This is a genomic window from uncultured Psychroserpens sp., assembly GCF_947492715.1.
Classification (GTDB): domain Bacteria; phylum Bacteroidota; class Bacteroidia; order Flavobacteriales; family Flavobacteriaceae; genus Psychroserpens.
In genome coordinates, this window is the sequence record NZ_CANLNS010000002.1 from 115,070 (window position 1) to 528,039 (window position 412,970).

The 412,970-nt window shown below is 33.7% G+C and carries 384 protein-coding genes (1 of these 384 cut by a window edge); 216 read left to right on the top strand and 168 right to left on the bottom strand.

Translation table 11 applies throughout. The features are described from left to right. The 6 genes from Q0787_RS07395 to Q0787_RS07420 all read left to right on the top strand — a co-directional run. Window positions 1–143, top strand: the 3' end of a protein-coding gene (locus Q0787_RS07395; protein ID WP_298901672.1) for an ABC transporter ATPase. Its footprint begins 343 nt before the window's first position; 143 of the gene's 486 nt are visible here — the last part of the coding sequence; its start codon lies beyond the left edge, outside the window; it ends in the stop codon at window positions 141–143. Window position 144: 1 nt separating this feature from the next. After that, window positions 145–1,368: a phosphoserine phosphatase SerB gene (serB, locus tag Q0787_RS07400; protein WP_298901673.1), complete on the top strand. Its 1,224-nt coding sequence runs from the start codon at window positions 145–147 to the stop codon at window positions 1,366–1,368. Between the two features lie 22 nt (window positions 1,369–1,390). Next, entirely contained in the window at window positions 1,391–2,179 is a 789-nt protein-coding gene (locus Q0787_RS07405; RefSeq protein WP_298901674.1) for a PhzF family phenazine biosynthesis protein, read from the top strand. A 135-nt stretch (window positions 2,180–2,314) separates the two neighbouring features. Then, window positions 2,315–5,269 (top strand): glycoside hydrolase family 3 N-terminal domain-containing protein, encoded by a 2,955-nt coding sequence (locus tag Q0787_RS07410; protein WP_298901676.1) that lies wholly within the window; start codon window positions 2,315–2,317, stop codon window positions 5,267–5,269. A 12-nt stretch (window positions 5,270–5,281) separates the two neighbouring features. Next, window positions 5,282–6,418 (top strand): N-acetyl-alpha-D-glucosaminyl L-malate synthase BshA, encoded by a 1,137-nt coding sequence (gene bshA, locus Q0787_RS07415; protein ID WP_298901678.1) that lies wholly within the window; start codon window positions 5,282–5,284, stop codon window positions 6,416–6,418. Window positions 6,419–6,464: 46 nt separating this feature from the next. Next, window positions 6,465–6,845: a hypothetical protein gene (locus tag Q0787_RS07420; protein WP_298901679.1), complete on the top strand. Its 381-nt coding sequence runs from the start codon at window positions 6,465–6,467 to the stop codon at window positions 6,843–6,845. Between the two features lie 36 nt (window positions 6,846–6,881). Here Q0787_RS07420 and Q0787_RS07425 read toward each other — a convergent pair whose 3' ends face one another. Then, on the bottom strand, window positions 6,882–7,640 hold the full coding sequence (locus tag Q0787_RS07425; protein WP_298901681.1) for a LytTR family DNA-binding domain-containing protein: 759 nt from the start codon (window positions 7,638–7,640) through the stop codon (window positions 6,882–6,884). 88 nt (window positions 7,641–7,728) lie between these two features. Between Q0787_RS07425 and Q0787_RS07430 the strand changes: the two genes are divergently transcribed. Both Q0787_RS07430 and Q0787_RS07435 read left to right on the top strand, forming a co-directional pair. Beyond that, window positions 7,729–9,561 (top strand): histidine kinase, encoded by a 1,833-nt coding sequence (locus Q0787_RS07430; protein ID WP_298901683.1) that lies wholly within the window; start codon window positions 7,729–7,731, stop codon window positions 9,559–9,561. Window positions 9,562–9,724: 163 nt separating this feature from the next. Further along, entirely contained in the window at window positions 9,725–10,714 is a 990-nt protein-coding gene (locus Q0787_RS07435; RefSeq protein ID WP_298901684.1) for a hypothetical protein, read from the top strand. 90 nt (window positions 10,715–10,804) lie between these two features. Here Q0787_RS07435 and Q0787_RS07440 read toward each other — a convergent pair whose 3' ends face one another. Continuing rightward, the gene (locus Q0787_RS07440; RefSeq protein WP_298901685.1) at window positions 10,805–11,617 is read right to left on the bottom strand and encodes a DUF1853 family protein; all 813 of its coding nucleotides are present in this window, start codon (window positions 11,615–11,617) and stop codon (window positions 10,805–10,807) included. A 75-nt stretch (window positions 11,618–11,692) separates the two neighbouring features. Between Q0787_RS07440 and Q0787_RS07445 the strand changes: the two genes are divergently transcribed. Next, window positions 11,693–12,814, top strand: a complete 1,122-nt coding sequence (locus Q0787_RS07445) for a DEAD/DEAH box helicase (protein ID WP_298901687.1) — start codon at window positions 11,693–11,695, stop codon at window positions 12,812–12,814. Window positions 12,815–12,879: 65 nt separating this feature from the next. Beyond that, the gene (locus Q0787_RS07450; RefSeq protein WP_298901688.1) at window positions 12,880–13,425 is read left to right on the top strand and encodes a DUF4251 domain-containing protein; all 546 of its coding nucleotides are present in this window, start codon (window positions 12,880–12,882) and stop codon (window positions 13,423–13,425) included. Window positions 13,426–13,427: 2 nt separating this feature from the next. On the opposite strand, the gene Q0787_RS07455 is transcribed toward Q0787_RS07450, so the two are convergent. Beyond that, window positions 13,428–14,126 (bottom strand): LytTR family DNA-binding domain-containing protein, encoded by a 699-nt coding sequence (locus Q0787_RS07455; RefSeq protein ID WP_298901689.1) that lies wholly within the window; start codon window positions 14,124–14,126, stop codon window positions 13,428–13,430. After that, entirely contained in the window at window positions 14,123–14,917 is a 795-nt protein-coding gene (locus Q0787_RS07460; protein WP_298901690.1) for a sensor histidine kinase, read from the bottom strand. The genes Q0787_RS07455 and Q0787_RS07460 overlap by 4 nt, the downstream gene beginning before the upstream one ends. A gap of 207 nt (window positions 14,918–15,124) precedes the next feature. Between Q0787_RS07460 and Q0787_RS07465 the strand changes: the two genes are divergently transcribed. Genes Q0787_RS07465 through Q0787_RS07480 form a run of 4 tightly spaced genes read left to right on the top strand, consistent with a single transcriptional unit; the run spans window position 15,125 to window position 20,601 of the window. Then, window positions 15,125–16,018 (top strand): ABC transporter ATP-binding protein, encoded by an 894-nt coding sequence (locus Q0787_RS07465; protein ID WP_298901691.1) that lies wholly within the window; start codon window positions 15,125–15,127, stop codon window positions 16,016–16,018. Between the two features lie 2 nt (window positions 16,019–16,020). Then, window positions 16,021–19,293: a M1 family aminopeptidase gene (locus tag Q0787_RS07470; protein WP_298901692.1), complete on the top strand. Its 3,273-nt coding sequence runs from the start codon at window positions 16,021–16,023 to the stop codon at window positions 19,291–19,293. Window positions 19,294–19,338: 45 nt separating this feature from the next. Next, entirely contained in the window at window positions 19,339–20,103 is a 765-nt protein-coding gene (gene bla, locus Q0787_RS07475; protein ID WP_298901694.1) for a subclass B1 metallo-beta-lactamase, read from the top strand. A gap of 45 nt (window positions 20,104–20,148) precedes the next feature. After that, complete coding sequence (locus Q0787_RS07480) at window positions 20,149–20,601, top strand: nuclear transport factor 2 family protein (RefSeq protein WP_298901695.1); 453 nt, start codon at window positions 20,149–20,151, stop codon at window positions 20,599–20,601. 1 nt (window position 20,602) lies between these two features. Here the strand turns inward: Q0787_RS07480 and Q0787_RS07485 are convergent, their stop codons facing one another. The 4 genes from Q0787_RS07485 to Q0787_RS07500 are packed head-to-tail and all read right to left on the bottom strand — an operon-like array spanning window position 20,603 to window position 22,591. After that, complete coding sequence (locus Q0787_RS07485; RefSeq protein WP_298901696.1) at window positions 20,603–20,794, bottom strand: hypothetical protein; 192 nt, start codon at window positions 20,792–20,794, stop codon at window positions 20,603–20,605. Window positions 20,795–20,808: 14 nt separating this feature from the next. Continuing rightward, on the bottom strand, window positions 20,809–21,360 hold the full coding sequence (locus tag Q0787_RS07490) for a hypothetical protein (protein WP_298901697.1): 552 nt from the start codon (window positions 21,358–21,360) through the stop codon (window positions 20,809–20,811). A gap of 59 nt (window positions 21,361–21,419) precedes the next feature. Beyond that, a complete protein-coding gene (locus tag Q0787_RS07495; RefSeq protein ID WP_298901699.1) occupies window positions 21,420–22,016 on the bottom strand; it encodes a hypothetical protein in 597 nt (198 codons plus the stop codon). Continuing rightward, entirely contained in the window at window positions 22,013–22,591 is a 579-nt protein-coding gene (locus tag Q0787_RS07500) for a YceI family protein (protein WP_298901701.1), read from the bottom strand. The genes Q0787_RS07495 and Q0787_RS07500 overlap by 4 nt, the downstream gene beginning before the upstream one ends. Before the next feature lie 128 nt (window positions 22,592–22,719). On the opposite strand from Q0787_RS07500, the gene Q0787_RS07505 reads away from it, so the two are divergent. Further along, the gene (locus Q0787_RS07505) at window positions 22,720–23,586 is read left to right on the top strand and encodes a winged helix-turn-helix domain-containing protein (protein WP_298901703.1); all 867 of its coding nucleotides are present in this window, start codon (window positions 22,720–22,722) and stop codon (window positions 23,584–23,586) included. Between the two features lie 176 nt (window positions 23,587–23,762). Beyond that, window positions 23,763–24,200: a hypothetical protein gene (locus Q0787_RS07510; protein WP_298901705.1), complete on the top strand. Its 438-nt coding sequence runs from the start codon at window positions 23,763–23,765 to the stop codon at window positions 24,198–24,200. Between the two features lie 33 nt (window positions 24,201–24,233). Here the strand turns inward: Q0787_RS07510 and Q0787_RS07515 are convergent, their stop codons facing one another. From Q0787_RS07515 to Q0787_RS07540, 6 genes are all read right to left on the bottom strand, one after another. Continuing rightward, a complete protein-coding gene (locus tag Q0787_RS07515) occupies window positions 24,234–25,238 on the bottom strand; it encodes a type IX secretion system membrane protein PorP/SprF (protein WP_298901707.1) in 1,005 nt (334 codons plus the stop codon). 29 nt (window positions 25,239–25,267) lie between these two features. After that, a complete protein-coding gene (locus Q0787_RS07520; RefSeq protein ID WP_298901709.1) occupies window positions 25,268–33,484 on the bottom strand; it encodes a T9SS type B sorting domain-containing protein in 8,217 nt (2,738 codons plus the stop codon). A 78-nt stretch (window positions 33,485–33,562) separates the two neighbouring features. After that, complete coding sequence (locus Q0787_RS07525; RefSeq protein WP_298901710.1) at window positions 33,563–36,160, bottom strand: PorP/SprF family type IX secretion system membrane protein; 2,598 nt, start codon at window positions 36,158–36,160, stop codon at window positions 33,563–33,565. A 1-nt stretch (window position 36,161) separates the two neighbouring features. After that, a complete protein-coding gene (locus Q0787_RS07530) occupies window positions 36,162–37,625 on the bottom strand; it encodes a gliding motility-associated C-terminal domain-containing protein (protein WP_298901711.1) in 1,464 nt (487 codons plus the stop codon). A 78-nt stretch (window positions 37,626–37,703) separates the two neighbouring features. Then, complete coding sequence (locus tag Q0787_RS07535) at window positions 37,704–39,017, bottom strand: hypothetical protein (RefSeq protein WP_298901713.1); 1,314 nt, start codon at window positions 39,015–39,017, stop codon at window positions 37,704–37,706. A gap of 269 nt (window positions 39,018–39,286) precedes the next feature. Beyond that, a complete protein-coding gene (locus Q0787_RS07540) occupies window positions 39,287–39,739 on the bottom strand; it encodes a hypothetical protein (protein WP_298901715.1) in 453 nt (150 codons plus the stop codon). Between the two features lie 460 nt (window positions 39,740–40,199). Between Q0787_RS07540 and Q0787_RS07545 the strand changes: the two genes are divergently transcribed. Beyond that, window positions 40,200–40,829 (top strand): hypothetical protein, encoded by a 630-nt coding sequence (locus tag Q0787_RS07545; protein WP_298901716.1) that lies wholly within the window; start codon window positions 40,200–40,202, stop codon window positions 40,827–40,829. A gap of 174 nt (window positions 40,830–41,003) precedes the next feature. Next, a complete protein-coding gene (locus Q0787_RS07550) occupies window positions 41,004–41,870 on the top strand; it encodes a hypothetical protein (RefSeq protein ID WP_298901717.1) in 867 nt (288 codons plus the stop codon). An 81-nt stretch (window positions 41,871–41,951) separates the two neighbouring features. Here Q0787_RS07550 and Q0787_RS07555 read toward each other — a convergent pair whose 3' ends face one another. Together Q0787_RS07555 and Q0787_RS07560 are read right to left on the bottom strand one after the other, a co-directional pair. Then, entirely contained in the window at window positions 41,952–42,563 is a 612-nt protein-coding gene (locus Q0787_RS07555; RefSeq protein WP_298901718.1) for a hypothetical protein, read from the bottom strand. Between the two features lie 202 nt (window positions 42,564–42,765). Beyond that, window positions 42,766–43,680, bottom strand: a complete 915-nt coding sequence (locus Q0787_RS07560) for a M23 family metallopeptidase (RefSeq protein WP_298901721.1) — start codon at window positions 43,678–43,680, stop codon at window positions 42,766–42,768. Window positions 43,681–43,953: 273 nt separating this feature from the next. On the opposite strand from Q0787_RS07560, the gene Q0787_RS07565 reads away from it, so the two are divergent. From Q0787_RS07565 to Q0787_RS07575, 3 genes are all read left to right on the top strand, one after another. After that, window positions 43,954–45,984, top strand: coding sequence for a M13 family metallopeptidase (locus tag Q0787_RS07565; RefSeq protein ID WP_298901722.1), 2,031 nt, complete (start codon window positions 43,954–43,956; stop codon window positions 45,982–45,984). A gap of 249 nt (window positions 45,985–46,233) precedes the next feature. Then, window positions 46,234–47,331, top strand: a complete 1,098-nt coding sequence (locus tag Q0787_RS07570) for a type 1 glutamine amidotransferase domain-containing protein (RefSeq protein ID WP_298901724.1) — start codon at window positions 46,234–46,236, stop codon at window positions 47,329–47,331. 32 nt (window positions 47,332–47,363) lie between these two features. Next, on the top strand, window positions 47,364–48,416 hold the full coding sequence (locus Q0787_RS07575; protein WP_298901726.1) for a helix-turn-helix domain-containing protein: 1,053 nt from the start codon (window positions 47,364–47,366) through the stop codon (window positions 48,414–48,416). 31 nt (window positions 48,417–48,447) lie between these two features. Here the strand turns inward: Q0787_RS07575 and Q0787_RS07580 are convergent, their stop codons facing one another. Next, window positions 48,448–49,869: a cytochrome P450 gene (locus tag Q0787_RS07580; protein WP_298901728.1), complete on the bottom strand. Its 1,422-nt coding sequence runs from the start codon at window positions 49,867–49,869 to the stop codon at window positions 48,448–48,450. Window positions 49,870–50,132: 263 nt separating this feature from the next. On the opposite strand from Q0787_RS07580, the gene Q0787_RS07585 reads away from it, so the two are divergent. Continuing rightward, the gene (locus Q0787_RS07585) at window positions 50,133–52,475 is read left to right on the top strand and encodes a VCBS repeat-containing protein (protein ID WP_298901729.1); all 2,343 of its coding nucleotides are present in this window, start codon (window positions 50,133–50,135) and stop codon (window positions 52,473–52,475) included. Window positions 52,476–52,625: 150 nt separating this feature from the next. After that, window positions 52,626–52,970, top strand: a complete 345-nt coding sequence (locus Q0787_RS07590) for a nuclear transport factor 2 family protein (RefSeq protein WP_298901731.1) — start codon at window positions 52,626–52,628, stop codon at window positions 52,968–52,970. 7 nt (window positions 52,971–52,977) lie between these two features. Here the strand turns inward: Q0787_RS07590 and Q0787_RS07595 are convergent, their stop codons facing one another. Next, complete coding sequence (locus Q0787_RS07595) at window positions 52,978–55,068, bottom strand: DUF3857 domain-containing transglutaminase family protein (RefSeq protein WP_298901733.1); 2,091 nt, start codon at window positions 55,066–55,068, stop codon at window positions 52,978–52,980. Window positions 55,069–55,365: 297 nt separating this feature from the next. Here Q0787_RS07595 and Q0787_RS07600 point away from each other — a divergent pair, with 297 nt between their 5' ends. Together Q0787_RS07600 and Q0787_RS07605 are read left to right on the top strand one after the other, a co-directional pair. Beyond that, on the top strand, window positions 55,366–57,390 hold the full coding sequence (locus Q0787_RS07600) for a hypothetical protein (RefSeq protein ID WP_298901734.1): 2,025 nt from the start codon (window positions 55,366–55,368) through the stop codon (window positions 57,388–57,390). After that, window positions 57,383–58,771 (top strand): MBL fold metallo-hydrolase, encoded by a 1,389-nt coding sequence (locus Q0787_RS07605; RefSeq protein ID WP_298901737.1) that lies wholly within the window; start codon window positions 57,383–57,385, stop codon window positions 58,769–58,771. Before Q0787_RS07600 ends, Q0787_RS07605 begins: the two co-directional genes overlap by 8 nt. Before the next feature lie 196 nt (window positions 58,772–58,967). On the opposite strand, the gene Q0787_RS07610 is transcribed toward Q0787_RS07605, so the two are convergent. Further along, window positions 58,968–59,666 (bottom strand): LytTR family DNA-binding domain-containing protein, encoded by a 699-nt coding sequence (locus tag Q0787_RS07610; RefSeq protein ID WP_298901739.1) that lies wholly within the window; start codon window positions 59,664–59,666, stop codon window positions 58,968–58,970. Beyond that, window positions 59,659–60,669 (bottom strand): sensor histidine kinase, encoded by a 1,011-nt coding sequence (locus Q0787_RS07615; RefSeq protein WP_298901741.1) that lies wholly within the window; start codon window positions 60,667–60,669, stop codon window positions 59,659–59,661. The genes Q0787_RS07610 and Q0787_RS07615 overlap by 8 nt, the downstream gene beginning before the upstream one ends. A gap of 177 nt (window positions 60,670–60,846) precedes the next feature. Here Q0787_RS07615 and Q0787_RS07620 point away from each other — a divergent pair, with 177 nt between their 5' ends. The 5 genes from Q0787_RS07620 to Q0787_RS07640 all read left to right on the top strand — a co-directional run bounded on the left by Q0787_RS07620 (window position 60,847) and on the right by Q0787_RS07640 (window position 67,510). Further along, window positions 60,847–62,676 (top strand): beta-lactamase family protein, encoded by a 1,830-nt coding sequence (locus Q0787_RS07620; protein ID WP_298901742.1) that lies wholly within the window; start codon window positions 60,847–60,849, stop codon window positions 62,674–62,676. Window positions 62,677–62,735: 59 nt separating this feature from the next. Then, window positions 62,736–64,733, top strand: a complete 1,998-nt coding sequence (locus Q0787_RS07625) for a serine hydrolase (protein WP_298901744.1) — start codon at window positions 62,736–62,738, stop codon at window positions 64,731–64,733. Window positions 64,734–65,178: 445 nt separating this feature from the next. Then, a complete protein-coding gene (locus Q0787_RS07630; protein ID WP_298901745.1) occupies window positions 65,179–65,874 on the top strand; it encodes a sensor histidine kinase in 696 nt (231 codons plus the stop codon). Next, window positions 65,871–66,584, top strand: coding sequence for a LytTR family DNA-binding domain-containing protein (locus Q0787_RS07635; protein WP_298901747.1), 714 nt, complete (start codon window positions 65,871–65,873; stop codon window positions 66,582–66,584). Before Q0787_RS07630 ends, Q0787_RS07635 begins: the two co-directional genes overlap by 4 nt. 245 nt (window positions 66,585–66,829) lie before the next feature. After that, window positions 66,830–67,510 carry a CPBP family intramembrane glutamic endopeptidase gene (locus Q0787_RS07640; RefSeq protein WP_298901750.1) on the top strand — a complete coding sequence of 227 codons (681 nt, stop codon included), beginning with the start codon at window positions 66,830–66,832 and terminating at the stop codon, window positions 67,508–67,510. Here the strand turns inward: Q0787_RS07640 and Q0787_RS07645 are convergent, their stop codons facing one another. The 3 genes from Q0787_RS07645 to Q0787_RS07655 form a co-directional block, all read right to left on the bottom strand. Beyond that, window positions 67,511–68,047 (bottom strand): hypothetical protein, encoded by a 537-nt coding sequence (locus Q0787_RS07645; protein WP_298901752.1) that lies wholly within the window; start codon window positions 68,045–68,047, stop codon window positions 67,511–67,513. Window positions 68,048–68,056: 9 nt separating this feature from the next. After that, window positions 68,057–68,464 (bottom strand): DUF1761 domain-containing protein, encoded by a 408-nt coding sequence (locus Q0787_RS07650; protein WP_298901754.1) that lies wholly within the window; start codon window positions 68,462–68,464, stop codon window positions 68,057–68,059. Between the two features lie 65 nt (window positions 68,465–68,529). Next, entirely contained in the window at window positions 68,530–69,345 is an 816-nt protein-coding gene (locus Q0787_RS07655; RefSeq protein ID WP_298901755.1) for a helix-turn-helix transcriptional regulator, read from the bottom strand. A gap of 212 nt (window positions 69,346–69,557) precedes the next feature. Here Q0787_RS07655 and Q0787_RS07660 point away from each other — a divergent pair, with 212 nt between their 5' ends. The 3 genes from Q0787_RS07660 to Q0787_RS07670 all read left to right on the top strand — a co-directional run bounded on the left by Q0787_RS07660 (window position 69,558) and on the right by Q0787_RS07670 (window position 72,933). After that, window positions 69,558–70,403, top strand: coding sequence for a LytTR family transcriptional regulator DNA-binding domain-containing protein (locus Q0787_RS07660; protein WP_298901757.1), 846 nt, complete (start codon window positions 69,558–69,560; stop codon window positions 70,401–70,403). Window positions 70,404–70,498: 95 nt separating this feature from the next. After that, entirely contained in the window at window positions 70,499–71,629 is a 1,131-nt protein-coding gene (locus tag Q0787_RS07665; RefSeq protein ID WP_298901759.1) for an acyltransferase family protein, read from the top strand. A 65-nt stretch (window positions 71,630–71,694) separates the two neighbouring features. Then, the gene (locus Q0787_RS07670) at window positions 71,695–72,933 is read left to right on the top strand and encodes a serine hydrolase (RefSeq protein ID WP_298901761.1); all 1,239 of its coding nucleotides are present in this window, start codon (window positions 71,695–71,697) and stop codon (window positions 72,931–72,933) included. Between the two features lie 65 nt (window positions 72,934–72,998). Here Q0787_RS07670 and Q0787_RS07675 read toward each other — a convergent pair whose 3' ends face one another. Beyond that, window positions 72,999–73,409 (bottom strand): HNH endonuclease, encoded by a 411-nt coding sequence (locus Q0787_RS07675; protein ID WP_298901763.1) that lies wholly within the window; start codon window positions 73,407–73,409, stop codon window positions 72,999–73,001. A 348-nt stretch (window positions 73,410–73,757) separates the two neighbouring features. Here Q0787_RS07675 and Q0787_RS07680 point away from each other — a divergent pair, with 348 nt between their 5' ends. From Q0787_RS07680 to Q0787_RS07690, 3 genes are read left to right on the top strand one after another with little or no spacing between them, the layout of a single operon-like run. After that, window positions 73,758–74,183, top strand: a complete 426-nt coding sequence (locus Q0787_RS07680; protein ID WP_298901764.1) for a hypothetical protein — start codon at window positions 73,758–73,760, stop codon at window positions 74,181–74,183. A 2-nt stretch (window positions 74,184–74,185) separates the two neighbouring features. Beyond that, the gene (locus Q0787_RS07685) at window positions 74,186–74,716 is read left to right on the top strand and encodes a helix-turn-helix transcriptional regulator (protein ID WP_298901767.1); all 531 of its coding nucleotides are present in this window, start codon (window positions 74,186–74,188) and stop codon (window positions 74,714–74,716) included. 3 nt (window positions 74,717–74,719) lie between these two features. Next, complete coding sequence (locus tag Q0787_RS07690) at window positions 74,720–76,363, top strand: AAA family ATPase (protein WP_298901769.1); 1,644 nt, start codon at window positions 74,720–74,722, stop codon at window positions 76,361–76,363. 1,067 nt (window positions 76,364–77,430) lie between these two features. On the opposite strand, the gene Q0787_RS07695 is transcribed toward Q0787_RS07690, so the two are convergent. Continuing rightward, a complete protein-coding gene (locus Q0787_RS07695) occupies window positions 77,431–78,078 on the bottom strand; it encodes a methyltransferase domain-containing protein (protein WP_298901770.1) in 648 nt (215 codons plus the stop codon). Window positions 78,079–78,288: 210 nt separating this feature from the next. Here Q0787_RS07695 and Q0787_RS07700 point away from each other — a divergent pair, with 210 nt between their 5' ends. Together Q0787_RS07700 and Q0787_RS07705 are read left to right on the top strand one after the other, a co-directional pair. Then, window positions 78,289–78,561 (top strand): hypothetical protein, encoded by a 273-nt coding sequence (locus Q0787_RS07700; protein ID WP_298901771.1) that lies wholly within the window; start codon window positions 78,289–78,291, stop codon window positions 78,559–78,561. A 106-nt stretch (window positions 78,562–78,667) separates the two neighbouring features. Continuing rightward, complete coding sequence (locus Q0787_RS07705; RefSeq protein WP_298901772.1) at window positions 78,668–79,654, top strand: lipase family protein; 987 nt, start codon at window positions 78,668–78,670, stop codon at window positions 79,652–79,654. A gap of 7 nt (window positions 79,655–79,661) precedes the next feature. On the opposite strand, the gene Q0787_RS07710 is transcribed toward Q0787_RS07705, so the two are convergent. From Q0787_RS07710 to Q0787_RS07720, 3 genes are all read right to left on the bottom strand, one after another. Next, a complete protein-coding gene (locus Q0787_RS07710) occupies window positions 79,662–81,326 on the bottom strand; it encodes a hypothetical protein (RefSeq protein ID WP_298901774.1) in 1,665 nt (554 codons plus the stop codon). Window positions 81,327–81,398: 72 nt separating this feature from the next. Then, window positions 81,399–82,121, bottom strand: a complete 723-nt coding sequence (locus tag Q0787_RS07715) for a DUF6090 family protein (RefSeq protein WP_298901775.1) — start codon at window positions 82,119–82,121, stop codon at window positions 81,399–81,401. A 112-nt stretch (window positions 82,122–82,233) separates the two neighbouring features. After that, window positions 82,234–84,708: a zinc-dependent metalloprotease gene (locus Q0787_RS07720; RefSeq protein ID WP_298901777.1), complete on the bottom strand. Its 2,475-nt coding sequence runs from the start codon at window positions 84,706–84,708 to the stop codon at window positions 82,234–82,236. A 194-nt stretch (window positions 84,709–84,902) separates the two neighbouring features. Between Q0787_RS07720 and Q0787_RS07725 the strand changes: the two genes are divergently transcribed. Continuing rightward, window positions 84,903–85,730 (top strand): OmpA family protein, encoded by an 828-nt coding sequence (locus Q0787_RS07725; RefSeq protein ID WP_298901778.1) that lies wholly within the window; start codon window positions 84,903–84,905, stop codon window positions 85,728–85,730. A gap of 132 nt (window positions 85,731–85,862) precedes the next feature. Here the strand turns inward: Q0787_RS07725 and Q0787_RS07730 are convergent, their stop codons facing one another. After that, window positions 85,863–86,276: a T9SS type A sorting domain-containing protein gene (locus Q0787_RS07730; protein WP_298901779.1), complete on the bottom strand. Its 414-nt coding sequence runs from the start codon at window positions 86,274–86,276 to the stop codon at window positions 85,863–85,865. Between the two features lie 608 nt (window positions 86,277–86,884). Here Q0787_RS07730 and Q0787_RS07735 point away from each other — a divergent pair. Both Q0787_RS07735 and Q0787_RS07740 read left to right on the top strand, forming a co-directional pair. After that, window positions 86,885–87,175 (top strand): DUF3817 domain-containing protein, encoded by a 291-nt coding sequence (locus Q0787_RS07735; RefSeq protein ID WP_298901782.1) that lies wholly within the window; start codon window positions 86,885–86,887, stop codon window positions 87,173–87,175. Further along, the gene (locus Q0787_RS07740) at window positions 87,172–88,416 is read left to right on the top strand and encodes a mechanosensitive ion channel domain-containing protein (RefSeq protein ID WP_298901783.1); all 1,245 of its coding nucleotides are present in this window, start codon (window positions 87,172–87,174) and stop codon (window positions 88,414–88,416) included. The genes Q0787_RS07735 and Q0787_RS07740 overlap by 4 nt, the downstream gene beginning before the upstream one ends. A 1-nt stretch (window position 88,417) precedes the next feature. On the opposite strand, the gene Q0787_RS07745 is transcribed toward Q0787_RS07740, so the two are convergent. Continuing rightward, window positions 88,418–88,807 carry a hotdog domain-containing protein gene (locus Q0787_RS07745; protein WP_298901785.1) on the bottom strand — a complete coding sequence of 130 codons (390 nt, stop codon included), beginning with the start codon at window positions 88,805–88,807 and terminating at the stop codon, window positions 88,418–88,420. Window positions 88,808–88,938: 131 nt separating this feature from the next. Here Q0787_RS07745 and Q0787_RS07750 point away from each other — a divergent pair, with 131 nt between their 5' ends. Further along, window positions 88,939–89,553 carry an intradiol ring-cleavage dioxygenase gene (locus Q0787_RS07750; RefSeq protein ID WP_298901787.1) on the top strand — a complete coding sequence of 205 codons (615 nt, stop codon included), beginning with the start codon at window positions 88,939–88,941 and terminating at the stop codon, window positions 89,551–89,553. Here the strand turns inward: Q0787_RS07750 and Q0787_RS07755 are convergent, their stop codons facing one another. Then, a complete protein-coding gene (locus Q0787_RS07755) occupies window positions 89,554–90,438 on the bottom strand; it encodes a DUF72 domain-containing protein (protein ID WP_298901789.1) in 885 nt (294 codons plus the stop codon). 114 nt (window positions 90,439–90,552) lie between these two features. On the opposite strand from Q0787_RS07755, the gene Q0787_RS07760 reads away from it, so the two are divergent. From Q0787_RS07760 to Q0787_RS07770, 3 genes are all read left to right on the top strand, one after another. Further along, window positions 90,553–91,158, top strand: a complete 606-nt coding sequence (locus tag Q0787_RS07760) for a TetR/AcrR family transcriptional regulator (protein WP_298901791.1) — start codon at window positions 90,553–90,555, stop codon at window positions 91,156–91,158. Window positions 91,159–91,210: 52 nt separating this feature from the next. Further along, the gene (locus Q0787_RS07765; RefSeq protein WP_298901793.1) at window positions 91,211–91,960 is read left to right on the top strand and encodes an SDR family NAD(P)-dependent oxidoreductase; all 750 of its coding nucleotides are present in this window, start codon (window positions 91,211–91,213) and stop codon (window positions 91,958–91,960) included. 135 nt (window positions 91,961–92,095) lie between these two features. Further along, window positions 92,096–92,509, top strand: a complete 414-nt coding sequence (locus Q0787_RS07770; protein ID WP_298901796.1) for a glyoxalase — start codon at window positions 92,096–92,098, stop codon at window positions 92,507–92,509. Here the strand turns inward: Q0787_RS07770 and Q0787_RS07775 are convergent. Further along, a complete protein-coding gene (locus Q0787_RS07775; protein ID WP_298901798.1) occupies window positions 92,506–93,186 on the bottom strand; it encodes a DUF2461 domain-containing protein in 681 nt (226 codons plus the stop codon). The two genes, Q0787_RS07770 and Q0787_RS07775, sit on opposite strands and share 4 nt — an antisense overlap. A gap of 235 nt (window positions 93,187–93,421) precedes the next feature. Here Q0787_RS07775 and Q0787_RS07780 point away from each other — a divergent pair, with 235 nt between their 5' ends. The 3 genes from Q0787_RS07780 to Q0787_RS07790 all read left to right on the top strand — a co-directional run bounded on the left by Q0787_RS07780 (window position 93,422) and on the right by Q0787_RS07790 (window position 96,035). Beyond that, window positions 93,422–93,646, top strand: a complete 225-nt coding sequence (locus Q0787_RS07780; RefSeq protein WP_230935659.1) for a hypothetical protein — start codon at window positions 93,422–93,424, stop codon at window positions 93,644–93,646. 132 nt (window positions 93,647–93,778) lie between these two features. After that, a complete protein-coding gene (locus tag Q0787_RS07785) occupies window positions 93,779–94,201 on the top strand; it encodes a hypothetical protein (RefSeq protein WP_298901799.1) in 423 nt (140 codons plus the stop codon). A 106-nt stretch (window positions 94,202–94,307) separates the two neighbouring features. Next, window positions 94,308–96,035, top strand: coding sequence for a sodium:solute symporter family protein (locus Q0787_RS07790; RefSeq protein ID WP_298901801.1), 1,728 nt, complete (start codon window positions 94,308–94,310; stop codon window positions 96,033–96,035). Between the two features lie 27 nt (window positions 96,036–96,062). Here the strand turns inward: Q0787_RS07790 and Q0787_RS07795 are convergent, their stop codons facing one another. The 4 genes from Q0787_RS07795 to Q0787_RS07810 form a co-directional block, all read right to left on the bottom strand. Continuing rightward, on the bottom strand, window positions 96,063–96,923 hold the full coding sequence (locus Q0787_RS07795; protein WP_298901803.1) for an N-acetylglucosamine kinase: 861 nt from the start codon (window positions 96,921–96,923) through the stop codon (window positions 96,063–96,065). Window positions 96,924–96,981: 58 nt separating this feature from the next. Then, window positions 96,982–97,983, bottom strand: coding sequence for a type I glyceraldehyde-3-phosphate dehydrogenase (gene gap, locus Q0787_RS07800; protein ID WP_298901806.1), 1,002 nt, complete (start codon window positions 97,981–97,983; stop codon window positions 96,982–96,984). Between the two features lie 53 nt (window positions 97,984–98,036). Beyond that, a complete protein-coding gene (pfkA, locus tag Q0787_RS07805; RefSeq protein WP_298901808.1) occupies window positions 98,037–99,023 on the bottom strand; it encodes a 6-phosphofructokinase in 987 nt (328 codons plus the stop codon). Between the two features lie 137 nt (window positions 99,024–99,160). Then, entirely contained in the window at window positions 99,161–103,555 is a 4,395-nt protein-coding gene (locus Q0787_RS07810; RefSeq protein ID WP_298901810.1) for a translocation/assembly module TamB domain-containing protein, read from the bottom strand. Window positions 103,556–103,667: 112 nt separating this feature from the next. On the opposite strand from Q0787_RS07810, the gene tsaD reads away from it, so the two are divergent. From tsaD to Q0787_RS07840, 6 genes are all read left to right on the top strand, one after another. Next, the gene (tsaD, locus tag Q0787_RS07815; protein ID WP_298901812.1) at window positions 103,668–104,690 is read left to right on the top strand and encodes a tRNA (adenosine(37)-N6)-threonylcarbamoyltransferase complex transferase subunit TsaD; all 1,023 of its coding nucleotides are present in this window, start codon (window positions 103,668–103,670) and stop codon (window positions 104,688–104,690) included. Between the two features lie 47 nt (window positions 104,691–104,737). After that, window positions 104,738–105,184 (top strand): hypothetical protein, encoded by a 447-nt coding sequence (locus Q0787_RS07820; RefSeq protein WP_298901815.1) that lies wholly within the window; start codon window positions 104,738–104,740, stop codon window positions 105,182–105,184. Between the two features lie 8 nt (window positions 105,185–105,192). Then, complete coding sequence (locus tag Q0787_RS07825; protein ID WP_298901817.1) at window positions 105,193–105,519, top strand: TfoX/Sxy family protein; 327 nt, start codon at window positions 105,193–105,195, stop codon at window positions 105,517–105,519. Then, the gene (locus tag Q0787_RS07830; RefSeq protein ID WP_298901819.1) at window positions 105,520–106,104 is read left to right on the top strand and encodes a hypothetical protein; all 585 of its coding nucleotides are present in this window, start codon (window positions 105,520–105,522) and stop codon (window positions 106,102–106,104) included. A 160-nt stretch (window positions 106,105–106,264) separates the two neighbouring features. Next, window positions 106,265–107,062, top strand: a complete 798-nt coding sequence (locus tag Q0787_RS07835; RefSeq protein ID WP_298901820.1) for a LytTR family transcriptional regulator DNA-binding domain-containing protein — start codon at window positions 106,265–106,267, stop codon at window positions 107,060–107,062. 95 nt (window positions 107,063–107,157) lie between these two features. Next, window positions 107,158–108,402, top strand: coding sequence for a S41 family peptidase (locus Q0787_RS07840; RefSeq protein WP_298901821.1), 1,245 nt, complete (start codon window positions 107,158–107,160; stop codon window positions 108,400–108,402). A 117-nt stretch (window positions 108,403–108,519) separates the two neighbouring features. On the opposite strand, the gene Q0787_RS07845 is transcribed toward Q0787_RS07840, so the two are convergent. The 23 genes from Q0787_RS07845 to Q0787_RS07955 form a co-directional block, all read right to left on the bottom strand. Beyond that, entirely contained in the window at window positions 108,520–109,302 is a 783-nt protein-coding gene (locus Q0787_RS07845; protein WP_298901823.1) for a tRNA pseudouridine(38-40) synthase TruA, read from the bottom strand. Between the two features lie 177 nt (window positions 109,303–109,479). Further along, window positions 109,480–111,222, bottom strand: a complete 1,743-nt coding sequence (locus Q0787_RS07850) for a T9SS type A sorting domain-containing protein (protein ID WP_298901824.1) — start codon at window positions 111,220–111,222, stop codon at window positions 109,480–109,482. A 144-nt stretch (window positions 111,223–111,366) separates the two neighbouring features. Continuing rightward, complete coding sequence (hisIE, locus tag Q0787_RS07855) at window positions 111,367–111,966, bottom strand: bifunctional phosphoribosyl-AMP cyclohydrolase/phosphoribosyl-ATP diphosphatase HisIE (protein WP_298901825.1); 600 nt, start codon at window positions 111,964–111,966, stop codon at window positions 111,367–111,369. Between the two features lie 47 nt (window positions 111,967–112,013). Further along, entirely contained in the window at window positions 112,014–112,769 is a 756-nt protein-coding gene (gene hisF, locus Q0787_RS07860; RefSeq protein ID WP_298901827.1) for an imidazole glycerol phosphate synthase subunit HisF, read from the bottom strand. Between the two features lie 2 nt (window positions 112,770–112,771). Next, on the bottom strand, window positions 112,772–113,518 hold the full coding sequence (hisA, locus tag Q0787_RS07865; RefSeq protein WP_298901829.1) for a 1-(5-phosphoribosyl)-5-[(5-phosphoribosylamino)methylideneamino]imidazole-4-carboxamide isomerase: 747 nt from the start codon (window positions 113,516–113,518) through the stop codon (window positions 112,772–112,774). Next, a complete protein-coding gene (hisH, locus tag Q0787_RS07870) occupies window positions 113,515–114,096 on the bottom strand; it encodes an imidazole glycerol phosphate synthase subunit HisH (RefSeq protein WP_298901830.1) in 582 nt (193 codons plus the stop codon). Before hisH ends, hisA begins: the two co-directional genes overlap by 4 nt. Then, a complete protein-coding gene (gene hisB, locus Q0787_RS07875; protein WP_298901831.1) occupies window positions 114,096–115,229 on the bottom strand; it encodes a bifunctional histidinol-phosphatase/imidazoleglycerol-phosphate dehydratase HisB in 1,134 nt (377 codons plus the stop codon). Before hisB ends, hisH begins: the two co-directional genes overlap by 1 nt. Continuing rightward, window positions 115,226–116,266, bottom strand: coding sequence for a histidinol-phosphate transaminase (gene hisC / locus Q0787_RS07880; RefSeq protein ID WP_298901833.1), 1,041 nt, complete (start codon window positions 116,264–116,266; stop codon window positions 115,226–115,228). The genes hisB and hisC overlap by 4 nt, the downstream gene beginning before the upstream one ends. Next, window positions 116,263–117,546: a histidinol dehydrogenase gene (gene hisD, locus Q0787_RS07885; protein ID WP_298901834.1), complete on the bottom strand. Its 1,284-nt coding sequence runs from the start codon at window positions 117,544–117,546 to the stop codon at window positions 116,263–116,265. Before hisD ends, hisC begins: the two co-directional genes overlap by 4 nt. Next, window positions 117,546–118,403, bottom strand: a complete 858-nt coding sequence (hisG, locus tag Q0787_RS07890; RefSeq protein ID WP_298901836.1) for an ATP phosphoribosyltransferase — start codon at window positions 118,401–118,403, stop codon at window positions 117,546–117,548. The genes hisD and hisG overlap by 1 nt, the downstream gene beginning before the upstream one ends. A 261-nt stretch (window positions 118,404–118,664) precedes the next feature. Further along, on the bottom strand, window positions 118,665–119,201 hold the full coding sequence (locus tag Q0787_RS07895) for an SH3 domain-containing protein (RefSeq protein ID WP_298901838.1): 537 nt from the start codon (window positions 119,199–119,201) through the stop codon (window positions 118,665–118,667). A gap of 7 nt (window positions 119,202–119,208) precedes the next feature. Then, entirely contained in the window at window positions 119,209–120,027 is an 819-nt protein-coding gene (locus tag Q0787_RS07900) for a prohibitin family protein (protein ID WP_298901840.1), read from the bottom strand. A gap of 65 nt (window positions 120,028–120,092) precedes the next feature. After that, entirely contained in the window at window positions 120,093–122,126 is a 2,034-nt protein-coding gene (locus Q0787_RS07905) for a VWA domain-containing protein (protein WP_298901843.1), read from the bottom strand. A 15-nt stretch (window positions 122,127–122,141) separates the two neighbouring features. After that, a complete protein-coding gene (gene fabG, locus Q0787_RS07910; RefSeq protein ID WP_298901845.1) occupies window positions 122,142–122,888 on the bottom strand; it encodes a 3-oxoacyl-[acyl-carrier-protein] reductase in 747 nt (248 codons plus the stop codon). 120 nt (window positions 122,889–123,008) lie between these two features. Beyond that, a complete protein-coding gene (locus Q0787_RS07915; RefSeq protein ID WP_298901847.1) occupies window positions 123,009–125,978 on the bottom strand; it encodes a pitrilysin family protein in 2,970 nt (989 codons plus the stop codon). Between the two features lie 103 nt (window positions 125,979–126,081). Then, on the bottom strand, window positions 126,082–126,954 hold the full coding sequence (sucD, locus tag Q0787_RS07920; protein ID WP_298901849.1) for a succinate--CoA ligase subunit alpha: 873 nt from the start codon (window positions 126,952–126,954) through the stop codon (window positions 126,082–126,084). 99 nt (window positions 126,955–127,053) lie between these two features. Next, on the bottom strand, window positions 127,054–127,458 hold the full coding sequence (locus tag Q0787_RS07925; RefSeq protein WP_298901852.1) for a nuclear transport factor 2 family protein: 405 nt from the start codon (window positions 127,456–127,458) through the stop codon (window positions 127,054–127,056). Further along, window positions 127,459–128,394, bottom strand: coding sequence for a UDP-3-O-(3-hydroxymyristoyl)glucosamine N-acyltransferase (locus Q0787_RS07930; protein WP_298901853.1), 936 nt, complete (start codon window positions 128,392–128,394; stop codon window positions 127,459–127,461). It lies immediately after the preceding gene. Window positions 128,395–128,397: 3 nt separating this feature from the next. Next, complete coding sequence (efp, locus tag Q0787_RS07935; protein WP_298901855.1) at window positions 128,398–128,964, bottom strand: elongation factor P; 567 nt, start codon at window positions 128,962–128,964, stop codon at window positions 128,398–128,400. 81 nt (window positions 128,965–129,045) lie between these two features. Continuing rightward, the gene (gene lpxA / locus Q0787_RS07940; protein WP_298901857.1) at window positions 129,046–129,831 is read right to left on the bottom strand and encodes an acyl-ACP--UDP-N-acetylglucosamine O-acyltransferase; all 786 of its coding nucleotides are present in this window, start codon (window positions 129,829–129,831) and stop codon (window positions 129,046–129,048) included. Between the two features lies 1 nt (window position 129,832). After that, window positions 129,833–131,239, bottom strand: a complete 1,407-nt coding sequence (locus Q0787_RS07945; RefSeq protein ID WP_298901858.1) for a bifunctional UDP-3-O-[3-hydroxymyristoyl] N-acetylglucosamine deacetylase/3-hydroxyacyl-ACP dehydratase — start codon at window positions 131,237–131,239, stop codon at window positions 129,833–129,835. Further along, on the bottom strand, window positions 131,226–132,254 hold the full coding sequence (gene lpxD / locus Q0787_RS07950; RefSeq protein ID WP_298901860.1) for a UDP-3-O-(3-hydroxymyristoyl)glucosamine N-acyltransferase: 1,029 nt from the start codon (window positions 132,252–132,254) through the stop codon (window positions 131,226–131,228). Before lpxD ends, Q0787_RS07945 begins: the two co-directional genes overlap by 14 nt. A 31-nt stretch (window positions 132,255–132,285) precedes the next feature. After that, window positions 132,286–133,506: an HD domain-containing protein gene (locus Q0787_RS07955; protein ID WP_298901861.1), complete on the bottom strand. Its 1,221-nt coding sequence runs from the start codon at window positions 133,504–133,506 to the stop codon at window positions 132,286–132,288. A gap of 35 nt (window positions 133,507–133,541) precedes the next feature. On the opposite strand from Q0787_RS07955, the gene Q0787_RS07960 reads away from it, so the two are divergent. The 5 genes from Q0787_RS07960 to Q0787_RS07980 all read left to right on the top strand — a co-directional run bounded on the left by Q0787_RS07960 (window position 133,542) and on the right by Q0787_RS07980 (window position 136,995). Continuing rightward, on the top strand, window positions 133,542–135,095 hold the full coding sequence (locus Q0787_RS07960; protein ID WP_298901863.1) for a bifunctional response regulator/alkaline phosphatase family protein: 1,554 nt from the start codon (window positions 133,542–133,544) through the stop codon (window positions 135,093–135,095). 116 nt (window positions 135,096–135,211) lie between these two features. Next, complete coding sequence (gene tsaE, locus Q0787_RS07965; protein WP_298901864.1) at window positions 135,212–135,649, top strand: tRNA (adenosine(37)-N6)-threonylcarbamoyltransferase complex ATPase subunit type 1 TsaE; 438 nt, start codon at window positions 135,212–135,214, stop codon at window positions 135,647–135,649. 185 nt (window positions 135,650–135,834) lie between these two features. Next, on the top strand, window positions 135,835–135,978 hold the full coding sequence (locus Q0787_RS07970; protein ID WP_298901866.1) for a hypothetical protein: 144 nt from the start codon (window positions 135,835–135,837) through the stop codon (window positions 135,976–135,978). Further along, complete coding sequence (locus Q0787_RS07975) at window positions 135,941–136,477, top strand: hypothetical protein (RefSeq protein ID WP_298901867.1); 537 nt, start codon at window positions 135,941–135,943, stop codon at window positions 136,475–136,477. Before Q0787_RS07970 ends, Q0787_RS07975 begins: the two co-directional genes overlap by 38 nt. 206 nt (window positions 136,478–136,683) lie before the next feature. Next, on the top strand, window positions 136,684–136,995 hold the full coding sequence (locus tag Q0787_RS07980; protein ID WP_366915882.1) for a hypothetical protein: 312 nt from the start codon (window positions 136,684–136,686) through the stop codon (window positions 136,993–136,995). A 6-nt stretch (window positions 136,996–137,001) separates the two neighbouring features. Here the strand turns inward: Q0787_RS07980 and Q0787_RS07985 are convergent, their stop codons facing one another. After that, a complete protein-coding gene (locus tag Q0787_RS07985) occupies window positions 137,002–137,601 on the bottom strand; it encodes a hypothetical protein (protein WP_298901869.1) in 600 nt (199 codons plus the stop codon). 4 nt (window positions 137,602–137,605) lie between these two features. Beyond that, entirely contained in the window at window positions 137,606–138,193 is a 588-nt protein-coding gene (locus Q0787_RS07990; RefSeq protein ID WP_298901871.1) for a hypothetical protein, read from the bottom strand. 87 nt (window positions 138,194–138,280) lie between these two features. On the opposite strand from Q0787_RS07990, the gene Q0787_RS07995 reads away from it, so the two are divergent. Together Q0787_RS07995 and Q0787_RS08000 are read left to right on the top strand one after the other, a co-directional pair. Next, a complete protein-coding gene (locus Q0787_RS07995) occupies window positions 138,281–139,480 on the top strand; it encodes an alanine dehydrogenase (RefSeq protein ID WP_298901873.1) in 1,200 nt (399 codons plus the stop codon). 18 nt (window positions 139,481–139,498) lie between these two features. Continuing rightward, a complete protein-coding gene (locus Q0787_RS08000) occupies window positions 139,499–139,873 on the top strand; it encodes a hypothetical protein (protein ID WP_298901874.1) in 375 nt (124 codons plus the stop codon). 65 nt (window positions 139,874–139,938) lie between these two features. On the opposite strand, the gene Q0787_RS08005 is transcribed toward Q0787_RS08000, so the two are convergent. Beyond that, complete coding sequence (locus tag Q0787_RS08005) at window positions 139,939–144,753, bottom strand: T9SS type A sorting domain-containing protein (RefSeq protein WP_298901877.1); 4,815 nt, start codon at window positions 144,751–144,753, stop codon at window positions 139,939–139,941. 382 nt (window positions 144,754–145,135) lie between these two features. Between Q0787_RS08005 and Q0787_RS08010 the strand changes: the two genes are divergently transcribed. From Q0787_RS08010 to Q0787_RS08065, 12 genes are all read left to right on the top strand, one after another. Further along, window positions 145,136–146,473 (top strand): murein biosynthesis integral membrane protein MurJ, encoded by a 1,338-nt coding sequence (locus Q0787_RS08010; protein WP_298901878.1) that lies wholly within the window; start codon window positions 145,136–145,138, stop codon window positions 146,471–146,473. Then, window positions 146,466–147,347: a glycosyltransferase family 2 protein gene (locus tag Q0787_RS08015; protein WP_298901879.1), complete on the top strand. Its 882-nt coding sequence runs from the start codon at window positions 146,466–146,468 to the stop codon at window positions 147,345–147,347. The genes Q0787_RS08010 and Q0787_RS08015 overlap by 8 nt, the downstream gene beginning before the upstream one ends. Further along, window positions 147,344–148,474 carry an O-antigen ligase gene (locus Q0787_RS08020; RefSeq protein ID WP_298901880.1) on the top strand — a complete coding sequence of 377 codons (1,131 nt, stop codon included), beginning with the start codon at window positions 147,344–147,346 and terminating at the stop codon, window positions 148,472–148,474. The genes Q0787_RS08015 and Q0787_RS08020 overlap by 4 nt, the downstream gene beginning before the upstream one ends. A 1-nt stretch (window position 148,475) precedes the next feature. Then, a complete protein-coding gene (locus Q0787_RS08025) occupies window positions 148,476–149,885 on the top strand; it encodes an MBOAT family O-acyltransferase (RefSeq protein WP_298901882.1) in 1,410 nt (469 codons plus the stop codon). A 15-nt stretch (window positions 149,886–149,900) separates the two neighbouring features. After that, on the top strand, window positions 149,901–150,830 hold the full coding sequence (locus tag Q0787_RS08030) for a hypothetical protein (protein WP_298901886.1): 930 nt from the start codon (window positions 149,901–149,903) through the stop codon (window positions 150,828–150,830). 16 nt (window positions 150,831–150,846) lie between these two features. Further along, window positions 150,847–151,914: a glycosyltransferase gene (locus tag Q0787_RS08035; protein WP_298901887.1), complete on the top strand. Its 1,068-nt coding sequence runs from the start codon at window positions 150,847–150,849 to the stop codon at window positions 151,912–151,914. A gap of 114 nt (window positions 151,915–152,028) precedes the next feature. Further along, entirely contained in the window at window positions 152,029–153,879 is a 1,851-nt protein-coding gene (gene asnB / locus Q0787_RS08040) for an asparagine synthase (glutamine-hydrolyzing) (protein ID WP_298901888.1), read from the top strand. A gap of 4 nt (window positions 153,880–153,883) precedes the next feature. Next, window positions 153,884–154,963, top strand: a complete 1,080-nt coding sequence (locus Q0787_RS08045; protein WP_298901889.1) for a glycosyltransferase — start codon at window positions 153,884–153,886, stop codon at window positions 154,961–154,963. Beyond that, the gene (locus tag Q0787_RS08050) at window positions 154,963–156,072 is read left to right on the top strand and encodes a glycosyltransferase (RefSeq protein WP_298901891.1); all 1,110 of its coding nucleotides are present in this window, start codon (window positions 154,963–154,965) and stop codon (window positions 156,070–156,072) included. The genes Q0787_RS08045 and Q0787_RS08050 overlap by 1 nt, the downstream gene beginning before the upstream one ends. 1 nt (window position 156,073) lies before the next feature. Then, on the top strand, window positions 156,074–157,219 hold the full coding sequence (locus Q0787_RS08055) for a glycosyltransferase family 4 protein (RefSeq protein WP_298901892.1): 1,146 nt from the start codon (window positions 156,074–156,076) through the stop codon (window positions 157,217–157,219). Between the two features lie 5 nt (window positions 157,220–157,224). Then, on the top strand, window positions 157,225–157,857 hold the full coding sequence (locus Q0787_RS08060) for a sugar transferase (protein WP_298902231.1): 633 nt from the start codon (window positions 157,225–157,227) through the stop codon (window positions 157,855–157,857). Further along, the gene (locus Q0787_RS08065) at window positions 157,847–158,872 is read left to right on the top strand and encodes an ATP-grasp domain-containing protein (RefSeq protein WP_298901894.1); all 1,026 of its coding nucleotides are present in this window, start codon (window positions 157,847–157,849) and stop codon (window positions 158,870–158,872) included. The genes Q0787_RS08060 and Q0787_RS08065 overlap by 11 nt, the downstream gene beginning before the upstream one ends. Here the strand turns inward: Q0787_RS08065 and Q0787_RS08070 are convergent. Continuing rightward, window positions 158,865–160,112 carry a GNAT family N-acetyltransferase gene (locus Q0787_RS08070; RefSeq protein WP_298901895.1) on the bottom strand — a complete coding sequence of 416 codons (1,248 nt, stop codon included), beginning with the start codon at window positions 160,110–160,112 and terminating at the stop codon, window positions 158,865–158,867. The genes Q0787_RS08065 and Q0787_RS08070 overlap by 8 nt on opposite strands. A 113-nt stretch (window positions 160,113–160,225) precedes the next feature. Between Q0787_RS08070 and Q0787_RS08075 the strand changes: the two genes are divergently transcribed. From Q0787_RS08075 to Q0787_RS08095, 5 genes are all read left to right on the top strand, one after another. Next, window positions 160,226–161,230 carry a polysaccharide deacetylase family protein gene (locus Q0787_RS08075; RefSeq protein ID WP_298901897.1) on the top strand — a complete coding sequence of 335 codons (1,005 nt, stop codon included), beginning with the start codon at window positions 160,226–160,228 and terminating at the stop codon, window positions 161,228–161,230. A gap of 217 nt (window positions 161,231–161,447) precedes the next feature. After that, a complete protein-coding gene (locus Q0787_RS08080; RefSeq protein ID WP_298901898.1) occupies window positions 161,448–162,572 on the top strand; it encodes an aminotransferase class I/II-fold pyridoxal phosphate-dependent enzyme in 1,125 nt (374 codons plus the stop codon). Further along, on the top strand, window positions 162,569–164,461 hold the full coding sequence (locus Q0787_RS08085) for a nucleoside-diphosphate sugar epimerase/dehydratase (RefSeq protein WP_298901900.1): 1,893 nt from the start codon (window positions 162,569–162,571) through the stop codon (window positions 164,459–164,461). The genes Q0787_RS08080 and Q0787_RS08085 overlap by 4 nt, the downstream gene beginning before the upstream one ends. A 20-nt stretch (window positions 164,462–164,481) precedes the next feature. After that, window positions 164,482–165,279, top strand: coding sequence for a polysaccharide biosynthesis/export family protein (locus Q0787_RS08090; RefSeq protein WP_298901902.1), 798 nt, complete (start codon window positions 164,482–164,484; stop codon window positions 165,277–165,279). A gap of 17 nt (window positions 165,280–165,296) precedes the next feature. Continuing rightward, on the top strand, window positions 165,297–167,639 hold the full coding sequence (locus tag Q0787_RS08095; RefSeq protein WP_298901904.1) for a GumC family protein: 2,343 nt from the start codon (window positions 165,297–165,299) through the stop codon (window positions 167,637–167,639). Window positions 167,640–167,692: 53 nt separating this feature from the next. On the opposite strand, the gene Q0787_RS08100 is transcribed toward Q0787_RS08095, so the two are convergent. After that, on the bottom strand, window positions 167,693–168,865 hold the full coding sequence (locus Q0787_RS08100; RefSeq protein WP_298901906.1) for a proline dehydrogenase family protein: 1,173 nt from the start codon (window positions 168,863–168,865) through the stop codon (window positions 167,693–167,695). Window positions 168,866–168,949: 84 nt separating this feature from the next. Here Q0787_RS08100 and aroB point away from each other — a divergent pair, with 84 nt between their 5' ends. From aroB to Q0787_RS08145, 9 genes are all read left to right on the top strand, one after another. Continuing rightward, entirely contained in the window at window positions 168,950–170,020 is a 1,071-nt protein-coding gene (gene aroB, locus Q0787_RS08105) for a 3-dehydroquinate synthase (protein ID WP_298901908.1), read from the top strand. Between the two features lie 20 nt (window positions 170,021–170,040). Next, a complete protein-coding gene (locus tag Q0787_RS08110; RefSeq protein ID WP_298901909.1) occupies window positions 170,041–170,226 on the top strand; it encodes a hypothetical protein in 186 nt (61 codons plus the stop codon). Between the two features lie 16 nt (window positions 170,227–170,242). After that, a complete protein-coding gene (locus Q0787_RS08115) occupies window positions 170,243–170,806 on the top strand; it encodes a Crp/Fnr family transcriptional regulator (RefSeq protein ID WP_298901910.1) in 564 nt (187 codons plus the stop codon). Between the two features lie 120 nt (window positions 170,807–170,926). After that, window positions 170,927–171,136 carry a 4-oxalocrotonate tautomerase family protein gene (locus tag Q0787_RS08120; RefSeq protein WP_298901911.1) on the top strand — a complete coding sequence of 70 codons (210 nt, stop codon included), beginning with the start codon at window positions 170,927–170,929 and terminating at the stop codon, window positions 171,134–171,136. Then, window positions 171,126–171,869 (top strand): SDR family NAD(P)-dependent oxidoreductase, encoded by a 744-nt coding sequence (locus Q0787_RS08125; protein ID WP_298901912.1) that lies wholly within the window; start codon window positions 171,126–171,128, stop codon window positions 171,867–171,869. Before Q0787_RS08120 ends, Q0787_RS08125 begins: the two co-directional genes overlap by 11 nt. A gap of 12 nt (window positions 171,870–171,881) precedes the next feature. Next, window positions 171,882–172,250 (top strand): nuclear transport factor 2 family protein, encoded by a 369-nt coding sequence (locus Q0787_RS08130; protein WP_298901913.1) that lies wholly within the window; start codon window positions 171,882–171,884, stop codon window positions 172,248–172,250. A gap of 194 nt (window positions 172,251–172,444) precedes the next feature. Next, complete coding sequence (locus tag Q0787_RS08135; protein ID WP_298901915.1) at window positions 172,445–173,299, top strand: MBL fold metallo-hydrolase; 855 nt, start codon at window positions 172,445–172,447, stop codon at window positions 173,297–173,299. 151 nt (window positions 173,300–173,450) lie between these two features. Further along, a complete protein-coding gene (locus Q0787_RS08140) occupies window positions 173,451–175,763 on the top strand; it encodes a type IA DNA topoisomerase (RefSeq protein ID WP_298901917.1) in 2,313 nt (770 codons plus the stop codon). 1 nt (window position 175,764) lies between these two features. Continuing rightward, window positions 175,765–176,337, top strand: a complete 573-nt coding sequence (locus Q0787_RS08145) for a pseudouridine synthase (protein WP_298901919.1) — start codon at window positions 175,765–175,767, stop codon at window positions 176,335–176,337. Here the strand turns inward: Q0787_RS08145 and Q0787_RS08150 are convergent. From Q0787_RS08150 to Q0787_RS08165, 4 genes are all read right to left on the bottom strand, one after another. Beyond that, the gene (locus Q0787_RS08150; protein WP_298901921.1) at window positions 176,334–176,756 is read right to left on the bottom strand and encodes a DUF3995 domain-containing protein; all 423 of its coding nucleotides are present in this window, start codon (window positions 176,754–176,756) and stop codon (window positions 176,334–176,336) included. The genes Q0787_RS08145 and Q0787_RS08150 overlap by 4 nt on opposite strands. A gap of 8 nt (window positions 176,757–176,764) precedes the next feature. Further along, the gene (locus tag Q0787_RS08155) at window positions 176,765–177,226 is read right to left on the bottom strand and encodes a cold-shock protein (RefSeq protein WP_298901923.1); all 462 of its coding nucleotides are present in this window, start codon (window positions 177,224–177,226) and stop codon (window positions 176,765–176,767) included. Between the two features lie 213 nt (window positions 177,227–177,439). Then, complete coding sequence (locus Q0787_RS08160) at window positions 177,440–178,165, bottom strand: hypothetical protein (protein ID WP_298901924.1); 726 nt, start codon at window positions 178,163–178,165, stop codon at window positions 177,440–177,442. 85 nt (window positions 178,166–178,250) lie between these two features. Next, a complete protein-coding gene (locus Q0787_RS08165; RefSeq protein WP_298901925.1) occupies window positions 178,251–179,762 on the bottom strand; it encodes a DEAD/DEAH box helicase family protein in 1,512 nt (503 codons plus the stop codon). 700 nt (window positions 179,763–180,462) lie between these two features. Between Q0787_RS08165 and Q0787_RS08170 the strand changes: the two genes are divergently transcribed. Next, complete coding sequence (locus Q0787_RS08170; protein WP_298901927.1) at window positions 180,463–181,029, top strand: biopolymer transporter ExbD; 567 nt, start codon at window positions 180,463–180,465, stop codon at window positions 181,027–181,029. 2 nt (window positions 181,030–181,031) lie between these two features. On the opposite strand, the gene Q0787_RS08175 is transcribed toward Q0787_RS08170, so the two are convergent. Continuing rightward, entirely contained in the window at window positions 181,032–181,466 is a 435-nt protein-coding gene (locus Q0787_RS08175) for a hypothetical protein (protein ID WP_298901928.1), read from the bottom strand. 51 nt (window positions 181,467–181,517) lie between these two features. Between Q0787_RS08175 and Q0787_RS08180 the strand changes: the two genes are divergently transcribed. After that, entirely contained in the window at window positions 181,518–182,825 is a 1,308-nt protein-coding gene (locus Q0787_RS08180; protein ID WP_298901930.1) for a dipeptidase, read from the top strand. Window positions 182,826–182,845: 20 nt separating this feature from the next. Here the strand turns inward: Q0787_RS08180 and Q0787_RS08185 are convergent, their stop codons facing one another. Next, window positions 182,846–183,160: a hypothetical protein gene (locus tag Q0787_RS08185; RefSeq protein ID WP_298901932.1), complete on the bottom strand. Its 315-nt coding sequence runs from the start codon at window positions 183,158–183,160 to the stop codon at window positions 182,846–182,848. Between the two features lie 104 nt (window positions 183,161–183,264). Further along, window positions 183,265–185,265 carry a dehydrogenase E1 component subunit alpha/beta gene (locus tag Q0787_RS08190; protein ID WP_298901933.1) on the bottom strand — a complete coding sequence of 667 codons (2,001 nt, stop codon included), beginning with the start codon at window positions 185,263–185,265 and terminating at the stop codon, window positions 183,265–183,267. Between the two features lie 152 nt (window positions 185,266–185,417). On the opposite strand from Q0787_RS08190, the gene Q0787_RS08195 reads away from it, so the two are divergent. The 6 genes from Q0787_RS08195 to Q0787_RS08220 all read left to right on the top strand — a co-directional run bounded on the left by Q0787_RS08195 (window position 185,418) and on the right by Q0787_RS08220 (window position 189,831). Continuing rightward, entirely contained in the window at window positions 185,418–186,365 is a 948-nt protein-coding gene (locus tag Q0787_RS08195) for a 2-oxoglutarate and iron-dependent oxygenase domain-containing protein (RefSeq protein WP_298901934.1), read from the top strand. Window positions 186,366–186,443: 78 nt separating this feature from the next. Next, on the top strand, window positions 186,444–186,779 hold the full coding sequence (locus tag Q0787_RS08200; protein WP_298901935.1) for a translation initiation factor: 336 nt from the start codon (window positions 186,444–186,446) through the stop codon (window positions 186,777–186,779). Next, entirely contained in the window at window positions 186,780–187,727 is a 948-nt protein-coding gene (locus Q0787_RS08205; protein WP_298901936.1) for a DUF1835 domain-containing protein, read from the top strand. Then, the gene (locus Q0787_RS08210) at window positions 187,717–188,592 is read left to right on the top strand and encodes a nucleoside phosphorylase (RefSeq protein WP_298901937.1); all 876 of its coding nucleotides are present in this window, start codon (window positions 187,717–187,719) and stop codon (window positions 188,590–188,592) included. The genes Q0787_RS08205 and Q0787_RS08210 overlap by 11 nt, the downstream gene beginning before the upstream one ends. Window positions 188,593–188,611: 19 nt before the next feature. Further along, window positions 188,612–189,469, top strand: coding sequence for a substrate-binding domain-containing protein (locus tag Q0787_RS08215; RefSeq protein ID WP_298901938.1), 858 nt, complete (start codon window positions 188,612–188,614; stop codon window positions 189,467–189,469). Window positions 189,470–189,648: 179 nt separating this feature from the next. Then, window positions 189,649–189,831, top strand: coding sequence for a hypothetical protein (locus Q0787_RS08220; protein WP_298901939.1), 183 nt, complete (start codon window positions 189,649–189,651; stop codon window positions 189,829–189,831). Between the two features lie 3 nt (window positions 189,832–189,834). Here Q0787_RS08220 and ung read toward each other — a convergent pair whose 3' ends face one another. Continuing rightward, a complete protein-coding gene (gene ung / locus Q0787_RS08225; RefSeq protein ID WP_298901940.1) occupies window positions 189,835–190,500 on the bottom strand; it encodes a uracil-DNA glycosylase in 666 nt (221 codons plus the stop codon). A gap of 97 nt (window positions 190,501–190,597) precedes the next feature. Between ung and Q0787_RS08230 the strand changes: the two genes are divergently transcribed. The 4 genes from Q0787_RS08230 (at window position 190,598) to Q0787_RS08245 (ending at window position 196,836) form a co-directional block, all read left to right on the top strand. Next, window positions 190,598–191,473, top strand: a complete 876-nt coding sequence (locus tag Q0787_RS08230) for a cupin-like domain-containing protein (protein ID WP_298901941.1) — start codon at window positions 190,598–190,600, stop codon at window positions 191,471–191,473. A gap of 79 nt (window positions 191,474–191,552) precedes the next feature. Then, window positions 191,553–193,718, top strand: a complete 2,166-nt coding sequence (locus tag Q0787_RS08235; RefSeq protein ID WP_298901942.1) for a DNA mismatch repair protein MutS — start codon at window positions 191,553–191,555, stop codon at window positions 193,716–193,718. Window positions 193,719–193,911: 193 nt separating this feature from the next. Beyond that, window positions 193,912–194,331 carry a thiol-disulfide oxidoreductase DCC family protein gene (locus tag Q0787_RS08240; RefSeq protein WP_298901943.1) on the top strand — a complete coding sequence of 140 codons (420 nt, stop codon included), beginning with the start codon at window positions 193,912–193,914 and terminating at the stop codon, window positions 194,329–194,331. A 366-nt stretch (window positions 194,332–194,697) separates the two neighbouring features. Further along, window positions 194,698–196,836, top strand: coding sequence for a mucoidy inhibitor MuiA family protein (locus Q0787_RS08245; RefSeq protein ID WP_298901945.1), 2,139 nt, complete (start codon window positions 194,698–194,700; stop codon window positions 196,834–196,836). Window positions 196,837–197,102: 266 nt separating this feature from the next. Here the strand turns inward: Q0787_RS08245 and Q0787_RS08250 are convergent, their stop codons facing one another. The 8 genes from Q0787_RS08250 to Q0787_RS08285 all read right to left on the bottom strand — a co-directional run bounded on the left by Q0787_RS08250 (window position 197,103) and on the right by Q0787_RS08285 (window position 207,523). Next, complete coding sequence (locus tag Q0787_RS08250) at window positions 197,103–198,263, bottom strand: flavohemoglobin expression-modulating QEGLA motif protein (RefSeq protein ID WP_298901946.1); 1,161 nt, start codon at window positions 198,261–198,263, stop codon at window positions 197,103–197,105. Window position 198,264: 1 nt separating this feature from the next. After that, window positions 198,265–199,092, bottom strand: coding sequence for an N-formylglutamate amidohydrolase (locus Q0787_RS08255; RefSeq protein WP_298901947.1), 828 nt, complete (start codon window positions 199,090–199,092; stop codon window positions 198,265–198,267). A gap of 9 nt (window positions 199,093–199,101) precedes the next feature. Beyond that, entirely contained in the window at window positions 199,102–200,139 is a 1,038-nt protein-coding gene (locus Q0787_RS08260) for an RDD family protein (protein ID WP_298901948.1), read from the bottom strand. A gap of 6 nt (window positions 200,140–200,145) precedes the next feature. Beyond that, window positions 200,146–200,970, bottom strand: coding sequence for a sulfurtransferase (locus Q0787_RS08265; protein WP_298901949.1), 825 nt, complete (start codon window positions 200,968–200,970; stop codon window positions 200,146–200,148). Continuing rightward, a complete protein-coding gene (gene gshB / locus Q0787_RS08270; RefSeq protein ID WP_298901950.1) occupies window positions 200,963–202,000 on the bottom strand; it encodes a glutathione synthase in 1,038 nt (345 codons plus the stop codon). The genes Q0787_RS08265 and gshB overlap by 8 nt, the downstream gene beginning before the upstream one ends. 56 nt (window positions 202,001–202,056) lie before the next feature. Further along, window positions 202,057–203,379 (bottom strand): dicarboxylate/amino acid:cation symporter, encoded by a 1,323-nt coding sequence (locus Q0787_RS08275; RefSeq protein WP_298901951.1) that lies wholly within the window; start codon window positions 203,377–203,379, stop codon window positions 202,057–202,059. A 44-nt stretch (window positions 203,380–203,423) separates the two neighbouring features. Further along, a complete protein-coding gene (gene aroC, locus Q0787_RS08280; protein ID WP_298901952.1) occupies window positions 203,424–204,485 on the bottom strand; it encodes a chorismate synthase in 1,062 nt (353 codons plus the stop codon). A gap of 110 nt (window positions 204,486–204,595) precedes the next feature. After that, window positions 204,596–207,523, bottom strand: coding sequence for an FAD-binding and (Fe-S)-binding domain-containing protein (locus Q0787_RS08285; protein WP_298901953.1), 2,928 nt, complete (start codon window positions 207,521–207,523; stop codon window positions 204,596–204,598). A gap of 157 nt (window positions 207,524–207,680) precedes the next feature. Here Q0787_RS08285 and Q0787_RS08290 point away from each other — a divergent pair, with 157 nt between their 5' ends. Beyond that, window positions 207,681–208,163 carry a hypothetical protein gene (locus tag Q0787_RS08290; protein ID WP_298901954.1) on the top strand — a complete coding sequence of 161 codons (483 nt, stop codon included), beginning with the start codon at window positions 207,681–207,683 and terminating at the stop codon, window positions 208,161–208,163. 53 nt (window positions 208,164–208,216) lie between these two features. Here Q0787_RS08290 and Q0787_RS08295 read toward each other — a convergent pair whose 3' ends face one another. The 3 genes from Q0787_RS08295 to Q0787_RS08305 all read right to left on the bottom strand — a co-directional run bounded on the left by Q0787_RS08295 (window position 208,217) and on the right by Q0787_RS08305 (window position 210,503). Then, a complete protein-coding gene (locus Q0787_RS08295) occupies window positions 208,217–208,732 on the bottom strand; it encodes a DinB family protein (protein WP_298901955.1) in 516 nt (171 codons plus the stop codon). 85 nt (window positions 208,733–208,817) lie between these two features. Next, entirely contained in the window at window positions 208,818–209,297 is a 480-nt protein-coding gene (locus Q0787_RS08300; RefSeq protein WP_298901956.1) for a winged helix-turn-helix transcriptional regulator, read from the bottom strand. A gap of 75 nt (window positions 209,298–209,372) precedes the next feature. Further along, complete coding sequence (locus Q0787_RS08305) at window positions 209,373–210,503, bottom strand: M14 family zinc carboxypeptidase (RefSeq protein ID WP_298901957.1); 1,131 nt, start codon at window positions 210,501–210,503, stop codon at window positions 209,373–209,375. Between the two features lie 304 nt (window positions 210,504–210,807). Between Q0787_RS08305 and Q0787_RS08310 the strand changes: the two genes are divergently transcribed. From Q0787_RS08310 to Q0787_RS08320, 3 genes are all read left to right on the top strand, one after another. Further along, the gene (locus Q0787_RS08310; RefSeq protein ID WP_298901958.1) at window positions 210,808–211,191 is read left to right on the top strand and encodes a helix-turn-helix transcriptional regulator; all 384 of its coding nucleotides are present in this window, start codon (window positions 210,808–210,810) and stop codon (window positions 211,189–211,191) included. A gap of 95 nt (window positions 211,192–211,286) precedes the next feature. Further along, entirely contained in the window at window positions 211,287–211,673 is a 387-nt protein-coding gene (locus Q0787_RS08315) for a hypothetical protein (protein ID WP_298901959.1), read from the top strand. 1 nt (window position 211,674) lies between these two features. After that, a complete protein-coding gene (locus Q0787_RS08320) occupies window positions 211,675–212,478 on the top strand; it encodes a TerC family protein (RefSeq protein WP_298901960.1) in 804 nt (267 codons plus the stop codon). An 8-nt stretch (window positions 212,479–212,486) separates the two neighbouring features. Here Q0787_RS08320 and Q0787_RS08325 read toward each other — a convergent pair whose 3' ends face one another. The 5 genes from Q0787_RS08325 to ychF all read right to left on the bottom strand — a co-directional run bounded on the left by Q0787_RS08325 (window position 212,487) and on the right by ychF (window position 220,410). Then, on the bottom strand, window positions 212,487–215,156 hold the full coding sequence (locus Q0787_RS08325; RefSeq protein WP_298901961.1) for a DNA gyrase/topoisomerase IV subunit A: 2,670 nt from the start codon (window positions 215,154–215,156) through the stop codon (window positions 212,487–212,489). Beyond that, window positions 215,156–215,638, bottom strand: coding sequence for a hypothetical protein (locus Q0787_RS08330; RefSeq protein WP_298901963.1), 483 nt, complete (start codon window positions 215,636–215,638; stop codon window positions 215,156–215,158). Before Q0787_RS08330 ends, Q0787_RS08325 begins: the two co-directional genes overlap by 1 nt. Before the next feature lie 3 nt (window positions 215,639–215,641). Next, window positions 215,642–216,877 carry a retropepsin-like aspartic protease gene (locus Q0787_RS08335; RefSeq protein ID WP_298901964.1) on the bottom strand — a complete coding sequence of 412 codons (1,236 nt, stop codon included), beginning with the start codon at window positions 216,875–216,877 and terminating at the stop codon, window positions 215,642–215,644. A 1-nt stretch (window position 216,878) separates the two neighbouring features. Next, window positions 216,879–218,735 carry a DNA topoisomerase IV subunit B gene (locus tag Q0787_RS08340; RefSeq protein WP_298901965.1) on the bottom strand — a complete coding sequence of 619 codons (1,857 nt, stop codon included), beginning with the start codon at window positions 218,733–218,735 and terminating at the stop codon, window positions 216,879–216,881. A 580-nt stretch (window positions 218,736–219,315) separates the two neighbouring features. After that, window positions 219,316–220,410: a redox-regulated ATPase YchF gene (gene ychF, locus Q0787_RS08350; protein ID WP_298901967.1), complete on the bottom strand. Its 1,095-nt coding sequence runs from the start codon at window positions 220,408–220,410 to the stop codon at window positions 219,316–219,318. Between the two features lie 265 nt (window positions 220,411–220,675). On the opposite strand from ychF, the gene Q0787_RS08355 reads away from it, so the two are divergent. After that, window positions 220,676–221,854: a vWA domain-containing protein gene (locus Q0787_RS08355; RefSeq protein ID WP_298901968.1), complete on the top strand. Its 1,179-nt coding sequence runs from the start codon at window positions 220,676–220,678 to the stop codon at window positions 221,852–221,854. Window positions 221,855–221,867: 13 nt separating this feature from the next. Here the strand turns inward: Q0787_RS08355 and Q0787_RS08360 are convergent, their stop codons facing one another. Together Q0787_RS08360 and Q0787_RS08365 are read right to left on the bottom strand one after the other, a co-directional pair. Beyond that, window positions 221,868–222,677, bottom strand: coding sequence for a hypothetical protein (locus Q0787_RS08360; RefSeq protein ID WP_298901971.1), 810 nt, complete (start codon window positions 222,675–222,677; stop codon window positions 221,868–221,870). 257 nt (window positions 222,678–222,934) lie between these two features. Continuing rightward, window positions 222,935–223,288 carry a 4Fe-4S dicluster domain-containing protein gene (locus Q0787_RS08365; RefSeq protein ID WP_298901972.1) on the bottom strand — a complete coding sequence of 118 codons (354 nt, stop codon included), beginning with the start codon at window positions 223,286–223,288 and terminating at the stop codon, window positions 222,935–222,937. Between the two features lie 80 nt (window positions 223,289–223,368). Here Q0787_RS08365 and Q0787_RS08370 point away from each other — a divergent pair, with 80 nt between their 5' ends. The 9 genes from Q0787_RS08370 (at window position 223,369) to Q0787_RS08410 (ending at window position 231,854) form a co-directional block, all read left to right on the top strand. After that, window positions 223,369–224,430 carry an acyl-CoA reductase gene (locus Q0787_RS08370; protein WP_298901980.1) on the top strand — a complete coding sequence of 354 codons (1,062 nt, stop codon included), beginning with the start codon at window positions 223,369–223,371 and terminating at the stop codon, window positions 224,428–224,430. Between the two features lie 105 nt (window positions 224,431–224,535). Further along, the gene (gene serC / locus Q0787_RS08375) at window positions 224,536–225,597 is read left to right on the top strand and encodes a 3-phosphoserine/phosphohydroxythreonine transaminase (RefSeq protein WP_298901981.1); all 1,062 of its coding nucleotides are present in this window, start codon (window positions 224,536–224,538) and stop codon (window positions 225,595–225,597) included. 10 nt (window positions 225,598–225,607) lie between these two features. Further along, entirely contained in the window at window positions 225,608–226,561 is a 954-nt protein-coding gene (locus Q0787_RS08380; protein ID WP_298901982.1) for a D-2-hydroxyacid dehydrogenase, read from the top strand. Between the two features lie 106 nt (window positions 226,562–226,667). Next, window positions 226,668–227,306 carry a DUF937 domain-containing protein gene (locus tag Q0787_RS08385; protein ID WP_298901983.1) on the top strand — a complete coding sequence of 213 codons (639 nt, stop codon included), beginning with the start codon at window positions 226,668–226,670 and terminating at the stop codon, window positions 227,304–227,306. 207 nt (window positions 227,307–227,513) lie between these two features. Next, a complete protein-coding gene (locus Q0787_RS08390) occupies window positions 227,514–227,945 on the top strand; it encodes a DUF6146 family protein (protein WP_298901984.1) in 432 nt (143 codons plus the stop codon). Window positions 227,946–227,972: 27 nt separating this feature from the next. Next, window positions 227,973–228,473 carry a DUF6787 family protein gene (locus Q0787_RS08395; protein ID WP_298901985.1) on the top strand — a complete coding sequence of 167 codons (501 nt, stop codon included), beginning with the start codon at window positions 227,973–227,975 and terminating at the stop codon, window positions 228,471–228,473. Beyond that, window positions 228,473–228,805 carry a hypothetical protein gene (locus Q0787_RS08400; RefSeq protein ID WP_298901986.1) on the top strand — a complete coding sequence of 111 codons (333 nt, stop codon included), beginning with the start codon at window positions 228,473–228,475 and terminating at the stop codon, window positions 228,803–228,805. Before Q0787_RS08395 ends, Q0787_RS08400 begins: the two co-directional genes overlap by 1 nt. 37 nt (window positions 228,806–228,842) lie before the next feature. Beyond that, window positions 228,843–231,242 (top strand): TonB-dependent receptor, encoded by a 2,400-nt coding sequence (locus Q0787_RS08405; protein WP_298901987.1) that lies wholly within the window; start codon window positions 228,843–228,845, stop codon window positions 231,240–231,242. 36 nt (window positions 231,243–231,278) lie between these two features. After that, window positions 231,279–231,854 carry a type 1 periplasmic binding fold superfamily protein gene (locus Q0787_RS08410; RefSeq protein WP_298901988.1) on the top strand — a complete coding sequence of 192 codons (576 nt, stop codon included), beginning with the start codon at window positions 231,279–231,281 and terminating at the stop codon, window positions 231,852–231,854. Between the two features lie 67 nt (window positions 231,855–231,921). Here the strand turns inward: Q0787_RS08410 and Q0787_RS08415 are convergent, their stop codons facing one another. Both Q0787_RS08415 and folE read right to left on the bottom strand, forming a co-directional pair. Beyond that, on the bottom strand, window positions 231,922–232,206 hold the full coding sequence (locus tag Q0787_RS08415) for a hypothetical protein (protein WP_298901989.1): 285 nt from the start codon (window positions 232,204–232,206) through the stop codon (window positions 231,922–231,924). A gap of 52 nt (window positions 232,207–232,258) precedes the next feature. Continuing rightward, window positions 232,259–232,855 (bottom strand): GTP cyclohydrolase I FolE, encoded by a 597-nt coding sequence (folE, locus tag Q0787_RS08420; protein ID WP_298901991.1) that lies wholly within the window; start codon window positions 232,853–232,855, stop codon window positions 232,259–232,261. Window positions 232,856–233,071: 216 nt separating this feature from the next. Here folE and Q0787_RS08425 point away from each other — a divergent pair, with 216 nt between their 5' ends. Beyond that, window positions 233,072–235,591 carry a DUF5916 domain-containing protein gene (locus Q0787_RS08425; protein ID WP_298901992.1) on the top strand — a complete coding sequence of 840 codons (2,520 nt, stop codon included), beginning with the start codon at window positions 233,072–233,074 and terminating at the stop codon, window positions 235,589–235,591. Window positions 235,592–235,634: 43 nt separating this feature from the next. Next, entirely contained in the window at window positions 235,635–236,297 is a 663-nt protein-coding gene (locus tag Q0787_RS08430; protein WP_298902234.1) for an ABC transporter ATP-binding protein, read from the top strand. 22 nt (window positions 236,298–236,319) lie between these two features. On the opposite strand, the gene Q0787_RS08435 is transcribed toward Q0787_RS08430, so the two are convergent. Both Q0787_RS08435 and Q0787_RS08440 read right to left on the bottom strand, forming a co-directional pair. After that, window positions 236,320–237,156 carry a rhomboid family intramembrane serine protease gene (locus Q0787_RS08435; RefSeq protein ID WP_298901993.1) on the bottom strand — a complete coding sequence of 279 codons (837 nt, stop codon included), beginning with the start codon at window positions 237,154–237,156 and terminating at the stop codon, window positions 236,320–236,322. Window positions 237,157–237,165: 9 nt separating this feature from the next. After that, window positions 237,166–237,621: a hypothetical protein gene (locus tag Q0787_RS08440; protein ID WP_298901995.1), complete on the bottom strand. Its 456-nt coding sequence runs from the start codon at window positions 237,619–237,621 to the stop codon at window positions 237,166–237,168. Window positions 237,622–237,712: 91 nt separating this feature from the next. On the opposite strand from Q0787_RS08440, the gene Q0787_RS08445 reads away from it, so the two are divergent. Both Q0787_RS08445 and Q0787_RS08450 read left to right on the top strand, forming a co-directional pair. Then, the gene (locus tag Q0787_RS08445; protein WP_298901996.1) at window positions 237,713–238,477 is read left to right on the top strand and encodes a TIGR02757 family protein; all 765 of its coding nucleotides are present in this window, start codon (window positions 237,713–237,715) and stop codon (window positions 238,475–238,477) included. Between the two features lie 45 nt (window positions 238,478–238,522). Then, window positions 238,523–238,801, top strand: coding sequence for a hypothetical protein (locus Q0787_RS08450; protein ID WP_298901997.1), 279 nt, complete (start codon window positions 238,523–238,525; stop codon window positions 238,799–238,801). A 99-nt stretch (window positions 238,802–238,900) separates the two neighbouring features. Here Q0787_RS08450 and Q0787_RS08455 read toward each other — a convergent pair whose 3' ends face one another. Then, window positions 238,901–240,790, bottom strand: a complete 1,890-nt coding sequence (locus Q0787_RS08455) for a peptidase M61 (RefSeq protein WP_298901998.1) — start codon at window positions 240,788–240,790, stop codon at window positions 238,901–238,903. 101 nt (window positions 240,791–240,891) lie between these two features. Here Q0787_RS08455 and Q0787_RS08460 point away from each other — a divergent pair, with 101 nt between their 5' ends. From Q0787_RS08460 to Q0787_RS08485, 6 genes are all read left to right on the top strand, one after another. Beyond that, a complete protein-coding gene (locus Q0787_RS08460) occupies window positions 240,892–241,899 on the top strand; it encodes a glycosyltransferase family 2 protein (RefSeq protein ID WP_298901999.1) in 1,008 nt (335 codons plus the stop codon). Between the two features lie 132 nt (window positions 241,900–242,031). Beyond that, window positions 242,032–243,957, top strand: a complete 1,926-nt coding sequence (locus Q0787_RS08465; protein WP_298902000.1) for a BatA domain-containing protein — start codon at window positions 242,032–242,034, stop codon at window positions 243,955–243,957. Continuing rightward, the gene (locus Q0787_RS08470) at window positions 243,954–245,207 is read left to right on the top strand and encodes a dihydroorotase family protein (protein ID WP_298902001.1); all 1,254 of its coding nucleotides are present in this window, start codon (window positions 243,954–243,956) and stop codon (window positions 245,205–245,207) included. The genes Q0787_RS08465 and Q0787_RS08470 overlap by 4 nt, the downstream gene beginning before the upstream one ends. A gap of 5 nt (window positions 245,208–245,212) precedes the next feature. Further along, window positions 245,213–245,542, top strand: coding sequence for a hypothetical protein (locus Q0787_RS08475; protein ID WP_298902003.1), 330 nt, complete (start codon window positions 245,213–245,215; stop codon window positions 245,540–245,542). Between the two features lie 2 nt (window positions 245,543–245,544). Further along, entirely contained in the window at window positions 245,545–246,192 is a 648-nt protein-coding gene (locus tag Q0787_RS08480; protein WP_298902005.1) for an alpha/beta fold hydrolase, read from the top strand. A gap of 7 nt (window positions 246,193–246,199) precedes the next feature. Continuing rightward, the gene (locus Q0787_RS08485) at window positions 246,200–246,733 is read left to right on the top strand and encodes a GNAT family N-acetyltransferase (protein ID WP_298902007.1); all 534 of its coding nucleotides are present in this window, start codon (window positions 246,200–246,202) and stop codon (window positions 246,731–246,733) included. A 2-nt stretch (window positions 246,734–246,735) separates the two neighbouring features. Here Q0787_RS08485 and Q0787_RS08490 read toward each other — a convergent pair whose 3' ends face one another. Together Q0787_RS08490 and Q0787_RS08495 are read right to left on the bottom strand one after the other, a co-directional pair. After that, window positions 246,736–247,176: a hydrolase gene (locus Q0787_RS08490; RefSeq protein ID WP_298902009.1), complete on the bottom strand. Its 441-nt coding sequence runs from the start codon at window positions 247,174–247,176 to the stop codon at window positions 246,736–246,738. Window positions 247,177–247,257: 81 nt separating this feature from the next. Then, window positions 247,258–248,019 (bottom strand): MBL fold metallo-hydrolase, encoded by a 762-nt coding sequence (locus Q0787_RS08495; protein ID WP_298902235.1) that lies wholly within the window; start codon window positions 248,017–248,019, stop codon window positions 247,258–247,260. 94 nt (window positions 248,020–248,113) lie between these two features. Here Q0787_RS08495 and Q0787_RS08500 point away from each other — a divergent pair, with 94 nt between their 5' ends. Beyond that, complete coding sequence (locus Q0787_RS08500) at window positions 248,114–249,565, top strand: TonB-dependent receptor (protein WP_298902010.1); 1,452 nt, start codon at window positions 248,114–248,116, stop codon at window positions 249,563–249,565. 86 nt (window positions 249,566–249,651) lie between these two features. Here Q0787_RS08500 and bcp read toward each other — a convergent pair whose 3' ends face one another. Continuing rightward, entirely contained in the window at window positions 249,652–250,107 is a 456-nt protein-coding gene (gene bcp / locus Q0787_RS08505; protein ID WP_298902012.1) for a thioredoxin-dependent thiol peroxidase, read from the bottom strand. Window positions 250,108–250,138: 31 nt separating this feature from the next. Here bcp and nth point away from each other — a divergent pair, with 31 nt between their 5' ends. Together nth and Q0787_RS08515 are read left to right on the top strand one after the other, a co-directional pair. Beyond that, window positions 250,139–250,795, top strand: a complete 657-nt coding sequence (gene nth, locus Q0787_RS08510; protein ID WP_298902014.1) for an endonuclease III — start codon at window positions 250,139–250,141, stop codon at window positions 250,793–250,795. A 53-nt stretch (window positions 250,796–250,848) separates the two neighbouring features. Beyond that, window positions 250,849–251,403, top strand: coding sequence for a hypothetical protein (locus Q0787_RS08515; RefSeq protein WP_298902015.1), 555 nt, complete (start codon window positions 250,849–250,851; stop codon window positions 251,401–251,403). A 6-nt stretch (window positions 251,404–251,409) separates the two neighbouring features. On the opposite strand, the gene Q0787_RS08520 is transcribed toward Q0787_RS08515, so the two are convergent. Next, complete coding sequence (locus Q0787_RS08520; protein ID WP_298902016.1) at window positions 251,410–251,919, bottom strand: hypothetical protein; 510 nt, start codon at window positions 251,917–251,919, stop codon at window positions 251,410–251,412. 113 nt (window positions 251,920–252,032) lie between these two features. Between Q0787_RS08520 and Q0787_RS08525 the strand changes: the two genes are divergently transcribed. Beyond that, a complete protein-coding gene (locus tag Q0787_RS08525; RefSeq protein WP_298902017.1) occupies window positions 252,033–252,632 on the top strand; it encodes a hypothetical protein in 600 nt (199 codons plus the stop codon). Window positions 252,633–252,653: 21 nt separating this feature from the next. Here Q0787_RS08525 and Q0787_RS08530 read toward each other — a convergent pair whose 3' ends face one another. Both Q0787_RS08530 and Q0787_RS08535 read right to left on the bottom strand, forming a co-directional pair. Next, window positions 252,654–252,797: a hypothetical protein gene (locus Q0787_RS08530; protein WP_172827448.1), complete on the bottom strand. Its 144-nt coding sequence runs from the start codon at window positions 252,795–252,797 to the stop codon at window positions 252,654–252,656. A gap of 57 nt (window positions 252,798–252,854) precedes the next feature. After that, the gene (locus tag Q0787_RS08535; protein WP_298902022.1) at window positions 252,855–253,439 is read right to left on the bottom strand and encodes a sigma-70 family RNA polymerase sigma factor; all 585 of its coding nucleotides are present in this window, start codon (window positions 253,437–253,439) and stop codon (window positions 252,855–252,857) included. Window positions 253,440–253,671: 232 nt separating this feature from the next. On the opposite strand from Q0787_RS08535, the gene uvrA reads away from it, so the two are divergent. Further along, window positions 253,672–256,455, top strand: coding sequence for an excinuclease ABC subunit UvrA (uvrA, locus tag Q0787_RS08540; protein WP_298902023.1), 2,784 nt, complete (start codon window positions 253,672–253,674; stop codon window positions 256,453–256,455). Window positions 256,456–256,457: 2 nt separating this feature from the next. On the opposite strand, the gene Q0787_RS08545 is transcribed toward uvrA, so the two are convergent. After that, the gene (locus Q0787_RS08545) at window positions 256,458–256,982 is read right to left on the bottom strand and encodes a hypothetical protein (RefSeq protein WP_298902024.1); all 525 of its coding nucleotides are present in this window, start codon (window positions 256,980–256,982) and stop codon (window positions 256,458–256,460) included. 1 nt (window position 256,983) lies between these two features. Continuing rightward, on the bottom strand, window positions 256,984–258,063 hold the full coding sequence (locus Q0787_RS08550; protein WP_298902025.1) for a DUF3667 domain-containing protein: 1,080 nt from the start codon (window positions 258,061–258,063) through the stop codon (window positions 256,984–256,986). Window positions 258,064–258,275: 212 nt separating this feature from the next. Here Q0787_RS08550 and Q0787_RS08555 point away from each other — a divergent pair, with 212 nt between their 5' ends. Then, the gene (locus Q0787_RS08555) at window positions 258,276–258,974 is read left to right on the top strand and encodes a hypothetical protein (protein ID WP_298902026.1); all 699 of its coding nucleotides are present in this window, start codon (window positions 258,276–258,278) and stop codon (window positions 258,972–258,974) included. Between the two features lie 85 nt (window positions 258,975–259,059). On the opposite strand, the gene Q0787_RS08560 is transcribed toward Q0787_RS08555, so the two are convergent. After that, on the bottom strand, window positions 259,060–259,659 hold the full coding sequence (locus tag Q0787_RS08560; RefSeq protein ID WP_298902027.1) for an aspartyl/asparaginyl beta-hydroxylase domain-containing protein: 600 nt from the start codon (window positions 259,657–259,659) through the stop codon (window positions 259,060–259,062). Between the two features lie 171 nt (window positions 259,660–259,830). On the opposite strand from Q0787_RS08560, the gene Q0787_RS08565 reads away from it, so the two are divergent. Next, window positions 259,831–261,039: a hypothetical protein gene (locus Q0787_RS08565; protein ID WP_298902028.1), complete on the top strand. Its 1,209-nt coding sequence runs from the start codon at window positions 259,831–259,833 to the stop codon at window positions 261,037–261,039. Between the two features lie 107 nt (window positions 261,040–261,146). On the opposite strand, the gene Q0787_RS08570 is transcribed toward Q0787_RS08565, so the two are convergent. The 4 genes from Q0787_RS08570 to Q0787_RS08585 are packed head-to-tail and all read right to left on the bottom strand — an operon-like array spanning window position 261,147 to window position 266,684. Next, window positions 261,147–262,607 carry a polysaccharide biosynthesis C-terminal domain-containing protein gene (locus Q0787_RS08570; protein ID WP_298902029.1) on the bottom strand — a complete coding sequence of 487 codons (1,461 nt, stop codon included), beginning with the start codon at window positions 262,605–262,607 and terminating at the stop codon, window positions 261,147–261,149. Further along, window positions 262,607–263,884, bottom strand: coding sequence for a glycosyltransferase family 4 protein (locus Q0787_RS08575; protein ID WP_298902031.1), 1,278 nt, complete (start codon window positions 263,882–263,884; stop codon window positions 262,607–262,609). Before Q0787_RS08575 ends, Q0787_RS08570 begins: the two co-directional genes overlap by 1 nt. Before the next feature lie 25 nt (window positions 263,885–263,909). Beyond that, window positions 263,910–266,369: a YfhO family protein gene (locus Q0787_RS08580; protein WP_298902236.1), complete on the bottom strand. Its 2,460-nt coding sequence runs from the start codon at window positions 266,367–266,369 to the stop codon at window positions 263,910–263,912. 30 nt (window positions 266,370–266,399) lie between these two features. Continuing rightward, the gene (locus Q0787_RS08585) at window positions 266,400–266,684 is read right to left on the bottom strand and encodes a DUF4834 family protein (RefSeq protein ID WP_298902033.1); all 285 of its coding nucleotides are present in this window, start codon (window positions 266,682–266,684) and stop codon (window positions 266,400–266,402) included. Window positions 266,685–266,786: 102 nt separating this feature from the next. Between Q0787_RS08585 and Q0787_RS08590 the strand changes: the two genes are divergently transcribed. Both Q0787_RS08590 and Q0787_RS08595 read left to right on the top strand, forming a co-directional pair. Next, window positions 266,787–267,764, top strand: a complete 978-nt coding sequence (locus Q0787_RS08590; RefSeq protein WP_298902034.1) for a transporter — start codon at window positions 266,787–266,789, stop codon at window positions 267,762–267,764. Window positions 267,765–267,776: 12 nt separating this feature from the next. Beyond that, the gene (locus tag Q0787_RS08595) at window positions 267,777–268,898 is read left to right on the top strand and encodes a GNAT family N-acetyltransferase (protein ID WP_298902036.1); all 1,122 of its coding nucleotides are present in this window, start codon (window positions 267,777–267,779) and stop codon (window positions 268,896–268,898) included. 50 nt (window positions 268,899–268,948) lie between these two features. Here Q0787_RS08595 and Q0787_RS08600 read toward each other — a convergent pair whose 3' ends face one another. The 3 genes from Q0787_RS08600 to Q0787_RS08610 all read right to left on the bottom strand — a co-directional run bounded on the left by Q0787_RS08600 (window position 268,949) and on the right by Q0787_RS08610 (window position 273,537). Then, complete coding sequence (locus Q0787_RS08600; RefSeq protein WP_298902037.1) at window positions 268,949–270,208, bottom strand: aminotransferase class I/II-fold pyridoxal phosphate-dependent enzyme; 1,260 nt, start codon at window positions 270,206–270,208, stop codon at window positions 268,949–268,951. A gap of 156 nt (window positions 270,209–270,364) precedes the next feature. Further along, window positions 270,365–271,402: a PLP-dependent cysteine synthase family protein gene (locus Q0787_RS08605; RefSeq protein WP_298902038.1), complete on the bottom strand. Its 1,038-nt coding sequence runs from the start codon at window positions 271,400–271,402 to the stop codon at window positions 270,365–270,367. A 74-nt stretch (window positions 271,403–271,476) separates the two neighbouring features. Next, window positions 271,477–273,537, bottom strand: a complete 2,061-nt coding sequence (locus tag Q0787_RS08610) for a S9 family peptidase (RefSeq protein WP_298902039.1) — start codon at window positions 273,535–273,537, stop codon at window positions 271,477–271,479. Window positions 273,538–273,628: 91 nt separating this feature from the next. Between Q0787_RS08610 and Q0787_RS08615 the strand changes: the two genes are divergently transcribed. Beyond that, on the top strand, window positions 273,629–273,952 hold the full coding sequence (locus Q0787_RS08615) for a YbaB/EbfC family nucleoid-associated protein (RefSeq protein ID WP_298902040.1): 324 nt from the start codon (window positions 273,629–273,631) through the stop codon (window positions 273,950–273,952). A 9-nt stretch (window positions 273,953–273,961) separates the two neighbouring features. Here Q0787_RS08615 and Q0787_RS08620 read toward each other — a convergent pair whose 3' ends face one another. Continuing rightward, window positions 273,962–274,981, bottom strand: coding sequence for a low specificity L-threonine aldolase (locus Q0787_RS08620; protein WP_298902041.1), 1,020 nt, complete (start codon window positions 274,979–274,981; stop codon window positions 273,962–273,964). Between the two features lie 3 nt (window positions 274,982–274,984). After that, window positions 274,985–277,393: a zinc-dependent metalloprotease gene (locus Q0787_RS08625; RefSeq protein WP_298902042.1), complete on the bottom strand. Its 2,409-nt coding sequence runs from the start codon at window positions 277,391–277,393 to the stop codon at window positions 274,985–274,987. 212 nt (window positions 277,394–277,605) lie between these two features. On the opposite strand from Q0787_RS08625, the gene Q0787_RS08630 reads away from it, so the two are divergent. The 6 genes from Q0787_RS08630 to Q0787_RS08655 all read left to right on the top strand — a co-directional run bounded on the left by Q0787_RS08630 (window position 277,606) and on the right by Q0787_RS08655 (window position 283,471). Then, window positions 277,606–278,190, top strand: coding sequence for a hypothetical protein (locus Q0787_RS08630; protein WP_298902043.1), 585 nt, complete (start codon window positions 277,606–277,608; stop codon window positions 278,188–278,190). A gap of 282 nt (window positions 278,191–278,472) precedes the next feature. After that, window positions 278,473–278,904, top strand: coding sequence for a hypothetical protein (locus tag Q0787_RS08635; protein WP_298902044.1), 432 nt, complete (start codon window positions 278,473–278,475; stop codon window positions 278,902–278,904). A gap of 83 nt (window positions 278,905–278,987) precedes the next feature. Next, window positions 278,988–280,098 (top strand): peptide chain release factor 2 gene (gene prfB, locus Q0787_RS08640; RefSeq protein WP_298902045.1). Its coding sequence is split into 2 segments (ribosomal slippage): window positions 278,988–279,050 and window positions 279,052–280,098, totalling 1,110 coding nucleotides; the frame shifts between segments, so codons are not numbered across the junction. A 10-nt stretch (window positions 280,099–280,108) separates the two neighbouring features. Continuing rightward, window positions 280,109–280,450 carry an arsenate reductase (glutaredoxin) gene (gene arsC, locus Q0787_RS08645; RefSeq protein WP_298902046.1) on the top strand — a complete coding sequence of 114 codons (342 nt, stop codon included), beginning with the start codon at window positions 280,109–280,111 and terminating at the stop codon, window positions 280,448–280,450. A gap of 1 nt (window position 280,451) precedes the next feature. After that, on the top strand, window positions 280,452–280,907 hold the full coding sequence (locus Q0787_RS08650) for a hypothetical protein (protein WP_298902048.1): 456 nt from the start codon (window positions 280,452–280,454) through the stop codon (window positions 280,905–280,907). A 134-nt stretch (window positions 280,908–281,041) separates the two neighbouring features. After that, window positions 281,042–283,471 carry a TonB-dependent receptor gene (locus Q0787_RS08655; protein WP_298902049.1) on the top strand — a complete coding sequence of 810 codons (2,430 nt, stop codon included), beginning with the start codon at window positions 281,042–281,044 and terminating at the stop codon, window positions 283,469–283,471. 76 nt (window positions 283,472–283,547) lie between these two features. On the opposite strand, the gene Q0787_RS08660 is transcribed toward Q0787_RS08655, so the two are convergent. From Q0787_RS08660 to Q0787_RS08675, 4 genes are all read right to left on the bottom strand, one after another. Further along, a complete protein-coding gene (locus tag Q0787_RS08660) occupies window positions 283,548–283,730 on the bottom strand; it encodes a hypothetical protein (RefSeq protein WP_298902050.1) in 183 nt (60 codons plus the stop codon). Window positions 283,731–283,858: 128 nt separating this feature from the next. Further along, window positions 283,859–285,193: a hypothetical protein gene (locus Q0787_RS08665; protein ID WP_298902051.1), complete on the bottom strand. Its 1,335-nt coding sequence runs from the start codon at window positions 285,191–285,193 to the stop codon at window positions 283,859–283,861. Window positions 285,194–285,303: 110 nt separating this feature from the next. Beyond that, the gene (locus tag Q0787_RS08670) at window positions 285,304–285,771 is read right to left on the bottom strand and encodes a hypothetical protein (RefSeq protein WP_298902053.1); all 468 of its coding nucleotides are present in this window, start codon (window positions 285,769–285,771) and stop codon (window positions 285,304–285,306) included. A 6-nt stretch (window positions 285,772–285,777) separates the two neighbouring features. After that, entirely contained in the window at window positions 285,778–287,148 is a 1,371-nt protein-coding gene (locus Q0787_RS08675; RefSeq protein WP_298902054.1) for a metallophosphoesterase, read from the bottom strand. Window positions 287,149–287,354: 206 nt separating this feature from the next. Between Q0787_RS08675 and fumC the strand changes: the two genes are divergently transcribed. From fumC to Q0787_RS08695, 4 genes are all read left to right on the top strand, one after another. Continuing rightward, entirely contained in the window at window positions 287,355–288,752 is a 1,398-nt protein-coding gene (gene fumC / locus Q0787_RS08680; protein ID WP_298902055.1) for a class II fumarate hydratase, read from the top strand. Between the two features lie 81 nt (window positions 288,753–288,833). Beyond that, window positions 288,834–290,261: a T9SS type A sorting domain-containing protein gene (locus tag Q0787_RS08685; RefSeq protein WP_298902057.1), complete on the top strand. Its 1,428-nt coding sequence runs from the start codon at window positions 288,834–288,836 to the stop codon at window positions 290,259–290,261. Window positions 290,262–290,365: 104 nt separating this feature from the next. Then, complete coding sequence (gene hutI / locus Q0787_RS08690) at window positions 290,366–291,601, top strand: imidazolonepropionase (RefSeq protein ID WP_298902058.1); 1,236 nt, start codon at window positions 290,366–290,368, stop codon at window positions 291,599–291,601. Beyond that, entirely contained in the window at window positions 291,585–292,148 is a 564-nt protein-coding gene (locus Q0787_RS08695; RefSeq protein ID WP_298902059.1) for a hypothetical protein, read from the top strand. Before hutI ends, Q0787_RS08695 begins: the two co-directional genes overlap by 17 nt. Before the next feature lie 63 nt (window positions 292,149–292,211). Here the strand turns inward: Q0787_RS08695 and Q0787_RS08700 are convergent, their stop codons facing one another. Further along, window positions 292,212–293,093 carry a chromosome partitioning protein ParA gene (locus Q0787_RS08700; RefSeq protein WP_298902060.1) on the bottom strand — a complete coding sequence of 294 codons (882 nt, stop codon included), beginning with the start codon at window positions 293,091–293,093 and terminating at the stop codon, window positions 292,212–292,214. A gap of 120 nt (window positions 293,094–293,213) precedes the next feature. On the opposite strand from Q0787_RS08700, the gene Q0787_RS08705 reads away from it, so the two are divergent. Together Q0787_RS08705 and Q0787_RS08710 are read left to right on the top strand one after the other, a co-directional pair. Further along, entirely contained in the window at window positions 293,214–294,236 is a 1,023-nt protein-coding gene (locus Q0787_RS08705; RefSeq protein WP_298902061.1) for a formimidoylglutamase, read from the top strand. A gap of 54 nt (window positions 294,237–294,290) precedes the next feature. Continuing rightward, window positions 294,291–295,241: a bifunctional helix-turn-helix transcriptional regulator/GNAT family N-acetyltransferase gene (locus Q0787_RS08710; RefSeq protein WP_298902062.1), complete on the top strand. Its 951-nt coding sequence runs from the start codon at window positions 294,291–294,293 to the stop codon at window positions 295,239–295,241. Here the strand turns inward: Q0787_RS08710 and Q0787_RS08715 are convergent. Then, on the bottom strand, window positions 295,236–295,730 hold the full coding sequence (locus Q0787_RS08715; protein ID WP_298902063.1) for a hypothetical protein: 495 nt from the start codon (window positions 295,728–295,730) through the stop codon (window positions 295,236–295,238). The two genes, Q0787_RS08710 and Q0787_RS08715, sit on opposite strands and share 6 nt — an antisense overlap. Before the next feature lie 134 nt (window positions 295,731–295,864). On the opposite strand from Q0787_RS08715, the gene Q0787_RS08720 reads away from it, so the two are divergent. Then, window positions 295,865–297,325 carry a hypothetical protein gene (locus tag Q0787_RS08720; RefSeq protein ID WP_298902065.1) on the top strand — a complete coding sequence of 487 codons (1,461 nt, stop codon included), beginning with the start codon at window positions 295,865–295,867 and terminating at the stop codon, window positions 297,323–297,325. A 41-nt stretch (window positions 297,326–297,366) separates the two neighbouring features. Here Q0787_RS08720 and Q0787_RS08725 read toward each other — a convergent pair whose 3' ends face one another. The 9 genes from Q0787_RS08725 to Q0787_RS08765 form a co-directional block, all read right to left on the bottom strand. Continuing rightward, window positions 297,367–299,076, bottom strand: coding sequence for a hypothetical protein (locus tag Q0787_RS08725; protein WP_298902067.1), 1,710 nt, complete (start codon window positions 299,074–299,076; stop codon window positions 297,367–297,369). A 2-nt stretch (window positions 299,077–299,078) separates the two neighbouring features. Then, window positions 299,079–299,273, bottom strand: coding sequence for a hypothetical protein (locus tag Q0787_RS08730; RefSeq protein WP_298902068.1), 195 nt, complete (start codon window positions 299,271–299,273; stop codon window positions 299,079–299,081). Then, window positions 299,273–299,815 (bottom strand): hypothetical protein, encoded by a 543-nt coding sequence (locus Q0787_RS08735; protein ID WP_298902070.1) that lies wholly within the window; start codon window positions 299,813–299,815, stop codon window positions 299,273–299,275. Before Q0787_RS08735 ends, Q0787_RS08730 begins: the two co-directional genes overlap by 1 nt. 44 nt (window positions 299,816–299,859) lie before the next feature. After that, entirely contained in the window at window positions 299,860–301,095 is a 1,236-nt protein-coding gene (locus Q0787_RS08740; RefSeq protein ID WP_298902072.1) for a DUF6638 family protein, read from the bottom strand. A 6-nt stretch (window positions 301,096–301,101) separates the two neighbouring features. Continuing rightward, window positions 301,102–303,060 (bottom strand): AAA family ATPase, encoded by a 1,959-nt coding sequence (locus tag Q0787_RS08745; protein WP_298902073.1) that lies wholly within the window; start codon window positions 303,058–303,060, stop codon window positions 301,102–301,104. A gap of 16 nt (window positions 303,061–303,076) precedes the next feature. Next, window positions 303,077–303,307, bottom strand: coding sequence for a hypothetical protein (locus Q0787_RS08750; protein WP_298902074.1), 231 nt, complete (start codon window positions 303,305–303,307; stop codon window positions 303,077–303,079). Window positions 303,308–303,309: 2 nt separating this feature from the next. Further along, window positions 303,310–304,353 (bottom strand): hypothetical protein, encoded by a 1,044-nt coding sequence (locus Q0787_RS08755; RefSeq protein ID WP_298902075.1) that lies wholly within the window; start codon window positions 304,351–304,353, stop codon window positions 303,310–303,312. 23 nt (window positions 304,354–304,376) lie between these two features. Next, on the bottom strand, window positions 304,377–304,559 hold the full coding sequence (locus tag Q0787_RS08760) for a hypothetical protein (RefSeq protein WP_298902076.1): 183 nt from the start codon (window positions 304,557–304,559) through the stop codon (window positions 304,377–304,379). A gap of 162 nt (window positions 304,560–304,721) precedes the next feature. Then, entirely contained in the window at window positions 304,722–306,065 is a 1,344-nt protein-coding gene (locus Q0787_RS08765) for a microtubule-binding protein (RefSeq protein WP_298902077.1), read from the bottom strand. A 170-nt stretch (window positions 306,066–306,235) separates the two neighbouring features. Here Q0787_RS08765 and Q0787_RS08770 point away from each other — a divergent pair, with 170 nt between their 5' ends. The 3 genes from Q0787_RS08770 (at window position 306,236) to Q0787_RS08780 (ending at window position 307,518) form a co-directional block, all read left to right on the top strand. After that, window positions 306,236–307,033 carry an MBL fold metallo-hydrolase gene (locus Q0787_RS08770; protein WP_298902078.1) on the top strand — a complete coding sequence of 266 codons (798 nt, stop codon included), beginning with the start codon at window positions 306,236–306,238 and terminating at the stop codon, window positions 307,031–307,033. 104 nt (window positions 307,034–307,137) lie between these two features. After that, window positions 307,138–307,371: a hypothetical protein gene (locus Q0787_RS08775; protein ID WP_204345307.1), complete on the top strand. Its 234-nt coding sequence runs from the start codon at window positions 307,138–307,140 to the stop codon at window positions 307,369–307,371. Between the two features lie 3 nt (window positions 307,372–307,374). Continuing rightward, a complete protein-coding gene (locus Q0787_RS08780) occupies window positions 307,375–307,518 on the top strand; it encodes a hypothetical protein (RefSeq protein WP_298902079.1) in 144 nt (47 codons plus the stop codon). Window positions 307,519–307,569: 51 nt separating this feature from the next. Here the strand turns inward: Q0787_RS08780 and ettA are convergent, their stop codons facing one another. The 8 genes from ettA to Q0787_RS08820 form a co-directional block, all read right to left on the bottom strand. Beyond that, window positions 307,570–309,261: an energy-dependent translational throttle protein EttA gene (gene ettA, locus Q0787_RS08785; protein ID WP_298902080.1), complete on the bottom strand. Its 1,692-nt coding sequence runs from the start codon at window positions 309,259–309,261 to the stop codon at window positions 307,570–307,572. Further along, window positions 309,261–309,443: a CAL67264 family membrane protein gene (locus Q0787_RS08790; RefSeq protein ID WP_243472163.1), complete on the bottom strand. Its 183-nt coding sequence runs from the start codon at window positions 309,441–309,443 to the stop codon at window positions 309,261–309,263. The genes ettA and Q0787_RS08790 overlap by 1 nt, the downstream gene beginning before the upstream one ends. Before the next feature lie 107 nt (window positions 309,444–309,550). Beyond that, entirely contained in the window at window positions 309,551–310,261 is a 711-nt protein-coding gene (locus Q0787_RS08795; protein WP_298902082.1) for a pirin family protein, read from the bottom strand. A gap of 17 nt (window positions 310,262–310,278) precedes the next feature. Beyond that, window positions 310,279–311,151, bottom strand: coding sequence for a pirin family protein (locus tag Q0787_RS08800; RefSeq protein WP_298902084.1), 873 nt, complete (start codon window positions 311,149–311,151; stop codon window positions 310,279–310,281). Between the two features lie 58 nt (window positions 311,152–311,209). Further along, window positions 311,210–311,647, bottom strand: coding sequence for a MarR family winged helix-turn-helix transcriptional regulator (locus Q0787_RS08805; protein WP_298902085.1), 438 nt, complete (start codon window positions 311,645–311,647; stop codon window positions 311,210–311,212). A 10-nt stretch (window positions 311,648–311,657) separates the two neighbouring features. After that, a complete protein-coding gene (locus Q0787_RS08810) occupies window positions 311,658–311,939 on the bottom strand; it encodes a GNAT family N-acetyltransferase (protein ID WP_298902087.1) in 282 nt (93 codons plus the stop codon). Window positions 311,940–311,941: 2 nt separating this feature from the next. After that, window positions 311,942–312,472, bottom strand: a complete 531-nt coding sequence (locus Q0787_RS08815; protein ID WP_298902089.1) for an NADPH-dependent FMN reductase — start codon at window positions 312,470–312,472, stop codon at window positions 311,942–311,944. A 2-nt stretch (window positions 312,473–312,474) separates the two neighbouring features. Continuing rightward, complete coding sequence (locus Q0787_RS08820) at window positions 312,475–312,834, bottom strand: DoxX family protein (protein ID WP_298902091.1); 360 nt, start codon at window positions 312,832–312,834, stop codon at window positions 312,475–312,477. A 145-nt stretch (window positions 312,835–312,979) separates the two neighbouring features. Here Q0787_RS08820 and Q0787_RS08825 point away from each other — a divergent pair, with 145 nt between their 5' ends. Continuing rightward, complete coding sequence (locus Q0787_RS08825; protein WP_298902092.1) at window positions 312,980–314,608, top strand: acyl-CoA carboxylase subunit beta; 1,629 nt, start codon at window positions 312,980–312,982, stop codon at window positions 314,606–314,608. Continuing rightward, window positions 314,608–315,888: a nitrate/nitrite transporter gene (locus Q0787_RS08830; protein ID WP_298902094.1), complete on the top strand. Its 1,281-nt coding sequence runs from the start codon at window positions 314,608–314,610 to the stop codon at window positions 315,886–315,888. The genes Q0787_RS08825 and Q0787_RS08830 overlap by 1 nt, the downstream gene beginning before the upstream one ends. Here the strand turns inward: Q0787_RS08830 and Q0787_RS08835 are convergent. Genes Q0787_RS08835 through Q0787_RS08850 form a run of 4 tightly spaced genes read right to left on the bottom strand, consistent with a single transcriptional unit; the run spans window position 315,881 to window position 319,694 of the window. Continuing rightward, entirely contained in the window at window positions 315,881–316,945 is a 1,065-nt protein-coding gene (locus Q0787_RS08835; protein ID WP_298902096.1) for an AMP-binding protein, read from the bottom strand. The two genes, Q0787_RS08830 and Q0787_RS08835, sit on opposite strands and share 8 nt — an antisense overlap. A gap of 18 nt (window positions 316,946–316,963) precedes the next feature. After that, window positions 316,964–317,908 (bottom strand): CPBP family intramembrane glutamic endopeptidase, encoded by a 945-nt coding sequence (locus Q0787_RS08840; protein ID WP_298902097.1) that lies wholly within the window; start codon window positions 317,906–317,908, stop codon window positions 316,964–316,966. Between the two features lie 2 nt (window positions 317,909–317,910). Further along, a complete protein-coding gene (locus Q0787_RS08845) occupies window positions 317,911–318,945 on the bottom strand; it encodes an o-succinylbenzoate synthase (protein ID WP_298902099.1) in 1,035 nt (344 codons plus the stop codon). A gap of 59 nt (window positions 318,946–319,004) precedes the next feature. After that, entirely contained in the window at window positions 319,005–319,694 is a 690-nt protein-coding gene (locus Q0787_RS08850) for a DUF2490 domain-containing protein (protein WP_298902102.1), read from the bottom strand. A gap of 208 nt (window positions 319,695–319,902) precedes the next feature. On the opposite strand from Q0787_RS08850, the gene Q0787_RS08855 reads away from it, so the two are divergent. Beyond that, window positions 319,903–320,715, top strand: coding sequence for a sterol desaturase family protein (locus tag Q0787_RS08855; protein ID WP_298902103.1), 813 nt, complete (start codon window positions 319,903–319,905; stop codon window positions 320,713–320,715). Further along, a complete protein-coding gene (locus Q0787_RS08860; protein ID WP_298902105.1) occupies window positions 320,705–321,496 on the top strand; it encodes an SDR family oxidoreductase in 792 nt (263 codons plus the stop codon). The genes Q0787_RS08855 and Q0787_RS08860 overlap by 11 nt, the downstream gene beginning before the upstream one ends. A gap of 1 nt (window position 321,497) precedes the next feature. On the opposite strand, the gene Q0787_RS08865 is transcribed toward Q0787_RS08860, so the two are convergent. The 4 genes from Q0787_RS08865 to Q0787_RS08880 all read right to left on the bottom strand — a co-directional run bounded on the left by Q0787_RS08865 (window position 321,498) and on the right by Q0787_RS08880 (window position 324,963). Beyond that, on the bottom strand, window positions 321,498–322,310 hold the full coding sequence (locus tag Q0787_RS08865) for a class I SAM-dependent methyltransferase (protein WP_298902106.1): 813 nt from the start codon (window positions 322,308–322,310) through the stop codon (window positions 321,498–321,500). A gap of 14 nt (window positions 322,311–322,324) precedes the next feature. Next, window positions 322,325–323,002 (bottom strand): metal-dependent hydrolase, encoded by a 678-nt coding sequence (locus Q0787_RS08870; protein WP_298902108.1) that lies wholly within the window; start codon window positions 323,000–323,002, stop codon window positions 322,325–322,327. Between the two features lie 200 nt (window positions 323,003–323,202). Further along, window positions 323,203–324,108, bottom strand: coding sequence for a 1,4-dihydroxy-2-naphthoate octaprenyltransferase (menA, locus tag Q0787_RS08875; RefSeq protein WP_298902110.1), 906 nt, complete (start codon window positions 324,106–324,108; stop codon window positions 323,203–323,205). Between the two features lie 15 nt (window positions 324,109–324,123). Further along, complete coding sequence (locus tag Q0787_RS08880; RefSeq protein WP_298902111.1) at window positions 324,124–324,963, bottom strand: 1,4-dihydroxy-2-naphthoyl-CoA synthase; 840 nt, start codon at window positions 324,961–324,963, stop codon at window positions 324,124–324,126. A 195-nt stretch (window positions 324,964–325,158) separates the two neighbouring features. Between Q0787_RS08880 and Q0787_RS08885 the strand changes: the two genes are divergently transcribed. Beyond that, a complete protein-coding gene (locus Q0787_RS08885; RefSeq protein ID WP_298902113.1) occupies window positions 325,159–325,587 on the top strand; it encodes a hypothetical protein in 429 nt (142 codons plus the stop codon). Here the strand turns inward: Q0787_RS08885 and Q0787_RS08890 are convergent. The 3 genes from Q0787_RS08890 to menD all read right to left on the bottom strand — a co-directional run bounded on the left by Q0787_RS08890 (window position 325,576) and on the right by menD (window position 328,692). Further along, window positions 325,576–326,412 carry a S1-like domain-containing RNA-binding protein gene (locus Q0787_RS08890; protein ID WP_298902114.1) on the bottom strand — a complete coding sequence of 279 codons (837 nt, stop codon included), beginning with the start codon at window positions 326,410–326,412 and terminating at the stop codon, window positions 325,576–325,578. The genes Q0787_RS08885 and Q0787_RS08890 overlap by 12 nt on opposite strands. Before the next feature lie 93 nt (window positions 326,413–326,505). Then, window positions 326,506–326,844 (bottom strand): DUF2853 family protein, encoded by a 339-nt coding sequence (locus Q0787_RS08895; RefSeq protein ID WP_298902115.1) that lies wholly within the window; start codon window positions 326,842–326,844, stop codon window positions 326,506–326,508. An 87-nt stretch (window positions 326,845–326,931) separates the two neighbouring features. Continuing rightward, window positions 326,932–328,692 (bottom strand): 2-succinyl-5-enolpyruvyl-6-hydroxy-3-cyclohexene-1-carboxylic-acid synthase, encoded by a 1,761-nt coding sequence (gene menD, locus Q0787_RS08900; RefSeq protein ID WP_298902116.1) that lies wholly within the window; start codon window positions 328,690–328,692, stop codon window positions 326,932–326,934. 96 nt (window positions 328,693–328,788) lie between these two features. On the opposite strand from menD, the gene Q0787_RS08905 reads away from it, so the two are divergent. Further along, complete coding sequence (locus Q0787_RS08905; protein ID WP_298902117.1) at window positions 328,789–332,019, top strand: S41 family peptidase; 3,231 nt, start codon at window positions 328,789–328,791, stop codon at window positions 332,017–332,019. 67 nt (window positions 332,020–332,086) lie between these two features. Next, window positions 332,087–332,437 carry a ribose-5-phosphate isomerase gene (locus tag Q0787_RS08910; RefSeq protein ID WP_298902118.1) on the top strand — a complete coding sequence of 117 codons (351 nt, stop codon included), beginning with the start codon at window positions 332,087–332,089 and terminating at the stop codon, window positions 332,435–332,437. On the opposite strand, the gene Q0787_RS08915 is transcribed toward Q0787_RS08910, so the two are convergent. Beyond that, window positions 332,434–333,546 carry a chorismate-binding protein gene (locus tag Q0787_RS08915; protein WP_298902121.1) on the bottom strand — a complete coding sequence of 371 codons (1,113 nt, stop codon included), beginning with the start codon at window positions 333,544–333,546 and terminating at the stop codon, window positions 332,434–332,436. The two genes, Q0787_RS08910 and Q0787_RS08915, sit on opposite strands and share 4 nt — an antisense overlap. Continuing rightward, on the bottom strand, window positions 333,546–333,974 hold the full coding sequence (locus Q0787_RS08920; RefSeq protein WP_298902123.1) for a PaaI family thioesterase: 429 nt from the start codon (window positions 333,972–333,974) through the stop codon (window positions 333,546–333,548). The genes Q0787_RS08915 and Q0787_RS08920 overlap by 1 nt, the downstream gene beginning before the upstream one ends. Window positions 333,975–334,013: 39 nt before the next feature. Between Q0787_RS08920 and Q0787_RS08925 the strand changes: the two genes are divergently transcribed. Continuing rightward, on the top strand, window positions 334,014–334,646 hold the full coding sequence (locus Q0787_RS08925) for an esterase (protein WP_298902125.1): 633 nt from the start codon (window positions 334,014–334,016) through the stop codon (window positions 334,644–334,646). Window positions 334,647–334,722: 76 nt separating this feature from the next. On the opposite strand, the gene Q0787_RS08930 is transcribed toward Q0787_RS08925, so the two are convergent. The 3 genes from Q0787_RS08930 to Q0787_RS08940 form a co-directional block, all read right to left on the bottom strand. Beyond that, entirely contained in the window at window positions 334,723–341,652 is a 6,930-nt protein-coding gene (locus Q0787_RS08930; protein ID WP_298902127.1) for a hypothetical protein, read from the bottom strand. 333 nt (window positions 341,653–341,985) lie between these two features. Further along, on the bottom strand, window positions 341,986–343,230 hold the full coding sequence (locus tag Q0787_RS08935; protein ID WP_298902128.1) for a sigma-70 family RNA polymerase sigma factor: 1,245 nt from the start codon (window positions 343,228–343,230) through the stop codon (window positions 341,986–341,988). Further along, window positions 343,230–343,577, bottom strand: coding sequence for a YciI family protein (locus Q0787_RS08940; protein ID WP_298902129.1), 348 nt, complete (start codon window positions 343,575–343,577; stop codon window positions 343,230–343,232). Before Q0787_RS08940 ends, Q0787_RS08935 begins: the two co-directional genes overlap by 1 nt. A gap of 156 nt (window positions 343,578–343,733) precedes the next feature. Here Q0787_RS08940 and Q0787_RS08945 point away from each other — a divergent pair, with 156 nt between their 5' ends. Next, window positions 343,734–344,594 (top strand): GyrI-like domain-containing protein, encoded by an 861-nt coding sequence (locus Q0787_RS08945; protein WP_298902130.1) that lies wholly within the window; start codon window positions 343,734–343,736, stop codon window positions 344,592–344,594. A 56-nt stretch (window positions 344,595–344,650) separates the two neighbouring features. Here the strand turns inward: Q0787_RS08945 and Q0787_RS08950 are convergent, their stop codons facing one another. From Q0787_RS08950 to dnaK, 4 genes are all read right to left on the bottom strand, one after another. After that, the gene (locus Q0787_RS08950; RefSeq protein ID WP_298902131.1) at window positions 344,651–344,971 is read right to left on the bottom strand and encodes a YtxH domain-containing protein; all 321 of its coding nucleotides are present in this window, start codon (window positions 344,969–344,971) and stop codon (window positions 344,651–344,653) included. 141 nt (window positions 344,972–345,112) lie between these two features. After that, a complete protein-coding gene (locus Q0787_RS08955) occupies window positions 345,113–346,060 on the bottom strand; it encodes a nitronate monooxygenase (RefSeq protein ID WP_298902132.1) in 948 nt (315 codons plus the stop codon). Window positions 346,061–346,119: 59 nt separating this feature from the next. Continuing rightward, complete coding sequence (locus Q0787_RS08960) at window positions 346,120–347,349, bottom strand: class I SAM-dependent rRNA methyltransferase (protein WP_298902133.1); 1,230 nt, start codon at window positions 347,347–347,349, stop codon at window positions 346,120–346,122. A 100-nt stretch (window positions 347,350–347,449) separates the two neighbouring features. Next, entirely contained in the window at window positions 347,450–349,357 is a 1,908-nt protein-coding gene (gene dnaK, locus Q0787_RS08965) for a molecular chaperone DnaK (protein WP_298902134.1), read from the bottom strand. Window positions 349,358–349,541: 184 nt separating this feature from the next. On the opposite strand from dnaK, the gene Q0787_RS08970 reads away from it, so the two are divergent. Continuing rightward, window positions 349,542–350,123 (top strand): Crp/Fnr family transcriptional regulator, encoded by a 582-nt coding sequence (locus tag Q0787_RS08970; RefSeq protein WP_298902136.1) that lies wholly within the window; start codon window positions 349,542–349,544, stop codon window positions 350,121–350,123. Window positions 350,124–350,196: 73 nt separating this feature from the next. Next, window positions 350,197–351,618: an L-serine ammonia-lyase gene (locus Q0787_RS08975; protein WP_298902137.1), complete on the top strand. Its 1,422-nt coding sequence runs from the start codon at window positions 350,197–350,199 to the stop codon at window positions 351,616–351,618. Between the two features lie 17 nt (window positions 351,619–351,635). On the opposite strand, the gene Q0787_RS08980 is transcribed toward Q0787_RS08975, so the two are convergent. Then, complete coding sequence (locus Q0787_RS08980; protein ID WP_298902138.1) at window positions 351,636–352,100, bottom strand: nuclear transport factor 2 family protein; 465 nt, start codon at window positions 352,098–352,100, stop codon at window positions 351,636–351,638. A gap of 105 nt (window positions 352,101–352,205) precedes the next feature. Between Q0787_RS08980 and panB the strand changes: the two genes are divergently transcribed. Genes panB through Q0787_RS08995 form a run of 3 tightly spaced genes read left to right on the top strand, consistent with a single transcriptional unit; the run spans window position 352,206 to window position 354,243 of the window. Then, window positions 352,206–353,024 carry a 3-methyl-2-oxobutanoate hydroxymethyltransferase gene (gene panB, locus Q0787_RS08985; protein WP_298902140.1) on the top strand — a complete coding sequence of 273 codons (819 nt, stop codon included), beginning with the start codon at window positions 352,206–352,208 and terminating at the stop codon, window positions 353,022–353,024. 4 nt (window positions 353,025–353,028) lie between these two features. Next, the gene (locus Q0787_RS08990; protein ID WP_298902141.1) at window positions 353,029–353,529 is read left to right on the top strand and encodes a cupin domain-containing protein; all 501 of its coding nucleotides are present in this window, start codon (window positions 353,029–353,031) and stop codon (window positions 353,527–353,529) included. A 6-nt stretch (window positions 353,530–353,535) separates the two neighbouring features. Next, window positions 353,536–354,243, top strand: coding sequence for an RluA family pseudouridine synthase (locus tag Q0787_RS08995; RefSeq protein ID WP_298902142.1), 708 nt, complete (start codon window positions 353,536–353,538; stop codon window positions 354,241–354,243). On the opposite strand, the gene Q0787_RS09000 is transcribed toward Q0787_RS08995, so the two are convergent. The 7 genes from Q0787_RS09000 to Q0787_RS09030 form a co-directional block, all read right to left on the bottom strand. Beyond that, window positions 354,240–355,061: a histidine kinase gene (locus tag Q0787_RS09000; protein ID WP_298902143.1), complete on the bottom strand. Its 822-nt coding sequence runs from the start codon at window positions 355,059–355,061 to the stop codon at window positions 354,240–354,242. The genes Q0787_RS08995 and Q0787_RS09000 overlap by 4 nt on opposite strands. Before the next feature lie 673 nt (window positions 355,062–355,734). Then, window positions 355,735–356,250: a hypothetical protein gene (locus Q0787_RS09005; RefSeq protein WP_298902145.1), complete on the bottom strand. Its 516-nt coding sequence runs from the start codon at window positions 356,248–356,250 to the stop codon at window positions 355,735–355,737. A 91-nt stretch (window positions 356,251–356,341) separates the two neighbouring features. Continuing rightward, complete coding sequence (locus tag Q0787_RS09010; RefSeq protein ID WP_298902147.1) at window positions 356,342–357,190, bottom strand: biotin-dependent carboxyltransferase family protein; 849 nt, start codon at window positions 357,188–357,190, stop codon at window positions 356,342–356,344. Further along, the gene (gene pxpB / locus Q0787_RS09015) at window positions 357,183–357,917 is read right to left on the bottom strand and encodes a 5-oxoprolinase subunit PxpB (protein ID WP_298902148.1); all 735 of its coding nucleotides are present in this window, start codon (window positions 357,915–357,917) and stop codon (window positions 357,183–357,185) included. The genes Q0787_RS09010 and pxpB overlap by 8 nt, the downstream gene beginning before the upstream one ends. 6 nt (window positions 357,918–357,923) lie before the next feature. Further along, window positions 357,924–358,658, bottom strand: a complete 735-nt coding sequence (gene pxpA, locus Q0787_RS09020; RefSeq protein ID WP_298902150.1) for a 5-oxoprolinase subunit PxpA — start codon at window positions 358,656–358,658, stop codon at window positions 357,924–357,926. Continuing rightward, complete coding sequence (locus Q0787_RS09025) at window positions 358,658–359,872, bottom strand: Nramp family divalent metal transporter (RefSeq protein ID WP_298902152.1); 1,215 nt, start codon at window positions 359,870–359,872, stop codon at window positions 358,658–358,660. Before Q0787_RS09025 ends, pxpA begins: the two co-directional genes overlap by 1 nt. Beyond that, entirely contained in the window at window positions 359,865–360,983 is a 1,119-nt protein-coding gene (locus Q0787_RS09030) for a DUF2891 domain-containing protein (protein WP_298902153.1), read from the bottom strand. The genes Q0787_RS09025 and Q0787_RS09030 overlap by 8 nt, the downstream gene beginning before the upstream one ends. Before the next feature lie 88 nt (window positions 360,984–361,071). Between Q0787_RS09030 and Q0787_RS09035 the strand changes: the two genes are divergently transcribed. Both Q0787_RS09035 and Q0787_RS09040 read left to right on the top strand, forming a co-directional pair. Continuing rightward, on the top strand, window positions 361,072–362,109 hold the full coding sequence (locus Q0787_RS09035; protein ID WP_298902156.1) for a hypothetical protein: 1,038 nt from the start codon (window positions 361,072–361,074) through the stop codon (window positions 362,107–362,109). Window positions 362,110–362,187: 78 nt separating this feature from the next. Next, window positions 362,188–363,123 carry an endonuclease/exonuclease/phosphatase family protein gene (locus Q0787_RS09040; RefSeq protein ID WP_298902158.1) on the top strand — a complete coding sequence of 312 codons (936 nt, stop codon included), beginning with the start codon at window positions 362,188–362,190 and terminating at the stop codon, window positions 363,121–363,123. A 291-nt stretch (window positions 363,124–363,414) separates the two neighbouring features. Here the strand turns inward: Q0787_RS09040 and Q0787_RS09045 are convergent, their stop codons facing one another. Both Q0787_RS09045 and Q0787_RS09050 read right to left on the bottom strand, forming a co-directional pair. Continuing rightward, complete coding sequence (locus Q0787_RS09045; protein ID WP_298902160.1) at window positions 363,415–364,389, bottom strand: T9SS type A sorting domain-containing protein; 975 nt, start codon at window positions 364,387–364,389, stop codon at window positions 363,415–363,417. 57 nt (window positions 364,390–364,446) lie between these two features. Next, window positions 364,447–366,108, bottom strand: a complete 1,662-nt coding sequence (locus Q0787_RS09050) for a hypothetical protein (protein ID WP_298902161.1) — start codon at window positions 366,106–366,108, stop codon at window positions 364,447–364,449. Window positions 366,109–366,471: 363 nt separating this feature from the next. Between Q0787_RS09050 and Q0787_RS09055 the strand changes: the two genes are divergently transcribed. From Q0787_RS09055 to Q0787_RS09195, 29 genes are all read left to right on the top strand, one after another. Further along, a complete protein-coding gene (locus Q0787_RS09055) occupies window positions 366,472–368,289 on the top strand; it encodes a hypothetical protein (RefSeq protein ID WP_298902162.1) in 1,818 nt (605 codons plus the stop codon). A 171-nt stretch (window positions 368,290–368,460) separates the two neighbouring features. Further along, window positions 368,461–369,657 (top strand): alkaline phosphatase, encoded by a 1,197-nt coding sequence (locus tag Q0787_RS09060; protein WP_298902163.1) that lies wholly within the window; start codon window positions 368,461–368,463, stop codon window positions 369,655–369,657. 210 nt (window positions 369,658–369,867) lie between these two features. Then, window positions 369,868–370,665, top strand: coding sequence for an alpha/beta hydrolase-fold protein (locus Q0787_RS09065; RefSeq protein WP_298902165.1), 798 nt, complete (start codon window positions 369,868–369,870; stop codon window positions 370,663–370,665). A gap of 191 nt (window positions 370,666–370,856) precedes the next feature. Continuing rightward, window positions 370,857–371,390, top strand: coding sequence for a DUF5946 family protein (locus Q0787_RS09070; protein ID WP_298902167.1), 534 nt, complete (start codon window positions 370,857–370,859; stop codon window positions 371,388–371,390). 235 nt (window positions 371,391–371,625) lie between these two features. Further along, a complete protein-coding gene (locus Q0787_RS09075; protein ID WP_298902169.1) occupies window positions 371,626–372,657 on the top strand; it encodes a serine hydrolase in 1,032 nt (343 codons plus the stop codon). A gap of 81 nt (window positions 372,658–372,738) precedes the next feature. Next, window positions 372,739–373,179, top strand: a complete 441-nt coding sequence (locus tag Q0787_RS09080; protein ID WP_298902171.1) for a MarR family transcriptional regulator — start codon at window positions 372,739–372,741, stop codon at window positions 373,177–373,179. A 4-nt stretch (window positions 373,180–373,183) separates the two neighbouring features. Further along, window positions 373,184–374,521, top strand: a complete 1,338-nt coding sequence (locus tag Q0787_RS09085; RefSeq protein WP_298902172.1) for a S41 family peptidase — start codon at window positions 373,184–373,186, stop codon at window positions 374,519–374,521. A gap of 204 nt (window positions 374,522–374,725) precedes the next feature. Further along, the gene (locus Q0787_RS09090) at window positions 374,726–375,694 is read left to right on the top strand and encodes a hypothetical protein (protein WP_298902177.1); all 969 of its coding nucleotides are present in this window, start codon (window positions 374,726–374,728) and stop codon (window positions 375,692–375,694) included. A gap of 132 nt (window positions 375,695–375,826) precedes the next feature. Next, window positions 375,827–376,351: a hypothetical protein gene (locus Q0787_RS09095; RefSeq protein WP_298902178.1), complete on the top strand. Its 525-nt coding sequence runs from the start codon at window positions 375,827–375,829 to the stop codon at window positions 376,349–376,351. A gap of 243 nt (window positions 376,352–376,594) precedes the next feature. Further along, window positions 376,595–377,053: a tellurite resistance TerB family protein gene (locus tag Q0787_RS09100; protein WP_298902179.1), complete on the top strand. Its 459-nt coding sequence runs from the start codon at window positions 376,595–376,597 to the stop codon at window positions 377,051–377,053. A gap of 184 nt (window positions 377,054–377,237) precedes the next feature. Beyond that, complete coding sequence (locus Q0787_RS09105; protein ID WP_298902180.1) at window positions 377,238–378,200, top strand: hypothetical protein; 963 nt, start codon at window positions 377,238–377,240, stop codon at window positions 378,198–378,200. Between the two features lie 4 nt (window positions 378,201–378,204). Next, window positions 378,205–379,323 (top strand): aminotransferase class I/II-fold pyridoxal phosphate-dependent enzyme, encoded by a 1,119-nt coding sequence (locus Q0787_RS09110; protein WP_298902181.1) that lies wholly within the window; start codon window positions 378,205–378,207, stop codon window positions 379,321–379,323. Window positions 379,324–379,453: 130 nt separating this feature from the next. Next, window positions 379,454–379,795 (top strand): hypothetical protein, encoded by a 342-nt coding sequence (locus tag Q0787_RS09115; protein ID WP_298902182.1) that lies wholly within the window; start codon window positions 379,454–379,456, stop codon window positions 379,793–379,795. A 239-nt stretch (window positions 379,796–380,034) separates the two neighbouring features. Further along, the gene (locus Q0787_RS09120) at window positions 380,035–381,153 is read left to right on the top strand and encodes a serine hydrolase (protein WP_298902183.1); all 1,119 of its coding nucleotides are present in this window, start codon (window positions 380,035–380,037) and stop codon (window positions 381,151–381,153) included. Window positions 381,154–381,226: 73 nt separating this feature from the next. Further along, entirely contained in the window at window positions 381,227–382,678 is a 1,452-nt protein-coding gene (locus Q0787_RS09125) for a TlpA disulfide reductase family protein (protein WP_298902184.1), read from the top strand. A gap of 154 nt (window positions 382,679–382,832) precedes the next feature. Next, window positions 382,833–383,429 (top strand): hypothetical protein, encoded by a 597-nt coding sequence (locus Q0787_RS09130; RefSeq protein WP_298902186.1) that lies wholly within the window; start codon window positions 382,833–382,835, stop codon window positions 383,427–383,429. 166 nt (window positions 383,430–383,595) lie between these two features. Then, complete coding sequence (locus tag Q0787_RS09135; protein ID WP_298902187.1) at window positions 383,596–384,249, top strand: hypothetical protein; 654 nt, start codon at window positions 383,596–383,598, stop codon at window positions 384,247–384,249. Window positions 384,250–384,408: 159 nt separating this feature from the next. Further along, the gene (locus Q0787_RS09140) at window positions 384,409–385,788 is read left to right on the top strand and encodes an endonuclease (RefSeq protein ID WP_298902188.1); all 1,380 of its coding nucleotides are present in this window, start codon (window positions 384,409–384,411) and stop codon (window positions 385,786–385,788) included. Between the two features lie 143 nt (window positions 385,789–385,931). Continuing rightward, window positions 385,932–386,345 (top strand): immunity 22 family protein, encoded by a 414-nt coding sequence (locus Q0787_RS09145; RefSeq protein ID WP_298902189.1) that lies wholly within the window; start codon window positions 385,932–385,934, stop codon window positions 386,343–386,345. A gap of 23 nt (window positions 386,346–386,368) precedes the next feature. Further along, window positions 386,369–386,839, top strand: a complete 471-nt coding sequence (locus tag Q0787_RS09150; protein ID WP_298902190.1) for a VOC family protein — start codon at window positions 386,369–386,371, stop codon at window positions 386,837–386,839. A 100-nt stretch (window positions 386,840–386,939) separates the two neighbouring features. Beyond that, window positions 386,940–387,116, top strand: a complete 177-nt coding sequence (locus Q0787_RS09155) for a hypothetical protein (protein WP_298902191.1) — start codon at window positions 386,940–386,942, stop codon at window positions 387,114–387,116. A gap of 173 nt (window positions 387,117–387,289) precedes the next feature. Next, on the top strand, window positions 387,290–387,817 hold the full coding sequence (locus Q0787_RS09160) for a hypothetical protein (RefSeq protein ID WP_298902192.1): 528 nt from the start codon (window positions 387,290–387,292) through the stop codon (window positions 387,815–387,817). A gap of 14 nt (window positions 387,818–387,831) precedes the next feature. Beyond that, window positions 387,832–388,248, top strand: a complete 417-nt coding sequence (locus Q0787_RS09165) for a helix-turn-helix transcriptional regulator (RefSeq protein ID WP_298902193.1) — start codon at window positions 387,832–387,834, stop codon at window positions 388,246–388,248. A gap of 61 nt (window positions 388,249–388,309) precedes the next feature. Then, window positions 388,310–388,726 (top strand): VOC family protein, encoded by a 417-nt coding sequence (locus tag Q0787_RS09170; RefSeq protein ID WP_298902194.1) that lies wholly within the window; start codon window positions 388,310–388,312, stop codon window positions 388,724–388,726. After that, on the top strand, window positions 388,723–389,058 hold the full coding sequence (locus Q0787_RS09175) for a hypothetical protein (protein WP_298902195.1): 336 nt from the start codon (window positions 388,723–388,725) through the stop codon (window positions 389,056–389,058). The genes Q0787_RS09170 and Q0787_RS09175 overlap by 4 nt, the downstream gene beginning before the upstream one ends. Window positions 389,059–389,063: 5 nt before the next feature. Then, entirely contained in the window at window positions 389,064–389,513 is a 450-nt protein-coding gene (locus Q0787_RS09180; RefSeq protein ID WP_298902196.1) for an SRPBCC family protein, read from the top strand. Window positions 389,514–389,663: 150 nt separating this feature from the next. Beyond that, window positions 389,664–390,545, top strand: a complete 882-nt coding sequence (locus Q0787_RS09185; protein WP_298902197.1) for a cyanophycinase — start codon at window positions 389,664–389,666, stop codon at window positions 390,543–390,545. Between the two features lie 66 nt (window positions 390,546–390,611). Beyond that, window positions 390,612–391,349 (top strand): hypothetical protein, encoded by a 738-nt coding sequence (locus Q0787_RS09190; RefSeq protein WP_298902198.1) that lies wholly within the window; start codon window positions 390,612–390,614, stop codon window positions 391,347–391,349. Window positions 391,350–391,535: 186 nt separating this feature from the next. After that, window positions 391,536–392,063: a GNAT family protein gene (locus tag Q0787_RS09195; protein ID WP_298902199.1), complete on the top strand. Its 528-nt coding sequence runs from the start codon at window positions 391,536–391,538 to the stop codon at window positions 392,061–392,063. Between the two features lie 140 nt (window positions 392,064–392,203). Here the strand turns inward: Q0787_RS09195 and Q0787_RS09200 are convergent, their stop codons facing one another. Together Q0787_RS09200 and Q0787_RS09205 are read right to left on the bottom strand one after the other, a co-directional pair. Then, entirely contained in the window at window positions 392,204–392,419 is a 216-nt protein-coding gene (locus Q0787_RS09200) for a cold shock domain-containing protein (RefSeq protein WP_366915883.1), read from the bottom strand. Window positions 392,420–392,476: 57 nt separating this feature from the next. After that, entirely contained in the window at window positions 392,477–393,340 is an 864-nt protein-coding gene (locus tag Q0787_RS09205) for an RNA polymerase sigma factor RpoD/SigA (protein ID WP_298902200.1), read from the bottom strand. A gap of 549 nt (window positions 393,341–393,889) precedes the next feature. On the opposite strand from Q0787_RS09205, the gene Q0787_RS09210 reads away from it, so the two are divergent. The 22 genes from Q0787_RS09210 to Q0787_RS09315 all read left to right on the top strand — a co-directional run bounded on the left by Q0787_RS09210 (window position 393,890) and on the right by Q0787_RS09315 (window position 412,401). Further along, window positions 393,890–394,198, top strand: coding sequence for an antibiotic biosynthesis monooxygenase (locus Q0787_RS09210; RefSeq protein ID WP_298902201.1), 309 nt, complete (start codon window positions 393,890–393,892; stop codon window positions 394,196–394,198). A 27-nt stretch (window positions 394,199–394,225) separates the two neighbouring features. After that, a complete protein-coding gene (locus Q0787_RS09215; protein ID WP_298902202.1) occupies window positions 394,226–394,987 on the top strand; it encodes a class I SAM-dependent methyltransferase in 762 nt (253 codons plus the stop codon). An 87-nt stretch (window positions 394,988–395,074) separates the two neighbouring features. Then, window positions 395,075–395,365, top strand: coding sequence for a YdhR family protein (locus tag Q0787_RS09220; RefSeq protein WP_298902203.1), 291 nt, complete (start codon window positions 395,075–395,077; stop codon window positions 395,363–395,365). A 51-nt stretch (window positions 395,366–395,416) separates the two neighbouring features. Next, on the top strand, window positions 395,417–395,827 hold the full coding sequence (locus tag Q0787_RS09225) for a hypothetical protein (protein WP_298902204.1): 411 nt from the start codon (window positions 395,417–395,419) through the stop codon (window positions 395,825–395,827). 114 nt (window positions 395,828–395,941) lie between these two features. After that, window positions 395,942–396,802, top strand: a complete 861-nt coding sequence (locus Q0787_RS09230) for an alpha/beta hydrolase (protein WP_298902206.1) — start codon at window positions 395,942–395,944, stop codon at window positions 396,800–396,802. A gap of 230 nt (window positions 396,803–397,032) precedes the next feature. Then, on the top strand, window positions 397,033–397,323 hold the full coding sequence (locus Q0787_RS09235) for a hypothetical protein (RefSeq protein WP_298902207.1): 291 nt from the start codon (window positions 397,033–397,035) through the stop codon (window positions 397,321–397,323). Window positions 397,324–397,492: 169 nt separating this feature from the next. Continuing rightward, window positions 397,493–397,975, top strand: coding sequence for a hypothetical protein (locus Q0787_RS09240; protein WP_298902208.1), 483 nt, complete (start codon window positions 397,493–397,495; stop codon window positions 397,973–397,975). Between the two features lie 37 nt (window positions 397,976–398,012). Then, window positions 398,013–399,419, top strand: coding sequence for an SUMF1/EgtB/PvdO family nonheme iron enzyme (locus tag Q0787_RS09245; protein WP_298902209.1), 1,407 nt, complete (start codon window positions 398,013–398,015; stop codon window positions 399,417–399,419). Between the two features lie 23 nt (window positions 399,420–399,442). Next, window positions 399,443–399,970: a GNAT family N-acetyltransferase gene (locus tag Q0787_RS09250; RefSeq protein WP_298902210.1), complete on the top strand. Its 528-nt coding sequence runs from the start codon at window positions 399,443–399,445 to the stop codon at window positions 399,968–399,970. A 75-nt stretch (window positions 399,971–400,045) separates the two neighbouring features. Continuing rightward, window positions 400,046–400,561, top strand: coding sequence for an SRPBCC family protein (locus Q0787_RS09255; protein ID WP_298902211.1), 516 nt, complete (start codon window positions 400,046–400,048; stop codon window positions 400,559–400,561). Between the two features lie 43 nt (window positions 400,562–400,604). Then, complete coding sequence (locus tag Q0787_RS09260) at window positions 400,605–402,146, top strand: rhomboid family intramembrane serine protease (RefSeq protein ID WP_298902212.1); 1,542 nt, start codon at window positions 400,605–400,607, stop codon at window positions 402,144–402,146. A 160-nt stretch (window positions 402,147–402,306) separates the two neighbouring features. Then, a complete protein-coding gene (locus Q0787_RS09265; protein WP_298902213.1) occupies window positions 402,307–403,197 on the top strand; it encodes a hypothetical protein in 891 nt (296 codons plus the stop codon). An 815-nt stretch (window positions 403,198–404,012) separates the two neighbouring features. Beyond that, on the top strand, window positions 404,013–404,285 hold the full coding sequence (locus tag Q0787_RS09270) for a hypothetical protein (protein ID WP_298902215.1): 273 nt from the start codon (window positions 404,013–404,015) through the stop codon (window positions 404,283–404,285). Window positions 404,286–404,287: 2 nt separating this feature from the next. Next, window positions 404,288–404,704 (top strand): DUF4288 domain-containing protein, encoded by a 417-nt coding sequence (locus Q0787_RS09275; RefSeq protein ID WP_298902216.1) that lies wholly within the window; start codon window positions 404,288–404,290, stop codon window positions 404,702–404,704. Between the two features lie 142 nt (window positions 404,705–404,846). Continuing rightward, entirely contained in the window at window positions 404,847–405,515 is a 669-nt protein-coding gene (locus Q0787_RS09280) for a hypothetical protein (protein WP_298902217.1), read from the top strand. A gap of 458 nt (window positions 405,516–405,973) precedes the next feature. Continuing rightward, window positions 405,974–406,519, top strand: coding sequence for a hypothetical protein (locus Q0787_RS09285; protein WP_298902219.1), 546 nt, complete (start codon window positions 405,974–405,976; stop codon window positions 406,517–406,519). Window positions 406,520–406,694: 175 nt separating this feature from the next. Continuing rightward, window positions 406,695–407,225 (top strand): hypothetical protein, encoded by a 531-nt coding sequence (locus Q0787_RS09290; protein ID WP_298902220.1) that lies wholly within the window; start codon window positions 406,695–406,697, stop codon window positions 407,223–407,225. Window positions 407,226–407,394: 169 nt separating this feature from the next. After that, window positions 407,395–408,135 carry a LytTR family DNA-binding domain-containing protein gene (locus tag Q0787_RS09295; RefSeq protein WP_298902221.1) on the top strand — a complete coding sequence of 247 codons (741 nt, stop codon included), beginning with the start codon at window positions 407,395–407,397 and terminating at the stop codon, window positions 408,133–408,135. A 93-nt stretch (window positions 408,136–408,228) separates the two neighbouring features. Continuing rightward, window positions 408,229–409,695 (top strand): serine hydrolase, encoded by a 1,467-nt coding sequence (locus Q0787_RS09300; protein ID WP_298902222.1) that lies wholly within the window; start codon window positions 408,229–408,231, stop codon window positions 409,693–409,695. 39 nt (window positions 409,696–409,734) lie between these two features. After that, window positions 409,735–410,865 carry a TlpA disulfide reductase family protein gene (locus Q0787_RS09305; RefSeq protein ID WP_298902223.1) on the top strand — a complete coding sequence of 377 codons (1,131 nt, stop codon included), beginning with the start codon at window positions 409,735–409,737 and terminating at the stop codon, window positions 410,863–410,865. 158 nt (window positions 410,866–411,023) lie between these two features. Beyond that, a complete protein-coding gene (locus Q0787_RS09310; RefSeq protein ID WP_298902224.1) occupies window positions 411,024–411,956 on the top strand; it encodes a hypothetical protein in 933 nt (310 codons plus the stop codon). A 31-nt stretch (window positions 411,957–411,987) separates the two neighbouring features. Then, window positions 411,988–412,401: a hypothetical protein gene (locus Q0787_RS09315; RefSeq protein WP_298902225.1), complete on the top strand. Its 414-nt coding sequence runs from the start codon at window positions 411,988–411,990 to the stop codon at window positions 412,399–412,401. The last annotated feature ends 569 nt before the right edge of the window (window positions 412,402–412,970 follow it).

The window sequence follows — 412,970 nt, forward strand, 5'->3', positions numbered from 1 at the left end:
TAGACTTTAAAAAAATGGCAAAAGATAAGGCCGTTTCAAAAAAGACGATTGTGTTTAACAATCTTGTGACTAACATAGCTGAATTCAAAGAAAACTGGGAAGTTCCAGCAAGCGAAAGTTGGCATAGTAGATTTTTGAAATAGTATGGCGAAGGACATCTTTTTATTGAACATTTCTGGGCAAGATAAGCCAGGCTTAACGTCCAGTTTAACAGGCGTTTTAGCAAACTATAAAGCGAAGGTATTAGATATCGGTCAAGCAAACATCCATGACACATTATCTTTAGGTTTTTTATTTGAAATTGAAGCTGGGAATAATTCAGCTTCGGTTTTAAAAGATTTATTGTTTAAGGCTTATGAACTGGGAGTTACGGCCAAATTCACACCTATTTCCTTAGATGATTATGAGCGTTGGGTGCAATTACAAGGTAAAGATCGTTATATCATTACCATATTGGGAGAGACATTAACTGCCGAGCAAATATCAAAAGTTACTAATGTTATTTCCGAACGTAATTTAAATATAGATGCTATTAAGCGGCTAACAGGGAGGACTTCACTTAGAAAAGAAGAAGAATATCCTCGTGCCTCCATAGAACTTTCTATTCGTGGGAAAATTGACTGTAAGGTAGACTTTACCGAAAAATTTATGCAGATTTCAAAAGAGTTGGATGTAGATATTGCTTTTCAAGAAGATAATATCTTTAGACGTAACAGACGTTTAGTATGTTTTGATATGGACTCTACACTAATTCAGGCAGAAGTCATTGATAGATTAGCTGAAATAGCTGGAGTTGGAGATGAAGTAAGAGCAATTACAGAATCTGCCATGCAAGGCGAAATTGACTTTAATGAGAGTTTTATAAAGCGAATGAAACTTTTGAAAGGGCTAAAAGAGGAAGTGTTACATGACGTAGCGGTTAATTTACCTATTACCAAAGGAGCAAAACGACTTATTGATACATTAAAGAGTTACGGATTTAAAACAGCTATTTTATCAGGTGGATTTACATATTTCGGAAACTATTTAAAAGAAAAATTAGGAATGGATTATGTCTATGCCAATCAATTAGAAATCGTAGATGGTGTTTTGACAGGAAGTTATATTGGAGACATTGTTGATGGCGATAAAAAAGCCGAATACCTCAAAGAAATTGCAAAAATGGAAGGCATAGACATTGGTCAAACTATTGCAGTTGGAGATGGCGCGAACGATCTACAAATGCTCAATTTGGCTGGTTTGGGTATAGCGTTTCATGCTAAGCCAAAAGTAAAAGACAATGCGCAAAGTTCTATTTCTAGTATTGGGTTAGATGGTGTGCTTTATCTTTTAGGATATCATGATAGACATATAGATTTGATAGAGTAATTACCTTAAATAAACACGGTAAATGAAATTAGATATATACCAAATTGACGCATTTACGAGTGAGATTTTTAAAGGAAATCCAGCTTGCGTAGTGCCGTTGAAGCAATGGTTACCGGATGATGTCTTATTAAATATTGCAAAAGAAAATGCTGTTGCAGAAACGGCCTTTTTTGTTGAAAAAGAAAATAAGGTGCATTTAAGATGGTTTACTCCAGATATTGAAATGGATTTGTGTGGCCATGCCACCCTGGCAACGGCACATTGTTTAAAGACCATTTTAAACTATCAGAGTGCTACAATCAATTTTGAAACAGCTAGTGGCAATCTGGTAGTATTGTGTAAGGATGATAGCTATTATTTAGATTTTCCTTCCCGAATGCCAATACAATCAAAACTGCCAGAAAACATTTCTAAAGCCCTTAATATCCAACCAATGGAAGTTTATAAATCTAGAGATTATGTTTTGGTTTATAAATCTGAAGAAGATGTAAAAAACATCACGATTAACAGACAGTATTTTGACGAAATTAATCTTGATCCTGGCGGCGTTATTGTAACAGGCCCAGGAGATCAAAGTGACTTCGTATCTCGTTTTTTTACACCTCAGGCATCCATATTAGAAGACCCTGTAACGGGCTCTGCACATTGTTCTTTAATTCCATTTTGGTCAACACGTCTTAAAACGAAAGAGTTGTCGGCCATTCAAGTGTCAGAACGAAAAGGTATTTTAAAATGCAAGGATAATGGGAATCGCGTTTTAATTAGCGGTGAGGCAAGGACATATTTAATTGGTCACATTTGGATTGCATAATTAAATTGCGCTCTATTTTTTGTTCACAACCTAGTTTATAAATCTATCTTAAAGTCTTTTATACTTAATACTAAAATACTATTTTGGCATAGTTTTTAGTTCTAAATTAAGAACATATCAAAAGACCTTTAGTTTATGCGTTATATATTGTCCCTCCTTTGCATTCTTACAATTGCCGTACCTGCCTTTTCACAAGATGCTGGTCATCCGTTAGCGCATGAAAATCTTGAAGCTCAGCAAAAATGGGTTGACAGTGTTTATAACGGTATGAGCTTAGAAGAAAAAGTAGGGCAATTATTTATGGTTCGGGCATTTTCAAATAATAATAAAAGCAATGAAGCTGAAATTGCAAGACTTATTAATAACAATCACATTGGAGGTTTGATTTTTTCTAAAGGTGGGCCAATTAGACAAGCAAAACTTAATAACCAATATCAAGCGATCTCTAAAACACCATTGTTAATTGGAATGGATGCAGAATGGGGCTTGAGTATGCGTTTAGATTCAACCTATGCATTTCCTTGGAATATGACGCTTGGGGCAATTAAAGACAACAAGCTGGTAGAACGAACAGGTTATCATATTGGAGAACATTGTAAACGTATTGGTGTTCATTTTAATTTTGCTCCTGTTGTAGACATAAACACCAATCCGAAAAACCCAATTATTGGTAATCGCTCATTTGGGGAGGATCGCGATAATGTAACAGAGAAAGCCTCAGCCTTTATGAAAGGCATGCAAGAAGCAGGAGTATTGGCTAATGCAAAACATTTTCCTGGACATGGAGATACAGATAGTGATTCTCATAAAACCTTACCTACAATTAATTTCAACGAAAAGCGAATAGATTCAATAGAATTGTACCCTTATAAACAGTTAATAAAAGAGGGACTATCGAGTGTAATGGTTGCACATTTAAATGTTCCGAGTTTAGAACCGCGTTCAGGGTTTCCATCGTCTTTATCGACTCATATTGTTTCAGATATACTGAAAGATTCTTTGGCTTTTAAAGGGCTAATTTTTACTGATGCTTTAGAAATGAAGGGCGTTTCAAATTACAGCACTCCTGGAGAAATTGACTTAGCTGCATTTCAAGCTGGGAACGATGTGCTTCTTATTTCCGAAGATGTTCCGAAGGGAATTGCTAAAATTATTGAAGCTTATCATACAAAAGAGATTACAGAAGAACGTTTAGCCCACTCTGTAAAGAAGATTTTAATGGCAAAGTATAAGGTAGGTTTAGATAATTATAAGCCTATTGGAACTACGACTTTGGTTGCTGATCTAAACCGACTTCAAGATGATGTGCTATACGAGGAACTTTTAGAGAATGCAATTACAGTGTTAAAAAATAAGTCGGAACTTTTACCACTTCGCAATTTGGAAACTAAAAAAATCGCTTATGTTGAGTTAGGAGATGATACAGGCTCTGCCTTTTATGATGAACTTAAAAAATACACTAAGGTTCATAAAGTTAAAGCAGATAAGTTAGATGAACTTATGACGAAACTTCAAAACTACAATACGGTTATTGTTGGATTTCATAAGAAAAACGAAAACCCATGGCAAGGTTACAAGTTCAAGGATAAAGAATTGGTTTGGCTTTACGAAATTGCAAGAACGAATACGGTAATTTTAGATGTGTTTGCAAGACCTTATTCTTTACTAGACTTGTCTAGTATAGAAAATATCGAAAGCATTGTAATGAGCTATCAAAATAGTAGCGTTTCACAACAGAAATCGGCACAGTTAATTTTTGGAGCAATTCCTTCTAAAGGGATGCTTCCAGTCTCATTAGGAGATCATTTTAAAGTAGGCGAAGGGCTAGCATATAATGGTATTTCATCACTAAGTTATGGTTTACCAGAACGCGTTGGAATGAGTTCAGAACGACTAAAACGAATTGACTCTGTCGCCAATTATGCTGTAGACAATAAGATGACGCCTGGCATACAATTATTAATTGCTAGAAAAGGAAAAGTAATTTATAATAAAAACTTTGGAAAACACACGTACAAAGGAAAGGAAAAGGTAAAGTTCGAGGATGTTTATGATGTTGCGTCTTTGACAAAAATTCTTGCGACCTTACCATTGCTAATGGAACTTGAAGAAAAGAAGGCCATATCATTGAATACAAAATTGTCTAGAATATTACCTGAATATGCCAACTCAAATAAAAAGAATGTCACCATTAAGCAAATGCTATCACATTATGCGCAATTGCGTCCTTGGGTACCTTTTTATGTGTCAACTTTAGATACAGTGACTAAAAAACCATTGGCAAAATATTATAGAAGAACAGCATCTCCGCGATTTAATATTAAAGTGGCTGAGAATATGTTCTTGAGACATGATTACCCAGATTCTATTCAGAAAATAATTGTAGAAACAGACCTGTTATCTCGATTGCGTTATCGTTATAGCGATTTGCCATATTACATCCTAAAAAAATATATTGAAGGTTATTACGATACACCTTTAGATCAATTAGCACAACAACATTTTTACCAGTCGTTGGGAGCTAATTATACCACCTATAACCCTTCAACTAAATTTAGCGACAAACACATTATACCAACTGAAGTAGATGATTATTTCCGCTATCAAGAAGTACATGGTTATGTACATGATATGGGAGCAGCCATGCAAAACGGTGTTGGCGGCCATGCTGGTGTATTTAGTAATGCAAATGATGTCGCTAAGATTATGCAGATGTATCTTCAAAAGGGTTTTTATGGTGGAAAACGCTATTTAAATGCCGAAACCATAGATAAGTTTAATACCTGTCATTATTGTCATAAAAATGTAAGGAGAGGGGTTGGTTTCGACAAACCACAACTGGGAGATGAAGGACCAACCTGCGGTTGTTTATCAATGAAGAGTTTTGGACATTCTGGATTTACAGGAACTTATGCTTGGGCAGATCCAGATGAGGAGATCGTTTATATTTTCTTAGCAAATAGAACGTATCCAAAAGCAGGGAAAAATTTGTTGCTAAGAGAAAATATTAGAACTGAAATACAGCGGTTAATTTATGAAGCTATTATTGACGATGAAACCGAAAATGATATCGCTGAAAACCAACATTAGAAATAAAATTATATGCGAATAGGAATAGTTTGTTACCCTACATTTGGAGGTAGTGGAGTTGTAGCCACAGAATTAGGATTAGAGTTATCTAAACGTGGGCACGAAATCCATTTCATTACCTATAGTCAGCCTGTTAGGTTAGAGCTACTTAGTAACAATGTACATTATCATGAAGTTAATGTACCAGAATATCCGCTGTTTCTTTATCAGCCTTATGAATTGGCCTTATCTAGTAAATTGGTAGATATGGTTAAACTTCATAAGATTGAAGTGTTGCATGTACATTATGCGATTCCGCATGCTTATGCTGCATATATGGCAAAGAAAATGTTACAGGAAGAAGGTATTTATGTACCAATTGTGACAACGCTACATGGAACCGATATTACACTTGTTGGAAGTCACCCATTTTATAAACCAGCCGTTACTTTTAGTATTAATAAATCTGATGCGGTTACCTCTGTATCACAAAGTTTAAAGGACGACACCTTACGATTATTTGATATAAAAAAGGAGATTAATGTCGTACCTAATTTTATTGATTTAGTGAAGTACGAGCATCAATTTACTGATTGCAAACGTGCCATGATGGCCAATGTTGATGAAAAAATAATTACACATATTAGTAACTTTAGAGAGGTTAAACAAATTCCTGATGTTATTAAGATATTTTACAATATCCAAAAAGAAATTCCTGCAAAACTTATGATGGTTGGTGAAGGTCCTGAGCGAGAACCTGCAGAACGTTTATGCGCCGAATTAGGAATTAGTGATAAAGTGGTATTCTTTGGAAATAGTAATGAAATTGATAAAATTCTCTGCTTTAGTGATTTGTTCTTGTTGCCATCTTTAACTGAAAGTTTTGGATTGTCTGCTTTAGAAGCAATGGCATCTGGTGTTCCTGTAATTTCAAGTAATACGGGAGGAATTCCTGAAGTTAATGTTCATGGTGTTTCAGGGTTTTTGAGCCCTATTAACGACATTGAGGATATGTCTAAAAATGCACTTTATATTTTAAAGGATGATACTTTATTGGCAGAATTCAAAGCCAATGCTAAAGCAACTTCAAAGAAATTTGGCATACACGCAATTGTACCTCAATATGAGGCTATTTATGAAGACACATTAAAAAAATGCTTGATATTGTAATGTCTTTAGTATGAAATAACTAAGACTCCTTTTCTGTTCTTTTATTTTGTTATCAAGCTGTATATCAAAATCATCAACAGATGCGGTAAGTACTTTTGAGTACTGGACGAAAGCAGCAGTACCAAAGGGTTTTGTGCTTTTGAATGGCGAATATTACCAATCACCACATTTTACTTTAGAATATGAAGTTTTTTTAAAGTTTAAGCCAACAAAACAGTGGTGGTATAGTTTTAAGGAACAAAATCAATTAGTATTAACAACTCCAGAAGATGATGACATGTGGATTGAAATGACTCGTCCGTTAGATTGGTTTAGACCTGGCGATAGGTTTATAGAGTATAGACTGCCAGATGAATGGAATCGGTCTCGTTATTTTATAGATTATGAAAAAGGTATTTGCTATGTCTATGAGACTTTAGGGATGTAGCCTAACTATTGATTAAAAAAATATTAGTAAATCAAATTAGATACTTTTTAAAAACAGATTGATTTGATTTAAAATCTGACTCCTATTTCTTACGGAAATAACTTCTTCCATATTATTTGATAGTAAGAGCTTTGACTTTTTTTGAATACCCAGAACATGGGATAAATTAACCAAAACAGACCGGTGAATTCTTAGAAATTCTTTGCGAATTAATAGATCTTCAAAGTGTTTTAGAGACCCTTGAGCCAAGAAAGTTTCATTATTATCTGTGTAAAACTTGGTATGATTTCCGTCTGCAACACATTTTATTATGGAATCTATCTTAACAATTTTTTGATTTCTACCTACGTCAAGAATTATTTTAGATTTTTTCTCATGAATAAATTCATTAAAAAACTGGAATTTATGTAAAGTGTATAAGCGTTCTTTTAATTTTAAATAACGATGAAGTGTTTTTGACAATATAATTTCATCAATAGGCTTGTCAATAAAGTAAAAAGCAAAGTGATCCATCGCTTTTTTAAGATATTGATTATGACCAGTAATAAAAATAATCTCAAAATCTTGATATTTAGACGATTTTAAAACATCAAAAATAGTTCCATCAAGGAGTTCAATGTCGGCAAAAATTAGCTCAGGTCTTAATGTGTCAATTAGATGTATTGCCTGACCAACATCTTTGGCTACACCATTGATTTTGAATTTATTAAAATTTATTTCAAGAAAATGATTTAGAAAATTAACGGCATCAGAATCGTCTTCAATTATTATGGAATTAATAGTATATTTGCTCACTACCCTCTATTATCAAATTTTACATAAAGAAATAAAATTAATCATTAAAAGAGCACTGTTTCTATATTGTTTTTTGTTAAATTTTTTGATGTTTTCCCAATCGGAAAAAATCAATCAACATTACGTTGACACACTATTAATAGAACCTATAGATTCATTGCAGGTTTCCAATTTTAAAAACATCTTACTATCTAATGACGAACTTAAAGGATGGACTAAATATTATGCTCACAAAAGTTTTTTATGTTTAAAACAATCTAAAAGAGATTCTGCATTATTTTATTCAGAAAAGACAATAGATGTTTATAATAGTGATGAAGCTGGATATACGTATGCAGAAAGGTCATTACAACGTGCATATTATGTTGGTGGTTGGATACATAAAAGACGTAAGAACTATAATGAATCGTTAAACTTCTTTCTAAAATCTCTTGATATTCATAGAAAATACCCTGATCATTATAAAATTGAAGTTTATATATTGACATCCATTGCCGAGATACACCTTGCCATGGGTAATCCCGAATTATCTTTAAGATATCAGAAGCAAATAGAAAAAGACTCGCTTTATAAAACCTCCTATCAAGCGGCTAATTTGTTTAATCAAATAGGCATTTTATATGGGTATTTGGATCAAAGAGATTCTTCAAAAATTTATTTGCATAAATCATTAAAATACGAGTCTGATCGTAGCGGTTTAGCTGCTTACACCAATTTGGGCGAGCTTTTTTATAAAGAAGAACAAATGGACTCTGCAATACATTATTTTAGCATTGCTAAGCGAATATCAGATACAATTGACATCAGTTCCTTGAGGGCAGATTCTAAGGTTTTTGCTCAGACAAATTATCATTTTGTAGATATTTATAACAACAAGCATGATAAAGAAACAATTAATGTATTAACTCGCATCGTTGATTCTGTTACTAGTTTAAAAAAGGTAGATAAAGAAGATAGAGACTTTGTTCTAAATGTATTGGATTACCTTATACTAGCTTACGAAAAAGAAAGGCGGTTTAAAAAAGTTAAAGAAAGTTATAAAAAGAAATTTGATGTAGTCACGCTTTTTAATCAAGAATTGTTTAAAGAAGATCTGCAAAAGATTGAGGTTGGCTATAAAACTAAACTTAAAGAAGAACAAATATCAAATTTAGAGCAACTTAATAATTCTCAAAAACAAAAATTAGATCAACAAAAAATTACGGCTATTGTATCTATTTGCTCTTTGTTTTTAGGGGTGTTATTAATTATTGTGCTGTATAAGCGAAAGACATTAAAGGATAAATATGAAAAGGTAAATTTAGAACAACGTTTGTTATTGTCTCAAATGAATCCTCATTTTACTTATAACGCTCTCAATTCTGTATATAATTTGTTGGATGTTAATTCAAAAAAGGCAAAAACGTATTTATTGAGTTTTTCTAAGCTACTGAGAAGTGTTTTAGAAAACTCTCGTAAGGATTTTATTTCTTTAGAAGAAGAAATAGAGACACTAGATAATTATTTAGTATTAAAATCCAAATTGATGGCGAAATTTGAATATGTCATCAATTGTGAACTTACTATTGCTGATATTTTTATTCCGCCAATGTTAATTCAACCCTTTGTAGAAAATGCAATTATTCATGGTATTAGCGCATTGAAAGAGAGCGGCAAGATTGAGATTACTTTTAGTGTTTCTGAAGATAATTCTCAAATTTTGAAGTGTATCATTGTTGATAATGGGGTTGGCTATGCCAATGCAATTCATAAAAAATCAAAAAACAAGCCTTCTATATCTTCCGATATCGTTAATGATAGATTAAAAATCTATGGAGATAAGTTTAAAGTTAATGCTAATTTTCAAATTGTTGATCTCAAAGAAAATGGAGTAGTGTCGGGAACAAAAGTTATTTTAGAAACACCTATTATAAAAGAATAATTTATCCTTAACTAGCTTCATAATAAAGACTTATAAGTTACATTGCTACGTTTAAACTTTAAACGTCTACGTTCAGAATATATATTTTTTCAAATTTTAAGTTAACAGTACTATTGTTAAATATTTAAATCAAACTTAATATTAACACAAGAAACTTTTAAAAATGAAAAAAACACTTATTTATGGCGTGCTATGTCTCGCACTTTGCTTTTCATGTAACGATGAAATTGACACTCAAGAAACCCCATTATCAAACGAACTAAACCAAAACCGAATGCTATCGTTTGAAAGTATGGACGATTTAAAAAATACGCTCGACCAGTTTAGTACATTTAATTCAAACGAAGATTATGAAAATTGGTTGTTACAGCAAGATTTTAAATCTCTTTATAGTTCTGATGTGGTATCCATAGAGGAAAAAGACAATACGCCATATACCTTTTTATTTATTCTAAATGAAAACAAAGAATTTAGAGTTGGTGACAAAATCATTACGTATTCAGACAATCTTTTTTACGAGAATAGTATTGATGAATCTGGACATACAATTAAAGAAAATAATGTTATCGGTCACTTTGAACAAGAATTATCCGAAGTAGGAGAAACAGAACTATCAGGTAACGAAAATAGGTTAATAAGTATCACAAATGGTTCTGAATATAAACCATCATCTGCTTGGAGAGAATTTACGAGACAAAAATATTTGACTAACAATTGTAGCGGACTGGTTTACAAGAGTTTGAAGTATAGATTGATTCATTATTTAGCTGTCGAGAGTGTTACTATTGGCGCCTATACAACGTCTAATCTTAATTTTAGATTACGAATGAGTTATAAAACGAGTTCAGGATGGAAATATAACAATACATCAACTGGTAGATTATATGATGTGAACTTGTCTGGGTTTGCACTTATAAGGTTACAAAACACAGCAATACCTGGTACTACTAAATATTTTACTTTAGATGAGCAAAACGGCTGTTTTAATGCGTACAAAGGAACAAAAACATTCCCAATACATAGCTACACATATTTAACAGGGATACCAAATCTATCGTATTATAAATGGGACATAAATATTGCGGGTAGTGTAAAGCACCAAGTTAATGGCGATAAAATTCAAAATATTTTTGATACCACAATTAATTGGTAAAACTTCTTTAACTATCAATTTTAATCTATTTAGTGGGAGTTAATAACTCCCACTTTTTATGTGAAAAAACTATAGTTCAACTCTTTAATTTTACCACCACAACAAAAAACATTTCGATAAGTCTTGGCTATCGTTTTTAAGCCAAAACAAAGGTGATTGTTGGTTATTGAGATAAGTTGAAGCACTGTCCTTAAATCGTTTATAATCTAGCCATTCTATCGTATCACTAGGGTCAAGAAACCAGTCGAGTTTAGGAGGTATGTAGAATACACAATTTTGAAACAGCTCTAGTTCGTAATGGTGTATGTAAAACCCATAAACACACTCTTTATTTAAATTTTCAAAATTCACACTCTTGTTGTATGGTACAAAAAGTTGTGCTTTAAAAAGTACCTGTTGCTCAAAATTTAAATGGTCAAGTTTTAACTGAGACAAGGTACTACTACACTCACTAGAATAGAGTAGAGGCAACTGCTTTTGTTTTAGTTTATTCAGTTTCTCAATAAGACTGTCTTTTCTATTAGGACCAATCCAGCAATCAATTTCCGTTCGGCCTAACGTGTCATCATACACATAAAACTTGTAAACGATTTCAAGATGTATTGGTTGTTTATCTTTGCGGATTAAAACATCTAATTCGCCGAGTGTTTGGCTACCTTTTTGAATTTGAATATTCTCTGCCAATAATGTAATTGTTGGGTCGGTTTCTAACTGATTAAAAACAAATTGTTCGGCCAATTGCCCTAATCTAAGTTGACGCTCTAATGTCCGAAGAAAAGGGAAAGATGTGGTTATTGGAATGTCAAATTGCACGAGTTCGGAAACCAAGTTGTTTTTCCAAAGCAATGGCGTTTTGCAATACGATTGGTAGAGGTTTTGGAGATGTTTTGGTTCGATGTGCATGTCACGTCGAAATTACGAATATTAATTCTGAAAGATTACAGAATAACAATACCTTTGTGCGATAATAATAAAATTATGGATAAGACATTTTTCGATTTAGGAATTTCAAAACCTTTTATAAAAGGTTTAAAAGAACTCGAAATAAAAACACCAACACAAATACAGGAAGAAGCCATACCTGTATTGTTAAAAAATGATACCGATTTTATAGGTTTAGCCCAAACAGGAACTGGTAAAACAGCAGCTTATGGTTTGCCTATACTTGAGAATATAAACCCAAAAGAAGATCACGTTCAGGCTTTAATATTGGCGCCTACGCGAGAATTAGTGCAACAAATACAAAAGCAGCTGTTCAAGTTTACAAAATATTGTGACGCAAAGATTTTTTCTGAAGGTGTCTATGGTGGAGAAAAAATGGATATCCAATTAAAACGCTTACAACGAACTACGCATGTTATTGTCGCTACTCCAGGACGTTTATTAGATTTTATTGAACGCGGTGAAGTGAATATTAAACAAATTGAGACTCTAGTTTTAGATGAGGCAGATGAAATGCTAAGCATGGGTTTTAAACAAGATTTAAACAAGATCTTAAAATATACAACAGGAACAAGACATACTTGGTTGTTTTCGGCAACGATGCCAGAAGAGATTCAAAAAATTATACGAACCTACATGTCTTCGGATGCTGTTAGAGTTGAAATAGACAGAAATAGTATTGTAAACGCAAATATTTCTCATCATTATATTGTAACGTCTATAAAAGAAAAGGCCAACATTATCACGAGATTATTAGATGGTTATAATAATGATAGAGGCATTATTTTTTGCAGAACAAAGGCAGGAACAAACCAGCTTACTGAAATTTTAAAGAATGAAGGGTTTTCAGTAGACGCCCTTCAAGGGGACATGCAGCAAAAGGAGCGTGATAAAGTGATGAGAGCGTTCAAAAATGAATCGTTACAATATTTAGTATCTACTGATGTTTCTGCGAGAGGTATTGACGTCAATAATCTGGCATTTGTTATTCACCATCAGTTGCCAGATCAATTAGAATATTATACACACAGAAGTGGTCGAACAGCTAGAGCTGGAAAAACAGGAGAGTCCATTGCCTTAATTATTTCAGGAGAAGAACAAAATATTCAAGGGATTCAAAAAACGCTAGGCATAAAGTTTAAGCAAAAGACTTTATAAAATGTTAAAAAACAACTAGATAACACACTTTATTCGTATCTTAAAGGCACTAAAATCATATTGCTATGAGAGCTAAATATTTAATCACACTTTTTATTAGTTGTTTTTTGTTATCCTGTAGTTCTACAAAGACAAGTATCTCACAAGAGCAAATAGATGTCTTAGATGCTTTGGTTGCAGGGAAATCATTTATTATCAAATCAGATTATGCGATTCCGCAATCTTCTAGTGGTTTACAGGCACTTCAAAATGCAGGTTTATTAGCACCTGGCGATGCCAATGCTGGTCGTTTTAGTCTTATAGGAAATCCTAATCATCTCAAATTATCTAACGATGATATAGATTCTTATTTACCATATTTTGGAGAACGTCAGATGGTTACTAGTAGAACAGGGAATGGGAGCATAGAATTTAAAAATGGTATTAAAGATTACGAAGTTTTAAAACGTGATAACAACTCTTATGTTATAAAATTTAAGGCTAAAAGTCATAATGAAAACTTTAATGTTGTTGTGACATTGTTTCCTAGTCTAAGAAGTGAGATCATGCTTAAAGGCGCCAAACGATTTCCTATTCGCTATACAGGTAAAGTTGAGCCTATTTCGGAATAAAGTTATTTTAATAAGTCATTAATATTGGCCTTATATAATTTGCCAATTGGAACGATAGCATCTTTAAGATGAATTCTATTGCCTTCAATACGAGATATATGCGTTTTGGCAACCACAAAGGACTTGTGTACTTGTAAAAACTCGTTACTTGACAATGAATCTAACATATCAGAAATTTTTTCTCGAACAGTAATGGTATCATCGTTTGTTACCACTTTCGTGTAATTGCCAGAGGCTTCAATGTATAATATATCTGAAATATCAACTTGAATGTAACTCTTGTTTTGCCTTAAAAAGATTTGACCAGTACTAGTTTTATGATCATGTACTGCCGATACATTCGCTGTGGTGTTAGATTCTGATACTTTATTTACGGCTTTTAAAAATCGTTCGAAACTGAACGGTTTTAATAAATAATCTACAACATTAAGTTCAAACCCTTCTAACGCAAATTCGCTATACGCTGTTGTTACTATAACTTTAGGAGGAGAAGGCAAGGTTTTTAAAAACTCAAACCCTTTTAACTTGGGCATATTGAGGTCCAAAAAAATGAGGTCAACATTAGTTTTGCTAAGATAATCTAAGGCTTCTATGGCGTCATAACAATCTGTCATGTGTTCCATATTTGGTAACATGTCGCAATAGTTTTTAATAATGTCATGAGCAATATGCTCGTCATCAATAATGATATATTTTATCATAATTTTGAAATTGTGAGTTGTGCCTCAAAAACGTCATTCTCCTTTGAAAATGATAAGTGATGTTGTTTTGGATATACCAATTCCAATCGACGTTTAAGATTGTCTAAACCAATACCTCCTTGTTCATTATCAATGGCATTGTCAAAGTTGTTTTTAACCTCGAAATGCACCTGATTATTTTTAGCAGTCATTGTGATGTAAACATAGGCATTCTCTCTTAAATTTTCTACACCATGCTTAAATGCATTTTCTACTAATATGATAAATAGAAGCGGCATTATTTGATAATCGTTATCTTTTATATCGTCATTAAACTGAATATCTATCGTTTTATGATAACGCATTTTATGAAGTTCAATATAGTTTTTCAAATACGTTATTTCTTCAGAAAGCAATACCGTTTCTTTTTGTCCATCATAAATACTATAGCGCATCATATCAGACAATTTTAATATGAGTTCTTGTGCCTTTTTAGAATCCTTATCTACCAAACCATAAAGGTTATTAAGCATATTAAAAAAGAAGTGAGGGTTTACCTGACTTTTTAAATGCATTAACTCGGTTTTTGCTTTTTCATGTTTCAACCTGATAATGGACCTTATCTGTTTAAATATCCAATAGGCTATAGATACAAATAGAAATAGGAAATATAATAAACCAAAAATTCCAAAAGCCTCATTGTCTCCAAATGCGTCATTAAAAATGACAATTAGCAGCCCAATGATGATAAGCGTTACTCTGTACAAACGCTTTATTAATGGTTTTCTATGTTCTGGAATTTTAAAAATCATAGTCAATATTAATTAAATAAAAATCGGCTAACAAATAAGTTGATAAACAGATGTGCGTAAGTGACAAACTCATAGATAGTAGTGACCAAGTTCTTTTATAGCGTTTAAAATTACTTATGTCACGCGCTCAGTGTTTTACATCCCTATTTCTTTTTTCTATTTGAAGTGATTTATACGTTTGCCCATATCAATTAAAAAACGATCAGTATGAAACTCATTATTGACAATCTATCTAAAACCTATTCAAATGGCATTAAAGCGCTCCAAAACATTTCTTTAGAAATTCCTCAGGGCATGTTTGGTTTACTTGGACCAAATGGCGCAGGTAAATCCACGCTAATGCGAACCATTGCTACGCTGCAAGAAGCAGATCAGGGTTCTATTTTTTTAGACGATATAGATGTTTTAAATCAAAAAAATGAGTTGCGGCAAGTTTTAGGGTATTTACCACAACAGTTTGGTTTATACCCTAAAATATCTGCTGAAGTATTGCTAAATCATTTTGCTGTATTAAAGGGTATTTCAGAGAAAGGAGAGCGTAATGACTTGGTTAAGGCTTTACTACAAAAAACAAATTTATATGATGTTAGAAAACAAAATCTAAGCGGTTATTCTGGTGGTATGAAGCAACGTTTTGGTATTGCTCAAGCACTTTTGAACAATCCAAAGTTACTCATTGTTGATGAGCCTACTGCTGGTTTAGACCCTGTTGAGCGGAACCGATTTTATAATGTACTGAGCGAATTGGGAGAACGTACTGTGGTCATTTTATCTACTCATATTGTAGATGATGTTAAAGAACTTTGTACCAATATGGCGATTATAAATCAGGGTCAGGTATCGCTAAAAGGAAATCCATTAAAAATAATTGAAGAGTTAAAAGGAAAGGTTTATAAAAAAACAATTGAAAAATCTGAATTAGAATCTTATCGACAGCATTATCAGGTTATAAGTGAAAAGCTATTTCTTGGTCAGCCAACTATTCATATCATTAGTGATGTGAATCCTGGAAATGGTTTTTCCCTTATCAATGCCGAATTGGAAGATGTATACTTCGCACAAATTTTTAATCAAAACACTAACCTTAAAACCATTTCTTAATCATGTGGTACAACATTTTTAAATTTGAAATTCAATATCGAATTAGACGAGCAGATACTTATGTATTCTTTTTGTTTTTATTTCTGTTTTCTATTGTAGGTGTGGACTTTGTTTTTCAAGGTGTCGATTTAGGTGTTTTGAAAAAGAATTCCCCAATTGTTGTTGCTAAAGCTATGGGAGCAATTACCGGAATTTTTATGATTTTGGCATCAATGATTATGGGCGTTTCGGTGTTGCGGGATTTTGAGTATGAGATTGCATCGCTAATGTTCTCAACGCCTATACGTAAGAAAGATTATTTGATGGGTAGATTCTTAGGTTCTTTTGCCATTTTAGTTATAGTATTTAGTGGAGTTTTCTTTGGATTGATGCTTGGAGAGTTTATGCCATGGCATAAACCAGATGATTTACTACCTTTCAATATATTAACCTATTTGAGCGCATTTGTTCAAGTCACACTACCAATTCTATTTTTTGGAGCAGCATTGTTTTTTGTCTCTGGAACACTTAGTAGGAAGCTGGTCGTTGTATACACTCAAGGTATTATCTTTTTTGTTATGTTCATGCTTACCAAAGCAATTACTAACGATACCATTCAGGCCATTTTAGACCCTTTTTCATTAACTACATTAACGCTAATAACAGACGCTTGGACGCCATCTGAAAAGTGTATACAAAGCATTCCTTTTATTGGCTTATTGTTAATAAATAAATTGGTTTGGATAACATTGGGATTAATTATTTTGTTTTATGGCTATAAAAAGTTTAACCTCAGTAGCGTTAAAAAAGGACAGCCAAAGTCTAAACGTGTTCAAACTTTAGATGCAGGAAAAAGTTATGACAGTCGTTTAATTAAAGTACCGAATACTAAGGTGCAAACTAGTATAGCAGGCAAATGGAAACAACTAAGACATTTTTCATGGTTTTATTTTGTGAGCATTTTTAAACAACCTTCGTTTTGGGGGATTGTTATTTGTGGTATGATTATCATTTTAATTAACTCTGTTAACCTTGGAACTGTATATGGCGTAGATAGTTATCCTGCTACATATTTTATTGTAGAAGAACTCCAAGAAACATCAATTTACTTTTTTATTATCATCATGGTATTTTATTCTGGAGAATTGATGTGGAAAGAAAGAGGTGCGAAATTAAATCTGATTTATGATGCCACCGGAATGTCTAGTTTTATGAATGTTTTAGGGAAGTACATTGGATTAAACCTTATATATATCGTATTGATGTTGGCCTTGATTTTATCGGGAGTTATTTTTCAAACGCTGAATGGCTATTATAATTACGAATTTCAAGTCTACTTTTATGGCTTCTTTTTAGAAATATTACCCTTTTTAGCATTATACACATGTTTGTCTTTTTTTGTGCAGGCTCTTGTTAATCATAAGTTTATTGGAATTATGATTGTTACTGTAGTATTCATTTTAATAGTCTTCTTAGGTGTGCTAGGTTTTAATCATAACCTTTACTTATTTGGTGGAAGTTCCCTAGGAAGTTATTCTGATATGAATGGTTATGGTGATTTTTTAAAACCATATCTCTTTATTAAAACGTATTGGATGCTATTTGGAATATTACTCCTTGTTATCTCTTCATTGCTCTTAGTGAGAGGAATGGAGACTCAATTATTGAGGCGTATTAAGATGATTAGACATAAGGTGAGTACACGTCTTATGAAATTTAGCAGCGGCGTTACAATAGCATTCATTATACTTGGCAGCTTTATTTTTTATAACACCAATGTTTTAAACATCTATTGGACGGATGCGGACGCTGTAGATTTTAGAATAGCCTATGAAAAAACACTCAAAAAATTTGAATATATCCCACAACCAAAACTGGTAGATGTTTATATGAAACTTGAGTTATATCCTGAGTTGAGACACTATGTGGCCGAAGGTCAATATATCTTAAAAAATGCAACAGACCATGTCATTAAAGAGGTTCATATTCAAAAACAAATTGAATCGAATACTACGCTAGACAATGTCACTTTTGAAGGCGGCTCAACTCCAAACAATACCTATAAAACATATGATTATGTTATTTATGAATTACAAAACGCATTGCAACCAGGAGATTCGGTTAAAATGAACTTTAAGCAAACCTATAGAACTAGAGGTTTTCAGCACGATGCTTCTAATGAGAACATTGTAGAGAATGGTACATTTTTTAATAATAATGATTTCCCAAGTATTGGTTACAATAAAAAATATGAACTTAATGATAGTGATGATCGTGCAGACAATAATTTACCAAAGCGATTAAATAAAGCAAGTAGAGAAGATTATAATGAATTAGGTATAGCGCGTTCAGGAAGCGATTCTGATGGTATTCAACTCGAAATGATTGTTGGCACTCATAAAGATCAAACGGCTATTGTCCCTGGTAATTTATTACGACAATGGACAGAAAATGACCGAAACTACTTTCACTATAAAACAGACCAGACTATCATTAATTTTTATGCTGTTGTTTCTGGTGAGTACATTACTAAAAAGGGAATATGGACACCTAGTTCATCCATAGATATTAATCCGGTAAACCTAGAAATTTATTATCATGAAGGTCATGATTATAATGTCGATAGAATGATGACATCTATGCAATCATCATTAGCATATTTTAGTAAGAATTTTGGGCCGTATCAATATGAACATCTTAGAATAATGGAATTCCCCAGATATGCTCAATTTGCACAATCATTTCCTGGAACTGTACCTTTTTCAGAATCGATAGGATTTATATTAGATATTGATGATCATACTGATGTTGACATGGCTTTTTATGTTACAGCACATGAAATTGCACACCAATGGTTTGGAATGCAAGTAGAGGCAGCAAATGTTAAAGGCAAACATTTCATCTTAGAGACATTATCTCAATATGCAGCTGTAATGGTTTTGAAACATTATTATTCCGAGGATAAAGTGCTCCAGTTTTTAGAATTTCAGAAAGAAACTTATAAAGATGGGCAAGTACGTGAACAATTTGAGGAGCCTTCTTTAGCCTTGGTTGAAAATCAAGAATATGTATACTATGCCAAAGGGGTAATTAATATGTATGAATTTCAAAAGGTCGTTGGAGAGCAACAGGTAAATTTAGCCATAAAGCAATTCATTAGAGATTGGAATACTACTGATGGTCTATTAAAAACAAAAACATACAGATACGCTACAACCAAAGATTTACTCTCTTATTTTAGAGATATTGTACCTGAAGATCAGCAGCATATTGTTAGTGATTTGTTTGAAGAATAAGCATATTTGCTATCTTTAGGATTCGAACGGCTTTATATTTTGTAAATGAAATACAATAAACGAATTTGCTCTATAATTATCTCAGGACTACTATTTATATCTATTACTTGTTGTCACAACCATCCTGAACCTAAAATCGTTTACCAAACCGAACTTTTGGAGGTTACAAAACTGAATGACCATATGTTTATTCATAGATCTTATCTTAACTTAAAAAACGGAACTAAGGTTTCTTGTAATGGTGTTATTTTTATTGATAACAATGAAGCTATAGTTTTTGATACGCCAACATCCAATGAGGCGTCTAGTGTACTCATACAGTGGGTTGAAGATTCCCTTCAATCTAAAATCACGACAGTTGTTCCAACGCATTTTCACGTAGATTGTTTGGGAGGTTTAGAAGCATTTCATAATGAAGGCATCAACTCTATAGCCAATGAAATGACCATTGCATTAGCGAAAGAACGTAATAATTATGTTCCAAAATCTGGATTTAACAAAACAAGAGACCTATACATTGGCAAAGAAAAAGTTAGCCTCACATTTTTTGGAGAAGGGCATACCATAGACAATGTTGTAGCATATATTCCTTCTGAAAAAGCACTATTTGGAGGATGTCTGATTAAATCACTTGGTGCAACTAAAGGGAATTTAGAAGATGCCAATACCAATGAATGGCCAACTACAGCTAAAAATATTAAGTCTCATTATAAAGACTTGAAAATTGTGATTCCGGGTCATGGAGAACATGGTAATACCCAACTTCTAGATTATACTATGACATTATTTGAAACTCAAGACCACCAATAATTCTATTAATAAAATTGTAACTTCGATTATTAAATTTTAGACATTATGAAATCATTACTTTCAATAGTATTAGTGATACTTACTTCACAACTATCCTATAGTCAAACCTATACAGGGGGTAAAGAGGATATTGATCACATATTAAAAAATACGGTATTATTTTCAACATATATTAAAGACTCTAATTATAAAATGATTGGAGCCTCATATACAAATGATGCTAAGATATTTCCAAATAATAGAGATATTATTGAAGGAACAAAAGACATAATTGCCTATTGGACATTACCTGATGGTGTCTCTATAAAGCATCATAAAGTGGTTTCGAACGAAATCAAAATTTTAGGAGATGAAGCCTATGATTATGGCACATATGAAGGTACTACACTGTTAAAAAATGGAAAAGAAGTCTCTTGGAAAGGCAAATATGTTATTGTATGGAAAAAAATAGATGGCATCTGGAAAATGTATTTAGATATTTGGAATAGTATTAAATAAACTAATCAATATCTAATTCATCTTTTAATTTATCCAGAGCTTCAGTTGCTTTATCTAACGATTGCTTATTGTCTTCATAGGATATTGCAATAACGGTTTGACAAGAACTGCATGTAAATGTTTTTCCATCTAACACTTTAGGTAATTCAAACGCAAGAGGTGTTTTACATTTCGGGCATGGGATACTTGGCATATAATATAATTAGATTAGTTTTTAAGATATTTTTTAGGGATTTTATATTTGTCATTTTCTGCAGCCCAAAACATAGACATAATCCAATAACGTTCGCCATCAAAGAATAAATCGTAACTGGTAATACCTTGACCTTTTGGGATACTATTGTCTTCAGCACGATACTTATATGTACTAAATACTTGGGTTACTGTGCTAAAACTGTGCGTAATATTAGCAATTTCATGTTCATAAAATCCTTTTTTATCAAGATAGCCCAATTTATCAATAAACGCATCAATAGTGTCAAAAATCATAAGATTAGCCTTACTTGAGTCTTCATTCCAATAGCTATATATTAGGCGTGCATCTTTATGGAACATATGTCTTAAACGCTCAAAGTCGCGTACATCTCCAATTGGACCAGAAATACAATCATAATACGCGTCTATTAGTGCTTGCGGACTTTTAGAATCTGAGCTATAATCTTGTGTTTGGGCTGTGTCATTTTGCGCTTCAAGAGATAATGAAACAACCATAGATAGGCACAAAGTGGTTAACACTAGTATATTCTTTTTTATGCTCATAATGCGAGATTTTAGATTTATAATGACTTTATTTTATAAATATAATCATTAATCTAATGCTAGTCATCACATATCTCTTTTCTAAGTTCTATAGCTTTAAAGCGTTCCCAAATGTCTTGACCAAAATCTCTAGGTGATAATCTAAAAACAATGTTTGATGTGTTGTTTTTCTCACAATTTATAACTTTAGCCAATACATTTAATGTGATCATTTTTTCGGTATTAAATGAGTCGTATACATGTATTTTACCAACGAAATCGGAAGTATCGTAACCGGCGCCTTTAGTATTTACCATAAGGACAGTGGTCTGTGGAACAGTAAACTCTTTTTTCTTGTTTACGGCTTTCATAAGTCCGTCATAATAGAATCCTAAATCTTTTTCTAAACCTTGAGTTGTAAATTTTTGAATACCTTCAATATGCCAAACAAATGTATAACACCAAAAATCTGGGTGATCTTTATCTCTCCATTTCTTGGCAAATCTAAGATCTTCATAACCTTCGTATTTAATTTCTGGAGCAAAACTAATTGGAAATTTAATGATTTCTTTCAACCAAGTCGTATCTGACGTAAAGGCTCCTTTTTCCTGTTCTTCTTGGGCAAAGCCAGTAAAACTATAGAGTAGAAGTATGATGACAAAGAGTATTCGTTTCATTTATTGATTTTTTTTAAGTTTAGTGTAACTTCAAAAGCAATAGCGTCAGAAATAGCACCATCTCTCATCTTACTATTGTAACTAATTCCCCAGCGCATTCGGTCAATTTTAAATTTTGTTGTCATTTGTGCTTTATGAAAATCAACTTCAGCTTGAAAATCTATTGGCAATGTAATACCTTTTATTGTTAAATCGGCAAAAATTTTCATGTGAGTGGGATCATGATAGTTTACACTATTAATCTTTAGTTTGGCTTCTGGAAACTTTGCAACATCAAAGAAATCTGGGTCTTTCAAATGGTCAACAAGGCTTTTATTGGCATCAGCAGTTTTAATATCGTCACATTTAATAGAATGCATGTCTATGACAAACTCGCCTCCTGTAATGACATCTTCGGACTTAACGAAATAGCCTTCTTTAAAATTTATTGTACCATCGTGGCCACCAAAATAAAAGGTATATTCTCCAGACCATTTTAATTGGCTTAAAGAAGTGTCTATTTCTAATTTTTCTTGAGCATAACTAAATGATATAAGTCCAATAGCTGCAATACATAATGATATACATGTTTTCATAACTTTGTGTTTTAAATTAATTCTGATGATAAAACTATTGGTGGTCTTCGTAAAAAGTGTCAAAAAAGTGTAAAAGAAGTGTCAAGAGTTGTAAAAAGTCGGGAATTTGTATGTTATTTACAGGAATTATGAAGAAGAACAAGGTATATACTTATGTTGGTGTGCTCATACTTGTGGCGTTAGGGTGGATACTATCTGATTCTACCTCCAAAAATGAGGCTTTTGTGGAGCGTACAAAAATAGCTTTGCGTGAAGTAGGTAACAGATTGTTATTGGCTAACAAGGATTCAACGTCTTTAATTTTACCCGTATTAGAAGTAGATCATTCTAAATATCAAGTATCCTTTCAAAATGAGCTAACATTTGAACCTAGTCAATTAGTTTCAATTGTAGACAGTACATTTGCAAAATCGCGTCTGCCTAGATATTATAGAGTAGAAGTATTGCAATGCTCTGATGAAGAAGTAGCATATAGCTATCAAATGAATGCAGATGAAGAAAGCACTATTATTCCTTGTGGAGGACGATATTTACCAAATGGCTGTTATATCATAACTGTTAAATTTACGAAACGTGTTTCGGCCTTTATAAATAGAAAAGTCTTGTCTTATATTTTTATTGGAATTTTCCTGTTATGCGTTATTGATGTGTTGTATTCGAGGAGCAAACATAAAAGTATTCAGGACAGTCCAAATACTAACTACACTACAATTGGTCGTTTTCAATTTTACCCTGAGCAAAACAAATTGATAAAGGAAGCTGAAGAAATTAGCTTATCCAAAAAAGAATGTGAGCTTTTAGAAATTTTCGTGAAACACCCAAATCAAGTCATTAAAAGAGACGAACTTACAAAAAAAGTGTGGGAAGATAATGGCGTTTTTGTTGGCAGAAGTTTGGATACTTATATTTCAAAATTACGTAAGAAATTAAAGGATGATAGTGCCATTAAGCTCACTAATGTGCATGGTGTTGGTTACAAATTGGAAGTTAGTTAGCTCATTGGAGCAGTTGTAAATATTTTGTAAAAAATCACTATATTTGATACAATTGATGCGTAATCAGTAGTTTGCCTTTCCCTATTTAAGACATTTTAGCCCAATACATATGACCATCTCATATAACGATGGTTTATTGTAAAACTATTTATACGTATAACTTAAATCAATTTATTATGGCTTCACAAAACTACTTTTCACTTTACAGAGATCAAGCTAATACTTCAATTTTTAAATCTGATACAGAAGACGACAATTCACAAAGTGGCCCAAAAGCCATTTTTCAGTGGTTAGCACTTTTTGCAGGTGTATTAATTCAACCGTTTTATGCCTTCTATAAAGAAGTGAAAAACTTTGGTACTCCAGGTGAAGTCTATCAAGATTACTATTTTATAGTATTCGCTCTTATTGTATCAGTCGTTGCTTTTCCAACAGTTTATAGAACTGCATTCGATGCAAACAGGCCTAAATGGATGCAATTAATTCCTGTTTTTACGGCTGGATTAGGTTGGCAAACTATTGTAGATTCGGCGTCTGAGGCTATTCGTTCAAACCCTGAAGCAGTAGAAGGAGTAACCAATGTTATGAGTGTCCTAACTAATTTTGTAGCTTAAAGTATAAAGTATAAAGTATAATACTTAAGAACCTTAATTACGATTGTTTCCGTTATTCTTATATTTTCTATAACTGGTTCCTTTTGTACAAGCACAATTACTAATGCCTTGTAAGAAATCTAAACCTATGGTAATACTATGTGTTCCAGAGTTAAATCCTGAAAGATCATTCATTGTAAGCTGATAAGAATAAGCAAAGTATAATTTATTTTTCATAACACCTGCCATAGGACCAAAGTTAAGAGGTTTTAAAAATTGATCATTTAAAAAGCGGTATGATCCACCAACCCAGTAATAATCACCAGCTCTATTAAATTTTCTGTATTTAAAGTTAATATCGGTTGCCGAACGCCCATCACTATTAAATAGTTGAAAGAAGACTGAAGGTTCAAACTCTACACTATTATTTCGTTTATTATTAAATACATAACCTGTGTAAGCCTGAAAATTCAGAAGATTATTAGGTTCAAATCCCGTAAAATCGTCAATCTTTTTCTCTAAGATATTGTTAGCATTGAAACTAAAATAGAAACGATTCCATCGATACAACATACCTACATCAAAATTGTGATTAGTTACAGATCTATCATCAGTAATACTGGGATCAACAATTGGAATTTCTGCAGTAGGCTGAAAGTTCTCAATATCAATTCTGAAACTATTAATGTTGTAAGACATTCCAAATGACAAATATTGCTTTGATGTATAATCTAGAATAATATGGTGAGCATATGAAAACTTAACACCTTTTTGGCGTGTGTTTCCGTTTTTGTCATTATACATTGATACACCAACACCTGATTGATTTGCGATCCTGAAATCGGCATATAGTGCTTGATTATCTGGTGCATTTTTAATTCCTACCCATTGGGTAAGTCCGTTAGCTCTAACTTTAAAATAGTCTCCAATTCCTGCATAAGTAGGCGACACAATAAAGTCGTTATCGGCTAAATACTGTGTCCAAACAGGTAAATTTAGTTCTTGCCCATAGCTAAATGAGCAGAAAAATAAGAGAATATATAGTTTAAAATTTTTCATTTGAAATTTGTTTAAATTCTTCGGTATCATTACCTGTAAAGTGTAAAATGCCCAACATACTCTTTTGCTACGGCTGGATTATTTGGTTGTACTACATACCAATAATCACCCGTTGGAAGCTCTGTTCCATTATATCTACCGTCCCAATATTCACCTACACGATAAGTGGCTACCTTACGACCATATCTATCGAAAATATCAAAAGTTAGGTTTGGAAAATTTTCCGTACATCCTGGTGACCACGTATCGGTAACACCATCACCATTAGGACTAAAATAATTAGGAATACAAGGTCCTAATATTTCTAACTCAATTACTGCAGTAGCTTGACAACCTGCACTATCAGTTACAACAACTGTATATACACCAGACTCGGTAACATAAAATATATTTGTGTCACCATAGTCTTCACCTTCAAAAGTATATTGATAAATTCCTGTTCCGCCAGCTGCATTAGCAATGATTTCACCAGCTTCGTCTCCCTCGACAAGCACTAAGGATAGAGGTGCATAATCTTCAATATCAAATAGGTCTGTTCTTTGGATACAACCATTTGTATGTCTAACATCGATATAATGATCTGTCCCAGGAATAACGTCGGTAAAAACATTACTTATTTGATAAGGACCTCCGTCTAATGAATAATCTAGCTGAGAAAGATCAGTAATACTTTCATCAACTGTAACAGTAACAATATTGCTTAGCGCGTTGTTTTCACAAACATATTCAATATCTACAATCGGGTTAATACTTACTGATTCTGGAAATGTAATATTCCATTCAGATTCACAACCTTGAGCATCTCTAACGTAAACTGTATGATCGCCACCACCTAAATTGGTGAAATCAAAAATAGTTTGGCCAGATGCCCCTGTCGTATAAGGCCCATCATAGTTATCTAAACTCACGCTATATGGTAAACTTCCACCAGAAACGTCTATACTAAATTCTCCATTGCCTTCACCTTCACAAGTTTCCTCAAATAGTGAATCAGGAACAATACTTAGAATAACTTGTTGAGGGTCATTAATTGTAAAATCAAAAGTGATATAGCAACCCAAAACATCTTGTACAATGACATCGTAAGTACCAGGAGCTAAGTTTTCAAAAATGTTAGTTTCAAAAAATTGATCTAACTGTGGTGATATTGCGTATTTAATAATCCCTGTTCCACCAGAAGCATTAATCTCTAAAACACCATCATTATTACCACTACAGGTAACATCATTTACAACAAAATCAACTTCTAATGGAGCCGTTGGCTCAGTAATTGTTATTGGAGCCGACGCTGTATTACAGTCACCACTTACAACATTAACAACATATGTACCAGCAATAAGTTCTGTAAATACTCCTGGACTATCTTGTGTTGCGGGTAAAGTATTACCTGAAGTGTCCTCTAAGGTATAAACATAATCGCCAAGTCCACCTAACGCTGTCGCAACTATAGTACCTGTGTTATCACCTGCACAATTAATGCTTGGATTTGTAGATTGTAAATTAATTTCCAGTTCAGGAAGTGGATCAATAGTAATCTCATTAGAAACATTGGCAATACATCCATTAGCATCTCTAACATAATATTGATATGTGCCCGGAAGTACAGAGAATGTTGTAGATGAGTTAAATGTTCCTAAAACAGTACTAAATGAAATATCATTACTGTAAGAATAGGCACCTGTTCCACCACTGGCACTTAAAGTAAGTGTTGCTTCTGTTAAACATGTTTGAGTTGAAGCCACAACTAAGCTAGCATCAACAGGAGTTGGCTCATTAATAGTTATATCAACAGATGTTAATATACAATCATAACTGTCTGTGATTGTAACCGAATATGTTCCTGCTCCTAAATTACTAAAGACATTTGATGTCTGCGGGCCAGAACTATTAGGTGTAGGCAAAATAGTATTTAAAGTGTAAATATATTCTGCTCCTTGACCTCCAGTTACATTTGTAATACTTATTGACGCATTTTGATCTCCAAAACAGGAAAGTAATGTCGTACTCGGCGTAAATGTTGCATTAATTGGGTTCGGTTCAGCCAAAATTACATTTACTGAAACCATACAGCCTTCAGCATCTCTTACGTTTACTGTATAATTTCCAGCTGATAAATCTGTAAACGTGCTATTTGAAGAATATGGAACCGTAATTGGTCCTGTAAGCTCATATTCGTAATCTCCCCAACCACCTGTTGCAACAGCAGTTATTGTTCCTTGACTATTGTCACAAGTTACGTTTGACGTTTCGTTTGCAACCAAGGTTAAAGCCTCTGCAGGAGATGCGATTACCACAGTAGAATTGGCAGTACAAAATGGACTCTCAGTTTCAGTTATTACTACTGAAAATGTTCCAGCAGACATCCCTGTAACCGTTATTGGGTTTGTTGATGTATTAGCATTTACTACTCCAAATACCGAAGCACCTAAACTGTCTAAAACTTCATAGGTATATGCACCTGAGTATCCAATCACATTAATATCAAAAGCACCAGAGTTATCAGCAAAACAAGTTAAACCTGTTGGAGATGTTGAAATAGATGGCGCTACAGCTTCAGGTAAGGAGATTGTAACCTCTCCAGTACAAGATGTTACTGTGTCTGTTATTGTTATTGTATAAATTCCTGATGGTACACCAGAATAGGTATCTCCAATTAAATTAATTGATCCTGGATTAGGACTGATACTATATGTAAAAGATCCTGAACCTCCTGAAGTTGCAATCGTAATTTCTCCATCGTCATTGTTACAAGTTGGTAAAGCAGTCGCACTCGGAGTTATTGTTAATGGTTCTGGGATGTTTACAGATATCAAATTTCCACAACCATTGGCATCTTGTATTTCTACGGTGTGTGTACCAGAAAATAAATTTGAAATTGTAAATGATGCCGACAATGTTTGGAAGGCACCTCCATCAATACTATAACTATAAGGAGCTATACCTGCTGTATCTAAAGTAACATCCATTTCAAAATTTCCTTCGGTCACAGTACATAAATTATTAACAACTGCCGAGATTATAGGTGTTTGATCCATAGGCAATACAATTACCGGACTAGAAATAATACATCCATAGGCATCCAAAACATGAACATAATAGTTCCCAGCGTCTACGTTAAATGTACTAGCAGAAGCCCATGCAGGATCTGTATCTAATGGTGCTGCAGGTGTTGTTGTAATTTGGTATTGGTAAGGAGCAGTACCATTTTGAGCAATAGCACTAATAACTCCTGAGTTGGCGTTACAGTTTGCATTTTGGTCTATAAATACATTTAAGTCTAAAAGTATAGCCGATTCGGTAATGTTAAATGGAGCGGTAACTACACCACAGCCAGAATTTGGACCAGATGTTTCGGTTATTGACACGAAGTAATTTCCAAAAGGCAGAGGACCTAAATTTGTCACTGATAACGTTCCATTAGCTGGAACATTTCCAGATCCTGTTACTCCTGTTGAAATTAAAGTTAATGCATCGAAAATTTCATAATTAACGGTAGTTGCTACACCATAAACACTATTAATCGTAAACGTAACATTACCATCGTCACTTCCTGTACATGTTATGTTGTTTGAACTTATAGCACTTAGAGTTAATGTTGAATTCGTTGGTATTGGTGTTGTAGCAGGTTCATAGTAGCTACAAAGAGTAGATTCATCATATACGATGAATGTATAGGTTACTCCAGGTGTTAAACCTGTAAACGTTGCAGATTGACTTCCTGGTGCGTCTTCTGGAATCCATGATCCAATCGGATTAGGATAAACAGATATTGGACCCTGATAAATACTAAAATGAAATGGTCCTGAACTACTTAATGTTGATCCTATGCTAACCACAGCTTCACCACCCGTTAAACAATCGACAGTTGCAGTAACATTAATATCTAAATCGGTTGGAGGAGAAGCTACCAATACATCTTGAACTAATACAGAACAACCATTAGAATCTACAATATTGATTTCATATAATCCAAAATCAACAACATCAAAACTAACAGATGTTGATCCTGTTGCATTAAGCTCAGAGTTAGAATAGTTATTACTTCCAGTTACGAAATAATTATAAGGAGCCGTACCTCCAGTAACAGAATTTATTATAATTGATCCTTGAGAAACTCCGCCTGGTCCACAAGTGATATCTACGGTGTCGTAATCTAATATTATGGCATCAGGTTCGGTAATGACTATTGTTTCTGTTGCAGTACAAGAATTGGCGTCTGTTATTGTAACAGTATATGATCCTGCAGGCAAACCTGAGGTTTGTGTACCATAATTTGTTGCTGTTGTGTCGTTATTTACATTAATTGTAAACGGAGGCGTTCCAACCGAAGTGTCAATTGTTACATCGATCGCACCATTTGAATCACCATTACATAGAATAGGCTGACTCTCAACAACAGCACTAATATCTGGAAGAGACAATGGATTTATAGTAATAATACTCGATTCTGCTATACAACCGTTTGCATCTGTAATTTGAAATTGATAAGTCCCATCTGTAGCTGTTGTATAAGTGAATGGTGTTCCTGTAGTTCCTAATGAGGTATAGGCTCCATTATTAATGGATACTGCGTAAGTAAATGGCGCAGTTCCAGTAATATTACCAGTAATTATGGCATCTGGTGATACCGTACAATTTAAGTCTTGTGATAAAACAACATTTACTGTTGGTGTAGGTATAGGATCAATAGTGTATGACTCGTTATAAATACAATCATTTTCATCTCTTACTTGAAATGTATAAGTTCCTGGTTCTAATCCAGTAAAACTATTTGATGTTTGATATGGTGTTGCATTAGCAGCTGGTGCAATGATTTGATACTCTAAAACTCCTGTACCTCCTGTTGTACCAGTGATAGTCACAGTAGTTGTGTTTGAAGGACAAGTAATAGGTGAGTTATCAAACATTAAATCGGTTGGAGGGTTTAATGGTTCTATTGTGATATCGTTGATCACAGCGGTACAACTATTGGTATCTTGTACACTAATCGTATAAGTACCAGCTGTTAAACCAGTGAACACATTATTTGATTGAAAATTAACGCCATCAATACTGTAAGTGTAAGGAGGGGCTCCTCCCGTGACTCCAGTCACAGTTATTGTTGCATCAGAATTACAGGTGTAATCGGTAGTCAATTCTGCGGTACCTGAAATGGCATCATTTGCTATAATTGATACGGTTTGTGGTGTACTATCACATATTGAAGCACCAATAGAATACTGAACAACTACATCGTAATCACCTGGGGCAAGTCCTGTAAAAATTGGTGAGTTAAAAAATGAATTCCCACCATCAATACTATACTCAAGGCTATAGCCATTACTAGCCGTAACGTTAATAGAAATCTCGCCTGTAGTACCAGAACAAGCTATGTCTGTTGTTGAAATATTAAATTCAGGCTCTGGTAATGGATCAACTACAATAGAAGTACTCGCGCTACAATTATTAGAATCTACAACTGTGATGTCATATACTCCTGCCGTAGTCACAATAATTTCTGGTACAGTCTGAAAATCTGTTGAACCATTTACAAAATAGAAATATGGAGGTGTGCCACCTTCTGGGTATACGGTAATTTCACCATCTGTACAAGTCAATGGTATAGTAATAGCGGCTGTAACAGTTAATAATGGTGGTTCAACTATAGTGACATCTTCAGTATAGAAACATCCATTTTCAGTTTCAACTGTTGCCGTATAAGTTCCTGGGTTTAAATTGGCAAAAATATATGTGTTTTCAATAATAGGACCAACGGTATTCACTAGTGTTCCGCCTTCATGAAGTGTGAAGGTATATTGTGGGTCTACATCATTCGCTGCTAATTGAATACTGCCTAAATCTCCATTACAAAGCGGTTGAAGTATTGATGTTGACACACTAAAATCACGATCTCTAATCTGAACATCAGGTACAGTAAAAACGCATGGGTTTGTAGGCACACCTATTTGTCTAATATATACAGTATAAGTTCCAGGCGCATTAACCGTAAAAACATTACTAGGTTGGTAGTTAATGTCGTCTAAACTGTACTCATAACCAGAAGGAACATCATTTACTGTTATTGTTCCTGGAGTTGTACAAATAATATCTGTAGCAATGACTGTTGGGTTTAATAAGTTTTGATATACATTGAAATAAAACTGAACAAAACAACCACCTGAATAATTTATGGTTAACCTAAATTGACCTGATGTATCAGCTAAGAAATCGGGGCCTGTACCAACTTCATTCCACGTACAGGTATCGTCTTCGTTTGCACAATCTGGATCTGATACGGCTGGGCAACTAGATTCATCCAATTGTTCCCAAATAATAGAGGATGCTCCAGAAATATTGGTTTGAATAAATCTAGAGTCATTGGCACCACATAAAAATATATTTGGTAATAGTTTCCCATCGTTAGGGCAAGTTACTACTTCATCTGCATAAGGTATCACAGGGTTTTCTATATCACCTCCAAATAATGCTACAACATATTCTTGTTCAATAGACTGACAAGGCGCAATAGCTGTATTAAATGAATAGTAAGTTCCCACTTCAGTAACAGTAATCGTTTGTGTTGTCCCAATTACAGGTGTTCCTGTAGGGCTGGTAGACCAAGAATAAGAGTCATAACCATCTGCAGCCGTTAATTCTACACTAGATCCACAGAGAATTATTTCTTCTGAAAACACACAATCAAGATCAGCTAAGAAATTGGTTGCTTGTGGTGTTAATAAACATCCTGTATTACTATTTAAACTAGGATCATCCGAAATTTGAAATGTCGGGTTATAGAATCCGTTATATGTTGCAAATGCCTGGTTATTGATAATATTAGAACACGCATCTGCGAGTTCATTACAAGTATCTACAACCTGTACTTCAATTCTGATTTCATATACAGGATCATTTTCTTCAACAAGATAATCCTCAATACTAAGCACAAGTTCTCTTGTTACAGGATCATAACTAACAACCGATACACCAGGAGGGAGCACTAAATCGTCAGGGTAATTGAATATAATATTAACAGGAAGTACATCACGTATGATAAAATTTGTTGCATTATCATTTCCTGTATTTTGAAAACCAATAACGTAATTTAAAGACGCTCCAAGATCGACAATTTGTCCACCTATATCATTACCTGCGTCATCTTCTACAATTTTCGTGAGCACAATATCGGGCTCTATAATTTCAACTGCGAAGGCAAAGAAATATGGAAAGTAGGTGTCACCACTTGTTTCTAATCTAATGACGCCAGAAGTTGCATCATTGGCAATAACTGAATTTCCAGGGTTAGGAATTGCAATTACTCCAGTATCAAAACCTAAAGTATTTGTACTGTTAGGAACCCTATTATTTACGGGTGTCGCATCTAATTGTGTTACCGAACTATTAAAGAAATTGGTTACAGGGCGATCTACTGTTGATAAACTAACGCCATTTAGTCGTAATCTATCTCCTAAAATAGGACTATCTCCTTCCAAGGTTGCAAAAGCAAAATTAGCTCTTACAGGAGCAGGAGCAGGGACAGTTCTAAAACCATCAACAGGAATATCTAAGTTAGGATTGTTACCTGGAACACTAATAGCACTAAATCCGTCAAAACTTGTAATTGATTTACCTGGCAATGTTGGATCTTCATAAACGATAAATAAAGACCATCCTGCGGATTGACCAGTACCATTATAAGGATCAAATGTAGCAGTTTCTCCTAATGCAGAAGAAACATTAGCAACTGTATATGTTCCTAAATCAACACCAGAACCAAAACTGGTTACAATAGATGTTACATCTGCAAAGCAGGCATATGAAAAACTATCTCCACCATCAACAGTCGTTCCATTTGCATCATAAATAATTGTTCCTTGAATATCGTTATAGCCTCCAACGGGCCCTTTAAATTTAACATCAGTTATAGGTTCATCTCCTGGATTTACAGCTCCCCAATATAAACCGGCATAGATAATTTGATAGCAATTCGGATTAGGAATTTCTAAGTCAGCACTAGAAGAACTGAACGTTGTAGCATCCCCATCAATGTCGATATATTGCATGTCAACATTGTGGTTGTAAACAGAGTTATCATTAAAAGCATTGTTATCTGGCCCAAGTATGTTATTTCCTATAAGTACGATATCTCCCTTTAAATCCTGATCAAATCGAGGAGTAAAGGGCTCATAATTTTGGGCATATGACTGAAGACCAAAAAATAGTATTGATGCAATGATGGTGATTTTAGAAAATGTAGGTCTTTTCATAATATTTAATATTTGTTATTCCTTTTTCATCAGTGAGGCTTTCAGAAATAAGGAATGGAGCCTTAGTTATATTCGTTCTTAATTTTCAATTTTTGCTATAGACATTTTGCTATTATATGGTCTGCTTCCTTTTGATTTTAATTTCTCATTTGCAGCTTCTATATTATCAAACTTATCATAGTAGATGTAATATTTACTTGTGTTCACATCATAAAAGAAATCAATATCTGTACGTCCAGAAGCAACAACTTTTCTTAAAAATTCATTTCTCTTTTCAACATCACTATGCACAGCAAGTATCAAATAATATCCTTTTTCAACATTTGTTACATTCTCTAATATTTGAATGTTATCACTCTGTTTTTCACCGAAATCAAAATCTTCTGATTTTATAGGGGTGCTGCTTAAGGCAGTTGATTGCTTGATATTTTCAAGTGTTGTTCTGTCTTGTGCATAACGTTCATCTTCGTTGTCAAAAGCGGCACGCTTTATTCGACGTCTTCTCTCAAATTCAGTAGCCACTCTAATGTCTTCTAATCTTGTTTCTAAATTGGTTCTAGCTTCTGTTGCTTTTAGTTGTTCAGATTCTAAACGTTTTAAAGCTTTTTGATAATAGAGATATACATCATCATTTATCAACGTATCTGCCTGATATTTATCTTCATAAAGCGTTTTTAACTTTTTGATGTTATCACCTCTTGTTTTAATGGCTGCATCTAAATCTGACTTGATCGCATTTAAGGCATTGTTTTCGGCAGTAATACTTTTGAAAGGTCTAGGTTTAACTGCTATACCTTGTTCGCTTAAATCATTTTCCTCTTTAAGATCTTTAAGGTCTTTATCCTTAATCGCTACGATATCATCAAACTTTTTAAGTAATTCGTTTTGAGTCACTTTAGCATCTTCTGCTTGTTGAGTAAGCGCATACATTGATTTTCCAATCTCATCTTGTGGATTTGAAATACGTTCTTCCTTTGCCTTTTGCTCTGCTAACAATCTAGCTTGAGTATCGGCTTCTTCTTTAGCTTTTTGTTCTGCTAATAATCTAGCCTGAGCATCAGCTTCTTCTTTAGCTTTTTGTTCTGCTAACAATCTAGCTTGAGCATCAGCTTCTTCTTTAGCCTTTTGTTCTGCTAACAATCTAGCTTTAGCATCAGCTTCTTCTTTAGCTTTTTGTTCAGCTAACAATCTAGCTTGAGTATCGGCTTCTTCTTTAGCCTTTTGTTCTGCTAACAATCTAGCTTTAGCATCGGCTTCTTCTTTAGCCTTTTGTTCTACTAACAATCTAGCTTTAGCATCGGCTTCTTCTTTAGCCTTTTGTTCTGCTAACAATCTAGCTTTAGCATCAGCTTCATCTTTAGCCTTTTGTTCTGCTAACAATCTAGCTTTAGCATCAGCTTCTTCTTTAGCTTTTTGTTCTGCTAACAATCTAGCTTTAGCATCGGCTTCTTCTTTGGCTTTTTGTTCTGCTAATAATTTAGCTTGAGTATCAGCTTCTTCTTTGGCTTTTTGTTCTGCTAATAATTTAGCTTGAGCATCAGCTTCTTCTTTGGCTTTTTGTTCTGCTAATAATTTAGCTTGAGTATCAGCTTCTTCTTTAGCCTTCTGTTCTGCCAATAGTTTGTCTTGAGCTGCAGCTTTTCGTTCAGCAGAGGCTTTACGATTTGCTTCTGCTTGTGCTTTAGATATGTTTGACTTGACAGGCTTTCTTTTATTTCCAGAGATTAATCCACTTATTTCATCACCACTACTATAATCATAGTTTTGTTTGCTCTTAAACCTATAAGCAAGTGTAAATTCGTGCGATGGACCGAAATCGGTTAAATCGCCAAGTGCTTTTTCATAATTATATTCAATGGCAATTTGTGGAGTAATGTTAACGCCTAAACCTGCAGATGCTCCATATACATTGTTATAACCAACTTGTGCCCAAATTCCTTTTGGAACTGTAAGCATAGCAATTGCAGAAATTACTGTTTCATCTTTTTTAAATTCAGATTTGATAAGACCTGAAAACTTACTTTCATCAAAGAAGCCTCTGCTGTTCATATATCCAGTGTACATTAAATGTGCTTGAATACTTTGTTCTGGATTATCTTCAATGAGTGCTGAAGATGTAGAGTTATAAGTTACCAAGTTGTTTATTGATAGACCAAAATCTAAAAACACTAGACCATAATTAATCCCTGGACTTACAGTTAACAGGAAGTTTTCAGGAACATTTTGTAGTGATGGATCATCAAAATTTGTTATAACATTTCCAGTATTGACACCACTTTTATAAGCCCCAATATTTAACCCAAAGGTTAAGTTGCTGTCACGTGCCAATTGAGCATTATATGCGAAATTTGCAACACCACCAAATGTTGTTAAAACACCATAGTTTTGTTGAAACACTCCTAATCCTGCTCCAATATTTTCTCCAAATCGCCCAGAATAACTGGCTAAGTAGGTGAGTGGAGCATCTTCAAATTGGATCCATTCTCTTTTATTGAAAATACTAATATATTTGGTTTGCTCTCTAACAAAGCTAAACGTAGGGTTAATTGTATAACGATTAAATGTTAGTGAATTTCTTACAGGAAGGCTCAATGATACTACCCCATCATCTTCTTGAGAATAGAACATCTGTATAGAACAGAAACATAATATTAAAACCAACATATATGTTTTCATATTATTTCACAATTGTTATTGAACCTTTTTTAGTTTCGTTATTTTCAGTTGTTATTACGTAATAGAATACTTTATTGATACTTGTAAGGCCTAAGTCATTCTCGGGCCAATTATTTAAATAATTATTTGTTTTTAAGACCACTTTTCCTCGATTGGTCATAATCAATACCTCGGTGTTAGTGCCACTTACATATCTGGTAGGAATAACCCAAGTATCATTAATATTATCGCCATTCGGACTTATAACATTTGGTATATTTCCGACTTCAGGAAAAGGATCCAAGGCTTCATTAAGTTCGAATAAAAACGCTCTTGACCCAATACATCCAACAGTTTCGTTGACCACGATTTTATAGCTTCCAAATTCACCAGCATCATAATTGTCATCTATAGCACCTGTAATTAAAACGTCATTTAAGTACCATTTGAATTCGGGATTTATAGCAGATGTAGTTACGACTACAGATAAGGTCTCACCATCTTCAATAGTATTTGTTTCTGAAACATTAATTGAACCATCAAATAGTTCGCTTTCAAGCTCAATGGTTCCAGAAGCAGAACAATCTCCTAAATCTACTTGAACAGCATAAGTACCAGATTCATCTACCTGATACATTTGATTGGTAGCTTCAGGAATAATATTACCATCCTTAAACCATTGATAGCTATTGCCTCCAATAGTACTTAATGTTGTAGCACCTTGACCTGGACAAAATGGATTGCCTAAACTTGAAGCTATTCCTGCATTGGCTTCACCATTAGTTACTTCACTAATTGTAACACGATTAGAAAATGAATCGGATGTGCATGTTCCGTAGTTTGTTTCCACAAAGTAAGTTCCTTCTTCACTTACAGATAGAGTAGGACCTTCAGACACAAAAACTGAAGTCGTTGGCCCCGTTTCTTTAAACCAATTATATGTAAGTGAGGGGTAGTTAAGTGGTGAATCATTGGTGCCATTACCAGGATTATCAATAGTTAATAGATAACTTCCACCAGAACAATATGCTCCAGTTGACACCAAATTATTAATGGTAAAAGGCGAATCTTGTAGTTTATAATAAGCGGCAAAAGTGCTAGAACCAGAGCTCGTAGCAACTGGAGCACTACTTTTTATTCTAATCTTATAGTTTTCCCCAGCAGCAGTAGTTGGTATTGAAAAATTAACAGTAGCCGGAGATGTTGTTATAGAGCCTGCTGTAGATGTATAAACGACAGTAGGGTCTGAAAAATCACCATCAGCATCCGACATTTCAACTGTAAACTGGTTTGATGGGTTCAATCCATTTTCTGGAGAGAATACAAAAGTTGCGCTAAACGTATTAAAAGAATCGCTAGCACAAGCTTGACTAAACCCAAGATTGGGTGAACCAATAACAATCTGAGCATTTACTTTTTCTTGTGAAACAAGAACAAATAAACAAAATCCTAAAAGGAATTTATATAGGGAATTTAGGTAGTACATTTAGTTTGGGGCGTATTTTTTTTCTATAAGCTTGGTTGTTTTAATTCGTATTGAGATTAATAGCTAATTTTAAATATTTTAATCGTCATCATCTTCAATATCATTAGAAGCAATAATTCTATTGATTCTTAATCTGAAATCTGGACGCTTTAAATTTTCTACATCAATAAAGGTTTCAGAATCTGGCCCTTTAGAATACACATTATTAAATGCTCTGTTTCCATACCAGTTTTCTAAATCTTCATTGTTAGCGACATTTTCAACAAAAATGTTTCCCTTGCAATTATTGAAATAGGTTCGAGTAAATTTTATTTTTTCGAGATTCTCACTGTTGATTTTTATTTTGCTATCGAAAATCACAGCAGGATTAAATCCAGAAATAACACTTTTATCAATACTGAATGAGGCATCTTCTCCAATAAATATAGCTTCATTAACGAGACCAACTTTGATGTCATTTTTAAGATCAGAGCTTAGATTTATTAAGGTTAAATTTTCGGCGTCAACAAACGTTTGTCTTTTAGAAAAATCGGCTTCTTCTTTTAGATCATGTGCCAAGACGTACATGCATCTTGATGTTTCGGCACCAGATACGTATGGAGACCTTATGGCAAGTGAATTATTTAATTGGCATTGCGCTCCGTAATTAAATTCATAGTCATTTATGCTAGATTTATACGATACCATTTTATCTAAAATGACATCACCACCTAATATATTAAATGAATTGCCTTCGCAATAACTTACCATGATATTCTCTATAATGGTTTGTTGACCAACACCAGCTAATGTAAGTCCATTAAAATACCCATAATCTCTAGTTCTTTTTCCAGCATATTCGATACGTACATAACGCAATACGCCTGAATAACTAGCAGGATTATTCCCTCCATAGCTTATTGTTTTTGCAGCACTTGGAACTAAGCCATAGTTTAATGAAGATTCATTACCATACTTATTGGTAGGTGCATCTCCTAAAATAAAGACGCCTCCCCAATCTCCAGGTTTCTTCACGCTTCTATTAGATGTGAAAATAATAGGATCGGTGTGAGAACCATCAGCAATAATTTTCGAACCGTTGCTAATAGTAAGAGAGCCTTTGGTTTTAAAATCACCAAGAATAACAGTTCCAGGTTCTATAGAAAGTGTAGTACTGTCTGTTACAAATACATCGCCAAGCAAAAGATAGATATCTCGCTTAAGCAGTTTTGTGTCTTTGGTAATATTACCACTTAGTATTTTGGTTGGTTTACCATATTCAACCTTGTTTGGTTTGAATTCTGTCCAAGGATTTAGCCAGTTGTTATAGCCAATAATTCCTTTCTCTTGCTGGGCAAATGTATTGCCATACACTACTAAAAATAAAAGTGCAATTTGAGTAATTTTTTTCATAGTGGTTAAATTCGTATTTGTTTAGATTAGTGGGCGCTAAAATATATATACCAAACATATGAACAATACTTATGAAATGCAAAAAATATCGACGAAATACATGTATTTTGACATGCCGTATTCTTTTTCCTACAAAAACAGAGGTTATTTTAATGAATTAAACTTAAACGACTAACTGACAACAAATCAATCACTTAAGTATTTTGGATAAGACACAAAAAAACCTCAACTAAAAAGTTGAGGTTAAATTGAATTTATAAGTAATAAAACTAATCTGTTTTGTAATCGTTATAAGTGTGCAAAGATTTTAAGGTTTCTTCATAAAACATAATCGCAGCTATTAAATCGCGTGTATCAGAATAAGGCAATATTTTCTTTTGAAACTCGACAGTACTATCAAAGTATTCTACAGATGCCTCTCTGTTATCTTCCAGTGCTTTTTTATTGTCTTTAGTTTCCGGGATACCCAGAGATTCCATGGTTACACCGGGCTTAGTAGCAAAAGCAATATTTGGTAAGATATTTACAATAACTTCTATACGCTCTATATAGAGATTAAGTAATGCGCCTTTAGACATTTTACCTAATTCTTCATGACTATGATATTTGGATATACTTGTTTTTCCACTGATCATATTAATTGGAGCATTCTTTTTTTGAGCAAAACCGAAGCTAACCATCAGAAAAAAAACAACGATAAATAAAGTAGGCTTTGTTTTCATTTTTTGGGTTTTTAGTTAACGTTAGATAAGCAAATCTATACAAATAATTAAAAAAAACAACTAAATTTCCCTTTTTTTTGCAAAGTATTTTTCCTTACGAAATGCATATTTCTTGGATAAAGTGCTTAATTACTAGATAAAATGCAGATTTATACGACGAAATACTTGATGCTTTTTTGGTCTTTTTTTAGCTTTGAAAAGTGAAATTATTTTGAGTTTTTTCAGCTTAACTAATCAAATAAATTAAATATCCAGTAACTTAATTTTTAGTTTAATATCTCATAATCGAATCCTTAAATTCTTAATACGTACTAAACTTTGAGGTAGACATTTATGATCCTTTCATCGATAGAATTTACCGTTTTCAACATTTTATCGTAAAATTTGAACATTCATGTGATTTTTAGTGGTTTACGATATAAATCCACCAATTTTGGATATATCTAAAATGCTTAACCTCATGAAAAATATTAACGCCCTACTTTATTTCATTTGTTTGGTTTGCATGAATCATGTGTCGATTGCACAAGAATCTGTAAATACTCTTGATGACGGTTCTACAAATTTTTTAGAACGTCACCCAATCTATGACTATTCTGAAGTACAATTAAATCATACCGATACAATTCCTGGTTTTGATTCCAAGCAAGAAAAGCTTAAGATTTCAGGAACCATTTTTAAAAGTGATGGTATCACGCCAGCTGTCGACGTTATATTATTTATTGAACAAGCTGACGAAAACGGCGATTTCGATTTAAGAGAACAAGATGGCAAACGTTATGTGTATAATAGAGGTTGGGTAAAAACAGATGCTAACGGACATTATACATTTTACACTTATATTCCTGGAAATGACAGACGCTATAGTCAATTGCAACAGTTGTACCCTTCTATAAAAGAAGCCTCTAAGCCTGAATACGATATTGCAAGTTTCCTTTTTGATGAAGATCCTCTATTATCAAAGCTATGTAGAAAAAGATTAGCAAAAAAAGGTGATCCTTCTCGAGTTCTTAAACCTAAAAAAGTGGATGGACTACTTGTTGTTCAAAAAGACATTATTCTTGGCTCAGATGTAAATACCACGAAATAACAGTTCGATTTCATCTATGTTTATTTTTTTAAATCGGGTATAATTACTTATAAATTGATAACATGAATTTGTTAGATTGTCTATCCATCTTTAATAGAGATCTAATACATCATGAGCTCTTTATATTCATTAAAAAATTATTGCTATTCTAGCATATTAGTATTTGGCATTAGCATGATTTCATCTCGAACGCATGCGCAATCTTCAAGACATGATTGGTGGTCTCAATTAGCAGTCAATGTCGAATATGGCTTGTCATATCCTACAATAGAAGGTGGCCAGAGTTTTACAATTTTAAGTTTTCCTTCAAACCCTCAAGACGAAGTCTTTTCTCTTCAAAGTAGGTCATTTGCTGATTATATTTCTAATTTGGGGTACTTGGGGTTGGAGCTGCAATATCCATTAAATCCGAAACTGTCATTGGGAATAGGTTTGCAATATCGAGATAGTTATAACTACAGTTCTGTCATGTCCTTTGCAGAAGAAAAGCATGTGTTATCAAATAATCTATTGATTGCCACAACAGGATTATTTAGTCATTATTCAAAGATTAGTACGACGTCCTTATTTGCGCTTTCAAAATTTGAGCTATTTCAATTTGATATGAATTATCGTTCGCAAGTCTCATTCCAAATATCTGCTGGAGCTGGATTGTCTTTTATGACCTTAAGATCTCAACTCAATAATGTATTTCTTACGATGCAAGTCACTAATAGTAACAACAACAACAACAACAATAGTCAAAATAATATTCTTGGCCCAGGAAATATTGCTCCAGAAACTAACAGAAACCTTCCTTTTGCGTGGCATATAGGAGCTGGGTTTCTGTTTAAATTTGAAAACTTTACAAATATAGAGATTGGTTATAAAATCATACATATTGGACATTTCATTATCATGGAAAGGTCACCAAATATGAAAGATTTATTTATTCTAAGAAGCACCAATACTAATGCTCAAGATCAAAACCTCATTCTGTCGACTACAAATCAAAAACGACGTATGTTTTCTAATGACTTTTATATTAAGTTTTATTTCTAACAAAAAAATGAAGTACTAATAAACTTAGCACTTCATTTATAAATAGTTAGATATTAAAATTAGGGAGAATTTAAGCTACTATTAGTACAATTTTCCTACAGAAGGCAATGACGATCCATTGTCTCCATCTAAATGTACGTTAGGAGCTAAGAAACGCAATTGGGTATGGTTTTCACCTTTTTGAATTGTAGCGTCCATAACAATTCCGAATAGATTTCCTGATACTGAATAATCATACCTAGTATTGTTAATGGTACCTTTATAATTAAAGGTGTTTATTTCGTTTGCCATTTTTAACATAGCATCAATAATTTTTGTTTGTTGCTCTGTTGTTAAACCATACTCTGTCATCGTATGTGTTGTTTGTTTTGTAGATGTTCTACTTCCTCCAGCGGAGAAAAACAAGAAAAACCCTCGTCCACCACTAGAACTTTTTTGTGTAAGCTGATCATACTTCTTTTTGTTTGAAGCACTTAACATTCCTTGAATTAGTTTATCTAATGCATCAACATTTGCAGGTGTTACACACTGCATTTTTAGTTTAAAAGATACTGCAATGTCTCCGTGTGCTGGCACTGTGTAAGTCACACCAGAGCATTGTCCTTGTCCGTAAGCATTTACGGATACACCATCTGTAGCAGATCCAGTGTTATTGTCTGATGGATTTGCGAATACTGTACTTAAATTTCCCATAATAAAATGATTTTAAAGATTAATAATACGTTTACTAGCATTTTGTTTAAGCTAATAACACTGTAAAATTATAGTATTGATACAAGGTAGAATTACGTATTAATACTTGTATTTTAAATCCATACAAGGAAGTATATACTACGTAAATGTACTTGAAAATAAAATCGCGAGTATTTGGTTAAAACTCGAGGAAAGTGGGTTGTTATTTTTCTATGACCAATTTTTGACCAACTCGAATAACAGCGTTTCTCTTGATTGCATTGGTCTTACACAGTGAAGCTATGGTCACATTATTTCGTCTAGAAATTCTCGACAAAGTGTCTCCTGGCTTAACTGTATAAATAGATTGTTGCTTAATTAAACTTGCTACAGCATCTTCTTCAGATAATAAAGGAATAATTTTGCTTTGGCGCTTTGAATTGTGAGCAATTGGTCGTGTCCATTTTCGGGTAATCCAAAGTTCTTTAGAACGTATGGTATTATCTTCATTAAACTCAAAAAGGTATTCTGGATTTATAGAAACTCCTTTATAATTCACAACTAAATGCAGGTGACTCCCTCTAGCATTACCAGAAACACCTCCTTTACCTATATATGCGCCGCGTTTTATGGTGTCATTCTCTTTAACTCCATAAGCCGATAAATGTGCATATACCGTTTCTAATCCGTTATAATGTCTAATCACCACTGTTCTTCCATGACCTCTAGTATATCTAGACATTCTTACAACACCATCAAACATGGCATATAAGCTATCGCCAGTTATCAAATCAATATCAATCCCTTTGTGAGCCCTTCCACGTCTCCAACCATAACGAGATGTAATAACCTTATTTTTACCAATAGGAGAAGCATAGGTAGAATCTTCGAACTTTAATTGCAAAGGAAAAACGACATCAACCTCTTTATAAGGGTTGTAGACTGTATGATCCCAATATTCAGCTTTGATATCAATAGGAGTGAAGCTGTCTTTAACCTTAACAGTTTCCTTTTCTATAGAATCTATCGATGTCTTAAAATTAAATTCTGAAAGATCAACTAATTTAAACTCAGGTTCTTTTTGGGCAAAAACGTTAGCGGTCAATGCAATGAAGACACAAGTAATAAATAATTTCATGGTGTGATTAAAAAATTGCTAATTTTTGATGGCCGAAATTAAAAAATAAAAACGTTGGAAAGTGTTAATTTGTTGTTAGAGTTATTAGTTTTTTTCTAACACTAGCGCCTTGTCTTTGATAGTAATTAGTACAAATGTCATTTAATCAAGTAGATATCCTATAAAATTTAACGTTTCAATAGGTAATTCTAATGTGACACTATTAACAAAATACTAAACTTTATACATCGCTCAAAGAAATGTATATCTTTGAGAAACTAAACACATTCATTTATGAAAACTCTAAGATATTTTTCTTTAATTCTTGTTTTATGTTTTTCATGTAAACAGGACAAAACAACGGAAAATGACGATACTTCTATAGTATTAAAACCAGTTGTTTTTGATGGTATTGATAGCTCCATTAAACCAGGAGATGATTTTTTTAATCACGTAAATAAAAACTGGTTTGATAAGGCCGTTATTGCTGATGACCAAGTTGGAGTTGGTTCTTATCGTTTTTTAAATATTCCTCAGCAAGAATTATTAAAGAATATTCTTGAAGAAGTGTCACAAAAAGAACATCCTAAAGGGAGCATTGAACAAAAAGTTGGTGACTTTTTTGCATCAGGAATGGACACGATAAGTATTAATAATCGAGGCATGAAACCGATACAGCCTATATTAGATCGCATCGATGCAATTACTAATATTTCTGAATTGACTAAGTTTGTAGCCACTCAAATAAAATCTGGAGACTACTCGATATTGGCACCATTTATTTCTCCAGATCAAGAGAATAGTGCATTAAACATAATGCATGTTGCTCAAACAGGCTTAGGTTTACCAGATAGAGACTACTATTTTTCAGATAATCCTTCAGTAATGAACATTCAAAGTGCTTATAAAACGTTTTTAAGTGCACTTTTTGAATTGGTTGGTGACGCAAAAGCAAAGGCTCATGCCGACATCGTATATCATATAGAAAAAGAATTGGCTCAAGCTCATAAAACTAGAATAGAGCGCAGAGATGTTAAAGCCAATTATAACAAGATGTCAATTTCCGAATTAAACGAAAGACATACAAACATTGATTGGCCAACCATATTTGATAATTTAGGTGCTGATGTGGACTATGTAGATGTTTCACAACCCGCTTATTACGATACATTAAATAAGATGTTGTCTTCCGTTCCATTGCGTGATTGGAAACTGTACCTTAAAGCAAATTCTATTGGATCATATGCCAGTATTTTGAGTAAAGCGTTTCAAGATGCGTCTTTTGAGTATTCTAAAGTATTGTCTGGGCAATCTGAACAACAACCTCGTGATAAACAAATGGTTCGTCGTGTTGATGGACAAATTGGTTTTGCATTAGGACAATTATATGTGAAGCGCTATTTTAATGAGGATGCGAAAAAGCGTGCATTAGAATTGGTTAATAATTTTCAAAGGGCTCTAGAAACTCGAATTGACAACTTAGATTGGATGAGTGATAGTACCAAAATTAAGGCAAAAGACAAACTTTATGCTATTAATAAAAAGATTGGATATCCAGATGTATGGAGAACGTATGATGTTTCAATAGATCGAAATCAGTTTTTTGAAAATGTTGTAGCCTTGCGTCAGGATGCTTACCAATACCAGTTAGATCAACTTAATAAAGCGCCAAACAGGGATGCCTGGGGAACAACGCCTTCTACAGTGACGGCTTATTACAACCCATCCCTTAATGAAATCGTATTTCCAGCAGGAATTTTACAAGCTCCATATTTTGATTTATATGCCGATGATGCCGTAAACTATGGAGGCATAGGCATGGTTATTGGTCATGAATTTACACATGCATTTGACGATCAAGGTGCACAATACGATAAAAATGGAAATGTCTCTAATTGGTGGACCGAAGAAGATTACACCAAATTTAAAGCGAAAACACAACAAATTATTGATCAATATAGTGCATTTACAGTCTTGGATAGTGTGCATTTAAAAGGCGCCTTAACTGTTGGCGAAAATACTGCCGACAACGGAGGTATAGCTATTGCGTTTGATGCCTTTAAAATGACAGAGCAAGGACAAGACACCACAAAAATTGGCGGTTATACACCAAACCAACGTTTCTTTTTGTCTATAGCCAACATTTGGCGTGTAAAAATGCGCGATGAGTATTTACGTAATTATGTTGCTACAGATCCACATTCGCCTCCAATTTGGCGTGTAAATGGTCCGTTAATGAACTTTACACCATTTTATGAAGCGTTTGATCTTCAACCAGGAGAGGCAAATTTTAAAACCGAAGATGAGCGTATCAAAATTTGGTAACGTCACTAAAAGATATTAAGCTGAAATCATCTAGATTTTCAGATTGATTTTATAAAAGGCCGCAATTTTATGTTGTGGCTTTTTGATTTATAATATTCAAGTCTAATATTCTGATTTTAAGTCATAAAACACCTCTTACTTTGTTTTTTACTTTATGTCAATATATTTTTTACTCTAACGGAATTATCATTTCGTCAGTGTTTTTAAACGGGTTTATTGTTATTGCAGCATAATTATAAACTAAATGACATGAAAAAAAAATTTAAAATATTGAAATGGATACTAGGTGTTTTTTTGAGTTTAATAATACTTCTAGTATCTCTATTTTTTTGGATAAGAAGTTTAATTCCACCACGTGATGTAGACGTCGTCTCTAGCGAGGCAAAAAACATTGCATATATTACAGAGGATGTCCCTGAGTACAGAGGAAAAATATTGGCTGTTGTCACCAGCACTGATAAGATGGGAACAAGCGATGAAAGTACAGGGTATGAGCTTACTGAATTGGCACGTGCATATTATGTGTTTAAAGCCAACGGTTTTGAAGTAGATATAGCGAGCCCATTAGGAGGGAAGCCACCTGTTGTTATTGATGATGAAGATATGGGCAAATATGACTATGCTTTCTTAAATGATTCTATTGCCCAGTACAAAGCAAATAATACTCAAAAAATTAGTAACGTTATAGCTAAAGATTATGAAGCCATATATTTTGTTGGCGGAAAAGGTGCAATGTTTGATTTTCCAAATAATAAAGCCATTCAATCTCTTGTGCGTAATTATTATCAGAACGACAAAGTTATTGGAGCGGTATGTCATGGTCCAGCTGCTTTGGTAAATGTCACTTTAGATAACGGAAAACCTTTAGTAGAGAACAAAACGGTAAGTAGTTTTACCAATGAAGAAGAATTGCTCCTTATTTCTGATGCGAAATCTATATTCCCTTTTTTACTACAAGACAAATTAGTCGAAGAAGGTGCTCGTTTTAATGCAGGCACAATGTATTTAGAAAAAATGAGCCATGATAAAAACCTTATTACTGGTCAAAATCCTTGGTCTGTATGGGTTTTAGCCGAAACGATGATTTCTGAATTAGGTTATGTGCCTAAATATAGACCTGTTACCGACGAAGAGCATGCTATTCATGTATTGCAAGCGTATGAAAATAATGGCAGCGAAGGGGCTAAAACGCTTCTCAATCAACTTATTAGAGATGAAGATCAACCAGTAAGTAGATTACTTATTGCCAAACATGGGATTCTTGCAGCAATGAAAGGTAGATTAGGACGCTTTTTTAGTCTATTAAACTTAACATCATATGCTAAAGATTTAGAGGAGCAAGAATAAATAATATCCTTAAATTTGAATAAAATAACCAATTGAATTTTTCAGATATACTTCTTATAATAATAAGTAGCGCAGGACTTCTACACGGAGTTCTGTTTGCTATTTATTTATGTTTTGTAAAAAAGAAAAGAACGATTACCAATATACTGCTTGGTCTCATTTTATTTTTTATGGCCTTTAGGATAGGAAAGTCTGTTATGCTAAATTTTGGTAATGATCTAGAACCTATATTTATTTTCGCTGGGTTAGCATTTTTACTATTAATTGGCCCACTTTTGAAATGGTATGTTTTAGGAATGACGGCTGCCAATTTTAAGTTGTCAAAATACTTTGTATTAGAGTTTACACCATTTCTATTGGTTTTTGCGTTGAGCTTCTTTGTTAGTAAAAGTTGGTTTGAAAGTCAGAGTAAACAAGTAATTATTGTATTTGCAACAGTGCTTATCTTTATATATCTGCATTTGGCCACTCATATTCTTATGTCTTGGTTGATATGGAAACGTGCAAAACGAGATCATTCTCAAACCTTGCTAACAAAGTCTCAAAAGGCTGTATTTAGCTGGTTGAAACTACTTATAGGTGGGTTTGTAGTCATTTGGTTATCCTATTGTTTAAACATTATAGAAGATGCGGTTCCATATATCGTTGGACCAATAATGTATTCGATTGTTGTTTATTTTTTAAGTTATAAGGCGTTTCAATTAAAAATCATTGATGTGGATGGTTCAATCTTCAAGCAGAATGACGATGCCTTAGTATTTAACCAGATTTCAGAGCTATTTAAGGAAGAAAAACTGTATTTAGATGCTCAATTATCCCTGGCTAGTTTAGGAAAACAGATAGGGAAGGGCACACAAAAAACATCGGAAATTATTAATCAATATGCCAAGCAGAACTTTAATGATTTTGTGAACAATCATCGAATTCAAGATGCCAAAAAGTTGTTATTGAGTGAATCAACTAAAAACCATACGATAGCCTCTATAGCTTTTGATGTTGGTTTTAGCAGTTTGTCATCATTTAATAGTGCGTTTAAGAAATTTGAAAAAACAACCCCTTCGGCATTTAGAAAAAAAGAGATGTAAGAGCATAAAAAAAACTGGGAGTCACGAGTATTTACTTTGAAACTTTACTGAACCTTATTTTCAAGTTTTCTGGCAAAACGGTAAATGCAAAATTTTCATGAACCTCGGTTTTAGATACAGCTAGTTCCATATCAAAATGTTTACATATACCTGAAATCACTGTAGTCATTTCGGCTAGTGACAAATTCATTCCAGGACATAATCTTGGTCCTCCTCCAAAAGCACGTACTAATTTTGGTGAATGATTTTGATAAACAGGACATTCATTTTTTAACCAACGTTTTGGATCATATAATTCTGGCTTTGAGAAATGCTCATCTTGAATTTGACCAAAACCGTTTTGCACAATGATTAAAGTATCTTTTGGTACTTTTAAATCCTGTATTATAGTGGCTTCATTTGCCTGAAAAAACAACATGGGAGTCGTTGGCTTTAATCGTATAGCCTCCTGAATTGCACCACTGGTGTATTTTAATTGTGACAATTGATTAAACGCTTCTGGAACTTGATTGTTTTGATAAACATCAATAGCCTCTGTTCGTATTTTGCTAACGATGTCTGGATATTGTGCAAGATAGTATAATGTCCATGATAAGGTGTTAGACGTAGTATCTTCACCCGCCAATAGCATAGCAAAAACGTTTCCGTATAGCGTTTTATCATCAAATACCGTTTCTTCTTTACTGCTTTCAATTAACAAAGCCTCTAAAAAATTGGAGGGTTTTTCTTGTAAAACAGGATTGTTTTTGACCTTAATTTTTGCCTCCTCAATACATTTCTGTATAATCACTTCAATACTTTTTAAGGAGTCTTTTAGCTGCCTATCTCGTTTATTCGGAAACCATCGCCATAAAGGTAATGGAGCAGTAATTCTTTCATTAATAAGCGGAAATATTAACTCTAGATGTTCTTGAAAACTATCGCTTTTCTTGTTTACAGTATCTAATTGGTATCCAAATGCAATTTCTGTGGTAACATCAATTGTAAACGAAATAAAATCATCTATAATATCTACGGAATCATTGCTATCTGAATAGGTTTCGATTTTATTAATAAGCTGCGTAGCCCTTTTATTAATAACAGGATAAAAGCCCTTTACTTTTTTAACATTTAAGGCTTCGGCAACAATTTTACGCTGTCTTTTCCAATTCTCTCCCTCAGCATTAAATACGCTTTGAACTCCCATTTCTAAAAGGACCTCATTAATTTTGGAAAGCCTTCTAAAACCTTCAGGTCTTTGCGTTAGTATCGTTCTATTGAACTCAGAATCTGTTGATACTAATGCCTTAATGTGACCAAGACGAATGGTATAAAGTGCGCCATAAAGTTTACTCCAATCTTCTAGTTTACGATGCTTGTCTTTTTTTTTAAATGCTTTTAAGTTTCCAAGTAGAAGATGACCTTTAGGAGTCTTTAAATCATTTAGCGTTCTAATTTTGTTGGTTGAGTTCATAAGCAAGATATGAGATTACAAAGTAACAGTTTTAGATGATAAAAAGTGTCTGTAAAATGATATTTCAGAATTAACATATATTATTTACAACTCATGATCTCTGATATATTTCAAAACTCTGCCAAAGTTACTTCTAATACTAGTTCTAAAAAAACAGTGAAAACCCCTTAAAAAATGAGGATAAAGGCCTATAGATTAAAATACAGGTTGTTGTAACTTAATTTCCAATAATAAAAATGATAACCATTCTAAAACTATTTAAAATGATAGATATATATTCAAGCCTGAGATGTTTATGCATGACTAGTGCATTACTTTTAGCATTTACAACAAATTCCTACACTCAAACCTTATTTGAACAATTAAGTATTACCAACTATGGTAGCCCAAACTTTCCAAAGGTTTTGGGTTCAAATGGTTGGACAATAAAAAGCCAAGATAAAATAGTCGAAATTGGTAAATTTAATGCAGATGGAAGAAGTGACATGTTAATCCAAGGGGCTTCGGGTCTTGGTATTATTAATTTAAACAGTGCTAATGAACTCACAACACTAACTTTCGCTGAGAATGGATCTAAGTTGGACAATTCGGGGTGGACAATTAGTAGAAATGATAATATCAAAGGTGTTGGGTATTTTCACCCTAACTACAAACATGATATCTTAATTCAAAACGTAAATAGTTTGGGTGTTATTAGCTTGGATGGCTTAAATAATTTTGAAACAACAAGTATGGTTTCAAATGGAGAGAGGTTTAGTGGGTGGAAATATAATAGGTATGATAAAATATTAGGAGTAGGCGACTTTAACAATGATAATAGAAGTGACTTTATTATTAAGAGCTCAACCCATTTGGGTATCATTAGTATTGATAACTCTGGAAATTTTGAAGCAATTACAAGTGGTGCTAATAATCATAACCTAGGAGACTCAGGTTGGCGACTTAATGCAGGAGATGTGGTCTTGGGAATAGGAGATTTTAACAATGACAATCGTAGTGATTTTATCATTAAAAGTAATTCTCATCTAGGTATTATGAGTCTCAATAATAGCGGAAATTATACTAACCTTGCCATTGGCGTTAATGGTTATAACTTAGGAAATTCTGGTTGGCGTCTTAATGCTACAGATGAAATTTTAGGAGTAGGCGATTTCAATAATGATAATAAAACTGATTTTATCATTAAAAGTTCCACTCATTTGGGTATTATGAGTCTCAGTGCTGAAGGAAACTATACAAATCTTGCCATTGCAGCTAATAATAGTACTTTAGGTGATTCTGGTTGGCGTCTTAATACCGCTGATGAAATTTTAGGAGTAGGCGACTTTAATGGTGACGGTCAAACCGATTTTGTAATTAAGAGTAGTACTCATCTTGGAATTATAGGGTTAAATGATTTGGGCACTTATACAGCACTAATTATTAAAGCTGGTAATTATCCATCAACGACTTCACCTCTAAATTTATGGAGCGCTGAACAATTTCAAGGAGTGGGAGATTTTAATGATGATGATACAAGTGATTTTATAATCAAAGATCAGTCAAATTTTGGAATACTTACCTTAAAAAATGACATCAATAGATACTTAAACGTTGATGATTGCTTAGAGTGCACTGAAAATCAAAATAACGAATTGTCTTTAGTTTTAGAGGATATGCTAGGCATTAGAGGAGGTGATCCAAGCGGGGATTTCATTGGTTCGGCCGCGGCAAGAAAACCTCCGCGTGGTAAAAATTGGTACCCTCTGGATGGAAATCGTAAAGTTCTATGTGGATCGTATAACCGATTTGCTATAAATGCTGCTAGGCCAATTAGAGCAAACTCTGAAAATGATTGGAATATATTTATAATTCCTCATGATAATTACAATTACCTTATTGAAGATGCTAGACCATATCAATATTATAATTATTCATGGCATAATTGGCAAGAATGTGATGGCGTACCTTGCATGGAAGCTGAAATTACACCACCAAAAGAGCTCAATGACTATGAAGATTTCTCTATCGAAAATGTTACTTCTTCACTTTTAAGCAATCAAGATATTTGTGTCTATGGACCTTGGGTAAGAGAAGAAGTACATGGTAATAGACCAGAAATACATCCTTCAGAGTTATTGTGGTGGGAAAACGATGAAGGAATAAAACATATGCTAATTGTACAGGATGGTTCTGATCGATATGATGAAAAAAAGAATTTCTATGGAGAACCTGATAGAGGCTGGAGAGCTTGGGCAGGAGCCCCTATGATCAAGCAATTTAAAATTGCTTTTTCGGTAGAAGTTAACGCTGAAACAGAGCAATATACCTTGGATATTGGTAGATCTTTACGTGTAAATACTAGCAGTAATGCTAGTGTGTCTGAGGACATTTTTTCAGGAAGACGATATGGACTTGAAAAAAATGGAGAAATTCCGATTCTCGTCATTGAAACGTCAAGGACAGACCGATACTTGGGTGTTCAATTTGATTCAGTGTGTTACAATAGCGTAACAAATAGATTAACAGGTTACATTTTGATTAAAGCTCAAATAGGAGAGAGAGATAAGTTAGGTGCCTTTTTAGAAATAATATTAAAAAAAGAGAATGTGGTAATTAGACGGTAGTCGCATCCTTTTTTCTAGAATTTTAAAGTACAAGGTAAAATTACCTCTTATTGGGTATGTTTTCGTTTTAAATAAAGGCCTACTATTATTGGAGTAGGACAAAGATGCATTTAGACACCTGCCTAATAAACCAAATAAAACGAACAGATTATGAGAACTGTAAAAGACGTATGGGAACACCATAAAGTTGCATTTGCAAATGCCAATTTAGAAGAAGTGATGTTAGATTATGCCGAGGATTGTATTTATGTCACAACAAATAAATCACTTGTTGGTAAAGACAAAATACGAGCCTTGTATAAAAACCATTTCGATACCTTAGAAGAAGGTTCATCTTCATCTATTATTAGTGAAACTATAGAAGGCGAGATTGTATTTTTCGAATGGACAGCAGATTCTCCTTCTATAAGTATTTCAGATGGCGTTGATACGTTTGTTATTAGAAATGGCTATATCGTAGCACAAACAATGAGAGCGACTGTTGTGCCTAAATAAGTAATAATTAATCTCTATTTTTATTACTTCTAACAACGTAAATAATCAGACCAATTACAACAATTGAGACGATACCAGCGATCCAAAAAAACAACGTAGCTAAATTTGAAGTTATTTTTTCGGTATCAAAAGATTTTTCAAAGCTTCGACTTTTTGATTCACTTTTAGGTATGTAAACGTAATAGGCTATTATTTGCTTTACCTCTTTAATTTTTGTGTAATAGTCCTCAAAATCTTCAGGCTTAACAAAACCTGCTTTATTTCGGTATTCATAATTAAGATACATGATATCGCGAGCCCTATTCATTTTGGTTTTCAGAGAAAAATCGAAACTCTTAGAATTCACTTTTACATTATCATTAGCAATGCTCCATCGCTGTGGTAATTTAACAGTAATCTGATGTTTTTTATGCGATGGATAATAAAGTGCAAATGGCGTTTTTCGTTCCTTTTCGTCTGGTGAATAAAAAATATCCAAAATACTATATGGTGAAAATTCTACATTGATATTTTTATCATTGCCAACCATTGGAATCCATATATCATTGATCTTATACGATTCTTCAACGAGTATTTTATTAGACAAACTATCGTCATCAATAACTGGATCTTTTAACACTTCAACACCATCATAAAGGTTATCATAATAATTTTTAAATTCCTTGCTTATGGATGAGAGGCTACTCGATTTAAAACGCGTTCTAACGGCATCTGCTTCGGCATCGCGATAGACTGTCATAACATTTAGTGTTGCAGGTCCACCAACAGTTGGCAAATCGAAGGTGTCAAATACTTCTACTAAATCTTCGTTTTTAGATTTGATTTTCTCCAAAGCGTTAACCCCTTTTTTTATGACTAAAGCCTTACCATAATTTGGAAATGAAATTTTCTTATAACTGCCAAATTGGTTGCTAATGGTTGGATCATAAAATAAGTTAGTATTTGTGCTATCTACTACTTTAACAACCACATGGTCAAATGCTTTTGGTGACGGCAAAAACTGATGCAGTGATTCTCCGAAGGCCGAATTAATAAGTACAGGATAAGCCTCAATACCCATTTGACGCAGCATGGTAATCATAAGCCAGCTTTTGTCTTTGCAGTCACCAAAGCGTTGCTCTAATACTTTATTTGGCGAAAATGGTTTGTAAGCACCAATACCAGACTCTAAACCAAGATATCTAATTTCGTTTTGTACAAACTTAAGTGTAGCCGAAATACGCTCGCCTTCATATTCTGTGCTATTTTTTATGTGTTCAATTTTTGACTTCAATGCTTCCGACAGTTTTGTATCATCTTGATATATATGTAATGCCCAATTCACTACGGCATCCCAAGATTTAAAATCGGTTACAAAGAGATCTTGATAAGGCAAATACCAACTAGGCGTGTTCTCTTCAAATTGAGGCGTTTTGGTTAAGGTTGTCGTCCAGTTGTATGTTTTATAACCATTATAACTAGCTATTTTAGGCTTTATATCACAATTTAGAGTTTTATAATACAGTGTCTTATTAGCAATTAAGTAGTAGTTGATTTTACCAACAGGCTGAAAATCGTTTAAGGTTGTGCCACCAGAAAAATGATTACCATGAATAGGGTTAAAGCCTTTAATAGTATAGCTTAGGTCTAAAATATCACCATTCCTAATATCGGCTAGGTTAGCTATAGCATTAAGACTACCATCATAGATATAACTTTCAGCATTAGATTCTTGTCTAATAGACTGAAAATCATCAACGTTGAGTTTGTTTATGGTTTTTCCGTTTCTTAAAACGGTAATGCTATGAAGAAAAAGTTGTTGATAGGTTGGATCATAATTAATTGATATGGACGAACCATCCTGCACACCAACATAGTCTGTTATTTTACGTACAATTCTAATGTAGCGTTCTTTTTTAGGAATATGAATTTGCTCATCACTAAGCAAAGTAAGTAATCCATACGATATTTCATTTAAATCAATATTAGGTGATTTTTCATAAGACTGCTGTATGACCCATTGTGGCGTTTCTGTGGTTTTAATTTGAGCATAGAAATGGCCGAAACTAAAAAGGCAGATGATTATAAAAATAGAGTAGCGGTTGGTTTTAAAAGTCATGTGAGTTGATTAGAAAACAAATTAACTAAAAATATCGTTAACATCTCATCATCTTATAAAATTATCAAAAAAGGTCCAATCATGTGCTAAGACCAGGTTTACAAGGGATTATATATGTCTTATGATGCATAGATTGGTTTAAAATAATTTCACTATATTTATAATAATCATTTAATAATCAATGATTAACTCTCCCTTTTAAGTTGTTACATAGCATGTTTATGAATTATCCAGTATTGGATACAGTCTAGTGTTTTTTAATCATAAAATCATTAGCTATAAAAGATTCTAGTAGTTATGCCAGCCAATAGATATTTAAAGGGATACACCTTAGATCCCAGTTTTTCTAACGTATTAAAAACCTATAACGTCAATGAAACCGTTTACAAAATTCCTTGGGAAAATGTTGATCCTGGACCAAAAGGAGAGTATTTGGAAGTATTGGATTTTGATGCACCAAATGAATGTTGGTACCAGCCAATAGACTTAGACAATGCCGAGGTCATTTCGCAGCAAGGCTTAAAACCAAGTGAGGGTAATCCTCAATTTCATCAACAGTTTGTCTACACTATAGGAATGAAAATTATCCGTTTATTTGAAGATGCTTTAGGCCGCAAGATTATTTGGAGACCTAATCATTACAATGATGTAGACGAGGAAGATGGTATCGAACCTTTACGCATTTATCCCCATGCATTACTAGAAGCCAATGCTTATTATAATTCAGAAAAAAATGCGATTCTCTTTGGATATTTTAAAGCAGAAGAACTATTTCAAGGTATTAACATACCAGGAAGCACAGTATTTACATGCTTATCTCCAGACATCATAGCTCATGAAATGACTCATGCTATTCTCGATAGTATACATCCACATTTTATTGAGAACACCAATCCTGACGTGGCCGCCTTTCATGAAGCTTTTGCAGACATTATTGCGCTTTTAGAAATGGTAGGTAATAAAGATTTAGTGACTCACCAGCTCCTTTCTGCAAACGGACAAATAGACTCCGAAAGTATTTTTGGTAATCTAGCAACTCAGGTTGGTCAAGCCTCCAAATTAGGTCACCATGCTTTGAGAAATATGATAGGTTATTATGATAAAAAGGGCAAGTGGCGTAGAATTAAAGCAGATAGATTTGCTCAACAAAAAACACAAGGATATCATGATAAGGGTGGCGTCTTTGTAGCCTGTGTATTTGATGCATTTATAAGACTCTATAATCATTCAATACAAGATTTACTGAGGATCGCAAAATATGATGAAAACTCTAAAGAAGCCATTAGTATAGACTTGGTAAACCGTTTAACAAAAGAAGCGATTGAGATTAGTCAGACACTATTAAAAATTTGCATTCAGGCTCTAGATTTTGTACCACCTTGCGACATCACTTTTGGCGATTACATTCGCGCCATGATTACCGCCGATATGGAAATGACTCCAGAAGACAATGGTGGTTATCGTGTAGCACTAATAGAGTCCTTTCGAGATTGGGGTTTTATGGTTGATCGCGTTAATACCATGTCTGCCGAATCCTTAAAATGGAGTTCACCAAAAGAACTTTTTGAAAATGATTTTGACGTTGAGGCCTTAGCTGTTATTGTATCTAATTTAAAACCTATTATTAGAGAGCTCTTAGGTAAAAAAAATAGAAGTCAGATCTATAATCTCAGTAGAAAAATTAACACTATTATACATGGTTTAATTATAGATGAGTTGGAACCAACCAAAGTTTATGATAAGGAAGAAGAAATGAGTATCATTAACTTTAAATCGTACCAATCTAACTATGAATCTCAAATTAATCAAAGTACATCTCAGATTACCTACGACAAAAAAAAGAAGGTATCGATGTCGCTTAATGATGTTAAAAAGAACAATGGTTGGCGAAACTTCTTAGAGAATTTAGGGTTAATGCCAAATATGGGATTAATGCATGAGTATGAAGGTAAAAAAATTCCGTTTAATCAAGACTTTAAACTACAAGTCTTAAACCTTAGACCTGTATATCGATCGAGTAGGGATGGTCGTCGTATAGACCAAGTTGTTGTATCACTTTTGCAAACGTTGAGGGTGGAGAAGAAAGGGCACGATTTAAACGGGCTTAAGTTTAGAGGTGGCTGTACTTTGGTATTTGATCTTTCAGAAACATCGACATTAACTTATGCCATTGTAAAAAAGCTAACTAGCGAACAACGACTTAAAAACCAACTTAAACATCAGCTTGGATACGACAATTTCTATGAATTGAACTCTTCCTTTATGGACGAGGACAAATCTTTCTTACCATTACAAATCAAGAATTTACATAGCCATGAGTAATATCACCACAAACATTCGAATGTATAAATTAGAAGAACTAGGAGATTGCTTTCTAGTAACTTTTTCAGACGATAGTAAAGATTATAATGTTATGATTGATTGTGGTTCGTATTGGAATAGAAACGACTCTCCTAAAAAATTTAAACGTATCGTTAAGAACATACAGGAAACTATTGGTAATAATGCGTCTTTAGATTTGGTAGTTGCCACGCATCAACACAACGATCATATGTCTGGATTTATGCATGCCAAAAACGCTTTCACAAGTTTAGGGATGGAACAGGTCGTTTTATCTTGGCTTGATGATGAAACAGATCCAGAGGCTATAGCGATAGCTGAAGAACATGGTAAAGTAATGAATAAGTTACGCCATATTAAAGGGATTATAGATAAGAAAAAAGGTGGATTTGCTGAAACGGTAAAAAGTTCCTTAAGTCAATTAGTTGATGAAAGAACTTTTAAAACAGATAATTCACTTACAGGACAAGCTACACAATTTCTAAAAAGCGTTGGAAAACAACCCATAAAATATTTATCGCCAGGAGATATATTGGATTTACCTGGTTACGACAAAGATAAAGTTCGAATTCATGTTTTAGGGCCTCCTAAAGACTCTAAATCTTTAAAATCTAAAAACCCTAGAAAGAAAGAATCATTCCATACACGATTACATGATTTATCAATAGCCATAGATGATATAAAGGAGGTACTAGATACCGGACATGCCGATAAGCACTTTCCTTTCAACAAAAAATACCGCCAGTATCCGCATAAAAAGGATAAAAACGATAAAGTATTTTCTCATCAATCAACCAAAACCATATTCAAGGAATATATTGATAAAAAGTATGACTGGAAAAGGATAGATCATGATTGGTTAAGCTCTGTTAATAGGTTTGCATTACATCTAAATGGCTACACGAATAATACAAGCCTAGTTCTTGCATTTGAGTTGGTTCAATCTGGTAAGATATTACTATTCGTTGGTGATGCTCAAGCTGGAAATTGGCGCTCATGGGAGACCGTTCCTTGGAAAGATGACAATAAAAAAATGAATCTTGAGGAGATGATGGGTAAAACCGTTTTCTATAAAGTGGGGCATCATGGTAGTCATAATGCCACTATAAAGCCAACATTAGATCTTATGACTCATAAAGATTTAGTGGCATTCATTCCTGTCGATAAAAGAGATCCTAATATCTCTAGTCGTAAGATACCTTGGAAAATGCCAGCCAAAAACTTGTATAAAGAACTCAAAAAGAAAACTAAAGGGCGCATTGCTCGTATGGATGAAGGGAAGATTAAATATAGCTCTAATAATTGGCCGAGAGGAAGTGTTAAAGAGCATGAGTTGTATGTTGAATATAAGATTAAGGAATAATATAAATGTGTCAAGTTTATTGACTATAAATTAATTAAGTATAACAAAAGCAATCATTACAAATGGCATTAACAGACATTCAAGTAGGTATCTGGAATATAGAACATATCTGGGACGACAGTTTTCTGAAAACGAAAGAAATTCTAACAAATTGATGATAGGAGCAAAGATGTAATGTTTACAGAATAAACAACAACTATTTTAAGATGTCGCTTAAACTTCTAATTTTTTCAAAAACAATAATCTTATACATAGGACTCACTGGCACCTTTTTATTTTCAATTTGCAAATGTGTTTTGGTGGCTTTTGCAACTCTCTCCAAATTGGCAATATATGATTTATGCGTGCGTTGGAAATTATCAGATAATGATGATGTAATATTAACTAGTGTTTCGGAGATAAGGTACATTCTTGAATCTGTAAAAATTTTCAAGTAGTTACCAAAACTCTGAATATATAGAATCGATTTAAATGAGATACTAATTGGTATACCATCATGTTTTATTTGAAGATCTTCATTACCATTATTTTTTTTAGGGGTTATTTCTGAAGCCGAAACTTTATTTATCGCCTTTAAAAAACGTACTAACTTTATAGGTTTCAATAAATAATCTACAACACCATAGTTATAACTTTCTAAGGCATACTCAGAATACGCTGTAGTTAAAATAACTTTAGGCGGATTTATCAAAGAACGCAAAATTTCCATACCATTAAGTTCTGGCATTTCTATATCAAGAAAAATGAGATCAACTTCATTTTGCTGCATAAAGTTGACAAATTCAAGAGGGTTTCCTGTACTAAAGACTAATTCAAAGTTGTCGATTTTAGAACAATACTCTTCTAACACTTTACGTGCTAGTATTTCGTCATCTACAATACCAATTTTAATCATCTCCTGTCTTTTTTAGTATGGAATCTGTTAAATCAATAGATAAATTTACATGATATTTTTTTTCCATATCATCAATTTCTAACGCATAAGAATTTGGATATAGCAAATCTAATCGTCTTTTTACATTTTCAAGTCCTAGTCCCTTTCTTTTCGATTCAGAAAACATATTAGGTTTTGAATTAACTACGGAAAAATAAAGCGTGTTAGTTTTAACAGCAGCTGAAATGTCAATCTTACTTTGTTCATTAGTACTTTGAGCACCATGCTTAATGGCATTTTCTACAAATGGAATAAGTAACATTGGAGACATCCTTAAATCCATCAAGTCTCCTTCAATTAAAAATTCTATAGTACAACGTTTACTCAATCTTTTCTCTTCAAGCAATAAATAATTCTCTATGAATTCAAGCTCTTCTTTTAATAAAACAGTATCTTTTTTAGAGCTCTCTAACTGGTATCTCATTAATTCTGAAAGTTGCATGACAAGATCTGGTGTTTCTGGTGATTGCCGTCTAGAAAGGGCATAAATACTATTTAATGAATTAAACAAAAAATGAGGATTTACCTGCTCCTTTAAATAGTTAAGCTCCATCTCTTTTTGCAATTTTTCTTTCTCATCATTTTCTTTTTGGAAGATCATATTTCTTCTTAAGAAAAAAACAGCCATACCAGCTCCTGTTGTATAAAGAAGAAAGAAGAATATCTTAGAAGTTCCAGACCAAGCATTTGCTCTTAAGTGCGAAAAAATAAATAAGCTTCCAATAAGCAAAATTCCATATGCAAAATACTTTTTCTTATCTAAGAAAAAAGGAATGAGAATAAAATGATTTAACCAAATGAACCCCATAATCATAATCGTATAATCAAGTCCATGTGCGTAAAAGGAATAACTATCATCAAAATTATCTTTGAAAAACAAATTACTTACTGTTTCAAGTATAAAAACCAATAAAAAGGCTCCTATGTTAAGGAGAATAGTGTGCTTCAAAGATTTTTTAAGCATAAACATTTCATTTAGAAAAAATAAAGATAGTATCTACAAAAACAATATTCTACAATTTCTTACGAAAGCCATATATCAATGACGAAACAGCTTTGTCATTTAACCCTTGTGTTTATCATCTTTAAGATATTGAATCTAGATTATAGGATATCTTTATTCGGTATTAAATAAAAAAACATGAAAACTATTATTTCAGTACTCTTTATCATAATTCTTTTTCAATCATGTACAGAAAAATCAAATTCTGATACTACAACCGATTTAAGCAAAACGGTAGAAACTGGTCTCACAACTCGAATACATATAGATGGCGATTCAACATGGTCTATAGAAGAACGTATGGATCATTATGGAATTCCTGGCGTGAGTATTGCGGTCATACATCATGGTGAAATTGCCTGGACAAAAGCGTATGGTGTCATGGATAAAGAAAGTAAAGTTCCTGTGACAGAACACACCCTTTTTCAGGCTGCGGCAACTAGTATGCCTGTAACGGCTTATGGTGCATTGCGTCTTGTGGAACAAAATAAATTAGACTTAGATGAAAATGTTAACAGCTACTTGAAATCTTGGAAAGTACCCGAAAATGAATTTAACAAGGAAAGCAAAGTCACCATAAGAAATCTTTTAAATCATTCTGCCGGAATATATCCTCGCGGAACAGGATCCTATAGTATAAATGAAACAATTCCAACGCTTGTAGAGATTTTAAACGGAACATTTCCAGCAACAAACGAGCCAATTACCATAAATAAAGAGCCTGGTGAAAGTGTTCGTTTTGCATATGCTAGCTATGTACCCATACAACAAATGATGCTGGATGTTGATGGAAAAACATTCCCAGAGATTATGCATGAACTCGTGTTGCAACCCTTAGAAATGAACAACAGCACCTTTAACCAATCGCTTACTAAGGAACAATTAGCGATGGCGGCCACTGGTTATTTATCAGATGGTTCTATGGTAGAAGGTAAAAGAAATATCAGCCCATCAATGGCTTCAAGTGGGTTATGGACTACTGCTGAGGACTATGCAAAATTTATTACCAACGTACAGCAAACCCTAGAAGGCAAGACTACTAAAGGATTATCAAAAGACCTGACAAAATTAATGGGAACACCTTATGGTGTGCATGATTCTGCTTGGTCTTTTACATTGGGCTTAGGCTTTCAGCTTCTTAATAGAAAGGATGAAATCTACCTAAGACATCACGGATGGAATACAGGTTTCTATACCGAGATAGTAGCTCATAGAGACAAAGGTTATGGCGTGGTTGTGATGACCAATTCCACATTTCCAGAGTTTAATGCTGAAGTGATACGTGCTGTAGCACAGACGTATAATTGGGATAATTATGTTCCTGTTTATAAAAAAATGAAAATTGAACAGTCTTTAGTCGATGAAATTACTGGAAGATACAAGTCTGATAATGTTACTGTAGAAGTTTTTGAAAAGGACAATCTACTATTCTATAAAAATATACTTGACGTAGAAGCTGATGAACTCATCAAAGTCTCGGATAGTAATTTTGTTAGAAGAAATTCTAGCCGATTTATCCAGTTCAAACCAAACTCCGAAAATGAAACCATCAATTTAATTCATCTTAATAGAAGCGATGAGACCTTAGCTGCAACTTTTGTCAAGACAGATACAGATAAAATAGAACCTGTAGAATTCCTTCTTGAAGATGACTTTGAAAATGCACTTAAAGCCTATAGAACATTAATCGAACATGATCCTACTAACTCTAGAGTTACTGAAGAGTATCTCAATGAGATAGGTTATGATTTTTACCACGATAACAGAATGAAATTATCGCAAAACACTTTCAAATTGAACATGATGCTCTATCCAAAAAGCTTCAAAGTATACGAAAGTTATGCAAAAGCCTGTGTGAAAATTGGAGATATTGATCTGGCCATTTTAAATTATTCAAAATCACTTGAATTAAATCCACAAAATAACGAAGTCAAGCATCAACTCAAGGAATTACAAAAAAACGAATAAAACAAACGTCCATCAATGGGTGAGTTTCAATACCAAAATATGTATAAATACTAAAGATTATGAAAAACATAACAGGACTATTACTTCTAATTTTTCTTCTAATAACCCATACTGTCTTTGCACAAGACAATAGCGTAAACGAAAATTCACAAGTAGTGAAAGGAGCTTCCTTAGTATTACCAGAGATACAGGTAGTTCCAATAAAAGACACAAAGACAGAGCGAAACTATGAACTGTACATAGAGCTGCCAGAAGATTATGGTGAGAACACACATAAAACGTATCCTGTGCTTTATTATACAGATGCTAAGTGGCATCGTGAAATACTATCTTCTTGCCAAGAATTTATTCTTGAAGATTTGATTCTAGTTGGAATTTCTTATCAATTAGACATTAATGAAGATCTAAAAAAAGAAGTAGGAGTCTATGTGAGTAGGTTTCGAGATTACTCGATGAAGGAACACAGCAATCCTGAAATTCAAAAAAAAATACAGTTTGGACAAGCTCATAAGCATCTTGACTTTATTCGTAATGATATCATTACCTATGTTGACAATAGTTACCGAACTGACCCAAATAGTCGCACCTACTTTGGCTATTCATTGAGTGGTGAATTTGGTGCGTATATTCTAATGACTCAACCTGATACTTTTAATAATTACATTATTGGAAGTCCAACAGTTAGAGGTGAAGTCGATTACCTAACAGAATTGAATACCAAATTTGGACCCTATGAACCATCTAATAGAAACTCAAGTTTGAATGCCAATGTTTTTATTGCCTATGGCTCATTAGAAGAAGAGAGAGTGGTTGCGCCTATGGAGGCATTTATTAAATTATTAAATGATAGACGAGATGTTGGTTTATCCGTATATAAAGAAGTGATTGATGGGAACCATAGTACTGCATTCCCTACAACAGCTGTCCGCAGTGCCGTTTGGTTGTCCTCTTTATTGAGTCCTATTTCAAGTATAGGCGATGAGATCTCATTCTGGGAGATTCCACATCTTAATAATGCCTATATCAGTACAACACCAGAGGACAGAGATGATGGAATAGCAGTTGATACATTAGCGGTAAGTAGCAATGATCAAAAAGCCATCCTTAAATTGTCTCAAGAGATTTTTGATGGCGAACATGGAAGCTATGATGCTTTACTCATTTCACACAACAATAAATTAGTTTTTGAATCCTATTATAAAAAAGGACGTATCAACTTGCCTCACGGACAAGCATCGGCAGTAAAAGCATACACCAGTTTGGTTTTAGGTAGAGCCATTCAAATGGGTTACCTATCTATGGAGGATCTAAACAAACCTTTGATTAGTTTTCTAAAAGATATCGACCCTAAAAAAATGACTAAAGGTGCCGAAAATATCACACTTCATAAGGCATTAACTATGCAAGGAGGTCTAGCTATTGATAGAGATGCATGGAAAGTCATTGAGAATGATTCTGTGCGATTAAAAGGTCAAGGGCTAGCACAAACGCTTCTTGAGCAAAGCGCACCTATAACCAACGCGTCTCAGACGTTTTTATATGGTAATTTTAATCCGATATTAGTTATGACAGTCATTGATGCCGTTGTCCCAGGAACAGCTGAGGACTTTATTAAAACGGAGTTACTTGACAAACTCGGCATTACAAATTATAAATGGTCAACTCATATTAGTGGTTTGCCAGAAGCAGGATGGCGAGCGAGTATCATGTCTCGTGACATGATCAAACTGGGACATTTGGTACTCAATAATGGTAAATTAAATGGCGAGCAACTTATTTCTGAAGACTATCTAGCCCAAGCCACTAGTGGCATTGTAAGACCTGCAATAGACTGGATGCCTAAGAACTATCTTTATGGCTATTTTTGGTACTATACACCAGTAAAGGTTGGTAACAAAAGCTATAACATGACATTGGCTTGGGGCGGCGGCGGTCAGCGTGTTATGGTTGTAAAAGAACTTGATTTAACGATTGTAATTTCTGGTCATGATAGAGAAGATGATAAAATCATGACATCTATTTTTGAAACCGTAGTGCCTGCATTTGCTAAACAATAACTATGATCGGAGAGAAGTAGATTGTCGTAGATAAAATCGAAGTACTTATCTATAAAAAGTTATAATTGGTCTATATAATCACTAAGATTGGATTGTTTAAACTAACTTAGTTTTTTATATGAGACATATGCAAAAAAATTATTTAAAAATTTTATTACATAGTTTTTTATGGCTACTATTATTTATCTACCCATTGGTTTCATTAGATAGTGAGTATCTCATATACAGAAATTGGTTGTCGTTATCAAGTATTTTTCTTGTCTTTTATGTTAATTATTTCTTTTTGGTAGACCACTTTTTTTTAAATAATAAAAAAGTCCACTTTTATATTTTAAATGGGGTATTAATTATAATCCAATATATTCTTTTAAGTTATTTTTTAAAATTTAAGATATTTCATCCAAGTATTGAAGGTGTCCAAACAGGTGAAATTAGAAGCGGAGCAATGACTACGGTTCAAGTTATATTGCCAATAATTTTAAGTATTGGAATGTGTGTTGGTTTAAAAATCAATACCAAATTGAATAAAAATAAATTAACCTTACAACAGGTAAGACAGAACCAATTGGATACAGAAATTAAATATTTAAAATACCAGGTACAACCGCATTTTCTTTTTAATACACTAAACAATATCTACGCATTAATTGATAGCTCTCCTGTTAAAGCCAAGGCATCCATACATAGTATGAGTAAAATGATGCGTTATGTATTACATGATGCTTCAACCAGTAAAGTTCCTTTGGTTAAAGAAATTGAGTTTTTGGAGCGTTATATTGATTTAATGCAATTACGAATATCCTCTAACCTAACACTAGAAAAGAACTTTCCTGTTATAAATCAACCTATACAAATTGCCCCACTTTTATTAATCTCTTTTATTGAAAACGCCTTTAAACATGGCATAGATGCAGTACAGCATTCTTTTATAAAAATTGAATTAACGATTGATAATCATAGGTTAAAGTATTCAGTTACTAATTCTTCATTTCCAGAAAGAGAAAAAGTAACAGATTCTGGAATTGGATTAGAAAACTTAAAAAAACGATTAGAACTATTATATCCGAATAATTTTGAGTTGATTACAAAGGAAATCAATAGGCAATATTTCGCAACACTAACACTTAATTTTAAAGAATGATACTGTCTTGTATTTTAATTGATGATGAGCCTTTAGCGCTTGACTTAATGGAAACTTACGTTAAATCTACACCATTTTTGAAATTAGTTGCTAAGTGCAATAGTGCTATTGCTGCAATTGAAATCATTGAAAAAGAAACTGTAGATTTGATTTTTACTGATATTCAAATGCCAAATCTATCGGGAATGGAGTTTTCTAAATTACTTTTAAACAAACCAACTAAAATTATTTTCACCACAGCCTTTGAAGAATTTGCGCTTGAAAGTTATAAGGTAAACGCCATTGATTATTTGGTAAAACCAATAAGTTATGCTGAATTTTTTGCCGCAGCAAATAAAGCCAAACAACAGATTCTAAATCAGCCCAACCATGTAAATTCTATAGATGACTATATCTTTGTAAAGTCTGATTATAAGTTATTAAGGATTAATTTAAAAGATTTAATATATGTAGAAGGCTTAAAGGACTATTTAAAATTCTACACAGTGAATTCTGAAAAACCAATCCTCACTTTAAAAAGCATGAAATCTTTAGAAGAAGAATTGTCTGAAAAACACTTTATGCGTGTACATCGTTCTTTTATAGTCAACTTAAATAAGATAACAACAATTGAGCGCAATCGCATAGTTTTTGGAGATAAGTACATTCCTGTTTCCGAAAAGTATAAAGAAAGGTTTCAAAAATTTATCAATACTGATTTTTCATCATAGACAAAATCTTATAGAACGTCTATAAAATGTCCTACTAGGTCTATTTCATTTCAATAACAACTTGTGTTTATTCAATTTTGATGTATTCATCTGAAAACATACATCAATGATACGAGTAACTATTTTTTTTATAATCTGTTTTATCACAAGTTTACAAGCACAAACTTTAAACGAAAAGATTGAAGAAAACGATTCAATAAACCTAACTGTCTAATATAATTGCTTCAAAACTTAAAGGTATAGAGATGATAACTGCAACCGATCAAACAAATTCAAAGGGTTATTTACTAGACTTAGTCATTTATATAGCCATTATGTTTCTAATTCGAGAAACTTCAATTCCTAATACGTATTATTTGGTAACGGGCTTTCTTTATTCGGGAACAACGTTAATTGCAGCTACTTGGCTAATGAAAAGACGCGGTGTTACTTGGAAAAGTATAGGATTGCGCAGACCTAAAGACATTCCAAAAACAGTCTTAATAGCGGGAGGACTGTTCATTACAATTATAGCCATGTTACTTGTTTTTAATGTTATACAGGATTTTTTTTCAATAGTTAAAGAGAGTGATGAAGCGGCGAAAGGAACAATTAAAGGGTATACAATAAGCAATGGTGATTATGCCTATGTGTTTTCTATAATTATTTTTGTTTGGATACAATCTGCCTTAGAAGAACTCTTAGAGCGTGCTTTTCTAATAACATGGTTAGAACGTTTATTTTCAAATTTGCGATTTAAAACGGCGTTAGCTATTATAATTCAAGCGTGTATTTGGGGATTTAGACATTCCTATGATTTTTCAGAACGTTCAGTATCTGTTGCTTTAATTGGCATCATTATGGGCATCGCATATGTAAAATTTGGTAGAAGCTTATGGCCAGTAATTATTGCTCATTGCGCCATGAATACGATGTCTTTGATATAATTATTCGTCTTTTGATCTTTTGAATTGTGTTTCTAGAAACTTCTTTTCCCATTTATTCTTTATGTTATCATAAACACCAACAGTAAAATTATAAGTGTTCTTATCAATAAACTCCCAGCAGTCTGTAAGAATTAAATTAGTTTTTGAGGCTGCGTATTTATAACTATAATACATACTATTGTTTTGGTATTTCACCTCTCCTGTAGTTAGGTTTCCGAAAACATCAAATTCATAAAATTTAATTTTCTTCTCTTCACTGTCATACGATACAATGCCTTCGCTTCTTAAACCAAAGTCATAAGCTTTCTGACTAATATTTCCTTTGGTTTGAGATTTTATAATGTTTCCATTTAAACTTGCTTCAAATTCAATATATAATTTGAAAGGTGTACCATCACCCCATGCTGCTCCTGATGCAGATTTCCATGTGCCACCAATTAGATTTTGATGTCCATGAAATTTGGCTCCCTCATCTTGACTTTGAGCGTAACTCAAACTCGCCATAGCAATTGCTAACGTAAAAATAATTGTCTTCATAGTTTTAATTTATCTCCAGGCACCAAGTATTCCACCTATCACAGAAAAATAGATGATGATATACCCACTATTTATAAATATGTATTTCCAACTTTTCTGTTCAAATAAGGCGATAATTGTAAATATTGCCGCAGCCCAGCCAAAACCTGTTAAAAAACCTGCTGTGAGACCCCAAGTAAAATCGGTATCGACACCTCCAAGAAAAAAAGCCATGTTATATGACATTACATAAGCCAAAATAAAACTTATGCCATAGGTTTTTAATGGATTGGCAGATTTGAGTTTTTCGTCGCTTAAACCATTTTCTTTCTTCCATGCCTTATAAAATAGTAAAGGAGAATACCATAATGCTCCCAAAATCATATTGACTATTGCACAGACAAATACTGCCCAATGATTAATTATCATGCTTTCCATAGAATGTTAGTTTTAAATATAGAAGCAAACTAACGACAATAAGCGTAGTGAAAATTGTAAAAAATTTACTTTACAGGAACATAGTTGGGATAATCGCCAACATCACTTAAATATTTTTTTGGATTCAAGCCAGAAAAAGACTGAAAATCCTTTATGAAATGTGCCTGATCAAAATAACCACAGTCTGCTGATATAGCTGTCCAAGAGATTTTCTCTTTGTTCTCCAAAGCTGCCAAAATCTCATTAAATCTTATGATTCTATGAAACTGTTTTGGCGTTATCCCAACATATTTTTTAAATAATTGAATGAATTGTTTTTGAGAAAACCCAGTCTTTTTAGCAAGATTTGCGATACTAATTTTTGATGATGAATTTTGAATTGTATCTATGGCAAAGTGAATGATATTAGTATAAAAATCGTCTTCTTTAAATTGTGGTAGTAACCACTTTTCAATGGCATTAAATTTCTCCTGAGGAGAAGTGGGTGCTTTAAGCTGAGTATGAAGTTCTAAAATGGATGTTCCAAAAATTTCATTAGCCTGAACCACTTTGTTGGTATATAGGTTTACAGATTTGTGAATCAAAGGAAACCCTGAACCAGGTTTAAATACAACAACTATCATTTCTTCACTTGCTGCGCTAATCGTTATATAATCTTTAAGAACTCCGGAAAACCAAACATCTGAGTAGCCTTGCTTTTTCTTTTTAGTGTTATTATCAAAAATGAATTTATCTGTTCCTGTGAGCTCAAATATGATATTAATAGTTCCGTCTGGAAGATATTTGTCCATTTCACATTCTGGATAATAATCTTTATTGTAGATCATTGCTGCCACATATTTAGATAAGCTAGGCGATATGGTATGTGCATGACTAATCAATTAAAATGATTTATAGAATTATTAAAGCAATATAGTTGAAAATGAGCAAACGACGATAATAGTGCCTTGGAAACCGAAGAATGAGGTTCACGGTTTCTTAAAACAATAAGGATGCGTGAGTGATGTGTGTGGAATGGTTTGATTCCTTTCCTTTCTTAATATTATTTAATATACTATTTTTACTTTCATCTATTTGAATAACATATTGCATAATGTATACTAGGCATTTTAATTTTTGGAGATTATTAGACCCCTTACTCTTAGGCTCATTTGCTAATCTTATTATTAATATGTTATTTAATCCAAGTCATCCAGGAAATTGGCTATCTATGCAAGAATTTGTAACTGCATTCATTTTTTGTATTCCAATTACTGAAGTAAATCGGTTCGTTGGAAAAAAATTAGAAGCAAAATACAATTGGAATAACGAAGCGAAAAAGCGGTTTTTTTTTCAATTACTCTATCTCACATTAATATTAGTATTTATTATAAATGTGCTTGGTAGAGTTTATCATTGGTACTTAGCAGATGAATTCTATACAAATGAAGAAATTCTTATTATCAATTTAGTCGTTTTTATTATTGCTTTGATTTTAGTAATTATAAAATGGGCAGTTCAATTTTATAATAAGTGGGTTTTTTCAGAATGGAATTTAAAGAAGGTAAACATCAAATTAGATGAATTATTATCTAAGCCAGAGCTTACTGCTCGTTCTATTAAACTTAAAAAAAGGAATCGAGACTATCTTGCTAATATAGATGACATAAGAATTGCAAAAAGTGAATTTGGAATTATTAAGATACATATGGAGAATGGAGAGATTTTTATCTTTCAAGGCACTTTGAGAAAGCTAGCATCTCTTCTTCCAGAACATTTCTTTTTTCCAGTTACGAGAAACATCATTATTCATTTCGACAAAGTGGCCTCAATGTCTTCGTCTACGTATGGAAAAATTTCGGTTAAAATAAAAAAACACGATTCTACTGAAGAAGAAATTATAGTTAGCAGGTTAAAAGCATCTAAATTTAGAAAATGGTATAATAGCAGTTCACTCTAAAATTTATAGCACTTCAGTATAAAATGCTCTGATGCACTTTTATATTTATGCAAGTATATTTTCATTTGTGGTTCAATTAAAAAACCAGTATTCAAATGAAAAATAAAATTGAACGCATTCATTCTTTAGATTCACTAAGAGCAATTATGATGTTGTTAGGTTTGGTCTTGCATTCCACGGAAACTTACCTAATTGGAACTAACGCGCCTTGGCCTAAAGATACTAATGCTACTTCTATTTCATTAAATTATCTTGAGAACGTCATCCATATGTTTAGGATGCCTGTATTCTTTCTTGTCGCTGGTTTTTTTGGAGCTTTATTGTTTTATGAGCGAGGTAAAGTTAGAATGCTTAAAAATAGAGCTTCAAGAATTTTATTACCATTTATTGTTTTTCTGTTGATTTTATATCCAATTGTAGTTTTCTCATTGGAATATTCAACAGCGCTTTTTGAAGGCCAAAGTAATGCTTTTGCAGAAACATTAAAAAATTTCAATCAGTTCATACCAGAATGGACTTTGCATTTATGGTTCTTATACTATCTAGTTATTATTTCTGGACTAACAGTGCTTATTGCTTTAGTCTTAAATAAGGTATCCCGATTAAAACATTTTATTGCTTCAATATTTAATATTATTTTTCAAAAGAGCATAGGCAAAATCTTCATTTTTGCTTTGATTATCTTTGTTTTGCTTTTATTAATTTGGGATTTAGGACCGCCTGTGCCTCTAGGTTTTATTCCAGATATTAACGCCCTTATATTTTATTTGTTTTTCTATGGTGTAGGTTGGGTTTTATTTAAATCGAAACATCAACTGAATAATTTCAAACGAAATGATTGGGCATATGTAAGTATTGCAATTGTAATATTTACAATTCAATTTGTATATTCTGACGTAATTGGAGACGTTGAGCAAGGTCTAATGAGTGCTCTTATTATGTCACTATTTCTGTTTGGCATTATAGGGTTATTTATTCGATATTTTAGCTCAAATTCTAAAAGAATGCGCTATGTGTCTGATGCTTCCTATTGGATTTATCTCATTCACATTCCATTCACAATAATAATCCCAGGTTTAATAGCTGGATGGATCTTACCAGCGATTGTTAAGTTTCTTATTACACTAATTGTTTCAACGGTAATATGTTTTTTAACTTATCATTACTTGGTTAGGTCAACATTTATTGGTAAATTTTTAAATGGTAGAAAATATTCAATACATTGATTAGAGTACTATTATAAAATTTACATATTAGCTATAAGTAATGTCCTTAATTTAAAAAATGAAACATGAGAAATGCGATCTTTTTTTTAACAATTTGCACTATAATATCATGCAAACAACAACCTAACCAATCTAAAAATTCTTTAGAACAATTTTATCAAGTACGAGACTCACTTACTGACGAATTGAATCAAATTTATAGTCGTGGACACATTTACGGTTTTTCTGTGGCTATTGTAAACCAGTCTGAAACTATTTATCAAAATGGATTCGGATTTAGTGACTTACAAAACAATAAGGAATATAATGAAAATTCTATTCAGAATATTGCTTCCATATCTAAAACATTAATAGGAATATCCCTCTTAAAAGCCCAAGAACTAGGTAAACTTAATCTTGATGATTCAATTAGTAAATATTTATCTTTTGATATAACAAACCCTTATTATCCAGACTCTCCGATTACTATTAGACAATTAGCCACTCATACATCTACAATTATAGACACCAAATATTATGATGAAAAGGCATATGTTTTAAAAGAAGAGAAGTTCATAGATATTGAAGGATTATCGGAAACCCTGAATCAACCAGATATGAAAATAGCTATGACTGATTTTTTAAGGGCAATTCTTCAGAAGGAAGGAGAATGGTATCAAAAAGATGGTTTTTTGAAAAAAAAGCCTGGAGAGCAATTTGAATATTCAAATATTGGTGCATCTTTAGCTGCACTTGTTCTGGAAAGGGCAACGGGGAAATCTTATGAATCTTTTACAACTGAACACATTCTTAAACCTTTAAAGATGTCTAATTCAGGATGGTCATTTGAAGATGTAAACATGTATAATCACTCAAAGCTTTACACCAAAAATGAAACAGAGCTTCCTTATTATTCTTTAATCACATTTCCAGATGGTGGATTTATCACTTCAGCTAATGACTTAGGTCTATATCTAACAGAACTAATAAAAGGCAAACTGGGGGAAGGAACAATTCTTAGCCATAAAAGTTATAGGGAATTATTTACTCTACAATTAGACGAAACTCATTTTGATGAGCGTGATAAAGAAGATAAATATAACGACGAATACAATTCTGGAATATTTATGGGATTTGGTGGAGACGGAAATATTGGTCATACCGGATTTGACCCAGGAGTTGCTACTCTTATGTTTTTTAATCCTAAAACTAATGTTGGGAAGCTGCTAATAATTAATACAACTATTACAAGTATGGATGGATTAAAGGAGTTTTATGCGATTATGGACAAACTTGGTGAATATGAAAAAAAACTTAACCAATAACGCCAGTAGCTAGCAATGGGCGTTAATGTGCTGTGAACAATATAACTAAAGAAAAGCAATTAGATTTAATCATGCAAATCCTCATGACAGGATCTACAAACCGATTCTAACCATTCAATAGGTTCTTTACCAATATTATATTTTGCATATCGTGTATGATGCACTTGAGTCGCTTTTGAGCCACAATACACACATTTCCAATGATCTCTTCTTAAAACAACATAACGTTTACGTTGCCAGGCCTCAGATTTTAAATAGATTTCATTATAGTAAGTTTTTCGACTTAAAGTATGTTTATAATATGAATAAGGTTCAACATCAGACTTAGATTTAAATTTAGGTTTAAATTTTGAACCTGTAGATTTTCCAGAATAAAATACAACATAGGTCATTACTACAATCCAAATTAAAACTAATAAAAGGATTAAAGATTGATCAGAGTCTAGATTAAATATCTCCCTTAATAATGATTTCAAATAACTATAAATCAATTGGTTATCTAGTAAATTTATAAAAAATTCTTAAATCATCAGAATCGTGGATTTTAAAATTATTGTACTCATGAATCTCCTTCGTCGATTTGGTAAAAAGCGAAAGTTTAATACCTCATTTTCTTTATTTTTTTCTTGACAAATGTTTCTCTACAATGTTAATGAAATCGAGTTTACGAGATTCATGAGCTCCTATTTGTTAAATAGGAGTGGAGCGTAATGTGTGTTGAATTAGATAATTTACTTGAAATTATAATAAAACAAGGATTTATTTGTTTATATTATAACACATTTATATATTTGTGTTATCCACAACACAACTAAATAATTGTTTTGATTCCTGACTTTAATACAGATGGACTATTACCTAAAGGCATTCATTGGGCTACAATGGCTGAAATAAAAGCTACTTTGGGGTTTAGTGACAAAAGAAAGGTTTTAATTAATGGTCTTGTAGAAGCTCTTAAGAGTTTTAAAAACGCAGGATGCAAAACAATTTATATAGATGGAAGTTTTGTTACATCAAAAGTAGAACCAGGTGATATAGATGCATGCTGGGACATAAAGGGAGTTGACCCTACAAAACTTGATCCAGTTTTATTGATTTTCTCAAACCAAAGACGACAACAAAAACTGAAATATGGGTGTGAATTTTTTCCAAGTAATGAGATAGCGGAACCACCTAATGTGATTTTTTTGGATTTCTTTCAAAAAAACAGAAATAATCTACCAAAAGGAATAATAGGAATCAGACTATAGAGATGATAAAAAACGAAAAGCAGTACAGAATAATTAAAGGAAAGTTAAAGAAGTTTAATCAAGCACTTGATTTGATTAAAAAAGCTGATAACAATGGAATTCACCCACTTTTAATTAAGGCTCAAATTGATTCAATTGAGAGTCAAATTGAAGAATTCAAACATGATATTTCTGAATACGAAAATTTAAAAACAGGGAAAGTAACACGATTTATTACTAGTATAGATGATTTAAGTAAAGGTATTATTAATAGTAGAATTGCAAGAGGTTATAATCATGAAGAGTTAGGACGTAAACTCGGAGTAAGCGCACAACAAATACAAAAATATGAGGCTGAGAATTACCTTAACACTAGTCTTAAGAAATTAGTTGAAATAATTTCTATACTTGATGTTGACGCTGAAACTGAATTTAACTTAGAAGAAAAGAACATACATCCTGAAGTTCATTTTTTAATACCTGATGGTTATAACGCTGAATTAATTCAAAATAAAATTACAAATAGAGGTACAACAGTTGAAATTTGTATATAAGTTATGAAAACAATAACATTCTATTCTTATAAAGGAGGAGTCGGAAGATCTTTGACTTTAGCAAATATAGCAATGAGACTTGCTGATTTAGGCAAAAAAGTATGCTTAATTGATTTTGATTTAGAAGCTCCTGGGTTACACTTAAAATTTAAGGATTATCTGAATTCTAGGAGTATAAATAAAGGCTTGGTTGAATATATCTCCGAATTTCAAAGAACTGGATTTCTTCCTAATGATTTTAAAAATTATTTGGTTGATATTAATTATGACGGACGTCTTGATGGGCTTATAAAATTTTTCCCAGCTGGTAATGTCAATAACGATAATTATTGGAAAGACTTGTCTTCTATTAATTGGAAAGATTTATTTTATAACGATAAAAGTCATGGCGTAGAATTGCTCTTAAATTTAAAAGAAGTAATAAATAGAGATGAAAATCCTGATTTTTTATTAATTGATTCTAGAACAGGAATTACTGACATTTCAGGTATTGCAATGACTTTACTAGCAGATACAGTAGTTACTTTAGCCGCAAATAATAACGAAAATATTAATGGAATATCTAAAATTATTAAAAGTTTAAAAAATGAAAAAAATAATTTGAGAGGTGTTTTACCCGAGGTTCATTTTGTGTTAACTAGAATCCCTTATTATACTAATCCAGAGGATAAACATAAAGAAGCGATAATCATAAGAAAAACTTTGAATATTATAAATAAAGAAGAGGAATTAATAAGTAAAGTTTTTGTTATTCATTCAGACAGAGAATTAGAAGAAGAAGAAAAATTTAAAATAAATACTTTATCTGGTAAAAGTAAAAGAAACGATATTGTACCAATAGAAGAAGATTATTTGACTCTTTTTGAAGAATTAACAAAAAATAGCTTGAATGGAGATGAAGTTTCTAAGTTTAATAATTTAAGAGAATCTGAATTACTTATAGAGCAAGCTTTAAGCGAAAAAGATAAAGCGATAAAAATAAATTTACTAAAAAAGGCAATTGCATTAAATAATAAATCTGATGAAGCTTATTGCGAATTGGCATCAATTTATGATGACCTAGAAGATTATAAAGCTGCTCTTTCTAATATAAATAAGGCCTTAAAGATAGATAAGACAAATCTGCATAGTAAATATGTGAAGTCTTTTATTTTGGATAGTATGGGCGATAGGGAAGAGGAAGTATTATTGCTATTAGATGAAATAATTGAGCGAGAAAGTAATCATTGGCAGGCAATATTTTTAAAAGGTAATATCTTTTACAGAAAAGAAAACTTCAAAAAAGCCCTCAAATATAAACTTCAATTAGTTGATATAGATCCTAATTATCATGTTGGATATAATGAAGTTGCTAATGTTTATAGAGTGTTAGGCGAATATGATAAGGCATTCGAATATATTTATAAAAATCTAGAAATGAACCCTAAGAGTAGATATGGTACTGGAACTTTAGCTGAAATTTATTCTGAAATTGGGAATGATAGAGAGTTTTATAAAAATTTACAGCTTTCTTTTGTTTTTGGAATGAAACAGAAAGTATTTCAAAGAATAATCTCTACAGAAAAGGTTTATAGAAAGTACTTTAAAGATAAAAAATTTCTTGAGTTATTAAATAATTATAGAATTAAAGTTGATTTTCCTGAATAATAATTTCTACCTCATAAAATTTTGGTAAAAACAATAGGCTATTTCAAGAGAATTATCCAGTGGATGATTCGAATGAAATACAACTTCTAGTCTAAAATATAGTGTAACGAAACGTAATTGTTTCCAAAATTATATACTATTTGAGATATTGATTGAGTATCAATATTGAGAATACCTAGCTTGAATTTTTGTTTTATGTATTTAGCTTTCGCTAAATAGTGTTTCAAGACAAAAGGTATTAAAACACGAAAAAGAAAGCTTCAATTAAAAGACAAAAAACAACAAGTGTATGGAAATTTGCTCGCAGAGAAATTTTATACTCTTGTGGCAAGCTCACGAGAATCGCGTAAAATTTTTTGTGACGTATATTTTATCGAATACGCGATTTTTAAAACATAGCAAAAAGTAAAGCTTTTATAATGCGCTAGCAAGCGGCTGGGAATTATTCGCGGATTCTTATTGTTTTAATAAAGAGCTCATGAATGCTTCGCATTTGAGTATAAAATAAATTACAATAGTAATTTGATTTTATCAAAGAAATATGGCGTTGGCAGCGGATATTTTAATACAAAATTCTAATCGACGAGAATCACGTATTTCAAAATTCTAGGAGAATTATCCAGGATTTAAAAAATACAAATAGGACAATACAATTAGCTTGTACATAATTACTATCGATATAAATCACGTATGTGATATTATATCTGCAATTATGTCAAATAGAGCGAAAACGCTCTATTACGCTAATTGCATCCAATTGTACTATAATTTATATTATGTAAAATAGAAATATTCAGAGTCAATAAAACGTCTTGCCTATCTACGTCGTATCCAAAAGCAATCATCCACAGGATGATCACTTTCGTATAGTATGTAAAATAAAAATATAGTGAATTATATCTTGTACTCTTCATTTTTGATATTCAAGTAAAATCATCCACTGGATCATTTTACGTGAATAGTATGTAAAATAAAAATATTTAAAGTCAATAAGACGTCTAAAGCTGTTCAAGTATAATTGAGTCATTTCACATACTTCCTTATATACTCACATCTAACTAAATCGATTATTTCGCTTTCGTTGCAATCAACATCCAAATAACCTTGTCAGGATCATTCTCCCAATCACCAAGATCATTATTTTCATAGCGAATTGTAAATCCGGCTTTTCTCAATTCTTGCTCTACGTATTTTGGATCCAAACTATGTGCGTCAGTCTGTTCATCTCGAGACTTACCCTTTATACGCGATTTCAATTTCTCTATAATCACAATCTGACCGCCTGGTTTTAATGCACTTTTAACATGGCCCAAAACAGTCATATAATCTGTTATCTCATGATACGTATCCATAATAATAACAGTATCTAGGCGTCCTTTAGGTAAATTCGGATTGTCATAATCGCCAACTATGGTTTTAATATTATCAAGTTTTCGCTCTTTCGATATGTCTTTTAAGGTCTGCAAACGATCTGTACGAAGATCTACAGCATACACTTTCCCCTTTTTGCCAATCTTTTTTGCCAATCGTACGCTTAAATACCCTTCATGACAGCCAATATCGGCGACACGATCCCCTTTTTCTATACCAATGGCACTAAATATAGTGTCTAAAGCCATCCATGTATCACGTTCTTTCCAATCCATTTCTTTGTATTGAGAAAAACCTTGTAATGGTAAACAGGTTAACACTAAGCATACTAGAACTACTTTCATAACACCAAGTTAAAAAACAAATGCAATGTGCAGGCATTAATTAACATCAATTTATAACATCATATGTCATCATATTAGGTCATTCAACGGTAAAACGTGACATTCGTATTTCGGTTGGCGATTTTATTGGTCGTTCATCCCCTTTTAACATCAAACTGTCTGATCGATAGTAACTTAGAGTATCCCTCAAAACTATTAAAATCTACTATTATGGACGAAAATTTAGCCTTATTCAACCAGATCAATAGTTTGTCGTATTGGTTACTAAAAGAAAGTGATTTCAAGAGTTCTGTTACCTTCGATGCGAGCGACGATAGTTATTTTATTTCTATTAAAAAAGGTGTCGAATCCATCTACAAACACCATGTAGAAGATTTTACACGGAAAGATGCCCGCCTCTTAAAGTTTGAGCTATCTTCTATTGTAAATCATTTGCTTCAAATTAAAGCATCTGTGCACGCCGATCAAAAGCGTATTGCTTAAAATACTGCGGTCTGTATAGTATATCGTGATTTCAAAACCACGTAATTATACGGTACATATTCTTGTTTTCAGCGGTTATATTTGAATACATCAAAATATTCAAATTATGGCAACTATTGATCACTGTAGACTATTATGCGCTTCAGCTTCCGCATATCTTATCGAAACATCATTTCCTAATGGTATTTATCGCAAAAATCTAAGACCTGTACCAAGCACAAACCCAGATAATCATAACATCATTAATCAGTATGATGCTATAAAATTACTCTCAGATCCGTTTGTTGTGGTCGCATCGCCTTTAAAACCTAACGAGTTTCTAAAGATTGAGGCGTGTTTTATCGGTGAAACAGCCGAAGGTATTATCATTTCGTTTCGAGGTACCTTACCTCCTTTTCCTATTACAGATCAATCTATTGCCGATTGGATTCAAAATATATTCTATGCCGATACTGTTCCTTACCTTTCTGGTTTCCCTGGGAAAGTTCATGAGGGCTTCTTAGATGCTTTAAAGTCTTTAGAAACAGGAATCCTATATGCCTTAGGTCAGCTTAATCCAGATAATTCTAAACCCATTTATATTACAGGGCATAGCAAAGGTGGCGCTATGTCTCCAATTGCCGCCTTATACTTTAAGAATAAAAAATTATTTACGGCCAATCATGTGGTAACCTTTGCTGGCCCAAAACCTGGTGATGCTACTTTTGCTGCTAACTATGACAGCGCATTTCCAAATAGTACCAACTATGAAAATTACTTAGACCTCGTACCTTTTTTACCTCCAGGTAAAGATTTTATTGAACTTTTAGAGAAATTTCCATTACTTCCAGACATTATTAAGGATTTACTTAATAAAGCTGCACAATGGAACTATGAACCTGTAGGCACAAAAAATGTGCAGTTTATAAACAAACATGGTGTTATTGATAATAGCTTCCCTGCCTCTAACCCCTTAATTCGTTTTGGTGAGATTTTATTAGAACTCACAAAAGGAAAAGCTGGCCTTATACAAGTTGGTGATGCACATCATGTTACTTGTGGATACCGTTATATGAAAGGTGTTTGCGGTTCTAGCGGAGTTTGTACGCTCTAGATATTCTCTATTGTTTTAGTGCTTCAATCCTACTTTTGGCTACTGCTGCCAACGAGCCTTTGGGATCTAACGCTATCATTTTAGTATAACTTTCTATAGCCTTTTCATTGAGCTTATTTATTTCTTGAGCATTGGCCAAACTGTATAATGCACTTACCGATTCAGGGTATAACTCTGCAACTAATTGCAAAATAAACATACCAGATTTCTGAGCTGTAGGATCGCCACTAGATATTAATCGGTTTCCTGCTTTTGAAAATTCGTCTTGAAAATTATAATAGCGATAGTTCTTATTTTTAGAAATCTCAGCAGCATCAGACTTCAATTGATCATATTTTCCAGCCATAAACAACTGTGTTAAATGCGCCATTGGGTCTAGGATAAAACCTGAATCGGAATAATTCATGGCAGCATCCAAAACAGGATCTTGATTGGTAATATACTGTTCAAAAGACATGTCAACGCCAATATGAGGTATGGTCCAATCTTTATTTTCCCATTGTGGTTTATCTTGCCACCAAGCATAAGATAAATATGCGGAAATTTTAGAATTTGGTAATACTTCCCTCCTAGCATCACCTAAGAAATTAACGTTTTCAGCAGTTGGTTCACCTATTAGAATAGCTTCAGTATAATTCGTAATCTCATTGGTTAGGTTTTGACATGCCGAAAAAGTGTTTCTGCCAATGATATAAAAGAAATGTCCTTTTTTATTAATATTTGGTCGCGCCATTAACCCTTTGATTAAATGCACATTATTGTAGTTGTTTCCGCCACCATTTAGACGCACATCATATATAAGTTTATCGACATCGTTACGATCTATGAATTCAAAAAGCCTGCTATAAAAAGCTTTTAAGGTTTCAGATTCGTGATTAAACACAGAACTCTGACGCACATACAACGTTTTACTATCTTTTAGATACTCAAAAAAGTAGTATTTATCATTCAAATGCTTGAGATATAACGGTGTTTTATCCATGGATCTTGAGCTTATCCAGGTCTCATTTGGTATGGTATACAAATAGCTTCTTGATAACGCTCTTAATTCAATCTTCGGAAATGCATATTCAAATACCTTTCCGTCTTTTTCGAGTGTTAATGTAATCGTATCTGATAATTCTGGAATTACGCGTAGCGCATGCAACACGTCCGGAACGGTTAAAAAACGTAAGCCATAACCCTTAAAATAGTTATCATTTTCAGCAGGAACTACAGGACGTATTAATGTTAGGGCTTCTTCAATAGGCTTAGCTCCTACTTTTAGTACTTTGGCTCCTAATGTGCTTTGATGTTCTTTTTGAACGCCTTCAATAAAAATACCATCGTTAAAATGGTAAAGATTTACAGGAAGTGCGCCGTTTTTTGCTACAGTACTAAACGGAATTTGTGTATGTCCATATAAGAATGAAGAGACAATTCTAGCAAATGCTACAGGAATTTCATGAGTGTCTAATGACGGAATCTCATTGTATAGTTGTTCTACTGCAGTATCAAACTCTTTAGCTGTTGTCTTTTTAAATAAGATAGGGTAATCTTTATGAATAATAGTTTGCAAATGCCTAAGATCTTCTTGCCATTCTACTTTAGATAAGGTGTTTTGTGCGTTTACGCTTATAAGCATGCTCATGATAAGCATGAAACTGACGATTAATCGAGAAGTTGTTTTCATGAAATGGTGATTAGTTGATTGATATATCTATAAGAGACTAAAATCCTGGTCTTGTTACACTTCTATGGCATTTTATTCTTCCAATCGTTCGTTAAGCATCCCTAAAGTTTCCTTATTAGCGGCTTGCAAACCTTTTAACATAGGTTCTAAATTGCCATAAATTAGTGTAGAGTGTATCGCTAATCGCGCTCTATAATTAGCACTCAAGAAATAGGTGATCATATCTGGATTAGACAAATTTCCTATAAGTAAGTCTGCAATCCATGGTTCATGTTCTTTAAGATACATCATATTGTTATCAATGTCATTTCCTATACGAACATTGGTTTCGTCAATTAGATTTCCAAAAGCCCTGTGATTGGTTAAAATTCTAGAAATAAGTGTGTCTTGCTCTGTTTCGTTATCATTCACATAGTTTTCCAAAAGGTTGATTCCTTTTTCTTGAAGTTTGAATGGCGAATATGATAATACAAGTCCGTAACCTTCCTTGTTGTCATCATATGTTTTGGCTGTTACAGTATCACTAAGAAAGATTCTGAAGAATTTCTTTCTATCATCAACGTATTTTAATACTTGTCCGACAACCAAGGTATCCTGAACCAAATCTTGCTGATATACTTGCAAATAGCTTCGTAACTTTTTCTGTGCGACACGCTCCTGATTTTTATTGTTGATACTCACAGCAATTAAAATACCAATGACGACTAAAATAATTTCACCAATACCATAAGTGAGATATTTAAAAATGCCCTTTTTCGAAAGTAATGCCATACGTTTATTATTAAAAATACTCATAAGATTAGTTTAATCAACTTCACTCCATAAATATAGTTGAAATGTGCTTACCATAAAAAAACACCTTTTAGAGCGAGCCCAAAAGGTGTTTTTTAAAAATTGATAAGTGAGTCTATTTCGGGTCTAAAATATCATCAATACGTTTTACAATATCTCTATAATGGTATTTTGTTATGGTATTCACGCCTCTATTGCTAGCTGCTGCAACCTGACGTTTTAAGGTGTTTAACTCGCCACGTACTAAGGCTCTAATATCAGATTGAGACACATTAAAGTACTTTCTACTAAATTGCGGATCCATATCTTCTGTCATTAAATAGGCCATTCTATCGATATAAGCACGTTGTAAATTTCGACGGTATACATCAACATTTTTTGTGAGATTAGCTTCACTCCAAATGCCTTTTCTTAAATCTCGTATCATTGATAAAGCACTATAATTGTTAGCGTCTAGTGTTTCATGATCTATTAAACGTCCCAATCTATCAAAACTTAGCAGGCCGTTGAGATAACGACTTTGTAATCGGCGTAAACGCTCTGTATAGCCTGCATAGTCAATATTTTGAAGCATCGTTTTATCTACCAACCATGTTGGTGTAGCAAAAGCATTTTTATGCAACCATTGCATGGATGCTTGTTGCTTTTCCTTCGGAACAGCTTTATAAGCAACACCACCTTGTCTTGGTGTTGTTAAGTACTCCTCTACACCTCCAACATTCCCAAGAACATGTCCGATATAACGATTATAACAACCTAATAATTCGCCATATAATTCTTGTAAATCATCATAATTATTGGTTTGACTACTAGTCCATCGCGGTAAATTTTCAGAAACGAATTTTAAATTTTTCAACGCATAATTTGAGGCTTTAATAGCATCATTCCCTATATCTTCTGTTTGTGAAGTAGGATCGAATCGGCTACTCTGTTTTCCGAAGACATATTTAGGATCTCCAGCTTTTTCCATTATCCATTTGTCTAGCATATTACGCTCTGCCTCAGGAGAACTGGCACCAGGAATCACACGATAACCCCAATTTATGGCATAGTTATCATAAGGTCCTATCTGACGAATAAATCGAATATTCTGATCTCCAGGTTGCGCTATATAATTATAACGCGCATAATCCATAATAGTTGATGCTATTCCAAACTCTTGCGTAAAAGCACCATTTCTGTAACTCTCAACGTCATAGGCCTTACTCGCACTCATATTATGTGGTAATCCGAGTGCATGTCCAACTTCATGAGCAATTACCATTTTCATCATTTCGCCTATATCTTCTGCTGGTGTATCTAAGGTTCTTGCCGAAGGATTAGCAGCTCCTGTTTCTAATAAATAGCGATTTCGGTATGAACGTAAGTGGTTGTGATACCAGATAATATCACTTTCTATAATCTCACCACTTCTAGGATCTGAAACACTTGGGCCTACTGCATTTCTAGTTTCACTAGCCACATAGCGTACCACAGAGTAACGAATATCTTCTGGACTAAAATCTGGATCTTCTTCTTTTGTTGGCGGATATTTGGCAATAATTGCATTCTTAAAGCCCGCTTGTTCAAATGGACCTTGCCATAATTCTATACCTTCCTTTATGTACTTTCTTAGGCTTTCTGGCGTGGCTGGATCTAAATAATAAATAATCGGTTTCACAGGTTCAACCAGCTCCCCTCTTGCATAGGCCGCTGGGTCTTTTGGTTCTAAACGCCATCTACGGATGTATGTTTTGGTATCTGCCTTTAATTTTTCACTACCATAATCTACTTGACTAAAAGTAAACCAACCTACACGCTCATCTGCGAAACGCGGTTGCATAGGCTCTTCGGGCAATAGAATCATAGACTGATTCATTTGTAAACTTATGGTTTCTGAAGAGCGCGCCGAAGGTGGCTGAGATGCGTTATAGGTCATATCTTGAACCACTTCAATATTCTGAGGAAAACTTTTCATTGTGTTGATAAAGCTACGTGACCCATCTAAATTTCTCACTTTATAAGTGCTTCGTAAACGTCCAGGAAGACCGCTAATGGCCTTGACGTCACTACTGTAAAATTTGGTGACATCAACTACTACTGCCGAAGAATCCTTATTAAATGCTGCAATATCGAAAGCAAATAAGGTAGGTTCGTAATTATTTGATTTTACTGAAATACTTATCGGTAGTTCTTCATCGGCAACCGAATTATAAGAGCGTTCTTTGAGTAAAATTTTAGTATCAAAACGCTCCCAAGCAATAAGACGTTCGGCTGTTTTTGAACCTGCATTAATATAACCACCTCCTAAGTTAGCCGGGAGTTTAGCGATTCTACTTACCAAAAGCATGTCTTTTCCTAAGTGGTCATTAGGAATTTCAAAAAAGTACTTCTCTCCTACTTTATGCACTTTAAAAAGACCTTCATCTGTAATGGCATCCTTTGTAATGACTTTATCATAGTCTTTAATTTTACCTTGTTTCTTTTTTGGTGGAGGTGCTGTGACTTCAGCTTTTTGATTTTTTTTCTTCTTTCTTTTGGATTGTGCTTGTTGAGACATTGGCATTAAACAAAAGAGTAATGTCAATGTGAAAAGCAATGATTTTTTCATGATTAGATAGTTTCGTGTGATTATGCTTTAAAATTAATCAAAGTATGTCAAGATGTAATTGCCTTTCACAAAATTTTAAGGGCTCCCATTTCCGAAGTTAACAAGCAACGGTTAATAAATATTCTGAAATTGAAAGTCCGTATCTCATTTTGCTTCGTAGATATACACGTAACCAAAACATAAACAAAACAATTATGAAACGAATTTCAGTAATCATACTATCAGCATTATTTTTAACAGCCTGTGTGTCTAAAAAGAAATACCTCGCACTAGAGCAAGACAACGGCGAATTAAAAAGTGAGTTAACAAAAACAAAGGTTGAAAAGGAAGAATTAGAAACTAAGTTTGCTCGAATCCAACAACGCGTAGATAGTTACAATTCTAAGATAAATGAACTGACAGAAGATAATAATGCAAAACTCGTATCTGTTGAGGGTGTTGTTGTTTCTGAAAATCAAAAAGAAGCCATGCGCGAGTCTTTAAAAAATGTTCCACCTGCATATATGTCAACGGCAAAAACATTAAAAGATTCGATGAATTTAGCATTGCAATTTAATCTGAAACAATCTATGGATAACATTGAAGAAGATGAAGATATTGCCGTTAATATTGAAGAAACAGTAGTGATGATTTCTATTTCAGATAAGATGTTATTCAACTCTGGAAGCTACAAAGTAAGTGATAAGGCAAATGATATTTTACAAAAGATTGCCAATGTTATTAATTCTGAAGAAAGTCTTGACGTTATGGTTGAAGGACATACAGATAATAAATTGATGAAAAACAGTGCTGCTGTAAAGGATAACTGGGATTTAAGTGTGCTTAGAGCAACCTCTGTTGTTAAAAAATTACAGAACGATTACAATGTGGCTCCAGAGCAATTAATTGCAGCTGGACGTAGTTTTTACCAGCCTTTAACAGATAATGATACTAAAGACAATAGAGCTAAAAACCGTAGAACAAGAATCGTTATTTTACCTAATATCGATAAGTTTTTTGCGATGATGTCATCAAATGAATAATTACTTGACCTATATCGTGTGGTTAATTAATCCATGAAAAGACTGCTGCTAGATACAGCAGTCTTTTTTTATTGAATAGAACTAAAAAGGCAACTCTTTACGAGTTGCCTTTTTATATTTAGCAATGCTATTTTATTTACCTCGTTTTACTACAAACTGCTTGCTTATAGTTTCTCCGTTGATTTTTATAATGAGATTATAAAGACCATCAGACAAGCGAGTAACATCAACTTTCACAGTATTATGTCCTTCATTTAGAGTCCAATCGTTTTGAATAGAAACCTCTCCTCTCATACTTGCAATGGAGTAATTCGCTTTTGTAGCGACAGGACTTTCTAATGAAATGTTTAGTATATCAACTGTTGGAACAGGATACAATTTCACTTTGTCCTCATCAATTTCCAAACTAGCATCTACAGCATCTCTATAACCAGAACATGAAGGTGGTCCATCTGGAGTTGGCGTTGTAGAACATCCATTTGATGGATACCAATCTACAAAGAATGACGATTGTATATTCTTAAGCGCAATGAAAAGTCCGCGCATTTTAGTTCTGTAGAAATACCCTGAGCGACTTACTTTGATACTTCGTTTAGAATAGATATTAGCCTCAATATTAACACTACCATTTATTCTTACATCTTTCTCTACATAGAATGTTGCTCCAACTAATTAGTTTTGAGTTACCAAACATATTAGACCATAAGTAACCGTATAAAGCCTTTTTAAAATTTGAGCCTTATAGACATTTCATGAATGTTTATTGTAAATTTTGGGAAATCAACGGAACAATTCTGTCGATTAATAGCATTTTAAAGTTAAAAATAAAATCTACTATTTGCACTTTTTGTGGATAAAAACCACGAATTAGTTATCATTTTCGATAAGGTGTTAAAAAAAATGGATGAATGAATAATTAATAAAATATACTACATCGTTGTAGTAAAAATTATCAATTTGATAATTTCAAACATTCAAATCAGTAATTTCATAATTTTCAGATAGTTTTCTAAAATTATTTATTTGTAAGTTTTGTAATTGTTTGCGTCATGGCTTTAAAAACTTAACTGATAAAGAGCATTTACCAAAAAAAATAATCAAATACTGTGGCTTTTAGTTCCACATGAGGTAATTTTGCAGGAAATTTATATCAGATGTCATTATTGAACAGCTTTAGGATAACTGCTCTATTAGAAGGAGTATCATATATACTATTACTATTTATTGCGACTCCAATAAAATATTTTGGAGACGACCCAACCTATGTTAAACTGCTTGGAATGCCGCATGGCATTTTATTTTTGGCCTATGTTGTTCTGGCCATAATGGTTTGGCAAGAACTTAAATGGAACACTAAGACATTGATTATTGTTTTATTGGCATCTATAATTCCGTTTGGTACATTCTATATTGAAAAAAAATATTTAAAGAATAAAGCATCATGATGAACTTTCGCCATGTCGTTTACGATTATTTTGTGTCGCTAGGATTAAGTGATACATCTGCTAAGTATTTAAATATGTTGGTACTTAGTATCTCACTATTAATCGTGCTGTTTGTTATTGATTATCTTATTAGAAAAGTTCTGGTAAATGCGTTTAATGCTTTTGCAGTAAGATCTAAAACGAGTTTTGATAATATCCTTGTTAAGAACAAAGTTCCTAGAAATATTGCACATATCATTCCTTTGTTAATTGCGATAGAATTTATTCCGATTATTTTTTCTGACTTTCAATATCTAGAAACTATAATAGAAAAGGGTGCTAAAGTATTTGGTATAGTGCTCACGTTATGGATTGCACGTAGTGTTTTAAACACCATTAAAGATTATCTCAAAACTTTAGATCGTTATAAAGACAAACCTATTGATAGTTATATTCAAGTCTTTATGATTTTTGCTTGGGTTATTGGGCTGTTCTCTTCTTTTGCAATCATTAGTGGCATATCATTTTGGAAGTTTGTTACGACACTAGGTGCCGCTTCTGCCGTTATTATTTTAGTATTTAGAGATACTATTCTTGGTTTTGTAGCCAGTATTCAAGTCTCTATAAATGACATGGTACGCATTGGAGATTGGATTACTTTTGAAAAATACGGAGCAGATGGCGATGTTATTGAAATTAATTTGGCTACTGTAAAGGTTCAAAATTTTGATAAAACCATTACCACAATCCCTACATATGCGTTGATATCAGACTCGTTTAAAAACTGGAGAGGTATGAGTCAGTCTGGTGGAAGGCGCATTAAGCGTTCGGTAATTTTGAAAGCAACGAGTATAAAATATTTAGATGACCCTACAATTGAAAGGTTAAAGAAAGTAGCGCTAATTACGTCGTATTTAAATGAGCGTCAGACTGAAATAAACACTTCAAATCAAGAAAAAAATATAGACAAATCGCTATTGATTAATGGGAGGAATTTGACCAATTTAGGTGTTTTTAGAAAATACATTCAAACCTACGTTGAAGGTCATTCTGCTGTAAATAAAGACATGACAATAATGACGCGTCAATTAGCACCTACAGCTCAAGGCTTACCTTTAGAAATCTATTGTTTTAGTAGTGATAAACGTTGGGAGAATTATGAATACATCATGTCTGATATTTTCGATCATGTTATGGCTGCCGTATCTTATTTCGATTTGGAGGTTTTCGAGTTTAACACTGGCCAACAGGCTTTAAGTTAATCTACTCCTCTATCCTATCTTTTACAAATTCTACCTTGGTTTTTCCATGAGGTGCAGGTTTTCCATCTTTGCCCAGATTAACCATTATAATATTATCGACAGTGAGAATAGTTTCTCGTGTCATTTTATTTCGTACCTCACATTTCATTGTTAATGACGAACGACCAAACTTAATAACTTCAATACCAATTTCAATAATATCTCCTTGCTTTGCCGAAGCCATGAAGTTGATTTCAGACATGTACTTGGTTACTATTTTGGAGTTTTCGAGTTGAATAATTGTGTATAATGCAGCTTCTTCATCAATCCAAGCTAATAGCTGTCCTCCAAAAAGGGTTTGATTGGGGTTTAAATCTTCTGGTTTTACCCATTTCCGTGTATGAAATCTCATCTTTTTTTATGTAAAGATTACCATTTATTAGCAAAAACACATAATCTGATGTTAATCTTTTTTTAAACTTTTCTTAATCAAGGTGGTAAACATATTTGAAATGGTATTTTTAAAAAGCTAAATCAATCAAAATGAAACATCTTGTCACATTATTAATAAGTTTAATACTCATTGCCAGTTCATGTGCACAATCGCAAAGCACTCAAGTTGGAGGATCATGTGAAGGTTGTGAAGCTGTAAACGATTATGGAAAAAAAACATTACAATCTATAGATACCATACATGGCTTTAAAACTGAAACCGATAAAATTAAAATTAATGGCACAGTGTATCATAAGGATGGCAAAACACCTGCAAAAGATGTTGTTTTATATGTGTATCATACAGATCAAAATGGTCGTTATCCAACAAACACGTCTTCTAAAGGTTGGGAAAAAAGACATGGCTATTTAAGAACTTGGTTAAAGACAGATGAAAAAGGTCGCTATACTTTTTATACTACAAGACCGGCGTCATACCCAAATTCTACTGTCCCGCAACATATACATATAACGGTAAAAGAACCGAATGTTAGCGCTTATTACGTAGAAGATTTTTATTTCTCTGATGATCCTAATATTACGCCAAATATTGTCAAAAGAGCTAAGCCTAGAGGTGGATCGGGCGTTATTACTCTTAAGGGTAATGCTAAGATTAAAACGGCCACGAGGGATATTATTTTGGGATTAAATATTCCTAACTATTAATTAAAATAACGTATTACTTTCTTCATTAGGCACTTTTAAATTTGAACCTAAAGTTTCATTTAATTTCTTTATAAAGTAAGCAGAAAGTAATGGAGATTCTTTCTCAATATTTTGGTGTATAAAAAAATCTATCTCCTTAATGCCCTGTTCTTTCCAATCTTTTAATCTAGTCACCCAATCGTCTAATCTGGTGTAATCACTTTCATGATTTGCTCCAACGTAACGCACAAATGCAGTTGGACTGGTCAATCTCATGTGCATTAAGTCACGCCTTCCAGCCGTGTCTACAATAACGTTAGAAATATTATTTCGTTCTAATAAATCATATAATTGATTAGAAACGGCACTATCATTATACCAATTGGTATGTCTAAATTCTATGGCAAGTCCTATTTCTTTTGGCCAATTTTCTACAAAGTGCACCACTCTATCAAAATCTTTAGGTGCAAAATTTGAATGCATTTGAAGGAAAATAGTCCCGAGTTTTTCTTTTAAGTTAATAGCACTATTTAAATAATTATCCACGACTGCATTAACCTCATTGAGTCGCTTCCAATGGCTTATTTCTTGATTTAGCTTTGGAAAAAACTTAAACCCATTAGGAGTTTTATCATACCATTTAGAAAATTGTTCTGGAGGGAAAATTCGATAAAACGTGGCGTTTAACTCAATAGAATTAAATTGATTAGAGTAATACTGAAGTTCATCCTTGGTTCCGCGAGGATAAAATCCTTTGAGGTCGGCTTTATTCCATTTAGCACAACCCACAAAAATTTCGGGAAAATTATCATCCTTAACCCTATTTAATACACCAGCAGTATCAATATGATCTTGTGGCAAACTTAAATCTAAATCTTGGGGATTATCAACACTTCCAAATTTCATATTATCGTTTTTATCAAAGATACTAGTTATAAGTGAAGTTTATAAACTCCTTTTCAATGGTTGATATTTAGAATAACAAAATTTTAACATCTTAGTATAAAAAAATGTTTAATTTTGAAACGCTCATTTCAAATAGATATGCCTAAGACAGAAACATTTAATAAAGATTTAGTAATCAGTCAAGCCATCGAGGTTTTTCATGATAAAGGTTACAATGCTACTTCTATGCAAGATCTTGTTGAAGCTACAGGTTTAAATAGGTCGAGTATATATAATTCTTTTGGTTGTAAACTTAGTTTGTTCATGGAATGCCTAAACGCTTACCAACTTAGATATCATAAGAAAAGTAATACGGTTTTATTAGATGCTAAAAATTCCATTGATGCTATAGAACTATTGTTCCATATGTACATGAATGAAATGCTTAGTGATAGTGAAGATCGAGGATGTTTGATTGCAAACTGCAAATCTGAAATGGCAAATCATGACGATAAGATAACATCGTTTTTAACTCAAAATCAAAACTATACTATAGATTTTTTCGAACAGTTGGTTGCAAAAGGACAACAAGACCAACATATAAATAGTAATAAATCTGCCAATGAATATGCATTGTATTTGTTTAGCTCATTACAAGGCTTTAGAATGACAGGTATACTTATTAGAGATAAAAAACATTTACAGAGTATTATTAAAACAATACTTCAAACTTTAATTTAATTTTTTTTAACCCTATTTGAAACGATTGTTTCAAATAAAATAATAATGTCAAATGAATACATTAAAAAACAAAGTCGCTATTATAACTGGCGCAAATAGTGGAATCGGATTAGCAACTGCAAAATTGTATCTAAAAGAAGGTGCAAAAGTTGTATTAGCGGCAAGACGGAAAGAGGCACTAGACACAGTAGCTAAAGATTTAGATGGTACATTTATAACTGTCGTGGCAGATGTTTCAAAACCTGAAGATAATGTCAACCTCATTAAAGAAGCGACCAATGCTTACGGAAACATAGATATTCTATTTCTTAACGCAGGAATTGCGCCTATATCCCCTACCACAGACATTACTGAAACACACTATGATGAGATATTCAACATCAATGTTAAAGGTCCGATATTGGCAGTAAAAGAGGCATTACCACATATAAATGATGGTGGCTCTATATTATTTACTAGCTCAATTGTAAGTCAGAAAGGATTTGATGGATTAGGCGTATACTCTGCAAGTAAAGGAGCAATTAGATCTTATGCGCGCGTATTAACATCGGAGGTGAAGTCTCGTAGTATTAGAGTAAATTCTATTGCTCCTGGCCCAATTAGCACACCTCTTTATGGAAAAATGGGGTTACCACAAGATGTCGTTGAAGATATGGGGAAAGGATTTGCTCAACAAGTACCTTTAGGGCGTTTTGGTACATCAGAGGAAGTTGCTAAAACGGCATTGTTTTTAGCCTCGGATGATGCCTCTTATATCAACGGTATTGAACTTGAAGTCGATGGAGGTTTGAGTCAGATTTAATTAAGACCTTAATTTTAAATTAAAGCGTAATGGTCTTATACCCATTACGCTTTTGTTAATAACACCGTTGACAACATCTAAAACCTGCCAGAAATTTCGCAAGCATAATGGCTATATTTAATAAAATTTAAAGCCATGAATGATCGATCTACCCACCTAAAATCTATACGCCCTGTCATTACTTCTGCACAAGTTAATGATTCAATGACCAGTGACGAGTGCTTTCAAAATGGGACTTTACGCCCAATTATTAAATTACAAAACCATTTATTAATTGCCGTTTTCAGGAATTACATTGATAAACGTAAAAATGTTTTTTACGATTTAAGTGTACCTAAGCAATTGGTCTATATTGAAAACGCCATTCATAAAGACATGAAGTTCAGAAATTCGGTTAAAGGAATGATAATTGGTCAGTTTACTATTGAAGAATACGAACTCTACATTCAAAATTCATCTGCATTGAATAAGCGCATGATGAATATTGTTAAAGATCGACTTGTAGCAAATATTCAGTTATTTTCTCAACCTTTGGCTAAAGCTATTTAGATAATAGATTCGCCATTTAAATTTGTGGTAAGTACATCACTCATATAATCAAAAAATGGTCTGATAGCCTTAAATGATGCATCAACATCATTAATAAAGTTGTCACTTACGACCTCCTTATCTGTATATTTTTTCGTAAAAATGTATTGCTTTTTTCTTATGAGGTCTATTGCGGGATGATCTTTGTCAAAATCTCTTGGTGCTGTTTTCAATTCATCACCAACAAAATCCCCCCAAATTGACTTAAACGTCTTATCACTTAAAATGTCACGTATCTCATTGTCGTCTTGCTCAAACTCTCTTCTAATTCTTAGTAAATCATCTTTATTTGGTTCCCAGAACCCAGTGGCTATAAATGATTCATTATTGGGCTGAATATGTAAATAATAACCTCCTCTCAATTCCGGTTTTTTTCTATGAAACGAACCACCAAAATGAGTTTTATAGGGTAGTTTGTTTTTTGAGAATCGCACATCTCTATAAATTCTAAACAATTTAAAATTATCAACAACATCGTGCTTATTTATGGTCTCATAGAGATATTTATAGGCTTCTTTAGCCTTCGTTTCATTTGATTTGAACTCTTTTTTATGTTCATTAAACCAGTCTCTATCGTTATTTTTTTCTAATTTTTTAAAGAAGTCTAGAATTTCTTTTGAGAATTTTGGAGTCGCCATTTAATTTTATTTTTTCAGCTTAAAAATACAAAAAAACTAAGGACCTCCTTAGCAGAGATGCATTAAAAATCTAAAAAAACTAGATATAATGTTGTTCTATTACCACATAGTTTTTAACTATGTAAACCACTGATTTATAGAGGATAAAATGATTAGCTTTGAATAATTAATAAATCACTTGCATATTGCTGTTTTTTTTACTAATATGCGAGACTATTACTACAAATATATATACATGGGAAGACCTCCAACAAGACCAATAAAATTCAGAGATGGATTCTACTTGGAAATACGAAACAAAGGTAAATCTACTGGAATCAAACTACATAGAGACACTAAGGAGCAGATGATGCGTACTATTAAAGAATATGAACATTCAAAGGATGTACTCATATTAGGTGAGTCTAAAAATGGAAAATGGGTCAATAAAACACCTGTACTTCATGTTGTAGAAGATTAAAGTTTTTACAAATTTTAAGTGTTAAAACTCAACTCAATTTTATATTAACTATGAAATTTAGTTGAGTTTTTCGTTTTTAATAGCCCTAATTTTTATAAATTGTTATGTTTAACTAACTAAAATCAATTAATCATGACAGATTATTCTAACAATAAACCACCCGTTTGGTTTTGGATTGTGAGTATATTAGCACTTTTATGGAATCTTATGGGTGTTGTCGCATATTTATCGCCACATTTTATGACAGATGAAATGATTGCTGAACTCGAGCCACAACTTCAATTTGAAATGGCTTATGAACATCCTGCTTGGTACACAGCACTATTTGCATTAGCTGTATTTGGGGGTGTACTTGGTTGTATTTCATTGCTCATACGCAAAAAATGGGCTTATTTTCTTTTTATAATTTCATTTATATGTGCTACAACTCAACAAATATATTATGTAATGGAAGTTAAAGGAACAGACAAGGTAATGCCTACACTAGTCATTATTGTTTGTATATTTCTAATATGGTTTTCAAAGAAAGCCATCTCAAAAGCATGGATAAAATAATATCCTAACCAACCTATTTTATCCTAAAAAGGCATTAGAGAATTCTAATGCTTTTTTTTATTATTTTAATATTAGATTTGTTACACTAACTTTTTAAAAACAACCCATGACTATTTCAACCTTAGACTGGATCATAATAATCTTTTTTTTATTGCTCTTTGCCGGAATTGGTATTTATGTCTCAAAACAAGCAGGTAAAGATTCTAAAGCGTTTTTTCTGTCTGGTAGAAATATGCCTTGGTGGTTATTAGGAGTAAGTATGGTTGCTACTACTTTTGCTGCTGATACTCCAGGTCTGGTCACGCAATTAGTAAGAGAAAATGGTGTGTCAGGAAATTGGGTGTGGTGGGCCATGCTCCTCACTGGAATGCTTACCGTGTTTTTCTATGCGAGATTATGGCGGAAAAGTGGAATAACAACAGATTTAGAATTTTATGAATTACGCTACAGCGGAAAAATTGCAGGTTATTTACGAGGATTTAGAGCCATTTATTTAGGCGTAATCTTTAATGTCATTACTATGGCTGGAGTCTGTTTGGCAGGCGCCAAAATTGCCAATATTTTATTAGGTATTTCTCAAGGTGAGATGTTGTTGTACTCCTCTATTATTGTAGTTATTTATTCAGCCTTTGGAGGATTAAGAGGTGTTTTAATTACAGATTTTATACAGTTCATAATTGCAATGATTGGTAGTATATGGGCAACCATATATATTATTAACTTACCCGAAATTGGAGGAACAACCAACCTTCTATCACATGTAAATGTTAGTGATAAGTTAGCACTTTTACCCGATTTTAGTAATACCGAAGCCTTAATTACAGTACTTATTATTCCTATTGCAGTACAATGGTGGAGCACGTGGTATCCTGGAGCCGAACCAGGTGGTGGTGGCTATATTGCACAGCGTATGTTGGCTGCAAAAGATGAAAAACATGCAACTTGGGCTACTTTATTTTTTAATGTTGCTCATTATGCTATCCGTCCATGGCCATGGATTGTTGTTGGTTTGGCCTCATTAGTTGTATTTCCAAACTTAGAAAGTATTAATCAAGCATTCCCTAGTCTATCTGCATCAATGCAAGGTGAAGATGTTGCCTATGCCGCAATGATGACCTATTTGCCTGCAGGTTTAATAGGAATTGTTCTTTTATCACTTATTGCTGCATTCATGAGTACAATATCTACACAATTAAATTGGGGAAGTTCCTATATTGTAAATGACTTTTACAAGCGATTCATAAAACCTGAAGCTACCGATAAAGATCAAGTTTTGGTAGGTAGAATTTCTACTATTGTATTAATGATTTTGGCTGCTGCCTTTTCATTTTTCTTGCAATCTGCAGGTGAAGTGTTGAACTTATTGCTTCAAATTGGTGCTGGTACTGGATTACTTTTTATTTTACGCTGGTTTTGGGGAAGGATAAATCCGTATAGTGAAATTGCTGCTATGATAATTTCATTTATCATTGCTGTTTTCTTCTTTATTAATGGTAAGATGGAAACTCCAATGATAGAACTTGCAGGTCATTGGCAATTGGTATTTGGTGTTGTGGTTACAACTATAGGCTGGATTCTTGTGACTTTGTTAACTAAGCCAACAGATGACAAAACGCTTCATTCATTCAATAGCCTCATTTTTGGTACTGATTCTAAATTTAAAGGTTTTGGAATGAAAATTCTAGGGTTTTTCTCTGGTGTTATAGGTGTATATTGTGCGCTTTTTGCTATTGGTAATTTTATCTATGGAAAAACAACGTTAGCATTTGGCCTAGTTGCAGGGGTTATTATTTGCGCACTATTAGTTAGAAAGGCTCTAAAATCTGCTCAATAATTTAAAATAAATGTTATGCTATGATTATTAAAGGGCGTTAATATGATAGGTCACTAAGCCTTCAATAGGTCGTCTTTCAAAGTTACCAACTGTAAAGCCTAATTCGTTCGCCACTTCTCGTATTTCGGTTTCTGAAAAGAACGCAATAGATCCTGCAAAATGTACAGGAATCGTTTTTAATTCTTCTTTATACTGAAAAATCATATTCTCACAAAATTGTCTAAATCCCTTTTTTATAAGATTTTTTATATAGACCGAATCTTTATTCAAAAACATAAATTCGGCAAAATTCGCTAGATAAGCGTTCGGATTTGGTTGTTTATAAAGGTTGTATTTTATATAATCGGCTTCTAAATTGTATTTATGGTCAAATGCTACTTTAATGTCTTCTGGCATGTTGTTATAATAGTAATCTTTCACAAGCTCTTTTCCATAATAATTACCTGAAGCATCATCCATAAGCGTATATCCTAGAGATATTACACGTTGATGCAATTTATGACCATCAAAATAACTGCAGTTAGAACCTGTGCCCATTATGCAAACAATAGCGGCTTCATTACTGTGATTAAGCGTTGCTCTTACAGCAGCCATAGTATCCTCTTGAACGTCTACTATTGCATTAGTAAAAACAGATTCTAAAACACCTGTTAAGATTAATTTAGGGTTAGTTGTACCACAACCTGCGCCATAAAAAAAGACATGTGTAACTTGGTCTTTAAACCGCATTAACTCATCACTCTTTTTTATGATTTTCTTAAGCTTCTTTTCTTTTAGTATTGCAGGATTAAGTCCTTTAGTTCGAATTTTCTCGTGAAGTTGTTCTCCATTACTATCTACCGCAATCCAGTCGCATTTAGTAGAACCGCTATCAGTGATTAAAATCATGATTTATTTTGAAAAAGAAATCCGCAGTGAGATTATCACTACGGATTTAAATGATTATTTATAACGTGTTGACTTTTTGAGCTAAGTCGACTAATTTATTTGAGTAAGCAAATTCATTATCGTACCAGGCTACCAACTTAAAAAACTTAGAATTCAATTCGATACCTGCATCGGCGTCAAAAATACTAGTACGTGTATCACTAACGAAATCTTGAGAAACAACGGCATCTTCAGTATATCCAACAACACCTTTCATTGTGGTTTCGGAAGCCTTTTTAAACGCAGCTTTAATCGCTTCTAGAGACGTCTCTTCCTTAGTTCTAACCGTTAGATCTACTACAGATACATCTGCAGTTGGGACTCTAAACGCCATACCTGTTAACTTTCCGTTCAATTTCGGAATAACCTTCCCTACAGCTTTAGCTGCTCCAGTACTAGAAGGTATGATGTTTACAATTGCTGAACGACCTAAGCGATAATTTTTTCGTGATGGTCCATCTACCGTTAACTGTGTAGCCGTACTTGCGTGAATTGTTGTCATTAATGCTTCTTCTAATCCGAAATTATCATCAACAATTTTCGCCATTGGCGCTAAACAATTTGTTGTACAAGACGCATTCGATACAATCTTATGATCTCCTGTTAATTCATTATCATTAACACCCATTACAAACATAGGTGCATCTTTACTTGGTGCAGAAATAACAACTTTTTTTGCTCCTGCTTGAATATGATAGTCTGCTGTATCTAAGGTTGTAAAAATCCCAGTACACTCTGCAATAACCTCGGCTCCTACTTCATCCCACTTCAAGTTTTTGGGATCTCTTTCGGCGGTGACTCTTACCGTTTTTCCATCAACAACTAAGTGACCATCTTTAACTTCAACGGTCCCATCAAAATTTCCATGTACAGAGTCATATTTTAATAGATACGCTAAATGCTCTACATCTAGCAAGTCATTAATTGCAACAACATCTACATCATCTCTTTTTACTGTTGCTCTAAAAACGATTCTTCCAATTCTTCCAAAACCGTTTATTCCTAATTTTAAATTTGACATCTTTTCTTTATTTTCTATTATTTATTATTAATTTTCGTTGAAATTAGTCGCTATTATGTAGACATAATATCAGACACTCGTAATAATTCCATATTTATTTCAGATTTACCTTTTACGGCTTTATCCAAAGGGGTTAATTCAATTTTATCACTTATTAGACCTACCATGTAGTTTGTTTTACCCTCGAGCAAACTTTCTACTGCTTTTACGCCCATTCTACTGGCTAGTACGCGATCAAAACAAGAAGGTGATCCACCACGTTGCATATGTCCCAAAACGGAGACACGTACTTCATACTCAGACATGTTTTCATCAACATAATCCTTAAGTTCAAATACATTTTTTCCTATTTTATCTCCTTCAGCAACAACAACAATACTTGAGGACTTACCCGATTGTTTACTTCGACGTAAAGATTCTAATAATCGATCGAGACCTAAATCTTCTTCGGGTATTAAAATTTCTTCGGCTCCTGCTCCAACACCAACATTTAATGCTATATGCCCAACATCACGTCCCATCACTTCTACGAAAAACAAGCGATTATGAGAACTTGCTGTATCTCTAATTTTATCAATAGCATCAACTACTGTATTTAAGGCTGTGTCGTAACCTAAAGTATGTGAAGTACCATATATATCATTGTCAATTGTACCTGGAATTCCAATAACAGGAAAATCGAATTCTTTATTAAAAATCATGGCTCCTGTAAATGTACCATCACCACCAATGGTTACTAAAGCATCAATATTGGCTTCGGTTAATTTTTCGTAAGCCTGTTGACGTCCCTCAGCTGTTCTAAAGGTTTTAGAGCGTGCCGATTTTAAAACGGTTCCGCCTTTGTTAATAATACCCTTCACACTACGAGCATTCATGGCTTTAAAATCGCCTTCAATCATACCTTCATAGCCTCGATAAATGCCAACGCATTCTATCTCGTGAAATGCACAAGTTCTAACAACAGATCTAATGGCTGCATTCATTCCTGGAGCATCTCCTCCAGAAGTCATTACACCAACTTTTTTTATCTTTTTTGACATATAAATTCTGTTTCAAAAAGTAAAGCTAGTAAACAAAAACAACAATAAAAATGGAATTGGACTTTATTTAACAGTACTACAAAAACTCAAACGTTTTCGTTAATAAAAAAAAATAATTTTGTTAAAAAATAGCTGAATTAATTGCCTTTTGTGTCCTTTTTTGATTTGATATTAATAAAGTCTGGTGTTAATTTTTCAAGGTCTTCATCCTTCTTTTCATCCTCTTTTTTCTTTTCCTTTTTATTTTTTCCAGAAAATATGATTTCAAGAAGTTCTTTAAATGTATCAAATTCTACATTATAAGTAATACCTGCGCCTTGTGTATATCCAATTTCTTCTCCAAAATTTCTAATGCTGTTTTCTCTGTTGAAAAAGGATGCTTTAAGTGTACCATCTTCATTAAGTAGAATATCAATTCTTACATCACCAGCAATTACCGTTTGGTCTACACCACCAATAGGTACACCAACTTTACCGTTAATTAAGATTCTATCACTAATTTTTGTACTTAGTGTAAGGTCTAAACGGTCTCCAGTCTGATATTCTGCCGTTTGTTCTCCCGGGTTAATACCAAAAGAAGCTTGAACTTTGTCATTACCAGTAGATAAAATACTATTTAAAAGATCATTTACTCTATCTGACACTGTACCATAGGCCTGTTGACCTAAGCCAATATCACTTTGAAATGATCCAGTAACTAAAAGAAATGTTCCTTGTGTAAAACGACTTTCCTTAGTCTCAAGTCTATAATCGAGCTCAGATTTTATAGTCGAATTTACGTTAGGAAAGTTAAAGGTGAAATCAGATTCAGGTTGTTCTAATTGTCCAACTAGATTAATTTCTACTTCAATTGGTATTTCTCTATTGATTGGATTATCTAATAATACAGATGGATTCGCATCTGTGGAATATATGGCAGTAAGATCAATATTGGCCTTTAATGGATCTCCTTCCCATCGAATACTTCCACCTGGTTCTACCTCTAATTTCTTTTGAACCAATCCACCATAAGCAAAATTATAATTACCCTCAACAATTTGGAAATCTCCAAACATTTGAAACTTTCCGTTAGTATTGATATCAAACAATAAATTTCCATTTCCCTTCCCTTGAATTGTACTCCCTTGGTTTTTATCAATCACAATTTCAATATCTGCATACGGATTAACAAAGAGGTTGAACTCGAGCTCAAGCCCTTTAATTTCCGTCGTATTTACAACCTCTCCTTTAAGACGTGCTTCTTTTTCTTCAGGTGTAATAAAATGGATATAGGAGTTCTCCCCATAAGTTTCATAGTCATTGAGTGGAATTTTAAATACAGTCCCTTCAGCTGTACTTCCGTTAAATTCTATCTTTAACTCATTTGTAGGACCAGTAATATCTGCAACTCCATTAACAAAAGCGGTTCCATAATACAATTCATCTTCATCATATTCAGTATCAAGGACCAGTAATCTATCGGTTTCTATTTTCAACCCTAATCTCCAATCTGAAAAATTCTGATGTGCAATAAATCCATTTAAAGTGGCTTTAGAAAAGAATTCTGAATCTGTAATCTCTACATCTTGAAAAATAAAGCGTTGTGACTCTAATTTTACACGAGAATCAAAATCGAAACTATAATCTATATTAAGGTATGGAATTGTTAATCCGGCATTATCTAAAAGTAAATCGCCATTAAATTGTGGCTCTTTTAAGCTACCTGAGACTTTAGCATTCCCAGAAACCAAACCTCTAATATTGGTAATTACGCCTTCTCCGAAAGGATCTAACGGATCTAATAAGAACTCCTCAAAAACGACATCCAAATTAATAGCATTGGAGTCCACGTCTATTGTTCCTTTGGCGTCTAACGACTTTAAATTATCATTTATAAGCGTCACATCAACATCATAATTTGTTAACGACTGGTTCCCTTTTACTAGTGCTTTCAGTTCACCTAGTTCAAAATCGTTTGCCTTTAATTCACTTATGGTCACGCTCGAATTTGGTAAATATACACCATCCTTTTGCAATACTTCTAGTTTACCATTTACGAGTCCTTCGAGAGACAAACTATCTATTCTTGGTGTAATTTTAGTGAGATCAACATCTGTAAAATCTAGTTTTAGATCTTTGTAATTATTACCATTCAGCACGCCTGATAACTCAATACGTTCATCAAAGTGGTTCATGACCATTTGGCTTATATCAAAGTTTTTAAAGTCTCTTGTAAATACAACCTTATGTTGGTTGTTCTTTTCTTCATTTAATGTCCACGTATTTCCTTTAAAAGTGACATCAGATTTTCTAAATCCGACAACAGATTTGTTGTTTTCGTCTATAGTATAGAACATATTAAGATCAAAATCATCGGCATTTTTCTTTCCGCCTTTAAATTCTGATTTAATAAATAAAGTATCTCGTTGCGTTACGTTAATGAGGCTAAATTTTGAGATGTCGTAATATTTTGTACTCAAAGTGTCAATTTCAACATAGGTATTAAATAATGGGTTGCTATTATCAATTAACACCGATATATCATTTGCAAAGTAGTCGAACAGCTTAATTTGAGGCGATTTAAAAGTTAAATTGAATTGCTTTTCGTCGGTTTCAATTCTTCCTTTTACTGTTGTATTAGGCCCCAACTCTATATCGTGGTAAAAGACTTCGACAATTTTATTATAAATTTTAAAATCGAATTCTACGTATTGATCTGTTTCTATTTCATTTGGAATATAATTGGTATAAATACTACCTACCGAATTCTCAACTAATTTGCCAATATCTCTAAATTTGAAATTACCACTCATTGTTCCTTGAATGATATCTGGTGAGTTTATAGTTAAAACTCGTTTATCTTTTTCAAACTTAGATTCTACCTTAAAATCTTTAAAATAATATTCATCATTTTGATTGATATAAGTAGTGTTTTTAAAGTTTAGCGTTCCGTAGGCATCATCAACTGAAGCCCCTTTCATTGAGGTCGTTACATTTCCTCTGAAAATAGAAATACTATCTTTTGTAATAAAATTAAGGGCTCTTAAATTGGCGTATTCCACATTGGCATTAAAATCGAAAGCCTTAATATCCTTTGATAAATCTGCCAAACCATTAAACTTAAATTTAAAGTTTTCATCTTTCGATTCTAACAAGCCATTAAAGATTTGATTTCCTAGTTTACCAGAAACATCAACATCTTTATAATCATAATCATTATATTCTATATGAAATACTTTCCCTGTAATTTGTGTGCTCAAATTATCTATTGTAAACCCTTTGCCATCTACATCCAAATCAAATGAGGTGGTATTTACTTTTGGATCATTTAATAAAGCGCCTAAATTGAATTCATCAAAAACAACATTCCCTTTGTAGCTAGCATTATCAATATCATCAACATGTGTCATATTCATATCTGAAACGATAAGACCAAGGTCAGTATTAATATTTAGATCGGCATCAATAGTAGAATCTGTTATAAAAGACGTTCCGGTAATCGTAAAGTTTCCAAGTTTTGAAAACACGCTAGGAATAGACTCACCAAGAATATTTGGCAACAATGCCCTTAAATCAAAATAATTAGATGTTAAATTATCAAAGCGTCCGTTCATCGAAAAATCTCCATCTTCCTTACTAAACAGGTTTTTAAAGTTTATATCTCCATAAATTCTACTTCTTCCGCTGGCATTAAGTTGAAGGTTTTTGGCATTTAAGTCGTTAAGCGTTCCTGAAAGATTAACATTTAATCTTGCTTTTTGATTTGCTCCAAACTCATTATAGAACGTATTGAGGTCGTTAAGAAAAACTTCAGAGTCTTTAAATCGGGCTGTAACTTTAACCTTATCTTCAAAATCTTTAAAATCCTCACGATCATAATCGAAACGAATATTTCCGAGGAGTTTAGAATTTTCAGTTTTAATACTTAAATTATCAAAACTCATATGATCTAAAGTATACTCGAAATCTGTAGACATATTTTTTACGTAGGCTCCACGACTATCTTCAAACTGTAATGTATTTATTCTAGCGTTGACATCACTCCCAGCAATCACAAAGTCTGTAGCGTTTATATTAAGATCTTTAAACTCTAATACCTTTTGAGTGCTTCTATTTTCATCTATAAGTCTAAAAGTCCCATCATAGATAGATACATCACTTGAGGACAATAAAAACTCGCTCTTCTCTTTTCTAGGATTATCTTCGTCAAATTTTGCAACAAAAATATCAAGATTAGTATCTGTTGCTCCTTGATACGTTTTGACATTAAAGGTCAAGTCCATAATATCAATATCTCCAAAGTTTAATTTGCCATTGGAAATATTTCTATAATTAAGGATAGATGTGTTAAGCTCATCAATAGCAATAAGGGTATCTTTTTTATAATCTTCAATATAAATTTCCTTAAGTTCTACATCTCCGTTAAACTGAAGTCCTACCTTACCAATATTGATGTTTGTTCCAAAGTCGTCATTAACCCTTTTAGTCACATATTTTCCTAATCGTGTTTGAACAGCAGGAATAGATAATACCAACACCAGAATGATGAACAAGAGCAAAATAATTGCCAATATTTTTGATACTATTTTTAGGAATTTCTTGATACGCTTTGAAAGTTATAACTTTGACCTCAAAATTAACAATTATTGTGCCTAATTTATATTAATGACATCACAAAATATATATATTCTTGCCATAGAGTCATCCTGCGATGATACTGCCGCTGCCGTAATGCATAACGGTAAAATTTTGAGCAACATTGTTGCCAATCAAAAAATACATGAAGAATATGGCGGTGTTGTGCCAGAATTAGCGTCTCGAGCGCACCAACAACATATTGTTCCAGTGGTAGATCAAGCCTTAAAAAAAGCAAGCATCAATAAAGAACAACTAAGCGCAATAGCCTTTACACGAGGTCCTGGTCTAATGGGATCTTTATTGGTAGGCACTTCATTTGCAAAGTCTTTGGCATATGGTTTAAATATCCCACTTATTGATGTAAATCATATGCAAGCTCATATTCTAGCCCATTTTATAGAAGAAGACGCCTTTGACAAACCTCCATTTCCATTTTTAGCAATGACGATATCTGGTGGCCATACTCAAATTGTTAGAGTAGATTCTCATTTTGATATGGAAGTTATTGGTGAAACCATTGATGATGCCGTTGGAGAGGCCTTTGACAAGAGTGGTAAATTATTAGGATTGGGTTATCCTGCAGGACCAGAAATAGATAGAAGAGCAAAATTAGGAAATCCAAAAGCCTTTACTTTTACCAAACCCAGAGTGGACGGACTTAATTTTAGTTTTTCGGGATTAAAAACGGCCATTCTCTATTTTGTTCAGAAGCAAGTAAAAGCCAATCCAAATTTTATTGAAGAGCGATTAGATGATATTTGCGCTTCTATTCAATATACAATTATTGGAATTTTAATTGATAAACTGAAGTTGGCTAGCAAGCAAACCGGAATTAAACATATTGCCATTGGTGGCGGTGTATCTGCAAACACAGGGATACGTGAAGCTCTAAAAAATGGAGAGCAAAAATTTGGATGGACCACATATATTCCTAAGTTTGAATACACGACAGATAATGCCGCAATGATTGCTATTGTAGGTCATTTAAAATATTTAGAAGGTGATTATGCCGATCAAAGTATAATGGCGTCTGCCAGATTAAAACTATAAGAATGAAGAAAGGTAGATACTTTGTAAGTACATCATTCTAGTTGAAAATGAAAAAACACTTTCCGCATATATATTTTTGGATAACAGCGCTCATCATTATTTTGATTGGTGAATTTTCACATATCTTTTTGAATACTGCTTTAGATTTTAATCTGCATGATACTTATTATGTTATAGCTACTAGACATCTTTCTACAACCCTAAGTATCCTTTATGTGTTAGCCGGCTTAATCTATTGGATGCTTAAAAAATGGAACATAAAACTGTATGTAGTTTTAACAAAAACCCACACTTATGTGACTATTGGGGTTGTTTTTTTATATCAAACCATTATTAGTTATTATACATTCATTAATCCACCAAACATCTTTAGTAATGATAACCAACAATTTTTAATTGCGACGTTGATTTTTTCGGCACTTGTTGTACAATTGTTTTTTATTGTAAATATTATTTTTTCAGTAATACGACATTTAAAGATTTCAAAACCTTAGAATTTATTATGGCATTCAATGAACAACTCGCTATGCGAATAAGAGAACAACTCAATTTATTTCCAGAAGATTTCACAGAAAAAAAAATGTTTGGAGGTTTATCTTTCTTATACAAAGGAAAAATGACAGTTGGTATTATCAAAGAAGATTTGGCGGTAAGAATTATCCAAAGTAAAATGGATATAGAATTAGCAAAAGATAGTGTGAGACCAATGGATTTTACTAAACGACCAATGAAAGAGTTTGTTTATGTGTCACAGGACGGCTTTAAAACAGAAACCGAACTATTACATTATATTGAACTCGGTCTAGAGCATGCAAAAAGTAAACTATAGATGGATGATTTTTACATTGTAGTTTTATCGGTCAACCAGTTTTTGGATGGGCTTTTTTTTGGTTTTTCTTTAATGATGATACTTGCCTTAATTGCATACTTGTTTTTTAAGAATGTTTTTATTTTTAATTTTATTCATCATGCTATCAGAGTGGCTAGAATTCTGGCTATTATTTATTTTAGCCTTTATTTATTGTCAACCATATCATACTACAGTTCTAGTGATTTTAAATTTTTTAGTGAAAGAGCTAAAGGCCCATATGCTTGGGTATATTGGCTCATGCTTTTACGACCATTATTATTTTGTGGTTTAATCCAATTGTTTTGGTTTAAAAAAATAAGATCAAAGATGCGTTATATTGGCTTACTAATATTACCAATTGCAATACTCACATTATTTTCTGGCGCAATGTTTGAAAAGTTGGTAATTATAAGTGCATCCTTTCATAGAGATGTCATCTCTGAAGGGTCTCAATTTGGCACAGATTTATTTTTTATTCTAGCATTACATATCATTGAAACCTGTGTTGTTTTTAGCGCATTAGTTTTTGTGAGTTGGATTATTAGAAAAAAAACTACATCCTAAATACATTATTCAAACGTTACAGCATGTAACATCAATCCAAACGCAGGCGTTATAAAATCCATAGGGCATGAACGTTATTTTATAAGTTTTTACAAAATTTTTGCATGTATTGTTATTGGTTACTAATTGAAGTTTTATTTTTAGCCATAATCTATTGCGAGTGAACACAAAATATCCATTTGACCCATCAATTAAGCACCATATCATTATTGCACTGGGTCTTGCTCTTTGGATTTTTGTGTTCTTATATTTTACCGAACCTCTTGATGTTAATGAGTTTGGAGATAAAGAAAAACTCATCTATTTGCCAATATATGGAGGCATTGGCGCTTTTTTATACAGTTTGGTATTACCATTTCAATACTGGTTATACAAAAAGGAGAAGTTTGTTTGGAAGCGATCAAGTGAAGTGCTTCTCTTAGCCATATTTATAACGATTTCAATTGCTATTTTACGGTTTTTCTATCTGCATTTTATAGTAGAATGGCATCCAAATGCATATGATTTTTGGTATCATTTAAAAGCCATTATGTTACCAGCCATTTTAACCATACTTCCTATTGTTATTATTGGTCGTTATGCTTTCGGAAAGTATAAGGATAAGAAACTTGAGGAACAAAAAATCGAAATTAAAGGAGAAGGACATTATGAAAGTCTGCGTCTTCAACTGAACGATTTAATAAGTATCCAATCATCAGATAATTATATTGAAGTCTTTTACTCTAGCGGAAATGTTCTCAAAAAAACACTCATTAGAAACAAGTTATTTGTGGTCGAAAAATCCTTTCCAGAATTGCTACGAACACACCGCAGTTTTATTGTTAATCCATTTCATTTCCAATCATGGAAAACAGAAAAGAGCAAACATTATTTAGAGTTATCTTTCCAAATCGAAGTGCCAGTATCTAAAACATACTTAGCGCATGTGAAAAGTCAATTAAATTTCACCACAGTATAAATGCATTTCACCACAAACGCCCATTATAATTGAATTAAACATGATATATAAAATAGATTTGTTTCAGAAAGTTTAATCACATAACATCAATTATCATGAAACATTTAGTCACATTCGGTATCGTTTTTATCTTCAGTATTAATTCAATATTTAGTCAATCTCAACTTTGTGATTGCAAATCTGATTTAGATTTTTTAGTTGAAAAACTAAAAGGAATGCCCTCATATAAAAAACAAATTAAAGGGGATAAACTCATCAAATTTCAGAATACTTATAATGATTTATCTCAAAAAATGGTATTTCCAATTTCAATAGCCGATTGCTTTAGTCTGCTTAACCAACAACTTATGGTTATCACAGATTATCATGCAAGTGTTAGAGCTAAGGCTACTTATTTATCGGAAGACGATTATTATGATGAGCAAAGACAACAAGCCTTTCAAAATACCGAAGCTTTTAAAAATCATCCTAAATTTTCAATGGATTTAGCACAATTAGAATCCAATTTAAAAGTCAAATCAAACGATGACATCGAAGGAATTTACAATTATGGTTCACAACAAACGGTTGGTATAACTAAGATTAACGATAGTACCATTGTTGGTGTTGTCTTAACTAGCACGATTAAAATTTGGGAGCCTGGGCAAATAAAGTTCGTCGCTCAAAAAAATCAATTTGGGAAATATGACATGTACACTTACCACAATAGAAGCAGACAATTACTTATGGTAAAAAATTTAACGCTTGAAAATGGGCGAATCTGGAGTTATAAGAAAAAAGGTAATACCAATAATTATGAAACCGATATAAAGAACAAATCAAATTGGGATTTTAAGCAAATTAATGATGACGTTCAATATGTTTATTTTGGAAAATTCAGCAGTTCAAGTTCAGAAAACAAAAAGGCCTTTAGACGTTTTTATGAAAACCATAAAAATGGATTTACCGCAAAACACATAATTGTTGACTTAAGAAGTAATGGTGGCGGAAATAAAAAGCTGTCGGATCCTTTCTTAAAATTATTCAGAAAAAGCAAGGCTAAAATATATGTTATAACCAATTGCTATACAGGAAGTAATGCAGAGCAGTTTGCACTAAAACTTAAGAAAATAAAAGGTGCCATTCATTTAGGTCAAACAACCTATGGTGTGCTGGCATATGGTATTAATTATGGTACTAGTTATGACACACCATCTGGACATTTTAAGGTAACACCAACCGATATGAACTTTCACAAGTATTTTGAATATGAAGGTTTAGGTGTTACGCCAGATATTAAATTAGATTTTGATAGGGATTGGATAGAACAAACTTTGGAGATTATTGACGAAAACAACTAACAACTTATTGCATTAACATGTTTCTAATATGGGATTAAACTTTCTTTATCTTATCATTAGATAAACTGCTACTAACTAGTATTTGGTAGCAGTTTTATTTATTATTCTAGCATTACATTATTCAAACGTTACAGCATGTAACATCAATCCAGACGCAGGCGCTATAAAATCCATAACTTCTGTGCTTTCAGGTTTTAACGAGTTTTCAATGTAAGTCAAATCCACTTCTCCTCTACCTAATTTAATAAGTGTTCCCATCATCAAACGAATTTGGTTTCGTCCAAACCCCTTTCCTTTAACAATCAATGTATATGTGTGTTCTGGGAAAAAATTCGCAGTAAATAGCGTGTTTTCGACAAGCACACAACTATCAATCGTTCTTTCGTATAGCCCTTTATCTGTGGCTCTAAAACAATAAGGCTTAAAATTATGTGTACCTTCAAAACATTTAGCACCTTGCTTCATGATTTCGATATCTAAATCATCAAGAATAGTCGTCATAATTGGAGCACAAAACGGATGACACTTCTTACCATAAGTAAACAAATACACATAGGTTTTAATTTTTGAATGCTGTATGATATTAAAACTGGCATCAACTTCTTCAATAGTCAAGGCTCTTAAATCTTGTGGAAGATTATGATTAAACAATTCTAAAAACGCTGTTTCATCTTCAATCTTTTCGTAGACAAAGAGTTCAAAAGCAGATTCGTTCGCAGATACCATGGCGTCTGTACGTCCAGAACCTAATGTTTTAAATGATGCGCCATCCAAAATAAAATTTAGCGTTCTATCAATCATCAAATGAATTGTTTTCAGCTTGGGCTGTTTCTGCCAACCATGAAACCGATAACCTAAGTATTGAATCTTTATTAAATAATAAAAGCGTTTATTGAACATATAAGCAAGAACGTTATTTTGTAAGTTTTTACAAAATTTTTGGAAGTATACTTACATCCATCACTATAATCGCGTAAAGGGAGTTTATGTTTTCTAAACTGTATCACTACAAGTTATAAAATAAGCCGCTATAATCAATAATTATAGCAGCTTAATAGATTGGTTGTTTTTATCTTTTTATTGAATGATCAATTTATGCCTTCGTATTTCGTTGTTAGTATTAATTAACTCTAACATATAAATACCAGTACTTAATGCGCTTACATCGATACTATTTTGATTAGTAGCACTGTTTAGAGTATTTGAAAGTACCATACGACCATTCGTGTCATATAATTTACTTTTAGTTTCTTGTTGCAATTCGCCAGAAATAATAATTGTTTTATCTCTATTATTGCTATAGATATTTAAAATCTCTAAGGTCGACTGAGCAACATGAAGCACATCAGTGTCGAACCTAAGGAAAAAACGACCAGTACCAGATAAATCAGTAGTTGGTGTGTATATGAAATCATTGGTGTTTAACAGTGTAACTGTATTAGCAACTGTATCTTCCAAATAAATATCTATAGTATCTGGCATATCTGTTTCAGTAATGCTAATAGTGATTTCTTGTCCTTGGGTGACAGTAATACCTAATGGAACGGCAATATCATACATAGCATTAGGACCAAATGACTGAATCGCGAGATCCAGACCTGTGTCATTTTCAACTAAATGTGAATAAATAGAAAATGAATATGGTCCACCATAAAGTGCGGCATCGTATCCAGGATCAAATCCACTTGAGGCATTACTATTAAAGTAAAAATCGGTACTGAAATTTGAATTACCAGAACTCATCCTTAATTTTATATGTCCGTAATGAGGAGAAGATGGGGTTGCTTTTCCTGAGATAAAATCGTCAGATGTGCCAACACAACGCATCGATGTTGTAAAGTCTATTAAACCCCCTCCTGATTTCGCTTTCACAAAAAAGGCTTGGCCGGGCGCGATGATTTCGGTTATTGCTGGAGAATCAATTGTTGCTTGATTCCAAACTGTCCAGCCGTCTGATGCATCTCCGTCATAACCATAAATTGCTCGATAGGATGCACCATCAAATTGTGATTTATTTAAGTTAAAAAATGTATCAAAATCGAGGTAGGACGGATACGGATTACCAATCAAATTCCATCCATCACCAGAAGATGCATCTGAGATTGGAATACCTAATACATCATTAGTTTGTACTAATCCAGAAAAGGTTAATGTACTTCCATCAATTGTTGCTACTCGATATCCAATACCAGATTCAATTATTGTAGTGGCGTTATTGATGACATCATAGTTTTGATAAACTCCAGTTGCTGTATTATATGGAGCAAAAGCCCTTAAAAATCCAGATGCAGCTAGATCATCAACATTAACTAAAGCGAAATCTTCAAACAACTGATTGGCAACTGGAGACGAAATCAAATCATTAGTCCCAATTTCTGAGGCATACCGATGGTAATTAACAGTGCCAACAATTGTTCCGTCAGCGATTAAACTGGAAAACATTAGAGATGTAGAGTTTAAATCAATAACTGATGACGTTAGGGTTGCACCAGCATCAATACTAATTGCTGCTCCAGGATTAACTACTAAGTTATCACAAACTGTGTTAGCGGAAATATTTACAGTTCCTGATTCTATAATAATAGTATCAATTGAAGTCGCTGTTCCTATTGGACTACTGGGAAGCCAACCATCATCGTAGGTATAAGTAATTGGCAATAATCGTTTTAAGCGTTCGTCTCCATCAGAAGGGTTTAGATGGTTAGTTTGTTGGAGTGTGTTTTGTTTTTGGATGTTAAATCCAAATTTTTCTTGTGCACTTGAAAATTTGTAGACACACAAAAAAAATAAAAAAACTAAAGTAGGTGTAAAGTTTTTCATAAGATTTGGTTGTTAATTTTGTTAAACTAATTTTTGTTTATTTAAGTTAACAAAACCACCAAAAAAAATCGATGAAATTTAATATTATTCGATGAAAAAAAATAATAATCGATTATCTGCTAAAATACCCGACAAAAGACATAATTACTTTGTATTTCTTTGTTCTAAAATTGACATTACATTGTTAATATTAAAGCCTTTAGCCTGTAATAGAATTAAATAATGAAATAACAAATCGGCACTTTCATTCAAAAATAAATCATCATTATTGTCTTTGGCTTCAATCACAACTTCAACGGCTTCCTCTCCTACTTTTTGTGCAATTTTATTGATACCTTCAGAAAATAATGAAGCCACATAGGATGTGTCGTCAGAGGCATTTTGTTTTCTATCAGAAATTATAGATTCTAATTTTGATAAAAAACTATAATCCTGATTATTGTCTTCAGCCCAGCATGTATCTGTACCTTTGTGACAGGTTGGTCCATTTGGATTAACTTTAATTAAAAGTGTATCACCATCGCAATCAAGTTTAATATCTACAAGATTTAGACTATTTCCACTGTCTTCTCCTTTAGTCCATAAACGTTGTTTTGTTCTGCTAAAAAATGTTACCAGTTTCGATTCTAATGTTTTATTTAATGCTTCCTCATTCATATACCCCATCATCAGTACGTTGCGTGTTGTAGCATCTTGTATAATGGCAGGTACGAGTCCGTTATTTTTGTTATAATCTATTTTCATTGTCTTACAATCAGTTATTAATGTTAAGTCTATATGGTATTATGCTTTTATAGTCGTACTGGAATTTGATTCTTATTCAATTCTTTTTTTAAATCCGAAATTGAGATTTCACCAAAATGAAATACGCTCGCTGCCAATGCTGCATCTGCATGTCCTATTTTAAAAGCATCTACAAAATGTTCAGTACTCCCCGCACCTCCAGAAGCAATAATTGGAATATTAACCAGCTTAGAAAGTTGAGCTAAAGCTGGATTTGCAAAACCTAATTTGGTGCCATCATTGTTCATAGACGTAAATAATATTTCACCTGCTCCGCGATACGCCACTTCTTTAGCCCAATCAAATAAATTAATGGTAGTTGGAATCGTTCCTCCAGCCAAATGCACCATCCATTCACCATCTACTTGCTTGGCATCTATAGCTACCACTACGCACTGACTTCCAAATTTGCTAGACAATTCATTTATTAAATTAGGAGATGTCACTGCACTAGAATTAATTGAGATTTTATCTGCGCCACAATGCAGAAGTTGTGCAACATCTTCTACAGATGAAATACCGCCACCAACCGTAAAAGGGATATTAATCTGCTCGGCTACTTTTAGAACCATATCGCGCATTGTTTTTCGCTCTTCTATGGTTGCCGAAATATCTAAAAACACAAGTTCATCTGCTCCAAAATGAGCATATTGCTTAGCCAATTCTACCGGATCACCAGCATCACGTAAGCCTTTAAAATTTATGCCCTTAACTGTTCTGCCGTTTTTAATATCAAGGCATGGGATAATTCGTTTTCTTAGCATCTTTATAAATGTGTTTCTAAATCTCTTAGCAAAATATGTCCTTCATAAATCGCTTTACCAATAATAGCAGCTTCACAGCCTAAATCCTCTAAAGCATTCAAATCTGAAATTGAAGTTACACCTCCAGAAGCAATTAATTTTACGTTTTTAGAAGACCTTGTGCTATCCATTTTTGCTTCTCCCTGATTTAAAATACGTCTGTAAAGATCAAATGAAGGCCCATCAAGCATTCCATCTTTGGCTATATCTGTACAAATAATATAGTCAATGCCCTCTTTTACATAGTTATTAATAAACGGGATAACATTTTGATTACTGGATTCGGTCCAGCCACTAACCGCTATGTTTTCGTTCATGCAATCGGCTCCTAAAATAATTCTGGTACTTCCATATTTAGAAATCCATCCCTTAAAGAGTTCAGGGTTTTTAATGGCAATACTGCCTCCAGTAATTTGTCTAGCACCCGAATTAAATGCAATGTGCAAATCCTCGTTAGTTTTTAAACCACCACCAAAATCAATTTTCAGTTTTGTTTTAGACGCTATCTGTTCTAAAATTTTATAGTTTACAATATGACTGGCTTTGGCGCCATCTAGATCTACTAAATGTAAATACTGAATTCCATAAGACTCAAACTCTTTGGCAACCTCAAGCGGGTTTTCATTATAAATCTTTTTAGACTGGTAATCGCCTTTAGTGAGGCGTACACATTTACCATCTATGATATCAATTGCTGGTATAATTCTCATAATTCTAAAAAGTTTTTTAATAATTGTTCTCCTGCTAAACTGCTTTTCTCTGGGTGAAATTGCACACCATAAAAATTATCTTTTCTTAAAGCCGATGCATAATTCATCCCATAGGTAGAAGTTGCAATGCATTGATCATTCATTTCGGCATAGAAACTATGTATAAGGTACATAAATTCATGTTCTCTAATATTCCTAAACAAATCCGACTTTAAATTATCAATAGTATTCCAACCCATTTGAGGTACTTTCACATCATTAGAAAAACGTTTCACGTTCACATCAAAAATTCCCATTCCATCAGTATATCCTTCTTCAGATGCATTACACATTAATTGCATCCCTAAGCAAATTCCCAACACAGGTTGTTTTAATTGAGGAATTAATGTATCTAAACCGCTTTGCTCAAGCATTGCCATAGCAGAACTCGCTTCTCCTACACCAGGAAAAATAACTCTATCTGCTTTGGTTATACATTCGACATGATTAGAAAGTTTCGCATCAATACCAAGTCTCTTAAAAGCAAACTGAATGCTTTTTATATTACCTGCTCCATAATCGACAATCACTACATTCATTATAATACTCCTTTTGTTGATGGTAAGATCATTCGGTCTATATCACGTTTAACTGCCATTTTAATTGCTTTCGCAAACGCCTTAAAAATTGCTTCAATCTTATGGTGTTCATTGGTGCCTTCTGCTTTAACATTCAAGTTACATTTCGCACCATCAGTAAATGATTTAAAAAAGTGAAAGAACATTTCGGTTGGCATTTTTCCAATCATTTCACGATTAAACTCGGCCTCCCAAACCAACCAGTTTCTACCTCCAAAATCAATCGCTACTTGAGCCAAACAATCGTCCATTGGTAATGTAAATCCGTAACGTTCTATTCCAAGTTTATTACCTAGTGTTGCAGCAAACACCTCGCCTAATGCAATGGCAGTATCTTCTATGGTATGGTGTTCGTCAACATCTAAGTCACCTGTAACATCAATAGCCAAATCCAATTGACCATGACGCGCTATTTGATCGAGCATATGATCAAAAAATGCAATTCCAGTAGATACATTACTTTGTCCATTTCCATCTAAATTCAAATCAATCTTAATCATTGTTTCATTAGTATTCCTTATAATAGAACCTGTTCTATCTTCTGTTTTTAGAAAATTATATATCGCTTCCCAATCGTTACTTTCCAAAGCAATAAATTCATTTAGAATTTCATGTTTAACGGTTATTTCATTGGTTCCCAAATTGGTATCATCATTAATATAAATCCCTTTTGCACCTAAGTTCTTAGCCAGCTCAACATCGGTCAAACGATCGCCAATTACAAAAGAATTGGTTAAATCATAATCTGATGAAAAATACTTAGTTAATAAACCAGTATTAGGTTTCCGTGTTGGCGCATTATCATTGGCAAATGTGCGATCAATATATTGTTCCTTAAACTCAATGCCTTCTGCTTTAAATGAGTTTATCACAAAATTATGTACTGGCCAAAATGTATCTTCAGGATATACAGAAGTACCTAATCCATCCTGATTGGTAATCATAACAATATCAAAGTTTAATTCTTTAGCAATTTTCCCTAAGTATTGAAATACTTTTGGATAGAACTCAAGTTTATCAAATGAATCTATTTGTTCATCTGATGGTTCTTTAATAATGGTTCCGTCTCTATCTATAAATAATACACGTTTCATTGGATTTGTTTTAAAATTGAAATTAGTTTAGAATTTTCCATTTCCGAACCTATAGTTAGTCGCAGGCAATTGTAGCAACCAGGCAAGTTCGTTCTATTTCTTACCACAATACCATTAGCAATAAGTTGATTGTATCGCTTGGTTGCATCATCGACTTTTACTAAAATGAAATTAGCATCAGAGGGATACACAACATCAACAAATGTGATATGCTCTAAAACTTGCAACAATCGACTTCGTTGGTTTAAAATTTCCTTAATTTCTAAGGACAAGCGCTTTTGATCCAGTAAACACTCTAATGCCTTTTGCTGAGTTAGTTTATTAATATTATATGGTGGTTTTATTTTATTAATTACAGAAATGATATAAGACGACGCATAGCAAATACCCAATCTAATCCCAGCCAAACCATAAGCCTTAGACAAGGTTTGAATCACTATCAAATTTGGAAATTCATCTAAGCGATTCGACCAACTCTTTTTTTCTGTAAAGTCTATATATGCTTCATCGATAACAACTATACCTTCAAAATCACGCAATACTCTTTCTATAGATTTTGAAGTAAAACTATTTGCTGTTGGGTTATTTGGAGTACACAGAAAGATCAACTTTGTACGAGAATTTATAGCATTCAAAATAGCGTTAATGTTTGGCTGAAACTGATCATTTAACGGAACTTTTAATAGTTCAATGGCGTTCATATTTGCTAAGACTTCGTACATGCCATATGTTGGAGGTAGTGTTATAACATTGTCTGTATTTGGTTCGCAAAACACTCTAAATATTAAATCTAAAACTTCATCACTCCCATTTCCTAAAAGCATACATTCTGAAGGGATATTTTTAATATCAGATAACGTACTTTTTAATTCAGATTGTTGTGGGTCTGGGTAACGATTAACGCCATTGTCAAATGGATTTTCGTTGGCATCCAAAAAAACAAGGTCATCTGAAGTACTTTTATATTCATCTCTAGCCGAAGCATAGGGTTTTATAATTTTAATATTAGCTCTTATTAAGTTATCTATTGGTTTCATTTCAAATCGTTTAATCTTATGGATACTGCATTTTTGTGGGCTTGTAAACCTTCGGCATCTGCCATAAGTTCTATAGTATTTCCAATGTTTATAATTCCTTCTTTTGATATTTTCTGAAACGTTATGCTTTTTGTAAAGCTGTCTAAATTTACTCCAGAATAAGCTTTGCAAAATCCATTGGTTGGCAGTGTATGATTTGTTCCTGAAGCATAATCTCCTGCACTTTCAGGTGTGTAGTTTCCTATAAATACTGAACCAGCATTTTCAATATTTTCAATAAAGAAATCCTCATCTTTTGTACAGATAATAAAATGTTCTGGAGCATATTCATTAATAATATCCAAAGCAATGTCATTGGTTTCAACCCAAATAAATTTCGAATTATTGATAGCTTTCTGAGCTATGTCAAACCTTGGAAGAAGAGTGATTTGCTTCGATATTTCAAACTGAACTTTTGCTATAAAACCTTTTGAAGTGGAAATGAGAATAACTTGACTATCTGGACCATGCTCTGCCTGACTTAATAAATCTGAGGCCACATAATTAGCTTTAGCTGTATCATCTGCCACAACTAATAATTCGCTTGGTCCTGCCGGCATATCAATAGCCACTCCGTATTTGGTTGCTAATTGTTTGGCAACGGTTACAAATTGATTCCCTGGACCAAAAATCTTATAAACCTTTGGAATTTCTTTGGTACCAAATGTTAAGCCTGCAATCGCTTGAATTCCTCCAACCTTAATAATTTTAGTAACACCACAAAGCTGCGCCGCATACAAAATTTCATTAGCTATTTTTCCCTCGGCATTTGGAGGTGAACATAAAACAACCTCCTTACAACCAGCGATTTGAGCAGGTATTGCTAGCATTAAAACCGTAGAAAACAATGGTGCCGTTCCACTAGGAATATAAAGACCAATTTTTTGAATAGCTCGTTTCTCTAACCAACAATCAACGCCCTTGGTTGTTTGTAATGCTACAGGACTAGTTACTTGTGCACTATGAAAAGAGGTGATATTGTCCTTAGCCGTTTTAATGGCTGCTTTTAAATCTTCATCTATATATTCTGATGCAGTCATTATTTCATCTTTAGACACTATGGCTGTATTTAAAGTTGCTCCGTCAAATAATGCTGTATACTTTAATATAGCTGTATCACCATGCCGTTTTACATCATTAAAAATATTAACAACTGTACTCTCAATGTTATCGACTGTTTGGGTAGGACGTTCTAAAATCTTAGACCAATCTTCTCTATTTGGGTTTATTATCGTTTCCATTACAATACCATGTTTTCAATTGAACATACTAAGATTCCCTCTGCTCCATTTAACTTCAACTCATCTATAACATCCCAAAATTCGTATTTATTAATTACAGAATGTAACGAACTCCAACCCTCTTGAGCCAGTGGTAAAATAGTTGGACTATTCATGCCTGGTAACATATCAATAATAGCATCTAATTTTTCATTAGGTGCATTGAGTAGTACATATTTATTTTGGCGTCCTTTTAAAACAGATTGCAAACGAAATTGGAGTTTGTCTAGTATAATTTGACTTTCCGAAGAAATTAAAGGCGATACTCCAAGTACAGCCTCAGATTTTAATAATACATCAACTTCTTTTAATCCGTTCTTAAATAAAGTGCTGCCACTAGAAACGATATCTACTATAGCATCTGCCAATCCAATGTTTGGTGCAATCTCAACAGAGCCGTTTATAATATGAAGTTTAGCATTAACATTATTATCTTTTAAAAAGGTATTGACAGTATTGGGATATGATGTTGCTATACGCTTACCTTCTAGATCTGATATAGAATTATAGTGGTTTGATTTGGGTACTGCGATTGATACCTTACAAGAAGAAAACCCCAGTTTTTCTAATATGGAAATGTCATTTCCTTTTTCAACAAGAAGATTTTCTCCAATGATAGCGGCATCTACAATGCCATCTCTTAAATATTGAGGAATGTCTCCATTTCTGAGATAAAAGACTTCTAGTGGAAAGTTTTTTGCTGAAACTTTTAATTGATCTCTGCCATTATCTATAGCGATACCAACATCTTTCAAAAGCTGCATTGAGTTGTCGTGAAGTCTTCCCGATTTTTGAATTGCAATTTTTAATTTACTCATTTTGGTTTGTTTTTGTTTGAGTAAATCGTTTCGGGTACCTAAAGCATAGCACTAAAAAAAAACCGTTTGATTTACTCAAACGGTTTTCTTAATATCTTGATTTTATTCAATACATTTTCAGCTCGCTTGAGTGCCAGAATGAAAATGATGATGATGTAATTGAATAAAAGTCATGTTTTCTTTTGTTTGAACAAAGGTTGCAAATTTTATTCTAAAATTCCAAATCCTTTTTAAATTATTATGATTTATTTAATATTAAACTTATTTCGGACAGGTTGTCCAAGGTAATCCGCATTGGTCTTTATAGCCTAACCATCCTGTTACTTGCTTTTTACCTACTCCAAATTTTACCTTAGCCCATAATCCATCAACCTCGATAACATTTACCTTTTGAAAATTGTCGAGTCTATGAATTTTATTTGAATTCAACGAGGGTAAATCATAAATATACACTTGATGCGTTTCATCATAATTATCAACATCTATTAAGAAGTTTACATTTTTCACCCAATAGTTTTCATAGTTGTATTGCTTTTTTGATGATGGTAAACGGCTAATGTTTTTAATCTTAAACCAGCCATAGTCACTATTTAGAATTGTTAGTTTATACCATGCGTTTTTATCATTAATATTATATAATGAGTCTACTACTTTACCATTTATATCATCATAAATAAGTAGCGGTTTTTTAACATCCTTATTATAATAGCATTCTACATAATTAGATCGCTCAGCATAAGATTCACCTGTTAAGAGCAAACTAAAACAACATAATATAGAAATAAGAACTGTTTTCATTTATAGTTTATTGATTTCCTAAAATTATTGGCATCCCAGAATCTCCAGAGCCTATAACGATAACCTTACTATTTGGAGATTCGGATAATTTAATTGTTGCTTCAATACCCTTATCCTGAAGGATTTTATCTGTTAGAGATGCGCTTAAGATTCTATTAGCTTCGGCCTTACCTTTGGCTTCAATAATCTGCTTTTGTGCTTCTTTATCTGCTGTTACTAACCTAAATTCGTATTCTAATGATTCTTGTTCTTGTTTCAGTTTACGTTCAATCGCTTGTTTAATTGTAGGTGGCAATGTCACATCACGCACTAAAACTGAATTTAATTGAATAAACTGAGGTTCCAAAATCTTTTTGGTTTCTTCAAAGATCTCATTTTGAATAGCGTCACGCTTTGTTGAGTATAACTGCTCTGGTGTATAACGACCAACAACACTTCTCGTCGCAGAACGGATTGCAGGTATAATCACACTTTGTAAATAATCTTCACCTCTTGTTTGGTGAAGTTTAGCAACAGATGCAGTTGTTGCTTGATATAATACAGAAGCATCTAGTTTAATTTCTAAACCATTAGATGATAAAACTGACATTTCTCTTTCAAACAATTCTTGCTGTCTTACATTGTAAACAAAAACCTTATTCCAAGGCGCAATAATGTGAAACCCTTCATCTAAAGGAGCTTCGTCTGTAACTACACCGTCACCTAGGGTTTCATAAAGAACACCACGTTCTCCAGAACCTATTGTAACCGCAGATTTTACTAATAATATGATTAATACGACTACTACAAAAACAATTGGTAGTGCAATTTTTGGTAATTTTTCCATGATTTATTTATGTTTAATTTTTAGTTAATTATGATTTGTAAAGGTATTTTAAAAATCGTACTTAATTATATAAGTCCGTTATATTTCCTTATAAACCACTCGGCACTAAGGCTCAATATGATTAGAGCAAGAAGATATTTCCAATCAATCAAAGGTACAACTTTTTTGGTACTGTTTTGAATCGTTGCAAATCTCGAATCATTTAATAGGTCGTTGATTACAGCGTTTGTATTATCAATAAAATATGATGTTCCATTACTGGTTTCGGCCAAACTTTGAAGTTTGGATACATTGGCATTTAAAAACTGTTGCTCAACATTATAATCCAATATCTTAAGCTCTCCCGATTTTGATATATTTTCGTTATTCACTTTAACTGTGAACGAATAATTTCCAGCATCAAGACCGCTTAAATCGACTTCATAATTTGTGTTTTTCAATACAAACGGAAACGATTGTGTTTCATCTGTATCTTTATTTTTTAAAGTGATATTTAAATTGGCATTATCTTCAAATTCATAATTTTTATTAAAGAATTGAGCGGCAATCTTCACGTTATCATTACCGTTATAAAACGATTCGTAATTTACGTTTAAACGTGTACGACGCTTATTAGTACTTAGATACTGTACCAATTTACCAATGAAATTATCAAAAGTATTAAACGAGTCTTCATTTAAAAATGCTTGGGCTCTCCATCTCCAAATACCTTCCCCTAGAATAAGTGCCTCGCGTCTATCATTAATTTCAAACGTTGCGAATAAAGGTTCGTCTATTTCCGTACCATTAATGGTCTTATATAAAATGGTTTCAAAAGGTACGCTAAATGTTGTTTCACCGAACTCTGCAGTTAATGGCGGAAATTCGCTAAAGTTTAAATTATCAACTATAAATGTGGCATAATTCTGATTTAAACTTGGTTGATATTCTTCAATTTGATTGGTGAGTTGTTGTTTATAATTTGATTGTAGCTGGTTTAAAAGCGACCAATTTGTTTTAGTACCAGCAATAACAATTTTATTTAATTTTAAGCGATCAATTTCTTTAAATAATGCCCTAAAATTATTTGTAGGCTGGTACACAATAACCAATTGAAAATCGCCAGACGCGCTTAAAAATTCAGTTGTAGATAAGATTTCAGCTTTTCGTTGTTCGTTACTCTCTATCGATTTTTTCAAAGCCCCTAAATCTGGGTGTAATATATCCGATACAATAGCCACATTTGTTTTTTGATCAATAACTTCGACAGCAAAATTTTTGACATTATTAATAGTATTCTTCTCATTGTCTAAGGGAACAACTTGTGCTCTATAACTTGTAACACCAACGCTGTTGGCTGGAAGTGTTAAATTCACAATTCGAGAAGTTTCAGATTTACTAAAACTTATGGGTTGAGAAAATACAGTTGTAGTTCCAGACGTTATTCTAAGTTGTGTATTAACAGGAGAATTACCATTGTATGTTGCAATAACTTCAACAGGAAATTTGTTTTTGAGATAAGCATAACGATTAACATTTAGTTGCTGAATTTTCACATCAGTATATGTCGTTGTATCTCCCAAAATAATCGGAAAAACTGGTTGCTTATAACGTTTAGTTGCATAGGCATAATCATTGCCGTAGGTTTGATTACCATCAGAAATAAGAAGTGTTGGAGCAATAGAATTATTGTATACTTCTGCCAAACGTTTAAAAACCAATGCCATATTTGATTGTTTCTCGTCAAATAAAAGTGAATCTGCTTGATGAATCTCTTTTCCGAAGCTATAGAACTCTAGATTAAAATTAGAATTGAGTGCTTCATTGGCCTTTAAAGCATTTATAAAATCGGTCGAATTTTGAGATTGATTAAGATAGTCTATAGACTCAGAATTATCAATGGCAACGACCAGATTTGGTTTTTCATTAAAATATGTGATTTTATCAAATTTCGGATTGATAAGTAACATAAAAATTGAAAACAGCGTCACAAACCTAAGGGCTGACAACAACCAAGATCTGAGACCTTTAATTTTCGATTTATAAGCATACTGAAAAAGCGCTAGTAATAGCGCTATAATTCCAGATATAATAATATATGTTATTGTTTCCGTTTGCAATTAATATCTTATCTATTATGTTAGCATTCCACCATCAACATTAAGCGTCTGACCTGTAACATATGCACTCATGTCACTTGCTAAAAACACACAAGCATTGGCAATATCTTCTGGGCTTCCACCTCTTTTTAACGGAATTGCAGCCCTCCATCCTTTTACTGTATCTTCATCTAACTTTGCCGTCATTTCAGTTTCAATAAAACCTGGAGCGATAACATTACTTCTAATGTTTCTCGAACCCAATTCTAAAGCCACGGATTTTGAAAAGCCTATAATACCAGCCTTAGAAGCCGCATAATTGGTTTGTCCAGCATTACCTTTAACACCAACAACAGAACTCATATTAATAATTGAGCCTTTACGTTGTTTTAACATGGTTCGCTGCACAGCTTTAGTCATATTAAATACAGATTTCAGGTTCACTTCTATCACTTTATCAAAATCTTCCTCTCCCATTCTCATAAGGAGGTTATCTTTTGTGATACCTGCATTGTTGACTAAAATGTCAATACTTCCAAATTCGGTTAAAACCTCCTCTGCTAGTTTTTGAGCATCTTCAAAATTGGCAGCGTTGCTCTGATATCCTTTAGCTTTTATACCCTGAGTATTTAGCTCTTTCTCTAAAGCATTAGCTGCTTCAACAGAAGAGCTATATGTAAATGCAACGTTAGCGCCATGTTGTGCGAAAACTTCGGCTATACCTTTACCAATTCCTCGGCTAGCGCCTGTAATTATTGCAGTTTTTCCTTCTAATAATTTCATTTGATACTATTTTTTGGTTAGTTATAAAGTAGTAACCAAATATAACAAATACAAGTTGCAAGAAATAAAAAAACCTCACAAAATCTTGTGAGGTTTTTAACAATATAAAATGCTTTAGAATTACATTTTTAATTCTTCAGGTTGTTCATAATTAAATAAATAATCTATATCCATTTCATGAACCTTACCTAATTTACTTAGGGCATCAAAATCGATATCTTTTTTATTTCCTATAACCATAACATTGTAATGTTCTCCCTTGATATTTTTATTGAAAAAATCACGAAGATCATCCATTGTCATATTTTTAATTGTATTGTAGATTTCCTCTCTATTATCATTATCAATTCCTAACTTCTTTAGGCGTTCATAACTCCAAAAGACATTTGATTTTGTGATACGTTGAGCGGCTAACTTCTTAAGTGTAGATTCTTTAGCTGCATTGAATTGTTCTTCAGCTTCTGGCATGTTGGTCATTAATTCCATCATGGCATCAACAGCCTGAGGCATTTTATTGGCTTGTGTTCCAATATAAGCCATAATGTAATTAGAATCGTCTTGTTTATTTGCGTTGCTATAACTAGAGAACGCCGAGTAAGCTAAAGATTTAGATTCTCTAATCTCCTGAAATACAATTGAAGACAATCCGCTTCCAAAATAAGTATTAAACAATGTAGAAGCCGCCATGTTTTCAGCTTTAAAAGGATCTCCTTTTGCAAGGAATAACATTTCAGATTGTACCATATCGAAATCGACAAAGTATACATTTCCTCCTGTTTCTTTTTCTAAATAAGCCATAGCTTCTGGGTAAGCATTTAACTCATCTGCAACGATGTGATTTTCATTTAAAGCGGCTACAGCTGCGTCAACATCTTTACCGTAATAAAATACACGTTGCTCATAGTCTTTCATTCCTTTTACAATTTCAACCAACTCAGCTGGATTCATTTCATTAAGTTCATTTATTTGAAAAATATTTCTTAATCGCGAGTTTTCTCCATACTTACCATAATTCATTAATCCTCCCCAAAGGATACTTCCTTTTTGGGTTTTGTTATCCTTTCGACCTTTAGCTATAGACTCGACATACTTATCATAAGCCTCTTGATCTGGTACAGCGTTATTCCAAAGGTGTTCTAATAGCTCTAAACCTTTAGGTAAGTTTTCTTTGATACCACTCAATCCAACATACGTGGTTTCTGGTCCTGCGCTTACATAATAGTTAACACCTAATTTGTAAAATTCCTTTTTAAGTTCTTCAGCAGAATATTTATCTGTTCCAAGGTATTCCATATATCCAGCGGCAAGACCTAATTTTTTATCGTTATCACTTCCCATATCGAAAATGATATTCATGTTAAATAGGTCATTTTGCTCGTTATTTATATAAGATACTTTAATACCATTATCTGTTTTTGTTTCCTTTATAGCTTCTTTATAATCAATAAATTTTGGCTGTAAAGGTTTAGATTCTAATGCATTAAAACTTGTTAAGTACTCTGAACTCTTATCTCTATTTAACTTAACAGGTGTAATTCCAGGATTTTCAACCTTAACAATAGATGTATCTTCACCTTGTCTCTTATACGTAATTACATAATTGTCTTTATAAAAAGACTTAGCAAAATCTACTAATTCTTGTTTTGATATCTTTCTTAAATCTTCCAAGAATTCAACTCTATCTTTCCAATCTTGTTCTTTAATAAACGCATCAACATACATGTTTGCTAACGCAGAGTTATTTTCATACTGTTGCGTTTGACTTAGTTTTAAATCATTAATAACCGCATCCATCATCCATTCGTCGAAATCACCATTTTTAAGTTTTTCAATTTGAGCAAGTAATAACAATTTAACTTCGTCTAAGGTTTGTCCTTCTTTAGGCGTCCCAGAGAATGTATGGTACCCATACTCTTTTAAAAAGGTAGGTGAACAACCTGCATTCTGAACGAGTTGTTGTTGATTTAAATTTAAATCGATAAGACCTGCAGTACCATTAGCTAGAATCATATCAGCCATTGTTACAAGTTTCTCTTCCTCTGTACCGGCCGCATCTGTTCTAAATGCCAAAGAAACCGTTTCTGCTGTAGGTCCGAAAACTTCATTAACTACAGGAGATGTGATAGGATCTTCTTTCGGTAATTCTGGGTGAACAACTTCTTTTTTCTTTAATTTCCCAAAAGTATCATTAACCTCTTTTATGGTTTTATCAAAATCAATATCACCAACAAGTATCATTGCCATATTGTTAGGAACATAATACTTATCAAAGTAGTTATGAATATCAATCATTGAAGGGTTTTTCAAATGTTCACCTGTTCCAATAGTTGTTTGTTGACCATATGGATGATTAGGAAACAATCCGTCAAGCATAGCGGCATAACGCTTTCTAAAATCATTATCTTGTCCTCTATTAAATTCTTCAAAAACAGCTTCTAACTCTGTATGAAATAATCTTAATACTAATTGACTAAATCGTTCGCTTTCAAGGCTAAGCCATTTTTCCAATTCATTCGCTGGTATTTTGTTTACATAAACCGTTTGTTCGAACCAAGTATATGCGTTCGTTCCTGTAGCTCCTAAAGAACCTACCATTTTATCATATTCATTTGCGATACTATGATTAGATGCTTCTAGAGATACTTCATCTATTTTTTTGTAAAGCTCTTTCTTCTTTTCTGGATCAGTTTCAGCTCTGTGTTGTTCATACAATTCTGAAATTTGATCTAAATAAACTTTCTCCTTTTCCCAGTCTGCAGTACCAATTTCATCGGTACCTTTAAAGACCATATGCTCTAAATAATGTGCTAATCCAGTTGACTCTTTTGGATCATAATTAGATCCAGCTCTAACTGCAATATAGGTTTGGATTTTAGGCTCGTCAACATTTTTACTTAAATACACTTTTAAACCATTGTCTAAAGTATAAAGGCGCAGGCCTGTTGGGTCGTTGGCAACAGATTCATAAGATAATCCGTTTGCGTCAGTTTTAGATTCGACAGCATATGCCAAATCTGTTTTGTTATCTGTTTTACAATTGTACGCGAGTACAATAACAAACAGCATAACACATAGTTTGATCTTTTTCATTTTTCGATATAGATTAGTTTTAAAAAAAAATTCCGTTGACTAAGTTACAGTCAACGGAATTATAACGATGGAGTTTTATATTTATTTTAACAAGATATTGGCATTATCCAATAACTTCGGCTACCTTTTTACCTATTTCAGCTGGAGAGTCTACAACGTGAATTCCACAATCTCTCATAATTGCTTTTTTCGCTTGAGCAGTGTCATCGCTTCCACCTACAATTGCTCCTGCATGTCCCATAGTACGACCTGCTGGTGCAGTTTCACCTGCAATAAATCCAACAACAGGTTTCTTACTTCCACTATTTTGGTACCATTTAGCAGCATCTGCTTCTAACTGACCACCAATTTCACCAATCATAACAACACATTCTGTTTCTGGGTCGTTGATTAATAATTCTACGGCTTCTTTTGTGGTTGTTCCAATAATTGGGTCTCCTCCTATTCCAATAGCTGTAGTAATACCTAAGCCTTGCTTTACAACTTGATCTGCAGCTTCATAAGTTAATGTTCCAGATTTAGATACAATTCCAACCTTTCCTTTTTTGAAAACAAAACCAGGCATGATACCAACTTTAGCTTCCCCTGGAGTAATTACACCAGGACAGTTAGGACCAACTAATCTACAATCTTTTCCTTTGATATAATCTGAGGCTTTAATCATATCAGCGACAGGAATACCTTCTGTAATTGTAATAATCACCTTAATACCTGCGTCTGCGGCTTCCATAATTGCATCTGCTGCAAATGCAGGTGGTACAAAAATAATAGTTGTATCTGCTCCTACTTTAGCAACAGCATCTTCAACAGTGTTAAATACGGGTTTATCTAAGTGCGTTTGACCACCTTTCCCTGGTGTTACACCACCTACTACGTTTGTTCCGTATTCAATCATTTGACCTGCATGAAAAGTACCTTCACTACCGGTAAAACCTTGAACAATTATTTTTGAATCTTTATTAACTAAAACGCTCATTTGTGTTTGTTTATATGATTTGTGTTATTTTATATAAGAATTTTGATGTGAAAATTCGTTGTGCAAAAATAAGTTTTTGAATATGATTTTTAAACCTTTTTAAACTTTTATTTCGGCATAAGAATTTAAACTTTCAGAACTATCATCTGCTAATTGGCTAATTTCATAACCTTTGTAGAGTTTACCATCTTTTACTTCCCAAATTGAAATAAAATGCGCTAAGGCATCTTCCTTTTCTGGTCTTTCTATAGACGTCACATAAATGGTGTAACGTGCGGTAATTGTATTATGATCTTCCAAGAGGTGACTCACCCTATAATTAAATGATAAGAAGGCTTTTTTTAGACCTTCTAGCATCTTTTTTATACCATCATAATCTAACGATGTAAAACCGTTGGTACTATTCCATAATAGTTTGCAGTCCTTATGAACTAAGTCAATAGCATTTTCAGCTTTTGCCAAATCCAATTCGTAAAACGATTTAACAACGTCCTTTGCAGTCATTTATATATTTTTTAATTTTTCTAAAATTTCGGGAATCTTTCTTATGGCAGCAATCTCTTTGTATTTACTTCTAAAATCATCAGCAGGTACACCAAAATAACTTTTATGTCCTTCCAATGATTTGCTTACTCCCGCCTTAGCTGAAATAACTGCTTTTTTTCCGATAGTAATACCACTTGTTATACCCACTTGTCCCCAAATAGTAACTTCATCTTCTATAATCACGCATCCAGCGATACCAACCTGAGAAGCTATTAAGCATTTTTTGCCTATAACTGTATCATGTCCAACCTGAATTTGATTATCCAATTTAGACCCTTCACCAATAGTTGTATCGGCAGTTACACCTTTATCAATGGTACAAAGTGCTCCAATATCAACATTATCTTCTATAACTACGCGCCCACCAGATTTTAGTTGGTCAAAGCCTTCTGGTCTATTTTTATAATAAAATGCGCTCGCGCCTAAAATAGCTCCAGCATGGATAGTAACATTATTTCCAATAACAGTATCATCATAAATACTAACGTTTGAATGAATAGTACAATTATTACCTATGGTGACATTATTACCTATAAAACAATTAGGCTGTATTACTGTATTCTCTCCGATAATAGCGGATTCTGAAATAGAAACATGAGCCCTTTTAAACGGTTTGAAATGTAATGTTAGTTTATTAAAATCTCTAAAAGGATCATCACTAATTAAAAGTGCTTTTCCTTCTGGGCAATCAACTTTTTTATTAATTAATACAACAGTAGCATTTGATTCTAAAGCCTTATCATAATATTTTGGATGATCAACGAAAACAATATCACCAGCTTCGACAACGTGAATTTCGTTCATACCCAAAACAGGGAAGTTGTCTGCACCAACATAATCTGCATCTATTAAATGTGCAATGTCTTTAAGTGTATGTGGTTTTGGAAATTTCATTAATTATTCCTTGATACGTTCTTTATACGTTCCTTTAGCCGTTTCAACCTTAATCTTGTCTCCTTCATTAATGAATAAAGGAACATTAACCGTAGCTCCAGATTCAACAGTAGCAGGTTTAGTTGCATTTGTAGCTGTATTACCTTTTACACCTGGTTCAGTTGCTGTTACCTCAAGAATAACACTGGCAGGCATATCTACTGAAAGTGGCATATCGTCCTCTGTATTGATTAAAACAGTTACAATTTCACCTTCTTTCATTAAATCTGGTCTATCGAGTGCAGCTTCTAGTAAACGAATTTGAGAGTAATCTGCTTCATTCATAAAATGATAAAACTCTCCATCATTATATAGGTATTGAAACTTATGAGTTTCTACACGTACGTCTTCAATTTTATGTCCAGCCGAAAATGTATTATCAATAACTTTTCCTGTTGTGACACTCTTTAGTTTCGTTCTTACAAAAGCAGGGCCTTTACCTGGTTTAACGTGTAAAAACTCAATAATTTTAAAGATATCATGGTTATATCTAATGCATAATCCGTTTCGTATATCTGATGTACTTGCCATATGTTTTTATTTAATAATTTATTAGTTGTTTTAAAAGTGCTATTTACTTTAAAACTTATCGTTTAGTTTTCAAAGCCTATCTTAATTTGATTTAAAATAGCCCTTCATGATTCCACGATGAGAATTCTTTATAAATTGTAGAATTTCATCTCTTTCAGGTGTTGCTTGCATTTCGGCTTCAATTAAGTCTGAGGCCTGAGAATTATTGTAGTTTTTTTGATATAAGATGCGGTAAATATCTTGAATTTCTCTAATTTTTTCAGTAGAAAATCCACGTCGTCTTAAACCAACAGAATTAATACCAACATATGATAAAGGTTCTCTAGCCGCTTTTACAAAAGGAGGTACATCTTTTCTTACTAACGAACCTCCAGTTACAAATGCATGATTTCCTATGGAACAAAATTGGTGTACTGCAGTCATTCCTGCTAACACCACAAAATCACCTACAGTAATATGACCAGCAAGTGTACTATTATTAGAAAATATGCAATTATTTCCAACAACACAATCGTGTGCAACATGGCAATAAGCCATAATAAGGCAATTATTCCCTATGACCGTTTTCATTCTGTCTGTTGTTCCTCTGTTGATTGTAACGCACTCTCTTATTGTAACATTATCTCCAATAATGGTAAGTGTATCTTCATCATTATATTTTAAATCTTGTGGCACTGCAGAAATCACAGATCCTGGGAATATATTGCAATTTTTACCGATGCGTGCACCTTCCATAATGGTTACATTACTTCCTATCCATGTTCCCTCACCAATGGTAACGTTACTATAAATAGTTGTAAACGGTTCGATAACTACATTCTTGGCGATTTTTGCTCCAGGATGTACGTATGCTAAAGGTTGGTTCATTTTATTTTACTTTTGAAATTTGTGCCATCAACTCTGCTTCGGCGCACAGTTTTCCATTGGCATAAGCGTACCCTTGCATATGGCATATACCACGGCGAATAGGAGTAATTAAATCACACTTAAAGATTAAAGTATCGCCAGGAACGACTTTTTGTTTGAATTTTACCTTATCTATTTTCATAAAGAATGTTAGGTAATTTTCAGGATCTGGAACTGTACTTAACACTAAGATCCCTCCTGTCTGAGCCATTGCTTCAACGATTAAAACACCAGGCATTACTGGAGCTCCAGGGAAGTGTCCTTTAAAGAACTCTTCATTCATTGTTACATTTTTTACTCCAATCACATGAGAATCTGATAACTCAAATACCTTATCTAGTAGTAAAAACGGCTGCCTATGAGGTAACATATCCATGATTTGGTTGACATTCATAAGAGGCTCCTGATTCAAATCTATTTGAGGCACATTATTACGACGCTCGTTTTTAATCACCTTAGATAATTTCTTTGCGAACTGTGTATTAATGAAATGCCCTGGTTTATTAGCGATAACTTTTCCTCGTATTCTTGTACCTACAAGTGCGAGATCACCAACAACATCAAGAAGTTTATGTCTAGCCGCTTCATTTGGATGATGAAGTGTTAAATTATCTAAGATTCCATTAGGTTTTATTGAAAGCGAATCTTTATTAAATGCTATCTTAAGTTTTTCTGTTGTTTCGGCTGATAATTCCTTATCCACATAAACGATTGCATTATTAAGATCACCTCCTTTTATGAGTCCGTGTTCCAATAATGTTTCTAGTTCATGTAAAAAACTAAAAGTTCTAGAGTCTGAAATATCATTTTTAAAATCAGTGATATGATTCAGCGTTGCATTTTGAGTCCCTAAAACTTTCGTGCCAAAATCGACCATTGTAGTCACTTGATATTCTTTGGCAGGCATTACAATAACTTCACTACCTGATTCTTCATCAGAATAAGAAATCACATCAGAGACCACATACTCTTCTCTAAAATCATCCTGTTCAACAATGCCTGATTTTTCTAGGGCTTCAACGAAGAATTTTGAAGACCCATCCATAATTGGAGGCTCCGATGCATTAAGTTCAATAATTGCATTATCAATATCCAAACCTACTAAAGCGGCAAGAACATGTTCTGAAGTTTGGATTGTTACTCCATTCTTTTCCAGACATGTTCCACGTTGTGTATTAGTAACGTAATTGGCGTCAGCCTCAATAATTGGTGAACCTTCTAAATCGACTCTCTTAAATGAGAACCCGTTATTTACTGGAGCAGGGCAAAACGTTAATGTTACGTCTTTTCCTGTATGCAGACCAACACCAGTTAAAGAAATTTCTTTCCCTATTGTTTTCTGTTTAACGTCTGTTTTAATTATTGCCATTTACTTTTTTTTCTAAATCGTTTATCATTTTAACAATCTTTGGTAAATTTTTAAAATACACATAGGATTTGTTCCAATCGCCATAAGTAAAGGATGGGGAACCTTGAAGCACCTCATTATCTTTTACGTGTCTCCCAATTCCAGATTGTGCCTGTACTCTTACATTATTACCAATAGTAATATGTCCTGCAATACCAACTTGTCCACCTATCTGGCAGTTCTCCCCTATTTTAGAAGATCCCGCGATTCCGGTTTGCGCTGCGATTACTGTATTTCTTCCAATTTCTACATTATGAGCAATTTGAATTTGATTATCCAGTTTTACGCCTCGGCGTATTATCGTAGATCCTAAAGTTGCTCTATCAATTGTGGTAGCTGCACCAACATCGACATGATCTTCAATAATCACATTTCCTGTTTGTGGCACTTTACTATACTCTCCATTTTCATCTGGAACAAAACCAAAACCATCAGCTCCAATAATAACACCTGCATTAATCACACACTGGTTACCAATTATTGATTCTGAATATATTTTAGCTCCCGAAAAAACAATAGTATTATTTCCAATGCTAACATTATCACCTATATAAGTGTTTGGAAAAATTTTCACGTTTTGCCCAATACTTACATTATCTCCAATGTAACTAAATGCCCCAACGTAAATATCATCACCTAGCGAAGCAGATTCTGAAATAAATGTTGGTTGTTCAATACCATGTTTATTGAGTTTTACCTGATTATAATATTCTAAAAGTTTTGAAAAAGACTTGTAGGCATCGTCAACCTTTATAAGCGTTGTTGTAATTTCATTTTCTGGTTCAAACGTTTTATTTACAATTGTAATAGACGCTTTAGTAGAATATATATACGACTTATACTTTGGGTTTGCCAAAAAGGTCAAAGAGCCTTCTGTACCTTCTTCAATTTTTGAAAGTTTAGAAACCTCTACCTCAGGATCTCCTACGATATCGCCTTCTAAAATTCCAGCTATTTGTTGTGCTGTAAAGTTCATTCTCGCAAAAATATGAAAAATGTCTTAAAGTTTATTTAGGATAACAGATATAATATTTAGTTACAGGTTTTGACAGTGCTTTTATACTAAATTGATCTGAAGCTTTTGTGATATCTACAACTTTACCTGTTTTCTGTAAAATCTTTATATTTTGATTTTTAGATTGATAAGCCTGATTTGATATTTCATTAATAAACACGAAGTACTCGGCATCTTTTTCTGAAATATTATACGTCTCAACAAGTTTATTAATGTGCTTACTAAGCGTTGAAGGTTTTATTGGTTTATTTTTTAATTTTATTTTCAATAAATCCCTATTAATAATCATGTCACAAAGATTTTTTAAAATAAAATCATCATGATATTGCCACTGCTTCATAGCCCAAACGATATCAGAATCATCCAATCGCGAAAACGTATCTAAAGTATCGTCATTAAAATTGTCGGCTGTTATTTCATTATTAAGAAAATAAGACAAGGCCTCACTAGCTTTAAGTTGCACTCCAGAATTACTAAGTTCTTTTGCACGTTTTAAAACACGTACCAAGAGCTGTTCGGCTACTAAACCTGTTTTGTGCAAATACACCTGCCAATACATAAATCGTCTTGCAACTAAAAATTTCTCTACACTATATATTCCTTTTTCTTCTACTACCAATCTATCATCAACAACATTGAGCATCGTTATGAGGCGCTCACTATTTACGTTACCTTCTGCAACACCTGTGTAAAAACTATCACGTTTTAAATAATCGGCACGATCCATATCAAACTGACTAGAAATGAGCTCGCATAAAAATGGGCGTTCATACTTTCCTTCAAAAATTTGGATCGCTAGCGTTAAACTTCCGTTAAATTCTTCGTTGAGTTTTTCCATGAAACGTTTAGAAATGTCCTCATGAGAAATGCCATTTACGATACTATGTTCCATGGCATGGGAAAACGGACCATGACCAATATCATGCAATAATATAGCTACATAAAGTGCTTTTTCTTCTTCTTTGGAAATGCCAACCCCTTTAAAACGAAGGACATTAACCGCTTTTTGCATTAAATACATACATCCCATAGCATGATGAAAACGAGTATGATGAGCTCCTGGATAAACAAGATAAGATAAACCCATTTGAGAAATTCGTCTTAGTCTTTGGAAGTATCGATGTTCGATTAAATCAAAAATTAGCGAGTTAGGAATCGTAATAAATCCGTAAATTGGGTCGTTAAAGATTTTAAGTTTGTTGTTTGTCTTCAAACTATGACTTTTACATTAATATTAAACAAATATACATGAACACTATAAATATTCTTTGGGTAGATGATGAAATCGACCTTTTAAAACCTCATATCATTTTTTTAGAACAAAAACAATATAAGGTTACTACTTGTCAGAGCGGCACTGAAGCTATCGAAATTATTGACGATACAAACTTTGATATTGTATTTCTTGATGAGAACATGCCTGGCCTAACAGGTCTTGAAACCCTTCATGAAATTAAGGAAAGACGCGCTAATCTTCCTGTAGTCATGATCACTAAAAGTGAGGAAGAATATATCATGGAAGAAGCTATTGGAAATAAAATAGCCGATTATTTAATTAAACCTGTTAATCCGAATCAGATTTTACTCAGTTTAAAAAAGAACTTAGATCATTCTAGGCTCATTTCAGAAAAGACAACCTCCAATTACCAACAAGAGTTTAGAAAGATTGCTATGGATCTATCTATGGTAAACACTTTCGAAGAATGGAGTGACCTATATCAGAAACTAATTTATTGGGAATTACAACTTGAAGATATAGAAGACATTGGCATGACCGAAATATTAGAGTCTCAAAAAAACGAGGCCAATGTACAATTTGGAAAATTTATTGATAAAAATTATCCGTCTTGGTTTGACCACAATGCTGATGCGCCTACACTTTCTCATGATTTATTTAAAGAGAAGGTCGTACCAGAGTTAAGTAAAAATCAGCCAACACTTTTAATTGTGATTGACAATTTGCGTTATGACCAATGGAAAGCATTTGAACCTATTGTAAATAATTATTACAAAAAAGATTCTGAGACTCCTTTTTATAGTATTCTACCTACTGCAACTCAATATGCAAGAAACGCTATCTTTTCGGGTTTAATGCCAGCCGATATGGAAAAGTTACATCCAAAACTTTGGAAGAATGATATTGATGAAGGTGGAAAGAATATGCATGAAGCCGAATTTTTAGAAGGACAATTAAAGCGATTAGGCTTACAACATCTAAAAACAGAATATCATAAAATCACGAATTTGAGATCAGGTAAAAAGCTGGTAGAGAATTTTAAAACTTTAAAGGATAACGACTTATCAGTTATCGTTTATAATTTTGTAGATATGTTATCACATTCAAAAACGGAAATGGATGTGGTAAAAGAACTGGCCTCAAACGACAAAGCCTATCGTTCATTGACTGTGAGTTGGTTTAAAAACTCACCACTATTAGAAATGATTCAGCAGGCGCAAAACTTAGGCTTCAAGCTCATTTTAACAACAGATCACGGAACGATTAATGTAAAAAACCCATCAAAAGTTATTGGAGATCGTGATACGAGTTTAAACTTGCGCTATAAAACAGGGCGCAGTCTCACTTATGAAGAACGTGAAGTTTTAGTGGCAAAAGACCCAAAGTCTATTCACTTACCGGCAATAACAATGAGTAGCTCCTTTATTTTTGCTAAGGGCGACTACTTTTTGGCCTACCCAAATAACTACAATCATTACGTAAGTTATTATAGAAATACGTATCAACATGGAGGTGTGTCATTAGAAGAAATGATTATTCCGTTTGTGGTGATGAATCCGAAATAGCAATCTATGTAATGCAAATAAATCCGATGAAATACACTTTTTCCTAGTTTTTCTCATAAATATTCCTTATTATTGCTCCTCAAATTAGGCTATAAACTTTTTTGACACCCTAAATCATGTCAAAGTTATTGGAAATAACATATCAAATTGAAGACATTTCGTCGGTAGCAAAGCAAATCTTAGACTATGCAAGCTCTAGGACTCTACTTTTCTATGGAGACATGGGCGTTGGTAAAACTACGCTTATTAAAGCGCTTGTAAATGCTTTGGGTAGTCTTGATGAAGTTAGCAGCCCTACATTTTCTATAGTAAATGAATATGTAACAGATGAGACTTCTATTTATCATTTTGATTTGTATCGAATAGCCAATGAAGAAGAAGCTTTAAATTTTGGTTTTGAGGACTATTTATACACTTCCAATTGGGTGTTAATTGAGTGGCCTGAAAATGCTAAAAATTTGCTGCCAGAAGATGTAAATAGTATTAAAATCACACATAAAGATAATACCTCAAGATCCCTCAAATTGAGCCAAAACCTAATATTAACCCAGTAAAAAGCTATGGAGCACGTCAAAATTTAGAAAATAAATTTACAACCTAACACCGCGTCTTTATTGATAATTACGGAAAAACCGTAAGCAAAAAGGAGATTAACAGCTGTTTTTAACAGTGGTTTTAACTGTTTAAAGTATAAGCGCAACTTATATTTGAACAATTAATTAATTTAATCCCTTATATTATGAAGACTAAAAAGTACGTACTAGCAATCGCGATTTTCGGTGGTATGTTGTTCACAGCTCAAGCAACTGATTTAATCAACTTAGATGGACAAGTTAAAACTGAAATTGAAAAAGGAAAGCGAAAGCTCATCAAAAACGTTTAAAAAAAACAAGGTAGGTAGTCGTGCTGTAGTTGGAAGTATACTAGGTACAATTATAGCTTCTACTCCTTTATTATTTTCCTTACATGAAGGTGTTCCTGCTGAAAAAGTATGGAACACTTTTTTATTTACCTATGACAGTCTTCTTTGGGAGGATGCTCAATACGCAATGTGGGTTTTAACTGGTAAGTTTATTCCGTTAATACTATTGCTTATTTGGTTTTTCACTAATAGAAACTGGTGGTACCATGCGCTTCTCGTGCCAATTGTAATGTATATTTTCCAAATTATAGGTACCATTAATGGAGATACAACTCATGTTGATGAATTTCAATTAATTTATATGCTACCAATTATGGCAATTGTTGTTCCTTCTATCTATTTAATAAGAGCAAAAATGTTTAATAGACTAAACGAAGTTGATAAGACAACGCAAGAATTGGAAGACGAGTTTATGATGAAACCTAAAGGGCTTTGGGGAAAAGTTAAGCAATATTTCTAAAAATATTATACTTTAACAAAAGGTTCAGTTAATTTAAATAGCTGAGTTTTTTGTTTACAACTTAGTATAGAAAAAAATCTACCCCTGTATATTGTTTATGCAAAAACAACTACATTTGTTATAAATGAAAACTATATACTCTTAATCCCTTTTAAATCATGAGTAAGACTATACACCGTATTATGAAAGTTGTCTCGACTTTAAACATGAGTGCCCGACAATTTGATCTTTCCATAGGCACTGGCAATGGCTATATACTGCGTATGCAAAAAAATAACGCCTCGGTAGGTAGTGATGTGATTGAACGCATTGTGAAAGAATACCCTCAAGTGAATCTCGTCTGGTTAATTACTGGTAAAGGTGATATGTTCATTGAACAGCAGTCAAAACCCAAAGTAAGAAGCAAACAAGAGATTGAAAATTACATTGATTCAAAACTAAAAGCACAGTGGTCTGATGAAAAAAAGGCACTTTTAGACGAAATTTTATTGGAAATAGAGAAAGTTAAAGGGCAGTAATAATTTTCAGATTGATAACTGATCTCTTAGTAGGATTAACTCAGTAAGATATTTCTTTTTTTCTAGTTTATCTTTTCGTTTTTCTAGTGCCAATAAATTCGTTTTTACCAATTTATATTTTTTGGCATCAAATTTTGACAGCTTAATTAGCTCTTCATTGATATCTCTATTTACATTAAGAGTATTATAACGTCGATAAAATTTTAACTTTCTTGATAAAAACATTAACATACATATAAAAAATAGTGAATAGATAAGACTTTTTAAATAAATAGGTGAATAAGTATTCCCAAATTCAACTCCTGTAAATGTGTTATTAATTTTATGCACTTCCACAGACAGAGGAATAAACAGAATTACTCGCCACCAATACTTACAAGTTAGAAACCAAATTGATAGAATTAAAAGTGTTAAAAATTTAACTGCTAAAAGCCAAACATAGTAATCAACTTCTTCATACATACCTGAATCTATTTCAAACCACCATATTTTCCATATTTTCGTATCTCTTGGAGCTAGATTATATAAATAAAAAAGAAAAGGTAAAAGAATAATTATTAGCATTATAACTATATCTTTTTTTAGATATTTTTTTGGTTTTAACATATAATCACTCCTTATTTTCATAAAATTTATCTCTGATTAATATTAATTCCTTAATATAATCGATTTTATTACTTTTAGACGAGTTTGTTTTGAACTTGTTATACTCTTTGTTTAAGTCATTCAATTCTTTATTTTTATCTTGGTAAAGTTCAAAAAACACTTCATCAATGTTCTTATCAATTCGATTTCGTACTTTTTTGGCTAAATTAAATTCATTCACTTTATATGACAAATAAAGTAACAGTAAGATTACAGGAATTGTAATAGGTAGACTTGTATAAAATTCTATTTCATCAATATATTTTTGATTTGGATTGAAAACACTAATCAGTTTCAATAATTCGATAGAAAGAATAATCAATATTGAAGATTTCCACCAATGCTTAGATGTAAAAAACCAAATCAAGCAAAAAATTATAATTAAAACTTTCATTTTTGAATAATAAACCAAAACTAGAATGTCATAAAAAGGTGTCTCTTCCAAATTCACTTTAAAAAAAATACGATCAATATAATACCCAAACGTTGCGCTCAATATAAACACAATAATTAAGACATCTTTGATTTTAATATTTATAAATTTGAATTTCATATAGAAAATTATCTACAACGAATATAAAACTTATTTTGTAAAAAACGGATTTTTATTTGTAATTTGAATCACCAATTAATTAACTCGATGAGCAAATCATTATCTCCTTTTACCAAAGCCCAATTGTTACCCCAAGAAGAAACGCTTGAAGTCTATAAAAAGAAAGGCGACCTGTTTATTGGAATCCCAAAAGAAACTCACTTTCAAGAAAAACGCGTATGTTTAACTCCAGATGCCGTTTCCGCGCTTGTTTCTAATGGACATCGCGTAATGATAGAATCCGGAGCTGGTGAAGGAGCCAATTTTAAAGACAAAACCTATAGCGATGCAGGAGCTGAAGTTACTAACGATACCGCAAAGGTATTCTCCTGCCCTATTTTACTTAAAGTTGAACCACCTTCTTTGGATGAAATAAAACTTATAAATCCGCAAACAATTCTAATTTCAGCCCTGCAATTAAAAACGCAAAGCAAGAAATATTTCGAGGCTCTAGCCGCCAAACGTATTACGGCTTTGGCTTTCGAATTTATAAAAGATGATGATGGTGCGTATCCTGCCGTACGTTCACTTAGTGAAATTGCTGGAACTGCTTCTATTCTTATCGCTTCTGAACTTTTATCAAATGTAAATGGTGGTAACGGACTCATGTTTGGAAACATCAGCGGAGTGCCTCCTACAGAGGTCGTTATTATTGGTGCTGGAACAGTTGGAGAATTTGCTGCGCGCTCTGCAATTGGACTCGGAGCGAACGTTAAAATATTCGATAATTCCATTACAAAATTACGTTGCGTACAGTCCAATTTAGGACGTACACTATATACCTCAACAATACAACCAAAAAACCTGGTTAAAGCACTTAAACGATGTGATATTGCAATTGGTGCTGTAAGAGGAAAGAACAGATCTCCAATCGTCGTAACTGAGGCCATGGTGAATACGATGAAAACAGGTTCTGTCGTTATTGATGTTAGTATCGATATGGGAGGATGCTTCGAAACAAGCGAAGTCACTAATCATGATAAACCAACCTTTGAGCATAATGGTGTTATTCATTATTGTGTGCCAAATATTCCTGCTCGATATTCTCGTTCTGCCTCAGTATCAATTAGTAACATCTTTACGCCTTATCTTTTGAAAATTGCTGAAGATGGTGGTATCGAAAATGCCATCCGTTTTGATCGTGGATTGAAAAATGGGTTGTATTTTTACCACGGAATTTTAACAAACAAATCTGTTGCCGATTGGTTTGACCTAGATTGCAGCGATGTTAACTTGTTAATTTTCTAGAAACACAATACACTAATTATGAAATTAATTCATCGAATAGGTTACTATTTGGGAGGCTTCTCAATAGGCCTTATTTTATTAGCATTCTTTTTAAGCGGAAAAAAAACATCCTGTGCTTACGGACCAAATGCACGAACTATAAAAAGTATCAGTACAAAAAAACAACGCTTCTATTCTGATGCCGTTGAAAGCGCCATGAAAACTCATAATTTAGATACACTTGCTATTACAAATCTCATAAAAACAGGTGATGTAAATTTTTCTGAAAGCGATACAAAATCTGAAGGCTGCAAAACGTATCTTATAGAAAACGAACTTAATGATAAAGCGGTTGAATTAACAGTGAAAAATTGTGATTCTACGGCCACAATCCAATCACTGATCATCAAATAAAAGCCACTACCAGTATAAACTAGTAATGGCTTTGCAATAACTATATTCAAAACTAATCCATTGATTTATCGTATGGGTACTTTCTTTGTTAAGCTCGTATCATTATAAATCAACTTTACTATATATATACCTCTTGCATATGCGGAGGTATTAATTCCTCGAGTCATTTGAGATTGATTCTCTAATTCTGTTTGGTTAAATGTTTCTGTATACAATACTTTTCCAGATAAATCATACAACATAATTCCTGATGCACTAACCGAATTTAAGCCGTTTATTTTAACCTTTAAAATGTCACTTATTGGGTCTTGATACACTATAAATTCAAAGGCATCAGATTCTTCTGGAATCTCAATAGTAGTATTGCAATTTTCAACAAAAACTATTACTGTTGCTTCATCACTATCTAACGCATTATATACTAATACAGAGTACTCAGTGTCTTCATCTGGAGATACTTCAATACTTTGAGTTGTTTCACCAGTGTTCCACAGGTATTCGTCGCCACCACTAGCCGTTAATGTTACCGTTTCTTCTGAACAAATTGTTAGGTCTTCACCTGCAAATGCTTCAACAGTTTCTACCACATTAACAACCACAGCTTTAGTATCTTCACAGTTATTTATAAAACCTGTTACTTCATAAGTTGTTGTTATCGATGGACTTACAGCAATATTAGGTTGTGTTGCTCCATTATTCCATAAATATGTATTGGCTCCCGAAGCAGAAAGTGTTATAAATTCACCTTCTAAGATTGTAACATCACCTCCATTGGAAATAATAACATTCGGATTTGGGTTTACCGATACCATAACATCAGCATCATCTGAATAATTTCCTATAAATACGGTAACTGTATAGGTTTGTGTGTTAGCAGGATTAACCGTAATACTTTGTGTTGTTTCTCCAGTACTCCATAAGTAGCTATCACCTTCCGACGCGGTTAATGTTGTTTCATAACCCTGACAAATAGATTGGTCTGCACCTGCACTAGCAATAAACTCAAATGGTTCTACTGTTACTACAACTTCATCTGTAAATTCACATCCATTCGAAAATCCAGTTACTGAATATGTCGTTGTCGTTATTGGTGATACAGAAATAGAAGACGTTGTTTCTCCAGTGTTCCATAAATATGTATCTGCTCCTGTTGCTGTCAAACTTGTAGATTCTCCTTCTACAATCACAACATCATTTCCTGCATTAGTGTTAGGTAATTCGTTTACTATAACTTCAACACTATCGCTATCTGAAGCAGTTTGTGCCGAATTAAATGCAGTTACCGTATACGTGGTTGTTAAACTTGGAGAGACATTTATACTAGATGTCGTTTCTCCTGTATTCCACAAATAGCTTGTTCCGCCAGATGCTGTCAACGTTATTGTGTTTCCGTTGCAAATCTCCACATCGTCTCCAGCATCTGCAGTAACATTTTCAATATTTACAGTCACTGTAACATCACTTGTGGTTTCGCAACCATTAGAGAAACCAGTTACAGTGTACGTTGTTGTACTATTAGGGCTTACATTAATGCTTGATGTCGTCTCTCCTGTGCTCCACAAATAACTATCTGCCCCAGAGACTGATAAAATCGTTGACTCTCCTTCATTTATTGTCACATCATTTCCTGCATTTGTATTAGGCAAGTCGTTTACTATAACTTCAACACTATCATTATCTGAAGCTGTTTGAGCATCGTTGAAAGCGGTTACAGTATATGTTGTTGTTACATTTGGCGAAACACTAATACTAGCTGTTGTCTCTCCTGTATTCCATAGATAAGTTACACCACCAGATGCTGTAAGTGTAACAGATGTTCCGTTACATATTTCAACATCATCACCTGCATTAGCTACAACTGTTTCAGATTGTACATACACCGTAACGTTATCAGATGATTCACATCCATTAGAATAACCGGTTACCGTATAAATTGTAGTTACACTTGGGCTAACATTAATACTTGCTGTTGTAGCTCCTGTTTCCCATAAATAGGCATCTGCACCAGTTGCTGTTAAGGTTGTCGATTCGCCTTCTGTAATCGTTACATTACTTCCCGCCTCTACGTTAGGTAATTCATTTACTGTGACCGTAACACTATCATCATCTGAGCTAGTTCCTAAATCATTGTATGCTGTTACAGTATAAGTTGTAGTTGTATTTGGTGTTACTGCGATACTTGCTGTTGTCTCTCCAGTACTCCAAAGATAAGTTGCTCCTCCAGATGCAGTTAAGGTAGTTGTTTCTCCATTACAAATTGTAATATCATCTCCTGCATTTGCAGTGATGGTTTCCGATTGCACATACACTGTGACATTATCAGATGATTCACATCCATTAGAGTAACCAGTTACAGTATAAATTGTTGTTACATTTGGGGTAACATTAATACTAGCCGTTGTAGCACCTGTTTCCCATAAATAGGTATCTGCTCCTGTTGCTGTTAGTGTCGTTGTTTCTCCTACGGAAATTGTAATATTATCTCCTGCGTCTACGTTAGGTGAAGAATTAACAGTGACAGTTACATTATCTGAGCTTGAGCAATTATTTTCAAAAACTTCAACAGTGTAAGTTGTTGTTACATTTGGAGTTACTGAAATACTTTGAGATGTTTCTCCTGTACTCCATAAATATGACGTTCCTCCTGTAGCAGTCAAAGTGGTGACATTTCCTGAGCAAATTTCGGTGTCGTTTCCAGCCGATGCGACTGGTATCTCGTTAACCGTAACAACTACACTGTCTTCACTGCTGTTATTTCCTGAAACACTAAAAGCAGTTACAGTATAGGTAGTTGTTGTATTTGGAGACACTTCAATACTAGCAGTTGTTGCTCCCGTATTCCATAAATAAGTAGTTCCTCCAGATGCTGTAAGTGTAACAGATGCTCCGTTACAAATCTCGGTGTCGTTTCCAGCATTAGCATCGACACTGTCATCTTGCAAAAAAACAGTAACAGTATCTGTATTTTCGCAATTATTAGTCGTTCCTGTTACAGAATATGATGTGTCTAATGAAGGCGTCACAGTTATGGATTGTGTGGTTTCTCCTGTACTCCATAAATAAGAATCTGCACCAGTTGCTGTTAAGGTCACACTTTCTCCAGAAAAGATCGTTTGATCAGCACCTGCATCAACATCAGGAGTTTCATTCACTGTAACAACAACACTATCTGTACTAGTACAACCGTTTTGTGTCACTTCAACTGAATATGTCGTTGTAACATTTGGATTTACAGTTATTGAAGCATTTGTGGCTCCTGTATTCCATAAATATGATGTTCCCCCTGAAGCGGTTAAAGTTACTGCAGTGCCTTGACACGTGTCTATATCGTTGCCAGCATTTGCTGTAGGTATATCGTTTACTGTTATCGTTATTTCATCTTGGGTTGTACTTCCGTTTGTATGCGTCCCAGTTACGGTATATGTTGTAGTTTGGGTTGGTGTAACAGTAATACTCGAAGATGTTTCATTAGTTACATCCCATGTATATGAATCTGCTCCTGAAGCCGTTAAAATAACATCTGTTCCTTCACAAATTGTTTCGTTATCAGCACTTAAGGTCACTTGATTTCCTAAAACATCCAGAACCATTCCGTTAAGATAATATTCAAGGTTTGTATAACCATCTGCCTGAACAATGTTTCGATCTGAAGCATCATTAGGGTTTAATCCGTTTTGATTTTCCCAAACATTTGGCATGCCATCATTATCACTATCTTCAGGCGCTGTTCCTCCTAATATTGTTGGATATGTACCTGATGTTGCAAGACCTCCATTACCATTAATGTATTGATTAATTAACCTAGTATCTACACCATCTCTAACAGGAAAACTTGCTCCAACATTGTCTAACAGTTCTGCTTCTAACTGATCAGCGGCTACAGCCTGAATGCCAGACGTTGCATATGGCGTAGACTGAAGATATGAGGATAAAGCTGAATTATTTTGAGACGTTCCTTGAGCTAAGATATTACCACTAATATAAGCATAGGTTTGTGACGTTTGACCGGCACCACCAGTAGTTCCTTCTACAGCAGATCCACCAAAAATTGTGGTCTGACTTGATTTTTTATACTTATTATTTAATACGGTAAATTTTGCGCCCATACTTGGTACAGTTGCGTATCTAAACCCATAAATAAGATTATTGATTAATTCGAAATCGAATGTATTAGGAAGCGGAAATCCTTTTCTTGTATTACGCTCACTATTATGAGCATATAAATTTCTATAATACGTTAAATTGGTTGTTCTTTCGGCTGCCAGTGAACCATAACCACATTCGGCCATGATAGAATTTTGAATGGTCACATCTCGTACACTTCCATTTGGCAAGGCTCTAATATCAAAATTTTCATCTGAAGCCCAACTTAAAGAACAATGGTCTATAATAATATCGCTATGATGTTGACCACTCCAAGCCGTAATGTTTAAAGCATCTGCTCCAGAAGGCGCTGATGGTCCTGGTCTAAATCGGATATATCTTATGATAACATTAGACGCTTCAACCTCTACCATTCCTCCTCTAATTAAAATTCCGTCGCCAGGTGCTGTTTGTCCTGCTAATGTAAAGTTCCCATTAGTAACGTAGATATTACTAGTAAGATTAATGGTTCCTCCAACTTCAAAAACAATAGTTCGTGTTCCAGATGCAAGTAATGCGTTTCTTAAACTTCCTGGTCCAGTATTATTTAAATTAGTAACTTTAATTACTACACCTCCACGACCACCAGTAGCATGTTTCCCAAAACCTTCTGCTGTTGGAAATGCTAACTGAGAATAACTATTAAAAGAAAAACTAAAAAATAGTAATGTAAGGAGGGTATAAAAATAGGCTTTAGAGATTCCATAGGAATCCCATTTAAGATTTGGGGATATCATTTGCTATTAATTTTGGGGCTTAATTGCTAGGGCAATCTAAAATATTTTTCCAGTAAAACCGTTTAAAGTATTAATTATTCGCTAAAAAGCATTTATAAGTAAATATTTACTTACAATTAATGGAAAATTCCTATAATCTGTCGAATTATTTAGATGAAATGCTAATTTTAATTTTATCTACGTACTTACTCAAAAAAAAGACGTTTTCAAACGAAACTTTAACGTTTGTAGGAACTTACCTCCTACATTCTGTTATATTTACTTACAAATCAATAGTCATGTTATCTAAAAAAAAAGCATAACATCGTTTCATTAATTTCTTTCTTGAATTTATTTGTACTATTGCCCATACCAAATCATACTATATCATAAATTATATCCTTTGCAATCAAAATTTAACTTAAAGCAAAAACTAGGTAAACTATTAGGCAATGCCACTATCGTCAATGTCATTGTTGCTGGTTTCTTCACATTCCTTGTCTCTGGTATGGGATTCTTCAAGGAAATGGTTATAGCTGATGTTTATGGACTTTCTGAACTAATCGACACATTTTTAATCGCAGTATTGGTTCCTAGTTTCATTAGCGGTGTTTTCTTAGGGTCTTTTCACAGCGTATTTATACCAAATTATGTTAGTGAACTAAAAACAGGAAAACGGGTTGGAGCTTTTCAGAGTACAAGTTTTATGGTAACTATTGGAGTGGCCCTAGTCTTTTTGCTTATTGCCTTTCTTTTTACAGATGTCTATCTAGAAACACTCTATAAAGGTCATACAGCACAGTACTACTCCTTAGTAAAAACACAGTTCTATTTTGTAGCGCCATGTATTCTTTTTTGGGGATTTACTTCTGTTATAAATGGACTTCTAACTATTGACAATGAGTTTAGATACTCCTCAATGAGTGCAATATTTACACCTATTTCAATTATAGTTTGCGTTATATTCTTTAGAGACGAACTCGATACCTTGGTCTTGGCTATTGGTACTCTAATAGGCAGTATTCTTGGGTTCCTGTTTGTTTTAACTGTTGCTTTAAAAAGAGGTTTAATCTTTTTAAATCGTCCTGATTTTAAATCAGACAATATCAAAACATTGTTTGGACAATTACCAGCAAAACTTTCAGCGAGCTTGTTAAGTGGTGTAAATCCGTTGATTGATCAATATTTTTCGGCACAACTCATTGTAGGTTCTATCGCTGCACTAAATTATGGTATCAAAATTCCAGCTTTTACCATTAGCATTGTTGGTATCGCAATAGGTAATGTGCTTCTTCCTTATTTTTCAAAAAATGCAGTTGACAATAAGATAGAAACATTTAAAAAATTAAAAAAGATCTTAAAGTTTGTTATCATAGGGAGTGGTATCGTCATGATTGTGGTTATTCTTATTTCAAAACCTATAATAACCCTCATATTCGAAGGAAATGCTTTCGAAAGTGATGATACTGTCATTGTAGCTAGAATACAGCAAATGTATTTACTACAAATACCATCATACATTGCTGGTCTTATAATGGTTAAATTCTTAACTTCCATTAATAAGAACAATTTTATGGTACTAACATCTATCATTAATTTAATCTTTAACATTACCCTTAACTATATTTTAATTAAGAGTATGGGAGTTTATGGTTTAGCACTTGCCACTTCTATAGTGGCTACGATCAATGGAATCATTTTATATGCCTATATTAATCACCTAGACAAGAAGAATGTTTAACATCATTACGCCTACATATAATCGTGAGCATACGCTTGAGCGCGTCTACGAGTCTTTGAAAAATCAAGACTTTAAGGCATTCTCTTGGATAATTATAGATGATTGCAGTACAGACAACACCTTTAATTTGGTTGATAGCTGGATTAAAACTGGAATCATTGCCATATCCTATTACAAACTTGATAAAAACCAAGGTAAATCTGCAGCTGTAAATTATGGCTTAGATTTGTGTGACCAACCTTATACCATAATTGCCGATAGTGACGATTCTTTTAGCTCTAACACCCTCTCAGATCTAAAAGAATTATGGAAAACTGTATCTGACAGTAAACCTCAAGTTGCCTCAATATGGACGTTGACAAAAAATGAGAAAGGTGATATTGTTGGTGATACATTTCCTGAAGAACGCTGGCAAGTTGGTTTTGATGAGCGCGTTTTAAACTATCATGTTGATGGTGAAAAATGGGCATGCTGGAGAACCTCAATATTGGCCGATCAAAAAATGTATACTAGTCATAAGTGCCATATTCAGGAAAGTCATACCTGGAATGCCATTAATAAGAAATTTGATTTTTTATGCGTAAATATAGCACACAGGTGTTATTTTAGCTCTGAAGATGGCTTAATCGCATCAAAGAAATCTCGAAAAGATCTAGCTATGGTATATTATTATGGTGGATATTATGGCCTATTGGATGTTTCTATATCTGAAATTTTCAAGCACAAATACTATCGCAACTTAGCTTTTGACTACTTTAAATCGAGATTGTTATTTTCAGACAAAAAATTAAAACTTGGTAGCTTTAAGTTCCTTGTTTCTGGATTAATTTTTATTGTACGTTTCCCAAAACGCTTAATTAAAAAGGTGATATGAAAGTATTGAGGTACATAATATTGATGCTTTTACTTTGGGAAATTTCGAGTTTCTCATTAGAGGTTTTTAGTGAGACCGCTGGAAGTTATACCAGTCATCTTACTAATATTTTGCTTATTGCCTATTACTTTCTTAGCAAAAAACGAAAGCTACTGTTTCCATTCCTTGTCCTGGGACTCTTTTATTTTATGATCTCCGGATTAGTCGATGTACCTGATGCCAAAGCCTTTATTAATGAATTTATTAAATACATTATTTTAATTGTTGGTGGCTCTGAAGTAGCTCGTGATACTGGACTAAAAGATTTATGTTTTATTTTACTCATTGGAGCCTTAAGTATTTTAGTACATGCGTTGTTTTTTGCTGATGCATATGGACGTTATAGTGGATTTTACTTAGATCCAAATGCAGGAGCTTTTGTTAGTTTAATAGGTTACTGCCTTACCTACAAACTAGAAAATCGACAGCTTAAACTCATTTTATTGTTCGCCTTTACCTTTACTGGTGTCATCACATTCTCAAGATTTTTCTTAATCATGTGGTTATTTATAAGCATCCTTGCGGTGTTTTCAAATCGGAAAAACGCTCAAGGTCTTTTCATTGGTTTTGGAGCATTAATACTTCTTATAAGTGTTGCTACAATTCTTCAAGTGAATACCGCTAGGTTTTCTATTATAGAAGGTTTATTTGAAAGTAAGATTGAAACTACGGCTTTTACCGAAGGTTCAAGAACAGAACAATGGACTTCATATCTCGATGACATATATGAAAATCCAGTTATTGGAAATGGTTATAAAAGTTTTATGGGTTCGAGTAATAGACAAGGTGTACATAACACCTATTTAATGGTTATTGGTGAATCGGGGATTATTCCGTTTTTAATGCTGATCATTATTTATTTGTCAATGTTTTTTAAAAGTTTACCCTTTTTTAAATCTGAAATACATCTCACCTTAATTGCCATTTCATTAATAGGAATCCTCATGGTAATTCATAATTATTTTGCGAATGATTTTTTAATCTTTATTTCTATTTGGCTTCTCGTGAAGTTAGGTGACACCTCGCAATCTATTGAAAATGAAAGTCATGATCATAGCAACGATTTACCATTGTTAAGACCACTGTAATATGCTTTTCAACTCTATTGAATTTTTATTATTTTTCCCAGTAGTCTTCGCTATCTATTGGATGCTCAGGAATAGTGTGTCCAAACAAAATATATTGTTATTAATCTCGAGCTACATCTTTTATGGTTGGTGGGATTGGCGTTTCCTATCTCTTATTGTATATAGTTCATTTATCGATTATATTACTGGATTAAAAATTGAAAGCTCTCCATCTAAAAAACATAAAAAAAGATGGCTGTTACTCAGTCTTGTTTCAAACTTAGGTTTATTAGCAATATTTAAATATTATAACTTCTTTGCAGATTCTTTTGCTCAAGCCATGTCTACAGTAGGCTGGCAAGTCAACGATTTAACCCTAAATATCATACTACCAGTAGGAATTAGTTTTTACACATTTCAAACACTTAGTTATACCATTGATGTTTATAGGGAACAATTAAAACCTACAAAGGACATCGTAGCATTTTTTACTTATGTTAGTTTGTTTCCTCAACTTGTGGCTGGCCCTATAGAACGTGCTTCTAACTTAATCCCACAAATAAAGAACAAACGCATATTTAAATCCTCGCAATTCAATGCCGGAATTTTCCAGATTATTGTAGGCTTATTTAGGAAGATTGTAATTGCAGATAATCTAGCCATTTATGTTGATACCGTTTACGCAAACCCAGAACTACATAATGGTTCAACACTTTTACTGGCAACAATTTTTTATGCATTCCAAATATATTATGACTTTTCTGGATATTCAGATATTGCTATAGGTAGCGCAAAACTCTTAGGTTTCAATTTTAATCAAAATTTCAACTTTCCATATTTTTCAAAATCCATAACCGAATTTTGGAGGCGCTGGCATATATCATTATCATCATGGCTCAAAGATTACCTTTATATTTCTTTAGGCGGAAATAGAAAAGGCATTAAAATTACATATCGCAATTTATTAATTACGATGTTACTTGGTGGTTTATGGCATGGTAGCTCTTGGAACTTTGTAATTTGGGGCGCCATTCATGGTACAGCCTTAGCCATTGAGAAATTTACATTTTCAAAACTCAACATTAAAAATTTTAATGTTTTGGGCAGCCTCTGGACTTTGGCCATCGTTCTTTTATCTTGGGTGTTTTTTAGAGCACAAGACTTATCTTCTTCCCTGCTCATACTCAAACGTATTTTGAGCTTAGATTACACATCACCTTTCATCGGAAATATTAATACTGTCATTATTGCTTTATTGATGCTCACATTGGGCTTATGTTTTGATATTTTTATTTTCCGTAAAAAAGTAACATTAGAAAATTATGGAAGTACGATTAAGCCAAGAAATCTAGCAATTTTCACATCAGTAGTTATTATGATTATAGCATTATTTTATTCAACCTCTAATAATTTTATTTATTTTCAATTTTAATAGAAGCATATATCAATGAAATCGGCACTTAAACTTATTCTAATTATACTACTCCTTACTTACGGCATGGACAAGCTAATGTATATGGGTTTAAATAAGATAAGTGATAAGGTAATGTCTGGACAATCAATTGGAAAGCTAAACCAATTTATGATTCTAAAAGATTCATTAGATGTAATTGCTTTTGGAACATCTAGATCCAATCATCATATTGATGTAAAAAAAATAAAACCATCTAGTTACAATGTTGGTATGGATGGTAGTGCAATCGCTTATTCAGCCACTTTAATTCAGTTATTACCTAAAGATAAAGATCAGTTAATCATTTTTAATATTGATCCAAACAAGGTATTCGTAGATGACTATGATGCCTCTGATGTTAAAGGTTTAATCACGAAATACAATCGAAATCCGATTATAAAAAAGGCTGTTTCTGAGGCAAATCAAGATAACGTGCTTCAACATTTTTTATGGTCTCTAGATTATAACGGGAAAGCCATTGGAATTGTAAAAAATTATGTGTCGCCAAAATATGATCATAAAATGTACTATGGTTTTGATCCGCTAGATATTACAGAAGCCCAAACTGAAACATTCAAAAAATCATTATCTATAAAATCAAATTACGATTGCGATGACACAAAAAAAATAAACCCAGATGTATGGAAATACATCAATCAAATAAATGATTTTTGTAAAGCCAATAATAAAACCTTAGTAATGCTTACAACGCCAACTTATGACCCCGAATGTAAAGTTCAATATGACACATTAAAGAAAGCGTTACAATCTATAGGCGTGTCTTACGAAGATTACTCAGGATTCTTTTTAGAGCATAACGATTTAAGCTATTGGAAAGACAAAACCCATATGTCTTCTAAAGGCGCAGAGGTTTTTACTACGTTTCTAAAGACAGAATTACAAAAAAAGCAAATTATTAATTAGAGTAAGACAATATCTAGTGACTATAATACACATATCAAGTAGTTTAGGAGGCGGAGGTGCAGAACAAATGGTATTGCAGTTAGCAAAGTGCTCTACATCAGTTATTAAAACCATTGTGATTTCAATTTCAGATGATAATACACTCGAACCTAAATTTAAAGAACATCAAATAGAGTATCATTTTTTGAATGTGACATCTTTTAAAAACTCTAGTTTAAAAAGAGGGCTTCAAAAGCTACACAGCATCATTAAAGACCAAGACAAACCCATATTTCATTGTCATCAATACCACAGTGCTATTTTAGGTACGCTCTACAGACTTTTTTACAAGAAAATACCAATTGTATTTACGCTTCATTCTAGCACTATTGAAATTTATAATAGAAAGCTAATGCTCTTCGCAACAAAAAGCTTTAGAAAAAAGGATATTGTTTTTAGTGAGAATGCAAAGCAATGGTATCTCAAAAACAATGTTGTTATTCCCAATGGTGTAGATTTTAATGAGTTATCTATTACTTCATCACGACAAAGTGAAATTGACCATCCTTTTAGGTTTTTATATTTAGGTCGATTGAGCGATGAAAAGAACCCGCTTTATATGGTTACTGCTGCCAAAAAGTTAATTGAAGTCGGACTTAAAGATTTTGTCTTTGATGTTGTTGGTGAAGGCAAATTAAAAGCACAACTCTTAAAGTTAATAGAGATAGAAACTGCTGATCATAAAGATTTCGAAAGGCATTTCAACCTTTTAGGCTTTCGAAGTGACATTAAGCCCTATTTGCAAACGGCCAATACACTAATACTTCCATCGAAATGGGAAGGTATGCCAATGGTTATAATTGAAGCTGCTGCTGCAAAACTGCCCATCATTTCAACTCCTGTTGGTAGTATTCCTGATTTTCTCAATAATGACAATGCTTATGTATCTGATCTATCCATGTTTCACCAATCTATGATTGATTGTATTCAAAACTACGACAAGGCACTCCAAAAAACACAGCAATTGTATGACGAATTAAAATCGAGTTATAATATTGATGTCGTTTATCAAGCGCATTTAAACCTTTATAAATCAGCATTATAAAAAGTAGCCTTTCATTTCGTAGTCTAAAACGACTTTTAATAGTCTTTTTTAAGTAAAAGTGGATTTAATATCTATTTTTGTTCAGAACACAAAACACCCAAATAGTATAAATTTATGTGCGGAATATACGGAACAACCTTAAAGTATACCGAATCACAAGTTAAAGACAAACTAAAGCGTACTGCCTTTAGAGGTCCAGACAAAATGGGTTGGCAATTCTATAATCATAATGACCATAACATTTCCTTTGGTCATAACCGATTATCTATTATAGATTTAGACCCACGATCTGATCAACCATTTACCTATAATGAAGACATTCATATTGTGTTTAATGGTGAAGTCTATAATTTTCAATTGATAAAAGAAACACTCACAAAAAAAGGATATACCTTTAGAACTACTAGTGATACTGAAGTATTATGTGCTGCATATTTAGAATATGGCGAAGCTTGCGTTAACCACTTTAATGGTATGTTCGCTTTTGTTATATATGATGTAAAAAAACAATTGTTTTTTGGTGCAAGAGATCGGTTGGGCCAAAAGCCATTTTATTACTACCACAATGGTAAAGATTTTGAATTTTCAAGTCAGATATCCTCCATACAGCTGCATATGGATAATTTATCTATTTCAGAAAAAGCCATTTCTTATTACTTGGCTTGGGGAAACATTCCAGATCCGCAATCAATTTTTAATGAAATCAAAAAACTAAAGGCTGGACATTCATTTACATTCGACTTAAATTCTGGAGCATTTAATACACAAGCTTATTGGGACATTGACTATAAAAACGAAAGACCATTTACGGGTTCATACGAAGACGCTAAACAAGAACTCAATCATATTCTAAAAGATGCTGTTTCTTCACGACTTTTCGCAGATGTTCCTGTTGGTGTATTTTTATCTGGAGGAATAGATTCTTCATTAATTGCAGCAAAAGCTACAGAAACATCTTCGACTAAAATCAAAACTTTTTCTGTAAAATTCAACGAAAAAGGATTTGATGAAAGTAAATATGCGCAGCAAGTTGCAGATCATTTACAAACCGATCATCATGTTATAGAATGTAATTACGATGAAGGTATAGATCTTATAAAAAACTTCAATGAGTTCTATGATGAACCATTTTCAGATTCCTCTGCAATTCCATCTATGTTATTGGCTAAATACACAAGAAAGCATGTTACAGTTGCACTTTCTGGTGATGCTGGTGACGAAAGTTTCATTGGATATCACAGATATAATTGGACTAGAAAAGGAAGTAAAATCTATAAGTTACCACAGTCCGTAAGGAAGTTATCTGCATTTGGTTTAAACCTTATGCCACATTATAAATTAAAGGTCATTGCTAAGGCGATTCAGTTTAAAGATTCAAATGAAGCCTATTTGAGTGCCATGACTGGTGTTGATCAATCTTACATTAATACTAACTATAACAATCGCGAGGTTGATGAACTTAAGTATTTAATGCACGATCATAAAAACCTTATGGAACGTATTTCAGATTTTGATACCAAAACTTATCTCAACTTCGATATCAACACTAAAGTTGATAGAGCCACAATGGCTTTTTCACTTGAAGCACGTGCCCCATTATTAGATCATCGTATTGTTGATTTTGCTAACTCACTACCCACCGAGTTTAAATTTCATAAAGGCAATACAAAACGTATTCTTAAAGATGTTTTATATCAATCGGTTCCAGAACATATTTTTGACAGACCTAAGGCTGGATTCACAATGCCATTTTCGCGCTGGTTTAAAGAAGATTTAAAAGATTTTGTATTGAGCGAACTTGACGACACTGCCTTAAAATCAATACCTTGCATTGATGTAGAAAAGGTGCAATTTATGATTAAGCAACATATGGATGGTAGCTGGAATAGGTATCCATTAATTTGGAAACTATTAGTATTAAAACAATGGCTTAACGACAACGGAAAAGGACTTTCTATTGTATAACTCTATGATGGATAAAACAATCAAAATCTTATTTATTTTACCGTCATTAAAAGCTGGAGGTGCAGAACGCGTCGTTTCGTTTATTGCCCAAAATCTCGACAAAAGCAAGTTCACTCCTATTCTATTGATTGTCGGGTTTGAAAAAGATGCAGCTTTTTCCGTAGAACATATTGAAACACATTTTTTAAATAAAAATCGTGTTTTAGACGGAATCACTGGTATATTTTCAAAATTGAAACAGCTCAAACCACAAATTGTAATGACCTCTATTGCGCATCTTACAGCAGTAACAGCGGTACAGTCTCTTTTTTATAGAAAGATCAAATTTGTAGCCAGGGAAGCCAACATTAAGAAAATAACCAAACAGTATCACAACACCAACTTACTACCTTTTGGAAAAACCTTAAATAGCCTCAGCTATAAATTATTAGATGCTATAATTTGCCAATCTAAAGACATGGCCGATGAGCTTATTGAACTTCGTCCAAAGACGGCAAAAAAGATTACCATTATAAATAATCCGATAACAAAAGAATATTCTTCTGAAATTGAAATACAGTACAACTCCAAAACACAGTACATTACTGTTGGTCGTTTACATAATGAAAAGGGACATTGTCGAATTTTAGAAGCCTTGAGCTCGCTAGATCTGGCATTCAACTATACCATTATAGGAAGTGGGCCACACGAACAATTGATAAAAAATAAAGTCAATGAATTAGGCCTTAACGATAAAGTGACATGGATTGATTTTACCAACGATGTAGAACGTTATTTAAAAAACAGTAATGTCTTTATTCAGGGATCCTATGCAGAAGGTTTTCCAAATGCACTTTTAGAAAGCTGCGCTGTGGGCACACCTGTTGTAGCTTATAATTGTCTAGGTGGTACTTCGGAAATTGTAACGCATGGTGTTAACGGATTTTTGGTGGACTCTGAAATCGAATTAAAAGAAGCGCTTATTAAACTTCATTCTGTTCCATTAGAAAGAAAACAGGTGATTGCTTCCGTAGCGAAGAAATTTAGTAAAACTCGAATAATTGAACAATATCAAGACGTATTCACTAATCTTATGAATCACTAATGCAAAAAAAAGGAACCATAGATTGGCTTTTTGTTCTACCAGATGATTTAATTGGTGGAGGTGCTCAGCAGGTATTGTTTACCATCATCAACTATTTTATTGATCAAGGTAAACAATGTACAGTCGTATTTCTTGTTAACAAAAAACATCGTGGATGGGAGTCTTTGGAAGATAAGTGCACTATTGTATATTTAAACAACTCCTCTGTTTATAAAGGTTTTTTTGGTGCCGCTAAATACATAAGGACGCTCAACAAATTAAATGACATAAAACATACTATAAGTTCTCAAGCACTCATAAATGGTCTATTGGGTTTTTTAAAATACACCAGAGTATTAAAGCATACGAAGCTCATACTAAGAGAATCTACTTCCATCTTTTTAAGGTTTAAAGGATTTAAACTCCTACTCTACAAAACAGCCTATATTATGGGATATAAGAAAGCCGATGTCATTATATGCCAAACAGATTTAATGAAAAGCCAGCTTTTACAAGCATTACCATGGTTAAAGAAAAAAGAAAGTGTTATTGTCATACCAAACCCTGTTAATTTAGACGAAATTTCTAAAAAAGCCCAACAGCAAGTAACTTTCAATATTGATAATTTTATAGTTGCAGCTGGTCGTTTCATACCAGAAAAAGGCTTCGATATTCTTATAGATGCGTTTCAGTTGTTAAAAGATAAAACCTTGAAATTGGTTATTTTGGGTGTTGGCACTAAAGAAGAAGAACAAAAACTAGTACAACAAATTAAAACACTAGACTTACAAAAACGTGTGATTTTATATGGTTATGTTAGCAATGTATATCCAATATTTAAAAAAGCTCGACTTTGTGTGGTATCATCTAGAATAGAAGGGTTTCCAAATGTTTTGCTTCAAATGATGTCGCAAAATGATCATGTTGTAAGTACGACATGTGCTGGGGAAATTTCGAACATCAAAGGTATTATAACTTGTGAAACTGAGAATGTAGATGCCTTAAGAGAGGCTATGGATAAAGGTCTTGTTGATACTACTAGCCATAGAGAGATCTATTTTAAAGATTATATTGAATCTAGAGCTATTGATAATTTTGTAAGAACAATGCTTAATCAAATGAACAATTAGTATGCAAAAAATTATTCGTATCACAACGGTTCCATCCTCCTTAAGAACGCTTTTGAGAGGACAATCTCGTTTTATGAGTAAGCATTATGAAGTTATTGGAATCTCTGGAGATGGAGATGCCTTGGCAGAAGTAAGACAAAATGAAGGCATCAAAACACATGTGGTGGAGATGACAAGAACCATAACACCAATAAGAGATTTAAAGGCAACTTTCAAACTCTACAAATTGTTTAAATCTGAAAAACCCTTTATTGTTCATACGCATACACCAAAAGCTGGTACTTTAGGTATGCTTGCCGCAAAATTGGCTCGTGTTCCGCATAGATTGCATACCATAGCAGGATTACCTCTATTAGAAACAAAAGGAAGTAAAAGGAAATTGCTAGACGCTGTTGAAAAATTCACCTATAGCTGTGCAACCAAAATATTACCCAATTCATTTGGTCTAGAACAGATTATTATCGAAAACAACTATACCAAACCTGAAAAACTAATGGTTATTGGAAATGGAAGTTCAAATGGTATAGATACTAGCCATTATGATACAGCTCATGTTTCAGAAGAAAAAAAACTAGAACTAAAGCAAGAACTTGGCATTGTAAATAATGACATTGTTTTTATATTTATTGGAAGAATTGTTAGAGATAAAGGTATTAATGAGTTAGTAAGTGCATTTAATAGGTTATCCAAAAAAGAACTGCACTGCAAGTTAATTTTAGTTGGGCCAAGAGAGAATCACTTAGACCCATTGTTACCAGAAACAGAGGCTCTTATTAAGGAAAATAATCAAATTTTGGCTGTAGGTTTACAAAAAGATATTAGACCATATGTTGCCATTTCAAACGTACTCACCTTCCCTAGTTATAGAGAAGGATTTCCTAATGTTGTATTACAGTGCAGTTGTATGAACTTACCATGTATTGTTTCTGACATTAATGGTTGCAACGAAGTTATTGAAGATGGCGTTAACGGACTTATTATACCTGTTAAAAATGAGCAAGCACTAGAGCAAGCTATGCAATTTATGATAGATCATCCTGAAAAAAGGAAAGATATGGTAAATTACACCAGATCAAGAATTATAGAACGCTACGAGCAAGGTTTTGTGTGGAACGAAATTTTAAACTATTATAAAAGTTTGAAGTAATGGGATTGTACAAACATATTATCAAACCGTTTTTTGACATCCTCTCTGCAAGTATTGGATTCATCTTACTGTTTCCTATATTTTTAGTTACTTGGTGTGTTCTCATGTTTAAGAATAATGGTAAAGCATTTTTTTATCAAGAACGACCAGGCAAAAATGAACGTATTTTTAAGATAATTAAGTTTAAAACGATGAATGATAAAACAGATGAGAATGGCGAATTACTCCCACCATCTGAGCGTTTAACAGCTGCTGGCATTTTTGTTAGAAAGTACTCCTTAGATGAAATCCCACAATTATTAAATGTAATTAAAGGCGATATGAGTATTGTTGGCCCCAGACCTTTGCTTGTTAGATATTTATCAAGATATAATGATCATCAAAAGCAACGTCACAATATCAAACCTGGCATAACAGGTTGGGCTCAAGTGAACGGTAGAAATGCAATTAGTTGGGAAGAAAAATTTAATTACGACGTGTGGTACGTTAAACATATGTCGTTTATATTAGACATTAAAATTTTATTTTTGACAGTATATAAAGTCTTTAAAAAAGATGGTATATATAGTGTGGAAAATGATATCGTTCCTGATTTCATGGGAACAGAAACTAACCAAAATTCAACGCATGGCAATTAATATATTATTTACTTGTGCAGGTAGACGTAATTATCTCATTAATTATTTTAAAGAGGCCATTAATGGTGAAGGGCTTATCCTTGCAGCCGACATGAGCGTATCTGCTCCTGCTATGGTAGATGCAGATATTGCCATTTTAGTCCCAAACATCTATGATGACACTTATATAGAAGCGCTTAAAAACATTATTATTGAACATCAAATCACGGCTGTTATTTCGCTCAATGATTTAGAATTACCAATCCTTTCAAAGCATAAAGCCGAATTAGAAGCTACAGGCACAAAAGTTATTGTGTCTAATGAAAATGTGATTGATATTGCTTTTGATAAAGTTGAAACGTTTAACTTTCTAAAATCGATAGGACTAAAAACACCAAAGACCTATACAACCTTAAAAGATGCGTTGCACGCTATCAAAAATGGAACTTTATACTATCCTTTGGTTGTTAAGCCTCGTTGGGGAAGTGCCTCTATAGGTATTGATTTTCCAGAATCTGAAGAAGAATTAGCATTAGCTTTTAAACTTCAGCACATTAAACTGAAAAAATCTATTTTAAATACAGCTAGTTCTCACGATTTAGATCATGCGATCCTAATACAAGAGAAATTAGACGGAAGAGAGTTTGGGATGGACATTGTTAACGATTTTGAAAGCCAATATTACGGAACATTTGTAAGAGAAAAACTCAACATGCGCTCGGGAGAAACAGACAAAGCTATCTCTGTAATTGATCAAAAGTTTGATAAAATTGGACAAATAATTTCAGAAAAACTAAAACACATTGGCAGTCTGGATTGTGATGTTTTTATTGCAGAAAATCAACTTTACGTACTTGAGCTAAATCCAAGATTTGGAGGAGGTTATCCGTTTTCACATGAAGCAGGAATTAACACAGCAGCTATCTATATAGAATGGCTAAAAGGTCATAAAAACGTTGCTCAATTTAACAACTATAGCGCTGGGAGAATGTTTTCAAAATGTGACCGCATGTTAGAAATAAAAACGTCTAACTGAATATAATTTTTTGCGCCTTCTTTGATCCAGAGATTACGAATTCCAACGCATCTATACGCTTATAAACTTTGACATTTTCTAATGGCTCTGGGTTAGCAAACATGAATGTATAGACAAACTGGGTTAAAAAACGAAATGACTCAGATTTAAAATCGATGAGTTCATGATTATCAGATGGTTCAAAACTGTTTAATTTTTCAAATGTATAGTTATTATACGCCCTATCTTCCTTTTCTTTTCCGCCTCCTTTTAAATAAAATCTATACTTTCGATAAAGCTCATTAATTTTTTTTCGTCTTAAATATAATTTCAATTTATAATAAGCAATGGCATACTGAGCTCTTAATACAGACAATATCGATTTAGAATCGTATAAAATATGGTATTCAAAATCATAAGCCAAATTACTCCATTTATGTTTATAATCGAAGTCTCCTTTAGAGAAGTCAGAAATTCTAAAGTTATGCTCAAAACACCATTCTAGCAGTTTAATTATGGACGTTTTACCAATACTAAATTTATAATAATCAGGATCAAAAACTGTGATCGCTTCAAAGAGTATATCTTCAGAATGAAAATTAAGTGTAATTCCTATAGGAGTCTTAGCATTGCTAATCACTAAAAGTGACGCTTGCTTCTTTTTCAACATATTATAAACCAACTCTTTATAATAATTCCATTTTTTAGAGCTTAAGTGGTGATAGTTGGTTTGTTTATCGGCAAAACGTCTACTTAACAACGCATAAAACTGTTCAAAAAGAACATTAAATTCTTCTTTCGGCATGGCCTCATGAATAAAAGCGTAGTCTATATCAAAACACGTTTCTAAGCGTCTTTGATTTGAACGGAACTCTCTTCTGTTTTTAGAACTAAATTGAGAGTTTATATATTCATCTTGATTATTAAAAGATGTGATGTCCATCAAAAAACCTTGGTATTGAAATACTCTTTTAATTCGCAGAGAAGAATGCGAAGGCGCATTAAAATCTTCGACATCAAAGTACGATGGCACATCGTAGATTAAAAAGGTTTTTCCCTTGTAATCTTGTTTATCATAATTTAGACTATAATATAAGCCTTTGGTAAGATTTCTACCTGCATTAACATAAATACCGTTTGGTTTATCTTTAATAAACCTTACCCCTTCTAAAAAATCAAAAGACATTAACGTCTTATCTTCATTGAAGTGTTTGGACCAAGAGGTCTCAAAAACTGAAGATGTGAATGGGTTGGTTTTCATTGTATTACAGATACGAGATGCAAAAGTAACATTTTTGCCATGTTATTATCAATTAAGAGAATTAAAAATTACTGTTAATTTTATTTACATTTGAAACCAATATAAATTAAACTATGAGCGGTCATTTTGTTATTTCATTAGATTACGAAATTCATTGGGGAGTTTTTGATAAAAAATCTGTAGACGACTATAGAACAAACTTAACCAATGTTGGAAAAGTTTTAGATAGGCTTTTAGAAATGAGTGACAAATATGACATTAAACTCACATTTGCTACTGTTGGTTTCTTATTTGCAAAAGACAAGGAAGAGCTCCTCAAGTATGCCCCTAAGCATAAACCGTCGTATTCAAAAGAAAAGTTTTCGCCATACCCTTTAATAGCGTCAATTGGAAACAGTGAGCAAGACGACCCCTTTCATTATGGTCTTTCTGGCATAAAGCAAATTCAAAACAATGGCAATCACGAAATTGGAACACATACATTTTGTCATTATTACTGTCACATTCCTGGTCAAAATGTTGAACAATTTGATAATGACCTTAGTTCGGCAATACAAATCGCAAAGCCACTAGGTATAGATATAAACAGTCTGGTCTTTCCCAGAAACATGGTCGACCCACTTAAACCGTTTGACAAGCCTTATTTAGAAGTGCTTAAAAAGCACGGCATCACTTCTTTTAGAGGAAAAGAAAAAGCATACATATATAACATTCATACTACAAAATTTTATAAAGAGTGGTATATTTTTAAGTTGCTAAAGTTTCTCGATGCTTATGTGAGTGTTACTGGACCAAATACGTACAAGTTAGAGGACATGACCAAAGAAAAAGATCTTTTCAATTTTCCATCGAGCAGATTATTTAGAGCTTATAGTAAGAAATTGAAGTTTTTAGAACCCTTAAAAATTAAGCGCATAAAGCGAGCAATGACGCATGCAGCTAAAAAGAATGAGCTTTTTCATTTATGGTGGCACCCTCATAATTTCGGAGCTCAAATGGATGAAAACTTCAAAAACCTAGAAGAGATTTTCAAAACCTACAAAAAGCTCAATGAAACTTATAATTTCAAAAGCGAAACCATGACAAGTTTGGCTAACAAAATTAAGTCTTCTTCTTAATTATTATGCTTTTCTAATAAATCGAAGGCTTAAAGGTCAACGTGAAAAATTGTTTTTTATCGTGTTTATTTGGTTGGTTTTATGGTATTAATGCATATTTAACAAGAAATTTATTCAGGTTACTAGCATTAAACATGTATTAACCATCCAAAATTTCACCCAAATCCCTCACTAAACGCTTAGCTGTATAGTAATAAACTTACTTAACAAGTTGATTATGGAATCAAAAATTTGGTTGTCATCTCCGCATATGAGTGGAAAAGAACAATCTTATATTAATAATGCTTTCGAAACCAATTGGATTGCTCCTTTAGGGCCTAACGTCAATGGTTTTGAGGCTGATATTCAGGATTATCTTAAAGAAGATAGTCATGTGGCTGCGTTAAGTTCAGGAACGGCTGCTATTCATTTAGGTCTTATTTTATTAGATGTTGGTCATGGAGATGAAGTTATTTGTCAGTCTAAGACGTTTTCGGCATCTGCAAATCCAATCGTGTATCAAGGTGCTACTCCAATTTTTGTTGATAGTGAGCGTGACACATGGAACATTTGTCCAGAACAATTAGAGATTGCAATAAAAGATCGTATTCAAAAAGGAAAGAAACCAAAAGCCATTGTTGCTGTACATCTGTATGGCATGCCTTATAAAGTTAGTGAAATTCATAAGGTAGCAAAACGCTACGATATTCCTGTTTTAGAAGACAGTGCTGAGGCTTTAGGTAGTACCTATAACAACATTAAATGCGGCACATTTGGAGATATCTCTGTATTGTCCTTTAATGGAAACAAAATCATAACAACTTCTGGTGGTGGTGCGATTGTAACCAAAAATATTAAGCTAAAAGAAAAAGCTGTTTTTCTTGCCACTCAGGCCAGAGATAAGGCGGTAGAATATTTGCATTCTTCTATTGGCTTTAATTACAGGTTATCTAACGTACTTGCTGGTATTGGCAGAGGCCAAATGGAAGTTCTCGATGACCGAGTTGCAGCTCGAAGACAAAACTATCAGCATTATAAAGATAGTTTTCAAGGTATTGAAGAACTTCAATTTGTTGATGAACCTCATGGTTCTTTTTCAAACCGTTGGCTGTCGTGCTTGTTAACGCCATCTAAAGCAATTAGAGAAGAACTAAGGTTAGAACTTAATACATATAACATTGAAACTAGACCACTTTGGAAACCTATGCACCAACAACCTATTTTCAAAGATGCACCTCGTTACCTCAATGGTGTTTCTGATGATTTGTTTGAAAAAGGCTTATGTTTACCTAGCGGATCTAACTTAACTGAAAATGAAATAAATAGAGTAACATCAGCAATAAAAACGTATTTTAGAGCATGATTAAACAATTACTTCAAAATATATCACATAAATATGCCTCCAAATGGTTGGTTATGTTATTCGATTTAACGATCGTCGCATTTACCTTTGTTGCTGCATATATTATAAGATTCAATTTCCATCTTGATTTTGATTTTGTAGTTATGTTTAAGCAAATTCCATTTGTCTTTTTAGCGGCTTTGATTAGCTTTTTATTTGTTGGATCTTATAAAGGTGTTGTTAGATTTACTGGGTTTAAAGATGTGATTAATATTATTATAGGAGTCAACATTTTGGCTACTATATTGATTGTTTCAACCTTTTTTAGTAGACGTTTTAATTACGAAAGCATTTTCAATATTTCTGGATCTATTATTTATATCCATTTACTTTTAAATATTCTATTCCTTGTTGGTTTCAAACTTTTTATAAAGTCTATGTACAACAAACTAATGCAAGATTTTAAAACGCAAAAACGCATTTTAATTTTTGGTGCAGGTAACTCTGGAATGATTACTTATGATGCTATCACTAACGACCCTAAGAACAGTCACCAAATTATTGGCTTTATTGATGATAACGAAAGTAAGATTGGAAAAAAGATAAATACGTTGTCGGTTTATAGTTTGGACAAAATAACACCAAAGTTTATTGAAAAGTATGCTGTTGAAGAAGTTATTATTTCAATTCAAAATATCGAATCGTCTAGGCTACTTCAAATTTCGGGCTTACTATTTGAATTAGGCTTAAAAGTAAAAATTGTACCTCCTGTTCAAAACTGGATTGATGGAGATTTAAGTGTAGGACAAATTAAAGAGGTAAATATTGAAGATTTATTAGGACGTGATCCTATATCTATTACCAATCCTGCTCTTTTAGATGAATATGAAAATCAAATCATTTTAATTACTGGAGCTGCAGGTTCAATTGGAAGTGAAATTGCAAGAAAGGCTTCTAATTATAATTATAAAAAATTAATTCTTCTCGATACGGCAGAATCTCCATTATATGAATTACAACAAGAATTTGTACAAAAAGGAATTAAAAACTTTACAGCTATAGTTGCGGACGTGAGAGATTTTAGACGTATGGAGCAACTATTCCAAATACACAAACCTAAAATTGTCTTTCATGCAGCGGCATATAAACATGTTCCGTTAATGGAAAATAATCCTTACGAAGCTGTGAGTGTCAATATTGGAGGAACCAGACATATTGCGAGTTTATCTGTAAAACATGGTGTAAATAAGTTTGTACTTATTTCTACAGACAAGGCTGTAAACCCAACTAATGTTATGGGCGCAACTAAACGTATTGCAGAACTCTATGTTAATTGTTTACAAGGAAAAGGGAAGACCAAATTTATTACCACACGATTTGGTAATGTCCTTGGCTCCAATGGCTCGGTTATTCCTTTATTTAAAAAACAAATTGAAAATGGCGGTCCATTAACTGTAACGCATAAAGAAATTACACGTTATTTTATGACCATTTCCGAAGCGTGTCAGTTAGTATTAGAGGCAGCTACAATGGGTAATGGAGGCGAAATATTTGTGTTCGACATGGGAGAATCTGTAAAGATTTATGATTTAGCCAAAAATATGATCATTCTATCTGGTTTAAGACATCCAGAAGATATTGAAATAAAAATTACAGGCTTGCGTCCAGGTGAAAAGATCTATGAAGAGCTACTCGCAGACGGGGAAAATACCAGGCAAACTTATCATGAAAAAATCATGATTGCCAAAACAAAATCTATAGATACATTAACTATAAGTGATAAAATTGCCAATTTGTGCACGATTAACTCTAAATCACAAAATCTAGAAATTGTATCATTAATTAAAGATATTATTCCAGAATACATTTCCAACAATTCTAAATACGAAGTATTAGACTCAAAAAAATAACATAACCAAATCAAAATATTATGCGTCAACATTCTAGCAACATATTCAGATTATTTCTACTATTTTCATTTGTAGCACTATCATCTTGTGGCTCGAGAAAAGATCTTGTCTATTTTCAAGATGAACCAATAACAGATGTAAGTTTAAGCGAGCTAGACAATAATTTTCAAATCACATATAAGCCAAATGATATATTAACAATTGATGTTTCTGCTGAAGTTTCAGAATCTGTTGCTGCCTTTAATTTACCAGCAGTAGCCTATAATACCTCTGGTGGTGCGGCAAACCAACCAACTGTTTTAAGACAAACCTATTTATTAGATCCAGAAGGTAATATAGAATTTCCTGTTTTAGGTACGGTAAAAATGGGAGGCCTTACAAGAGTTGAAGCTACAAAAATGTTAAAAGAACGTATTGGTGAATACGTGAAAGAGTTTATAGTAAACATTAGACTTATTAACTTTACTGTAACGGTTTTAGGTGAAGTAAACAGACCTGGTGCATACACTGTTGAAGGAGAACGTATTTCCCTCACACAAGCCTTAGGTTTAGCCGGAGACCTTACTATTTATGGAAAACGAAACAACGTATTTTTAATTCGTGAAGTGGATGGAAAGAAAAAATATGCAAAATATGATTTAACATCTATAAACGTTGTAAATTCTCCTGTGTATTATTTAACTCAAAATGATGTCATCTATGTAGAGCCAAATAATGCTAAAGTCAAGACATCTTCATATAACCCAAATACTGGCGTTCTAATTTCTGCAGTGTCTACACTAGCTACAATTGCAGCAATTTTTATTTTCAGAAACTAATATAGATTTATAGTATTATGTCTCAAAATTCCCTAACAAACAAAGACACAATAGTAAAACTCGTTGAGCTATATTTATCAAAATGGAAGCTCATCATTATTTTTCTATTAATTGCTCTTGCCGCAGCATTCGTTAAAATTAGATATAGCACATTTTTATATCAGGCTAATGCTACAATAAAGTTAAAAGAAGATGAAAACTCAAGGAGTTTAGCTGAAATATCTTCACTTCAAAATGGTGGACTAAATTCAACTTTACCAAATGTCGTAGATGAGATAGAAGTAATTAAATCGCGATCTATACTTACGCAAGTGGTTAAAGATCTTAAGTTAAATATTAGTTATTACGTTAGCGGAAAATTAAAAAAAGAGGAGATTTATTCTAATCCTCCTGTGGACATTAGTTTTTTTGTAAGCGACTCGATTCTTGCTGATGTAAATAAATCATTATATATAAAAATACTATCTGCTCAACAATATGAGCTTTCTAAAGTTAATACCAATAAACTATTAGAATTTGATGATGGAGAAACAACAACTCACAGTTTTGGAGATCGCGTAAAAGGTTCGTTTGGTGACTTTGTTATCACTCCAAATATTGGTACCTATGGTTCTGAACCAGGTGATTATGTTGAGATTCATGTGAGACCAATACATAGTGTTGTTGAGTCATACCTTTCTAAGGTAAAAATCGCTACCACAGACAAATCGAATGTTATTAAACTGTCGTTAAATGAAAGCATTAAAGAAAAGGCGCGTTTAATACTAGATGAAGTTATTTTAAAGTATAATGCCGACGTTATTAATGACAAAGAACTTATTGTTAAAACAACTTCAGATTTTATTACAAATCGTTTAAACGTAGTGTCTAACGAACTAGAACAGGTAGATTTTACTGCCGAAAAACTTCAGAAAGACAACAGGTTAACAGCATTATCTTCACAGTCTAATATCTTTTTAGAAAGTGAACGACAAACCGAAGCAAAGATTAACCAAACCAGTAATCAATTGCAGTTGGTAGAATTCATGAGTGATCGTTTAAATAATAATGATTCTGGTACAGATTTATTACCTGCAGATATAGGTATTGCAGATAGTAATGTAGCACAGATTACAAAAAGTCATAATGATTTAGTATTACAACGTGATCGTATTCTAAAGAACTCAAGCAATAAAAACCCAACAGTAATAAAATTAAACGATCAAATTAATGCACTTAAAAACAACTTGAACCAAAGTTTAAGTAATATTAAAGATGCCAATCAAATTACGCTTAATAACCTAAATAGAGAAGATTCTAGAATTCGAGGACAAATATATTCTGCTCCAGGAAAAGAACGACAGTTTAGAGATATTAAGCGTCAGCAAGATATTAAAGAGTCACTTTACCTCTATCTTTTAGAAAAACGTGAAGAAACAGCTATTACGCTAGGTATGTCTACTGCAAATGCCAAAGTTATTGATTATGCTTATACCAATGATGATCCAGTTTCACCAAAGAAAAAAATCATCTATCTAACAGCAATGCTTATTGGTTTAATTATTCCTGTGTCTTTAATTTATGTAAAAGACCTCATGGACACAAAGGTGCATACTAAAGAAGATGTATTACGTTTGGTTAAAGCACCTTTCATTGGTGATATCCCAAAGGCAGACACAAAATCAAAAGTTGTAAGTAAGGTAGATTATTCTCCAAAAGCAGAAGCCTTTAGAATTATTAGAACGAACATCGATTTTATGCTGCAGAAAGTAGATAAAAAATGTAAAACCATTTTTGTAACCTCTACTACTGCTCAGGAAGGAAAATCACATACTACTACAAACTTAGCTAGTTCATTCTCTTTTTCAGATAAAAAGACACTTCTTATTGAAACAGATATTAGAGTCCCTAGAGTTAATGATTATTTAAAAATTAAAAGCGACAAAGGACTTACCGATTTCATTTCAGATAAATCATTAAGCATTGAAGATGTTACTGTAAAAGTAAAAGACAATGAATTTTTAGATGTGATTCCGTCTGGAACTATTCCGCCAAATCCCGCAGAGTTACTAATGAGTGATCGCGTAAAATATTTATTCGAAAAAGTCAAAGAACAATACGATTATGTTATCGTAGATACGGCTGCTGTTGGATTGGTTACAGACACCTTATTGATAAGCAATCATGCCGATATTTTTATTTATGTCGTAAGTGCAAATAATATTGACAAGCGTCAATTGCATATTGCCCAAACCATGTACGAAGAAAAACGTTTACCACATATGGTTACACTTCTTAATGGAACGATTAAAAAGAAAGGATACGGCTATGGTTATGGTAATAATCCGCAACGAAAGAAAAAATGGTATAAACCCTTCTAATTTAATAACACCCTAACTAAAAAATCCGTATTGAATTACGGGTTTTTTTTTGTCTATAATCGACGACGTTTTTTCTCTTGTTTAAGTAAATTAAGTTCTCTACTTGTTTGACCTGCTACAGAGGTGTTTTCTTCAGCACGTCTAATTAAATAAGGCATAACGTCCTTTACTGGTCCAAATGGCACATATTTAGCAACATTATAACCATGAGCCGCCAAATTAAAGCTAATATGGTCACTCATCCCATAGAGTTGACCAAACCAAACATCATTATCCTTTTTATCAATACCTAGTTCTTGCATTAATTTCATAGCAATGTAACAACTGTGCTCATTGTGTGTTCCTATAAATAAAGAAATATCTTTTAGGTTGTTCAAAATGTAGGTCATGCATGTATTGAAATTATCATCTGTAGCTTGTTTGGTTTCACAAATTGGAGAAGCGTAACCCTTCTCTTCAGCTCGCTTTCGCTCCTTTTCCATATAAGCACCTCTAACGATTTTAAACCCAACTTTAAAACCACCTTCAACGGCACGTCTATGTGTTGCTTTCAAGTAGTCTAACCTGTCCCATCTATAGGTTTGCAGCGTGTTGTAAACTATAGGTTTTTCTACGTTGTACTTACGCATCATATCTTCACAGAGATCATCTGCGGCTTCTTGCATCCAACTTTCTTCTCCGTCAATTAAAACTTCCACATCTTTAGCTTTCGCTAGGCGACAAACGGCATCAAATCGTTCTACTATTCTATTCCATTCTTCTTGTTCCGCTTGAGTGAACTCTACTCCTTCTCCCTTCTTTTGATATAAATAGAAACGCCCAAAACCAGTAGGTTTAAAAACAACAATAGGCATCGATTCTTTTTCATCTGCAAATTTGATAATCTTTAAAATCTTATCTCGGGCTTCATCAAAGGTAGATTCTTTTTCCTTTCCTTCTACAGAGTAATCTAGAACCGAACTCACACCTTTAACAAACATCTTATCTATTACAGGTAGGCAATCTTCCTCATTTACACCACCACAAAAGTGGTCAAATACCGTAGAACGTATTAAACCTTCTACAGGCAATTTAGCCTTTAATGCAAAGTTAGTGGCAGCAGTACCAATCCTTACCAAAGGTTCATGAGAAATCATTTTAAATAAAAAGTAAGCGCGTTCTAATTCTGAATCATTTTTGAGAGCAAAAGCAACTTCAGTATTATCGAAAAGTGTATTTGAATCCATTTGTGAAAAATATATAACAAAAATAATTATTCAATAGTTATTATGTTACTAAAAGTCGCTAATTTTCCACTTTTATAAATCTATATGAATTCTATAATTACAAAAACATATTCTGTTCATTTTAATTCAACCGCATATCAAGAACTCAATAATTACATTGATTCAAAAGGATTTTCTAAACTATTTATTCTCGTAGACTCGAATACACATAAGCATTGTTTACCAGCGTTTATGGCACATCTTGAAACGTCTATTGCAATTGAAATTATAGAAATTGAAGCTGGAGAACAGTACAAAACAATAGACACTTGTGTTGGGGTTTGGAATGCTCTGTCTGAACTTGGAGCAGATCGTAAAAGTCTTCTTCTAAACCTTGGAGGTGGCGTGGTGACAGATTTAGGCGGTTTCGTAGCTTGTACATTTAAGCGTGGTATCAAATATATTAATGTCCCAACATCTCTGTTGGCAATGGTAGACGCTTCGGTTGGTGGAAAAACAGGTGTTGATCTTGGTGCATTAAAAAATCAGGTTGGAGTTATCAGTTCTGGCGATATGGTCATTATTGACACTTCATATTTAAATAGTTTGCCGCAAAATCAGATGAAATCTGGCTTAGCAGAAATGCTTAAACACGGACTGATAAAAGACAAAAGCTATTTTGATAAACTAACAGATTTATCAAAACTTACACTAAACGACCTTGATGATTTAATTCATGAATCTGTACTTATCAAAAAGAATATAGTCACTAACGACCCTTTAGAACAAGGTGAACGTAAACATCTTAATTTTGGGCACACACTAGGCCATGCCATCGAATCTTATTTTCTAAGTCATCCTGAAAAAGAAGAACTTTTACATGGAGAGGCCATTGCTATTGGAATGATCTTGGAATGTTATATTTCTTCAGAATTATTAAATTTCTCAAAACAAGATTTAAATTACATCACGCAAGCTATCAATAATATTTACGCTCCGGTTAATATAGAACCTTCAGATTATAATGCTATAATCGATTTATTAAAATATGATAAAAAGAATGAGCATGGTAATATTAATTTCGTTTTACTCACGGAAATTGGACAACCAAAAATAGATTGTCTTGTTGATAATGCTATCATTCTAAACAGTTTTGAATATTATAAATCCAGCTAAACCAGCAAAGTGTTTTAGTTATGAGTTCAACAAAAAATAAATTAAGTGCTGCAAAAACAAATGTCATCTTAGCTATCGTTATTATGAGTATGGGTACACTTTTTTTAATAATTGGCTTCACTTTTATGGGTATTCTAGGTCTCATTGTTGGCGCCCGCTTTTTTATACAAGCAAAAAAATATAAAAAAGAGTTAGAGGATAACTAAAAACCATAAATAACTAATGACACATCCTCTTAGACAACATATAGAAGAAATAGTTAAACTCTCAGACGAAGAGTTCGAATTCGTATTAGGTCATTTTGAGCAGATCAATAGACGTAAACATCAATATATAGTTCAAGAAGGAGATATCGTAAATAAAGAATTTTGGATTTTAAAAGGTTGTATAAAAAGCTATTTTATAGACGATAGTGGAAAAGAGCATATTCTTCAATTTGGTATGGAGAATTGGTGGATTACAGACTATGAATCCTTTGTTAAACAAACCAAGGCAAAAACCTTTATTGATTGTATAGAAGATTGTGAACTCTTATATATCACCTATGAAAATCGCGAAAAATTAACTGCGGAAATGCACAAAATGGAACGTTTTTGGGCTAAAAAAAGTAAATTAGGTAGAATTGCTCTTCAAAATAGAATACTGTCTCTATTGAAAAATTCAGCAAAGGAACGTTATAATTTACTTCTTGAACAATATCCTAAACTCTTTCAGCGTGTGCCTAAAAAAATGATTGCGGCCTATTTAGGTGTTTCCAGAGAAACCCTAAGCAGATTAAATTCTTAAGACATTCCACATTTTTATTCCGCAATGTGACTTACATCACTCCAAACATGTGACATACCTCCTTAGTCAGATTGTAATTCCACAACATCTTTGCATAACTAATAATTTAATAACAAAGTTATGCCATACATTAATATTAAAGTTACTGACGAACAAGTAACAATGAAACAGAAACAACAGTTAATTGAAGGAACAACACAACTCTTAGTTGATATCCTTAACAAAGACCCTCAAACAACACATGTTGTTATTGAAGAAATAGCTCTTGGTAATTGGGGTCACAACGGAAAACAATACTTAGGAACTAAAACCAATCGCAATGAAAAATAAAACAATAATTATTACAGGCGCATCAACAGGAATTGGTAAAGAAATAGCAAAATACTTTATAAACAAAGAAAGTAATGTTGTTATGAATTCTTCAAATGAAGATAATCTTAAAAGCGCATACCAAGAATTGGGCGCACCTTCAAATGCCATTTATTTAAGTGGTGATATAAGCAAACAAGAAACAGGTCAAAAACTTGTTAAACTGGCTTTAGAAACATTTAATTCTGTTGATGTTTTAATCAATAATGCAGGTCTATTCTCTCCAAAACCATTTTTAGATGTTGAAGAAAAAGATTTAGACCTGTATTGGAATGTTAACTTAAAAGGTACATATTTCACTTCGCAAGCTGTTATTCCAGAAATGATAAAACAACAAAGCGGATCTATAATTAATATAGGTACAGTCTTAGTTGAACATGCTATAGATGGTTTTCCAGCAACAGCCCCATTAACAAGTAAAGGAGCCATTCATTCATTAACACGGCAATTAGCCGCAGAGTTTGGAAAAAGCAATATAAAGGTAAACACTATAGCACCAGGAATAATAAGAAGTCCTTTACAAAGTAAAATTGGAATTGAAGATGCTGATAGTTTAGCAGGATTACATTTGTTGAATAGAATTGGTGAAACAATCGAAATCGCTGAAGCGGCTTATTATCTCGCTACTTCAAACTTTATAACAGGAGAAACCATTAATGTCGCTGGAGGTCATACAATTGGACACAGCATATAAAAAGAACTATAAATGTATAATAAGAACATAAAAGAAATAGAAACGCAGGTTGCAAATTATTTTGAAGGCATTTTCTACGGAAACATTTCAAAACTAAACACTTGCTTTCATGAAGATGCCTATCTCTATGGAGATATAAAAGGAGTAGATTATTTAAAAAGTTTTAAAGCATACTCTCAAGGTGTAAAAGACAGACAAAGTCCGAATGATTTAGAAGAAACTTTTAAAATGAGTATTATAGGAATAGACATCATAGGAAAAATTGCGATGGTAAAATTGCATGTTCCTATGCTTGGTTATAATTACTATGATTATCTATCTTTTTCTAAAATTAATAATGAGTGGAAAATCGTTAATAAAATATTTACTCACGTTGATTAAAACATCATAATTTTATTTTAAATGCCATAGTGATTTAGGTTTTACCAAGTCGCTATGGTTATATTTAAAAGAACCTTGCTAATAACAGGTTATAGCTATTTCATTTTTATTACCTTTAGTTATTGAGTAAAAATGATATGAGATCACAAAGAACTAATAATATATATAATAAACTTGTTTTAATAGTATTCCTAGTGAATTGCCTATTATCCTGTCAGACCAATACTTCTAAAAACCAATCAAATGATCTTGGTTCATTAAAACATCAAACTGTTCAAGATTCTGTAAATTCTCAAGCACTTAAAATTGCATATACAGGTAATATGGGCGTTTGTATGGAATTAGATGATAAAACGGTTATAATAGATGGTTTACATCAGTATTACAACAAACCCTACGTTTATCCTCCAGAGGATATGGTAAATCAATTAATTACAGGAAACTTTAAAGATTTTTCTCCTATCGAATTTTGTTTATATACGCATTTGCATGGTGATCATTTCAGCGGAAAATACGCGAAGAGGTTTTTAGAACACAATAGTAATGGGGTTGTCATGGGGTCTTCTCAATTAAAAAAGGATGTCGTTACGTTTCACTCCAATGCAGATAGTATTACTAGCCGGTTTTATAGTGTTCCTTATGACAAAAAGCCACATACAACAGAGACATCTGGAATCGAAATTACAGCCATAAGATGTGACCATACAAACCCACAGCGACACAATCAAACCGAAAACATCGCATATCTTGTAAATCTAGGAAACTATAGTGTTCTTCATGTTGGTGATACCGATTGGAAATTAACTCACGAACCTTTTAAAACCTTAGATATTAAAAACAAAAACATTGATATTGCTGTACTTCCCTATTGGTTACTTCTAGATGATAATGACATATCACAAGTAAACGAACTTATTGCTCCAAAACACATTATTGCCTCTCACCTTCCTCCAGATTTTAGCAAGAGTGATCAAGAAGAATTACGCAAGCGATTTTCGAATATTACCTTATTAATGGAGCTTGGAAAAGTACATTATTTTACAGAATAAATTATAGGAGCTAACGTTGATCGTGACTACTTTAATAAATAGAACCTAACCCTTCTAAAAACAGTTAATAACTCTCTACAAATCTCTTTCAAAAAACAACAACAATTTCCTATTTTGCAGTTCTGTTTACATCCTAAAACTAAAATTATAAATGAAGGTCTGTATTGCCGAAAAACCTAGTGTTGCTCGAGAAATTGCACAAGTTCTTGGTGCCAATACCAAGCGCGATGGCTTTTATGAAGGTAATGGCTATGCAGTAACCTATACGTTTGGGCATTTATGTACACTCATGGAGCCAAACGACTATAAACCTTATTGGAAAAGTTGGGATCTAAACAACCTACCAATGCTACCTGAAAAATTTAAAACCAAAGTAGTAAGCAATTCTGGCATTGAAAAACAATTCAATATTGTAAAATCGTTGTTCGATAAGGCCGATGTTGTAATCAATTGTGGTGATGCTGGTCAAGAAGGAGAACTTATTCAACGCTGGGTTTTAGACCAAGCCAATTATAAAGGTAAGGTTCAACGTCTTTGGATTTCTTCGTTAACTATAGAAGCAATTAGGGAAGGTTTTGAAAATCTCAAAGATTCTGAAACCTATGATAATCTCTATTATGCAGGCTTTTCTCGTGCTATTGGTGATTGGCTTTTAGGAATGAACGCAACCCGTCTGTATACTGTAAAACATGGTGGATACAAACAAGTGCTATCTGTTGGTCGTGTACAAACTCCAACCTTAGCAATGGTTGTGAACCGATTTAAAGACATAGAAAATTTCAACCCAAAGCCGTATTGGGAGTTACATACGCTCTATCGTGACACTCTATTTGTTTATGAGGAAGGACGATTTCATAAAATGGAAGAAGGTGAAATTTTAGCCAATAAGGTAAAAGAGCATGATTTTGAGGTTGTATCTATAACCAAAAAGAAAGGAAAAGAATACGCACCTAAACTCTTTGATCTTACAGGATTGCAGGTTTACTGTAATACAAAGTTTGGGTTTTCAGCAGACGAAACTCTAAAAATTGTTCAAAAACTATACGAGCAAAAAGTAGTAACCTACCCAAGAGTAGATACCACTTTTTTACCCACAGACATCTACCCAAAAGTGCCAGGCATACTTCAGAAATTAACCAACTATTCTGAACTAACCCAATCACTTTTAGGAAAAAAAATAAAAAAATCGGCTAAGGTCTTCAATGATAAAAAAGTAACCGATCACCACGCTATTATTCCAACCGGAATTCAAATTAATCTGCAATACAACCAACAGCAAGTCTATGATATCATAGTAAAACGTTTTATTGCAGTATTTTATCCAGATTGCGAGGTATCAAATACTACAGTTATTGGGAAAGCAGATGATGTAAACTTTAAAACGACAGGAAAAGAAATCCTTAAAGACGGATGGAAAACCGTATTTAAATTCGGAAAAAAGAGCAGTTCAAACACCTCAGAAAAAGATACGCTTCCCACATTTTCAAAAGGTGAAAAAGGACCTCATGAGCCATCATTCCTAGAAAAGCAAACCAAACCACCAAATCAATTTACTGAAGCGTCTCTCCTACGTGCTATGGAAACTGCAGGTAAACAAGTAGACGATGACGAACTACGCGATTTAATGAAAGAAAACGGTATTGGAAGACCATCAACACGGGCCAATATCATCGAGACTTTATTTAAACGCCAATATATTAAGCGCAACAAAAAGCAAATTTTACCAACTATAACTGGTGTTGCCCTTATTGACACCATTCAAAATGAACTTTTAAAGTCTGCCGAACTTACCGGACTGTGGGAAAAACAGCTCAAAGACATCGAAAAGGGTGAATACAGTGCTAGCAGATTTATCAAAAACATGAAAAAGATGGTAGATGATTTGGTCTATGAAGTACGTAGCGAAACCTCTCGTGCCAATATATCACAAGCCACAGTGATTGAACAACGTCAGGTAAAAGCAAAGCAATCTGAAGCTGCTGGTTTATCTTCGGAAATGTGCCCGCAATGTAAACAAGGGCAGTTACTTAAAGGAAAAACAGCCTATGGATGTAGTCGTTTTAAAACAGGCTGCAACTTTATATTGCCGTTTAAAGTTTACGGAAAGAAGATTTCTGAAAAGCAACTCATCAGATTATTGCAAAAAGGGTCTACTGTTAATCTCAAAGGGTTTTCATCAGATGATGGAACAACTGAAGGGTTGTTACGTTTCAACGAAAACTTTAAGTTGGTTTTAGAAGCAAAAAAGGACAAAACTAAAATTTCCGAAGTAAAGAAAAGTAAAGCTGTTAATTGCCCTAAATGCCAAAACGGTACTATAATTAAGGGGAAAACTGCTTACGGTTGCAGTGCTTATAAGTCGGGCTGCAATTTCAGAATGTCATTTGAGACAATTCGTGCAAAGGCGCAAGGACAAACACTTACAAAAGATTTAGTTTATTCTATTCTAAAAACGAATGTTTAACATGGAACATCGCCATTTTAAACTGTTTAAGCCTTATGGATATTTAAGTCAGTTTCAAACCAATGCCAAGCATGAAAAAAACAAGAAGTTCTTAGGAGAACTCTATGATTTCCCAAATGGCACTATGGCTATTGGGCGTTTGGATAAAGATTCTGAGGGTTTACTTCTTTTAACCACAGACGGAAAAGTAAGTTTCGATGTTACCAGTTCAAAAACAGATAAAGAGTATTATGTTCAGGTGGATGGGGAAATTACTAGTGAAGTCATTGAGCAATTGCAACATGGTGTGTCTATAAGTCACAAAAGTGAATCCTATATAACCAAACCATGTAAGGTTATAAAATTAAATCAAGCTCCAAATTTCCCAGAGCGAGGAAAGAAAATTCGTGATGAACGCCATGGTAAAACCTCCTGGATTTCCATAACGATTAACGAAGGTAAGTTCAGGCAAGTACGAAAAATGACAGCTACTGTTGGATTTCCTACACTAAGACTAGTAAGAGTTAGAGTTGGACACCAAAGATTAGATGATTTAAAAATGGGAGAAGTCATTGAAATTGATTCTATCTTCTAGTACCAGAACTTTAGCATATAGCCAAGAAGGGCGATACATAGGCATAAAGGAGCATATAATCTCGTATCATATCTGGCAAACGCAGTAGATTTTACTGTTTTAAAAAACCCAAGATATTTAAATTCACCGATGGCTCTTAATAAAAAAACGGATGGTATGATCCATCCAAAATATGTAAAAATCCAAGAACTAAGCGTTATATCTATAAGGTTAGCTTTCAAAAAATAAAACACAGAAAAAAACAACAATCCCAAACCAACTATAGCACTATCAATAGGCTTAGGATTTAACATCCGTTGTCCTTCTTCATTAGTTGGTAAGGAAGCATCAAAACCAAAAGTTCCTCCAAACACCCAGTTTATATGGATTAAGGAGAGTATTAAAAAAATTATACTCAGTAGTAGTGCTAAAATTAGCATGACTAAATTTATATCAGCTTCACTCGAACCGCATTCATACCACGATTCCCTTTTTCTAATTCAAATTGAACTTTATCGTTTTCTTGAATTTCATCAATAAGGCCACTTACATGGCAGAAGTATTTTTCTTGATCTTCAGTATCAATTATAAAACCAAATCCTTTAGAATTATCAAAGAAAGACACTTTACCTTTTCTAATAGGATCGTACTCTTCTTCTTCAACATCTTCTTTTTTGGGTATGCCTAAAACTATACTTTTGGCTTTTACTTTTATTTTATCAGCCGGATCTGGAGGTGTATCTGTTAAATTACCAAACTGATCTACGTAAGCAAAAGGGATGCTATCTACCCCTCCTTTTTCTTCTTTTTCGAGCTTACGCGCTTCCATTTTTTTACGCTTTTCTTCACGCTTTTTTAAACGCTTTTTTTCTTTTTCGCTTTTGTTAAATGTCTGTTGCGACTTTGCCATTCTTTACTCTGTAATCTTTTATTAATTAAGTACACATTGCACCTATAACGTAAAGATAAGTGTAAAATTTGGATTAATACAGGAATATTAAAATTAGTTAATCAAAAGTTAAACATCATCAAAATAAGTACTAGAACATTAGAGAATTAGAATCATTTGGAAACCCATAACTCAACCATTTAACAGTAATCCAGAGATTTACAAAATCTCTAACTAGTTATTGCTTTTTATTTCAGGTTCCTCTTCCTTTTCTGGATCTTGTTTTATCACATTAACTGTAGCTTTAACTCCAGTAAGAAGGTTCCATTTTTTGGACGAAACAAGATTCCCTTTGTCGTCGTAAACAATAAACTCTGCCGTGTTTGGCCCAGAGTCTCCTTGATTTAAAGCTAAGAATACAATTTTATTAACTCCTGGAGCTAATTGAACATCGAAACCTCTGTAGCCTGAAGTTAATAACAGTGAAGGAACTAGCATGAGATCATTTACAAATACACGCACCAAATCGCCATCTGGATATTCGTGATCGCGGCAAACAATTTTCACAAAGCCACCTTTTGTTTTAATATCACCAAGAAAAACATCTGCCATAGTTTCTGTAGACAAACCTTGTTCTACAGCAACTTTTTTAAAACGCTTTTCAAAAAGCTCACCTGGATTACGTAAACCATTATTGTCTATCATAGAAAACTCTTTTTTAGGCTTTTTGATAGAAATTTTGCTTTCTGTAGGTACAGCAATTCCAGAAATGTTTTTTTTGGTTTTAGTAATCCCAATCTTGGAATTAGGTTTGATGTCAAGTTTTGTTGGTGTAGAATCTTTTTTCTTTGACTCGATTGCTGGAATTTTAATAGACTTCTTCTCACTCTGATCTGGCGGTTGACTAAACGCAGACATAGAGCACAGCACAAAAAGTAAAAAAATAAGATAATTCTTCATCACAATTTATTTAGTATAGTCGTTTCAAAAACTATACCTAACATTAAAAGTAACGACTTTAAACCGTAAACATTTTAATTTTACGTTAAAACTTTCCGTTGAAACTTAAACGTAGCTTACGCGTATATTCTTCTAAAAGCCAATCTTTGTAGTTTTTAGTACTATTCATAATGCAATAACAATATTGCTTTATGCGATAACAAATATCATCATGCAACAGCTTAGCCAATTCCCTTGCTTCAAAAACATCTTCGCTATTTGCTATCACCAATGCAGAATGTTGTGCTATACTATTCTCTATAGCTTTCATTGATTTTTGCCCTTCACGAGTTACTTTTTTATACTCCGCCTTGATATCAAAATCATCGCTAGGATTTTTCTTGAATCGTTTTCTTAAGGATTCTGGCATCTTATAGACAAACTCACGTTCAATATCTTCATCATTTCGAAGATTTTCAAGATAAAAATCTGGATTTTTAAAGATATGTTGCCAATCTACAGGTTGGCTCCAAGGACCAAATCGAACTGCATTATTTCCTAAATCAATAACTGTAAACTTACTTTTATCACCATGAATTCTCGACCCTCTACCAATCATTTGAAAATATAAGGTCAAAGAACGTGTGGCTCTATTAAGTATAATGGATTCTACAGAGGGCTCATCAAAACCAGTAGTTAGGATACTCACTGAGGTTAGAATTCCGTTTGGTGTGTTTTTAAACCACTTCAAAATTTCTTTACGCTCCTGCTTGCTAGATGTATTGTCTAAATGTCGAACATCATAACCTGCTCTCTTAAACGTATAATAAACCTCTTTTGAGGTATTAATACCGTTATTGAAGATAAGGGTTTTCTTTCCTTTAGAAAGCTCTTCATAAGCAAACAATAACTTTCCTTGCATTGCTGCATTGGTATATAATGCTTCTGAAGATTTAACTGTATAATCGCCATTAATACCTATCTTAAGGGTATTTAGCGATACATCATAATTATAAATTTCTGCCGAAGCTAAAAATCCATTTTTAATTAGGGTAGAAATATTATCACCAACAATCAACTCTTTATAGTTGTCTTTCATTGGTAATTTGATATTACTACTTAAGGGTGTCGCTGTAACACCAAGAATAAAACAGTTGTCAAAAAACTTAAATAGTTTTCTAAATGAATTATAATGGGCTTCATCAATAATGACAAGTCCAATATCCTCTAGATTAAGTTTTCCATCATTTAACCTGTTATTTAAGGTTTCTACCATGGCCACGAAACATTGATACTGATCTTGGTCTGGTAACTCTTTAACCTTACTGTTTATTATTTTGTTGTTTACACCAAAACCATGCAACACTTTCGACGTTTGTTTGCATAGCTCAATTCGATGTGTTAAAATAACAACCTTCTTTTGGTGCTTCTTTATATATTGTCTAACAATTTCAGAAAAAATAACCGTTTTACCTCCTCCTGTAGGTAACTGGTATAATAAATTATAATTATCAGGAGCAGCTTCAAAAACATCAAATATGCGATTAAGATCTGCTATTTGATAGTCATATAGGCGTTTTTTGGTTTCTTTCTTTGTTATTTCAAGGGTTTCGGACATAAATTAATAGCTTCAGAAAAACAATTCTTGCAAAATTAAGGTTTTATAAGAGTTATTAAGCATATTGTTAAAAACAATTGAAAAGTAATTCCTACTCTTCTATGTTAAAAAATGTTAAATAACTACTATGTAATGCAAAGTACTGTAACATTTTTTTAATTCTGTCGTCTTTCTAGTATAACATTAATCATTAAAATCAATTATTATGAGAACTTTAAACAACAATCAATTATCAAATACATCTACAGAAACGAGATTGTATACGTGGAATCAAAAAAGAAGATATAGATCATAACATCTATTTTAAATCATCAATCAAAAAAATCAAATATCATGAGAACTTTAAACAACAATCAATTATCTAGTACATCTATTGAAACGAAAATGTACACATGGAACCAGAAAAGACGATATAGATAATCAAACTATATCACATCATCAATCAAAACATCAATCTATCATGAAAGCTTTAATTAAAATTATCAACACATCACATACAACAAATGACGACTTAGAGACGTTACGTTAATAGTGATCAGAAAAACATTTATTCATCAATCAAAATTGATATTGAACTAAGTATCAATATTATATCCGGAAAAACCAGTAGACTATTTAAGTATACTGGTTTTTTTGTGTTCTGAAATTGGTATCGTTTTTGAGACGTATCTAGAATACAATAATCTTAAAAACTATTATTATGAGAACATCAAGACGACAATCTCCACAGGTTAATGCCGGCTCAATGGCAGACATTGCATTTTTATTACTAATCTTCTTCTTAGTTACAGCTGTGATTCCACAAGATGTTGGAATTAAAAGAAAACTTCCTGCACCTTGCCCTCCTAATGAAAATTGTGATGGCATAATAAAACAAAGAAACATTCTTGAAGTAAAAATAAATGCTAAAAACGAATTATTCGTTGAAAATAAAGTTATTGACATCAATGAACTCAAAGATGTTACAAAAGATTTTCTTGATAATAATGGAGATGAATCTTGTGCATATTGTAACGGGTTAAAAGATGAAACATCCTCAGAAAATCCACAAAGTGCAGTAGTCTCTCTTACTAATGACAAACTCACCTCTTACAATTTCTATATTAAGGTTCAGGATGAATTAACTAAAGCCTATTTCGAATTGAGACGTGATTATACTGAAAATATTTTAAAGAAGTCAACAAATGAGCTTACTAAGGAAGAACTACTTCAAGTACGAAAAGCATATCCTTTTAAATTATCTGAAGCAGATGTTAAGAATCAATAAACCTAGTTAGACTCTAAGGAGTCTGGCTCTATTTTAACTCTATAACTGATGTTAACGCTGCGCCTGCCCCATTCTTTTGCTGCCTTGACATCAGTTCCCATATAAATATCAATACGCTGCCTCCAACGTCTATTCATTTTATCTTTAACTAAATACGTCCCCTCCAGTCCTTCTATTTTTACAAGTGTATTGTGAGTTAATCCCTTTTTAAGTAAATCTCTAGACACAGCAATATAGCGTAAGCCTGGTTTTAAACTATCTCCAAATGCCGTAATATGCGGATTAGAACTTGTTTGGTACGCTAAAGAATTGTAGGCTGTTGCGGTGACTTCAATAGACTCCCATTGGTAAGGATTTGGAACTTCTTTTTTGCATGACAAGATTAGTATAAATGTCAAAAACAGTGCAACGAATGAATATGATGTAGAGGAATTCATATTTAAATATAAGATTTGTAACTTCACAATTGAAACGAAATCTAATTTTTTATGAAATCACTCTACCTTCCTTTATGCATTTTAATTATGGTCTCTTCTTGTAAAAATGACACTAAATCTAGCAACACAGCTACAAGCAATAATGATTCAATTACCCTTATAGAACGTGCAAAAGCCATTCATGAACGCGTAATTACATTAGATACGCATTGTGACATCAATATTAAAAATTTCACAGACTCTATCAACTACACTCATAATCTAGAGTCTCAAGTTAATTTGCCTAAAATGAAAGCAGGAGGATTAGATGTGGCCTGGTTCATTGTATATACTGGACAGGATACCCTTAGTACAGAGGGCTATCAAAAAGCATATGATAATGCCATGTCAAAATTTAATGCCATTCATAAACTTGTTGATGATATCGCTCCAAATCAAATTGAACTCGCCTTAAACTCTAATGACGTTCGTCGTATCTCGAAATCTGGAAAAAAAGTAGCTATGATTGGTATTGAAAATGGCTACCCTGTGGGTACAGAGATTTCTAATGTAGAAAAGTTTTACAATTTAGGTGCGCGTTATATGTCATTATCACATAATGGTCATAGTCAATTATGCGATAGTAATACTGGTGAAGAAGATGGTGTGTGGTTGCACAATGGCTTAAGTGATCTTGGAAAAGAAGTCGTTAAGGAGATGAATCGCTTAGGAATGATGATTGATGTATCTCACCCATCAAAAGAATCAATGCGTCAAATGATCGAACTCAGCAAAGCTCCAATAATAGCATCTCATTCTTCAGCTAGAGCACTTTGTGATCATAGCAGAAATTTGGATGATGAACAATTAGAATGGATGAAGCAAAATGGAGGGGTTATTCAAACTGTAGCATTTCAAGCCTATACCAATACTGAAAAAAACGACGCTAGAAATAAAGCTATAAAGGACATACGAAAAGAAATAGCTACATCTTTAGGAACTACGTGGTATGATTGGAATGATATGAAAGGGCTTTCAGATGACGAAAAAAATGCCTTCTTCGAACTAAGGGCAAAAATTATAAAATTGGCTGATAAAAAAGCTGAAAACATGAGCAACTTCCCTCCTAAAGTAAACGTATCAGATTTCGTAGATCATATTGATTATATGGTTAAAAAAATAGGTTTAGAACACGTAGGTATAAGTAGTGACTTTGATGGTGGCGGTGGTATTGAAGGCTGGAGTGACGCTTCAGAAACATTTAACGTAACACTAGAATTGGTAAAACGTGGATATACCGAAAAAGAAATAGAAATGCTCTGGAGTGGAAACCTTTTAAGAGTCTTAGACGAGGTTCAAGCCGTTGCCCAAAAGAGTTAAGACGTCTAGGTTATTGGAGCTTAAAACGAACTGTTAAAATCTATAAACCTCACAATCACAGTAACTACAAACAAAATAAAAAGTATAGAATTAGCAACTATTCCAAAAATCTTCTTAATCGAGTTTGGCTCTTTAAGACCTTTCATGCTAAATACAAAACCAATAATTGAAGACACGAAAACAAGAATCATCAAAAAGCCACTGGCATACCTATAAAAATCGAGTGATATTTTTTCATTAGCCGCCAATATTTGCAATAATAAAAATAAGAGAAAGGTCACAATAGTAATCATTGCGAACTGAAATCCTTTTTTTGAGTTTGATGGTGTATTCATTATTTAATTAATCTTTTTAAGATAACTATTTTAAAAATTAAAATTATCTAAAATATTATAACAACATAACCTTAATAAATAGTTTAGAAAATTAAAATTAACTATCAATAAGCTAACAATTCCTTTAAAGCGACCTCAAAACGCCCTTTAGCCATATATTGTTCTTCCAATTGGTTAATAAACGGAATTGGCGTATCCATACTTGCTACACGTTTCACAGGTGCATCCAGTTGTTCAAAGCAGTTTTCCATAATTAAAGATGAAATATCACTAGCAATACCACCAAAAAGGGAATCTTCTTGCAAAACAATGGCTTTTCCTGTTTTCTTTACAGACGCAAAAATAGCATCGGTATCTAAGGGTTGTAGACTGCGTAAGTCAATCAAATCGGCATTGATATCACTATTGCTATCCAAAATTTCTAATGCCCAATGTACACCCGCGCCATAAGTAATGACCGTCACATCTTTACCTTCTTTAAGGACAGATGCTTTTCCAAAAGGCAAAGTGTAATAATCTACTGGTACGTCTTGTCGTACGCTTCTATATAATGCCTTATGTTCAAAAAACAGTACTGGATTAGGGTCTTCTATCGCAGTGGCTAACAAGCCCTTCGCATCAAAAGGAAACGCCGGATATATCACTTTCAACCCAGGAGTTTTTGTAAACCAAGCCTCATTGGTTTGAGAATGAAATGGCCCAGCTGCTACACCTCCACCACATGGCATTCTAACCACGACATCGGCTTGCTGATTCCAACGGTAATGCGATTTTGCCAAGTAATTTACAATCGGATTAAAACCAGAAGTAGCAAAATCTGCAAACTGCATCTCCATAACCGCTTTCATTCCAGCAATAGATAAGCCCATAGCCGTTTCAACAATTGCAGATTCACAAATAGGCGTATTACGTACACGTGCTTTTCCAAACTGTTTTACAAAACCTTCAGTAATTTTAAACACACCTCCATATTCAGCGATATCTTGTCCCATGATAACTAAATCATCATGCTTCTCCATAGATTGCTTTAATCCTAAAGAAATGGCATCAATCAACCTTAATTCTTCTGTTTTAGAAGAAGGTTTGGTTTCTTTATAATCAAATGTTTTATAGATATCGTCAAGTTCAGTTTCTATATTTGGAACAATAGGCTCTTCATCAAAGGCCTTTTTTAAATGCTCGTTAATTTCCGAAGTAATCGTTTCTTTTAGTGTTTCGTCTTGCTTTTCTGTAAGAATACGCTGTGCTAATAAATACGTTCTAAAATTATCAACAGGATCCTTTTTTGCCCATTCATCCATGAGATTTTTAGGCACATACTTTGTACCACTTGCCTCCTCATGTCCTCGCATTCTAAACGTTTTGAATTCAACCAAAATAGGTCTCGGGCGTTTTCTTATACTTGCCGCTAATTTTTCCATTTTAGTATAGACTTCAATAATATTATTTCCATCTAAAACGAACGATTCCATTCCATACCCTTTGCCTCTATCGGCAATATCTTTACATCGATATTGTTCATTAGTAGGTGTTGAAAGGCCATAGCCGTTGTTTTCAACACAAAACAAAACGGGCAATTGCCAAACAGAAGCAACATTTAAGGCTTCATGGAAATCACCTTCACTAGTACCACCTTCGCCTGTAAACACGGCAGTAACGCAGTCCTTATTTTTCAATAAACTCGCCAAGGCTATCCCATCTGCAACACCTAGTTGAGGACCTAAATGAGAAATCATCCCAACGATATTAAATTCTTGAGTTCCAAAATGAAACGAACGATCTCGTCCTTTCGTAAAACCGTTTGCTTTTCCTTGCCACTGACTAAATAAGCGATATAAAGGGATGTTACGTGTTGTAAACACACCTAAATTACGATGCATGGGCAACATATATTCTTCAGTTTTCATCGCCATTGTTACACCAACTGAAATAGCTTCTTGTCCAATTCCGGAAAACCATTTTGATATTTTACCTTGACGCAATAGAATGAGCATTTTCTCTTCTATCATGCGAGGTTTGAGCATATTTTTATATAGACTTAAAAGGGTCTTGTCGTCTAAGTTTTTCTTATCGTAGGTTATTAAACTCTTGGTTGAGGTCAACATTATATATGAAATTGCGTTTGTAAATCAAATGTAAATAAAAATTGACGTTTTTAATGGTTAAGACCATTTATTTTTAACCACTATTTAAAAGTATGATTTTAGGACTATTTTCGTTATTTTTGTTAGTTGAACTGCATTAAATACATTTTATAATGAATAAAATACCAAGTGTAAATCTTCAAGATTTTATATCTGGAGACGAGAGTAGAAAGCAAAAGTTTATAAACGAAATAGGAAAAGCCTACCAAGATATTGGATTCGTGGCACTTAAAGGACATTTTTTAGACGATCAACTTGTTGATAATTTATATAAAGAAGTAAAGAATTTTTTTAGTTTACCAGTAGAAACCAAAAGAAGTTATGAAATTGAAGGCATTGGTGGCCAACGTGGTTATGTTTCCTTTGGGAAAGAAAGTGCTAAGGGTAAAAAAGAAGGTGATTTAAAAGAGTTTTGGCATTTTGGACAATATGTTGAAGATGATCCCGAACGCGCAAAGGAATACCCAACTAACGTAGAGGTAAAAGAAGTTCCTGAGTTCAATTCGGTTGGTAAAGAGACTTACCAAATGTTAGAAAAAACGGCCAAATATGTATTACGTGCATTGGCTTTATATTTAGATTTAGAAGAAACTTATTTTGATAATTATATCCACAACGGTAATTCAATATTGAGGCCTATCCACTATCCTCCTATTCTTGAAGAACCTGAAAATGCGGTTAGAGCTGCAGCTCATGGTGATATTAATCTTATCACTTTGTTAATGGGTGCCCAAGGAAGAGGTTTACAAGTACAAAATCATAAAGGCGAATGGATAGACGCTATTGCTGAGCCCGATGAACTCATGATAAATGTTGGTGACATGCTATCTAGACATACCAACAATAAATTAAAGTCTACTATTCATCGCGTAGTAAATCCGCCTAGAGAACTATGGGGAACCTCACGTTATTCTATACCGTTTTTTATGCATCCTATTAGTGAAATGAAATTAAACGTTTTAGATAGCTGCATTGATGAGAATAACCCTAAACAATTTGATGATATTACGGCTGGAGAGTTTTTAAATGAACGATTAATAGAACTCGGACTTAAAAAATAATTCTTAATTCCTTTTCTAGATATCTATGCTTATCATTCTAGGTATTACTGAAAATTAAGAATCGAATATGTCACGCTTATGGACTTACAAGACCAGTTAAAAAATCTCTTTCCAGATCATTTACAAAAGGACGACGTTTCCGAAGAAAAAGAAACTAAAGACGATGGTATATGGTTACAAGACAATCCAATCATTTGTAAATATGAAAAACGCAAAGGAAAGCCCATAACTATTTTGGAAGGGTATACCGGAGCCGATGAAGACTTTAAGAAATTAGCGAAAGAATTAAAGCAAAAACTAAGCGTTGGTGGTAGTTTTAAAAATGATACAATTATAATTCAAGGCGATTATAGAGATAAAATCATGCAGATTTTAAAAGACAAGGGTTTTAATGTAAAGCGTGTTGGTGGTTAAATGAGTACACAAACCCTACATATCACTAATGGTACGAGTCTGACCAATTATTTGTATCAATTAGATATTGCAACAAAAAGTAATACAGTAACTTGGCAAGAAACCCTATGTGTTGGTCCAACTGTTGAAGATATTTCATCTAAAGCATTTTTTGAAGCTAGAAAAGCATTTTTTGAGTCCTTTTACAACATTAGTTTAAGTCGGAAAGAAATGACTAGCGAACTTAAAAAGCTAGATGACATCTCTGGTTTTACTGAAATTGTATTGTGGTTTGAATACGATTTGTTCTGCCATATTAATATGGTTGCAGTCATTAGCTTATTAGAGCAAAAGGGCATTTACCTTCCTATTTATCTTGTATGTAGTGGTCGTATTGAAGGAGAAAAAGGCTTAAAGGGTTTATCTGAATTAAAACCTGACCAGCTAAAATCCCATTTTGAGAATAAGGTTAAACTTTCTGTTGACGACATTGCTCTAGCAAAAGGCATATGGCGAATTTATTGTGGAAAAGATCATAACCTTCTGCTCCCACTCATATTAAGAACATCTTCTTTTAAATATATGAGTAACTGCTTAAAAGCGCATATTAAACGCTTTCCAGATCTTAGAAGTGGAATAAGTACTTTAGAATATAATATTTTAAAACTTGTTAAAGAGAATCAGATTACCTCGAAACATCATTTAGTTGGATATACCCTTCACTATCAAGGATATTATGGCTATGGTGATTTACAATTAGAACGTGTTATTGATTTATTATCAATATTTTTTACTGAAGAAAAGGGGTCATTAAAGCTCAACAGAAAGGGACACTTGGCTCTAGAACATCAACATAATTATCAGAAAGAGCTAAATAACACCATATACTTTGGAGGTGTTAGTAGCTTAAATTACACGTTCGACAAACAACAAAACAAACTCATTAAAACCGTAGTTCATGCCAATTAAAGCATCTGAATTAATATTAAACCCAGACGGGAGTGTATATCATTTAAATCTTCGACCTGAAAATATTGCCAACACGATAATCACAGTTGGCGATCCAGATCGTGTTGCAAGTGTCACAAAACATTTTGACCATATAAGTTTCTCTACGCATAAAAGAGAGTTTCATACGCAGACAGGTGAATATAAAGGAAAACCAATCACTGTGATTTCAACAGGAATAGGAACAGACAATATAGATATTGTATTTAATGAACTGGATGCTCTAGTAAATATTAACCTTGAAAAAAGAGAGGTTAAATCAGAACTGACATCTTTAGATATTATTAGAATAGGAACCTCAGGATCCATCCAAGAACATATTCCTATTAACTCATTTTTGGTGAGTGAATATGCCGCTGGTTTTGACAGCCTGTTGCATTTCTATGATAGTGAACATGTTCAGTTTTTTGAAATTTCTAATGCATTAAAACGACAAACAAACTGGTTTGAGAAAAAATCAGATCCCTATGTCGTTAGAAGTAGTAAGCGCTTATTTGATCACATTGTCAGCGAACAGACAGTATCAGGCTTCACAGCTACTAACGTTGGGTTTTATGGTCCACAAGGTAGAATTTTAAGACTCGCTATTCAAGACAATGATTTGAATGATAAACTTGCCAGTTTCAATTTCGATGGTCTAACTATTACTAATCTAGAAATGGAAACTGCAGGGATTTATGGAATATCAAACTTACTAGGGCATAATGCATTATCTATGAACGCTATTATTGCAAACAGGGCGACTGGAGAATTTAGTGAAAACCCAAAACAAATTGTAGATGATCTTATTGTGTATACATTACATAAGATTTTAGATTTAGATTAATAAAGACAAAGACAGTATATTGAAAACTATAAAAATTGGAGGTGTTCCAGAACATTTTAACCTTGCTTGGTACTTAACTTTAAAAAATGGTGAGTATAAACAAGAAGGAATTAATTTACGTTGGAAAGATTACTTTGGTGGTACTGGAGCTATGAATAAAGCTCTACGAGAGAGTGAGATTGATATTGCTGTGATTCTAACAGAAGGCATTATTAAAGACATTATTGATGGAAATCCATCTAAAATTGTGCAAACTTTTGTAAAATCTCCATTAATTTGGGGTATTCATGTAGCTCAAAATTCTGATTACAATACAATTGAAGATATAAGAGGAACAAAAGCAGCTATTAGCAGATATGGTTCAGGTTCTCACCTCATGGCTTATATCAACGCCGAAAACAACGATTGGAACCTCGAAAAAGATTTAAATTTTGAAGTTATTAAAAATCTAGATGGCGCAGTTAAAGGGTTAACCGATGGCGATGCAGACTATTTCATGTGGGAAAAATTTACTACGAAACCCATTGTAGATAATGGTGTGTTTAGACGCATAGGAAACTGTCCAACACCTTGGCCCTGTTTTGTTATTGCCATAAGAGAAGAGTTTTTAGACACCAACTTAGATGACGTCAAAATTATACTTGATATCATTAATAACACTACTAAAGAATTCAAACAAATTCCAAGTATCGATAAAACCATTGCCAATAGATACGATCAAAAATTAGACGACGTTAGAGAATGGTTATCATTGACCGAGTGGTCTCAAGAACTAATAGATAAAAAAACGATCCAAACAATTCAAGACAAGTTATATCACCTGGACATCATTCCTAAAAAAGTTGATTATAAGTCGCTTGTTTATGAAATTAAGTGATTTTAGCAGTAGGAAAAAGTAAAGTTCAGTTGTTATAATAATGATTAATAGCCGTACCTAAAAGGAGCAAAAAATTAACATAATTTTGGCTTTTTATTTAGTTAACTTTCTATTTATCAAAATTTTAATTACATTTACCCCAACCAAATCTTTATGCTACTTGACTAAAACTATATAATATGATAATAACAATTACTCTAATACTTTCTTTTTTAGTTGCATTAAATTTTTTGTTATTGATTTTTAGCTGTAACAAAACCACCAAGAAAGTAACCACTGAACGCCAAATATTTAAACCTAAAAAAGTTGTAAAACCTACACAGCAACTTGCTTCTGCACAACTCGCTCCTACAGGAAGTTAAAGCTTACCAGTTTATTTCTTTTATATGTTTTGATTTCAATTGATAGTTAGCTTTACTGAAATGTTGATTTCCAAACCAATACCCTCTATTAGCACTTAATGGAGAAGGATGACCCGAACTTAAAATCGTATGCTTACGTTCATCAATAAGTTTTGCCTTCTTTTTTGCAAATCCGCCCCAAAGTAAAAATACCACATTCTCTTTCTCTTCACTTACAGTCTTTATAACTGTATCTGTAAACGTTTCCCATCCTTTTTTTTGATGACTTCCCGCTTGATGCGCTCTAACCGTTAAGGTAGCATTTAGTAGTAAAACACCTTGTTTTGCCCAACGCTCTAAATTACCAGAACTTGGATACGCTACATTTAAATCAGAGGCGATCTCCTTAAATATATTAATTAAAGATGGTGGATGTGCTATACCATCATTAACAGAAAAGCATAAACCATTGGCCTGACCTATTCCATGATAGGGATCCTGACCGATAATAACCACCTTAACATCATCAAAAGGGCAGCTATTAAATGCCGAAAAAATTTCAGAACCTGGAGGAAAACACTTAGTCGTTGTATATTCACTTTTAACGAAATCTACCAAACTTTTAAAATACGGCTTGTCAAACTCGTCAACCAGTTTATCTTTCCAGCTATCTTGTATATCTACTTTCATTTTATCTAAAAAAAAATCTTATTATCTAAAATATGAAATATGTCATGAATTTGTAGTTTCAAATATAGTATATTAGCTAGTACAATAGTTAGCTATTATGGAAAATGAGATTTTAGAACGAGTACAAGGCATTCTAAATAAAGACCTTAAAGAAATTAACAGCATTGAAAATATTTCTCATGATGCTTTCTTTAAGGAGCATATAAAAAAGAATGTTCCTGTTAAAGTAACCAACATGATGTCCCATTGGAAGGCCATGGAGTTATGGTCTCTGGATTATTTTGAAAAAATTGGAAAGGATAAAGAAACGTATTCATATAAAGGTAATATTAGGCAAAATGATACCAATTGGCAATTTGGTGCTTTTCAGGATTATTTAAATGAAATTAGAAATACAAAAACAGAAACTTACCTAGGCAATATGCCCATAGCGGAAATGTTTCCTGAATTATTAGAACATGTAGATTTTTCGTTAGTATCAAAAAATACTGTAAGGAATTCAACATCATTATGGATAGGACCATCAGGCACACTCACTGGTTGGCATACAGATCGATTAGCCAATAACATATTAGCGCTTATTGAAGGTCGAAAGCTCGTGTTTTTAGTCAACCCTAAAGAAACTAAAACATCTATGTATCCAAGCAATAAATACGAACCAGGTTCTCGTTTGAGTGATGTTAATATGGAAAAATTTGATGACACAAAGCATGCAAATTTTAAAAATGCCAATGTACAATACACTATAATTCACCCTGGAGAGATGTTATTCATTCCTCAAACTTGGTGGCACTGTGTATATGGCTTAGATGTATCAATAAGTTCAAATAACTTTGCATTTACACCTCTAGATAATTTTAAAATGAAAACATCTGAGTTAATTAAGCGCAAACTTCACAATGCAGGATTGTACAGTCCGAATAACTGTGTGTGTCATTATAAAGACGAAAATGGAAAGCGCGTTAAAAGATAATCTTTAATAGTTTTTAAACATTTTATTTCTTTGTTTTAATAATTACCTTTGGCACTTTTAGCTAAAGACGTAACACCTAATGATTAATATTCACGAAAAGACATTACAAGATATCGAGTTCTACTCAGTTTTGCAACACGTAGCAGAACTCTGTATTACAGATTTAGGTCGCGTACAGGCTTTAAAAATAAAACCTTTTACAACGCGTGAACTCGTCTTACAATCTCTTGAATTCACAAATGAGTATGTTTCTTCCTTTGCTAATGACAATAGAATTCCAAATCATGGATTCGAACCCATAACAAAAGAGATCAAACTTCTACATATTGAAAATTCTTATCTAGACACTAAAAGTTTTAAAAAAATCGCTTCAATTAACTTGACTGTAAGTGATATTGTAAAATTTTTAAAGAAGTTTGACGACTACTATCCGTCGCTATTTAAACTATCGTCAAATCTAGAATTGGTTAAACATATAGTCACCGAAATTGACGCGACTATTGACCGTTTTGGAGATGTAAAAGATAATGCATCAGACACGTTGTATCAGTTAAGACAACAAATTAATTCTGTAAGAGGAAAAATAAATCAGAGTTTCACATCTGCGCTTAACACCTATCACAACCTCGATTACTTAGATGATATTCGAGAATCTGTTGTAGAAAACAAACGCGTATTGGCTGTAAAGGCCATGTACAGACGTAAGGTAAAAGGGAGTATAATGGGCAGCAGCAAAACGGGAAGCATTGTTTACGTTCAGCCTGAGCAAACATTTCAATACGCCAGAGAACTCAATAACTTGGAGTTTGAAGAAAGTGAAGAGGTTGACAAAATCCTTAGAAATCTTACAGAATTCGTTAGACCATATACACTGCTATTTCAACAATACCAAGAGTTTTTGATGCATTTAGATGTGGTTTATGCTAAGGCTAAATATGCACAATCTATAAACGCTATTCGCCCAGAAATTAATACTAACAAAACCTACGAGGCGAAAGACGCTTACCATCCTCTACTCTATTTATCAAATAAATTAGAAGGTAAAAAAACGTTTCCGCAGTCGATCATTTTAAATCCTAAGAATCGAATTATTGTCATTTCGGGACCAAATGCCGGAGGAAAAAGTATTACCCTAAAAACCATTGGACTACTACAGGTTATGATTCAAAGTGGCTTGTTGATTCCTGTACATGAAAAAAGCAACATCTGTTTGTTTGATCGCATCATTAGCGATATTGGAGATAATCAATCTATAGAAAATCACTTAAGTACCTATAGCTATCGATTAAAACAAATGAATTTTTTCCTTCGGAAATGTAACAAGAATACACTCTTTCTTATTGACGAATTTGGAACTGGTAGTGATCCAGAACTTGGTGGTGCTCTTGCAGAAACATTCTTAGAAGAGTTTTATCATCGTGAAGCTTATGGCATCATAACAACACACTATTCCAACTTAAAAGTATTAGCAAATGAACTTCCTTTCATGCAAAATGCTAATATGATGTTTGATGAGAAAAGTTTAGAACCTATGTTTAATCTTATTTTAGGTCAAGCAGGAAGCTCATTTACCTTCGAGGTGGCTCAAAAAAACGGTATTCCTTATAGTTTAATTAATCGCGCTAAGAAAAAGATTGAGCGAGGCAAAGTACGTTTTGACGCCACTATCGCAAAACTTCAGAAAGAACGCAGCAAACTTGAAAAGACAGAGCGCTCTCTTAAAGAAAACGAAAAGAAAAAACAATCTGAAGCAGATAAACTAGAAGAAGTTAATGCAAAGGTTCAAAAGAAACTTGAGAACTTTCAAGAGCTATATGATTCTAATCAACGGCTAATTTATCTCGGACAGAAATTCAACGATATTTCAGAAAAATACTTTGACAATAAGAAGAAACAGGAGCTTATGGCAGAATTATTTAAGCTCGTTCAAATAGAAAACTCTAAGCGAAAGAAAGTTTCGGCTAAACAAAAACGAGCCGAAAAAGCCAAAGAAGCACAAGTTAAAAAAGAAGCTGAAAAGAAGGTTGCAGTGATAAGGCAAAAGAAAAAATCGGCAAAACAAAAAGAGGCCAAAGTAGAAAAACCGAAGCCTATCCTTAAAGTTGGAGATCGAGTACGTATGCATGACGGTAGAGCTATTGGCAGTATAGATAGTATAGAAAAAGGAAAGGCCATAGTAAACTATGGCATTTTCACAACTAACGTTAATACAGATTTGTTAGAACTCGTTGAAGCTAAAAAATAGCTATATTAGAAACGCCCCGTTAAGAAAAGATCTTATAAACGTGTGATTGAATACGTTAACTTAACCTCAAGACCATCTCTGTCATTCCATTACAACTCATAGGTTCGTCTTAAAAAGAAACTGGATTTAGACAAAGTTGACGATTTAACTCAATTTTTAAATACCTTGTAATTGGTTGTCGTATCTTTGTTATGTGATAGAAAGTCTACCAAAACATAAACAACTGATCTTATTTGATGGCGTTTGCAACCTTTGTAATTCGTCTGTACAATATGTTATCAAATATGATAGAACCAATACCTTTATGTTTGCTCCTTTACAAAGTCATGTAGGAAAACAAATTATTGATCACTATAAAATTGATACTTCTAAAACAGATTCAATACTACTATACTCTAATGAAAATGGACTTTCGATCAAATCTACAGCGGCTTTAAAAATTGCCAAACAATTAGGGTTCCCTAGATCTTTTATGGCGATATTCTTTATTGTCCCTCCAGTGATGCGTAATTGGGTATACGATTACATTGCAAAAAATCGTTATAAATGGTATGGTAAAAAAGAAGCCTGCATGATTCCAACACCCGATTTAAAAGAAAAGTTCTTAAATTAAAAAAGCCCTTTCGGGAAAAAGGACTTTAATAATTAACAACTAATTAAAACTTAATTTAACTCTTAAATAATTTTTAATCAAAGAGGGATTATCTAGTCTAAGATGTTTTTGATTAATAGCACATTATTTATAGTATAAATCTACATCATAACCCAAGTTTTGAGCAAAAACATCGTTATAAACGTCAAAAAAATTGTTCAAAAAACCAGACATGCAAAAATCATCTATGAGATGCATGGTATTACTATTTTTAATCTAACCTCATTCAAAATACGTCTTTGCTCATTCAACAAACACCTTTGCTCAAGTTTGGTTTTAGCAACCAAAAATGTAAGCTAGTTTTACCATAAACAAAACCAGCACACCATGAAAAAGTTAACATTATTATTAGTTTTAATTACAGCAATTAGCTTTGGAAATACTGAAAAAGGCACAGCTTCAATATTAAAGGAAGTCACAGTATATCTAAGCGGAGCACAAATTGAGCGTACGGCGAAAATTAAACTTCCAAAGGGCACAACGACATTTACCTTTGATAGACTTTCACCAAACATTCAAGAAAGTAGTATCCAAATATCTGGTCTTAATAACGCTACCGTCTTATCGATTAACTACGGCATAAACTATTTATCTAAACAAGACCGTTCTGAGGAAGTTGAAACCATTCAAGATCAAATTAAAGCTTTATATGATCAAATTCAGGTAGAAGAACATGCCATTACTGGATATAATGAAGAATTATATTTAATTACCGAAAACAGAAGGCTAGGTAATTCGACAGAGGTAGTAAACCTTGAAAAACTTCAAAAATTCGCCACATACTTCCGTACGCGAACTACAGAAATCAAATCAAACATTTATAAGTCTAATAAAGTAAAAAAGGACTTAAATGCTCAAATTTCAGATTTAAAGAAACAACTTAACGAGCTAAATGTAAATGACAAAGTACAAACAGGAGAGATTACTGTTAAACTTAATTCTACTAACGCCTCAGAATTAAATTTAATAATCAAGTATAATGTTAGCAAAGCTGGATGGTTTCCTATCTATGATATCAAAGCAGAAAAAATTAATGAACCTATTCAACTAGTATACAAGGCACATGTGTATCAAAGCACTGGTAACGACTGGAAAAATGTAAAACTTACATTATCTACAAGCGATCCAAACACAAACAATGTAAAGCCCGATGTAAACCCCAAATATTTAAACTTTATAAGTGCCAATAGTAACTATCAAAGTCAGAGAGCCACCAAAAGTTACAACTATAAGTTTAATCCTTTAGTAAAAACAGTGTCTGGTGTGGTTACCTCAACAAATGACGGCTTACCACTTCCGGGAGCTACCGTTATAGAAAAGGGAACAACTAACGGCACACAAACCGATTTTGATGGCAACTATTCTTTACAAACTGCTGGCGGACAAGAATTAGTTTTTTCTTATGTAGGTATGAAAACCGAAACCTTACCAATTCATTCTAGTATTATGAACGTGTCTTTAGACACAGATGCAAGTATAGATGAAGTTGTTATTGCAGCTTACGGTGCTAAAGCAAAAAGGAAGAATCTCAATTCGAGCGCCGTACAACATCTAGAGGGTCAAGTTGCTGGATTAAATATTTCTAGCGGAAGTGGCCAGCCTGGAGCCAATGCTTTTATAACGCTAAGAGGTGCTGGGACAATTAATGGCAATGTAGAGCCATTATATATTGTAGATGGTGTTCCTGTTGATGCGTATAGTTTTAGAGCATTAAACCCAAACGATATCAAATCTTTTCAGGTGTTAAAAGATGCAGCAGAAGGCACTGCTATTTATGGTAATAGAGGCAGTAACGGTGCTATTGTTATCACAACGAAAAAAGGAAAACACACGTCTAAAGGTGATATTATTGAAGAAGGCATCACCAATACACGCTTTGAAATTGCTAAAGCATACACAATACCAACAGATGGCGATGTGACCGTTATAGAAATTGAAGATTATAAAGTGCCTGCATCTTACGCCTATTTTGCTGCTCCAGTATTAAATGAAAACGTTTTTTTAACAGCCAAAATTGATAACTGGGAACAGTATAACCTATTGCCTGCAGAAGCCAATGTGTATTTTGAAGGAAGCTATTCCGGAAAGACTAATATCAATCCTCAAAGCACTACAGAAAAATTAACCATCTCATTGGGTGTAGATCCAAATGTAGTTGTAAAGCGGACACAACCAACAGATTTCAAAAAGAAGGCTTTTATAGGAAGCAATAAAATTATATCTAAGCATTATGAGATTGAAGTAAAGAACAACAAATCGGCTGCCATAGATTTAGTACTGTATGATAGGATTCCTATTAGCCAGAACAAAGAAATAAAAATAGATGACATAGAAACGGGCAGCTCAGAGTATAACGATAAAAAAGGAATTTTAAAGTGGAATGTTAACATTCCTGCAAATAAAAAAGAAACGTACACATTCTCGTATATCGTAAAATATCCAAAATATAAACGTGTTAATTTATAAAAAGAAGCAACAAAATGGGTAACATATCACGATATCATGGAACCATTAGTTTTAACGAAACAATAACATTGTTAAAACATTTTTTAAGAATTATTTTTTAGAATTTGATAGTTGAAAATTATAAAGTCTTAAAGTGACATATTCAGCTTGAGCCCTACTTCTGTTAGTAAGGAATTAATTAAGCTCTTCTTTAACGTAAAGGTCTAAACATTAAAGAAGTTTCTGAAGTACACAACTTCAGATTAGAATTGTTGGCTTTAAGGCTTTTATTTTAGACTTTTTAAGATAAAGTCTAAGTTTTTATTGGAGTTGTCGTTAGTAAGATAGGCGTCGGTATAATGTTTGGATGGTATTGCGAGTCCTTTATCTTGTAATTTTTTAATAGTATCAATATAATCTAAGGAGACTTTACCTGTGAGTAAAATATCCAGATCACCATCACTTTTAGCATAATTATAAACGCGATTAATACCACTCAAATATTGATGATCTTTTGTAAATCCACCACCTCGATGCACACGCAGCGTAATTGAAAATGCCTTATCTCTATTAAGTTTATATTGGCTATATAACAAATCGAACGTGTCAGCAAAACTATAGCCTTTATTTAAAGTATCAACAGCAATAACCCGATATGCTAGTTCCTTAAGGCGTTTCATCGTTAAACATCCAGACATATATTCGGAGTAAACCGCTAACCCTTCTTGAGTCTCTACATTATTTGGAAATCCATTTGAAAACACCTTGAGCGGTTGTGCCAAACCGTTAAACGTTGTAACCATGTGCACACCAATTTCATGATTAGTTAAGACTTTTAGTTGGTTTTTACTGAATTTATGATTCTTATGCAGCACCAAGGTCTGTGAATGATTTAAAACCATTGCAGCTGCCGATAAATTCGTTGACAACTTGATATTATAGTTAAAATCATAACGTTTCGAATACTCATTAAAATAATCTACAGCATCCGAAGCCGAAAAAATAGGCAACATTTCCTCATCAAAATCACTATCGTCAAATCGTAAGATAAATTTAGCATTATCAATCTCCTTTTCAGTAGGTGTTCCAAAACTCTTAAGACTGTTAAAATAAAATTTGCGCCCTTGGTTAATGGTTTCAATACATTCTATTAAGCCAGAGTATTCATAAATAACGTCTTCATACAACTGTCTAATTTCTTCATCAGATATGCGCTCTAACCGCTGTGAAAAGAACAGGCGATGTAACTTATATCCATTAAATTTCATCTTTGGATACTTAAATACAGGATCATAATTAAACTTGGACGAAAAAAACTGCTTTTTCTCGCGTTGAATATTCAAAGGGTTGATATAATTAAGTACTTCAATTTTTTTTACTAATCGATTCAAATTTGCATCGATATCAAATAAATCTTGGTATTCGTCTGTACTTGTAATTTGTGGCATTTTAGGCGTACTTATTGTAAAAATTAGTGGCATGCTCTGGCAATATGGCTCTCAATTGTTCTTCAACGCTAGCGACAACCTCAGGATAAATGATGTAATCATATTCATCACAATAAACCTTAGCAATTTCGGTTGCCAAAACTAAGGTATTTTGAAAGTTTTTGGTAATAAATTTTAAGAAATATCCATTCCCTTGGAAGGTGTCATTAATTTTCGAGGTCGATTTAATAGCATGAGGAAGCCGTAACTCAGACAAAGCCTGTCTCCATAACTCAATATCAGCGCCAAACCTATCATTATCAACATTTGAAGTACCCAAATTCCAAGTTGGCACTTCCCTATCCCATCGTTTCCAATTATAACTGTGCATATCATAAACTATAGCCACACCAAATTTATGCTCTAGTTTAGCTATTAACGCATAAACAACTTTATAGAAATTCTTGTGTTTTTCGAGACTTTTGCTTTTTTGTTCTTCGGAAAGTGGCTCATGCCATAATTCCTTTCCCCAAGCCGTATCAAAAACGGCATCTTCAGGAGCTCTATTTAAATCATATTCAAAACGTGAATCACAACCAGCAATAACAATTGGGTGTGAATTTATCATGTTTTTTGTTTCAGGATCTTCTTCATACCAACGTTCATACTCTGTATGTATGCAGTTACCCCAAAGTTCTTTCCTAAATTGGTGACCATCATGTACTGCACCACAAGCATAATGTACATAGGCATCAATTTTGATGCTAAATGAATAATCTTCGGCTACAGCATGAAATATCTTTTCATTATTGATATGTTCAATGATCTGTTCAATGCTTAGCTTTTCCATAATGAAGTTTTAAAATATTCTAAATTCGTCCATACATTTATACAAAAATAAGGCTATAAGTGCAATCAAAAAAACAATGTATATGGCTCTATACTTAAACGGTTCGCGCTCTTGCTTAGCCACTGTTGTATAGGCCAAACTATCATGCCATCCTAATTTACCAAAAAATGAAAAGGCATCAAAAGGAATACGTCTACAAAGCGTTCTGCCTAAAACATTCGAGAAGCTAACAACTTCGTTATTAAGATTTACGACACTGGTTTGACTTAAATACTTCGCTGGTGTAGCTTTAAAAAAACCTTCAAAGACTAAGAAATAAAACGAACTAAACACAAAGAAAATAATAGTAGCAGCAAAATGTTCACCAACAGCTAACTCTAAAGATGATACTAATCCCCTAAAGTTAAAGTCAAAAATATACACTGAAAAGATGCTCATTATTAGAAATATATCCAAAATGTAATGCATGAGCCGTTGATACCATTCTGCCCGCTTTAACGTAAAGGATTTAAAATCTGGTAAAATCACTTTTTCAGTATCAATATATATACGTTGTGATTTCCACGAGTTCAAATACAAATAACACACATAAAATAAAACAATGGCCTTCACGAAATAAAGTAATGAAAAAACAATCATTTCATTACCTGGCTGAGTATTAAGTAATAGATAATAAAGTCTAAATAGCATTGCTATTAATGCAAACAAGAACAAAAAACTATAACAAAACTTGAGCACTTTAGATTCTTTAAATCTTGAAAGTTTATAGACAATGACTGAAATTAAGAATAGTATATAGAACACGAAATTTAAATAACTCATAGAGGAATATGAGCTCTCTTCTATATTAAACTTAAACTCAAAAACATCTGCTCTAAAGAAATTAAAATTAGCATAACCATAATTAAAAATTAGGCTAATCCATTTACTGCCTCCAGTATTCATAAAATCATACATGTAAACAAACTGAAAGGAAATGCCTGATAAAGCCAGAAACAAAGACATTCCAAAGATGTTATTCAATAACCATTTATTTAATTTTTGCATACCAAATTATTTAGTTAATGTGCCGTATTCTGTCCAAGATCCATCATAAACAGACAGGTTTTTTATTCCTACAATTTCTGCAGCCAATGCCAAAATACAAGCTGTAATTCCAGAACCACATGAAAACGTAAGTTTTCGTGACCCAATATTAAAAGCACTAAAAATAGTTTTTAAGTCTTCTTTAGGCCTTAAACAATGGCCATCAAATAAAGAAGTGTACGGAAGGTTTTCGGAGTTTGGTATTGTTCCGCTCCTTAAGCCCGCTCTAGGTTCTGGAATAATACTTTTAAAACGATCTTCTGAACGTGCATCTAAAATTATGGCATCTTCATTTTTGGAAATCTCATTAATATGATAAAAAAAACGCATCTTATCTGCTTGATAATTTGCTGTAAAATTTCCATGTTGATTTAATTGATGTTCTCTATAAAAGGTTGTTTCAAAACCTAGTCGTTGCCACTCAGGAAGTCCACCATCCAATACAGCCACATTTTGATGTCCGAAAGATTTAAATAACCACCAAACTCTCGGACTCCAATACACACCTTTATTATCATAAACGACAATCAAAGACTCATTATTAATGCCGAGTTTTCTAACTTCTATTTCAAATTGTACTTGTGAAGGAAAGGTATTAGGGAATTCGCCATTGCTGTCGCTCAATTTTCGCTTAATATCGACGTATTTGGCTTCAGAAATAATTTTTCGAGCTAAAGATTCGCTTTCAGAATATACACTAGCATCAAGAACAACAAGTTCCTTCTTGTGACGGTTTTTAAGTAGCCATTCACAACTCACAACAGGTGATGGAAACCCATCAGTTCTATGCATCTTCAACTGTTTTTCTCAAACGTGTACGTCTATCAAATGCTTGTAGCTGATCCACAACTTTACTTTCTAGAAAGTCAATAACGCGTTCTTCAACCCTAATTTTACTTTTATACACTTTGTTAATGTAAGTAATCCCGCCAGGAGACATCACATTAACTTCAACAAGTTTCCCACCAATAACATCAATACCAACAAAATAGAGTCCGTCTTTGACAAGTTTCGGACCAATTTGTTTGCACAATGCTTTTTCAGCTTTAGTTAATGTATGTTTTTGAACAGAACCACCAGCAGATACGTTAGAGCGATGATCATCAGACCCTGGAACACGTTTCATAGCGCCTACAGGTTCCCCATTAAGAAGTAAAATTCTAACGTCACCTTGATCTGCACCTTCAATATAATCTTGAAGTATTACATAATTCGAAGTACCATCACCACTAGTAATATAAAAATCTAATAACGAGTTAATGTTGCTCATTGCAGACTTTTCAATAAGTATCACACCAGAACCTCCAAAGCCATTTAAAGGCTTTAATATCATTTTGTCTGCCTTTGACTCCTTAATTTGCTGAATGAGATAGTTTTTATTTTTTGAAACATGCGTATTCGGTATAATATTACTATGTGCATCTCCAAATGCCGCTGTATATAATTTATTATTTGCCTCACGCATACCTTGTAAAGAATTTACGATAAAGACATCGTCTTTTACCGAATCTAAGAAATTAAGCATGATTGGATCTAAAGGTGGATTTGCCCTAAAGAAAATAGCATCAAAACCAGCAAGTGGTAACATTTCTTCTCTCAATTGGGCTTTATTATAAAAAGCCTTCAATGTAGAAGGCACCTTCTCCATACGATTAATAACTGTGCAAAACGCATTTGTAACACTATCTCTAATAGTCAAATTAGCAGGCGTGCACATCGCAACACCATGACCTCTTTTTGCGCATTCTTTTATTAAGGCTAAGCTCGTATCATTTTCAGGATCTATCTGTTCCCAAGGATACATGATAAAACAAACATTCATAGTCAATTATTTTGGTTGATATGGTTAAATTTAAAAATAAAAATTGTTTACTGAAACTATTTTACGTCTTCATAATTATCGTCCCAATTTTCTACTTTAGGTTCTCCTAGTTTACCCACCGATTTAGCTACAACCATAGACACTGTAGCATCACCTGTAACATTTACAACTGTTCTACACATATCTAATGGTCTGTCTACTGCGAATATAAGTGCTAAACCTATTGGCAATAAATGTGGCGGAAGACCAACAGATTCTAAAACAATCACTAGCATTACCATTCCTGCTCCTGGTACAGCAGCACTACCTATAGATGCCAACAAGGCTGTCAAAACTATAGTGATTTGATCGGCAAAAGTTAAATCGAGTCCAAGTGCCTGAAATATAAATACTGCTGCAACGGCTTGGTATAAACTTGTACCATCCATGTTAATCGTTGCGCCTACTGGTAATACAAAACTCGACACTTCTTTATCAACACCAATATGCTCTTCAACACGCTCCATAGTTACTGGTAACGTTGCGGCACTACTGCTGGTTGAGAAAGCCAGTAGTTGGGCAGGGCTTATTTGCTTTAAAAACCAAAATGGGTTTTTCTTTGTAAATGTAGCTACGAGAATAGCATAAAAAACAATCATTAAAATTAACCCAGCTACTACCACACCAGCATATTTTAACAAGGCATATAAAATGTCTGGATCATCAGAAGACACCACGACATTTGCCAATAATGCAAAAACTGCAACAGGAGCAGTTAGCATTATTAAATCCACCATTTTCAAAACAATATCATTTAGTGAGTCAAACAAATTCTTCATAGGTTTGGCACGTTCTTCTCCAATAAGTAGCATTGATATACCCAAAAATATTGCAAAGAAAATGACTTGAAGCATTAGTTTATTATTCCCTAAGGCTTTGAAGGCATTATCAGGAACCATATCTTCTAGAAATTGCAAAGGTCCAGTATCCATTTGCTTTGAGGCTTCGGCAATTTTTGCTTTAACACTACTATTTTGAGAATACGTCTCTGTTAGCTTTGTAATTGTCTCTTCAGAAACACCATCTCCTGGTGATAAAATATTCACTAATGCTAATCCAATTGAAATAGCTATAACTGTGGTTACTATGTATATTCCAATCGTTCGTAATCCAATATTTTTAAATTTAGAAATGTCTTTTAAATCTGAAATACCCTTAATTAATGATGCCAGTATTAACGGAATTGCAATTAGCTTCAATAATTTAACAAAAATCGATCCTATTGGCTTTATCCAATCTTCGGTAAATTCTCTTCCTCCAACTTGAAGCATAACAAAACCGAATATTAGACCCAATAACATTCCTATTAAAATTTTCCAGTGTAATGCTAATTTTTTCATATGTAGTATTTAATCTTTTCCTAACGAAAAAGGAATTATTATGTTTAGTTATATATCTTATTCAATAAATAGAAATCTGCTAATACCAGTGCCGCCATAGCCTCTACAATTGGGATAGCTCTAGGCACCACGCAAGGGTCATGTCGACCTTTGCCCTGCATTTCAACAATATTTCCAGAACGATCTAAAGCGTCTTGTTTTTGAATTATAGTTGCTACAGGTTTAAATGCTACTCTAAAATAGATGTCCATTCCGTTGCTAATACCACCTTGGACACCGCCAGACAAATTGGTTTTTGTAGTACCATCTTCATTAAACAAATCGTTGTGAGCACTTCCTTTCATTTTTGCACCACAAAATCCGCTACCACATTCAAAACCTTTAACAGCATTTATTGATAGCATGGCTTTACCAAGTTGTGCATGTAGTTTATCAAAAACCGGTTCGCCTAATCCTACAGGTACATTTTGAAGTACACAAGTCACTGTACCTCCTATCGTGTCTCCTTCTTTACGAACATCCTTTATTTTGGCTATCATCTGCTCAGCAATTGAGTCGTCAGGACAACGCACAACATTACTTTCTATCTTTGAAAAATCTAAATCCTGATATGGTTTCTCTAAAAACAAATCACCAACCGAAGAGGTATAGGCATTAATTTTAATTGAGCTCAGTAACTGTTTAGCAATGGCTCCAGCAACAACACGACAAGCAGTTTCACGAGCAGAACTGCGTCCTCCTCCTCTATAGTCACGAATACCATACTTTTGTTCATAGGTATAATCGGCATGGCTTGGTCGATACACATCTTTAATATGCGAATAGTCTTTTGATTTTTGATTTGTATTATGTATTGTAAACCCAATTGGAGTTCCCGTAGTTTTTCCTTCAAAAATTCCAGATAAAAAAGATACTGTGTCTGGTTCTTTTCGCTGTGTAACGATTTCAGATTGACCAGGCTTTCTACGATTAAGCTCTTTTTGAATGGCATCAAAATCTAATTCTAATCCAGCAGGACAACCATCTATTAAACCTCCAATAGCCACACCATGTGACTCCCCAAATGTCGATAACTTAAAAATTTCTCCAAAGGAATTTCCTGCCATAAATTAAGATTTTACGCTAATGTAGTCGTAAAAATAGAGAAACAAAAACAGAATTCAATAAAGCACTTGTATTCAATTCACTAATTATTTAATAATTTACAGTTAATAACCTAATTTGAGATTAAAGCCTGTCTTAAAATAGTTATAGGATGTAATGCTTCTCGTTCTGTTCCATCTTTGATTTGATGTCTACAACTTGTTCCGTTTGCTGAAATCATAACAGTATCGTTTGCACGTCTAATTGCAGGAAAAAGTGTCTGTTCTCCAATTTGCATACTCACTTTATAGTGTTCTTTTTCATAACCAAAACTTCCAGCCATCCCACAACAACCACTAGGAATGATTGTCACTTCATAATTTTTAGGTAAATTCAAAATTGCAAAACTTGACAGTTGATTTGATAATGCCTTTTGATGGCAATGTCCGTGAAACTTTATGCGCTTTGCTTCCAAAGTAAACTGATCTGATGTAATATGACCACATTCAATTTCTTGATGTATAAACTCTTCAACTAAATACGTATGTTCAGCGATCTTATTAGCCGAAACTTTATCATCTGCCAACCGAAGATATTCATCTTTGAAAGTTAAAATTGCAGATGGTTCAATACCAATAAGTGGTGCATCCTTTGAAATTAAATCTTTAAAAAGCTCTACATTTCTATTCGCATATGCTTTCGCTTTGTCTAACAGTCCTTTCGACAAAAAAGCACGCCCAGATTCTGGATGTTTTATAAGGATAATATTATAATTTAACGCTGTAAGTAGTTCTATTGCATCGATGCCAATAGATGTGTCTAAGTAATTTGTGAATTCATCATTAAATAGATAAACATCTTTTAATTCTTCATTTCTATTTCCTTTATTTTTAATAGTTTCAAATGTTTTATATAAACTTTTACTTGATATTCTAGGAAATGTTCTAGCGTTAGCGATTCCGAAGATTTTCTTTAAAACTGAAGCTGTTAACCCATTGGAAAACATCGCATTTGATAATCTTGGAAGTCGACTTCCATAGCGATTTATAGTATTATTATAAGCAAACAACTTTGTACGCCAATGTATCCCGTTTGCCTTTTGATATTGATATTGAAATTCAGCTTTTAATCTTGCCACATCTACACTGCTCGGGCATTCACTTGCACATGCCTTACAACTCAAACACAAATCAAAAACCTCCTTTAACTCTTTATGATCAAATCTGTTTTCTTTTTCGGAATGTGTCAAAAATTCACGAAGTGCATTAGCCCTTGCTCTGGTAGTATCCTTTTCATTTCTGGTAGCACGATAACTCGGGCACATTGTTCCTCCAAATTCTGGTAACTTCCTACAATCCCCAGAACCATTACACTTTTCAGCCTCTCTCAATATACCAAGCGTGTCAGAAAAATCTAAAACCGTTTCAATTTCAGGCTCTTCCCTATCAGGCACATAACGAAGCGACTTGTCCATAGGAAAAGCCTCTACAATTTTACCTGGATTAAAAATATTTTCTGGATCAAAAACTGATTTTATTTGTTTTAAGATAGCGTAGTTTTCATCCCCGATCATTAAAGGAATAAACTCTGCTCGCACAATACCATCGCCATGCTCACCACTCATAGAGCCCTGAAATCGCTTTACCAAATGAGCAACATCTGTGGTAATTTCTCTGAACAACTTAACATCAGACTTTTTCTTTAGATTAAGAATAGGACGCAAATGCAACTCTCCTGCTCCAGCATGCGCATAATAGACAGGTTTCTGGTTATGAGTCTCCATTAGTTGAGAAAATGATTTGATATATTCTGATAAATCTTCCAAAGCCACTGCAGTATCTTCAATGCAGGCAGCTGTTTTTTCATCACCAATCATATTCCCTAACAAACCCAAGCCTGCCTTTCTCAGTTCATTTGCTTGATCAATTCTTCCTCCTTCAAGTAATACATTTGCATAGGCCAACCCTGACAATTTAAGATCATCAATTAATAATCCCGCTTTTTTTGTTAATTCTGACTTATCATCAGATTTTAACTCACACATTAAAATAGCCTCAGGATCACCATCAATAAACTCGCGATTAGCCTGTTGCTTTTTATTATGTCTAGTAAGATCTAAAATAGTCTTATCTAACATTTCACAAGTGTACAGATCATAATTCATCACCAACTCAACAGCATCTAAACAATGCTCAATAGACCTAAAATGCGCAGCAACCATAATATTTTCGGCAGGAGGAAGTTCGTCTAACTGTAACGTAATTTCTGTTGTAAATGCCAAGGTACCCTCGCTTCCTGTCAAGAGATCACAAACATTAATAGCTTTCTCAGAAGTTTCAAACACCTCACTTTCAATTAATTTATCAATAGCATATCCTGTATTTCTTCTATGAATTTCAGGCTTAGGGAAATTATCTTTTATCTGCTTTTTTACACGATCTGATTCTAATGCCGTTTTTAATGTTCTATAGATATCACCTTCGAGTGTGTCATATTTAAGTTTCTCATCAAACTCTTGCTTAGACAGGTGAGAAAAAACAACTTCACTTCCATCACTCAAAACGACGTCTAACTTTAAAACCTTATCACGTGTAACTCCGTATTTAATAGAAGTAGTCCCAGACGAGTTATTACCAACCATCCCTCCTATCATACAACGATTTGATGTTGAAGTATTAGGACCAAAAAACAGCCCGAAAGGCTTCAAGTAAGCATTCAGTTCATCTCTTACAACTCCAGGCTGAACAGTCACAGTTCGCTGCTTTTCATCAATATTAATTATCTTATTAAAGTACTTTGAGATATCAACCACAATACCAGTTCCAACGCATTGCCCAGCCAATGATGTTCCAGCTGCTCTTGGTATTAAAGCTGTTTTATACGTTTTGGCAAATTTCACAAGACGCATTATATCATTCTTCGTTTTAGGAACCGCTACAGCGAGAGGCAACATTCTGTATACGGAAGCATCTGTGGCGTATATAGCCTTCATTAAGTTATCAAAATACAACTCACCTTCTAACTGTGAGGACAAATTTTGCAATTGTGATGTACTTATCATATATGAATAACTCTGTTTATAAAACTAAAAATAAATTTAATAAAACCTTTTTTTTGGCGTTATTTTTGTAAAGTTAAACCGAAACTGTGACATTCGACCCCTTAATGGGTCTTATTCATATTCGTATTTAATTATTAACAACAAAAACTTAAATTTTATGAAAAAATTATTTTTAGTAGCATTGGCTTTTATGGGTTTAACTGCCGTTAACGCTCAAGATATTTCAGATCATGCTATTGGTCTACGTTTGGGAGACAGTGATGGTTTTGGAGCAGAAATCTCTTACCAAAAAGCGCTTGGTGATAATAACCGTTTAGAACTTGATTTAGGATTACGAAGCGGAAATAATTACGATGGCTTTAAACTTACTGGTTTATACCAATGGGTATGGAATATAGACGATGGATTTAATTGGTACGCTGGTGCTGGTGGAGGTGTTGGATCTTATAACTTTGACAATGTTCCGAATGGCGCAGATGACAGTGAAACATTTTTGTTTATTGCGGGCGACGTAGGAATTGAGTATAATTTTGACATTCCTTTACAGCTTTCTTTAGACGCAAGGCCTGAATTTGGCTTTGGTGATTTTAGAGACGATTTAGATTTTGATATCGCCTTAAGCATTAGGTACAGGTTCTAAAACAAATAGTATACATTCACAAAAGCCACTTCAATTGAAGTGGTTTTTTTTTTTTAAAGATATCGCTCTTTTATAATACCACAATGATGATTCTCATGTCCAATAGTAATAAACGCAACTGCTCTTGGAGATAAATTGCTATTACTCGCTGTTCCTATTCTGGTTAACATATCTTCAGAAAAGCTGTCAAACAAAATTATAGTGGCTAAACGAACAGCCTTATACTCATTCATCAAACTAATCATTGAACGCTTATTAGCCTCACAATTAGCAGCATATTCATCCTGATCATAACCCGGAAACAAGGTTTTGTCTTGCCTTGCTATACACAGAGCTCTATAAGTAAACACACGTTCTGTATCAATTAAATGCTGGATAATTTCTTTAATGGTCCATTTACCTTCCTCATATCTATACTCTAGTTTATCTTCAGGAATAGACTCTAAAAAAGCAATAGTCGCATCGCCATTTTCTTTTAAGCCTACCTTCAATGTTAAGGAGCCTGATTTTTCAATATACCTATCATAATAAGGGTTATACTCATTTTTTAATAAATCGTCTTTTGTCATAGTAGTTCTTGTTTACAAATTATAAGCAACAAAAAACCCTTCATCAAATTCATGACAAAGGGTTAATTTATAAATGTTAAAATAGTTATAGTTCATTAAAAATAGTGTGCATTAATCGCTTTTTATCATTAATGCTCTCCTCTAAAGAAATCATAGTTTCTGTTCTATAAATCCCTTCTATATCGTCTAGCATAAAGATAATATCTTTAGCATGAGACGTGTTCTTAGCCCTTACCTTACAAAAGATATTAAACTTACCTGTTGTTATGTGAGCCACTGTAACATAAGGTATTTCAGCAATACGTTCTAGAACAAATTTTGTTTGAGACGTGTTATTTAAGAACACTCCAACATAAGCAATAAATGAGTATCCTAATTTTTGATAGTCTAACGTTAATGATGACCCTCTAATTATTCCTGCCTCTTCCATTTTCTTAACTCTAACATGCACTGTTCCTGCCGAAATCACCAACTTTTTAGCAATATCTGTAAAAGGAATCCTTGTATTATCGATTAACATATCTAAAATTTGATGATCGATTTCATCTAATTTGAATTTTGCCATTTTCATTCTTTTTAGTAAATATAATACAAAAATAATGCAATTTCTTTAAAGATATTGCATCAAAAATCGACTTTTTTACAGTTTTAGTAAGAATTTTTCATTACCAATCCTTACGAAATCGATTTCGCTACCCACCTCAATTGTAGTATTATTCTCTCCAAACACCTGATGTCCATTGGCATACAACTCTTTATGTCCATGAAAATCGCTTAAATCGCATATTTTTTCAATTTTAGGAACAAACTTTATCTCTCCATCAATTAGTTTTTCTTGAAACTGAATTGCAATATCCAAACCACTCGTATCCCTTATTACAATATCATAAAACGTTTTTTCATTTCTAGGGATTTCAACATACGATTTATAATGATCCCCTTTAATGTCTGTTGTAGCAATATATTCTAACGACACTAATAGTGACTGAAAGATAAATTCTCGTGTCTGTTCTCTATCATAGTCATTAGCAAAATGCCCTGCTTCAAACAAAATCGTTGGAACGTTAGACGCCTGAAACGTATCGCCTACGCAGTTAATATTAAATCCGTCATCATAGATCCCAACCTGGTCCTTTATTTGGGCCTGAAGGTTTTCATTCATTTCTACAATCACATCCATTGCAATTTTTCGCGTGGTTGTTACGGATCGGTCTTCGTCTTGTGCTGGAGCAAGGAAGGACACCGTTGCAGACTTAGGTTTTCTTCCTGCGCTAAATATCGTGCGTTGACCATGAAGGTTAAAACAAAAATCAGGTTGAAAATCCTCAAATACACTACGAAGTATAACACTTTCTGGTTGGGAAAGATTTTGAGCGTCCCTGTTTAAATCAACAGCATTGGCATTAAACCTAGTATAAGCCTTTGCTCCATCTGGATTCAAAATTGGGATAATAACAATCGAACACTCCTCTAAAACCGCATCTAATAACCCATTTTCATCAGAAAACACATTTAGTACATCGAAAACAGCCTTTGTTGTGGTACTTTCATTGCCATGCATTTGTGACCACATCAAAATTTTCTTTGGACCAACTCCTAATCGAATTGAATATATAGGAATATCATTTACCGATTGGCCAACATTATGGATGACAAAATTTTCTTCAAATTTCTTCAACAAAGACACTATCATTTCATGATGAATATACCGCCCAAAAAGAGTCTGTTCTTTATGAGTTTTAAATAATGAAATAAGCGTTTCTAATTGCATGCTTTATAATTAATAGAGACAAAGGTAAACATTTGATAATTTACAATTGTAAACATTACAATTGCACACATGACCTCTTGAGTTTATCAATTTGTATACAAATTCACACAGCTTGCAAATTAGTAGTTGCAAAATTCTCAAAACAAATCACATTAAACATTCAAATATTTTAAAACTAGACAATTATACACCGCTATTTAAACTGTTAATTTTAATAATAATAATATATGTCAACTTATTTTAGCATTAAGAATGCAATTTGTTTACCTTTGTAACGTTACAATGTTAAACCGCAGTGTTGTCAATGATAAACAACGAAGAATTTACAAAAAGACTACAAAAAGTCATCAATTTTTACGGAGAATCAGCCTCGTCTTTTGCTGAAAAAATTGGTGTGCAACGTTCTAGTATATCTCATATATTATCGGGTAGAAATAAACCCAGTTTGGACTTCGTTTTAAAAGTACTCTCCTCCTTCCCTGAAGTAGAATTATATTGGCTAATGAATGGCAAAGGACATTTTCCTTCAAAACAAAAAGAAGCTCATACACCTCAAGTTTCGGAAACAAAACAAAAGTCGATCGCAAATCACACAACACCTTCTCCTTCTCCTTCTCATGACAAAGACATTGACCGTATCGTTATTTTTTACAAGGATGGTACATTTAAAAATTTTGAACAGTCTTAGCTCGTCAATCCTTGTAGGTCTATTTTTACTAATGAATATGTTCAGATTTCAAGGAAATCGCGTTCGGTTTTGTAATTTTGTATAAAACAAATTCTATGCGCTACCGTTTTCTCTTATTACTTCCTTTGCTTTTCATAAACTGCTATGAAGTAGAACGCAATTGTGCCGATTTTAAAACTGGCACTTTTGAATTTACTTTTATGGTAGATGGCGTTGAAAAAACTGGCACTTTTGTGAGAACTCCCGAGTATAATATTGATTACTTCGATAATAAAGTAGATTCGGCATCTATACGCTGGATTAACGACTGTGAGTTTATTCAAAAAGAACTGCATCCAAAAAGTCGAGATGAACAAAAAGCCATACATTTTAAGATATTAAGTACTACGGAAGATTCTTATACATTTGAATATAAATTGGCAGTAAAAGAAGATTACAAAAAGCAACGTGTTGAAAAGGGTACTGCTAAAAAAATAAAGTAATATGTTAGAGTTCTTATTGACAGGTGACGCTATTATGGCATTGCTAACGTTGACGTTTTTAGAGATTATTTTAGGTATAGATAATATTGTTTTTATTTCTATAGCTGCAAATAAACTCCCTGAAAATGAAAGAAGTAAAGCCACAAATATCGGACTTATACTTGCTTTGGTGCAGCGCGTTATTTTGTTGTTTTTCGTGTCTTTTCTCGTTGGACTTTCAAAACCTTTTTATCATTTTGAAACCAGTTGGATTGAGCTCCATATAAGTTGGCAAGCACTAATTTTGTTCGTAGGCGGTTTGTTTTTAATCTATAAGAGCACATCCGAGATAAGGGAAAAAGTAAACTTTCCAGAGCATGATGAAGACCAAATAAAAGGAAAAAAAATAACTACACTCTCGAATGCTTTAGTGCAGATATTGATTATTGATTTTATTTTTTCAATAGATTCTATTCTTACAGCTGTTGGAATGACTAATGGCTTACACCCAAACCATAATTACACTTTAGTATTAATGATTATTGCGGTAATGATTTCTATTGCGATCATGATCATATTTGCCAACCCAATTCGTCGTTTTATAGACACCAACCCAAGTATTCAAATGCTAGGTCTTGCCTTTTTAATTTTAATTGGTTTTATGCTTATTACAGAGGCAGCCCACTTATCTCATACATCTTTCTTTGGAAACAAGGTTGGCGCAATACCAAAAGGTTATTTATATTTTGCTATTGCCTTCTCACTATTTGTTGAATTCTTAAATTATAGAATTAACAAGAGCGCTAAGAAAAAACGGAAATCATAATCACGCTCTTAAAACAATGTGATTTGTCCCTGATCATCATCTTCTCCTCCTTTTTCAGAGCCGTTATCAGCTTGAGGGTTATCTTCGTTTTTCGCTTCGGAAACACTATTGGCATCAGAAGGCTCAACAGTTTCACTCACAACCTCTATTTCTTCTGCTGGTTTTTCTTCAGGAGCCTCATACGGCAAAGGATCTAACAAATTAACTTGGTTGATTTTTTCTTTGGTTAACTGGTTGCCAAGCGCATTAATCCCTTTTATTGCGATAAACTCTTCTAGATTAACAACCTCATTATCTTTTCGGTCTTTGCCTCGTTCTTTCTTAAATTCTATTTCGGCCATTGGCTTCCAATCTGTGGACACAATTTCCAACTGAGAATCTGGATGTTCCGAAATAAAAGACTCTTCTCTACCCTCATTCTCAATTAAAAAACGTTTCACATAATACATGTCTTTTTCGCCATTATAATACACCACAGAAATTGGTTTTTTAGGAACCCATTTTTCTAACACAATCATGTCATCATCAAAATGTGTACTTAATTCTGGGAGAATGGTTTTTACATTTCCAGATTGCGTAATAATAAGTAACCTGTCTTCTCCTCTAAATTCTCCAATTAATTCTCCACGATCATCAACGTTAAGTCGCTGAACGGTATCATCAAACCAGATTTTACGAGGCTTTAGAGTTGACACTCCTTTTTCTTTAAGTTCAATTTTCTTTACAGAATATTTAGTCACTAAATTTCCTTTTGAAGCTCTCCCTTTGATAAGAACATCTGCAAAATCTAAGTCCCATTTCAACTTTTTAATACTACCAACTTGCCTCAAGTGAACTGTAATGACCTCTGCCTCTCCATTTGGGTTAGCCGAGAAATACCACAGTTTCGAACTTTTAGATCCGTTGGTTAAATCGTATTCTTTATCTCTTGTCATCGATGTAACGGCAAAACGCTTTACATAAGTAGAGCCTTTACTTCCGTCGCGATAAATCATATTGTAAATTGTACGTTTGTCTTTCTTTTTAAAGACTGCAACATGGATAATATCCTTTCCTACGAAGGTTTTACTACCAACCTTAGTCACCATCATTTTTCCATCTTGGGTAAACACAATAATATCGTCAATATCACTACAATCGCAAACATATTCGTCTCTACGAAGCGAGGTTCCAATAAACCCTTCAGCTCTATTTACATATAATTTTGTGTTTCTAATAACCACCTTTGTCGCGTCAACATCTTCAAACGTTCTTATTTCTGTTTTACGCTCTCTACCTTCTCCATATTCTTTTTTCAAACGCTGGAAATAAGCAATAGCGTAATCAATTAGATTTGCTAAGTGATGTTTCACCTCAGCAATTTGATCTTCAAGAGCATCAATTTTTTGTTGTGCCTTATCAATATCAAATTTTGAAATACGCTTAATTCTAATTTCTGTCAAACGCGTAATATCTTCAACAGTTATTGCTCGTTTCAAATGTTTAACATGAGGTTTCAAACCTTTGTCAATGGCTTGAATAACACCTTCCCAAGTCTCTTCTTCTTCAATATCTCTATAGATTCTCTTTTCAATAAAAATACGTTCTAAAGACGCGAAATGCCACTGTTCTTCAAATTCTCCAAGTTTAATTTCTAATTCACTTTTCAAAAGCTGAACCGTATTATCAGTAGAGCGTCTTAACATTTCAGACACGCCAATAAACAGCGGCTTATTATCTTCAATAACGCAACCTAATGGAGATATTGATGTTTCACAGTTTGTAAATGCATAGAGTGCATCGATAGTTTTATCTGGTGAGATGCCACTTGGAAGGTGCACCAAAATTTCGACGTCTGCAGCAGTATTATCCTCAATCTTTTTAATTTTAATCTTCCCTTTATCATTCGCTTTTAAAATAGAATCAATTAAAGACGATGTATTAGTTGCAAAAGGGATTTCAGTAATTACGAGGGTATTTTTATCTAATTGCGAAATTTTCGCTCTTACTCTTACTTTTCCTCCTCGAAGTCCGTCATTATAATTTGACACATCAGCAATACCAGCAGTTGGAAAATCTGGTACAATGGTAAATCGTTTTCCTTGTAAATGCTTTACAGAAGCGTTGATTAATTCGATAAAATTATGAGGTAAGATTTTGGTAGATAAACCAACCGCAATTCCTTCTCCTCCTTGAGCCAACAACAATGGAAACATTACAGGAAGATTAATAGGCTCTTTACGACGACCATCGTAACTGGCTTGCCATTGTGTTATTTTTGGGTTATACACAACATCCAAACCAAATTTAGAAATACGAGCTTCTATGTAACGTGAGGCGGCTGCACTATCACCTGTGAGAATATTTCCCCAGTTTCCTTGAGTGTCAATCAACAAATCTTTTTGGCCAATTTGCACCATTGCATCTGCTATACTTGCATCTCCATGTGGATGATATTGCATGGTATGCCCAACAATATTGGCTACTTTATTATATCTGCCGTCATCTAAATCTTTCATAGAATGCATAATACGACGTTGAACAGGCTTAAAACCATCTTCTATAGCTGGCACTGCTCTTTCTAAAATTACGTACGACGCATAATCAAGAAACCAGTCTTTATACATGCCTGTAACCCTCGTTATACTTTCTTGAGGCTCGTCTTGATTGTCAATGATATCGGTGTTATCTTCGCTCATTAATCTGTCTTGTTTTTATTCATTTTAATCATCTTGCTCAAAGATTGTTTAATATAACGTCTTTTTTTTCGAGACACTAAAGTAACATTAAACACCTCACTAGTTTTTCTATCGCGATGATCTTTAAGATAAAATGTTAGTGTTTTATATACAATATAGTTGTTAAACTTAAAACCATAAAGTTGATCTTTTTCGAATTCTAATTTATACTCTCTATAATTATACTTTTCTGAAATGAGCAAACCTCTATTAATGACCACAACCTTAAGGCCATCACTATCATATTCAAAGTATTTAGAAATAAAATGAACCAAAATAAAAAGCAATGCAAAACCAAAAGCAATAAGTAAAAACGTAAGTGTAGGGTTTCTTGTAAGATCAGTAAAAACCTTAAAGACAGTAGCAAAAACAATAGCCAAAACCATCAATATAAAATATACTGATATAATTGTATTTTTAACTTTTGAATTGTTTGTTCGCATATTCTAATTCAATCGAATATTAAAATCATTTAAAATTTTATCAAGTTCTTTTTTGGTAATAAGAACATCTACAATATTCCCTTCCTTATTTTTGATTTTTAGCTTTATTTGGTTTAATGATTCTGACGTTGATGACTTTGTAACGTACTCACAAATCTTACTTTCGGTAAGCACTTCGTCATTTATAGCTAAAACCTCATCACCATACTTCAATTTCGTTTTCAGGTCTTCATCCCAAACATAACCAATAACAATCTTACTATTTTTAAAGGTTCTAGTAAAACCAAGCATTGGCTTGCTGACATCTAAAGTTTCAGAATACGGATTAAAATAAAAGCGTTTGTTCTTAAAGTCTATGGTCATTACACCATAATTTAAGAGCTCTGCTCCAATCTTAGAATTATCATCTTTGGTTGTATGGGTGATATAATTTTTAATTTCAAAATCATTTATTACCAGTGTTGGCAAATGCACTCTTATTTGATTATTCACAGGAACCTCCCCAAACAAACTAATAGATGATGCGCCATCACTTTGACCAATGGCATTAAAAATAGTTTTAGATTTAAAAATGTCGAAATTTTCTCGAGAGACATCATACAAACTTCCCATTCCTGTATCGATTAGCACAAGTTCCTTACCGCTCTCTTTTCCCTTAAGTTTAATCCACACATAAGGGCTGCTTTGATTTCCTACTAATTTAATCTTTTCGGAAAGTTTCTTATCCAATTGTAATCGCCTAGGTCTATCCGTTAGTTTTAAAACTCTATTTTTGGCATCAATTTGAAGTATTGATTGCCTAAGTAAATTACTTCCAATAAAACCGTCAATACCGAAGCATTTAAAAATATCACTCCCATTAAGGTCATAAACCAAGGCTGTAGCATTTTCAAACTCTACAGCACCAAGTTTTAAACTCTTTAATGAAACAACATCGAGGTTTTGTTTTTTTCTATTGGCATCGTTGGTTGGAATAGTAGCTATTATCTTAGGCTTGACAGCTTGCAAGACTTCAGCCGATATAATATTTGGCGCACCTGTATCTAATAAAAATCGATACGTTTTGCCTTCAATCTCAACTGGGATTATAATCTTATTTTTATCAAACTCAAACGGAATCTCTTCGTAGTAGTTTTTACTTTTGGCGTACCCATTTTTTAAACTAGCATTTTGAGCGCACGCCGTTAGTGAAAAAGCTAAAACAAGTAGCTTACATACAATTTGAATTCTTATCTTCATTCTACTTCTCCTCAACCAAATCTAATTCAACTTTCAAATTATTAATTATAAACTCTTGACGTGATGGTGTGTTTTTACCCATATAAAAAGATAACAACTCTTCAATAGACATGTCTTTATCTAGCATTACAGGATCTAAGCGAATATCATCTCCAATAAAATGCACAAACTCATCTGGCGAAATTTCACCAAGTCCTTTAAATCGTGTGATTTCTGGTTTTGGTTTTAATTTATTAATCGCGTTTCTTCGTTCTTCCTCAGAATAACAGTAAATCGTTTCTTTTTTATTACGCACTCTAAACAAAGGCGTTTGTAGAATATACAAATGTCCTTCTTTTATGACTTCTGGGAAAAACTGCAGAAAAAACGTAATCAATAACAATCTAATGTGCATACCATCAACATCGGCATCAGTTGCAATAACAATGTAGTTGTATCTTAAATCCTCTAAGGATTCTTCAATGTTTAATGCTGCCTGTAAGAGATTAAACTCCTCGTTTTCATACACAATCTTTTTACTTAAACCATAACAATTAAGCGGCTTTCCTTTTAGGCTAAATACGGCTTGCGTATTAACATCTCTTGATTTTGTTATACTACCAGAAGCAGAATCTCCCTCTGTAATAAACAATGTAGTTTCAAGATTGCGTTCATTCTTAGTATCTCCAAAATGCACGCGACAATCTCTTAGTTTTTTGTTATGTAAACTGGCTTTTTTAGCTCTGTCTTTCGCTAATTTTCTAATTCCTGAAAGTTCTTTACGTTCGCGCTCAGCTTGTAAAATTTTACGTTGAATTTTCTCAGCTGTATCCGGATTTTTATGTAAATAATTATCCAGATAGCGCTTCATAAAGTCATTGATATAAGTCCTTACTGTAGGTAAATCACCTCCCATATCTGTAGACCCTAGTTTTGTTTTGGTTTGACTTTCAAAAACAGGCTCCATTACTTTTATTGAAATTGCTGAAGCCACCGATTTTCTAATATCCGAAGCTTCATAATTTTTTCCGTAAAACTCGCGCAACGTCCTTACTAAAGCCTCTCGAAATGCAGCTAAGTGCGTTCCTCCTTGTGTAGTGTTTTGTCCATTTACAAAACTGTGATATTCTTCACTGTATTGCGTTTTACTATGTGTTAGTGCGACTTCAATATCATTCCCCTTAAGATGTATTATATCATAAAGTCTGTCGGTTTCAGATATATTTTCTGCTAAAAGATCTCTAAGTCCGTTTTCACTAAAATACCTTTCTCCGTTAAAAACTATAGTTAACCCCGGATTGAGATACACATAGTTTTTAAGCATCTTTGCTACATATTCATTACGATACTTATAATTTTTAAATATACTATCGTCTGGTATGAAAGATACTTTTGTACCCTTGCGTCTAGATGTATCATCTAACTTTTCCTCATTAGTAAGATTACCTTGTTCAAATTCAGCTGAGGCCGATTTGCCATCACGAGTAGATTCTACTCTGAAATAATTTGATAAAGCGTTTACTGCTTTGGTACCTACACCATTTAATCCTACCGATTTTTTAAATGCTCTAGAGTCATACTTTCCTCCTGTATTCATTTTAGAAACTACATCCACTACTTTTCCTAACGGAATACCACGACCATAGTCTCTCACAATAACTTTGTTTCCTTGAATAGAAATCTCGATAGTCTTACCTGCTCCCATGACATATTCGTCAATTGAGTTGTCTAAGACTTCTTTAAGCAATATGTATATACCATCATCTGGTGATGATCCATCACCTAGTTTACCAATATACATACCTGGTCGCATTCTAATGTGTTCTTTCCAATCGAGCGAGCGTATATTTTCTTCAGTATATTTGGTTTCTTGAGACATAAAAGGAAAAAAATTAAGATAGAACGCTAATATAAGATAACGTTGTAAAAAATGAAATAGGGATTACACAAAGTAATTAACAATAAAAGCCCAATTTTGTTGAGAACATTGCTGTTTTAGAGAATATGTGATAATTCTTCTGCTTTTTACTTTAAATGTCTATTTCTAGTGTGCAACAAATTAGTCATATAGCGTTTTAAAAACAACATATTTACTAATCTACCAAAGATACTGAAAGGTGCTTTAAAATCAAACTTATCGATCATCAATGTACCATCATTTTTTGCTTTGAATATATGCTCGTGTCGAAACGATTTAAAAGCACCTGAAACCATTTCGTCTACAAAATAATGAGGCGTCTCAAATTGAGTTATTTTTGAAATAAGCTGCTGTTTAAACCCTAGGTGCTTGGCTTCCCATGTCACCCATTCATCCAGCTGGATTAAACCAGAAGTTTTTCCTGCAATTGCTTTTTCGTTTGAATGTACTAGGGTTTATGTATGAAAATCAATATCACGTGAGAGCTCAAAACAAATTTGAACATTTGCCTTGACATGCTTTTTGATTTCAATTAAAGGCATTATACGTTAAATAGGAAATGCATGACATCTCCATCTTTTACGATATAATTTTTTCCTTCAACACGCATTTTTCCTGCCTCTTTCACCTTAGATTCGCTTCCATAATCTGCATAGTCATCATAAGCAATAACTTCAGCTCTAATAAAGCCCTTTTCAAAGTCGGTGTGAATAACGCCAGCTGCCTGAGGAGCAGTTGCTCCAATATCTACAGTCCAAGCGCGCACCTCCTTCTCTCCTGCCGTAAAATAGGTTTGTTGGTTTAGCAATTTATAGGCTGAACGGATTAATTTAGATGAACCTGGTTCGTCTAATCCAATATCTTGAAGAAACATTTGACGTTCTTCATAGTCATCTAATTCGTTAATATCGGCTTCGGTACCAACGGCCAATACAAGCACTTCTGCATTTTCATCTTTAACAGCTTCTATCACTTGCTCTACGTAAGTATTTCCATTAACTGCACTACCTTCATCAACATTACACACATACATTACTGGTTTTGAAGTAATAAGTTGTGCTGGCTTTACAAATTCTTCCTGTTCATCATCACTAAACTCTAATGCTCTTACCGATTTTCCTGCTTCGAGTCCTTCTTTGAGTTTTAACAATATAGCTTCCTCTTTTTGAGCTTCCTTATTCCCAGTCTTTGCTGCACGCTTTACCTTATCAAGTTTCTTTTCGACAGTTTCTAAGTCCTTAAGTTGCAACTCCATATCTATTGTTTCCTTATCTCGTATAGGATCAACACTACCATCTACATGTACAATATTGTCATTATCAAAACAACGCAATACATGAAGAATCGCATCGGTTTCACGTATGTTTCCAAGAAATTGATTACCAAGACCTTCTCCCTTACTCGCTCCTTTTACCAAACCTGCTATATCAACAATTTCTACTGTTGCAGGCATCACACGTTCTGGGTTAACCAAAGATTCTAATTTTTGGAGTCTAGGGTCTGGTACATTAACTACGCCAATATTTGGTTCAATAGTACAAAAAGGAAAGTTTGCGCTTTGTGCTTTAGCATTAGACAAACAATTAAATAAGGTTGACTTTCCAACATTTGGCAGTCCTACAATTCCAGCTTTCATAAGTTTTGTTTTTGCGAGTGCAAAGGTAATTAATTAGAATAAAATAATGCTTGAATATTCGTTTTTTGATAGTCAATTATAATTCAGTGATTTTATACTTTCATTCCTTGAAATTTGTTTCATGTGTCAAAATAGATTGTTCTCTGATGATATAAATACGTTCCCTAGCTAAAAAGGCACGCTTACTAAATGATATGACCCGCTTACTAGTTTAGCATTTCCAGAATTAATATAACTATATACTTTTAATTCAAATTCTATTGTCATGTTCAAAAAACTCAGTTTCTTCATCGTCTTAATTTTTGTGTTCGGTTGTAAAAAAAACACAAAGAATGATTCAGAATCATTAGACATTGCCAAATCAAATACGCTTCTTAAAGAGCAAACTATCAATGAAACACTTACAAAAAACACTGAAATAGTCTTCTGTTTGGATGCAACTGGCAGTATGAGTGGGCTCATAGATACTGCCAAAGAAAAGATTTGGGATATTGTTAGTGAACTGGCCCAAAGCAATGAGGTAGACACCTTAAAAATGGGCATGATATTTTATAGAGATCGCGGGGACAATTTTATAACTCGACAAATTCCAATGACCACAGATCTTGATGAAGTCTATGCCGACTTACTTGAAATCACCGCAGATGGCGGAGGCGACACACCTGAAAGTGTTAATCAAGCATTACATGAATCTGTGATTGACATGAAGTGGTCTTCGAAAGCAAATACATATAAAACCATTTTTGTTGTTGGAGATTGCCCTCCTCACATGGATTATCAAAATGATGTAAAATATACTGAAAGTTGTAAACTAGCCGCATCAAAAGGCATTGTTATAAATACCATAAAACTTGGCAACAGTTGTTTAGACGCCATTACACATTTTAAACAAATGTCTACATGCACCAATGGTCAGTTTTTAAAACTAGATCAAAATGCAAAAGATTATACTATTGCTACACCTTATGATTCTGAAATTAATGCACTTTCAAAAGACATTGACGACTCAAGGATGTATTACGGAACACATGCAGAACGCGAATACAATTACAACAAAAAGAGCAAATCGATGAAGGTTTATGATGATGGTTCTGTAACTGCCAATAGTGCGCGTGCCGAATACAAAAGCAGTAAAGTAGGAAAAAAAGGGGCTTATGGTACGAACGAAATTATAAGTGATTATGATGACGGAAAGTTAAATTTAGATAAGATAAAAGAAAGTGAATTACCGAAAGAACTCAAAGGTTTAAGTGTTTCAGAAAAAAAGGAATATATAGAATCCCTTTCTAACAAGAGAAAAGAAAATTACACCAAGCTCAATCAGTTATTCAAAAAGAAACGAGCATACATTAAATCTAAAGAAAATGAGCAAAAAGACAGCACGTCATTTAGTAAGGAAGTCATTAAAGTTATGAAAGAACAGTCAAAAAAAGACCATAGCTAAAAAGAGAGGTTACCTAGTAAGGGGAAAAGACACTCTTTTGTTTGCTCCGTTGTATCGAGAGTTGACATAAGGTGTCTTTTTTATATTGTATTGTTTTATGGGATGGAAAACCTATAGAATCAAAATCTGTAGTTATGGTATACAAAGGATCTTTAGCATCTTCTTCAGCATACATTTTATCTTCCACTAGTCTTAAAACACCATTATTCCAATTGTAGCGTAGTACATTCTTTTTAAATTGAAATTCACCACTAGGATGGTTTTTTCGTGTTCTAATTTTCTTGACTAAGAGATTGTCTTCGTTATACTCAAAATGAGTAACATCATAAAAATCCAAGTCTTCTGGAAACGCTCCTTTACCCAATTGTCCAACGCGAGATATTAGTCTTTCATTTTGAATGACATAAGTGTAATATATAGACCAACTTACATTTGAGACTCTAGATTCAAAAATAGTATCTCCTTTACGCTGCCTTTCGTAAACAAACAACTCAGAATAATCTGTAAATAAATTTCTCTTTACTAATAATCCTAATGAGTCATATTTGTAAGTATTATGACAGCACATAAACCCTTTTATATTCTCATTTACTATATTAAATTTGTTTTTGATAGAATAACTTGAAGTGTCCCCTAATTGGAATCTATTGATAGACCCTGAGACTATAATTTCAAATGTCGAGTCTATATCTTTTTCATGCATGAGATATGGCATGTTATCTACATAGTCTATCAGGATAGGCGTTAAAGACTTATTCTCCTCCTTAGCATTAGAACAAGAGCACAAACAAAAAACAAAAGATACAAGTACAACCCATTTCATATCAATCACTAACAGAAAAAAACTGTGTTTATTGCCAGTACCATGCTTTCATAAGGTGTCACTTTAAAAATGATAAGCTTACAATATTATAGATAACCCATATAAATACACAAGCTATAACAATCATAAGGACACAACCGAAATGTTTCCAAAATCCAGTATAGCCTTCTTTATTTTGACGATCCATAATGGCAATTTAAACAAAAAACCCGAGCAATAGTGCTCAGGTTTTGTTTATCATTTAGTCCTTTTACTAATTAATCTTCTGGATGCATAAAACGTTGTTTACCAAGAAGCGCTTCTTCAGACTCTACATTGTCGTCATCAGGAACACAGCAGTCAACAGGACAAACAGCAGCACATTGAGGTTCTTCATGAAATCCTTTACATTCTGTGCACTTATCTGGAACTATATAGTAAATCTCATCACTAATAGGTTCTTGCGATTCCTCGGCGTCAACGGCATTTCCATTTGGCAAAACAATACTTCCTTCTAAACTTGTTCCATCATTATACCTCCAGTCATCAGCACCTTCGTATATAGCTGTGTTTGGGCATTCTGGTTCACATGCACCACAGTTAATACATTCATCTGTTATTATAATTGCCATAGTAATTTTTCTTTTGAGTTTGCTTACGTAAATTTGCAGTTGCAAAAATAAAGCCAAAACATCGTATAACCAAACACAATATGGATTTACAACAAAGAATTAATGCATTTGTAAAACTAGGCGAATTTTTAAGCCAGTTTTCTCAAAAAGCTATTGAAAAAAATCAGCCTGTAGCTTTCAATGATCTATTTTTTGATGGCTTTAAACATCAAATAAAATTGGCTCAGGAGCATAATGGCTGGTTTACTCAAGAGAATGTTCTATTTTCAATTGATGGATGGTCTAAACAACTAACAAACAGCACTATTAATGAATGGCTATCAAAGTATCACTTTAATACTGAAAATTTAAAAACTATTGCCATTATTATGGCTGGAAACATTCCTTTAGTTGGATTTCACGATTTCTTATCTGTATTAATTTCAGGACAAAAGGTACTTGTAAAACAATCGTCTAACGACAAGCATCTACTTCCCTATTTAGCTAAGTATTTAGAGCATGTTGAGCCAGAATTTAAAGGCAGAATTGTATTTACCGAAGAAAAATTGGAAAATTTTGATGCCGTTATTGCTACTGGCAGCGATAATACAGCGCGTTATTTTGAGTATTATTTTAAAGACAAGCCTTCCATAATAAGAAAAAACAGAAACTCTATAGCTGTATTATCTGGAGGCGAAACCAGTGAAGAACTTAAGGCGCTTTCGGAAGATATTTTTAGATATTATGGACTTGGCTGCAGAAATGTGTCAAAATTATTTGTACCTCATAACTATAATTTCGACAGCTTTTTCAAAGCTATGTACGATTGGAACCCAATTATCCATCAAGCAAAATATGCCAATAACTACGATTATAATAAAGCAGTGTATTTAATGAGCGAATTTGACATGCTTGAAAACGGATTCCTCATGATTAAAGAAGATGAAAGCTTTTCATCTCCAATCGCAACCGTATTTTATGAAACTTACAGTTCTAAAGAAGAACTATTAAATGTATTGGAAGCAAAGAAAGATAAGATACAATGCATTGTTGGGAATGGTGTTAATGAAAGTGAAGTGAAGTTTGGACAAACTCAATTACCAAATTTATGGGACTATGCAGATGATGTGGATACTATTTCGTTTTCGTTGACAATCTGTTAATAAAATATCGGTATTTTACTGCATTTTTTATGAGAATTTACCACCTTTGTGAGAATTGAAAACACAATATATTTTTCGTTCTTTCGGAAATAAAAATAGACATAAATGAAAAGACATAATTTTAGCGCCGGACCATGTATTTTACCAGGAGAAGTGCTTCAAAAAGCATCTGAAGCCGTTATAAATTTTGATAATGGATTATCACTTTTGGAAATATCGCATCGTAGCAAACCTTTTGTTGATGTGATGGAAAGAGCCAGATCATTAGCCTTAGAACTTCTTGGCTTAGAAGGCAAAGGTTATAAAGCCTTGTTTTTACAAGGTGGTGCCAGTACGCAATTTTTAATGGTTGCCCTTAACATGCTTGAAAAACGTGCAGGTTACTTAAATACAGGAACTTGGAGTGACAAAGCAATTAAAGAAGCAAAAATATATGATGATATTTATGAAGTAGCCTCGTCAAAAGATGCAAATTTCAATTATATCCCAAAAGGTTATGACATTCCTACAGATTATGACTATTTCCACTGCACGTCAAACAACACTATTTTTGGAACTCAAATGAAAACGTTTCCAAATTCACCAATACCTATGGTATGTGATATGAGTAGTGATATTTTTTCTCGTCAGTTGGATTTTTCAAAATTTGACCTAATTTATGCTGGCGCTCAAAAAAACATGGGACCTGCAGGAGCTACTCTGGTTGTAGTCAAAGAAGACATTCTAGGCAAAGTGTCTCGAAAAATTCCATCAATGATGGATTACAAAATTCATATAAGCAAAAGTAGTATGTTTAATACGCCTCCTGTATTTTCAGTTTATGTATCAATGCTAACATTGCAATGGTTGAAAGATTTAGGAGGAATTCCAGCTATTGAAAAAGAAAATGATAAAAAAGCCCAACTCATATATTCTGAAATAGATCTCAACCCTTTATTTAAAGGATTTTCTACAAAAGCAGATCGCTCAACTATGAATGCCACCTTTACTTTAGCCAATGAAGATTTAAAAGAAACTTTTGAAACTATGGTTAAAGACGCTGGTATTAACGGTTTAAATGGCCACAGAAGTGTTGGAGGATATAGAGCATCAATGTACAATGCATTACCTCTTGAAAGTGTTGGCATTTTAGTGGATGTTATGAGTGAATTAGAAAGAAAAGCATAAATAAAATTAAATGAAAGTATTAGCAAACGATGGTGTTTCACCAAGCGGGATTGCAGCATTAGAAAATGCTGGTTTCGAAGTTTCAACAACAACTGTAGCCCAAGAACAACTCATTAATTATTTGAACGATAACCACATTGACGTGCTCCTAGTACGCAGTGCAACAACCGTTCGGAAAGATTTAATTGATGCCTGCGACCATTTAAAAATAATTGGTCGTGGTGGTGTAGGTATGGACAATATTGATGTTGATTATGCACGCAGTAAAGGAAAGCATGTTATTAACACTCCAGCTGCGTCGTCGCAATCTGTTGCAGAGTTGGTTTTTGCTCATCTATTTGGAGGCGTTCGTTTTCTACACGACTCTAATAGAAATATGCCTTTAGATGGTGACACACGATTTAAAGCCTTAAAGAAAAACTATGCTAAAGGTGTAGAACTTAGAGGTAAGACACTTGGTATCATTGGCTTTGGTAGAATTGGTCGAGAAGTTGCTAAAATAGCTCTTGGCGTTGGAATGAAGGTTATCGCTAGCGATAAATTTGTTGGAAAAGCAACAGTAAAGGTTGAATTTTACAACGGACAGTTTATTAATGTAGATATTGAAACAGAACCAATGAAGGATGTATTAAAACACGCCGACTTTGTAACACTTCACGTTCCTGCACAAAAAGATTACGTCATTGGCGAAAAGCACTTTGCTTTAATGAAAGAAGGCGTTGGTATTGTTAATGCTGCGCGTGGTGGTGTTATTGATGAAGTTGCTCTGGTAAAAGCCATCGAATCTGGAAAAGTAGCCTTTGCAGGATTAGATACTTTTGAAGAAGAACCAACCCCTGCTGTTCAAGTACTAATGAATGGGCATATCTCACTTACTCCTCATATTGGAGCGGCTACCAACGAAGCTCAAGATAGAATTGGAACGGAATTAGCCGAACAAATTATTAGCATTTTAAAATCATAGCATTTTAAAATGTGACCTAAACAAAAAAAATGAGTCCTACTTAATGTTAGGACTTTTTTTTGTAAATTGAATGTCCAACTTATATTAACTTTATTTAAAAACAATTATGTCAGGAATTTTAGACTTATTAAACAGTGACCTTGGTAAAACAATTATTAGTGGTGTATCAAATGAAACAAGACAACCACAAAACAAAACACAAGATGTATTAACCATGGCTTTGCCAGTATTAATGGCAGCTATGAAACGAAATGCATCAACACCAGAAGGTGCACAAGGTTTAATGGGCGCTCTTAGCAATAAGAAACATGATGGAAGCATTTTAGATAATCTTGGTGGCCTATTTGGAGGTGGCGTTAATGATAACGTTAAAACAGATGGTGATAAAATTCTAGGACATGTTCTTGGTAATAGAAGACAAGGTGTTGAAAAAATTATTGGTGAGAAATCTGGTATCGATTTAGCTTCTGTTGGAAATATTTTAAAAGTGGCTGCTCCTATTTTAATGGGTGTTTTAGGAAAACAATCTAGACAAAACAATGTAAGTTCACCAAATGATTTGGGTGGCTTATTAGGAGGTCTTCTTGGTGGAAATCAAGCAAAAGAAGAACAGAGTTTCTTAGAGAAAATCTTAGATGCAGATGGCGATGGAAGCGTTATTGATGATGTTGCAGGAATGGTATTAGGAGGTTCAAAGAAAAAAGGTGGACTTGGAGGTTTACTTGGTGGTCTTTTTGGCAAATAAAATAGACTTAAAGCATTTAAAAAAGTCAAACAAAATGTTTGGCTTTTTTTTATACCCTTTTGACTCATTCAAAGCATGACTTCACTCATTATTAGTTTAGGAAACAATTTATTCGTCATACTTTTGATTCAACTTAAAAATTAATGGTTAAAATCATTAGCATACAAATGCTTCGGAATGATTTTTGTAACTTTAAAAGAAAAAAAGATGAAACATTATTTTAGCCTTTTAGTCATGGGCTTGTTATTATTTAATTGTGGAACGGCTCAAACTGTAGGTAATGACACCGCACAAGACAATATTCCTGAAGAGGATATCGTTAAAATATCCAACGACGACATTGAGTATGAAATTTTAATTATTGAACCTGGTTTTAATGGTTGGTTAGCCTCGATGGCAAGACCCGAAGGTTATTATTCTCAATCATTTCTTGAAGCCAGAAATACAATTCTTGTAAGAGAATGGAATACTAGAGTATTACAAGTAAATAGGTTTGATCCCAACCTTTATGAAATGCAAATAGATTATCAACCTCATATAGATTATGGTTATGACGTAAACTATAAACTCTATAATTACTTTATATACTTTCAACTTACGCACAAACAACAATTATCCACATTTGTTCCTAGAATTTAAAGTATCTTTGCATAGCAAATTTAGGCTATGTTAAAAGACTTTAAAACAAAATGGCAAATACAACAAAACTGGCAACTATTGTTCCCAGTTTTGGGGTTAATAGGATTAGGATATAGTGCCTATAAATTGGCATTAGTCTTTACTAAAACACTTCATATCACAGTAACTATAGGCGTTGCCATATTGTTGATGTTTATACTTTTAAAATTAACATTGTTTGTTTTTAAAAAGCTTGAAACAAAGTGGATCGTTTCCTACCGATGGGAAATGATACGTATTTTTATTGTATTTGCCATCACTGGCTCCTCCTCTGTCTTTGTTGGACGACCAATAACGCAACTATTCGGAATTACTAAAGAAAACTTAAATCCCTTTATTTATTGGGCTTTATTTATTATCATTGGCCTAATTTTTTACCAAATCCTTTTGGTCGCCTTTGGTTGGCTTTTTGGTCAGTTTAAATTTTTCTGGGAATTTGAAAAGAAAATGTTGAAACGATTCGGGTTTGGTAAATTCATTAAGGAATAATGTCAGATAAAAAACAACACATATCTACTAAGTTAGTGGCGCTTTTGTTAGCTTTTACGCTAATTGTGCCTTCTGTTGTTAAATTTTCACACGCCTTAAGCAGTCATGAACATGAGGTTTGTTTTGATGAAAATCAAACTCATTTTCATAATGTTGATGTTGACTGTGAATTTTATAAATTTAAGTTAAGTAATAGCTTATATATTCAATTAGAAGATTATTCGTTATCAGCAGATGATACGATATATAAACCTATTATTCCTTATCATAATTTCTTAAAAAGTCATCAGCAATTATTCTCTTTCTTAAGGGGGCCTCCTTGTTCAATGTAGTTATATATTTAGCATTATACACATTTAACAATTTTCAATGAAATATTATTTTTTATGCATTGCGATTTCATTTTTTGGAATTACAAATGCTCAAAATTGTTCGTTGACGTTTTTAGGAGAAATCACAGATTTTCATGATGCCTCTCCTATTTCTGCAGCAACAATTTATATTAAAAACTTAGACCGTTACATAACCTCAGATATTGATGGTAAATTTAAGATAGAAGATCTTTGCGAAGGTGACCTAACTTTGGTTATTTCTCACGTTGGTTGCGAAACTAAAACTGTTACGTTCAATATGAATAGTGATTTATTTAAAGAAATCGCATTAGAACATCATATTGAAGAACTTGGTGAAATTACTGTTAAGAACAGTGTTGCACGTAAAGAAACCAAAACAGCACAAGAAACCACAATAAAGTCTAAAGAGCTCGCAAAATATAGTTCTTTAAGTCTTGGAGATGCCTTAAAAGAAGTTTCAGGGGTATCATCTATTAATACAGGTAACACGATTGTTAAACCAATGATTAATGGGATGCATAGTAGCCGCTTGCTAATTTTAAACAATAACGTACGTTTGCAAGATCAAGAATGGGGTATTGAACATGCTCCAAACATTGATATTAATTCTGCTAATCAAATTTCTGTAATCAAGGGTTCTGGTACATTAGCTTATGGAGGTGATGCTATTGGCGGGATTGTAGTCATTAAACCTTCTAGATCGTTACTTAAAGATACCATATTTGGAAAAACCACTATTGGTGGCCAAACCAATGGTAGAGGGTACAACTTAACTACAAGTTTAAACTCAAATTTTAATTCTGGGTGGTTTGCCAACATACAAGGTAGTTTTAAAAAGAACGGAGATTTCAAAGCGCCCGATTATAATTTAACTAATACGGGATCTCAATCACAAGGCCTTTCTATAAGAGCTGGTAAAAAGCAATTTGAAAGTGGTTTTGAGATTTTTTATAGTTATGTGAATAATGAAATAGGGATATTAAGAGCATCTCATATTGGTAACATAGCGGATTTAGTATCAGCAATTAACACACAAGAACCTTTGGTGATTGATGATTTTAGTTATGACATTAATTTTCCAAAACAAGACGTTACTCATCATTTAATAAAAGCATCTTATTATAGGAGGTTTAAAAACTTTGGAAAATTATCATTACAATATGATTATCAGAATAATCAACGTTTTGAATTTGATGTTCGTGTAGGAAGTGATAGAAACAAACCTGCTTTGGATTTGACACTTCAAACGCACACATTAAATGCTGATGCCATATTAGACGCTAAAGACACATATAAGTTGAAATTTGGCGCTTTAGCGCGTTATCAAGATAATTTTGCTAATCCTGACACTGGAGTAAGACGATTAATTCCAGATTATGAGCGTTACGACTTTGGTGCGTACATAACATCTGAATGGGATATCTCTGACGAGTTATTATTAGATGCCGGTATCCGATATGATTTTAACAGAATCGATGCGAAAAAATTCTATCAAACTAGTAGATGGGAACAACAAGGTTATGACCAAGATTTTGGTTCAATTGTAATTGAAGATTTGGGAACACAATTGTTAACCAATCCTGTTTTCGATTTTCATAATTTTTCATTTGCTTCAGGTTTAAAATATGAATTAAATGATCAAAGTTTTATTACCGCTAATTATGCATTAGCTAGTAGACCTCCTAACCCTTCAGAGTTATTTAGTGATGGTTTACACCACTCTGCTGCGAGAATAGAATTGGGAGATTTAAGACTTGATCAAGAATTATCAAATCGATTTTCTGCAAGTTATTCATTTGAGAAGAAACGCTTAAATATCTTGTTAGAGGCTTTTTATAATCATATTAGCGACTTTATGTTTTTACAACCAACTGGGATAGAACAAACCATAAGAGGAGCATTTCCTGTATGGGCTTACCAGCAAACCAATGCCGCTTTATACGGAATTGATTTTTCTGCAAATTATGAATTCAATGATGTCCTGAGTCTTTTGAATAAATCGGCCTATATAAAAGGTGATGATCTAAAGAACGACACGGCACTAATCGATATTCCTGCATTTAATACAATCAATCAAATTAAGTATACCAATCCTAAATGGAATGGTTTTTCTGCAAGTTTGAAAAGTGAATGGGTTTTTGAACAAAAAAACTATCCTGATTATAATTTTGAAACCTTTATTGCCTCAACAAATCAAACTGTCTTGGTAGACATTAGTACGCCACCAGGAGCATACCATTTATTACATCTTTACAGTGATATCAACTTTGATATTACGAAGCATACAAAGTTAAACTTAGCTTTATCGATCAATAATTTGCTTGATACAAATTACAGATCATATTTGAACAGACTCCGTTATTTTGCTGATGACTTAGGAAGAAATGTGATGTTACAAATTCAATTAAATTATTAACTCAAAATTAAATTACAAACACAAAATTTTAAAATTATGAAAACTATTAAATATTTATTTATATCAATTTTATCTTTAGCTACATTTACTAATTGCTCAAGTGATGATGACAATCCACCACCAGTAAATGAAGAAGAAGTAATCACAACCTTAAGAGTAACTCTAATTCCACAAGGAGGTGGAGATACAGTAACTTTAGAAACTCGCGATTTAGATGGTGACGGACCAAATGCACCTGTTGTAACCGTTTCTGGCGATTTAGCTGCAATGACAACGTATGCAGGAAGCGTAGTTGTGTTAAACGAACTTGAAGATCCTGCAGATAATATTACCTTAGAAGTTCAGGAAGAAGATGAAGATCACCAATTCTTTTACACCTTATCAAATAACTCTGGTGTAACAGTAGCTTATACTGATCAAGATGCTGACGGCAATCCAGTAGGATTAGCATTTACTTTAACTACTAGTGCTGCTTCAACAAATAATACGTTAACGGTAACACTAAGACACGAGCCTAACAAATCTGCTTCTGGTGTAAGTAATGGAGATATTACAAACGCTGGAGGAGAAACCGATATTGATGCATCATTTCCTTTTGATGTTGCCAATTAGTAGGATTCTTTTGTAAAAAACGAAAGGCGTGTTTATAAGCACGCCTTTCGTTTTTTAATATTGTTTTTTAACTTACATCAATAACAGTTTCATCTGATGGTTTTTCCGAAGAAAAAACATAAGTATAAAACCACATTATTGTAAACGATGGAATAAAGTCAGTTCCTGGGATTATTTCTTCAATAAACGTAAAGATACCAGCCAATTTACCCTTACTTCCTTTATACATTTTAGTCATTAAGTAACCCGAAAATGGCGCCCAAACAATATCGATAAATGGAATCATTCCGATAGCATCCAATATAAGGCTTAATACTAATTTTTTATTTTTTGAAGTGTTTTTCAATGTCATAGTGTATTTGTAATTTACTTATTATAAAGCAAATAGTGTTCCAAATATTGGTTTATGACAATTTTTCGCTAATGAGCTTTAAGAACTCTGTTCGTGTTTCCATATTTTTAAAAGCACCCCTAAAACCAGATGTTGTGGTGGTAGAGTTTTGCTTTTGCACACCTCGCATCATCATACACATATGAGATGCTTCTATAACAACAGCAACCCCTTCAGGTTTCAAGGTGTTATTGATACAATCCAAGATCTGTTCGGTTAAACGCTCCTGCACTTGCAAACGTCTAGAAAATACATCTACGATTCTTGGTATTTTGCTCAAACCCACAATATGTCCATTAGGAATATAGGCAATATGTGCTTTTCCAAAAAATGGAAGGATATGATGTTCACAAAGAGAATACAACTCAATGTCTTTAACAATGACCATTTCATTATAAGACTCCTTAAACATTGCACTTTTCAAAATCTCTGCGGCATCTTGATCATAGCCTTGTGTTAAAAACTGCATAGCTTTAGAAGCGCGTTCTGGCGTCTTTAAAAGTCCCTCGCGTTTAGTGTCCTCTCCTAACTCCTTTATGATTTGTTCATAACGCTGCTTAACGTCATCGGTTACTTGGATATTGTATTCTTCAAATTTTTGGTATGGCATTATAAGTCTAAATTAAGTTTTACTAAATGTAAGTAAAAAAATTAAGACAAAATTTTAGTATTCCATTATAAAAACATTAACAGTAAGCTAATCTTTTTAACGTTTACTTATGAAAATTGAGCGATTAGCATAGGTAGTTTTGTATACCTAACTGTAACAAACTAAAAAATCTAGGGTCTTTAAATTAATTAGAGACTAATCATCAATCAAAATAAAATGAAATTTCGCTTAATCTTATTAGCATTTATAGCATTTGGCTTTCTCACAAATGCTCAAGAAAAGAAACAACTCCAAATTAAAAGAACCTCTACACCTCCAAAAATTGACGGTGTTTTAGATGATGCTGTTTGGCAAACAGCAGATATCGCAACAGATTTTACGCAGTTTAGACCCGAAATGGGAGTAGCACTTCCTGCGCATCAAAAAACAACAGTAAAAATGGCTTATGACGACAGTGCCATTTATGTATCTGCCTATTTGAAGGATAAACCAGAAGACATTCAAACGCAGTTTACTAGTCGCGATAATTTTGGTAATTCAGATTTTTTTGGAATCATTCTTAACCCGAATAATGACGGACAAAATGATACCGAGTTTTTTGTATTTACTTCTGGTACCCAAGCCGATGCCGTTGCATCTCCAAGTAATGGTGAAGATTTTGGATGGAATGCCGTTTGGGATAGTGCTGTAAAAATGGTAGATGATGGTTGGATTGTTGAAGTAAAGATCCCATACAGAGCACTACGCTTTTCTAATCAAGAAGTTCAAACTTGGGGAATTCAATTTCACAGACGATTTCGAATTAGTAATTCACAATATTCTTGGAATCCAATTGATAGAACTAAAGGAAATATTGGTTTGTATAATGGAGAACTTGTTGGTATAAGAAATATTGAACCTCCTACTCGACTGCTGTTTTATCCGTTTTTATCTACAATTTATGATAGCAACAAAAAACCTGAATATAATATTGGTGCCGATGTGAAATTTGGTTTAACTGAAAACTTTACTCTAGATGCCACTTTAATCCCAGATTTTAGTCAAGCTGCCTTTGATAACGTAAGATTAAATTTGGGGCCTTTTGAACAAACCTTTGGCGAACAACGTCAATTTTTTAAGGAAGGGGTTGATTTATTTAATAAAGGAAATTTATTCTTCTCAAGACGAATTGGAAATGCACCAATTGGTAGTCCAAATTTGGCAGAAAATGAAGAAGTTATAGACATGCCAACAGAGGTTAAAACCCTTAACGCTTTGAAAGTATCTGGACGCACCAAAAAAGGATTAGGAATAGGGTTCTTTAATGCCATTACCGAAAAAACAGAAGCAAGTATCAGAAACACTGTGACCGACGAGATACGCCGAGAAGTTGTTGAGCCATTGGCTAATTACAATATTCTTGTGGTTGACCAGCAATTTAATGGGAATTCATCAGTGAGTTTAATTAATACCAACGTAACAAGAAATGGGCGTTTTAGAGACGGAAATGTGACTGGGCTTCTAGCCGATATCTCAAATAAAAGAAACACCTATAATATTCGTGGGCAACTAAAAATGAGTAATGTCAATCTGCCAAGCGGAACGGAAACAGGTTTTAATTCGTTTTTTCTGATTAGAAAATCGCATGGTAATTATAGATATAGTTTCGATCATCGCTTATCGGATACTAAATATGATATTAATGATTTGGGTTTAAACTTTCGAAATAACCTTAATAATTTTGGTATTGACGGGTCATACCAGATTTTTGAACCTACTGAAAAGTTAAATAACTTCAGAATTAATGGTTGGGTAAACTACAGACGTCTATTTAAACCAAGTACTTTTACTGGAACTAATTTTGGTTTTAATATGAACGCTCAAACTAAAAAACTTCTTTGGTTTGGAGCAAATCTTAATTTTGAACCAGGAAAACAATTCGACTTTTTTGAACCAAGAGACTTTGAAAACAAGCGCTTTTTTGTATTTAAGAACATAGGATTTATTGGCGGTTGGTTTGAAACCAATAATAATAAACCTTTTTCTATTGAAGTTAATGGAGGTACATTTCATGCATTCGATAAGGAAAGAGATTTATTTGGATATGATTTTGGGATAGAACCAACATATCGTTTTAGCGACAAGTTCTTTGTTAATTATGGTTTTTCATATCAAAACAATAAAGGTAGTAGAGGCTTTGTAACAAACATTGATGACGATATTGTCTTTGGTGAACGTGACATTTTAACCATTGAGAACAGTATTTCTAGTAGTTATAGTTTTAACCCTTTCCACACATTGTCATTGTCATTTAGAAACTTTTGGTCTACAGTAACCTATGATGAAGGTTTATTTGCATTGCAGGAAGATGGTAGCTTAAACAGAGATGATGATTACAGAACAACTGACATTTCTGATCCGAATGTAAATTTTAATACATGGAATTTAGATTTAAGCTACACATGGCAAGTTGCTCCTGGTAGTTTTTTAACTACGCTATATAGAAACAGGTTGTTTAATTTTAGTAATGCTTCTGAAGATTCTTATTTTGACAGTCTTAGTTCCTTATTCGATCAGTCTATTCAACATACATTTTCTATTAGACTTCAATACTTTATTGATTATAATAGTATAAAAAATGTGTTTAAAAAACGAAATACCAATGTCAATACATTGAGTAGATTCTCGAATAATCGTTATCGTTATGATCCTGATTTTTCAAATACTCGTTTCAGTTCAAATTATAATATTTTATAATTATCCATATTAAAGTAGTATTTTCGGAACTCATTTCAACATGATGATAAAAGCAAAGAATATTCATAAAAACTATGGCGATTTACATGTCTTAAAAGGTGTCGATTTAGACATCAAAAAAGGGGAAATCGTATCAATTGTTGGCGCTTCTGGAGCAGGAAAAACGACCTTGCTACAAATTATTGGTACTTTAGATAAAATAAGCTCAAACAATACCAGTGAGCTGGTTATAAATGATGTTTCTATTCCTCAATTAGGAGATAAAGCATTAGCCAAGTTTAGAAACGAGCATATTGGTTTTATTTTTCAATTTCATCAATTACTGCCAGAATTCACAGCTTTAGAAAATGTTTGTATTCCAGCGTTTATAGGTGGTAAATCTCAAAGCGAAGCCGAAACACGTGCCAAAGAATTATTAGATTTTCTTGGCTTATCACATCGTTACGACCATAAGCCCAATGAGCTTTCTGGTGGAGAACAACAACGTGTTGCTGTAGCAAGAGCCTTGGTGAATAACCCTGGGTTAATTTTTGCTGATGAACCTTCAGGTAATTTGGACAGTGAATCTGCAGAGAATTTACACAATCTGTTCTTTAAACTTCGTGATGAATTCGGTCAAACTTTTGTCATTGTTACTCATAATGAAGAGCTTGCGAACATGGCAGATCGCAAATTAACGATGATTGATGGAAAGATAGTGGGATAACACATGCCAAGATATTCTAGTATTACTTTGAATAATTATCAAGTTTTTCTTTCTCCTTTTTAGATAAGCTACCAATCCCCTTTCTGCTAATCTTATCCAAGAGTTTATCAATCTCTTTTTGCTTGAAAACCTTAGTCTCATTATACCTTTGATCGATAGTTAAATTATGTGATTTGCTTTTAAAATATAGATTATTGATAAATAAGATATGAGGTTTTCTAACAATTATGTATATGAATAAAATGATTGGAATTGCAATCATGGTAATAATGATATAATTGTTTACCAACGCTTCTGGTCGTATGGTTATGGCAACAAGCATTCCTATTAAAGCTCCTCCTAGATGAGCCTCATGCCCAATATTGTCTTTGGCAGACGTAATTCCGTAGATAGAATATATCACATATAGCACTCCAAAAATCCAATTAGGTATAGCTAATGGAATTCCGAAGAAGCCAATATCTAATCCTGGAAAAAGAGCTATAGAAGCGAAGATTATACCACAAACTGCACCTGATGCTCCTACAGCACTATAATCACCATGATTTCTATGAATAAACAGTGCCAAAAGATCTCCACCTATTAAACTAACAAAATAGATTAATAAATAACTCCAAATGCCCAGTTGCATCTCTAACATGCCACTAAATGCATATAAACTTATTAAATTAAAAATGAGATGCCTCCAACTGGTATGTAAAAACCCTGAAGATACTAAACGGATATAATCTTTCTGAATTAGGATTTTATCAACTTCAAATTTGTAGCTTTCAAAAAAAGTCCTATTCTTGAAACCTCGATAACTAATAGCGACGTTTGCAATTATTAATATGATAGAAGCAATACCTAATTCTCTCATAAATTAAATCTACTCTACAATTATCACACTACGATATTCTATTTCAACGCGTTTTCCAAAAGTAAAATCAAAATAGTTAGCATCTCCCTTTTTACCTGTTACTTCCAATTTAGCACGCCCTGTCTCGAGTCCGTTTTTATCAAAAACTTTCACAAAAACGATATCGCTAAAATCCTGATTGAAAATGAGGTATAAGGTTAATAAGTTATCTTTTCCTCCTTGGGGATTATTAGCAATTGTAAATTTACCCGTATCAATACCTTTTGTTTTTAGGTTTGGAGATAGTTTAATTTTAGCTTCTAAAGTTTTGTCGATCCCTTCAGAAACACCTTCAATAAATTCGGTAGCCGATTTCCCAACCGCCTCTCCGCCGGCATTAATTGTTTCTTGGGTTTTATCCTTCACACGTTGACAAGATAGCAATGTGAATACACATAATAAGATAGTAAAAGTTGAGCTTTTCATAATGTTAGATTATACTTACAAAATTAGCAATTCTCGACTATTGCAACAACTATTAAAGTAATGTAAATTTGTATACATAAAATAGAGCCGTTTGAATCAAAAAGAACTTAAGGAATTTCTAGACACTAAAGTAGATCAATATAATCATCCGCGATTTATAGACAGTGATCCTATTCAGATTCCACATCAATTCACAAAAAAAGAAGATATAGAAATTGCGGGTTTTTTAACGGCTACTATTGCCTGGGGAAATCGTAAAAGTATCATAAAAAATGCTTTTAGAATGATGGATTTACTCCATCGGTCTCCTCACGATTTTATTCTGAATCATACCAATAATGACTTGAAGAGTCTTAAACAGTTTGTACATAGAACGTTTAATGGTGATGACTTTATTCAGTTTATAAAAAGTTTACAGCACATTTATACGAATCATGACGGCCTTGAAGCTCTATTTTCTAAATACCATGATGGTGATAATCTCCAGTTATGCATTCATAAATTTAAAGCTGCATTTTTCGAAATTGAACATTTAGAACGTAGCAAAAAACATGTTAGCGATCCGCTTAAAAACTCTGCTGCAAAGCGTATTAACATGTATTTAAGATGGATGGTAAGACAAGACCAAAATGGTGTAGATTTTGGTATATGGAATAGCATCTCTCCTAGCGCACTGTCTTGCCCTCTAGATGTGCATTCTGGAAATGTAGCTAGAAAATTGAAACTCATCAAACGAAAACAGAATGATGGTAAAGCCTTATTAGAACTCGACATGGCTTTACGTCGATTAGACCCATTTGATCCTGTTAAATATGATTTTGCTTTATTTGGATTAGGAGTTTTTGAAGGGTTTTAATTTTTTTATATTTGCAATGCCTCTCCTAATATTAAACTAACCAAAATGAAACATTCTTTTAGACTAAAACGGTCTAGGCTTAAATCTATTTTTTCTGAGAAAATGGGCTTTAAAAAGCTAATCTTAGAGAATAAAAACGACGTGCAAAATGCTATTAATAGCATACTCATGTATATTGAATTAGAGGATAAACTCGCACCTGTAAATTATACGAATAACTTTCTAGACAATTTTATTTCATTTGAATTAACACTTAAACCTGATTTTGATAAAAAAGTGTTTTTTGATTCTATTAGAAAATTTGAAGGTTTTATCACAGACTAAACACTTTATTTTTTAACGTCATATGATCTAACATATCGTTAAAAAAAAAAGCTGATAAATATTAAATATTTATCAGCTTTCAATACGACTAAAAAAAGTCTAGCCTTTCAACCAAGCTTTTCTTGTATTTTTTTGTGCTTCTGTAGCATTTTCATCTTCAATAATACTGCGTGTTGTTGTGAACGTTGGTACGAGTTTAGTTTCTACAACTACTTCTTTTCCATCACGTTCTAAAACCACTTTAATATCATCACCTTCTTTCCATTGGTACATAGCTCCTAACATTGCCTGTGCATTTTGCATAGTTAATGCCTCTCCATTTACCGTTTTAATGATATCATTTGGCATCACACCTTGATCTGCCCAAAAGCTATTATTCTTTACGTTTTCAGAAAAATAAATTTCTCCTTTATCTTGATTAGCTCCAAATATGAATCCTTCTCCACTTTGAATATAACTTGTTGCCTCACTTTTTTCTCCAAAAGTTAAACCTACCTTTTCAAAGAATTTTGAATAATCAATTGGTGTTCCACCAACAACATGTGTATTTAAAAATTCACCTACAGATGGATATGTCATTTCAGTAATTTCTGCAATGATATTATCATCAACGAACGGCTTTTCTTTTCCATATTTGGCCGATAATTCTTTCATAAGTGAAAGCATGCTACGATTACCATTACTCTCTTCTCGCATTAAAATATCAATACACATACCTATTAAGGCACCTTTCATATATACGTTATAATAGTTCGCAGCATAAGGTTCATTAAGCACGTTTTCACTCATAGTCGTGAAACTCATTGCATCATCCATGTTTTTAGAAACCTGAATTTTTTGATTCATCGTTGCATAATATGCATCATCATCTACAAGTCCTTCATAAATTTGGAAATGCTGCGCGAAATATTCTGTAACGCCTTCATACATCCACAAGTGTTTTGAGAATGTTGGATCGTTATAATCAAAATAATGTACATCTTCAGAATGTACAGACAATGGCGTTACAATATGAAAAAATTCGTGCGCAACTACATCAATCATTGAGGCAGCTAATTGCTCTTTTGAAGAATTTTCTCCTAACACCACAACTGTAGATGTGTGATGCTCTAAAGCTCCAAATCCTTTTGGTGCTCCTTCACTCCCATCAGACAAATACAAGTAAATATCGTAACGAGGTGTACTATCAACATCTCCTAAGTATGCTTTTTGGGCTTCCATCATTTTGTAAACCGTCTCTTTCATACTCGCTGCAGTGTGCACCTTATTTGGAGAATATACACTTAATACAATTTTGATATCTCCAACCATAAATTCTTCAACATCTAATTTACCATACATCATTGGGTTATCTGTAATATCAAAATAACGCGGTGCAAAGTAAGATGTCGTTATTTGAGTGCCATCAGAACTTGATTTTGTATTTGTGTTTTGCAATGCAGATGTACGCTCAAAATTAGCAGGAGCAGTTACATCTAAAGTATATTGAGCATCTTTTAAAGAATCAAAATAACCTATAAAACCATGTAAGTTTAATACATAGTTATCTGGCTCAATATTTGTTCCTGCTGGTGAGAACGGCACTTCTCCTCCAATTCCTCCACTCTTTTCTTGATCGAATGTATCATTAACTAAGTACTCAATTCTATCAAGGTTTTTCGCATTTGCGATAGTCCAAGTATTTGTGTTTTCTTTAACGACAGGCATTTCTTTTCCATCGTAATCAAAGGCTTTAAAATCGTCAACGTATTTACCAAAGTCACTCACAGAATACGTTCCTTGAACTACTTTAGGTAATCGGTAAGTCACTACATCTTCGGTAAATCGTCCCGGATTAATAGTTACAGGTGCTTTATCAGCAGTAACGCCCGATAAATTAATTGATGTTGAAATAGGATTTGCAGTGGCTAAATCATTCACTGAAGATTTAGATGATCCACAAGCTACTAGCAATGCACTGGTAGCGAAAATTGATAGAATTTTTTTCATTGTAATGTTAATTATTTTCAGATATTTTTGTCTGACGCACAAAACTACAATCTGTTACCACTAATTTAGCTAAGGTTTTGTTAAAATGGTACTTTTGTAATATGTCAAACCCCTTAATTAGCATTCTTACACCTTTTAAAAATACGCAGACCTATCTGCCTGAATGCCTAGACTCCATTATAAAACAGAACTATCAACAATGGGAATTACTCATAGTTGATGACCATTCAAGTGATAACAGCTATGATCTCGTTCGCGCTTATGCCGAAAAAGATAAGCGCATAAAGTTATTTAAAAACAGTGGTGCCGGAATAATTGATGCATTAAAATTGGCATTTGCCAAAAGTACTGGTCATTATATAACTCGCATGGATAGTGATGACATCATGCATACAAACAAATTAAGCACCATGTTAAATCAATTGCAAATTTATGGCAAGCAACATGTTGCTCTTGGTTTAGTGAAGTATTTTAGTAAGGATGGCATTGGAAATGGTTATGCCAAGTATGAATCTTGGCTTAATACTTTAACATCAAGTGGACTTAATTATTCTGAAATTTATAAGGAGTGTGTTATTCCGTCGCCTTGTTGGATGTTGCATCGCTCAGATTTTTTGGCCTGTGGCGGATTTACACCCAATCGATATCCTGAAGATTACGACTTAACTTTTCGATTGTATAAGCACAATATAACTTGTATTCCTAGTACTCAAGAACTCCATTATTGGCGCGATTATTCTACAAGAGCTTCACGCACAAATGACCATTACGCCGAAAATCATTTTCTAGAATTAAAAGTGGACTATTTTTTAGAACTTAATTATAATAGTTCTCGTCCCTTAACTGTTTGGGGAGCTGGACATAAAGGAAAGAAAGTTGCTCAACTTTTGAAGAAAAAACACATTCCATTTTTATGGATATGTGATAATCCTAAAAAAATTGGAAAACATATTTACGACGAACTCTTATTTAGTTTTGAACATCTAAAAAATTTAGATCATCCACAAAGTATTGTAACGGTTGCCAACGAAGCGTCTCAAAAGGACATTAAGTCTTATTTCAAGACACAACAAATGACTGCCATGACAGATTATTTCTTCTTTTGTTAGGAATAAAACAAAAAATCCATATAACAACAGACTTATCTTTGTTTAAACGTTAAAATTCTCAAAAGCTAAAGCAACTAATCGCATATCATTTTCTATATTTGATTCCGAACAAAAACAATCCAAAAAACAGGAATGCAGTTTAAACACCCAGAACTTCTTTACGCTTTATTTCTACTCGTTATTCCAATAATTGTTCACTTATTTCAATTAAGAAAATTTAAGAGCGTTCCTTTCACCAACGTTCAATTTTTAAAAGAATTGGTGATTCAAACACGTAAAAGTTCGCAATTAAAAAAATGGCTTACTTTAATTACGCGTTTACTCCTTCTTGCTTGTGCTATTATTGCCTTTGCGCAACCCTATATTTCGAAATCCGACAGCTTTAATACCAAAAGCGAAACTGTTATCTATCTTGATAATTCGTTTAGTATGCAATCGCCAAGCACAAATGGGAGTTTATTAAATACTGCAATACAAGACATTATTGAAAACGTCGATGAGAACGAACAAATTTCAATTTTCACGAATGACGAAAACTTTAATAACACCAGCGTTAAGGCTATTAAAAATGACCTCATTCAGCTTAAACATTCACCTAATCAAATTACTTATGATGCTGCAGTTTTAAAAGGAAAAAAACTATTCTCAAACGATCAGAATTCTATCAAAAATTTGGTGCTAATATCTGATTTTCAACAAAAAAACCTAGGACTAACAACACCAAATGATAGCTTGGTATCTTTGAAATTAGTGCAATTAAAACCATCTAACCTAAGTAATATAGCCATAGATAGCGTATATATTTCAAAAACGACGGTCGAAAATTTTGAACTTACTGTACTACTAAAAAATCAAGGCGACGCTATAGAAACCCTACCTATTTCATTGTATAACGACGATAAACTTATTGCAAAAACAGCTGTGAACATTACCAATGAAGCTACTACAAATTTCACGATTCCGGTTAACACTATATTCAATGGTAAAATAGTTATAGAGGATAGTAATCTTAAGTATGATAATACACTGTTTTTTAATATCGATAAACGTGAAAAAACAAACGTACTAGCTATTAATGAGGCTGATGATTCATTTCTAAAAAAAATCTATACCAGTGACGAATTTGAATACATGTCTACCAATTTTAATGCTTTAAATTATAACACCATTGAGCTACAAAATTTAATTGTTTTAAATCAATTACAAAACATTCCTAGTTCACTTTCAACGGCCTTAAAATCGTTCACCGACAAGGGTGGAAGCATATTAATAATCCCTTCAAAAGACATAGCATTAAGCACTTACAATCAGGCTTTTAATACTTTTGGATTTTCAAATTTCGGCGCATCAAATGTGTTAGAAAAGAAGATTACTAGTATCAATTTTTCCCATCCTTTATTAACCAACGTTTTTGATAAACAGGTTAATAATTTCCAGTATCCAAAAGTGAACTCATTTTATAATAACGCTGAGAACTCTGTCAATTCTATTTTAAGTTTTGAAGACGGTAAGTCATTCTTATCTCAATCTGGAAATGCCTTCCGATTTTCAGCAGCAATCGATGTAGAAAATTCAAACTTTAAAAATTCCCCTCTAATAGTTCCTATACTTTATAATATAGGGAAGCAAAGTTTAAAAACTGGCGACTTGTTTTACACTATCGGACATGAGAACATTATAGATATTGCAACGCAATTACAACAAGATGATATTTTAACCTTAGTAAGTGGAGATAATTCAGTTATACCGCTACAACAAACCTATGACAACAAAGTAGAGTTAATTACAAACACCTATCCAGATGTTGCAGGTATTATTTCTGTTCAGAATAAAGACAGTTTTCTAAAAAGTTTGAGTTTCAATTTCGATAGAAATGAAAGTCACCTGAATTACTATGATTTTCAAAATATAACGAATACCACACTAGATAATTCTGTTGCAACAGCCATAAGTGATATCAAAAGTGCTACTAATGTTAATGAACTCTGGAAATGGTTTGTTATTTTTGCAGTGATTTTCTTAATTATTGAAATGCTCATCTTAAAATTTCTGAAATGAACGTACTTGTAAAATCTGCCACTATAGTTGATCCTAAAAGCGATTTTCACAATCAAACCGTTGATATTTTAATAGAAAAAGGGACGATTTCTCAAATATCCAAACGCATTCAAAACCCTAAAAACTATAAAGAGTTACGATTAAACAACCTTCATGTATCGCAAGGATGGTTTGATAGTAGTGTGAGTTTTGGTGAACCTGGATATGAAGAACGTGAAACCATTGACAACGGTTTAAAAACAGCCGCACAATCTGGATTTACAAGTGTTGCTGTAAACGCCAACACCAACCCTGTAGTGGATTCATATGCCAATATTGCTTTTTTGAAATCCAAAGCTGCAAATCATCCAGTTAACCTCTATCCTATTGGGGCTTTGACCAAACATAGTGATGGTGTAGATTTAGCCGAATTATTCGATATGAAAACTGCCGGATCTGTCGCCTATTATGATTATCAAAAGCCTGTTTCAAACCCTAACCTCATGAAAATAGCTTTGCAATATGCTAGCAATTTTGATGGTTTAGTTTGTTCTTTTCCTCAAGAATCAAGAATTAGCGGATTAGGAGTAATGAACGAAAATATAACCAGTACATCTTTAGGTTTAAAAGGAAATCCGGCACTGGCCGAAGCCTTACAAATAACTAGAGACTTATCTATTTTAGAATACACCGAGGGCAAATTGCATATTCCTACGATTTCTACTGCAAAATCTGTAGAACTGATTAGGGATGCTAAACAAAAAAAATTGAATGTTACCTGCAGCGTCGCTATTCATAACTTATTTTATACGGACGAACAACTTGTTACTTTTAACACAAACTTTAAAGTACTACCTCCTTTAAGGACGCAAAACGACATTAATGCGTTAATTGATGGTATTAAAGACGGCACTATTGATATGGTAACCAGTGATCATAACCCATTAGACATCGAACACAAAAAAGTTGAGTTTGATTATGCAAAATATGGTACTATTGGCTTAGAAAGTGCCTTTGGCGCATTAAACACGCTATTAACCACTAAGAAAACAATAGAAGTACTAACTAAAGGCAAACAACGTTTTGGTATAGACGCCATACCTGTCGCCATTGGTAATCAGGCAAACTTGTCGCTCTTCGATCCAACTAGTAGTTATACGTTTTCTTCTGAAAATATCTTTTCAACATCAAAAAACGCCATATTTGAAGGAGAAGAATTAAAAGGGATTGTTTACGGGATCATTGCCAACAATCAAATGATTTTAAATTAATATACATGAAAGACAACGCAGAAAAGCAAAATAACACTTTGGCTATCGTAAGTTATATTACACTTATTGGTACACTTATCGCCTTTTTTATGAATAAAGAAACACGCAATCCATTGGTTTCGTTTCATGTTCGTCAGGCTTTAGGTTTATGGTTACTTCAAATGATTTTGGGTTATTTTATAGGTGCCTTTGACAGTTGGATGATATCAATGTCATTTTGGATTTTCTTTATTGCACTTTTTCTCTACGGAATTTTTGGTGCTGTAGGCGGTAAAATGAATGAGGTCCCAATTTTAGGGCCTCTCTTTCAAAAGTTATTTTCTTCAATAGACTAAATATGAGTTTATCTTTACATCACATCACGAGACCATCATCTTTAAAAGATAATGCTCCTTTACTTATTATGTGTCACGGATATGGTAGCGACGAAAATGATTTATTTTCTTTTGCACAAGAACTATCGGAAGAATTATTTATCATTTCAGTAAGAGCTCCATATACTATGCAACCTTTTGGTAATGCTTGGTATGCTATCAATTTTGATGCACATCAAAACAAATGGAATGATGTTGAACAGGCCATTCAATCTAGAGATAAAATTTCAAATTTTATAGATGAAGCCTGTGCTCAATATCCTGTAAATAAGGATAACGTTACCTTGTTAGGTTTTAGTCAAGGAACAATTTTAAGTTATGCCGTTGCCCTTACATATCCTGAAAAAGTTAAAAACATCATTGCTTTAAGTGGTTACGTAAGTGACGATATGATTGCACCACATATAGATGAAAGAAACATTGGACACTTAGACTTTTATTGTTCTCATGGAAGTGTAGATCAGGTTATTCCTGTCGATTGGGCAAGAAGAGCTCCCAAATTTTTAGATAAGCATCATATTAAGCACACTTATTCGGAATTTCCGGTTGGTCATGGTGTAGCTCCTCAAAACTTTTATGCATTTAAAAATTGGTTAGAAGACCGTATATAAAACTACTATGAAGTACCTTCTAACAGGTGAAGAGACTCAACGACTCCATTTTAGATTAGTCACCAAAGATGATTTCAATACTTGGTTGCCTCTATTTAAAGAAGATAAAGTTGATCTGTTTTTAGGAATGCCTACTGGCTTATCCCAAATTGAACAATGTGAATTTTGGTTTAATAAAGTCTTTCATCGCTATGATAACGGACTAGGAGGAATGAATGCGCTTATAGATAAAAGGACTGGCGAATTTATTGGGCAAAGCGGATTATTAGTTCAAACCGTTGAAGATGAAGAGCGCCTAGAAATTGGCTACTCTATACTTCCAAAGTATTGGGGAAAAGGTTTTGCCCAAGAAGCTGCAATAAAATGTAAAACGTTTTGTTTTGAACAGGAATTTTCCACTAACCTAATATCTATGATGCATACAGACAACATAGGTTCTGAAATAGTAGCCATAAAAAACGGCATGACCTTCGAAAAGAAAGTGAATACATTTAACGTGTACAGTATAACACGTGAGATGTGGTTAAATCAAAAGAAATAAGATTAAGGTTGATACAATAGCGATCCTAACTCACTAAAAGTCACATTTCCTTTGTCATCCATGTCATAAGCCAAGAGCATTTCACCAGAATATTTTCCATCAGTAAAATTGATAATAATCCACTTATGGTTGAGCATTCTAATTTGATCAATTCTCATTTTTTCTCCAGACATAGAAGCAAAAGGAACTAATGGATGATCTTCTGTATCATAGGCATTAAGGCTTATGAGTCCGTCTTCTATAAGTGGTATAAATTCAGAAATCCTAAATCCCCTATTCTCCCAATAGGTCATTGCCTCATCATTAGTATCAAATCTAAATGTATATAAATCTTCAACCTTTTCATCCTCCAACGCTCTAATAGAATCTCTAAGTTGCGTATGAGTTTCTTTATAACTTGTTAGTTGTGCATCGTAGTTCTCAATAATGTTTTTGGAATTCACGAATTGAAAAATCACAAGCAATAATGTGAAAATAAACAGGTACATAAATATTCTACTCTTCATATTAAATAATTCTAACAGTTATAATTCTATTTGTAAGTTGTCGTAAGCTAAATAAACGTTTTCTGGTAAACTTTGTTGCACAACATCATGAAAACCTAAATAATGACTTATATGGGTTAAATAAGCGGTTTCGGGTTTTATCTTTTCTATAAATGCCAAAGCCTCCTTGAGATTAAAATGAGAGATGTGTTCCTTTTCTCGTAAAGCATTAACTACCAAAACTTTCACCCCATCTAATTTTTTCATTTCAGTTTCATCAACAGTTTTCATATCTGTGAGATAAGCAAAGTCACCAAAACGAAATCCAAAAACTTGCAACTTATGATGATAGCCATTAATTGGTATGACATTCAAATTTCCAAGGAGAAAGGCCTCATTCTTAATTTCATGTTGAATAACACTTGGAACACCTGGATATTTATCTTCAGTCGTAAAAATATAATTAAACCGTTTTGCTAATTCACCCAAAACGCGCTTATGTGCGTAAAACGGAATATCTCCTTGTCTGAAATAAAATGGGCGGATATCATCTAACCCTGAAGTATGATCTGCATGCTCATGAGTAAACACAATACCATCAATCTTATGACAATTAGCTCTTAACATTTGTTGCCTAAAATCTGGGCCACAATCAACAACATAAGCATAATCATCCCATTCTACTAGTACTGAAACACGTAAACGCTTGTCTTTATGATTGTTACTTAAGCACACCGGGTGATCACTTCCTATTACTGGAATACCCTGTGATGTGCCTGTTCCTAAAAATGTTACTTTCAACTTCATTTTTATTTGATGCAAAAATAAAACTAATTTTTTTAGTTTAACCCCGTATTTTAATACCTTTGTATAGTTGACAAACCCAAAATAAAAAATGGAAATAACCTTAAAAGGAGATAAAGAGTTTGATGAAATTCCTTCGTTGAAAACGAAATGTTTACGCATCAACTTAAATGAGAATATCTACGGAACATTCGCGGAGATTGGAGCTGGACAAGAAACTGTTCGTCAGTTCTTTAGAGCTGGAGGTGCTTCTGGGACCATTGCGAAGGCTATGTCTGCATACGATAAGGCCTTTAGTGATGCAATTTACGGTATAGAAAATGACAGACGTTATGTAACCGAAGCACGTCTTCGTAAAATGTTGGATCATGAAGTGAATTTGGTTGAAGAACGTATTAAAAGAGATGTACATCCTAACAAAATGTTTTTTGCTTATGCCAATACTGTTGCAACAATAGATTTTGCGAAAAAATACAAAGGACATGGATGGGTAGGTATTAAATACCAAGTAGATCCAAATCAAGGTTATAATGAAATTGTTTTGCACATTCGTTTTAAAGAGAATGATGCTAGGTTACAGCAAGAAACTTTGGGTGTTTTAGGGACTAATCTTATTTATGGTGCTTTCTATAAGTATAATGAGCCAAGAAAGCTATTACGCTACCTCTACGATCATTTGGACAAAGATCAGGTTGAAATAGACACGATTAACTTTTCTGGCCCTGTGTTTGAAGATGTAGACAACCGTTTAATGAGTTTACAGCTTGTAAGAAATGGGATGACAGATGCCGTTATGTTTGCTCCTGATGGAAACAACGTTTTACCTGCTAGAGTCCTTTACAAAAAGAACATATTAACCTTACGTGGAAGTTTCAGACCAGTAACAAAGGTAAATATGGACATGTATAAGAAATCTTATGACATGTTCATTAAAGAAAATAAAGTTGATGTTGATAAAACTCAAGTTATTTTCGAAATTACATTATCTAATTTAAGAGCTGAGGGAGAAATTGACGAACAGGATTTCATGGATCGTGCGCGACTATTGTGCTCGTTGGGACAAACCGTATTAATCTCTAACTTCCAAGAATATTATAAACTTGTAGAATACTTCTCTCAATACACAAAGAGTAGAATGGGATTAGCTATGGGTGTGAATAATTTAGTAGACATCTTTGATGAGAAATATTATCGTCACTTAAGTGGTGGGATTTTAGAAGCCTTTGGTAAACTCTTCTTTAAAGACTTACGTGTTTACTTGTATCCAATGCAAAACGACGATGGCACTTTAACTGATAGTGAGAACTTAAAAGTACATCCAAGAATGAAAGAATTATATAAATTCTTTAAGTATAACGGTAAAGTTGTTGATATCACAGATTTTGACGAATCGATACTTAATGTATTCTCGAGAACTGTTTTAAAAATGATTGCCGATGGCGAAGATGGTTGGGAAGTTATGCTTCCAGAAGGCGTTTCTACACTTATAAAAGAAAAAAGCCTCTTTGGTTGTGAAACCGAACAGGTGCATTTAGGAGAATAAACGAATTAATATGACACATAAAAAACCGCAAGATTTTCTTGCGGTTTTTTTATAGCTTTTATATCACTCTGAATACAAATCAGAATTTATCCTTCCAAAATTTGATCTGTATGAATTTTAGCTTTTACTTTATCTATGACGCGAGACACCACTCCTTTTTCATCAACTAAAAATGTGATACGATGAATACCATCAAACTCTCGTCCCATAAACTTTTTTGGTCCCCAAACCCCAAATGCATCTATAACTTCTTTTTCTGTATCGGCTAACAATGGATATGGGAAACTAAATTTCTTTTTAAAATTAGATTGTCGCTTTTCGGTATCTGCGCTCACACCTAAAATTTCATAACCAGCATCTTGCAACGCCTTATAATTCTCTCCCAAATTACAAGCCTCAACGGTACATGTTGGTGTATTAGCTTTAGGATAGAAAAAAACAACAAGCTTTTTTCCTTTATAATCCGAGAGTGATACAGCATTCCCGTCTTGATCGTTTACTGTGAAATTTGGAACTTTATCTCCTACTTTTAATGTTTGCATATTGCTTATTTTTGTAATCAAATATACAACAATGACCAAACAAGAAAAAGTGGATTTCGTAATTAAAACATTAAACGAACTTTATCCTACAATTCCTATCCCCTTAGAACATAAAGACCCATATACATTGCTCATAGCGGTATTAATGTCTGCACAAAGCACGGATGTTCGTGTTAATCAAATTACCCCACTTTTATTCGCAAAAGCTGACAATCCTTATGATATGATTAAACTTTCGGTTGAGGAGATTAGAGAGATTATCAAACCTGTTGGTTTATCTCCAATGAAAAGTAAGGGGATTTATGGTTTGTCACATATTTTAATTAACGAACATGGAGGTAAAGTTCCTCGAACTTATGAAGCATTAGAGGCATTGCCTGCTGTTGGGCATAAAACGGCAGCCGTTGTCTTATCTCAAGCGTTTGGTATTCCCGCTTTTCCGGTAGACACTCATATCCATCGTTTAATGTATCGTTGGAACTTAACTAATGGTAAGAACGTTGTGCAAACAGAAAAAGATGCCAAACGCCTATTTCCAAAAGAACTATGGAATGATTTGCACTTACAAATTATTTGGTATGGTAGAGAATATTCTCCTGCTAGAGGTTGGGATTTAGATAAAGATCCTATTACAAAAACCATTGGTAGAAAATCGGTTATTGACGATTATTACGCAAAGAAAAAATAACATAAGTACAAGGCATTGGTACAATAGTTGTGACTTAAGAGGAAACTCTTTTTATGAAATCAATCTACTCTATTGTGCTTGTTTTATTGGTTGCATCTTGTATTCCATTAAGAATAGCACCAACAATTAAAGATCAAAAAATCATGGTTGCTAAGAAGTTTAAACGGACCTTTCCTAAGGAATATGCCTTTATTTTTCAGGACCCAAAAGAAGCCAATGAATTTTATAATTATATCAATACTAAATTTAAATTAGATCATGTAGATGTCGATTATGATGTGCCTTTAAAGTTAGATGGACAGCAATATTTTTTATCCTTCTATGAGGCAGAAATACCAGATAAAGTATTAAACATATTCCCTATTGCTGTCGATGTTGCCCTAGACAGCAACAATATAGACCCTTTATTATCAGATCATTATGTTTACAGAAGCAATAACTGGTACATTGCTATAACTATTTTAGACAATGCATCTAATAACTGTTTAAAGCCAAATTATATTCATCGAGAATTGATTATAAATTATTTAAAAAGGCTTAAACAGGAATATCTAACGACCAGCAATTACACTGAGGTGTTGTTCAAGAAAAGGGCTATTGAAGATTAAATTTAGTTATTGTAAGTACCCAAGTTTACGAGTAGTTTTCTCTCCTATAAATTGCTGTATATGTCCATTATATGAAGAAATTATGGTATTAAATAAATCGTCAAAATAGCCAGCATAAGATTCAGGATTTTTATAAGTCACTTTAAACTCTTTTTCGCCATAAGCATGTTTTAAATAATAGGTGTTTCCTTTTTCTTTTCTAAAAATGACATGTATTAAAATGAGTTCTTCAGGAAAAGATTCTGGGGCTTTACAAACTGTTAGTCCAATTCCAAAGTGCCAATAGCTCTCTGGTGTTAATGTCAATGCTCCTAGTAATGATCCGTGAATTAAATCAAAATTGTTGTTTTCTTCTATTTTATATAGGGTAAACTGCTGATCTGGTATCGCATAATATGTTTTAAGCGACTTTACAAGTTCAATAGCAAAATTGTGACAGTTCTTTTTATAGGATTCAAAATTGCTCTGTGCCGTATCGTAGGCCGAACAAAGTTGGTGGAATTTCGTGTTTTTCATAGTATAGAAAGTATATTCAAAAAGTCGATTCTAACATAAATTACTTACAGCCACATATTATCTGTAACTTTTAATTTGCCTTTCATACTAATAGTTTATATAGAAAACAGTCCATGAAAATTAAATCTAACGCAGCTCCTCACGAAATATCTTCACCCTTTTTTCAACTAAACAAAGAGTTTTGTGCAACTTTTGAGCGGTATATGGCAAAAAAAGGCGGATTGGTAAAGGGCAAATACAACGCTCGGTCCTTTTTAATATTTGGAAAAATTGAACACCCAGAATCTTGGGATTTAATGTATAAAAAATCAACATTTACTAATTCTGGAAACCTATTACTTTCGGCAAAAAGTCAAGGCCTCTTAACCATGGCAACTTGGAGTACAACAATAGCCAATAGTGGATTTCCTAGTTTCAGTATACGGAAAAGGAAAAAGCGAAATCTCCTAAGGATTTTGTTGAGTAAAAACGTGACTGCATTAAATATTGGAAAAGGCTATATACTAGAAGCAAAATCTGGAGTATTGAATCCTTCTTTTTATGATATGGTATTAGTTCTCAAACCTCTTTTTGAAGACAAAAAGATATATACTATTAATTTCAAAAAAAACAAATTAACAATAGAGCTACGCTCTGAAAACCATCATTTTGACGTGTTCGATAACATCCTAGACATCTTTAAAGCCAAAGCAAAAAAAAATCCTGAAGACTAACGATTCAGGATTTTTTCAAATTTAGTTTTGAAGTGCTTCAAACTTCAAATTATTACAATGTATAACACTTAAAGCCTTGGAATAATTCAAAAGAAAATCCACTGTCTCTTCTTTTGGGTTTAGGTTGTTTTGTTTTTGGGGACATTCTGAGTAAAGTTTTGCCATTTTACATTTTTTAGTTTGTTATAACCTCATAAACGCAACAAAACCTAACTTATTGTATTAATTTGTTAAAATAATATTATTCTTATCTATAACCTTTCTCAAATTAATGAGAGCATAGCGCATTCTTCCTAACGCAGTATTAATGCTCACACCTGTTCTATCTGAGATTTCTTTGAAACTCATATCCTTATACATTCGCATTACTAAGACTTCTTTTTGATCTTTAGGAAGTTCTTCAATAATGCGTCTAAGGTCGCATTCTACTTGATCTTTAATTAATCGCTTTTCAGCATTTAACGAAGAATCTCCAAGTACTGAGAAAATATTAAAGTCGCCAGAATTATCAAATTTTGGCATTCTATTATTCTTTCTGAAATGATCAATAACCAAGTTATGAGAGATACGCATCACCCAAGGTAAAAACTTACCTTCTTCATTATATTTACCCATTTTTAAGTTTTTAATCACTTTAATAAAGGCATCTTGAAATATATCTTCAGTGATATCTCTATCAAAAACCTTTGAGTAAATAAAACTGTAAATCTTTTGTTTGTGTCTGTGGATGAGGACTGATAGAGCACTTTCGTCTCCATTCATGTAGTTCTTAACTAAAACAGCGTCCGTGATAAGTTCGTGTCTCATAATAATTACTTTAAGGGCAAAGAATTTAATCTCAGCTTGGGGTTAAATTTTTTAAAGTAATATTACAATATAGGCTACTCGGTTTTAACTGTTTATGTTCTCAAATATAACAACAATCATTCCGAAATTCCAAAAAAAAGTACAAAACTTTAACATTTTAATGAACAATAATTCATTTTCTAAGCTTCATTAAAAGAACTATCTTTGCACTTTCTTATTCGCAACAACTCCTATGAACAGTAGTATTTTAGACCTAAATCCTAAAGAAAATATCATCATAAAAGGTGCAAAACTGCATAACCTAAAAAATATTGATGTGGTTATTCCTAGGAACAAATTAGTGGTTATTACTGGTTTATCAGGTTCTGGGAAATCAAGTTTAGCCTTTGACACCTTGTATGCTGAAGGTCAAAGACGTTATGTAGAGAGTTTATCTAGTTATGCACGCCAGTTTTTGGGGCGTCTCAACAAACCTAAAGTAGATCTCATTAAAGGGATTGCGCCTGCCATAGCAATAGAGCAAAAGGTAAATAGTACTAATCCGCGCTCTACCGTTGGAACAACAACAGAGATTTATGATTATTTAAAGTTACTATTTGCAAGGATAGGAAAAACCTATTCTCCAGTATCTGGTAATCTAGTAAAAAAGCATCGCACAAAAGATGTATTAGCGCTAGTAAAATCTTTTGAAGAACGAGAAAAACTACTTCTCCTCTCTCCTATTGTTTTGGAGGAAGGGCGTTCAATGGCAGACAAACTTAACGTCTTAAATCAACAAGGCTATGCTAGAGTTCAACATAAAGAAAATGTCTTACGAATTGATGAAGCTCTAGAAAAAAAAATAAGCAAAGATATTTTTTTAGTCGTTGATCGTATTGTTGTAAAACATGAAGAAGATTTTTATAATCGTTTAGCAGACGCCATAGAGACAGCATTTTTTGAAGGAAAAGGCACTTGTATTATTGAGTCATTATCTGATAAAAAACGAACAGAATTCAATAATCGATTTGAATTGGACGGCATGACTTTCCTTGAGCCTAATCCGCATTTGTTCAGTTTTAACAACCCTTATGGCGCATGCCCAAAGTGTGAAGGTTATGGAGATGTTATTGGCATTGATGACGATTTAGTTATTCCAAATACGGGATTATCGGTTTATGAAAATGCTATCTTTCCATGGCGTGGTGAAAGTATGAGCTGGTATCGTGATCAATTGGTTAACAATTCACATAAATTTGATTTTCCTATACATAAGCCCTTTTTCGAATTATCACAAGAACAGAAACAACTCATCTGGGATGGTAACGACTATTTTGAAGGATTGCATTCATTTTTCACAGAATTAGAATCTAAGGCTTATAAAATTCAAAATCGTGTCATGCTCTCACGCTATCGTGGAAAAACAAAATGTAATATCTGTAAAGGGAAACGATTACGAGAGGAAGCTAATTATGTGAAAATTGCTGACGTCACTATTACCGATTTGGTTGAAATGCCTTTGGATAAATTAGCCGTCTTTTTTAAGGAATTGGAACTGGATGATCACGACACAACGATTGCTAAACGTCTCCTTAAAGAAATAAATAGCAGATTATCCTTTTTGAGTAATGTAGGTTTAGATTACTTAACATTAAACCGAAAATCTAATACCTTATCTGGAGGTGAAAGTCAGCGTATCAATTTAGCAACGTCTCTAGGTAGCAGCCTAGTTGGATCAATGTATATACTTGATGAACCAAGTATAGGTCTGCATCCAAAAGACACGGAAAAATTAATTAAAGTATTACAGGCGCTTCGAGATTTGGGTAATACTGTAATTGTTGTTGAGCATGATGAAGACATCATGAAGGCTGCAGATGAGATTATCGATATTGGACCAGAAGCTGGAACTTTTGGTGGTGAAGTTGTAGCAACAGGAACTTATGAGGATATTTTAAAATCTGAATCATTAACCGCTCAATACCTTAACGAAACATTAAAAATTGAACTTCCTAAACAAAGACGAACGTCTAAATACTCTATTGAAATAAATGGTGCTAGAGAGCACAACCTACAAAATATAGATGTCTCTTTTCCTTTAGAGATGCTTACCGTTGTAACAGGTGTTTCTGGTAGCGGAAAAAGTACACTAGTAAAAAAGATCTTATTTCCAGCTGTGCAAAAGCAACTTACTGGATTTGGCGATAAACCAGGACAATTTACCGAACTAAAGGGTAATTTTAAAAACATTAAACACATAGAGTTCGTAGATCAAAACCCTATTGGACGATCATCACGATCAAACCCTGTGACATACATTAAAGCCTATGACGATATTAGAGCTTTATTTTCTAGTCAGAAACTTAGTAAAATTCGAAATTATCAGGCTAAACATTTTAGTTTTAATGTTGATGGTGGACGATGTGAAACTTGTAAAGGTGATGGTGAGGTTACAATAGAAATGCAATTTATGGCAGATGTTCATTTAACCTGTGAAACTTGCAATGGAAAGCGTTTTAAGAAAGAAGTTCTAGAAGTTACTTTTGAAGGGAAAAACATCGATGATATTTTAAGTATGACCATTGATGATGCTATAGCTTTTTTTGAACAACACAAAGTTTCAAAAATTAAAAACAAACTCCAACCATTACAAGATGTTGGTTTAGGCTATGTTGCATTAGGTCAAAGCTCCTCTACTCTTTCGGGAGGTGAAGCACAGCGAATTAAACTTGCATCCTTTCTTGGTAAAGGCTCTAAAAGCACTAATGCTTTATTTATATTTGACGAACCAACCACTGGATTGCACTTTCATGACATCAAAAAATTATTGACATCATTTCAAGCCTTAATTTCTAAAGGTCATTCCATTATTGTTATCGAGCATAATCTAGATTTGATAAAGTGTGCAGACCATATCATCGATTTAGGACCTGAAGGAGGCAATCGTGGAGGTCAACTCATAGTGCAAGGTACTCCTGAAGCTATTGTAAAAAATAAAGCATCAATTACAGGTCAGTTTTTAAAGGATAAAATTTAAATCTATTCCACAGGAATAGGTGTTTCTATTTGCTTTCCATTTTTAAATTCTACTAAGACGCTTTTAACTGCATGATACATGCCATTTTGAAATGCATAATGAAATGACTTGTACTTGGATCCATCAAGGGTCACAACTGTAGTAATCGTTTTATAACCATTAGGCCCAGGAATATTGTATCGAAAGGCTCCTTTTAATTTTCCTATAATTTTATAGGCATCCTTGAGTTGATCATACTGTAAAATTTCATAACTACAATTAGAGTCTAAAGCACAAGCGCTCTTGTCATAGACCATTAATTCCTTTAATGAATCATCATTTAAATCGAACAAATAATAGCTTTTTTCAGGCTTCAGACTGTCTAAAGAATCCATGGCTTTTTTTAAATGTAAGTTCTTAGGTTTTTGAATTTCTACTTGCTTGGGTTTATGACTCGCAACATTATTTTCGACATGAGCGTTAGAATCTCTATTACAAGAACAGAGAGAACATACCAAAACAAAGAACATCAATCTTTTTACAATCATACTAGTAAAACATAAACGAGAATATCCCTACCACAAAAAAGGCTAAAGGAGCAACAAATAATAAGAACATAAATGTGGCTACACCACTCTTAAACCAGCTTAAAAACCAGCCTTGTCCATAAAAACGCTTAACCGCAAACATTAAATAAAAGAAGGTTGACAAAAACAGCAACCAATCTATCCAATCAGGAATATCAACAATAAGGTTGATTAAATATAAAATACAAAACGCGGTAAATAAAAATGAAAAGAAGTACAAACTAAAGACTAAATGATGTGAATAAGGTCCTTTTTTGTAATACAGAACTTTTAAAATAAGTGCAAAAATTGGCAATAAGAAAAATAAAGCTATAGGTAAACTATTGTATAAGGTGAGTAATATTGTACCAACGCCTTTTTCCTTGTACAATTTAAGCATCTGAGTATAGAATTTTCGCTTAAGAAACCCCGCGTCATCAGGCATTCCCATTGCTCTTATAATCTCATCTTCCTTAGCTTCTATTTTAATTAAAGAGTCTACTTTCTTCTGGTCAAAATCAAATGTTAAGTTTGTATTTCGCGCTTCCTTTGCAGCCTCTGTTCTTATTATAGAATCTAAGACCTTTACATCCTCTTCATTAATTCCTAATGCTTTTTGATTATCCTTTATAGGTTTGGTTAGCCTTTCAAGTTGTAGTGAATCTAGTGCAGGTTTTTGTATACTATCTAAAGGAACACCCGATAAGGTTACGGCATTATTTTTTTGTAACTTTTTATTAAGTATATCCGTATTCTCAGTCACTGTAAATGAAAAGACAAAAAAGAAAATAAAGGCAACAAAAAGATACATCTGACCAGGATGTAAATACACCAAACGCTTACCTTCAATAAACTTTTGAGGAAGAAATCCAGGTTTAAACATCAAAGGGAGAAACCCTCTTAAAAATCTAGCATCAAACGAAAAATAGTTGCTTATCGTGTTATAAAACAACACGCCCATGGTAAGGTCTTCTTCAGCTTTTTGCCCGCAATTAGGACAAAACTCAAACTGTTTATCTAACTCAGAATCACAATTTAAACATTTTGATATTTGGTCTTCCATATATTGGGTTGGTTAGTCAGATAAAAGTAATAAAAAATTGAATTCTACAGCTCGTTTTTCAATTGAAACATTTTCAAAACATTTTAAAAACCAATTTAAATTATTGATTATTAGTCTTTTATAACTTTGGCACGCATATTGGTTTATTCAAATCAAATAGCGTAAGCCGAAAAGCTACAATTATGAGTAGGCAAAATTAAAACCTTATTACTATGAAAAAATTAGTACTACTTTTTACAGGATTGTTAATGGGATTAACATCTGTATCAGCAGCAGAAACAGTAACTGCAACACAAGGAGATGATTTTAATAATTCACGCTATCGTTTTGCAGAACCTATAGTGTTCATTGAGCGTGGTGTAGAATTTTTAATCTTTCCTGATGGAAGTTTCGATTTCAATACAGAATTCGGAAACAACGTATCAGAAACGTATTATAGAACCTCAAGAACTCGTAGAAGCTCTGTAAACACAACTTATGGTGCACCAGGAACAGTAAGTAGAGTGAACTACTCTACGCCTAGACCAAGAGGTGTTATCATTACACATGATAGTAATGGTCAAGTACGTAGAATTGGCAATGTATTTATTAACTATGATAGACGAGGTCGAATTAAACGTGCAGGATCTGTGTATATGAGTTATCAAAGAGGAAATGGTTTTCTTCGTCAGGTTGGCGGATTAAGAGTTAACTATAACCGTTGGGGAGAAATTGTACACATTAGTGGAATTGTAAACCATAATAACGCTACACTAAATTGTGGTGTTGGATCTGGAGTTGGTGGAAACCAATATGACGACTACGGATATGACGGCGATTATGATGACGATTTTTACTACTACAGAAAAAATGGTAAAGTAAAAAAACACAAAAAATCTAAACACAAGAAATATAAAAAATATAGAGATTAAAAAATCTTGATTTTTTTGGTTGGTTGTTCACATTATAAGTGAACATATATAAAATCCCGTTGGCTACCCCAAGCCTTCGGGGTTTTTACTTTACAAAACTATCCTCTATAAGCTGACGTAAATTATCGTTAGGAATCATATCAATGGTTAAATTCACACGTTCTATATTACCCGCATTAATAACACGATGTTTATCGGTAAGTCTCAAATACCAACACTCACCAGGTTCCATTTCAACCGGTGTATCATTTAAATAAAAAGTAACATCATCATTTTTTACAATGGGAATAGTTAATCTTATAACAGAACGTTCTATTTCTAAACCTAGTGTTGGATCAGTATGCTCTTTAACTTCAGAGTGAGGCGCTAACCTCAATAACCTCACTAAAGTTACCGTTGTAATTTCCTTAAACGAGTTTATAATATCGTTTAAATATGGAGAATTCATTAAGGCATTAGTATCTAACCAATCTGTCCACGAACCATCAGCATAGTCTGCCGCTGGAGGTGGTTTAGGTAGTGATTCATCAACAATATGAGCGGGAGCTCTGAGTTGAATAACATCATAATATTCAAAATCAGCGGCTTGTAATGCCATATATTCATCAAACAACTTATTTGCATCAAAATGAAATGGCAACTTTACTCGATCATTAATTAATTGGGTGGGTTGTACTGTAGTCATATGTTTAGGACATGTAATTTCTATGCACTAAAATAAACGTCACAAACCATATTCTTATAGGTAGATTTACCTGTTTTTGTAACTTACTGAAAACCAATAAAATAAATAACGTTAACCTTTTTTGGCACACTAATTGTTTTATAATGAGTGTAATCAAAAATATTTACAATTATGAAACGAGTATTATCATTTTTTGCTGTATTGTTCCTAGTGGGGACAACAGCGCATGCAACAACCACCAACACAGTAGAGTCAAATGTATCACACAACTATGTTAGAGGTTATGGTAATTCTTTCATTTTTGTTGAAGGCGGTATAGAATTTTCCGTTTTTCCAGATGGTCAATTTGATTTTTATATGCAAAATTATGGGCCAAATGTTAACGTAGGGGTCAATACCGGAAACGTATCAATTAGCTTTAATAGTGGATATGATTATAACCCTTATGTTCAATATGACGATTATGGTGCTATCATTCAAATAGAAAACACTCCCATTTATTACGATTATTACGGACGTGTTTCGCAAGTTGGAAATGTCAACATCAATTACAATAGTTATGGACGTGTCGCTCGTGTAGGAGGCTTATTTGTTCATTATAACAGATACAGAACGTTTACACATTGTACAGGTTTTATTAATGTATACAACAGAGCATATGTATATAGACCTTGGCACACTTATTATGTGATACCTCCTGTAAACTATTGTGTTGTTTATGCTAGACCTTATAGACAATATTACTCACCTGTTAGGCATACATATTATAGACCATATAGAAATAATGTAAGACAGGCTGTTAGAGTTGGTAGTAGACGTGGAACAGTAGCAACTACTAGCCGTAGAGCTAACGAACGTTACAGACAAGAAGCAACAACTAGACGTAGTGTTGAAAGAAATACTACGCGCTCAACTCGAAGAGGTAATGACAGAAGTGTATCGGCTAACACCAGACGCACTAATAGATCTAATACACAAATAACCAGAGATGATAGTAAAGTAACAACGAGAACAACTCGAGGAACTAGAGCTACTGACAGAACAGTAAGAGGTAATAACAAAACAAATACAAGAACACAGAGAGATACAAGAATTAGAACTACCAATCCGAGGTCTAATTCAAAAACTAGAGATGTGACCAAACCATCTAGATCTGTGTCTAATAATAAAACGACAACTAGAAGTGTTAGAAAAAATTCATCGGTTAGAAAACCAAATTCATCTAATACTCGTATATCTAGTAACAAACGAAGCACTAGACCTTCTTCAACTGTGAGACAGTCAAGTAGTAGAAAAAAGTCTTCGGTGAGAACACCAAGTTCTAGAAATTCTTCCAAAAGTAGAAGCTCAAGAACATCAAGAGGAAGATCACGATCGTAACAATATAAATTTTTTGGTTGGTTAGTAGAATGTCCCGTAAGTAGTATGCCTCAAAGCACCTTATGGGACTTTCTCGTTTTAAACACCTATATCGCTTAGGTGTTTCTTTATTTTATTCTGAAAAATTGACGTACCTGATCGTTTATGTCTTCTGAAATTCGCAATTTATATATAGTAAAACCATATACAACTCCAATTGCTAAAGATTTCAGAGTTATATTGATAAAAGGGTTAAACGGAAAATCCCAAAAGTAAAACACTGCCACAATAAGAAGTAACAATAACGTGATTTTTAGTGTTCCATTGGTAAATGGAAGCATTCCAAATTTTTGTTTTACAAAATAAACTTTAATGGTATTGTAAATTACAATGGCTAAAAATGTTGCTAAAGCCGAACCATTTATGCCATACCTCGGAATCAGAATAAGATTAAGTACTATGGCGAGAATTGCCAAAATCACTCCAAATAACAAAACCACACGATAGTAATCACTATTAAATAAAATAGCATTATTATTTCCCAACAGGTTATCATACAGCTTGGCGACACTTATTAAAAACACCACAATTAAACCTCCGCTAAATTCTGGTGGAATAATAGCATACAATTCGCTAATATTTAAAACAATTAATAAAAATATAAAGCCGCTTACCACATAAAGCGTTAGTGAACTGCGTTTATACAAATCTTTAAGTTCGCTCTTGTTGTTTTCGTTTAAAAATTTAGCTGTAAGTGGCAATAATATTTGATGCATAGCGCGTTGTGGAACAGCTATAACAGTTGCTATAAACACTGCAACACTATAATGAGCAACAACAGAAATAGGCTCAATAAAGTTATTCAGCATCACTTTGTCTAAATCTAAAATGAGCGTTGCTATAGAACCAGCAATTATAATAAGAGATGAATACTTGAGAATTGAACTCAGCTTATCAATTTTATTAAATCGAAATACAGGCAATCGTTTGGTAAATGCATATAACATCATAACAAATGCTCGAATGACATAAACACTAACAATGCCTGTAAAAAATTGATCTATAGTAATTATATCAAAATAAATCAAAAACAACAACGTCATGGCGCCTACTCGATGAAAAACCTCTTTCATAAAATTACCAAACACTGTTTGCATTTGCACTTTTACCCAAGCATAGAAGACTTCAAAATAAGCCATAGCTAAAGCTGTAATGTAAATATACCAGAGATACCCTCTAACAATTTCATTTTTTTGAGATAAGATATCTGCGATCGCATCATATCCGAGGTATCCAACCAGAGCCACAGGAATAGACAACACCAAGGGCATTAACAGCATTAATGTTAGAAAACTGTTGAGTGAATTTTTGGTTTTAAATGTCGAATAAAATTTAACAATAGTATTATGAGCACCAAATGCCATAAGTGGCATCATAATATTTGCTGCTGATAGAATATAAGCAACCAATCCATAATAGTCGTCTGTAATAAAATTGGTGTACAGAAACAGTGCATTTATAGCTCCTATTCCGAAACCTAAATACGTGGTGATCGTGTTTTTAAAGGATTGATTAATAACAATTCCCATTAGATAATCTCAGACAAACGTTTGGTTAGCGACTTTCTACTATACTGTTCTAATCCAATAGCATGAACAGCCAAGGTATTAGATTTGTATGCTTCAAAATACGATAAAATTTGAGATTTAATAGTGTCCTTACCATCATAGTAAAAATAATGTCCTGTATTTGTTGATTTCAAAATACCCTCTACATCAGAATCTGTTGGCCCAACCGCAATAATTGGTGTGCCAGATGCCATATACTCAAATAACTTTCCAGGAATAATAACTTTTGTGTCTTCTGAATCAATTTCGACCATAATTAATACACGCGAGGCCATTTGCTGTTTTATAGCGTCTTCATGAGACACATATCCCAAATTATCAATATAGTTTTCTAAACTGTTCTCTCGTAAGGTTTGTAACACATCTTCACTTACAACTCCTATAAGTTTTAATTGAAAGGCCTTCTCGAAATCGCTATGCTCCTCTAACAACTCACTAATAGCTTGCCACAATTCCTTAGGATTACGCTCTGAAAGCAATGATCCAATATGCGCCAAAGTAAATTTTTCATCTTTAGATGGTCGCTGTATATGATGGTTATCATAACCGTTTGTAATTACTGAAATTGGACGCTCTGTTTTAGATATAAACTCGTGTTTTGTATTCTTGCTGGTGACTATAATCTCATCGGCATAATTGAGAACAGTCTTTTCTAATTGGTTATGTTTTTCTTCAGAAGGTTTGGTGAGTTTTAATTTTTTGTGATACCCTATGGTTGTCCAAGGGTCTCTAAAATCGGCAAGCCACTTGACCCCTAATTGTGCTTTAAGTTGACATCCAATTAAATGTAAACTGTGCGGTGGACCAGTGGTTATAATAGTATCAATATTATTGTCCTTTATAAGCTTTGTAAGGTATTTCACTGAAGGTTTTACCCAATTCTTACGAGCATCAGGAATAAAATAATTGCCACGAACATACAACAATAACTTTTGGACAAAGGACTGTTTTTTTTCCTTTGGAATCACCCCTGAACTAATCTGTTTAGCGTTTTTTTTGGAAAGCATACTAGCAAACCGATAAGGCTCGCTAATGGGTTGTTTTATAATTCTAATGCCTTCTGGAATCTCAACAAGTAAACTTTCGTCAACGATGGGATAATTGGGGTTTTCTGGGCAGTAGACTATCGGTTCTACTCCAAATTCGGGCAGATATTTAACAAACTTCAACCATCGCTGTACACCTGGACCTCCTGCAGGTGGCCAATAGTAAGTAATGATAAGAACTTGTTTCTTCATCCGATTAAATTTTTAAGAGTAAAAATTAATCTTTTCCTTGTTTCAAGCCAAACCACAATCCACCAATCAACAAGAGTACAAACACAATGGAACTTCCTAAAGAAATCATGCTTCCTGTCTGTACCACATCTGGCTCAAAACTAAATACAATCTCATGTGCTCCAGCTGGCACTTCAAGTCCGCGTAATACATAATCTACACGCTGAATACTTTTCTCTTTACCATCAATTGTAGCTTTCCATCCATTACCATAGAATATTTCAGAAAACACAGCAAAGCCATCGTTTGTGTTGGTCGACTTATATTTTAAATAATTAGGTTTATATTCTGTTAACGTTATTCCTGCTAAAGAATCTACGCTATATGTCGATGGTAAGTTCAAAGGGCGTTTGGTAATAATCCCATTACCAGGGTTTGGACCTTCGTAAATAGCCTCTTCTAACGTATTCAAGTTTTCTAGAGCCATTATAGCATCATTTGCAGATGGCACCAATGTTAGTTTAGAAACAAACCAGGCATTACCATTGGCATCCTCATTCACAAAAGGAAATATCTGTCCTTCCTCTTCTGCTATAATATATTTGGTATTTAGCATATTGAGAACATTCATATTATTTCGTGCAATATGAAAATCGAACAATTCATCAAAGCGCTTTAATTTAGCGGCATGATAACCGCTTAATGAGTTATGAAAATAAGCAGCTCTAGCAGGCATTCCTTGTCCTGCCGAAGACACGTCGATGACTCTAAAGTGACCATCGTCTTTCATAATTTCTTTATCTGCAGCATTCGCTTGATATGGTTTGTTTACCTTAACTGCCGATACGAAGTTTTCGGTATTTACATAACGACGGTCTACACCAACAAGATCAAATAAAATCAGAGCTGCAAAGATGACAACGACTAATGTTTCTGACAACTTCTTTTTCAAAAACATGAAAATTGTCCCTGCCGACAATACTACTAAAATTAGCGTTCGTAAGGCATCTTGCGTAAAAAAGGATCTTCTATCGTCTCGTAGAGCATCAATATATCCTTGTCCATAATCGCCATATAATTGTCTGTAATAGCCGTCATTTACACCTACAAAGTCAAAACTTCCTTTAAACAGTAAAAATAGTACAGCCAAACCAGCTGCAATACCAGCAGAAATCTTTAAAGCGGTGAGTTTACGCCCATCTTTATCAAAATCATTAAATAGCCTTACCAATCCAAAAATAGCCAACACAGGAATACAGAGTTCTAAAATAACCTGAATAGAACTCACAGCCCTAAACTTATCATATAATGGTACGTAATCAATAAAGAAATCGGTTAAAAACGATAAATTCTTCCCATAAGATAGCAGTAATGATAACAGTGTTCCTCCTACGAGCCACCATTTTAGTCGACCTCGAACTAAAAACAAGGCAAACACAAACAGAAAAATAACAACGGCTCCAACATAAGCAGGTGCTTCTACAATGGGCTGATCTCCCCAATAGGTTGGCGCTCTTTCAGCCTCTTGTCGTGCCTGCGCAGGTGTTGCGCCTAAATTTCTAAAAAAGGTATAGATTTCAGAATCTTTACCTACATCTTCATTATTTCCTCCGCCAAAAAGCCTTGGAATATAGAGGTTAAACGTTTCCATTTTCCCATAGCTATATTCGGTAATATAATCTTTGCTCAAACCTGAAGTGACCACCTTTGGTGAACCATCTGGGTTAATACTAAGTTCACTCTTACCACGTGTACTCTCTTTAACATACTCTTGGGTTGCAAGAATATTAGTAGCATTCAACCCTATAGCTAATATTAAAGCCACAACCATAAGTCCTACCGACTTAAAAAAGTGCTGAAGCATTTTCTTTCTATAGGCGTCAATTAAATAGGAAGCACCTAAAACAAGAACCAAAAGCATTAAGTAATATGTCATCTGGAAATGGTTAGCTCCTATTTCTAAAGCCAACGCAATTGCTGTGAGTAAAAAGCCTAAAATGTATTTCTGCCTAAAAGTGAGAACGATTCCTGCTAAAACCATAGGCATATATGCAATGGCATGTGCTTTACTATTATGCCCTACACCTAAAATAATTATGAGGTATGTGGAAAATCCAAAGGCGAGTGCGCCTAAAGCTGCCAATTTAAAGTCAACCTTTAGTGCTAATAACAATATGTAAAACCCTAAAAAATAGATAAATAAGTAATCTGCTGGACGAGGCAAAAAGCGCAAAACAGAATCTAATTTTTTAACATAATTGTGCGGATATCGTGCACCTAATTGATAGGTTGGCATACCTCCAAAAGCACTGTTGGTCCAATACGTTTCTTCACCAGTTGATGCCTTAAATTCTTTTTGTTGCTGTGCCATACCAATATAATGCATGATATCGCTCTGCTTAATTTGCTTGCCTTGTAATACAGGGCTAAAATATAATAACGAAACAACCACAAACCCAATAAGAACTGAAAGGTGTGGTAAGAATTTTTTAAATGAAAACTGCATAGAATAATTGACTTTCAATAGACTCGAAAATTAGTCAATTTCTTCGTAATCTATGTACTCTCCTACTTTTTTATTTGAAGATGAATTAGCATTAGGTATTTTATCTATAACTGTTTCGCCTTCTTTATGCTGTTGTCCTTGCTGGTGTCTTTGTTGTTGCTGAAATTGACCTTCAAATTTCTGTTGCATCTTTTTAGACATATAACGCACTAGATAAGGCGCAAACAAGCGCGAAAGGATTTTTAATCCATAATACACCAAAAGTATAATAAGAATGGTTCTGATAAAACCATATAATGATGCTTCTTGTAACATTAAATTAAATTTATTCAAAAATACAATTATCTGTACTTAAAAACAGTTATAAATACTTAAAAAAAATATAAAATCTCTATATTTGACTTAAATCGATAACCTATGAACCTTACTAAAAAAGCCCTTTTGTTTACGGCTTTGTTAATCACCCAGTTAACATTCTCGCAATATACAGAAGTAATTAATTCTAATAGACCAGGTGTTTCTCGAAGTGCATTTTCTGTAGGAACCAATGTCGCCCAAATTGAAGTTGGCCCTTACATTATAAAAGAAGAGCATACACCTTTAAAATATGAAGTTTCTGGATTTGGAGCCGACTTTGCAGTGCGTTATGGTTTACTTTTCGAGCAACTAGAAATTAACTTAGAAGGAACGTATCAAAACGATACTTTTAAAGATAATCGATCTACAATCTCTACGGAAAACAAACGTTCAAACTTTAAGAATTTAACTATTGGAGCTAAATATTTAGTATATGATCCTTATAAAAACGCTGAAGAAGATAAGCCTAATTTATATAGCTATCATGCCAATCGTTCGTTTAAATGGAAATCGCTAATTCCTGCTGTTGCGGTCTATGCAGGAGCCAATTTTGACACAAAGAACAATCCATATACAGCACCAGGTATAGAAGGTTTTAGTCCGAAAATCATGGTAGCCACCCAAAATAATTTTTCTGGAGGCTGGGTTTTGGTTCTAAATCTGATTAAAGACCGCATTGGAACCGATTATTCTGATTTTCAGTATATTATTACCCTAACGCATTCTTTCAATCCGCAATGGGTTATTTTTGGTGAAGCTCAAGGAATACAAAGTGATTTTTATGCTGATAATTTATTCCGTTTTGGTGGTGCTTATTTATGGAGTAAGGATTTTCAACTAGATACAGCCTTAACATTTAACACTAAAGATACACCATCTGTTTTTGGTGTTAATTTTGGAATGTCGTATCGTTTTGATTTTCACAAAGACAAAGAAACAGATAATAGCACGTCAAGAAGTGATGCCGACAATAGAAAACCTAAAAAGAAAAAAGGTAAAAAGAAAAGAAGTGATGATTTTGACGATGGAAATCTTTAAGCCTATCCCTCTATGATTACAGTTAAAGAAATTCATTCTAAAAAGGACATAAAGGCATTTGTCAAGTTTCCTTTTAAACTTAATAAAGGATCTTCTTCGTGGGTACCTCCAATCATAAAAGAAGAAATAAAAACCTTTGACAAGACCATTAACCCAGTATTTAAAGATGCCGAGGCTCGGTTCTTTTTGGCTTATAAAGACAATGAAATTGTTGGTCGTATTGCAGCAATTATTAATTGGCTGGAGGTAAATGGGAAAAATGAAAAGAAAATGCGCTTTGGCTGGTTTGATGTTGTCGATGATATCAACGTTACTAGGGCTCTATTAGAAAAAATTCATGAAATTGGAAAGTCACATAGTTTAGATTATGTAGAAGGGCCTGTTGGATTTTCAAATTTAGACAAAGTTGGTGTTCTTACTGAAGGATTTGATCAAATTGGTAGTATGATTACATGGCATAACCTACCTTATTACGCCTCTCATTTTGAGCAATTAGGCTATGATGTAGCGAAACGTTACTCTGAGAATGTCATGGAATTTAAGAATATTCTACCCGAATTCTTCTCTAGAGTTCAAACGCTTATAAAAAAGCGCTATGAACTTAAGGCTTTAAATTTTACGGAGAACAAAGACATCATGCCTTACACTGATGAAATGTTTGAAGTCTTTACAAAATCTCATGCTGTCTTATCGTCTTTTGTAGAAATTAATGATGATCAACGTGAATATTTTAAAAAGAAATTTATTGGATTCCTCAACCCTGAATATGTAAAATTTGTGCTAGACAAAGAAGGCAAACTTATAGGGTTTGGAATTGTAACGCCTTCGTATGCTAAGGCATTACAAAAAATGAAAGGCAAGTTATTTCCGTTTGGAATTCGCCATTTATTACATGCAAAAAGGCACGCAAAAACAGTTACCTTTTATTTGATTGGCGTGCTACCCGAATATCAAAACAAAGGAGTAACCGCGATTTTGTTTCATGAATTTCATAAAACATTTTCTGAAAAAGGAATACAGCTATGTATTAGAGGGCCAGAACTAGACGATAATGAAGCCATTCATAAATTGTGGAAAAACTTTAAGCCTATTACAAATAAAAGACGTTGTACGTTTAAAAAAGATATTGCATAAAAAAAATCCGATTCAAAAAATGAATCGGATTTTTTTTAAATATTATTTCACTACTCACCCATCGCAGCCATAACTGCAGCAGATAAACGTTTATATGTGCCATTTTCTAAACGGTCTCTAATTGCGTCAAAAGCATCAAGGGTTTCTTCAACATCCTTTAAGGTATGCGTTGCAGTTGGTATCATTCTCAATAAAATCAATCCTTTTGGAATCACAGGATACACAACTATAGAACAAAAGATTCCATAATTTTCACGTAAATCACGCACTAAAGCCATCGCTTCTGGAATACTTCCTTTCAAATATACTGGAGTCACACAACTTTGAGTCGTACCAATATCAAATCCGCGTTCTTTTAAGCCAGATTGTAACGCATTAACAATGGTCCAAAGGTTTTGTTTAAGCTCTGGCATTGTTCTAAGCATATCCAAACGTTTTAAAGCTCCAACAACCAATTGCATTTGCAATGATTTCGCGAACATTTGAGAACGTAAGTTATATTTTAAATAATCAATAATCTCTTGATCGGCAGCAATAAAAGCACCAGTACTAGCCATAGATTTGGCGAACGTAGCAAAATACACATCAATATCGTCCTGTACACCTTGCTCTTCTCCTGCTCCTGCTCCTGTTTTTCCTAATGTTCCAAAACCATGAGCATCATCAACAAACAATCTAAAATTAAATTTCTTCTTAAGCGCCACAATTTCCTTTAAACGTCCTTGTTCTCCACGCATTCCAAAAACACCTTCAGAAATAACCAAGATACCTCCTCCGGTTTGCTCTGCCATTTTAGTAGCACGTTCTAAGTTCTTTTCTAAACTTTCAACATCATTATGCTTATAAGTAAAGCGTTTTCCCATATGAAGACGCACGCCATCAATAATACAAGCATGTGCATCTACGTCATAAACAATAATATCATCTTTAGAAACCAAAGCATCAACAGTAGACACCATTCCTTGGTAACCAAAATTCAATAAATATGCTGCTTCTTTACTTACAAATTCAGCAAGTTCATTTTGCAATTTTTCGTGTAAATCTGTATGACCAGACATCATTCGTGCACCCATAGGGTAAGCTGAGCCATATTGAGCTGCTGCTTCTGCATCTACTTTGCGTACTTCAGGATGGTTAGCTAAACCAAGATAATCATTGATACTCCAAGTGATCACTTCTTTCCCTTGAAACTTCATTCTATTCGAAATTTGTCCTTCTAGCTTTGGAAACACAAAATATCCTTCAGCCTGAGAAGCCCATTTCCCTAATGGTCCTTTATCTTTGTAAATCTTCTCAAATAAATCCTTCATTAAAGCGAGTTTTTAGTCTTATTAGTTGGGACAAAATTAGGTAATTATATTATGACAGCATAATATTTTTATGAACCAATGTTTATATCCTCATTAAACATAAAAAACCTACCACGATTAAACGTGATAGGAATTTTAGTGATTTCTATTATTATTTTATTTTATATACTGAATTTTCTCAGTTACTTCTTTCTGGCTATCAAAGAAACCTTGGTCTTCCATCCATTTATCACTGTATACCTTACTCATGTAACGCGACCCATGATCTGGAAAAATAACCACCACTTTATCCCCTTCTTTAAAGGTTCCTTCTTCATTAAGTTGTTTTAGAGCTTGCATCGCTGCTCCACTTGTATACCCTACAAATAAACCTTCTGTTCTTGAAATTTCACGAGCTGTATGAGCACTTTCTTCATCTGTAACTTTTACAAACTTATCAATCAAATCAAAGTCTGTTGCAGTAGGAATTAAGTTTTTACCTAAACCTTCTATTCGATAAGGGTAAATCTCTTTATCATCAAATTCTCTTGTTTCATGGTATTTTTTTAATACCGAACCATAAGCATCTACACCAATCACTTTTACGTCTGGGTTTTGTTCCTTTAAGAACTTAGAAATACCAGAAATTGTACCTCCTGTTCCGCTGCAAGCTACTAAATGGGTTATTTGACCTTCAGTTTGCTCCCATATTTCAGGACCAGTAGTATGATAATGTGCATCGAGGTTTAATGCGTTAAAATACTGATTGATATAAACAGAACCTTTAATTTCATTATGCAAACGTTGTGCTACTTGATAGTACGAACGTGGATCGTCTGCACTAACATTTGCTGGGCACACATATACTTGCGCTCCCATTGACTTTAACATGTCAATCTTATCTGCAGATGATTTTGAACTTACCGCCAAAATACACTCGTATCCCTTAATGATACTAACCATAGCAATACTAAAACCTGTATTACCAGATGTCGTTTCTATAATGGTATCTCCAGGCGTCAAAATACCTTGTCTCTCTGCTTCTTCTATGATATGAAGTGCAATTCTATCTTTTGACGAATGACCTGGATTAAAGGCTTCAACTTTAGCATAAAAGTCTCCGTCAAAATCTTGGGCCATTTTATTTAACTTGATAAGAGGTGTTTTACCTATTAACTGTAAAACATTATCAAACACTTGTATGTCTCTTTTCATAAATGCTATTTATCCGTTTCCAATTGAATCAATCTAAAACATAAAACCTCGCAAAATTAAGATTTTTTTTTGAATTAGCTAGTAATTCCCTCTAAGTCTAATAAAAACGCAAATTCTCTGGCATCTTCTTTTAAGGATTCAAAGCGACCTGAAGCACCGCCATGACCAGCTTCCATGTTCGTGACTAAATATAGTTTGTTGGTATCTTGTTTATAAGTTCTGAGCTTAGCCGCCCATTTTGCAGGTTCCCAATACTGTACCTGAGAATCATGCAAACCAGCCGTTATCATCAAATTAGGGTAATATTGCCTTTTAATGTTGTCGTATGGCGAATAACTCTTTATATAATCATAATACATTTTGTCATTAGGGTTTCCCCATTCATCATATTCACCTGTAGTTAATGGTATTGTATCATCTAACATTGTAGTTACGACATCTACAAATGGTACTGCCGCAATAACCCCGTTATATAAGTTTGGAGCTTCATTAACGATAACCCCCATCAACAAGCCGCCAGCACTTCCTCCCATGGCATATAAATGCTGAGATGACGTATAGTTTTGTTCTATCAAATATTTTGAACAATCTATGAAATCAGTAAAACTATTTTTCTTTTTTAGAAGTTTCCCATTTTCATACCATGGCCTTCCAAGGTATTCACCACCTCGAACGTGAGCAATGACATAAATAAATCCACGGTCTAACAAACTCAGTCTAATTGATGAGAAATAAGGATCAATTGTAGAGCCATAACTTCCATAAGCATATTGTAATACAGGCGCTTTCCCATCTAGTTTTGTGTCTTTTCGCCTCACCAAAGACATTGGAATTTTGCTCCCATCTTGGGCTGTTGCCCAAATACGCTCTGAAGTATAATTGTCTTTATCAAAATTCGGGTCTAAAACGGCCTGCTCCTTTTTAATCTCCTTCGTTTTTGTTTTCATATTGAAATCAATTACAGAAGATGGATTTGTCAACGAATTATAACTGTATCTAAGAATTTCAGTATTAAAATCGACATTAGTTCCAGTATTTGCGGTGTAGGTTTCATTATCAAATGGCAAGTAATAATCCTCTTGATTATCCCAGCGTTTAATTCTAATTTGATTAAGGCCATTAGAGCGTTCGCTCACTACGAGATAATCCTTAAAAATATCAACATCTTCAAGAAGCACATCATTTCGGTGTCCTATTACTTCAATCCAATGTTCAATTCCTGTCTCGATTTCAGGAGTCTTCATTAGTTTAAAATTAACAGCATTGTCGCCATTTGTCAAAATATAAAACTGATTTTCAAAATGTGCGATGCTATATTCTAAACCGCGTATACGTTTTTGAAATAGTTTGAATTTCTCATCTGGAGCATCTGCTTTTAACACGTGAAATTCATTAGTTAACGTACTGTAGCAAGCAATAATTATATATTTTCTAGATTTGGTTTTATAAACAGCCACACCAAAGGCTTCATCTTCCTCTGTAAAAACGAGCGTATCCTTGTCTTCAGGCTCTCCAATTTTATGTTTAAAAATCTCATTAGAACGCAGTGTTTGTGCATCTTTCTTTGCATAAAATATGGTCGAATTATCATTAGCCCATGTAGAGGATCCTGTTGTATTTTCAATAGCATCAGAAAATAACTCGCCAGTAATCAAATTTTTAACCTGAATGGTATATTGACGTCTACCTACTGTATCCATTCCAAAGGTAATCATCGTGTTATCTGGACTTACACTTAATCCAACTAGTCTAAAATAGCCATGACCCTCAGCCATGCTATTACAATCAAATAATAATTCTTCATTAGCCTCCAGCGTGTCCTTCTTACGAGTATATATAGGATAATCTTTACCTTTTTCGTAACGTACTATATACCAATAACCATTGTACTTATAGGGAACAGACGTATCATCTTCCTTAATTCTGGCCTTCATCTCTTCAAAGAGAGAAGTTTTAAATTCTTTGGTGTGCGATGTCTCCTGTTGGTAAAACTCGTTTTCGGCATTGAGATAATCCAAAACATTATGATCTTCCCTTTGATTCAACCAAAAGTAGTCATCTACTCGTTTATCATTATGTTTTTCTAATGTCTTTGGTTGCTTTTTTGCTATGGGCGCTTCGATGGTCGTCTTCATATAGTATATTAAACAAATATGCTTTGCTTTTTTCTTTTTATAAGTGTGGCAATTTAGTAAATTTGCTTCTATAATTTTAATACTTAGTAATATGTTTGGAGATATGATGGGAATGATGGGTAAACTCAAAGAAACCCAAAAGAAAGTTGAAGAAACGAAAGAGCGTTTACATAATGTCCTCATTGACATGAATAGTCATGACGAAAAACTTAAAGTGACCATTTCAGCAAATAGAACTATTAAATCTATTACTATTGATGACGAACTACTTCAAGATAAAGATATGCTTGAAGACTATCTCATTCTTACCATAAACAAAGCTATTGCTCGTGCAACTACAGTTCATGAAACAGAAGTTGCGGCAGTTGCCAAAGAAGGAATGCCAAATATTCCTGGTATGGATATGTTTAAATAGAATACAGCTTTAAAAATTATTTAAAATTTCTAAAAGTCGTTCATGCATCGTATTTGTATAGTCTAAATGAGTAACCATTCTTAGCTTATTACTTCCCATTCCAATAATATGTATATCCTGGCTCGCTAGCTGCGCTAAAAACTCGCTCTCGTCGACATGAGATTCTAATTCAAAGATTACGATATTAGTTTCAATAGGTTCTACTTTTTTGATGATAGACAAGTCTTCTAAAACGTCTCCTATTTCCTTTGCTTTTATATGATCATCTACTAAGCGATCTAAGTGATTGTCTAATGCGTATAAACCCGCAGCAGCCAAATAACCCACCTGACGCATACCTCCTCCTAATATTTTACGAATGCGTAAAGCACCTTGCATTAATTCTTTATCACCAATGAGGACAGATCCTATTGGGCATCCCAAACCTTTACTCAGACACACTGATATTGTGTCGAATAATTGTCCGTAATCTTTAGCCGTTTCATTAGTATTAGCCAAAGCGTTCCATAAGCGTGCCCCATCTAAATGGTATCCTAAATCGTGTTTTTTACAAACCGCTTTAATTCGTTTTAATTCCTCAAAATCCCAACAAGCTCCACCACCTTTATTGGTGGTATTTTCGACTTCAACTAAAGTTGTTAGCGGACTGTGATAAAAATCTGGAGGATTAATAGATTCGATAACCTGGTTCGCCGTAAACATACCGCGATCTCCATCTATGAGTTTGCAAGAAATACCGCTATTAAAAGAAGCACCGCCTCCTTCATAATTATATATATGAGCATATTTATCACATATAACTTGCTCGCCTGGATTCGTGTGTAGTTTTAAAGCCGCTTGATTTGCCATACTTCCAGTTGGAAAAAACAAAGCCTGCTCTTTTCCAAACATATGGGCCAAACGTTGTTCTAAAGCATTTACTGTTGGGTCTTCTTTATAAACATCATCACCAACTTTGGCAGTCATCATAGCGTCTAGCATGCCTTTTGTAGGCTTAGTTACGGTATCACTTCTTAAATCTATAGTCATATTTTAATGTTGAATGTAATTACAATGATCGCTTCCAATTGGTGAACCATCAGGGATTTTTGGAGCGTTTTTTATTTTAAATTTTTCTGGATGTTCTTGAAATTCTTTTATCATAGCTGCATACTGTGTCGCATATGGAGATGTTCTCCTTTCACCCGAAAGATACTTTTTTAGTAATGAATTAATGGCCTCATTAGCCTTGGCTTTCACCTGAAAAAAAGATTGTTCATTAACAGCTAAATTCATTAAATGTATTAACACACGTTCATTAATAAGCTGTTGGATTTCATTTTTATAAGCTTGTCTATGAGAGGTTCCAAATGACGCATTTAAAACTTGTTCTAACATATCTTCTAAACTTAGCTGACTGTCATCCATACTTTTTTGCTGAATTATACGATTAGCACGTTGTGGATGCAATAATAATTTTAATGTCATATCACTTGCTGTAGCGGCTGCACTCATAGGGTCAAAAGCAACCCCTGTCTTACCAGAAAATGACTCTCGACCTCTCCAATAGCCGAAAGCTCTAGGTGGAAAAAGTTCCAATTTCTCTTTAGGAATGGCTAAGTTTTCTACTGAAATAGTCTCTAAAATGGACGTCAAGGCGTCTTTCTGCATTTTTACATCTATTGGTCTTACAATAACTTGACCGTCTCCTTTAACAGCATAATTATAATCTAATCCACCTACAACCTTAGTTGCCGCTTCAGTTTGATAGCGATGAAAGAAATATAAAGGCACAAAAACATCTTCTAATACAGAATAAGGTTCTCCTTGGCGAATATTATCTTTTGAGAAGTTTGAAATCGCATGATTTCTAACATTCAAAACGTTGTTTAATTCCTGAGAAGCACTTTTACCATTATCCCATAAATGGGCTAAGGCATGTGCACCTCCTTGTGCTCTAGCATCTGCATCTGTTATAAAACGTAAGCCTGCAAAATCTGCTACTTTCAGAATTTTATTAAGCTCATCTGTTTCGTTTTTATCATCAGCAAATTCAGAATAACTGTAAGCTACGGTTACTTTATCCCAATCTCCTATACCAACGGCATAGGCATCACTAAAATCTATATTTCCATTTTTCACGGTAACTGTTGGGTGTGGATAATCCATAACCGATGCTCTTCCATTCGAACTTGCCGCAAAATTATGAGCAAAACCTATGGTATGGCCGACCTCATGGGCACTTAATTGTCTTATTCTTGCTAAAGCCATGTCCAGCATAGGCTGGTAATTATCATCGCGTTCAGCAAATGGTTTATTCATTAAAGCTTGGGCAATCATAAAATCTTGTCTAATGCGCAAACTTCCTAAACTTACATGACCTTTAATAATTTCTCCTGTTCTTGGATCTACAACACTTCCTCCATAACTCCATCCACGAGTAGAACGATGTACCCACTGAATAACATTATACCTACAATCCATTGGATCTGCATCTTCTGGTAACATTTTTACCTGAAATGCATCTTTAAAACCAATACTTTCATAAGCCTGATTCCACCATTGAGCACCTTCTAAAAGCGCTGAGCGAACAGGCTCTGGAGTTCCTGGATCGAGATAATAAATAATAGGCTCTTTAGCCTCACTCATCACTTGCTCCGGATTTTTCTTCTCCAATCTATGACGAATGATATAGCGTTTTCTAATGGGATCCTGTATTGCGGTAGCATAATCTAAATACGACATAGAAATAGCACCACTGCGCACATCAAATACTCTCATTTTGTAACCATCATCTGGTAACGCAATAAAACTGTGATGCTGAATGACACTTACTAAAGATGATGTTGGTGTTACACTTCTAATATTTCTTCCTTTTGGCTGCCCTTTAAATGTTAAAAGTGCTTCGAACTCTACATTTTTAGGAAAGGCTTTGGTTCGATGTAATGACAGAGCACTTTTGCTTAAATCAATTTTATAAGACCCTTCAGATTTTAATCGGTTGGCAACACCATGAGCATCTAACATTAAAAATGGTGTGAGGTCAATAATATAAGTTCCATTATTATCCTCTAAAATTTTAAATCCATAGAGGACAGATTTCGCAAACGCTTGTTCTATACTTTTCTTTTCCAATGTATTGCTGGTAATAGCCCTATAGTCTAAGTTTGGCTGAACCAATAATAACTTATTCCCAGCTTTTTCAAATTTCACTAAACGTTCTTGCCCTAACTGACCACGATCTAAGCCAATATCGTTAGAACCAACACCTGTTGCCAATGAATTCACATAGAGAAATTCCTTATTTAAATCCTTAATTTCTAAATAGATTTTATCTGTTGCATCTTCATAATGAAAATCGAAAAACCCCTTATATGGCTTTAGGTCTTTCTTACTTAATACTTGAGAAAAAGAGCTGGTTACACTAAAAATAAGTGCAACAAATAGAGTAATTTGCTTCATGATTTTAAATTAGATTATAAAGCTACATAATTTCGTTCACATAATGAATGTGACTTTCTCCTTGAAATAGGGTCTTAACTATTGAAACTTATAGTTGCAGATGTGAGTTTGCGGCTATAGCAATTATTGTTATACTGAAAGCCCTAGTTAACAGAATAAAAATTTTCCTCATACTCATTAAAGATGGACATTTCAAGCCCATTTTTGACGGATTGTCAACACGCTTATATTCACAAGTAAATTTTATTGGTCTTGAAATCGATGCCAAAGATTTAAAATATAATGAAGCATCTGTTGATTTGTCTATACGTTTATTTGAAGACAGTGATGTTAATGCATTAAATGAAGGCTTAAGACATGTAAGACTTGTAGAAGCGTCAATTCCTAGCTGCTATGTTGCCGTAACAAATAATAATGTTGTCGTAAACCGACAATGGGTATTTAAACATGAGCAAAATGACCAAGTTGCCAATTATTTTGGTCAAATATTCCCTAGATTAAAAGAGTATGAATTACTCATAGAAGGCGTATTCACACATCCAGATTATAGAGGCATGCGTATTATGCCTAATGCTATTTTTCAAACACTCACTCAAGAACAATATAAATCTATAGACAGAATCATCGTATTTGTTGATCGAACTAACATTGCTAGTCTTAAAGGATTCAAACGTATCGGGTTCAATCCTTATATCTTAAGACAAGAAAAATGGTTTTTATTTAATAGGAAAGTTGCTTTTGTTCCTATGCCGTCTGCTCTCGAAAAGAGTTATTCTAATCTTTCTCGAATAGCTTAAAAACACCCACTTAGAATATTTTTTCTATATTGAAAGCCGTAAACCCCAAATCGTTACGTTATTCTTAAAACCCTAACATATAGAATACGCATTGCTTTTCTGCACCTAAAATCTGGTGATATTCACCATATTTTCCAAGGTTTAATCACACGCATTTATTCCAATGTCACCTCTTTTGGATTAGAACATTATGCGTCATATTCAATACAGAATGGGCTAGCTAAAAACGACATCACTATAAGGCGATTTAATAACTCAGATATCAATGCCTTGAAAGAAAATATGAGACACATTCGACTTGTGGAAGAGGATATTCCTACGTGTTACATTGCAGAGAACAAAGACCAACAGGCCGTATTTAGACAATGGGTTTTTAAACCCAATCAAAATCATCGTGTAACATCCTATTTTGGAGACCTATTCCCTGAACTAAATCACGGAGAAGCCCTCTTAGAAGGTGGTTTTACACACCCAAATTATAGAGGACAGCGCATTATGGCAAAGTCTATCCTTAACATCATTAATCTTGATGAAAATAATGACATCAACCGCTACATCACTTTTGTTGACAAAAATAATCTTGCTAGCCTTAAAGGCTTGTATCGAGCTGGATTTAGACCTTATATATTAAGACACGAGTCTTGGTTCCTATTTAAACGAGAAGTGAGCTTCACTCCTATTTATATTGAAATTGACAAACCTGTTTTTGCTTAGGATTTCAGTCAAATTATCAAACATCTTTTGTTTTTATTTTATCTAACGAATTTATATGTTAATTTCGCTGAAAATTATTTTCTATGATTACATCAGATCAAATTAAAGATCTAAATACACGCCTTGATAAACTAAGGCACTATCTTTGACATAGATGCCAAACTCATCGAAATTTCAAACGAAGAAGAACAAACGTTTGACCCCAATTTCTGGAACGATTCTAAGCAAGCCGAAATTATCATGAAATCCCTTCGTGAGAAAAAAAGTTGGGTAAAAGATTATAACGATTCTAAAACATTAATCGAAGATCTTGAAGTTATTTATGAATTCTTCAAGGAAGACGAAGCCTCTGCAGAAGATGTTGAAAACAGGTACAATAAAGCCTTACTTCTTATTGAAAAACTAGAGTTTAAAAACATGCTATCTGAAGAAGGTGATTCACTTAGTGCAGTACTCCAAATTACGGCTGGTGCAGGTGGAACAGAGTCCTGCGATTGGGCCAGTATGCTCATGCGTATGTATTTGATGTATGCCGAAAAAAGCGGATTTAAAGTTAAAGAACTAAACTTTCAAGAAGGTGACGTGGCTGGAATAAAAACGGTAACCTTAGAAATTGAAGGCGATTATGCTTTCGGGTGGCTTAAAGGCGAAAATGGCGTGCATCGTTTGGTGAGAATTTCACCTTTTGACAGTAATGCCAAACGTCATACAAGTTTCGCTTCTGTCTATGTTTATCCTTTGGTAGACGATACTATTGAGATTGATATCAATCCTGCCGATATTGAGATAACAACAGCGCGTTCATCTGGTGCTGGTGGTCAAAATGTAAACAAAGTAGAAACTAAAGTCCAATTAACACATAAGCCCACTGGCATTCAAATTTCATGCTCTGAAACACGCTCCCAGCATGACAATAGAGCTAGAGCCATGCAAATGCTGAAATCTCAACTGTACGAAATTGAATTGCAAAAGCAAATGGCGCAACGCGATGATATTGAAGCTGGTAAAATGAAAATTGAATGGGGAAGCCAAATTAGAAATTATGTTATGCATCCTTATAAATTAGTAAAAGACGTGCGTTCTAGTCATGAAACAGGAAATGTAGATGCGGTTATGGATGGCGATATAGAACCATTTTTAAAATCGTATCTCATGATGATGGGACAAAAAGAAGATAATCCTAACGAATTATAATATAAATTAGATGATAACAATATACCACAACCCAAGATGTAGCAAGTCTCGCGAAGGATTTTCGCTTTTAGAAAATTCTGGCAAAGATTTTGAAGTTATAAAGTATCTTGATGATCCAATGTCCGAAGCACAATTAAAAGAAATTATTGCACGTTTAGGAATAAAACCTATAGATTTGGTACGTAAAGGTGAAGCGATTTGGAAATCAGATTATAAAACAAAAACATTAACAGATGCAGCTGTAATTAAAGCCATGGTCAAACATCCAAAATTAATTGAACGTCCTATCGTTATTAGCGGTAAAAAAGCAGTTATTGGTAGACCACCAAGCATCATATTAGACATTATTTAAAATGAAGAAGATTTTTTTAAGCCTTTTGGTATTTAGCATGTTTGTGAGTTTCTCTGATGCGCAAGTGAGAAACCGTAGACAGCGTCAAGCTCCAAAAGTTGTCAATGAAGAAAAGGAAAAAGAAAAGTACGAAGCTAAAATTGAAGAAAGGAAAAAGAAGTACATCAATGATTTTATTGAAACCCTAAAAGTAGACGAGTTTCAACAAGAAATTATATACCAAAAAATGTACACTTATTTCGACGAACTTACCAAGGTTAATAAACTCGGACTAAAAAAATACGAGAGAGAAAAGGAAATTGAGCGTTTAGATATAGCCCATTTTAAGGATGTAAAAATTATGGTCTCTGAAGATGTGATGGCAAAAATCATGGATGCTATTAAAGGTAAGTGGGATCAAAAAGAAGAAAACAAAAAGAAGAAGAAACGGAAGAAAAAAAATAAAGACAAAAACTAAAGTTTAAATAAAAGGCTGAAACTCTTATCATTAAGAATTTTAGCCTTTTTTGTTTAACATAAGATTAACCTTCATGCGGCGCAAGGAATCTTACATTTGTTCATCTAAATAGCAAAACACTATAAACCATTCAGATGAAATTAAAAGTAACTCTGTTAGTCTTTACCCTATTTACCTACACTATTGGTATAGCTCAAAATGATATTACTATTACCGGAACTGTCATTGATGCCGACGATAAAGTTCCGCTAGAATATGCAACCGTTTCCTTTTTCAGTAAAAAAGAAAATAAAATAGTCACTGGTGGAATTACCAATAATAAAGGTGTTTTCAAAATTGATGTACCAGCTGGTACTTATAATGTTTCGGTTGAATATTTATCATACAAAACCAAAACTTACGAAGATAGAACATTATCTAGAGATATAAATTTAGGAACAGTATCACTAGCACTCAATCTTGAAGCCCTAGATGCTGTAGAGGTTGTAGCCGAAAAAACTACTGTTGAAATAAAACTAGACAAGAAAATTTACAATGTAGGGAGAGACCTTACGGTAAGAGGCGGAACCGTAAGTGATGTCTTGGATAATGTACCTTCTGTTTCTGTTGATGTTGAAGGTAATGTTGCTTTACGTGGTAATGAGAATGTTCGTATTTTAATTAATGGAAAACCTTCCGGATTGGTTGGTTTAAATTCTACCGATGCACTAAGACAGCTGCCTGCCGAGTCTATTGAGCGCGTTGAAGTGATCACTTCGCCTTCCGCACGATACGACGCCGAAGGTACCGCAGGAATTTTAAACATCATTTTAAGACGAAGTAAGTTACAAGGTCTTAATGGAGCTGTAACTCTTAACGCTGGAGATCCTCCGCAAGCAGGTGTTTCTGGGAATATTAATTATAGAACTGGCGATTTTAACTTCTTTAACACCTCTGGTTATCGTTACAGAGAATCGCCTGGAAACGCCACCACAACAACCGAATATTTTAATGACGATGATCCGAGTACCTTTTTCGAAGAATCAAGAATTTTTGACAGAAAGAGTAAAGGGTTTAATACCAATATTGGTGTTGAATGGTACGTAAATGAAACCTCGTCGATAACAGCCTCTTTTTTATATCGAGATAGTGACCAAGATAACGACAACTCTAATGTGATTAGAGAATTTGATAGCAATCGTAACTTGGTTAACGAGTCGCTGCGTTTAGATCCTGAGGCCGAAACAGATAATACAAGGCAATATTCGTTTAATTACGACAAACAATTTGAAGGTGATAGCCAACACCGATTGACATTCGATTTTCAATATGAAGATAATGGCGAGGAAGAACGGTCGATTATTGCTCAAGATGGCGATGCCGCAGAACGCGTGAGGACTTTAGAAAATCAAAATGAAGTTCTACTACAATTAGATTACACCAAACCTATTGGTGAAGTCAGTAATTTCGAATTTGGATATCGAGGAACATTCGAAGAACTCGATACCGATTATACCTTAGAATTTAATGAGGATGGTACCTTTGTTCTTGATGAGAATGTGAGTAATAACTTAATTTATCGTCAATATGTAAATGCAGTATACTCGCAATTTGGTAGTAAGATTAAGGAGAAATTTTCATTCTTATTAGGATTGCGTATGGAGAATTCTCGAATTACCATAGACCAAATGACTAGCAATGACTTTGATCGTAAAAGTTATACAGACCTCTTCCCTACTGTTAATTTAGGTTATGAGATTACTGAAAAGCAAAGTATTACTTTAGGCTACAACCGACGTATTAGGCGTCCGCGTTCTCGTTTTATCAATCCATTTCCTTCAAGAAGTAGTGCTACTAACCTATTTCAAGGAAATCCAGATTTAGATCCTAGTTACTCCAATACTTTGGATTTAGGGTATTTAAATCGCTTCGGAAAGATGACACTTAATTCTTCTGTGTACTATTCACGTTCTACCGATGTCTTTACATTTGTAAGTTTAGACACGGGAGAAACTACGGTAATTGGTGGTACAGAAGTTCCAATTGTGCAACGTTCGCCTATTAATTTAGCAACTAATGATCGTTACGGATTTGAATTTACACTCACCTACAGGCCTTCTAAAAAATGGAATGTAAACGGAAACCTTAACTTATTTCACTCTGTAACTGAGGGCTTTTTTGAAGGCACCGATTTTGGAGCTGATAACTTTAGTTGGTTTGCCAGAATTAATAACAAATACACCTTACCAGGAAAAGTAGATTGGCAAACGCGACTCTTTTATCGTGGACCAAGTGAAAACGCACAAAATAAAAGGGATGGTATTTTCTCAACAGATCTAGCATTTAGTAAAGACTTGTTTAAAGAGAAAGCCTCATTGGCTATAAACATACGTGATGTCTTTAACTCCAGAAAACGTAATTCTACCTCAACAACACCAACCTTTATAAGTGAGGGCGAATTTCAATTTAGACAGCGTAGTTTTAATGTCACGTTTACCTATCGTTTTAATCAGCAGAAACAACGTCAACGTAACAATAGAGGAAACTCAGGAAATGGTGGTGACGATTTTGACTTTGAAGGTTAATATGTTTGCAACTATAACGTATAAAAAAAGGAAACCAAATTGGTTTCCTTTTTTTTAGTATATGATACAAAACAGCTTAGTGTGCCGCTGCTTCTCTCTTAGCCTTCTTTTCTTCTTTGATTTCTTTTAAACGCTCAATAAGCGACCCACCAATCCAATAAGGGATAACAAAAGTTAATAGAAAAATCATTAACCAGAATCCTATCGTTAAGATGGTTAAAAATGCTAAAAATCCTAAATATTGGTCAAAATCGAACATGTGGTTTTTTTTTGTTGGCACAAAGATATAATAAAGCACTTTGTTTTGCAATAGTAAATTTGAGATTTATTAACAGGTTGTGAAGAAATGAAAGTTTTCTATCATAAATTGTTCTTTTTAATCATCTATTAACTCAATTCTTCATTCACAATTTTTGGAGATGGTCTAGTCCAAGTGCTTACATGTTGAACAATTCCCTCATAGTATTCTAAAACCATGTTCTCTATCAAAACTATAAACTTTTTTACACTCGAAAAGTTCACTCCAAATCCTCTGTTTAATGTAATTCTAAATTCTTGAATCTCTTTATCTTTAGTCAATTCAATCAATGTATCAAGTTCAGATAGTTTCACTTTAATATTTGCCTGCGCATACTTAATATTGGCTTCAACTATCAAATCCTTTTCAAGTTTTGAAAACAAAATTTCATTCTTCTTTTTACAATTTTCAAGCTGCTTACCAATCCAAGTAATACGAGCCTTATTTCCTTTATCCAAAGGAGGCGTTAATTTAACAGCCATAGAAACAATTCTGCGCTCAAATTCTGCAATAAGTTTAATGTCAGAAACAGAATTTTTAATAATTAGTTCTCCGTTTATACAGTTATCTTTTATTAATTTTTTGATATCTTTTTTTAAACTTTCTTTGTTCTTAGAAGAAGATTTCACCAAAACGCCTAGTTTTCTACTTAAAAGTAAGGCCATATCTTTTTCTTCTTCATACCAACTCAAAACGGCTTCCTCTATATATTGATCAGACTGTTTTAAAGTCTTTTGTGCTCTTATACTTTCAGCGAGTTCTTTCCATCCAGCTTTCATTTGGATGAAACCACAAATTCCAGATTCAGAACTTTCAAAGTAATGAAGCGCCTCTGACATTATTTCAACCTGATCATTGTCTTGTATTCTTAAATCGTTTTTAAAAAGTAAAAGCCTTCCTTTTGTTATAAGGAACGTCCAAGAAAAGTGATACAGCGAGATATTTCTTGGAACTTTCACCTTTATAGGTGAATGAGTCGAGTCTGCCACAAATTCATTGGAAACAGTAACTAATTTATTAACCTTTAAACTTTTTGAAATGGAAAGATAGTCTTCAATTTGTTTTTGATCAATTCCATTGTTTTTATTTTTCATTTCGAAAAAAACGGCATCTGAGATTACTCCTTTAGTAACAACAATTATTAAACCATCTATTCTAGATGCACTGATGTCATTAAACGTGACTTCTGTATAATAAAATGCCTTTCCTGCTCGACTTAATTTCACACTTTTGAAAATTCCATCTCTATATTCTTTAACTAATCGAACCGTAGATAAAAAAATTGAAGTCAATGCCATTTCATGACCAGTTTTCAATGTAGGAATTAGTCTGGTCTGTTGTAATTTGATTTGTCCGTTTTGTACGAACAAATCAAAATCAGTTTTTTTAAGTCCAATAAGTTTAGTTAGTTTCTTTTGAATCATAGTTTTAGCTGTGTTGACTTTAATTCCAACTAGTAAATTAAAATATAACTTTATTTTTAACGAAAGTATCTAATGATAGGCAAACCTGCAATACGTAACTCTACGTATATTTAACGCAACCAGGTCTTCATTTTTGGGAACTCATCTTCCTCACAAAGTCCCATCCAACTCAGTAATGGTAATCCCATATAGACGCCATTTGTAAACTGTTCGATAAACCATGGCGACGCATTTTTATAACCTTCTTCATGAAATACCACCTTTGGGTCAAACTCTAAATGATGCAATGCAGCATACGACCATAATATGGCTACAATTTCATCGCCCAGTTCTGGCCAGTTCGCTCCTATGTCGTCCGTGCCAATAAGAGGCCGTAAGTCAGGTTGGGTTACAGCAATATGGCCTGCCTCATGAAGGAGATCTCCTGGATATTTTAGTTTAGATAGATCTACTAAAATCTGCTGTCCTTCTAATCGTAAACCTGGTAAGAAAGTATCATCGCCTAAAGCGGTATCTATCACCTTGATGCCAATGGATTCTAAAAACTTAGTAATGCGTGCTAGAATAGTGTCCGTCATTGGTGCTTATTGCTGAAATATAACATCCAAAGCCAGATTGTAATCAAACTTTTCGGTTGGATAAGTATCATTAGACCTTACATATAAGATTTTCTTAGTATACGCATTAATAATATGACGATGTACCATACCATCAATTGCTGAGAATATGGTCATTTTAGGATCGGTAATATTATAGGTGCCTTTAAATGTATAGGACTTAGACTGGTATTTAAAATTTTCGTCTTTATAGGGATTGCTTCCAGAACTTGCCGTTGGCTCAGCATAATAGGTTGTAAAATCTATAAGATCGAAATTACTTTTGTCGAAGCTAAAAGATTTAAACGCAGGATTATTACTATGGTATACCGAAATCCCAGGCGTTGATATACTTAAAGCCACCATTTCTTGCTGATAAAAGGTATCATTCGCATATAAACGTCTTAAACCATCCAAATGGGTATGACTCGTTAGTATGCCTCTTATTTTTGGTTTGTGATTACTCAGTACTTTTAAAAAGTTATTTTGAACACGATCACTTACCGTGTCTTTATTATTTACATAAAGATTGTCATTCCACATTTTCCCATGACCATAACCATCACGTCCTGGTGGAATATGCATGGCAATCAAAACATTATCATTAGACCCCAAACTATCTAGTTTCCTTTCAAACCACGAAAACTGAATCTGAGCGGCAGATTGCTGTGATACCTTATCATCATCTATATACTGATGCCGGCTTGTAGGTTCACAAAAAATGACAGAATTGAGCGCAATAACATGCAACTTTTCATTATCTATAGTTAATTCTACCAAGTAGAATCCGAATTGTTTATTATACTCAATGGTTCCTACTGTTGTTGTCGTAGAGTTTCTATTGATAATAGGCCAAGGTTCGCTACTGCTTGGGTCTAATGAAAAAATGTTAACGCCACCATTTGCATTTGAATCATCCTGAAACGAATGGTAATCCCCTTTCATTGTGTCGTTGTTTCCTGGTAAAAACAAAATAGGATAATCACCAGATAGGGTTCGTAAGTCTTTAAGTACCTTACCTATATTATCTGTGATGTCTTCGGTATAGTTTGGTAAATCGCCTAAATACATCATGAACTTAGGTTTTGTTACTCCAGCAACGGTGTTGATTTCTGTCATGGTTCTATTCCAAGTATCAATGCCAGTGCTAAGAACATCTCCATAAGCTATATTGGTTTGGGAACTATCTAGATGAACATCCGAAAGGGTTAAGAAGTTAGCCGTTTCAAAGGTGTCTAATACATCATCTTCAATTATAGTCGGATCATCATCGGAAGGAACGTCTGGTTTCTTATCGTCTTTGCAATTAAACATTAAAAAACAACATAAACAAAAGGTAAAAAAATGAATAGATTTCATGGTTGCGCGTTTTAATTACTACTTGTTAAAACTAAGAACTGACGCTCAAAAATCTATGCGTATAAATACCCGATTTCCAATATTCAATTTAGGAATAAAACTGAGAATCGATTATTCCCATTTCCGAGGTAATAAAACTAAAAATGCGTAAGAAATAACATTCAAAAATCGTAACTTTGTAGGACCTAAAAAACGTACAACCAATTATGGAATTTAGAATAGAAAAAGATACGATGGGCAACGTTAATGTGCCTGCTGATAAACTTTGGGGTGCACAGACCGAACGCTCTAGAAATAACTTTAAAATTGGGGCTGCTGCATCTATGCCGCTTGAAATCGTCTATGGTTTCGCCTACCTTAAAAAAGCTGCAGCTTACACCAACGCTGAACTTGGAGTGCTAGACAATGAAAAACGTGATCTTATTGCTCAAGTATGTGATGAAATTTTAGAAGGTAAACATGACGAGCAGTTTCCTTTGGTAATCTGGCAAACAGGGTCTGGAACCCAGAGTAACATGAACGTTAATGAAGTGATTGCTAATAGAGCGCATCAAATTGCGGGAAAAGTGATTGGCGAAGGTGACAAAACCATTCAGCCGAATGATGACGTGAACAAATCGCAATCCTCTAACGATACATTCCCTACAGGAATGCATATTGCTATTTATAAAAAAGTGGTTGAAAATACTATTTCTGGTGTTATTAAATTAAGAAATACACTTCATGAAAAATCAATAGCTTTTAATAATGTGGTTAAAATAGGTCGTACACATTTAATGGACGCTACACCTTTGACACTCGGACAAGAATTTTCGGGTTATGTATCACAATTAGATCACGGATTAAAAGCCTTAGAGAATACCTTACCTCACTTAGCTGAGTTGGCTCTTGGAGGCACAGCAGTTGGAACAGGATTAAACACACCTGAAGGTTATAGTGAACTAGTTGCAGAGCATATTGCTAAATTTACAGGCTTACCATTTGTATCGGCAGAGAACAAATTTGAAGCTCTTGCTGCTCATGATGCACTGGTAGAAACCCATGGTGCATTAAAGCAAATTGCAGTATCTCTTAATAAAATCGCGAATGATATTCGTATGATGGCTTCTGGTCCTAGAAGTGGAATTGGAGAAATTATTATTCCTGCAAATGAACCTGGAAGCTCTATTATGCCAGGAAAAATAAACCCGACACAATGTGAGGCTTTAACTATGGTATGTGCTCAGGTTATGGGTAATGATGTTGCCGTAACTGTTGGAGGTACTCAAGGACATTATGAACTCAATGTATTTAAGCCTATGATGGCTGCCAATGTTATTCAGTCGGCACAGCTTATTGGTGATGCCTGCGTGAGTTTTGAAGCGCACTGTGCATCTGGTATTGAGCCTAACCATGATGTGATTAAAGAATTATTAAACAACTCTTTAATGTTAGTCACTGCTTTAAATACTAAAATTGGGTATTATAAGGCTGCTGAAATCGCCAACACAGCACATAAAAACGGAACAACTTTAAAAGAAGAAGCCATTAATCTTGGTTATGTTACCGCCGAAGAATATAATGCTTGGGTAAAACCTGAGGATATGACTGGTAACTTAAAATAACGACAAAACGCACAAAAACATCGACAAAATACTGTTTTGTCGGTGTTTTTATATATATTAGCACTTATAAATCAAACAATTATGAAAAAAACTTTACGCTGTATTATCTTTTTAACTTTGCTTAGTAATTTTATGTTTGCACAACCATTTGCGGCTGTTCAAACTATAGACGCAAGTGCTGGAACCGATCCTTATGAATTTGCATCAGGAGATCTTGATGGTGATGGTGACATTGATTTGGTCATGGCAACTTATGACTTTAATGGAGGAACTCCTGCACAAGATTATATCAGATGGTATAAGAATGATGGGAATGGAAACTTCACAATTCAAACTGATGTTTCTACAACAATACAGTATGTTGACGGACTTACAGTTGCAGATATCGATGGACAGTATGGACTAGACATTATTGCAACATCTGCCAATCAGGATAAACTCGTCTATTTCTTAAGTAATGCTGCTGAGGGTTTTGACCCTGAAGTTGTTATCGATGGAGCCCTTATTGGTCCTGGTGAAGTTGTAGCTGGTGACATTAATATGGATGGAAATATAGATATTGCTACAATTTCGTTTTCAAACAGTAGAACACAATGGTATTCTGGTGATGGTGCCGGAAACTTTACTGCCGAAGCAGATATTGAAAGTGGCACAGCAAATTCTACATTATATATTAATTTGGCCGATTTAGATGGTGACACCGATCTAGATGCCGTAGTAACGTATTACGGAGACCAGTCTATCGAAATTTTTTATAATCAATATATAGAAAGTGGTTCTACAGCAGTAACTTGGATTAAAGATACAGTAACCGTAGAAAGTAGCTCCACAGCGACATCGTTTATATTTAATGTTATTACTGGAGATGTTAATAATGATGGTAATTTAAATATCATTGCTGTAGATAATTTTTCTGGAGATGTAACGTGGTATGAGAAAGTAAAAAATGGAAGCTCCACGCCACATGCAATATCTGACGATTCTATAATTGATAGACCAGCCGTAGCTGTTGTAGCAGATATAAATAATGATGGCGAAAATGATGTGCTTTTAACCGATGGAGGTTCGGCAGACGATGCTATTATTTGGTTTCAAGGTGCTGATAATGCCAGTCCAAGTACTACACCACAACTGGTTGCAGATAACAACTTTCAAATGTATGACTTTACTGTAGATGATTATGATGGTGATGGTGATAAGGACATCGCTTCTATAGGTTTTTTTAACGACACTGTATTTTGGTATGAGAATGAACTCATCACACTTGATGTGCCTGAATTTGCTATTGAAGAATTAATTTTATACCCTAACCCAGCTCAAACTCACATTTCTATCAAAGGTAGTTTTAACGATGCTCTTAGTATTTCTATTTTAAATACTTTAGGGCAAGAAGTCATGAATACTGAGGTTATCAATAATGAACCATTAGACATTTCAAAATTAAACACTGGTCTCTATATGATTAAATTTGAAACGTATGGAGTTACATACAAATTTGTAAAAGAATAAGTCAATAGAACAACAATATATAAAAGCTGCCGTTTCATTACATTAGGCAGCTTTTTTTATGCCAAAGATTTATATATTTATAGCTGCAATCAAACCAACGACACATGTCAGTACTCATTACCAATATAAAAGAACTCCTTCAAGTAAGGGAAGAACATGTTACCATTGTAAAAGGTAGTGATATGAAAATTTTACCTACACTTAAGAATGCTTATCTTTTGATAGAGCACGATACCATTGTAGACTATGGTAGTATGGAAGATTGTAAGGCTATAGAAGCCGATGAAACTATCGATGCTTCTGGAAAGATTGTACTCCCAACATGGTGTGATTCGCATACACATATTGTATATGCTGGAGATCGTACTCAAGAGTTTGTTGATCGAATTAATGGCTTATCCTATGAAGACATTGCCAATCGTGGCGGTGGAATTTTAAATTCTGCAGAGCAGTTACAAAATACATCTGAAGACGAGCTTTACCATCAAGCGGCTAGGCGTCTCAAAGAAGTGATAAAATTGGGTACAGGTGCTGTAGAAATTAAATCGGGTTATGGACTAACGGTAGATGCCGAGCTAAAGATGTTACGCGTTATTAAACGCTTAAAAAAGGATTTCGCTATTAAAGTGAAACCAACCTTACTTGCCGCTCACGCACTACCAAAAGAATTTAAAGCCAATAAGAAAGGCTTTATTGATCTGGTGGTTAATGAGATGATTCCTGCTGTGGCAAAAGAACAGTTGGCAGAATATATTGATGTGTTTTGTGAAAAAGGTTATTTCGATTTAGAAGATACCGAACGCGTATTACAAGCGGCAGAGTCTTATCATTTAATTCCTAAAATACATGTTAACCAATTTAATGCTTTTGGAGGTGTTGCCCTTGGGGTTAAATATAAGGCCTTATCTGTAGATCATTTGGAAGAAATGAATCCAGAAGATATTTCAGTATTAAAATCATCTAACACGATGCCTGTCGCATTACCATCCTGCTCATACTTTTTGAGTATTCCTTATACACCTGGACGTGCTATAATAGATGCCGGATTACCATTAGCATTAGCTACCGATTACAACCCTGGATCTACCCCTAGCGGAAATATGAATTTCGTGGTCTCTACGGCTTGTATAAAAATGAAGTTAACGCCTGAAGAGGCTATTAATGCTGGAACCATAAATGGTGCCTATGCGATGGGGATTTCTAATCTTTATGGTAGTATTTGTCGTGGAAAAAAAGCCAATTTGATTATTACAAAAGCCATCCCAAATTATTATCACTTGCCTTACGCCTTTGGTGACGACCTCATTGATACAGTTATGATTAATGGACAAATCTATTAAACTATCACCAGCACAGCCACTGTCAAAAGTGTGCTTAGATAAAGGGCTATCAGATTTTGAAGCTGTTTTTAACTTTGTCAAGCAACTTCCCTACGGAAGAACAACTAACCGAAGTGATTTTACACAGGTTTTACAAGAGCATAAAGGTACTTGTTCGACAAAACATGCCTTGTTAAAAGCAATCGCCATTGAAAATGATATTGATGATTTAAAACTCTGCTTGGGTGTTTTTGAAATGAATTCCAAAAATACGCCAAAAATCAAGCACGTTTTAGAACAATATCATCTCGATTACATCCCAGAAGCTCATTGTTATTTAAGGCATCACAATGACATTATAGATATTACATTTAATAGTACTACTGAACCTAGTTTTTCTGAAACGCTCCAATATGAAGTACACATTGAACCTAATCAAATAGGCGACTATAAAGTGACATTCCACAAATCATATTTAAAGACTTGGATAAAAAATGAACAATTACATCTTAGTTTTAATCAACTTTGGAAAATTAGAGAGGCCTGTATTTTAGCCATTTCAGAATAGATACAAAAAAATCCGAAAACACAATGTTTCCGGATCTTTCTTAACCTAACCTATTGTTATATACTACTTCAGCGTAAACTCTGAAGAAGAAATTAATTCTTTGTTATTAAAAACGTTAACCACATAACGTCCTTTTTCAAACTTATCATTTGGTCCTACAAATTCACAAATGTTTAAGTTTCTATTTTCGTAATTAAACTTACTAATTAAGCTATAGTTTAAAACTGTTTCATCAAACTGAACTTGCTCATTAGCACCTAAAACATTGTTTTTAGGATCTAATACTTGCACATACAATTCCTTATCTCCAGCACCAACCAATCTATTCTTAGCAACTGTATAACATACCCTGATTTTGTCGCTACGTCTTGCACGTTCTGTAGGAATCAATTTTCCCGAACTTCTTTCTATAACACCAAACCCTTTTAAATCGGTAGTTTGCAATACTGCCGCATTTTCTACAACTTCGGCCAATTGTGTGTTTTGAACTAAGAGAGAATCGGTAAAAACGGTACGCTCGGCCAACTGTACATTTGTACTGTCTAGTGTAGAAGCCAATAAAGAATTTTCTACTTTAAGCTGATCATTTTCCGCCATAATGACGTCCATCTCCTCTTGTAATGCTAAGAACTTCTTCTTGTATCTCCAAAGGCTATTGACACTATTTTGAGATAATTTTAAAGAATCCATTAAACCTTGAATGCGTTCTCTTGCACCCAACAACTTCTCATTAGCGACCTCATTTTCTCCAATAGCAACGTCATATTGCTTTGCCATTGTACTTAAATCTGCCATAACCTGCTCTTTCTCACGAATGAGAGTGGCTTCGTTTTCTTTTTTCTCATTGTACAGTTTTGAAGTGTAAAAACCTGTACCTAAAAACAATGCTAATAAAATTCCTAATGCAATTTTTAATCCTGTACTCTTACTGTTTGAATTATCCATAAGTTAATTTTTGTTACGAGTTATTTTAAACGTTAATTGTTTCAATTTTATTTGATATTCTTAGAAGCTTGAAAATAAAAAACTGTACTTTTAATACATCAAAATTAATCAATTTTGTAAATGGAACACTTAAAACCTTTTACGAATTCAGAATTAAAATCCATTCTGAAAAAACGTCCTAAAGAAACCAAATTTGGAGAACATATTTTGTTACTTCCTAACTTCTCCAATATATACGAACAACTATTAAAATTAGATGTTTCTTATGTAATTTTTGGGATAAAAGAAGATGTTGGTGTTTTTGCCAATTACGGTAATACAGGGACTTCCAGCGCTTGGGATGCCGCAATTAATATTTTGTTAAACGTCCAAAGTAATGCGTATACACATCCAAAAAAAGTGCTGATTTTGGGTCATCTTGAGTTCGATACTTATCAAGAAAAGCTAAAACAATTAGATCAAAAAAAGAGAAAAGACATTCAAAAAGCTCGAAAGAAAGTTTCGAAAATAGATGAAGCCGTCACCCATTTAGTATCTCAAATTGTAAGTGCAGGTAAAATTCCTATTATTATTGGAGGTGGTCATAACAATGCCTACGGAAATATCAAAGGCACGTCCTTAGGGCTTAAAAAACAGATAAACGCTATTAATTTTGATGCGCACCACGATTTCAGAGCAGAGGAAGGAAGACATAGTGGAAACGGCTTTAGTTACGCCTATGCAGAAGGCTTCCTAAAACATTATTTTATTTTTGGACTACACGAAAATTATACTTCAGATACCATATTTAAAACACTTAACAAACTAAGGCGTGTTAAATACAGTACGTTTGAAAGTATGATGATAAGACGTGATACTAACTTTGATACCGAAATGGAAATAGCGTCACAACATATTACATCAAAAGCTTTTGGACTAGAAATTGATTGCGATGCTATACAAAATATTCCAAGTAGCGCTATGACACCTAGTGGGTTTTCTGTAAATAAGGCTAGAGCTTTTATTCATCATTTCGGGAAACAACAGCATGTAGCATATCTCCATATTTGTGAGGCCGCACCTACCCTAGAGACCGAAGTGCAAGTAGGAAAACTAATATCCTACTTAATAACAGACTTTATTAGAGCTCATGAAATTATTTGAGGTCGTCGAATAATTTTATATATTTACATAAGCACTTATATAAATAGATATACAATGGATGCATTACGAGGATTTAGTGAACTGGCATTAGGCTCACGTCTAAAGCGATTGAGTGATTTTGTTATGAAGGAGGTTCAATGCACCTATGACTATTTTAATATAGAATTTGATCCTTACTTATTCCCTATTATAAAAATCATTGATAATAAAAATGGCGTAACAAATGTTGAAATTAAAACCGCTTTAAAGTTATCGCAACCTGCTATAAGTCAAGCTGTCAATAAACTCATTGCTAAAGAATTGCTACATCTAGAAAGCGATACAATAGATAAAAGAAAAAAAATACTAACCTTATCAGACAAAGGAAAACACCTAGTGGCTCGAATGAAGCCTTTATGGGCTGTCATTGACAACGTCATAAAAGAGTACACGACGCATTCGTCTAACTCTTTAACCGAACACCTCAATAAACTAGAAGATAAATTACAACATAAAAGTTTAAGTAAAACGATTATTAATATGGCAAAAATGGAAGTGAACAATGACTTTGAAATTATTAATTATGACGAGCGTTATGCTCCAAATTTTTACGATTTAAATATTGAATGGCTTAAAACCTATTTCTACGTTGAAACCTTTGATGAGGAGGTACTTAGCAAACCAGAGCATTACATTATTAATAAAGGTGGTTATATCTTTTTTGCAAAACGCGATGACCTCATATTAGGAACCGTTGCGCTTATGCCGACTCATGATCCACTAGTGTATGAATTAACCAAAATGGCTGTTTTGTCTAATCAGCGCGGACAAAAAATTGGGCAACGCCTTATGCAGCATTGTATAGATTTTGCCCAAGCCAATGGATTTAAAGCACTTATGCTCTACTCTAATACAATATTAGAAAATGCCATTTATATCTATAAGAAATATGGGTTTATAGAACTAGAATTGGAAAAAGATAGCCCTTATGAACGTAGCAATATTAAAATGGAGTTAACATTATAACGACTGGTTTAACATCTTATCCAGATCAGCACAGTATGTGTTAGCATCCTCACACAATGCGCTCAATGTTTCTATCAATAATTGCTGCAATTTTTCATTCTTAGGATAGATGGCATAAGCTAACTTAAATTCGGAATATGCACCAGTCAGGTTATTTCTTTTTAGTCTTTGTATACCAGATGATATTAAAAATTTAAATGCCTCATCATTTGCGTTTTGAATATAGGCTTGTTTTTGGGCACGTATTGTATTGGAATGTTCTAAAAGTACTGGCGCCTTAAAATAAAAAACCGAGAATAATAGTCCAAGAAAAAGAAGACTCATTACAATATAAAAATTGCTTTTTGGCTTTGAAGGTTGCATCTTAAATTGCCTACTGTAACCAGGTATCGTATTGCATGTAGGTTTGCCTTTCTTTTTAGAAAATGCTTTATTTGGGCGCTGTTTATAAATCCAAGACGCCATACCAAACCCCATGTAACCTCCCATAATAGTCTTTATTTATAAGTCAGGAAAACCCAAGTTTTGTTACAACACTTGCCTGTTAATTCGGGTATATTTACTCATAGACGCCCGCCTTTGGTTGCCTAAATTTATACACTACTAATCAACCATTATTTATCATGAAAAAAGCACTTACATTCTTCTTAATTAGTTGTTTGTTTGCTTGCAACGAAAAATCGAATCAACACGATTACGTCGCTAGCACAGATACTATTTTAACAGACGCCTGTCCTACTCTAGACTCTATAAGGTTTTGTGAGAATAGAACTAACGAATTATGTTCAAATTTACCATTAGAAGTATACTTCCTTGGAAGCCCAGATGGGCAATTTCAAAATGGGTATTCTTCGGTATTAGCGCCAGAAATTCAACCTTCATTTGATAACTTTTCTTGGCAGAGTTTTGTAGCACTAAACTGGCCTTCTGATGCTTCTGGCAAACCTATAGGTTCCAATATTACAGACTATCCAGATTCATTAAGAGTTTGGGAACGTTTTACTGAAGCCTCTAAAGTTTTTAGCGCTGGCGACAAAAGTTTGGCAGAATTTAAAAGTAAAAACCCTAAATCTAAAATTGTGTCTCAAGATTCAAAAGTTGCTGATGATTTACATCTCTCAGGGTTTTTAGAAGCCGATGATTATCCGCTTATTGATAGAAACTTAAACTTTGTCATTTATGAGGTAAAGATGAATGCCGTTGAAGAACAATACATAAAGGATAATAATTTGAATACCAAAGAAGGCATATACAATTACTATAAATCAAAAAATACTATTGAACTTCCAACACAAACCAATACGCTTCCTGGTGCTATAGAAATAAAGGCCAGTTGGAGAATACTCGATCAAAATAAAGGTGACGACCCTAATAAATACTATACACAAAATGCCACTATTTTTGTGACTTCGGAAAATAGCATTTCGGGAGAGGCTTTTTCCTTCGATTGTACTATAGGGCTAGTAGGTTTGCATGTTCTTAGAAAAACTCATGAATTTGAAAATTGGATATGGAGTACTTTTGAACATATCGATAACGTGCCAGACAATGTTCAAAAAGCACAAACAGATCAAGAAAAACAATGGTCGTTTTACAATTCTGAGTGTTTGAGTTGTCCAGTAAACCAGCCGCCTTCACATGTACCTGGTGATGTTGTAAAAAAAGATACTGTCTATAAATGGAATACCAAAGCGCCTTACGCAGAACGTTATGCAACAGTAATTCCTGGAGAGGCTATAGGTCAAAAATTTGGAACTCAGGTTACACGAGTATATCCTATTTATTATTGCACAGAACAATTAAATGCCATATGGCAGGCCAAATTGAAATCTTTAGGTTCAGTTTTTGAAAATTATAAACTTGTAGGCACTCAGTGGATGGTCCCTACAGATGGTACGCCACCTCCATTAAAAATTAATGCGCCTTATCTGTTAGCAAATACTACTGCCGAAACCTATATGCAGGAAACATCGTCATGTATTAGCTGTCATACTTTTGCAGGAATTGAATATAACATAAAGGCCCAAGATACTACGATTTTTATCCCGTCAGATTTTAGTTTTACCTTTTTGTATGCACAATAAAACATAAAAAAAAGAGCCGTCGATTAAGACGGCTCTTTTTTTTATTGTTTGTCTAGCGCTTGCAACGAATCTAACTTTCTCTTGAGTCGTTCAATTTCGGCTTGATTACCATTAGATGCGCTTGTGCTATCAATGGCTTTAAATTTCTCTTGGATTTCGGCTTCTAATATATCGGCATCAGTTTTATCTTCATCATAAAAATAACCTATTCCTTCACTAGAACGCCAGGCTTCGTTTAATTGGTCGTATACTGTTTTGTCCCATGTACTAGGATGTTTAACGTCAATCCAAATCACATCGCGATATTCGCTATCAATAAGGACTAAATCTGGAGTAGCAGAACCATCAAATTGCTGCGCATTTGTATCACTAATTGCAGAGATAGTTCCTAAAAAGAACATGCGCTTACGCCCTGCGATATCTTTAACATAAGGTCTAAATTCTACAGGAGTATTAGCTGTCCAATCTATTTCTTTTCTTGATTCTTTTACTTTTAGAGGCATCGCCGAAACACCTGCATATCCCTGTTTTTTAGAAGCATGGTCATAATAATACAATTTATCAGTTCCATCGGCTGGTACAAATACACTATAGCTCAAACTAGTACGTTCTTCTCCAACTGGTTCTAAACCAAACCAATGGTATAATCCACTATAGGCATCACTTTCTGAGCCTGAAAAATCAAAATCGGTCACATAAGGTTGTTGGTTTTGATCTTTCGGCATTTCAGGTATTTTTACCGCAGTTTCCATATTCCAAGGTAATGGATCACTAAATCCTCCTAAAAATTTCAGTGATTCGGACTGTAATCGAGATACCTTCTCTGATAATGTATTTTGTTTGGTGAGAAATGGATAGTTTTTCATATCCTCGGGTGCAATAAACGTTCCCTTTCCTATAGCAATACGCTCTAAATAGTCGTTAAAATCATGCTCGCCACTTTCAATCACCATGACACCTCCAAAGGTTGGGTAAGGAAAGAAAAAACCACGCCAGCGTATTAAACTTACCACTTGAACCCATTCGCCTGAGTCGTTTTTCATATAAAATGTATCGCTTGGCTCATAATTAAATAACATCCAAGGATTAAAACGCTGTACTACCGCATTGTATGTGTTACGGCTAAATTTCAAAGATTCTCCTATCGAAAATGTTACAGGAATTCTGTTGTCATTTGAAAATCTAGGAAATGGCGTAGTACTGGAAACAGAAAACACTTCTTCGGTATTGTCACTAATACGCTGCATAATATATTTTTCAGAAGGTTGTATAGCCATCGTCCATTTGTTTTCGTCATCTACACGTACCAAATGCGGTAAGGACACGTCTTTGGTCTCTCCTACACTTTCATTAGCCATTGAAAAAATATTACGTAACGGTTGGATACGTTCGTTTTGCGTTAATGGTAGTTCGTTAATTTCTACTTTATCTAAATCATTAAAAACGTTATAAGTCTTCATATAATCATATAAGCCTACATTCCAACCTGCAAAATAAAGGAGTCCAAAAAATGCTGCAAGTAAACCTAATATACCAAGGCGCTTTCCCGTACTCGCGGTTTTTCGGAATTTTTTTAACCCGAAAAACAACACAATCAAACTTAGAATGATAATAAAAATATACTTCCTAAAAAATAATAAAGCTGGTTGATAATCATCACGAAGTATAAATAATGCAATAAGCAAAATAAGACCTACAATAATGGTAATGGTCTTTTGCTTCTTTCCTTTGTTCCAATAGTTCTTTAGCATCTCTAGTTTTCCGTTTTTTTATTTATATCTCTTAGCGTAACATACATACCTAATATAATAAAGACATTACTTAATGGTCCTAACAAGTCTTTATAATCAAAATTTGAGTAATCTATAATTGCAAAATGAGCAATCATAACAACCACAGACATCCATAATACAAACTGGATAATTTTTTTACGTCTCGCTTCTTTCATTACATTAGACCCTTATCTTTTAATCGGTCACGAGCTGATTTTTCATTTGCCTTTGGCTCTGGCTCAGTTTTTATCTCCTCCTTTGTGTCTTCAACAACCTTGTTGTCTTTAGGCTTTAAATCTTCAATAAATTCTTTTCCTTTTTCTACGACATTTTCAAATTTATCTTCTAACGATTCACTTTGTGCTTCAATAACTTTTCCTGATTTTATAACCAGGTTCGCTAAATACGTTCCTAATAATGTTCCTGCCGCAAAAGATGCAAATGCCGATATACCATAGTAACTAGCAAACACTGAAATAGGCGTTAAAAACTCAACAACAAGAGCGGCTACTAACACTACGGTAACTACAAATATAAGTCTCGGGATAAACGCTTGTTTATAAACGAAACCCTTAGGATTATCTGCGTTCATTTGCAGTTCTTTACTGTTGACAATTTTATTAATAAAGCGATAAGCACCATTGCCATTAGATTCTCTCCAATAGATAAAAATTCCGAATAGTACGGCTACGATAAAAATGATGATATCTGTTCCCATGATTGCTGTTTTAGTTGATCCTTTATAAAGTTAGTCTAAAATTCTTAAATATTGTTACTAATGGTCTCAATGACCCAATCCTGTAGCGAAGGATCCCAAGTTTCATATTGTTTGTAAAATTCCTGCTTATCATACCAATACATGAACAGCACATCTTTTGGAGCAATATTAACTAAGAGCTTCCAAATAAGGTCTTGATGTTTAGGGTGTAAACTAGAATGTGGCTCGTGCAAGGCCTCAAATAAATCATCATCAACAATATCAGAAATTTTATACTGGTTACTCTTTTCGAGTTTTTCCAAGTAACGTTCTACACTCATCACCTTCTTACGTGTGTCTATATCGACTTTATTAAGGTAACTTTTAAATAATAGTTGGTCACTTAATATATCTTTAATTGGATGCTTCGTTTTTTTAAGGTGCTGCGAAAATTCAAATTTCTTAATGCGCTCATATCGTTTGGTTTTTACGATATCTTCCAAATCATATGCAATAATGATATGATCTCTTAGTTTCTCCATCAATTGCGGTTGCTTGATATGAAAAATAAGAACGTCATGAACTGTATCTTTTATCGCTTCCTTATACCATTTCTTGCTTTCAAAAACGACAATTGGAGATATAAAATCTCGCAATACATAGACACCTCCAAAAGATTTGGTATAGAATGAATCGGTTACATAATTCATGGATTCAAGATTAAGATCCCGTTCTCTTAAATCACCATATTTATTGGCAGATTCCAGAAGTTGACTATGAATATTTTCGTCTATAAAATTATTTCCTTGTTTGAATTTTTCTATAAGCTGAAGTTGTTCTTCTCTAACATTATCGAGGTTATCAATTAAATGAAATCGTATGGTAACTGTTTGATACCTCAGCACATCCAAAGGCTCGTAAAAGGCATCTATACTTTGATCGAAATCGATACAAATGGCAGAATCTCTGGTGATATCATTAATCTTACTGCCGTGTTTTTTAAAGACCTGCATCATCATATCTCTATCAAATGTATGATATGGTAAATACACTGGTTTTTTATTTTGTAAAGGTGAAATGATAATACCATGCGGATTTGATTCTCCGTTACATAAATAGTTTTCATCGTCCTTCTCTTCAGCCACTTCAGGGCTCCAACCGATACCATCTATATGAAAATGATCAAGTTCAGTCACTGTAAAACCCAGCTTAAGTAAGCATTTATTATAACGCTCTACCAGTTTACCCGAAATTGGAATTAATTCACTTCTATATAAATTTGCTGCTTTAAGCTTATTCATTTCCTATTATCTTTTCCCAAACTGTTCTCTTGCTTCAGTTTCAATATTTAATTGATTGATTCTAGCATCTACTTTTCGTTTAAAATCGGTATCGGCAATGGTTGCTACGTTATCTAAATAGCGCACTACCTCTTGACGACGTATTTCTGAAAAATCTAAACCTTTCATATTTGCACGCATCAATTCTTGAAGCATACTAAACTTGGTTTCATAGTCCTTTTTGAAATAAATGTCTGGATTCTCAAACCAGTCCTGTTCTAAATCAAAATCGGTTAAACGTAGTGATACTGCACTTTGAATATTACGCACATCTCGTGATGAGAAAAACGGAAACAACTTCTGAATTTCTTTATACAAATTGGCGTAGAATAAATGTTCTGTTGATTTAAATTGCTTTTCTACCTTATCATATGCTTCTAATACGCGTTCTTCTGTTGGTTTATCAGACACGTTTAAAATTTCACCCATATTCTTGGCCAAACCTTGATCTTGTAAATAGTCATAATCACTTGGTCCTTGCATATTTACAAAGTCGGGCATGGTTGAGTCTAACTTTCGCCACCACAGATGATCTTGGTCTAAGAAATCATGTTCTGTACGTGCACCATCAATTTTGAAACGACCTTGAACACGAGAAATAACAGCTTTATCCAACATTTCTGGCAAATTGGTAAACAATCCTATTGAACTATTTCCGTAGTTAACTGCATAAGCACCTTCGGTATACCTCAAAAACACGCCAATCACTTCTTTAACACCTGCAGAAACTCCTTGAGCAGTACGCTCTTGCAAATTGTTTTCGGCATCATCAATTGGTGCAAATATGAGTTTTGACGGGTCCTGTAATGGCTTCATCCATTCTACCATTTTCTCTGCAGATCCACCTTGAAACGTAGAAATTAAAGTATCTGGCATTGGATGGAACAAAAACGGAATATCTAAATTATCACAGTGCTCTTTTAAACGGGTTGCAATGGCTGCAATCAACATACTTTTTCCCGTCCCAGGAATTCCATATCCCATAAATACTGGCATGAAACCGCCTAATTCTTGAAATGGGTTTTTCTTCGCATCAAAATCGTAACTTAACATACGTTCGGTTAAACGACGTGCAAAATGCTTTGCATCTCTGTTTCCAACGATCTGCTCAAATTGAATTTTATTAAATTCAACACTTTTCGCTGCACCTTGAAATACATTATCCCAGCCTGAAACAGCAAAATCAGAATGTTCTAGTTTATAGGTTCTATCTGTTACCGTTTCTGTATATTCCAAACTACTCTTACGCATTTGGATTTCGGCAATTAAGGCTTCAAAATAAACTACAGTAAAATCGATGACATCTTTATCTGATTTGATAATCTCTGGATGTCCTAAATATTTGTCATAATAGAATAAGGCACATGAGATCCCTTTAAGAGGTGACATTAAGGACACCTCCGGAATGCCCGCGAATTTGTTCTTCATCACACTCAAATCATCAGATGCAACCGTTTTTAAATCATGTAATATTTTGTATGCCGTTGCAAACAGCATAAATGCTGTTCCTGTTTGCATTTTACTTTCGTACTCACGCTTTCCAGAAGCATCTAAAGCCGATTTATTTTCGGATAAACTTGATAAGCCAGAAGCGTCATAATAACTGTCTTTTATCCAAATCCCGAGTGTTATACCTTCTTGAACTGCATATAGCGTTTGATTAAGATGTAAAGGAATGGCTATCGACTCTGGTAATAGCCGCTTTTTCAGCTCTAATATTGTTTTAGAAACTGAAGTGATTTCAGCACCACCATTTCCTTTAGCTCTTGACAAATACAATAATATAGACTCGTCTTTAGCGTCTTTATCTTTGTTTTTTGCGCGTTGACCCTGCTCCCATTGAATACTTTTAATGTAAGATGTGGCTTCATCACGAAGCATATCGAGTTCGTTTTGTTTTATAGGAAATGTGGAATTATGCTCCATACTGCTTTTTAATTTTTTATTGTGTCTTTAATTTATAGTTGTCAATTGTAATCCTGTAGCCCTTTATATGTTTAAATGAAGTGGCATGAAAATCGTAGCCTAGGCTAGCAAAAATTACAGTGAAAATTTTCACATACCACTCTGGCATCATAAAGATATTCCACACAAACATTAAACCTCCCAACAAACCTAATGGAATACTTAATATGTATTTTAATGGAGGAGAATATTTAAAAGTTTGATTCAATTTTACTTCATGTTTAAATCTGCAATCTGAATAGGTGCTTTTGCCAACTTATTCATAATTTCAGGGGTTTTGTTATACAATAACTGTATGATTCTATGAGGTGCAAAAATATAGCGCTGTCTAAATACCGCATCCCAGTTCTGAAAAGTTTGTTTACTAAAGAAACTTCCTTCTTTGAATTCGCTTTTTGAACTCACCTCGTCTATCTTAAATGAAATGGCATACGATTCTAGTGGAATTGTTTTTTTAGAAATCCCTTCTAATATGGCATGTGTTACCTTATTTTCATCTTTTGCAAAAACATTATGAATTGGCCCCAAGTCTACACGTTTTACCAATTTAGGGAACACTTTAGGCAATCGTTTATCTATAGCATAGGCCATCATGTCTAATGCCAATTCACGATCTGCTACTGTTTTTAACGCATAATAGATATCCTCTCTATCTTTTTGTGGATGACTACCATCATAATTAAAATACATATAACAAATAAACGGCCTATTATGTGAGACCTCATAAAAACTCCAGCTTACAAGGTATTGTCCCGGAGATCCCTGAGGAGCTTCGATGATTTTACCTTGAACAAAACGATTAAATATGTATTCTTTCTTCGCCGATGTATAATAAACAATTGAAGATGCTTGAAATAACTTTCGTTTAGCAATTGGTTCTTTCTTTCTCAACAAAGTATCCAGAAATTCCTGTTTTAATACATCAATATTGGTTAATTTTCCTAAGTAATCTTCACGTAAGCCTAAATCGTTAAAGAGGTAACGAAATTCTAAATAGTTTGGAAACCCAGAGTCGGTTAAATCTACCTTCATATTTTCCTCCTCATCATACATGTATTTTACGCGCATAGCCTCTATAGAATATAATAACAAATCGCAATACTGTTTAAACAAAATAACCTCCTGCTCATTAAGGATTTGTTTTTGCTGCACTGCAACAATCAATTCTTTAAGCGTAAAGTCTATCATTTTATGATAAAACACATACTGCTCTTTAGAGTCTAATACTGCCGAATCTAATGGTGTTACAATCATTTGTTAGCTATACCTTCTATGATTTAAAAATTGAATTTCTCTTTACAAACATGAGTTTCTGTCTTTACCGTTTCGCCTTGTTCCCCTTGAGTTATTTCTGTTAATGTTTCACACGCTGTGTGATCATTAGAGAAATAGATAAATGTAATAAAGCCTGAGGCTAATAATACCAACGTAAAAGACACTAAAAAATATTTTCTATTCATAATTATGTTCTGCGTTAAGGATTGATACGGTATCCTTTTTTCGTTTTTCAGAAAAAAGATATAGAGGAAAGCCTGACCCTCTGTAGTTTTTCAACGAAAGAGGGTAACGCCCATTAATTTGTTATTACGCTTTTTTTTTCAAAAAATCGCCTAATACGAGGTTTAGGACAATAAATCGTCGTCGTTAGATTCTGGTTTTGGTTCACCTTCTGGTTCACCGCCTCCATCTCCAGGTGCATTTGGATCTGCATTATAATATTCATCGAAAATCTCTTTCATATCAATACCATAGCGATCTGCAAAGTTTTTCTGGATTTCAGAATCCTTCGTTCTAATCTCTTTCAAGGCTTCTGCATAACTTCCATATACACCTTGCATTACTTTTTCATGAACAGGAATATTATCCATCATTTCCTGACGTGCTTTAGCACTAGCTGTATGCATCGCAGCTAAGGTTTCTCCAATATGTTCATCTGTTTTCACACCTAAATGCTCTAAAATAGCTGCAAACTCTTGATCTGTTCTTGCTTTTAACGCCACAACATATCCATCGTAATACTTCAAACGTTCATCAGTATCACTCTTTAATTTAGCACGATGTGTTTGTAAATTACTACGCAGAGATGTTAATACTTTTATAGTTAAGTTATGTTTATGTACGAAACTATCTTTTGAAGCCGCTAATGTCGTATAAGCATTTTTAAGGCCTTCTAACTCTTCAACTTTTTGCTCAAGTTGCGTTACTTTTTCTAAGGCTTCGGAATATTCTGTAGACTGTTTATCTGCAACCTCTTCTAATGCTTGACGCGCTTGTTTTAACAAGGCATATTGTTCTTCTAACTGTGCCTCTACTTGCTTCTTCTTCTCTAAAGCCTTTGTATGGTTATTACTTGCTTCGACAATTGCCGTTTTTAAACTTTCTTCAACTTCTTTGATTTCAAGTTCACGATCTTTTAAACGTTTAATTGCTGCTTGACTTTTAAATGACAACTCATTTAAGAGTGTTTGTACATCTGCGCTTTCGATACGTTGTTGAAATAAAGCCTTTGCTTTATTATCTGAGGCATCTCTTTCTTTTTGGGCAGCTTGAAGCTCCTCTTCTGCTTTTTTGATTTTACTTTTTCGTCCCCAAAGGTTGTTCCACCAGGTATCGGGTGTTTTGTTAGCATCTTCTAACTCTACCTTTGCACGCTCTAAACGCTTTATCGCATCATCTATGATTTTCTGTTCGGCAGCGTTTAATGCTGAAAAACCTTCAAACATAATACCTACTTCATCCTGATAATCAGTAAGGTCCTTTATAGCATCAAGTAAGGTGGATCTATCTTTTTCTGCCATATCTACAACATTATCTAATGTTGCGTTAAGTATTTTCTGACGACTTTCTGGATCATCCTCTTGCGCCAATTTAGACTTCATTTGGTCTATGGCCTTTCCCCAATTTACATCTACTTTCTCAGTTTTTTCGTTGGAATTTGTTTCTAATAAATCAAAATCATCAGACATATTATGTTGTGTATTAAAGTTGAACAATATTTAGGACAAGCAATTTCGTTAAAAAATATGATTTTTAAAACTTAATCTACCTAAAATATCAGTAGTAAAATATAATATTTTGTTACAAACTTTATTCGTTATCGATTTGTAATTATCTTTAGGTTTTAAAATGATATGCTATGAAATACCTAAACCTTTTAATGATTGCTGCCTGTATCTCTGTTTTTTCATGTAAAACAGATTCTAAAGAAAATGCTATTGATACTATAGAGTCTAATAATGAAGATGTTGTTACCAACGCATCAAAGGAAGATAATAGCTTAGAGATTCATCCTATTTCGCATGCTACAATGGTGTTAACCTTTAAGAACAAGGATATTTATGTAGACCCAACTGGTGGCGCCGAGACATTTGCGTCATTTTCTGCTCCCGAGTTTATTTTAATCACAGATATCCATGGAGATCATTTTAATATTGAAACATTAAAAGCTCTAGATTTATCGGCTACCACTATTATTGCTCCAAAAGCTGTTTTTGACAGGTTCCCAGAGGATATAAACCCACAAAAAACTGTGACCCTCAATAACGGAGACTCTATCGCCTTAGATGGTTTAGTGTTTAAGGCAATACCAATGTATAATTTGAGAAAAGACGCTTTGCAGTTTCATACTAAAGGACGTGGAAATGGTTATGTATTAACGCTTGGAGATGAACGCATTTATATATCTGGTGATACCGAAGATATTCCTGAAATGCGCGCTCTTGAAAATATAGACAAGGCATTTGTATGCATGAATTTACCTTGGACAATGACGATTGATAAGGCTGCAGAAGCGGTATTAGAATTTAAACCGAAAGCTGTTTATCCTTACCATTACAGAGGAAAAGATGGGATGAGCGACGTTGAAAAATTCAAAACATTGATACATCAAGGCGACGAAAGCATAGAGGTCGTTCAATTGGAATGGTATCGCTAATTTCAGCTTGTTTTATCGATTAAGTGTAACTTTTTATAGATAAATTGCTTGTTTTTTAAATATTATTGTATATTTGAAGACCAAATCAAGACAAACCTAGTGTAATGCTAACTACTTATACTTCAAATATTTCACTCGTAAGCACGATGCAGCTAACCATAGTTCTCATTGTAACGGCTTCTATATTTTTAATTTTCATTGCTATTGCAATTATTAAAATGTATAAGTTAAAGGCAGAAAACAAAAGGTTAACCGATAACAGTTTCTATAAATCTGAAATAGATAAAAGCTATCAAGATTTCACTGATGGGCATTTGTATGACAATAATAACAATTAAATTATGGATACTAATCTAGCAAAAATAACTACGATATTATCTATTGCTTTAGTTACAATTTTAGGCCTATTGGTATTAAACTTAGTTAAAGTTTATGCCCTAAAAAAAGAGAATAAAGCACTTAGAAAACAAATAAATAAAGAATAAAAAAAAGCCAGCGATTGCTGGCTTTTTTTTATTCTTTATTGGAAAAGACAATTATCTCACCAACTTTTTATATTTAATTCGTTTAGGCATTAAATCACCGCCTAAGCGTTTCTTCTTATTTTCTTCATAATCTGAAAAACTACCTTCAAAGAAGTAAACTTGGCTATCTCCTTCAAAAGCTAAAATATGCGTGCAAATACGATCTAAAAACCATCTGTCGTGAGAAATAACAACAGCACATCCTGCAAAGTTTTCTAAACCCTCTTCTAAAGCTCTCAACGTATTAACATCTAGATCGTTGGTAGGCTCATCTAAAAGTAAAACATTGCCTTCCTCTTTAAGTGTCATTGCTAAATGCAATCGGTTTCGTTCTCCTCCAGATAACAAATCTACTTTTTTATTTTGCTCACTACCCGAAAAATTAAAACGGCTGAGATAAGCCCTAGAGTTTACCTGTTTTCCTCCCATCATAACTAGTTCCTGCTCATCACTAAAGTTCTGCCAGATTGATTTATTGGGATCAATATTAGAATGCGCTTGATCTACATAAGCAATTTTAGCAGTGTCACCAACAACAAATTCTCCTTTATCTGGTGTTTCTTCTCCCATTATCATTCTAAAAATGGTAGTCTTACCAGCACCATTGGGTCCAATAACTCCAACAATTCCTGCTTGAGGTAAATTGAAATTTAAATCTTCATACAATAGCTTATCATCATATCCTTTACTCACACCTTTAGCTTCAATAACATTTGTACCTAATCGTGGTCCATTTGGAATGTAAATTTCTAATTTTTCATCCAATTGCTTTTGATCCTGGCTCATGAGTTTATCATAATTCTTTAAACGAGCTTTTTGCTTAGTTTGACGACCCTTAGCTCCTTGACGTACCCATTCTAGCTCACGCTCTAGCGTTTTTTGACGTTTAGATGCGGTTTTACTTTCTTGCGCCATTCGCTTCGATTTTTGGTCTAACCAAGATGAATAATTTCCTTTCCATGGAATACCTTCACCTCTATCGAGTTCTAAAATCCATCCAGCAACATTATCCAAGAAATATCTATCGTGAGTTACTGCTATAACCGTTCCTTTATATTGAGCTAAGTGATGCTCTAACCAATGTACAGATTCGGCATCCAAGTGGTTGGTAGGCTCATCCAATAACAACACGTCTGGCTCTTTCAATAACAAACGACATAAAGCCACACGACGACGTTCTCCACCAGATAAAACACCAATTTTCTTATCGCCATCAGGTGTACGTAAAGCGTCCATTGCGATTTCCAATTTAGTATCTAATTCCCATGCATTTGAAGCGTCTATTTGATCTTGAAGTTCAGCTTGACGGTTCATTAGCTTCTCCATTTTATCAGGGTTACTATAAACTTCTTCCAAGCCAAATTGGTCATTAATTTTGTTATACTCGTCCAAAATAGCAACAGTCTCGGCGGCACCTTCTCTTACTACTTCCATAACTGTTTTATCGTCATCGAGCTTAGGCTCTTGTTCTAAGTATCCTACAGAGTAATCTTGAGAAAACACGACATCTCCTTGATAGTTTTTATCAACACCCGCAATTATTTTAAGAAGGGTTGATTTACCAGAACCATTGAGACCTAATATTCCAATTTTAGCTCCATAAAAAAAACTGAGATATATATTTTTAAGAACAGGTGTATTAGCAGACTGAAACGTCTTTGTTACACCAGACATTGAGAAAATTATTTTTTTATCGTCACTCATTATACTCTCCCTTTTAAAGCATTAAACACCCAGGCAATAGCAAAAAAACCTATACCAACAGCAGCAAAACCCCAACCTGCTACTTCGTCATAGCGAAAGGCTCCAAGTGCTATTAATCCAAGTCCTACTATTATCATTATTGTGGTAGCCCATGCTAACACAGTATTTTTATTCATAGCCATATTTCTTAATTTTAGATAGTTAGTCTAACCACAAATATCGTGATTTTAAACTAAAAAAAAGCATTCTAAATTAGAATGCTTTTTCTCTATTAATAGATTATGTTTTATCAATGCATAGGGACTTCAACAATAATCAATTCTGAATTCTTAGTTGCTTTAATTTCAATATTTTCGGCGTCAAAAACACCAATTGCATCTCTACTCCCTAGCTTATCATTAGCTACAGAAACTTCTCCTTCAACAACAAAAATATAGAATCCATTTTGAATAGATTTAACCTTCAAGTCTACCCGACTAGACTCATCCAAGCGAGCACGATAAATATAGGCTTCTTGATTAATTGGTAAAGCAAGCCCATCTAGTTTGCCTATTGGTGCTACAAGCGTTTGAAGTTTATTCTCCTCGACAGTAAACTGTCGTTGCTCATAATTAGGCGCTACATTCGATTCTTTTGGAATGATCCACAACTGAAGAAAGTTAGTTTCATCAGTTGAGCTCGCGTTAAACTCAGAATGCGTCAATCCTGTACCTGCACTCATTACTTGCACTTCACCTACTTCAATAGCCCTTACATTTCCCATGCTATCTTTATGCGACAAGGCGCCTTTTAAAGGAATTGAAATTATTTCCATATTTTGATGAGGATGTGTCCCAAACCCCATTTTAGGTTGAACAATATCATCATTTAAGACACGTAATGCTCCAAAATTCATTCGCTCTGGATTTTGATAATTTGCAAAACTAAAGCTATGATAAGATGTTAACCATCCATGATTCGCATATCCTCTTGTTTCTGCTTTGTGTACTATAGTTTTCATAATATTTCTATCTCAATTTAATGTGCTGGAAGAAAGCCCATTTTACCCATTTGATAATCGCGCATTGCTTCCAATAATTCAGTTTGTGAGTTCATTACATAAGGTCCGTATGTTGCAACTGGTTCCTTAATAGGTGCTCCAGACAAGAATAACAACTTGCTATCCTTTTCAGCCTTTATAGAGAACCCTTCTCCGTCTTGATTGAACTCCATTAGTTGATTTTTATCTAGTTCAATATGCTCCACATTGTTAACATTTACCTTACCATTGAGTAAGTACAATAGCCCTTGGTGCGTATCTGAATAACTTATAAACTCTTCTCCTCCCGCTTTCGCATCAATCATAAAGGCATTTACGGGAGTTTGAGTGGCTATTTTGCCATAGCTATTATTTAACGCTCCGGCTATAACTCGTGTTTCAACATTTCTATCTTCGGAAAAAATCACGTTAAAATCCTCATGTCTTGCATGCTGATAATTGGACGACATCATTTTTTTTTCGGCAGGAAGATTTAACCATAATTGAATACCTTCAATAGTTCCTCCCTTTTTGACAAGGTTCTTTGTTGGGCCTTCGGCATGAATAATACCCCTACCAGCGGTTGTCCATTGCACATCTCCTGCTTTTACCACACTTTCATTACCTAAAGAATCGCGATGTAATTGCTCACCCTGCACCAAAAATGTTACGGGTTCAAATCCTCGATGAGGATGTGGTCCCAAATCGAACGGGTTATTAGTTTCGGATATCTCATAAGGTCCATAATGATGTAATAATATAAATGGATCAATCATTTCTATGGCTTGTGTTGGAAAAGGCTGTCTTAAGCGAATTGGTCCCATATTTACAAAATGGCTCTTCCCTGCTCTTTTTATAGTATTTAGTTTCATTTTAATAATCTTTAATTGCAATAGTTTCCATGGAAACTATTTGGTTAAAAAAATACGGTCAACGTATTTTGTCGAGCAAGTCACTAAGAGTACTTGCTTCTTTTTCAGTTAAATTTTCTAATAAATCTTCTTTAAACTCTTTAGAGATAAGGTCTAACAAATTGCGTCCGTTTTGAGTAATTTCAATATGTACAACTCGCCTATCTCCTGGGCATGGCAAACGTCTTATCAATGACTTATCGCATAATTTATCCATTAATCGTGTTGCATTAGGTGCACGCTCTAACATTCGTTCTTTAATGGTTTGCACTTTTATAGCTTTACCTGCTCCTCTTAAAATCCTTAAAATATTAAATTGCTGCGGTGATATTCCGTAAGGTTTAAAGAAAGCATTTTGATGACTATTTATCCAGTTAGCTGTATAAATAATATTTAATAGTGCCTTGACTTTATCGTTTGGAAATGTCGAATTAATATCTTTAGAAATATCTCCCATAGTTTAAATTTTAGAATAACACATCATTATATTTAGTTCTCTTTTTGAATACTGCAGCGGCAAAAGGACATAAAGGTAAAATCTTAATACTATTAGCTCGTGCATAATCTACAGATGCTTCTACCAACATATAACCTATACCTTGACCTTTTAAAGACGGATCTACTTCCGTATGATCAATAATTATTTTGTCGGCGCCAGCATGACTATAGGTCATAAGCCCTTTTTCTTTGCCGTTCAATTCATAATAGAAACGACCTTTGTTACCATAATCTTCATGTTTAATCTCCATGATTATAGACTATTTTCAAATTGTTTTACCTCTTCAATTAACTGTTGATTTAATTCTTCATTAGACATTTTTCCTCCTTCAAAATTAGCTCCAAAAGAAGGTAATGAAAAAACTCCAACAATATTACCTCCCATATATGGGAAGCGTCCTTTCGCTATTTCTAATACAGTTGCTCCACCTCTTCCGCCTGGAGATGTTGCCATTAACAACATGGGTTTATCACTCCATAGTTTATTATCAATTCTTGACATCCAATCAAAAATATTTTTAAAAACAGTAGCATAGGCTCCATTGTGTTCTGCCAGTGACAAAACGATGCCGTCTGAAGATTTAATATGCTCTAAAAAATTACGAGCATTATCTGGAATACCGTGTTCTATTTCAAAATCAATACTGTAGATAGGTAATTCAAAATCATTTAAATCTAAAACTGTAACATCACCATTCTCCACAAGTGAGGCTGCATAAATAGATAATTGTTTATTAATCGAGTTTTTACTATTACTTCCTGCAAAGGCAATTATTTTCTTCATAATTATTGTTTGTTAATTCTCTTGTTAAAAATGTACGATACACTTAGTAATATAAGTGCTACCAATGCTCCTGTTTGCTCGCCGTCACCAATCATATAATGCGCAAAAAAAGCAAGGACAAAGGCAAAAAAGAACCCTGCATATGCCCACTCTTTAATGATTTTAAAATTAGGGTTCCATAATGCGAATAGCCCTAAAAGTTTTGCTACAGCATAAGGATATATAATATAGGTTGGATATCCAAAACTTGTAAACATTTCTGCCACATCATCGTGCTTAAAAAAATACATACTTACTGAAAACAACATCAATAACGTTAGTAATCCGGTAGCAACATAATAAATAATTCTATCTCTTTTCATCTTAAATTGGTTTTTGTTGGTACAAATATACAAAAAATATTTAATATATACCTAGGAAACTATTTCCGTGTAATATATTTTAACAAATTATTCACTTTCTAATCCGTTATGGGTTTTGTAAATTCGTAGGAAATAAAAACACACTATGGATTTAAACTTCAATAAAAACGAAGATCATAATAAATTACTCCTATCAGAATTAAAAAAACGCTTAGCCAAAGTTAAACTTGGTGGTGGAGAGAAGCGCATTACTAAACATCATGCCAAAGGTAAAATGACTGCCCGAGAGCGTATAGACTTCTTGTTGGATTCAAAAAAACCATCTATAGAAGTTGGCGCCTTTGCTGGAGAAGGAATGTATAAAGAACATGGTGGTTGCCCTTCAGGTGGTGTTGTAGTAAAAATAGGATATGTAAAAGGCAAACAATGTATTGTTGTTGCTAATGACGCCACCGTGAAAGCTGGTGCATGGTTTCCTATCACTGGTAAAAAGAACTTAAGAGCTCAGGAAATTGCTATTGAAAACAGATTACCCATTATTTATTTGGTAGATTCGGCAGGTGTGTTTTTACCTATGCAAGATGAGATTTTTCCTGATAAAGAGCATTTTGGCCGCATTTTTAGAAACAATGCTGTAATGAGCAGTATGGGTATTACACAAATAGCCGCCGTAATGGGAAGTTGTGTTGCTGGTGGAGCCTACTTACCTATAATGAGTGATGAAGCCTTAATTGTTGACAAGACAGGTAGTATTTTCCTAGCTGGAAGTTATTTGGTTAAGGCAGCTATTGGAGAATCTATTGATAATGAGACTTTAGGAGGAGCCACAACTCATTGTGAAATTTCTGGTGTTACCGATTATAAAGCCAAAGACGACAAAGACGCACTAAGTACCATACAACGTTTAATGGATAAAATTGGAGATTACGATAAAGCTGGTTTTAATCGTGTAGCTTCAAAAAAACCAAACGCTAATCCTGATGATGTTTTCGGAATATTACCACGCTCACGAGCAGATCAATACGATATGAGAGAAATTATATCTCGTCTTGTTGATAATTCTGAATTTGATGAATACAAGAAAGGCTATGGTCAAACTATTATTACAGCTTATGCCAGAATTGACGGATGGGCAGTTGGTATTGTTGCCAACCAGCGTAAACTTGTAAAAACAAAAAAGGGGGAAATGCAATTTGGTGGTGTTATCTACAATGACAGTGCAGATAAGGCCACGCGTTTTATTGCTAACTGCAATCAGAAGAAAATACCTTTGGTCTTTTTACAAGACGTAACAGGATTTATGGTAGGAAGTAAATCTGAACATGGAGGCATTATTAAAGATGGCGCTAAAATGGTAAATGCCGTAAGTAATTCGGTGGTACCAAAATTCACTATTGTTATAGGGAATAGCTATGGAGCAGGAAATTATGCCATGTGTGGAAAGGCCTACGACCCTAGACTAATTGTGGCCTGGCCAAGTGCCGAATTAGCAGTAATGAGTGGTAATAGTGCAGCTAAAGTATTATTGCAAATTGAAAAGGCATCGCTTGAAAAGCAAGGCGAAAAAATAACTCCTGAAAAAGAAAAAGAACTATTTGATAAGATTAAAAATAGATACGACGATCAAGTATCTCCTTATTATGCAGCGGCTCGAATTTGGACGGATGCCGTAATTAATCCTTTAGACACTAGAACTTGGATAAGTATGGGAATAGAAGCGGCCGACCACGCTCCTATTGAAAAGCCATTTAATATGGGGGTACTGCAAGTATAATGGCACTTCAAGAGAAAAAGAACAAACAACCCATTTATGTCATAATATTACTCATATTAGCGGCTGAGGCTGTTTTTATTTTACCTTTCGTTTTACAACGAATTTTTAAAACCACGTTTTTAGAATCGTTCTCTATTACGAACGTCCAGTTGGGAAGTTGCTTTTCTATTTATGGAACAGTTGCTCTTTTTTCTTACCTATTTGGTGGTCCTTTAGCCGACAAGTTCCGACCTCATGTATTAATGTCTGTTGCATTATTTCTTACAGCTGTTGGCGGTCTTTATTTAGCGACCTACCCGACATTATTTAATCTGCATGTACTTTATGGATTCTGGGGCTTTACTACAATATTTTTGTTTTGGGCAGCCATGATAAAAGCTACTAGAATTTGGGGAGGTAGTAATAAGCAAGGTATTGCTTTTGGTTTCTTAGATGGTGGTCGAGGTTTAGTTGCAGCTATTTTTGGATCTGTTGGTGTTTTAATATTCTCATTATTTATTACCAAAGACATAGAACTCACATCTATTGAAGAACGTCGTGATGCATTTAAGCATGTCATTACCTATACGTCTTTTGCTGTTATGGTTATTGCTGCTCTCGTATTTTTCTTTTTACGATTCAAAATTGAAGAACCAGTTCATAAACATAAAGACAAGTTTCTAACTTTAGACAATTTCAAAACAGTAATGAAATATAAGTCGGTTTGGCTTCTCATGATTATCATTTTATGTGCATATTATGGCTACAAAATGACAGATATTTTTAGTCAATACGCCGAAGAAGTAATGCTCTACAATAAGATTGAAGCAGCAAAAATTGGAACCTATCTTCTTTATATGAGACCTGTTATTGGTGTTGTTATCGGGTTATTAGCCGATCGTACTAGAGCCTCTTTATGGATTGTCATCGGTTTTATATTGATGGCCTTTACTAGTCTTATTTTTGCCTCGGGAATCATTAGTGATAATTCTGTAGTATTATTTATATTATCAATTGGCACTATGGCTTTGGGTGTTTATTCTGCAAGAGTTCTTTATTTTGCAACATTAGAAGAGGCAAAAATTCCTTTGGCAATAACTGGTACTGCTGTTGGGTTTATCTCTATAGTAGGCTATACACCCGATATTTTTGCTGGTCTTTTATATGGTTATTTTTTAGATGCTTACAAAGGCTTAGAAACTGGTCATCAAATTGCCTTTGGTATTATGGCTGGTTTTGCAATACTAGGATGCATCGCCTCGTTTATGCTTTACAAGCACACTAAAAAGATAGTTACTTAATTATACTCTTAAACGTCTTTTGGCGCTGAAGTTTTCCTGTTTCAGTTTCAATAAATTTAGTCGTGTGATATACCTTTTTTGGGATTTCAAATTTTGATAAGCCTCCAAAAACATCTTTATTGAATGTTTTAGAATCACCTTCTAAAACAAGAACAACCTTTTGACCTAAATCTTTATCAGGTTCTGAAGTAATAAAAAATCTTGATTTTATATTATCGCTAAGCTTTGCCTCAATTAATTCGGGAAATAGTTTTACACCACCAGAATTAATCATATTATCAAAACGTCCTATAATATCAAACTCCGATTTAGAAACCACATCTACAACATCATTGGTAGTTATGATATCATCGGTTAGTTGCTTTGCTTCAATTACTAAACACCCTCTGTTATCGGCATGTATTTTGATATCCTTTAAAATTTGAAAATGTGCTCCTTTTTCCGAAGTAAAATTAAGACACCTTACGGCAATATGGCTAACTGTTTCGGTCATCCCATAAGTTTCAAAAACTCTAGTATCTAAACCCTTCAATTCTTCTTTTAAACTATTTGAAACCGATGCTCCTCCAACAATCAACGTCTTTATTTGCATCAATTGACCTAAAGATTTCTTGAGTTGTAATGGTATCATCGCACAAAAATCATAAGGTTTCAAATGCTGATAAGCAGGCATTGAAGATGGAGCCACCATGTCTAGTTCAAGCCCTAGAATCATAGCTCTAACAAGCATCATTTTACCTGCTATATATTGACTAGGCAGGCAATGCAGTGCTGTATCTCCTGGTTTCAGTTTAAAGAAATCACCGGTCATAATTGCAGAATTGACCATGGCTTGCTTTTTGAGTTTTATGGTTTTTTGCACTCCTGTAGAGCCAGATGTTTTAACTAAGACGAAGTCTTTGTCGTCCAACCAATCTAACAGGAAATTACCTGTTACTCGTTCATAGGATTCACCTTCCTTAACTAAACTATAAGCCACTTCTTTAAGTCCTTCGCGGTCATAATTAATACCGTTTAGCCGAAATTTTAAATGTATTTTATTAAATAGAGGTGTCATTTGACGCTAGTTATGGCCTTACTCTCCTATAATTTTATAATCTTCTTTTGGCGGTTCTTCTACGCGACCAAACAAATTCGCTTTCCAATGCTTCCATTTGTACTTTTTGGCCATGATTAATAAAATAATAGGATATACAATTAAAATAGGAATTAAGATCTCTGAAATGTGAGTACTCGCTTCTGTGGCAGTAGATTTAAATAATGCATCGGTTTGTAAGGCCGACCAATCTGACGTTACCAATAAAGATGCCATTAAGTTATTACCAAAATGAAATCCTAAGGCCAATTCTAAACCATCATCCATTAAGGTCATGATACCCAACAATAAACCAGTTCCTATATAAAATATCATAACAATTGGTCCCATTTCGTCAACCTCTGGATTTCCACTATGCAAGACACCAAACATCACTGATGTCACAATTAGCGGGAACCATCTGTTTTTTACGACAATAGCCAACTGCTGCATAAGATATCCTCTAAAAAGATACTCTTCCAAACCAATTTGAAGCGGAAACAAGAGTAAACTTACAACAACTAAAATGGTGAATTTCAATGGGTCTAGTTGAAATGTTACACTAGATGGGTCTGAAAAATAGCTCACCATAAATAAACCAATGGTAATAACAGTAATTAACGAAAACGAAAAGAAAACACGTTTCCAATCAATTTTATCTCGTGCTGTTGTAAGCGACATCAGGCTGCGCTTATGCAAAAATTTAACAAACAAAAACAGGAACAATAATAGAAATGCAAAGGGCAGCAAGTTAAATGCAAGCCAAAAGTTTTTACTTGGCACTAATTCTAACAACTTTTTTTGTTCTTCGATAACATCAAAACCGTCTGCAAAGAAAAATAAAAAAATGAGATTAAAAATAAAAAGTCCTGAAACAACCAAAACAGTTAAAATGACTTTCCAAGGTTCATTTTCCCCTTTATATGCTTGCTGTAAATAATTCATAGTTAAATATTAAAATTCCAAGGTGTTTGTTTTCTGTAGTGCAATGTACCATTTTTTACAACTAATGGCGAATCAAAGTTATTTGTAAATAAAGCGCCTGTACCAAGTCCTTGTGGTAATCTATTTTGAAGTGTATAGGTCCATTGAGCAATAGCATTCAATCCAATATTACTTTCTAAAGCACTCGTAATCCACCAGCCAATGCCATGCTCATTGGCATGAGAAATCCAAGATTCGCTTCCATTGAACCCTCCAACCAAAGTAGGTTTTAAAATGATATATTGCGGATTAATACCTTGAAGTAATTCTTTTTTTATGTCGTCAGAATGTATCCCAATAAGTTCTTCATCTAAGGCAATGGGCAAAGGTGTTTCTAAACATAACTTAGACATTTCTTCCCATTGTCCTTGTTTAATGGGTTGCTCAATAGAATGTAAATTTAAATCAGATAATCGCTTTAATTTTTCCAAAGCTTCATCTATAGAAAACGCTCCATTAGCATCTACTCGTAATTCAATATCATTTACGGAGAACTCTTTTCGAATGGATTTCAAAAGCTTCAATTCGGTTTGAAAGTCTAAAGCCCCAATTTTCATTTTTATACATCGAAAACCTGCCTGAATTTTTTCTTTTATCTGAGTCCTCATAAAGTCTTCATTTCCCATCCAAATAAGTCCGTTAATAGCAATTGACGACTCTCCTCTTGAAAAAGGAGATTGAAACAACTTAAAGCCATCACTACTATCTAAAGACTTAAAGGCCATTTCTAATCCAAACTGGATACTAGGAAACTCATTAAGCGCTTTGTATAAGTTATCAAGTCCTAAAGAGATGTGATCACAAACCCATTGCAGCTTAGATTCGAAATCTGGTCTATCATCATAGCTTAAACCTTTAAACATACCACATTCTCCAATCCCTTTCTTTCCATTATCATCAATAATAATGAACCAAGTATCTTTTGTTTTCAAGATTCCTCGAGATGTGCCACTGGCATTTTTAAAATGTAGTGTATATGATTTATACGTTGCTATCATAATTTATGTACTCACCACAAAAATAAGAAATATGCCTGCAATAAGATTGAGAAATAGACTTAGAAATTATGATGGAAACTTAGCTGTAATTGGGCTTTACCAACACTATTTGTCTTTTGGTTCATCCAACCCAATTGAAATTTCATTCCTGGTTTTAGCACATAACCTACACCTAAATAAGTACGGTTACGATCAAAGAATTCTACTTCTCTATTATCTCCAATATCACGCTGACCATTAACGAATAATTCATTATACAATGCAGCATATATGGCACCTTTTTCTAAAGCACTTTTATTAAAAGGTACATTCAAAAATAAATTATAACGATATCTTGTTCTAAAATCTTGATCTTCTACAAAACGCTGTTCATATCTAAAGCGATGCGTAAGATAAACGCGATTTCCAAGTTTATGAGGCAATAATGCTTCTTGATAAATTCTACTTTCAGTTGACGTATTGTCACTTTCTCCAAAAGCTCCTGACGTAATATGTGCATAACCTAAGGTAAATTTAGCATTAACCCCTTTGGGTCTATACGTAAGTCCAGAACGCAGTAGTAGTTGCTCTAAGTCGCCACCTAAATTCCAATTTCGATATTGTATATCTCCTTGAATTCCAAATTGACTTTCTTTAAATTGATGGTCATAGAAATACATGTACCAAGCACCTGTTTTACCAGATGCAACTTGAGCCATCATTTTCACTGAAATACAAAAAATGATAAGAAAAGTAAGTTTTAGTTTCATTGTTGGTTTATTTTGTTGCAAAATAACATCTACATTTTTTGTGTAAAAATCATTAGTCGTAAATAACAGATTTTTAACAATTTTGTACTTTAGCTGAAATCTATTATTAGAGATGCAAGATCCAAATTTTCCCAATATCATTTTATTTGCTATTCCCTTTTTTATAGTGTCTATGCTATTAGAGCTTTACGTCACGATAAAGCAAGATATGAAAACCTACGAAACAAAAGACGCCTTTTCTTCAATAGCTATGGGATTAGGAAATGTTTTTCTCGGTTTTTTTAGTAAAGCCATTGTGCTCTTAGCTTTTTTCTTCGTTTATGAGCATTTTAGACTATTTACAATTCCAATTGTATGGTGGAGTTTTATTCTCATTTTTTTTGCAGATGATCTTGCCTATTATTGGTTTCATCGTATCTCACATGAATGCCGTTTATTTTGGGCATCGCACGTAGTCCACCATTCGTCTCAACATTACAATTTGAGCACAGCATTGCGACAAACATGGTCTGGCGGATTTTACTCTTTTGTATTTTGGCTGTGGTTACCTTTATTGGGATTTCATCCAGGTATGATATTATTACAAATGTCCATTAGTTTATTGTATCAGTTTTGGATTCATACCGAAACTATACAAAAAATGCCACGTTGGTTTGAAGCTGTTTTTAACACACCATCACATCATCGTGTACATCATGGTAGTAACCCAATCTATTTAGACAGAAACCACGCAGGTATTTTGATTATCTGGGATAAAATCTTTGGAACTTTTCAACCCGAATTAGATCATGAAAAAGTTGTTTATGGCCTGGTCAAAAACATAAATACATATAACCCTATAAAAATAGCTTTTGTAGAATGGATATACATGTTCAAAGACACATTTTCTGGGCGAAAATCACTAAAAAATCGACTCCTATACCTTATTAAACCACCAGGATGGAAACATGATGGCAGTGGCCAAATATCTGAAGATTTAAGAAGAGAATGGCTAACTAAAAATTCCAAAAATGAAACTTAACAATAAAACAATATGGATTACTGGAGCGTCTAGTGGAATAGGAAAAAGTTTGGCAATTGCCTTATCTAAATATGATTGTAAACTTATTCTTTCGGCTAGAAGAACTGAAGAATTAGAAAAAGTAAAAGCATTATGTAAACAGCCTAACGATGTATCTATTCTTCCTTTAGACCTTGCGAATAGCGAAGCGATGACGTCTATGGCGCATAAAGCTATTTCTACATTTGGAAAAGTGGATATATTGGTAAATAATGGAGGAATTAGTCAGCGTTCGGCAATACTAGAAACTTCAATAGACGTAGATCGAAAACTCATGGAAATTGACTACCTAGGTACTGTGGCCTTATCAAAAGCGTTACTACCCTACTTTGTTGAGCAGCAATCTGGTCATTATGTTGTTGTATCGAGTCTTATGGGAAAATTTAGTTCTGCATATCGTTCGGCCTATTGTGGCGCTAAACATGCCTTGCATGGTTTTTTTGATGCCCTACGTTTAGAACACGACAAAGATAATATTAAAGTAACCATGATTTGTCCTGGTTTTGTAAATACTAATGTAGCTCGAAATGCACTAACAGGAGATGGTAGTAAACAAGGCTATCAAGATGACATGACCGAAAATGGTTTAGACGTTGACGTTTTTGTGCAAAAAATGATTAAAGCCATCCGTAAAGAAAAATACGAAGCCTATATTGGTAAATTCGAAAAATTTGGTGTCTATGTAAAGCGCTTGTCTCCTCGTCTCATTCACAAATTAGTGCTACGCAGTAAAGTGAAATAATTTATAGTTTTTCGGCAATAACTTCAATTAAGATTGGACAAAACAAGGTGGCATTTTTGTTCTTTTCTAGGGCTTCAAAATCCTTTAAGGCTTGCGCTACATCTGTTTGAGTTAAGTATCCGGCTTCTGCTAATCTTGGAAAATAACTATAGTAAAAAGATTTTGGCCAATGCCAATTAAGATTATCGGGTGTGGCTAATTTAGCCATAAGTCGCTTGCTGGTAACCTTCATGCCTATATCCTCAAAAATTCTTGGCAGTTCTTTACCAACATCAATTTCGCCCTCCTGTTCCTTAAAACTTTGCAAACAACCAGCAATGGCCTTTTCAATACCCTCTTTACGCGGTACAACACTATGAGTTTGCCAGTCATAGTATTCATGTAAGACCATTTTACCACCAGGTTTAAGAGCGGTTTTAACTTTGCTTAAAACCTCTTTCACATTGGGTATCCACGCCATTGCCCAGCGACAATACATACCATCTAGGCTATTTGGTTCTAAAACCATATCATTAAAATCTGCTTGAATCGCGTCAATCTTCAATCCGTATTGATTATTGATTTGTTTTAGAAAATTAACAAAATGTTCCGAGCGATCAATACCAATAACTTTTCCAGAGTTTCCAACAACAAAAGCCAATTCTTTAGTGCAAAATCCAGGTCCGCAGCCTAAATCTAAAATGGTTTGTCCTGCCGTAAACCCAGCTAATTCCCATCCTTTATGAGCCTCGGAAGCCCATACCTGATGCTGTAAGCCTAATCGATGGAGCTCTTCCTGATCTGTTCCTAATATATATGCGTCTTGCTCTTTCAAAATTTAATGTGTTACTATAAATCTATACGTTCTCCAATATCCAATAACATTAGATCCTTATTCTTATCGAAAAATTTTCGTTTGGCAGCTTCATGATCTATTTCTATATAGCCAAAAGTATCAAAATGATATCCTAACACCTTATCGCAGTCTACAAAATCACTTGCAATAAGGGCTTCATCAATTCCCATAGTAAAGTTATCTCCAATAGGTAAAATAGCTAAATCCAATGTTGTAAACATAGGAATTAACTTCATATCCATAGTTAATGCTGTATCTCCTGCAATATAGATCGTTTTATGTTCGCCTTGAATGACAAAGCCTCCAGGTTGACCGCCATAACTGCCATCAGGAAATGAAGACGTATGAATAGCATTAACATATTTAACGTTACCAAACTCAAAGTCCCATTGACCTCCATGATTCATTGGATGGCTCTCTAATCCCAGCTTATCAAAATATGTGGCGATTTCAAAATTAGAAACGACTACAGCTCCTGTTCGCTTTGCAATGGCTTCTACATCCAAAATATGATCTTGATGGGCATGTGTGATTAAAATATAATCGGCTTCTAGGGTTTCAATATTTATATGAGAGGCTTTAGGATTTCCTGAAATAAATGGATCAACAAGGATATTAATGTTGGCGATTTTAAGTCCTAAACTCGCGTGACCATAAAATGTAATTTGCATTATCGGTTGATTTAAAATGGTTGACTATAAAAACAGAATCTAAAATACGAAAAAACTCAGACAGATTTGAAGAAATTGTCTGAGTTTTAAAGCCCCAAATTTTATTGCCAACATAATAGCAAATAAATGCCGACCTACAAAATTTCAACAATAAATATAATCATTAATTATTTGAAAACCAAATATTTATGTTAAAAAAATTATAAAATATACCCTATCCCTAAAAGAAGAGAAAACAAGAATGTTGTCAATGCTAACACCTTTAATTGCGGGTCAAATGCCTTGGGATTGTCGGCTTTGTATACTTTAATAAGGTGAATAGATAACGGAATGTAAGCAATAAAAAACAAAAAGTTATAAATACGTGAATAGTATAATATAGAGAATACAAACGAAATTAGCATTGCTAAAACAATTAGTACAATGTGATATCTCTTTGCATTCATTTTCCCTAGTTTAACAGCTAAGGTTTCTTTTCCTGCAGCCTTATCTGTATCAATGTCTCTCATATTATTAAGGTTCAAAACTCCCATACTTAATAAACCCAAAGCAATAGCAGGTAAAACAACATGATGGTCTATGTGTTTTGTATATAAGAAATAACTTCCAACAACGCTAAGTACTCCGAAGAATACAAAAACGAACAAATCACCTAACCCTCTGTAACCATATGGAGAACTCCCAACAGTGTAATTAATTGCAGCAAAGACGGATAAACCAGATAACACGAAAAACAACAACGCATATAGAAAATATTTGCTTCCAAAAGACACAAATATTAAACCTACTGTTAATACAATAACTACAAGGATATTCATTTTGATGGCATCAAACATTTCCTCAGGAGAAATGGCACCACTTTGAATCGCACGCTCTGGTCCTATTCTATCATCATTATCTGTACCTCTAATGCCATCTCCATAGTCATTTGCCAAATTTGAGAGTATTTGTAGACTTATGGTCAATAGAATTGCGAACGTCATAATCATACCATTAAAATAACCATTGTAATGCGCAAAACATGATCCAATGATAATTCCTGATACCGACAATGGCAGTGTTCGTAACCTAAAAGCAGATAACCAAGGCTTTATTTTTTCTAGCATATTGGTGTTTTAGGTTTATGGTATCCATTTTTTATCAAAGTTAGGTTTTCGTTTTTCTAAAAACGCATCCCTTCCTTCTTTGGCCTCATCTGTCATATAAGCCAAACGTGTGGCTTCACCAGCAAATACCTGTTGACCGACCATACCATCATCTGTTAAATTCATTGCAAATTTCAGCATTTTAATAGACGTTGGCGATTTTGCTAATATTTCTTGAGCCCATTCATAGGCCGTATTTTCTAACTCATCATGAGGAATTACGGCATTAACCATTCCCATCTCGTAAGCCTCTTGAGCCGAGTAGTTTCTTCCTAAAAAGAATATTTCACGTGCTTTCTTTTGTCCGACCATTTTGGCCAAATACGCTGAACCATATCCTCCATCAAAACTAGTAACATCGGCATCTGTTTGCTTAAATATTGCATGTTCCTTACTTGCTAACGTTAAATCGCAAACAACGTGTAAACTATGTCCTCCTCCTACTGCCCATCCTGGTACAACGGCAATAACAGCTTTGGGCATAAAACGAATTAAACGCTGTACTTCCAAAATATTTAAACGATGATAACCGTCTTCTCCAACATAGCCTTGATGCCCACGCGCCTTTTGGTCACCTCCAGAACAAAAACTCCAAATCCCGTCTTTAGTGGATGGTCCTTCAGCAGATAATAACACCACTCCAATATTAACATCTTCATTGGCATCATAAAACGCATCGTAAAGTTCACTTGTTGTTTTAGGACGAAAGGCATTCCTAATATTTGGGCGATTAAAAGCTATTCTAGCAACGCCATTACATTTTTGGTAAGTAATATCTTCATAGGTTTTAGCAGTAACCCATTTGGCTGTCTCCATAGTCAAATATATTTGTAACAAAAATACTGCTTTTATATATAATATAACAAGCTAAAAGCATCCAAAACTTGTTCCTAAAATGTATCACATCATTGACATCTTTTTTAATGTGACGATTTTAAAAAAATGGTGTCTAAATATAGGCGTTTATATAAAACGCATTAAAAATTAGTTAGAAAACAAATATTAAGGGATATGACAATTTTAGATTCTAATGTTGCTTCACAGATTGTAAAGCAAGAGCAGTCGGATGCTGGAACACTTCATTTTTTTAACGACATAGCTGTTGTTGAATTTAATGAAGGCGTACATGTAGATTTAAATACAGCACGAAAAACCATTCATGATCTTATACATTACTTCGGAAATTCTAAGCCTTTTGGTCTTATTGCGAATAGGGTAAACTCTTATTCTATTTCTTTGCTGGAAACCTTAGAGGTCAAATCTATATTTCCAAATTTGGTTGCATATGGTGTTGTTAGTCACAATTACGCTGGACGAATGAATGCGGAAATAGAAAGCAATTTTTGTGCTTCACAAAATATTAGTTTTGACAACTTATATGAAGGTCTACATGCTGTACATAAAAAAGTTATTGAACAAATTGCTATATCAATCAACTAAGCGTATACCATCAGACTCAATAGTAATTAAACGCTGTTTATAGAGCGTGCCAATTGCTTTTTTGAACGTTTTTTTACTCATTTGCAATTCGCGCTTAATATCTTCAGGATTAGATTTGTCATTTAGAGCTAAAAAACCATCAGAACTATCTTCCAAATATTGCATTACAACATCTGCATTTGGTTCTATCTTACGATAACCAATTTTCCCTAAAACAATGTCCAATTTATTATCGTGACGCACTTTTTTAACATAACCTTTTAAACGGTCTCCCACACTAATATCTTTAAAAATATCTTCTGAAAATATTAAACCCAAGTGTTGGTTATTCACAATAACGTTCATCCCTAACTCTGAAGGATGAGACACGATTAAATCGACCTCGTCAAACTGTTGGACGCTAAGCTCCTTATTATCTAAAAAACGGTTAGTTTTACTTGAGGCAACGAGTCTATCTGTTTCTTCATCTAGATAACAATACACTAAATACCATCCACCTGCTTTCATTTTGAAGGCCTGTTCTTTGAAAGGGCAAAAGAGTTCTTTCACCATTCCCCAATCTAAAAAGGCTCCATGAGATGTAACTTGATTACAACGTAGTAAGGCAAAATCATCACGAACAATATAAGGTTCGTCTGTAACTGCCACAGGTCGTTCTTCATTGTCAAGGTATACGAAAACCTCAATCTCTTCCCATATCTTAAATGACTCAGGAACATAACGATTTGGTAACAAAACTTCGTTTCCTTCTTTGTCGGCTAAATATAGACCTTGATCTGTCTCACGTAAAATCTCAAGTGTATTATAATCTCCAATTTTTATCATGCGCCAAAGATACAGATATTAGTATTGAGAACTAAAAAAAGCGCCATAATTCTAAGTGAATTACAGCGCTTATTATTTTTAAAAAATATCAGACTAGTAAGCTGATTCTTTTTTGAAGTGTTTTGTTAATAAATAATATACAACCGCTCTATATTTATTTCTGTTAGATTTTCCGTAAGTATCCATTACTGAAGCAATTCCTTTATCTAAATCATCACCATCTTTTAATCCTAATTTTTTGATTAAGAAATTGTTTTTTACAGTTGCTAATTCTGATTCATCAGATCCAGAAACTGTTGCAGCATCAGCATTGTAAATTGATGGTCCGCAACCAATAGTTACTTTTGTAAGTAAATCCATATCTGCATTGACTCCACATTTGTCTTTTAAGTCTGCAGCATACTTTGTAATTAATTCGTCTCTTTTACTCATCTTAGTTGTATTTTTTATAGGGTTAATAAATTAATGGTCTATAAATATAGCCATTTATTAGACACATAAAAAGTGACTAAGTCACATTTATCTTACATATTTAAAATAATCTAGTAAAACGGAATCGTTAATGGTTCTTGGTGTAAAAACTTCCAAAAGACGTGGTGTATTTGATGTTTCAAAAAAGGACTTCAAATTTTCTTTTAGTTGAATTTCTGTTCGCGCATTTCTGTACTCAAAGCCATACATATCACATAATTGCTGAGCAGATAAACTGTGTTTCGTTTCAAAGAAATGATCAAAGTTTTCGGTGTTTTTATGTCCTGGCAGGATTCTAAAAATACCGCCTCCTTGATTATTAATTAAAATAATTCTGAAGTTTTCAGGAATGTAATCATTCCATAAGGCATTACTATCGTAGAAAAAACTCAAATCTCCTGTTATACAGGTTGTTTGCTTTTCATGAACAACAGCACAACCTATAGCGGTAGAAGTACTGCCATCAATACCACTAGTACCTCTATTACAAAATACAGTAAGGGATTGATTTAAATCAAATAATTGCGCATATCTCACAGTAGAACTATTGCTTAACTGCAAAACGGTAGTATTGGGTAATGCTTTCAGTACAATACTAAAGACCTTAAAATCACTAAACGGAATCTGTTCTTCATATTCTAAATGCTTAAGGCTTCTATGTTGTTTTACTCTAGACCAAGTATTGAAATAAGTACTTTTTGAACCGTTTGTGATTTTTGGCAAGACTGCAGAAAAGAAACTATTTGGTTTGGCTACAATATGCTTATTTAAGCAAAAAAATGTATTGTTTGCTTTTTTCTCATTAATGTGCCAATGGTGTTTGGGCTTATATGTTCTTAAAAACGCCTTTATCTTTTTTGAAACCACCAAACCTCCAAGAGTAACTAATATTTCGGGCTGAAGGTCTTTAAATTCAGTAGCTGCTAATGGCGCTATTATTTTATCTATACTCGGAAAAAAATTAGGATGGTGTAAATTGGATGTTGTTTCAGTAAAAACAATAACACTCTCATCATCTGCCAATTGGTTTAACCATTCTTGTTCAATTTCATTAGGAGGCAATACACCAACCAATATCATCTTTTTAGTTGCCAAATGCCATTGATTAATACAGTCTTGAATTTCCTTTTGATCAATTTCAGGATAATGTAAATGAATAGCATTCGACTTAGGACTGACCGTTAACTTTTCAACTGTTTCATAAAGAGGTTCATCTAAAGGTACATTAATATGTACTGGCCCCTTTTTAAATTGTGCTAAATTGAACGCTTTATTTAGTTCTTCTTCATTATAAGATTGAATATCTTGTTGCAAACCTAAAAAGTGTTCAATCTTATTTTCGATACTCTTAATGATTGGAAGTTCTTCTTTTTCTAACGTCTCATTATTATCTTTCAAATCGAGTTTAAGATTTGCCGAGTATAAAATGTGGTTTTCGTATATGTTTTTTTGATTTATAGTTTGGCCATCTCCGATACCAACCAGATGTTTAGGCCTATCTGCAGACACTACCACCAAAGGAATATCGCTGTAAAACGCTTCTGAAACTGCGGGATAATAATTTAGTAGAGCACTACCAGATGTACAAACTACAACAACAGGTTCTCCAATTTGTTGTGCCATACCAAGTGCAAAAAACGCTGCGCAACGTTCGTCTACAATACTGTAGCAATTAAAGAAATTATCACTAGTAAAACCAATAGTTAAGGGTGCATTTCTACTTCCAGGAGATATTACTATATGCTTTATATTTTTAAGTTTACACAACTGTACCACAGTTTGTGCAAGCGGAATTTTAGGGTACTTCATTTAACCACAAAGTTATTTAAATTAGGTGTCAAAAAAAATAAGATTTAAAACAATTAATTTACTAACTTTCACTTCTTTATAATCAAATCAAAAAACATGAAAATTAATTCCCTCATTTTTCTTCTTGTCACATTTTCTACGCTTAATATAAGTTTTGCACAGCAAAATGATAATTTATGGTTACGCAATACGTCTATTTCTCCTAACGGAAATCAAATTGCATTTACATACAATGCCGATATTTATGTTGTTCCAACCAACGGAGGAAAGGCTACACGATTAACAACGAACAGTGCCTATGACACAAAGCCTGTTTGGTCTCATGACGGAAAACAAATTGCATTTGCCTCTAATCGTCATGGTAATTTCGACGTATTTGTAATGTCTTCGTCTGGTACAAATGTTAAACGCCTCACCTTTCACTCTGCCGATGATATGCCAACCGATTTCTCTCAAAAGGATGATGCTGTATGGTTTAATAGCATTCGTTTAGATGGTCAAAACTCACTATTATTTCATAGGTTAGGTGAATTATATAGCGTTAATCTTAATGCTACCAAACCGAAGCAACTTACTAGTTTTCCTGCATATGAGGCTCAAAACAATAGTCAAGGTGATATGATTTTTGAGGAAATAAAAGGTTATGAAGATCAATGGAGAAAGCATCATACATCGTCTGTTACAAGAGATATATGGATAAAAAGTAAATCTGGGCAATACACAAAACTATCAAACTTTAAAGGCGAAAATAGAAATCCTGTTTTTGGTACTGGGGATTCTTATTATTTTTTATCAGAAAAAGATGGAACCTTCAATGTTTATAAGTCAAATTTCTCTAATCCAAATCAATCGACTCAAATTTCAGAATTTAAAATGCATCCCGTAAGGCATCTATCGGTGTCTAAAAATGACGTTTTGGCCTATAGTTTTAATGGAACTATATATACACAAAGGCCGGGAGAATCTCCCAAGAAAGTTTCTGTAGATGTAAGTGGCGATCAGTCTTTAATGGATAATGAGCTTCTTTTTGTTAACGGAAATGTGACAGATATGGTGCCATCTCCTAATGGTAAAGAGTTGATCTTTATTTATAGAGGAGATGTGTTTGTAACTTCTATTGACGGAAGTTTAACAAGGCGACTTACCAATACACCTGAACAAGAACGCAGTATTGATATTAGTCCAGATGGCAGAACTATTGTGTATGCGGGAGAACGTAATAACAGTTGGAATCTTTACACACAAACGATCGCCTCAGATAACGATAAGTATTTTTTAAATGCTTTAGAATTAGACGAAGATGTTTTACTTGCCAATGCATCCGAAAGTTTTCAACCTAAGTTCTCTCCTACTGGAGAAGACATTGCATATTTGGAAGAACGCACAAAATTGAGAACCATAAATTTAAAATCGAAAAAAGTCACTGTTATACATAACGGCGAGAAACATTTCTCTTATTCTGATGGCGATCAGCAATACGAATGGAGTCCTGATGGGAAATGGCTGGCCATTACATTCTATCCTGATCAGTATTGGTTTGGTGAAATTGGTATTATAAAAGCCGATGGAACAGGTAAACTTATTAATATTTCTAAAAGTGGTTTTAGCGATTTTTCTCCAAAATGGTCTTTAGATGGAACGATTTTATATTGGGCTTCAGACCGAAACGGTATGCACAGTGTTGCTAAAACCGGTCCTTCACAATTGGATGTCTATGGTGTGTTCTTAACACAAGAAGCTTATGATAAATTTAGGCTAAATAAAGATGAATTTTCGTTCTTGATTGATGACAAAAAAACAGAGGATAAAAAAGAAAATGATAAAAGTGATAAAGATGAAACTGAGGCTAATAAAGACAAAAAGCCAAAATTAAAACCTATTGTCATTGAATTTGATAATTTAAATAAACGAAAAGCGAAATTATCATTGTTTTCTACAAACTTGTCTGACGCCTTAATAACAAAAGATTCTAAATCATTACTATACCTTGGACGTGTTGATAATCAGGCCGATTTGTGGAAGTTAGATCTTCGAACAAGAGAAATAAAATCCTTAGGGAAATTTGGTCGCGGAGGCTCAATGGTTTTTGGAAAAGATGCTAAGGAGGTGTTTATATTAAGTCGAGGTAAGATTGCAAAAGTCGATGTTGGATCAGGAAAACGTAAAGGCGTAGGAATTAATGATGAAATGTCATTTAATCTATCGGCCGAACGTCTTTACCTTATGGATCATGTGTCTCGTCAAGTAAAGAAAAAATTCTTAGATCCAAATTTACATGGAGCCCCTTGGGATGCGCTTTCAGAAAATTACAAAAAGTTTGTCCCACATATTAATAATGATTATGATTTTAAAGATATTCTAGGAGAATTACTAGGAGAATTAAATGCATCTCATACAGGCGCTCGCTTTAGATCTCCTAATATAAAGGGAGATCAAACGGCTTCTTTAGGAATTTTTATTGATGAGAATCATAAAGGTGACGGACTTAAAATTTCGGAAATTATAGAAGGAAGTCCGTTAGTCAATAGTGATAAAAAAGTAAAAGCTGGTGTCATTATACAGGCTATTAATGGAGAGGTCATTACGAATAACATGAATTATTATAAGTTATTAAACCGTAAAGCAGGAGAAGCGATTACTATTTCCTACTATAACCCTACAACAAAAGATAAATGGAAAGAACGTGTAAAACCAATTTCTATAGGTGCCGAAAATGAATTGCGATATCAGCGATGGATTAAGAAAAACAGAGAACTCGTTCATAAACTCTCAAATAATCAAATTGGTTATATGCATATTAGAAGTATGAGCGATCGCAGTTTTAGAGAGTTTTTGGAAAACGTAATGGGAGATGAAGTAAATAAAAAGGCACTCGTAGTAGATACGCGTTTTAATGGTGGTGGAGACTTGGTTGACGATATTACTACGTTTTTAAGTGGAGAAAAGTATATGGAGTTTCAAAATGGTGGTAAAATTATTGGTATGGAATCTCAACGCCGCTGGACAAAACCAAGTATTATGCTGATGGGAGAGTCTAACTACTCTGATGCTCATTGTACACCAGCTGGTTATAAAGACTTAAAAATTGGAAAACTCGTTGGCATGCCCGTTCCTGGCACTTGCAGTTTTGTTTGGTGGGAACGCATACAGAATGGTATTGTATTCGGCATACCAAATATGCAAGTATTAGATATTGAAGGTGACGTCTTAGAAAATAAAGAACTCATGCCAGATATTCTAGTTAAAAATGGATTTGACAATATCACTGGTGGAAAAGACGAACAAATTGAAGCAGCAGTGATCGAATTATTAAAGTCTATTGACTGAACATCAAACACCGATTAGCAACATACATTGAAATGAAAATTTCATGTTATAGATATAAAAAATAGTAATGCCCAAAACTCTATATCGCGTCTACGTTATCGAATTATCAAAACGAGTGTTTACAGAAAATACTAGGTTTCGTAATGCAAACCCTCAGTTTAATGGTGTACTACAATGTTTGTATGTAGGTATGACGAGTAAAACTCCAAAAGAACGATTTCTACAACACAAAACAGGCTATAGAAACAAAAAGGGACATAAACTTTCTTCTAATATTGTTGAGAAATACGGCAATTATTTAAGACCTAGTTTATACAATCATATTGCCCCAATGACAACAAGAGCAGAGGCTATAAAAATGGAAGAAACCTTGGCTTTAGAATTAAGGCGACAGAAATATGCTGTGTGGTATAATTAATTTAAAACCGACATCATTGTCTTTGATTTTTTAACGGTTTCTTCCCATTCATCAAGAGGGATAGAATCTTTGGTTATACCTCCTCCAACGTAAATTAAAGCACGTTCGTTTTTTATTTGCATACATCGTAGATTAACAAAAAGCTGACTTTCTGTTTTTATCGTAGCATATGCATTGTTTTCTACATTTCGCTTGTTGGTATTTCTTATTCGCGAGGTTTTTAAATTGAGTTCTCCTAAAAACCCTGTATAGAATTCGCGGTCGTAGTTTTCGTTATTCTGAATAAAATATTTCGCTTCAACTTTTGGCAAACCACAAACAGCTGGTGTTGGATGCAAAGATAAAACAATGTTTTTCAGATGATTGGGTTTTAGTATACCCGAAATTTGAGATTGCAGATGCAACAATGTTCCTGCTTTGACTGTCTTTGGATTTGATACGTTCAATTGATCTACAAAGGGTTCGAGTTCATTAACTATAAATTCTGTAACGATACGTTGTTCATCTATATTCTTAGAATCCCATGTAACATCTAAGGTATCTACATAATATTGTGTACCAGCCAAGGACATGGTTTTAAAACGTAAACCATCAATATTTAATAATGTTTCTGGTGTTGCGCCTAACCATAACCCAACCTTTGGATGATACCAAATGTATACAAATGCGGCTGAATACTGATGAAGTAACTTCCTAAATATTTGTAGTGGGTTTTTATCTGAAATAGGCACAACCTCAGCTCTGGATAAGACCACTTTTTCTAGTTCGCTTTTATGAATAATATCCACCCCTTTTTGCACTAATTCGACATGTTCCTTAAAGTGTGTAGCCGTATCATGTTGGCTTTCGCCATGATCAACGTTTAATGTTAACCCCATTTCAGAAGTAATTATTTTTGATGATTCCGTTGGAAAAATAACTGTGGGCTTTTTGGAGTCAAAAGGTGAAAATACAAATCCGCTTTCATCAAAATTGGACGTATAATGTACGTTATCATTATTTTGAAACCACCCCTTAACTATACTCTCGTTAGGTTTTTTATATGCTACAAAAGGTAATTTATTTTTAAAATGAGATTCTATCTGAAAAAAGAAATCTTCTTGACGCATTATTTATTTCTTTTAGGAAGGGAAATAGTAGACAGCTTACAAATAGACACCAAATTATTATTATCATCTGTAATTCTTATATCTAAAAGCTGGGTTGTTCTTCCCTTATGAACAAAGACGGCCTTAGCGTAGACATAACCTTCTGAAACACTTTTAAGATGATTAGCAGTTATCTCCAGACCTCTTACAAACAAGTTTTCGGTATCTAAAAAAATATGTGATGCAAAACTACCTACGCTTTCAGCTAAGGCTGCCGTTGCACCACCATGAAGTACACCATCCGGTTGATGAACTTTTGGAGTTACTGGCATTCTTGCTATTAAAAAATCATCGCCATAGTCAACAATCTCAATACTGAGTGTTTCCATTAAGGTGTTTTTGCAAGATGCATTGGCCTTTACCAGAATATCTTCTTTAGATAATTGCATATAATACTGTATTTTTAAAGTCGCAAACAAAAATACAAAATGAAATCTACAGAAAAGGAAATTTCTTATGCCATTACTAATAGTTACTCCACGTTAAACACATTAAGTTCTTCTACCAAAAATGTATGGTTTGTATGTCATGGCATGGGTTATTTAAGCCGTTATTTTCTCAAATATTTTAAGGGCTTAGACACCAAAGACAACTATATTATAGCACCACAAGCCCAAAGTAAATATTACATTACATCAAAATTTAAGCACGTTGGAGCTAGTTGGTTAACGCGAGAAAACACCAGTTTAGAAACCAAAAATGTAATGACTTATTTTGATTCAATTTTTGAACAAGAACAGTTACCAGATGGAATCAATTTAATTGTTATGGGCTATTCTCAAGGTGTTAGTGTTGCCATGAGATACTTAGCAAAAAGACAACTTCAATGTTCTCATTTGATATTGCATTCGGGAGGCATTCCTGAAGAATTAACAGCTCATGATTTTAAATTTTTCTCTGGTAAAACAAGTCTTATCTATGGTATTAACGATGAGTACCTCAATGATGAACGCATGCAAAGAGAGCAATCTAAAGCCCAAAATTTATTTAATAATTTAGACATAATTCCGTTTGAAGGTATTCATGAAGTAAATACGACGATTCTATGCAATATGGTTTAAAATCAAAAAGCAGCCATTAATAATGGCCACTTTTCTCAATTAATAATTAATTATTGCTATTAAATCAATTATAGTATTATTTCTTATTTGAAGAAATAATTTTCTTTACCATCGTACCTTTGCTCGTTGTTACCTTAACAAATAGAATCTGATCATTAATATTGGATAAATCTATTTTACTAATACCATCATAACCTTTGATATAATCTTTTACAGAAATATCCTTTAATAACATTCCACGCACGTCCATAACCTGAATAGAAACATCTGTATCAAACTCATAAACATAAGCGATATTAATTTCTTTTGTATAAGGCACTGGATATGCTTTAAAGTCTACAGACGTATCTGTTTGTACACTCCGTTGTTCATCCTTTTTCTTATCTCCTTTAGGAATTTCACAAACTTGAACTTCGGCATGTGCAATTAGATAGAAGTTTGCCAGACATTCAGTAATCTGAATATCATCTATAGAGAAAACAATAGTGGCCGAATTTCCATCATTTGAAACACCAGAATAAGGATACTGACCAGGAGCTGTTGTTGGTGCGCACAGTCGTCCTGTTTGGGAACCAATACATGGATAAGGTCCACAACCCGCATATACATGAACAAGGTCTAGTCTGTAAAATACATTCTCATCACCTTCATCTAATGTGTAAGTCACATAAATTTCATCACCTGAACGCTCAACAGTAACATATCCAACAAGAACACCTGGCGAATTTTCGTCGTTAGGGTCACAATCGTTACCAGATCCAGCATATAAATCAAATGTATAAGTATTATAATCCCCTAATTCATTTTGAGACTCAAGATTTAGACCACCATTAGTCCATCCCCAATTACTATTATCTACAAGCGATGTAGATTCTATGAAACACCATTCATTTGCTCCAGAATTTGGTGCAAAAGCATAAGCAGTTTCATCAACACAGCACTCTACAATTTCAACCTCAAATTTGACACTGTCTTGGCATTTAGAACCGAGCGCAAATACATATTCAATATCATGAACCCCTGTACCAAGAGCACTTGGATCTATACTGTAGGTCCCATCTTCATTATCTATAACTCCTATACCAGAGTAAATACCACCTGCAGGTTGGCCGCCAGACAAAATCACAGGTCCATCTTCTAAACAAATTGGACCAACATATGGATGCGATCCTATAACAGTTTCATTTTCTGTAATTTCTAATCTTGCTTTATATAAACAACCATTTTCATCATAAACCTTAGTTTTAATTGGAGAGTCCGCAGCGGTATAGGTTTCACCTGTTAATGGCCATGTATAAGATCCTCCAAGACAAACTGTTACTTCATGAAGTACGCGTTCTGGTTCAGGATATTCGTCTATTATCAATGTAGCCGTATAAGAACATCCATTTTCGTTCGCTAATTCTAAAATCACAGGAGAGTCTTCCGCAAAATACAGATTACCATCAACGTCCCATCTATAGCCATAACCATAACAAACGGTCACTTCATCCTTAATGTTTTTCTTCTTAGGATATTCGTAAACCTTCACAATTGCTGAAGATCCAGGGCATGATTCTGACCCCACAAATGTATATGTATACTCTCCATTTAAAGGTCCAGTCCAAATACCACCTGGGTCTGGGTTTCCGCCTAAGGCTTCAAATAGTTCTTCAAATGTTGGTATCACACCTTCACAAACAGTAAGTATTCCATTTTCACCAGCATTAGCTTCGGTACTTTGATTAATTATTAAAGTAGCCGTGTACGGACAACCATTGTCGTCAAACAGATTGAGTTCTACTGGAGAATCGGATGCCGAATATGTATTACCATCTACTTCCCATAAATAAGTTTCATCACCACAAATACTTGCTTCATCTTCTATGTTCTCAGTTCTAGGATGTTCTAAAATAGTCAATGTTGCAGTATAAGGGCAACCATTGGCATCAATTAGCTCTAACTCTACTGGCGAGTCGGTCGCCGTGTAACTATTCTGATCGACATCCCATAAATATGAATCTTCAAAACATACGGTAACTACCTCATCAATATTTTCAGTCGCATCATATTCGTATACCGTCACGGTTGCGTAGACTTCAGGACATGAGCCAGAAGCTTCAAACATATATTTGTAAACTCCATTAACTGGTCCGCTCCATATACCTCCAGTATCCGGGTTTCCTTCTAACGCTTCAAACAACTCCTCATTGGTTGGTGTTACATTTTCGCAAACTGTAAGTACACCATCTTCACCAGGGTCTGGAGCTGTGTCTTCATTAATGATAAGTGTAGCCGAATAAGGACAACCATTAGCATCTTCTAAATCTAACTCTACTGGTGAATCGGCTGCAGTATATGTCTCACCATTAACAGACCAAGTATAAGAGTCTTCCTTACAAATAGTAACTTCATCCTCTATGTTTTCTGTAACATCATAAGCCGATATAGTTAATACCGTAATGTACGGACAACCATTACTATCGGTCTTAGGAACATCATAACTTCCTACACCATATTCAATGCCTTCATAGTTAAAGGTATTTCCTTCACAAACTTCTCCTGAAGCGGTATCATCGGGTGTTACATCATATGCTGTTACAGTTAATACCGTTTTATATGGACAACCATTAGCATCGGTTCGTGGGATATCATGTGAGCCCACAGCATAATCATTACCTTCATAGTTAAAGGTATTTCCTTCACAAACTTCTCCTGAAGCTGCATCGTCTGGTGTAACATCATAGGTGTCTACAGTTACTGTTGCTGAAACCTCTGGACATGAACCTGAAGCAGCAAATGTGTATGTATACATGCCATTAACAGGACCGCTCCAAACACCTCCAGCATCCGGATTTCCTTCTAATGCTTCAAACAACTCCTCATTTGTTGGAGTTACATCTTCACAAACCGTTAACGCTCCATTTTCACCTGCATCTGGCGCATCATCTTCTGTTATAGTTAAAATTGCCGAATAAGGACAGCCGTTAGCATCTATCAAATCCAACTCTACAGGTGAGTCTGAAATACTATAAGTAGCACCATCAACCGACCACAAATACGAATCTCCTTCACATATGGTTACATTATTTACAACATCTGGTGTAGTATCAAAGGTTGTTACGGTCAGTACTGTTGTATATGGACAACCATTGGCATCTGTTTTTGGAATATCATGTGAGCCTACACCATATTCAATGCCTTCATAGTTAAAGGTATTTCCTTCACAAACTTCTCCTGAAGCGGTATCATCGGGTGTTACATCATATGCTGTTACAGTTAATACCGTTTTGTATGGACAGCCGTTGGCATCTGTTCTCGGAATATCATGTGAACCTACTGCATAATCATTGCCTTCATACTCGAATGTTTCGCCAACACAAACCTCTCCTGAGGCTGCATCATCTGGCGTCACATCATATGCTGTTACAGTTAATACGGTTTTGTATGGACAACCATTGGCATCTGTTCGTGGAATATCATGTGAACCTACAACATAATCATTACCTTCATATTCGAATGTCTCGCCAACACAAACTTCTCCTGAAGCTGCATCGTCTGGTGTAACATCATAGGTGTCTACAGTTACTGTTGCTGAAACCTCTGGACATGAACCTGAAGCAGCAAATGTGTATGTATACATGCCATTAACAGGACCGCTCCAAACACCTCCAGCATCCGGATTTCCTTCTAATGCTTCAAACAACTCCTCATTTGTTGGAGTTACATCTTCACAAACCGTTAACGCTCCATTTTCACCTGCATCTGGCGCATCATCTTCTGTTATAGTTAAAGTTGCCGAATAAGGACAGCCGTTAGCATCTATCAAATCCAACTCTACAGGTGAGTCTGAAATACTATAAGTAGCACCATCAACCGACCACAAATACGAATCTCCTTCACATATGGTTACATTATTTACAACATCTGGTGTAGTATCAAAGGTTGTTACGGTCAGTACTGTTGTATATGGACAACCATTGGCATCTGTTTTTGGAATATCATGTGAGCCTACACCATATTCAATGCCTTCATAGTTAAAGGTATTTCCTTCACAAACTTCTCCTGAAGCGGTATCATCTGGTGTGACATCATATGCTGTTACAGTTAATACCGTTTTGTATGGACAGCCGTTGGCATCTGTTTTTGGAATATCATGTGAACCTACAGCATAATCATTGCCTTCATATTCGAATGTATCACCAACACAAACTTCTCCTGAAGCTGCATCATCTGGCGTGACATCATAGGCTGTTACAGTTAATACGGTTTTGTATGGACAACCATTGGCATCTGTTCGTGGAATATCATGTGAACCTACAGCATAATCATTACCTTCATATTCGAATGTCTCGCCAACACAAACTTCTCCTGAAGCTGCATCGTCTGGTGTAACATCATAGGTGTCTACAGTTACTGTTGCTGAAACCTCTGGACATGAACCTGAAGCAGCAAATGTGTATGTATACATGCCATTAACAGGACCGCTCCAAACACCTCCAGCATCCGGATTTCCTTCTAACGCTTCAAACAACTCCTCATTTGTTGGAGTTACATCTTCACAAACCGTTAACGCTCCATTTTCACCTGCATCTGGCGCATCATCCTCTGTTATAGTTAAAGTCGCCGAATAAGGACAGCCGTTAGCATCTATCAAATCCAACTCTACAGGCGAGTCTGAAATACTATAAGTACCGCCATCAACTGACCACAGATAGGAATCTCCTTCGCATATGGTTACATTATCTACTACATCTGGTGTAGTATCAAAGGTTGTTACGGTCAGTACTGTTGTATATGGACAGCCATTGGCATCTGTTTTTGGAATATCGTAAACACCTACTTCATATTCTAATCCTTCATAGGTATACTTATTTCCTTCGCAAACTTCTCCTGAAGCTGTATCATCTGGTGTGACGTCATAAGCTGTAACTGTTAATACCGTTTTGTATGGACAACCATTAGCATCGGTTCGTGGGATATCATATGAGCCTACAGCATAATCATTGCCTTCATATTCGAAGGTCTCACCAACACAAGCTTCTCCTGAAGCTGCATCATCTGGTGTGACATCATAGGCTGTTACAGTTAATACGGTTTTGTATGGACAACCATTGGCATCGGTTCGTGGAATATCATGTGAACCTACAGCATAATCACTGCCTTCATATTCGAAGGTCTCACCAACACAAACCTCTCCTGAAGCTGCATCGTCCGGCGTCACATCATAGGCCGTTACAGTTAATACAGTTGTATAAGGACAGCCATTGGCATCTGTTTTTGGAATATCATGTGAGCCTACGGCATAATCATTGCCTTCATATTCGAAGGTCTCACCAACACAAACCTCTCCTGAAGCTGCATCGTCTGGCGTCACATCATAGGCCGTTACAGTTAATACCGTTTTATATGGACAACCATTGGCATCTGTTCGTGGAATATCATGTGAGCCTACGGCATAATCATTGCCTTCATATTCGAATGTCTCACCAACACAAACCTCTCCTGAAGCTGCATCGTCTGGCGTCACATCGTAGGCCGTTACAGTTAATACGGTTTTGTATGGACAACCATTGGCATCTGTTTTTGGAATATCATGTGAGCCTACAGCATAATCATTGCCTTCATATTCGAATGTCTCACCAACACAAACTTCTCCTGAAGCTGCATCGTCTGGTGTAACATCATAAGCTGTTACAGTTAATACAGTTGTATAAGGACAGCCATTGGCATCTGTTCGTGGAATATCATGTGAACCTACAGCATAATCATTGCCTTCATATTCGAAGGTCTCACCAACACAAACCTCTCCTGAAGCGGCATCATCTGGTGTGACATCGTATTCTGTGATAGTCAAAGTTGCAGTATACGGGCAATCATTAGCATCTGTGAGCTCCAATACAACAGGAGAATCTCCCAAAGTATAACTGATTCCATCAACAGGCCAAACATATGAATCACCTGAACAAACAATAGCATTGTCAATAATATCTTCGGTACCAGGAGGAGGGCTCAATCCTGAGACATTAGCTGTACATTGTGTTGGATTTAATGGATCAACACATCCATTTGTAGATGGAATTACAGGGGAAATATCTATATTAAAATCTGTCCCTTGATTATAAGTTAAGGTAAAAGATCCAGAAATTGCGCCTCCGCCAAGATTCCCTAAACAAATATCGTTTGAAACAGAAATTGCATTTGGATCTGTTGCCGTATATTGGCCATTAGCACCATTAACAGGAACAGAAACAGAATATGTTCCGTTTTCAGCACAAGATACTATTGGGTCCTCTACACCTAAAGAGCAAATCACTTGATCACTGTCTCCACAACCAAATCTCGCTTTAAAATTATTAACGGCTAAATCTCCATCGGCACCTTGATCCCAAATCGCTAAATATAAGTTAGCTGGTTCAAGAAAATCTTCGCCTTCAATAGGTATTGTATTCCATGTACTGGAACTTTCTACACCGCAAGCGATTCTTTTAAGGTCACCACAGTCACCACTTAATTCTTGATTATTGGCAGCTAACGTTGTTCCTGCTTGATGGGCGTTAGACGAATACAGGACCCATGCTATTTCATCACCTGAATTATCATTTATTTGAATCTCGAAACTACCAGCAAATGCTCTCACATCAAAATTTAACCAAATGATAGGTTCTCCATTAGTTGGGTTAGCAGGAAATACAGTTGTTTGAGTACTGGGATCAACACATGGAATACCAGAAATATCGATTTCAAATTGGGATGAATTATATACTGAATTGTTATATGGCATCACCTGAGATTGTGTTTCAGCGGAGCTCCCACATCTTATAATACCATTAGGAAATGCTGCATTAGGTGCATCATCTATAGAGCCATCTGGAAGCCAAGTTGATCCTTGAGTCCAACGCTGCGCTCCCTCACATGGTGTGTCAGTTTGAGCAAATATAGGATGAAATCCAAATATAAAAGCTACGAGAAATCCTATTCTTTTAATTTCAGAATAGCGAAGTGAATTAATAGCAAAGAATGTCATAATGTAATTGGTTTACGTGTTAAACCACAACATTATAGATACTACATGTGTAGAAAATGGGCTGATATAAGCTATTAATCAACCTCAGATAAAATGCTATTATAATAATCTAGTTTTCTCAACAAAACTAGTCTAGGGGAATTTCTATTAAATATAAAAGTATTCTTTTTATACTTATAATTAAATCGTTGAAATACAATGTTTTGGTGTGGAATGGTATTTGAATTCTAAAACAGAACTTAAAGATCTCCTTTTCTTTTCGTATACAACTTTATATACTGTTACCGCGTATATAGTTTCAAAAATGGATGTAAAAAGGACATAAAATTAATACTATTTAATTTTGAGAATTGCCGATTTCTTTTTCCTCAAGTAGTCTGCCTCTAAAGTATTAGTTACAAGTTTAATAGCCATATTAAGGTGTTTAATAGCTTCTGTTTCATTTAAAATTTTGGCATAATAATCGGCCTTAGCTGCATAATACAAATAGGCACGTTGTTCTAAATCTTCGGGATGTATCAAGTCAAAGTAATAACTAGCCTTACTACTCTCATTATTCTGAACACAAATAACAGCCATAGTAAGTACATGAGATGGCATTGGCTGTAAATTATATAATGCCTCATACCATCGTAAAATTTTCACCCAATTGGTGTCTTCGAAAGTTTTTGCTCTAAGATGTTCTGCAGCGATTGCGGCTTCATAATGATAACTTGAAAAGGTATTGGTTTCAACAGCTTTGTTCATCATAGCGTTACCAAGATCTATTAATGGAAAATGCCACAAACTTCGATCTTGATGTTTTAGGTCTAAAAGTTCATTATTTGAATTAAGTTTTGCATCTAATCTAGATGAATGGAAACACATAATTGCAAAGAGTGCATAGACTTTTGGCAAACGCATAGATTCACGTTTTAACAGTAATTGGCATAAGCGCATGGCTTCACCACATAAATCGGTTCGAATGAGTTGTTCTTTTGTATTAGAATGGAATCCTTCATTGAATATTAAATATAAAACTTCCAAAACACTTTCTAAACGCTCATGAAGCATCTCTCCTTTCGGGATATTAAACTTCAAATCTGCTTTTTGAATTGCTTTTCGGGCTCTAGAAAGACGTTTTTTAATAGTATCTTCCTTAGTCAATAATGCAGATGCTATTTCTTTCGTGCTAAATCCAGACACTGTTTTTAGAGCAAAGGAAATCCGATCACGAGCATCCAATTTTGGATGACATGCTGTAAAAATCATTCGCAACTGCGCATCTTCAATTTCAGTATCTAAAAATAATTCATTAATGGCAATTGTTTGAGTCCCTTGCGTAAGCTTAGGAATTAAGTTGCGCTCTGTATTGAGTTTTCTAAAGATATCTATTACTCTATTTTTAGCAGACTTGGTAAGCCAAGCCTCAGGGTTTTCAGGTTGTTGTTTACGCCAACTTAAAGTGGCCTTAATAAAAGTATCTTGAACAGCATCTTCTATAATCTCAAGATGTTTCAGACCAAAAACTCGAGTCAAAACAGAGACCATCTTACCACTGTGATGACGAAATAGATGGTCTATGTTTTTAGGTTCCATTAACGATCAAATACCATAATTTCACGAATCTCAACAGTTCCGCCTAAATCATAATCTGGGAAGTCTTGAGCGATATCTTGAACGGTATCAAAATCTTTCGCCTCAACAGTGTAGTAACCTCCAACAATTTCTTTAACTTCTGCGGAAGCTAAATCTGTCACTGTTCGATTCTCACCAGAAATACGTCTAATTTGAGGTGTAAGTGCTTCTCCTCCACGTAGAATTCCAGCTTGTTCCATTTTATTTCCCCAAGCAAACCATTTACCCATTCGGTTTTGGAGTTCTTCAGGTGAAAGCCCTAATGCAGCATAATCTGCACCAATAAAAATCATCATAAAATTTTTCATAATCTTAAAAATTAAATTGTTTATATATTAGTAAGACGTGTTCAATTATTAAAAGAGGACAACTTGTATAAAAATAATCAATATTGAGTATTGAGCAAGTTTGGAAAAGTGATTCTTCTATTTTCATTTTACTTTTGAATTATTAAGATCACACCAATGAGCTCGAAAAAAACCAGCAAAGCATTTTACGAAGAACGATTAAATTGTATAATAGAATACATACATGCCAATTTAGATCAAAAAATTGACCTTAAAACACTCGCAGAAATCTCTAATTTTTCTCCGTTTCATTTTCATCGTATTAGCAGAGCATTATTAGGGGAACCAATTGGCACATATATTTCTAGAACGCGAATAGAGACTGCAGCTAAACTTCTTTGCTTTTCTAAATCTTCCATTGAAGAAATAGCTTACAAGGTTGGTTTTGAATCACCATCGTCCTTATCAAAAAAATTTAAATCCTATTTTGGAGTATCCCCTTCTTCATATAGAACAAACAAAACTCATACAATCAAAAAAACAACAATTATGACACGAGAATTAAACATTAAAAAACCAAAAATTTTAAACTTAGAAGATAATAATTGCCTGTATTATAGAATGCAAGGTGCTTATCAAACGCTTGATTATGCCAGTGCATGGACAAAACTATGGGCACAAGTAAAAACTCAAAAATTATTTACAAAGGGCATACAGATGTATGGCTTACCTTATGATGATCCTAATGTTACACCTGCAGACAAACTACGTTATGACGCCTGTTTAATTATACATAAAGATGCCAAGGCAGAAGGCGATGTTGGAGTTAAAACGCTTAAAGGTGGAACGTTTGCCGTTTTTTTATACCAAGGCAGTTATAAATATTTTGCCGATGTTTATAATTATATGTTTGAAGAATGGTTAATTACAACCGATTACGAGCTACGTGATGAGCCAGTTAGAGAACGATATATTAGCCATCCTGATCGTGTAGCCGAAGACAGATTAAAAACCGAATTTTATATTCCTATAAAGTAGCTTACTATTTAGGAGCCCTAAGTATTTAAATACTTAGGGCTCGTTTATGTAAGTGCTTAACTTGTTTTCTGTAATGTTTTATTTTTTTCTTTTAAAATAGCCAATTGCTTTTCTAAAAATGTAATTGCTTGTTCTGTTTTATAACTTGTTTTAGAAGTAAAGTCTTCAAACTTTTGGTTAAACTTTTCCTTACCAGAAGCGGCAGCTTTAGATAAATCACCCTTAACTTCTGCCAAGTCTTTTGATAATTGGTCCTTTATGTCGTTTCCTTCTTTTTTAAGTTTATTTCGAGTAACACTTCCTTTTTCTGGTGCCAATAAAACGCCAGCTGTAGCACCTAGTAATATACCAAGTACAATTGCTCCTTTATGAATCATAATAATTTCTTTTAAGATTAAACTAGATTTTATCTATAGGTCTTAAAAAACATGAATTTGTTACAAACAAATTCATAGTCAGGTGTTTAAATCATTATTATAACATAATTTATGAAGACAATTTAAATCTAAACTAGGAATCTAGCTTACTAAATTTGACACGATTGCCTTTACAGGAAGAATTTCTTTAGTATGCTCAATACTTGGTCCTGCAACCCAAACGGTTTTATATGTCGCTTTTTTTGCCGCATTTTCTGTAGCTTTCATTCCAATAGAAAAGCGAACCATTTTCACCCACTTTTTGAGTTTTCTATTTTTATTTAGAAGATTTTCAAGCCATGTTGCTTTTGTTCCAATTTTCTGAACGTAAGGTGTATTAATAACAGTACAAGGTGTCCCAGAAATACGCTCTGTCATTATGATGTCATCGGCGCCATAATCAACACAAGCCTGCTTATACTCATTAGTCACTTGTGCTTCTAATGATGCTATAAAAGGACTCCCAACAGAAACACCTTCAGAACCATAACTTAGCATTTTATCAATATCTGCCTTACATCCAACACCTCCTGCTGAAATTACTGGAATAGATAAATTTTCATTTAGAAGTTTAATAAGTTCTTTAGGAGATAAATTACCACGATGTCCTCCAGCTTCGTTGTTCACTGCTATTGCCGCATCTGCACCTAAACTTTCTACCTTCTTTGCGAAATGTAAATCCACTACATCGCAAAACACTTTTATGCCAACAGCATGGGCTTGGTTTATAGTTTCTTCTGGGCTACCCAAAGAGGTAATTATAAAATCACAGCCTTCCTCACATAAAACTTCTAATTGCCCTTTATATTTAATATTCGATTTATTAACAATTAGATTAAATCCGAAAGATCCTCCTTCTACTTTATTGGCTTTCAATTCTCGAACAGCCTCACGTAGTTCATCTAAAGTCCTATAATTTAAGGCAGGAATACAACCAGCAATACCAGCATTCATGGCTTCGGTAACCATAGCTACATTAGAGACAAGAAACATTGGTGCCTGTATAATTGGGTGCTTTATATTGAGAAGTTTAGTGAGTTTGGTTTCCATGAATATCAAATTGATTTTAGCAAATATAATAAAATTTATTATGCATGCATAACAGTTGTTTAATCCATAAACCTATAATAGCCACATTTTAAATAGGCCCCTTCAATAAAACCAATAGGATGGTCAATATCATGTTGTGTTTTTTGCACTACGGAAAATGATCGGTTAGTAGCTTTTAAGGTATGTTCATTTATATCATAAAACGCGGTTGCCCTCACTCTTGATGAACAAGATGCCAGTACCAATAAACCTTCTCTAGCCGTTAGTTGCTGTCCTAATCTTGCCAATTGTGCGTATTTCTTTTTTGCCAATTGTACTTCAGATTGTTGTTTCGCGAAACTAGGAGGATCAATAACTACGACATCAAAACGCTTTTTTTCTGAAACGAGTTGCTCCAGAATTTTGAACGCATCACCTGCCAAGGTTATATGCTTTCCAGAATAGTGGTTAAGTTTACCATTTTGAACTGCTATCTTTAGCGCTTGGGCACTTATATCCAAGCTAGTCACTTCCTTTGCTTCATTGGCTAATGCATGTACTGAAAATCCGCCAGCATATGAAAACACATCTAAAACTGTCTTATGTCTACATAAAAGACCTACTTGCCTCCTATTTTCCCTATGATCTAAAAAATAACCTGTTTTATGTCCTTTGATAACATTAGCAGAAAAGTTAACATTGTGCTCTACAAACTTAACAATCTCATTTTCTAATGTCCCATAAACAACATCTCCATCTTTTAAACGATGCTCATCAGAATTTTGTAATCCGCGACTCAATCTTATGACAGCTGTATCGCAGCTTGATATTTTCATTAAACTCTCTAATATTGTTTTAAGATAAGGTAGCCATATTTCAGAATAAAGTTTAACTACCAAAACTGTATTATACACGTCGGCAATCAATGAAGGAAACCCATCATTTTCTCCAAAAAGCAGTCTGTAACTTGTTGTGTTAGTCTTTAGTAATGGCAACCTTTTTTTGTAAGCGCTTTCTATTTTCCGAAGAAAAAAGTCTGTGTCAACTTGCATTGGTTTGCTATCGCTATAGATCATTTTAATGCGAATGGGAGATTTGGCATCATAAAGCCCAATACCTATCATTCCATTTTTTCGTTTCCCGAAGATAATTGCAAGATCACCTGTTTTGGCGTCTGCATTAATTTTTACGATACTATCTGAAAACACCCAAGGATGAGATTGTTGCACATAATTTTCGCCTTTTGCAGTGAGTTTTACTGCAAGGCGTTTAGGTTGATTTAAGCTTTCAATGGATGCCGAAAAATTCATAATTGCAAATTAGTTTCTTTTTATAGAATAGCGTTGCTATTAAGCATAAAAAACGCAACCATTTCTGATTGCGTTTTTATAAATGTTAAGATATGATTTCTTATTTCACTTCTTCGAAGTCTACGTCTTCAACATCATTTCCTTCAGCCTGAGCCTCTTGACTAGCATCTGGTCCTGGTGCTTCGGCTCCACCTTGTTGAGCTTCTGCTTGTGCTTTGTACATTTCTTCAGAAGCGACTTTCCATGCTTCGTTGATTTTTTCTAAAGCAGGTTCGATAACATCGATCTCTTTAGTTTCGAAAGCCTTCTTCAATTCTTCAAGGGCTTCTTCGATTGGCTTTTTCTTATCATCAGATAATTTATCACCAAATTCTTTAAGTTGATTTTCTGTTTGGAAAATCATCGCATCTGCTTCGTTCAATTTCTTTGCATTTTCTACTGCTTTAGCATCTGCATCCGCATTTGCTTCAGCTTCTTGCTTCATTTTAGCAATTTCTTCTTCAGTTAATCCTGAAGATGCTTCAATACGAATATCCTGTTTCTTACCAGTTGCTTTGTCTTCTGCAGACACTTTAATGATACCATTGGCATCGATATCAAAAATCACTTCAATTTGAGGTGTTCCTCTTTGTGCTGGTGGAATTCCATCTAAATGGAAACGACCAATTGTTTTATTATCTGCTGCCATAGGACGTTCTCCTTGTAATACATGGATTTCTACTGATGGCTGATTATCTGCTGCTGTAGAGAATACTTGTGATTTCTTAGTTGGAATTGTGGTATTAGCATCAATCAACTTTGTCATTACATTCCCCATAGTTTCGATACCAAGAGATAATGGTGTAACATCTAATAAAAGAACATCTTTTACATCTCCAGTTAATACCCCTCCTTGGATTCCAGCACCTAAAGAAACAACTTCATCAGGGTTTACACCTTTACTTGGTGTCTTTCCAAAAAATTTCTCAACAGCGGTTTGAACTGCGGGAATACGTGTAGAACCACCTACTAGTATTACTTCATCAATATCACTTTTTGATAAACCGGCTGCTTTTAAGGCAGTTTCACATGGCTCAATAGTACGTTTTACTAAATCGTCAATTAATTGTTCAAATTTAGAACGTGTTAATGTACGTACCAAGTGTTTTGGTCCTGAAGCTGTAGCCGTTACATAAGGTAAGTTAATTTCAGTTTGTGCAGACGATGATAATTCAATCTTTGCTTTTTCCGACGCTTCTTTTAAACGTTGTAATGCCATAGGATCTTTACGTAAATCAATCCCTTCTTCGCTATTAAACTCTTCTGCTAACCAGTTAATGATTTTCTCATCAACATCATCACCTCCTAAATGCGTATCTCCATCTGTAGATAATACTTCAAAAACACCATCTCCTAATTCAAGAATAGATACATCATGTGTTCCTCCACCAAAATCGAATACAACGATTTTTTGATCTACACCTTTTTTGTCCATTCCGTAAGCTAAGGCTGCTGCAGTTGGTTCATTTATAATTCTACGAACTTTTAAACCTGCAATTTCTCCAGCTTCTTTAGTTGCTTGACGTTGTGAGTCATTAAAATAAGCAGGTACAGTAATTACTGCTTCACTTACATCTTGACCTAAATAGTCTTCAGCCGTTTTCTTCATCTTCTGAAGAATCATAGCTGATAATTCTTGTGGTGTATAAAGACGTCCATCAATATCTACTCTTGGAGTATCATTATCTCCTTTTACCACTTTATATGGTACACGTTCTGCTTCTTTTTTAGATTCAGAATATTTATTCCCCATAAAACGTTTAATCGAATAAACCGTTTTTGTTGGGTTTGTTACTGCTTGTCTTTTTGCTGGATCACCAACTTTAATTTCTCCACCTTCTACAAAGGCGATAACCGAAGGCGTTGTTCTTTTACCTTCAGCGTTTGGGATTACTACTGGCTCATTTCCTTCCATTACAGAAACGCACGAATTTGTAGTTCCTAAATCGATTCCAATAATCTTACTCATAATTTTATATTTAGTGTTTTTATTTCCAATACTTCGGAAATGTTTATGTCATTTTAATGTCGTTATCTATATGACAATGATTATGCCATGACAAAAAATATGACATGATGTCACAACCATTAAAATTTCAAACGAACAAAAAAACATATCTTTAAGATGACATAATTAAACCAACCCTTATACTATGATTGATTATTACGATGTTAATTTCAATTTCATGAGTTCAATATCGCCTTTATCTAAAGCAACTTATGATAAATTATATGCTATAGCAGAGCTAAAAGAGTTTAAAGCAAAAACTAAGTTAGTAAACATTGGAGAAGTAAGTAAAAAGTTATACCTCATAAATAAAGGTGTATTACGCTCTTACCTTATTATGGAAAATGGAAAAGAATTAACCAAATCCTTATTTACAACTGTTGAGTTTTTTGCTTCATTCACATCCATGCTTACAAAAAAACCTTCGGAGTTCATATACGAAACGCTTACCGATTGCCATATTTATGAAATAAATTACAAAGCGTTTATGAAATTATGCAACACCAACTCAGAAGTACTAAAGTTTTATTCGCGTTATTTAGAGTTTCTATTTATGGCAGGCGAACGTATGTTTATAGAAATTTCTACAATGAACGCCAAAGAGCGGTATTTAAAACTGAAAGAGCGCATACCAAATATTGATCAATTAACGCCGCAATATCAAATTGCATCTTACCTTAATATAACCCCTGTCCAACTTAGCAGAATTAGATCAAAGCTCTATTGAAATTATAGTTTTGGAATATAAAAACGTATCCTAATAAAAACTATATTTGTCACACTAAAATGTGATCAATAATATGGAGTGTATTTCTGTCTTTGACATGCTCAAAATAGGTATTGGCCCTTCAAGCTCTCATACATTGGGACCATGGCGAGCTGCCGAACGTTGGATTAAAGAACTTAAGGTCGCTAAAAAGTTTGATAGCGTAGAAAGCATAAATGTTGACCTCTATGGCTCGTTATCCTTAACTGGAAAAGGACACGCCACAGATTATGCGGTACTTCTCGGATTAAGTGGTGCCGACCCAGAACGTATTCCTGTTGATTCTATTGATACGATTATTGATGCTATTAAAAAGACAAATACCATAGTGTTTAATAATGAAACGACTCTGCCTTTTGATGTTAACACAAATATTATTTTTAACAGAAAATTTCTGCCTTATCATGCCAATGCACTTACCTTTACCGCTGTAATTAATGGAAGAAATTACAAGTCGACTTTTTATTCAATTGGTGGCGGATTTGTTGTAAAAGAAGAACGATCAAATCACAAGAAAAATTTTGAAATAAAATGTTCTTTTCCATACCCAATAGAGAAGGGTACCGAGCTTTTAAAATTTTGTACCGATTTAAATAAATCCATTTCAGAAGTTGTTTTAGAAAATGAGAAATCAATTAGATCTGAGACTGCAATAAATGACGAGCTTAAAAGAATTTGGGATACGATGTTAGAATGTATGTACACAGGTTGTCATACAGAAGGTAGTCTTCCTGGCGGACTCAATGTTAGGCGTCGTGCCTATGACATGCATCAAAGTTTAAAAGGAGATACGCCATATTCAAATCCTGTGGAATGGATTTATGCGATTCGAAATACAGAGGTTAAATTTAGACAAATCCTTAAATGGGTAAGTTGTTTTGCTCTTGCTGTAAATGAAGTCAATGCTTCTCTAGGTCGTGTAGTTACTGCTCCTACTAATGGAAGCGCTGGTGTTATTCCTGCTGTACTTATGTACTACTTAGTTATTGAAAACCACGATGGTAATTTTGAAGACATCAAACGTTTTTTATTGGTTGCTGGTGAAATTGGAAGCATCTTTAAAAAAGGAGCCACTATAAGTGCTGCCATGGGAGGATGTCAGGCTGAAATAGGCGTCTCATCTGCTATGGCTGCTGGTGCACTATGTGAACTCTCTGGAGGTAGTCCAGAACAAGTTTTAGTTGCTGCAGAAATTGCTATGGAACATCATTTAGGGCTCACTTGTGATCCTATTGGTGGTTTGGTTCAAATTCCTTGTATAGAGCGAAATGCCATGGGAGCTATTAAAGCTATAAACGCTTGTGAATTAGCTTTAGATACCGATCCAAATAATGTTAAGGTCCCTTTAGATAAAGTCGTAGATACAATGTGGGAAACCGCTAAAGATATGCATACAAAATATAAAGAAACAAGTGAAGGCGGCTTAGCCGTGCGTGTTAATATGGCCGACTGTTAATTTAATTTGTTAACAAATTAATCTTTTTGACAATTTGACTTTCGTCGTGAATCGATTAAATAAATAATTTTCCATTTGCCTTCCGTTTTTACGAGATGAAAAGAATTTACACCACAATGACTAAATTTATCATTGAACCAAAATTCGTAATCTACCCATGCTACGGCTAAATTAGCGTCAATTTGAATATTAAATTTTGTTAAGCGTTCATCCCATTTTTGATCATCAGGCCTGTTTGCTATTGCATTTAGCAACTTATCTGGCCCTCCATCATCAACAAAGACGCCTTCACCTTTTTTATTAATAAAAGCTGTTTGCATGGTTACTTTTGGCATCATAACAGATTTCATCATGCTTGTATCACCTTTGTGAAACCCTTCAAAAAAACGTTCAACTGTTGCTTTAACTTCATCGCTTTGTGATGTTTGAGAAAATGAAAATGTCGTTACCAAAAAGGCAATTAGAAAGATAGAGTTTTTCATGAGTTTAAAATTTCAGTTAAATTATAAAATAAATCGTTTTTAGCACTCAGAATAAATAAAGTTTAACAAAACTCTGTATTTTTACGGATAATTAATTTTTACAATATGTCTGTAGCAAAAAAAGATTACAAAAGAATTACTGTGAAGTCTCTTGTTGACATGAAACAAAACAACGAGAAAATATCAATGCTTACGGCTTACGATTACACCATGGCTAAAATTGTTGATGAAGCTGGTGTAGATGTTATTTTAGTTGGTGATTCGGCAAGTAATGTCATGGCGGGACATGAAACAACTTTACCTATTACTCTAGATCAAATGATTTATCATGCTTCCTCTGTTGTAAGGGCAATTGATAGGGCTTTAGTTGTAGTTGATTTGCCTTTTGGAAGTTACCAAAGTGATCCAAAAGAAGCGCTCCGTTCGGCCATTAGAATCATGAAAGAATCTGGAGGACATGCTGTTAAAATGGAAGGCGGCAAAGAAGTTAAAGAATCTATTAAACGCATTCTAAATGCGGGGATTCCTGTGATGGGACATCTAGGTTTAACGCCACAATCTATTTATAAATTTGGAACATATACTGTTAGAGCCAAAGAAGAACAAGAGGCAAAACAATTAAAGGATGATGCTTTAATGTTGGAAAAGGCAGGATGTTTTGGAATTGTTCTTGAAAAAATCCCTGCAAAGTTAGCTCAAGAAGTTGCAGAAAGTGTCTCTATTCCTGTAATTGGTATTGGTGCTGGCGCTGGTGTTGATGGTCAGGTTCTTGTATTACATGACATGATTGGTATGACACATGAATTCAATCCGCGTTTTCTACGACGTTATATGAACTTATATGAAGACATGACCAAAGCTATTGGTCTATATGTTGATGATGTAAAAGCCGTTAAATTCCCTAATGACAAAGAGCAATATTAAATTAATGGATTCATTAGATACTATTGTTCAGACATTAGAATTGAAACCACATCCTGAAGGTGGTTATTATAAGGAAACCTATCGTAGTGAGGGTGTCATTTCTAAAGATTGCTTACCTCAAGTATTTCAAGACCAACGACATTATTGTACAGGAATTTATTATCTACTTAAATCTGATGATTTTTCGGCCTTTCACAAGATAAATCAAGATGAAATGTGGCATTTCTATATGGGAGATGCTTTAGAGTTAACCATGATTTCTGAAGACGGTGCTTTATCTACCGTAATGATTGGCAATGATATTCTTAATGGACAAGTACCTCAATTTGTAGTACCTAAAAATTATTGGTTTGCGGCAAAAATTTCAAAGCCTAATAGCTTTTCTTTTTTAGGATGCACAGTTGCTCCTGGTTTTGACTTTAGAGATTTCACTTTAGCATCTTGTAAAAGCCTTACTGAGCTATTTCCACAGCATGAGACTGTCATAAAATCTTTAACAAGGTAAATTTACATGTCTGATTTAAAAAAAATAGTATCAAATAAAACTAATCTCCAAGTTTTGTACGAAGACAATCATATTATCATTGTCAATAAGCGTGCTGGTGATATTGTACAAGGCGACAAAACCGGAGACATGCCTTTAAGTGATGTTGTAAAAGCCTATATCAAAGATAAATACAACAAACCTGGTAATGTGTATTTAGGTGTAGTACATCGCTTGGATAGGCCAACGACTGGCATTGTATTGTTTTCAAAAACGAGTAAAGCCTTACCCCGACTCAATAAATTATTTGCCGAAAAAAAAACCTCTAAAACCTACTGGGCTATTGTAAAACAGTTACCTCAAAAACCAGAAGGCACCTTAATTAATTGGCTCAAAAAAAACCCAAAGAATAACAAATCGACAGCGTATACAAAAGAAGTTGAAGGCAGTAAAAAAGCAATTTTGCATTTCAAAACATTAAAAACGCTTGACAACTATTACCTACTAGAGATTGCGTTAGAAACGGGAAGACATCACCAAATTAGGAGTCAGTTATCATCCGTAGGATCACCTATTAAGGGTGATTTAAAATATGGCTTTGGGCGTAGTAATAAAGATGCTAGCATTAGTTTACATGCAAGGCGTTTAGAGTTTATTCACCCTGTATCAAAAAATATGATTGATGTTGTAGCACCTTTACCAAAAAACCCAATATGGCAAGCCTGTGAGTATTAGTTATTGAAGGGATAGTTAATAGTGAGTTCAACGCCTTCATTTGGTTGTGATGTCATCTTAAATGTTGCTCCTATAAGTTCTGCTCTACTTTTCATATTTATAAGTCCTGATCCTTTTTCAGCAGTATCGACATCAAAACCTTTACCATCATCGGATGCTATAATATCTACTTGATCTGGTTTGTAATTTAAAGCCACCTTTAAGTTATCGGCTTCAGAATATTTTACAGAATTTGAGAAGAATTCTTGAAGAATTCTAAAGATTATAATCTCATGTTTTTTATTCTTAAGTTCTTGGCGCTCTCCTTTAACGTGCAACTCGGCCGAAGCAAATTTCATGCGTTTTAAACGACTAAGTTCATTGGTGATAGAGTCTTCAAATCCAATATTTAATATAACCTCATTATTAAGTGATTTTGACAATGACCTTACTTCTTTCAAACTTTCTTTTACAATATCGGAGGTTTCATTAACTTTTGATTTCACATCGTCTGGTACTTTAGTGCCAAGCATATTAAGTTGCATACTGGCATAAGCTAGTAATTGGCCTACGTTATCGTGCAATTCCCATCCAATATGTTTTAGTGTTTGTTCTTGAATTTCTGTTTGTGTACGCGAGATTTCTTCATCAAACTCCTGTTGTTGTTTAACTTTATCTAAAAGAAGCTTGTTCTTTCGTTTCTGAAAGGTCACAAAAAACAAGATTACCATTATTGAAAGCAATAATATAGCAAAAATAACATATGCGATTAGAGCTATTTGCTCCTCGTTTATTCCTTGCTCTTCTTGAGTGAGTACCAAAAACCGAATGTATAACATAGATAGGTAAATATATTTATAAATAGTAATAACAAGTATCTAAACGATACAAAATCTGTATTTACAGCTAAAAAATAACTGTCAAATATAAATAATGGTGTGGCGCATAAATACCATAACAACAAGGCAATACTCACATAAAATGATGGGAGTTTATAATAAGTTAAAATTTCGTCGCTGCGCATTAACTCAATAAAATACAAGATAACATATGCACAAACAGCGACCGCTCCAAAAATATAGTTATAGGGTAATGATCTTAGAAAAAATCCGTCAGTAAACGTAAAAAAAACAAAAGCAAATAAGCTGTATGCTATAAAAATACTTCTAATTATTATTTGAAATAGCTTAGTGGACATTAAATTAGAATAAAACAACCCTATGAGTCCAATCGCCAAAAAAGAATAGACATTATACAACCATCTATTATAACAAAAGTAACTATTCTTGATTTTTACAAACCAATCATAACTATAGTTATTTTGCATTATATAAGTATAATGGCCCACTAATTCTGTAAAAAAAGTGAGCCATAGATAAATAACAAAAATCTTTAATACTGAATTTTTATTCTTTCTTAAATATAAAGTGCCAGACAACGCTGCAATAAATTCTACCGCGTTGGTAATTATTGTGCTGTTATCAAATAAAAATTCCTTCAAATATAATCTGGTTATTGAGGATAATTAGCACCTGGAGGGCTTCCTTCTCCTCCCATATCCAATCCATTTCCTCCAGGAATGTCACCATTTCCACCTCCTTGTTTCATATTTGCCATGCCTCCTTCAGATTTGGTTAAATAACCTGTTGGCACAAACAAAAATGTTGAATAACCGGGGCGCTCAATTCCTGCTGGCAATGCACCAGGATAGATTCTAACACCATCCATTGTGTATCCTAATTCTCCTGCTTGTTTTTCTGCAAGTGTAAGGAAATTGCGTAAATCTTCCAAGGAATACCATGATGATCGGTTATCTCCGCTTTGTACGCCTCTAAAAACAGTATTATTAATGCTGTCATACCTAGGGTTGTAGGCTTCGGTTAATACTTTAATCTCTTTTGGCGTAATAATGCCTTTTGGTGTTGGTGTATCACTCATACCGTCTTGATTTTTATTATTATGAAAATAAAAATACATGGCAGCAGCGCCAATAATAATCCCTAAAATAATTGGTCCTAGTCTTTTCATAATTTGGTTAGTTTTGAATTAATTGCATTGTAATGTATATAAAATCTTAATACAAAACCACTATTTATGTTAAAATTTAGGTTTTTTCTTACTATTTTATACATTTAAACCGAATCTTGTCACCTAAAGACTTTTGTGCCAGGATATTGATTGCGTCTTTTGATAATTGTAAAATTCTTGGGTATCCACCAGTGGTTTGACCATCTCTCATTAAGGTGATTAATTGTCCAGATGGCGTGAGTTGCACAGTTCCTGGCAAAACAAGTGATGTTATGATTTCATCTAAATCATTTACAAACAATTCATTAAACTGATAGGCCATTCTATTGCTCTCAGTAGAAATACTAAAAGTTTGATGAAACAGGAGCTTCTGTTGTGCTACACTCAGTTGTTTAAATTCTGGCCCCATAAATACATCTACATCAAGAGTTTGAAAGTGTTTTTCATTAACTTTAATAGAAACTAAGCTGTCAGTATTTCTATTATGGAGACTAGAAATAGGTAACTTATCTCCTCTTTCTATTTTAAATTTGGAGGTAATTCCTTGATACATACTTCTACTTCCCAAAACGATTTCAGTACGAAATCCGCCAAGTACTGAAATGTAACATCTACAACCATACTGCAACTTACCAAAACGCAATACGTCATTTTCTTTAACTGAAATAGCCTTGTTATTTCTAACCGTTTGTCCATTTAAATTGGGCTGCATTAGCGCTCCTGTAATACAAATAAGGGTTGCTGTATTGAACTTAAGTTGCGGACCATTAATTGTACATTCCATAACAGCAGCTCCTTTTTCATTTCCTAATATAGAATTCCCTAGAGTTGCTGAATAAGTATCCATAACACCCGAATATGGAACACCATAGTCTTGCATTCCAAATCTTCCAAAATCTTGTATGGTATCAAATAAGCCTGCTTTTAGGACATCAACCATCAAACACCTCACTTTCTAATTGGTAAGTTCCGTTTTTTATTTGTTCAACTAATACCTTATACTCTGAATTAGGTATTGGAACAAATTGAACTTGATCTCCTGCCTGGGCAAAACATGGATTCTCATTGGCTGACTTAAAAAACTCTATAGGAGAATTACCTATAATATGCCATCCTCCCGGACTTACATTAGGGTAAATTCCTGTTTGACCTCCTCCAATAGCGACTGCTCCCTTTTTAAGACGTATTCGTGGTTTTGATCTTCTTGGAAAATGAAGCCGCTTATCCAATCCGCCTAAGTACAAAAAGCCGGGTAAAAACCCAATAAAAAAGATGGTATATATTGGTTCATAATGTAACCGTACAACTTCAGATTTTGACAGTTTATTTTGTTTAGAAACAACATCTAAATCTAAGCCAAACTCTTCATCGTAACACACAGGAATTCGCCACAATTTAAACGTTGGTCTATTTATGCATACTCGTGTATCGTATAAGGATTTCAACGTTGAAATTTCATCATTGATTTTATCAATAGCGAAATCATAAATAACTAATATCGAGTTGTATGCATTATTTATTTGAATTATTCCTTTAATATTATAATTTAAGATCATATTTTTAAAAGACAGCACATCATAGACAATGCTTTTAGTGATTTCAGGAGGCCATTCTACTAAAATTGAGTCTTCAGAAAAGCGTCGATATGTAAGTTCAAAATTCGTCAAATATGCTTAAGAAATTTCAATATTATTCTCCTTTAATTTACCAACTAAATGCTCTAAATTATTTAGCACATTCTTATGATCGCCATGAATACAAAACGTATCTGCTTTTACTTCTATCTCTACTCCAGTCACAGTCATTATTTTTCCGTTTAAAATCATGTGACACATATGCTCAAACATGTGATCAGCATCATCTATTAAAGCTGTTTTTTGCTGACGTGACACCAAGGTTAAATCCTCATTATAATTTCGGTCTACAAAAGCCTCATACATCACTTGCAAACCTTCTTGCTTAGCTATTTCGGCACTAAGAGAATGATAAGGCGCGTACAGCACCAAACCACTATCAATATCATTCACAGCTTTTATGATAGTGCGCGCAACCGATTTATCAACCACAGCAGCGTTATACAAAGCGCCATGAGGTTTAACATGATGCAAGTTAAGTCCTTTATTTCCAAGAATAGTTTTCAATGACATTATCTGCGTATAAACAGTATCATAAAGAGCTTCTGGTGACATATTCAATAACTTTCTACCAAAGTTCTCTTTATCAGGAAATGAAGGATGTGCGCCAATTTTTACATTATATTTTTCTGCTAAATCAGCCACTATACTCATAGTCATCTTATTTCCGGCATGACCGCCACAAGCAATATTACAAGAAGAAATAAAGGGCATCAGGAACGCTTCGTTACCAACACCTTCCCCTAAATCGCAATTAATATCAATTTCTATCATTACAGTAGATTAAACACTTTTAATATACTCTTAACTCCTAAAAATAAAGCTATAGCTAAAATAACGAAGCCAAAAACATTCTGAAGTGTAGTGTTTTTATATCTTCCAAGAATAGATGATTTATTCATTATCCAAATTAAAAAGCCTGCAATAATGGGCAACAGTAGACCATTAGCTACCTGAGCGAATTTTATAATCTCGATAGACTTAAAGCCAATTGAAGAAAACAACACTCCTACCCCCAAAATAAACATCCAAACCAAACGAAACTTTGGCGATTTCAGATTAGACCCCCAACCCAAACATCCTGAAGCGACATAAGCCGCAGCTAAAGGCGCTGTAATAGCACTTGTAATACCTGCTGCAAACAGGCCAATAGATAAGAAATAAGAGGCGAAATCACCAAATAAAGGTTCCAAACCTTTTGCTAAATCTGCTGCACTATTAACCTCATATGTTTTTATGGCAGCTGCCGAAATAATGATACTCATAGACACTATTCCACCTAAGACTATTGCTATAATCGTATCCTTCCTTGCCAGTTTTAAATCTGATTTATCCTTCCACTTCTCTTTAACCAAAGCCGCATGAAGAAATAAGTTATATGGCACAACTGTTGTTCCTACTAAAGCAACAATCGTAAGAATGCTATCGCTAGAAAACGTAGGCACAAATAAGCCTTTTAATATTTGACTTATATCAGGTTTTGTTAAAATTGCAGTAATTAAAAATGCTAGACTCATTAAAATCACTAAAGACACTAACGCTTTTTCAAGCACTTTATAATTTCCGATAAACAATAAAACAAAAGCAATAACGCCAATAAGAACACTAAATACTGCACTTGAATTTGAAAACGCATCCCCAAACAATACTTCGAGCCCCAAAACACTACCACTAATGTTACCTGCTTCGTAAGCGGCATTTCCAATAACGATTGCCGATAGAATTAAGATAATGGCTAGTGTTTTTAAAAATGGATTCGAAATTTCTGTTCTTATCACTTCAGAAAGTCCTTTTTGAGATATAATTCCTAAACGTGCCGACATTTCCTGTAGAACTATTGTTGCAAACACCGACAATAACATCGCCCAAAGCAATGAAAACCCAAAGTCAACACCAGCCAGCGTACAAACGGTCACAGTTCCGGGACCAATAAATGCCGCCGCTACCAATGGCCCAGGTCCAATATTTTTAAACCAATTTTTAATCACGATCTGTTGAATTTAAGGCATAAATTGCAAAACTCCCTAACCAATGCCCGCCTTCATAGCTGTCGCCCACAATGCTTGGTAAAGAGTAATTTATATGCTGATTAGCAATAGTTTTCAGGTGACTGTATTGCTGCAACCCTCTAGCGATTTCATTTAAACTCCAAGCACGTGAAAAGTTAACACCATCAAGATGCACGAGCTTCCCATCTGTTCTATCACTTACTTTTCCTGTTTCAATACTGAAGTTTTCATCTTTTAATTCTGGTAAAAATGTATCAATCCAGCCTTCAAATTCTGGTTCTGGAAGCACACGTTTCATTAATGCTGCCTCTTCAAAACATGGCGACAAAAAATCAAAACCGCTTGGCTCCCAAGCTAAGGGACAATTAGTATCATTACGATAAAAATCTCTGGCACGTTGCTCTATAAGGCGCTTCAAACCTTCATTATTAACTGTTTTCGCATAGTCATAAGCAAAAGAGAGTCCGAATGCAGTATTAGGATGCTCGCCAACACGAATAGGGTAATTGAGTTTAGGCAAGAATTCTAAATATTTAGTAACGATTAAATCGGTTAACGGCTGGAGATTAGACTCCAAGACCCTTGCAACAGGATTATCCCAAGTATGTAATTCTTCTGCTAACTTTAACAACCAAGCCCATCCGTAGGTGCGTTCATAGGTTCTATTGTATTGCCCAAAAAAATAATTTACTTCTGCTTTAATATTGGCTTCAGATATATTTTCTAGGAGCATCGCTTTAATGTTTTCAGCATCTTCGAGCTCAGGAAACTGCCTCAATAAGCTCACCAAACTCCAATGTCCATGAACTGCAGAGTGCCAATCAAAACATCCATAAAACGCAGGATGCAATGCTTTTGGCGATTGTAAATCGGCTGCACTACCAATGGTTTGATTGAGCTTATTTGGATACTCAACCTGAACACAATGAATAGGTAATTGCGCTAATATATTTGCTTCTTTTAAATTGATTATAGGGGTTTTAACTTCATTTACCTCAAGAATACCTTTAGTTTCAGTAATTTTCTTTTCTTCTGGAGAATTGCAGCTACATATGAAGAAAGTTAGCAATAGTAAGTAATAGTTTTTCATGTTATAAATTTAAGATTTTAAAGTATTAAATCGTATATTTAATCTCTCCCTATAAATTTTTGCTTTCTGACGTATAAAATTTATTGCCATGCATAAACTTTCATTATTTTTTTGCCTAAGTCTTTTTATTCATAGTTATTGCTTTGCTCAAATAGCAAAAGATTCTACAAAGACCAAACAAAACATATCTAATAGCGGATTTAAAGAGTACTACCCTATTCATGAGAAGCCAAGCATCATGTGGTCGAGTAATCTAGTGAGCTTCGAGCCTATATTTTTTGAAGCCAAACCAACTGTGTATTATAGTATTTCTAACAATATGCGCTATGTGATGCAGAACTTTGCACATAAACCTAGTGATGCCTTTTATTTTACGTTTCAACCACATATTAGAATGTATGATGAACAATCTGTTCCTGTGAAAATGCCATCGTATAAGGTTTTAGCGGGATGGCAACGTTTGGTTAAAACACCACGAAATAATTTTTTCTCGTTTGCTGTTGAAAGTGGTCATTTCTCAAACGGACAGTCGGGTTGTACTTTTGATTCTACCTTGGTTGACGAGTCGGACGCCTGTACGGCCTTACACGCCACGATTACTGATAGTGACAACCTGTCTGAGTTACTCAATAGAACCAACGGTAATTTTTCTACCAATCTCACTAAACTCAGCCTAAATTTTAGAGTGAATCGCTTTGGTCAAAACAATACGCCTTTTATATCTCATTCTTTTTCTGGTGCCTACACCCTATTTCACAATAGATTATTCGGACTTATAGACAAGGGCGGGTTTTCAGATTTTGATATTGGCATATATGGCAGGCATCGCTTTGAACTCGATTACGAATACATACATACTTACGCCGGAAAATTTAGGTATTCTCTTGGAATCAATACCGAATTTATAGAGCGACCACATCCTTCGGTTGAACCTTGGCGCGTAGAGCTATTTATAACCGTGTATCCCTTTAAAATTAATGATTTAGCGTTTTTCGTAAAATACAATCATGGACATGACGATTATAATATTCGTTTCGTGGATTCGGGAAATCAATTTAGCGTTGGCGCTGTTTGGGATTGGTTTAAACCTTTTGAGATTAAACGTGCTGAGGTTTTAGAAAATTAACAATTTAACGCACACTTCCCTATACACGAGTTAATAGCTACAATGCAACTGAATTATTAATCCTAAAAATAAAATATTATGAGTTCTCTACAAATTGCAAGTTGGAACATTGAACACCTTTCTGGACAATCAAGAGCTACTAAAAAGCAAAGCGCATACGCTTTAGCAGATCATATAGAGATGGCTGGAATAGATCTCATTGCACTCCAAGAGGTTTATGTGACCCCATCAGACGAAGAGGTTCGTCTATTTGATAATCAACCATTAATTGAGAGTAGAGCCGTTACAGAACGAAGAAATTCAGATTTAGACGTTGTCTGTTTTCTACTTGAAGAGCATCTAAATGTAAAATGGAGTTACGTTATTCTGCCCAACCGAAAATCAGGAGATCGTTCTCAACTCTGTACGGTATTATGGAATACTGAGCGACTCACTGTTGGTGATATATTTCCATTAAATGTAAAACATAAAGATGGAGATTACAATCTCTGGGACCGCAAACCACATCTTCTCCATTTCACATCTGAAATTGATGCTTGGCGTCGCAATTCTGCTGGAGAATGGGAAAAGCAAGCTGAAAAAAGAACGATTTCAATTGTTCCTCTCCATATGAAATCGAATTATGGAGGTGTAACTAAAAATAGAATTGTACGAGGAAAAGAAGCTCAAACGCTATGTGATGCGTTAGATGAAATCAAGGACACCATAGACCCAAGCCTTATTTTACTTGGAGATACAAACGTTTTACGCAACGATGAACCTGCAATAGAAGCGTTTGTTACTCGTGGATTTATTGATTTAAACAACAATGATTCGGCAACATATTGGAGTAAACAATATAATGAAGCTCCATTTGACAGAATATTTGTCTCGGAGGAAAGACCAGAATTTAAGTACAGTAGGCAGTATGTCTTGCGTTCATCTGATTTAGAACAACATGATCGCTTTTTATCTGACCACTATATGATAAAGATTAGCGTGAAAAACTATGTAGATGATGCCGATCCAAGATAGGTAAATGATAGCGGCTAACAACATGTATGATTAATTGGTTGTTCTTTATGTATTCGGGAAATCCTACGGATTTCCCTTAGGTTGGTTTTCTTTTGCTAATTTCGTCCTAGCCAACGCAATCTGTATACAGCATAGAAGCTAATTTTAAAAATTAGAGATCGTTTACGCATTCATGATGATTGAGCGATAGGTAGATTGAAAACAACAAAGCCATAGTGAACTATGGCTTGTTTACGACTAACTTGATTTTTGACCTTCTAGAGCTGGTTGAAACTTCTTAATTGTTCAGTTTTATCTCTTTATTATTTTTTTGCTTAATATCCCTTTCTCAGTTTTTAAACGAACAATGTAGATGCCTTGATCAAGTGATTCTGACAATTCAATTTTTTGAATTTTACCAGTGGCTTTAAAAGTATTAGTATTTACTAATTTTCCTAAAATATTATATACGTCTAACAAGGTATTGCCTGCTTGTAATCCATCAATCAGTATTGAGTTATTTATGGTATAAATACTGATCTTCTCAAAATTAGAATCGTCTATACTAAGCGTGTTAGCAAAATTAACTGTAATATCATCAATAGCAAATTCATCTCTAGCGGCACTTCCCGATTCATCGCTCCCTGTCCATCTTAAGTATAAGGTATCTCCATTATCAAGTGTTAATCCGGTTATTACAGTACTTCTGTCATTTTTAACCCAAGGCGATGCATTTGGAGCTTCTGGAGAAGTATAGTCTAAAGCTCCAATATCTGTATAGAATAAGTCGTCAGTACTATACGAAAAATTTAAACTGTTTGCTCTATCTGCATTATTTAAATTCCAAATTTCATAGGCTATCTCTATATCAGAAATAGTGATTCCAGTATTGTTAGTTACCTTTAACGTAATGGTTCCTGGTGTAAAATCTGAGCCTGTAGGTTGCATGCCAAATGCAAAATCTGAAGCCGCTACTTCAAAAGCATATAGACCTCCGCTCGCAACCTCTCCTGTGGAGCTTCCTCTTGCCATATCTCCACTTGTACTCGTTGCATCATAGGCTTGGTTACCAAGACTAAAACCCGTTATTTCCCATGCATTTCCGTCTAAGTCACCTGTGCTTGGAGCAGGGTTAAAACCTGTACCATCATAAGCTCCCTCATTAACACCACTGATTGAGGTGTCGAAATCGATAGAAAAATCTGTAGAAGTAGCTGTAACACTTAATTGCGCCCAACTATTACTTATAGATAATGCTACGATTATTAAATATATTTTTGTTTTCATTTTTTTAGAATTTAAAATGGGCAATTCTAAATACAATTACTCTTATTATTAGCAATATTAGTTACAGTTAAAATCAGCAGGTGTAAATACACTTTGAGTTTCAATAATATTATCTAAAATACTTGTTCCCCTTAACGTTACTCTTACAAAATTAGACCCAACTTCAGTAATTAATCCATTAAAGTTGTTCATCCTTAATTGCGTAACTAAATCAGCACCAGTAAGTGGTCCTAACACATTATTAGCATTAGCAGGATCAATTTGATCAGCAGTAATGATTAGTTGCTTTACAAATGGTATTCTCACATTTGAATACGATTGATAGGCATCATATACCAAGGAAGCACTTAAAGGCGGAACCGTTACTGTTCGTTCAAACGTAAATTCAACAGTTTCTTCAACAGTCTCTTCTTCGAACTGCGATTGAGATTCCGTAACTTCCTGCGAAAATCCATAAGAAGTTGTTGTTTCTCCACTAGCTGTGGCAGAACCACCAAAAAACTTTGCCTCTGCCTCTACACCTACGGTTACAGACACTTCTAAATCTTCTCGAGAGCTAATAGACAATGATTCTTCCCAACCTACTGTACTTGACACAGTTTCAACTTCGTTAATCCCAACAACCTGTGACAAGCCTCCTTGAGTACAGTTTACCAAAGTACTATTAAAACCAAAATTTGAATCTACCTCTGGAAACAAAGGAGAAAGATAATCTGTAGTTTCAACTTGTTGGGCGTTCCAGAAAAGATTTAATGCTATAATTCTAAAATATTGAATGGTTCCAGAATTGTTAGTATGCCAGTAGGTTTCACCGGCGTCAGTGTAACTTCTTATTACTTTATTATCTGCCATGCCTCTTATTACATATAGGCCATTATCTTCTTTAGTTATTTTAAACTTTAAATCTGCTCCAAGTACACTTGGATCTGTTGATGGATAAGAATATACACCTGATTGCGAAAATTGTCTTTGTGTATTACCAATTCTTAAATAACTATTGGTATGGTTGCTATATATTGCAAAAACATTTTCTTCATTCGGAAATTTATAAAAATAGTATTGGTGATTAGACCAAGATGCGTTAAATGTAGAAAAATCTCTTTTTAATTTGGTAAAGCTGTTACCTGCAGCGGATGGTTTCTCTACAACTTGATCACCATAATTTCCGTTTGCATCAACAGTTTGAAGAAAATGGGGCATATTTTCTTTAAAGCTAATTTCTTCTGTTAAAAATTGTAAATCAGAAGTATTAGGGATTATAGAAGTACCGTTTTCTAAAAAGTTAACGATGCTAAAAGATTCAGAAATAAGTTCTTGATTATTACTGTCTCTAACGATAATACTTAAAGGAATTCCATTTCGAAGTTCATTTTCTGCATCTTCCGATAAATCTTCGATGGCAATAGAGAGTTGCGCTACTTGTGTGAAGGGATCAACAGTTAATTCTTGATCATAATTACCGTGAACTGCATCTGTTTCAAGTGTAACCGTTGCAGGCGTATATCCTTTTTTTGCAATCGGTCTTGTATTAATTTTAAGGCCAATATCCCCAAGATAACTTTCGAGGTCATTAACAGAAATTCCTGCTGTTTCTTGTAGTTCTCCATCTCCTGGTCCTGGTCCTTCGATAACATCTTCATCTTTGCTACATCCAATGATTAATAATAAAAAGGCTAAATAAACTAATTTTCGAAACCCAATGTTAAATGTTGTTTTCATAATATTTGTTTTTGTGGTTATTGAATTTGTAGTAATCTTAGTTTGGTAAGTCTGCAGCCTTATCCAAAATAAGACACCACAAAAATGATTATATCGATTGTTCTATACTCCAAAACTAGATATGAAAGCATCTAAAATCTAATTTTCGGCATGGACAAAGTATGGACACATGTTATGAAACATGTATAGACGAGACATTATTTAACTTACACAAGTAATTGACAATCAATATATTAACAACCTTAACATTCGATTTTTTATGGACACGACATGGATCACCTTCTTTTTGACATAGATAGACAACGGAATTGAAGTAAAATAACTAGTTATAATGTTTAACTTAGTTATCTAGAAATTATCATTATGCAAAGACCTCTTTTTATTTTCTCTTTTATCACCTTCGGGTTACTAAACTTATATGCTCAAAATGTAATTTATGAATTACCAGAAAAACAAATGACATTTATTAATCAAGGTAAAGATTGTGTCAAAGAACAAAAATCAAATTGTAATACCTTTTTTGAAAATGCATTAAAAGAATCTATTAGAGTAGATAATGATTCTATATTGGCGCAAACGTATTTTGAAATATGCAATGTGCTAGATTTTGTTGGTAATAGTGAAGATCATATTGCTTATGCAAAACGCGGCTTAGAGCTTGATGGTAAGAATCATCCATTAGTAACAAATAGATTGTTACGAGAGCTTGGTTACGCATATTCTAGAAATGGAACAATTGATAGTCTTATCCCAACTTATGAAAAGGCCATTTACTGGGCAGAATATGCAAATGACAGTAGTACAATAGCTATGAGTAGAATTCGATTGGCCAGTTCGTATAGACGAATTGGTAATATTAAAAAATCCATTGAATTATTGTTAGATACTAGAGTATTTGTAGAAGCTAGTAATGACATTCACAGGGAAAGTGGATTGTCTTTTACACTAGCAAATGCATATGCTTCAAATGGTGATTATGATTTGGCCATTTCGAATTACCGGGAAGCTGCTAATGGTTTTTTAGAAGAAAATGATAAAGGAATGTATGGTGCTGCAATTATAAGTCTAGGTATGGTTTCACTCGATAATGGCAACCATAAGTTAGCTTTAGAAGAATTACCAAAGGGTATTCAAATCTTTGAAGCTATAGACGATCAGAATGGTATATTAACTGGGAAATCGCATTTAGGGCATGCCTACTATTTAGATGGCGACTTCGATAAAGCCATTACAACCCTTAAAGAGACAATTAAGAAATCTCAAGAAATAGGCAATAAGATTTTAGAAAATATGAGTAGACGTTATCTCGCACAAGTATATATAGATAAGAATGATAAAGATTTGGCTTTAAAAGAAACGACTATTATTTACAATGAAGAAAAGGCAAGAGGAATTTCTGATGCTTATTTAGTATGTGTTAGGTTACATGCTGAAGCATTAGCCATAAATAATAAAAGCTCTGAAGCTGTGGAGGTTTATGAAGAATATATTACAAAAAAGGACTCTATTTTTACTAAAGACAAGGAGAAGGAAATTGCAAATATGAGAGAATTATATGAAGCTGAAAAACGAGAAAATCAGATTGAGTTATTAGAAAAAAATGTGTCATTAAGTAATCTTCAAAAAACCTTATATGGTGTTGGCATGTTTTCTTTTATTGCCATTGCTGCACTTCTTTATTTTGGGTTTAAGCAACGTATTAAAAAAAATAAGATTGAGCGTGAAAAGCAAGAAGCTATCTATAAACAGGAAATTGAATTCAAAAAGAAAGAACTGACTTCTCAAACACTGCATCTAGTTCAAAAAAATACATTCATTCAAGAGCTTAAAGAAAACTTAGAAAAGATCAAGAAATCACCAGAACTTTTTAAAGTAGAGTTTAGACGTTTGGTAATGCTCCTTAAAAAGGAAAGTGCTGAAGACAAGGATTGGGAAGTGTTTAAATCTTATTTCTCCGAAGTGCATAATAACTTCGACAATAAAATTAAAGCCATATCAGAAGATATTACAGAAAAAGAAATGCGCTTAGCTTCTTTTCTTAGAATGAGTCTTTCTACAAAAGAAATTGCATCGATGCTTAATGTTTTGCCAGATAGCGTGCTGAAATCAAAATATAGATTAAAGAAAAAATTGCAACTGGAAAAAGATCAAGATCTTAATGGATTCTTGAATACTCTTTAAATAAGTCATATTTTTATAATATAATAAAGGACACGCCAATAATAGCTATAACACATTGTGGTTTTGTTCCATACTAAAATATTAAGTATAAATCAAAACGGCTGAATTTAGGCGGAATAATCCAGCGGGCGATTCCGCACAAATCATACACGAACTCGTAAGTTATTATTTATGAAAAACTGGAAAAAAATCAGCCTTCTAACAACAGTAATACTACTTGGACTTCTCTTTAGTATAATGTACATCTTCAATATTTCAGTTTCAAAACCTTCATTTGACATTGAGTTTTCGCCTGAACGCGTTGAGAGAGAAGTGAATTTTGAATACAAAGAAAACAAGCCAAAAAACATTATAATCTTTATCGCAGATGGTATGGGTTTTAGTCATTTATCTCTTGCCTTACAAACTCAGCAGTTAGAAAACACGGTTTCCGTATGGCACCAATTTGACGTTAAAGGATGGCACGATACAAGATCCTACTATGGACCACTTACAGATTCGGAAGCATCTGCAACGGCTATGGCAACAGGAACATCAACAAATTTTGGTCATATTGGTATCGATAAAGACCAAAAGCCCTTACAAAATGTACTTGAATTAGCATCACATTGGCAATATAATACAGGTATAGTAACAGATTCCTATGTATGGGACGGCACACCTGCAGCATTTTCGGCACATATTAGAAATGAGGATGATGCTAGAAGTATCCTTAAACAAATTGCAGCAAGTGAAATAGATTTAATTTTTGGCGAACTCGAAGATGTGGGTGAAGATGACGTGCCTGAAGAAAGTGAAAGTCTTGATATTTTAAGAAAGCGATTTCTAATTCTTGATAAGTCGTTAGAGATTCCTGCTAACGATAGTTTCTTAAAACCTATAGCCGCAATTTTCAAGGAAGATGAAATTCAGGACATGAACTCTTCTCCTAATCTCTTAACCTTAACTGAAACGGCATTAACTTATATGTCATCTCAAGATAAGCCATTTGTGCTGCTCCTAGAAAGTGAAGAAATGGATGCAGCTTCGCACGAAAATGATTCTAAAAGGGTTTTAAATGGCTTGAAATCTATTCAAGAAACACTTGCCCTTGTTTTAAATTTTTCAAAAACAAATGGAGAAACTTTAGTTCTTTTTACAGCAGATCACGAAACAGGTGGTATTGCGGCCGTAGCTGATTTTGACACTTATCCGAATCTGCAAATAAAATGGTCAACAAAAGATCATACAGCTGCTGTTGTACCTCTATTTGCCAAAGGTCCTGGATCGGGATATTTCAGCAATGTACATCGCAATTGGGAAATTGGATATTATCTTAAAAAACTCATATCTCAAGATGCTTTTTTAACAGATGAAGTGGAAAATTAAGAAAGCAAACAACCGCTAACAGCGCATACAACCAATTTATAATTCGAATAGATAAAAGCGATCTTCGATCAATATCATTCCAAATATCTAATTAAGTTATCACTTAACATAGAATTAAGAACTAGTGTTAAAGTAGTTATAATTTGAAGAATTTCTAATTAATTTTCAATCTAATGGTGATACTTTCGAGCAAAATCTAAACGAATCAAAATGGTAAAATTCTACTCTCTATTAATAACATTATTCCTTGTTTTTTCAATTCAAGCACAACAAAATCTCAATGTTGAATCTATTAATTTTCAAATTGGTGATAAATATAGCTTTCAATCAGATGTCTTAAACGAAAAACGCGATATTTTAATTCATTTACCTTCCAATTATGATAGTTCCGAAAAAGAATACCCTGTCATTTATCTTCTAGATGGAAATAACCATTTCTATCATGCCACTATTGCAGTAACTATCCTAGAAGAGAACGAAAAAATTCCCGAGAGTATTATCGTTGGAATCCCTAATAATAGAGGAACAAGAGGTAGGGATTTAGCTCGCGAAAGAGGTAAGTTTATGCAATTTATAAAGAACGAAGTGATAGATTTTGTTGAAAACAAATATAGAACTAATGACCAAAAAACTATTTTTGGTCACTCTATGGCTGGGGCATTTGTTTTAAACTATTTAGCCACACAGCCCTCATTGTTTGACAATTATATCGTAGCGAGTCCAGTTATACAGATTTTGAATTCCGAATTACTAGATAAATATGAAAATTTGTTTAAGCAAAACACAACCTTAGACACGTCTATATATCTAACTATGACTAAGCTAGAAGCAGAGGGAGAAAGAGCTACTGAAGCTCTTGGTAAGTTTGTTGAAATTTTAAAAAACAAAGCTCCTAAATCACTTTCATGGAAATATGATTATATCGAGAATCAAATTCACATGACCACTCCATATATAACCTTTTATCAAGGTTTAGCTGAATTTTATAAAAACTATAATGTACAGTAAATAAAACAGTATACAGCAACATATACAGCCTCATATTCTTATTCTGTGCGTACTCCAAAAATCCTTGAGATTTCCCTATGGTTCGTTTTCTTTTGTTAACTTAGTTTTAGCCAACGCAACGTATGAGCATAACGACTTAGTAAAGTGAAGTAAACCATACACGAACACGTTGACAATAAGCGAAAAGAATAATGCAAGATTACATCGATTTAGCTAAAAAAAATGGAATAGTACTTTTAGACAATGGCAAGTGTCAATTTTGTGGAGCAAAGACACAAAGAGGAATTCATGAGTGCCTAGAAATTTTTAATTTTGGATTTCAATATATTGATTTTGCTAATGCTGAAAACCATATATATAAGTTTCTGATTGTTGATGCTCACACGTTACAACATCCTGAAATTCATGGTAGATGGAGTAATCATTTTCATCTTACAAGACTTCATTTAATTTTTAAGTATAATATAAAATGGACTTACAAGCTATCACCTAAATTAAGTGATTATCTGAATAAGTATAAACGTCATAAACAAACTGAACGTCTATCTCCACCAGAAACTAATAAACGAGGGAAAATCACAAGCTCTTATATAAAAGAGAAGTCCACTAATGAATTAATATCTAAAGACTTAATACGAAAATGGGCAGCTGAAGTTTATAATAAGTGGAATGCTCATCATAAAGTCGTTGATATTATTGCAAAGGATTTTTTAGACACAAACTAAAAACTCTAGTTGCTAATAATGTATATAGTAATTTACTTATTTTGTGTACTCAAAAACCCTAAAATATCACAAAAGTGATATAGATTATTTGATGAAATAAATTATGATTCTACATTCTATCAAGAATTTTCAACAGTTCAGAAATTAATAATTTCAATTGTTAAGATATGATTGCTACTTTGCACATGTTAATGTTAATCTTAAACTAACAGACACATTAAAAGTTCGTATCGTAATGAATAAACGAAAAAAAACAATAATAATTCGAATAGTTCTATTTGTTGGAACAATAACCTCATTGTTTTTTGTGCCATGGCTACTAGTAAAGGCATGGATTCTTCCTCTACCAAATACGATTCAAGAACAGTTAGATGAGGCCATTAATCATGGGTTTGATGGAATAATCGTTTATGTTGACCAAGCAAACAAAGCTCCTCAATATTTTGCTTCTGGTTGGCATAATCGAGAATCTAAAATACCTGCCAAACCAGACGCACTATTTAAAATTGCAAGTATTAGTAAACTATATGATGCTGTGGCAGTTACCAAATTGGTAAATTCTGGCAAACTGTCATTAGATAAATCAATTGCTGATTATCTTCCCGATTTGGTTGGAAGGATTCAAAATGCCGAAAACATCACTTTGAGATTACTGATACAGCATAGAAGCGGTATTCCTAATTTTACTGATGCTCCAAATTTTTGGGCGACTCCATCCCAAACCTTTGAAGAAAGTCTTGAGCTAATTTTGGATAAACCAGCCAATTTCGAGCCCAATGAAGACTATGAGTACTGCAACACCAATTACCTTTTAATTAATAAGATAATGGATGACGCTCTCGGCTACGATAACTTTCAATTCATTGAAAAAGAAATTCTAATACCACTAAACCTGAACAACACTTACAGCTCTTTAAATAATGTAAACTTAGACCATGTTATGAGCGGCTATCATGTAGGGCACCCTTTTGATTTAAAAGAAGATGAGCATGGCATGCTCGCCACTGCAGAGAATGTAGGGACATTCCTAAGAGCATTAAATGACGGGTCCATATTTAAGCCAGACGAAAAGGACATATACACGTCCATTTATGAGTATGAACATGCAGGTTGGGTACCAGGATACCAGAGTTTTGCAAAATATTATAAAGACATTGATGCCGTTGTTATAGCATTTTACAGCACAACAGATTCTAAACTTTACAATTGGAACTTATCCGAAATCATAAATAATAGAATTAGAAAAATAATTAAAACTAAAAACTAAAGAGACTATAAACTTAAAAAAAACTTAAATCGTTTTTATATAATTGATATATCAATTATATTTGTATCAAATATATAATATATGGACTTACCCCTTCCGTCAGAGACAATATTTCATGTCATAGAAAGTAGCATTAAGGAATATCGAAAATTTGCACAGAGGAACATTTCCAACAAAATAAAAGACATGACCATTGACCAGGGCATGTTACTCCTCTTTCTAAATAAATATCCAGACCTAACTCAAAACGAAATTGCCGAACTGGTATTTAAAGACAACGCATCAATGACACGAATGATCAATACAATGGTTCAGAAAAAATACCTGAAACGCTCAATGAATCCTGAAGACAGAAGGCGTTACAAAATAGAAATCACAAACAAAGGAAAGGACGTATTGGAAACGCTTCCTCCCATAATTCACCACAACAGAAAATCATCATTAAAAGGAATATCAAAAAACGAACTTAATCAATTGGAAATCATTTTGAGTAAAATCAGAACCAATTGCATAAAAATATAACACTATGAAAGCTATAATCAAATTTGCTGCAATCACAGTTACATTTTCAATACTACTCACCTCTCCGCTAAATGCCCAGCAAAATGCTGAACCATTAACACCCAAAGAGCATCAAACTGTTGTTGACTCTATATCTAGTAAACTAAACGCAAACTATGTTTTCCCCGAGGTTGCCAAGAAAATGGCCTCAAGTATTGAATTGAAACTTAAGGATGGCGATTATAAATCCATCCTAGATCCTCAGGAATTTGCCAACACTTTAACTACAGATCTTCGGGCAATCAGTAAGGATAAACATATAAGAGTCACTTTTGCTCCAGGGAGAATAGCCGAGCAACAACAGACCGTTACTGCCGAAGATAGTATTGCTTATTTGAATCGCTATATCAACAATATGAAACGCAACAACTTTGGCTTTAAGGAAGTGAAAATTATGGCTGGCAATATTGGTTATTTGGATCTTCGAAGTTTTTCTGATGTAGAATATGCTGGAGAAACGGCAGTATCTGCCATGAACTTTTTGAGTAATACAGATGCGATTATTATCGACCTTCGGAATAACGGAGGAGGAAGTCCTGCAATGATCCAGCTTATAACGAGTTACCTCTTTGGAAGTAACCCAGTTCATTTGAATAATTTCTATTGGCGTCCATCAGATCGAAATTCTCAAACCTGGACCCTACCACATGTGAGCGGTACGCGCAGTCCAGATACTCCCGTTTACGTATTAACTAGTGGCGGAACTTTTTCGGCAGCGGAAGAGTTTAGCTATAATTTAAAGCATCTAGAGCGTGCTACTCTGGTAGGCGAAACTACTGGTGGTGGAGCACATCCTGGTGGTTCTGTTGTCGCTACGGACAGATTTATGGTTTGGGTTCCAACAGGAAGAGCAATTAACCCCATTACTAATACCAATTGGGAAGGTACTGGCGTGAGCCCACATATTGAGACACCCGCTATTGACGCATTAGATGTAGCCTATATGGAAGCTCTAGAATTACTTAGTAAAAATAACAAGGACGAAGGCCTAAAGGCGTTTTACGAATGGCCACTCGCCGAACTAAGGTTAAAAACGAATCCAGTGACCTTAGATGCTAAGACATTAGAAAAATTCGCTGGAATTTATGGGCCACGTGTTGTGACTTTCGAGAAAGGTAAATTATTCTATCAACGCGGTCGAGGGACGAAATATGAATTAATTCCTTATAGTAACAATGAATTTATGTTAAATGGCCTGGACAGCTTTAGAATACGATTTTTGAACGAAGGGAACGCCATAACTGCCCTGCAAGGCTTGTATGATAATGGAGGCACCGATAGAAATGCAAAAGTGAAGGACTAAATACTCTTTATTGGTTTATCAATAGTTCGGAATTAAAAATGACCATATTAGATTCCTCTTTACATATTAGAAAATGCTGACATAACAGATTGTTCTTTTTATGCAGCAGAGGCATTACTCGAATAAACTGATTGCTAAAATCTGGGGAGTGTCCTTAGATTCGTCCCCTTTTGTTATCTTAGTTGCTCATTGAAACAAACGATAATGAAAACACCTTCTCAGCTATTCCTCTTAATCATTCTGGCCCTTTTCAGTATAAAATCCTTTTCACAGAAACAGATTGAACATTACGAGCCAATAAAAACGGATAGTCTGAGAGTTGGACCAGGAGATGCAGATTTCGTACCATTAATCCAAAGCGGTTATACACTGATGCTTCCAGAACATAAGACGATTAAAGGCACACTCATTTTTCTAGAGGATTCAGGATACGACAAAAAAAACATGAACGCAAAGCTAATTTATGATCAGGCTTCTGAAAAAGGTTTTGCTGTGCTATCTGTGTCTACCGAAATTCCATTCGACTTTTACTTTTCTAAGGCATCAATGCAGTCTACACATCATCACATTCGTGAAGTCTTTGTCAAGCATAAGTTGCCAAATAAAAATGTTTTCTTTTTAGGGGCAAGTTTAGTAGGTCATAGAGCTATGAGATATATTAAATTTATGAAGGAAGGCAACCATGAATTTAAGGTCAATATTGAAGGCATTGTCCTTTGTAACTTCACGCTAGATTGGACAAGAAAATGGTATCAACATAAACGCGATATAAGAATCAACAAGATTAGTCTCTGGGAACCAAAGTTTATAAACTATATGTTGGAAACTCATTTAAAAGGCACACCCAAAACTGCGCCAGAACAGTATCACAATTTCTCTTCATATAGCTATTTTGACGAAAAAAATCAAAATATCAAGTTATACAAAACCTATGCTATAAGAGCTTATATAGAACCTGCTATAAAATATAGATTAACGAAATACCTCAGAACATTATATGAAAACAATGCTACCGATATTGTTGGGTTTTTAGCCGAACTAGAACTTGCTGGAAACAAAAATACTGAGTTAATTGTTTTGAATCCGCCACAAAAGAAGTTTGTCCAATCAACTTGGTATACATTAGATAAAGATGACCTCATAGATTGGATTCAAAAGCAAACGAAAAAGTAAAAATTATCTGGAAAGAAAATTAGGAACAGAACTTCCAGAGAAGACCGCTGCCTAATTGAAAATTACCATTCACTCATTTAGAGTTTCTAAACAATTAAACAAGGAATAGATTTGAAAATAAATCTAAACAAAATGAAACAACTTGGATTAATACTATTGACTTTACTTCTGAATCATAATTTGACTTTTTCGCAAACCAAATCTGAAATTGATTCATTACTCAACGCAATTACCAAAACAGAGACCTCAAAAGACATAATAAAAACAGTGCAAGCCAAAAGAATAATTAATTTTGGAGAAAAATCTTTGCTTACACTTTCAGGTTTTTTTACCGATTCTACACGAACTCAAGTTAAATCAGAATGTCATAATCGCAATATAACAAAAGGGGAAATCGCTATTATTTTGGCCGATAGAATTGAAGTAATGCCATACTATACTGTTACCCAAATTCAGAATTGCTTGTTGACTTATTGCGCAAATAATCCAAATAAAATTGAATATTATTTAGGTATAAATAACTATCTAAATAACAACGAATTTAAGGAAAGGTACATTTCATGGTTATTTAGTAAAGACAGATTGAAACGTGTAAGAGGAAAAAAACGAAAGAAACGAAAACGTATACTATCTGAATGGAAAAATTCTAGCAAATAATAGCGTCTAGCCCAATTATGACGGCTTTAACTTCGTCTAGCTCTATACGAAATTGCTAATCCTAGTGTTAATCCGAAAAACATTAACTTTAATCTCATAACTCATGGTCATACGAGACCATTAGCGTCACTCTGAGAAATGAAATATTTACAATATATAATGCTAATGATTTTTGCGACAAGTAAATAATGCAACTTTAAGTCATAAAAATCATATTTTTAACAAAAATATAAATACACAAAAATGGGGCTATTTGATCAATTCATAAAAAAGACACAAGACGTTATTTACAAACCGCATTCAGATTTAGAGGCTTGGATTGGAATTCTATATGCTTGTATGTCCTCGGATAATGTTGTAAGCGATGTGGAAATCGATGCACTGTCTAGAATGATAGTTCATAAGCAAAAATTCTCGGGTGTAGATATTTCACCACTTTATAACTCTGTTGTAGAAGCAAAACTAAAAATTGGTGGTATTGGTTTAGTTGAAGCGTGCTCTGAATTTATAAACGAAAGCGATAAAGACACATTATTTTCTATGGCTATTGAAATCGTCTTAGCCGATGGTATTATTAAAAAAGATGAAGAAAAAGTAATAGAACTTATAGCCGACCGCATGAAAATTAATCCAGAATTGGTTGGGAAAATAATACAGGTGATGTTGATTAGGAATCGTGGCAATGTCGTCATTGTTGATTAGAACAATAACCTATCTTAATTTTAAAAGAAACCGTTCAGAAAATATTATTATATTTGCCCTAGGAGAATTTTAGACACTGTATTTAGTGTTGAGCTTATTTTTATCATTAGAGAAGATTTTGGAAAATAAGTTTCATTCTTGCACAACTATAGTGCTACTCTAATAAAATTAATATTTTATTAGAATGACTACAAAAGTACCATTAGTTTTATCCTTATCTCAAATTACAAGTACATTAGAGACCTTAGATTTAATTCCTTTAATAGAGGAAGGATTTATCGCACTGTCCTCTAATAAAGCTATTGTCCCACCAGTAGGTGAACTACTATTTGAAAATCCTAAAGGCGAGTCTCATATTAAATATGGTTATATCCTCAATCAGCCCTATTTTGTCATAAAAATAGCATCTGGTTTTTATGAGAATCCAAGACTTGGATTAAAATCTAGTCAAGGTGTCATGTTAGTCTTTAGCCAACACACAGGAGTTCTTGAGGCAATTTTGTTAGACGAAGGACATCTTACAGACATTCGTACGGCTATCGCAAGCATGATAACCTTAAAACACTTAGCACCTAAACACCATACTAAAATCGGAGTTATTGGCACAGGCATACAGGCTAAACTTCAATTAAAATACCTTAATACAGTAAGTGCTTGCAAAGAGATAGTTGTTTGGGGTAGAACAACAGAAAATGTAAATGCATTCAAAAATTATTTTAAAGATTCAGGTTATAACATTACAATAGCGTCTTCCATACAAGAATTGGCAGACAGCTGCAACATTATTATTACCACAACACCAACAACGCAACCATTATTACTGGCGTCACAGATAAAAAAAGGCACACATATAACGGCAATAGGTGCTGACACTCCAGAAAAAATAGAACTGGAATCTGCTATCATAAAAAAAGCAGACATTATCGTTTCAGATAGCATTGCACAATCTAAAACTAGAGGCGAAATTTTTAAAGCAAGACAAGACAATTGCTTACCAAAAGATAAACTTATTGAATTAGGACATCTTATAAAAAATCCAGAATTAGGTAGACAAAATAACGACCAAATAACAATAGCCGATTTAACTGGTGTTGCAGTGCAAGACATTATGATTGCCACAGCCATAATTAACAACAACAAAATTTAACATCATGAATATTAGAACTTTTGACCTCGAACGCATTCAATCTTTATATGAAAATACGGTTCCAATTAATTTAACCGAAAGTGGGTTTCATCCATATACGCTTGAAGAACTATTAACTCCAGACCAAATAAAAATGATCACTTCTACAGTTTTAGGGTATGGACAAACCAATGGTTCTATTCCGCTAAGACAAATCATTTCTCAGCTATACCCAAATTGTAATGAGGATAATATTTTAGTAACCAATGGTTCTGCCGAAGCTAATTTTATTGCCTGTCATACCATTTTAAAACCAGGAGACGAAGTCGTAATGATGGTGCCAAACTACATGCAAATATGGGGTATTGTTGAAGAAATGGGATGCACACCTAAAAAATTTCATTTAAAAGAAGAACATAACTGGAAACCCGATTTAGAAGAATTAGAATCTAAAATGAATTCTAAAACTAATATGATCGCTTTATGCAACCCTAACAATCCAACTGGATACGTACTAAGATTAGAAGAAATGAAAGCCATCGTTAACATTGCAAAAAAGTATGACGTATGGATTTATTGTGATGAAGTTTATAAAGGAGCCGATCTAGACAACGTCGAAAAACCGAGCTTTTATGGCATGTATGATAAAGTTATGGTGAATGGCGGACTTTCCAAGGCTTATGCACTTCCAGGTTTACGTTTAGGTTGGCTTGTTGGACCAGAAAAGTTAATAGCAAACACATGGGCATACCACGATTACACATCAATAACTGCAGGCATATTAAGCCATAAAATTGGTGAAATCGTATTGCAACCAGAAAAAAGAAAAGAGGTTCTAAGAAGAAATATTTCCATGCTTAACGAAAATCTTAAAATAACTCAAGAATGGACTGAAAAACATGGTGATTCATTAGAGTTTGTCCCGCCTAAAGCAGGTGGTATGGTTTTTATAAAATATAAATATCCCATTAATTCTACCGAATTATCAGATTGGTTACGTTTGGAAAAAGGAGTCTTTATTTTAGCTGGAGATGTGTATGGTATGGATAAGCATTTTAGAATAGGTATAGGCGCTGAAAAGAAAGAACTCATCAAAGGTTATGAGATCCTTAGTAATGCACTAAACGAACGATTTAATGTTTAACAGTGTTACATCTAATTCATTGGTACCACTCGCCTACTTATGAAAACGCTCGAAGGCTTTCTATGTGGTTTGTATTTGCTAAATTAGTTGTCCAAACCTATGGACAACATAGATCAGGTAATTTAAACAAATGGAACTTCAAGAATGTAACTTAAACATCAGATATGATTTACCCAAAGAGATTTGGGACAAAGTTCCTTTAGTTTATGAAAAAATGGAAGGCTGGATTGGATTCGGAAAAGATGGAAAAGGAGAAAACGGAATCCCTTATTGGTTTAGTTACAACGACAACGAAAAGTCAATTTTTGCTTCGGTTGAACCAAGCGGACTCCATTTTGTTGCTAGAATGGAATTAAATGAATGGTTGAAATGGAAGTCTGATGTAAAAAAGGTGGTTACTCAAATTTTGAAATTTAAAGTTGGAGAAATTGAAGAAGGTGATGTTGGGCATGACATTGAATGGATTAAATAAAACATAAATATGGGTGCTAGCGAAGTACCTGATTAACTACTTACCTCATAATATCATAATACACAAAACGGCCAGTCATATCAGACCATAAACGCGTACATTAAAGTCAGTTTACAAAAAACCATCCTCTACATTTGTAGAATGTATATTTTATTCTACATTTGTAGAGTAATGAAATTGATGACCTTTCGGCAACTTTTCATTTCAGTACCTAAGATCACTCTTATACCAATTAAATAATGAAAAGAACGTTATTATTCGCAGCCACACTAACACTATTTACTTGCAATGCACCTATCACTAAAAATGAGGAGCTAAAGCCAACTAAAGCCGAAATCATATCACAGTTTACAGCATTGGTAGAAAACGACCTGAAAGACGATAATATTGAGGGAAGCATTTCACTTGCAATCATTCATAATGATTCAATTTTGGCATTGGAATCTTATGGACCCTCAAATTTGAATACACTTTTTAGGATAGGTTCAATTTCGAAGTCATTCGCTGGGTTTTTAATGCTTCAGCTCCAGCAAGATGGTGTCATCGATATAAATGACCCTGTTGAAAACTATTTACCAGAAATTAAATCTTTAGTTGACTATGATAAATACGAGCCTATTACTATAAAACAATTGGCAGCGCATACTTCCGGAATAGATAGAGAATCTAGAAGTCGGGATGAAAACGTACGCTTTGGAACTATTAATGATTGGGAAAACAACCTTATTAAAGCATTACCAGAAACTTCCTTTCGCTCAAAACCTGGAGAAAGATTTGGATATTCAAACATTGGATTTGCTATTTTAGGTTTGACACTTTCAAAAGCTGCCAATAGGCCTTATATCGAATTGGTCCGAGACAAGATTTTCAAATCTTTAGAAATGAACAATACATATTTTAATATTCCTGAAAATCAAAAGAACAACTTAGCAAAAGGCATGGCTGGCGGACCAACTGCCGAACTAAATTACGAAAGACCTAAACGCGAACAGACTGAGGTTGGATACAGAATACCAAATGGTGGTATCTACTCTACTCCTGGCGACATGGTTAAGTTTATGCTAGCGTGCATGGGCTATTCAAAACTTTTAAATGAACAAAGTATTGAAATACTACAAACAACACAAACCCCTACAACCAGATTAAGATCTAACTATAGTTTTGGCTTTGACTTATATTCAGACCAAGGTATACATACAGTTGGACATGGAGGATCGAATGCTGGATATTCTGCCCATTTCGAATATGAAAAAAATAGCAATTATGGCATAATATTAATGAGAAACTACAATTTCGGAAATACAAATTTAGATTTGAGGTCGAATGCTCTACTTCGGAAATTAAGCCTTATAGAATAAATTGCTTTTAATGTTCGTACCTTATTACCAACAAACCCAAAAAACTAAAAACAAACGAATTACATACAAACTGATGAAAAATATACTACTATTATTTTTACTGCTGTCCCTTTTAGCTTGTCAAGAAGAACAGAAAAACAGCATTACAGAGATTTCAATTGCTAAAAATGAAACCATTGAAAAAAGAAATGAAGTTGTTATTAGTGTAAATGATACGATAAGCTCATTTTTTATAAATCTTTTTGTTGATGACCTGCAAGACAAACCTGATATGTTGTATCTAGGAAAAAAAGAGCAGAAAACATCGGTTGTTATTCCAACTCAAAATGCAATCAGGATAATAGGTGGTGATCCATTTATTTCACTTTTTTATGAACTAAAACTTCAAAAAGGAGATAGCCTGCTCATTGATGTGCTAGATATATCCATTAACAAGTCCACAAAAGCAAAGTACCCTGTTTTCAGTATATCGAATAGTGATAAAACATGGAGCGAAATCAATTTTGATTATTTATTATACACTTACAACATTGAGAAGAGTGCAATAGTAGTAGATGATGGGCAAAACTTTCGAAACAATAGTTATGATTACGATAAAATTTATCAAAATGCAATCAAACTATTAGATAGCTTAAAGGCAAGTAATAGTATTTCGAATGCGTTTCACTCAACAAATAAAATCAATCAAAAATTGAAATTTGCCACCTCAAAACTAAGAGAAGCGAGGTATCATAAAACAGAAATCGATATTGATGACTTAGGTGTTGAACTCAACAATGAAGCCTTATTTACTAACATAAATTACATCGGGTTTTTAAGAGCGTTAATTCTCTATAAATATTTCAATAAAAACAAAAGAGTTTTAAATTCTGTTCTATTCGACTTCATTGCCAACAATGAAACCTTTTTAAGGAACGACACTAAGAACGTTATGTTGGATGCTTACCTCAAGAGTATTTTTTTCATTGAGAAATCAAAATTTAAAAAGTATCTAAAAACGTTCAATACTATAAACACAAATGAAGAACTAAAAAACAAATGGAAGGATGTACTACATAAACAAGAACTAAACACCGATAAGCTCAACAAAACAGATAGAAATATTGGTGTTTTAACCAATCTTGTGAATGAAAATGAATTAACTTTTGAAGAGGTTCTTTTAAATTATAAAGGCAAGGTAGTTCTTGTTGATTTCTGGGCAAGTTGGTGTTCGCCCTGCCGAAAAGAAATGCCTTATTTAAAAGATTTAAAATCAAAGTTTGATGAAGATAAACTTAAAATCATTGAGATTTCAATTGACAAAGATTATGCGGCTTGGGTAAGAGCATCCGAATTAGAAAATCTTTCAAAAGAAAAAGATAATTATATCATTTCAAATTGGGAAAAATCGAGTCTATACAAGACCTATAAAATTAAGACCATTCCAAGGTACTTGCTTTTTGGAAAAGATGGAAAAATAATTAATGACAATGCACCAAGGCCAAGCGAAACAGAACTTATAAAATTAATAAAGACCAGCTTATAAGACAATATCCCGTATTAATACCTGAAATACAATCGAGTAATTCTGCGCTAAAATGATATAAGACAATTTCATTTATTGAAGTTAATTAATAAACAACGGCAGATTCTGAAAAGCCAATTCAACAGAGTAAGAACATTATTTAATTCAAGTCAAAATGAAAACAGTTCAGATTAAAATTTCTTCAGAAGAGCTTGCTAGTCTAAAAGGAAATGGCTACAAGCTATGTTTTGCTAAGAAAGTAGGAGATAATTCATACAATGTAGTATGGCATGCCTTTGATAATTATCTTTCTCAAAATACATTTAGTTGGACGCCTCAATATCAATTATTTGGAACACATACGTTCCAAGCTAACATTAGAGTTCAGGCACAAACAAATATTGTTTCTATTGGTTTAGGGCAATCATCTACATTAAACTCAAGCGGAATGCTAGAAAGCCCAATATCTGGAGGTCCTAGCAATGCGATAACAATAGAAAATAATTATGGTCCTATTCATCCTGGACTTAATCAAACAGCAACAGGTATAGATGGAAGAATCTCATCCGATCCAATTTATGTAGCTCAAAAAGAAGCCACGCCAGGAGCAACACCTATGATTCCAGTAGAAAATATACTAGTTTGGTTTCAAAAACATATAGAAACTTCAACAATGATTTCTTCAATTATTGGAACTCCTACTGAAATAGATCTTACAGGGACCAATTCGGCAACTAGACTTTATTCCAATGGTAAATGGACAACTGAGTAATAACTGCACAAGGTCATCCTAGACAAGACCTACACAACTATACGCACACCAATATATTGAGTGTAATTTAGAAAAATCAATACTAACCTTTAGGATTTCTCAAAAATTGAGGATTCTATTGATACAAATACAATAAAATCTTACTTCATTAAAATTATAAGGTTGTATGTTTCAATTAGACATCATTTTCGAACTTAAAGACTTAGAGATATTTAAGTCAAAGTATGCTACGATTGTAGTTGCGAAACCTACCTTAGTGGTAGAAAATACTGGAAGAAAAACTTCAACGGTTGTATGGCAACTCATCACACCATTTGAAGCAAATTTAATCGAATTTGACGAAGTTCTTGGCGTTTATGCCGCAAAAGAAACCACAAGATATGATGTTGTAGACATCCTCACCAAAACTAAAACCCCTTCACTTCCTAACCAGCTCTATACACTTACAAATAACGGAGAGATAACGATAAACAATCCAACTGAAAGTGAAGCAGCATCTTACTCTGGATATGCGTTTAAAAATAACTATTCGCATGAGCCTAGTATGACTATGGGTTTGTATCAAAGTGCAATTGTTAATGGGTCAACCATAAAAAACAATATTATATCTGCTAACACAGCAGTATTTAAAAGCGTAATGCTCATGATACCATCTACTAACTTAACAATTTGGACAAATGTGGAATCATTAAAAACTAATGAAATTATAGATATAAAGGAAATATCTGCCATTCCCACTGTAATCGAATTTGATAAAAATTCTAGTCGAAGAGTTTGCAAATACAATGCGCAACTAAATACATTTGTCTTAGTCACATAAATATTAGCTTTGAAAGTAAAAACGTAAACAAACCAGCAAATACATTACAACAAAAATCCTAATAATCAGATAATTGTGTCTAAAATATATCGTAACTTTATACATATCCCTATTAGAATAATTAATAGCATAATATAAACAACTTAAATCATTGTAATTATGCCGTTCTATCCTGCACTCAAAATTAGTGCTTCAAACTCTAGTCAACAAAAAGCTAAGAAAAAGCGCACTGCTCAACGTATTAAAAATCTCAAAAAAGCGCTCATAGATCATTTTAAGGAGTCTTCCGTTGGAGATAATCCATCAGAATCTGTTAGAATAGCGACTTGGAATTTAAGGGAGTATGGTGGTTCTAAATATAACGGGCGCGATTATGAATGTGTCTATTTCATTGCTGAAATAATATCTCATTTCGATTTAGTGGCCCTACAGGAAATTAGAATTGATACCGACGACTATGATGATTTTGATAACCTTTTGAGAATTCTCGGTCCGAGTTGGTCATTCATAGCAACAGATGTCACCGATGGTAGCGCAGGAAACAAAGAACGAATGGTCTTTTTGTACAACCGCAAAAAAGTATTTTTCAAGAATATAGCTGGCGAACTTACATTGAAAGAAGGCGGCAAAATTAAGGCTCACTTTGGAGAACGTATAAAACTAGAACAAGGGTTAAAATTAAAACTACCAACGGGTAGCGATCTTTCGGGGATCTATGGAGCAAGATTGAAAACGTTAGGCGGACAAAAGAAACTCGATGCAGATTTAGAAATCCCTTTGCCAAACAAAACACTATTAGAACTTCCTGAAGGCACACATTTAACACTAGTCAAAAACACAGTAGTCACCAGCCCAGGAAGAGGAAAAGCCAACGTAACCATACCAAATACTATTTCAGGAGATGATTATAGACTGCGCTTTATGAACAATATTTTTGATGACTCGCTTAGGCAATTTGCTAGAACACCATTTCTAATATCCTTTCAAGCAGGATGGCTTAAATTAAACCTCTGTACAGTACACATTTATTATGGAGATGACGGCAAAAGAAAATTAGAACAGCGTAGAAGTGAAATAGAAATGCTTACCAAAGCTCTAGCTAACAAGGCCAAAACAGAATTTAAACAAGATAAAGAAGCGTTTATGGGTGTTTTAGGTGATTTCAATATTGTTGGTAAAGGACATCCTACTATGGAGGCTTTAGAGTCAAACGGTTTTGTAATTCCCGAGGCCTTAAAATCAATTCCTGGTAGCAATGTAAAAAAGGACAGAGCCTATGACCAAATAGCCTTCTGGAATCCAAAAAGAAACACAGAATACGCCAAATTAGACGTTATGGGTGCTAATGTATTTGACTTTTTTGAGCATGTATTTAAGAAAGAGGATGAAGCAACTTATAGAGCCGAAAATAATAATGGGCTAAAAGACAAGACCTCTTTTAATGATTGGCGTACTTATAAAATGTCTGACCATTTACCAATGTGGATCGAATTGCGAACCGATTTCGGGAAGGAATACCTCGATAATGTTACAGACTAAAAATTAGAACATCTCATCTCTTAGTCAACGATAAATTTTATTCATTGTTTCGGAATTTGCTATCTTGTTTCTGCAATCGGAACATTATACTATTGTTTTCGAAATAAACCTTGAACCAAAACATTGCAACTATTTAAGAATAGATGAATAAAAAAATCATTTGTGTTTGGATTGGAACTTTTGAATCCGAAGATAAACTCTACAAAGACTATCTGAGTTTTAACTATGAAAATGACGACGAACCCGAATCTAAATTTGCGAAAGATTCTGGGTTGGGCTATTACGACGAGGATTTTATGGAAAGCTGGTGGTTTAACACGCTCGAATTAAATGAATTAGTGCAATACAGAGATGACTTACCCGATACCGAATACTTTTTTGATGAACTTATTATGGAATTAGAAAAACACGATTTATCAAATCGGAATTCTATTTCATTTTTATTTGGAGAATATGGAGAACATATAACCAATGAAATGCTATTTGAATACAACGGAATGCACATAAATAGTAAGCAAATTGAATTCGTTTTTAAGAAAGAATATGAACCAAAATAAGACCAACCAAAACAGAAATTGAGATGATAAAAGGACTTTATGAAACACATTTATTTGTTGAGAATCTTGAACGCTCGGTTGAATTTTATTCGAAAACGCTCGGATTAAAACTTTGTCGTTTTGGTACAGAATGTAGAACAGCCTTTTTTTGGATTGGAAAAGACAAACAGTTTATGCTTGGCTTATGGGAAAAGCCAAAAGAGGAAATTGACATTCGGCATTTCGCCTTCGAATGCGAGCCTGAGTGGGTTTTAAATGAATCTGTTGATTTCCTTAAATCCCGAAATTTAAAATGTTGGAATTTTTTGGATAATGAAAAAGAACAACCAATGGTATTTTGTTGGATGCCTGCAATATCTATATATTTTAATGATCCAGATGGACACGACCTTGAGTTTATTGGGATATTACCTGGAAAAACCAAATCTGACAAAGAAAAACGCGTAGTTACATATAAAGAATGGCTCAAAATAAAAGAGGACCAAGAGTTTTAAAGCCAAATATTAATGTGCTTTATTCTTTTTTGCTAACTTACCTCACATACAACCAGATGCCAATCATTGTTGAACACATAGACTATTTTAAAATTTATTAATGAGGTATTTAAAAATGACTTTCGTTAGAATTGTTTTAAGTTTTTTTGCTGCTGGTGCCGCAAAGGAATTAATAATTGCAAACACAAATCGTGAATCTATACCAGTAATCTTTACTATTTTGTTTATGGGGCTTTTTTATTATGGCTTAACACTTTATGTAAACAATAGAAGATAACACTTAGGCTTAATTTAAAAACTGAATATAACACCTTAGTACATAGTACTAACCACAACCACACGTCCTCACTCCTATCCTATTCTGAAAATTTGTCAAATTTTACTTGAGTTCGTTTTCTTTTATTAACTTAGTTCCTCGACAATATAAATGCCTTGTGTGTCATTGATAAAATGAGTTTTATAACGGGATATCAAACTAAATTTGTTTCTAATTCAATTAATTTGAACTTTGATCCTTCAGAGATTTGGGACGAAATAACGGACGTTATGGTGGCCAAATTTAAATTTCCTTTTCTTTTCAAACTCTTTGGAATACCAAAACCATTGTCTGCTGAAGTTATTAAAAAAGGAATAGGCGGTTATCGTATAGCTGTTTTTTCAAACAATGAGCAATTTCAGCAAGAGATTTTAGAATGGGATGTTAATAAGGCGTACAGATTTAAATTTAATCCAACCCAAAACTTTAAAGTGGGTCATTTTATGAATTTATCAAATGGACCTTTTCAAATTCAAACTGGCGGATATCAACTTTTAAAAACCGAAAACGGTATTGATTTAATATTGTCAAGCAATTACAAACTGAAGGGCTATTTTGGGAGTTTTATGCATGTTCCATTTCGTTTGGTGGTTTACGCTTTTCAACGTTATTTATTAAAAGGTATAAAAGAAAATCTTAGAAATAACATAACACATCATTAAAAAACATAAGCAACATGTCTATTCCAAGAATTTATGTTTACAAACAAATTATAGAAGCTAAGCTATTTATAGACGCCAACTTTCGAGAAAAAATTGACCTCGAGTTAATTGCAAATCAAGCCTGTTTTTCAAAGTTTCATTTTCATAGACTCTTTAAAACGTGTTATCATAAAACACCACTTGAATATCTAACTTATCTGAGGCTCAATGAAGCAAAAACTCTCTTATCTAAAGGGGTATCAACGCAAGAAGTCTGCTGCTCTATTGGTTTCGAAAGTACAAGTTCATTTATTAAATTATTTAAAAAAAAGGAACTTATGACACCCTTAGAGTTTTCAGAAATGAAAAAAAACAATAGCAAAAAAATAGAGCAAAATCCCTTAAATTATATCCCAACAGATTTTGCTCAATATTTGGGTTGGAAAACCTAAATAGCAAGAATCAACAATTCAAAAACAAATAAAGTACATTACTTTGTTTATATAAACAGATATGATTAGCAAACTTTCACATAGCAGTATTTTTGTCCTTGATCAAGAAAGCGCTCGCGATTTTTATGTTAACAAATTAGGTTTCAACGTCGTAATGGACGTTCCCGTTGGCGACAAAGGAAGTTGGCTAACCGTTAGACCACAAAACCAAACGGAGTTAGAAATAACGTTAATTCCCATTAATACAGGTTTAATGTTTGTTGGTAAAATTGCTTCTCAACTCTCTCAATTGGTTGAAAAAGGAGCATTCGGATTTGGGATTTTCGAGTGTACGGATATTTATGCAACCTATGAAGAATTAAAAAAGAAAGGTGTAGAATTTATAAAAGCACCTAAGCCTGGTGTATCTGGTATAGAAGCCATGTTTAAAGATGACTCTGGAAATTGGTTTTCGTTAGTTCAAAAAATTAAAGAATGAAAGACACTCAAAAACAATACGATCTATTAATTGAATCTCATCCTAAAATTGAAAGAAAAGGAAAAACTATGCCTTATACTTCTGTAAACGGACATATGTTCTCTTTTTTATCTAAAGACGGAACAATGGGATTAAGGCTTTCTGCCGATGACAGAGCGGATTTTATCCAAACATTCAACACCAAATTAATGGAACAACATGGACGAATAATGAAGGAATATGTGTCTGTTCCCGACACTTTACTTACAGATCTTGAAACATTGTCAAAATACTTAGACAAAAGTTTTAGCTACACTTCTGGGCTAAAACCAAAACCAACCAAAAAGAAATAAACATCATGAAATATACCTGTAGTGTTGAGATAGACTTACCTATTGACGAAGTTGTTACTCTCTGGAACAATGAAAACCACTTTAAAAAATGGCAAGATGGTTTTGAGAGCATTGAACATTTGGAGGGCACACCACATACCGCTGGAGCAAAATCTAAAATTACTCTTAGTGGAAAACAAAAAATAGAACTCATTGAAACGATTATTTCATCCAATTTGCCCAAGGAAAAACTTGCATTGTACGAGCATATTCACATGACAAATACCCAGTCTTCTCGTTTTGAAGACCTTGGGAATTCTAAAACTCTATATACTTCAATTGTAGAGTATACAAAGTTTAACGGGTTTATGATTAAGCTAATGGCTAAGCTATTTCCGAGTAAATTTAAAGCACAAAGTCAGAAATGGATGAACCAATTCAAGGCATTCGCAGAAGGAACTAAAACAAATAGCTAGATAAAAACGGGCCTAAAGAGTTACTTCTAAACCCCTTATCACGAACTTCTAGCATTTCTTAGCAAGAAGTTTCTCTTTATTTTCTAACTTAGTTCTAAGTAACACATCTAAAATTATAGAGATGTAATAGAATGTTTTGAACAAAATACTATGCTAAGACTAACTCTACCTATTCTAATTTTTGCCATACTCTTTTTACCAAAAAATAGCAATGCCCAAGACAAAACAATAACTACTGGAAACAAAAATGGAACACTTATAGCTATTGGCGGCGGAAAAATTGCCGATACTAATATTATGAAAGAATTCCGCAATCTAGCGGGAGGCGATTCGGCTAAAATAGTGGTCATACCTACCGCATTTGTTAGGAATAATAAGATAGATACAACTTTACTAAAAACTAATTTCAAAAAATACGGTATTAGCAATTTCACCGTTTTACACACAAGTGATCCTGCTATGGCCAATACAGACGATTTTGTTAAACCCATCAAAGAAGCAACTGGTATCTATTTTACTGGCGGGAGACATTGGCGTCTCGCAGACAGTTATTTAAATACTAAAGCGCACGAAGAAATGTTAAAGTTATTAGACAGAGGTGGCGTTATTGCAGGTTCCTCCGCTGGTGCAACCATTCAGGGCTCATATCTAGCAAGAGGAGACACAAAAAGCAATCAGATTATGATGGGAGACCATGAAGTTGGATTCGGATTTATTTCAAATGTCACCATTGATCAGCACGTCTTAACCAGAAACAGACAATTTGATATGTTCACAATTCTTAAGCATAAACCTGAACTTTTAGGTATTGGAATTGATGAGAGCACTGCTGTTATTATTAAAGGCGATATTCTTGAAGTTATAGGAAAAAGCTATGTCCTCATCTATGACCAATCATTTTGGTCTGTTGAGGGTTCTGATTTATATGAGGAATGGCCTCAAAAGGAACTACCTGGCAAAGATCAGTTGTTCTATTTTCTTAAAAGTGGAGATAAATATAACTTAAGGGAAAGAAAGGTAATCTGGAAATAGAGTATTCATAACGCTTGCATATCACATGTGAGCAGGTTCGTAATATCTTTAGAAAATTATAAACTCATGCTATTTAGACTATTCAAAAGTTTAGACGATAAAGTAAAGGAAGATAGAGACCAACTCATTGCTAGATTAAAATCTTCAGACATCCGCACTTTAATAAGAGAAATGGGAAACAATGATCCAATTTCAAATAACATCGTAAAAAAACAAAAACGAGATATGTCTTTTGGAAGTGAAGACTCTCCCAGTTGGTTCGCCTATAGAGTTTCCGACGAATTAAAAGACCCAAATTTGAAACCTCAACTGATGCAATTATTAAATGATTCTGAATTTATTGACAATAAACAATATGTTTACCGCTGCCTTAGTAGTTTATGTGTTAATACCAACGATTTTGAGTTGTTCGATTTTCTGCTTTCAGAATTAAAACTAATAGATCACGAGGAAGTTGTTACAACTATTTTGAGTAGGTTTCGTGAATTAAAAAAACCGCAACATTTAAATATCGATTATCTAAAGTATTTAGTCGTTAATGGTACCTACCAGAATAGAATTGATGCCTTAGGTGCTTTGCAGAATTCTGAGCATACAGACATAGAAGATGTGTTAATAAAAGGATTTAAGCTAAGCGACAAGCATACTAAAGGGATGATTTGTGCTACGCTTAGAACGACCGGAACCGAAAAATGCTTCGACGTTTTAAAAGCAGAGCTTAAGAGAACACGAAGCAATAGTCTAAAGTATTATATCGAAAGTGCTATTGAACACATAAATTCTAGAAAAAAAGGCAACGGCTAACCTCTATATCATCAATTGCGTAGTTTGTATTCGTGTGAGCTTACCAAAGCAACCCAATAGCATCAAAACGCTACAGCTACTCTCTGGGTTCATTTTCTTTTGTTAACTTAGTTCTTGCCAAGGTAAGACATGAGCCAAATGAACGCGCACAATTGCTATAAACAAACACTTTCAACTAAACATTAAATGGAAATTCAAATTCGAAAACTGAGTCCTAACGAATCTAATTCCTATAGGCATATTCGTTTAGAGTGTTTAAAGAACTATCCCGAGTATTTCACAACAGATTATCAATATGAAATCCTAAAGGAAAGGTTATTTTTTCAGCCATTCATAGAACAATCCGATGCGAATAATTTTGTTATTGGTGCATTTAGTAATAACAACTTAATTGGCATTTCAGGATTTAAGAGGAATGAAAGAAGAAAAGCAAGCCATGGAGGTATAATTATTCAAGTCTATGTAAATCCTGAATATCAAGGAAAAAGCATTGGCTCAAATATGATAAAAGCAACCCTAAACGAAGCCTTTACATTAGATGGTATCGAACAGATAGAAATTGGTGTCATAGCAATCAATGAAAATGCTGAAAACATTTATAAGAAAATTGGATTTCAGGAATTTGGATTACAAAAGAATTTTTTGAAAATTAACGACAAGTACTACGATCATAGAATGTTGATGATTTTTAAAAACGAATATCTGAATCAATAAAGCGATTTAAAAGGCTTATACTAGAATATATTGTATACAACGCATAATGAGTTATTGAAATTAACTTGCTATCATGGAATCTCACTATAAACAAAAAACCATCTTAGCAGATGGTTTTTATTACTTTTTAGTGGTGCGTATTAAACCACACTTACCTTAACAGCGTTCATTCCTTTATCGCCTTGTTCTACATCGAACATTACACTATCGTTCTCTTTTATTTGATCAATAAGGTTTGATTTATGGACAAATATTTCTTCTTCAGTATCGTTAATTGTTATAAAACCAAATCCTTTAGAATTGTTAAAAAATTTTACTTTACCTTCTTTCATAATATTTACTTTATTAGTATTCATTAATTTATTTATAAATGCTTTAATCATCTTTTTGTGTTTTAATTAATAATTATTTTTTTATCCCAAATACTTTATTAATAGTTGAGACTTGTTTGAATTTTTAATTCTGAAAATTGCAGACTCTTTAATTTGTCTAACGCGCTCTCGTGAAATTCCAAATAAATCACCTATTTCCAACAAGCTCATCGAAGACTGAAAGCCAATGCCATAGTGGAGTTTAATGATATCTGCATCCCTTTCTGAAAGTGAGTTAAGCACAGCTTCTATGTCTGTTTGGAGTGAGTCTAATAATAAAACTCCATCAGGCTGTGGAAACACATCTTTAATAATAATATTGTGCATATTAAGGTCTGTTTCTGGAGATAAAGGAGCATCCATAGAAACCTTATGCGTCGAACTTTTCATACAAATTTCCACCTCTTCAACAGGTACATTAATAATATCAGAAATTTCATATGATGTTGGTTTACGACCATGCGTTTGCTCAAAAAATGCTATTGATTTTGTTATTTTAGTTACAACACCAATCTTGTTTAAAGGCAACCTAATTAGTCTTGATTTTTCCGATAAAGATTGCACTATGCCTTGCCTAATCCACCAAACTGCGTATGATATAAATTTGAACCCACGGGTTTCATCAAATCGCTTGCCCGCTTTTAATAAACCTAAATTACCTTCATTAATTAAATCTGGAAGCGATAAGCCTCTATTTTGATACTGCTTCGCAACTGAAACAACGAATCTTAAATTCGCATTTGTGAGTTCATTTAACGCCTGTGTATTACCAGCTTTAATTTGCACCGCCAGCTCAACTTCCCTTTCTAATGATATTAAACTAATTTTACTAATGTCACTTAAGTACTTATTAAGCGACTCCTCATTTCTAATAGTAATTTGCTCAATTATTTTAAGTGATTTCATTTAAAAAACAAAGTTTTATTCAATCGTCAAAATAATAATGAGACATCATTCTTTCTAAGGATCTATGGGTTAAAAAAGTAGCAGTTGACTACAAAAATAGCCTAGTAAGGAAGTAGGTCATGAAGAGACATCATTACTAAATAATTTAGTATACAAACTGTGTAAAGAAACACTTTATAATTGGGATAACACGAGTTTATCTCTTTTATTTTCAGAAAACAACAAAGTAGTTTAAACTTCATTGAGCAATCTTATCTGTTTTAAAATCAAAATGATAAAGATTTTTAGAACAGTTTGGGGAGCAAGATAAAGTATGTTACAGTACAAATTATAAATTGACCCATTTAGAAACCGAAGCAAACACAAAGTAGAACATTGAGTAATCACGTAGACTTCAATAATAGAGTCTAACAGTTGTAACACGAACCCAGTAAATGATGTTAGCTAAGTCAAATAGATACCTTCTGCCTCGTTTTCTTTTACTAACTTAGTTTCTGGAGAGCGTAAATATCCGTAAACGGATACGTTAGTCGGAAAAACCTAACTGATATGATAGCACGAATCTGGAAAGGAAAAACTCAGCTTAAACATTTAGAAGCATATACAGCGTTTATGAAATCTAGAGCAATACCTGATTACAAAAAAACTAATGGTTTTATTAAACTCATATTTCTTAAACGAACAGATAATGACTTTGCTTATTTCGAATTATTGACATTTTGGAAAAATATGGAAGCGATAAAAAATTTCGCTGGAGACGATTTCGAAAGAGCAAAATACTATCCAGAAGACAAAAATTACCTTATTGATTTTCCAGAAAAAGTCACGCATTATCAGGTGTTTGCGCAAGAGCACTAATTTTTAATTAACGAATTGAAACACAAAATGAATAACGATTATAAAGTTGGAGATTTAATTTATGATGCAAATATTTATGATGGGATGAATACCAATCTGTCAGATTTGCAATTTTACAAACGATGGATATCCAAAAAAACAAATGGTCGAATCCTTGAGCTTTGTTGTGGCACTGGTAGGCTCACACTGCCTATTGCAAAGGCAGGACATCATATTACTGGAGTAGATTACACGGCTTCTATGCTTAATAAAGCAAAGACAAAGGCCTCTAAAGAAGGGTTAGAAATTGAATTTATTGAAGCCGATATTAGAACCTTAGATCTATCAGAAACATACGATCTCATTTTTATTCCGTTTAATTCAATTCATCATCTCTATGAAAATGATGATCTATTTAAAGCGCTTAATGTTGTTAAAAAGCATCTCAAAGCAGACGGTTTATTTCTATTAGATTGTTTTAATCCGAACATCCAGTTTATTGTTGAAGCTGAAAAGGAACAAAAAGAAATTTCTAAATACACCGCCAAAGACGGAAGGAACATTCTGATAAAACAAACTATGCGCTATGAGAGTGCTACTCAAATTAATCGTATAGAATGGCATTATTTTATAAATGGCAAGTTTGATTCGATTCAAAACTTAGATATGAGATTGTTTTTCCCGCAAGAATTAGATTCATACCTAGAACATCAAGGGTTTGAGGTTATTAATAAATTTGGGAGTTTTGAAGAAGACTCATTCAATGATCATTCTGACAAGCAGATATTGGTTTGTAAAAATGCGTTATAACGACTGTCCTAATAAAAATGAGGGAAATGAAAACAATAACAGGATTTCCCATAGATAATTATAAAAAAACTAAATAAACGAAACGTCATGATTCTACAGATTATCAAATTAAAGTCTAAACTTTCAGAAGACGAATTATTAAATAGAGCGAAAAAACGAGAACCTCAATTCGAGGTTATTCCTGGTCTTGTCCAAAAGTATTACGTAAAAACGGGTCAACCTCAAGAATATGGTGGCATCTACGTATGGGAATCACAAGAATCGCTCAATGCTTATCTAAAGTCAGATTTAGCAAAAAGTATTCCTGGGGCTTATGAAATTATTGAAGCCCCAAATATCGAGATTATGGATATTCTTTTTCGATTAAGAACTAAATAGTACTAGACATTGCGAATATAAATAGTTCAAATCTGAATCAAAAAACGAAGAATGAAATTCTATAAACCTCTTTTTTCTATAATTTTAATCAGTATTCAATTACTGCTATCTCTAAAAGAACATTATAAACTTGAGGAATGGCGAAAAGAAAATCCAGTCCTCGATGGTATTGTCCATATAGTGATAACCTATGACTCCTTATTTTTATTTGTTTTGATTATAGGAATTTATGAAATCACCATCAAACCAAGTTGGTTTAAAACAGTAATTAGATGTTTTTTAGCAAGCATTATTTTAGGAACCGCATTTTCAGATTTTATTCCAATCGATGATTTTTATTCTGGCGTTTATAATACAGCCTGGTTCTCTTCTGTAGTAGCTATTCTGCTTATTTTAATCCGTATCGTAAAGTTTGCTTTTGAAAAAAGAATTACTAAAAAATCACATACAGCAAATAACTAGCAAGAACTAGTTTCGGCATACCCAAAACCCAGATACAGGATTCCTGTGGTTCATTTTCTTTTTACTAACTTAGTTCTAGGCAATTCACAAAGACACAAACCCTAATACTTAGTCATGCAAGAAACCATTCAAATTAAGATTAATGATTTAATATTCGATTGTCGAACCGATGGTAATAAAGACAATGAACTCGTGATATTATTACATGGCTTTCCTGAAACGTCATACATGTGGAAGCAACTCATGTCGAGATTTTCTGAAAAAGGATTTTATTGTGTTGCACCCAATTTAAGAGGATATAGTAAAAATGCATGCCCTAAAGGAAAAAAGCACTACAGTTTAGACCAATTATCTAAAGACGTTTTGAACATTTCTAGATATCTAAACACATCGAAGTTTCATCTTGTTGGCCATGATTGGGGAGCGGCTATTGGCTGGAAACTGGTACATGACTATCAAGACAACATTTTAAGTTGGACAGGAATCTCTGTACCTCACCTTCAAGCATTCGGTAAGGCAATTGTTGTAGATCCAGAACAAATTAAAATGAGCCAATATATAAAGAACTTCCAGTTGCCATTTCTTCCTGAAATACAAATTAGAAAACATGACTTTAAAGTATTTAAAAAACTCTGGAAACATAGCAAATCAGACGAAATAGACGATTATTTGAGCGTATTCCGGAATCCAAAACAACTTACCGCTGCGTTAAATTATTATCGTGGTAATTATAAATTATTAAAGACAGCAGCAAAAAAGCAAATACTTGGAGATATTGAGGTTCCAACCTTATTTATTTGGGGAAATAAAGACCTTGCGATAGGCTCCTTTTCTGTCGATGAAAGCCATCAATATATGAGAAGTGATTACGAGTTTATCGAATTAGATGCTGGACATTGGTTAATACAAACAAATTATCAGGAATTAAATGAGGCCATTACTAAACACCTAAATAGAAATAGACGCCAACAATAATACGGTCACATGCTTGTTTTTGATTAACCTTAGCTGGAAAATCTTCTAAATTCACTTAAGAGATTCGTGTCTTTTTACTACCTTACTCCTTTACCGTTTTAAATAACATACCAACCCAACATAAACACAATTAAAATGAAGATACACATACTGATTGTTTTTCTCTAAAATGTCTTTTTGGAGCTTCAGTACCAACTGAATGTAAAGATTTTAAAACAGGGAAATTTAAAATGGAAGATGACCAAACTGGCACGAATTACATTACCCGAAACGATTCAACACAAATAGAATACCTTCCAAAGTTAGGCATCAAAGTAGAATTAAATGCAGTATGGACTAGTGATTGTACGTTAGAACTTAGTCTAAAAGACATTTTAGAGAACACCAATAATTATCCTATTTCCGATTTTATTTTAGTTTCGAAGATTATAAAAACTACAGACTCCTCGTACGTTATGAGTTCTGAGATTAAAGGCGTTGATGATACGCCTATGGTTAAAGAATTTATTAGGATAGACTAGAACTATAACAACACTTTTCAACTTCTTATTTGGCATGCACTTGAGCATGAAATAAGCAAACTTCGATAATACAAAATCTAATCGATTGCCCTTTAGCTCATTTTCTTTTGTTAACTTGTTTCGAGATTAAATCTCAATACGAAACTTTAACATATTGTATACCATTAAAATGAAAAACATAATTATTCTAACCCTATTCTCTATAGGCCTTTTTTCATGCTCGCAATCTAAAAAACATAGGGAATATCAAGGGACAGCCAAACTTAAAGATGATAGAATAAGAGCAGAATTGGTAAAGATGATGGAAAAAAAAGGCCCTTATACTTTTGTGATTTTTGAAGAGCCAAATTCTGGGAAATTTGTTCAGTTTGCAGGAAATAAAAACGAAGAGTTATTATTCGATTTACCATCAGATCAACTCAGTAAAACGCAACTAGAAAACGCAAAGAACATATTAAAAACGTATGACATCATTCATGAAACGTCGCCTACATATACAGACGAAACAGAAACGGCTGAGAATGGTTCCTTAAGTACGTTTAGCAAACGCATAAATAATGACATCGATTTAGCTATAGAGCTAACCTCTAGAGTTATGATTGATGTTTTTGGTTTCGATGAACATGTAAAACTTAGCATAGAAACCGATTAAAAAACGACAACAAGCAATCTTTATAATACTTAATATTATGAAAACATATTTTCTTTTTTTGGTTTTACTATGTAGTGCTTTAGTTGGGTATTCAGATAATCTTAAACTTTCAACTCCTGTTCTTTATCTTGAAAACGGAAAAGCAACTGCTGTTTTTAACCTCAGTTGGGACAATTCTTGGCATACTAACAAAAATCATGATGCGGTTTGGTTATTTTTCAAATCGATACCTGCAAATGGTCAGGCGTATCATATAAATGTATTAGGAGATGGACATTCAAAAGTTGCCGACTTCTCAGATGTTCCTGTAGATTTAGGTTTTGAGACAGCTCCAGATTCGGTTGGTCTTTTTGTTTTTCCTAAGTCGGCATTTAGAGGCAATATTAATGTCACAATAAAAATTACTTTAAATCATCAAAACTTCGAATCTATAAATAATCGTAATGCTGCTTTCCGAGTATTTGGAATTGAAATGGTTAACATTCCGAAACAGGACTTTGTGCTAGGCGATCCTGATCCATCTGCCCAAAATTATGGTAGTTTATACCAACCTACAAGCCATAAAAACACGGTTTCATTATGTCGTTTAAAATCGGAAACATCCGAGTTAAAAATAGGAATGGATGCCGATCTTTTTTATCAAAAAAAAGAAGGTTATGAGGGTGACCAAACAGGTGTTGTACCCGCAGGGTTCCCTAAAGGGGTTGACGCCTTTTATCTTATGAAATATGAAATCACGGAAGGACTATATGCTACATTTTTAAATACACTCCCTAATGATTGGCAAGACCTAAGAAATATTACAAAAGAAGAAAATTATGAACGCGATGGAGGATCCATAACATTCATTGAACAGAAATTTCAAACACCTTATGAAAATAAGCCTTGTAAGTTTTTGGGTTGGGAAGATGCCATGACACTTGCCGATTGGTCTGGTCTACGTCCAATGACAGAATTCGAATTTACTAAAGCCTCCAGAGGAAATAGAAAACCAATAGCAGGTGAGTTTCCTTGGGGGACAAATAACAAATATTTAATGCAAAGAATGCCCGATGCCAACGGTGTTTTACAAATGAACAACGGTTGGGAAGAAGATATGCTATCTGATGATAATCTCGCCTATTTTGGTGCGTCTCATTATTGGGTAATGGATTTATCAGGAAGTATGTGGGAAAGAGTTGTAAGTATAGGACATCCTGTTGGAAGACTGTATACAGGGTCGTATGGCGACGGAAAACTAGGAAGTAACGGGCTTGCAACAAATACCGATTGGCCTACAGGAGATGCTGATGCTGGTGGCGTTGGTTTCCGTGGTGGCGGTTTTTATGGATATAATAGAGCATATCATGAATTTAATCCTTTTAGCCCAATCGCCTATAGACCTTATGGAGGATGGCATGGTGTAAACAGAAATAAAGCCTATGGCTGTAGATTGGCTAGATAGGTTAAAACAAAACCTTCATAAAAGTGAATGACATCAACATTAGAAAAATTACTCTAAGTGATATTGACCAATTACAAAATATTGGAAAACAGACTTTTGCCGAGACCTTTTCCTCTGGTAACAGTGAAGCCAATATGAACGATTATTTGAAGCATAAGTTCTCAAAAGAGGTACTTGAAACTGAGCTCAACGATAAAAATTCTGAATTTTATTTTGCTGAACTCGAACAGCAAAACATAGGTTATTTAAAAATTAATTTTGGTAAGTCGCAAACAGAAATTAGTGGTGAGAATGCACTTGAAATCGAGCGGATTTATGTTTTAAAAGAATTTCATGGCAAAAAGGTAGGGCAACTACTCTACCAAAAAGCCATAGAACTCGCAAAGCAACAAAAAGTTGATTATATTTGGTTAGGCGTTTGGGAAGACAACCCAAGGGCTATTCGGTTTTATGAGAAAAATGGATTTGTAAAATTTGACAAACATATTTTCAAATTAGGTAATGACGAGCAAACCGATATTATGATGAGATTGCTGCTGAAGAACAACTAGTGACATAGATCGTGTTCTATTTTAAAACTGAGACACGACATAAATAGATATCAATTAACTTAATATATCAAAACCATGAAGTATTTAAAGTACATCCTCGGAATTTTAGCCATTCTAGTCATCGGATTTTTTCTTTTAGGTCTAGTCAAATCAGAAGTAACCTATGAATGTGAAGTCATAGCAGATAAACCATTAGCCGAATCTTGGGCTGTTAGCCAAGATGATAAGAACATGGCAAAGTGGTTAATGGGATTTCAAAAAACAGAACACATAAGCGGTACTCCTGGAACAGTTGGAGCCGTATCTGATATTTATTTTATTAGTGACGGACAAGAAATGACGATTAGAGAAACCATTACAGAAATTGTTCCTAACGAATCTATATCGATGTTATTTACTTCAGATTTTATGGATATGGATTATAATCTTACAATGACCTCTGTAGATGGCAAAACAAAAATTAAGTCGAATACAACATGTAGAGGAAACGGAATAATTTCAAAATCTATGGTCGCCTTAATGGGCAGTTCTATGAAAACACAGGAAGAAACCAACCTTTCTAATCTAAAAAAAACGATAGAAGACAATTAGAGACATTCAATATTAAAACCTAAATAACCAAGCCCTTAACGTATTGGATACCATCAAAACAAAACTTACAGTAGTCTTTATCCCTTTTCTATTGGCCGCTATAGGCACTGTACTTTTTTATAACATTTTTCGCTGGACTCTAGACCTTAAACTTGGTGTTTTACCACTAAAAGACGATGTACTAAATCTTTGGATTCCTATTACACTTCCTTGGGTTTCTGTTCTTATTTGGCTTCGAAGACGACTACGAGTTTTAAATATTCAAGGTAAAAATGGTAGCGGTCATTTTATATATCAACTTGTCATGGTAATGGCTATGGTTGTTCCAATGGTAATGAGTCAAAACTATCTTGAAAAAAACACGTTCGACTTAATCGAAGTCGGCTCCGTTTCAGAAGTAAAAGCATTAAAAAAAGAAAAATACTTCAAAATAGAAACCTTCAAAGTTGATTTTAATTCTAGCCTTCCATATATAACATCACGCAGTTCTGGTCGAAATAACGAAGACTTAAACTTTTACCTGTACCTCGCCTGCCCGTTTGAAAGTACGACGACGGTTTGGTATGGCGTTGAGTACAATAAAAAAGTAAACAATAGAATAAGTGACCAGAAAAAAGATTCGGAATACAGAAACTTCTTAACGCTATCTGAGGACGCATTTAATACTTATAATTTTCAGGAGGTTACATACTTTGAAAAGCTAGGATATTCAGATGATAGAGATGGTTATTTGGAGGCTATTGAGCAGAAAAATCCCGATTTTGAAAAAAGCGAACACATTGTCCTTGTGCCCAAAAAAGACCGCTTTGAAGACAGGCTTGGACAGCATGCATTCCTTTGGATTTTTGGTTCTTTTGGCATTGGCGCTTTCATTGTATTGATTCTAGTTCTATTTCCAAAAATTGACGACAAGGAATTAAGCAATTTTAAGAAAAAGAAACCACTGCAAGAAGACGATGTAAAAGACATTCTAAACTTTTTAAACCCTTTAGGAGAATATAAAACTACTGCTATTCTTTTACTCATTAATATTGTGGTCTTTTTAATTATGGTAGGTTACGGACTTAATATAATGTCTCCAACACCAAAGGAGCTTCTTGAGATTGGAGGACATAGGCGATTTGAAGTTTTAAATGGAGACTATTGGAGGTTATTCACATCAATGTTTATCCATGGCGGAATCATGCATTTATTTATGAACTTGCTTGGCCTTGGTCTTGCCAGTCATTTGTTAGAAAAAGTGCTAGGCGCTGTAAAATTGATGGTCATTTATATGATTTGCGGATTACTAGCAAGTCTTGCCAGTATCTATTGGCACGAACATACGATTAGTGTTGGAGCGTCTGGAGCAATTTTCGGGCTGTATGGTCTTATCCTGGCGTTTACGCTATTTAAAATTTATCCGAAGTATATCCTTAGTTTCAATTGGATCTTATTAGGGCTTTATGCAGGTATAAGTTTAGTGTTTGGCTTTTTTGGTGGTATCGATAATGCGGCACATTTTGGTGGCTTAATAAGTGGATTTATTGTTGGTGGTATTTTAATTCTATCAAACAAAACACAGCTTCAAGAAAAGGCAAAATAGCAATAGCTATAGTACATCATTTGTTTTAAAAAACTATGATTTAATTCGCACGATCACAACCTGCAAACAGGAACAAAACTTCCCGATTATGGGAAAATAACACCCAAAAACGTGTATATTTATCCTCATATAACACGTTGTAAGCAAGCTAAAAAAAACTATGATAAACGAATTAATTACGGATATAGCATACGATAAAATAACAGTATCACAAGGTCTAACAAGAGCTAAATTAATTGCACGTCAGATAAAGAACGATACGTTTAAAAGTTGGTTAAACAAAGAATTAAATGGATATGACTATGAAGACCCATTAATGCCTGAATACAGAAAAATATGGGCTGAAATTCATCTGACAGCGGAATTTCCTTTTGGTAGAACCCAATCTTTTCCTGTTGTCTTATCAGATGAGCAAAGAGATTTAGGAGAGTTATTAAATCACCATAGAGTTGTTGAACCAATTGCAATTGTTGAACAAAATATTGGACAAATGACAGAAGCAAAAGCCTATATTCATTTGAATGGAGGTATGGTTCAAACTGTTAGTGAACTCTACAAAGACCAAATGCAACAATATCAAGGAGTGATAAGAAGTGGACAAAGAACAATTGGTAAAGCTCAATTAACTAACATAGTGGAATTAACAAAGCAGAAGTTAATTGACACTTTACAAGATTTAGAAGAACAATTTCCTGATTTAGATAACAAATACGTTATGAACGAAGAAAACGATAAAAAAGCTCAAAACATTATAACTAATAATATTTATGGAAATAATAATCCATTAAATGTAGCCGCTGGAGAAAATATAACCCAAGGAGATATAAATTTGACTATAAACGCTCAAGAGGTCGAAAAACTAAAAGAATTGGGTGTTGATGACGTAGCTTTAGAAGAACTACAAACAATAGACAAAGAAAATCCAAAAGGTTCAGAAGGCAGAAAAGGAAAAGTTGCGAGTTGGTTAGGTAGAGTCACAGCATCAATGACAGCAAAAGGATTATATGAGAATATACCTGAATTAGTCGAGTTTGTAGGTAACTTAATGTAAAAGCCAGCTTACAACAACGTGTATAGTTAATTACTCGTTCTGTGTGTACTCGGAAAATCCTACGGATTTTCCTCTGGTTCGTTTTCTTTTGCTAACTTAGTTCTTGCCAACGCAACTAACCATACACAAACACGTTAGGTACAATTGCAACTTCTCGCTCTTGTAACTTACTCATACTCTCTTTACGTTTGCTTATTTCGGCGAAAACTGATTACTCAAAATTCCTTGCGTTAGCTCGTTTACTGCTTTATGTGCTTACTCTTGCTCACTTTACCTTAGATTGGTTGTGGTAACACGTTCTTACTCTATTGTGTTGCAACAGTACATAACAACGTGTATAGTTCATTGCTGGTTGTGTGTGTACTCGGAAAATCCTACGGATTTTCCTCTGGTTCGTTTTCTTTTACTAATTTAGTTGCTAGCCAACGCAACTAACCATACACAAACACGTTAGGTACAATTGCAACTTCTCACTCTTGTAACTTACTCATACTCTCTTTACGTTAGCTTATTTCGGCGAAAACTGATTACTCAAAATTCCTTGCGTTAGCTCGTTTACTACTTTATGTGCTTACTCTTGCTCACTTTACCTTAGATTGGTTGTGGTAACACGTTCTTACTCTATTGTGTTGCAACAGTACATAACAACGTGTATAGTTCATTGCTGGTTGTGTGTGTACTCGGAAAATCCTACGGATTTTCCTCTGGTTCGTTTTCTTTTACTAATTTAGACCTAGCCAACGCAACTAACCATACACGAACACGTTAGCAACAATTTGAGAAAAACTTTTGTCATACTAATAATATTAAGCATTTTGTCTTGTAAACAAAAAGACGAATGTTATCCTGAATTTAAAGAAAGTCTGAATTACATTAAAGAATCTGTTGACCCAAATGTTAATGAATCACGATTGAGTATCGAAATACAACGAAATATCAAAGTTTTAGAATCAATCTCTGGCATTTTAAATAAAGATAGAGGACATAATTTTCTCAATATAATGAATATTTCTCAAAGTGATATTACTAAATGGGAAACGTGGATTTCAAAGAAATGTGATTCAATAAATCAAAAGAACTTAAAATAAAAATGAAATCCCAAGAAAGAATATCGAACGAAAACGGAAATTGGTATATCGTTGAGATTGTAGAAAAATGCGAGCCTGTAGAACGAAATGAAAAACAAGATTTACGTAAAGTTACTACATGGGGAAATCATCATCTGATTAAAGCCAGTTCACCGGAAAAGGCATTTGATAAAGCTGTGAAACTTGGAAAAGAAGGTGAATATATATTTACGAATTCTGACAAAGTTGAAATGGAATGGATATTCGTTGGAATTGGAGAGCTATTACCAATCTATGAAGAAAATATAGAGGATGGAGCTGAAATAATGTGGAAAGATTACGGATTTATATCTGATAGACGAGCCAAACGGTTCGTTTTTGAAAAGAAAGAACTTTTAAGGGATATTAAACCGAAACCTAAACTGAATAAAAAACTGTAGCTAACAACGTGTATAATTAATGCTTGCTTTGTTTATTGCCAAAGTTTTCGCATCTTTATTCAACTGATTTTCCTGCGGAAAATCAGCCGTGTGTTTGATCGCACTAACCATACACAAACACGTTAGGCACAATTAAATAACCGTGAAAAAAGTACCAACATTTATTGAATTTATAGAATATATATGCAATAGACCAAGTATGTATAGTTTGCAAGGTTCTTTTAATGAAACATCTGCGTTTATAACTGGATATTCTTATGCTAAAAAAACACCAATTAGCAGAGGAACTGTATTCAATAGATTTGTTTGTCTGAAAAACTCTTTCCCAACAAATTATGATTGGACTTACGTCATTAAAATTTGCTCTGAAAATGATGATGAAGGAATTACGAATATGAAAAATACAATTCTTGAATTTATAGAATTGTCAAACCGATTGAACGAAGAAGAATTAATACAATTTGCTATCAATAATGCTGATCTAAAAGAAGGTGAACCTGAAAAAGTATTTCGTGAATTCGATAATGCTTTATTATTTGGCAATAAAAAAATTATTCAATCCTTAATTTTGGAAAACGACAATGCTGATTTATTATGGAATGGAAAGTATCCAGATTCTGTTGCAGAGAAATTAAATGAATTATCGAATAATCAACCTATAAAAAGAATTAAGGAATCTGAAGATGGAAAATCGGTTGAAATAATTGCATCTGGTTGGCCATTTTCTATTGAACTGCTTTTAAAAAATGACAAGTGGAAAGTAAATGCTGATAAAATAATTGAATTAAGAACTGAAAATAACAGTGCCTAACAACGTGTATAATTAATAGCTCTTCTGTGCGTACTCGGAAAATCCTGCGGATTTTCCTCTGGTTCGTTTTCTTTTGCTAACTTAGTTCCTAACCAACGCAACGAAATCATACACAAACACGTTACAAGCAATTGCTCATTCTCACTCAAACTCAATTTATCTACTTACTTATACTCTCTGTACGTTAGCTAGTGTCTGGCAATACGCACTTACTCAAATAGCAAAACGTGAGCTACTTACAACTAAATGTGATTACTCTTGCTCGTTTATTCCTAGCGTCCTTGAGGCAATACGTGTTTACTCTTCTGTTTCGCAACAGCATATAACAACGCGTATAGTTCATTGCTCGGAAATTCCTATCGGAATTTCTGTCGCTTCTGAACAATGGGTTCGCTCCTATTTGCTATCTTAGTGCAGACGCAACGAAACCATACACGAACACGTTGTACAACATTTGAATGAAACGAATATTAACAATCATATTTTTACTTCTAATTTTCAATTTATCAAATTCTCAACAGTCAGATAGAGTTAAAGAAATAGTAAAAGAACTCAAAGAGGTCGAATCTAAACCTGATACTATTTTTTATGGAAACGGAAAAATTTGGTGGAAAAGCACTTTAACAACTTATAATTACAATTCAGAAACTTTCTCTCTTTATACTGGAGAGCAAATACAATATTATAAAAATGGTAAAATTGCTAACGAATCAATATATGATAAATATGGTAATCTACTATCTTGGAACGGATATGATAGAGATGGAAATAAAACAATTGAATCTGTGACTACCGAAATTGACTCAAATGCTAAAAATCTGATTGAATTTTTTGAATCTGAAAAACATATTACTTTTAAAAGAGATGTTAAGTACTATAAATGCTCAAACAAACTCGGGATTTGCTATTTGTATAAAGAAGGGCAAACCATAAACGGAAAGAAAAGTGGGATTTGGAAATTTTATAAAGAAAACGGAGATCTAAAAAAGGAAAAAAGGTATTGAATATAAAAACGTTGTACAACAACGTGTATAATCAATTGCTTGATTATCGCTTACTCGGAAAATCCTACGGATTTTCCTCAGGTTCGTTTTCTTTTACTAATTTAGTTACTTACACACGCAACTAACCATACACGAACACGTTGTATGCAATTTGAGAAAAATCTGAATTTGAAAAATGGAATATAGAATTGGTGATTTTTATGATGGAAAAATAGGTAACTATAAACTGAAAAAGGAATATATCTTTTCATATTCTTTTTCACCTGGACTTTATAACAAATTGTGTAAAATAAATCTTTTTGTAAAGAGCAATTTGACTTATGAATTATTTCTGTTTTTCTATGACCAAAACCAACAGAGTTTGGAATCATTAAAAGAAAATCCTAGAGAGGCTAGAATTCATTTTTATCAAGAAAGCAAATTACCTTTTGCCATAAAGCAAACTTTATTGGAAATTGTAAATCCTGAATTCCATTTAAATGATTCGTATTATAATTCAAAAAATACTTTTGGAATGTTAGACAGGACTTCCATTAATGCTGAGATAAATCAGGAGAAAAAATACTTTTCAATTGATTTGAGTCTAGACACATTAGATAAGAATTTATTTAAGACAGAATCTGAATTAAACTTTTTAAAGCTAATAGAACGAACAGAAGATTTTTTAGAAAAAATAAGAGACTTCCACATGGGAACTTATGAATAAAAACTGCACACAACAACGTGTATAGTAAATTGCTAGTTTTGTGTGTACTCGGAAAATCCTACGGATTTTCCTCTGGTTCGTTTTCTTTTGCTAACTTAGTTCTTGCCAACGCAACTAACCATACACGAACACGTTGTGCCTAATTATAACAAATATTTTCACATAATTAATGAATAGAATAAAAACATCCTTTAAACCTAACTTTCTTATTTCTCTAATGATTAGTAGTTGGTTATTTCTTTTCACAGTTCTTATCAAACCTTTTCAGCTTGAACCTTTAATAAATTCAAGATGGATAACTATGGCATTAGGATATAGTATAATTGCTTTGTTTGGTTATCTAACACTTATTCCGCTACAGAATAAAATTTTCACGAAGGCTAATAAATGGAATTTAAAATATGAATTTATAATTTTTCTTCTCTTCTTTCTATTAACACTAATTCCTAGTTATTTATACCATAAGAGTGATTTTACAAACGGAATCTATAATTTCTTTGAGTTTAGTATCAATATTTTTCTTCCAACTATTATTATTTTAACACCTATAATAATAGTTGCAAGAATACATCTAATAAAGTTAGTTGATAAAACAGAAGACTTTATTATAATAAATGGAACTTATAAATTAGACTATTTAAAAATTAAGCCTGCAAATTTAGTTTGTGTTTCAAGTTCAAAAAACTACGTTGACATTTATTATTTGAATAATGGAATTTTAACAAAAAAAGTGATTCGAGCTTCACTTAAAAAAATTGAAAAAGAAGTACCATTACTAACAAGAGTTCATCGTTCTCATCTAATAAACCCTAATCATTTTCTATCTTGGAAAAACAACAATACACTTTCATTAACTCAAATTGAAATCCCGATAACTAAAACTTTTAAAGAAGGCATAAAGCCTTTTTGATTTCGTACCTAAAACACCATAATTAGTAACTATAGAAATAATTTAAAGTTATTAATTGATTAGCATTGGTAAATTGCCTCCAAAAATTTATCAATGCAAAAACAGAAATTATTTAAAGTTATATTTTATCCTATACTTTTTCTAACTGTATACGGATGCAATAAAAAAGAAACCAATATTAGAACTCTTTTAGGAACAAATATTTCTCAAAAAACAACAGATAATTTCATTGATAACCAAATGAAAATACTGAATATGCCAGCTTTATCTATTGCAATTATCAATAACGGAGAAGTCGTTTATCAAAGCATAAAAGGGTATGCAGATAAAGATAAAAAAATATTAGCTAATAATAAATCAATATTTGAAGGAGCATCTGTCTCAAAATCAGTTTTTGGTTTTTTTGTAATGACTTTAGTTGAAGACGGCATACTTGATTTAGACAAACCTCTTTACAAATACCTGTCAAATCCTGATATTGAAAACGATGAGCGCTATAAAAAAATAACGGCAAGAATGGTGCTTTCGCATCGTTCTGGGTTCCCAAATTGGCGTGATGATTACTCTAAAAAGAAACTTTTCATTCAATTTGAACCTGGAACCGATTATCATTATTCTGGAGAAGGTTACCAATATTTGGCAGAAGTTCTAAAACATCTTTTAAACACTAATTGGGCAGGTTTGGAAAAAGAATTTCAAAAAAGAGTGGCAATACCATTTGAAATGGAACATACCAAATTCATAAAGGATGATTACATAAGAGAATATAAAGTTCGACCTTATGACAAAAATGGTAACTTGATTGATAAAGATAAAGATGAATGGTGGAAAAGTAGAGATTCTGTTTTTGTCGCACCAACGACTATACATTCAGAAGCAATTGACTTTTCTAAATGGATGATTGCAATGATGAATAAAGAAGGATTATCCGAAAATGGATTTGATGAACTTTACAAATCACATTCAGAAATTAGTGACGGACTTTTAAAGGAAGATTATACTTTAGGGTTTAGCAAACTATCAATTCTTAACCTCAGTGAGTTGTTTTCTCACAGCGGAAATAATACTGGATTTTCTTCTTACTTTACGTTTGATAAAGACAAAAAATGGGGTTTCGTTTTCTTTACGAATTCCAAAGCTGGAGACCAATTTGCCTTAAACCTTACGTATAATTTATTATTATCTGGAACAATTGGAAAACAAATTGCTATTGGACTTACATTATTTTTTTCTACAATACTATTAATTACAAACCTAATTCTTGTCTTTTTAAAAAAATCAAAAATGCTAAAAATACGACAATCTAATCTTGGAATTGGACTAATAGTCTGTATGTTTATAGTAATATCTTTGATTTTTATGCTTACTGTAAACTATGGGGTCATAATTTATTTGTATCCTTTAACAGTTTTACTTGCTCTATTTTTAAGTTTCAGAATATTTAATTCGATTATCAAACATTGGAGAGAAAATAAAGGCAGAAAGACTGAATTAGTCTTTCAAACAATATTTCTTATAAGTGTTCTGATTTCAGGAATTACAGTAGGAATTTTACAATAAATAACTTGCCACAACATTATGAAAAACAAATTAAATATCATGAAAAACAAATTACTATTATTAATCTTTTTAGGAATTTCAATTCTTTTCAACTCTTGTAAACAAAAGCAGGAAGAATTTAATATTTCTGCAGAAATAACTGGTTTTGAAGATAACTCAAAAGTCATTGTTTCCGATAGAATTACAGGTAAAATTTTAGATTCAACTACTATTATTAAAAACAATTTTACATTAAAGGGCATTCTTGATAATGCGCCTACTGATTTAAGTTTAGTAATAACTTCAAGTGCTGACAAAGATAACTTATATTCATCATTCTTTATTGGTAATGAAAACGTAAAAATTTCTGGTGATAAAAGTAACTTTAAAGATAACTTAAAAATTACTGGCTCTAAACACAATAAGTTTAAAGTTGAACTAGATAATCTATTGAATCATTTGTCTAAAGAGAGAAGCAAGAAAGTACAAAAAATGTTTTCGTTAAGGAATGAAGGGAAATGGAATGATAGCTTACATCAAGCATATTGGGGAAAAAATGGAACTATAAGACAAATTGATGCTCAAATTTTCGAAAAGCGAAAGACATTTATTTCCAAAAACATCAATTCTGATTATGCTCTTTCACAACTTGTAACCTATAAGAATGATTTTTCTAAAGAGTTTGTAAATGAACAAATTAGTAAACTAAACTCTACTTTTAAAAACACAGAATATGTAAATGTAATTAATACAGCAATAAATACGCAACAGCTAAAAATAAATGATAAATTTTACAATTTTAGTGCTGAAAACATTAACGGAAATAGAGTGTCATTTGCTGATTTTTTTGATAAAAAGTATGTTCTTCTTGAGTTTTTCTCTCCTTATTGTGGTATTTGTTTAGGAGCCTTACCCGAAATTAAGAAAATTGCTCACAATAATAAATTAGATGTTATAAGTTTATATGTAGATAAAAGTAAAGAAGACTGGATTGAACATATTGAAAAGGAAAATATAGATTGGGTTAGTTTATGGATTGACAAGGGAAGGTATAGTGATGCTTATTCGAAGTATCATATAACAGGAACACCAACATATTACTTATTTGATAAAAATGGGGTTTTAGTCAAGAAATGGGTTGGGTGGTACGGAAAAGAGTTTAGAACTCAATTAAATGAGCTTATGAAATAACTAGGCACAACAACGTGTATAGTTCATTGCTTCCGACTTTCCTTTCGGAAAGTCCTCGCGGACTTTCTATCTGTGATTTATTTGCTAAATTAGTTGCTTAAACACGCAACGAAATCATACACAAACACGTTGTAAAACATTAGAACGAAATTCTAGAAATGAAAAAAAATCCGAAAATATTTTCAATTTTAATCACACTAATCATATCTGTGATTTTAGGATATATAGAAATTGGAATTTTTAAAGAATATGGTTGGACTGTATTTCTTGTAATTCCATTAATAACTGGATTTCTTCCACCTTTTATTAATGGAAAATTATCGAAAATAAGTAAAAAAGAAAGTTATAAATTAAGTTTTCTAACACTCGGAATTGTTTTAATTGGACTTTTGATTTTTGCAATTGAAGGAATGATTTGTATTGCAATGTCTTTACCTTTAATCGCTTTATTAGTTTGGCTTGGTTCTTATTTAGGATTTAAAGCAAACTCAGGAAAGTGGATAAATCCGACAAATACAACAATTGGACTTCTTATTATTTGCGCAAGTTCAATGAGTTTCGACTATATAAATGAACCTGAAAACTTAATTCCTGTTAGAACGAAAATTATTGTTAACTCTAATATAGAGAATGTTTGGAAAAACGTTGTGACTTTTGACAAAATAGACGAACCAGCTGACTGGATTTTTAAAACGGGAATATCATATCCAACAGACGCAACTATTAAAGGAACTGGAGTTGGAGCAATAAGATATTGTAATTTTACAACTGGTAGTTTTGTAGAACCAATCACAACTTGGAACGAACCAAATTTATTACAATTTGACGTAAAAGAACAACCAATTCCTATGAATGAATTCAATCCATTTTGGGAAATTCATCCTCCACATTTAGATGGTTATTTCAAGTCTTATAAAGGTCAATTTAAATTAATCAAACTTGGAGAAAATCAAACTGAATTAGAAGGAACAACTTGGTATAAAGTAGATATTACACCAGAAATTTACTGGAAAACTTGGTCTGATTTTATAATTCACAGAATACATAAACGAGTATTGAATCATATCAAAATAGAAACTGAAAATAAATAACGTTTAACAACAACTCTAAAATAGAATATAAATGAGAATTAAAAACGGAGTTTTTCCATACTTTTTTATAGGACTTTGGTCCATTATTTTTGGTATTGGGTTGATAACCATGTATTCAAGAAACGGGTTAATAAGAATTTTTGGAAACTTGAACGAAAGAAACACAATTAATTCTTTACCTTTTTTGATAATAGGAATTCTCGTTCTAATATTATTTTTATCAAACTTGATTTTTACATATTGGATAAAAGATTATAGAGACAAAATAATAATTAGAAATGTATTTAAGCAAAAAGAAATCAATTGGAATGAGATATCTAAAATTGAAACTTTGAAGTGGATAAACTTATCTCAAATCTCTATTATTAAAACCAAATCAAACAAAAAGTATTTTGTTCACTGTCAATATAAAAACCTAAAAGATGTTTTACAACAACGTCGCTAACTAATATTTTAAAATATAGTTAAGCAATTAATAAAATGAAATATTGAAAAAGATCCAAAAAAAATACGTTAGAAATTATTATGCAATTGCAATCTTAATAAATGTAGTTCTACCTGTTTTATCAATGATTTATGTAATAGGAAATCGGAAAGGAGAAGCCCAAATGGGATACTTCATAATTGGGATTTGGGGATTGATTTGTATTTTTGTTTATTCTATTTACTTTGCAATACCAGATTTTAATAAAAATTGGGAAAAAGTAGCGGGTCTTTTATTTCCCACAATTCTATTGAGCTTAGCGCTCATAAAATATTGGAATTTTGCTCTTGTAATTTTATTAAATTTAATTATGAACGGTTTTTTTATCTGGCATCTGACAAAGAAAACGTTTCACAACAACGTGTATAATTAATTGCTGGTTTGTGTACTCGGAAAATCCTACGGATTTTCCTCTGGTTCGTTTTCTTTTGCTAACTTAGTTCCAGCCAACGCAACTAACCATACACGAACACGTTACAAGCAATTGCTCATTCTCACTCAAACTCAATTTATCTACTTACTTATACTCT

Coding starts and splice junctions, on each gene's coding strand:
- serB (WP_298901673.1), top strand. CDS start 145: ATGGCGAAGGACATCTTTTTATTGAACATTTCTGGGCAAGATAAGCCA.
- Q0787_RS07405 (WP_298901674.1), top strand. CDS start 1,391: ATGAAATTAGATATATACCAAATTGACGCATTTACGAGTGAGATTTTT.
- Q0787_RS07410 (WP_298901676.1), top strand. CDS start 2,315: ATGCGTTATATATTGTCCCTCCTTTGCATTCTTACAATTGCCGTACCT.
- bshA (WP_298901678.1), top strand. CDS start 5,282: ATGCGAATAGGAATAGTTTGTTACCCTACATTTGGAGGTAGTGGAGTT.
- Q0787_RS07430 (WP_298901683.1), top strand. CDS start 7,729: ATGTTTTCCCAATCGGAAAAAATCAATCAACATTACGTTGACACACTA.
- Q0787_RS07435 (WP_298901684.1), top strand. CDS start 9,725: ATGAAAAAAACACTTATTTATGGCGTGCTATGTCTCGCACTTTGCTTT.
- Q0787_RS07440 (WP_298901685.1), bottom strand. CDS start 11,617: ATGCACATCGAACCAAAACATCTCCAAAACCTCTACCAATCGTATTGC.
- Q0787_RS07445 (WP_298901687.1), top strand. CDS start 11,693: ATGGATAAGACATTTTTCGATTTAGGAATTTCAAAACCTTTTATAAAA.
- Q0787_RS07450 (WP_298901688.1), top strand. CDS start 12,880: ATGAGAGCTAAATATTTAATCACACTTTTTATTAGTTGTTTTTTGTTA.
- Q0787_RS07455 (WP_298901689.1), bottom strand. CDS start 14,126: ATGATAAAATATATCATTATTGATGACGAGCATATTGCTCATGACATT.
- Q0787_RS07460 (WP_298901690.1), bottom strand. CDS start 14,917: ATGATTTTTAAAATTCCAGAACATAGAAAACCATTAATAAAGCGTTTG.
- Q0787_RS07465 (WP_298901691.1), top strand. CDS start 15,125: ATGAAACTCATTATTGACAATCTATCTAAAACCTATTCAAATGGCATT.
- Q0787_RS07470 (WP_298901692.1), top strand. CDS start 16,021: ATGTGGTACAACATTTTTAAATTTGAAATTCAATATCGAATTAGACGA.
- bla (WP_298901694.1), top strand. CDS start 19,339: ATGAAATACAATAAACGAATTTGCTCTATAATTATCTCAGGACTACTA.
- Q0787_RS07480 (WP_298901695.1), top strand. CDS start 20,149: ATGAAATCATTACTTTCAATAGTATTAGTGATACTTACTTCACAACTA.
- Q0787_RS07485 (WP_298901696.1), bottom strand. CDS start 20,794: ATGCCAAGTATCCCATGCCCGAAATGTAAAACACCTCTTGCGTTTGAA.
- Q0787_RS07490 (WP_298901697.1), bottom strand. CDS start 21,360: ATGAGCATAAAAAAGAATATACTAGTGTTAACCACTTTGTGCCTATCT.
- Q0787_RS07495 (WP_298901699.1), bottom strand. CDS start 22,016: ATGAAACGAATACTCTTTGTCATCATACTTCTACTCTATAGTTTTACT.
- Q0787_RS07500 (WP_298901701.1), bottom strand. CDS start 22,591: ATGAAAACATGTATATCATTATGTATTGCAGCTATTGGACTTATATCA.
- Q0787_RS07505 (WP_298901703.1), top strand. CDS start 22,720: ATGAAGAAGAACAAGGTATATACTTATGTTGGTGTGCTCATACTTGTG.
- Q0787_RS07510 (WP_298901705.1), top strand. CDS start 23,763: ATGGCTTCACAAAACTACTTTTCACTTTACAGAGATCAAGCTAATACT.
- Q0787_RS07515 (WP_298901707.1), bottom strand. CDS start 25,238: ATGAAAAATTTTAAACTATATATTCTCTTATTTTTCTGCTCATTTAGC.
- Q0787_RS07520 (WP_298901709.1), bottom strand. CDS start 33,484: ATGAAAAGACCTACATTTTCTAAAATCACCATCATTGCATCAATACTA.
- Q0787_RS07525 (WP_298901710.1), bottom strand. CDS start 36,160: ATGAAAACATATATGTTGGTTTTAATATTATGTTTCTGTTCTATACAG.
- Q0787_RS07530 (WP_298901711.1), bottom strand. CDS start 37,625: ATGTACTACCTAAATTCCCTATATAAATTCCTTTTAGGATTTTGTTTA.
- Q0787_RS07535 (WP_298901713.1), bottom strand. CDS start 39,017: ATGAAAAAAATTACTCAAATTGCACTTTTATTTTTAGTAGTGTATGGC.
- Q0787_RS07540 (WP_298901715.1), bottom strand. CDS start 39,739: ATGAAAACAAAGCCTACTTTATTTATCGTTGTTTTTTTTCTGATGGTT.
- Q0787_RS07545 (WP_298901716.1), top strand. CDS start 40,200: ATGAAAAATATTAACGCCCTACTTTATTTCATTTGTTTGGTTTGCATG.
- Q0787_RS07550 (WP_298901717.1), top strand. CDS start 41,004: ATGATTTCATCTCGAACGCATGCGCAATCTTCAAGACATGATTGGTGG.
- Q0787_RS07555 (WP_298901718.1), bottom strand. CDS start 42,563: ATGGGAAATTTAAGTACAGTATTCGCAAATCCATCAGACAATAACACT.
- Q0787_RS07560 (WP_298901721.1), bottom strand. CDS start 43,680: ATGAAATTATTTATTACTTGTGTCTTCATTGCATTGACCGCTAACGTT.
- Q0787_RS07565 (WP_298901722.1), top strand. CDS start 43,954: ATGAAAACTCTAAGATATTTTTCTTTAATTCTTGTTTTATGTTTTTCA.
- Q0787_RS07570 (WP_298901724.1), top strand. CDS start 46,234: ATGAAAAAAAAATTTAAAATATTGAAATGGATACTAGGTGTTTTTTTG.
- Q0787_RS07580 (WP_298901728.1), bottom strand. CDS start 49,869: ATGAACTCAACCAACAAAATTAGAACGCTAAATGATTTAAAGACTCCT.
- Q0787_RS07585 (WP_298901729.1), top strand. CDS start 50,133: ATGATAGATATATATTCAAGCCTGAGATGTTTATGCATGACTAGTGCA.
- Q0787_RS07590 (WP_298901731.1), top strand. CDS start 52,626: ATGAGAACTGTAAAAGACGTATGGGAACACCATAAAGTTGCATTTGCA.
- Q0787_RS07595 (WP_298901733.1), bottom strand. CDS start 55,068: ATGACTTTTAAAACCAACCGCTACTCTATTTTTATAATCATCTGCCTT.
- Q0787_RS07600 (WP_298901734.1), top strand. CDS start 55,366: ATGCCAGCCAATAGATATTTAAAGGGATACACCTTAGATCCCAGTTTT.
- Q0787_RS07605 (WP_298901737.1), top strand. CDS start 57,383: ATGAGTAATATCACCACAAACATTCGAATGTATAAATTAGAAGAACTA.
- Q0787_RS07610 (WP_298901739.1), bottom strand. CDS start 59,666: ATGATTAAAATTGGTATTGTAGATGACGAAATACTAGCACGTAAAGTG.
- Q0787_RS07615 (WP_298901741.1), bottom strand. CDS start 60,669: ATGCTTAAAAAATCTTTGAAGCACACTATTCTCCTTAACATAGGAGCC.
- Q0787_RS07620 (WP_298901742.1), top strand. CDS start 60,847: ATGAAAACTATTATTTCAGTACTCTTTATCATAATTCTTTTTCAATCA.
- Q0787_RS07625 (WP_298901744.1), top strand. CDS start 62,736: ATGAAAAACATAACAGGACTATTACTTCTAATTTTTCTTCTAATAACC.
- Q0787_RS07630 (WP_298901745.1), top strand. CDS start 65,179: ATGACTACGGTTCAAGTTATATTGCCAATAATTTTAAGTATTGGAATG.
- Q0787_RS07635 (WP_298901747.1), top strand. CDS start 65,871: ATGATACTGTCTTGTATTTTAATTGATGATGAGCCTTTAGCGCTTGAC.
- Q0787_RS07640 (WP_298901750.1), top strand. CDS start 66,830: ATGATAACTGCAACCGATCAAACAAATTCAAAGGGTTATTTACTAGAC.
- Q0787_RS07645 (WP_298901752.1), bottom strand. CDS start 68,047: ATGAAGACAATTATTTTTACGTTAGCAATTGCTATGGCGAGTTTGAGT.
- Q0787_RS07650 (WP_298901754.1), bottom strand. CDS start 68,464: ATGGAAAGCATGATAATTAATCATTGGGCAGTATTTGTCTGTGCAATA.
- Q0787_RS07660 (WP_298901757.1), top strand. CDS start 69,558: ATGTATACTAGGCATTTTAATTTTTGGAGATTATTAGACCCCTTACTC.
- Q0787_RS07665 (WP_298901759.1), top strand. CDS start 70,499: ATGAAAAATAAAATTGAACGCATTCATTCTTTAGATTCACTAAGAGCA.
- Q0787_RS07670 (WP_298901761.1), top strand. CDS start 71,695: ATGAGAAATGCGATCTTTTTTTTAACAATTTGCACTATAATATCATGC.
- Q0787_RS07685 (WP_298901767.1), top strand. CDS start 74,186: ATGATAAAAAACGAAAAGCAGTACAGAATAATTAAAGGAAAGTTAAAG.
- Q0787_RS07690 (WP_298901769.1), top strand. CDS start 74,720: ATGAAAACAATAACATTCTATTCTTATAAAGGAGGAGTCGGAAGATCT.
- Q0787_RS07695 (WP_298901770.1), bottom strand. CDS start 78,078: ATGAAAGTAGTTCTAGTATGCTTAGTGTTAACCTGTTTACCATTACAA.
- Q0787_RS07700 (WP_298901771.1), top strand. CDS start 78,289: ATGGACGAAAATTTAGCCTTATTCAACCAGATCAATAGTTTGTCGTAT.
- Q0787_RS07705 (WP_298901772.1), top strand. CDS start 78,668: ATGGCAACTATTGATCACTGTAGACTATTATGCGCTTCAGCTTCCGCA.
- Q0787_RS07710 (WP_298901774.1), bottom strand. CDS start 81,326: ATGAAAACAACTTCTCGATTAATCGTCAGTTTCATGCTTATCATGAGC.
- Q0787_RS07715 (WP_298901775.1), bottom strand. CDS start 82,121: ATGAGTATTTTTAATAATAAACGTATGGCATTACTTTCGAAAAAGGGC.
- Q0787_RS07720 (WP_298901777.1), bottom strand. CDS start 84,708: ATGAAAAAATCATTGCTTTTCACATTGACATTACTCTTTTGTTTAATG.
- Q0787_RS07725 (WP_298901778.1), top strand. CDS start 84,903: ATGAAACGAATTTCAGTAATCATACTATCAGCATTATTTTTAACAGCC.
- Q0787_RS07730 (WP_298901779.1), bottom strand. CDS start 86,276: ATGCGCGGACTTTTCATTGCGCTTAAGAATATACAATCGTCATTCTTT.
- Q0787_RS07735 (WP_298901782.1), top strand. CDS start 86,885: ATGTCATTATTGAACAGCTTTAGGATAACTGCTCTATTAGAAGGAGTA.
- Q0787_RS07740 (WP_298901783.1), top strand. CDS start 87,172: ATGATGAACTTTCGCCATGTCGTTTACGATTATTTTGTGTCGCTAGGA.
- Q0787_RS07745 (WP_298901785.1), bottom strand. CDS start 88,807: ATGAGATTTCATACACGGAAATGGGTAAAACCAGAAGATTTAAACCCC.
- Q0787_RS07750 (WP_298901787.1), top strand. CDS start 88,939: ATGAAACATCTTGTCACATTATTAATAAGTTTAATACTCATTGCCAGT.
- Q0787_RS07755 (WP_298901789.1), bottom strand. CDS start 90,438: ATGAAATTTGGAAGTGTTGATAATCCCCAAGATTTAGATTTAAGTTTG.
- Q0787_RS07765 (WP_298901793.1), top strand. CDS start 91,211: ATGAATACATTAAAAAACAAAGTCGCTATTATAACTGGCGCAAATAGT.
- Q0787_RS07770 (WP_298901796.1), top strand. CDS start 92,096: ATGAATGATCGATCTACCCACCTAAAATCTATACGCCCTGTCATTACT.
- Q0787_RS07775 (WP_298901798.1), bottom strand. CDS start 93,186: ATGGCGACTCCAAAATTCTCAAAAGAAATTCTAGACTTCTTTAAAAAA.
- Q0787_RS07780 (WP_230935659.1), top strand. CDS start 93,422: ATGGGAAGACCTCCAACAAGACCAATAAAATTCAGAGATGGATTCTAC.
- Q0787_RS07785 (WP_298901799.1), top strand. CDS start 93,779: ATGACAGATTATTCTAACAATAAACCACCCGTTTGGTTTTGGATTGTG.
- Q0787_RS07790 (WP_298901801.1), top strand. CDS start 94,308: ATGACTATTTCAACCTTAGACTGGATCATAATAATCTTTTTTTTATTG.
- Q0787_RS07795 (WP_298901803.1), bottom strand. CDS start 96,923: ATGATTTTAATCACTGATAGCGGTTCTACTAAATGCGACTGGATTGCG.
- gap (WP_298901806.1), bottom strand. CDS start 97,983: ATGTCAAATTTAAAATTAGGAATAAACGGTTTTGGAAGAATTGGAAGA.
- pfkA (WP_298901808.1), bottom strand. CDS start 99,023: ATGTCAAAAAAGATAAAAAAAGTTGGTGTAATGACTTCTGGAGGAGAT.
- tsaD (WP_298901812.1), top strand. CDS start 103,668: ATGACATCACAAAATATATATATTCTTGCCATAGAGTCATCCTGCGAT.
- Q0787_RS07820 (WP_298901815.1), top strand. CDS start 104,738: ATGAAAAAACACTTTCCGCATATATATTTTTGGATAACAGCGCTCATC.
- Q0787_RS07825 (WP_298901817.1), top strand. CDS start 105,193: ATGGCATTCAATGAACAACTCGCTATGCGAATAAGAGAACAACTCAAT.
- Q0787_RS07830 (WP_298901819.1), top strand. CDS start 105,520: ATGGATGATTTTTACATTGTAGTTTTATCGGTCAACCAGTTTTTGGAT.
- Q0787_RS07840 (WP_298901821.1), top strand. CDS start 107,158: ATGAAACATTTAGTCACATTCGGTATCGTTTTTATCTTCAGTATTAAT.
- Q0787_RS07845 (WP_298901823.1), bottom strand. CDS start 109,302: ATGTTCAATAAACGCTTTTATTATTTAATAAAGATTCAATACTTAGGT.
- Q0787_RS07850 (WP_298901824.1), bottom strand. CDS start 111,222: ATGAAAAACTTTACACCTACTTTAGTTTTTTTATTTTTTTTGTGTGTC.
- hisIE (WP_298901825.1), bottom strand. CDS start 111,966: ATGAAAATAGATTATAACAAAAATAACGGACTCGTACCTGCCATTATA.
- hisF (WP_298901827.1), bottom strand. CDS start 112,769: ATGCTAAGAAAACGAATTATCCCATGCCTTGATATTAAAAACGGCAGA.
- hisA (WP_298901829.1), bottom strand. CDS start 113,518: ATGAGAATTATACCAGCAATTGATATCATAGATGGTAAATGTGTACGC.
- hisH (WP_298901830.1), bottom strand. CDS start 114,096: ATGAATGTAGTGATTGTCGATTATGGAGCAGGTAATATAAAAAGCATT.
- hisB (WP_298901831.1), bottom strand. CDS start 115,229: ATGAAACGTGTATTATTTATAGATAGAGACGGAACCATTATTAAAGAA.
- hisC (WP_298901833.1), bottom strand. CDS start 116,266: ATGAAACCAATAGATAACTTAATAAGAGCTAATATTAAAATTATAAAA.
- hisD (WP_298901834.1), bottom strand. CDS start 117,546: ATGGAAACGATAATAAACCCAAATAGAGAAGATTGGTCTAAGATTTTA.
- hisG (WP_298901836.1), bottom strand. CDS start 118,403: ATGAGTAAATTAAAAATTGCAATTCAAAAATCGGGAAGACTTCACGAC.
- Q0787_RS07895 (WP_298901838.1), bottom strand. CDS start 119,201: ATGAAAACAGTTCTTATTTCTATATTATGTTGTTTTAGTTTGCTCTTA.
- Q0787_RS07900 (WP_298901840.1), bottom strand. CDS start 120,027: ATGGAAAAATTACCAAAAATTGCACTACCAATTGTTTTTGTAGTAGTC.
- fabG (WP_298901845.1), bottom strand. CDS start 122,888: ATGAAATTATTAGAAGGAAAAACTGCAATAATTACAGGCGCTAGCCGA.
- Q0787_RS07915 (WP_298901847.1), bottom strand. CDS start 125,978: ATGAAAAAGATCAAACTATGTGTTATGCTGTTTGTTATTGTACTCGCG.
- sucD (WP_298901849.1), bottom strand. CDS start 126,954: ATGAGCGTTTTAGTTAATAAAGATTCAAAAATAATTGTTCAAGGTTTT.
- Q0787_RS07925 (WP_298901852.1), bottom strand. CDS start 127,458: ATGACTGCAAAGGACGTTGTTAAATCGTTTTACGAATTGGATTTGGCA.
- Q0787_RS07930 (WP_298901853.1), bottom strand. CDS start 128,394: ATGAAATTTCCAAAACCACATACACTTAAAGACATTGCACATTTAATA.
- efp (WP_298901855.1), bottom strand. CDS start 128,964: ATGGCAAGTACATCAGATATACGAAACGGATTATGCATTAGATATAAC.
- lpxA (WP_298901857.1), bottom strand. CDS start 129,831: ATGAACCAACCTTTAGCATACGTACATCCTGGAGCAAAAATCGCCAAG.
- Q0787_RS07945 (WP_298901858.1), bottom strand. CDS start 131,239: ATGGCAATAATTAAAACAGACGTTAAACAGAAAACAATAGGGAAAGAA.
- lpxD (WP_298901860.1), bottom strand. CDS start 132,254: ATGAACTTTACAGCACAACAAATAGCTGGAATTTTAGAAGGCGATATC.
- Q0787_RS07960 (WP_298901863.1), top strand. CDS start 133,542: ATGAACACTATAAATATTCTTTGGGTAGATGATGAAATCGACCTTTTA.
- tsaE (WP_298901864.1), top strand. CDS start 135,212: ATGTCAAAGTTATTGGAAATAACATATCAAATTGAAGACATTTCGTCG.
- Q0787_RS07970 (WP_298901866.1), top strand. CDS start 135,835: ATGAAGACTAAAAAGTACGTACTAGCAATCGCGATTTTCGGTGGTATG.
- Q0787_RS07980 (WP_366915882.1), top strand. CDS start 136,684: ATGAGTGCCCGACAATTTGATCTTTCCATAGGCACTGGCAATGGCTAT.
- Q0787_RS07985 (WP_298901869.1), bottom strand. CDS start 137,601: ATGTTAAAACCAAAAAAATATCTAAAAAAAGATATAGTTATAATGCTA.
- Q0787_RS07990 (WP_298901871.1), bottom strand. CDS start 138,193: ATGAAATTCAAATTTATAAATATTAAAATCAAAGATGTCTTAATTATT.
- Q0787_RS07995 (WP_298901873.1), top strand. CDS start 138,281: ATGAGCAAATCATTATCTCCTTTTACCAAAGCCCAATTGTTACCCCAA.
- Q0787_RS08000 (WP_298901874.1), top strand. CDS start 139,499: ATGAAATTAATTCATCGAATAGGTTACTATTTGGGAGGCTTCTCAATA.
- Q0787_RS08005 (WP_298901877.1), bottom strand. CDS start 144,753: ATGATATCCCCAAATCTTAAATGGGATTCCTATGGAATCTCTAAAGCC.
- Q0787_RS08015 (WP_298901879.1), top strand. CDS start 146,466: ATGTTTAACATCATTACGCCTACATATAATCGTGAGCATACGCTTGAG.
- Q0787_RS08020 (WP_298901880.1), top strand. CDS start 147,344: ATGAAAGTATTGAGGTACATAATATTGATGCTTTTACTTTGGGAAATT.
- Q0787_RS08025 (WP_298901882.1), top strand. CDS start 148,476: ATGCTTTTCAACTCTATTGAATTTTTATTATTTTTCCCAGTAGTCTTC.
- Q0787_RS08030 (WP_298901886.1), top strand. CDS start 149,901: ATGAAATCGGCACTTAAACTTATTCTAATTATACTACTCCTTACTTAC.
- asnB (WP_298901888.1), top strand. CDS start 152,029: ATGTGCGGAATATACGGAACAACCTTAAAGTATACCGAATCACAAGTT.
- Q0787_RS08045 (WP_298901889.1), top strand. CDS start 153,884: ATGATGGATAAAACAATCAAAATCTTATTTATTTTACCGTCATTAAAA.
- Q0787_RS08050 (WP_298901891.1), top strand. CDS start 154,963: ATGCAAAAAAAAGGAACCATAGATTGGCTTTTTGTTCTACCAGATGAT.
- Q0787_RS08055 (WP_298901892.1), top strand. CDS start 156,074: ATGCAAAAAATTATTCGTATCACAACGGTTCCATCCTCCTTAAGAACG.
- Q0787_RS08065 (WP_298901894.1), top strand. CDS start 157,847: ATGGCAATTAATATATTATTTACTTGTGCAGGTAGACGTAATTATCTC.
- Q0787_RS08070 (WP_298901895.1), bottom strand. CDS start 160,112: ATGAAAACCAACCCATTCACATCTTCAGTTTTTGAGACCTCTTGGTCC.
- Q0787_RS08075 (WP_298901897.1), top strand. CDS start 160,226: ATGAGCGGTCATTTTGTTATTTCATTAGATTACGAAATTCATTGGGGA.
- Q0787_RS08080 (WP_298901898.1), top strand. CDS start 161,448: ATGGAATCAAAAATTTGGTTGTCATCTCCGCATATGAGTGGAAAAGAA.
- Q0787_RS08085 (WP_298901900.1), top strand. CDS start 162,569: ATGATTAAACAATTACTTCAAAATATATCACATAAATATGCCTCCAAA.
- Q0787_RS08090 (WP_298901902.1), top strand. CDS start 164,482: ATGCGTCAACATTCTAGCAACATATTCAGATTATTTCTACTATTTTCA.
- Q0787_RS08095 (WP_298901904.1), top strand. CDS start 165,297: ATGTCTCAAAATTCCCTAACAAACAAAGACACAATAGTAAAACTCGTT.
- Q0787_RS08100 (WP_298901906.1), bottom strand. CDS start 168,865: ATGGATTCAAATACACTTTTCGATAATACTGAAGTTGCTTTTGCTCTC.
- aroB (WP_298901908.1), top strand. CDS start 168,950: ATGAATTCTATAATTACAAAAACATATTCTGTTCATTTTAATTCAACC.
- Q0787_RS08110 (WP_298901909.1), top strand. CDS start 170,041: ATGAGTTCAACAAAAAATAAATTAAGTGCTGCAAAAACAAATGTCATC.
- Q0787_RS08115 (WP_298901910.1), top strand. CDS start 170,243: ATGACACATCCTCTTAGACAACATATAGAAGAAATAGTTAAACTCTCA.
- Q0787_RS08120 (WP_298901911.1), top strand. CDS start 170,927: ATGCCATACATTAATATTAAAGTTACTGACGAACAAGTAACAATGAAA.
- Q0787_RS08125 (WP_298901912.1), top strand. CDS start 171,126: ATGAAAAATAAAACAATAATTATTACAGGCGCATCAACAGGAATTGGT.
- Q0787_RS08130 (WP_298901913.1), top strand. CDS start 171,882: ATGTATAATAAGAACATAAAAGAAATAGAAACGCAGGTTGCAAATTAT.
- Q0787_RS08140 (WP_298901917.1), top strand. CDS start 173,451: ATGAAGGTCTGTATTGCCGAAAAACCTAGTGTTGCTCGAGAAATTGCA.
- Q0787_RS08145 (WP_298901919.1), top strand. CDS start 175,765: ATGGAACATCGCCATTTTAAACTGTTTAAGCCTTATGGATATTTAAGT.
- Q0787_RS08150 (WP_298901921.1), bottom strand. CDS start 176,756: ATGCTAATTTTAGCACTACTACTGAGTATAATTTTTTTAATACTCTCC.
- Q0787_RS08155 (WP_298901923.1), bottom strand. CDS start 177,226: ATGGCAAAGTCGCAACAGACATTTAACAAAAGCGAAAAAGAAAAAAAG.
- Q0787_RS08160 (WP_298901924.1), bottom strand. CDS start 178,165: ATGAAGAATTATCTTATTTTTTTACTTTTTGTGCTGTGCTCTATGTCT.
- Q0787_RS08165 (WP_298901925.1), bottom strand. CDS start 179,762: ATGTCCGAAACCCTTGAAATAACAAAGAAAGAAACCAAAAAACGCCTA.
- Q0787_RS08170 (WP_298901927.1), top strand. CDS start 180,463: ATGAGAACATCAAGACGACAATCTCCACAGGTTAATGCCGGCTCAATG.
- Q0787_RS08175 (WP_298901928.1), bottom strand. CDS start 181,466: ATGAATTCCTCTACATCATATTCATTCGTTGCACTGTTTTTGACATTT.
- Q0787_RS08180 (WP_298901930.1), top strand. CDS start 181,518: ATGAAATCACTCTACCTTCCTTTATGCATTTTAATTATGGTCTCTTCT.
- Q0787_RS08185 (WP_298901932.1), bottom strand. CDS start 183,160: ATGAATACACCATCAAACTCAAAAAAAGGATTTCAGTTCGCAATGATT.
- Q0787_RS08190 (WP_298901933.1), bottom strand. CDS start 185,265: ATGTTGACCTCAACCAAGAGTTTAATAACCTACGATAAGAAAAACTTA.
- Q0787_RS08195 (WP_298901934.1), top strand. CDS start 185,418: ATGAATAAAATACCAAGTGTAAATCTTCAAGATTTTATATCTGGAGAC.
- Q0787_RS08200 (WP_298901935.1), top strand. CDS start 186,444: ATGGACTTACAAGACCAGTTAAAAAATCTCTTTCCAGATCATTTACAA.
- Q0787_RS08205 (WP_298901936.1), top strand. CDS start 186,780: ATGAGTACACAAACCCTACATATCACTAATGGTACGAGTCTGACCAAT.
- Q0787_RS08210 (WP_298901937.1), top strand. CDS start 187,717: ATGCCAATTAAAGCATCTGAATTAATATTAAACCCAGACGGGAGTGTA.
- Q0787_RS08220 (WP_298901939.1), top strand. CDS start 189,649: ATGATAATAACAATTACTCTAATACTTTCTTTTTTAGTTGCATTAAAT.
- ung (WP_298901940.1), bottom strand. CDS start 190,500: ATGAAAGTAGATATACAAGATAGCTGGAAAGATAAACTGGTTGACGAG.
- Q0787_RS08230 (WP_298901941.1), top strand. CDS start 190,598: ATGGAAAATGAGATTTTAGAACGAGTACAAGGCATTCTAAATAAAGAC.
- Q0787_RS08235 (WP_298901942.1), top strand. CDS start 191,553: ATGATTAATATTCACGAAAAGACATTACAAGATATCGAGTTCTACTCA.
- Q0787_RS08245 (WP_298901945.1), top strand. CDS start 194,698: ATGAAAAAGTTAACATTATTATTAGTTTTAATTACAGCAATTAGCTTT.
- Q0787_RS08250 (WP_298901946.1), bottom strand. CDS start 198,263: ATGCCACAAATTACAAGTACAGACGAATACCAAGATTTATTTGATATC.
- Q0787_RS08255 (WP_298901947.1), bottom strand. CDS start 199,092: ATGGAAAAGCTAAGCATTGAACAGATCATTGAACATATCAATAATGAA.
- Q0787_RS08260 (WP_298901948.1), bottom strand. CDS start 200,139: ATGCAAAAATTAAATAAATGGTTATTGAATAACATCTTTGGAATGTCT.
- Q0787_RS08265 (WP_298901949.1), bottom strand. CDS start 200,970: ATGCATAGAACTGATGGGTTTCCATCACCTGTTGTGAGTTGTGAATGG.
- gshB (WP_298901950.1), bottom strand. CDS start 202,000: ATGAATGTTTGTTTTATCATGTATCCTTGGGAACAGATAGATCCTGAA.
- Q0787_RS08275 (WP_298901951.1), bottom strand. CDS start 203,379: ATGAAAAAATTAGCATTACACTGGAAAATTTTAATAGGAATGTTATTG.
- aroC (WP_298901952.1), bottom strand. CDS start 204,485: ATGGCAGGAAATTCCTTTGGAGAAATTTTTAAGTTATCGACATTTGGG.
- Q0787_RS08285 (WP_298901953.1), bottom strand. CDS start 207,523: ATGATAAGTACATCACAATTGCAAAATTTGTCCTCACAGTTAGAAGGT.
- Q0787_RS08290 (WP_298901954.1), top strand. CDS start 207,681: ATGAAAAAATTATTTTTAGTAGCATTGGCTTTTATGGGTTTAACTGCC.
- Q0787_RS08295 (WP_298901955.1), bottom strand. CDS start 208,732: ATGACAAAAGACGATTTATTAAAAAATGAGTATAACCCTTATTATGAT.
- Q0787_RS08300 (WP_298901956.1), bottom strand. CDS start 209,297: ATGGCAAAATTCAAATTAGATGAAATCGATCATCAAATTTTAGATATG.
- Q0787_RS08305 (WP_298901957.1), bottom strand. CDS start 210,503: ATGCAATTAGAAACGCTTATTTCATTATTTAAAACTCATAAAGAACAG.
- Q0787_RS08310 (WP_298901958.1), top strand. CDS start 210,808: ATGATAAACAACGAAGAATTTACAAAAAGACTACAAAAAGTCATCAAT.
- Q0787_RS08315 (WP_298901959.1), top strand. CDS start 211,287: ATGCGCTACCGTTTTCTCTTATTACTTCCTTTGCTTTTCATAAACTGC.
- Q0787_RS08320 (WP_298901960.1), top strand. CDS start 211,675: ATGTTAGAGTTCTTATTGACAGGTGACGCTATTATGGCATTGCTAACG.
- Q0787_RS08325 (WP_298901961.1), bottom strand. CDS start 215,156: ATGAGCGAAGATAACACCGATATCATTGACAATCAAGACGAGCCTCAA.
- Q0787_RS08330 (WP_298901963.1), bottom strand. CDS start 215,638: ATGCGAACAAACAATTCAAAAGTTAAAAATACAATTATATCAGTATAT.
- Q0787_RS08335 (WP_298901964.1), bottom strand. CDS start 216,877: ATGAAGATAAGAATTCAAATTGTATGTAAGCTACTTGTTTTAGCTTTT.
- Q0787_RS08340 (WP_298901965.1), bottom strand. CDS start 218,735: ATGTCTCAAGAAACCAAATATACTGAAGAAAATATACGCTCGCTCGAT.
- ychF (WP_298901967.1), bottom strand. CDS start 220,410: ATGAAAGCTGGAATTGTAGGACTGCCAAATGTTGGAAAGTCAACCTTA.
- Q0787_RS08355 (WP_298901968.1), top strand. CDS start 220,676: ATGTTCAAAAAACTCAGTTTCTTCATCGTCTTAATTTTTGTGTTCGGT.
- Q0787_RS08360 (WP_298901971.1), bottom strand. CDS start 222,677: ATGAAATGGGTTGTACTTGTATCTTTTGTTTTTTGTTTGTGCTCTTGT.
- Q0787_RS08365 (WP_298901972.1), bottom strand. CDS start 223,288: ATGGCAATTATAATAACAGATGAATGTATTAACTGTGGTGCATGTGAA.
- Q0787_RS08370 (WP_298901980.1), top strand. CDS start 223,369: ATGGATTTACAACAAAGAATTAATGCATTTGTAAAACTAGGCGAATTT.
- serC (WP_298901981.1), top strand. CDS start 224,536: ATGAAAAGACATAATTTTAGCGCCGGACCATGTATTTTACCAGGAGAA.
- Q0787_RS08380 (WP_298901982.1), top strand. CDS start 225,608: ATGAAAGTATTAGCAAACGATGGTGTTTCACCAAGCGGGATTGCAGCA.
- Q0787_RS08385 (WP_298901983.1), top strand. CDS start 226,668: ATGTCAGGAATTTTAGACTTATTAAACAGTGACCTTGGTAAAACAATT.
- Q0787_RS08390 (WP_298901984.1), top strand. CDS start 227,514: ATGAAACATTATTTTAGCCTTTTAGTCATGGGCTTGTTATTATTTAAT.
- Q0787_RS08395 (WP_298901985.1), top strand. CDS start 227,973: ATGTTAAAAGACTTTAAAACAAAATGGCAAATACAACAAAACTGGCAA.
- Q0787_RS08400 (WP_298901986.1), top strand. CDS start 228,473: ATGTCAGATAAAAAACAACACATATCTACTAAGTTAGTGGCGCTTTTG.
- Q0787_RS08405 (WP_298901987.1), top strand. CDS start 228,843: ATGAAATATTATTTTTTATGCATTGCGATTTCATTTTTTGGAATTACA.
- Q0787_RS08410 (WP_298901988.1), top strand. CDS start 231,279: ATGAAAACTATTAAATATTTATTTATATCAATTTTATCTTTAGCTACA.
- Q0787_RS08415 (WP_298901989.1), bottom strand. CDS start 232,206: ATGACATTGAAAAACACTTCAAAAAATAAAAAATTAGTATTAAGCCTT.
- folE (WP_298901991.1), bottom strand. CDS start 232,855: ATGCCATACCAAAAATTTGAAGAATACAATATCCAAGTAACCGATGAC.
- Q0787_RS08425 (WP_298901992.1), top strand. CDS start 233,072: ATGAAATTTCGCTTAATCTTATTAGCATTTATAGCATTTGGCTTTCTC.
- Q0787_RS08430 (WP_298902234.1), top strand. CDS start 235,635: ATGATAAAAGCAAAGAATATTCATAAAAACTATGGCGATTTACATGTC.
- Q0787_RS08435 (WP_298901993.1), bottom strand. CDS start 237,156: ATGAGAGAATTAGGTATTGCTTCTATCATATTAATAATTGCAAACGTC.
- Q0787_RS08440 (WP_298901995.1), bottom strand. CDS start 237,621: ATGAAAAGCTCAACTTTTACTATCTTATTATGTGTATTCACATTGCTA.
- Q0787_RS08450 (WP_298901997.1), top strand. CDS start 238,523: ATGAAACATTCTTTTAGACTAAAACGGTCTAGGCTTAAATCTATTTTT.
- Q0787_RS08455 (WP_298901998.1), bottom strand. CDS start 240,790: ATGAAAAAAATTCTATCAATTTTCGCTACCAGTGCATTGCTAGTAGCT.
- Q0787_RS08460 (WP_298901999.1), top strand. CDS start 240,892: ATGTCAAACCCCTTAATTAGCATTCTTACACCTTTTAAAAATACGCAG.
- Q0787_RS08465 (WP_298902000.1), top strand. CDS start 242,032: ATGCAGTTTAAACACCCAGAACTTCTTTACGCTTTATTTCTACTCGTT.
- Q0787_RS08470 (WP_298902001.1), top strand. CDS start 243,954: ATGAACGTACTTGTAAAATCTGCCACTATAGTTGATCCTAAAAGCGAT.
- Q0787_RS08475 (WP_298902003.1), top strand. CDS start 245,213: ATGAAAGACAACGCAGAAAAGCAAAATAACACTTTGGCTATCGTAAGT.
- Q0787_RS08480 (WP_298902005.1), top strand. CDS start 245,545: ATGAGTTTATCTTTACATCACATCACGAGACCATCATCTTTAAAAGAT.
- Q0787_RS08485 (WP_298902007.1), top strand. CDS start 246,200: ATGAAGTACCTTCTAACAGGTGAAGAGACTCAACGACTCCATTTTAGA.
- Q0787_RS08500 (WP_298902010.1), top strand. CDS start 248,114: ATGGAAATAACCTTAAAAGGAGATAAAGAGTTTGATGAAATTCCTTCG.
- bcp (WP_298902012.1), bottom strand. CDS start 250,107: ATGCAAACATTAAAAGTAGGAGATAAAGTTCCAAATTTCACAGTAAAC.
- nth (WP_298902014.1), top strand. CDS start 250,139: ATGACCAAACAAGAAAAAGTGGATTTCGTAATTAAAACATTAAACGAA.
- Q0787_RS08515 (WP_298902015.1), top strand. CDS start 250,849: ATGAAATCAATCTACTCTATTGTGCTTGTTTTATTGGTTGCATCTTGT.
- Q0787_RS08520 (WP_298902016.1), bottom strand. CDS start 251,919: ATGAAAAACACGAAATTCCACCAACTTTGTTCGGCCTACGATACGGCA.
- Q0787_RS08525 (WP_298902017.1), top strand. CDS start 252,033: ATGAAAATTAAATCTAACGCAGCTCCTCACGAAATATCTTCACCCTTT.
- Q0787_RS08530 (WP_172827448.1), bottom strand. CDS start 252,797: ATGGCAAAACTTTACTCAGAATGTCCCCAAAAACAAAACAACCTAAAC.
- Q0787_RS08535 (WP_298902022.1), bottom strand. CDS start 253,439: ATGAGACACGAACTTATCACGGACGCTGTTTTAGTTAAGAACTACATG.
- uvrA (WP_298902023.1), top strand. CDS start 253,672: ATGAACAGTAGTATTTTAGACCTAAATCCTAAAGAAAATATCATCATA.
- Q0787_RS08545 (WP_298902024.1), bottom strand. CDS start 256,982: ATGATTGTAAAAAGATTGATGTTCTTTGTTTTGGTATGTTCTCTCTGT.
- Q0787_RS08550 (WP_298902025.1), bottom strand. CDS start 258,063: ATGGAAGACCAAATATCAAAATGTTTAAATTGTGATTCTGAGTTAGAT.
- Q0787_RS08555 (WP_298902026.1), top strand. CDS start 258,276: ATGAAAAAATTAGTACTACTTTTTACAGGATTGTTAATGGGATTAACA.
- Q0787_RS08560 (WP_298902027.1), bottom strand. CDS start 259,659: ATGACTACAGTACAACCCACCCAATTAATTAATGATCGAGTAAAGTTG.
- Q0787_RS08565 (WP_298902028.1), top strand. CDS start 259,831: ATGAAACGAGTATTATCATTTTTTGCTGTATTGTTCCTAGTGGGGACA.
- Q0787_RS08570 (WP_298902029.1), bottom strand. CDS start 262,607: ATGGGAATTGTTATTAATCAATCCTTTAAAAACACGATCACCACGTAT.
- Q0787_RS08575 (WP_298902031.1), bottom strand. CDS start 263,884: ATGAAGAAACAAGTTCTTATCATTACTTACTATTGGCCACCTGCAGGA.
- Q0787_RS08580 (WP_298902236.1), bottom strand. CDS start 266,369: ATGCAGTTTTCATTTAAAAAATTCTTACCACACCTTTCAGTTCTTATT.
- Q0787_RS08585 (WP_298902033.1), bottom strand. CDS start 266,684: ATGTTACAAGAAGCATCATTATATGGTTTTATCAGAACCATTCTTATT.
- Q0787_RS08590 (WP_298902034.1), top strand. CDS start 266,787: ATGAACCTTACTAAAAAAGCCCTTTTGTTTACGGCTTTGTTAATCACC.
- Q0787_RS08595 (WP_298902036.1), top strand. CDS start 267,777: ATGATTACAGTTAAAGAAATTCATTCTAAAAAGGACATAAAGGCATTT.
- Q0787_RS08600 (WP_298902037.1), bottom strand. CDS start 270,208: ATGAAGGATTTATTTGAGAAGATTTACAAAGATAAAGGACCATTAGGG.
- Q0787_RS08605 (WP_298902038.1), bottom strand. CDS start 271,402: ATGAAAAGAGACATACAAGTGTTTGATAATGTTTTACAGTTAATAGGT.
- Q0787_RS08610 (WP_298902039.1), bottom strand. CDS start 273,537: ATGAAGACGACCATCGAAGCGCCCATAGCAAAAAAGCAACCAAAGACA.
- Q0787_RS08615 (WP_298902040.1), top strand. CDS start 273,629: ATGTTTGGAGATATGATGGGAATGATGGGTAAACTCAAAGAAACCCAA.
- Q0787_RS08620 (WP_298902041.1), bottom strand. CDS start 274,981: ATGACTATAGATTTAAGAAGTGATACCGTAACTAAGCCTACAAAAGGC.
- Q0787_RS08625 (WP_298902042.1), bottom strand. CDS start 277,393: ATGAAGCAAATTACTCTATTTGTTGCACTTATTTTTAGTGTAACCAGC.
- Q0787_RS08635 (WP_298902044.1), top strand. CDS start 278,473: ATGAGACACATTCGACTTGTGGAAGAGGATATTCCTACGTGTTACATT.
- arsC (WP_298902046.1), top strand. CDS start 280,109: ATGATAACAATATACCACAACCCAAGATGTAGCAAGTCTCGCGAAGGA.
- Q0787_RS08650 (WP_298902048.1), top strand. CDS start 280,452: ATGAAGAAGATTTTTTTAAGCCTTTTGGTATTTAGCATGTTTGTGAGT.
- Q0787_RS08655 (WP_298902049.1), top strand. CDS start 281,042: ATGAAATTAAAAGTAACTCTGTTAGTCTTTACCCTATTTACCTACACT.
- Q0787_RS08660 (WP_298902050.1), bottom strand. CDS start 283,730: ATGTTCGATTTTGACCAATATTTAGGATTTTTAGCATTTTTAACCATC.
- Q0787_RS08665 (WP_298902051.1), bottom strand. CDS start 285,193: ATGATTCAAAAGAAACTAACTAAACTTATTGGACTTAAAAAAACTGAT.
- Q0787_RS08670 (WP_298902053.1), bottom strand. CDS start 285,771: ATGACGGACACTATTCTAGCACGCATTACTAAGTTTTTAGAATCCATT.
- Q0787_RS08675 (WP_298902054.1), bottom strand. CDS start 287,148: ATGAAATCTATTCATTTTTTTACCTTTTGTTTATGTTGTTTTTTAATG.
- fumC (WP_298902055.1), top strand. CDS start 287,355: ATGGAATTTAGAATAGAAAAAGATACGATGGGCAACGTTAATGTGCCT.
- Q0787_RS08685 (WP_298902057.1), top strand. CDS start 288,834: ATGAAAAAAACTTTACGCTGTATTATCTTTTTAACTTTGCTTAGTAAT.
- hutI (WP_298902058.1), top strand. CDS start 290,366: ATGTCAGTACTCATTACCAATATAAAAGAACTCCTTCAAGTAAGGGAA.
- Q0787_RS08695 (WP_298902059.1), top strand. CDS start 291,585: ATGGACAAATCTATTAAACTATCACCAGCACAGCCACTGTCAAAAGTG.
- Q0787_RS08700 (WP_298902060.1), bottom strand. CDS start 293,093: ATGGATAATTCAAACAGTAAGAGTACAGGATTAAAAATTGCATTAGGA.
- Q0787_RS08705 (WP_298902061.1), top strand. CDS start 293,214: ATGGAACACTTAAAACCTTTTACGAATTCAGAATTAAAATCCATTCTG.
- Q0787_RS08710 (WP_298902062.1), top strand. CDS start 294,291: ATGGATGCATTACGAGGATTTAGTGAACTGGCATTAGGCTCACGTCTA.
- Q0787_RS08715 (WP_298902063.1), bottom strand. CDS start 295,730: ATGGGAGGTTACATGGGGTTTGGTATGGCGTCTTGGATTTATAAACAG.
- Q0787_RS08720 (WP_298902065.1), top strand. CDS start 295,865: ATGAAAAAAGCACTTACATTCTTCTTAATTAGTTGTTTGTTTGCTTGC.
- Q0787_RS08725 (WP_298902067.1), bottom strand. CDS start 299,076: ATGCTAAAGAACTATTGGAACAAAGGAAAGAAGCAAAAGACCATTACC.
- Q0787_RS08730 (WP_298902068.1), bottom strand. CDS start 299,273: ATGAAAGAAGCGAGACGTAAAAAAATTATCCAGTTTGTATTATGGATG.
- Q0787_RS08735 (WP_298902070.1), bottom strand. CDS start 299,815: ATGGGAACAGATATCATCATTTTTATCGTAGCCGTACTATTCGGAATT.
- Q0787_RS08740 (WP_298902072.1), bottom strand. CDS start 301,095: ATGAATAAGCTTAAAGCAGCAAATTTATATAGAAGTGAATTAATTCCA.
- Q0787_RS08745 (WP_298902073.1), bottom strand. CDS start 303,060: ATGGAGCATAATTCCACATTTCCTATAAAACAAAACGAACTCGATATG.
- Q0787_RS08755 (WP_298902075.1), bottom strand. CDS start 304,353: ATGATTGTAACACCATTAGATTCGGCAGTATTAGACTCTAAAGAGCAG.
- Q0787_RS08760 (WP_298902076.1), bottom strand. CDS start 304,559: ATGAATAGAAAATATTTTTTAGTGTCTTTTACGTTGGTATTATTAGCC.
- Q0787_RS08765 (WP_298902077.1), bottom strand. CDS start 306,065: ATGTCTGATGATTTTGATTTATTAGAAACAAATTCCAACGAAAAAACT.
- Q0787_RS08770 (WP_298902078.1), top strand. CDS start 306,236: ATGAAATACCTAAACCTTTTAATGATTGCTGCCTGTATCTCTGTTTTT.
- Q0787_RS08775 (WP_204345307.1), top strand. CDS start 307,138: ATGCTAACTACTTATACTTCAAATATTTCACTCGTAAGCACGATGCAG.
- Q0787_RS08780 (WP_298902079.1), top strand. CDS start 307,375: ATGGATACTAATCTAGCAAAAATAACTACGATATTATCTATTGCTTTA.
- ettA (WP_298902080.1), bottom strand. CDS start 309,261: ATGAGTGACGATAAAAAAATAATTTTCTCAATGTCTGGTGTAACAAAG.
- Q0787_RS08790 (WP_243472163.1), bottom strand. CDS start 309,443: ATGGCTATGAATAAAAATACTGTGTTAGCATGGGCTACCACAATAATG.
- Q0787_RS08795 (WP_298902082.1), bottom strand. CDS start 310,261: ATGAAAACTATAGTACACAAAGCAGAAACAAGAGGATATGCGAATCAT.
- Q0787_RS08800 (WP_298902084.1), bottom strand. CDS start 311,151: ATGAAACTAAATACTATAAAAAGAGCAGGGAAGAGCCATTTTGTAAAT.
- Q0787_RS08805 (WP_298902085.1), bottom strand. CDS start 311,647: ATGGGAGATATTTCTAAAGATATTAATTCGACATTTCCAAACGATAAA.
- Q0787_RS08810 (WP_298902087.1), bottom strand. CDS start 311,939: ATGGAGATTAAACATGAAGATTATGGTAACAAAGGTCGTTTCTATTAT.
- Q0787_RS08815 (WP_298902089.1), bottom strand. CDS start 312,472: ATGAAGAAAATAATTGCCTTTGCAGGAAGTAATAGTAAAAACTCGATT.
- Q0787_RS08820 (WP_298902091.1), bottom strand. CDS start 312,834: ATGAAAAGAGATAGAATTATTTATTATGTTGCTACCGGATTACTAACG.
- Q0787_RS08825 (WP_298902092.1), top strand. CDS start 312,980: ATGGATTTAAACTTCAATAAAAACGAAGATCATAATAAATTACTCCTA.
- Q0787_RS08830 (WP_298902094.1), top strand. CDS start 314,608: ATGGCACTTCAAGAGAAAAAGAACAAACAACCCATTTATGTCATAATA.
- Q0787_RS08835 (WP_298902096.1), bottom strand. CDS start 316,945: ATGACACCTCTATTTAATAAAATACATTTAAAATTTCGGCTAAACGGT.
- Q0787_RS08840 (WP_298902097.1), bottom strand. CDS start 317,908: ATGAATTATTTACAGCAAGCATATAAAGGGGAAAATGAACCTTGGAAA.
- Q0787_RS08845 (WP_298902099.1), bottom strand. CDS start 318,945: ATGATAGCAACGTATAAATCATATACACTACATTTTAAAAATGCCAGT.
- Q0787_RS08850 (WP_298902102.1), bottom strand. CDS start 319,694: ATGAAACTAAAACTTACTTTTCTTATCATTTTTTGTATTTCAGTGAAA.
- Q0787_RS08855 (WP_298902103.1), top strand. CDS start 319,903: ATGAAAACCTACGAAACAAAAGACGCCTTTTCTTCAATAGCTATGGGA.
- Q0787_RS08860 (WP_298902105.1), top strand. CDS start 320,705: ATGAAACTTAACAATAAAACAATATGGATTACTGGAGCGTCTAGTGGA.
- Q0787_RS08870 (WP_298902108.1), bottom strand. CDS start 323,002: ATGCAAATTACATTTTATGGTCACGCGAGTTTAGGACTTAAAATCGCC.
- menA (WP_298902110.1), bottom strand. CDS start 324,108: ATGCTAGAAAAAATAAAGCCTTGGTTATCTGCTTTTAGGTTACGAACA.
- Q0787_RS08880 (WP_298902111.1), bottom strand. CDS start 324,963: ATGGAGACAGCCAAATGGGTTACTGCTAAAACCTATGAAGATATTACT.
- Q0787_RS08885 (WP_298902113.1), top strand. CDS start 325,159: ATGACAATTTTAGATTCTAATGTTGCTTCACAGATTGTAAAGCAAGAG.
- Q0787_RS08890 (WP_298902114.1), bottom strand. CDS start 326,412: ATGATAAAAATTGGAGATTATAATACACTTGAGATTTTACGTGAGACA.
- Q0787_RS08895 (WP_298902115.1), bottom strand. CDS start 326,844: ATGAGTAAAAGAGACGAATTAATTACAAAGTATGCTGCAGACTTAAAA.
- menD (WP_298902116.1), bottom strand. CDS start 328,692: ATGAAGTACCCTAAAATTCCGCTTGCACAAACTGTGGTACAGTTGTGT.
- Q0787_RS08905 (WP_298902117.1), top strand. CDS start 328,789: ATGAAAATTAATTCCCTCATTTTTCTTCTTGTCACATTTTCTACGCTT.
- Q0787_RS08910 (WP_298902118.1), top strand. CDS start 332,087: ATGCCCAAAACTCTATATCGCGTCTACGTTATCGAATTATCAAAACGA.
- Q0787_RS08915 (WP_298902121.1), bottom strand. CDS start 333,546: ATGCGTCAAGAAGATTTCTTTTTTCAGATAGAATCTCATTTTAAAAAT.
- Q0787_RS08920 (WP_298902123.1), bottom strand. CDS start 333,974: ATGCAATTATCTAAAGAAGATATTCTGGTAAAGGCCAATGCATCTTGC.
- Q0787_RS08925 (WP_298902125.1), top strand. CDS start 334,014: ATGAAATCTACAGAAAAGGAAATTTCTTATGCCATTACTAATAGTTAC.
- Q0787_RS08930 (WP_298902127.1), bottom strand. CDS start 341,652: ATGACATTCTTTGCTATTAATTCACTTCGCTATTCTGAAATTAAAAGA.
- Q0787_RS08935 (WP_298902128.1), bottom strand. CDS start 343,230: ATGGAACCTAAAAACATAGACCATCTATTTCGTCATCACAGTGGTAAG.
- Q0787_RS08940 (WP_298902129.1), bottom strand. CDS start 343,577: ATGAAAAATTTTATGATGATTTTTATTGGTGCAGATTATGCTGCATTA.
- Q0787_RS08945 (WP_298902130.1), top strand. CDS start 343,734: ATGAGCTCGAAAAAAACCAGCAAAGCATTTTACGAAGAACGATTAAAT.
- Q0787_RS08950 (WP_298902131.1), bottom strand. CDS start 344,971: ATGATTCATAAAGGAGCAATTGTACTTGGTATATTACTAGGTGCTACA.
- Q0787_RS08955 (WP_298902132.1), bottom strand. CDS start 346,060: ATGGAAACCAAACTCACTAAACTTCTCAATATAAAGCACCCAATTATA.
- Q0787_RS08960 (WP_298902133.1), bottom strand. CDS start 347,349: ATGAATTTTTCGGCATCCATTGAAAGCTTAAATCAACCTAAACGCCTT.
- dnaK (WP_298902134.1), bottom strand. CDS start 349,357: ATGAGTAAGATTATTGGAATCGATTTAGGAACTACAAATTCGTGCGTT.
- Q0787_RS08970 (WP_298902136.1), top strand. CDS start 349,542: ATGATTGATTATTACGATGTTAATTTCAATTTCATGAGTTCAATATCG.
- Q0787_RS08975 (WP_298902137.1), top strand. CDS start 350,197: ATGGAGTGTATTTCTGTCTTTGACATGCTCAAAATAGGTATTGGCCCT.
- Q0787_RS08980 (WP_298902138.1), bottom strand. CDS start 352,100: ATGAAAAACTCTATCTTTCTAATTGCCTTTTTGGTAACGACATTTTCA.
- panB (WP_298902140.1), top strand. CDS start 352,206: ATGTCTGTAGCAAAAAAAGATTACAAAAGAATTACTGTGAAGTCTCTT.
- Q0787_RS08990 (WP_298902141.1), top strand. CDS start 353,029: ATGGATTCATTAGATACTATTGTTCAGACATTAGAATTGAAACCACAT.
- Q0787_RS08995 (WP_298902142.1), top strand. CDS start 353,536: ATGTCTGATTTAAAAAAAATAGTATCAAATAAAACTAATCTCCAAGTT.
- Q0787_RS09000 (WP_298902143.1), bottom strand. CDS start 355,061: ATGTTATACATTCGGTTTTTGGTACTCACTCAAGAAGAGCAAGGAATA.
- Q0787_RS09005 (WP_298902145.1), bottom strand. CDS start 356,250: ATGAAAAGACTAGGACCAATTATTTTAGGGATTATTATTGGCGCTGCT.
- Q0787_RS09010 (WP_298902147.1), bottom strand. CDS start 357,190: ATGGTTGATGTCCTAAAAGCAGGCTTATTTGATACCATACAAGATTTT.
- pxpA (WP_298902150.1), bottom strand. CDS start 358,658: ATGATAGAAATTGATATTAATTGCGATTTAGGGGAAGGTGTTGGTAAC.
- Q0787_RS09030 (WP_298902153.1), bottom strand. CDS start 360,983: ATGAAAAACTATTACTTACTATTGCTAACTTTCTTCATATGTAGCTGC.
- Q0787_RS09035 (WP_298902156.1), top strand. CDS start 361,072: ATGCATAAACTTTCATTATTTTTTTGCCTAAGTCTTTTTATTCATAGT.
- Q0787_RS09040 (WP_298902158.1), top strand. CDS start 362,188: ATGAGTTCTCTACAAATTGCAAGTTGGAACATTGAACACCTTTCTGGA.
- Q0787_RS09045 (WP_298902160.1), bottom strand. CDS start 364,389: ATGAAAACAAAAATATATTTAATAATCGTAGCATTATCTATAAGTAAT.
- Q0787_RS09050 (WP_298902161.1), bottom strand. CDS start 366,108: ATGAAAACAACATTTAACATTGGGTTTCGAAAATTAGTTTATTTAGCC.
- Q0787_RS09055 (WP_298902162.1), top strand. CDS start 366,472: ATGCAAAGACCTCTTTTTATTTTCTCTTTTATCACCTTCGGGTTACTA.
- Q0787_RS09060 (WP_298902163.1), top strand. CDS start 368,461: ATGAAAAACTGGAAAAAAATCAGCCTTCTAACAACAGTAATACTACTT.
- Q0787_RS09065 (WP_298902165.1), top strand. CDS start 369,868: ATGGTAAAATTCTACTCTCTATTAATAACATTATTCCTTGTTTTTTCA.
- Q0787_RS09070 (WP_298902167.1), top strand. CDS start 370,857: ATGCAAGATTACATCGATTTAGCTAAAAAAAATGGAATAGTACTTTTA.
- Q0787_RS09075 (WP_298902169.1), top strand. CDS start 371,626: ATGAATAAACGAAAAAAAACAATAATAATTCGAATAGTTCTATTTGTT.
- Q0787_RS09080 (WP_298902171.1), top strand. CDS start 372,739: ATGGACTTACCCCTTCCGTCAGAGACAATATTTCATGTCATAGAAAGT.
- Q0787_RS09085 (WP_298902172.1), top strand. CDS start 373,184: ATGAAAGCTATAATCAAATTTGCTGCAATCACAGTTACATTTTCAATA.
- Q0787_RS09090 (WP_298902177.1), top strand. CDS start 374,726: ATGAAAACACCTTCTCAGCTATTCCTCTTAATCATTCTGGCCCTTTTC.
- Q0787_RS09095 (WP_298902178.1), top strand. CDS start 375,827: ATGAAACAACTTGGATTAATACTATTGACTTTACTTCTGAATCATAAT.
- Q0787_RS09100 (WP_298902179.1), top strand. CDS start 376,595: ATGGGGCTATTTGATCAATTCATAAAAAAGACACAAGACGTTATTTAC.
- Q0787_RS09105 (WP_298902180.1), top strand. CDS start 377,238: ATGACTACAAAAGTACCATTAGTTTTATCCTTATCTCAAATTACAAGT.
- Q0787_RS09110 (WP_298902181.1), top strand. CDS start 378,205: ATGAATATTAGAACTTTTGACCTCGAACGCATTCAATCTTTATATGAA.
- Q0787_RS09115 (WP_298902182.1), top strand. CDS start 379,454: ATGGAACTTCAAGAATGTAACTTAAACATCAGATATGATTTACCCAAA.
- Q0787_RS09120 (WP_298902183.1), top strand. CDS start 380,035: ATGAAAAGAACGTTATTATTCGCAGCCACACTAACACTATTTACTTGC.
- Q0787_RS09125 (WP_298902184.1), top strand. CDS start 381,227: ATGAAAAATATACTACTATTATTTTTACTGCTGTCCCTTTTAGCTTGT.
- Q0787_RS09130 (WP_298902186.1), top strand. CDS start 382,833: ATGAAAACAGTTCAGATTAAAATTTCTTCAGAAGAGCTTGCTAGTCTA.
- Q0787_RS09135 (WP_298902187.1), top strand. CDS start 383,596: ATGTTTCAATTAGACATCATTTTCGAACTTAAAGACTTAGAGATATTT.
- Q0787_RS09140 (WP_298902188.1), top strand. CDS start 384,409: ATGCCGTTCTATCCTGCACTCAAAATTAGTGCTTCAAACTCTAGTCAA.
- Q0787_RS09145 (WP_298902189.1), top strand. CDS start 385,932: ATGAATAAAAAAATCATTTGTGTTTGGATTGGAACTTTTGAATCCGAA.
- Q0787_RS09150 (WP_298902190.1), top strand. CDS start 386,369: ATGATAAAAGGACTTTATGAAACACATTTATTTGTTGAGAATCTTGAA.
- Q0787_RS09155 (WP_298902191.1), top strand. CDS start 386,940: ATGAGGTATTTAAAAATGACTTTCGTTAGAATTGTTTTAAGTTTTTTT.
- Q0787_RS09160 (WP_298902192.1), top strand. CDS start 387,290: ATGAGTTTTATAACGGGATATCAAACTAAATTTGTTTCTAATTCAATT.
- Q0787_RS09165 (WP_298902193.1), top strand. CDS start 387,832: ATGTCTATTCCAAGAATTTATGTTTACAAACAAATTATAGAAGCTAAG.
- Q0787_RS09170 (WP_298902194.1), top strand. CDS start 388,310: ATGATTAGCAAACTTTCACATAGCAGTATTTTTGTCCTTGATCAAGAA.
- Q0787_RS09175 (WP_298902195.1), top strand. CDS start 388,723: ATGAAAGACACTCAAAAACAATACGATCTATTAATTGAATCTCATCCT.
- Q0787_RS09180 (WP_298902196.1), top strand. CDS start 389,064: ATGAAATATACCTGTAGTGTTGAGATAGACTTACCTATTGACGAAGTT.
- Q0787_RS09185 (WP_298902197.1), top strand. CDS start 389,664: ATGCTAAGACTAACTCTACCTATTCTAATTTTTGCCATACTCTTTTTA.
- Q0787_RS09190 (WP_298902198.1), top strand. CDS start 390,612: ATGCTATTTAGACTATTCAAAAGTTTAGACGATAAAGTAAAGGAAGAT.
- Q0787_RS09195 (WP_298902199.1), top strand. CDS start 391,536: ATGGAAATTCAAATTCGAAAACTGAGTCCTAACGAATCTAATTCCTAT.
- Q0787_RS09200 (WP_366915883.1), bottom strand. CDS start 392,419: ATGAATACTAATAAAGTAAATATTATGAAAGAAGGTAAAGTAAAATTT.
- Q0787_RS09205 (WP_298902200.1), bottom strand. CDS start 393,340: ATGAAATCACTTAAAATAATTGAGCAAATTACTATTAGAAATGAGGAG.
- Q0787_RS09210 (WP_298902201.1), top strand. CDS start 393,890: ATGATAGCACGAATCTGGAAAGGAAAAACTCAGCTTAAACATTTAGAA.
- Q0787_RS09215 (WP_298902202.1), top strand. CDS start 394,226: ATGAATAACGATTATAAAGTTGGAGATTTAATTTATGATGCAAATATT.
- Q0787_RS09220 (WP_298902203.1), top strand. CDS start 395,075: ATGATTCTACAGATTATCAAATTAAAGTCTAAACTTTCAGAAGACGAA.
- Q0787_RS09225 (WP_298902204.1), top strand. CDS start 395,417: ATGAAATTCTATAAACCTCTTTTTTCTATAATTTTAATCAGTATTCAA.
- Q0787_RS09230 (WP_298902206.1), top strand. CDS start 395,942: ATGCAAGAAACCATTCAAATTAAGATTAATGATTTAATATTCGATTGT.
- Q0787_RS09235 (WP_298902207.1), top strand. CDS start 397,033: ATGGAAGATGACCAAACTGGCACGAATTACATTACCCGAAACGATTCA.
- Q0787_RS09240 (WP_298902208.1), top strand. CDS start 397,493: ATGAAAAACATAATTATTCTAACCCTATTCTCTATAGGCCTTTTTTCA.
- Q0787_RS09245 (WP_298902209.1), top strand. CDS start 398,013: ATGAAAACATATTTTCTTTTTTTGGTTTTACTATGTAGTGCTTTAGTT.
- Q0787_RS09255 (WP_298902211.1), top strand. CDS start 400,046: ATGAAGTATTTAAAGTACATCCTCGGAATTTTAGCCATTCTAGTCATC.
- Q0787_RS09265 (WP_298902213.1), top strand. CDS start 402,307: ATGATAAACGAATTAATTACGGATATAGCATACGATAAAATAACAGTA.
- Q0787_RS09275 (WP_298902216.1), top strand. CDS start 404,288: ATGAAATCCCAAGAAAGAATATCGAACGAAAACGGAAATTGGTATATC.
- Q0787_RS09285 (WP_298902219.1), top strand. CDS start 405,974: ATGAAACGAATATTAACAATCATATTTTTACTTCTAATTTTCAATTTA.
- Q0787_RS09290 (WP_298902220.1), top strand. CDS start 406,695: ATGGAATATAGAATTGGTGATTTTTATGATGGAAAAATAGGTAACTAT.
- Q0787_RS09295 (WP_298902221.1), top strand. CDS start 407,395: ATGAATAGAATAAAAACATCCTTTAAACCTAACTTTCTTATTTCTCTA.
- Q0787_RS09300 (WP_298902222.1), top strand. CDS start 408,229: ATGCAAAAACAGAAATTATTTAAAGTTATATTTTATCCTATACTTTTT.
- Q0787_RS09305 (WP_298902223.1), top strand. CDS start 409,735: ATGAAAAACAAATTACTATTATTAATCTTTTTAGGAATTTCAATTCTT.
- Q0787_RS09310 (WP_298902224.1), top strand. CDS start 411,024: ATGAAAAAAAATCCGAAAATATTTTCAATTTTAATCACACTAATCATA.
- Q0787_RS09315 (WP_298902225.1), top strand. CDS start 411,988: ATGAGAATTAAAAACGGAGTTTTTCCATACTTTTTTATAGGACTTTGG.